The sequence below is a fragment of the Paenirhizobium cremeum genome, from assembly GCF_022884085.1.
GTDB classification, from domain to species: Bacteria; Pseudomonadota; Alphaproteobacteria; order Rhizobiales; family Rhizobiaceae; genus Allorhizobium; species Allorhizobium cremeum.
Genome location: NZ_JAGGCS010000001.1, coordinates 395,043 through 722,847, shown reverse-complemented (window position 1 = coordinate 722,847; position 327,805 = coordinate 395,043). Strand labels below are relative to the sequence as shown.

General features: G+C 62.0%; 309 protein-coding genes, 1 tRNA gene, 1 other RNA gene and 1 pseudogene (1 of these 312 running past the window's edge). 145 read left to right on the top strand and 167 right to left on the bottom strand.

Translation table 11 applies throughout. From position 1 onward, the window contains the following. Positions 1-45: 45 nt before the first annotated feature. The 3 genes from J5N58_RS03475 to J5N58_RS03465 form a co-directional block, all read right to left on the bottom strand. A complete protein-coding gene (locus J5N58_RS03475; protein ID WP_244709640.1) occupies positions 46-222 on the bottom strand; it encodes a hypothetical protein in 177 nt (58 codons plus the stop codon). A 1-nt stretch (position 223) separates the two neighbouring features. Then, positions 224-1,522 carry a hypothetical protein gene (locus J5N58_RS03470; protein WP_244709638.1) on the bottom strand — a complete coding sequence of 433 codons (1,299 nt, stop codon included), beginning with the start codon at positions 1,520-1,522 and terminating at the stop codon, positions 224-226. Positions 1,523-1,855: 333 nt separating this feature from the next. Beyond that, positions 1,856-1,932: transfer RNA gene (locus tag J5N58_RS03465), tRNA-Arg, on the bottom strand. Between the two features lie 394 nt (positions 1,933-2,326). On the opposite strand from J5N58_RS03465, the gene J5N58_RS03460 reads away from it, so the two are divergent. Beyond that, complete coding sequence (locus tag J5N58_RS03460) at positions 2,327-2,737, top strand: MarR family winged helix-turn-helix transcriptional regulator (protein ID WP_244709636.1); 411 nt, start codon at positions 2,327-2,329, stop codon at positions 2,735-2,737. A 238-nt stretch (positions 2,738-2,975) separates the two neighbouring features. Here the strand turns inward: J5N58_RS03460 and J5N58_RS03455 are convergent, their stop codons facing one another. From J5N58_RS03455 to J5N58_RS03435, 5 genes are all read right to left on the bottom strand, one after another. Continuing rightward, positions 2,976-3,446: a hypothetical protein gene (locus tag J5N58_RS03455; RefSeq protein WP_113457174.1), complete on the bottom strand. Its 471-nt coding sequence runs from the start codon at positions 3,444-3,446 to the stop codon at positions 2,976-2,978. Between the two features lie 100 nt (positions 3,447-3,546). Then, on the bottom strand, positions 3,547-4,371 hold the full coding sequence (locus J5N58_RS03450; RefSeq protein WP_113339267.1) for a transglutaminase family protein: 825 nt from the start codon (positions 4,369-4,371) through the stop codon (positions 3,547-3,549). A 19-nt stretch (positions 4,372-4,390) separates the two neighbouring features. Continuing rightward, on the bottom strand, positions 4,391-5,332 hold the full coding sequence (locus J5N58_RS03445) for an alpha-E domain-containing protein (RefSeq protein WP_112831139.1): 942 nt from the start codon (positions 5,330-5,332) through the stop codon (positions 4,391-4,393). Positions 5,333-5,335: 3 nt separating this feature from the next. Further along, entirely contained in the window at positions 5,336-6,745 is a 1,410-nt protein-coding gene (locus J5N58_RS03440; RefSeq protein WP_162708362.1) for a circularly permuted type 2 ATP-grasp protein, read from the bottom strand. 109 nt (positions 6,746-6,854) lie between these two features. Beyond that, entirely contained in the window at positions 6,855-7,028 is a 174-nt protein-coding gene (locus J5N58_RS03435; protein ID WP_244709633.1) for a hypothetical protein, read from the bottom strand. A 99-nt stretch (positions 7,029-7,127) separates the two neighbouring features. Between J5N58_RS03435 and J5N58_RS03430 the strand changes: the two genes are divergently transcribed. Then, positions 7,128-8,012: a DMT family transporter gene (locus J5N58_RS03430; protein WP_244709631.1), complete on the top strand. Its 885-nt coding sequence runs from the start codon at positions 7,128-7,130 to the stop codon at positions 8,010-8,012. A 12-nt stretch (positions 8,013-8,024) separates the two neighbouring features. Here J5N58_RS03430 and J5N58_RS03425 read toward each other — a convergent pair whose 3' ends face one another. The 5 genes and pseudogenes from J5N58_RS03425 to J5N58_RS03405 form a co-directional block, all read right to left on the bottom strand. Then, entirely contained in the window at positions 8,025-8,345 is a 321-nt protein-coding gene (locus tag J5N58_RS03425) for a hypothetical protein (protein WP_244709629.1), read from the bottom strand. A gap of 270 nt (positions 8,346-8,615) precedes the next feature. Next, positions 8,616-10,049: pseudogene (locus tag J5N58_RS03420) on the bottom strand (DEAD/DEAH box helicase); the annotation flags it as partial. Between the two features lie 249 nt (positions 10,050-10,298). Further along, positions 10,299-11,645 carry a sensor histidine kinase gene (locus J5N58_RS03415; RefSeq protein WP_112831134.1) on the bottom strand — a complete coding sequence of 449 codons (1,347 nt, stop codon included), beginning with the start codon at positions 11,643-11,645 and terminating at the stop codon, positions 10,299-10,301. Then, positions 11,642-12,307 (bottom strand): response regulator transcription factor, encoded by a 666-nt coding sequence (locus tag J5N58_RS03410; RefSeq protein WP_112831133.1) that lies wholly within the window; start codon positions 12,305-12,307, stop codon positions 11,642-11,644. Before J5N58_RS03410 ends, J5N58_RS03415 begins: the two co-directional genes overlap by 4 nt. Then, entirely contained in the window at positions 12,304-12,672 is a 369-nt protein-coding gene (locus tag J5N58_RS03405) for a PepSY domain-containing protein (protein ID WP_112831132.1), read from the bottom strand. Before J5N58_RS03405 ends, J5N58_RS03410 begins: the two co-directional genes overlap by 4 nt. 135 nt (positions 12,673-12,807) lie before the next feature. Between J5N58_RS03405 and J5N58_RS03400 the strand changes: the two genes are divergently transcribed. Both J5N58_RS03400 and J5N58_RS03395 read left to right on the top strand, forming a co-directional pair. Beyond that, the gene (locus tag J5N58_RS03400; RefSeq protein WP_112831131.1) at positions 12,808-13,083 is read left to right on the top strand and encodes a PepSY domain-containing protein; all 276 of its coding nucleotides are present in this window, start codon (positions 12,808-12,810) and stop codon (positions 13,081-13,083) included. Then, a complete protein-coding gene (locus J5N58_RS03395) occupies positions 13,083-13,655 on the top strand; it encodes a cytochrome b/b6 domain-containing protein (protein ID WP_244709625.1) in 573 nt (190 codons plus the stop codon). Before J5N58_RS03400 ends, J5N58_RS03395 begins: the two co-directional genes overlap by 1 nt. A gap of 94 nt (positions 13,656-13,749) precedes the next feature. Here J5N58_RS03395 and J5N58_RS03390 read toward each other — a convergent pair whose 3' ends face one another. Further along, positions 13,750-14,859, bottom strand: coding sequence for a DNA alkylation repair protein (locus J5N58_RS03390; protein ID WP_113442664.1), 1,110 nt, complete (start codon positions 14,857-14,859; stop codon positions 13,750-13,752). 5 nt (positions 14,860-14,864) lie between these two features. Next, entirely contained in the window at positions 14,865-15,164 is a 300-nt protein-coding gene (locus tag J5N58_RS03385) for a hypothetical protein (protein ID WP_112831129.1), read from the bottom strand. An 85-nt stretch (positions 15,165-15,249) separates the two neighbouring features. Here J5N58_RS03385 and J5N58_RS03380 point away from each other — a divergent pair, with 85 nt between their 5' ends. Continuing rightward, on the top strand, positions 15,250-15,933 hold the full coding sequence (locus J5N58_RS03380) for a helix-turn-helix transcriptional regulator (RefSeq protein WP_112831128.1): 684 nt from the start codon (positions 15,250-15,252) through the stop codon (positions 15,931-15,933). Here the strand turns inward: J5N58_RS03380 and J5N58_RS03375 are convergent, their stop codons facing one another. Beyond that, positions 15,934-17,520: a trimethylamine methyltransferase family protein gene (locus J5N58_RS03375; RefSeq protein WP_112831127.1), complete on the bottom strand. Its 1,587-nt coding sequence runs from the start codon at positions 17,518-17,520 to the stop codon at positions 15,934-15,936. A 216-nt stretch (positions 17,521-17,736) separates the two neighbouring features. Between J5N58_RS03375 and J5N58_RS03370 the strand changes: the two genes are divergently transcribed. After that, the gene (locus J5N58_RS03370; RefSeq protein ID WP_244709623.1) at positions 17,737-21,789 is read left to right on the top strand and encodes a PAS-domain containing protein; all 4,053 of its coding nucleotides are present in this window, start codon (positions 17,737-17,739) and stop codon (positions 21,787-21,789) included. On the opposite strand, the gene mnmC2 is transcribed toward J5N58_RS03370, so the two are convergent. Beyond that, positions 21,772-22,533 (bottom strand): tRNA (5-methylaminomethyl-2-thiouridine)(34)-methyltransferase MnmC2, encoded by a 762-nt coding sequence (gene mnmC2, locus J5N58_RS03365; protein ID WP_244709620.1) that lies wholly within the window; start codon positions 22,531-22,533, stop codon positions 21,772-21,774. The two genes, J5N58_RS03370 and mnmC2, sit on opposite strands and share 18 nt — an antisense overlap. Between mnmC2 and J5N58_RS03360 the strand changes: the two genes are divergently transcribed. The 5 genes from J5N58_RS03360 to alc all read left to right on the top strand — a co-directional run bounded on the left by J5N58_RS03360 (position 22,532) and on the right by alc (position 27,105). Beyond that, a complete protein-coding gene (locus J5N58_RS03360) occupies positions 22,532-23,716 on the top strand; it encodes an NAD(P)/FAD-dependent oxidoreductase (RefSeq protein WP_244709618.1) in 1,185 nt (394 codons plus the stop codon). The two genes, mnmC2 and J5N58_RS03360, sit on opposite strands and share 2 nt — an antisense overlap. Positions 23,717-23,823: 107 nt before the next feature. Next, entirely contained in the window at positions 23,824-24,531 is a 708-nt protein-coding gene (locus J5N58_RS03355) for a DUF1045 domain-containing protein (protein WP_112831124.1), read from the top strand. 124 nt (positions 24,532-24,655) lie between these two features. Continuing rightward, positions 24,656-25,576 carry an allantoinase PuuE gene (gene puuE, locus J5N58_RS03350; protein WP_112831123.1) on the top strand — a complete coding sequence of 307 codons (921 nt, stop codon included), beginning with the start codon at positions 24,656-24,658 and terminating at the stop codon, positions 25,574-25,576. A 4-nt stretch (positions 25,577-25,580) separates the two neighbouring features. Further along, positions 25,581-26,081, top strand: a complete 501-nt coding sequence (gene uraD, locus J5N58_RS03345) for a 2-oxo-4-hydroxy-4-carboxy-5-ureidoimidazoline decarboxylase (RefSeq protein WP_244709616.1) — start codon at positions 25,581-25,583, stop codon at positions 26,079-26,081. Between the two features lies 1 nt (position 26,082). Beyond that, on the top strand, positions 26,083-27,105 hold the full coding sequence (alc, locus tag J5N58_RS03340) for an allantoicase (protein WP_244709613.1): 1,023 nt from the start codon (positions 26,083-26,085) through the stop codon (positions 27,103-27,105). Between the two features lie 25 nt (positions 27,106-27,130). Here alc and J5N58_RS03335 read toward each other — a convergent pair whose 3' ends face one another. Then, positions 27,131-27,313 carry a DUF2735 domain-containing protein gene (locus tag J5N58_RS03335; RefSeq protein ID WP_112831120.1) on the bottom strand — a complete coding sequence of 61 codons (183 nt, stop codon included), beginning with the start codon at positions 27,311-27,313 and terminating at the stop codon, positions 27,131-27,133. A gap of 402 nt (positions 27,314-27,715) precedes the next feature. On the opposite strand from J5N58_RS03335, the gene J5N58_RS03330 reads away from it, so the two are divergent. The 9 genes from J5N58_RS03330 to J5N58_RS03290 all read left to right on the top strand — a co-directional run bounded on the left by J5N58_RS03330 (position 27,716) and on the right by J5N58_RS03290 (position 33,335). Beyond that, the gene (locus J5N58_RS03330) at positions 27,716-28,750 is read left to right on the top strand and encodes a glutamine synthetase beta-grasp domain-containing protein (protein ID WP_112831119.1); all 1,035 of its coding nucleotides are present in this window, start codon (positions 27,716-27,718) and stop codon (positions 28,748-28,750) included. A gap of 138 nt (positions 28,751-28,888) precedes the next feature. Further along, positions 28,889-29,182 (top strand): nucleotidyltransferase family protein, encoded by a 294-nt coding sequence (locus tag J5N58_RS03325; protein WP_112831118.1) that lies wholly within the window; start codon positions 28,889-28,891, stop codon positions 29,180-29,182. 32 nt (positions 29,183-29,214) lie between these two features. Beyond that, positions 29,215-29,541 carry a HepT-like ribonuclease domain-containing protein gene (locus tag J5N58_RS03320; RefSeq protein ID WP_244709611.1) on the top strand — a complete coding sequence of 109 codons (327 nt, stop codon included), beginning with the start codon at positions 29,215-29,217 and terminating at the stop codon, positions 29,539-29,541. A gap of 3 nt (positions 29,542-29,544) precedes the next feature. Further along, positions 29,545-30,045 (top strand): ureidoglycolate lyase, encoded by a 501-nt coding sequence (locus tag J5N58_RS03315; RefSeq protein ID WP_112831116.1) that lies wholly within the window; start codon positions 29,545-29,547, stop codon positions 30,043-30,045. Next, positions 30,042-30,398, top strand: coding sequence for a hydroxyisourate hydrolase (uraH, locus tag J5N58_RS03310; RefSeq protein ID WP_112831115.1), 357 nt, complete (start codon positions 30,042-30,044; stop codon positions 30,396-30,398). Before J5N58_RS03315 ends, uraH begins: the two co-directional genes overlap by 4 nt. 3 nt (positions 30,399-30,401) lie before the next feature. Further along, the gene (locus J5N58_RS03305) at positions 30,402-31,142 is read left to right on the top strand and encodes a metallophosphoesterase family protein (RefSeq protein WP_112831114.1); all 741 of its coding nucleotides are present in this window, start codon (positions 30,402-30,404) and stop codon (positions 31,140-31,142) included. Positions 31,143-31,317: 175 nt separating this feature from the next. Next, a complete protein-coding gene (locus tag J5N58_RS03300; RefSeq protein WP_112831113.1) occupies positions 31,318-31,878 on the top strand; it encodes a tetratricopeptide repeat protein in 561 nt (186 codons plus the stop codon). Between the two features lie 66 nt (positions 31,879-31,944). Next, positions 31,945-32,547: an RNA polymerase sigma factor gene (locus J5N58_RS03295; protein WP_112831112.1), complete on the top strand. Its 603-nt coding sequence runs from the start codon at positions 31,945-31,947 to the stop codon at positions 32,545-32,547. Further along, positions 32,544-33,335 (top strand): anti-sigma factor family protein, encoded by a 792-nt coding sequence (locus J5N58_RS03290; protein WP_112831111.1) that lies wholly within the window; start codon positions 32,544-32,546, stop codon positions 33,333-33,335. The genes J5N58_RS03295 and J5N58_RS03290 overlap by 4 nt, the downstream gene beginning before the upstream one ends. 102 nt (positions 33,336-33,437) lie before the next feature. Here J5N58_RS03290 and J5N58_RS03285 read toward each other — a convergent pair whose 3' ends face one another. From J5N58_RS03285 to puuD, 3 genes are read right to left on the bottom strand one after another with little or no spacing between them, the layout of a single operon-like run. Beyond that, the gene (locus J5N58_RS03285) at positions 33,438-33,878 is read right to left on the bottom strand and encodes a potassium channel family protein (RefSeq protein ID WP_244709609.1); all 441 of its coding nucleotides are present in this window, start codon (positions 33,876-33,878) and stop codon (positions 33,438-33,440) included. A gap of 27 nt (positions 33,879-33,905) precedes the next feature. Further along, the gene (gene guaD, locus J5N58_RS03280; RefSeq protein WP_112831110.1) at positions 33,906-35,216 is read right to left on the bottom strand and encodes a guanine deaminase; all 1,311 of its coding nucleotides are present in this window, start codon (positions 35,214-35,216) and stop codon (positions 33,906-33,908) included. Beyond that, positions 35,213-36,448: a urate hydroxylase PuuD gene (puuD, locus tag J5N58_RS03275; protein WP_112831109.1), complete on the bottom strand. Its 1,236-nt coding sequence runs from the start codon at positions 36,446-36,448 to the stop codon at positions 35,213-35,215. Before puuD ends, guaD begins: the two co-directional genes overlap by 4 nt. A gap of 230 nt (positions 36,449-36,678) precedes the next feature. On the opposite strand from puuD, the gene J5N58_RS03270 reads away from it, so the two are divergent. Then, on the top strand, positions 36,679-37,011 hold the full coding sequence (locus J5N58_RS03270) for a hypothetical protein (RefSeq protein ID WP_112831108.1): 333 nt from the start codon (positions 36,679-36,681) through the stop codon (positions 37,009-37,011). 19 nt (positions 37,012-37,030) lie between these two features. Here the strand turns inward: J5N58_RS03270 and J5N58_RS03265 are convergent, their stop codons facing one another. Further along, positions 37,031-37,930, bottom strand: a complete 900-nt coding sequence (locus J5N58_RS03265; protein ID WP_425314444.1) for a LysR substrate-binding domain-containing protein — start codon at positions 37,928-37,930, stop codon at positions 37,031-37,033. 116 nt (positions 37,931-38,046) lie between these two features. Between J5N58_RS03265 and J5N58_RS03260 the strand changes: the two genes are divergently transcribed. Next, positions 38,047-38,277 (top strand): hypothetical protein, encoded by a 231-nt coding sequence (locus J5N58_RS03260; RefSeq protein WP_162757356.1) that lies wholly within the window; start codon positions 38,047-38,049, stop codon positions 38,275-38,277. Here the strand turns inward: J5N58_RS03260 and J5N58_RS03255 are convergent. Continuing rightward, entirely contained in the window at positions 38,245-39,168 is a 924-nt protein-coding gene (locus J5N58_RS03255; protein WP_112831106.1) for a LysR substrate-binding domain-containing protein, read from the bottom strand. The two genes, J5N58_RS03260 and J5N58_RS03255, sit on opposite strands and share 33 nt — an antisense overlap. A gap of 37 nt (positions 39,169-39,205) precedes the next feature. On the opposite strand from J5N58_RS03255, the gene J5N58_RS03250 reads away from it, so the two are divergent. Further along, entirely contained in the window at positions 39,206-39,508 is a 303-nt protein-coding gene (locus J5N58_RS03250; RefSeq protein WP_162708358.1) for a hypothetical protein, read from the top strand. Here the strand turns inward: J5N58_RS03250 and xdhC are convergent. From xdhC to J5N58_RS03225, 5 genes are all read right to left on the bottom strand, one after another. Further along, positions 39,481-40,344 (bottom strand): xanthine dehydrogenase accessory protein XdhC, encoded by an 864-nt coding sequence (xdhC, locus tag J5N58_RS03245; protein WP_113442673.1) that lies wholly within the window; start codon positions 40,342-40,344, stop codon positions 39,481-39,483. The genes J5N58_RS03250 and xdhC overlap by 28 nt on opposite strands. A 207-nt stretch (positions 40,345-40,551) precedes the next feature. Beyond that, positions 40,552-40,923, bottom strand: a complete 372-nt coding sequence (locus J5N58_RS03240; RefSeq protein WP_112831103.1) for an endonuclease domain-containing protein — start codon at positions 40,921-40,923, stop codon at positions 40,552-40,554. Beyond that, positions 40,923-43,259: a xanthine dehydrogenase molybdopterin binding subunit gene (gene xdhB, locus J5N58_RS03235; protein WP_113437012.1), complete on the bottom strand. Its 2,337-nt coding sequence runs from the start codon at positions 43,257-43,259 to the stop codon at positions 40,923-40,925. The genes J5N58_RS03240 and xdhB overlap by 1 nt, the downstream gene beginning before the upstream one ends. Positions 43,260-43,294: 35 nt before the next feature. Then, entirely contained in the window at positions 43,295-44,764 is a 1,470-nt protein-coding gene (gene xdhA / locus J5N58_RS03230) for a xanthine dehydrogenase small subunit (RefSeq protein WP_112831101.1), read from the bottom strand. A 60-nt stretch (positions 44,765-44,824) separates the two neighbouring features. Further along, positions 44,825-45,598 (bottom strand): 3-hydroxybutyrate dehydrogenase, encoded by a 774-nt coding sequence (locus J5N58_RS03225; RefSeq protein WP_112831100.1) that lies wholly within the window; start codon positions 45,596-45,598, stop codon positions 44,825-44,827. A 243-nt stretch (positions 45,599-45,841) separates the two neighbouring features. On the opposite strand from J5N58_RS03225, the gene J5N58_RS03220 reads away from it, so the two are divergent. The 6 genes from J5N58_RS03220 (at position 45,842) to sbmA (ending at position 51,049) form a co-directional block, all read left to right on the top strand. Then, positions 45,842-46,888, top strand: a complete 1,047-nt coding sequence (locus J5N58_RS03220) for an LLM class flavin-dependent oxidoreductase (RefSeq protein WP_112831099.1) — start codon at positions 45,842-45,844, stop codon at positions 46,886-46,888. A gap of 54 nt (positions 46,889-46,942) precedes the next feature. Beyond that, complete coding sequence (map, locus tag J5N58_RS03215; RefSeq protein WP_112831098.1) at positions 46,943-47,692, top strand: type I methionyl aminopeptidase; 750 nt, start codon at positions 46,943-46,945, stop codon at positions 47,690-47,692. Positions 47,693-47,782: 90 nt separating this feature from the next. Next, the gene (locus J5N58_RS03210; RefSeq protein ID WP_112831097.1) at positions 47,783-48,046 is read left to right on the top strand and encodes a CopG family ribbon-helix-helix protein; all 264 of its coding nucleotides are present in this window, start codon (positions 47,783-47,785) and stop codon (positions 48,044-48,046) included. After that, positions 48,043-48,360, top strand: a complete 318-nt coding sequence (locus J5N58_RS03205; RefSeq protein ID WP_112831096.1) for a type II toxin-antitoxin system RelE/ParE family toxin — start codon at positions 48,043-48,045, stop codon at positions 48,358-48,360. The genes J5N58_RS03210 and J5N58_RS03205 overlap by 4 nt, the downstream gene beginning before the upstream one ends. 95 nt (positions 48,361-48,455) lie before the next feature. Then, entirely contained in the window at positions 48,456-49,637 is a 1,182-nt protein-coding gene (locus tag J5N58_RS03200; RefSeq protein ID WP_112831095.1) for a YbfB/YjiJ family MFS transporter, read from the top strand. A 134-nt stretch (positions 49,638-49,771) separates the two neighbouring features. Beyond that, a complete protein-coding gene (gene sbmA, locus J5N58_RS03195; RefSeq protein WP_112831094.1) occupies positions 49,772-51,049 on the top strand; it encodes a peptide antibiotic transporter SbmA in 1,278 nt (425 codons plus the stop codon). 372 nt (positions 51,050-51,421) lie between these two features. On the opposite strand, the gene J5N58_RS03190 is transcribed toward sbmA, so the two are convergent. Continuing rightward, positions 51,422-52,462 carry a polysaccharide deacetylase family protein gene (locus J5N58_RS03190; RefSeq protein WP_425314443.1) on the bottom strand — a complete coding sequence of 347 codons (1,041 nt, stop codon included), beginning with the start codon at positions 52,460-52,462 and terminating at the stop codon, positions 51,422-51,424. A gap of 127 nt (positions 52,463-52,589) precedes the next feature. On the opposite strand from J5N58_RS03190, the gene J5N58_RS03185 reads away from it, so the two are divergent. The 3 genes from J5N58_RS03185 to der all read left to right on the top strand — a co-directional run bounded on the left by J5N58_RS03185 (position 52,590) and on the right by der (position 55,437). Further along, entirely contained in the window at positions 52,590-53,168 is a 579-nt protein-coding gene (locus J5N58_RS03185) for an NnrU family protein (protein WP_112831092.1), read from the top strand. A 139-nt stretch (positions 53,169-53,307) separates the two neighbouring features. Further along, the gene (locus J5N58_RS03180; protein WP_112831091.1) at positions 53,308-53,979 is read left to right on the top strand and encodes a tetratricopeptide repeat protein; all 672 of its coding nucleotides are present in this window, start codon (positions 53,308-53,310) and stop codon (positions 53,977-53,979) included. 39 nt (positions 53,980-54,018) lie between these two features. Beyond that, the gene (der, locus tag J5N58_RS03175; RefSeq protein WP_112831090.1) at positions 54,019-55,437 is read left to right on the top strand and encodes a ribosome biogenesis GTPase Der; all 1,419 of its coding nucleotides are present in this window, start codon (positions 54,019-54,021) and stop codon (positions 55,435-55,437) included. Between the two features lie 9 nt (positions 55,438-55,446). Here der and J5N58_RS03170 read toward each other — a convergent pair whose 3' ends face one another. Continuing rightward, positions 55,447-56,514, bottom strand: coding sequence for a glycosyltransferase family 4 protein (locus tag J5N58_RS03170; protein WP_244709604.1), 1,068 nt, complete (start codon positions 56,512-56,514; stop codon positions 55,447-55,449). Positions 56,515-56,807: 293 nt separating this feature from the next. On the opposite strand from J5N58_RS03170, the gene bglA reads away from it, so the two are divergent. Continuing rightward, entirely contained in the window at positions 56,808-58,496 is a 1,689-nt protein-coding gene (gene bglA, locus J5N58_RS03165) for a beta-galactosidase BglA (protein WP_244709602.1), read from the top strand. 46 nt (positions 58,497-58,542) lie between these two features. Here bglA and J5N58_RS03160 read toward each other — a convergent pair whose 3' ends face one another. Beyond that, positions 58,543-59,445 carry an AraC family transcriptional regulator gene (locus J5N58_RS03160; protein WP_112831087.1) on the bottom strand — a complete coding sequence of 301 codons (903 nt, stop codon included), beginning with the start codon at positions 59,443-59,445 and terminating at the stop codon, positions 58,543-58,545. A gap of 337 nt (positions 59,446-59,782) precedes the next feature. Here J5N58_RS03160 and J5N58_RS03155 point away from each other — a divergent pair, with 337 nt between their 5' ends. Continuing rightward, the gene (locus J5N58_RS03155) at positions 59,783-60,154 is read left to right on the top strand and encodes an Atu4866 domain-containing protein (protein WP_244709600.1); all 372 of its coding nucleotides are present in this window, start codon (positions 59,783-59,785) and stop codon (positions 60,152-60,154) included. A gap of 60 nt (positions 60,155-60,214) precedes the next feature. On the opposite strand, the gene J5N58_RS03150 is transcribed toward J5N58_RS03155, so the two are convergent. From J5N58_RS03150 to J5N58_RS03135, 4 genes are all read right to left on the bottom strand, one after another. Further along, positions 60,215-60,466 (bottom strand): DUF2442 domain-containing protein, encoded by a 252-nt coding sequence (locus tag J5N58_RS03150; RefSeq protein WP_113339229.1) that lies wholly within the window; start codon positions 60,464-60,466, stop codon positions 60,215-60,217. Next, positions 60,435-60,692, bottom strand: coding sequence for a DUF4160 domain-containing protein (locus J5N58_RS03145; RefSeq protein ID WP_112831085.1), 258 nt, complete (start codon positions 60,690-60,692; stop codon positions 60,435-60,437). The genes J5N58_RS03150 and J5N58_RS03145 overlap by 32 nt, the downstream gene beginning before the upstream one ends. Positions 60,693-60,889: 197 nt before the next feature. After that, entirely contained in the window at positions 60,890-62,584 is a 1,695-nt protein-coding gene (gene ade / locus J5N58_RS03140; protein WP_244709598.1) for an adenine deaminase, read from the bottom strand. A gap of 141 nt (positions 62,585-62,725) precedes the next feature. Beyond that, entirely contained in the window at positions 62,726-63,169 is a 444-nt protein-coding gene (locus J5N58_RS03135; protein WP_113439120.1) for a MarR family winged helix-turn-helix transcriptional regulator, read from the bottom strand. Positions 63,170-63,458: 289 nt separating this feature from the next. Here J5N58_RS03135 and J5N58_RS03130 point away from each other — a divergent pair, with 289 nt between their 5' ends. Both J5N58_RS03130 and J5N58_RS03125 read left to right on the top strand, forming a co-directional pair. Continuing rightward, entirely contained in the window at positions 63,459-64,298 is an 840-nt protein-coding gene (locus J5N58_RS03130; RefSeq protein ID WP_244709683.1) for an alpha/beta fold hydrolase, read from the top strand. A gap of 185 nt (positions 64,299-64,483) precedes the next feature. Then, positions 64,484-65,650: a DUF3095 domain-containing protein gene (locus tag J5N58_RS03125; protein ID WP_244709596.1), complete on the top strand. Its 1,167-nt coding sequence runs from the start codon at positions 64,484-64,486 to the stop codon at positions 65,648-65,650. Positions 65,651-65,755: 105 nt separating this feature from the next. Here the strand turns inward: J5N58_RS03125 and J5N58_RS03120 are convergent, their stop codons facing one another. The 3 genes from J5N58_RS03120 to aptA form a co-directional block, all read right to left on the bottom strand. Continuing rightward, positions 65,756-66,862, bottom strand: coding sequence for a branched-chain amino acid ABC transporter substrate-binding protein (locus J5N58_RS03120; protein ID WP_112831080.1), 1,107 nt, complete (start codon positions 66,860-66,862; stop codon positions 65,756-65,758). A gap of 141 nt (positions 66,863-67,003) precedes the next feature. Next, complete coding sequence (locus tag J5N58_RS03115) at positions 67,004-67,513, bottom strand: ClbS/DfsB family four-helix bundle protein (RefSeq protein WP_244709594.1); 510 nt, start codon at positions 67,511-67,513, stop codon at positions 67,004-67,006. A 297-nt stretch (positions 67,514-67,810) separates the two neighbouring features. Beyond that, positions 67,811-69,139, bottom strand: a complete 1,329-nt coding sequence (gene aptA / locus J5N58_RS03110; RefSeq protein ID WP_113438628.1) for an omega-aminotransferase AptA — start codon at positions 69,137-69,139, stop codon at positions 67,811-67,813. A gap of 297 nt (positions 69,140-69,436) precedes the next feature. Between aptA and J5N58_RS03105 the strand changes: the two genes are divergently transcribed. Beyond that, positions 69,437-71,407, top strand: a complete 1,971-nt coding sequence (locus tag J5N58_RS03105) for a PhoX family protein (RefSeq protein WP_244709592.1) — start codon at positions 69,437-69,439, stop codon at positions 71,405-71,407. A 197-nt stretch (positions 71,408-71,604) separates the two neighbouring features. Here J5N58_RS03105 and J5N58_RS03100 read toward each other — a convergent pair whose 3' ends face one another. The 5 genes from J5N58_RS03100 to J5N58_RS03080 form a co-directional block, all read right to left on the bottom strand. Next, positions 71,605-71,922: an ArsR/SmtB family transcription factor gene (locus J5N58_RS03100; RefSeq protein WP_099058525.1), complete on the bottom strand. Its 318-nt coding sequence runs from the start codon at positions 71,920-71,922 to the stop codon at positions 71,605-71,607. A gap of 110 nt (positions 71,923-72,032) precedes the next feature. Next, positions 72,033-72,782, bottom strand: a complete 750-nt coding sequence (locus J5N58_RS03095; RefSeq protein ID WP_244709590.1) for a HugZ family pyridoxamine 5'-phosphate oxidase — start codon at positions 72,780-72,782, stop codon at positions 72,033-72,035. A gap of 44 nt (positions 72,783-72,826) precedes the next feature. Then, positions 72,827-73,876, bottom strand: a complete 1,050-nt coding sequence (gene choV / locus J5N58_RS03090) for a choline ABC transporter ATP-binding protein (protein WP_244709587.1) — start codon at positions 73,874-73,876, stop codon at positions 72,827-72,829. After that, positions 73,873-74,733 carry a choline ABC transporter permease subunit gene (choW, locus tag J5N58_RS03085; protein ID WP_112831157.1) on the bottom strand — a complete coding sequence of 287 codons (861 nt, stop codon included), beginning with the start codon at positions 74,731-74,733 and terminating at the stop codon, positions 73,873-73,875. Before choW ends, choV begins: the two co-directional genes overlap by 4 nt. Before the next feature lie 91 nt (positions 74,734-74,824). Next, positions 74,825-75,778: a choline ABC transporter substrate-binding protein gene (locus J5N58_RS03080; RefSeq protein WP_244709585.1), complete on the bottom strand. Its 954-nt coding sequence runs from the start codon at positions 75,776-75,778 to the stop codon at positions 74,825-74,827. Between the two features lie 211 nt (positions 75,779-75,989). Between J5N58_RS03080 and J5N58_RS03075 the strand changes: the two genes are divergently transcribed. The 9 genes from J5N58_RS03075 (at position 75,990) to J5N58_RS03035 (ending at position 85,324) form a co-directional block, all read left to right on the top strand. Continuing rightward, a complete protein-coding gene (locus J5N58_RS03075; protein ID WP_244709583.1) occupies positions 75,990-76,475 on the top strand; it encodes an HXXEE domain-containing protein in 486 nt (161 codons plus the stop codon). A 165-nt stretch (positions 76,476-76,640) separates the two neighbouring features. Next, the gene (locus J5N58_RS03070; protein ID WP_112831155.1) at positions 76,641-77,027 is read left to right on the top strand and encodes a c-type cytochrome; all 387 of its coding nucleotides are present in this window, start codon (positions 76,641-76,643) and stop codon (positions 77,025-77,027) included. 147 nt (positions 77,028-77,174) lie between these two features. Next, positions 77,175-77,627: a pseudoazurin gene (locus J5N58_RS03065; RefSeq protein WP_244709581.1), complete on the top strand. Its 453-nt coding sequence runs from the start codon at positions 77,175-77,177 to the stop codon at positions 77,625-77,627. 255 nt (positions 77,628-77,882) lie between these two features. Beyond that, on the top strand, positions 77,883-78,971 hold the full coding sequence (locus J5N58_RS03060; RefSeq protein ID WP_112831071.1) for a hypothetical protein: 1,089 nt from the start codon (positions 77,883-77,885) through the stop codon (positions 78,969-78,971). 108 nt (positions 78,972-79,079) lie between these two features. Next, complete coding sequence (locus J5N58_RS03055) at positions 79,080-80,228, top strand: hypothetical protein (protein WP_244709578.1); 1,149 nt, start codon at positions 79,080-79,082, stop codon at positions 80,226-80,228. A 4-nt stretch (positions 80,229-80,232) separates the two neighbouring features. Then, entirely contained in the window at positions 80,233-81,012 is a 780-nt protein-coding gene (locus J5N58_RS03050; RefSeq protein ID WP_244709576.1) for a hypothetical protein, read from the top strand. Position 81,013: 1 nt separating this feature from the next. Further along, the gene (locus J5N58_RS03045) at positions 81,014-82,927 is read left to right on the top strand and encodes an AAA family ATPase (protein WP_244709574.1); all 1,914 of its coding nucleotides are present in this window, start codon (positions 81,014-81,016) and stop codon (positions 82,925-82,927) included. Then, positions 82,924-84,222, top strand: coding sequence for a DUF6638 family protein (locus J5N58_RS03040; RefSeq protein ID WP_113438644.1), 1,299 nt, complete (start codon positions 82,924-82,926; stop codon positions 84,220-84,222). Before J5N58_RS03045 ends, J5N58_RS03040 begins: the two co-directional genes overlap by 4 nt. Next, positions 84,215-85,324: a DUF2333 family protein gene (locus J5N58_RS03035; RefSeq protein WP_113438632.1), complete on the top strand. Its 1,110-nt coding sequence runs from the start codon at positions 84,215-84,217 to the stop codon at positions 85,322-85,324. Before J5N58_RS03040 ends, J5N58_RS03035 begins: the two co-directional genes overlap by 8 nt. Positions 85,325-85,373: 49 nt before the next feature. Here J5N58_RS03035 and J5N58_RS03030 read toward each other — a convergent pair whose 3' ends face one another. From J5N58_RS03030 to J5N58_RS03020, 3 genes are all read right to left on the bottom strand, one after another. After that, positions 85,374-85,835 carry a PAS domain-containing protein gene (locus J5N58_RS03030; RefSeq protein ID WP_113339214.1) on the bottom strand — a complete coding sequence of 154 codons (462 nt, stop codon included), beginning with the start codon at positions 85,833-85,835 and terminating at the stop codon, positions 85,374-85,376. Positions 85,836-85,881: 46 nt separating this feature from the next. Further along, positions 85,882-86,604 carry a helix-turn-helix transcriptional regulator gene (locus tag J5N58_RS03025; RefSeq protein ID WP_113339213.1) on the bottom strand — a complete coding sequence of 241 codons (723 nt, stop codon included), beginning with the start codon at positions 86,602-86,604 and terminating at the stop codon, positions 85,882-85,884. 158 nt (positions 86,605-86,762) lie between these two features. Next, positions 86,763-87,224: an Lrp/AsnC ligand binding domain-containing protein gene (locus tag J5N58_RS03020; protein ID WP_112831065.1), complete on the bottom strand. Its 462-nt coding sequence runs from the start codon at positions 87,222-87,224 to the stop codon at positions 86,763-86,765. Between the two features lie 110 nt (positions 87,225-87,334). Here J5N58_RS03020 and putA point away from each other — a divergent pair, with 110 nt between their 5' ends. Both putA and J5N58_RS03010 read left to right on the top strand, forming a co-directional pair. Next, positions 87,335-90,454 (top strand): bifunctional proline dehydrogenase/L-glutamate gamma-semialdehyde dehydrogenase PutA, encoded by a 3,120-nt coding sequence (gene putA / locus J5N58_RS03015; protein ID WP_244709572.1) that lies wholly within the window; start codon positions 87,335-87,337, stop codon positions 90,452-90,454. A gap of 101 nt (positions 90,455-90,555) precedes the next feature. After that, positions 90,556-91,551 (top strand): COG3904 family protein, encoded by a 996-nt coding sequence (locus tag J5N58_RS03010; protein WP_112831063.1) that lies wholly within the window; start codon positions 90,556-90,558, stop codon positions 91,549-91,551. 26 nt (positions 91,552-91,577) lie between these two features. Here the strand turns inward: J5N58_RS03010 and J5N58_RS03005 are convergent, their stop codons facing one another. Further along, entirely contained in the window at positions 91,578-92,093 is a 516-nt protein-coding gene (locus tag J5N58_RS03005; protein ID WP_112831062.1) for a TIGR00645 family protein, read from the bottom strand. A 212-nt stretch (positions 92,094-92,305) separates the two neighbouring features. On the opposite strand from J5N58_RS03005, the gene J5N58_RS03000 reads away from it, so the two are divergent. Both J5N58_RS03000 and J5N58_RS02995 read left to right on the top strand, forming a co-directional pair. Continuing rightward, the gene (locus J5N58_RS03000; RefSeq protein ID WP_113425058.1) at positions 92,306-93,985 is read left to right on the top strand and encodes a formate--tetrahydrofolate ligase; all 1,680 of its coding nucleotides are present in this window, start codon (positions 92,306-92,308) and stop codon (positions 93,983-93,985) included. A gap of 277 nt (positions 93,986-94,262) precedes the next feature. Next, positions 94,263-96,446: a TonB-dependent hemoglobin/transferrin/lactoferrin family receptor gene (locus J5N58_RS02995; RefSeq protein ID WP_244709570.1), complete on the top strand. Its 2,184-nt coding sequence runs from the start codon at positions 94,263-94,265 to the stop codon at positions 96,444-96,446. A gap of 60 nt (positions 96,447-96,506) precedes the next feature. Here the strand turns inward: J5N58_RS02995 and J5N58_RS25905 are convergent, their stop codons facing one another. Continuing rightward, the gene (locus tag J5N58_RS25905; protein ID WP_342345977.1) at positions 96,507-97,079 is read right to left on the bottom strand and encodes an extensin-like domain-containing protein; all 573 of its coding nucleotides are present in this window, start codon (positions 97,077-97,079) and stop codon (positions 96,507-96,509) included. A gap of 612 nt (positions 97,080-97,691) precedes the next feature. Here J5N58_RS25905 and J5N58_RS02985 point away from each other — a divergent pair. Then, positions 97,692-99,881, top strand: coding sequence for an anthranilate synthase (locus tag J5N58_RS02985; protein ID WP_244709565.1), 2,190 nt, complete (start codon positions 97,692-97,694; stop codon positions 99,879-99,881). Positions 99,882-99,964: 83 nt separating this feature from the next. Here the strand turns inward: J5N58_RS02985 and J5N58_RS02980 are convergent, their stop codons facing one another. Beyond that, on the bottom strand, positions 99,965-100,531 hold the full coding sequence (locus J5N58_RS02980; RefSeq protein ID WP_244709563.1) for a dual specificity protein phosphatase family protein: 567 nt from the start codon (positions 100,529-100,531) through the stop codon (positions 99,965-99,967). Between the two features lie 274 nt (positions 100,532-100,805). Between J5N58_RS02980 and J5N58_RS02975 the strand changes: the two genes are divergently transcribed. Further along, a complete protein-coding gene (locus J5N58_RS02975) occupies positions 100,806-101,723 on the top strand; it encodes a cation diffusion facilitator family transporter (protein ID WP_113339206.1) in 918 nt (305 codons plus the stop codon). Then, positions 101,720-102,184 (top strand): preQ(1) synthase, encoded by a 465-nt coding sequence (queF, locus tag J5N58_RS02970; RefSeq protein WP_099058503.1) that lies wholly within the window; start codon positions 101,720-101,722, stop codon positions 102,182-102,184. The genes J5N58_RS02975 and queF overlap by 4 nt, the downstream gene beginning before the upstream one ends. Before the next feature lie 170 nt (positions 102,185-102,354). Here the strand turns inward: queF and J5N58_RS02965 are convergent, their stop codons facing one another. Beyond that, complete coding sequence (locus tag J5N58_RS02965) at positions 102,355-102,927, bottom strand: HupE/UreJ family protein (protein ID WP_112831055.1); 573 nt, start codon at positions 102,925-102,927, stop codon at positions 102,355-102,357. Between the two features lie 408 nt (positions 102,928-103,335). Next, positions 103,336-103,833 (bottom strand): hypothetical protein, encoded by a 498-nt coding sequence (locus tag J5N58_RS02960; RefSeq protein WP_112831054.1) that lies wholly within the window; start codon positions 103,831-103,833, stop codon positions 103,336-103,338. A 300-nt stretch (positions 103,834-104,133) separates the two neighbouring features. On the opposite strand from J5N58_RS02960, the gene J5N58_RS02955 reads away from it, so the two are divergent. The 3 genes from J5N58_RS02955 to J5N58_RS02945 all read left to right on the top strand — a co-directional run bounded on the left by J5N58_RS02955 (position 104,134) and on the right by J5N58_RS02945 (position 109,104). Continuing rightward, the gene (locus J5N58_RS02955; protein WP_244709561.1) at positions 104,134-105,597 is read left to right on the top strand and encodes a protein adenylyltransferase SelO; all 1,464 of its coding nucleotides are present in this window, start codon (positions 104,134-104,136) and stop codon (positions 105,595-105,597) included. 118 nt (positions 105,598-105,715) lie between these two features. Continuing rightward, the gene (locus tag J5N58_RS02950; RefSeq protein WP_112831052.1) at positions 105,716-106,192 is read left to right on the top strand and encodes an avidin/streptavidin family protein; all 477 of its coding nucleotides are present in this window, start codon (positions 105,716-105,718) and stop codon (positions 106,190-106,192) included. 344 nt (positions 106,193-106,536) lie between these two features. Further along, positions 106,537-109,104 (top strand): GcvT family protein, encoded by a 2,568-nt coding sequence (locus tag J5N58_RS02945; protein ID WP_113339201.1) that lies wholly within the window; start codon positions 106,537-106,539, stop codon positions 109,102-109,104. Positions 109,105-109,202: 98 nt separating this feature from the next. On the opposite strand, the gene J5N58_RS02940 is transcribed toward J5N58_RS02945, so the two are convergent. Continuing rightward, the gene (locus J5N58_RS02940; protein ID WP_113339200.1) at positions 109,203-109,895 is read right to left on the bottom strand and encodes a winged helix-turn-helix transcriptional regulator; all 693 of its coding nucleotides are present in this window, start codon (positions 109,893-109,895) and stop codon (positions 109,203-109,205) included. A gap of 233 nt (positions 109,896-110,128) precedes the next feature. Between J5N58_RS02940 and J5N58_RS02935 the strand changes: the two genes are divergently transcribed. Further along, positions 110,129-111,244 carry an acyl-CoA dehydrogenase family protein gene (locus J5N58_RS02935; protein ID WP_425314450.1) on the top strand — a complete coding sequence of 372 codons (1,116 nt, stop codon included), beginning with the start codon at positions 110,129-110,131 and terminating at the stop codon, positions 111,242-111,244. A gap of 150 nt (positions 111,245-111,394) precedes the next feature. Here the strand turns inward: J5N58_RS02935 and J5N58_RS02930 are convergent, their stop codons facing one another. Next, positions 111,395-112,498 (bottom strand): saccharopine dehydrogenase family protein, encoded by a 1,104-nt coding sequence (locus J5N58_RS02930; protein ID WP_113425054.1) that lies wholly within the window; start codon positions 112,496-112,498, stop codon positions 111,395-111,397. A 124-nt stretch (positions 112,499-112,622) separates the two neighbouring features. Here J5N58_RS02930 and J5N58_RS02925 point away from each other — a divergent pair, with 124 nt between their 5' ends. Both J5N58_RS02925 and J5N58_RS02920 read left to right on the top strand, forming a co-directional pair. Beyond that, on the top strand, positions 112,623-113,054 hold the full coding sequence (locus tag J5N58_RS02925; RefSeq protein ID WP_112831047.1) for an Lrp/AsnC family transcriptional regulator: 432 nt from the start codon (positions 112,623-112,625) through the stop codon (positions 113,052-113,054). Between the two features lie 171 nt (positions 113,055-113,225). Continuing rightward, the gene (locus J5N58_RS02920) at positions 113,226-113,810 is read left to right on the top strand and encodes an ATP-dependent Clp protease proteolytic subunit (protein ID WP_112831152.1); all 585 of its coding nucleotides are present in this window, start codon (positions 113,226-113,228) and stop codon (positions 113,808-113,810) included. A 72-nt stretch (positions 113,811-113,882) separates the two neighbouring features. Here the strand turns inward: J5N58_RS02920 and J5N58_RS02915 are convergent, their stop codons facing one another. After that, positions 113,883-114,200: a hypothetical protein gene (locus J5N58_RS02915; protein ID WP_112831046.1), complete on the bottom strand. Its 318-nt coding sequence runs from the start codon at positions 114,198-114,200 to the stop codon at positions 113,883-113,885. Between the two features lie 82 nt (positions 114,201-114,282). Continuing rightward, the gene (locus J5N58_RS02910) at positions 114,283-114,486 is read right to left on the bottom strand and encodes a hypothetical protein (protein ID WP_112831045.1); all 204 of its coding nucleotides are present in this window, start codon (positions 114,484-114,486) and stop codon (positions 114,283-114,285) included. Positions 114,487-114,621: 135 nt separating this feature from the next. Here J5N58_RS02910 and J5N58_RS02905 point away from each other — a divergent pair, with 135 nt between their 5' ends. From J5N58_RS02905 to J5N58_RS02895, 3 genes are read left to right on the top strand one after another with little or no spacing between them, the layout of a single operon-like run. Continuing rightward, positions 114,622-114,888 carry a type II toxin-antitoxin system Phd/YefM family antitoxin gene (locus tag J5N58_RS02905; protein ID WP_112831044.1) on the top strand — a complete coding sequence of 89 codons (267 nt, stop codon included), beginning with the start codon at positions 114,622-114,624 and terminating at the stop codon, positions 114,886-114,888. After that, on the top strand, positions 114,885-115,331 hold the full coding sequence (locus J5N58_RS02900; protein ID WP_112831043.1) for a type II toxin-antitoxin system VapC family toxin: 447 nt from the start codon (positions 114,885-114,887) through the stop codon (positions 115,329-115,331). Before J5N58_RS02905 ends, J5N58_RS02900 begins: the two co-directional genes overlap by 4 nt. Before the next feature lie 50 nt (positions 115,332-115,381). Then, complete coding sequence (locus tag J5N58_RS02895; protein WP_113339198.1) at positions 115,382-116,140, top strand: phospholipase D-like domain-containing protein; 759 nt, start codon at positions 115,382-115,384, stop codon at positions 116,138-116,140. A 270-nt stretch (positions 116,141-116,410) separates the two neighbouring features. On the opposite strand, the gene J5N58_RS02890 is transcribed toward J5N58_RS02895, so the two are convergent. Together J5N58_RS02890 and J5N58_RS02885 are read right to left on the bottom strand one after the other, a co-directional pair. Beyond that, positions 116,411-117,649, bottom strand: coding sequence for a saccharopine dehydrogenase family protein (locus J5N58_RS02890; RefSeq protein WP_112831041.1), 1,239 nt, complete (start codon positions 117,647-117,649; stop codon positions 116,411-116,413). 38 nt (positions 117,650-117,687) lie between these two features. Further along, positions 117,688-118,785 (bottom strand): carboxynorspermidine decarboxylase, encoded by a 1,098-nt coding sequence (locus J5N58_RS02885; RefSeq protein ID WP_112831040.1) that lies wholly within the window; start codon positions 118,783-118,785, stop codon positions 117,688-117,690. A gap of 323 nt (positions 118,786-119,108) precedes the next feature. Between J5N58_RS02885 and J5N58_RS02880 the strand changes: the two genes are divergently transcribed. The 5 genes from J5N58_RS02880 to J5N58_RS02860 all read left to right on the top strand — a co-directional run bounded on the left by J5N58_RS02880 (position 119,109) and on the right by J5N58_RS02860 (position 125,279). Beyond that, entirely contained in the window at positions 119,109-120,299 is a 1,191-nt protein-coding gene (locus J5N58_RS02880; protein WP_244709557.1) for a GGDEF domain-containing protein, read from the top strand. A 103-nt stretch (positions 120,300-120,402) separates the two neighbouring features. Beyond that, positions 120,403-121,587 carry a benzoate/H(+) symporter BenE family transporter gene (locus tag J5N58_RS02875; RefSeq protein WP_244709554.1) on the top strand — a complete coding sequence of 395 codons (1,185 nt, stop codon included), beginning with the start codon at positions 120,403-120,405 and terminating at the stop codon, positions 121,585-121,587. A gap of 363 nt (positions 121,588-121,950) precedes the next feature. Next, positions 121,951-123,663, top strand: coding sequence for a 2-isopropylmalate synthase (gene leuA / locus J5N58_RS02870; RefSeq protein WP_244709680.1), 1,713 nt, complete (start codon positions 121,951-121,953; stop codon positions 123,661-123,663). 3 nt (positions 123,664-123,666) lie between these two features. Further along, positions 123,667-124,449, top strand: coding sequence for an alpha/beta fold hydrolase (locus J5N58_RS02865; RefSeq protein WP_244709552.1), 783 nt, complete (start codon positions 123,667-123,669; stop codon positions 124,447-124,449). Positions 124,450-124,586: 137 nt separating this feature from the next. Next, positions 124,587-125,279, top strand: a complete 693-nt coding sequence (locus J5N58_RS02860; protein ID WP_244709550.1) for a CerR family C-terminal domain-containing protein — start codon at positions 124,587-124,589, stop codon at positions 125,277-125,279. On the opposite strand, the gene J5N58_RS02855 is transcribed toward J5N58_RS02860, so the two are convergent. Beyond that, positions 125,276-126,184, bottom strand: a complete 909-nt coding sequence (locus tag J5N58_RS02855) for a metallophosphoesterase family protein (protein ID WP_244709548.1) — start codon at positions 126,182-126,184, stop codon at positions 125,276-125,278. The two genes, J5N58_RS02860 and J5N58_RS02855, sit on opposite strands and share 4 nt — an antisense overlap. Positions 126,185-126,225: 41 nt before the next feature. Here J5N58_RS02855 and J5N58_RS02850 point away from each other — a divergent pair, with 41 nt between their 5' ends. Then, positions 126,226-126,717, top strand: coding sequence for an NUDIX domain-containing protein (locus tag J5N58_RS02850; protein ID WP_112831034.1), 492 nt, complete (start codon positions 126,226-126,228; stop codon positions 126,715-126,717). 9 nt (positions 126,718-126,726) lie between these two features. Here J5N58_RS02850 and J5N58_RS02845 read toward each other — a convergent pair whose 3' ends face one another. After that, on the bottom strand, positions 126,727-127,707 hold the full coding sequence (locus J5N58_RS02845) for a glutathione S-transferase family protein (RefSeq protein WP_244709546.1): 981 nt from the start codon (positions 127,705-127,707) through the stop codon (positions 126,727-126,729). Positions 127,708-127,966: 259 nt separating this feature from the next. Between J5N58_RS02845 and J5N58_RS02840 the strand changes: the two genes are divergently transcribed. After that, complete coding sequence (locus tag J5N58_RS02840) at positions 127,967-128,524, top strand: GNAT family N-acetyltransferase (RefSeq protein ID WP_113442771.1); 558 nt, start codon at positions 127,967-127,969, stop codon at positions 128,522-128,524. Here J5N58_RS02840 and J5N58_RS02835 read toward each other — a convergent pair. From J5N58_RS02835 to J5N58_RS02815, 5 genes are read right to left on the bottom strand one after another with little or no spacing between them, the layout of a single operon-like run. After that, positions 128,508-128,927: a GNAT family N-acetyltransferase gene (locus tag J5N58_RS02835; protein ID WP_112831031.1), complete on the bottom strand. Its 420-nt coding sequence runs from the start codon at positions 128,925-128,927 to the stop codon at positions 128,508-128,510. The genes J5N58_RS02840 and J5N58_RS02835 overlap by 17 nt on opposite strands. 2 nt (positions 128,928-128,929) lie before the next feature. After that, positions 128,930-131,002, bottom strand: a complete 2,073-nt coding sequence (locus tag J5N58_RS02830; protein WP_112831030.1) for a hypothetical protein — start codon at positions 131,000-131,002, stop codon at positions 128,930-128,932. 1 nt (position 131,003) lies between these two features. Further along, complete coding sequence (locus tag J5N58_RS02825) at positions 131,004-133,805, bottom strand: DUF4159 domain-containing protein (protein ID WP_244709544.1); 2,802 nt, start codon at positions 133,803-133,805, stop codon at positions 131,004-131,006. Continuing rightward, positions 133,802-134,722, bottom strand: a complete 921-nt coding sequence (locus J5N58_RS02820) for a DUF58 domain-containing protein (protein ID WP_113425106.1) — start codon at positions 134,720-134,722, stop codon at positions 133,802-133,804. The genes J5N58_RS02825 and J5N58_RS02820 overlap by 4 nt, the downstream gene beginning before the upstream one ends. A 16-nt stretch (positions 134,723-134,738) precedes the next feature. Beyond that, positions 134,739-135,752, bottom strand: coding sequence for an AAA family ATPase (locus J5N58_RS02815; RefSeq protein WP_112831028.1), 1,014 nt, complete (start codon positions 135,750-135,752; stop codon positions 134,739-134,741). 157 nt (positions 135,753-135,909) lie between these two features. Between J5N58_RS02815 and J5N58_RS02810 the strand changes: the two genes are divergently transcribed. From J5N58_RS02810 to J5N58_RS02800, 3 genes are read left to right on the top strand one after another with little or no spacing between them, the layout of a single operon-like run. Then, positions 135,910-136,533, top strand: coding sequence for a DUF1285 domain-containing protein (locus J5N58_RS02810; RefSeq protein WP_113442773.1), 624 nt, complete (start codon positions 135,910-135,912; stop codon positions 136,531-136,533). Beyond that, on the top strand, positions 136,530-137,180 hold the full coding sequence (locus J5N58_RS02805; protein WP_113442774.1) for a CoA pyrophosphatase: 651 nt from the start codon (positions 136,530-136,532) through the stop codon (positions 137,178-137,180). Before J5N58_RS02810 ends, J5N58_RS02805 begins: the two co-directional genes overlap by 4 nt. Further along, complete coding sequence (locus tag J5N58_RS02800) at positions 137,177-138,433, top strand: CCA tRNA nucleotidyltransferase (protein ID WP_244709542.1); 1,257 nt, start codon at positions 137,177-137,179, stop codon at positions 138,431-138,433. Before J5N58_RS02805 ends, J5N58_RS02800 begins: the two co-directional genes overlap by 4 nt. Before the next feature lie 108 nt (positions 138,434-138,541). Here the strand turns inward: J5N58_RS02800 and J5N58_RS02795 are convergent, their stop codons facing one another. The 3 genes from J5N58_RS02795 to hemF form a co-directional block, all read right to left on the bottom strand. After that, a complete protein-coding gene (locus J5N58_RS02795; RefSeq protein WP_112831024.1) occupies positions 138,542-138,727 on the bottom strand; it encodes a DUF1059 domain-containing protein in 186 nt (61 codons plus the stop codon). 139 nt (positions 138,728-138,866) lie between these two features. Then, a complete protein-coding gene (locus J5N58_RS02790; protein ID WP_112831023.1) occupies positions 138,867-139,139 on the bottom strand; it encodes a hypothetical protein in 273 nt (90 codons plus the stop codon). Between the two features lie 178 nt (positions 139,140-139,317). Continuing rightward, positions 139,318-140,232: an oxygen-dependent coproporphyrinogen oxidase gene (gene hemF / locus J5N58_RS02785; protein WP_112831148.1), complete on the bottom strand. Its 915-nt coding sequence runs from the start codon at positions 140,230-140,232 to the stop codon at positions 139,318-139,320. A gap of 164 nt (positions 140,233-140,396) precedes the next feature. Here hemF and J5N58_RS02780 point away from each other — a divergent pair, with 164 nt between their 5' ends. Further along, complete coding sequence (locus J5N58_RS02780; RefSeq protein WP_112831022.1) at positions 140,397-140,654, top strand: hypothetical protein; 258 nt, start codon at positions 140,397-140,399, stop codon at positions 140,652-140,654. Between the two features lie 181 nt (positions 140,655-140,835). On the opposite strand, the gene J5N58_RS02775 is transcribed toward J5N58_RS02780, so the two are convergent. Together J5N58_RS02775 and J5N58_RS02770 are read right to left on the bottom strand one after the other, a co-directional pair. Continuing rightward, on the bottom strand, positions 140,836-142,194 hold the full coding sequence (locus J5N58_RS02775; protein ID WP_244709540.1) for a cell envelope biogenesis protein OmpA: 1,359 nt from the start codon (positions 142,192-142,194) through the stop codon (positions 140,836-140,838). Between the two features lie 216 nt (positions 142,195-142,410). Then, on the bottom strand, positions 142,411-142,866 hold the full coding sequence (locus tag J5N58_RS02770; protein ID WP_113442776.1) for a tRNA (cytidine(34)-2'-O)-methyltransferase: 456 nt from the start codon (positions 142,864-142,866) through the stop codon (positions 142,411-142,413). A gap of 375 nt (positions 142,867-143,241) precedes the next feature. Here J5N58_RS02770 and J5N58_RS02765 point away from each other — a divergent pair, with 375 nt between their 5' ends. Next, positions 143,242-145,098: an ABC transporter ATP-binding protein gene (locus J5N58_RS02765; protein ID WP_113442777.1), complete on the top strand. Its 1,857-nt coding sequence runs from the start codon at positions 143,242-143,244 to the stop codon at positions 145,096-145,098. A gap of 186 nt (positions 145,099-145,284) precedes the next feature. On the opposite strand, the gene fucP is transcribed toward J5N58_RS02765, so the two are convergent. Continuing rightward, on the bottom strand, positions 145,285-146,556 hold the full coding sequence (fucP, locus tag J5N58_RS02760) for an L-fucose:H+ symporter permease (RefSeq protein ID WP_425314449.1): 1,272 nt from the start codon (positions 146,554-146,556) through the stop codon (positions 145,285-145,287). Between the two features lie 318 nt (positions 146,557-146,874). Here fucP and J5N58_RS02755 point away from each other — a divergent pair, with 318 nt between their 5' ends. Further along, on the top strand, positions 146,875-148,758 hold the full coding sequence (locus J5N58_RS02755; protein ID WP_162757626.1) for an ABC transporter ATP-binding protein: 1,884 nt from the start codon (positions 146,875-146,877) through the stop codon (positions 148,756-148,758). 230 nt (positions 148,759-148,988) lie between these two features. Here the strand turns inward: J5N58_RS02755 and J5N58_RS02750 are convergent, their stop codons facing one another. Beyond that, on the bottom strand, positions 148,989-149,936 hold the full coding sequence (locus J5N58_RS02750; protein WP_113442779.1) for an endonuclease/exonuclease/phosphatase family protein: 948 nt from the start codon (positions 149,934-149,936) through the stop codon (positions 148,989-148,991). Positions 149,937-150,228: 292 nt separating this feature from the next. Here J5N58_RS02750 and petA point away from each other — a divergent pair, with 292 nt between their 5' ends. From petA to J5N58_RS02730, 4 genes are all read left to right on the top strand, one after another. Beyond that, positions 150,229-150,807: a ubiquinol-cytochrome c reductase iron-sulfur subunit gene (petA, locus tag J5N58_RS02745; protein ID WP_112831016.1), complete on the top strand. Its 579-nt coding sequence runs from the start codon at positions 150,229-150,231 to the stop codon at positions 150,805-150,807. A 14-nt stretch (positions 150,808-150,821) separates the two neighbouring features. Next, positions 150,822-152,090, top strand: a complete 1,269-nt coding sequence (locus tag J5N58_RS02740; RefSeq protein WP_113438385.1) for a cytochrome b — start codon at positions 150,822-150,824, stop codon at positions 152,088-152,090. A 23-nt stretch (positions 152,091-152,113) separates the two neighbouring features. Next, positions 152,114-152,992, top strand: coding sequence for a cytochrome c1 (locus J5N58_RS02735; RefSeq protein ID WP_112831146.1), 879 nt, complete (start codon positions 152,114-152,116; stop codon positions 152,990-152,992). A 115-nt stretch (positions 152,993-153,107) separates the two neighbouring features. Further along, complete coding sequence (locus tag J5N58_RS02730; protein WP_112831014.1) at positions 153,108-153,650, top strand: adenine phosphoribosyltransferase; 543 nt, start codon at positions 153,108-153,110, stop codon at positions 153,648-153,650. Between the two features lie 27 nt (positions 153,651-153,677). Here the strand turns inward: J5N58_RS02730 and J5N58_RS02725 are convergent, their stop codons facing one another. From J5N58_RS02725 to J5N58_RS02705, 5 genes are read right to left on the bottom strand one after another with little or no spacing between them, the layout of a single operon-like run. Further along, a complete protein-coding gene (locus tag J5N58_RS02725; RefSeq protein WP_112831013.1) occupies positions 153,678-154,289 on the bottom strand; it encodes a LysE family translocator in 612 nt (203 codons plus the stop codon). Between the two features lie 58 nt (positions 154,290-154,347). Then, positions 154,348-155,184: a helix-turn-helix transcriptional regulator gene (locus J5N58_RS02720; RefSeq protein WP_244709536.1), complete on the bottom strand. Its 837-nt coding sequence runs from the start codon at positions 155,182-155,184 to the stop codon at positions 154,348-154,350. Continuing rightward, positions 155,184-155,669, bottom strand: coding sequence for a glutathione peroxidase (locus J5N58_RS02715; RefSeq protein WP_113442781.1), 486 nt, complete (start codon positions 155,667-155,669; stop codon positions 155,184-155,186). Before J5N58_RS02715 ends, J5N58_RS02720 begins: the two co-directional genes overlap by 1 nt. A gap of 9 nt (positions 155,670-155,678) precedes the next feature. After that, complete coding sequence (locus J5N58_RS02710) at positions 155,679-156,146, bottom strand: MaoC family dehydratase (protein ID WP_113442782.1); 468 nt, start codon at positions 156,144-156,146, stop codon at positions 155,679-155,681. Continuing rightward, entirely contained in the window at positions 156,143-156,613 is a 471-nt protein-coding gene (locus tag J5N58_RS02705) for a MaoC family dehydratase (RefSeq protein ID WP_113438388.1), read from the bottom strand. Before J5N58_RS02705 ends, J5N58_RS02710 begins: the two co-directional genes overlap by 4 nt. A 67-nt stretch (positions 156,614-156,680) precedes the next feature. Between J5N58_RS02705 and J5N58_RS02700 the strand changes: the two genes are divergently transcribed. The 3 genes from J5N58_RS02700 (at position 156,681) to J5N58_RS02690 (ending at position 158,643) form a co-directional block, all read left to right on the top strand. Then, positions 156,681-157,337 carry a Crp/Fnr family transcriptional regulator gene (locus J5N58_RS02700; RefSeq protein WP_113339292.1) on the top strand — a complete coding sequence of 219 codons (657 nt, stop codon included), beginning with the start codon at positions 156,681-156,683 and terminating at the stop codon, positions 157,335-157,337. A gap of 72 nt (positions 157,338-157,409) precedes the next feature. Then, positions 157,410-157,616: a YgaP family membrane protein gene (locus J5N58_RS02695; RefSeq protein ID WP_112831009.1), complete on the top strand. Its 207-nt coding sequence runs from the start codon at positions 157,410-157,412 to the stop codon at positions 157,614-157,616. 100 nt (positions 157,617-157,716) lie between these two features. Then, complete coding sequence (locus tag J5N58_RS02690) at positions 157,717-158,643, top strand: SLAC1 anion channel family protein (RefSeq protein WP_244709534.1); 927 nt, start codon at positions 157,717-157,719, stop codon at positions 158,641-158,643. Between the two features lie 95 nt (positions 158,644-158,738). On the opposite strand, the gene ychF is transcribed toward J5N58_RS02690, so the two are convergent. Further along, positions 158,739-159,842: a redox-regulated ATPase YchF gene (gene ychF / locus J5N58_RS02685; protein WP_112831007.1), complete on the bottom strand. Its 1,104-nt coding sequence runs from the start codon at positions 159,840-159,842 to the stop codon at positions 158,739-158,741. A 187-nt stretch (positions 159,843-160,029) separates the two neighbouring features. Between ychF and clpS the strand changes: the two genes are divergently transcribed. Together clpS and aqpZ are read left to right on the top strand one after the other, a co-directional pair. Then, positions 160,030-160,341, top strand: a complete 312-nt coding sequence (clpS, locus tag J5N58_RS02680) for an ATP-dependent Clp protease adapter ClpS (protein WP_112831006.1) — start codon at positions 160,030-160,032, stop codon at positions 160,339-160,341. 197 nt (positions 160,342-160,538) lie between these two features. Further along, entirely contained in the window at positions 160,539-161,225 is a 687-nt protein-coding gene (gene aqpZ, locus J5N58_RS02675) for an aquaporin Z (RefSeq protein WP_112831005.1), read from the top strand. 153 nt (positions 161,226-161,378) lie between these two features. Here the strand turns inward: aqpZ and pth are convergent, their stop codons facing one another. The 4 genes from pth to J5N58_RS02655 form a co-directional block, all read right to left on the bottom strand. Next, positions 161,379-162,107 (bottom strand): aminoacyl-tRNA hydrolase, encoded by a 729-nt coding sequence (pth, locus tag J5N58_RS02670; protein WP_244709531.1) that lies wholly within the window; start codon positions 162,105-162,107, stop codon positions 161,379-161,381. A 65-nt stretch (positions 162,108-162,172) separates the two neighbouring features. Further along, positions 162,173-162,916 carry a substrate-binding periplasmic protein gene (locus J5N58_RS02665; protein ID WP_244709529.1) on the bottom strand — a complete coding sequence of 248 codons (744 nt, stop codon included), beginning with the start codon at positions 162,914-162,916 and terminating at the stop codon, positions 162,173-162,175. Positions 162,917-162,946: 30 nt separating this feature from the next. Continuing rightward, positions 162,947-165,322: an EAL domain-containing protein gene (locus tag J5N58_RS02660; RefSeq protein ID WP_244709527.1), complete on the bottom strand. Its 2,376-nt coding sequence runs from the start codon at positions 165,320-165,322 to the stop codon at positions 162,947-162,949. A 222-nt stretch (positions 165,323-165,544) separates the two neighbouring features. Continuing rightward, positions 165,545-166,144, bottom strand: a complete 600-nt coding sequence (locus J5N58_RS02655; RefSeq protein ID WP_112831001.1) for a 50S ribosomal protein L25/general stress protein Ctc — start codon at positions 166,142-166,144, stop codon at positions 165,545-165,547. 446 nt (positions 166,145-166,590) lie between these two features. Here J5N58_RS02655 and J5N58_RS02650 point away from each other — a divergent pair, with 446 nt between their 5' ends. From J5N58_RS02650 to J5N58_RS02640, 3 genes are all read left to right on the top strand, one after another. After that, on the top strand, positions 166,591-167,550 hold the full coding sequence (locus J5N58_RS02650; protein ID WP_112831000.1) for a helix-turn-helix domain-containing protein: 960 nt from the start codon (positions 166,591-166,593) through the stop codon (positions 167,548-167,550). Between the two features lie 156 nt (positions 167,551-167,706). Then, on the top strand, positions 167,707-169,221 hold the full coding sequence (gene adh / locus J5N58_RS02645) for an aldehyde dehydrogenase (protein ID WP_112830999.1): 1,515 nt from the start codon (positions 167,707-167,709) through the stop codon (positions 169,219-169,221). A gap of 126 nt (positions 169,222-169,347) precedes the next feature. Further along, the gene (locus J5N58_RS02640; protein WP_244709525.1) at positions 169,348-169,734 is read left to right on the top strand and encodes a DUF779 domain-containing protein; all 387 of its coding nucleotides are present in this window, start codon (positions 169,348-169,350) and stop codon (positions 169,732-169,734) included. 84 nt (positions 169,735-169,818) lie between these two features. On the opposite strand, the gene J5N58_RS02635 is transcribed toward J5N58_RS02640, so the two are convergent. From J5N58_RS02635 to lgt, 6 genes are all read right to left on the bottom strand, one after another. Beyond that, on the bottom strand, positions 169,819-170,751 hold the full coding sequence (locus tag J5N58_RS02635; RefSeq protein ID WP_112830997.1) for a ribose-phosphate pyrophosphokinase: 933 nt from the start codon (positions 170,749-170,751) through the stop codon (positions 169,819-169,821). 117 nt (positions 170,752-170,868) lie between these two features. After that, positions 170,869-171,702: a hypothetical protein gene (locus J5N58_RS02630; RefSeq protein ID WP_113467384.1), complete on the bottom strand. Its 834-nt coding sequence runs from the start codon at positions 171,700-171,702 to the stop codon at positions 170,869-170,871. 109 nt (positions 171,703-171,811) lie between these two features. Further along, on the bottom strand, positions 171,812-172,963 hold the full coding sequence (locus J5N58_RS02625) for a M24 family metallopeptidase (RefSeq protein ID WP_113467383.1): 1,152 nt from the start codon (positions 172,961-172,963) through the stop codon (positions 171,812-171,814). 1 nt (position 172,964) lies between these two features. Beyond that, positions 172,965-173,753 (bottom strand): peptidoglycan editing factor PgeF, encoded by a 789-nt coding sequence (gene pgeF, locus J5N58_RS02620; protein WP_425314448.1) that lies wholly within the window; start codon positions 173,751-173,753, stop codon positions 172,965-172,967. 127 nt (positions 173,754-173,880) lie between these two features. Next, complete coding sequence (locus tag J5N58_RS02615) at positions 173,881-174,981, bottom strand: class I SAM-dependent methyltransferase (protein WP_244709521.1); 1,101 nt, start codon at positions 174,979-174,981, stop codon at positions 173,881-173,883. Positions 174,982-175,005: 24 nt separating this feature from the next. Beyond that, positions 175,006-175,839 (bottom strand): prolipoprotein diacylglyceryl transferase, encoded by an 834-nt coding sequence (lgt, locus tag J5N58_RS02610; RefSeq protein ID WP_113448359.1) that lies wholly within the window; start codon positions 175,837-175,839, stop codon positions 175,006-175,008. 196 nt (positions 175,840-176,035) lie between these two features. Here lgt and J5N58_RS02605 point away from each other — a divergent pair, with 196 nt between their 5' ends. The 4 genes from J5N58_RS02605 (at position 176,036) to J5N58_RS02590 (ending at position 178,473) form a co-directional block, all read left to right on the top strand. Continuing rightward, complete coding sequence (locus J5N58_RS02605) at positions 176,036-176,296, top strand: accessory factor UbiK family protein (protein WP_112830991.1); 261 nt, start codon at positions 176,036-176,038, stop codon at positions 176,294-176,296. A gap of 478 nt (positions 176,297-176,774) precedes the next feature. Next, on the top strand, positions 176,775-177,275 hold the full coding sequence (locus tag J5N58_RS02600) for a type III secretion system chaperone family protein (RefSeq protein WP_112830990.1): 501 nt from the start codon (positions 176,775-176,777) through the stop codon (positions 177,273-177,275). Positions 177,276-177,292: 17 nt separating this feature from the next. Next, complete coding sequence (gene proC / locus J5N58_RS02595; RefSeq protein WP_244709519.1) at positions 177,293-178,111, top strand: pyrroline-5-carboxylate reductase; 819 nt, start codon at positions 177,293-177,295, stop codon at positions 178,109-178,111. Next, on the top strand, positions 178,108-178,473 hold the full coding sequence (locus tag J5N58_RS02590; protein ID WP_112830988.1) for a tRNA-binding protein: 366 nt from the start codon (positions 178,108-178,110) through the stop codon (positions 178,471-178,473). Before proC ends, J5N58_RS02590 begins: the two co-directional genes overlap by 4 nt. Positions 178,474-178,484: 11 nt before the next feature. Here the strand turns inward: J5N58_RS02590 and J5N58_RS02585 are convergent, their stop codons facing one another. Genes J5N58_RS02585 through J5N58_RS02570 form a run of 4 tightly spaced genes read right to left on the bottom strand, consistent with a single transcriptional unit; the run spans position 178,485 to position 181,760 of the window. Beyond that, entirely contained in the window at positions 178,485-179,072 is a 588-nt protein-coding gene (locus J5N58_RS02585) for a DUF1349 domain-containing protein (RefSeq protein ID WP_113439106.1), read from the bottom strand. Between the two features lie 23 nt (positions 179,073-179,095). Further along, the gene (locus tag J5N58_RS02580) at positions 179,096-180,475 is read right to left on the bottom strand and encodes an ATP-binding protein (protein WP_113339161.1); all 1,380 of its coding nucleotides are present in this window, start codon (positions 180,473-180,475) and stop codon (positions 179,096-179,098) included. 48 nt (positions 180,476-180,523) lie between these two features. After that, a complete protein-coding gene (locus tag J5N58_RS02575) occupies positions 180,524-181,225 on the bottom strand; it encodes a response regulator (RefSeq protein WP_112830985.1) in 702 nt (233 codons plus the stop codon). A 1-nt stretch (position 181,226) separates the two neighbouring features. Beyond that, complete coding sequence (locus J5N58_RS02570) at positions 181,227-181,760, bottom strand: MarR family winged helix-turn-helix transcriptional regulator (RefSeq protein ID WP_162757244.1); 534 nt, start codon at positions 181,758-181,760, stop codon at positions 181,227-181,229. 249 nt (positions 181,761-182,009) lie between these two features. Between J5N58_RS02570 and J5N58_RS02565 the strand changes: the two genes are divergently transcribed. Next, positions 182,010-182,657 carry an MBL fold metallo-hydrolase gene (locus J5N58_RS02565; RefSeq protein WP_113442802.1) on the top strand — a complete coding sequence of 216 codons (648 nt, stop codon included), beginning with the start codon at positions 182,010-182,012 and terminating at the stop codon, positions 182,655-182,657. 116 nt (positions 182,658-182,773) lie between these two features. Here J5N58_RS02565 and J5N58_RS02560 read toward each other — a convergent pair whose 3' ends face one another. The 6 genes from J5N58_RS02560 to J5N58_RS02535 all read right to left on the bottom strand — a co-directional run bounded on the left by J5N58_RS02560 (position 182,774) and on the right by J5N58_RS02535 (position 189,720). Continuing rightward, positions 182,774-183,223: a BA14K family protein gene (locus J5N58_RS02560; protein ID WP_113339158.1), complete on the bottom strand. Its 450-nt coding sequence runs from the start codon at positions 183,221-183,223 to the stop codon at positions 182,774-182,776. A 151-nt stretch (positions 183,224-183,374) separates the two neighbouring features. Further along, positions 183,375-183,590 carry a cold-shock protein gene (locus J5N58_RS02555; RefSeq protein ID WP_003494703.1) on the bottom strand — a complete coding sequence of 72 codons (216 nt, stop codon included), beginning with the start codon at positions 183,588-183,590 and terminating at the stop codon, positions 183,375-183,377. 652 nt (positions 183,591-184,242) lie between these two features. Beyond that, positions 184,243-185,400 carry a PQQ-dependent sugar dehydrogenase gene (locus tag J5N58_RS02550; RefSeq protein ID WP_425314442.1) on the bottom strand — a complete coding sequence of 386 codons (1,158 nt, stop codon included), beginning with the start codon at positions 185,398-185,400 and terminating at the stop codon, positions 184,243-184,245. A gap of 202 nt (positions 185,401-185,602) precedes the next feature. After that, positions 185,603-186,250: a class GN sortase gene (locus tag J5N58_RS02545; protein ID WP_113467381.1), complete on the bottom strand. Its 648-nt coding sequence runs from the start codon at positions 186,248-186,250 to the stop codon at positions 185,603-185,605. Further along, on the bottom strand, positions 186,240-188,588 hold the full coding sequence (locus tag J5N58_RS02540; RefSeq protein WP_244709516.1) for a marine proteobacterial sortase target protein: 2,349 nt from the start codon (positions 188,586-188,588) through the stop codon (positions 186,240-186,242). The genes J5N58_RS02545 and J5N58_RS02540 overlap by 11 nt, the downstream gene beginning before the upstream one ends. A gap of 199 nt (positions 188,589-188,787) precedes the next feature. Beyond that, positions 188,788-189,720 carry an EAL domain-containing protein gene (locus J5N58_RS02535; protein ID WP_113339155.1) on the bottom strand — a complete coding sequence of 311 codons (933 nt, stop codon included), beginning with the start codon at positions 189,718-189,720 and terminating at the stop codon, positions 188,788-188,790. Positions 189,721-189,938: 218 nt separating this feature from the next. Between J5N58_RS02535 and J5N58_RS02530 the strand changes: the two genes are divergently transcribed. Beyond that, positions 189,939-191,141 carry a pyridoxal phosphate-dependent aminotransferase gene (locus J5N58_RS02530; protein ID WP_112831704.1) on the top strand — a complete coding sequence of 401 codons (1,203 nt, stop codon included), beginning with the start codon at positions 189,939-189,941 and terminating at the stop codon, positions 191,139-191,141. A gap of 91 nt (positions 191,142-191,232) precedes the next feature. Here the strand turns inward: J5N58_RS02530 and J5N58_RS02525 are convergent, their stop codons facing one another. Next, the gene (locus tag J5N58_RS02525; RefSeq protein ID WP_113339154.1) at positions 191,233-192,423 is read right to left on the bottom strand and encodes an OpgC family protein; all 1,191 of its coding nucleotides are present in this window, start codon (positions 192,421-192,423) and stop codon (positions 191,233-191,235) included. A gap of 270 nt (positions 192,424-192,693) precedes the next feature. Between J5N58_RS02525 and J5N58_RS02520 the strand changes: the two genes are divergently transcribed. Further along, positions 192,694-192,957 (top strand): DUF2188 domain-containing protein, encoded by a 264-nt coding sequence (locus J5N58_RS02520; protein ID WP_112831700.1) that lies wholly within the window; start codon positions 192,694-192,696, stop codon positions 192,955-192,957. Here J5N58_RS02520 and J5N58_RS02515 read toward each other — a convergent pair. Together J5N58_RS02515 and J5N58_RS02510 are read right to left on the bottom strand one after the other, a co-directional pair. Then, entirely contained in the window at positions 192,954-193,430 is a 477-nt protein-coding gene (locus J5N58_RS02515) for a bleomycin resistance protein (protein WP_113339153.1), read from the bottom strand. The two genes, J5N58_RS02520 and J5N58_RS02515, sit on opposite strands and share 4 nt — an antisense overlap. A gap of 10 nt (positions 193,431-193,440) precedes the next feature. Beyond that, positions 193,441-194,331, bottom strand: a complete 891-nt coding sequence (locus J5N58_RS02510; protein ID WP_244709514.1) for a LysR family transcriptional regulator — start codon at positions 194,329-194,331, stop codon at positions 193,441-193,443. A gap of 93 nt (positions 194,332-194,424) precedes the next feature. Between J5N58_RS02510 and J5N58_RS02505 the strand changes: the two genes are divergently transcribed. Both J5N58_RS02505 and J5N58_RS02500 read left to right on the top strand, forming a co-directional pair. Beyond that, complete coding sequence (locus J5N58_RS02505; RefSeq protein ID WP_244709512.1) at positions 194,425-195,474, top strand: NAD-dependent epimerase/dehydratase family protein; 1,050 nt, start codon at positions 194,425-194,427, stop codon at positions 195,472-195,474. Further along, on the top strand, positions 195,471-195,857 hold the full coding sequence (locus J5N58_RS02500; protein WP_244709509.1) for a DUF6220 domain-containing protein: 387 nt from the start codon (positions 195,471-195,473) through the stop codon (positions 195,855-195,857). The genes J5N58_RS02505 and J5N58_RS02500 overlap by 4 nt, the downstream gene beginning before the upstream one ends. A gap of 60 nt (positions 195,858-195,917) precedes the next feature. Here the strand turns inward: J5N58_RS02500 and J5N58_RS02495 are convergent, their stop codons facing one another. The 4 genes from J5N58_RS02495 to trxB all read right to left on the bottom strand — a co-directional run bounded on the left by J5N58_RS02495 (position 195,918) and on the right by trxB (position 199,658). Then, positions 195,918-197,027 carry an alkene reductase gene (locus tag J5N58_RS02495; RefSeq protein WP_113425013.1) on the bottom strand — a complete coding sequence of 370 codons (1,110 nt, stop codon included), beginning with the start codon at positions 197,025-197,027 and terminating at the stop codon, positions 195,918-195,920. A 73-nt stretch (positions 197,028-197,100) separates the two neighbouring features. Next, a complete protein-coding gene (locus J5N58_RS02490; RefSeq protein WP_244709507.1) occupies positions 197,101-197,394 on the bottom strand; it encodes an ArsR/SmtB family transcription factor in 294 nt (97 codons plus the stop codon). Positions 197,395-197,766: 372 nt separating this feature from the next. Next, a complete protein-coding gene (locus J5N58_RS02485) occupies positions 197,767-198,663 on the bottom strand; it encodes a LysR family transcriptional regulator VtlR (protein ID WP_112831686.1) in 897 nt (298 codons plus the stop codon). A 20-nt stretch (positions 198,664-198,683) separates the two neighbouring features. Beyond that, positions 198,684-199,658 (bottom strand): thioredoxin-disulfide reductase, encoded by a 975-nt coding sequence (gene trxB, locus J5N58_RS02480; protein WP_112831684.1) that lies wholly within the window; start codon positions 199,656-199,658, stop codon positions 198,684-198,686. Positions 199,659-199,885: 227 nt separating this feature from the next. Here trxB and J5N58_RS02475 point away from each other — a divergent pair, with 227 nt between their 5' ends. Beyond that, positions 199,886-200,353 (top strand): Lrp/AsnC family transcriptional regulator, encoded by a 468-nt coding sequence (locus J5N58_RS02475; RefSeq protein WP_112831682.1) that lies wholly within the window; start codon positions 199,886-199,888, stop codon positions 200,351-200,353. Here the strand turns inward: J5N58_RS02475 and J5N58_RS02470 are convergent. From J5N58_RS02470 to carB, 7 genes are all read right to left on the bottom strand, one after another. Beyond that, the gene (locus tag J5N58_RS02470) at positions 200,270-201,115 is read right to left on the bottom strand and encodes a hypothetical protein (RefSeq protein ID WP_244709505.1); all 846 of its coding nucleotides are present in this window, start codon (positions 201,113-201,115) and stop codon (positions 200,270-200,272) included. The genes J5N58_RS02475 and J5N58_RS02470 overlap by 84 nt on opposite strands. A 47-nt stretch (positions 201,116-201,162) precedes the next feature. Then, positions 201,163-202,395 carry a capsular polysaccharide export protein, LipB/KpsS family gene (locus J5N58_RS02465; protein WP_244709503.1) on the bottom strand — a complete coding sequence of 411 codons (1,233 nt, stop codon included), beginning with the start codon at positions 202,393-202,395 and terminating at the stop codon, positions 201,163-201,165. Continuing rightward, positions 202,392-203,456: a glycosyltransferase family 4 protein gene (locus J5N58_RS02460; protein WP_244709501.1), complete on the bottom strand. Its 1,065-nt coding sequence runs from the start codon at positions 203,454-203,456 to the stop codon at positions 202,392-202,394. Before J5N58_RS02460 ends, J5N58_RS02465 begins: the two co-directional genes overlap by 4 nt. A gap of 20 nt (positions 203,457-203,476) precedes the next feature. Then, positions 203,477-203,953 carry a transcription elongation factor GreA gene (greA, locus tag J5N58_RS02455; RefSeq protein WP_112831676.1) on the bottom strand — a complete coding sequence of 159 codons (477 nt, stop codon included), beginning with the start codon at positions 203,951-203,953 and terminating at the stop codon, positions 203,477-203,479. A gap of 203 nt (positions 203,954-204,156) precedes the next feature. Next, positions 204,157-205,398, bottom strand: coding sequence for a T6SS phospholipase effector Tle1-like catalytic domain-containing protein (locus J5N58_RS02450; RefSeq protein WP_244709499.1), 1,242 nt, complete (start codon positions 205,396-205,398; stop codon positions 204,157-204,159). Positions 205,399-205,478: 80 nt separating this feature from the next. Further along, positions 205,479-207,014, bottom strand: a complete 1,536-nt coding sequence (locus J5N58_RS02445) for an MFS transporter (RefSeq protein ID WP_112831674.1) — start codon at positions 207,012-207,014, stop codon at positions 205,479-205,481. A gap of 107 nt (positions 207,015-207,121) precedes the next feature. Next, positions 207,122-210,616: a carbamoyl-phosphate synthase large subunit gene (gene carB / locus J5N58_RS02440; RefSeq protein WP_113339143.1), complete on the bottom strand. Its 3,495-nt coding sequence runs from the start codon at positions 210,614-210,616 to the stop codon at positions 207,122-207,124. A 262-nt stretch (positions 210,617-210,878) separates the two neighbouring features. Here carB and J5N58_RS02435 point away from each other — a divergent pair, with 262 nt between their 5' ends. Together J5N58_RS02435 and ypfJ are read left to right on the top strand one after the other, a co-directional pair. Next, positions 210,879-211,613 carry a DUF1868 domain-containing protein gene (locus J5N58_RS02435; RefSeq protein WP_244709497.1) on the top strand — a complete coding sequence of 245 codons (735 nt, stop codon included), beginning with the start codon at positions 210,879-210,881 and terminating at the stop codon, positions 211,611-211,613. Positions 211,614-211,721: 108 nt separating this feature from the next. Then, complete coding sequence (gene ypfJ, locus J5N58_RS02430) at positions 211,722-212,651, top strand: KPN_02809 family neutral zinc metallopeptidase (protein WP_113425097.1); 930 nt, start codon at positions 211,722-211,724, stop codon at positions 212,649-212,651. A gap of 79 nt (positions 212,652-212,730) precedes the next feature. Here ypfJ and J5N58_RS02425 read toward each other — a convergent pair whose 3' ends face one another. Beyond that, positions 212,731-213,723, bottom strand: a complete 993-nt coding sequence (locus tag J5N58_RS02425) for an aldo/keto reductase (RefSeq protein ID WP_113443572.1) — start codon at positions 213,721-213,723, stop codon at positions 212,731-212,733. A gap of 114 nt (positions 213,724-213,837) precedes the next feature. Here J5N58_RS02425 and J5N58_RS02420 point away from each other — a divergent pair, with 114 nt between their 5' ends. Both J5N58_RS02420 and J5N58_RS02415 read left to right on the top strand, forming a co-directional pair. Then, positions 213,838-214,743: a LysR family transcriptional regulator gene (locus tag J5N58_RS02420; RefSeq protein ID WP_113443571.1), complete on the top strand. Its 906-nt coding sequence runs from the start codon at positions 213,838-213,840 to the stop codon at positions 214,741-214,743. Positions 214,744-214,900: 157 nt separating this feature from the next. Next, positions 214,901-216,301 carry an MATE family efflux transporter gene (locus J5N58_RS02415; protein WP_113339285.1) on the top strand — a complete coding sequence of 467 codons (1,401 nt, stop codon included), beginning with the start codon at positions 214,901-214,903 and terminating at the stop codon, positions 216,299-216,301. Between the two features lie 36 nt (positions 216,302-216,337). On the opposite strand, the gene carA is transcribed toward J5N58_RS02415, so the two are convergent. Next, entirely contained in the window at positions 216,338-217,543 is a 1,206-nt protein-coding gene (carA, locus tag J5N58_RS02410; RefSeq protein WP_112831710.1) for a glutamine-hydrolyzing carbamoyl-phosphate synthase small subunit, read from the bottom strand. A 315-nt stretch (positions 217,544-217,858) separates the two neighbouring features. On the opposite strand from carA, the gene J5N58_RS02405 reads away from it, so the two are divergent. From J5N58_RS02405 to J5N58_RS02390, 4 genes are all read left to right on the top strand, one after another. After that, on the top strand, positions 217,859-218,308 hold the full coding sequence (locus J5N58_RS02405) for a GatB/YqeY domain-containing protein (protein WP_244709676.1): 450 nt from the start codon (positions 217,859-217,861) through the stop codon (positions 218,306-218,308). Between the two features lie 162 nt (positions 218,309-218,470). Continuing rightward, entirely contained in the window at positions 218,471-220,471 is a 2,001-nt protein-coding gene (gene dnaG / locus J5N58_RS02400) for a DNA primase (RefSeq protein ID WP_244709674.1), read from the top strand. Between the two features lie 524 nt (positions 220,472-220,995). Further along, on the top strand, positions 220,996-223,062 hold the full coding sequence (rpoD, locus tag J5N58_RS02395) for an RNA polymerase sigma factor RpoD (protein ID WP_113339139.1): 2,067 nt from the start codon (positions 220,996-220,998) through the stop codon (positions 223,060-223,062). Between the two features lies 1 nt (position 223,063). Next, on the top strand, positions 223,064-223,297 hold the full coding sequence (locus J5N58_RS02390) for a methionyl-tRNA formyltransferase (protein WP_244709494.1): 234 nt from the start codon (positions 223,064-223,066) through the stop codon (positions 223,295-223,297). A 65-nt stretch (positions 223,298-223,362) separates the two neighbouring features. On the opposite strand, the gene J5N58_RS02385 is transcribed toward J5N58_RS02390, so the two are convergent. Then, positions 223,363-224,022: a peroxiredoxin gene (locus J5N58_RS02385; RefSeq protein ID WP_244709492.1), complete on the bottom strand. Its 660-nt coding sequence runs from the start codon at positions 224,020-224,022 to the stop codon at positions 223,363-223,365. A gap of 331 nt (positions 224,023-224,353) precedes the next feature. Here J5N58_RS02385 and J5N58_RS02380 point away from each other — a divergent pair, with 331 nt between their 5' ends. After that, complete coding sequence (locus J5N58_RS02380) at positions 224,354-225,343, top strand: DUF930 domain-containing protein (RefSeq protein ID WP_244709490.1); 990 nt, start codon at positions 224,354-224,356, stop codon at positions 225,341-225,343. Positions 225,344-225,382: 39 nt separating this feature from the next. On the opposite strand, the gene J5N58_RS02375 is transcribed toward J5N58_RS02380, so the two are convergent. Then, complete coding sequence (locus J5N58_RS02375; RefSeq protein ID WP_244709488.1) at positions 225,383-226,531, bottom strand: amidohydrolase; 1,149 nt, start codon at positions 226,529-226,531, stop codon at positions 225,383-225,385. 77 nt (positions 226,532-226,608) lie between these two features. Continuing rightward, on the bottom strand, positions 226,609-227,217 hold the full coding sequence (locus tag J5N58_RS02370) for a LysE/ArgO family amino acid transporter (protein WP_244709486.1): 609 nt from the start codon (positions 227,215-227,217) through the stop codon (positions 226,609-226,611). Positions 227,218-227,317: 100 nt separating this feature from the next. On the opposite strand from J5N58_RS02370, the gene J5N58_RS02365 reads away from it, so the two are divergent. Together J5N58_RS02365 and J5N58_RS02360 are read left to right on the top strand one after the other, a co-directional pair. Continuing rightward, positions 227,318-228,208 (top strand): LysR family transcriptional regulator ArgP, encoded by an 891-nt coding sequence (locus J5N58_RS02365; RefSeq protein WP_244709484.1) that lies wholly within the window; start codon positions 227,318-227,320, stop codon positions 228,206-228,208. A 67-nt stretch (positions 228,209-228,275) separates the two neighbouring features. Next, complete coding sequence (locus tag J5N58_RS02360; protein ID WP_244709482.1) at positions 228,276-228,623, top strand: nuclear transport factor 2 family protein; 348 nt, start codon at positions 228,276-228,278, stop codon at positions 228,621-228,623. Positions 228,624-228,636: 13 nt separating this feature from the next. On the opposite strand, the gene J5N58_RS02355 is transcribed toward J5N58_RS02360, so the two are convergent. Next, the gene (locus J5N58_RS02355) at positions 228,637-229,107 is read right to left on the bottom strand and encodes a heme-degrading domain-containing protein (protein WP_244709480.1); all 471 of its coding nucleotides are present in this window, start codon (positions 229,105-229,107) and stop codon (positions 228,637-228,639) included. Between J5N58_RS02355 and J5N58_RS25900 the strand changes: the two genes are divergently transcribed. From J5N58_RS25900 to J5N58_RS02345, 3 genes are all read left to right on the top strand, one after another. Next, a complete protein-coding gene (locus J5N58_RS25900; RefSeq protein WP_280521413.1) occupies positions 229,106-229,234 on the top strand; it encodes a hypothetical protein in 129 nt (42 codons plus the stop codon). The two genes, J5N58_RS02355 and J5N58_RS25900, sit on opposite strands and share 2 nt — an antisense overlap. Positions 229,235-229,366: 132 nt before the next feature. Continuing rightward, the gene (locus J5N58_RS02350; RefSeq protein ID WP_244709477.1) at positions 229,367-229,789 is read left to right on the top strand and encodes a secondary thiamine-phosphate synthase enzyme YjbQ; all 423 of its coding nucleotides are present in this window, start codon (positions 229,367-229,369) and stop codon (positions 229,787-229,789) included. A 252-nt stretch (positions 229,790-230,041) separates the two neighbouring features. Next, positions 230,042-230,386, top strand: coding sequence for a hypothetical protein (locus J5N58_RS02345; protein WP_112831647.1), 345 nt, complete (start codon positions 230,042-230,044; stop codon positions 230,384-230,386). A 277-nt stretch (positions 230,387-230,663) separates the two neighbouring features. On the opposite strand, the gene J5N58_RS02340 is transcribed toward J5N58_RS02345, so the two are convergent. From J5N58_RS02340 to J5N58_RS02310, 7 genes are all read right to left on the bottom strand, one after another. Further along, positions 230,664-231,404 (bottom strand): SIMPL domain-containing protein, encoded by a 741-nt coding sequence (locus tag J5N58_RS02340; protein WP_112831644.1) that lies wholly within the window; start codon positions 231,402-231,404, stop codon positions 230,664-230,666. A 531-nt stretch (positions 231,405-231,935) separates the two neighbouring features. Continuing rightward, positions 231,936-232,166, bottom strand: coding sequence for a type II toxin-antitoxin system Y4mF family antitoxin (locus tag J5N58_RS02335; RefSeq protein WP_244709475.1), 231 nt, complete (start codon positions 232,164-232,166; stop codon positions 231,936-231,938). 105 nt (positions 232,167-232,271) lie between these two features. Continuing rightward, a complete protein-coding gene (locus J5N58_RS02330) occupies positions 232,272-233,123 on the bottom strand; it encodes a trypsin-like peptidase domain-containing protein (RefSeq protein WP_244709473.1) in 852 nt (283 codons plus the stop codon). Positions 233,124-233,215: 92 nt separating this feature from the next. Further along, positions 233,216-235,069, bottom strand: a complete 1,854-nt coding sequence (locus J5N58_RS02325; RefSeq protein WP_244709471.1) for a type IV secretory system conjugative DNA transfer family protein — start codon at positions 235,067-235,069, stop codon at positions 233,216-233,218. A gap of 28 nt (positions 235,070-235,097) precedes the next feature. Further along, positions 235,098-236,723, bottom strand: coding sequence for a relaxase family protein (locus tag J5N58_RS02320; RefSeq protein WP_244709469.1), 1,626 nt, complete (start codon positions 236,721-236,723; stop codon positions 235,098-235,100). Further along, positions 236,717-237,199 carry a MobC family plasmid mobilization relaxosome protein gene (locus J5N58_RS02315; RefSeq protein WP_244709467.1) on the bottom strand — a complete coding sequence of 161 codons (483 nt, stop codon included), beginning with the start codon at positions 237,197-237,199 and terminating at the stop codon, positions 236,717-236,719. Before J5N58_RS02315 ends, J5N58_RS02320 begins: the two co-directional genes overlap by 7 nt. Further along, entirely contained in the window at positions 237,196-237,957 is a 762-nt protein-coding gene (locus J5N58_RS02310) for a helix-turn-helix domain-containing protein (RefSeq protein ID WP_244709465.1), read from the bottom strand. Before J5N58_RS02310 ends, J5N58_RS02315 begins: the two co-directional genes overlap by 4 nt. Positions 237,958-238,522: 565 nt before the next feature. Between J5N58_RS02310 and J5N58_RS02305 the strand changes: the two genes are divergently transcribed. Continuing rightward, positions 238,523-239,164, top strand: coding sequence for an NADAR family protein (locus J5N58_RS02305; RefSeq protein ID WP_244709463.1), 642 nt, complete (start codon positions 238,523-238,525; stop codon positions 239,162-239,164). On the opposite strand, the gene J5N58_RS02300 is transcribed toward J5N58_RS02305, so the two are convergent. Continuing rightward, complete coding sequence (locus J5N58_RS02300) at positions 239,149-240,180, bottom strand: DUF4238 domain-containing protein (protein WP_244709460.1); 1,032 nt, start codon at positions 240,178-240,180, stop codon at positions 239,149-239,151. The genes J5N58_RS02305 and J5N58_RS02300 overlap by 16 nt on opposite strands. A gap of 337 nt (positions 240,181-240,517) precedes the next feature. Here J5N58_RS02300 and J5N58_RS02295 point away from each other — a divergent pair, with 337 nt between their 5' ends. From J5N58_RS02295 to J5N58_RS02280, 4 genes are all read left to right on the top strand, one after another. Further along, on the top strand, positions 240,518-241,642 hold the full coding sequence (locus J5N58_RS02295) for a zinc-dependent alcohol dehydrogenase family protein (protein WP_244709458.1): 1,125 nt from the start codon (positions 240,518-240,520) through the stop codon (positions 241,640-241,642). Between the two features lie 99 nt (positions 241,643-241,741). Then, positions 241,742-242,449 carry an ABC transporter ATP-binding protein gene (locus tag J5N58_RS02290; protein ID WP_113443552.1) on the top strand — a complete coding sequence of 236 codons (708 nt, stop codon included), beginning with the start codon at positions 241,742-241,744 and terminating at the stop codon, positions 242,447-242,449. A 2-nt stretch (positions 242,450-242,451) separates the two neighbouring features. Further along, positions 242,452-244,815, top strand: a complete 2,364-nt coding sequence (locus tag J5N58_RS02285) for an ABC transporter permease (RefSeq protein WP_244709456.1) — start codon at positions 242,452-242,454, stop codon at positions 244,813-244,815. 6 nt (positions 244,816-244,821) lie between these two features. Continuing rightward, complete coding sequence (locus J5N58_RS02280) at positions 244,822-246,024, top strand: efflux RND transporter periplasmic adaptor subunit (RefSeq protein WP_112827951.1); 1,203 nt, start codon at positions 244,822-244,824, stop codon at positions 246,022-246,024. A gap of 8 nt (positions 246,025-246,032) precedes the next feature. Here the strand turns inward: J5N58_RS02280 and J5N58_RS02275 are convergent, their stop codons facing one another. Continuing rightward, entirely contained in the window at positions 246,033-247,289 is a 1,257-nt protein-coding gene (locus J5N58_RS02275; RefSeq protein WP_112827952.1) for an AGE family epimerase/isomerase, read from the bottom strand. Between the two features lie 192 nt (positions 247,290-247,481). On the opposite strand from J5N58_RS02275, the gene metH reads away from it, so the two are divergent. Then, entirely contained in the window at positions 247,482-251,237 is a 3,756-nt protein-coding gene (metH, locus tag J5N58_RS02270) for a methionine synthase (protein ID WP_244709454.1), read from the top strand. 265 nt (positions 251,238-251,502) lie between these two features. Here the strand turns inward: metH and J5N58_RS02265 are convergent, their stop codons facing one another. Beyond that, positions 251,503-252,372, bottom strand: coding sequence for a protein phosphatase 2C domain-containing protein (locus J5N58_RS02265; RefSeq protein ID WP_113466340.1), 870 nt, complete (start codon positions 252,370-252,372; stop codon positions 251,503-251,505). Positions 252,373-252,532: 160 nt separating this feature from the next. Between J5N58_RS02265 and J5N58_RS02260 the strand changes: the two genes are divergently transcribed. Next, a complete protein-coding gene (locus J5N58_RS02260; protein ID WP_244709672.1) occupies positions 252,533-253,432 on the top strand; it encodes an alpha/beta hydrolase in 900 nt (299 codons plus the stop codon). Between the two features lie 2 nt (positions 253,433-253,434). On the opposite strand, the gene J5N58_RS02255 is transcribed toward J5N58_RS02260, so the two are convergent. After that, on the bottom strand, positions 253,435-254,772 hold the full coding sequence (locus tag J5N58_RS02255) for an MFS transporter (RefSeq protein WP_244709452.1): 1,338 nt from the start codon (positions 254,770-254,772) through the stop codon (positions 253,435-253,437). Positions 254,773-254,899: 127 nt separating this feature from the next. Here J5N58_RS02255 and J5N58_RS02250 point away from each other — a divergent pair, with 127 nt between their 5' ends. Continuing rightward, on the top strand, positions 254,900-255,334 hold the full coding sequence (locus J5N58_RS02250; RefSeq protein ID WP_244709450.1) for an ACT domain-containing protein: 435 nt from the start codon (positions 254,900-254,902) through the stop codon (positions 255,332-255,334). Positions 255,335-255,393: 59 nt separating this feature from the next. Here J5N58_RS02250 and J5N58_RS02245 read toward each other — a convergent pair whose 3' ends face one another. From J5N58_RS02245 to J5N58_RS02235, 3 genes are read right to left on the bottom strand one after another with little or no spacing between them, the layout of a single operon-like run. Beyond that, the gene (locus tag J5N58_RS02245) at positions 255,394-256,437 is read right to left on the bottom strand and encodes a zinc-dependent alcohol dehydrogenase family protein (protein WP_113439097.1); all 1,044 of its coding nucleotides are present in this window, start codon (positions 256,435-256,437) and stop codon (positions 255,394-255,396) included. Positions 256,438-256,496: 59 nt separating this feature from the next. Then, on the bottom strand, positions 256,497-258,497 hold the full coding sequence (locus J5N58_RS02240) for a CocE/NonD family hydrolase (protein WP_244709448.1): 2,001 nt from the start codon (positions 258,495-258,497) through the stop codon (positions 256,497-256,499). A gap of 23 nt (positions 258,498-258,520) precedes the next feature. Then, a complete protein-coding gene (locus tag J5N58_RS02235; protein WP_112827958.1) occupies positions 258,521-260,110 on the bottom strand; it encodes an ABC transporter substrate-binding protein in 1,590 nt (529 codons plus the stop codon). A gap of 137 nt (positions 260,111-260,247) precedes the next feature. On the opposite strand from J5N58_RS02235, the gene J5N58_RS02230 reads away from it, so the two are divergent. Beyond that, the gene (locus J5N58_RS02230) at positions 260,248-261,036 is read left to right on the top strand and encodes a helix-turn-helix domain-containing protein (RefSeq protein ID WP_112828244.1); all 789 of its coding nucleotides are present in this window, start codon (positions 260,248-260,250) and stop codon (positions 261,034-261,036) included. 39 nt (positions 261,037-261,075) lie between these two features. On the opposite strand, the gene J5N58_RS02225 is transcribed toward J5N58_RS02230, so the two are convergent. The 10 genes from J5N58_RS02225 to bcoG form a co-directional block, all read right to left on the bottom strand. Continuing rightward, entirely contained in the window at positions 261,076-262,224 is a 1,149-nt protein-coding gene (locus J5N58_RS02225; RefSeq protein WP_244709446.1) for an acyltransferase family protein, read from the bottom strand. Positions 262,225-262,417: 193 nt separating this feature from the next. After that, positions 262,418-264,049, bottom strand: a complete 1,632-nt coding sequence (locus tag J5N58_RS02220) for an ABC transporter ATP-binding protein (protein ID WP_112827960.1) — start codon at positions 264,047-264,049, stop codon at positions 262,418-262,420. Next, positions 264,042-264,869: an ABC transporter permease gene (locus tag J5N58_RS02215; protein ID WP_112827961.1), complete on the bottom strand. Its 828-nt coding sequence runs from the start codon at positions 264,867-264,869 to the stop codon at positions 264,042-264,044. Before J5N58_RS02215 ends, J5N58_RS02220 begins: the two co-directional genes overlap by 8 nt. Beyond that, positions 264,866-265,870 carry an ABC transporter permease gene (locus tag J5N58_RS02210; RefSeq protein WP_113443544.1) on the bottom strand — a complete coding sequence of 335 codons (1,005 nt, stop codon included), beginning with the start codon at positions 265,868-265,870 and terminating at the stop codon, positions 264,866-264,868. Before J5N58_RS02210 ends, J5N58_RS02215 begins: the two co-directional genes overlap by 4 nt. 108 nt (positions 265,871-265,978) lie before the next feature. Continuing rightward, positions 265,979-267,568 carry an ABC transporter substrate-binding protein gene (locus J5N58_RS02205; protein ID WP_112827963.1) on the bottom strand — a complete coding sequence of 530 codons (1,590 nt, stop codon included), beginning with the start codon at positions 267,566-267,568 and terminating at the stop codon, positions 265,979-265,981. A 120-nt stretch (positions 267,569-267,688) separates the two neighbouring features. After that, on the bottom strand, positions 267,689-268,471 hold the full coding sequence (locus J5N58_RS02200; protein WP_113443543.1) for a carnitinyl-CoA dehydratase: 783 nt from the start codon (positions 268,469-268,471) through the stop codon (positions 267,689-267,691). 4 nt (positions 268,472-268,475) lie between these two features. Next, on the bottom strand, positions 268,476-270,530 hold the full coding sequence (locus tag J5N58_RS02195) for an acetate--CoA ligase family protein (RefSeq protein ID WP_113443542.1): 2,055 nt from the start codon (positions 270,528-270,530) through the stop codon (positions 268,476-268,478). 37 nt (positions 270,531-270,567) lie between these two features. Continuing rightward, complete coding sequence (locus tag J5N58_RS02190) at positions 270,568-271,728, bottom strand: acyl-CoA dehydrogenase family protein (protein ID WP_244709443.1); 1,161 nt, start codon at positions 271,726-271,728, stop codon at positions 270,568-270,570. An 87-nt stretch (positions 271,729-271,815) separates the two neighbouring features. Next, complete coding sequence (locus J5N58_RS02185) at positions 271,816-273,306, bottom strand: carnitine 3-dehydrogenase (protein ID WP_112827967.1); 1,491 nt, start codon at positions 273,304-273,306, stop codon at positions 271,816-271,818. Between the two features lie 38 nt (positions 273,307-273,344). Then, positions 273,345-274,259 carry a 3-dehydrocarnitine:acetyl-CoA trimethylamine transferase BcoG gene (bcoG, locus tag J5N58_RS02180; RefSeq protein WP_113339099.1) on the bottom strand — a complete coding sequence of 305 codons (915 nt, stop codon included), beginning with the start codon at positions 274,257-274,259 and terminating at the stop codon, positions 273,345-273,347. A gap of 123 nt (positions 274,260-274,382) precedes the next feature. Here bcoG and J5N58_RS02175 point away from each other — a divergent pair, with 123 nt between their 5' ends. Continuing rightward, positions 274,383-275,366 (top strand): GlxA family transcriptional regulator, encoded by a 984-nt coding sequence (locus tag J5N58_RS02175; RefSeq protein WP_113439092.1) that lies wholly within the window; start codon positions 274,383-274,385, stop codon positions 275,364-275,366. A 10-nt stretch (positions 275,367-275,376) separates the two neighbouring features. On the opposite strand, the gene J5N58_RS02170 is transcribed toward J5N58_RS02175, so the two are convergent. The 5 genes from J5N58_RS02170 to J5N58_RS02150 form a co-directional block, all read right to left on the bottom strand. Beyond that, entirely contained in the window at positions 275,377-276,138 is a 762-nt protein-coding gene (locus J5N58_RS02170) for an SDR family NAD(P)-dependent oxidoreductase (protein WP_244709441.1), read from the bottom strand. 5 nt (positions 276,139-276,143) lie between these two features. Then, positions 276,144-276,968: an ABC transporter permease gene (locus J5N58_RS02165; RefSeq protein ID WP_112827971.1), complete on the bottom strand. Its 825-nt coding sequence runs from the start codon at positions 276,966-276,968 to the stop codon at positions 276,144-276,146. After that, a complete protein-coding gene (locus J5N58_RS02160) occupies positions 276,968-277,831 on the bottom strand; it encodes an ABC transporter permease (RefSeq protein ID WP_112827972.1) in 864 nt (287 codons plus the stop codon). Before J5N58_RS02160 ends, J5N58_RS02165 begins: the two co-directional genes overlap by 1 nt. A gap of 108 nt (positions 277,832-277,939) precedes the next feature. After that, entirely contained in the window at positions 277,940-279,100 is a 1,161-nt protein-coding gene (locus J5N58_RS02155) for an ABC transporter substrate-binding protein (protein WP_244709438.1), read from the bottom strand. 46 nt (positions 279,101-279,146) lie between these two features. Further along, the gene (locus J5N58_RS02150; protein ID WP_113443535.1) at positions 279,147-280,241 is read right to left on the bottom strand and encodes an ABC transporter ATP-binding protein; all 1,095 of its coding nucleotides are present in this window, start codon (positions 280,239-280,241) and stop codon (positions 279,147-279,149) included. Between the two features lie 200 nt (positions 280,242-280,441). On the opposite strand from J5N58_RS02150, the gene J5N58_RS02145 reads away from it, so the two are divergent. Continuing rightward, positions 280,442-281,245, top strand: coding sequence for a helix-turn-helix transcriptional regulator (locus J5N58_RS02145; protein WP_113443534.1), 804 nt, complete (start codon positions 280,442-280,444; stop codon positions 281,243-281,245). A gap of 6 nt (positions 281,246-281,251) precedes the next feature. Here the strand turns inward: J5N58_RS02145 and J5N58_RS02140 are convergent, their stop codons facing one another. From J5N58_RS02140 to J5N58_RS02115, 6 genes are all read right to left on the bottom strand, one after another. Then, positions 281,252-281,881, bottom strand: a complete 630-nt coding sequence (locus tag J5N58_RS02140) for a DAK2 domain-containing protein (RefSeq protein ID WP_244709436.1) — start codon at positions 281,879-281,881, stop codon at positions 281,252-281,254. Between the two features lie 145 nt (positions 281,882-282,026). Next, positions 282,027-283,085, bottom strand: a complete 1,059-nt coding sequence (locus J5N58_RS02135; RefSeq protein WP_113339090.1) for an ABC transporter ATP-binding protein — start codon at positions 283,083-283,085, stop codon at positions 282,027-282,029. A 10-nt stretch (positions 283,086-283,095) separates the two neighbouring features. After that, positions 283,096-283,878, bottom strand: a complete 783-nt coding sequence (locus J5N58_RS02130) for an ABC transporter permease (protein WP_112827978.1) — start codon at positions 283,876-283,878, stop codon at positions 283,096-283,098. Further along, positions 283,875-284,765 (bottom strand): ABC transporter permease, encoded by an 891-nt coding sequence (locus tag J5N58_RS02125; RefSeq protein WP_113466331.1) that lies wholly within the window; start codon positions 284,763-284,765, stop codon positions 283,875-283,877. The genes J5N58_RS02130 and J5N58_RS02125 overlap by 4 nt, the downstream gene beginning before the upstream one ends. A gap of 117 nt (positions 284,766-284,882) precedes the next feature. Beyond that, positions 284,883-285,989, bottom strand: coding sequence for an ABC transporter substrate-binding protein (locus tag J5N58_RS02120; RefSeq protein ID WP_113339088.1), 1,107 nt, complete (start codon positions 285,987-285,989; stop codon positions 284,883-284,885). A gap of 146 nt (positions 285,990-286,135) precedes the next feature. Continuing rightward, positions 286,136-287,008, bottom strand: a complete 873-nt coding sequence (locus tag J5N58_RS02115; protein WP_113339087.1) for a MurR/RpiR family transcriptional regulator — start codon at positions 287,006-287,008, stop codon at positions 286,136-286,138. A 181-nt stretch (positions 287,009-287,189) separates the two neighbouring features. Here J5N58_RS02115 and J5N58_RS02110 point away from each other — a divergent pair, with 181 nt between their 5' ends. From J5N58_RS02110 to J5N58_RS02085, 6 genes are all read left to right on the top strand, one after another. Continuing rightward, positions 287,190-287,963: an N-formylglutamate amidohydrolase gene (locus J5N58_RS02110; RefSeq protein WP_244709434.1), complete on the top strand. Its 774-nt coding sequence runs from the start codon at positions 287,190-287,192 to the stop codon at positions 287,961-287,963. A gap of 111 nt (positions 287,964-288,074) precedes the next feature. Continuing rightward, positions 288,075-289,628 (top strand): amino acid permease, encoded by a 1,554-nt coding sequence (locus J5N58_RS02105; protein ID WP_112827983.1) that lies wholly within the window; start codon positions 288,075-288,077, stop codon positions 289,626-289,628. Positions 289,629-289,763: 135 nt separating this feature from the next. Continuing rightward, positions 289,764-291,128 carry a glutamine synthetase family protein gene (locus J5N58_RS02100; protein ID WP_112827984.1) on the top strand — a complete coding sequence of 455 codons (1,365 nt, stop codon included), beginning with the start codon at positions 289,764-289,766 and terminating at the stop codon, positions 291,126-291,128. 282 nt (positions 291,129-291,410) lie between these two features. Further along, positions 291,411-292,796 (top strand): aldehyde dehydrogenase family protein, encoded by a 1,386-nt coding sequence (locus J5N58_RS02095; protein WP_244709432.1) that lies wholly within the window; start codon positions 291,411-291,413, stop codon positions 292,794-292,796. Beyond that, positions 292,793-293,938, top strand: a complete 1,146-nt coding sequence (locus J5N58_RS02090; RefSeq protein WP_113339084.1) for an iron-containing alcohol dehydrogenase — start codon at positions 292,793-292,795, stop codon at positions 293,936-293,938. The genes J5N58_RS02095 and J5N58_RS02090 overlap by 4 nt, the downstream gene beginning before the upstream one ends. 370 nt (positions 293,939-294,308) lie before the next feature. Next, entirely contained in the window at positions 294,309-295,028 is a 720-nt protein-coding gene (locus J5N58_RS02085) for a ParA family protein (RefSeq protein WP_112827987.1), read from the top strand. A gap of 108 nt (positions 295,029-295,136) precedes the next feature. Here J5N58_RS02085 and J5N58_RS02080 read toward each other — a convergent pair whose 3' ends face one another. Continuing rightward, complete coding sequence (locus tag J5N58_RS02080; protein WP_162708182.1) at positions 295,137-296,471, bottom strand: L,D-transpeptidase family protein; 1,335 nt, start codon at positions 296,469-296,471, stop codon at positions 295,137-295,139. Positions 296,472-296,726: 255 nt separating this feature from the next. Between J5N58_RS02080 and J5N58_RS02075 the strand changes: the two genes are divergently transcribed. The 4 genes from J5N58_RS02075 (at position 296,727) to J5N58_RS02060 (ending at position 298,782) form a co-directional block, all read left to right on the top strand. Continuing rightward, complete coding sequence (locus J5N58_RS02075) at positions 296,727-297,131, top strand: MarR family winged helix-turn-helix transcriptional regulator (RefSeq protein WP_244709430.1); 405 nt, start codon at positions 296,727-296,729, stop codon at positions 297,129-297,131. Then, entirely contained in the window at positions 297,128-297,958 is an 831-nt protein-coding gene (locus J5N58_RS02070) for an aldose 1-epimerase family protein (protein WP_113443532.1), read from the top strand. Before J5N58_RS02075 ends, J5N58_RS02070 begins: the two co-directional genes overlap by 4 nt. Positions 297,959-298,041: 83 nt before the next feature. After that, positions 298,042-298,380 carry a protein tyrosine phosphatase family protein gene (locus J5N58_RS02065; protein ID WP_113437533.1) on the top strand — a complete coding sequence of 113 codons (339 nt, stop codon included), beginning with the start codon at positions 298,042-298,044 and terminating at the stop codon, positions 298,378-298,380. 60 nt (positions 298,381-298,440) lie between these two features. Beyond that, positions 298,441-298,782: a RidA family protein gene (locus tag J5N58_RS02060; protein ID WP_112827992.1), complete on the top strand. Its 342-nt coding sequence runs from the start codon at positions 298,441-298,443 to the stop codon at positions 298,780-298,782. A 67-nt stretch (positions 298,783-298,849) separates the two neighbouring features. Here the strand turns inward: J5N58_RS02060 and J5N58_RS02055 are convergent, their stop codons facing one another. Then, entirely contained in the window at positions 298,850-299,674 is an 825-nt protein-coding gene (locus J5N58_RS02055; protein WP_113443531.1) for an SDR family oxidoreductase, read from the bottom strand. Positions 299,675-299,777: 103 nt separating this feature from the next. On the opposite strand from J5N58_RS02055, the gene J5N58_RS02050 reads away from it, so the two are divergent. Next, a complete protein-coding gene (locus tag J5N58_RS02050; protein ID WP_244709428.1) occupies positions 299,778-300,677 on the top strand; it encodes a LysR family transcriptional regulator in 900 nt (299 codons plus the stop codon). Between the two features lie 3 nt (positions 300,678-300,680). Here the strand turns inward: J5N58_RS02050 and J5N58_RS02045 are convergent, their stop codons facing one another. The 4 genes from J5N58_RS02045 to J5N58_RS02030 form a co-directional block, all read right to left on the bottom strand. Continuing rightward, the gene (locus tag J5N58_RS02045; protein ID WP_244709426.1) at positions 300,681-302,333 is read right to left on the bottom strand and encodes a thiamine pyrophosphate-binding protein; all 1,653 of its coding nucleotides are present in this window, start codon (positions 302,331-302,333) and stop codon (positions 300,681-300,683) included. Next, positions 302,330-303,532, bottom strand: coding sequence for a succinate--glutarate CoA-transferase (gene caiB, locus J5N58_RS02040; RefSeq protein WP_244709408.1), 1,203 nt, complete (start codon positions 303,530-303,532; stop codon positions 302,330-302,332). Before caiB ends, J5N58_RS02045 begins: the two co-directional genes overlap by 4 nt. An 11-nt stretch (positions 303,533-303,543) precedes the next feature. After that, a complete protein-coding gene (locus tag J5N58_RS02035) occupies positions 303,544-304,500 on the bottom strand; it encodes a DMT family transporter (protein ID WP_112827996.1) in 957 nt (318 codons plus the stop codon). Positions 304,501-304,735: 235 nt separating this feature from the next. Beyond that, positions 304,736-305,692, bottom strand: a complete 957-nt coding sequence (locus tag J5N58_RS02030; protein ID WP_244709405.1) for an alpha/beta hydrolase — start codon at positions 305,690-305,692, stop codon at positions 304,736-304,738. A 125-nt stretch (positions 305,693-305,817) separates the two neighbouring features. On the opposite strand from J5N58_RS02030, the gene J5N58_RS02025 reads away from it, so the two are divergent. The 4 genes from J5N58_RS02025 (at position 305,818) to metF (ending at position 311,498) form a co-directional block, all read left to right on the top strand. After that, the gene (locus J5N58_RS02025) at positions 305,818-307,605 is read left to right on the top strand and encodes a hypothetical protein (RefSeq protein ID WP_244709403.1); all 1,788 of its coding nucleotides are present in this window, start codon (positions 305,818-305,820) and stop codon (positions 307,603-307,605) included. Between the two features lie 109 nt (positions 307,606-307,714). Beyond that, the gene (ettA, locus tag J5N58_RS02020; protein ID WP_112827999.1) at positions 307,715-309,364 is read left to right on the top strand and encodes an energy-dependent translational throttle protein EttA; all 1,650 of its coding nucleotides are present in this window, start codon (positions 307,715-307,717) and stop codon (positions 309,362-309,364) included. A gap of 217 nt (positions 309,365-309,581) precedes the next feature. After that, positions 309,582-310,589: an ArsR/SmtB family transcription factor gene (locus J5N58_RS02015; protein ID WP_113486922.1), complete on the top strand. Its 1,008-nt coding sequence runs from the start codon at positions 309,582-309,584 to the stop codon at positions 310,587-310,589. Continuing rightward, the gene (metF, locus tag J5N58_RS02010; protein WP_113424973.1) at positions 310,590-311,498 is read left to right on the top strand and encodes a methylenetetrahydrofolate reductase [NAD(P)H]; all 909 of its coding nucleotides are present in this window, start codon (positions 310,590-310,592) and stop codon (positions 311,496-311,498) included. Between the two features lie 450 nt (positions 311,499-311,948). Here the strand turns inward: metF and J5N58_RS02005 are convergent, their stop codons facing one another. From J5N58_RS02005 to J5N58_RS01985, 5 genes are all read right to left on the bottom strand, one after another. Beyond that, positions 311,949-312,878 (bottom strand): DMT family transporter, encoded by a 930-nt coding sequence (locus J5N58_RS02005; RefSeq protein WP_112828002.1) that lies wholly within the window; start codon positions 312,876-312,878, stop codon positions 311,949-311,951. A gap of 112 nt (positions 312,879-312,990) precedes the next feature. Then, positions 312,991-314,175, bottom strand: coding sequence for a lytic murein transglycosylase (locus J5N58_RS02000; RefSeq protein WP_244709401.1), 1,185 nt, complete (start codon positions 314,173-314,175; stop codon positions 312,991-312,993). Between the two features lie 142 nt (positions 314,176-314,317). Beyond that, on the bottom strand, positions 314,318-315,100 hold the full coding sequence (locus J5N58_RS01995; RefSeq protein WP_112828004.1) for a glycoside hydrolase family 25 protein: 783 nt from the start codon (positions 315,098-315,100) through the stop codon (positions 314,318-314,320). A gap of 135 nt (positions 315,101-315,235) precedes the next feature. Further along, positions 315,236-315,889, bottom strand: a complete 654-nt coding sequence (locus tag J5N58_RS01990; RefSeq protein ID WP_112828005.1) for a class I SAM-dependent methyltransferase — start codon at positions 315,887-315,889, stop codon at positions 315,236-315,238. Continuing rightward, on the bottom strand, positions 315,889-317,136 hold the full coding sequence (locus tag J5N58_RS01985; RefSeq protein WP_112828006.1) for a BtaA family protein: 1,248 nt from the start codon (positions 317,134-317,136) through the stop codon (positions 315,889-315,891). The genes J5N58_RS01990 and J5N58_RS01985 overlap by 1 nt, the downstream gene beginning before the upstream one ends. A 205-nt stretch (positions 317,137-317,341) precedes the next feature. Here J5N58_RS01985 and J5N58_RS01980 point away from each other — a divergent pair, with 205 nt between their 5' ends. Beyond that, positions 317,342-318,709, top strand: a complete 1,368-nt coding sequence (locus J5N58_RS01980; protein WP_244709399.1) for a serine hydrolase domain-containing protein — start codon at positions 317,342-317,344, stop codon at positions 318,707-318,709. Positions 318,710-318,740: 31 nt separating this feature from the next. On the opposite strand, the gene J5N58_RS01975 is transcribed toward J5N58_RS01980, so the two are convergent. From J5N58_RS01975 to J5N58_RS01965, 3 genes are all read right to left on the bottom strand, one after another. Continuing rightward, positions 318,741-319,697: a lytic transglycosylase domain-containing protein gene (locus J5N58_RS01975; RefSeq protein ID WP_112828007.1), complete on the bottom strand. Its 957-nt coding sequence runs from the start codon at positions 319,695-319,697 to the stop codon at positions 318,741-318,743. Positions 319,698-319,800: 103 nt separating this feature from the next. Then, the gene (locus tag J5N58_RS01970; RefSeq protein WP_112828008.1) at positions 319,801-320,436 is read right to left on the bottom strand and encodes a LysE family translocator; all 636 of its coding nucleotides are present in this window, start codon (positions 320,434-320,436) and stop codon (positions 319,801-319,803) included. Positions 320,437-320,483: 47 nt separating this feature from the next. Continuing rightward, positions 320,484-321,698 (bottom strand): pyrophosphate--fructose-6-phosphate 1-phosphotransferase, encoded by a 1,215-nt coding sequence (locus tag J5N58_RS01965; RefSeq protein ID WP_113339068.1) that lies wholly within the window; start codon positions 321,696-321,698, stop codon positions 320,484-320,486. Between the two features lie 361 nt (positions 321,699-322,059). On the opposite strand from J5N58_RS01965, the gene J5N58_RS01960 reads away from it, so the two are divergent. From J5N58_RS01960 to J5N58_RS01950, 3 genes are all read left to right on the top strand, one after another. Continuing rightward, positions 322,060-322,797, top strand: a complete 738-nt coding sequence (locus tag J5N58_RS01960; RefSeq protein ID WP_113443525.1) for a J domain-containing protein — start codon at positions 322,060-322,062, stop codon at positions 322,795-322,797. Beyond that, positions 322,794-323,555 (top strand): N-acetylmuramoyl-L-alanine amidase, encoded by a 762-nt coding sequence (locus J5N58_RS01955; RefSeq protein WP_244709397.1) that lies wholly within the window; start codon positions 322,794-322,796, stop codon positions 323,553-323,555. Before J5N58_RS01960 ends, J5N58_RS01955 begins: the two co-directional genes overlap by 4 nt. A 327-nt stretch (positions 323,556-323,882) precedes the next feature. Beyond that, on the top strand, positions 323,883-324,356 hold the full coding sequence (locus J5N58_RS01950) for a lytic transglycosylase domain-containing protein (RefSeq protein WP_425314447.1): 474 nt from the start codon (positions 323,883-323,885) through the stop codon (positions 324,354-324,356). A 137-nt stretch (positions 324,357-324,493) separates the two neighbouring features. Here the strand turns inward: J5N58_RS01950 and J5N58_RS01945 are convergent, their stop codons facing one another. Beyond that, positions 324,494-324,682 (bottom strand): hypothetical protein, encoded by a 189-nt coding sequence (locus J5N58_RS01945; RefSeq protein WP_162757427.1) that lies wholly within the window; start codon positions 324,680-324,682, stop codon positions 324,494-324,496. A gap of 164 nt (positions 324,683-324,846) precedes the next feature. Between J5N58_RS01945 and J5N58_RS01940 the strand changes: the two genes are divergently transcribed. The 4 genes from J5N58_RS01940 to rsmH all read left to right on the top strand — a co-directional run. Continuing rightward, the gene (locus tag J5N58_RS01940; protein ID WP_244709394.1) at positions 324,847-326,034 is read left to right on the top strand and encodes an NAD(P)/FAD-dependent oxidoreductase; all 1,188 of its coding nucleotides are present in this window, start codon (positions 324,847-324,849) and stop codon (positions 326,032-326,034) included. 82 nt (positions 326,035-326,116) lie between these two features. Next, positions 326,117-326,511, top strand: an RNA gene (rnpB, locus tag J5N58_RS01935) — RNase P RNA component class A. 408 nt (positions 326,512-326,919) lie between these two features. Next, the gene (mraZ, locus tag J5N58_RS01930; RefSeq protein ID WP_112828015.1) at positions 326,920-327,360 is read left to right on the top strand and encodes a division/cell wall cluster transcriptional repressor MraZ; all 441 of its coding nucleotides are present in this window, start codon (positions 326,920-326,922) and stop codon (positions 327,358-327,360) included. A gap of 14 nt (positions 327,361-327,374) precedes the next feature. Next, on the top strand, positions 327,375-327,805 hold the start of the coding sequence (gene rsmH, locus J5N58_RS01925; protein WP_112828016.1) for a 16S rRNA (cytosine(1402)-N(4))-methyltransferase RsmH. The gene runs 595 nt beyond the window's last position; 431 of the gene's 1,026 nt are visible here — the first part of the coding sequence; the start codon lies at positions 327,375-327,377; its stop codon lies beyond the right edge, outside the window.

Here is a 327,805-nt window from a genome sequence, read left to right as displayed (position 1 = left end):
CCGCAAAAATATGGCTGCCATACTTTGTCAACAGGACCTAGATTGTCATGGGCGCAGCGAAGCCTTTAGCTTCTCCGATAATGAAAATGCGTCGCGAATGCGTTTGCGGGTATCTTGAGCAGACTTTTGTGTTTGCTCACGAACCTTATCATCGCCCACGCGACGATTTGAAATTTCTTCATCTGCTGGCAGCAGATGCCTTAAATCACGGTTCTTGTCCATGTTACCCATCCTCATTTCGTGTAGCTTTCACCGAAATGCGCGAAACGTATCTTGGGTTCAAATCGGTAGAGAAATAATGCTTCCTCTTCACCCATATGAACCCCTCTGTACGAGAAATTACCGCAACGTCAATCGGGCCGCCAACCGTCTCCATCCCGCGGGAGACGCGTCTCTTAATGGACGTCAAGTTCACTAGCGCTTCTGCCATCCGCGCCAACTCTGGCTTTGGCATGAATTCAACCATACCTTCAATAGCTGTCCTGGACGAGGTACGAATTTCTTCGAAACGTTTGTTTTTAAGATCGTCAATGAAAGCATCTTCTGCATCCTGCGCTTCTTGCGTTAACGAATTCCTATCCTCAGGCGTCATGTCCAGGGAGTTTAGTATTTGATTCCGTATTTCTGGGACTGCCTCTTTGCACCAAATTGTAATCTGACGTTCGATCTCGGAGTCCAAGCCGTATAGAAAACGCTCGACCATCTCCTTTTGAGCGAAAGGAATCACCCGAGCCCTGTCACCGTTACGATCAATGTCAACGAAATTGGTCTCGGTAAACTTGAGCTTGTCGAAGACCACGCCATCAATTGTGAATGAAACGAGCGTAGGAAATTTTTCGATGTTACCAAAGCCGGCGATGACTATGCCGGTGTGTGCTGGCGAGCCTACGTCGAGCAAAAGCACCTTTGTTGCAATTGTCGTCAGACGGCCGATGAATTGGGAATCGTCGCTTGGCCAATTTTCGACTATGATGTTTTTAATCACCGCTGAGCGCTCGCCGGTGATTTCGGGCGCTTCACCGCCAACGAAGGAGCTCGGGTTTGCTCGTGCCAGAACCGTATCCACTACATCTAGAACATCTCCAGGAATTGATTCAAGCTTCTTCTGAAGATCTGTGTAATCCTCCGTTTCGAATAGTTCTCGGTGCTTCTTCTGAATGCGTGCTCGAATCTGTTCGAGTAGTGGAATGAGGATTGCTTCTAAAGCAGATCGGATCACGTAGGATGGGCTATGAGCGCCCCAATCATTGAGGTATTTAAGAAAGTCATCAGCAGCTTCGCGGACGGTATCGAACGAGCGACAGGTGTTGCGATACTCTGATATTAACGTCTGCAGCGGTGCTTGCATAAACTGCATGCCGTTATAGATCATGATCCCGATAGGATTCCGGAATGATAGGTCGAACAGCTTATCAGCGCTGTCGTAGATCTTTTGCTCTTCGTCACCTGCAGTTATCGTAACCGCACTGTCGGTCGCGAGAGCAACCGCCAGCTTGTTAAGTATGGCAATTTCTGCAGTCATACTTTCCCCCTTGTCGTTACCGCAGCATAGCTCTGATTCTACGAAGAGGGGAATATTGTTGGTCTTAATATAGCTTTTCGCCAAGCGTGGTGTTTCGTAGAACAATCTATCACAAGCGTGCTTTTTTGCCGTTTGAGATGAGGTGCAAGCCGTTCAGCGAGTGCCCAAAATGTCTTCGCACGAGGTTGTCACCATTAACGTACTGCTTTCCGGTCAACGCTTCGTTGTGCAAACAGCAGTTGATCGTCGGCGGAGCCCCACTCAGTCCGGCGGAAGTTTGGCGCTCCCATATAGTTTCTGAGTTGAGCAGGAAGGTGAGGTCAAAAAAAGTAGTGGCGCACCCGACAGGATTCGAACCTGTGACCTTTGGAATCGGAATCCAACACTCTATCCAGCTGAGCTACGGGTGCATCCGGGGCGAAGCAGGGTCCTCGCCGTCAGGCTGTTTGGCGGTCATACCCTAGACTTCGCTTCGCATCAATGTGGAAAATGCGGAATTCGGCGTCTCTCTACAGACCGGGCGGCGATGTGGAAAAAGCGCCTCGCCGGGGATTTTCCCGAATGCTTCTGCCGGATCGCCGTGTATGAGGGGCATGCCTCGTCCAAATCTGACAGTTTTCACCCGCGATCAGGCACTAACCCTTGTGCCATGAAGGCAATTCTATAAAATCATTGTCGTATCCACTACGTATCGCGTCGACGGTGCGGGTGGTTTTGTTGGGGGCAACAAACAAGAATGGCGTCTCAATGACGGAAAATAAGGCTGAGGAAACAGCTCAAGGGTCATCCAGAATAGATTTTTCGATGATGGAGGACGCCGTTGGCTATCGGCTGCGGCGGGCGCAGCTTGCTGTTTTCCAACATTTCAACGAGACCTTCGCCGCAAAGGGGTTGCGTCCGACGGATTTCGCCGTGCTCCTGCTTCTTACCCGCAATCAGGGCTCGAAGCAGAGCGAGGTGGCGGAGGCGCTTGGCATCCAGAGGGCCAATTTCGTCGCGATCGTCGACGGCCTCGAGCACAAGGGGTTCGTCGAGCGGCGCAAGTCCGATCTCGACCGGCGCGTCCAGTCGCTCTACATCACCGATGCCGGGCTTGCCTATCTCGAGGAGCTGATGCCGATCTGGCAGGAACATGAAGAGCGTCTTCTCTCGCAGCTCGGCGGCGTTGCCGCGCGCGACCAGCTCATCGGCCTGTTGAAGAAGCTCTACGACTGACCCTGAAGGATGTCGGGCAAAAGCGTATGGCGGTCTTGCGGCAGAGAGATGCCACAAGATTAAAGCGTGTCGCGATCTTTCAGATTCGCTCGGCACGCTTTAAGTATCTGTTTTATCACATGTCGTTACCGCAGAACCGCTGCGCACTTTTGCGCGACATGCTTTAGGACTTCAAGCGCGCGGAGCGAACCCGAAAGTGCGCGACGCGCCTCGAACGCCCGCGCGCCGGCCCGAAAGGCTATGGCAATCTCCGGATCGCCTCGTCGATCAGGAGGTTTGCGATCGTCATGCGCAGCGTCGCGCGGTCCCTGAATTCCGCGTCCATCCTGTCGGGATGGTTGAGCTTGGCGAAGCGCCGCCGCCGTTCGGCGAGCTTTTCCCGGTCGTCCGTCGCGGCGATGCCGAGGTCGTCCGCGATTTCTTCGATCGACAATCGTGCGAGGTGCGCGGGCATCACCGGCGCGGGGTCCTGGGGCGGGTCGGGCGCCGGGGGCGCTTCGTAAAACCCATCGTCCTCCATCAGGGAAAGATAGGCTTCCTGCAGGCGCGTCGCCTCCTGAAAGCCGGCGGTCAGGCTGTCCGCCAGATAGTTCCCGGGCATGCCGTGGATTCTGGGCGATGCGATTTCGGCTTCCTCATCCGCACAGCCGACGTCCTCGTCCGAAAGACGTTCCACGACCGACTGGAACAATGACTGGCGAAACAGCATGCGCGATTCTCCCTTGAGCCCTCAAGGAGAACATCCGGACTTGGCGCCGGGCTTGCGGAACCCATCGGGCGCGGGAAAGTGCAGGGGAAGGGCGCCTGCCTCAGCTCTGGCTCTGGCTTTGACTCTGGAGTTTCGGCTCCACCACCACCTTGACCGCAAGGTCTTCTCCGGCGCGGCCGATCCGCATTCCGGAGACGGGAGCGGCATCGGCATAGCAGAGGCCGGAGGCGATGCGGACATAGCGGGCATCGGGGCAATGATCGTTGGCCGCGTCGAAACCGACCCATCCGAGGCCGGGAAGAAACACCTCGGCCCAGGCATGGGTCGCCATCTGCTCGGCCACGCCGTCCATCATCAGATAGCCCGAGACATAGCGGGCGGGAATGTTCATCAGCCGGGTGGCGGCGATGAAGATATGCGCATGATCCTGGCAGACGCCGTGGCCGGCCTCGAGCGCCTGTTCCGCCGTCGTCTCCGTGCCGGTTTCGCCGGGGCGGTAGGCGACCGCCTTGTGGATCGTGCCCATCAGGTCATGCATGCGCTCAAGGTCGGTTGTGCCGGAAAGGCCCTTGGCAAGCTCCTTGGTCAGCTTGCCGGCCCTGGTGCGGGGCGTCTCGCGCAGGAAAAGCCACAGCGGGCAATAGCCGACATGGGGGCCGAAAACGCCGGCGCGGTCCTCGGTCTCGACTTCGCCGCTCGCGACGATATGGACCTTGGAGCTGTCGCCCTCGGTCGAGACGAGATGGACATGATTGCCGAACTGGTCGTGGAAACCGGCTTCGACGACGGCGCCGTCGACGGCGATGTGCCAGGACAGGACCTCCTGTCCGGGGCCTGCAACGGGCGACAGCCGCAGCCGCTGGAGCGAATAGGCTACCGGCTCGGCATACTGGTATTCGGTGGTATGGGTGATCTTGAGCCGCATGATGGTGTCCCGCCTGCCGTCAGCTGTAGAAGCGATAACCCTCGGTGATTTCATTGCCGAGCTGGTTGTTGCGGGCGATGAAATTGTCGAGGAATTCGTGCAGTCCCTGATCCATGATGGCGCTGATATTGCAGGAACTCAGCGTCGCGCGAACGGAATCGGCCGTGTCATGGGCCGGCAACCGCTGGCCGTATTCCCTGGCGAGATAGCCGAGATTGCTGACGATCTTCTCGTAGGAGTAAGCGAGCGAGCGCGGCATCTGGCCGTTGAGGATCAGGAAATCGGCGATGTTGGCCGCACGGTATTCGCCGTCATAAACCCAGCGGTAGGAGCGATGCGCCGAGACCGACCGGAGGATCGATTCCCACTGCATGTTGTCGAGCGAGGAGCCGACCTGGGTGACGGCCGGCAACAGCACGTAATATTTCACGTCGAGGATGCGGCTGGTGTTGTCGGCCCGTTCGATGAAGGTTCCGATCCGCGCGAAGTTATAGATCTCGTTGCGCAGCATCGAGCCGTGGAAGGCGCCGCGGATCAGGCCGGCGCGGCGTTTCACGGTGTCGATCACCTCGGGAAGGTCGGCCGATTTCAGCTTGCGGCCTAAAAGATGCTTGAGTTCGATCCAGCATTCATTGGTCGCTTCCCAGGTCTCGCGGGTTAGCGCCGTGCGCACCATGCGGGCATTGTTGCGGCCGGAATCGATGCATGACATCACGCTCGACGGGTTGGCGAGATCGCGCAGCAGATAGTCGATCGCGTCGGCGCTTGTCAGCTTCGGGTGGGCGGCGTCGTAACCCTCGCGTACGTCGGCGCTGAGAAGCACGGCCCCCCAGTCGTCGTCCGTGGCGCCGGTGCGGGTCAGCGACATCCTGAGGCCGGCGTCCACGAGGCGGGCGATGTTTTCGGCCCGCTCGATGTAGCGGAACATCCAGTATAGTCCGTTTGCGGTTCTGCCCAGCATGGTTCAGTCCTCCAGTACCCAGGTGTCCTTGGTGCCGCCTCCCTGGGAGGAGTTGACGACGAGCGAACCCTGTTTCAGGGCCACGCGGGTCAGGCCGCCGGGGATGATCTGCACCTTGTCGGAGACAAGGACATAGGGACGAAGATCGACGTGGCGCGGCGCGATCCCCTTGTTGACGAGGATCGGCACGGTCGACAAGGAAAGCGTCGGCTGGGCGATGTAGTTGTTCGGCCGGCTCTTCAGCTTCTCGGCGAAGACGGCCCGCTCCTTCTTCGAGGCGGTCGGGCCGACCAGCATGCCGTAGCCGCCGGAACCGTGGACTTCCTTGACGACCAGTTCCTCCAGATGCTCCAGCACGTATTTCAGGCTGTCGGCTTCCGAGCAGCGCCAGGTCGGCACGTTTTCCAGAAGCGCCTTGCGGCCGGTATAGAACTCGACGATCTCGGGCATGTAGGAATAGATCGCCTTGTCGTCGGAAATGCCGGTGCCCGGCGCATTGGCGATGGTGATGTTGCCGGCCCGGTAGACGTCCATGATGCCGGGCACGCCGAGCGCGGAATCGGGACGGAAGGTCAAGGGATCGAGGAAGTCGTCGTCGACGCGGCGGTAGAGCACGTCGATCGCCTCGTAGCCGCGGGTGGTGCGCATCTTCACCTTGCCGTCGATGACGCGGAGGTCCGAACCTTCGACCAGCTCCACGCCCATCATGTCGGCAAGGAAGGAGTGCTCGTAATAGGCGGAGTTGTAGATGCCGGGGGTGAGCACCGCGACGCGCGGCTTGCCCTTGCAGCCCGGAGGGGCGAGGGATGCCAGCGACTGGCGCAGCAGGTAGGGATAGTCCTCGACACGCTGCACCTTGTTGAGCTGGAAGAGTTCCGGAAACATCTGCATCATGGTTTCGCGGTTTTCCAGCATGTAGCTGACGCCCGACGGCGTGCGGGCATTGTCTTCCAGCACGTAGAACTGGTCTTCGCCGGTGCGCACGATGTCGGTGCCAACGATATGGGTGTAGACGCCGCCCGGCGGGCGGAAGCCGATCATTTCGGGCAGGAAAGCCTCGTTCTTCTCGATCAGTTCGCGGGGAATGCGGCCCGCCTTAATGATTTCCTGCTTGTGATAGATGTCGTCGAGAAAGGCGTTGAGCGCCAGAACGCGCTGTTCGATCCCCTGGGCGAGTCGCCGCCATTCGCTGCCGGAGATGATGCGGGGAATGATGTCGAAGGGTATGAGCTTTTCGGCTGAGTCTTCGTGTCCGTAGACTGCGAAGGTGATGCCTGTCTTGCGGAAGATGTTTTCGGCGTCTCGCGACTTGGCGATCAATCGCGCCGGGTCCTGATTCGAATACCACTCATGGTAGTTCCGGTAGGGCGTTCGCGGACTGCTGTCCGCATTCATCATTTCATCAAATGCCAACGGCGCCATCCCCATTTTTTTGCCATTTGAATACAACGTTTCGGGCAATGCAAGAAGCCTGCGGAGTGGGAGGCTAAGAATTTCCATGGATCGAAAAATCGGCAACAGCCTATATTTCCATCAGATTTTCGGCATTTTGATACTGCGTCAGGCCGTCTCGGCCATCTCCGTTGACCCAAAGTCGGAGGAGGATTGCCGCAACGGCGCCGATGTTGCCTAAAATATGAACATGCGGGGGCGCGAATTTTTTTTCGGCGCGGCATGCGTCAAGAAAATTCATCATTGGCCGCAAGGAAACTCTTTTGACGGGCTCCCTTGCTGCGGTTAGGAGCGCGTCCTGTGACCTTGTTTTCGGACAGGGCGATTGGTTAGGAAAACGCCTATGACGCTCAGCCGACTTGCGCCGGTCCTTTTCGTGCTTCTGTGGTCGACTGGCTGGGTCGCGGCCAAATATGCGACGCTCTTTGCGGACCCGTTGACCTTTCTTGCCCTGCGCTATGCCGTTGCGGCCGTTCTGTTTTACATTCTCTGTCGCGTCACGGGCGTCCGCTGGCCGCGCGGCTGTTCCGCCGTTTTCCATGCGATCGTTTCGGGCATGTTCCTGCACGGCCTTTATCTCGGCATGCTGTGGTGGGCGATCGGGCAGGGCGTGCCCGCGTCGCTGTCGGGCATCATCGCGGGCCTCCAGCCCTTGATGACCGGCGTCGCCGCGGCGGTGCTGATTAAGGAGAGGCTCGGCGTGAGCCAGCGTGTAGGATTGCTTCTCGGCTTTGCCGGGATTGCCGTCGCGGTGCTGCCGAACCTGCTTGCGGTCGATGCCGGGGCGATCCCGGTCTATGCCGTCGTCGTCAATGTGCTGGGCATGGCCTGCGTCACGGCCGGCACTCTCTATCAGAAGCGGTTCCTGAAGGATGGCGATCTCAGAGCGGTCGCGGCCCTGCAATATGTCGGCGCGCTGATCGTCACCGTGCCGGCGGCGCTCATTCTGGAAAACCTGCGGGTCGTCTGGGGCTTCGGCCTGTTCGCTACGCTCGCCTGGTCGGTCGTCGGCATTTCCATGGGCGCAATCGCGCTTCTGCTCTATCTCATCCGGCGCGGCGATGTTTCCAAGGCTGCATCGCTGATTTATCTCGTGCCGCCGCTTGCCGCTATCGAAGCGGCCATTGCTTTTGGCGAGCGGCTGTCGCTTCCCATGATCGTCGGTACTGTGATCGCCGTTCTCGGCGTCTATCTCACGAACCGGAAGGTGGACAGGACGCGGGGATGAAAGGGGCGAAGACTATTTGTCCTTCGTCGACGCAAACAGGTTCATGTCGGCCTGCACATCGAAGCGCCTGAGCGCTTCCTTGATTTGAGGGCTGTCGCAACCTTCCTTGGCGATAATTTCCGAAACCCCCTTATCGAATACAGCCTGCCGTTGCACCGCGCCCTTGGCGATCATCTCGTCGGTGGCCTTCGGGTACATTTCCTTCAGCCTCTGAGTTGCATAGAACCTCACAGTTTCCATGTTCAGAAAGAACTTCGCAATCTTTGTTTCATCGGGACGCGCGCATTTCGATGCGATCGCTTTGGAAATCATGAACTGGTCGAGGATGGTCAATATGTCGATTTTCGACTCTGCGCTTGCGGGCGCCACCAGGGAAAGGGTCGTCAGGACGGCGATAAGCAATCTCACCATGCAGTTCCTCGTCACGGGCCGGACGGAATCACCGCCCTCTCGCGGTGTGAAGATGTGGTTATCACAGCCTGATGGCCCAATCGAGCGGGGTGAGGGGTAGCCGGCGGATTAGAACGTCGCTCAAAAGAAAAAGGCGCGGTCTGAACCGCGCCTCCGGTCTTGTCGTCATCTCTCAGCGGAAAGATCCGCTTAAGCCTCGCGGCGACGATTGCGCTGCTGGTTTGCGGGGCGGGAGCCGCCCGGCTTGCCTTGACCGGCATTGGCGTGGCCGCCGGGGCGTCCGCCGCCATTGCCCTTGCGATGGCCCTGCTTCTGGGCGGGACGTCCGTCGCCATGGGCCGAACGTGCCTCGCCTTCATGCTTGCTGCGGCCCTGGCCCTGATGGTTGCGGTTGTTGCCGCCGCCACCGCCGCCGCCACGACGCTGCGGGCGGGCCGGACGGCTGAGGTTTGCCGGCGCTTCGCCGCTTGCGACCGGGATTTCGATGCCCATCAGGCGTTCGATGTCGCGCAGTAGGCGGCCTTCGTCCGGGCCGCAGAAGGCAATGGCGATGCCGTCGCGGCCGGCGCGCGCCGTGCGGCCGATGCGGTGCACGTAAGCGTCCGGAACTTCCGGCAGGTCGTAGTTGAAGACATGGCTGACGGCCGGAATGTCGATGCCGCGGGCGGCAACGTCCGTGGCGATCAGCGTCTTGAAGGCGCCGTCACGGAAGCCCTTGAGCGCGCGTTCGCGCTGGCCCTGGCTCTTGTTGCCGTGGATCGAGGCGACCGAGAAGCCGGTGATGTCCAGGTGCTTCATCAGCTTTTCCGCGCCGTGCTTGGTGCGCAGGAAGACAATCGAGCGGCCATCCGGATTGTCCGCCAGGATCTTCTTCAGCATTTCAGTCTTGTGGTTCTGGCCATTGACGAAATGCACGTACTGCTCGACCTTGTCGGCGGCCTTGCCGGGAGGTGCGACTTCCACCTTGACCGGGTCGGTCAGGAAGCTTGCGGCGAGGTCGGCGATGGTCTTCGGCATGGTGGCCGAGAAGAGCAGCGTCTGGCGGTCCTTCGGTACCATGCGGGCGATCTTGCGCAGGTCGTGGATGAAGCCGAGGTCAAGCATCTGGTCGGCCTCGTCGAGCACCAGATGGGTGATGTCGCGCAGCGTCACGGCCTGGCGCTCGATCAGGTCGAGCAGGCGGCCGGGGGTGGCGACGAGAATGTCGGCGCCGCGCTCGAGCTGGAACTGCTGCTTGTTGATCGAGGCGCCGCCGACGACCTGAATGATCTTGAGCGGGGTCTTGCGCACGAAGCTGCGCAGGTTGTCGCCGATCTGGTTCACCAGTTCGCGGGTGGGGGCGAGGATCAGCACGCGCGTCGAGCGCGGCTTCGGCCGGTCGCCGTTCGTCATCAGCATTTCGATGATCGGCAGGCCGAAGGCGGCCGTCTTGCCGGTGCCGGTCTGGGCGAGGCCGACGAGGTCGCGGCCCTGGAGCACCAGCGGGATGGCCTGCTCCTGAATCGGCGTTGCGGTTTCGAAACCAATGGTCGAGAGCGTCGAGACGATCTTGTGCGACAGGCCGAGGTCATGAAAAGTGGTCAAAGTCTGTACCTTTCGGGGGCGCCACGAGCCATCGGACTGCATCGCGTTCTGCGGTGCTGTCTGTTCGTGGCGTCAAGAACCCCGCGTGAAATGGGAACTTGTAAGTTGGAAAAAGCTTTCCAGCGCATGCACCGCTCGTGCGGCCGTTATCCATAACCTGCGCCTTGCCTTCTTCGCGTCTCAGTTGTCGCTGGGCACGCTCACGCGGCGGCCGGAAGGGGAAAGCTGTTCCTGCAAATGGCTCTTTTCCTTCTGAAAGTCAAGAAATGTTTTTGCAATGCAGCGAAGACGTCAGAAGCGGATGGTGACGCGAAAGCCGCCCGCCGCAACGTTTTCGGCCTCGATGTCGAGGCCGTAGACGTCCGCGATATCACGGACGATGGCAAGCCCGATGCCGGTGCCGGGCGTCTTCAGGTCGAGCCGCGTGCCCCGTTGCATGATGGTGCGGAGCCCGGCGGGATCGGCGCCGGGGCCGTCGTCCTCGATGGTGAGGACCGGTCGTCCGTCCCGACTGGCCGACATGACGCGAATGCGCGAGCGACCCCATTTGACGGCATTATCGAGGATGTTGCCCAGCATCTCCTGCAGGTCGAGGGGATCGACGCCGACCGCAATGCCGGGGGCGACCGCGATGTTCCAGTCCAGCGCCTCGCCGCGCGGGGTGCGCTTCAATGTTCGCACGATGACGCCGAGCGAGGCGGCGAGGTCGGCATCGGACTTGCGCAGTTCTGCGCTGGCCGCGATGCGGCTGCGGGTCAGTTCATGCTCCACATGCGCTTTCATCACGCCGGCGAGGTGGGAGAGTTCGTCGGCGATTTCCGTCTCACCGCGTTGCCGGAGCGTTTCGGCATCGTTCGACAGCACCGTGAGCGGGGTCTTCAGGCCATGGGCGAGATCGGCGGCGCGCGCCTTTGCCTTGTCGATCAGGCGTGACTGGGCGTCGAGCAACTGGTTGACGGCGGCGACGACGCCGCGCAACTCGCGCGGAAAGGCGCCGGTCAGCCTTTCCGCCTTGCGTTCGCGGATGCGGTCCAGGCCCTCGCTGACCGAGGAGATCGGCCTGAGGCCGTAGGTGAGCTGGGCCAGCGACGCCGCGATCAGGAAGACGGCGAGCGCCACCATGTAGGGAATGATGTCGAAGGCGAAGGCGCGGCGCGCATCGGCGACGACCGCGCCGTCGATGGCTGCGGCAACACGGATCGCGCGACGTCCGTCCGGGGCGGCGAAGATAATCTTGCGTTCCTGCACGATCAGGTCGGTGCCTTCCGGTCCCGGTAGCCGGTAGCGGTGGATATTGCCGGTCTCCTGTTCGTCGTCAGGCAGGGGAAGCGAATAATCCCAAAGGGATGCGGAGCGCAGCTCACCTTTTCTGGCATCGTCTTCCACCTGCCAGTAAAGACCGCCATAGGCTTCCTCGAAGCGGCGGTCCACCGGCCGTTCCGGAAGGAGCAGGGCGCCATCCGCGGCAAAGCGCAGTGCGCCGGCGATGTTGTCGATGTGGCCGGTCAGCTCGTGGTCGATGCGGGTTTCCAGGTTGCGGGTGAAGAGCGAGACCAGCACGACGCTCGCCATGGCCAGAGCCAGCACGACGCTGACCAGCGAGACCAGCAGGAAACGACCGCGGATCGACTGCATCATCCGTCGCTTCCGCCGATCCGGTAGCCATAGCCCCGCCGGGTGGTGATGACGTCCTTGCCGAGCTTGCGGCGCAGGCGTCCGACGAGCACTTCGACGGAATTGCTGTCGCGCTCGAAGTCCTGCGCATAGAGCTGTTCCGTCAGTTCCATCTGGGAAACGCTGCGCTCCTGGTTGTGGGCGAGGAAGGCGAGGCAGCGATATTCGAGCGGCGTCAGGTCGACAGGCATGCCGTCGAGCATCACCGCCTTCGTGCGGGTGTCGATGGACAGGCCGCCGATGGTGATGACCGGGTTGGCCTGGCCGGCGCTGCGGCGAATGATGGCACGCAGCCTCGCCAGAAGCTCGGCCATCTGAAAGGGCTTGGTCAGGTAGTCGTCTGCGCCGGCGTCGATGCCTTCCACGCGCTCCTGCCAGTTGCCGCGTGCCGTAAGAATCAGCACCGGCGTCGTGCGGCCCGAGCCGCGCCAGCGTTTCAGCACCGAAAGGCCGTCCATTCCCGGCAGGCCGAGATCGAGTACGATCGCGGCGAAATCCTCGCCGTCGCCGGTGAACCAGCCGGCTTCGCCGTCCTTTTCGTGCACGACCATGAAGCCCGCCCGCTCCAGATTGGCGATCACGTCGCGGGCGATCAGCATGTCGTCTTCGATCAGCAGGATTCTCATTCCTCGTTCTCGATCTCCCGTATCAGGCCGGAGGCTGCATCGATCTCGACCTCCACCAGCCGCCCGTCGGCGCTCAGGACGCGGAACTCGTAAATGAATGTCTTGCCCTTCCGGCCGATCTCCGTCGAGACGATCTTGCCGCTGACGCGGGACAGAACGATGCGGCGAAGCTCCGCCAGCGACTTGATCTCGCCCTTTTCCACGCTTTCGCGGATGCGGTCCCGGTCGTCGTCGGTATCGGCGTGAAAGCGATCCTCATCGGCGAGGGCCTCGGCGGGATGGCCGAGGACGAGACCCGGCAGCAGCAGGCATGCCGCCGCCATTCCGACCACCCATCCCGAACCTGCCCCGAACTTGCCCTTCATCCATCCTCAATATCATCCGGAAGCTGAAATTTCGCTGACATTCTTCGTCAGCTATCGCTCAGCGCCCTTCGACTAGCTTGCCGCCAACGGTTCGGAGCAATGGTGCCCGACCGGGTCAGTGAAGGATGTTATCCGATGAAGAAGATTCTTGTTACCACCCTGCTCGCAGCCGCTGTCTTCGGCGGTGTCGCCCACGCCGAAGAAGAGGGCAAGTGCGGTTCCGTTCCGCAGGACAAGTGGATGAGCACGGATGCGATGAAGGCCAAGGCGACCGAACTCGGCTACGATGTCCGCCAGGTCAAGGTCGAGGACGGATGCTATGAAGTCTACGGCATCAAGGACGGCAAGAAGGTCGAGGTGATCTTCAATCCGGAAACCGGCGTTCAGGTCGGCGCAGACGGAGACGACTGATGTCGGACGCTGCTGAGCAAATGCCCGGCGCCGTGACCGGCCGCGATATGCGGCCGGCGCGGGTCAAAGTCTGGGACCCTGTCGTGCGGCTGTTCCATTGGTCGCTGGTCGGTTTCTTCGCCTTTTCCTTTCTCACGGGCGACGAATGGAAGTCGGCGCACATCGTTTCCGGCTATATCATCGGCGGCCTTGTCGCCATCCGCGTCCTGTGGGGCCTTTTCGGTTCGGAACATGCCCGCTTCGTGAATTTCATCTACAACCCGTTCACCGTGTTGCGTTTTCTCGCGGAAACGGCCGGAATGCGGGCGAGGCGTTACATCGGCCATAATCCCGCCGGCGGCGCGATGGTGATTGCGCTGCTGCTCATGATCTCCGGCATCGTTGCCACCGGTTACATGCAGACCACCGATGCCTATTGGGGCGTCGAATGGGTCGAAGACGCCCACGAGACGCTGGTCTATGCGACGCTCGGACTGATCGCCCTGCATATCGTCGGCGTGGTGCTCGCCAGCATAGAGCATCGGGAAAACCTGGTGCGGGCCATGGTCACGGGCTGGAAGCGTCGCGACTGAGTTTTCAGGCCGGCAACGGTTCTGGCGTGAACACGGTCGGGAAGAAAATCCGGACGGCGGGAGCCGCCCGGATTTTCCGTTATGCGGGAGTCCGTTAGCGATCTTCCTTCATGTCGAGATGAAACTCGGCTGAAGCGAGCGGGGAGCCGTTCACCAGCAGCTCCAGCCGGTGAAGGCCGGGATAATAGACGCGCGTGGTGATCGGGCGGAAGGCATGACGCCGGTCGAGGTCTGCGGCTTCGTCCGGCCCTATCGTCAGGCTTGTGCCCTTGAACACTTTCGGTGAGAGCGAACCGTCCTTCTTGCGGTGATGGATCGCATAGTCGATCAGCAGGCGCTGGGCCTTGTCCGAGCCGTTCGAAAGCCGGACGGCGAATTCCAGCGTTCCTGGAAATGCGATCGTGGTTTGCTTCAGCGACAGGCCGGCTTTGATACCCTCGGCGGTCTCGAAGCCGAAGCTTGCAAGCACTCCGGCGTGCCCCTTCTTGACCAGCGTCCGCGACGCGTGTCTGAGCAGCCAAAGCCGTTCCGCCGAGGCATCCTGCCGGTGTCGGGCGACGAAATCGGCCACCAGATCGGGGTGGTCCTTGGCGATGTCGTTGAGGCTGTTTGCCACCGAGCGGCGGACGTAATCCTCCGGATCGTCGAGCAGCGGGATCAGGATCGGCATCAGGGGCGATGGATCGCGGATCAGTTCCGGCAAGCGCATGGCCCAGGGCAGGCGAGGGCGGGTGCCTTCGCTTGCGAGACGCCGCACGTGATGGTTCGGATCGGAGATCCAGCCGGTAATGATCGCGAGCGCCCGCTGACGCTCGGCGGCGATGAAGGGGCGGATGCCGAATTCCGCGGTGAAATGCGGCGTGATCGCCTTCAGGAGATCGAGCGAGGTTTCGAAATGCGCAAGGCCGTTCGCGCCGATATACTGGTTGAAAGCCAGCAAGGCCCAGCCGCTCAGGCCGGGGCGATTGTTATCTGGCAGGCAGTCCCTGAGGATGGAGGCGCTTCTCGCAAAGTCCTGCGGCAGCAGCCGGGTCATGGCGGCCGCGACCGACTGGCTGCGCTGCATCAGTTCGAGGTTGTCGAAATCCGGCAGGATTTCCGCAAGGAAGGCTTGGCGGTCGAATTCCGGCCAAGCCCGCGCCAGCGCCGCGGCGGTCTCGCGGACAACGGTCTCTCCGATCAGGTTTTTCAACGGTTCGGGCATGGCTCTCAGACGTCGTGGCGGGTGTGAAAATGCTGCATCAGGGAGACGGAGGCAATCGCCGCCATGTAAGGCGCGAAGGCCGGGTCGGTCCGCACTTTCTCCGCCGCGGCGTCGGCTGCTTCCCGGCTCGCCCATTCCACGATGTCGGCGATCTGATCCGGTCGGTCGCTGGCAGAAAGCGCCTGCCAACTCACGAAGCCAGGGTAGTGGCGGACGGCTTCCATCGCGGCTTTTCGTGCCCTTTCCGCCTGCTCTCCATCGGTGACGGTACAGATGGCGATTTCGAAGATGGTGGTCTTGCTCATGGAATGCTCCTCGCTTGTCGATACGCTTGACCTATCACACAGCTCCTGACAGCCTTATGGCCACTGCCATCATCGAGGCTCGATCATGCGTCCCGCCGACCGCCTGTTCCGGATCATTCAGCTGATGCGCTCCACGGGGCGCGCCATGACGGCGGACGAGATTGCCGCGAAGATGGAGGTGGCGCCGCGCACGATCTATCGCGACATGCAGCACCTGATGGCCTCGGGCGCACCAATCGAGGGGGAACGGGGGGTGGGGTACATGCTGCGGGAGGCCTTCGACGCGCCGCCGCTGACCTTCACCTTCGAACAGCTCGAGGCATTGGCCTTCGGCCTGCGGGCGGCGCAGATGCTCGGCGATCCGCGGCTCGGCCAAGCCGCGCGCGAGGCACGCGAAAAGATCCTCGGTCTCCTGCCGGCGGAGCATGCCGCGCGACTGGCGAGCGCCCAGATCCACGCCTTCCGTTCCGCGGCGCAGCCCGCGCCTCCGGCCTGCCTCGGAGATATCAGGGGCGCGCTTTCTGCGCGGCGCAAGGTATGGATGTCCTACCATGCTCTGACGGGAGAGCGCAGCGAGCGGACCGTCCGGCCGCTGGCGCTCAGCGCCTTCGGCGGGCTGTGGCTGATGACGGCATGGTGCGAGAAGCGTTGCGACTTCCGCGATTTCCGCCTTGACCGGGTTGAGGCGTGGAAGGTGCTGGCCGAGCGGTTCGAACTCGAACCGCACCAGACATACGACGTCTATCTGGAGCGCCTGCAGGCCGGCTGATCAGAAGTCGGTTGCCACGCCGCCTTCCGCCTTGCGCTTCGCCACGAAGGCGTCCAGCTCCTCCTCGATTGCCGGATCGAGCGGCGGACGCTCGTAGCGGGCGAGCGCTTCCTTGTAGATGCGGTTGGCGTGGTCGTAGGTGGTCGGCCGGCCGGCCTCCGTCCAGGTCTCGTAGTTGCGCCAGTCGGAAAGCAGCGGCGAATAGAAGGCGCTCTCGTAGCGGGCAAGCGTATGGGCCGTGCCGAAGAAGTGCCCGCCGGGGCCGACGTCGCGCACGGCGTCGAGCGCCAGCGCGTCGGGGCTGACATCGAGCGGCGTCAGAAATTCGGCGACCATCTGCAGCATGTCGACGTCGAGGATGAATTTTTCGAAGGAAGCGGTGAGGCCGCCCTCCGTCCAGCCGGCGGCATGCATGATGAAATTGCCGCCGCCCTGCGTCAGCGCCCAGAGCGACAATGCCGATTCGTAGGCCGCCTGCGCGTCGAGTGTGTTGGAGGCATTGGTGTTCGAGGTGCGGTAGGGAACGCCGTAGCGGCGGGCGAGCTGGCCACCGGCGATCACCGCTTTCATGTATTCCGGCGTGCCGAAGGCCGGTGCCCCGGTCTTCATGTCGACATTCGAAGTGAAGCCGCCATACATCACCGGCGCGCCCTTACGCACCATCTGGGTGAAGGCGATGCCGCACAGCGCTTCGGCGTTCTGCTGAACGAGCGCCCCGGCAATCGTCACCGGCGCCATGGCGCCGGCGAGCGTGAACGGTGTCATGACGACCACCTGGTTGCGCGACGACATCTCGATGATGCCCTGCAGCATGGGGCCGTCGAGTCTCAGCGGCGACGACGAATTGATGATGGTGAAGAGCGACGGTTCCCGCTCCATCTGTTCCGCTGTGATGCCACGGGCGATGCGGGCGATCTCCAGCCCGTCGAGATTGCGCTGGCGGCCGAGCGAATAGGCGTGAAACGGCTTGTCGGTGAGCTTTGCCAGATCCGACAGGCAGTCGAGGTGGCGGATCGAGGCGTGGATGTCGACCGGTTCGACCGGATAGCCGCCGGTGGTGTGGATGATGTCGTAATACTGCGCGAGCTTGACGAGCTTGCGGTAGTCTTCCTGGTTACCGGCGCGACGGCCGCCTTCGCGATCGGCGACGAAGGGGGCGGATGCGATCTGGGCGAAGACGAGATTGTTGCCGCCGATTGCGACATTGCGGGCGGGGTTGCGGGCATGAAGCGTGAATTGCGCCGGCGCCGATGCGATCATCTCCATGATGAGGCCGCGATCGAAGCGGACGCGCTCGGTTCCCTCGCTCACCGAGGCTCCGGCCCGGCGCATGATCTCGCGGGCCTCCGGCAGAATGATGTCCATGCCGATTTCCTCGAGAACGGTCAGCGAGGCCTCGTGGATATCGTCGAGCGTCTGGGGGGCGAGAAGCTCCGTCTTCGCAAGCCGGTTGACGAGATTGCGATATTTCGGCGCTGTCGCGGGCCGTTGACGTTCCGCGCCGCGCCCGCCGCTGCGACGGCGGCGTTCGCCCTGTCCGGAGAGGCTTTCAGTCTGGGGCAAGGCAGGCGGTGTAATGTCGCTCATGGTTCATCCACTTTGTCATCCTCGACATGGATACTATCCGGCTTCCTGCCGGAGATGACATAGCCAATTGCGACGAATGGCCGGCTTAACTGGAACAATGGCCATGTCGTATCGGGGCAGGAGGAACATGGACGGGCGATTGGGGTTTTGGTGGTCAGCGTCACGCAGGCTATGGCGCTTACCAAGCGTTTACCATTCGGGGGGCATGGTCATTTCGTGAGTGAATTCTTGAATACGGGTGGCGATTTGCTGAGACTAGCCTGCGAGAAGATCGCCGAGCTCGACGTGCCGGCCTTCGTCAAGGACAGCGAGTTGCGCTATGTCTCGGTCAACGAGGCCTATGCCCGGTTCATGCGCGTCAGCCCGCAGGCGATTGCCGGCAAGACCGACCAGGAAGCTTTCGGACGTTCCGAATATCTCGATAGAAACGACCGCGAGAGACGCGCCCTGGTCTTCGGCGAGGAAGAACGCGCGCTGGTTGACAGCCCCGGCGGTTCCGAGCGGGTCGCCTTGAAGGTCGAGCGATTTCTCGACGATGACGACAGCATCTTCCTGTTCGGCATGGCCGAGGAGCTGCCGAAACGGATCGTGCGCGAGCAGGGGCCGAAGGAGACGGTGCCGCCGACGACCGACAGGGCGGAGCTTTTCCGCATGGTTCTCGAGGATTTGCCGACGGCGACCTTCGTTCGCGACAGCGACCATCGCATGGTTTTCGCCAATGACGCCTATGCGGCGATCGTGAACATCGACCGGGCCGATCTCGTCGGCAAGGACGAATGGGAAACCTTCGGCAACAGGGGCGGCAGCTATCATACCGAAAACAGCGAGGTGCTGCAGGGCGGCAAGGTGCTGCAGACGGAGCAGGTTTTTCGCTTCGTCGACGGCTTCGAGCTGCCGGCGATCACCCGCAAGAACAGGATCACCGCCAGCAACGGCAAGCACTACCTCGTCGGCTCGATCACCGACACGACCGCGACGAAGCGGCGCGAGCGGGAACTCATCGAGGCGCGGGCCGAAGCCGAGGAACTCCACAGCCATCTCGAGAGCCTGCTGAAGTCGCTGCCCGTCGGGGTGATGATCCTCGACGATGCGCTCACGATCGAATACGTCAACGACGCTTTCTGCGACATGCTGGACGCCGAGGATGGCTATCAGCCGGTGGGGCATTCGTATCGGGCGTTTCTGGAGTATAATTTCAGCCGGGGACGGTATGGAGATACCGCGCTGGTGGATGTCGAGGCGATCTACCAGGCGCGGCTTTCCCAGTTCGGCGAGGATGGAAACAGCGTCGTCTCGCAGGCGGAAACCCCCAACGGACGCATCCTTGCGATCAGGAGCCGGCGGCTTGCCAACGGCAAGATCCTGGTGACCTATTCCGACGTCACGGAACTGCACCAGCGCGAACAGGAGAGTATTCTCTATCGCACGGCGATCGAGCACCTGCCCGTTCCCGTCTTCATCCGTGACAGCGACAGGCGGCTCATCTTCGCCAATGCCGCCTACGAGATGATGCAGGGCAGGCCGCGGGACGAATTCTACGGCATGCGCGAGGACGAGATGTTTCCGCATTCCGGAAAGCAGCTTCGTGCTGAAAACGAAGAGGTGCTTGCGACAGGCACGAGCTTCGAGCGACCGCAGGATATCATGTTGCCGGGAGAGCGGCCGGCATCGGTCATCACGCGGCTCAACCGCATCGTGACGCCCGACGATCATCGCTACCTCGTCGGCTCGATCACCGACGTCACCCTGCTCAAGGTCCGTGAGCGGGAACTCATCGAGGCCCAGCGACGCGCCGAAGAGCTTTACGACGACCTGCTCAGTGTCTTCCGCATCATGCCGGTCGGCGTCGCGATCCTCAATCGCGACATGATCGTCGAATTCGTCAATGAAAAATGCTCGACGATCTGGTGCTGGCCGAAGGACGTCCCGCTCGAGGGCATGTCCTTCCGGTATTATTGCGAGATCAACCGCGAGCGCGGCTGGAGCTGGCCGGACGTGGAGTTCGAGGAAGGCTACCGGCAGCGGGTCGAGCTGTTCCGCAACCTGCAGGGATCGGTGGTTCGCGACCTCGTCTACGACGACGGCAAATACGTGCTGAGCACGGTCACCCGGCTCAATGACGACCGGATACTGCTGACCTATTCCGACCTGACGGAGATACGCCAGCGCGAGCTCGAAATCGGCGAAGCGCGGGACCAGCTTGAACGGCTCGGCCAGTTCATGAAGGATGCCACCCGGGTGATGTCCCAGGGGCTCGTTGTCATCGAAGACGGGGTCATCATCGAGAGCAATGACGCGCTCGTCCGGATTCTGGGCGTGCCGCCTGTCTTCATCGAGAAGGGGCAGAGCTGGCACGCGTGTTTCGCCTATTGCGCCAAGCGCGGCGATTTCGGGCCGGACGCGATGTCGGTTCTCCGGGAATGGCAGGAGAAGGTGCGTTCTGCCAGCGGCTTTTCCACCACCTTCCTGGCCGACGGCAAGACCTGGGTGCAGATGGAAGCGACCGTCAGCGGCCACGGCCACTGGATGATCGTGCTGACGGATGTCACGGAAATCAAGAGGGGCGAGGAGGAACTGAAGGTTCTTCTGGCGCGCAGCGAGGCGGCCGACAAGGCGAAATCCGAATTCCTCGCCAATATGAGCCACGAAATCCGCACGCCGATGAACGGGGTTCTCGGCATGGCGGAACTTCTTGCCAAATCCGCGCTCGACACGCGACAGAAAACCTTCGTCGACATTATCGTCAAATCGGGCAATGCGCTTCTCACGATCATCAACGACATCCTCGATTTCTCGCGGATCGACGCCGGTCAGTTGCAGCTGCGCAAGACCTCCTTCGATCCCGTCGAGGCGATCGAGGATGTGGCGACGCTTCTGTCTGCTTCCGCTGCCGAAAAGGACATCGAGCTTATCGTGCGCGGCGATGCGACGGTCGGCCATCAGGTTATCGGCGATGCCGGCCGCTTCCGGCAGATCGTCACCAATCTTGTCGGCAATGCGATCAAGTTCACCGAAAAGGGGCATGTGCTGATCGCGCTCTCGAGTGAGCCTCTGGCCGAGGGGCGCACTTTGCTCTCGGTGCGGATCGAGGACACCGGCATCGGCATTCCCGCGGAAAAGCAGGCATCCATCTTCGAAAAATTCTCGCAGGTCGACACCTCGTCGACCCGCCGGCATGAGGGAACCGGTCTCGGACTTGCGATCACGGCCGGCCTCGTTGCGCTTTTCGGCGGGCATATCGAAGTGGAGAGCGAACTCGGCCACGGTTCGGCGTTCACCGTCAACCTGCCGCTTGCCGTTGCAAGCGAGCGCCGCAAGCATGCGGGCATGCCGGTCAACGTCAAGAACGCCCGCGTGCTCGTGATCGACGACAATGCGGTCAACCGGCAGATCCTGACCGAGCAGATGGCGATGTGGGGTTTCGACAGTCTTGCCGTCGAGAGCGGTTCGGCTGCGCTTGCGATCCTGGAGGAAGCGGCCCAGGTCGGCATCGTCATCGATGCTCTGGTCATCGACTATCAGATGCCGGTAATGAACGGGGTTGAGGTCGCCCGCCTCATCCGCGCCGACCGCCGTTTCGACGCCAGCGCGATCATCTTCCTGACTTCGATGGACATGATCGGCGACGAGCGCATCTTCCGTGAACTCAACGTTCAGGCGCATCTGATGAAGCCGGCGCGCGCCAATCTCCTGCGCAACGCGATCATCGACGTGGTTCGCGCCGCGCGGCTCAAAACTCATGCCGGACGCTTCATGGCGCCACCGCCTTCAACGGGTTCCCTGGCCTTGCAGGAACAGGGTTCCCCGCAAGCCCAGGTCTCTTCGCCGACGCGCAGCGCGGAACGGCCGGTTTCGGCGAGCGCCTGCGATGTGCTGATTGCGGAGGACAACGAGGTCAATCAGATTGTCTTCCGCCAGATCATGCAGACGACGGAGCTGTCCTATCGGATCGTCGATAATGGCCGGGACGCCATCGACGCATGGCGGAGCCTTTCTCCCCGCCTGATCCTCATGGATGTCTCCATGCCGGTCCTGAACGGCCATCAGGCGACGCGCGCCATCCGCGAGGAGGAGCGTGCGCTTGGCGACGGTCGCCATGTGACGATCATCGGGGTCACTGCCCATGCACTCGATCTCGATCAGGACCTCTGCCTTGCGGCGGGCATGGACGATTACCTGTCCAAGCCGATCAGCCCGGAGCAGATGCAGCAGAAGATCGGCCAGTGGCTGGGGTCACAGCCGCGCGGCGAGCTAGAGGCCGGGGAATGAGCCGGGCTGGTCGACCGGCCTGATACCGCAGAGCATTTCCCGCTTGCCGGCGAAGCCTTTCCTTCTTTCCACGGCGAAGCCGGCTCCTGCCAGATTGCGGCGGACGAAACCGGCTGCCGCATAGGTCGCGAAGCTGCCGCCAGGTGCGGTGTGATCGAAAACCGCCTGCATCAGTTCCGGGGACCACATGGCCGGATTGCGGGACGGCGCGAAGCCATCGAGGAACCAGGCGTCGAAGACGAGCGTGCTGTCCATGAGGCTGCGCAAAGCGTCGCCGCAGAAGACGGTCAGGCGGGTCTGTTCGTCCAGCGGAAGGTCCACCACGCCTTCGGGCGTCTGCGGCCAGAGGGACGCAAGTCTTTTGCGTTCCGCGTCGATTTCCGGCCAGCGGGAGAGCGCGCGGTCCAGTTCCTCGGCCTTCATCGGGTAGAGTTCGAAGGAGACGAAATGCAGGGCCGATTCGGCGGTCCGGGTCTCCTTCCATTGCCGCCATGTCTCGCAGGCGTTGAGGCCGGTGCCGAAGCCGAGTTCGCCGATGCGGAAGGTTCCGGGTCCAGCCCAGCGGGTGGGCAGGCCGTTGCCGCTCAGGAAGACGTGGCCGCATTCCAGCCGGCCGTCGGTCTGGCAATAAAAGTGATCGCCAAAGGCGGTCGAATAGGGCATATCGCCGTCGTTCCAGGTGAGGCTCTGCCCCTGGCCTGCGTCCGGCCCTTCGGTCGACGATATCGTGTGGGAAACTGTCATGACGAAAGCGGATAGCGCCGCGCGGCAATCAGGTCAATTATCCGCCGACCTGTTGATCGTGGGTGGCGGCATCATGGGGCTCTGGGCCGCGCTCCATGCGGAACGGCAGGGTATCGATACCATTCTCCTCGATGAGGGAGCGCTCGGTCGCGGTGCAAGCGGCGGGCTGCTGGGCGCGCTGATGCCCCACATGCCCGATCGCTGGTCGGAGAAGAAGCAGTTGCAGTTCGATGCGCTCCTTGGCCTGGAAGAGGAGGTGAGGCGTCTCGAGGCCGAAACCGGTCTGTCTGCCGGCTATCGCCGCAGCGGCCGGCTGATCCCGCTGCCGAAGCCGCATCTGAGGGTAATCGCCGAGCGCCACGGCCGGGATGCGGAGGCGCACTGGCGTGTCGGGGCCCGCTCCTTCTCCTGGTTGCCGCTCGATGCCTCGCCGGCCGGCAGCGACTGGCCGGCGGCGGAGTTCATGGCGGCGGGCATCGTTCACGACACCTTCGCCGCGCGGGTCTCCCCGCGTGGCATGACCGGGCTGCTCGCCTGCCGGCTGAAGACTGCGGCGAATGTTCGCATCGTCGAGAATTCCGGTGCCGCCCGGCTCGATGCGGGGAGCGGTTCGGCGCAACTTGCAGATGGCCAGACAGTCGCCTTCGGGCATTGCATCATCGCCGCCGGGTACAGGTCCTTCCCCATGCTGCAGGCGCTTGGAGCGCCGCTTGCGCAACCGCTCGGCCAGCCGGTCAAGGGACAGGCGGCCTTGCTCAAGGGGGATATCGATCCGACGCTGCCGCTGCTTTATCTCGACGGCCTCTACATCGTGCCGCATGAGGGCGGCCTTGCGGCGATCGGCAGCACCAGCGAGGACCGGTTCGACGATCCCGCCGCGACGGACGACCAGCTCGAAGGGCTGATCGGACGGGCGCGGGCGCTTGCACCTGCTCTTCGCGATGCCGAGGTGATCGAGCGGTGGGCCGGTCTGCGGCCCAAGGCGATCGATCGCGACCCGATGGTCGGCCCGCATCCCGATTGCCCGCGCATTCATGCGCTGACCGGCGGCTTCAAGGTCAGCTTCGGCCTTGCGCACCGGCTGGCGGAGGCGGCGGTCGCCGGCGTCGCGGGCGGGCCGGCGGGCTTGCCTCCGTCGTTTGCGCTTGCCCATCACATTGCCGTTGCTGCTCGCAATGCGTGAGCTTCTCCCCCGGCTCCCGTCGTGATCCTGTCATGCAAATCACCTACCTCCTTGCGTGTAACGTCAATTGCTAAAATTGGCACCAGGCAAGAGGGTGAGGTATTCGCATGCGCTATGCCATATATTTCACGCCCCCTTCGGGCGACCCGCTGACGCTTGCAGCCGCAGGCTGGCTCGGGCGCAATGTCTATTCGGGCGAGGCCGTCGAACACCCCGCCTTGCGTGGCCTCGGGATGCACGAGATCGCCTTTCATACGGCGCTGCCGCGGCGCTACGGCTTCCATGCCACGCTGAAGGCCCCTTTCCATCTGCATGGCGACTTCTCCGAGCCCGCCCTGCTGCGCGAACTGATGCGCTTTGCCGGCACTCTGGAACCCTTCGACATGCCTCGGTTTGAAATCGCCCGGCTCGGCGATTTCTTCGGGCTGGTGCTGGAGCGGCCATGCCCGGCGCTCGATTATCTGGCGGCCGCGGTTGTCCAGGAGCTCGACGTCTTCCGGGCGCCGCTTACCGAGGCGGAGATCGAGCGGCGCAATCCGGAAGCATTGTCCGCTCCCCAGTTCGCCAATCTCTATCGCTGGGGCCACCCCTACGTGATGGATGAATTCCGGTTCCACATGACGCTTACCGGGCCGCTTGCGCCCTATGAATTCGCGCGGGTCGAGGATGCGCTGCGCACGCATTTCGAGCCGGTTCTCGGCGAGCCGGTGGAGTTTTCCAATCTCGCCTTGTTCATCGAGAAGGAGCCGGGCGCGCCGTTCCAGGTCCACTCCCTGCACCCGATGGGACGCATCTCGGCCCGCAAGATCGCCTGACCCCTCTGGCTTCTCAGGCAGGGGCGAGTGTCGCCAAAAAGGCAACGCCCCGCTCTCGCGTTTCCATCTCGACATCCGAGGTGCGGCTGCTTACCGTTCGCTCACGAACAAGCAGGGTGATTTGATGCAGACTGATACCTATCCGCGCGACCTCGTCGGCTACGGCCGCAACGCTCCCGATCCCAAATGGCCTGACGATGCCCGTATCGCCGTGCAGTTCGTCGTCAATTACGAGGAGGGCGGCGAAAGCTGCATTCTCGACGGCGATCCGGCATCCGAATGCCTGCTCTCCGAGATCGTCGGGGCGCAGCCCTGGCCCGGCCAGCGCAATCTCAACATGGAATCGATCTACGAATACGGTTCGCGCGCCGGTTTCTGGCGGCTGTGGCGCATGTTCACCGAGCGCGACGTGCCGGTGACCGTCTACGGCGTGACGCTTGCCATGGCCCGCAATCCGGAAGCTGTCGCCGCGATGAAGGAAGCCGGCTGGGAGATCGCCAGCCATGGCTATCGCTGGCTGGAATACAAGGATTTTCCCGAGGAAGTGGAGCGCAAGCACATCCTCGAGGCGGTGCGGCTGCACAAGGAACTCACCGGCTCGCATCCGCTCGGCATGTATCAGGGCAAACCCTCCGGCAATACGCTCAGGCTCGTCATGGAGGAGGGCGGTTTCCTTTATTCGTCAGACTCCTATGCTGACGATCTGCCCTATTGGGTGAAGGGGATCGACGGCAAACCGTTCCTCATCATCCCCTATACGCTCGAAACCAACGACATGCGGTTTGCGACGCCGCAGGGCTTCAATTCGGGCGACCAGTTCTTCACTTACCTGAAAGACGCCTTCGACGTGCTCTACGAGGAAGGCAGGGCCGGCAGCGCCAAGATGATGTCCGTCGGTCTGCATTGCCGCCTCGTCGGGCGTCCGGGCCGCGCTGCGGCGCTCGCCCGCTTCATCGATTACGTCCGCTCGCATGAGAAGGTATGGATCCCGAAGCGCATCGAGATCGCCGAGCACTGGCACAAGCATCACAAGCCGGCGTGGTGAGAGCATGGTGACGCGAGAGGATTTCATTTCCCGCTTCGGCGGCGTGTTCGAGCATTCGCCGTTCATCGCCGAGCGTGCCTATGATGCGGGCGTGATCGGGGAGCCGCTGACGGCGGCCGGCGTGCATGCGACGCTCAGCGCGCAATTTCGCGCGGCCTCGCCGGAAGAGCGGCTCGGCGTGCTGCGGGCGCATCCGGATCTTGCCGGTCGGCTGGCGATTGCCGGTGAACTGACCGAGGACAGCCGGAAGGAACAGGCCGGCGCGGGCCTCGACCGGCTCTCGCCGCAGGAACATGCGCGCTTCACCGAACTCAATTCGGCCTATACCGCCAAATTCGGTTTTCCCTTCATTATCGCGGTGACGGGACTGACCAGGGACGATATCCTCGCGGCCTTCGAGACGCGCATCGACAACGATCGCGAAACGGAGTTCGCCACCGCCTGCGCCCAGGTGGAGAAGATCGCCCATATCCGCCTTGCACACCTCTTGCCGGAGAATATCTGAAATGCCCGAAATTTCTGTCGTCGCGCTGCCCGATTTCGCAGCCGGTGCCGTCAATCTCGCCTCGGCCCGTCTCGGCGCCAAGGGTCTTTATGCCACGGACGAGTTCTTCGCGCCGCTGGACCGCATGCTGAACGACGAACCCGCGTGGTTCGATCCCGATCTCTATGACGACAACGGCAAGTATATGGACGGCTGGGAAAGCCGCCGCAAGCGCGTGCCAGGTCATGACTGGTCGGTCATTCGTCTGGCCATGCCGGGCCGGATCTTCGGTTTCGACGTCGATACCCGTTATTTCACCGGCAACTATCCGCCCTTCTGCTCGATCGAGGCTGCTTTCGTCGAGAGCGGCGATCCGACCGAAGAGACCGTCTGGACGGAGCTTTTGGCGAAATCGGCCCTCGGTCCTTCGGCGCAGCACTTCTTCGAGAATTCCGACCGCGAGAAGGTGTGGACCCATCTCAGGCTGCATATCTATCCCGATGGCGGCATTGCGCGCCTGAGGGTCTACGGAGCCGCCTTCTTCGACTGGTCGAAGGTCGGGGCGAACGAGGAAATCGACCTTGCCTATATCTTCCATGGTGCGAAGGCGCTGGCCTGGTCGGACGCCCATTACGGCCATCCGGACAAGATCCTGTCGCCGGGGCGCGGGGTCAATATGGGAGACGGCTGGGAAACCAAGCGCCGGCGCGGACCGGGACACGACTGGGCGATCATCCGGCTCGGCCATGCGGGCGTGATTGATAGCGTGCTCATCGACACGCATTTCTTCAAGGGGAACTACCCGGATACCTGCGAACTGCTGGGGGCCTATCTGCCGGATGCCGGCGATACGTTCAGCCCGGAGGAAATCGCGGCTTCGGAAACCTGGAAGCCGATCCTGCCGCGCCAGAAGATGCAGATGGACGCGGAGCATCTGTTTGCCGGCGATGCCATCGCCGATATCGGTCCCGTAACCCATGTGCGCCTTGCCATGCATCCCGATGGCGGCGTCATGCGTCTACGCCTCAAGGGCCGCAAGGCCTGAGCGACAGGGCAACAGGGCGCGCATGCTACTGCTTGCGCGCCTCTTCCGCCTCGCGGATCGCTTCCTCGTGATACCAGCTGCCTGCGCCGCTTTCGTATATCACGGGGCGTGAGCGTTCTTCGCGCTCGCGCATTTCCATCCGCATCTGAATGTTTCTCACCGGGAACTGCAGGATCTTTGCCGATTCCCGAACCATGTTCGTCGTCATGCTGCTGCCTTTCGTTGTTCATCGGTTTTCGAGCCCGATGATCGTCCCTAACAGATTTTAAGATCGAATGCACACGAAAAGTGCAAAATGCATAAATTATAGGCATTTTTGGGCCAAAAACATGCGTGAATGCGAAATCATCACGTCCGGTCACGCGGCCCATGGCACAGGAAAACACGGTATGGCTGTGCCAGGTTCCCACACAATAAGCTGAAACTGTTAAGGATTCTCGCTGTTCGCCGCCTTCTTGCCCATGCTGCGGTGCGTCATTGTGTCGGCGGGATGACGGTTTTCGTCAGTTGGCACGCTTCCTGCTTCTATCTCCGGGACTCGCCGGACAACCGGAGAATCACCCCTCTGTTGCGCTCCGTGGGCGGGCGCTTGACTGAAGAGAGACCAAGAATGACCAAGTATAAGCTCGAGTATATCTGGCTCGATGGCTACAAGCCGGTGCCGAACCTGCGTGGCAAGACGCAGATCAAGGAATTCGACAACTTTCCTTCGCTGGAAGAGCTGCCGTATTGGGGCTTCGACGGTTCGTCGACCGAGCAGGCCGAAGGCCGCAGCTCCGACTGCGTTCTGAAGCCAGTCGCCGTCTATCCCGACCCGGCCCGCAAGAACGGCGCTCTCGTGATGTGCGAAGTCATGATGCCCGATGGCGTCACGCCCCATCCGTCGAACAGCCGCGCCACCATTCTCGACGACGAAGACGCATGGTTCGGCTTCGAGCAGGAATATTTCTTCTACAAGGACGGCCGTCCGCTCGGCTTCCCGGAACACGGCTACCCGGCTCCGCAGGGTCCGTACTACACCGGCGTCGGCTTCAAGAACGTCGGTTCGGTTGCCCGCCAGATCGTCGAAGAGCACCTCGACCAGTGCCTCGAAGCCGGCATCAACCATGAAGGCATCAACGCCGAAGTGGCCAAGGGCCAGTGGGAATTCCAGATTTTCGGCAAGGGCTCCAAGAAGGCCGCCGACCAGATCTGGATCGCTCGCTACCTGCTGCTGCGCATCTGCGAAAAGTACGGCATCGACATCGAATGGCATTGCAAGCCGCTCGGCGACACCGATTGGAACGGTTCGGGCATGCACTGCAACTTCTCGACCAAGTACATGCGCGAAGTGGGCGGCAAGGACTATTTCGAACGCCTGATGGCACAGTTCGAAAAGAACCTGATGGACCACATCAACGTTTATGGCCCGGACAACCACATGCGTCTGACCGGCAAGCACGAAACGGCACCGTGGAACAAGTTCTCCTACGGCGTTGCCGACCGCGGCGCCTCGATCCGCGTTCCGCACTCCTTCGTCAAGAACGACTACAAGGGCTATCTGGAAGATCGTCGTCCGAACTCCCAGGGCGACCCCTATGCGATCGCTTCGCAGGTTCTGAAGACGATCTCGGAAGTTCCGCTTGCTGCTTCCGCAGCAGCCTGATCTTCCACGATCGACTGGTCATTGAGGCAGCGCCGGTGAAAGCCGGCGCTGTTTTCGTTTGAGGAAGCATTACGTCGCTGCGACCGGCTTTCTCGGGGCGGGCGCTTCGCCTATATTGCCCCAAACGGAGGTTCGGCCATGCGGCCATCGGAAGTGCTGGAGAAGAACAGGCAGGCGATCCGCGAGGCGACGAGGCGCTTCAACGCGGCGAACCCGCGCGTCTTCGGTTCCGTGGCGCGCGGCGAGGATCGCCCGGACAGCGACATCGACATTCTGGTCGATCCGCTGCCGGGAACGACGCTCTTCGATCTCGGTGGGCTTTTGGAGGAACTGGAGCAGATGATGAAGCCGACGCCGATCCATCTGGTGTTGCCAGGCGATTTTCCGGAAGAGGTGCGCAAACGGGTGCTCTCCGAGGCCCGACCGGTATGAAGCAGGAACGTCTCATTGGAAATCTTCGAGAGATGGAACAGGTCGCCGTCGAGACCGCCGAGTTCATGTCGGGCCTGTCTCGCGAGGTCTTCATGAACAATGTGGTGCTGCAGCGGGCACTCGGAATGAACTTGCTGATGATCGGCGAGGTCGCGAACCGTCTTACCGAGGACCACGCGGATTTTGTCGCCGATCATCCAGAAATCCCCTGGACGAAAATACGTGGGATGCGAAATCGCATCGCTCATAATTACTTCCGCATCGATCTGGATACGGTTTGGAACACTTCTGCTCTCGCCATTCCAGAACTTCTGGCGCAACTTCGCGCGATACGCAGTACTCACCCGCAAGGGGAATAGATCTTGTCCGACCTGCTTTCCGTCCAGCCTCTCACCCCCGAGGCATTCGCTCCCTTCGGGGACGTGATTTCCGCCAAGCCCGAAACCATGCGCCTTATTAACGGCGGGACCACGGAGCGGTTTCATGCGCTGTTTTCGCCAGAGGTTTCGGGCGATGGCGCGCGGGTGATCGTCAACATCTTCCGCGGCCAGCCGCGCGCCTTTCCCTATGAAATCGGCATGATGGAGCGGCATCCGCTCGGCAGCCAGAGCTTTTCGCCGCTCTCCGGCCGGCCGTTTCTCGTGGCGGTTTCGCCGGACGATGGCGGCAGGCCCGGTCGCCCGCAGGTCTTTCTGGCGCAGCCGGATCAGGGGGTGAACTATCGCCGCAACGTATGGCACCACCCGTTGATGGCGATCGGGGAAATCTCGGATTTTCTGGTTGTCGATCGCGACGGGCCGGGCAACAATCTCGAAGAATTCTTCTTCGACATGCCCTTCCTGATTCTGGAGCCCCATCCATGACCGGCCTTACCACCCACGTCCTCGATACAGCGCTCGGCAAGCCCGCCGAAGGCTTGAAGATTCAGCTGATGCGGATGGCGGGCCAGGAGGCGGAGCTTGTCACCACCGTCGTTACCAATTCCGACGGCCGCGTGGATGGCGGGCCTATTCTTTCCGGCGAGAAGTTCCGGATCGGCCAGTACGAGCTCCTGTTTCATGCCGGCGATTACCTGAAGGCGCAGGGCGCCCCCCTCACCATGCCGCCTTTCCTCGACATCATTCCGATCCGCTTCGGGATCAGCGATACCGCGGCCCATTACCACGTGCCTTTGCTGCTCTCGCCCTACGGCTATTCGACATACCGGGGTAGCTGAACCATGATCTTTGCGGCGATTGCCGATATCCATGGCAATCATCTGGCGCTGGAGGCCGTGCTGGAGGATATCCGGCGGCAGGGCATCTCGGATATCGTCAATCTCGGCGACAGTTTTTCCGGGCCGCTGAAGGCGGGCGAGACGGCGGACCTGCTGTTGCCGCTTAATGCGCTGACCGTCCGCGGCAATCACGACCGGGCGCTGGTCGACCGGCCTTATGACGAGATGGGCGATTGGGAGCAGCCGGCCTTTCGGCAGCTCAGCGCCGCGCATTTAGACTGGATACGCTCGATGCCGTTCAGCGCCGTCTATCGCGAGGAAGCCTATCTTTGCCATGCGACGCCTCGGGACGACAACACCTACTGGATGGAGACGCTGTCGCCCGGCGGCATCTTCCATCTGAAGCCACTCGAGGAGATCGAGGCGCTGGCGAGCGGCATCGAGCAGCCGCTCATCCTTTGCGGCCATAGCCATATCGCCCGCGCGGTACAGCTTTCCGACGGCCGGCTGATCGTCAATCCGGGCAGCGTCGGCTGCCCCGGTTTCGACTACGACCAGCCCTTCTACCACAAGGCCCAGCAGGGCACGCCCTTCGCTGCCTATGCGGTTCTCGAAAAGACCGGCCGCGGCTGGCAGCCCGCCTTCCGGCAGGTGCGCTACGACAATGCCGCCGCTGCCGACCTCGCCGCCGCCCATGGCATGGCCGATTGGGTGAGCGCGCTTTCCGGCGGTTGGATCGCCTGAAGAAAATTTCATTTCCCGCCGAATAGAAGCGCGCTGCCGGGTGTTCTCCTCCTGCAAGCCCGCATGACCAGGCGAGCCGGAAGCGGTGGAGGCTGGGGCATGCGGAATGTCAAACGTCGCAGCGCTCCCGTGCGTCCCGGAGGACGCGCCGCTGTAAACCGCAGAGGAACACGCCATGACCCACATACCAAGGCTTCGTCTTGCCGCCTTTTCCGTCGCCTGCCTCGTTCCCTTCGCCTTTGCCACGGTTCCGGCGCTCGCCGCAGGCGCTTACGGCGGCGGCTCGGACACGGGCTCCGGCTCCACGCCCGTCTGCAAGAAGGGCAGCGTCTACGACCGGAAGACGCAGAAGTGCGTCAAGCAGAGCGGCGCCAATCTGAGCGACGACGATCTTGCCGATTATGCCTACGCGCTGGCCAAGGCCGAACGCTATCAGGAGGCGCTTGAGGTCCTGGACACGGTGAAGGATCAGAATTCGCCGGAAGTACTGAACTATCGCGGCTATGCGACCCGCAAGCTCGGACGTCTGGATGAGGGCATCGGCTACTACCTGAAGTCCGTCGCCGCCGACCCGCAATACACGCAGGTGCGTGAGTATCTCGGCGAGGCCTATGTCCTGAAGGGCGAGATCGGGCTGGCGAAGGCGCAGTTGCAGGCAATCGCCGGACTTTGCGGCACCTCCTGCGAGGAGTACCGGGATCTCGATTCGGCAATCAATGCCGCTCCGAAGATCTGAAGGCCGGGCAGGTGACGGCCGGACCTTTTCCATGGGGCACGGCTGTCGTCTGCGGGTATCTTGCCAATGTCCAGCCTATCCTGTGATTATCCGTTGAACAGCGTCGCCCGACCGTCACAACAGCAGCGGGGGCCGTTGCCCGCGTCATCGTCGGGAGGGGAGGCTGCCATCGCAAGCGAGGCGGATGTGCGAAACGGTCTGTCGGCCAATCTGAGCCGGTTGTGGCGATATGCCTTCGTGCTGTCGCGCCGGCGGGATATGGCCGACGATCTGGTGCAGCAGACCTGCGTTCGGGCGCTGGAGCGGGCGGTGCAGTTTTCCTCGGGCTCCCGGATCGACCAATGGCTGCTTTCCATCCTGCATTCCATCTGGCTGAACGAGGTCAGGGCACAGCGGGTGCGCGAGGGGGCCGGGCTTGCCGAGGCGGCCGATGTCCTCTCCTTCGACGGCCGGGCCGAGGCGGACCGCAAGGTGATGGCCAATCAGGTGATGCGGCTGGTCGATGCCCTGCCGGAGGCACAGCGCACGGCGGTGTTTCTTGCCTATGTGGAAGGACTTTCCTATCGCGAGGTCGCGGCGATCCTCGGCGTTCCCATCGGGACGATCATGAGCCGGCTTGCAGCCGCCCGGGCAAAGCTGGCGGAAGCCAGAGGGGAGGATGTGCGATGACGCAGGACGATACCATGCCCTCGGACGAGCTTCTGACGGCCTTCATCGACGGTGAACTGGACGGCGAGGAGCGCGACCGCATCGAAACCCTTCTGGAGCATGACGAGCGCGTGGCCGCGCGGCTGGAATTCCTGACACGCGCCAACTTCGATTATCGTCACGCCTTCGCCCCGCTGCTCGGCGAGGCGCCGGTCAGGCGATTGCAGGCGATGCTCGACGATGCCGCCGCGACGAAACCGTCTAAGGCTCCCAGCAGCGGCATCAGCCGTCGCGGCCTTTTCGGCGCCATGGCCGCATCGGTGGCAGCGGGCATTCTTGCCGGCAGGACCGGCCTCGACTGGTTCGGGACGGATGAGGAGGGCGGCGGCGAATGGCGGGGCCTGGTCGCGCAGTATATGTCGCTTTACGATGCGCAGACGCTTGCCGGTGTGCTGCCGACGCCGGCGGAACAGGCGGCGGAGCTTGCAGACGTCAACCGGCGTCTCGACATGCGGATGACGCCCGCCCAGCTCGATTTCGGCGATCTCGATTACAAGCGCGCCCAGGTGCTCGCCTATGAGGGCAGGCCGCTCGCCCAGATCCTCTATCTCGATCCGGAGAGCGGGCCGCTCGCCTTCTGCATCGTCCGTTCCGAAGGAAAGGCCGCGCCGGTGCGAACAGAGCAGCGCAACGGCATGACCGTCGTTCACTGGTCCGACGGAGGCCATGGCCTGATGCTGATCGGCCATGCACCGGAGACACGCATGCTGGATCTCGCCGATGCCCTGATCGACAAGATTTCGGCCTGAGCGATGCGGATCGACCGCTTACCGCGCATGCCGGTCAGAGCGGGTTTTCCGCGATGAGGCCGCGGTCGATCTCGCCGATCCGTCGTTAGCCGCATCGCGCCATCAGAAATGCTCTCCGGATCGGAAGGGGCCAACCCTGATGCCTGCCGCGACGAGATAGGCGGTCGACCAACCGATCAGCAGAAAACCATTCACGCCCTCCAGCCCTGCCAGCATGCGCCATTCGGGGTGGGGAATGACGTCGCCGTAGCCGATGGTCGAAAAGGTGACGGTCGAAAAGTAGAGCGCTGTCGGGAAATCGCCGAGAAAACCAATCAGCCGGTAGCATAGCGCCCAGAGCCAGACCTCGGCCGTCAGCACGCAGAAGACGCCGAGAACCACCGTGTTCATGGCCAGGATGCGGCTGCGATGGGCGTGCAGGCGGATATGGGCCGTCACCCAGCTCATGGCGTGGGTCACGGCTATCAAGCCGAAAGTGTGGATGACGACGGTCAATGAAATGACCACCGTTCCGATTGCCAGATTGAGCAGGAGTTGCAGCACGTTTCGACCTGTATTCAGGCGTGGCGGCTAGCTTGCGCCCTTTACGGCATGACCCGCCACGTAGGTTTCGACCACGGAGCGGTCGTCGCCCAATGTCTGCAGCAGAAAGAGTTCTTCCGCAAGGGTTTTCACGGTCTCCATGCGCAGCGCCATGGCCGGGGTCGCTGCGGAGTCGAGAACGACGAAATCGGCGTCCGTTCCGGCGTCCAGCGTGCCGATCCGGTCTGCAAGCGACAGTGCCTCGGCATTGCCCAGCGTCATCAGATAGAAGCTTTCCAGCGGATTGAGGCGCTCGCCCTGTAATTGCTGGATCTTGTAGGCCTCGTCCATGGTCTTCAGCATGGAGTAGCTGGAGCCGCCGCCGATGTCGGTCGCGACCGCAATCCGGACCGGTTTTTCGCGGCGCTGGTAGCGCTTCATCGGGAAGAGGCCGGAACCGAGAAAGAGGTTCGAGGTCGGGCAATGGACGGCAATCGAACCGGCGTCCGAGATCGCGTCGGCCTCGCGATCGGAGAGGTGGATGGCGTGGCCAAGCAGGGTCTTGCGTCCCAACAGGCCGTAGCGGGCGTAGATGTCCGTATAGTCGGCCGCCTCCGGATAGAGCGAGCAGGTGTAATCGATCTCGTCGCGGTTTTCCGAAAGATGCGTCTGGATGTGCAGGTCTGGAAACTCCGCGGCCAACGCCTGGGTGGCGGCCATCTGCTCCGGGGTGGAGGTGATGGCGAAGCGCGGGGTGATGGCGACGTGGTTGCGGCCCTTGCCGTGCCAGTCGGCGATCACCTGCCGCGTCTCGTCATAGGCCATCTCGGGCGTATCCAGCAGGCCCTGCGGCGCATTGCGGTCCATCATCACCTTGCCGGCGACCATCAGGCTGCCGCGGCGAAGGTTTTCGGCGAAGAAGGCATCGGCCGAGGCCTTGTGCACGGAGCAATAGGCAACCGCGGTCGTCGTGCCGTTGCGGAAGAACTCATCGAAGAAATGCCGGGCGATGCGCTCGGCATGGGCGGTTTCGACGAAGCGACATTCCTCTGGGAAGGTATAGGTGTTCAGCCATTCCAGCAGGTTGGCGGCATAGGAGCCGATCACCTGCATCTGCGGAAAATGCACATGGGTATCGATCAGGCCCGGCAGGATGAGGTGCGGCCGGTGGTCGATCTCGATGGTATCGGGTGCGGCCCCGGCCTTTACGGCGGTATAATCGCCCATGGCGGCGATCCGGCCGTTTTCGATAAGCAGCGCGCCGTCGCTTTCGTAGCGGTAGCTTCCCTCGTCGCCGACACTTTCGGGCGCGCGGCGGAAGGAGAGAAGGCGCCCGCGATAAAGGGTGGTGGCTGTCATTGGCTGCTGTTCCCGGAGACCGCGCTTTCATACCAGGCGACAAGAAGCGCGCGCTCTTCCGCACTGACCTCGGTGATGTTGCCGGGCGGCATGGCGTGGGCGCGGCCGGCCTGCAGGTAAATTTCCCGGGCGTGGGCGGCGATCTCCGCGTCGCTTTCGAGTTTCACGGATTTCGGTGCCCGCGCCACGCCGTCCCAGACGGGTTCTGCCGCATGGCACATGGAACAGCGGCTGGCGACGACGTCCTTCACCGCGGGGAAATGGGCGTTGGCGGCAAAGCGCTGGTAGACGGGAGCGACCGACACTTCACCTTCCAAAACGGGCTTCTGCACGGTCGAAAGCCACATGATGACGATGAACAGGACGGTGGTGACCATCCAGGTCCAGAGAGGGCGGCCCTTGCGGGCATGGGTGGTGTTGAACCAGTGGCGGATGGTGACGCCCATCAGGAAGACCAGAGCGGCGATGATCCAGTTATAGGCGGTGGCGAAGGCCAGGGGATAGTGGTTCGACAGCATGAAGAAGATGACGGGAAGCGTCAGGTAGTTGTTGTGCAGCGAGCGCTGCTTGGCCTGCGCCCCGAGCTTCGGGTCCGGCGTGCGGCCGGCGATGAGGTCGGCCACCACGATCTTCTGATTCGGGATGATGATGAAGAAGACGTTGGCCGACATGATCGTCGCCGTGAAGGCGCCGAGATGCAGGAAGGCGGCGCGGCCGGTGAATATCTGGGTGTAGCCCCAGGCCATGACGACCAGCACGACATAGAGAAAGGCCATCAGGCCCCAGGTATTCCTGCCGAGCGGCGATTTGCAGAGGAGATCGTAGAGCACCCAGCCGATGCCGAGGGAGGCGAGCGAAAGGCCGATCGCCTGCCACTGGTCGATGTCGAGCACATGGCGATCGATCAGGAAGAGATCGGCGCCCCCGTAATAGACCACGCAGAGCAGGGCAAAACCGGAGAGCCAGGTGGTATAGGCCTCCCATTTGAACCAGGTCAGGTGTTCGGGCATCGAGGCCGGGGCAACCAGATATTTCTGCACGTGGTAGAAACCGCCGCCATGGACCTGCCATTCCTCGCCATAGACGCCCGCCGGCAGGTGGTCGCGCTTCACGAGCCCGAGATCGAGTGCGATGAAATAGAAGGACGAGCCGATCCAGGCGACGGCGGTCACGACATGCAGCCAGCGAACGGCAAAGGCCAGCCATTCCCAGGCGATGGCAAATTCATACATCGGAAATCCCTTTCTTCCCCAACCGGATACCTTGTCGAAAAAGCCTTGGGAATGAAAGAGGGCGGGGGGTGAAATCGACGCTTTCCCCGGTGAATTGTGCACCGCAAAAATCCACCCCTTACATTATCTTCTTATTCTAATGTTCGTATGCTGTTACATTGGTGTCGCAATTCCGCCGGGGAGGTGGTGTGCGTACCGGCGGAGGCCTTCATTCCATGGAGAAGCCGCCCATGCGCATGGCATTGATAATCGCCAGCATCTTGTATGCCTCTACGGTCGAAGCTCACGATGCCCATTCCGGTTGGAGCTACGATCTCTATTGCTGCAACGGGGACGACCGTGGCGGCGACTGCCAGCAGATCCCCTCGTCGAGCGTCCGGATCGTGCCGGGCGGCTACCAGTTGACGCTTGCGCCGGGCGACCACCGGCTCGTCACCCGGCGTCACATTTTCAAGCTGCCGCAGAGCACCACGCGCCGCTCGCAGGACAGCGAATATCATCTCTGCCTCTTCCCGGACGAAAACACGCCGCGCTGTTTCTATGCGCCGGATATGTCGTTCTGACGGATGCTTCCCGCGGGCGTCAGCGCAGGTCGTCCGTCGCCAATGTCTCCACGATCCAGGCATGGAAGGCCTTGATCTTCGGCAGCTTGCGCTTGCCTTCGGGATAGACGAGCCAATAGCCGCGTCCGTCGCTACCGAGAATATCGAAGGGCTGGAATAGGAGGCCCATCGCCACTTCGTTGCGGTAGAATGTCGGCGTCAGGATGCCGACGCCCTGGCCGGCAATGGCGGCGTTCGCCTCGAAGGACTGGGCGCCAAGCCGGCTGCGCGGCCGGCTTTCGAGGTCGGGATCGTCAATGCCGGCGGCGCTGAACCAGATGCGCCACCACGGGTCGCCCGGATCGATGATGCGCAGCCGCAGCAGGTCTTCCGGACGGTGGATGCCGCCGACGCTCTGCGCAAGCGTAGGGCTGAGCATGGGAGTGAAGTCGCCGCGCATCAGGAACTGGCAATGGAGGCCGGGCCAGGTGCCGTTACCGGAACGGATGGCGATGTCCGCTTCCGTGCTGTTGAAGTCGATCACCGAGGACGAGGTTTCAAGGCGTACCGCAATGTTCGGATGCCTGATCTGGAAATCGCCAATCCGCCGCGCCAGCCATTGCTGGGCGAAGGTTGCCGTCGAGTGGATGGTGAGCGTGACCTGCGCCGTCTCGCGCAGATTGGCGACCGCCTCCTGCAAAAGGCCGAGGGCCTCCGAAACCCTGGGCGCAAGGCTCGCCCCGGCTTCCGTCAAGGTGACCTGCCGTGGACGGCGCAGGAAAAGCTGTTCGCCGAGGATCTCCTCCAGCAGCTTGATCTGGTAGCTGACGGCGGTCTGCGTCATCCCGAGTTCCTCGCCCGCCTTGGTAAAGCTGAGGTGGCGGGCTGCGGCTTCGAAAACCCGCATGCCGTTCAGCGGGAAGTTGCGGGACAGTTTCATGGATGAGTCCTCTTGATCCATGCAGACGAATCTTTCGTTGGAATACCGCGATAAACGCGCGCATTCTGTCTCTCATAGATCAACTGCAATTCTTCATTGTCAACGAGGGATCGGCCATGACGTATGTTATGCCGGATGGTTTCCTGCGCTTTTTTCGCCGGAGAAACAGGTTTTCCGCATGGCTGGCGAGAGGCCTTGCCCGCTCGTGGCGCAGGCGGGAGGCCTTGTCGCAACAAGAGATGCGCGACCTCGGTCTTCTGGACGGTCGGCGGACACCCGGCCCCGAACGCGGGGATCACCGCCGCGATGTCTGGTCACGCATCGGCTGGCCGCCGCGCTATCTCTGACGACACCGGCAATGCGGCCATGAGCCATGCCTGGAAGGCGCGGATCTTCGGCAGGTTGCGCCGGCCATGCGGATAGACGAGCCAGTAGGTGTTTTCGTCGGTCCAACTGAGGTCGAAGGGCTGTATCAGGCGGCCGGAAGCCAGTTCTTCCTGCACGTAGAAGGGACTCAGCATCGCCACGCCGTGGCCTGAAAGTGCTGCACCAGCCTCCAGGTCGAGCGCGCCGAAGGCGTTGAGGCGGCGGGTCTTGCCCTGCAGGGTATCGACGCCGGCCGTCGCGAACCATACCTTCCACCTGCCGTCGTCGTCGTCGGAGATCAGCGGCAGTTTCAGGAGGTCGGCCGGTTCGTTGACGCCGCCGATGCTTTCGGCGAGGCGCGGGCTGAGCATGGGGGTGTAGGAAAGCCGGATGAGCGGATGGCAAACCAGACCTTGCCAGGGACCGATGCCGATTCGGATCGCGACATCGGCCGACTCCCGGTTGAAGTTGGTCAGTTGCGTACCACGTTGCAGGCGAACGGCTATATGCGGATATTCGAGCTGGAAGTTGCCGAGATTTCGGGCCAGCCAGTGAGAGGCGAAGGTCGGCGTCGAGTGTATCTCCAGGATTTCGTCGCCGCTGCGCCGGGCCTGGCTGATTGCATCGGCGAGCAATGTGAAGCCTTCGCTGACCTTCGGGAGCATGCGGGCGCCGGTGTCCGTCAACACCACCTGCCTCGGCTGACGCACGAAGAGCGGTTCGCCGATGTTCTCTTCGAGAAGCTTGATCTGGTAGCTGACGGCGGTCTGGGTCATGCCCAGTTCCTCGCCGGCGCGGGTGAAGTTGCCGAGGCGCGCAACCGTCTCGAAAACTCTCAGCGCATTCAGCGGAAACTGGCGGGACAACTTCATCGATAAGTCCTCTTTATGGTGCTTCGCTGAAATTGAATTGGAATTTCCCGAAAATCAACGGCATTTATTACTTCATCCATCAAACGAAACAATTGCTGTGGAGGCGACCATGCTGTCCGCAATCCGACTCGCATTTTCGCCGGAAAGTCAGTTCCTTGCCGGCATCCAGCGGTTTCTCCGGCGTCTGATTGCCGGCGGACGCATGTCCATCGACGAATTGCCCGAAGATCTGTTGCACGATCTCGGGCTGGAGAGGGACAATCTAAAGACGGACCGCCGCGAGGCCGATCGGCTGCTTTCGAACGCGCACGCCTATCGGTCGACGAGGCGTTCATCCTGACGGGCGGAAAGCCCGGCGGACGGCCGGCGGCCGAGCAGCCGGGTAACAAGCTCGGCCGTGACCAGGGCGGCAATCACCGCCGGCCGCTTGTCCTTCACCGTGGCGCCGCCGATCGGCAGCGTCAGCCGCGAGAGCCATGCGGCTTCACCCCCCTCGCGCATCAGCCAGCGGGAGAAGGTGGCCCGCTTGGTCGCCGAGCCGATCATGCCGGTATAGGCGAGATCGTCGCGGGCGAGCGCTTGCCGGGCAATCAGGAAATCGAGTGCGTGGTCATGGGTGAGGATGACGGCTGCGCCGCCCGGGCGAATGGCCGCAACCTCGGTTTCCGGCATGGGTACGTGGCGAAAGGCGACAGCCTCGGGCAGGGCACCCGCCTCGATGCTGCGGGTTTCCACCACCGTGACGTTGAAGGGCAGCGGTGCAAGGGCTGCCGCCAGCGCAAGGCCGACATGGCCGGCGCCGAAGAGGACGATATCGGGAAAGGCCTGCTGTTCGCTCGATGCCTGTCGCAGGAGCCTCTCCCTGACGCTCTCGTCCACTTTGGTGAAACGCAGCAACGTGCGGCCGCCGCAGCATTGGCCGATTTCCGGTCCGAGCGGGATATCCAGCGTTTCGTCGGCTGCTTTGCCCGCGAGCAAGGCGCGGGCGTGGTCGATGGCAATGTATTCCAGATGACCGCCGCCGATGGTGCCGAACGACCTGCCATCGGCCACGACCATGAACGCGCCGGCTTCCCGCGGGGTCGAGCCCTTTGCTTCGGCGACTTCGACGAGGACGGCGTTCGGATGGGCGGCCAGGAAAACGGAGAGGGATGGTTTGCGGGTCACGGGCGTCATGCGTGGCCACCCCCCTCTGGCCTGCCGGCCATCTCCCCCTCAGGGGGGGAGATCGGATGGTGGCGACGCTCCTGCCAAGCATTTTCCGTCGAACTCGAAAGACCTATCCCTTGCGGCAATGGCGTTTCAATTCGGTGAGACTTCGGAAGTCTGGTCGATCTCCCCCCTTGAGGGGGAGATGCCCGACAGGGCAGAGGGGGGTACCGTTCAGCCACGGCGTTCAACTCCGGTGATCCTCAGGATGTGCATGCAAACGTCTTCGATACGGTTCAGGACGTCGTCATTCGAAAATCGGACCGTTTGCCATCCCAAGCCCTGCAGAATGTCGTTACGCTGCCTGTCCCGCTCAATGGTCTGATCGAAGGTATGACTTTCACCATCTATTTCCACGACGAGCCTATGTTCCGGGCAGGCGAAATCAACGATATAGCCTGCAATCGGCATCTGCCGCCTGAATGGCAATCCCATCAAGCGATGTGCCCGCACCGCGTTCCAGAACTTCAATTCGGAAGCGGTCATCACCCTGCGCATGCGCCGGGCATTTCCGCGATTGAGATCCGGAACGCGGTAGTGTGGCATCACATTCGCTTCAACCTCTCCACTGCCATCAACACCCGTTCCGGCGTTGCCGGGGCGTCCAGTCTGGGGCAGACCTTGTAGTCGGCGACGCTTGCGACTGCCATGGAGAGCGCTTCCAATACGGAGATCGCCAGCATGAAAGGCGGTTCGCCGACGGCCTTGGAGCGGCCGATGGTGGGTTCGGCATTTTCCGACCACTCGACAAGCCGGGTGTTGAAGATCTTCGGCCGGTCGGAGGCGAGCGGGATCTTGTAGGTGGAGGGCGCATGCGTCCGCAGCCGGCCCTTGCCGTCCCACCACAGTTCTTCCGTCGTCAGCCAGCCCATGCCCTGCACGAAACCGCCCTCGATCTGGCCGATGTCGATTGCCGGGTTTAGCGACTTGCCGACGTCGTGCAGGATATCGGTGCGGTCCATCAGGTATTCGCCGGTCAGGGTGTCGATGGAAACTTCCGAACAGGCCGCGCCATAGGCGAAGTAATAAAAGGGCGTGCCGCGGCCGGCGGCGCGGTCCCAGTGGATCTTCGGTGTCTTGTAGAAGCCCGCCGCCGAAAGCTGGACGCGGGCGAAATAGGCCTGTTTGACGAAATCGGGGAAGGGGATTTCCTTCGATCCGACGCGCACGCGGTTCGGCAGGAATTCCACCTCGTCCGGCGGTACCGCGAATTTTTCGACGGCAAAGGCGACGAGGCGTTCCTTGATCTGGCGGGCGGCGTCATAGGCGGCCATGCCGTTGAGGTCAGTGCCGGAGGAGGCGGCGGTCGCCGACGTGTTCGGCACCTTGCCGGTCGTCGTCGCGGTGATCTTCACCCGTTCGACATCCACCTGGAAGCAGTCGGCGATGACCTGTGCCACCTTGGTGTAGAGGCCCTGGCCCATCTCCGTGCCGCCATGGTTCAGGTGGATCGAGCCGTCCTGATAGACATGCACCAGCGCCCCGGCCTGGTTGAAGGCGGTCATGGTGAAGGAAATGCCGAACTTGACCGGGGTGAGCGCGATGCCCTTCCTGATGACGGGGCTCGTCCTGTTGAACTCGACGATTGCCTTGCGCCGAGCCTGATAGTCGCAGGATGTCTCGAGTTCCTCCACCACGCGGGCGATGATGTTGTCCTCGACCGTCTGATGATAGGGCGTCAGAACCCGCTCGGAACCGGGTTGCCCGTAGAAGTTCGCCTTGCGGATGTCGAGCGGGTCCTTGCCGAGCGCATAGGCGATTTCCTCGATGATGCGCTCGCCGCCCAGCATGCCCTGCGGACCGCCGAAGCCGCGATAGGCGGTGTTGGAAACCGTATGGGTTTTAAGCGGTTGGGAGGTGAGTTTCACATGCGGATAGAAATAGCTCGAATCCGCGTGAAAGAGCGCGCGGTCGGTGACGGGGCCTGAAAGATCGGCCGAATAGCCGCCGCGGGCGGCGAAGTTGGCCACCATGGCATGCAGCCGGCCCTCGTTGTCGAAGGCGACGTCGTAATCCATGCGGAAGTCGTGGCGCTTGCCGGTTACAGTCATGTCCTCGTCCCGGTCGGGACGGAACTTCACGGCGCGGTTGAGCTTCTTGGCGGCCAGCGCTGCAAGGGCCGCGAACTGGTTGCCCTGGGTCTCCTTGCCGCCGAAGCCGCCGCCCATGCGGCGCACGTTGACGGTGATCGCATGGGAGGGGATGTCGAGCACATGGCCGACGATATGCTGCACTTCCGAGGGGTGCTGGGTGGAGGACCAGACGGTCACGTCCTCGTCCTCGCCCGGAATGGCGAGCGCGATATGGCTTTCGAGATAGAAATGTTCCTGTCCGCCGATCCGCATCGTTCCCTGGATGCGGTGTTCCGCCCTGGCGAGTTCTTCTTCCGGTTCGCCGCGTTTCAGCGTCATGCCGGACGTGACGAGCGGCGCGCCGTTTTCAAGCGCACCGTCGACATCGGTCCAGAACGGCAGGTCGTTGTATTCGATTTTTGCGAGACGTGCGGCACGCCGGGCGGCATCGCGCGTTTCGGCGATGACTGCGAAGATCGGCTGGCCGTGGAATTCCACCTTCGTTTCGGCAAGCAGCGGCTCGTCGTGATGGCCGCCGGAAGACACGTCGTTGACGCCGGGCACATCCTTGCCGGTCAGGACGCAGACGACGCCCGGATAGGCCTTGACCGCTGAAAGATCCATCGAGACGATTTCCGCGTGCGCACGATCCGCCATACCGAGCGCACCGTGCAGAAGGCCGGCGGGTTCGGGAATATCGTCGATATATTCGGCACTTCCGCTGACATGCTTATGAGCTGAATCATGGCGCAGCGGCTGGTGCATCGGGCCGTTGATGTATTTGTAGAGTTCGTAGCTCGCCTTATCCATGGCTCAAATTCCTGCGTCCGCTTGCCTGCCCGTCATCACGCTTCCTCCCGCTCGAAACGCTGCAGTTCCTGGGGCGTTCCCGAGGTTTCGAGGAAGAAGCGGGTCAGGAGGTTCTTTGCCGTGAGCTGGCGATAGTCCGCCGTGGCGCGCCAGTCGGTAAGCGGCTTGTAGTCCTGGTCGAAGGCATTGCGGGCTTCGGTGACGGTCGCTTGCGTCCATGGCTTGCCATAGAGGGCCGCTTCCACGGCGCGGGCGCGCTTCGGCGTTCCAGCCATGCCGCCGAAGGCGATGCGGATGCCGGTCACGCTGCCATCGTCAGCGAGCGAGAGATGGAAAGCGCCGCAAAGCGCGGAAATATCCTCGTCGCGCCGCTTGGAGATCTTGTAGACCGCATAATGGGCGTCGGCTTCCGGCCGGGGCACGAAAATGCTCTCGACGAATTCGCCGGTGCGGCGGTCCTGCTTGCCGTAGTCGATGAAGAAATCCTCGAGCGGCAGTTCTCGGCTGCCGGCCGCGGAGCGAAGCCTGACCTTCGCACCCAGCGCGATCAGGGCGGGCGGCGTGTCGCCGATCGGCGAGCCGTTGGCGATATTGCCGCCGATGGTGCCCATGTTGCGCACCTGCTGGCCGCCGATGCGTTCGATCAGCCGGCCGAAGGCGGGGATTTCCTTGCGCAGCGTCTCGAAGCCCTGCGTGTAGCTGACGCCGGCGCCAAGCGTGATACCCTTGCCGTCGATGGAGACGGTCTGCAGGTCCGCGAGATGATTGATGAAGACCACGGGGTTGATCGACCGCATCTGCTTGGTCACCCAGAGGCCGACATCGGTCGCGCCGGCAACCACGGTCGCCTTGGGTTCCTCCGCAAGGATATTAGCGAGCGCTGCGACCGAACCCGGCACGATGAGGCGACGGTCGTCCCTGACGATGGTGATCGTCTCCGCAGTCTGCAGGTTCCACAGGCGCGCCATGATGCTGGCGCGGTCGCGCTCAAGCGGATCGAAGAGCGAGCTTGGCCGGGTGCGCGACACAAGTTCGGCCGCCTTGATGATCGGCTCGTAACCCGTGCAGCGACAGAGATTGCCCTGCAGCGCCCGTTCGATTTCGGCGCGGGACGGGTTGGAATTGGTCAGCCACAGACCGTAGAGCGACATGACGAAGCCCGGCGTGCAGAAGCCGCATTGCGAGCCGTGACAGTCAACCATGGCCTGCTGGACGGGGTGAAGCTGGCCGTCGGCTGCGGCCAGATGCTCGACGGTCACGACATGGGTGGCGTTGAGCGAGCCGAGGAAGCGAATGCAGGCATTCACAGTCTCATAAGTCAGCCTGCCATGGACGAGACGTCCGACGAGTACGGTGCAGGCGCCGCAATCGCCCTCGGCGCATCCTTCCTTCGTGCCGGTCAACCGACGCTTGAGGCGCAGGAAATCGAGAAGCGTCTCTGTCGGTTCGAAGCTCGAAAGGGCGATGTCCTCGCCGTTCAGGATGAAGCGGATGCTATCGGTCATTGAATGCCTTTTTCTTGCGGGGCATTCGCCCCGATCTTCCCTCAGGTATTGCGCGCCGTCTTACTGTGCCGTCCAGCCGCCATCGATCGAGATGTGCGTGCCGGTGATCTGCCTTGCCGCGTCGCTTGCCAGGAACAGCGCGACGGCCGCGACCTCCTCGACTGCGACGAATTCCTTGGTCGGCTGGAATTTCAGCATGACCTCGGATTTCACCTGTTCCTCCGTGATGCCGCGGGCTTTCGCCGTGTCGGGGATCTGCTTTTCCACCAGCGGCGTCAGCACGTAGCCCGGGCAGATGGCGTTCACGGTCACGCCGAATTCGGCAAGCTCCAGCGCCACGCTCTTCGTGAGGCCCATGATACCATGTTTTGCTGCCACATAGGCCGATTTGAAAGGCGAGGCGATCAGGCCGTGGGCAGACGCGACGTTGATGATGCGTCCATGACGCCTTTCCTTCATCGCCGGAACGGCGGCGCGAATGGTGTGGAAGGAGCTGTTGAGGTTGATCGCGATGATCCGGTCCCACTTTTCTTCCGGGAAATCCTCGACCGGCGAGACATGCTGGATGCCGGCATTGTTGACAAGCACGTCGACCATGCCGAATTCGCGGGCGGCGGTCGCCATCAGATCGCGGATCTCGGCGGGCTTCGTCATGTCGGCGCCGTGATAGATGGCGCGGCCGCCCATCGCTTCGAGACCCTGACGGATTTCCTCGATCTCGGCGGCGTTGCCGAAGCCGTTGATGACGACATTGTCGCCTGCCGCAGCAAAGCCCCTGGCGATTGCCAGGCCGATGCCGCTGGTCGAGCCTGTGACGACGACTGTTCTGCCCATTTCTACCTCTCCCACATGAAGCCGGCGTTCTGCTGCGCCGCAAAAGACGGTGAAAAGTTACGCGCAAACCGCGCATGCTGGCAATCGGATATTTGGCGGGTATCTGGAGGGGAGCCTGTTGCCTTTTTTGCAATGGGTGGGGACGTCCACCCGCCTGAGAGCGAACACTGTGTTGTCTTTCCGGTGATTTGCCCTTGTCGGTTCCGATCTCTATTTGTGTCGTGACTTCAACGGGAGATCGTCATGGAACTCGGACTTTATACCTTCGCGGACGTCGATCCGAACGCCGCCAACAAGGGCGCGGAAGCGAAGCGTCGCCTCGACGACCTGCTGGAGGAGATCCAGCTTGCCGACGAAGTCGGGCTCGATGTCTTCGGTCTCGGCGAACATCACCGTCCCGACTACATGGCGTCTTCGCCGTCCACCATTCTTGCCGCCGCTGCGGTCAAGACGAAGAACATCCGCCTGACGAGCGCGGTCACCGTGCTTTCCTCTGACGATCCGGTCCGCGTCTTCCAGCAGTTCGCTACCGTCGACCTGTTGTCGAACGGCCGTGCCGAGATCATGGCGGGACGAGGTTCCTTCATCGAGAGCTTTCCGCTGTTCGGCTACGACCTCGAGGATTACGACCTGCTGTTTGCCGAAAAGCTGCAACTGCTTGGAGAGATCCGCGAGAACGAGATGGTGACCTGGGAAGGCGAGACGCGCAAGCCGATTGCCGGGCGCGGCGTCTATCCCCGTCCGCTGCAGGACCCGCTGCCTTTGTGGATCGCCATTGGCGGCACGCCGCAATCGGCGGCGCGGGCCGGCTATCTCGGCCTGCCGCTGGCGCTTGCCATCATCGGCGGCGAACCCCGACGTTTCGCGCCGCTCTTCGATCTCTACCGCCAGAGCGCGGCGAAGGCGGGTCTCGACCCGAAGACGCTGAAGAGTTCGATCAACGTGCACGGTTTCGTTGCCGACACGACCGAGAAGGCGGCCGACACCTTCTACGAGCCGCAGGCGATTGTGATGAACCGAATCGGCCGCGAACGGGGCTGGGGACCGACCAGCCGCGCCCATTTCGACATGTCGCGCGGGCCGGAGGGCGCTCTCTTCGTCGGCGATCCCGAGACCGTCGCGGAAAAGATCGTCGCCAATCACAAGATCTTCGGCAATGACCGCTTCATGCTGCAGATGGCAATCGGTCCCATGCCGCACAGGGACATCATGCGGGGCATCGAGCTTTACGGCACAAAAGTCGCGCCTCTGGTGCGAAAGGCATTGACCCCGTCGGAAGCGGGGGCGTAAGCACCCCGCATCCCCTTTGCGACAAGACAGGGCCTTCGGCCCGAAAGACGAGCGATGATTGTATCCAGTGACGACGACCTGATCCGGCTCAAGGAGATCGGGCATATTTGTGCGGTGGCAGTAAAGACCATGGCAGCGGCGCTGGAGCCGGGGATCACCACGCGGGAACTCGACCAGATCGGCCGCAAGGTGCTGGAAGACGCCGGCGCACGGTCGGCGCCGGAACTCTGTTACCAGTTTCCGGGCGCCACCTGCATCAGCGTCAACGAGGAAGTCGCCCACGGTATTCCGGGGGATCGCAAGATCCTCGCCGGCGATCTCGTCAACATCGACGTTTCCGGCGAGAAGGGCGGCTTCTTCGGCGATACCGGATCGTCCTTCATCGTGCCGCCGGTGACGCCGAAGCTCGAGCGGCTGGTGCGCGACGGCAAGCGGGCTATGTGGGTCGGGCTCAATCAGGTGCGCACCGGCCAGCCCATGGCCAATATCGGCAATGCCATCGGCACATTCGCGAAGAAGAACCGCTACACGCTGATCCAGAACCTTGCGAGCCACGGCATCGGCCATTCGCTGCATGAGGAGCCGAAGGAATTGGCGACCTGGCCGGACCCGGACGAGACGCGCATCATGGAAGAGGGGCAGGTCTTCACCGTCGAGCCGTTCCTCTCCATCGGCGGCCTGTGGGCCGAGGACGGCGACGATCCCTGGACGCTCTACAGCGAACCCAAGGCCCCAACGGTGCAGTTCGAGCATACCGTCGTCGTCACCCGAAACGGCCCGATCATCCTGACGCTTGCGGAGTAGGGCGCATCCCTTCACCTCCGCTGCCAATCCTGCGGCGCGTTTGACCTCAGTGGTCGGACGCGCTATTTTGTATTACAAATGGAGGAAAAAATGCATAAAGGTGGCAATCTTTCCGATCCTCTCACCTTGCGTCTTCCCGTCGATGTGCTTGGGCAAGTCGAGGAAGTTGCGCGGATTTGCGAGCGTAGCCGGAGTTGGGTCATTGTCCGTGCCCTGAAATCCTATCTCGCAAACGAAGGACGAGAACTCATTGAGTTGGCCGAAGCCCGGGCCGAGGTCGATGGAGGCGCCGGGGTCGATTTAGACGATGTGATCCGGGACCTAGAAAACGCAGCCAAGGATGCCGCTGCTTGAAGGTCATTCTGTCGCCCGGAGCGCGTGATTATATCAAGTCCGAGGCAGACTATCTGCGAGCGCGCAACCCACAGGCAGCCCGCGATTTTGTCGAAAACCTGAGACGGTTGAAGGAGCATCTTTCGACTTTCCCCAAACTCGGCAGGGTTTCCGAAGAGCTTCCGATGCCGGGTGTCTTCCGGTTCGTACAGGGTTCTTATCTGATCGACTATGAAGTGCGCGCTGCCACCGTGGTCATTCTGTCCATCCGACACGGACATCAGCGACCGCTAACTGTGCTGCTCGATGATGACCTCGATCTGGAAGAGCCTTGAATTGGCTCTTTTACCTGCCTTCCATCAAGCTGCGTTGAGCGGGCGATCAGTATTTGTGGTTTGTCGAGCCCTTGGTGCGGTGCGATAAGCCGCGTATGACAAACGGCAATTTCCAAGGTTTCAATCTTTTCAAGACGGCTCTTTCCGGGGCGCTGGCGATGGCCGCCGCCATGGGCTTCGGGCGTTTTTCCTTCACGCCGATCCTGCCGGGCATGGTGACCGACCTCGGCCTCTCGAGCGGCGAGGCGGGGCTGATTGCGGCGGCGAATTTCGCCGGTTACCTCATCGGAGCGATCCTTGCCGGGCATGGCTGGGCGGCTGGGCGCGAACGGGGCGCGGGGCTTTTCGCGCTGACGGTCAGCACGCTGCTTCTGGCCGCCATGGCGGGCGTCGAAACGGTCTGGGCCTTCTGTCTCCTGCGCTTTCTCGCGGGACTTGCAAGCGCTTTTGCGATGATCTTCATAACCTCCGTTGTACTCGGTCACGCGGCACGGGCGGGCAGCGAGGCTGTTCAATCGGCGCACTTCGGCGGCGTGGGGCTCGGCATCGCGCTCTCGTCGCTGACGGTGGCGCTGGTCGCATTTTTCGGACCGTTCGGGATCGCTTCCTGGCGGGTGGACTGGCTGGCAGGTGCCGGCATCAGCTTCATCGCCCTCGTGATCGTCTTGGCGCTTCTGCCGCCGGCCCCCGAATTCGAGGTAAAGCCCAGTCCCGAACCGGCGCTTGTGTGGAAGCTTCCGCTGGTGCTGCTGACCGTTTCCTACGGGCTGTTCGGCTTCGGCTACGTGGTGACCGCCACCTTCGTCGTCACCATGGCGCGCATGAGCGACGCCGGGCCGATGGTCGAGTTCCTGACCTGGTTCCTGGCGGGCTGCACGGCGGTGGTTTCCCTGTTTGCCTGGCGACCGGTGATGATCCGCATCGGCCTGCGGGGCGTCTATGTCGTGAGCCTGCTGATCGAGGCTGCCGGCGTGCTGGGATCGGTGCTGCTGCCTTCGCCGCTTGCCCCCATCGTCGGCGGGCTGATGCTGGGCGCGACGTTCATGATTAACACAGCCTATGCGCTGCGGATCGGACGCCAGCTTGCGCCGGCAAGCCAGCGCCGGGCGCTCGCTTTCCTGACTGCCGCCTTCGGTGTCGGCCAGATCCTCGGGCCGCTGGTCGCCGGACAGCTTGCGGAATGGACGGGGAGCTTCAGTGCCGGGACGGTTGCCGCGGCCATCGCCCTTCTGGCGGCAGTGCTGTTCGTCCTGCCGGTCTACCGCCGGCTCGGCTAAGCTGTGAATTGGCTTCGACCGATCCGGTTACATTTTGGTAATGGCATTGCTGGGTTCTTGGTTCTGCCCTAATTTCGCGCGACAGACCGGGTTTCAAACGCCCTCCCGTTTCACGCCGAGAAAGCACCCGCCCCGTGTTTCAGTCCTTCTTTCCCAAGCCTAAACTGTTCTTCTCCTCCTTCGCCATCTGGACCCTGCTCGCGATCCTCGTCTGGTATCTGGCGGGCGCACAAATGGGTGCGGCACTCGGCTTCCAGCCGATGCCGGAAGATGCGGAGCCGATCATCAACCTGAGCTTCTTCGTCACGGCCGACTACCTGTGGTTCTACCTCTACGCGGCGGTGTGGGCGGCTGTCTTCGGCCTGTTCTGGGAATATTACGCCAAGGATCATCCGTGGCGGCACTGGGCGATCTGGGGTTCCTACTTCATCATCTTCACCACCTATTTCGACGTTCAGGTGTCGGTCCTGCTCAATAACTGGCGCCGGCCCTTCGGCGACCTCCTGCAGAACGCATTGACAGGCAAGCCCGGTATCACGGAGTGGGACTTCTACAGTCTGATGATTACGTTCTGGAGCATCGCCTTTCTGAACGTGGCCGTATTCGTCGTGGTGCGTTTCTTCGTCAGCCACTATGTATTCCGCTGGCGGACCGCGATGAACGACTACTATATGTCGAAGTGGCAGAAGGTTCGTCATATCGAAGGCGCGTCCCAGCGCGTGCAGGAAGACACCATGCGCTTCGCCACCACCTTCGAAGGGCTCGGCGTCAGCCTGATCGACGCGGTGATGAACCTCGTCGCCTTCCTGCCGATCCTGTTCGTGCTGTCGAAATACGTGACCGATCTGCCGATCATCGGCCAGATTCCCCACAGCCTGTTCTGGCTGGCGCTCGTCTGGTCCGTCTTCGGTACGGGGCTTTTGGCGGTTGTCGGCATCAGGCTTCCGGGTCTCGAATTCCGCAACCAGCGCGTCGAGGCCGCATACCGAAAGGAACTCGTCTATGGCGAGGACCATGCCGACCGGGCGCAGCCGCTGACAGTCGCCGAGCTTTTCACCAACGTGCGGCGGAACTATTTCCGGCTCTATTTCCACTACACCTATTTCAACCTCGCACGGTCGTTCTACAATCAGGCCGATGCGCTGTTCCTGATCTTCATGCTGGTGCCGACCATCGTCGCGGTGAAGATCACCTATGGTATCTACCAGCAGATCGCGACCGCCTTCGGTCAGGTGTCGAACTCGTTCCAGTATCTCGTCAACGTCTGGCCGACCATCGTCGAACTGCTTTCGATCTACAAACGTCTGCGCACGTTCGAAGCTGCGATCGACAACGAGGCGCTGCCGGAAATCGACCAGAAATATCTCGAGCGCGAACAGCAGTTCGGCGAGATCGAAGCGAACAAGCACTGACGATCCGCCTTGTAGAACCCGCACCTTCGGCCGCGCCGGATCGCTCCGGCGCGGTTTCTTTTCGGGAGGAGGGCAGGCGGGGTTGAACTCGGGGTATTGGCATCAGGCGTTCCGCCTGCCCGGCTGCGATCTTCGCCTCGGTCTTCGGGTTATCGTCGGAGGGGTTCCGAAGGACCGTAATCGCAACCGCCACCGGCAACCGGTTCATGATCCTTGGTGCGCCGGTTCGCGAAGCCGGTTTCCCATCCGATGGCCTCACAAGACTAGGCGATCACGGCCGAGCGGGGACGCCGGAGGGGCGGTGTCTCCGTCAAGCCATTGATGGTGCGCGTGAATTTTTCGGGAAGGGGCCGGAATTATCCCCGTCCTATATCAGGAACGGGGAGGCGGCTGCCGCTTTGCCAGGATATCCATCGCTTCCGAATAGCTGACGCAGGCGACGTCCGGTCGCTGGCAGACGTCGGTGACCAGCCGTTCCATGGCGCGCCAGTAGGCGCCGTCGTTCATTTCGACGAAATGGAAACCGAACTGAACGGGGATGCGCTCGCCATCATATTGGGCCTCGAAGGCGGCCTTGAAGGCTGAATAGGTGCGCTCCTCGAACTCCTGCGAGCGGGACGGGTTGTCGAGGCCCGCCGAATGGCGGACGAAGAGATTGTAATCCATGCCGATGATGCGGCGGCCCTGTGGCCCTTCGGGGATCAGCGGCAGGCCGAATCGGGTGATCGCGCCATCATGCTGCGGCAATGCCGGTCCCTTGGTCACGAGGCTTGCGTCGAAGGCGAAGCCATAGGTCTTTTCCGCCTCGACAAGGCTTTCGGGCGCCGAGAGATAGGGCGCGCGGAAGCCCCTGATCCCGTGATCGGCGAAGTTCTGCCAGCCTTCCGGTTCCTTGTCTGCAAGACCGTTCGCCTTCCAGGCATTGGTGAGCGTCGTACGGAAGGTCGCAAATTCCGCAAGCCAGTCGGCCTTCGACCAGTCCTTGCCATCGAAATGGCCGCAGGCATGGCTGGCGATCTCGTGGCCCTCGAGATGGGCGCTCCACAGATTGTCGAGCCGGGTCCTTACATCTTCCACGGTCGGCGCGAAACCGACATTGGAACGCCCGGCCTTCTGGCCCGGCGCCTGGTAGCCCTTGGAGGCGGAGCGCGGAATGAGCGTGGTGCAGGAGAGGAAATAGGTGAAGTGGGCGTTGGCGGCACGGCGCGCGATATCGCGGCTCTTCGTCCACAGCGCATTGTCATGCGCGCCGTCGAAGGAAATCAGCAACAGCTGTTTCGGCTTTTCCGGGGCAGGTTTCACCTGTTCTTCCGCCGGCGTCGGCGGTGTCTGGCCGGCCTCCCGCATCGGCTCCGCCATTGACGGCAGAGGCAGGAAAAGGGCGAAGGAAAGGATGGCGGCCGGACGAAACATGCGAGAACCCGTAGCAGAACGAAGCGGGCGTCCTGTCATTCAAATGCGGCGAAGCTTTGAACACACTGGAAATCGGTCCCCGAGATCACTATTCCATGATGAGCAAAATCAAGACGAGGTCTTACCAATGGCAATCCTGATTCTCGGGATCATCCTGTTTCTGGGCATGCATCTGATCCGGGTGGTCGCCCCGGATTTCAGATCGAGAATGGTCGACAAGTTCGGTGAAAACGGCTGGAAAGGCATTTATTCGCTGTTGAGCATCATCTCGCTCGTCGTGCTGATCTATGGCTGGGCGATCTCGCCCACGATCAACCTTTGGTTCCCGCCGACCGGCATGTCACATCTGACGGTGACGCTGATGCTGCTGTCGATGATCTGTCTGGCCGCGGCGGAACTGCCTGCCGGCCATATCGCCACGAAGACGAAGCATCCGATGATCCTCGGCGTGAAGATCTGGGCCTTCGGCCATCTGCTCGCCAATGGCGATCTCGCCTCGCTTTTGCTGTTCGGCTCCTTCCTCGCATGGGGCGTGATCCTGCGGATCGCGCTGAAGCGCCGCGAGCGGGCAGGTATCCTGACGCTGCGTCCGTTCGTCTCGGCGAAGTACGACCTGATCGCTATCGTCGTCGGAGCGGCGATCTGGGCGCTGTTCATCTGGAAACTGCACCTCTGGCTGATCGGGGTGGCGCCGATCCCGATGTAATCCGCCGCTCGGGGCGCCTTTCGCCGGCGGTGCCGCGCTTGTGACTGCAAAGGATGCTTCCATTTGGGCATCCTTTGCTCTAGGAAGGCCGCTTACACAGCAGAATGCACTTGAAAGGCCGGCCTTTCCGGAACGAGACATGGTGGACAACAACGACAGCTTCATTCGCGAAGTCAATGACGAGCTCCGTTCGGAGCAGGTCAAGATGGCCTGGCGGAAATTCGCGCCGGTTATCATCGGCGTCGCTCTCCTGATCGTTCTCGGCACTGCGGGCTATCGCGGGTATGAGTACTGGCATTCGCACCGTTCGTCCGGCGCGGGCGACCAGTTCCTCGCAGCGCTGACGCTTGCCAACGAGGGCAAGCGCGATGAGGCGACCGCCGCCCTCGCGGCCCTGGAAAAGGACGGCTACGGGGCCTATGCGGTTCTGGCGCGGATGCGCTCGGCGACCGTGCAGGCGGAGAAGGGCGATGCGGCGGCCGCAATCGCCGCCTTCTCCGATATCGGCAAGGATACTTCCGTTCCGCAGGTCATCCGCGACGTGGCGCGCATGCGCGCCGCCTGGCTGCTGATCGACGCCGGCACCTACGAGCAGGTGTCCGCCGAGGTCGAGGCCATGGCGACGCCGACGGATGCGATGCGCCATTCCGCCCGCGAGGCGCTCGGCCTTGCCGCATACAAGTCCGGCGACATGGCACGCGCCCGCGAGTGGTTCGAGCAGATCACCGAGGACCCCGAGGCTCCGCGCAACGTGCAGAACCGTGCCCGCATGCTGCTCGACATGATTACCGCGTCCGGCAAGGCATCGTAAGCCGGCTTGGGCGCTGGAGCCCGGAAGGATAAAAACCGCATGAGCTTCACCGTCGCCATCGTCGGCCGCCCGAATGTCGGCAAGTCCACGCTTTTCAACCGTCTGGTCGGAAAGAAGCTGGCGCTCGTCGACGATACGCCCGGCGTGACGCGGGACCGGCGGCCGGGCGATGCCAAGCTCGTCGACCTGCGCTTCACCATCATCGATACCGCCGGTCTCGAGGAGACCGGCCCTGACACGCTCGAAGGGCGGATGCGGGCGCAGACCGAGGCGGCCATCGACGAAGCCGACCTGACGCTGTTCGTGGTCGATGCCAAGTCGGGCCTGACGCCGCTCGACAAGACGTTCGGCGAACTCCTGCGCCGCAGCGGGAAGCCGGTCGTCCTGGTGGCCAACAAGTCGGAAGCCCGTGGCTCCGACGGCGGCTTCTACGACGCCTTCACGCTCGGTCTTGGCGAACCCGTGCCGATTTCGGCCGAACACGGCCAGGGCATGATCGACCTGCGCGACGCCATCGTCGCCGCAATCGGCGAAGAGCGGGCCTTCCCGGAACCGGAGGACGAGGCGGAGACCGATGTCGCCATACCCCGGACAGGCGAAGGCGAGGACGAGGAAGAGCCTGATTATGACGAGACCAAGCCGCTGCGGGTCGCGATCGTCGGCCGCCCGAATGCCGGAAAATCGACGCTCATCAACCGGTTCCTCGGCGAAGACCGGCTTTTGACCGGCCCCGAAGCCGGAATTACCCGCGACAGCATTTCCGTCGAATGGGACTGGCGCGGCCGCACCATCAAGATGTTCGACACGGCCGGCATGCGGCGCAAGGCGAAGGTGCAGGAGAAACTCGAAAAGCTCTCCGTTGCCGATGCGCTGCGCGCGATCCGTTTTGCCGAGACGGTGGTGATCGTCTTCGACGCCACCATTCCCTTCGAAAAGCAGGACCTGCAGATCGCCGATCTGGTGCTGCGCGAGGGCCGCGCCGCCGTGCTCGCCTTCAACAAGTGGGATCTGGTCGAAGACCCGCAGGCAGTGCTGGCCGACCTGCGCGAGAAGACCGAGCGCCTTTTGCCGCAGGCCCGCGGCATCCGCGCCGTGCCGATTTCCGGCCAGACCGGCTACGGCCTCGACAAGCTGATGCAGAACATCATCGACACCGACCGTGTGTGGAACCGTCGCATCTCGACCGCCAAGCTCAATCGCTGGCTGGAACATCAGCAGATCCAGCATCCGCCACCGGCGGTTTCCGGTCGGCGTATCAAGCTCAAGTACATGACGCAGGTGAAGGCGCGTCCGCCGGCCTTCATGATTTCCTGCACGCGCGCCGATGCGCTGCCGGAATCCTATGTGCGTTACCTGATGAACGGACTGCGCAACGATTTCCAGCTGCCGGGCGTGCCGATCCGCATTCACTTCAAGGCGTCGGACAACCCGTTCGAGAACCGCAAGAAGAAACGCTGATCTTCCGGCTCACGCGCCGATCTGGCGGCCGGACTGGCGCAACAGCAGGCGCTTGCGCCGTGCCTGCGTCTTGGCCTCGATGACGTTGTCGAGAAACTGCGTCGTCGCTGCCTGCCATGAAAAGGTTTCGGCGAGCGCACGCGCCTTCTCGCGCGAGCAGTGGAGCGCCTTCAGGCAGGCGGCTTTCAGGTCGTCGTCGAGCGCGCCGGCTCCGCTTTCGGCAGGAATTATATCGACGGGACCGGTGACCGGGAAGGCCGCGACTGGGACGCCTGACGCCATGGCTTCGAGGATGGTGTTGCCGAATGTGTCTGTCTTCGAGGGGAAGACGAAGACATCGGCCTGCGCATAGGTTTCGGCGAGATCCTCGCCGGTCTTGACCCCGGTGAAATGCACGCGCGGATAATGCGCTTCCAGTTCGGTGCGGGCAGGGCCGTCGCCAACCACGACCTTGGAGCCCGGCAGGTCGAGATCGAGAAAGGCCGGCAGGTTCTTTTCCACCGCCACGCGACCGACCGTCATGAAGATCGGGCGCGGCAGGTTCAGCGGGTTTTCCACATGCGGGCGCGGCCGGAACAGCGCGGTGTCGATGCCGCGGCTCCAGAGACAAAGGTTGTTCAGGCCCTTTTCCGCAAGTTCGCGGCGCAGGCTTTCCGTCGCCACCATGCAGGCGCCGCCGCGATTGTGGAACCAGCGGACATAGGCATAGAGCCAGGAAAGCGGGATCGGCGCGCGGGCTGCGACATATTCGGGAAAACGGGTGTGGTAGCTGGTCGAAAAGGGCATGCCATGCTTCAGACACCAGCGACGCGCCCAAAGGCCGAGCGGACCTTCGGTCGCGATATGCATGTAGTCCGGCCTGTTGTTTTCGATGGCGCGGGCGACCTGGGTGTAGCGGGCGAGGGACAGACGGATTTCCGGATAGGTCGGCATCGGAATGCTGGGGAAGGGCTGCGGCGTTATCATCGATACCTCGACGCCCATCGCCGCCAGCTCGCGGTTGGTGTTCTCGATGGAACGCACCACGCCGTTCACCTGCGGATGCCAGGCATCGGTCACGATGGTCAGTCTGGGCATAATCTCTCGCTGCCTCCGGGATCGGCCGCGTCCCGGCTTCCGCCGGATGATCGCTGCGCAGCAGCCCGCGTCTTGTGGGAGCCCACAAGGCGACTCCCGCCGTTTTCGTCTCCGGCTTTATGTGATGATAGTATTACAGGTTGATGTCAGCGGCGGCGGTCGGCGCGGCCATCCTCTGCACAGATGGCTTCGGAACAGAAATCCGCGGACGGGATTGGTATCCGGGGCCGCTTGGCCTTTCGCTGCGAGACGGTACTATTCAGATCACGATTCCCGCCATTCAGGATCTTTTCATGACGACAAGCCACAGCAAGGCCCACCGCAAGGCCGATGAGGGGGCCAGGCCTTCCACCGGCAGCGCAGACTGGTGGCGCGGAGCGGCGATCTATCAGGTCTATCCGCGCTCATTCCAAGATACCAACGGCGACGGTATCGGCGATCTCAAGGGGGTGACCCAGAAGCTCTCCTACATCGCCTCGCTCGGCGTCGATGCGATCTGGCTGTCGCCTTTCTTCACCTCGCCGATGGCGGACATGGGCTATGACGTCTCCGATTATTGCGATGTCGATCCGATGTTCGGCACGCTCGCCGATTTCGATGAGATGATGGCGGAGGCGCACCGTCTCGGCCTCAAGGTCATCATAGACCAGGTGTTGTCGCATACGTCCGACCAGCATCCCTGGTTCAAGGAGAGCCGGTCGAGCCGGACGAATCCCAAGGCGGACTGGTATGTCTGGGCGGATGCGAAGCCGGACGGGACGGCGCCGAACAACTGGCTGTCGGTGTTCGGCGGGCCTGCCTGGGAATGGGACGGGGTGCGCAAGCAATACTACATGCACAACTTCCTGGCGTCGCAGCCGGACCTCAATTTCCATAATCCCGACGTGCAAGACGCCCTTCTGGCCGCCGTCCGGTTCTGGCTCGACAGGGGGGTGGACGGTTTCCGCCTCGATACCGTGAACTATTATTTCCACGACAAGGCGCTGCGCGACAATCCTGCGCATGTGCCCGATAGCGAGGAAGCGGGCCTCGATGCGCCCGACGTCAATCCCTACGGCATGCAGAGCCATCTCTACGACAAGACCCGGCCGGAGAACATCGCTTTCCTGAAGCGGTTCCGGGCGCTGCTCGACGAATATCCCGACCGGACCAGCGTCGGCGAAGTGGGAGACGGAGCGCGTTCCCTGAAGACGGTCGCGGCCTATACGGCGGGCGGCGACAAGCTGCACATGTGCTATACCTTCGATCTTCTGGGGCCGGACTTTACCGCCGGCCATATCCGCAGCTGCGTCGAATCCTTTCGCAAGCTCGTGGCCGATGGATGGGTCTGCTGGGCCTTTTCGAACCACGACGTTACCCGACATGTCAGCCGATTCGCGACGACGCCGGAGGAGCGCGAAGCTGTGGCGAGGCTTGCAATCAGCGTGCTCTCCAGCCTTCGGGGTTCCATCTGCCTCTACCAGGGCGAGGAACTGGGGCTGCCGGAGGCCGAGCTTGCCTTCGAAGACTTGAGGGACCCGTATGGCATCCGTTTCTGGCCGGCCTTCAAGGGACGCGACGGATGCCGCACTCCTATGCCCTGGAACCGGGAGGTGGCGAATGCGGGGTTCACCACGGCATCGAAGCCCTGGCTGCCGGTGCCCAAGGACCATGCAGCACTTGCCGTCGACGGCCAGGAGGGGCAGGCGCGCACGGTACTGTCTCATTATCGGGACACGCTCGCTTTCCGCAGGGCGCATGCCTTGCTCTGCGACGGGGAGATGGAGTTCCTGAAGAGCGAGGAGGACGTGCTGGCCTTTACCCGCTCGAAGGGCGAGGAAAGGCTGCTCTTCGTGTTCAATATGGCAAGAGAGCCGAGGACAGTCACCCTGCCGGTCGGCGTCGTCGTGAGACAGGTTCTCGACATGCCGGGCCTTGGCGGGGCCATCGAGAAGAAAGGCCTTCATCTCGGCGCGCTGGACGGTTTCTGCGCGAGGGTGTGAGGAAGCCGGCGGTTTTCGCGGGCAGGGCCTCGGGGGCGACCCTGCCTCAGGCTTCCGCCAGTTCGCCCGGGCGTGTTCTCAGTCGCGTTACATCGGCAAGCGGCGGCGCGCCGAACTGCCGGCGATATTCGCGGCTGAACTGGGACGGGCTGTCATAGCCTACCCTGCGGCCTGCCGTCGCCGCATCGAGCGCCTCGGTCAGGATTAGCCTGCGCGCCTCCTGCAGCCGGAGCTGTTTCTGGTATTGCAGCGGGCTCATGCTGGTCATGGCGCGGAAATGTTCGTGGAGAGAGGAACTGCTCATGCGCGCCTCCGCCGCCAGAACCTCGATCGAGAAGGGGCGGTGGAAATTGCTTCTGATCCAGTTGATGGCGCGGTTGACGTTCTGGAGGCGGTGGTTTGGCGTCAGCATCTGGTGCAGCAGGCCGGCATGCTCGCCGCGCAGCAGGAGGTAAAGCAGTTCCCGCTCGACCAGCGGCGCCAGGAAGGGGATGTCGTGCGGCCGGTCCAGCAATCCGACGAGGCGGATCGCGGCATTGAGAAGGGCTTCCGGCGTTTCGGCGATGCCGAGCGCCTTGCACTGGGGGGCCGCCTGCAGGATCGGGGTGTTCATTTCGAGCACCAGCGCGCCGAGCAGGGCGAGATCCAGATCGAGCCGCAGGCAGAGATAGGGCTCCTCCGGCGTCGCATCGATGACATGGCCGAGCACGGGAAGATCGAGCGAGACGATCAGATGGTGTCCGGCACCGTATTCCAGCACCCGCTCGCAGGCCTGAACGCGCTTGCGGCCCTGGGCGATGATGCAGATCGACGGCTTGTGCACGCCGTGAATCGGATCGGTCGGCCGGCTCAAGCGGATCAGCGTCAGGCGCGGCACGGGCGTCGGCTGTAATCCCTCCTGCGTGGCGTGTCGTGCAATCAGTTCTTTCAATTCAATATGCGGTTTCATGGCGAGGCTGCTCCTGAGCCCTGACTGGCCTGGGTTTTCGGGACTTAACTAGGAAGCCCGTCCGGTAATCCCAAATGGAGGATCGTGCAATTCGGAGGATTGTGCAATCCTTGCGGCCATCTGTTCTACCGCTCCCGCGATCTCCGTCCCCATATTCCCGTCATTCGCCGATGGGCGGCGAGATGCAAAACGCAGGAGGACGGGAAGATGTCCGCACTTCAATATGTTCTTGAAAGCCCCTTGCGCTGGGCAGCTTCCGGCGCCCGGCAACTTCTCGCGACAATCGAACGGAACCGCGCGGAGCGGCGGGATCGTATCGAGCGGAGATATGGGCTGAATGGTTGAATTTTCACAGAATACGCCGGCGATGGTGGTGCTCGTCGCGGCCGTGGCATTCATCGCCCTTTTCGTGGTGGCGCCGCCAAGGATCAAGCAGGCCCAGGATGCGGCCACAGACGTTCAGGAGAGAGACATGAAGAACCATCCCTATGTAGGATTGTGGGTGACCGGTGACGGCTATATCCGGCACGAACTTCTGCCCAACGGGCGCTACGTGGAAGCGCGCGGAAACCGGGAACGCGCCTATGAGGGGCGCTACGAGGTGAACGGGAGCCATATCGAATACTGGGACGACACCGGCTTTACCGCCGATGGCGATTTCAGAAGCGATATCCTGCATCACGCCGGCATGGTGCTCTACCGGCATTGAGCCGCTCGGCCGCTGCCGGCAAGCCGTGCATAGTGAGTAGAGCGTCAGAATGCCAGGCTTTCATTCGGCAGCGAGGGGCAGATGCCGGCTCTGATCTCCGCGACCAGCCAGAAGACCGGCAACGGATACATCTTCGTCCAGATGATCCCAATGGATGCCTGCCGGACTGAGTTCGTAATTTTCAAGATCGGCCTTGCTTGCCGCCAAGAGGCGAGGGAACCAGGCGAGGGGCACCCCAAGGACACGCCCATCGCTTAACGAAACCCACATGGTGTCGTCATCATAGCGAACGCTCGTTGCCGAAATGGTCATGCCATGCCCTTTTAATCTTCGCCTCGCTCTCAAGCGCAAGCCTTATGATAACAGAGAGTTCCCGGCTGTTGAACCCGTTGCTCTCCGCAAGGGCGACGGACGGCTCCAGCCAGATCTTTGCTTCCGCTCCGCCTTTGCGCACATGGATATGGATCGGTTCGCGCGGATCGCCTTCGTTCGAGTAGAAAAAGAATATATAACCGTCGCTGCGAAGGACCACCGGCATCGAAAGCTCCTGTTTTCGGCGGCGTCGATTCTCTGCCGGTTTGGGAGGCGTTAAGTGAGATTTACAATAATAAAAATCCTGTTGCCTTCTCGACGCCTTTGATTGCCGTTCGAGGTTCTATCAAGTCTATTTTTGAGGCGAATATTACCCCAAGCCTCTTTCGCCGTGCCTGCACATTGAATTCCGGCACGTGCCATCTATCCAATAAGGCAGAACTGATCCACGTCGACCATGCCCTTGTCGGAAATCTTCAGGTGCGGAATGACCGGAAGCGGGAGGAAGGCGACCTGGAGGAAGGGCTCCTGCAGAGTCGTTCCAAGAGCATAGGCGGCTTTTCTCAAGTGATGCAGCGTGTCGCGAACGGCCTCGTAGGGTTCAAGGCTCATGAGGCCGGCGACGGGGAGCGGGATCTCTCCGGTGACCTTACCGTCCTCGACCACGACGAAGCCGCCCTTGATCTCGCCGAGGCGATTGGCGGCAAGCGCCATGTCATCCTCGGAGACGCCGACGACGCAGATATTGTGGCTGTCATGGCCGACGGTGGAGGCGATCGCGCCCTTCTTCAGGCCGAAACCCTGGACGAAGCCGTTGGCGTGGTTGCCGTTCTTGCCGTGGCGCTCGATCACGGCGACCTTGATGATATCGCGGTCGAGATCGACGCTGGTCTGGTTGCCGGCGGTGGGCAGGCGGTAGCGGCGGTGTTCGGTGATGATCTTGCCCGGAAGCACGCCCATGACAGGCGTTTCGCCCTCTGTGACCGGAACGCCGAAATCGGCGGCCTTGACGATCCGCGCCTTGACGCTGTCGAGGCCGACGGGCGCGACCGGCTTGCGGGTCGCGAAGAGTTCCGGTGTCACGCGGCGACCGGCGGCGAAAACGATATCGGCCTTGCAGTTTGCAAGGCTGTCGACGACGACGAGGTCCGCCCTCCAGCCGGGGGCGACAAGGCCGCGATCCCTGAGGCCGAAGGCGCGGGCCGCCGAGATGGAGGCGGCGCGGTAGACGGCGAGCGGTTCAACGCCATGAGCGATAGCCGTGCGGATCATGTAGTCGAGATGGCCTTCCTCGGCGATATCGAGCGGGTTGCGGTCGTCGGTGCAGAGCGCAAGGAAGGGCGAGAGGCGTTCGGTGATGATCGGCATCAGCGCGTGCAGGTCTTTCGACACGGAGCCCTCGCGCACGAGGATGTGCATGCCCTTGCGGATCTTCTCCATGGCCTCAGGCACGTTGGTGCATTCGTGGTCGGTACGGATGCCGGCCGAGAGATAGCCGTTCAGGTCGTTGCCGGAGAGGAGCGGCGAGTGGCCGTCGATATGTTCTCCCTGGAACGCCTCGAGCTTGGCCATGCAGACGGGGTCCTTGTGGATCACGCCGGGGAAGTTCATGAACTCGGCGAGGCCGATCACCTTGGGGTGGTTGCGGAAGGGCAGGAGCCGTTCGATCGGCAGGTCGGCGCCGGCCGTTTCCAGATGGGTGGCCGGCACGCAGGAGGAGAGCTGGACGCGGATGTCCATGATCGCCTGTTCGGAGGAATCGAGGAAATACTGGATGCCCTCGGTGCCCAGTACATTGGCGATCTCGTGCGGGTCGCAGATGACCGTGGTGACGCCGTAGGGAAGGACGCAGCGGTCAAACTCATGCGGCGTGACGAGAGAGCTTTCGATATGGAGGTGGGTGTCGATGAAGCCCGGCACCACGATCCTGCCGGTAATGTCGATTTCCTCGCGGCCGGAATAGCTGCCGCAGGTGCCGACGACCCTGTCTCCGCAGATGGCGATATCGGAGGCGACGAGATCGCCGGTGACGAGATCGAAGAAGCGGCCCCCCTTCAGCACGATATCGGCTGGCTCGCGGCCCACGCCCTGGTCGATGCGGCGTTCAAGTGCGGTCATGCGGGTTCCTTCCGATTGCCGTGAGGCCGGCCGGTCGCCGCCGGCGGGACTCTCTTAGCGACCAGTCTACCCAACTGATGGCCGAAAGGGAAAGCGCAAGGCGAGGCAATCCCGATCCTTCGGCAAATCTCCGGCCCTCGCTCAGTCCTTTGCCGTGAGCGCGCCGAGAAAGGTCAGGACCTGCCGGTTGAAGGCCTGAAGCTCCTCAGGCGTCATGCCGGAGCGCGCTGTCAGCGTTTCGCCGAGGCACCGGCTTTCGTCGACCAGCGCGCGGCCGGCTTCGGTGAGCCAGACGTGAACCTGCCGCTCGTCGGCGGTGCTGCGCCGGCGCTCGACCAGTCCTGCCTGTTCCATACGCTTGACGGGCGGCGTGACAGTGCTGGATTCGAGCGCCAGGCGGTCCGCGATCGCGCCGACCGTCAGGCCATCGTTTTCCGCAAGTGCGTTCAGCACGAGATATTGCGGGTAGGTGATGCCCATGGCGTCGAGCATCGGCTTGTAGGTGCGGTTGATGGCGATATTGGCCATGTAGAGCGAAAAGCAGAGCTGATTGTCCAACGGGACGGGCGATGTTTGGCTGGTCATGGGGAGCTCCAGAAATTGGCTGTTGCCTTCTTTTACCACGAAAAATGATATCGCGATAATTTTTTCTCTAGACAAGCATTTCAACTGTGTTTATGCATATTGTTATCGCGATAATAAATATCGCAAACTTAAAAGGAGCCGGCAGATGACAGACCAGATTAACAAAACGACACGCAGGCGTGTTCTGATCGCGGGGATGGGTCTTGCCGCCTCGACGGCGATCCCGCCTTTCCTCGACCTAACCAAGGCATCCGCAGCTACGCAAACCAACCAGAAGGAGACGAACATCATGAGCAGCAGCACCATCACCACCAAGGACGGCACGCAGATCTTCTACAAGGACTGGGGTTCCAAGGACGCGCAACCGGTCGTTTTCCATCACGGCTGGCCGCTTTCGTCCGACGACTGGGATGCCCAGATGCTGTTCTTCCTGCAGCAGGGCTACCGGGTCATCGCCCATGACCGCCGCGGCCATGGCCGCTCCAGCCAGACGGACACCGGCAATGAAATGGACACCTACGCCGCCGATGTCGCCGAGCTTGCTGCCCATCTCGACCTGAAGAACGCGATCCATGTCGGCCACTCGACCGGCGGCGGCGAAGTGACCCGCTATGTCGCCCGTCACGGCGGTAACGGCCGCGTCGCCAAGGCCGTCCTGATCGGCGCGGTTCCCCCCGTCATGGTCAAGTCGGACAAGAACCCGGGCGGCCTGCCGATCGAAGTCTTCGACGGCTTCCGCGCGGCGCTGGTCGCCAACCGGGCGCAGTTCTTCCGCGACATTCCGGAAGGTCCGTTCTACGGCTTCAACCGGCCGGGCGCGAAGGTTTCCCAGGGCTCCATCGACAACTGGTGGAGGCAGGGCATGATGGGCGGCGCAAAGGCCCATTACGATTGCATCAAGGCCTTCTCGGAAACGGACTTCACCGACGACCTGAAGGCGATCGAGGTTCCCGTGCTGGTCATGCATGGCGACGACGACCAGATCGTGCCGATTGCCGACTCTGCACTGCTTGCCGCCAAGCTTTTGAAGAATGGGACGCTGAAGGTCTATGAAGGCCTGCCGCATGGCATGGCGACGACCCATGCCGACATCATCAATGCGGATCTGCTGGCCTTCTTCAAGGCGTAAGGATGGGCGGCGGACAGTGATCCGTCGATATCGGGTGGCCTGGAGGCGAGGGGTAATCCCACCTTCGGGCCGTCCTTTTCGAAAGAAGCCGATGGCCGTTTCCCGGTGCGATGACGCTGCGGCGCGGGATATTTATGGGTGCGGCATGCACTGGATTTTTGCCGGGAGGAGACGATATTTATCCCATGGCCAACGCAGATGACGAATTCCTTCAACGCCTGCCGGTTCTGCATGATTTCGGGGATGTCGCGGACACCCTGAGATACGAACCTTTGCCGGATGGCTGGGTGCTGGCCGTGGCCGATGTCATCAATTCCACCGGCGCAATCGACGCAGGTCGCTACAAGGCGGTCAACATGGCCGGCGCCGGCGTGATTTCCGCCCTTCTCAACGCGCTTGAGAAGCACGACCTGCCCTTTGTCTTCGGTGGCGACGGCGCCGTCGTCGCGGTTCCGCCGTCTTCGGTCGAGGTCGCACGGGAGACGCTGGCCCGCGTATTGAGCTGGGTGCGGGACGACATGGATCTTGCCATGCGGGCCGCCATCGTGCCGGTCGAGGATATCAGGCGTCATGGTCTCGACGTGCGGGTGGCGCGGTTCAACGCCAGCCAGGACATTTCCTACGCCATGTTCTCCGGCGGCGGCAGCAGCTGGGCGGAGGCGCGGATGAAGGCCGGCGATTACGGCATCGCATCCGCGCCCGCCGGCTCACGGCCGGACCTCACGGGGCTCTCCTGTCGCTGGAACCCGATCGCCGCCACCCATGGGCGGATCGTCTCGATCATCGCCGTGCCCCGGCCGGCAGGCGACATGGAGGCGTTCGGGCGTCTGGTCCACACGCTCGCGGAGCTTTCCAATGCCGATGGACGCGGCGGCCATCCTGTGCCGGTTGCAGGCCCGGAGGTCAGGGTTTCGGACGAGGCGATCGTTCTCGAAAGCAAGGCGCTCTCGCCTTATGGCTTCGGCTGGGCCAGATTGAGGAACATGGCCGGGATCGTCGCCCAGATCATGCTGGTCAAGATCCTGTCGAAGCTCGACTGGTCGCTTGGACGCTTCAGCGCCAACGAGTATCGGCGGGGCGTTGCCCGCAACACCGATTTCCGCAAGTTCGAGGACGGACTGAAGATGACGGTCGATATTGCGCCCGGCAGGCTGGCTGAGATCCGCAAGAGGCTGGAGGAGGCGAGCGCCGCAGGCGTCTGTCATTTCGGCCTGCACGAACAGGATGCCGCTCTGATGACCTGCATCGTTCCCTCGGCTGTGCGGCGAAACCACATGCATTTCGTCGACGGCGCCATGGGTGGCTATGCGACCGCGGCAAGCTACCTCAAGGCGCAGATGGTCAAGGCCTGACCGGCGGTTCAAGCCGGCATTGGGGCATGGCGTGCCCGAGCCTTCCCCTTGAAAGAGAAACGGCCGCTGCCGGCCGTTTCCTTGTGCGGTTGGTGCGATCGCGGCCTATTCGGCGGCGACGATCTTGCCGGCATCCCACTTGAACAGCGAGAAGGCCTGCGAGGTGAGGTCGCCGGTTTCGCCGTAGGTGACCTTGCCGATGGCGGTCGGGATCGCCTCGCCGGATTTCAGGGCTTTGGTGACAGCTTCCGCATCCTCGGCGCTGCCGGCCTTTTCGATGCCGGCCTTCAGCACTTCGACTGCGGCATAGGCATTGAGCGTGAAGGCTTCAGCCGGGATGTTCTGCGCGGCGAGCGCGTCGGCAGCGGCCTTGGAATCCGGGTTCTTCAGCGCGTCGGAGGCGTTGGTGAAGACGGTGCCGTTGGCCGAATCGCCGCCGATGGAGGCATATTCGCTGTTCGACAGGCCATCGCCGCCGATAATCAGCGCCTTGACGCCGAGGTCGGCAAGCTGGCGGGCCAGGAGGCCGCCTTCCGGATGATAACCGCCGAAATAGACGACATCGACGTTTTCGGCCTTGAGGCGGGTGGTAAGCGCGCTGAAGTCCTTGTCGCCGGCTGTCAGCGCGTCGTTGAAGACTTCCGTCACGCCGCCGGCGTTCAGCGTCGCCTTGAAGGCGTCGGCGAGGCCTTTGCCGTACTGGCCCTTGTCGTTGATGATGGCGACCTTCTTGTCCTTGAGGTTGGCGAGAACGTATTTCGCCGCCACTTCGGCCTGCTGGTCGTCACGACCGCAGGTGCGCAGGACATTGGTCAGGCCGCGATTGGTCAGGTCCGGGGCGGTTGCGGTCGGGGTGACCATCAGCACGCCGTTTTCGGCCAGGACGTCGGAGGCAGGAATGGCGACGCCCGAGGTGACCGGACCGACGACGAAGCGCACGCCTTCACCGACGAGCTGGTTTGCGGCGGAAACGCCCTGCTTGGGCTCGCCGGCATCGTCGGCAAGCTTGAGAACGACCGTTTCGCCGAGAATGCCGCCCTTCTTGTTGATTTCGTCGACGGCCACCTGGGCGCCGTTCTTCACCTGCTCGCCATAGGCGGCGACCGGTCCGGTCAGCGGCGCGATCAGGCCGATGACGATTTCGGCGTGGGCAAGCGGCGCCACGGCGAGGAATGCGGAAATGGCGGTACCCGCCAGCAGACTGATTTTCATGTCGGTTCTCCTTGATTGTTACGAAGGGTGAACCCTTCGAGACTCCCCTGGGGCTTTTCTTGTTTTGTCCGAGCCTATCGGAAAGGCGACGATGGAAAAAGAGCAGGCTTGCTGTCGGCGGTACGCATTACGCCGCATCCGTCACGCGGGATTGTTCCTGCGCCATTTGCGCAGACGATCGCAGGCATTGGCATAGGGCGATGAGGTGTTGAACTGGATCATCCGCCCCTGCGTCCACTTTTCATACCAGGGCCTGCCGTAGAGTGCCGCGTCGTCGCTTTGTCCGATCATCTCGACGATACGCGACTTTGCCGCATCGAGCCTTTCGAGCAGTTCCCCGTCGTCAAGGCTTTCATAATCCCGGTAGAATTTCTGCGCGAGGCGGCCGAGTTCGTTCCATTTGTAGCCCGTTTCGGGGAAATCCACCGTTTCGCCGGCAGCCTTCAGCGCATGCCATTTGAGAACGAGTTCGTTCCAGCCGAGAAGATAGGCGACGAGATCGTGGACGCTCATCGACGTGCCCGCCGCATGGCCTTCCATCGTTCGCTCCCGCCAGCGGGCGAACGGTATCTGGCCGAGTTCGCGCCTGAGCTTGTCGTATTCCCGCTCGATTGCCTGAAGGAGGTCGTCTTTGCTGGCCGGGACCGCCATTTTCTTTCCTTCTTGTTCCGTGACCATCGGCCTCAGACTGCTGACAAACCCTTTCTGAGCTGATCTCGTGCTCTGATCTTGCTTCCTCCACTGCCGTCATTCCGGCCTTGAGCCGGAAACCAGCGCGATCAAGCTTTTGATCGCAAAAGAGTCTCTTGCGCGATGGACATCGCGCTGCTGGATGCCGGAACAGGTCCGGCATGACGGAGACGGGAGCGTCGGCGATCTGTACGAGACTTTGTCAGCAGTCTCAGGCGGCCCTGCGGGCCGCCTTTTCATATGACGGATCTGCGGGGATCAGATGTTGTTCATCAGTACCTTGCGGAGCTTGGCGAAGAGCTCGTCGATCTGGTCCCTGGTGATGATGAGCGGCGGCGAGAGTGCGATGATGTCGCCGGTGGTGCGGATCAGCAGGCCGTCGTTATAGGCCTGCAGGAATGCGTTGAAGGCGCGTTTGGTCGGTTCGCCGGCAATCGGCTGCAGCTCGATCGCGCCGATCAGGCCGATATTTCTGATATCGATGACATTCGGGCAGTCGCGCAGAGAATGGAGCTGCTCTTCCCAGTAGGGGGCAAGCTCGCTGGCGCGGGTGAGCAAGCCTTCCTCCTTGTAGGTGTCGAGCGTGCCGAGGCCGGCGGCGGAAGCGATCGGGTTGCCGGAATAGGTGTAGCCGTGGGCGAACTCGATCAGGTGTTCCGGACCCGTCATGAAGGCGTCGTGGATCTCGGAGGTGACGAAGACGGCGCCCATCGGGATGACGCCGTTGGTCAGGCCCTTGGCGGTGGTGATGATGTCCGGCTTCACGTCGAAATACTGGGCGGCGAAGGGCGCGCCGAGGCGGCCGAAACCGGTGATGACTTCGTCGAAGATCAAGAGGATGCCGTGTTTGGTGCAGATCTCGCGCAGGCGCTGGAGATAGCCCTTCGGCGGGATGAGCACGCCGGTCGAGCCTGCGACCGGCTCGACGATGACGGCGGCAATCGTCGAGGCGTCGTGCAGCGCGACGATGCGTTCGAGCTCGTCGGCGAGCTCCATGCCGTGTTCCGGCTGCCCCTTGGTGAAGGCGTTCTTCGCCGGCTGATGGGTGTGCGGCAGGTGGTCGACGCCGGTCAAAAGCGTGCCGAACATCTTGCGGTTGCCGACGATGCCGCCGACGGACATGCCGCCGAAGTTGATGCCGTGATAGCCGCGCTCGCGGCCGATCAGGCGGAAACGGGTGCCTTCGCCCTTCACGCGCTGGTAGGCGAGCGCGATCTTGAGGGCGGTATCGACCGATTCCGAGCCGGAGTTGGTGTAGAAGACATGGCTCATGCCGTCGGGCGCGATGTCGACCAGCCGGTTGGCCAGTTCGAAGGCCTTGGGATGGCCGAGCTGGAAGGCCGGCGCATAGTCGAGTTCGCCGGCCTGCTCGCGGATCGCCTCGGTGATCTTCGGACGGCAGTGACCGGCATTGACGCACCAGAGGCCGGCCGTGCCGTCGAGCACCTGGCGGCCGTCATGGGTGGTGTAATACATATCCTTGGCGCCGACGAAGAGGCGCGGCTCCTTCTTGAACTGGCGGTTTGCCGTGAACGGCATCCAGAAGGCGCGCAGATCGTTGGGCGTGGTATTCAAGCGGTTGGACATTCATCTTCTCCATGGCCATTGCGTTGCGGGTGGCCATTTCCCGCCCGGTCGTGACGATACCGGAAAACCGAAAGCCGGCGCAGGTTAGCAGGGCGTCGAAGGTCGTCAACCGTGATCGCCGGTTATCCCGGAGGATGCGGTTTCCGGCGGGCGGCGGGGCCGGTTTCCTGCCCCGTTTTTCCGTCATCAAGGCTTCTTGCGGCTTGCATAAGCTTGCGCGCGCAGGGCGCAGCCGGAGCAGCGTTCATTGCATCTCATTCATCCATCGATCCATCCAGTCCTACTTCGGGAGCAGACATGTCCGACCGCCAGAAAACCAGGGCGCGGCCCAATCCGCGCCGCGCATTTGCCCAAACCTATGGAGAGGTGCTGGCTGCCGGCATCGAGCGCCGCAGCGTCTTGAAGGGCTTGCTGGCGGTTGCCGGCAGTTCCGTCGCCATGCCGTTCATCGGCGGCAAAGCCGAGGCAACGGAGGTTTCCACGCTCAGGTTCAACGAACTCAAGCGCGTGCGCGACCGCGAGGATCACTGGCCGGAAGGCTATGGCCGCCAGATCCTGGCGCGCTGGGGCGATGCCCTGTTTGCCGACAGCCCGGCCTTCGACGTGGCCAAGCTCGACGGCAAGGCGGCCGAGCGCCAGTTCGGCTACAACAACGACTTCACCTATTACATGCCGCTGCCCTTCGGCTCGGACAGTTCCGATCACGGACTGATGATCGTCAGCCATGAATATGCCACGCCTTTCCTGATGTTCCCCGGCCTGACGGATGAGGACTATCGCGAGAAGCTGACGGATGACCAGATCCGCGCGATCATGGCGTCGGTCGGTCTTTCGATCTTCGAGGTGCGCAAGGCCGGCGACAGGTGGGAGGTGGTGCTGGACGGCAAGCTCAACCGTCGCATCCATATGGGCACGGAGATGGCGATCTCCGGTCCCGCCGCCGGCGACGAGCGTCTGAAGACCAAGGCCGATCCGGCCGGCAGGACGGTGTTCGGCACCATCTCGAACTGTAACGGCGGCATCACGCCCTGGGGCACCATGCTTTCCGGCGAGGAAGGCTCGATGGATGTGTTTGCCGGGGACTACACCACGCTTGCGAACCGGGAGCTGGTGGAGCGCCAGGGCTGGGACGAGGAAGACAACGATATCTACGGCGTCGGCCGGATCGAACCGCGCTTCAAGTTCGAGGAAGAGCCGAACGAATGGATGCGCTTCGACTGGGTGGTCGAGATCGATCCGCTCGATCCGACGGCAAAGCCGGTGAAGCGCACGGCGCTCGGGCGCTTCACCCATGAGGGCGCGCAGTGCACGGTGGCTCCCGATGGCCGCGTCGTGGTGTTCATGGGCGACGACGACGACTTCGAATATCTCTATCGCTTCGTCAGCCGCGATCCCTGGAACCCGAACGACCGCGCCGCCAATCGGGACCTGCTCGACAACGGCACGCTCTCTGTCGCCAAATTCTCGAGCGACGGCGCCATGCAGTGGCTGCCGCTCGTCGCCGGCGAGGGGCCGCTGACGGCCGAGGCCGGGTTCAGGAGCCAGGCCGACGTCGTGCTCAACACCCGAGGTGCCGCCGATCTCCTGGGTGCGACGCCGATGGACGCGCCGGAAGGTTTCGTCGTGCATCCGAAGACGGGCAAGCTCTACGTCGCCATGACGGAGAACGAGAACCGCCTTGCCGCCGGCGAGGGCGAGGAACGCGAGCAGGTCAACCCGGCCAACCCGCGCGGCCCGAATCCGCACGGTCATCTTCTGGAACTCGTGCCGCCCGGGGGAGCCGAGAAGCCGGACTTCGCCGCGGAAAGCTTCCGCTGGGATGTGTTCGTGCTTTGCGGCAATCCGGCCGTGGCCGAGGAGAGGGCTATGTTCCATCCGGCGACCTCCGAAAACGGCTGGTTCACCGATCCGGACAACCTGTCGGTCGATCCGGCAGGGCGTCTCTGGGTTGCCACCGACGGTCCGCCGCCGGCCGGCATTGCCGATGCACTTTTCGTGATGGACACCGAGGGCGAGGGCAGGGCGCTGCCGAAACTGTTCTACGTGGCCCCGGTCGGCTCCGAATGCTGTTCGCCGACGTTCACGCCGGATGGCAAGGCGGTGTTCGTTTCCATCCAGCATCCCGGCGAACTGCGCTTCGAGGATGACGAGGATGCAACCTCCATCGCCGATGCCGGCACCGGCTGGCCGGACTTCAAGGACGGCCTGCCGGCGCGCCCCGCCCTGATCGTGCTCAGCCGCGACGACCAGCAGGTGCTCGGCAGCTGACCTGCCGCGGCCCGAACCGGGCTCCCTAAATCCTGTGGCGGGGCCGGGACGGCGTGGCATCGAAAAACAAAACCGGCGGATTTCAGATCCGCCGGTCAAGAATGATCCGGTTTGGTGATGTCAATCGCCGCATGTTCCCGGCCGTGCGGTCATCGCATGGCCCACGGATTATCGCTGCCGGGATGGCAGCGCTGTCATTAGGCGGCAGTCTTGCTAGCGCTGGTCTGGCAATAAATGTCTTCCAGCGTTTCGAGGATCTTGATAACCGACTCGGAGGTGCTGGAATAATAAATCGTCTGCGCATCACGGCGCGTCTTCACGAGCTTCTGGGCACGAAGCTTGGAAAGATGCTGCGACAGGGCCGACTGGCTCAGGCCGACCTGAGTCGCGAGGACGCCGACCGGCACTTCTCCCTCGACGAGAGAGCAGAGGATCATCAGCCGCTTCGGGTTGGCCATCGCGGAAAGGAGACCGGCTGCGGCAATCGACTGTTCAGACAAAGCTTTTGTTTTCATGACTTCAACTTTCCTTTGTCGGAGCCCTGGGAGGGGGCGACCGTTTGCAATCCTTCAAATTAGCTATGGTCAAACTCTAACAACAAGCTGCTAATTGTATATGCCTAAATTTAAGGTATCGGGTTTGCTGTTTTAGATATAGCTGAATTCAAATCCGCTGGTGAAGCAAGCAGGTGCTCGAATTCATGTCTGGCCAGAAAATCGCCGCAAATAAGGTCGATTCCAGCCCTATCTATGCCGCAAAACAACCATTTTCCGGGCTTCTGCCCGCATCGCGTTGTGGCGATCCGAGCGGCGGCATCCGGAAACCTCACCATTAATTCTTGTAGTGTCCCGCTTTCGTTTTCCCACAATGCGCCATCGGGAAAGGAGGGAATCACGAAGTCCTCGGCGGACAGAACGTAGGCCTTTCCGAAGCCGCCGTTGAGACTTGCCGCCTGCGGCACGAGGCAGAAAAAGCGGAAATCGGGAAAGTCGATATAGAGCCTCGCCTTGGGATGGCGGGCGATGAAACGGGCGCGCAGCTTGAGATGTTCGGCGCTCTCCCGCTCGACCGTTTGGGCGAGGCATTGCACCGTTACGCGCGGATAGGCAAGCGGATCGCCCTTGCCCGGTTCGCCGGCGAGAAGCGAGACCCTGTCGTCGGCGAGCAGGGCCCTGGTATGGGCGGAAAGCCCGGACACAAGGATCACCGCGCTGCCATCGGTGTCCGTTCCGAGCAGGACCCGGCTGACGGAGGGAAATCCGCTTTCCGGATCGATCACGGAGAGTGCCGCATAGCGCGCCGACCGCAGGAGCCGGCGCGCGAGCCCTCGCGCTTCGTCATCCGTTTCGCGAATGACCGATGGTTTGTCCGACATGTACCTTCATTCCCGAAATGCGGGCGCATTTCATGGCCTTCCGGTCATGCCTTGCGGCGATGCCTCGTCAGGCCGTTGACGACATCCTGGGACGAGATGGTGCCGATGACGGCTCCGTTGTCAACAACGCCGATCGTCCCCAGGTGGCGGGAGAGCGCATCGAGGATCTCGACCAGCGGCGTTTCCGGCTTGGCTGTGCCGGCGACAGTGCCCTGACCCGAGGGAGCATCGAGGCCCGACGCCATGACATCGCGCGCGGTCAACATGTTGATCGGGTTCATGTTCTGCACGAAATCCGCAACATACTGATCGGCCGGATTCTGGACGATTTCCTGCGGCGTGCCGCATTGGATGATCCGTCCGCCTTCCATGATGGCGATGCGGTTTCCGATGCGGAAGGCCTCGTCCAGATCGTGGCTGACGAAGAGGATCGTCTTCTTGAGGCGGGACTGGAATTCCAGAAGCTCGTCCTGCAGGCGCGTGCGAATCAGCGGGTCGAGCGCCGAGAACGGTTCGTCCATCAAAAGGATGGGGGCGCCGGTGGCAAAGGCGCGGGCAAGGCCCACGCGCTGCTGCATGCCGCCCGAGAGCTCGTTGACCTTGCGGTTGGCCCATTTGGTGAGGTTGACGAGTTCGAGCTGCTCGGCGACCGTTCTGGCGCGTTCGGCGTCTGCAACGCCCGCAAGCTCGAGGCCGAAACCGACGTTTTCCGCAACCGTGCGCCAGGGCAGGAGCCCGAACTGCTGGAACACCATGGAAACCGTGTGCATGCGCAGGTCGCGCAGGGCCTTCGGGCTTGCCCGATAAGGATCGACATTGCCGTGGGGCGTCCTGACGCTGACATTGCCGCGCACGACCGGCGCAAGGCCGTTGACCGCGCGCAGGAGGGTCGACTTGCCGGAGCCGGACAGGCCCATCAGGACGAGGATTTCGCCTTCCTTGACCGCAAGCGAAGCACCGGCGACGCCGAGCACAAGGCCGGTCTCGACGCCGATCTCGTCACGGGTCTTGCCCTGGTCGACGAGGGCCAGCGCCTTTTCGGGGTTGTCGCCGAAGACGATATCGACATTTCCAAAAATGACGGCGTCGGTCATGCGTCGTCTCCCGTCTCGGAACTGCGGAACATGCGATCAAGGATGATCGCGAGGATGACGATACAGAGCCCGGCTTCGAAGCCCTTGGCGATGTTCACCGTGTTGAGGGCGCGAACCACCGGCACGCCGAGGCCGCTTGCCCCGACGAGGGCGGCGATCACCACCATGGACAGCGACAGCATGATGGTCTGGGTGAGGCCGGCCATGATCTGCGGCATGGCGAAGGGCAGTTCGACCTTGCGCAGCACCTGCGTCGGAGTGGCGCCAAAGGCGATCGCGGCTTCGACGAGCGCCGGCGGCGTCGAGATGATGCCAAGGCGCGTCAGCCGGATCGGAGCGGGAATGGCGAAGATGACGGTGGCGATCAGGCCCGGAACCATGCCGAGACCGAAGAGGATCAGCGCCGGGATCAGGTAAACGAAGGTCGGGATGGTCTGCATCAGGTCGAGCACCGGGCGCATGCCGGCATAGACCCATGCGCGGCGGGCGGCGGCGATGCCGAGCGGTATGCCAAGCAGCATGCTGACGGCTGTTGCGGCCAGAACCAGCGCCAGCGTCTCCATGGTTTCCTTGAAATAGCCCTGGTTCATGATGAGCAGCAGGCCGACGAAGGTAAAAAGGGCGATGGCGATCGACCGGCGCAGCCAGTAGGCGAGGGCGGCGATCGCAACGATCACGGCGATCGGCGGCGGGGCCTGTAGCACAAAGAGGAGGGCCTTGATGATCCGGTCGAGCGAATAGGAGAGCAGGTCGAAGAACCACTCGCCATTGTTCGTCAGCCAGTCCACGCCGGTCTTGGCCCAAGGGCCGATATTCAGTTTGCCGCTGGAATCCGCAAGCCAATCAGGTAACGAAATCACGTCGTTGCCATCCGTCTCAAGTTTCGGGAAAATCGACTGTCAAACGCACCGCGGCGATCATCATACGCCGTCGCGGTGCGTTCGGATATCAGAGGCCGAGGGCGCTCTTGACGGCTGCGGCAGCATCTCCGCCATCGAAGGTGGTGACGCCTGCAAGCCAGGGCTCGACGGCCGAGCCGTTGGCCTTCAGCCATTCGGTCGCAGCGACTTCCGGATCCTTGCCGTCGTTCAGGATCTTGCCCATGATCTCATTTTCCATGGGAAGCGAGAACTTCAGGTTGGTGATGAACTTGCCGACGTTCGGGCATTCCGTCGTGTAGTCGGCGCGAATGTTGGTGAAGACGTTGGCGCCGCCGAAGTTGGGCCCGAAGATGTCGTCGCCGCCGGTCAGGTAGCTCATCTTGTAGTTGGCGTTCATCGGGTGCGGTTCCCAGCCGAGGAAGATGACCGGGGTGCCGTCCTTCTCTGCGCGGGCGACCTGCGCCAGCATGCCCTGTTCGGAGGATTCGACGACCTCGAAGCCCTTGAGGCCGAAGGTGTCCTTCTCGATCATGTCGAGGATCAGGCGGTTGCCGTCATTGCCCGGCTCGATGCCGTAGATCTTGCCTTCCAGCTCGTCCTTGTGGGCGGCGATGTCCTTGAAGTCCTTGATGCCGAGTTCAGCGCCCTTGGCGTTGGTGGCAAGCGTGTACTTGGCGCCCTCGAGGTTCGGCCCGTATGATTCGACCGACTTGTCGTCGAGGAAGGGGCGAACGTCGTTTTCCTGGGTCGGCATCCAGTTGCCGAGGAAGACGTCGATGTCCTTGTTCTTCAGGGACTGGTAGGTGACCGGGACGGAAAGGACCGTGGTGGCGGGCTCATAGCCGAGCGCCTTCAGGACCACGGAGGCGGTGGCGGTGGTTGCCGTGATGTCGGTCCAGCCGACGTCGGAAAACCTTACGGCCTTACAGCTTTCGGCGTCCGCCGCAAAGGCTGCGGACGTAAGCGCAAAAAGCGATGCGGCGGAGGCGAGGGCGAGCCGCCGAAAGGACGAACTATACATTATGATGCTCCCTTTTTTTAATGTTCCCAAGTCAACATTCAATACCGCATAATTGCAAGCGTGATGGCGCGTTTGCGGCGGATCGTGGTCCCGATTTGCGACGTGGCAATTTTGGAAGCGATTTTTGCGCTGCGAAGCGGGGGCCATGGCCCCCGCAGCCGTCCCGCGCATCCGGCGGTCGCCTGACCTTTTTATTTGGGAGATTTCAATAATGCTTGCGATACTGGCCTGGCTGGCCATGGCCGCCTATGCGGCCCATGTCCTTGAGGAATACACGCTGGACTGGCGCAACTGGGCGCGGGCGGTGATCGGCCTGCCGGTGGAATGGAGCGACTTCTTCGTCACCAATTCCGTGGTGGTCGCGCTCGGCATCGCGGCTGCGATGCTGGCCGAGACATTCCCGTTTGCCGTACTCACCTATGCGGCCCTGATGCTCGTCAATGCCGTCTTCTTTCACATCCTGCCATTCCTCCGTACGGGAGGCCGCTTTTCGCCCGGTCTCTTCACCGCGGTGACCATGTTCCTGCCGCTCGGCCTTGCCGTGATGGTGGAAGCGATCCGGAGCGGCACGGCCGGACCGGCGACCATCGTTCTCGCTTTTGTCGGCGGCGGTCTGCTGATGGCCTATCCCGTGGTGCTGCTGAAGCTCAAGGACCTGCCTTATTTCCGGCAGTCAAGCGAGGAAGCAAGAGGCTGACTTCTCCTGGTTCTTTCTCCGTAGCAAAGAGAAAGGGAGGCCGATGCCGGTTGATCCGCGTCAAGTCGCCCTGTCGTCGTCCGCATTAAAGTTTTATAAGGTTCCTCGCCGAGGCGCCGGAGGATGTCGAGGGCGCCATCCCCTATGAACAACGAGGAAAACCCGATGAAGCTTCAATGTCTTGTTCTTGCCGCAGTCATGGCCATGCCGGCGGGCATCGCGTTTGCCGACGGCGATCCGGTCGCTGGCGCCAAGGTCTTCAAGCAATGCATGGCCTGCCACACGGCGACCGAGGCGAAGAACAAGGTCGGCCCGACGCTGATGGGTATCATCGGCCGTCCGGTGGCGAGCGTTGCCGACTATAAATATTCTCCGGCCATGACCACCTTCGGACAGGGCAAGGTGTGGAGCGAGGAAGAACTCGCCGCCTACCTGCCGAAGCCGAAGGATCTGGTGCCGGGCACGAAGATGGCCTTCGCCGGACTGAAGAAGCCGGAGGATATCGCCAACATCATCGCATATCTCAAGAACCCGGCCGCCGTCGGGAACTGAAATTGACAAAAGGCGCATCCGGTTTTTTCGCCGGGCCGGATGCGTCGGCTTGCCGCATTTGATTCCGGTCAAGGATGGCCATGTTCTGCTCGGGTAAGACCCAACCCGGATAATCCGCGAGGTGCGGTTTTCGCTCAGGAGTCATAAATGCAGAACAAGGTCATTCGTTTCGTCGGCGCCGCCGCTGTTGCCGGTTTCTTTGCCGTTCCGGCCTTTTGCGCCGACATTGAAGTGAAGATGCTGAACAAGGGCAGCAATGGCGAGGCCATGGTGTTCGAGCCGGCCACGGTGAAGGCTGCCGTCGGCGACACCATCACCTTCGTGCCCACCGACAAGGGACATGACGCGGCCTACATGAAGGACATGGTTCCGGAAGGCGTCGAACTGGCGAAGAGCAAGATGAACGAGGCTCTCAAGGTCACCGTCGACAAGGAAGGCGCTTACGTCGTGAAGTGCACGCCGCATGTCGGCATGGGCATGGTGGCGCTGGTCGTCGTTGGCGAGGGCGCTCCGGCCAATCTCGACGCCATCAAGGCCGGAAGGCTGCCGAAGAAGGCGCGCGAGCGGCTTGACGCCGAGATCGCAGCACTCGGCCTCTGATCGCTCGCCGTTGTTTTTACTGGGAAAGCCGGGCGGATGCTGCCCGGCTTTTGCTGTTACCGGGTTTTCAAACGGAAGAAATAAGATAAGTTCGTCAGATAGAGCGTTTCCGGCGAAAACGGAGTCGCCAGCGATGCTCTATATCTTTGTTTTTACGCAATTCCGGACGCAAAACCGGTTCCCACTTTTGCTGGAATTGCTCTAGAAAGCGGCGGTCTTTCCGCTCACAATACTTGTTTCGGGAGATGATCCAGCATGGCCTCGCTACAGTCCTTCGACAGTGAAATCGAGAAGACCCGCAGCATCGTCAACGAGATGAAAAGCAAGCTGGAGCAGTCGGGCGTTGTGCTCGACCAGTTCGCCAAGGCCGAGACGAAGCTCGGCGACGTCAATTTCGATATCGAGAACGCGCGTATCCAGGACGTCATCAACCAGCAGAAGGTGATGGAGGCCAACATTGCCGATCTGATTATCGGGCTGGAGGACGCAACCAATGTCTTCGGCTCGGAATTCGAGAGCATGAAGAGCTATACCGGCTATGAGAAGTTCATCGGCATCTTCTCCAAGCAGAGTGCGCAGCGCATGCGAACGGAGCGGGTGCGCAACATGTCTTTGGCCGGCAACCTGCAGGAGTTGCTCTCGAAGTCCGACAGCATCGTCGGCATCCTGAAGGACCAGCGCGGCGTACTCGATCAGCGTTACAAAAGCTCGGAAGCGAGCCTGATCCAGGTGATCGAGCGCCGCAAGGGCACGATCGCCAGCCTTGAAGCAACGCAGAAGCGCATCGAGGAACTGAACCCGATGCTGCTCGACATCGAGAACAAGATCGCTGCCTCGACGGACCAATCGGCCCGCACCGAGCTGGAAGGCGAGCGCTCCAGGCTTGCGACCGAATACAACCAGATGCAGGCCAAGGAGCAGGAACTGCTGGCGGAAAGCCAGACGCTCGAACGCTATACCTCGATGTTCCAAACCTTCGTCGATTCGCTCAACAACCAGATCGCCGCGCAGAACACGCTCATCAACAAGCTGACGATCGACACCGAACAGCGCATCGTGCTCTACAAGGCGCTCGAAGATTCGCTGAAGACTGCCGCCCAGCAGGACGTCGCCCACAAGATCAACACGCTCGGCAGCCAGGTCGACACCGCCGCGGAAGAGACCATGGCCGGCATCGGCTCCGCCGCCCAGCGCCATATCGGCGATCTTCTCGAACTGCACGAGAAGAACATGCTCTCCACCCAGGACATCCAGCGCCGCAAGAAACTCGCCGACGAGGCTTTCGCCCGCCGTTTCCAGGCGGTGCTCGAAAAACACAATGCGGCGAACTATGTGAAGTCCTGACCGGCCGGGCAGAACGCCGAGTTTGGATGTCTGGCGCATGGGAGACGCAAGCGTGTCGGAAATACCCCCCTTTGTCCTTGAATCGGAAAAAATGACAGGGCGGGTGCCATGCTGAACGCTCAGGACGGCCCTGTCGCCCAGTATTTCCAGTCGATCCGGGCCGCGCTCGGCGGGCTGGAGATCTACCTGCGCAATCCCGACATCGTGCTGCCGGGAAGCGGGGCGGCCGGGGCGCTGCTCCTGCCCTATGTCGAGCGGCTCAGGAATTCCTTCGCCTGCTGGGAGAACCGTATCGGCTTTACCGAGCAGTTCCGCATTTCGCGGGCAGAAAGCGGCTTTCCCGTTTTCCAGAATGTGCTCGAACTGGAAAACGACCGGACCAATGCCGAGAAGCGGCTTTCCGAAATCCCCGAGGCTGGGGCGCTCAGGGCGGAGATGGTCGATTTCATCCTGCGGCAGAAGGCCTTTCCCGAGGCGCTGCAATCGCGGATGGCGGAGCGGCTTTATCTGGAGCAGATCGGCCGGGGCGCGATCTTCTCGCCCTATGTCCTGCCGGAGACCGTGCGCGTAACAGTCAACGAAACCAGCCGGCGGCCCTATTATGTCGTGAGCTGGGCTGTGTTCGACGGCACGAACACGCTGCCGATGATCTATATCGCCGGCATAGAGGACAGTTCCGCCAATGTCGCGAAGCTCTTGGTGGGAGAGGACGGCAAGCTCAATCCCGATGTCGATATTCCGTTGCCGGTCGGCGGCCTGCTGAACCCGGAACTTGCCGCGCAGTTCGACGATTTCGCCGGCAAGAACGGCGCCTATTCGCTGACGCCGGCGACGATCGCCACAAACATGGACAAGGATTTCCCGACGCTGCATCCGAAGCTTCTTCGGCGCATCGTGCTCGGCCCCTTCTATTCGGCCGGGATCACGGAGAACAACGCCCGGATCAACGAGATCCTGTCACGGGTGCGCAAGCCGGAAAACGCCTGGCTTCTGACATGGACGATGCAGGAAATTTTCTCCAAGGCGGAGCGCCCGGCACAGCGCGGTTTCTTCTCCTCGACGCCGGCCACACAGGAATTCCATATCGAGACCGGCGATCTTGAGGCGGCGCGCATGGGCGTTTCGGCTTATGAAAAACATGCGCTGGTGCCGCATGACGCCTATCAGGCGCTCTATGCCTCCGGCGAGGCCAATGCCATCTTCGGCAACTACAAGGTCCATGTGATTTCCGGCAACAACGTGGTCAGCGAGGTGTGAGGTGATGAACATTGTCGGTGACCTTTCTCGCCAAGTGCGCTGGCTCCAGAAAGTGACTTTTGCTGTTGCCGGAGTTCAAGTTTTCTCAGTTTTTCCCGGCAGCGCGGGCGGAATTGTTTCTGATACGGTTAAAAGGCTTGTTGTGGGCTTTAAGTCAGTTACCGAGCATATTTGGCGAGTTATTGGTCAGTTTATTCAAATTGATTTCCGAGGTTACGAGGATGAGCTTACGTTTTCGATGTTGGTTCTTCTGCCATATGTGATGCATTTAAAGGGCGTGAAATTTGAATCTCCTGTTATGGATGAGAATAAAATTCTTTCAGTGTTAAATGTTTTATCTTTTTTATTTGTTAACTATGTTTTTTTTAATAGAGAATATGACTACAGTGACTTAATTTATCAGGTTAGACTTAGATCGTCGCTTGCTGCGGCTCCATTTTTATTTATATTTTCTATTGCTTTGTTTTTGTCATTAAAAAATGACATAGAGTATAGATTTTATATAAAATTTTCACTTATTTATGTTTTGTCAACTTTTTTCATGGTGTGTCTATTTTATATTATTCAGGATTTTGATTATTTTCTGGAATTTAGGTCGCCCGTAGTTTTTTTAGTTGCTTCATTTCTGTCAAATTTGGCTTATTTTTTCGCCGTTGCGTGTCGTGTTGATGGATATTATCCACTTCTTTTCTGTTGTGTCTGTTATTTATTTTATTTTTGTATGGATAAAATACTCCAATGGGCGCCAGCAATAGACCGTTGCCTATCCAGTCTGGGAGCCTGAAATGGAGATATCTCTAGCGACCATCCGCGAGGACGAGATCCGCAAGCATCTGGCGGTGGCGCAGGGGCTTGTGACCCGCGCCGTGTTGATCGATGCGGGAGAGGGGTCGGGCGGCACGCCGCTTGCCGGTACCGGCAGGCGCTTCGTGTCGACGGTTTCGACGGGATCGGTCCGCCGCACGCGGGAGGTCGAGCTGTCGAAAACCGTGCAGGCGGTCGGCGGTGGCGGCGATCCGCTGATGACACCGCAGCAGCATGCGGTGCTTTATCGCGTTCGCCGCGGCATTCAGGTGGCGTTGGCGATTGCCGATGTGTTTGCCCGCCAGACCGATCTCGAGCAATTGCAGGCACGCAATCTTTCCGCTCCCCTGCAGGGCGAGGATGCCGGCCGGTTCAAGGCGCTTCTTTCCGCATCCGCCTATGTCGCCGCGTTTTCGCTCGCTGCCTATCTTCTCTCGACGCTTCAGGGCGAGGGCGAGCCGGTCAACGATGCGCACGAACCGGATTTCCTGTTCGATACACCGCAGGACGCGCTGAAGAGCATGGTCACCGGGCTCGATGCCGCAATTACCGGGTCGGCGGATGAGGCGACACTCATCAGCCGTGCCAGAGGTTTTGCACGCGCGGCCATCGACGGGCTGATCGGGCGGAAGGCGCGGTTCACAGGCCTTTCGGTCTTCGAGAACACCCATATCCGGATCGATCAGGACGATTTCACGCTGGATGGCTTCGATGTCGCGCCCGGCGCCCGGCGCAAGCCGCTCTCCATGACCTTCAAGAAGCCGGAGGAAATCGTCGGCAATCACATCGCCAAGTTCCAGGCGATGAAGCTTGCCAAGATGATGATGGCCTACGACTTCGACCGGCAGATGAACCCGTTCGTCGAGCTTGGGGGCTTTCTCTTCACCTTTATCGGCGACGGCATGCCGGGCACCGGCAAGACCATCCTGATCCAGATGCTGGCGGGGCTTCTGAACGATTACTGCCAAGTGGCGGGCTATGCCTTCCATTACGAGAATTTCGGCGTCGACCAGATTTCCTCCTATCAGGGCAAGTCCGGCCAGAACTGCAAGGCTTTCATCGACAACGTCACCAATCCGCGCGTGATCGGCTTCGGCACCATCGACGACGTCGATCAGGTGGCGGCGAAGCGTTCCGACGACCGAGCGTCGGCCGGCCAGCATGAGGTGACGGCGGTGCTGATGGAGAGCTTTGCCGGTGCCTCGACCGTGGTGCGCGGCAATTGCTGCTTCGGCATGTTCTCCAACTATCCGGAGAATGTCGACGATGCGCTCCGCCAGCGGGCCGGCGCGCGCTGGCTGATCGACGGGCCGCAGAGCGAGGCCGATTATATCGACATCTTCGCGCTTTTGATCGGCAAGAACCATTCGATCCCGCTCGGCGAGCACCAGCTTTTCGCCAATCAAGAAATCAAGCGGGCGGTGTCGGTATCCTATGACAAGCACAACCGTCCGGAGGAGGACGGGCTGGTGGCGGTCTGGCAGCGGTTCGAAAAGAACCATGGCAGGATCGAGACGCTCGCCGACATCGGCGCCTACCTCCACGAGATCAAGCTTGCCGAACCGCGCTTCACCGGCCGTGCGATCAAGAACATCACGGACGCGATCAAGATGCGGGTGATGGATATCGAACTGCCGGACGAGTGGTTCTCCGCGCCGGAAGCCTTCATGCATCGCAGCTACGACGAGAAAAAGGCGATGATCGCCGAGCTTCGCGGCCCCGTGACGATGGAGATGATCTGCCAGGAGATCAACCGCTATGCCGACAGCGAATTCCGCTATGCCGACAAATCCGACGACGCGGCGGTCGCCGACATCATCAGGCGCGAACGCCTGCGCGAAAGGGCGGTCGGCGAGATCGAGACGATGAAGCGGGAAGGGAAGTGGCAGCCGTGAACCGTCTTCTCGAAGCCGAACTGATCTACGGCAGGTTGCTCACGATCCGGGAGCCGCATCTGATCGAGCGTTACAACAAGGCGCTTTCGGGCTTCGGACTTAAGCCCACGGCGCTTGCCGAATTCGATATCGACATGACCGGTTTTTCCCCGCAGATCGCGGCGGAGCTTGGAGACCGGGACTATCTCGATCCCAACAGGGTGAACCGGCGTTTCGTGGTGATGACGCCGGATCAGGAAAACCTGCCGGTCGTTCATACGAGTTTTTCCAATACCGCCGGCCTGATGCACGAATTCTATCGGGCGAACGCCAGGGCGATCAACGCGATCACCATCAAGGATGCGCTCTACGGCGAGATCGAGGATTCGGTTTCCTCGGTCGAGAGTCTCGAAGATCTTCTCTCTATCAACGAGGTGCAGTTCAAGGTGCTCTCCGCCGAGGACGTGCTCGGCAAGGCGGGGGAACTCAGGCAACTCGCCGACCGGCTGCAGAGCGATCCGGATGCCTGGCGCGATGACGCGATGCTGAACCGCATGGTGGAGCTGGCGAAGCTGACGGGGGATATCCGCCAGAACAGGCTGGTGCCGGATCAACTGGTCTTCCGGCATGACGCTTTCTGGGCCAATCATTTCGGCGGCGTCTACGTTTTCGTCGACGACAAGATCACCACCGTCATCTGCGATCCCGCCGCCCCCGGTTTTCGCCGCTCCCGGCCGTGGCAGGTGAGTTATATCTCGATCAGGGACCACGCGACGATCTTTGACTTTCTCGCGAAAACCGGCCGGATCGAACTGCCTCGGGCAAGCTGGGTGGAGGGGTCCGGACTGCTTGCCCAGCGCGCGGAGATGGCGGCACTTGCGCTTGCCTACCAGATCGATCCGGCGCTCGATTTTACCCGCATCGATGCGGTCTGGCTGCAGACCTTCCTGCACCGTAATGCGGAACTCGTCGCGCGCGACGGGGTCTATCCGTTCCTGCAGGAAATGCTGCGGCAGATCGCCGTGACCGGCAGCATCAAGATCGCCGACGTTGCGCCCGAGCGCCGCTTCCTGCTGATCCGCGCCCGGCCCGACCATGCCGATCAGTGGTTGACCAACCGGCTGATCTCGCAAATGGTGCCGTCGGACTTCGTGTCGCGTTTCATCTTCGACAAACAGGGCTTTTACGATGCCTATGAAGGATATAGCGACGGGTTTCGCGAATTCGTTGTATCGCGGCTGACGCAAACCTATCTGCAGGACAAAGCTTCCTTCCGCAAACGCCTCTACGGCATAGGAGACGACGACAATGCTTGATCCGGTCATCGCGTTTTTCCAGCGCGTCTTTGCCGCCATCGGCCGCGGCATAGGGCTCGCGGTCGCCTGGCTGCTGTGGCCCTTCATGGCTGCTCATGGCTGGTATCAACGCCGCAACTGGCTGATAAAGGGGCCGATCCTGCTGGCGATCGTTATCGCTATCGTCTTCTATGCGCAGTTCTTCTGGCGCACCCAGGTCTGGTACAATTTCAATCCGGACATGGTGAAGGCCTACGACTTCAACCAGCGAAGCGTGGCCGCCGGCCTTCAGGTGCCCGACAAGCCCAATGCCTGCCAGAACTCGGCGATCGTGACGATTGCCGCCGATCTCACGGACTTCAACGTCAACCAGAATATCTGGATCTCGTCGACGCTGCTCTACAAGCTCGGCCTGTTCGGCATGGACTGGGATCACACGCCCTTCTTCGACAACAAGGCCTCGTTCCAGCGCGGCGTCAACCAGGTCGTGCGCCGCGTGGCGATCGAGCTTGCCGACAATCTCGGCCGCGTGCGCGGCACCTCCGGCATCAACAACGACCTGCAGGATGCGCGCGGCAATATCCAGTTCGACGAGGGGACCTGGTATTTCGGCACCAATCCCTTCGGCTTCAAGACGCCCACGCCGGCCTATTATCGTTCGGCGGTCGAGAGCTGGCGCAAGTTCAATTCCGATCTGGAAACCTGCAAGGCCGTCTTCGATGCGCGTGCCGACAACCTGACCCAGGTGCTCGACCGGATGGCGAGCGATCTTGGCAATACCTCGGACATCCTGCGCCGCCGTTCGGAAGAGTATCATGCTGGCTGGTTCGACACGCGCGCCGACGACCGCTTCTGGTTCGCCTATGGCCAGCTCTATGCCCAGTATGCATTGCTGCAGGCGACACGGGCCGACTTCATGGGCGTGATCCGCGAACGGAACCTGACGGCCATCTGGACCGAGATGGAAAAGCAGCTCGAATCTGCGCTCAGAATCCAGCCCGCGATCATCTCGAACGGTGCCGAAGACGGCTGGATCATGCCCAACCATCTCTCGACGATGGGCTTCTATATCCTTCGCGTTCGCTCGAACATGGTGGAACTGCGCTCCGTTCTCGAGCGCTGAGTTTACGCGGGAAGGCCGGCCGGGCAGGAGGTCCGGCCGGCCTTCCCGTTCAGGGTTTCTCGTCGTCGGAAAAGGCGACGGTGCGCAGCCGTTCGAAGAACTCGTAGGTTATGCCGACGATCTCACCGGCCGTGCCCGGCTTTTCGCGAAACTTCCCGACCGTGCGCACGAACTTGTAGTTGCCCGTTTCGCCGAGTGCCCGGTAGATATTGTGATAGCTCTGTTTCTGCCGGCAGGTCCGCTCGAAGCTTTCCATCAGCATGGGCAGGTCGTCGGGATGGATGCGGGTGCGGAACTCAACCAGATTGATCTTGCCGTCATTGGCGGTCAGGCCGAATATCCGGAAGACATCGGGAGTGGCGTAGAACATGCCCGTGTCCAGGTCGATGCGCCAGAAGCCGTAAAGGCGGAACTCCTGGACGAGCTCCACGACTTCGTGTTCGGTCAGGCCGACGCTGGTACAGTCCTGATATTCTCTTTGCTGAAACTGGTCGAAACGCAGCGGATCCAAGAGGACGCCTCCAATCGCCGTCCGCGACTTTCCCGCGAATCAGCCGTTAGTTGATGAGCTTCAACCTGATGGCTTTTGCTACCAACTGGGTCCTGTTCACGCAATCCAGCTTTTTGATGGCATTCGTCATATAGGCATTCACGGTGTGGTCCGAAAGCGAAAGAATCTGGCCGATCTCGATGGAGGTCTTGCCCTGCGCCGTCCAGCGCAGCACTTCGAGTTCACGGGCCGAAAGTATGCCGGGACTGACCATTTCGGCCCTTCGCATGCGATCGAAGACATCGAAGGCATGCAGGCTTATCATGTTGAGTTCGTTCATCTCGACCTGGGAGAGGCGGGCGCGGTCGCCGTCATAGCGCAGGAAGAAGCGGTTGCCGTCGATCGATGTTACCGGAAACATCAGCCCGGTCATCAGGTCGTAGCGCGCCATCAACTCGCGCATGGCCGGTGGGAAATCGCGGCCGTTCGGGCACTCGCTGTCGCGCAGATACCATGTCTGGGGCAGGATCGACTTGTTGAGGCGCGGCAGGATCGGGCAGGCGCGGAGAAAGAAATTCCTGTCGAATTCGCGGGCAAACTGGGCAGGCAACGTGCTTTCGAGCACGAAAGGCGCCAGAACGACATCGTTCGGGCCGGGGGCCGCCATAACGGATATATGATCGAGACCGAACTCCCGTGCGACGCGCAGCATGCTACGCATGAAATCGGGACGTGTCCGGCTATTCGAAATTTCGTCGCTCAGAAGAGACTGACGTTCCGCGATCATCATAGGGACTATCGAAAGTTGAGAAAGGCAGCTATGTTAACGTTAACAAATATATCAGTTGCGGCGAAAAGCCAGCGTTTTTTCTCGCTCCGCCGTTCAATTTTCAAGCAGCCTTGGCGATCTGTTAATTTCTTGGGCAAAATCAGAGTGTTGCTGTAAACTTAAATTGGTAGGGACGAGCCCGATTTCACCTCTTCCATGACCGCATAAGTGTGAGTTTCCCGCACGCCTGGAAGTGGAAGGATAACCTCCGAGAGAAACTGACGGTAGGCCTCCATGCCGGCCACGCGCGCCTTGACCAGATAGTCGAAACCGCCTGCCACCATATGGCATTCCATGACGTCGTCGGAGCGTTTGACGGCGGCGGCGAAGGCGTCGAAGATGTCGGGCGTGGTGCGGTCCAGCTTGACTTCGATGAAGACGAGCAGGCCGCGCCCCAGCTTCTGCGGAGAGAGCACCGCCATGTAACCGGTGATGAAACCGTCGCGTGTCAGTCGCCGGACGCGCTCCGCCGTCGCCGTGGGGGAGAGGTGGACGCGCTCGGCGAGTTCGATGTTGGTCAGCCGGCCCTCTTTCTGAAGCGTGCGGAGGATCTTGCGGTCGAGACGGTCAAGTTCTTTCATCGATCTCTATCTTTTTCATCTTTCATGGTGATAGTCACGGACTTTATGCCAAAAATCAGCGAGCAAAGCTATTAATCTCTCTGTAGGTTGCCGATAACACGGAGGTGACGATGCTCAAGAATGCCACGCCAGATTTTCCCCAGTTCAACGCACCCTTTGCCGGCGACGACGACAGCCTCGTCAGGGCCTTTGCCGCACGGCTTTCGCTGTCGGACAGCCAGAACGCCTCGATCGATCGTCGCGCAACGCGCTTCATCGAAGCGATACGGGGGAACTCCGGTTCGATCGGCGGTGTCGAGGATTTCCTGCGGGAATACGGCCTTTCCACCCGTGAAGGCCTCGCCTTGATGGTGCTTGCCGAGGCGCTGCTACGCGTGCCCGATGCTCTGACGCAGGACAGGCTGATCGAGGACAAGCTGAAGGAGGGCGGCTGGAGCGAGCATGAGGCGCATGGCGACAGCTGGTTCGTCTCGGCTTCGGCCTGGGCGCTCGGCCTTTCCGCCCGCGTCATCCGTCCTGGCGAGACGCCCGAGGGCGTGGTGCGCGGTCTCGTCAAACGGCTCGGTCTGCCGACCGTCCGCAGCGCCACCAAGCAGGCGATGCGTTTCCTCGGCCATCATTTCGTTCTAGGCGAGACGATGAAGGACGCCTTGAGCCGCGCCGCCAAGAGCGAGGAGAAGGGCTATCGCCATTCCTTCGACATGCTGGGCGAGGGGGCCCGCACGGCAGAGGATGCCAGGCGCTATTTCAAGTCCTATGCGGCGTCGATCGAGTCGATCGGCGCCTTCATGGCCAAGCACGGCAAGAACAAGCAGTTGCCGGATCGCATGGGCATTTCGGTGAAGCTCTCCGCACTGCATCCGCGCTATCTCGCCACCCATCACGACCGGGTGATGCGCGAACTGGTGCCTGATCTCCTGAAGCTTGCTCAGATGGCCAAGGCCCATCAGCTTAATTTCACCGTCGATGCGGAAGAGGCCGACCGGCTGGAGCTTTCGCTCGATGTGATCGCCGCCGTCTTCTCCGATCCTTCGCTCGCCGGCTGGGACGGCTTCGGGCTTGCCATCCAGGCCTACCAGAAGCGCGCGCCGCAGGTGATCGACTATATCGACAACCTCTGCCAGACCTATAACCGGCGGATGATGGTGCGTCTCGTCAAGGGCGCCTACTGGGATACGGAAGTGAAGCGGACGCAGGAGCGCGGTCTTGACGACTACCCGGTCTGGACGCGCAAGCCGGCGACGGATCTCTCCTACCTCAATTGCGCATCCAAGCTGCTCGACAAGCGGGCGCGGATCTTCCCGCAGTTCGCCACCCACAATGCGCTGACGGTTTCCTCCATCCTCGAACTTGCGGGCGCCGACCGCAGCGGCTTCGAGTTCCAGCGCCTGCACGGCATGGGCGAGGCTCTCTACGACAGCCTCCTGTCCAGCAACGAACGCATCGCCTGCCGGATCTATGCGCCGGTCGGCGGTTACCGCGATCTTCTTGCCTATCTGGTTCGACGCCTGCTGGAGAACGGCGCCAACTCGTCCTTCGTGGCAGTTGCCGGCGACAAGAACGTGCCGATTGCCAAGCTGCTCGAACGGCCGGCGCAGCGGCTTGGGCTCGATCAGGGCATCAGCGCCCGCCACAGCCAGATTCCGCTGCCGAAAGAACTTTATGGCAAACGCCGCAACAGCGCCGGCTTCGAGTTCGGCCATCGCGAGAGCCTCGCCGGACTGTTGTCGCGGCTTGCCGGCGAGAATAAGTCCGTCGAAGCGGTTCCGCTCGTGCCGGGCGCCACCGGCCAGACCGAAGTCGTCAACATTCTTTCTCCATCGGATCGCAGCCGAAGGGTCGGTACCGTGCGCAACGCGGCCGTTGCCGATGTCGAACGCGCCTTTGTCGCGGGTCGCAAGGGTTTTGCGTCGTGGTCCAGGCAGCCGGTGGAAGCACGTGCCGCCTGCCTCGACAAGATGGGCGACCTTCTGGAGCAGAGCCGCGACCGCCTGCTGGCGCTTCTGGCCGCCGAGGCCGGCAAGACGCTGGATGACGGTATCGCCGAAATCCGCGAGGCGGTCGATTTCTGCCGCTATTATGCCGAGCAGGCACGCACGCTGTTTGTCGAGCCCGAGGTGATGCCGGGCCCGACGGGGGAGAGCAACCGGCTGCTCTGGCGCGGTCGCGGCGTCTTTGCCTGCATTTCTCCATGGAACTTCCCGCTGGCGATCTTCCTCGGCCAGATCTCGGCGGCACTTGTGGCCGGCAATGCGGTCGTCGCCAAGCCGGCGCCGCAGACCCCGCTCATTGCCTACGAGGCGGTGAAGCTCTTCCACAAGGCCGGCGTTCCGGCCGACGTGCTGATGTTCCTTCCAGGCGGTCCCGATATCGGTGCGGCCATTTCCGCCCATCCGTTGCTTGCCGGCCTGGCATTCACCGGTTCGACCGGAACGGCGCAGGCGATCAACCGGACGCTTGCCGCCAAGAACGGTCCGATCGTGCCGCTGATCGCCGAAACCGGCGGCATCAACGCGATGATCGTCGACGCCACGGCACTTGCCGAACAGGTGGCTGACGACGTCGTGATGTCGGCCTTCCGGTCCGCCGGCCAGCGCTGCTCGGCGCTGCGCATCCTCTATCTCCAGGAGGATATCGCCGAGGGCATGCTGGAGATGATCGAGGGCGCGGCGCGCGAACTCAATCTCGGCGATCCGGCGCTGACCACCACGGATGTCGGCCCGATCATCGATGAGAAGCAGACCGCGATGCTGAAGGGCCATGTCGAGGACATGCGCAAGACGCAGAAGGTCCGCTATTCCGGTCAGGTGCCGAATTCCGGCAACTTCTTTGCCCCGCACATCATCGAACTCGACAAGCCCGAGGCGCTGACCAGGGAAGTCTTCGGGCCCGTGCTGCATGTGGTGCGCTGGAAGGCGAAGGATCTGCCCAAGGTGATCGATGCGGTCGCCGCGACCGGCTATGGCCTGACGCTCGGTGTGCACAGCCGCATCGAGGCGACGATCCGCACCGTCACCGATGCGCTCGACACCGGCAATGTCTATATCAACCGCAACATGATCGGTGCGGTGGTGGGAACCCAGCCTTTCGGCGGTTCCGGCCTCTCCGGCACCGGTTTCAAGGCCGGCGGCCCCGCCTATCTGATGCGTTTTGCGCTGGAACAGGTGGTTTCCATCAACACCGCCGCCGCCGGCGGCAATGCCAGCCTGATCGCCATCGGCGAGGGCTGATCGGAAAGGCCGGAAAAACACGGCAAGAGGCTGGAGAATGCCTCTTGCCGTTTTCCAGACTCGATTGTTATCCTGCCCCGGATACAATCGGAACGTCTGTCGTGAGCTCTTGTTTTTCCGCTTTTTCCTTTCGCCTGCTGCTTTCTATTGTCATTTCCTTTTTGCTGTCGTTCTTGTTGGAGCCCGTGGCGGTCGGCCGTGCGAGCGCTGCCGAGCGCGTTCCGATGGATTTCATCGTCGTCATGCAGGCGGGGTGTTCGGAACGATGTCCCCGATGGATTTCCGCCGAGGGCGACATCGAGCCGGAGACGCCCGCGCGCCTGCGCAAGCTGCTGAAGTCGCTGGGAAAGCAGAAGCTTCCCATCGTACTTACCTCCAATGGGGGTGACCTGGAGGCTGCGTATGCACTGGGCCGCCTCATTCGCAAGAACAAACTGGATGTGGCCGTTGGCACGACCCGTTTGACGGGTTGCATCGAACCGTTGGTGCCGCGTTGCAAGACATCAAGGGTGGAGGACGGCGTCCCGGTTGGCAGGTCCTTTGTCGACGGTGGTTACTGCGCCTCGGCCTGTCCGATGATGCTTGCCGGTGGCGTACGGAAGTTTGCGCCTCTCTGGGACGCCCTCGGTGTGCATCAGGTAACAACGACCACCACGCAATACGAAGTTCAGTACGACATCCAATACAAGATGGTGAAGGGCAAGAAGAAGGTTATTTCGCGCAAGGAGGTCGGGCGGAAATATCTTGGGACGAAAACCTCCACCAAGCTGAGCAAGAGAAACACAGCAAACCTCGCAGCCTATCTCAAAGAGATGGGAGTGGACCGCAAACTGATCGATCTGGTGGAAAGCGCATCGCCTGATGACATATATTTGATCCATGCGGATGAAGCCATCCCGCTCGGACTTATCACGGCTGGTCTTGCCAAGAACGAAATGCCGATCGATGCGTTGTGCTCCGGTGATCTGTCGAAGTCGGGGCGCTGTGGGGTGACACCGGACGAACCATTGCCATTCGTGCCGCCGATCCCTGTCGCGAAACCGGTTCCAGCGGTCGGCAGCCCGGCGGAACTGACCGCCAAGCTGCAGGGTGGCTAACCGTCTGGAATCATCGAGGCCGGCGCTTACAAGCCCTTGTCTTCGTACTTGCCCTTGGACATCAGCTTTTCCAGGAAGCCGAGCATCACGGCGGAGACGACGAAGGTGAGGTGCATGAAGGTCAGCCACATGATCTTGCCGTCGGTATACTGATTGGCATTGAGGAAGACCTGCAGCAGGTGGATCGAGGAAATGGCGACGATAGAAGAGGCGACCTTGATCTTCAGGCTGCCGGCATCGAGCTTGCCGAGGAAGGATACTTCCGCGTCGGTCTCGTCGAAACGGCTGACGAAATTCTCGTAGCCGGAAATCATCACCATCACGATCAGGCTGGCGACCAGGGCGGCATCGATCAGGCCGAGCATGGCAAGGATCATCTCCGCATCGCCATAGTCGAAGACATTGCCCGCGACCTTGAGGAACTTGTAGCCGAAGGACACAGCATAGACGGCGAGGGCCGCGACGAGGCCGAGATAGAAGGCGACAAGAATCCAGCGGCTCGAGAGGATGATCTTTTCGACGAGCAGTTCCAGGGACTTCATCCTGCGGGTTCTCCATGGTCTTGGGGGACGGGCATGCGGCGAGAGATAAGGGGAGCCTTGCCGCATCGCAAGAGGACAATCGCCGCCGGGCTTAGCGGAGGTTCGCTTGCCGCTTCGTCCGGGGCGAATATTTCTTTTTCTTCCCTCCTCGTCTACGGACAATCTCCACGCTTTAATCGCTGCAAACAGGCCAAGGGGTATGGGAGCATTTTATGGGTGACGTCAGATCCGATATCGAAATCGCGCGCGCGGCACGGAAGCTGCCAATCCAGGCAATCGGCGAGAAGCTCGGCATACCCTCGGAGCAGATCATGCCCTATGGGCATGACAAGGCGAAGATTTCCGCCGAGTTCATCCGCTCGCTTTCCGCCCGGCCCGACGGCAAGCTCATCCTCGTCACCGCGATCAATCCGACGCCGGCCGGCGAGGGCAAGACGACGACGACAGTCGGTCTCGGCGACGGACTGAACCGGATCGGCCGAAAGGCGCTGATCTGCCTGCGCGAACCGTCGCTCGGCCCGTGTTTCGGCGTGAAGGGCGGGGCGGCCGGCGGCGGTTATGCGCAGGTGGTTCCGATGGAGGACATCAACCTGCATTTCACCGGCGATTTCCATGCCATCACCTCCGCCCACAATCTGCTCGCGGCACTGATCGACAACCATCTCTACTGGGGCAACGAACAGGGTATCGACAGCCGGCGGGTGAGCTGGCGGCGGGTGATGGACATGAACGATCGGGCGTTGCGCGAGGTCGTCTGTTCGCTCGGCGGCGCTGCGAACGGCTATCCGCGCGAGACCGGCTTCGACATCACCGTCGCCTCGGAAGTCATGGCGATCCTATGCCTTGCAGCCGATCTCGAAGACCTTGAACGCCGGCTCGGCGATATCATCATCGGCTACCGGCGCGACAGGAGCCCGGTGTTCGCGCGCGACATCAAGGCGGACGGCGCGATGGCGGTGCTGCTCAAGGACGCCATGCAGCCGAACCTCGTTCAAACGCTCGAAAACAATCCGGCCTTCGTGCATGGCGGGCCCTTTGCCAATATCGCCCATGGATGCAATTCGGTGATGGCCACGAAGACCGCGCTGAAGCTTGCCGACTATGTGGTGACCGAGGCGGGTTTCGGCGCCGATCTCGGAGCGGAGAAATTCTTCGACATCAAGTGCCGCAAGGCCGGCCTGAAACCTGCGGCGGCGGTCATCGTCGCAACCGTGCGTGCGCTCAAGATGAACGGCGGCGTGCGCAAGGAGGACCTCGGCGAAGAGAACGTCGAGGCGGTGACGCGCGGCTGCGCCAATCTCGGGCGTCACGTCGCCAATGTGCGGCGCTTCGGCGTGCCGGTGGTGGTCGCCATCAACCACTTCGTTTCCGATACGGAGGCCGAAATCGCAGCGGTCAGGGAATATGTATCCCGGCTCGGCGTCGACGCCATCGTCTGCCGTCACTGGGCGGACGGTTCGGCCGGTATCGAGGAACTGGCGCACAGGGTGGTTGAACTCGCTGATTCCGGCCAGGCGGCATTCAGGCCGCTTTATCCCGATGGCATGCCGCTGATGGAGAAGATCGAGACGGTGGCCTCGAAGATCTATCATGCTGCCGAGGTGACGGCGGACAAGGCGGTGCGCGACCAGCTCGCAACCTGGGAGGAGCAGGGTTACGGCAATCTGCCGGTCTGTATCGCCAAGACGCAATATTCTTTCTCGACGGACCCCAATCTGCGCGGCGCGCCCGAGGGACATGTGGTTCACGTGCGCGAAGTCCGGCTCTCCGCCGGCGCCGGCTTTATTGTCGTGATTACCGGGGAGATTATGACCATGCCGGGCCTGCCGAAATCGCCGTCTTCCGAACGGATCTATCTCAACGAGCAGGGCTACATCGAAGGCTTGTTCTGACGCCGCTTCTGCGCGGAAGACTTGCAAAGCCCCGGCAAGAAAGGGTTTTTCGCTGCGGAAGTGTTGCCGTTTTGCACGGCTTCGACCGCTCATGAAATCATGATTAAAATAATCATCTTTGTTTTGTTGACTCTAAACGTCATGTTTTATACGTGGCGATATTGAGGCGGGTAACCGCCGCTCGCCCGGATTTTGACATCAACTCGATCGGCTTGGCCCCGCACGCTCTGCGTTTCGGGGGATGGAAGGGCTTTGCCGATGAAAGGACGTATATTTCATGGTCTATCGGCATTTCAGACCGCTTCTTCTCGCCTGCTCGGCGCTCGTCGCCGTTTCTCCCGGATTTTCAGCCCATGCCCAGGATAGCAACACCGCGTCCACAGAGACGGGTGAAACCCAGCTTGAGACCATCCTCGTGAAGGGCAAGCGCGTCGCCAAGGGGTCCGTCGCCGACACGCCGCTTGCCACGCAGACGACCAAGGACGATATCGCCAAGAAGGAAATCGAGGATCTCGACGACCTCGGCAACACGACGGAGCCGGGTGTCACCTTTGTCGAGTCCACGAAGAGCGTCAATATTCGCGGCCTGGAAGACGACCGCGTGCTGACCACCATCGACGGCATTCCGATCCCCTATCTCTCGGATCTGGTGCGGGGTTCCTTCGGCGGCGCGAACAGCTACGATTTCTCGTCGCTTTCGAGCATCGACATCCTGCGGGGTGCGGATTCCAGCCGAGCCGGTTCGGGTGCGCTTGGCGGCGCCGTGCTGTTGCGCACGCTGGAGCCGGAAGACCTGATCGGCGAAGGCAAGGATTACGGCGGCATCGCCAAGACGACCTATGACAGCTCCGACCAGTCGTTCGGCGGATCGGTCGCGGTCACCAAGAAGATCGACGACACCTCCGTCCTGTTGCAGGGCAGCTACAAGAAGGGCCACGAGACGGATACCGGCGGCGATGTCGGCGGCTACGGTTCCACCCGCACCGAGGCGGACCCGGAGGATTACGACAAGAAGAACGTGCTCTTCAAGATCCGGCAGGATATCGAGGGCGGCCACCAGATCGGTATTACCGCGGAACACTACGAGTTCGATTCGACCACCAATCTGCGAAGCGAGCAGGGCAGCACCTATGCCCGCGACAATTACGATGAAATCTCCGACCTGACCCGCAATCGCGTCTCGCTCGACTATCGCTACGATGCCATTGCCGAGGACAGCCTGATCGATTCCGCCTTCGCCACGCTCTACTGGCAAAAGGCCGAGCGGGAGGAAGGAACCGACGGCTATCGCAACACTGCGCCGATCGGCGATTACAGCCGCATCAGCACCAATGAGGAAGAGGCCTTCGGCTTTGCGGGCTATGTCTACAGCGATTTCGCCACCGGCGCCTTGCAGCACAAGCTGACAGTCGGAACCGATCTGAACTTCGCGACGACCACGCAGTTCGCTGCCGGGGAGGATAGCTGCGACGTCACCTATGTCTCGAGCTGCGCCTTCTTCCACAACAATCAGGCCGATATGCCGGAAACGGACTCGAAGAAGATCGGCCTCTATGCCGAGGACCGGATCGAGATCGGCTCCAGCGGTTTCTCTCTGACGCCCGGCCTGCGCTTCGACTGGTACGACTACGACCCGCAGGAGACGCCCGGCTACGAGAACAACAGCGGCTATGCCGGCTTGCCGGACGGCCAGTCCGACTGGGCGCTTTCGCCGAAACTTCGAGCCGGCTGGCAAGTGCGTCCGGATGTCGAACTTTTCGCGCAGTTCGCCACCGGCTTCAAGGCGCCGAACGTGTCGCAACTCTATTCCAATTACGACAACGCGCCGCTCTATCGTCAGGTCGGTAATCCCGATCTCGAGGCTGAAAGCAGCTACGGCTTCGAAGTCGGCGCCAATCTCGGCGACGAGGATTTCGGCGGCCGCATCACGGCGTTTACCACCCGATACAAGGACTTCATCGACACCGAAACCGTGGCGCTTGCCGGCTACCGGCTCGGCAGCTTCGAATTCTTCAACCGCGCCAATGTCCGCATTTCAGGTGTCGAGGCACGTGGCCAGAAGAAGTTCGCCAACGGCTTCAGCGTGCATGGCTCGCTTGCCTATGCCTATGGCGAGGACCTCGATACCGACGAGATCCTGGGCTCGGTCGCGCCGCTCAAGGCGATCCTCGGCGTGGGTTATGAGACGGAAAGCTGGGGCGCGGATGCCACCCTCATCGCCTCGGCGGCGGTCAGGGACAGCTCTACCGCCAGCACCAAGCCGGCCGGATACGGCATCGTGAACCTCACGGGCTGGTGGGAACCGGAACAGGTGAAAGGCCTGCGCGTTCAGGCCGGCGTCTACAACGTCTTCGACAAGACGTATTTCGATGCGCTCGAGGTCAAGGACATCGCCAACGCTTCCGAACTCTATTCGGAGGCCGGCCGCTACTTCAAGCTTTCGCTCACTCAGAGGTTCTGAGCGGGAGCTGGAATACAAGTCCTCAGGACGGCGCCGCTTCGGCGCCGTCTTTCGTTTGCGCTAGCGGCAATAACGGAAGCCGCCGTTGCGTTCGAGAATGTCGAGATGCAGGTGGTCCTGGTGGGCGGCGTCGCTTCCCGGGGAAAGGACGGTCCGGAAATAGAGGCAGGCGAAAGCGTTCAGGCTGCGCTGGAAGGCGGCGGGCAGGTCGGATGCCTCCGGCCTGGCGATGCTCATCGGCACGATGCCCTTTTCGAACTCGAGCGACGACAGGTCGATGGCGTTGCCGCGGGCATGTTCGGAGATCTTGCCGTCGTCCGCGCCGTTTCGATTGCGGCAGGCATAGGCCGAGGCGTGATGCACAGCCGTGAGACGCCCCTTCTCCGGCATGGCAAGCCGGGCCGCCGGCTCCAGCATGTCGCGCGTCATGCGGGCGAGTTCAAGAGCGGTATCGCAGCGGAGCGTTGCTTCAGGTTCGAGCTTCACCGATCGTGAGAGGGCGGTCACAGCAATCGGCCGATCGATGCCGCATCCGTCGCCGCCGTCGATGCGGGGGAGGGGCCTGAACGCAACGCCAAGGGTCGACAATTCCTTCGTGCACGCCTCGAAGGCTGTGGGATCTTCCGCCTTCACGGGCGGTGGAGGCGTGGGTGCCGGAGCTGGAGCCGGCACCGGGGCGGGTGCCGGAGGCGATTGCGGTGGCGCGGACGGTGGCTCCGACGGCGTCGGGGATGCGGTTTCCGGTGGTGCTTCGGCGGGTTTTCCTGCCGGGTTCTTCTTCTTTTCTTCCGCTGGGGGGACCGCGGGTTTTTCCTCGGGAACAGGCGGCGTCGGGGTTGACCGTTCGGGACGCGGTTCCGGTATCGGCACGTTATCCGCAAGCGTTACGCCGGGTGCGGTTGATAGCAAGAGGCAGAGCAGCAGGGTCGTGTTTCGCAATAAGCCGTCTCCTGTGTTGCGGACAGGAGATAACGGCTAGGGAGGCGGGAAGTTTCCAGGCCTTGATTTTCTCCAACGTTCGCAGGGCTTTCGACGGGGGAGGCTCTTGCACTTGCCGCGGCATGACGGTATGAGTTTCGCCATGACGAAGCCTTTGAACATCGGTAACTGGTGGTGGGCACGCTAACGCGGCCTTGACCAGTCATGTCCAAAGACAAGTGACCCCAAAGCCGCCCGGAAAACCTGAGGCGGCTTTTTTGTATTCAGGCGCCTCGAACCGGGCCTTGAAAACGGAGAAGCAGAAGTATGGCGACGATCATTCGGGATGATGGCGGGGAAATCTACGATACCCGCGGGGGGATCCGGGTAGCCCGGCAGCGGCGGGCAACGCCTTATGCGGATGCCATCGGCAGCTATATAGATAGGCTCGACTCCCGCCGTGGGGCCGTGTTCTCGTCAAACTACGAATATCCCGGCCGCTACACCCGCTGGGACACCGCCATCGTCGATCCGCCGCTCGGCATTTCCTGCTTCGGCCGCAAGATGTGGATCGAGGCCTATAACGAGCGCGGCGAGGTTCTCCTGACCTTTATCGCCGACAAGCTGAAGACGGTGAAGGATTTGACGCTCGGCGAGCGCACCACCCGGCGGCTCGACCTCGCGGTCAACGAACCCGACCGCGTCTTCACCGAGGAGGAGCGTTCCAAGATCCCGACCGTGTTCACGGCGCTGCGTGCGGTCGTCGATCTCTTCTATTCGGATGCGGACTCTTCCATCGGCCTGTTCGGCGCCTTCGGCTACGATCTCGCCTTCCAGTTCGACGCGATCAAGCTTTCGCTGGAACGTCCGGAAGACCAGCGCGACATGGTGCTCTTCCTTCCCGACGAGATTCTCGTCGTCGACCACTATTCGGCCAAGGCCTGGATCGACCACTACGACTTCGAAAAGGGCGGTCTGACGACGGCCGGCAAGTCTGCGGAAATTCCGGCCGAGCCTTTCCAGCATACCGACACCATCCCGCCGCGCGGCGATCACCGGCCCGGCGAATATGCCGAACTCGTCGTCAAGGCCAAGGAGAGCTTCCGGCGCGGCGACCTGTTCGAAGTCGTGCCGGGGCAGAAATTCATGGAACGCTGCGACAGCAAGCCTTCCGAAATTTCCAAGCGGCTGAAGGAAATCAATCCGTCGCCCTATTCCTTCTTCATCAACCTCGGAAACCAGGAATATCTGGTCGGCGCTTCGCCGGAGATGTTCGTGCGCGTGTCCGGCCGGCGCATCGAGACCTGCCCGATTTCGGGCACCATCAAGCGCGGCGACGACCCGATCGCGGATTCCGAGCAGATCCTCAAGCTGCTGAACTCCAAGAAGGACGAGTCCGAACTCACCATGTGCTCGGACGTCGACCGCAACGACAAGAGCCGCGTCTGCGAGCCGGGTTCGGTCAAGGTCATCGGCCGCCGGCAGATCGAGATGTATTCGCGGCTGATCCACACGGTCGACCACATCGAGGGACGTCTGCGCGACGGCATGGATGCCTTCGACGGCTTCCTGTCGCATGCCTGGGCGGTGACAGTCACGGGGGCGCCGAAGCTCTGGGCGATGCGCTTCATCGAGGCCCATGAGAAGAGCCCGCGCGCCTGGTATGGCGGCGCGATCGGCATGGTCGGCTTCAATGGCGACATGAATACGGGCCTGACGTTGCGCACCGTGCGCATCAAGGACGGGATTGCCGAGGTGCGCGCCGGTGCCACGCTTCTGAACGACAGCGATCCGCATGAGGAAGAGGCCGAGACCGAACTCAAGGCATCCGCCATGATTGCGGCGATCCGCGACGCCAAGGCCGGTAACGACGCCAAGGCCAAGCGCGGCGTCGCCAAGGTCGGGCAGGACGTCAAGATCCTGCTCGTCGACCACGAAGACTCCTTCGTGCACACCCTCGCCAACTATTTCCGCCAGACGGGTGCGACCGTTTCCACGGTGCGCACGCCGGTGCCGGAAGAGGTGTTTGACCGGATGAACCCGGATCTCGTCGTGCTGTCGCCCGGACCGGGCAATCCGAAGGATTTCGACTGCAAGGCGACGATCAAGAAGGCGCGGGCTCGTAACCTGCCGATCTTCGGCGTCTGCCTTGGTCTGCAGGCGCTTGCGGAAGCCTATGGTGGAGAGCTTCGCCATCTCGCTGTACCGATGCACGGCAAGCCGTCGCGTATCCGGGTTCTGGAGCCGGGCATCGTCTTCTCCGGGCTAGCCAAGGAAGTGACCGTCGGTCGCTACCACTCGATCTTCGCCGATCCGGCGACGCTCAACCGCGACTTCATGATTACCGCCGAAAGCGAAGACGGCACGATCATGGGTATCGAACACACCAAGGAGCCGATCGCCGCCGTACAGTTCCACCCGGAATCGATCATGACGCTGGGCGGTGACGCCGGCATGAGGATGATCGAGAACGTGGTCGCGCATCTTGCCCGGCGGGCGAAGGAAAAGGCGGCCTGAGGCCGTTCATGCGTGGATTGCGGAGGCTGGGGTCCGGCCTCCGTCATGCGCCAGAGGCTTGCGGACATTTGCCTGCTGGCTTCTCAGCTATCGAGACCGATTGCCTTTTCGAAGGTCTCCCATGTGTCGTCCATGGCATAGACGGAGAGGAAGGGCAGGTTCAGATGGCCGTAGAGCGGCGAAAGCTGCCACTCCGCCGTTTCTTCATCGACGCCGGCAATCTGCTGCAGATACATGACCGAGGCGAGGCCGGTGCGGTCGGCGCCGGCGCTGCAATGGATGAGGATCGGGCCTTCCGCATTGCGCATCAGGGCTATCAACTCCCGGCTTTGCTCGACCGTCAGCATGCGTCTCGCCGACATGTGGAAATCGACGATCCCGGCATTGTGGGCATGGATGGTCTCCACTTCGCGGCGATACCATTCGCTCTGGGGGCTTTCGCCCCGCAGGTTGATGACCGTCTTGATGCCGTAACGGTCGATATAGGCGGCGAGCCTGTCCGGCGGCAGCTGGGCGGAGCGGTAGAGTTTGCCGGCGATGACCTCGTGGAAATTACCCGTGAGCTGCAGCGCTCCGAGATAGGCGCCAAGGCCAAGAGCGAGTGCACCGGCAGCAATGCCCAGCCGGCGGGCAAATTCAAAAAGCTTCATTCCGCCTTGTCCTGATCCGCGTTTCGAAACGATCTCATCGGTGGCCGGTAGCCATCCATCCCGGCGTTTCTGTGACCTGCGCCGGTCCCTGCCTTTAAAGCGGTATCGCAAGGCGTTTGAGGGCGCAATACGCGGTCGGGAAAGGCAATGGATTGACCCGGATGGGCTGATGTCCTAATGAGCACGTGCTGAACCGTCCGCGCTTGCCGCGGGCGGTTTCGTCGTTTTGGCGATGCCTTTGTGCTAATCGCTTGCAACTGCAAAGGAGAGATGGATGTCCGCCGAAAAGAATGGATTCGTCCAGCGGCTGGCCTTCTGGGGTATTCCGCTGTCGTTCGGCGTCATGGGGCTGAAACTGCTGGCCTGGTATGTGACCGGGTCCGTGGCGCTCCTTTCCGACGGGCTGGAATCCACCGTCAACGTAGTCGCGGCCTTCATCGCCTATTTCGTCATCCGCTATGCGCAGAAGCCGGCCGATGCCGATCATCCCTACGGGCATCACAAGGCGGAATACATTTCGGCGGTTCTGGAAGGCGTGCTGATCGTCGTGGCGGCGTTGCTGATCGTCAACGAAGCGGTCGGCCATCTGGCGGCCCCGGCCATGCCGGAAGCGCCGGTTCTCGGCCTTGCGATCAATGCGGGCGCCGGCCTAATCAACGGCATCTGGGCCATGACCCTCATCCGCATCGGGAAATCGCATCGCTCGCCGGCGCTTTCTGCCGATGGTCATCATATCCTTTCCGACGTCGTGACCTCTGTCGGCGTGCTCATCGGGCTGGTACTGGCGCTTCTCACCGGCTATGCGATCCTCGACCCGGCGCTTGCCATTCTGGTGGCGATCAACATCATCTTCCAGGGCTGGAAGGTGATTTCCCACTCGGTCGACGGCCTGATGGACAAGGCGGTGGAGCCAGCGGAGGAAGAGGCGATCAAGCAGGCGATCGCTGCAAACTCAGCAGGTTCCCTCGGCGCGCATTACCTGCGCACGCGCAGGGGCGGGGCCGTGACCTTCGTCGCCTTCGATCTGGTGGTGCCGGCCAAGATGACCGTTCGCGAAGCCCATGTGATCTGTGACCGGCTTGAAATGGCCATCCATAATGCGCTACCGGGCGCACGCGTCACCATTCACGTCGAACCCGAAAACGAAATGCCCCACGGGGTCGGCGTCAAAGTCCAGGAGCAAAACCCATGAGCAAGACCGATGTCAGCGGGCTGTCGCAGCTCGGAAGCAATGTCGAGGCGCCGACCAGCCCCGAGGCCGCTGTGCTGGAGCGGGTGCCGAACGGCAATGCCGGCACCGATTACGTCGTGCGTTTCACCGCGCCGGAATTCACCTCGCTTTGCCCGATGACCGGGCAGCCGGATTTCGCCCATATCGTGATCGACTACATTCCGGGCGACTGGCTGGTGGAATCCAAGTCGCTGAAGCTTTTCCTGTTCTCCTTCCGCAATCACGGGGCGTTCCACGAGGATTGCTCGATCTATATCGCCAAGCGCATCGTCGAACTGCTCGATCCCAAGTGGCTGAGGATCGGAGCCTACTGGTATCCGCGCGGCGGTATTCCGATCGACGTCTTCTGGCAGACGGGTGCCGCACCGGAAGGCGTGTGGCTGCCGGAGCAGGGTGTCGCGACCTATCGCGGACGCGGCTGAGGCTCAGCTATTGCTTGAAGGACGGCTTGTTGTGAAAGGCTAGTCGTTTCAGCAGTCTGGAGGCGGGAACGAAGACATTGATTCCGGGCCTCGCCCTGCTTGCCTGTCCCCAGGACAAACCAAAACGGCGGCTCGGGGAGCCGCCGTTTGCATGTCGGGATGAATTCGGATCAACCGAAGGCGATGGCCGCGCCGCCGAAGACGGTGGCAACGCCGAGAAGGCGGGTAACCAGCGGGCCGAGGCGCGAAAGCGCGATGCCGAGGCCGACGCCGGCTGCGTGCAGCAGGGCAGTCGAGATCACGAAGCCGAGGCCGAATTGCAGGGCGCCGGCCGAGCCGAGCTCGCCGCCATGGGCGTGGCCGTGGAACAGGGCGAAGAGGCCGACGATGGCGGCGCAGACAGCAACCGGCAGGCGGACGGCGGAAGCGACCAGCAGGCCAAGACCGATGACGGAAGCGAGGATTGCCGGCTCGACGAAGGGCAGGCCGATGCCGCCAACGGCAAGCGCGAAGCCGAGCGCCATGGTGCCGACGAAGGCTGCGGGAACGGCGATCAGCGCGCGGCCGCCGATCTGCGAGGCCCAGAGACCGACTGCGACCATGGCCAGGATATGATCGGCGCCGAACAGCGGATGGGAGACGCCGGCCATGAAGGAGCCGTGCTCTTCGGGATTGAGATGGGCGAAGGCCGGTGCAGCGGCAGCGGCAAAAATGGCAGCGGTCAGTGAAAGGCGTTTGAACATGGTTGTCCCTCTTTTTGGTCGACACGGCGCCCGGAAATCAGTCGCGCCGGCCTTCGTCTATATGTCATGCGGCAGACTAGCGTAAGGGTTTTGTGGCTGTCCATGACAAAAGACCTGCAGCGCACAATGCCGCGCGGCGCAGGCGGGTGCTGGCGGGATCGCGGCAGCGCGGGGTCGTGGCTGCGACATTCTCGGCGGCGGGATGAAAGTCGCGAACTACCAGGGATGGTGACGAGCGCTGCGCTTCCGTTGTCGTCATGCTCGGGCCTGTCCCGCTGCTGTCCACAGATTTGAACCGGACAGCAGTGGCACGAGGCCGAGTATGTGTGGATGCCTGAGATGCAGCCAGCCCGTATCGCTGCGCCATGCGAGGCTTTCTTTGGTTTGCCGACGGTGGCTCGCCCCGGTTCAGCGCTGCGGATGGGCGTTGAGCACCTCGGCGCAGCGGGAGAAGCTCAGGCCTTCGCCATCCGTGTCGTTCGAGGCGCGGATTGCAACGATATGCTGGGAGGGGTCGGCGGTGATCTGCAATTCGCAGAACAATTCTTCGTAACGCGGCGGTGCGATCATCTGCGGCTGCGGCTGATAGATGCCGGTGGTGGTCGTCTTGGTGACGGTGACGCCGGGTTTTGTTTCCCTGGTCTCGGTGCGGGTCGTCGTCTGGGCGGGCGTCGGGGTGGAATAGGTCGGTGGGATGTAGCGGGTCTTGTCGCCGCCGCGCCAGGTGTAGAGCACGTTGCCGCTTGCCATCGGAAACTCGGAGACCGGTGGACCGTACTGGGTGAAGAAGACCTCGACCGGCTGGCCGATCCAGCGGGACTGGATCACGGTGTTGGCCTCTTCCGTGGTGGTGCAGCCGGAAAGCATGACGGCGATGGCCGCAGCCGTGGCAAAGCGAAGTCTCATGTCTGATTACCCCTCTCAATCGGCAGTGTGTTGGCAGGTTCGCGATCCGGCGCGAACAGGACGATGCGTTCACCATCGCCATTGCGGGACGAGGGCGCGACGCCGAATGGGCGCCACGTTAAATATCCCGAAATCCGCGATACAATAGCTTCCCGCCTATGCACCCAGATTTGGCCGTGCATAGCGTCTTTTGGACGTTCGCGAGCGCGGCGGGTCGGTTTCTGCTTGCTCGTTGAAATACCCGCCCCATATTGGAGAAGTGGTGCAGATGTTCGGCCTGATGAACGGAGGAGATGGGACGTGTTCGCATTCGACAACAGCTACCAGCGGCTGCCGGAGCGTTTCTTTCGACCCGTCAGGCCCGCTACCGTCAGGGCGCCCCGCCTGATCCGCTTCAACGAGGCGCTTGCCGAAGAGCTCGGGCTCGATTTTTCCGGCGTCGACGATGCGCGGCTTGCCGAGGTTTTTTCCGGCAACGACCTGCCGGATGGTGCGGCGTCGCTCGCCATGGCCTATGCCGGCCATCAGTTCGGCAACTTCGTGCCGCAGCTCGGCGACGGGCGGGCGATCCTGATCGGCGAGGTGGTGGACCGCAACGGCATGCGCCGCGACGTCCAGCTCAAGGGAGCCGGCGCCACACCCTTTTCCCGCAATGGCGACGGGCGGGCGGCACTCGGCCCTGTGCTTAGGGAATACATCGTTTCCGAGGCCATGCATGCGCTCGGCATTCCGACCACACGGGCGCTTGCGGCGGTTCTGACCGGCGAGCCGGTGGTGCGCGAGACCTTGCTTCCCGGCGCCGTCCTGACACGGGTGGCGGCAAGCCATATCCGCATCGGCACCTTCCAGTTCTTCGCCGTCCGCGGCGATACGGACGGCCTTCGCGTGCTGGCCGACCATGTGATCGCCCGGCATTACCCGGAGATCGCGGAGGATGACGACAACCGCTATCTGGCGCTGCTGACGGCCGTCGCGGGGCGGCAGGCGGAACTCGTGGCGCGCTGGCTTTCCGTCGGCTTTATCCACGGGGTGATGAACACCGACAACATGGCCGTTTCCGGCGAGACGATCGATTTCGGCCCCTGCGCCTTTCTCGACGAATACGATCCGCGCAAGGTCTTCTCCTCCATCGACCAGCGCGGCCGCTATGCCTATGCCAACCAGCCCGGCATTGCGCAGTGGAACCTCGCGCGTTTCGCCGAGGCGCTGCTGCCGCTCTTTTCCGCGCGGGAGGAAGAGAGCATCGAGTCGGCGAACGCGGCGCTGGTCGAGTTCGGCCACATCTTCCAGGAGCACTGGATCGGTCTTTTCCGCCGGAAGATCGGCATTGCCGGCAACGTAGAGGGCGACGTCGAGCTGGTGAACGGTCTTCTCACCCTGATGCATGAAGGGGAGGCGGACTTCACGCTGACTTTCCGCGCTCTCGGCAAGGTCGCCGGCGGCGCGGACGACGAGGTGCTGTTCGCGCAGTTCAAGGAGCGCTGGGGTGTGGCGGACTGGCTCGAACGCTGGCGGAAACGCCATGGCGGGCGGCTGACGCCGGCGGAACGGCAGGCTTCGATGGACGCCGTCAATCCCGCCGTCATTCCGCGCAATCACCGCATCGAGGACGTAATCGCCGCAGGTCTTGCGGGCGATTTCGGGCCATTCGAACAGATGCTCGCGGCTCTGGAACGACCTTATACGGAGGACCCCGCCCATGCGGATTACGCCCTGCCGCCGATGCCCGCCGAGAAGGTGATGCGGACGTTCTGCGGAACCTGAAGATCGCCGTATTCAGGACTAAGGATTTCGACACCTGAAGCTGTGCCACCCCTGCAATTTAAAGGCGTATTAGTTCCGGGTACGTGCTAATGTGGTGATGCCAGAGGAGGGCATTGCCATGAAATCCATAGTCTTCGCCGCGGGGGTGATCCTGTCTCTATCGACAGCGGCTCTTGCCTTTTCAGAATTCGATGCGACGTCGTTCAAGGACTTTTCAAGCCTGGTTTCGACTTCGACGACATGGCAGAACCAGTCCGGTTCGACCATGACGATCACTGTAGACAGCAATGATCAGGTCAGCGGGCAATACATCAATCGTGCGTCCGGTACGGGATGCCAGAACTCGCCCTATCCGATTAGCGGTCGGGTGGACGGCAACTTCATTGCGTTTGCGGTGGCCTGGGACAACGGCACGGAGAACTGCAACTCGGTGACGGGCTGGGCCGGCTATGCGCAAGCCAGCGGTTCGACTATCGAGATCGTCACCCAATGGAATCTTGCCTACCAGGGAGGCGGCGGACCTGCGATCGAGCAGGGCAAGGATCTGTTCACATATGTGCCGGCAAAGAACACGGCATCATTTCTAATGAAATAATCCGCCGATCCGGCTGGCCGGTGAGATGCAGGACCGGAGCAGGGGATGCAATACCATCCTCCGCTCCGCATCCCGCTTCGGCAATTCCTTGATCCGCCGGTTTCAACTCCTGCGGATCATACGGCGAAAAAGACGCTAGGAGGCTCGCGGCAACAGGCGTTCGATACCCCTTCTTCCAGAGGTCCATCGATCTTCCGACAGCCGGGTGGGCTTCTCTGCCGCAGCTTGACCGATTGGGCGTCGGAAACTGGTCGTGCAGTATTTGTAGAATGTCGCATTAAGGACGCGATGACGCTTCCGGAAACCCTAAGATCGGCGCAAATCATCAATCAGGGTTTGTTCCTATGGCAGAGTTTCCGACAAAGGCTAAAGTCGTCATCATCGGGCTGGGCGGTATCGTGGGCGCCTCCGTCGCGCATCACCTTATCGAACGCGGCTGGGACGACATCGTCGGCATCGACAAGTCGGGCATTCCGACCGATATCGGTTCGACGGCGCATGCCTCCGACTTCTGTTTCATGACCAGCCATGACTTCCTGTCGGTCTGGACCTCGCTATACTCGCTCGAATTCTACGAGAAGATGGGTCACTACGCCCGCATCGGCGGCATCGAAGTCGTTCGTGCCGGCGACGACACATGGATGGAGGAAGTCAAGCGCAAGGTGACCTCCGGCAAGGCCTTCGGCACGCGCGCCAGCCTGATTAGCGCCAAGGAAGTCAAGGAGAAGTTCCCGCTCGTCGAAGAAGAGGTGGTCGCGGGCGGTCTCTGGGACCCGGACGCAGGCCTCGTCATTCCGCGTTCGCAGACGGTTGCCGGCAAGCTGGTCGACGCCGCCGAAAAATCCGGCAAGCTGCAGATGTTCGGCAATACGCCGGCAAAATCGCTGATCGTCGAGAACGGCCGCGTCAAGGGTGTCGTCACCCATCGCGGCACGATCATGGCGGATCACGTCATCGTCTGCGCCGGCCTGTGGGGCCGCCTGATCGCGGGCATGGTGGGCGAAGACCTGCCGGTCATGCCGGTCGACCACGCGCTCACCTTCTTCGGTCCCTTCAACGAGTTCGAGGGCACCGGCAAGGAGATCGGCTATCCGCTGCTGCGCGACCAGGGCAACTCCGCCTATATGCGCGACACCGGCGACCCGAAGACCACCGAGGGCGGCCAGCTCGAATGGGGCTACTACAACCCCGAAAACCCGCGCATGTGCCATCCGCGCGATTTGCTCGAAAAGGAGCAGGCGCGCCTGTCGCCCTCGCAGCGCGACCTCGATCTCGAGGCCGACGGCCTGATGGAAGGCCTGGAGCGGGCGATCGAGCTTACGCCGATCCTCGGCGAACTCGGCTACAACGAGAGCCACTCGTTCAACGGCCTGCTGCAGGTATCGGCCGCCGGCGGTGCATCCTGCGGCGAGAGCCAGAAGGTGCGCGGCCTCTGGTACTGCGTCGGCATCTGGGTCAAGGACGCTCCGGGCTACGGCAAGCTGCTGGCAGACTGGATCACCGATGGGCGCACCGAAGTCGACCATTCCTCGATCGATTTCGCCCGGTTCTATCCGCATCAGATGCAGGAAGACTTCATCCTCGGCCGTTGCTCCGAGGCTGCCTGCAAGATCTATTTCCCCGCCGTTCACCCGCGCGAACCCTATGCCACCGGCCGCAACATCAAACGCTCGCCCTTCTACGAGCGCGAAGTCGAGCTTGGCGGCTATTTCATGGAACTCGGCGGCTGGGAACGCGCCCATGGCTACAAGGCCAACGAGCATCTCCTGGAGAAGTACGGCGACAAGGTGCCGGTGCGCGAGGCGGAGTGGGACAACCGTCACTTCTGGCGCGTTTCGAACGCCGAACATCTCGCCATGAGCGAGGATGTCGGCATCATCAACCTCTCGCATTTCTACATGTTCGACGTCGAGGGACCGGATCATGTGGAACTGATGGAGTGGCTCTGCGCCGCGAAGATCGGCGGTGACGCCAATATCGGCAAGGGTATCTACACCCATTTCCTCGACGACGAGGGCAATGTCCGCGCCGACCTTACCGTCATCCGCATGGCCGATCGCTGCCGTGTCATCGACGGCGCCGACGCCGGCCCGCGCGATTTCCATTATGTAAAGCGCGTCGCCGAGGACAAGGGCTTCGACGTCACCGTTACCGATGTGTCGGAGAAATACACGACCATCGGCATCTGGGGTCCGAATGCGCGTGAAACGCTGAAGAAGGTGGTTGCCGATCCGGCTGGCCTCGATGTCGAGAATTTCGCATTCGCCGCGATCAAGCCGATCGAGATCGCCGGCAAGACGGTGACTGCCTTCCGCATTTCCTATGTCGGCGAGCAGGGCTGGGAACTGCACATGAAGTACGAGGACGGCCTTGCCGTCTGGGACGCTCTGCGCGCCACCGGCGCGATGGCTGTCGGCGTCGAGACCTATGCGAACTCCCGCCGCATGGAAAAGAGCCTGCGCTTGCAGAACGCGGACCTCACGACCCAGTACAACCTGATCGAAGCCGATCTCGCCCGTCCGAAGGTCAAGGAAGCCGATTTCCGCGGCAAGGCCAAGCATCTGGAGTACAAGGCCCGCGAACAGCAGCCGGCCATGCTCTGCACGCTGGTGATGACGGAAAACACCGATGCCAACGGCGTGAAGCGTTATCCGGTCGGCGCAATGCCGGTCATCGATCCGGCAACGGGCAAGACGCTGGTCGACAGCTTGGGCCGCATCTCCTACACGACCTCGGTCGCCTACGGCCCGACAATCGGCAAGAACATCGCGCTCGCCTACCTGCCGCAGGAATACTGCCAGGTCGGCCGCAAGCTGAATGTCGAATATTTCTGCGAGACCTACCCGGTCGAAGTCGTTGCCGTCGGCTACAAGCCGCTCTACGACCCCGAAAACCTCAAGCCGCGCAGCTAAGGCTCAAGGGTCGGATTGCAAAGGCGGAATGCATTTATGACCCGTCGGCTGAAAGGCCGGCGGGTTTTCTCTTCTTATGGGAAGCAAGTGGGGCGAACCTATTGTACCATCCGCGCAACCGGGGCGAATTTGCTGAGGCCGAGCCAGTCCTGCATGTTGCGGGCTAGGGAAGGGTCGCCCTCGATGCTGAGGTCGCCATTCTCTGTTTCCCGGCGAACGGTGGTCAGACCCATCCAGATGGCTGTCATGGAGCGAAGAGAGCTTTTCACGAGCAGGTCGAGTTCGTAGCCCGGGTCGAAGTTGCAGACGTCGGTCGTGCCGTTGTCGATCAGCAGCCACCAGCTTTTCTGGGTGGCTGAAAGTTCCGGGTACAGAAACTGTATCGTACAGCGCCGGCGGGGCAGGTGGCTGAGGTCCAGATTGCGGCGCATGTCCCACATCAAAAGCGAGGGGTCGAGGTTCTTCAGCGAGAGCCGGGATTCGATCCATCGCTGCGCCCATATGCCGAGCCCCATGATGAGGGGGCGCAGTTCCTCGCCCGATGCCGAGAGGCGGTATTCGGTGGTGCCGTTCTGCAGGCGGTCGATCACGATGACGCCGGCCTGTTCCAACTCCTTCAGGCGCTTGGAGAGCAGGGTCGGGGACATTTTCGGCACGCCCTTGCGCAGTTCGTTGAAGCGCGTTGAGCCGCACAGAAGCTCGCGGACGACAAGCGTTGTCCAGCGGGAGCAGAGAATTTCCGACGCCATCGACACCGGGCAGAACTGCCCATACCCACCATAGTCCTGCATGTGGGATCCTCCTGTGGCTGTGCCATCGGTCACAATAGTCAAAAACGGCGCGGCTGCCAATCATCCGCGCTTTCATGGGGCTTGGCCGGAAAATTGACGAGGTACATTTCCTGAACTGGATATAACCCGGCAAGGCGCGCAGACTCCTCATCGTTGCAAGTCAATAGGAGGAAAGAGACATGCACGGCATGGCTGAAACGGTGTCGGCGAGGGACGCCGGCACCGACACCGAAATGAGCATTACCGAGATCGCACGGCGCCTTGCGCCTGTTCTGGCGGAACGCGCGGCCTCACATGATGAAAACGACCGCTTCGTCAGCGAGAATTACGCTCTCCTCAAGGAGGCAGGGCTGGTCGAGGCCGGCGTGCCGGTCGAACTCGGCGGGCGTGGAGCCGAGGTCCGGGAACTTGCGGATATGCTGCGCATTCTTGCGCATGCCTGCGGTTCGACGGCGCTCGCCTTTTCCATGCATACCCATCAGGTGGCGATCCCGGCATGGCGCTGGCGTCATCAGAAGGTGTCCGTGGTCGAGCCGCTTCTGCGGCGGGTCGCGGCGGAACGCCTGATCCTTCTGTCCAGCGGCGGGTCCGACTGGATCGGCGGGTCCGGCCGGGCCGAACGGGTCGAGGGCGGATACCGTGTCACGGCGCGCAAGGTCTTCACATCCGGCGCCGAGGCGGGTGCGGTGCTGATGACCGGGGCGATCCACGAGGCGGAGGACGGGTCGCGGTCCGTCATCCATTTCGGCGCGCCGATGAAGGCGCCGGAAGTCCGGATCGACAACACATGGCGCAGCCTCGGCATGCGCGGCACGGGATCGAACGACGTCTCCATCGAGAACCTGTTCATTCCCGATGCCAATGTCGCGTTTTCCCGCAAGGCGGGCGAGTGGCATCCGGTCTTCCAGATCATCTCGACCATCGCCTTTCCGCTGATCTATGCCGTTTATCTCGGCGTGGCCGAAAGCGCGCGGGATATCGCGATGGACATGGCGCGGAAACGGCCGCCGAGCGATTGCGTGACCGAACTCGCCGGCCAGGTCGACACGGCGCTGCGGGCCGCGCAGATCGCACATCGTTTCATGCTGGATGTGGTGGAGCGAAACGCGCCGTCCGCCGATACGGTGAACGAGATCATGATCGGCCGCTCGCTGGTGGCGCAATACGCGATCAGGGCGACGGAGCTTGCGATGGAGCTTGCCGGCGGGGCATCCTTCTACAGGGCAAACGGGCTGGAGCGGCGTTTCCGCGATGTGCAGGGCGCGCGGTTCCATCCGTTGCAGTCCGGACCGCAGGCCCGCTATGCGGGTGCCATGGCGCTTGGCCAGCCGGTCGACCGGATCTTCTAGAGCATAGACAACAAAGGGGGGGCGGAGGCCGGTCTTCACGCCGGTTGCTCCGCCCCATCACGGGCTTCTCAGCCCGCCCTCTCCCCGCAGTCAAGGTGAGTGCGTTTGCAATCCCGGCGCCATGGGCGCGGGGATTGCAGGATGAGCCGATCAGCCGACCCGAGCGAGTTTCGTTGCTTCCGGGTCGTAGACGTGGCCGAAGCGGTTTGCGAGGAAATCGGAGAGGGCGATCTCTTCCTGGCGGACGAAGCCCTTGGCCGGCAGCTTGCCTTCGGCGAGCAGGTCGAGAACCGTGCAGATGCCGGCGGCGGTGGTGATCTGGATGGCGCTCATCCGGCGACCGCCGACAATGCCTGCATAGACCTTGTTGGCATAGGTTTCCTGCATGAACCGGCCGTCCTTCGTGCCGCAGACGGTGACGAAAATCACCACGACGTCCTGCATGGTGGCGGGAAGGGCGTTTTCGAACAGGTCCTTCAGGATGTCGCGGCGGTTCCGGAGGTTCAGGTCGTTCAGAAGCGCTTTGACGATGGCCTGGTGGCCCGGATAGCGGATGGTGCGGTAGTTCATCGTGCGCACCCGGCCTTCCAGCGTCTTGCAGAGCGTGCCGAGGCCGCCCGACGTGTTGAAGGCCTCGTAGGTCACGCCATCGAGGGAGAACTCCTCGCGTTCCTCCATGGCCGGAACGGTGACGAGGCGGCCCTCGACGATGGCTTCACAGGGCTCGATATACTCGTTGATGAGGCCGTCGGTGCTCCAGGTCAGATTGTAGTTGAGGGCGTTGGACGGGTATTGCGGCAGCGCGCCGACGCGCATGCGCACGCTGTCGAGGCTGTCGAAGTTCTTTGCCAGATCATGGGCGACGATGGAGATGAAGCCCGGAGCAAGCCCGCACTGGGGAATGAAGGCGCTTTCTGCGCCGGCCGACAGGGCTTCCACCTTGCGGGTCGTGGCGACGTCTTCGGTGAGGTCGAGATAATGCGTGCCGGTGCGGGCGGCGGCCTCGGCAATCGCACCCGTCAGGTGGAACGGGGCGGCCGAGAGAACGGCGAAACGGCCCTTGAGCAGCGCGTCGAGCGCGGCGGCGTCGGCAATGTCGACGACGGCGGTCGCGATCGCCGGATGGGCCTCGACGGCGGCCAGTTGCGCCTCGCTCCTGTCTGCCACGGTGACGCGGTAATCGCCGCTTTCCGCCAGCATCAGGGCGATCGCGCCACCGATCTTGCCCGCTCCCATGACCACGATGTCTTTCATTGCATGACCCCTCTTGAAATTCGTCAGATATGGACAGGATGCCGTGGTGTCTGGTCGATTCATAGTGGCGGAAAGCGCTATTCGTGGTATAAAATTGATCTAATTGCCGAATGGATTTGTCACAATGCAACTGACTGACAAGGACCGCGAACTGATCTCCCTGCTCGGCGAGAATGCCCGCATGCCCGTCGCCACCCTTGCCCGACGGCTTGGGCTTTCGCGCACCACGGTCCAGGCCCGGCTGGAGCGGCTGGAGGAAGGCCAGGTCATCACCGGTTATGGCGTCAGGCTGTCCGACAGCTATGTCAGGGACCTGATCCGGGCGCATGTGCTGATTACCATTGCGCCGAAGTCGCTTTCGGCCGTCACCAGCGAGCTTGCGGCGATCCGCGAGGTGACGGCGCTGCATTCGGTTAACGGTCCCTACGACCTGATCGCCATCATTGCGGCGCCTTCCATCGCCGAGCTCGACCGGCTGATCGACCGCATCGGCGAACTCGCGGGCGTGGAACGGACACTGTCCTCGATCATCCTGTCGACGCGGATTTCGCGCTAGGGCCAGACTGCGGCGGGGGCAGACGTTCTGAACGCGGTTTCCTGCGAAGCCTGTGGGATGCGCCGCTAACGGGCTGTTCACCGGTTCCGTGCCTTGTCTTTTTCCCGCATTGTTTTAGGACATGAGTCGCACTATGTGCGGGAGAACGAAGCCCAAGTGGAGATGATCCGGATGAACGAAGACGAAGACGACAAGAGCAAGGAACTGCCGCTCGGCAAGGAAACGGAAGCGAATCTTTTCAAGTCGCGTTCGATCTTCATCTATGGCGGGATCACCCAAGAACTGGCGCAGAAGGTCTGCACACAGCTCGTGGCGCTCGCGGCAGCCTCGGACGACGACATCCGTGTCTACGTCAATTCGCCGGGCGGCCACGTGGAGTCGGGCGATTCCATCCATGACATGATCAAGTTCATCAAGCCGAAGGTCTGGATCATCGGTACCGGTTGGGTCGCTTCCGCCGGCGCGCTGATCTATGTGGGCGTTCCGAAGGAGCGCCGCCTCTGCCTGCCGAACACCCGCTTCCTGCTGCATCAACCGTCAGGCGGTACCCGTGGCATGGCATCCGATATCGAGATCCAGGCCCGCGAGATCATCCGCATGAACGAGCGGTTGAACAAGATCTTCGCCAAGGCGACCGGCCAACCGGTCGAGAAGATCGCCAAGGATACCGACCGCGACTACTGGCTCTCCGCTGACGAAGCCAAGGACTACGGCTTGGTCGGCAAGATCATCGAGAGCCAGTCCGATATCGGCTGATCGGCTCTTCGCATCAAGACACAAAAAAGCCGCCGGTCTGTCCGGCGGCTTTTTGCATGCAGGCGATGCCGATCAGATGATCGGGCAGCCGCGGCGGTTGGCGAAGCGGATGAGTTCCGGACCGCGGCGGGTGTATCCCTCGACTGTCACCGAACGTTCGGTGACGCGCACCACCTGCGGGCGGCGCAGGCCTTCGTCGAGCGCGGCGGCGCGGGCTTCGCCCGGGCTGCAGCCGCGGTCACGGTCGCGGACGATCGGACGCACGCCATCCGGGCCGATGCGCAGCTCCAGATCCTGTGCGGAGGCAGGGGCTGCAAACGGGACTGCCAGCGGCAGCGTGGCGAGGGCGAGCGTGGAAACGAGCGCGGTGCGCAGGAATTTTGCGGACATGTTGGGTCCTCCTTCAATGTCGTGGCGGAAAAAGTCTGCCGCGGCACAAAAGTTCCCGCGCGTCAGACAGATATCGCAGGATTCAACGCCACTCGTGAAGCCGTTCGCCCATTTGGGGACGGTTCGTGACCAGCGGCAGGGCGCCTCCTGAACGCCCCGCATAAGCCAGCGCATCCGCTTCGTCGTTGAAGCCGATGAAGATCATCGACAGCGATTTCGCTTTCGGCGCGCCCTTCTTGCGATAGGCAAGCTTCACCGCGCTATGGGGAAAGGCCTGGTCCAGCACCGCACCCTCGGGCAGGGCATCGAGGTCTCGGATCTGGGTGGTAGGTGGCGGCCTCGTGGCATGGTGGGGGTGTTGTGGATCAGGGTGCGAAGACGTATATTGTGGTCTCTGGTGGTCACTCTGTGAGGTGTCGCGATGTCCAGTATCGGTGTGAAGGAAGCCAAGGCCGGATTGTCGGGGCTGGTCGATGACGCGGCCTCCGGCGAATTCGTCACCATCACCAAACATGGCAAGCCGGCGGCGGTGCTGGTCAGCGTCGAGGCGGCGGAGGCAGCCAAGCGGGCGCTCGCCAAGGACCGGCCCAGCCTTGTGGCGCATCTCAAACTGTTTCCCGCCGATGTGGATCTCGATGACGAGGTGTTTGCGCGGAACCGTCAGCCGTCACGCGAGATTGAGTTTTGAGCGGCTATCTGCTCGATACGGATGTGCTTTCGCTGCTGTCACCAGGGCGACCTGATGTGCCCGAGGGGTTTGAGGCCTGGGTGGAAGCGCAGGATCGGGCGGGGCAGATCTATCTGTCGGCAGTGTCGATCCACGAGATTGAAAAGGGTATCCGACGGCTGGAGGCGAAGGGCAACGTGCAGAGGGCGCGGGCGCTGGAGGCCTGGGTGCGGCCGCTGGTGACGCGGCTCGGGAATTTCATTCTGCCCGTGGATGCCGAGGTGGCGCGGGTATCGGGTGCGCTCGAAGCGAAGGCGATCGCGGAGGGTGCCAATCCGGGGGCGTCGGATGCGATGATTGCCGGCACTGCGGCGTTTCACGGGTTAACCGTGGTGACGCGGAATCTACGGCATTTTCGGGCATTTGGGATTGGGGTGATGGGGGTGGAGGAGATTGTTCGCTGATTGGCGACCTTCGCCTATACTGGTGTCGTTGGATCGGTGGGTGGAATCAGATGAACGAAGGTCTAAATCGACTTGAGAAGAGAATTTGGGGCGATGGTCCTGCCGAAAAGCAAGTCTTGCTACTGAAGCTATTGCACGAGTTTGAGAGTGCTCCAGCCTTTGGGACAAGTTACGTGGCAGACGCTGATTCCGAGCCTCAACGGTGGATAGCGCGTATCGGGGCCTTGCTTGCTCGCGCGAGCTTAGAACACAAGATTGCCTTCCAAAGCCAGAGGCGGACCATGATTCAATTCTGGTCTGTCGCCAGGGAGCCATTCCGCCAGCTTCTGTTGGCTGCAGCGGAAGAGATCAAGCTTGACCTGGAGCTAGACGGCCATGAGTACATTGGTCAAGTTTATGCAGGACAGCAGCAGTACAACTTTTTGAGAGACTTGAAAGAGATCATCCTAGGTGCGGAAAAAGAGGTTTTCGTTATCGATCCTTATTTTGATGGATTATCCTTTGAGACGTATCTTGGTCCTTTAGGTGCAAAATGCTCAATTAGGTTGCTGTGCGGGAAATATTCTGGCGAAGTCGCAGGGCATTTAGCAGCTTTCTCCGCGCAACATGGAGCGAAGCCTGAGCTGAGAAAGACCAAGAGCATCCATGATCGGCTAGTGGTGATCGACGGCTCTGATTGTTGGGTCGTGGGTGGTTCGATCAAAGACGCTGCAAGCAAACCGACTTACTTGGTGCCGCTTCAGCCAAACATCGCACCAGCGAAAATTGATATCTATGAAGACATCTGGCAGCAGGCGACCCCCGTTTAAGTATGCACAGTGTCTGCTACCGGATTCCGCTGCGATTTTGGGGCGGTCGATGCTCCCTGCAACATAGTGCAATCCGTCCTGTTACGCCTTCTGCCGGGATCTGCCGTGGCGTAACCACGCTCGACCTCAGCGCCTGCCGCCAACGCCAGCAGATCCTCGGGACTTCGCCCGAGGATGACGACCGTCGAGGCTTTTGGGCCAACGAATAACCCCGCCAGATCGCTCCGGCGGGGTCCACATTCCCTCAATCCTCAAGCGCTATCCGCGCTCTCAGAACTCCACGGCCCGATCGCCATCCTCGTCCTGGATACGCGTCGGCAAACCGATCTTGTTGAGCAGATTGATGAACGGCTTCGGCGGCAGTTCTTCGACGTTGGCCATCTTCTTCACGTCCCATTCGCCTGTCGCGACCAGCATGGCGGCGGCGACCGGGGGGACGCCGGCGGTGTAGGAGATGCCCTGGCTGCCCACTTCGTTATAGGCTTGCTTGTGATCGGCCACGTTGTAGAGGAAGACGGTCTTTTCCTCGCCGTCCTTGAAGCCCTTCACGTAGTCGCCGATGCAGGTCTTGCCTTCGTAGTTCGGGGCAAGCGAGGCCGGATCGGGCAGGCAGGCCTTGACGACCTTCAGCGGCACCACTTCGGAACCGTCGGCGAGCTTGACCGGCTGTTCGGAGAGGAGACCGATCGACTTAAGGACGGTGAAGACGTTGATGTAGTGATCGCCGAAGCCCATCCAGAAGCGCACGTCGGCGCCGTCCATGTTCTTGGCCAGCGAATGCACTTCGTCATGGCCGCAGAGATAGGCGCGGCGGGTGCCGACCACCGGCAGGTCGTAATCCTTGCCGATCTCGAACATCTTGTTGACCTTCCACTCGCCGCCCTGCCAGGAATAGACGACGCCGGTGAATTCGCGGAAGTTGATTTCCGGGTCGAAATTGGTGGCGAAGTATTTTCCGTGGCTGCCGGCATTGATGTCGACGATGTCGACGTCGGTCACCTTGTCGAGATATTCGTCCTTGGCGAGACGCGCATAGGCGTTCACGACGCCCGGATCGAAGCCGGCGCCGAGGATGGCGGTGATGCCCTTTTCAGCGCATTCTTCCGCACGCTTCCACTCGTAGTTTCCGTACCACGGCGGGGTCTCGCAGATCTTGTTCGGCTCTTCATGGATGGCGGTGTCGATATAGGCGACGCCAGTGTCCATGCAGGCGCGCAGCACCGACATGTTCAAGAAGGCGGTGCCGACATTGATGACGATTTCAGTGCCGAGCTTCTTGATGAGCGCCTTGGTGGCTTCGATGTCGAGGGCGTCGAGCGCGTGGCCTTCGAGCACGCCCGGCTGCTTCATGGCCTTCTTCTCATGGACCGACGCGATGATCTTGTCGCACTTGGCCTTGGTGCGCGAGGCGATGTGGATGTCGCCGAGCACATCGTTGTTCTGGGCGCATTTGTGCGCCACGACCTGGGCGACGCCGCCGGCGCCGATGATGAGCACGTTCTTCTTCATGATGGGGACCAACTCCTTATGTCCAATCGTCAGAAGCCTTACGAGAGGCTTTGTTCGTAGTCCGCGTAGGAAAATTCACGGACCGTTCTGATGCTGCCATCCAGTTCGCGGATGGCGATTGCCGGCATTTTCACGCCGTTAAACCAGTTTTTCTTGACCATCGTGTAGCCGGCGGTGTCCTGGATCGAGATGCGGTCTCCGACATTCAGTTCGTTTTCGAAATTGAACTCGCCGAAGATGTCGCCGGCCAGGCAGGACTTGCCGCAGACCATGTAACGATGCGGTCCCTGGTTGGGATGAACCTTCGCGCTTTCACGATAGATCAGCAGATCCAGCATGTGCGCTTCGATGGAACTGTCCACCACGACAAGGTCCTTGCCGTTGTAAAGCTTGTCGAGAACGGTCACTTCGAGCGTGGTCGACCTGGTGATCGAGGCCTCGCCGGGCTCCAGATAGACCTGAACGCCGAATTCGCCGGAGAAACGCTTGAGGCGTTCGGCGAATTTCGTGAGCGGATAGTTGTCGCCGGTGAAATGGATGCCGCCGCCGAGCGAAACCCAGTCGGCCTTTTTCAGGAGGGGTGAAAACTTTTCCTCGATCTGGCCGAGCATCTTGTCGAACAGGTCGAAATCGCCGTTCTCGCAGTTGTTGTGGATCATGAAGCCGGAGATCATGTCCATGACCGGCTCGACCTTGGCCACGTCCCATTCGCCGAGGCGGGAGAAGGGGCGCGCGGGGTCGGCGAGATCGAAGCTCGACGAGGAGACGCCGGGATTGAGGCGAAGCCCGCGGACAATGCCCGAGGACTGCTTCTCGAAGCGCTGCAACTGTCCGATGGTGTTGAAGATGATCTTGTCGGCGTGGGACACGACCGCGTCGATCTCGTAATCGGCATAGGCGACCGAATAGGCATGCGTTTCCTTGCCGAAGCGCTCGTGGCCGAGACGGACTTCGTTGAGCGAGGAGGAGGTCGTGCCGTCCATATAGTCGCGCATCAGGTCGAAGACCGACCAGGTGGCAAAGCATTTCAGCGCGAGCAGCGCCCTGGCGCCGGAGAGTTCGCGCAGTTTCGCGATCTTCTCCATGTTCTGCAGGAGCTTCGACTTGTCGATGAGGTAGTAGGGAGTCTGGATCAAGGCTCTATCCTTCGTGAACCCAGCCATATCAGGCGGAAGTGAACGGGACGCCCCGAATGCGTCGGAGGGGGGTCCATAGGCAAAAGGGGGCAAAAAGGCAAGCGGCCGGAGGGGGTTTCGAGCATTACAAAGGGGAATGCCCGATCATCGTGACGGCTGCGTGACGGATTATCGATGCCGCAGGGCAAATGGGAGCAGGGCGGCCGGGCGGCGTTGCGTTGCGCTGACGTGGAGACAGCCATGCGCCAAGCGGATGGCAATCTTTAGCAATCCGCAAGTTATCCGCCGCTAGCATGCGGAAAATTACCTAATCATGACTTGTGATGCATCTCGACCTTGCCACCATCCTGATCCTGCACCCGCTATCGCTGGTCGTTGGCGCCATCTGCTTCCTTTACCTGCGCTGGCACTCGAGGTGCAGCCATGGGCTCGGCACGATGGCTGTCGCCCTTCTGCTTCTGGCTGCCGGGTCGCTGCTGGCCGGTGCCGGCGCCAATGGGCAGGTCGACTATGCGATCTGGACTTTTGTCAGTTTCATTCTCGGTCCGGTGTCCTACGCCTTTTTCTGGATCGGACTGCTCAGTCTTGTGCATGAGCGAGGTGCGGGGCGGGGTTGGTGGGTCCTGGTGCTGCCGATCGTCCTGTCGGTCGCGGCTCTCGCCACGGGGTTCCATCTCGATAATCTCTCTCGCGCTACCGTTTTTCTATCGGTGATGGGTGGTTTTGCGCTGGCGAGCGCCTGGCTGGTTGCCAGCGATCCGAAGATCGAGGGATTGAAGAGCCGCTACGGGCTGGCCGGCGTACTGGTCTTCAAAGCCGTTATCGCCTTCGTTACGATTGCCAGCATCGCCTTGCCGCAGACGGTGGCGGTCACCCCGCCCGAGACGTTTCTCGTACTCATCCTCTGCCAATTCGCCATAGCGATGTTCGTCCTTATCCTGGTGCAGGAGCGATCGGAGAAGCGCTTGATCGCACTGACCGAAACCGACAGCCTGACGGGGATCCGCAACCGGCACTGGTTAATGGATCGGATGCCGCGGCAGGCGGGTATGGGAAGCGCCTTCGTCATTTTCGACATTGACCATTTCAAGCACGTCAACGACCGGTACGGACATCAGGCTGGGGACCAGGTGCTGACCGCGGTGGCGCAGAAGATGGCTCGGCTGCTCGGCGCGCAGGCGCTTCTTGCCCGCATGGGCGGCGAAGAATTCGGCCTGTTCCTGCCGCAGGCGACGGCCGAGACGGCGATGGCGAAGGCCGAATTGTTGCGTCAGGCAGTCGAGGCGCTGATCGTCGAGCATGACGGTGTGCGAATCCCGGTGACCCTGAGCGCCGGTGCAGCCGTCGCGCCAGCGGCCTTATCGATGACGCGCCTCGTCGCCTGCGCCGACGAGGCGCTCTATTGCGCCAAACGCGCCGGGCGCAACCGTGTGCGGCTGTTTGCCTTCGAATCTGCGACAGATGAGGCGACAGCGGCGAGCGATGAGGCCCACACCCAGGAAAAATACGCCTGACGGGTGGGGGTGCCGGCCGTTTTCGGGCCGTCGAGACCTTGCCAGCATCGTGCGAATTTGATTGGCCTTGGCGAATTTCAAAGCACATTCCTGGGATGCCGCCATGCTGAAAGACCTTTCCCCCCAGAGTTTTTTCATGGGTTGCCTGACTGCTTTCGTTGGCTTCGCCAGTTCCTTCGCCGTCGTGTTGCAGGGGTTGAAAGGGGTCGGGGCAACGGACTTCGAGGCAGCCTCGGGCCTGATGGCGCTTTCGGTTTCCATGGGCGTCTGCGCCATCGTGCTCAGCCTGTGGACGAAGCTTCCGGTCTCCATCGCGTGGTCGACGCCCGGCGCGGCGCTGCTTGCGACCGCCGGGGTGCCGGAAGGGGGATTTCCTGTTGCTATCGGCGCGTTTCTGGTCTGCGCCGTCCTGATTATCATCGCCGGCCTGTTCAAGCCGCTCGGCAAGGCCGTTGCCGCCATTCCGGCGCCGCTTGCCAATGCCATGCTGTCGGGCGTCATCCTCGGTCTCTGTTTCGCGCCCTTCAAGGCCATCGCCTTCGATCCGCTGTTCGGTCTGCCGATCTTTGCCGCCTGGGCGGTGGTTGCTGCCTTCAAGCGGCTCTATGCCGTTCCGGCCGCACTTCTCGCCTTTGTTCTGGTGATGGCGTTCGGGGTTGAATTGCCCGATGGGGCCATGGCGAACTGGGCAGCATCGCTTGCGCCGCCGATGGAACTGGTGACGCCAGCCTTCACCCTGCCGTCGCTGATCTCGATTTCGCTGCCGCTCTTCATCGTCACCATGGCCTCGCAGAATATTCCGGGGATCGCGGTGCTGAAGGTCAATCATTATGATCCCAATCCCGGCCCGCTGTTTGCGACGACGGGACTGTTTTCGCTGCTGTCGGCTCCCTTCGGCGGGCATGCCGTCAATCTGGCGGCGATTACGGCGGCCATGTGCTCCGGCGAGGACGCCCATCCCGATCCGAAGAGGCGCTACTGGGCGGCGATCATCGGCGGCGTCGGTTATGTGATTCTCGGCCTTCTGGCCGGTGCGGTTACGGCCTTCGTCTCGCTCGCGCCGCCCATTCTCATTCAGGCGGTTGCCGGGCTTGCGCTGATCGGGGCGTTTTACGGCTCTGCCCTTGCGGCTTTCAAGGACGCCGAAACGCGCGAGGCAGCAGCCGTCACCTTCCTGATTACCGCGTCCGGCGTGTCGTTCGGCGGCATTTCCGGCGCCTTCTGGGGGCTTGTCGCGGGCGGCCTCATGCTCGGCCTGCTGAATTTCGCCAAGGCATGGCGGGGGTGAGCGGAGGGTTGCCAGTGATGACGGGTGAGGCTGCGAACATGCAAATGACGTACTTGCCAAGCGCAACGAAGCGTGACTATAACGCTCGCATGAAGATCTCGGGCGAACACATCACCGCTTCATTCGACGCAGGCCGCATTCCGGCCGGCGCGTCGGTTCTCGCCCTAAACTCGCTTCTTCTTAGCCTTATCCGCGGTTGCCGGGTCCATTGAGGAGCGCCCGGCGGCCGGTTAGCCGCGTGGCACAGCTCCTCGGATAAAATCCCAGTTTTTGCAGCATGAAAGGCCTTCGATGGCCAGGCGTCTGTACCAGCCCCACAACAAAGACGGCGGGCAGATGCGGAAGAGGAAGACGATGAACGAGATGAGCGTGAATACAGCCGGTGTGAAGCACGGCATGCCCGAGGCGGCCAAGAAATACCGCCCCTATCCGCAGATTGACATCAAGGACCGCACCTGGCCGTCCAAGACGATCACCAAAGCGCCGATCTGGTGTTCGGTGGACCTGCGCGACGGCAACCAGTCGCTGGTCAATCCCATGGGGCACGACCGCAAGGCCCGCATGTTCCAGCTGTTGCTGGAGATGGGCTTCAAGGAAATCGAGATCGGCTTCCCTTCCGCCTCGCAAACCGACTTCGATTTCGCCCGCTGGTGCGTCGAGCAGGGCAACGTGCCCGACGACGTGTCGCTGCAGGTGCTGGTGCAGTGCCGGCCAGAACTGATTACCCGCACCTTCGAGGCGCTGAAGGGGGCTAGGCGCCCGATCATCCATTTCTACAATTCCACCAGCGAGTTGCAGCGTCGTGTTGTGTTCGGCAAGGATGTGGCCGGCATCAAGCAGATCGCCGTCGACGCCGCCAAGATGATTACCGACATGGCCGCCAAGGCCGGCGGCGGTTTTCGTTTCGAGTATTCGCCGGAGAGCTTCACCGGCACCGAACTGGACGTGGCGCTGGAAATCTCCAATGCCGTTATCGAGATCATCAAGCCGACGCCCGATAACAAGCTGATCCTGAACCTGCCCTCAACGGTCGAGATGTCGACGCCGAACATCTATGCCGACATGATCGAGTGGATGTGTCGCAACATCGACAACCGCGAGAACGTGCTGATTTCGCTGCATCCGCATAACGACCGCGGCACCGGCATCGCCGCGACCGAACTCGGCCTGATGGCCGGCGCTGACCGCGTGGAAGGCACACTGTTCGGCAATGGCGAGCGCACCGGCAATGTCGACGTCGTGACGCTGGCGCTCAACATGTACACCCAGGGCGTCGATCCCGAACTGGATTGCTCCGACATCGAGCGGATCAAGGCCGTCTACGAATATTCCAACGAGATGACCATTCCGGAGCGCCATCCTTACGTCGGTGAACTGGTCTACACCGCTTTCTCGGGTTCGCACCAGGATGCGATCAACAAGGGCATGAAGGCGATCAAGCAGTCGAATACCGGCCTCTGGGAGGTGCCTTACCTGCCGATCGACCCGCAGGACGTCGGGCGGACCTACGAGGCGATCATCCGCATCAACTCGCAGTCCGGCAAGGGCGGGATCGCCTACATCCTGCAGCAGGATTACGGTATCAACCTGCCGCGCAACCTGCAGGTGGAGTTCCGCGAGGACATCCAGCGGATCACCGACGAGGAAGGTGTGGAACTGCCGTCGAAGCGTATCCATGAGCGTTTCATCGAGCGTTATGTCGAGCAACCGGGCGCTCGCCTCAAATTCGTCGATCACCACACCTATCCCGATCCGGGCCAGAAGGGCCGCCGTATCATCGCCGCCGAAATCACCGACAATGGCGAGGTGAAACGGATCGAGGGACAGGGAACCGGTCCGATCGACGGCTTCATCAACGCTCTGTCGACCTATCTCGGGATCGACCTTTCGGTTGCCGACTATTCCGAGCATTCGCTGCAGCACGGCTCCAACGCTTCGGCCATAGCCTATGTCGAGATGGTCCATCCGGGCGGCAAGCTGTTCGGCGCCGGCATCAACACCAACATCGTGACGGCTTCGCTGGAAGCGATCGTTTCGGCGGCCAACCGCGTGCTCGAAGAGCGGGCGAAGGCCTGACGGGTGGCACTTCACGCCGTCATCGCCGGCGATCCTCATGCAGCAGCGCCGCTGGTGCTGCTGCATGGCTTCGGCGGTGGCGCCTTTGCCTGGCGGCGGGTCACGGCCCTGCTGCCGTCGAATCTGCCGGTGATTGCCTACGATCTTCCAGGGCATGGAGGTTCGCTGGGAGCGGATGGCCTCGGCGGAGCGGGGCGCATGGCGAAGGCTATCCTGTCCGATCTCGAGGGACGGGGCATTTCCGTCTTTCATCTTGCCGGCCATTCGCTCGGCGGGGCGACTGCCGCCCTGATCGCGCTTCGCCGGCCTGAAGCGGTGGCGAGCCTGACGCTCGTGGCGCCAGGCGGTTTCGGGCCGGAAATCAACCATCGGGCGCTTCGTCGCTACGGCCTTGCCGAAACGGCCGATGAACTGCGCGCGGCCATGGAAATCATGGTTGGCTATAATTTCGATATTCCCGAGGATATGGTCCGCGACACGCTGGAGGCGCGCCGCGCGGACGGCGCGCTCGGGGCCTTGCGAACCGTCTTCGAGGCAATCGTTTCCGCCATGTGCGAAACGGGGCCGGCGCAGGGACAATTGCCGCTTGACGATATCCTCTCCCTGCGGATGCCCCTGACATTGCTCTGGGGGCTTGAGGACTGCATCCTGCCGCCGCATCAGAGCGCTGTCAGCGGGGACGGTGTTGCAATCCGTCGCATCGCCGGGGCCGGTCACATGCTGATTGACGAATGCCCCGGGATCGTTGCCGAGGAGATTGGGCGGGCAGTCTCGGCCGCGGGCTGAATGCGTTTTGGCGGATTTTCGCGGACGGGCTGGCGCCTTGAGCGGCGGCTGGAAGTAACGTATTGATTTCATGCGTCATCCCGAGCCTGTACATGAACTGTCCGGGCAATGACTGGGCTGTATGGGACAGGACAAGAATGACAAGACAGGTTTCTGGCGCGGCCGCCACGCGCGAATCCCTGGTATCCGCTGCGCTCGAACTTTTCGGCGATTACGGCTATGACGCCGTGTCGACACGGCAGATTGCCGATCACGCGGCCGCGAATATCGGCAGTATTGCCTATCATTTCGGAGGCAAGCCGGGGCTCAGGATCGCCTGCATCGAATATGTGATTTCGGTGGTGCGGGAAATGCTCGGCGCATCGGTGTCGGAGCCGCTGCCGGAAACCCTCTCTCCCGACGAGGCGCTCGACATGCTGGACAGCATGTTCTCGATCCTGCTCCTGCTCGGTTCGACACGGCCGGACGCCGACCAGATTTCCAACTTCATGACGCGGGAACTGGTCGTTCCCGCCACCGTCGATGCGCTTCTCTACGAAAAGCTCACCGAACCGCTGCATGAACGGTTTTCGCAATTGTTCGCCATTGCCGTCGGAGGCGCCGTGCAAGGCAGTGAGCTTGCCCTGACGGTTTTTTCGCTGTTCGGGCAGATGGTTTTTTTCCGGCAGTGCAAGCCCGTCATCGTCAAGCATATGGGTTGGCCGGGATTCGGTCTGACGCAGGCGCAGGCTGCCGGCGCAATCGTCTCGCAGAACCTGAAGGCGATCGTGGCCTATCATCGTTCGCGAAACGGTTTCGTCGCCGGGGAGGCGCGCCCCGGAGGAGCCTAACCCATCAGCATCTGGCGGTGTTCGTGCCGCAGTTCCGTGCCGGTGTCGGCAAGGCCGTAGCGGTCCCATTGCAGACGCCAGTGGCCGGCTTCTCCGTCGATGGAGAAGAGATTATAGCCCGCTGCAGGCTTGGTCGCGCCGGGGCCCTGCGAGGCGGAGGCAATGCCGACCACAGGCACATGCTGATGACGATTGTTGAGCCAATAGAGCGTGTTGAGGTGGGTGTGACCGTGCAGCACCAGTTCCGCGCCGCCGGTGGAGATGGCGGCCGCAAAGCGCCGGATGCCGATCATGCGCTTGTGAGACGAGGTTGCGCCGCGGATGGGCGGATGGTGGATCATAACCACCCGGAAAAGGCCTTCCTCGCCGGCTGCCTTCAGCAGGTTGGAGGTCTCGCGCGCCTGTCTTGCGCTGAAGAAGCCGCTGGCGGAGAAAGGGGGCGTCGCGATGGAGGTGGAACAGCCGATCAGCGCCACCGGGCCGCGGCGGCGGATATAGGGAAAGAGCTTGTAGCCCTCGCGCCAGATCATCGGATCGTCGTCGCCGCGCATGTAGTCGTACCAGGCCTGCACGGCCTTGTCGTGCGCGCCGGGCACATAGGCGTCGTGATTGCCGGGAACCACGGAGGTATCGAGAGGAGCGCCGGTCTCGTGGAGCCATTCCGCGATGCGACGGATCTCGATGCCTGAGGCAAGATTGACAAGGTCGCCGGTGATGGCGAGATGGTCGGGCTCCTGCCGGCGCAGATCCCCGATCACAAGATCGAGCGCATTGGCGAAAAGGTGCTTGCGCCGGTTGCGGTGCCAGTTCACATATCCGGTAATGCGCTTGGAGGCGAGTTCACGGATCGTCAGGTTCGGCAAAGGCCCAAGGTGAACGTCGGATATATGCGCGAGCTTGAACATGGTGCCTCTCTTAAAGAGCGCATCCACAGCGGGCAAGGACAATGACGCAACAGCAAGGAAGAGAAGAAGTATCCGGACCAACTACCCGGTTCGTGTTGCGTATTCTGCACAGTTACTTCGCGATTTCGCGCGGCATGACACTTGGTGTCCGGGCGGCCTGTTTTGATGAAGAGGGGCGGATTTTCCTTGTTCGCCACTCCTATGTACCGGGCTGGTATATGCCCGGCGGCGGGGTGGAGCGCCGCGAGACCGTGATGCAGGCGCTCGAAAAGGAGTTGCGCGAAGAAGGCAATCTGGTGATGACCGAGCCGCCGCAGATCTTCCACGTTTATTACAACAGCACGGTCAGCAAACGGGATCACGTTCTGCTCTACCGCGCGAAGGTCATCCAGACCGCACCGCGTCCGGCCGACCGGGAGATCGTCGAATCCGGCTTCTTCGATCCGCGGGATCTGCCCCCCGACACCACCACCGCCACGCGCAGGAGACTTGCCGAACTGGGCGGCGAAGCAAGCCCTGCCGACATCTGGTGAGAGCCGAAATCAGGCGAGCCTTTCGCGGCCATGGGGCCGGTCGAAGTCGAGCGCCGGCCCGACCGGGACGACGCCCGTCGGGTTGATGGTCTTGTGACTGCGGTAGTAGTGGTCCTTGATGTGGCGCATGTTGACAGTCTCCGCCACGCCCGGCGTCTGGTAGAGATCGCGCAGATAGGCCGAGAGGTTGGGATAATCCTCGATCCTGCGGATATTGCACTTGAAATGGCCGACATAGACCGCGTCGAAGCGGACGAGGGTGGTGAACAGCCGCCAGTCGGCTTCCGTCTGCCGGTCGCCGAACAGGTAGCGCTGCCCGGAAAGCCGCTCCTCAAGCCAGTCAAGGGTTTCGAATAGCGGGTGGACGGCGCTCTCATAGGCGGCCTGCGTGGTGGCGAAGCCGGCCTTGTAGACGCCGTTGTTGACGGTGTCGTAGACCCGGCTGTTGAGTTCGTCGATCGCACCGTGAAGTTCCTGCGGGTAAAAATCCAGCGTGTTGCCGGTCAGTCCGTCAAAGGCGCTGTTGAACATGCGGATGATCTCGGAGGATTCGTTCGAGACAATCGTGCCTGTCTTCTTGTCCCAGAGGACAGGAACGGTCACGCGGCCGCTATAGGCACGCTCGGCTTTCACGTAAATCTCCCAGAGGGCGCGCGAGCCAAAGAGGTGGTCGACGGTTGCGCCGTCGCGATCGTGGAATTCCCAGCCGTTTTCCAGCATCAGCGGGTCCACCACCGATACGGAGATAAGATTGTCCAGTCCCTTGAGCTTGCGGAAGATCAGAGTGCGGTGCGCCCAGGGGCAGGCGTAGGACACATAGAGATGGTAGCGGCCGGCCTCTGCCTTGAAGCCTGCGCGTCCGGTCGGACCGGCGCTACCGTCCGCAGTGACCCAGTTGCGAAAGGTCGAATCGCCGCGACGGAAATGTCCCGCGGTTGCCTTGGTGTCGTACCAGACGTCGTGCCAAGTACCTTCGATCAGCATGCCCATCGGGCAACTCCTTCTTGTTTCTTCCCGTGTCGTTGGCTGAAAATACGGTTCGACAGAAGGATTGCGAGACGCGAAAGGATGAACGGTGTGTTTTTCCGTTGGACGGACACGAAAAATGCTGCTATCCGGATTTTCACCTGAAGGATTGAAGGCCCCATGACCGCACCACGGACCCTGCGACGACGCTGATGCTTCCCGAACGCCCCTGGCGTTAACGAGAACCCATATCTACGTCTGTTCTGCTGGTTTCGGGCATTTCATGAAAAATCACGACCTCGTCTACCTCACTGAGGATGCGTCGCACGACGCCGTTATCGAACTCATCAACGAAGAAGCCTTCGGTCCCGGCCGGTTCACGCGCGCTGCCGCCCGCATCCGGGAGCAGGGGCCGCACGACCGGTCGCTTTCCTTCATCTGCGCCGACGATGGCGAGACGATCGCGTCCGTACGGATGACGCCGGTCATCGCCGGCGGCGTTCATGGCCATCTGCTCGGTCCGCTTGCGGTCCGGCCCTCGCACAAGAACATGGGGATCGGCCGCGAGCTGGTGCGCATCGCCATCGAGGCGGCCCGGCGGAAGGGTTCGGAAGCTGTGATCCTCATCGGCGACCCGCCGTATTACATGCCGCTGGGTTTTGAGAAAGTCGCCTGGAAGGCGCTCGATTTTCCCGGTCCGGTCGACCCCGCGCGGGTGCTGGTGGTGCCGATTGCCGCCGATGTGCACGAGCGGCTTAAGGGCGTCATCGCCTGGCGGGAATGCCAGTGGAAAGAGACCGCGAGCGAAACCGAGGCGGAAGCGCTCAAAATCGCTTCGTGAGCCAGGTGATGGCGTAGTCTCCGGTGAAGTTCTCGATCTTTCCGCAGATTTCGTAGCCCTGCCGTTGATAGGCACGTCGGGCCTGCGGGTTGATGGTATCGATGTAGGCGCCGATGCAGCCGCGGTCCCGTGCCTCCTGCTCCGCCCGCTCCAGCAGCTTTCCGGCAAGACCTCGACCGCGCAGGTGCTCCGGCACGAACAGCAGTTCGGTATAGAGCCAGCCCCGGCCGGTATAGCCGACGAGGCCGCCCTCGATGCGCCCTTCGGCATCCCTCAGCGGAATGAAAATGCCCTTCCGGTCCGTCGGGCCGAGCATCCCGTCGTTGTAGTCGAGAATCCCCTTGCGAATGACGGCGCGATCCTCGTCGGGGGCGGTATCCAGGACTTCGAGTTCGAGATGCATGCCTATCGTCCCTCGCGCCACCACATGGCGGATATGGCGAAGAGCAGGACCGCAAGGCCGGCAAAGCCCGCAAACAGCGGCAGCGTGTTCACGCCTTTGAGGACGGTTTCGTCGGTCAGCCTGATGAGCATGCGCCGGTTGTCGGAAACCCGCACCTCGCTGCTGACGGGGACGATATCGGGCACGCGGATACCGCCATTGCCGTTGTCGAGGCGGGCCACCATTCCCCTGGTGCCCGCAGCGACGGGGGCAAGTGTCTCGGTCGTCGAAATCATCGCCTTGAATTCCGGCGAGTCTACCGCGCCGACATGCACCAGCGTCGAAAAATCGCCGTTGCTGACGGTGAAGAGGCCGATTTCATCCATCCGGCGTTCGCCACGATAGAGACCGGGGACGGTCTCCGTGAGGTCGAGCGTTTCGGTCTTGCCCGAGGGCGAACGGATGGTCGCGGGGCCCGGCTTGTCGCCAATGGTCTGCCGCGTCACTTCCAGCGTGCGGCCGATGGCGCGCGCCTTGAGCGATTCCTCCTCCAGTTCCGGTTCCTTCATCAGCCAGTGGGCGATGCGCCGGTAGAGGGAGACATGCGGGCCTCCGCCTTCGAAACCGCGCGCCCAGAGCCAGCCCTGGTCGGACAGCAGCATGGCGACGCGGCCTTCGCCGGAGCGGTTGAGCACCAGCAGCGGGCGACCGCCGTCGGCCGTCATGACGGTTTCCCCGTCGGGCCTTGCCACCTCGATGCTGCGGAACCAGCGCCCCCATGCCGGAGGCTCCGTCATGGAACCGTCGAGGCCGCGGGTCACCGGATGGCGCTCGCCCTTTTCGGAAAGGCGAGGATAGAAGGCGGCCTCGTGCATCTCGCCGGTAGGGACAGCGGGAATGACGGAGGAGAGCGGGGTCAGCGCGATCGAATCCACGCCTGCCAGTTCGGGTCCGGCCGCGATCAGCAGGGCGCCGCCGCGCTTCACGTATTCGGCGATATAGTCATAGTAGAGGATCGGCAGGACGTTTTTGCGATCCTGATAGCGGTCGAAAATGATGAGATCGAAATCGTTGATCTTCTCGACGAACAGTTCGCGGGTCGGGAAGGTAATCAGCGACAATTCGTTGATCGGGGTTCCGTCCTGTTTTTCCGGCGGACGCAAAATGGTGAAGTGCACCAGATCGACGGAGGCATCCGACTTCAGGAGATTTCGCCAGGCGCGCTCGCCGGCATGGGGCTCGCCGGATACGAGCAGCACCCTGAGGTTCTCGCGGATGCCCTCAATCAGATGGATGGCCTTGTTGTTGATGTCGGTGACTTCACCGGGCGCGCCGGCAACATCGAATTCGATCACGTTGGTGCCGCCGCGCGGCACCTTGAAGGCGAGCGGGGTGTCGACGCCGGGAATGACGTTGAGCCTTGCTATCTCCTCGCCGTTCATCAGAACGGTCACGTCCGCCGGCGCCTCAGTCTTGCGGCCTTCGTCGAAGACGCGGAAGGTCAACTCCTGCGGATCGCCGACGATGCCGAAGCGCGGGGCCTGGCGTACCTCGATACGGCGGTCGAACTCGTCGGCCCTGCCGGTAATCAGTGCGTGCAGGGGAGCGTTGAAGCCCAGCGACTGCCCCGGGCCCGGAATGTCGTGAACCTGCCCGTCTGTCAGCATGATCGCACCGCCGATGCGAGCCGGAGGAACGTCGGTGATCGACGATGCCAGCGCCTCGAAGAGCCGGGTCGAGGGAGAGTCATTCGTGGGTGGGTTCTTCACCTCGACGATGCGCGGTTCGATGCGGGCAAAACGCGAGAGGCGGTCGGTCAGGGCCTTCAGCGCGTCGTCGGTCATGGCCGTGCGGCCGGGAGCCTCCTGGCTCTGGCTGCGGTCGACGATAACGGGGACGATGGTGCTCAGCGGTTCGCGCTCTTCCTGCAGCAGCAACGGGTTGGCGAGGGCCGCCAGCACCGCTGCGGAAGCGACGAAGCGCAGCACCGTGCCGCGCACCCGTTTCATCAGGCCGGCTGTAAAAAGCAGCACGGCCAGCACCGCAAGGGCGAGGAGCGCGAGCCATGGGAGGAAAGGGGCAAACTGGATCGTCATGTCACTGGCCCAACCGTTCGAGGAGGTCGGGAATGTGTACCTGATCGGCCTTGTAGTTGCCGGTCAGCATGTACATCATGATGTTGACGCCGGCGCGGTAGGACATTTCCCGCTGCATCTCGTCCGGCGGGACCGTCGGCATCAGGGGAACGCCGTTGTCATCCATCGCCCAGGCCGCCAGCAGGTCGTTGCCGGTAATCAGGATCGGGGAGACGCCGTCGCCCAGGGAGGCAAGGCCGCTGCTGCTCGTCTTGGCTTCCTGTCTCGCCTCGACCCAGAGGGGGCTGCCGGTATAGCGGCCGGGAAAATTGCTCAACAGATAGAACGACCGCGCCAGGACGTGATCGGAGGGAACAGGCTCCAGCGGCGGGATGTCGATATTGGCAAGAATTGCCTGCAGCCGCTCGCCATTGGCGCTGGGGCCCGCATCGTTGCCGAGGGAGGAAATCTGATCGCGGGTATCGAAGAGCACGGTGCCGCCGGCGCGCATATAGGCGTCGATGCGACTGATCGCTGCGGCCGAGGGCATGGGGGCCGTGGCTGATACCGGCCAGAAGATGATCGGATAAAAGGACAACTCGTCCTTGGATATGTCGAGGCCAACGGGAGGCGCGGGTTCGAGTGTCGTCCGGTAGGTGAGGAAATCTGTGAGGCCGATCAGGCCCCGTTCCGAGATACGGTCGATTTCCGGCTCGCCCGTGATGACATAGGCGAGATGCGTGTTGTCGAGCCGCTCGAGGATCAGTTCGTCGCCCGGTTTCGCGTCGGCGGCGTGCAGGTCGTCAGGAAGCGCCAGCAGGGCGGCCAGCGCAATCATCGCGCCGGTTGCGGCGGTACGGCGGGGTAGGCGGGCGAAAACGCCATTCATGAAGAGTACGACGATGCTGTCCAGCACCAACAGGAGGAAGGCTATGGACAGAAGCGCCGGTTTCAGCGGTCTTGCGGCCGAGCCAGCAAGGGGTTCGCGCGTCACTGCCAAGCCGGCGTCCTGCGGAAGCGGGTCCAGTTCGCTGCCGGGCGGCAGAAGGTTCAGGGCGACGAAGCCGTCTTCGGTGCCGTAGAGCCCCGGCGGATTGTCGAAGGTCGCAGCCTGGGGCCGGTCATTGCCAAGGCTCAAGGGACGCGCGCTTGCGGCCTCGGTGGTCATGGCACCGGTCGCCGTGAGCAGCCGGTAAGGGGGCAATGCCGGGGCCGTTGCGTCGCTGCCCTCGGCGACGGTGCCGACGCGGGAGAGCTGAATGAGCCGCCGCAGCATTTCGACAAAATGGCCGGAGATGGGCAGGTCGGACCAGGTGGCTTCCGCGCTGATATGAAAGAGCACGATGCGGCCTGCGCCGTTTTCGCGGACGGTGACGAGTGGCGTTCCGTCGGCGAGGCTCGCCCAGGTGCGTTCCGCAAGATCGGGCGTGGGCTCGGCAAGCACCTGTCGCTTGACGAGGATATCCTGCGGCCGCGCCATGCCGGCGAACGGGCCGAAGCGGGGGAAATCCGCAAGCGGCTGCGGTTCCGCCCAGGACAGGGCGCCGCCGAGCGAACGCTCGCCCTGGCGCAGGATGACGGGAAGTAGGGGGTCGCCTGCAGGGGCTGCGGCGAGACGCGGTCCGGCAAAGCGGATCAGCGTACCGCCGCGCGAGATCCAGCGTTGCAGAGGATCGTAGACTTCGGCCGGTAGGCGTCCGACATCGGCAAGCACGATGACGGAAGGATTGCGCGAGAGGAATTCCGGGATCGAGACCGCGAGATCCGTGACGTCCGGCTTCATCAGATCGGCGTAGGGCGCGAGCGCCCGCTCGATGTAATAGAGCGGCGAGAGCAGCGGCTGGAATTCGTCGCCGGCCTCGCCTGAAATCAGTGCGACGCGGCGGCGTCGGAAGCCGTCGTCCAGCAGATGGGTCGCGCCGGCAGTACCTAGGCCGACAATCGAAAGCCGGGCAAAATCGTTGCGGAGTTCGAACGGCGCGTTCACCGCTGCCTTCGTCACGTTTTCTCCGCTGCGGAAGTTGGCCATGCCGGAGGCGATCACACGGCCTTGGCGGTCCTGAGCCTCGATGTTCACGCTGGCGGGACTGTTCGTGGCCAGTCTCGACAGGGTGACTTCCAGTGCGTTGGCGCCGTTTGTCGCATCGGTGATTGCAACGGCGGCTTTTCCGTCGCCCTCGGCCAGCCTGAACCGGTGGGGCGAAAGGGCGGCGAGGTCGGCCATGGTGGTTTCGTTTTCGCGAGAGGAGAGACCGTCCGAGAGAAAGACGAGCGTGCCGGGCCTCGTCGATTGAAGGGCTGCCCGGAGCGCGCCGATAGCGCGCTCGCGGTCGGGCCGCAAAGGCCTGGGCTCGGCGGCGCGCAGTCTTTCCAAAGCGGTGCTGGCGGCAACGGGTATGGCGTCGTGGCTTGGATCGGCGGTGAATACGAGGGAAATCGGCAGGCTGCTGTCGGAGGCATCTCCGATCAAGGCTTCGGCGGTCGCCATCCGGCGGTCCCAGTCCGTGGAGGTCGACCAGCCGTTGTCGATCACCAGAACAAGGGGACCATCGCCGGACAGGGAGGCGTTGCGCGGGTTCACCACCGGATCGGCAAGCGCGAGGATGGCAAGGGCGGCGATCGCCATGCGCAGCAGGGTGAGCCACCACGGGCTTTTGGACGGGGTTTCCTCGCGCTTCAGCACGCCGGCGAGAATCTTGAGCGGCGGGAAAACCTCGGCCTTCGGACGCGGCGGGGTGAGCTTGAGCAGCCACCAGATCAGCGGCAGCGCGGCAAGGGCAATCAGGACGGCGGGGGCGGCGAAAACGATCGGCAATGCGCTCATGAAGCATTGCTCCTGCTGACGCGCGGCGGGGTGCCCGAAAGATACATGTGCACGGCGATCAGCGCCTCCGACGCCAGCCGGTCGGTGCGGTGGGGCACGAAGCTCCATCCCATGCGGCGCAGCGCCTCGCCGAGATTGTCGCGACGGGCGAGATAGGCCCGGCGATAGTCCTCGCGCAGGCTTTCGGCGCGGCCGGACGTGAGTTTTTCGCCGGTTTCCGGGTCGGTGAATTCGGTGCGTCCGGTATAGGGGAAGCTTTCCTCGGCGGGGTCGGCGATCTCGACCACATGCCCGCGCAGGCCGCGGCGGGCGAGCGGAGCGATACGCTCCATGATGCGATCCGCATCGTCGAGAAAATCGCCGATCAGCACGATATCGCTCATGCCGCGGATCATGCCGGTATCCGGCAGGCCGCTGGTCGGCGGCGCATGCACAAGAGCCGTGGCGAGCCGCTCGGCGGCATTTCGGGCCGAAACCGGCTCCATCACACCGGGGCATCCGATGCGCTCGCCAGACCGGGCAAGGATTTCGGCAAGCGCCAGCATCAGCACCAGCGCCCGGCTTTCCTTGGAAACGGAAGCAAGCGTCGACTTGTACATCATCGAGGGCGACATGTCGGCCCACAGCCATATGGTATGGGCGGCCTGCCATTCATGATCGCGGATGTAGGTGTGGTCGTCCCGGGCCGAGCGCCGCCAGTCGATGCGCGCGAAGCTCTCGCCCTCGGAGTAAGGGCGGAACTGCCAGAAATTCTCGCCGATGCCGCGCTTTCGACGGCCGTGCCAGCCGGCGATCACGGTGTTGGCGATACGGCGGGCCTCGACCATGCAGTCGGGCACGAGGATGGCGCGCTGACGGGCGCGGCTCAGCGCTTCGCTGCTCGGGGTCTGATCGACGATCTGGCCAATGCTTGCCACGAGCACCTTGCCTTTCTCAGCCGTGCGCCCGGCTGACGAGACCGGCGATCACGTCGCGCACCGACATGCCTTCCGCGCGCGCCGCGAAAGTGAGCGCCATGCGATGTTCGAGCACCGGTTCGGCAAGCGCATGGATGTCATCGAGCGATGGCGCAAGACGGCCTTCGTAAAGCGCGCGGGCGCGGGCGCAGAGCATGAGTGCCTGGCCGGCGCGCGGGCCGGGACCCCAGGCAACGTTCTTGTCGGTTTCCGCATAGCCCTGGCCCGGACGGGCAGCGCGAACGAGCGAGAGGATCGCATCCACCACGCCTTCCGAAACCGGCATCTGGCGGATAAGCCTCTGGATCTCGATCAGCCGTTCGGCTGTTACGACGCTGGTTGCGCGCGCCTCGGAAAGGCCGGTGGTCTCGAGCAGGATCTGGCGTTCGGCGGCAAGCTCCGGATAGCCGACGTCGACCTGCAGCAGGAAGCGGTCGAGCTGGGCTTCGGGCAGCGGATAGGTGCCTTCCTGTTCCAGCGGGTTCTGGGTCGCGAGCACATGGAACGGCGAGGGAAGATCGTAGGCCTGACCGGCGATGGTGACATGGTATTCCTGCATCGACTGCAGCAGCGCCGACTGGGTGCGCGGGCTGGCGCGGTTGATTTCGTCGGCCATCAGGAGCTGGGCGAAGACCGGACCCTTGACGAAACGGAAGGAGCGGCGACCGTTTTCATCCTGATCCATCACTTCGGTGCCCAGAATGTCTGACGGCATCAGGTCGGGCGTGAACTGGATACGGTTGGCATCCAGCCCCAGGACGGTGCCGAGCGTGGTGACGAGCTTGGTCTTGGCGAGGCCCGGTACGCCGACAAGCAGCGCATGGCCGCCGGAAAGGATCGCCAGAAGCGTGTTTTCGACCACTTTTTCCTGGCCAAAGATCACCTTGGACACTTCGCCGCGAATGGCGGCAATATCGGCCAACGCCTTTTCGGCGGCTGCAATGATGGCCTTTTCGTCGAGGGGGGCATCCGGCACAGGCATCATTCCCATGGTCTTCTCCATCTCATGCGGCCACTCTGACGAATCGCGCCTCATACGCATCCGTCATTTTTAGAACTAACTTATTCCCGATCGGGCGGCTGACAAGCGCGTTTCAAATGACTATCTCGTGACTGCGAATGGATTAGAGACAAACCGGGACGCAAAGATGGCAGGCGACACGCTGAAAGCGACGACGGATGCGGCTGGACTAGCCGCGCTGATCGCCCGTGCCGGCGAGCAGACCGCCGGCGGAAAGGGCGGGCTTCCCCCCGTCGAACGTTGGGAACCGCCGTTTTGCGGCGATATCGACATGGAAATCCGGGCGGACGGCACATGGTTCTACATGGGAACGCCGATCGGCCGGGCGCCGCTGGTGCGGCTTTTTTCGACCGTCCTGCGCAAGGACGCGGATGGGAAAACCTATCTCGTCACGCCTGTGGAAAAGGTCGGCATCCGCGTCGAGGACGCACCCTTTGTCGCCGTTGAGATGAGCGTGGACGTCCGCGACGATCAGCCGGTGCTGGTTTTCCGCACCAATGTCGGCGACGTGGTGGAGGCCGGTGCGGCCCATCCGCTGCGGTTCGCGATCGCCGGCGAAAACCAGGAACTGAAGCCCTATCTGCATGTGCGGGGGCGGCTGGAGGCGCTGGTCTCGCGGGCCGTGATGTATGATCTCGTCGAGCTCGGCGAGATCCTGCTCGTAGACGACCGGGACATGTTCTGCCTTCGCTCCGGCGGTGCCGTCTTTCCGGTCATGCCGGCTGAAGAGCTGGATCGGTTGTCCCGATGATCGCCCGAACCTCCGTGACCCCTGGCCTTTTTTCCGCGCAAGATTTCAGGCTCCGGGCGCTGAACCAGATCGGCGCGCCGATCGAACATGCCTGGCGCGACCACGGCGACCACCTCCTCAATCCGCAGACGGTTCTCGAGAACGAGGGGTTGAAGCTCAAGGACGCGGCCGTGCTCGTGCCCGTGGTGGACGATGCGGATGGCGCCAAGGTGATCCTCACCCAGCGGACGACGAAACTGCGCAAGCATGCCGGACAAATCGCCTTTCCGGGTGGCGGCATTGACGAGGGCGACACGTCGCCCGAGATTGCCGCTCTTCGCGAGGCGGAGGAGGAGATCGGGCTTTCGCCCTCCTTTGTCGAGACGGTCGGGCGGCTGCCGCAATATCTCTCGGGGACCGGCTTCCGCATCATTCCGGTTCTTTCGGTGGTGCAGCGGGGCTTTACCATCAGCCCCAATCCGAACGAGGTGGAGGATGTGTTCGAAGTCCCGCTTTCCTTCCTGATGGACCCCGCCAACCACCGGCGCGACAGCAAGGCCTGGCAGGGGATCGTCAGACATTTCTATGTGATGCCCTATGGCGAGCGCTATATCTGGGGCATTACCGCCGGCATCATCCGGACGCTTTACGAAAGGCTTTATGCATGACCAATCTCTCGTCGGAAGCCTGGTTCCGCGATCCTGCGCTGACAAGGCTTTTCGCGCTGCTGAACGCCGACGGCGGAGAGGTCCGGGTGGTCGGCGGTGCGGTGCGCAACAGCCTGATGGGCCTGCCGGTCGGAGATATCGACCTTGCGACGACGCTGGTGCCCGAGGTCGTGGTCGAGCGCGCGAAGGCGGCCGGTATCAAGGCGGTGCCGACCGGTATCGAGCACGGCACGGTGACGCTGGTGATCGACGGCACCGGCTTCGAGGTGACGACGCTCCGGCGCGACGTCGAGACCGACGGGCGACGGGCGCAGGTCGCGTTCGGGACGGATTGGCAGGTGGATGCCGAACGCCGCGACCTGACGATCAACGCCCTTTATGTCGATGAACGCGGTGAGGTGATCGACCTTGTCGGCGGTCTTGCGGATATCGAGACGAAAACCGTGCGCTTCATCGGCGACGCGGACACCCGGATTGCCGAGGATTACCTGCGCGTTCTCAGGTTCTTTCGTTTCTTCGCCCATTACGGCGGGGGGCGACCGGATGCGGCGGGGCTGAAGGCCAGCGCGCGGGCGAAGGACCAGCTCAAGACCTTGTCCGCCGAGCGGGTATGGTCCGAGATGAAGAAGCTGCTGGTCGCAACCGATCCCGGCCGGGCGCTTCTCTGGATGCGTCAGTCGGGTGTGCTGACGGAAATCCTGCCGGAAACCGAGAAATGGGGGATCGATGCGATCCCGGGCCTGATTGCGGCGGAGCAGGCGCTCGGCTGGAAGCCGGAGCCGCTGCTGCGGCTTGCGGCAATCGTGCCGAAGGATGTCCAGCGGCTTGCGACGCTGTCCGAAAGGCTGCGTCTGTCGAAGGCCGAAGCAGCCTATCTCGAACGTTTCGCGCTTGCGCCGAAGCCCGGCGATGCCGTGACGGATGCTGTGTTCGACCGTGACCTCTATCGTTTCGGGACGGAAGGGATCATTGCCGTCGTCAAGCTGGAACTTGCCGCAGCCAGGAGCAATGTCGAGGGAAGTCCGAAGAGCATGGCGCGGGCCGGGCGGCTTTCCGTCCTGCTCGGCAGGGCGCAGAAATACGAGCGGCCGCGCTTTCCGCTGACCGGCGGCGATGTGATGGCCGCAGGCGCCGACGCCGGCCCGAAGGTCGGCGAGGTGCTGCGCAAGCTCGAGGACGAATGGATATCCTCCAGTTTCTCCATGGACCGGGAGAAGCTTCTCGCCCGGCTTCCGGAGATCCTCAAGTCCTGATTCAAGTCGCTGACAAACCGATTCAGGTTGCTCGTCACCTGATTCAGCTTTGGATGCCAAGCTTTTGAAAGGTCTGGTTTTTGTGGTTGGCGCCGACCGACGCCGCCATCAAGCCGCGTCGGCTTCGTCGGTAATGCGGGCCTTGATGTTGTCGACCATGTTTTCGCGGATGACGGTTTCTCCATGCGCGGTGCGCATGTGCTCAACGGCACGATGAACCACTTCCGCTTCCTCCTTGGCGCGGGTATGCCAGTTGCAACCCGGAACCAGTGAACCGCATTCAAAATGCTTCATAGCACAACTCCTCTTCGACTGGGTTCAACAGCGCAGAGTATATCACAATATTCGGAAACTCCCAATCCCGTGACCCGGCACCGCGGCTGCGGTGCCGGAAAAGGCCCGTTCATGACCGGTGTGCCGGCGAGCCGCAGCTTTATTCGGGCATGGCCCAGCAATTGAAAACGGAAGCCGCCACCCGTGTGTGAGGCGGGCGGGTATAACCCTCGACGTCGTTGGCCGCTTCGACATCAGTCAGTTCGCGGCCTGCCAGGCCGAGCTTGATCTGTTCAACGAAATAGGCGTGGGGAAGGTCGACGTCGCTTGAAGCGCGAAGTTCCTCGGCCAGGCGATCGATGAATTCCGGCGCTTCGAGCGCGCGGTCGGTTGCTGCATGCGGGGGGACTGAAACGCTGCTTTGGTCAGGCATAGCAATTCTCCTCCAAAAGAACCGGGGAGAACGATAACACGCGATGTTACTATTCCAAATCCAATTTGATGTCGCAGGTCACAATTCCGCGATCATCTTGATATTCGGCAAAGGCCGGCAGCGCCAGAGGCCCATTTCGGCACGCATTTGTGCAATTTTCAGGCACAAACCGCCGGTTTCAGGGCCACCGCACCACCGGCGGTAGGGAGGAGAGGATCGATTCGACGTTTCCGCCCGTCTTCAAGCCGAAGATGGTTCCACGATCGTAGAGAAGGTTGAATTCGACATAGCGCCCGCGCCGGACGAGCTGTTCGTCGCGTTCTTCCTCCGTCCAGGGCTGATTGAAATTGCCGCGCACGATCTTCGGGTAGACGAGGTTGAAGGCCCGGCCGACATCCTGCACGAAGGCGAAGTCCGCTGCCCAGCCGCCGCGCTCCTCGGGGGAATGCAGCCAGTCGAAGAAAATGCCGCCGATGCCGCGCGGTTCGTTGCGATGCTTGAGGAAGAAGTATTCGTCGCACCAGGCCTTGTAGGCCGCATAGTCGGCGACGGCGGAATGGCGGCCGCAGGTGATTTCCATCGCCCGGTGGAAGAGGCGGCTGTCGGGATCTTCCTGGGTGCGGCGGCGGTCGAGGACGGGCGTCAGGTCGGCCCCGCCGCCGAACCACTGGCTGGTGGTGACGACCATGCGGGTGTTCATGTGCACGGCCGGGACATTCGGATTGACGGGATGCGCGATGAGCGAAATGCCCGATGCCCAGAAGCGCGGGTCTTCCTCGGCGCCCGGCATGGTCTTGCGGAACTCGGGGGAAAATTCGCCATAGACGGTGGAGGTATGCACGCCGACCTTCTCGAAGACCCGGCCTTCCATCATCGACATGCGACCGCCGCCGCCGGCACCTCCGTCGCGAAGCCAGTCCTTGCCGGTGAAGCGGCCGGGCGGCTGGTCGGAGAGCGGGCCGGTCAGTTCCTGTTCCAGCAGTTCGAAGGAGGTGCAGATCGTATCGCGCAGGCTTTCGAACCAGGCGCGGGCGGTTTGCATCTTCTCGCCGATATCGTTCGGCAGGCCTCTCGGCAGATCGGGTCTTTCCATAAGTTCCCCCGTCGCGGCGTGCATTGGCGCGGCGACTCGTCACAACATCCGGTTTTCGCTTATCAGGTCAATTCCGGCGCGACCAGAAAGGCGCGCGATCCTCCCCCGAAAATCGACTCGCAAAAGCCCCGGCCGGCCATTATCTTCGTGGAAGCGAGGTTTTCATGACGAGAATACCCGGTCCTCCGCCGCTCGACGGCTTGAAGAAACGCATTGCCGAACACCGCAAGGCCAAGGCCCGGCGCGGCGCCGATTTTGTGCGCGAGACGTTCTGCCTGTCGCGGGAGGAAGCGCGGGCCAAGGCGCGCGAATGGTTCGACGCCTTTCCCAAGGCCGCGTACTGGACCGAGGTCGAAAGCTGGCGCCAGCTCGAGGGCGACCGCATCGAATTCACCATGCGGCGGCTTCCCTCCGCCGACTGAGCATCCTCCTTCGCCTCACGTCATTCCCGGCCGGGGGGCTTGCCGTAACCGGCCTCTGCAAAAGCTGGTTCCTCTCGTCGAAGGCATCTCGATACAACCGGTGGCTTGACAGGCCATGCTGCCCCCCAAGGCCGAGGAGAACGTCGCGCATGCCGGAAAGCCTGCCAGCGGTTAAGCTGCGCTACCTGCGGCCACCCTTCGGCCCGTTGCGCCGGCCCGCTGTCGGGCGCGAAGGTTTCGGCGTGGGGGCAGCCTTCGCCTTCGTCTCCGGTTCCACGACGACGGGTGCCCTCGCAAGTTCTTCAGCCGGAACGGGCTCGGTCGCCTCAAGCGTGTCCGGTGCCGTCTCGATGGCAATGGTTTCCGGTTGGCTGAGCGTGGCTTCCAAGACCGCCGGAGAGGGCTCTTGCACGGATGCCGCTTCCGCCGGCTCAGGGTCTGCGGGCATTGGCGCGGCCGGCTCGATCACCGGTTCCTCGCTGGCGACGGCGGTTGGCGGTGCCGGTTCTGCCGAGATGGCGGCAATCGCCGGCGCTGCTTCGGCGGGCAGTGCCTTCTCCTCCACGACCGGGCCTTTTTCCTCGATCACCACCGGCAGGCTGTGGGCGATGATCTCCTTCAGGATGTTCGTGACCGCAAGGGCGCCCGGAAAGCCTGTATTGGTCGAATGGCCGGCATAGGGGATACGGATATCCGTATCGATCAGCGGGCGGGAGTTGATCTCGCCGAACCAGTCAAGGTCGCCGATCACGTCGACGACATTGCGGCAATCCGGCGGCATGGTGATGCGGCTGCCGAAGGTGACGACGCGAAGACCGCCGGCCAATGCCTTGAGGCGCTTGGGGTTTTCGAGTTTCAGGGCGTATAGGGCTTCCGACAGCACACGGTTGCCGCGGGAGTGGCCTGCCAGCAGGTGGAAGGAAAGCTCGGGGTTCGCCAGCAGGCTCTTCACCGTATCGGCGTCGAGGCAGCTGCCATTGGGCTTGAGTTCCCGGACATGGCGGTCCTGATAGGCGCCGAGCTGCGGGCGACCGACGATGTCGTCGATCGCTTCGAGGTCGTTGCGCATATGGCCCAGCCATCCGAAGAAGAAGGCGCCACCCACCGCCTCGTTTATGATGTCGCCAAGGCCATAGCCGGAAACGACCGCCGCGACCGGCTCGCCGATCGCATCGGCGACATTGCGGGCGAAGGCGGCAGCACCGATGGCCGAACCGCCGACGCCGGCAACCGTCAGTGCATGCACATTTCTGCCGCCACGCACCAGATATTCTTCGACAGTGTCGCAGAGCGTCAGCATGCCGGCGCCCGTCGGCGGGACGATCATGATGAGGCCCTCGGCCGCGATCACATCGCTGATGTAGAAGGTTTCTTCGGCGGTCAGCGCCTTCACATCATAGAAGAATGCGTCGAGATTGGCGTTGCGCAGACGCCAGGGCTCAAGCGCCGCGTTGCGGCCGGGTCGGCGCTGCAGGCGTTCCGGAAAGCTCAGCGATCTCGCGAAGTGGGTCAAACTCAGGGCGAATGCGGTCTCGAACATCGATCATCTCCCGGTTTTTGCTGCGTCGCAACATATCGTCTTTCGGTAGAATTAGCAAATGCGCGAATACAGTTTGCGCCCCTGCAGGCCACGGATGCAACAGCAGCCGTTTCCGTATCTCCTTGCGAACATGCGGAGCCTAACGGATTTTGAAGACATGTCCTTGACGGATGTCGATTTGGCGCATTTTCGCGGTCGCGAAGGGGCCGCCGTCGCTCAGGAGGTTTGCCGCAGTGCCTCGCCGGTGACCATTGCAACCGACATTGCGAGGTTGATGGAGCGCTGTCCCGCGACCATCGGAATGACGATGCGGGCATCCGCCGCTTCGTGCACGCTATCCGGCACACCGGCGCTCTCCCGGCCAAAAAGCAGGATGTCGTCCGCGCGGTAGGTGAAATCGGTGTAGCGCTCGGCGGCTTTGGTGGAGGCAAGCACGAGGCGCCGGCCAGCCGATTGCCGCCAGGTCTCGAACCGGCTCCAGTTGATGTGACGGGTGAGCGCAACGCTTGCCAGATAGTCCATGCCGGCGCGTTTCAGGTTGCGGTCGGAGATGTCGAAACCCGCCGGCTCGATGATATCGACACCGAGGCCGAGGCAGGCGGCCAGCCTGAGGATCGTGCCGGTGTTGCCTGGAATGTCGGGTTGATAGAGGGCGATGCGGAGCGCTGTCATGGCTTCTCAATAGGCCAATGCCGGCCCCGGTCTCAAGTCCCCGGCATTGCCGGATCTTGTTGTCTTCGGGCAACATCCCGATGTCAAAACGCGCCATTGCGGCATAAGCCCCTTTTCAATCCACGCCATCGCCGCTAGAACATCGCTATCTTCGATACGCAACAGGGAGGCCTCGATGGTTGAATTTGACGCGATGCGCTTCCCGGTGCCGCATTATCTGCTGGCTGCGTGACGGCGACGCGCTCGCCCTTTCTCCACAAACTACCCATTTAAGTCATCGTGAGGCCGCATCGCGGCCTCTTTATCCCGATTTCCGCCCAGGCGCGATCGATTGCGATCGTCAGATGCCGGGCGCCAGATTGCCGGAGCATATTCATGTTTGCGTGGTTCGAAAGCCGCCTCAACCCCTATCCGTCGGACGCGCCCGCGCTGCCGCCCAAGGGACTTGTCGCTTTCTGTTGGTATTATACCAAACCGGCCGCCCCCTGGCTGCTGCTGCTCGGGCTGTGCTCGATGCTGATCGCTGTCGGGGAGGTGTTCCTCTACCAGTTTCTCGGCAATATCGTCGATTGGCTGACGGTCGCCGATCGCGCCACTTTCCTTGAAACGGAAAAGACCAGGCTGATCTGGATGGGCGCGCTGCTGCTCGTCGGCCTGCCGCTGGTCGGGGCCATCCACTCGCTGACCATGCACCAGGTGCTGGCCGGCAATTTCCCGATGATCGCCCGCTGGCAGATGCACCGCTTTCTGCTGCGCCATTCGATGACGTTCTTCGCCAACGAATTCGCCGGCCGCGTTTCGACGAAGGTGATGCAGACCTCACTGGCAATCCGCGAGTCGGTGATGAAGATCATCGATGTCTTCGTCTATGCGATCAGTTTCTTCGCCTCGATGCTGGCGCTGGTCTTTGCCGCCGACTGGCGGCTTGTTACGCCGCTGGTCGTCTGGATCGTGGTCTATTCCCTGATCCTTTCCTATTTCGTGCCGCGTCTGCGCAAGCTTTCCAGCGAACAGGCCGACGCGCGCTCGATGATGACGGGCCGTATCGTCGACAGCTACACCAACATCGCGACGGTAAAGCTGTTTTCGCATGCGGGCCGGGAAGAAGCCTATGCCAAGGACGGCATGGACGCCTTCCTCGACACGGTGCACCGGCAGATGCGGCAGATCACGCTGCTCAACATCCTCGTCGACATCAACAATGCCATCGTGCTGTTTTCCATTTCGGCGCTCAGCATCTGGTTCTGGCTCGGTGGCAGCGTTTCGATCGGCGCGATCGCGGTGGCCATTGGCCTTGCGATGCGCATCAACGGCATGTCGCAGTGGATCATGTGGGAGGTGTCGGCGCTCTTTGAAAACATCGGCACCGTCTATGACGGCATGGGTATGATGACCAAGCCGCACGATATCGTCGACATGCCGGCGGCAACGCCGCTCGCCGTGCCGAAGGGTGAGATCGTCTACGATCACGTCCGCTTCCACTACGGCAAGGACAAGGGTGTCATCAACGACTTCTCGCTCACCATCGAGGCGGGCGAAAAGGTCGGCCTCGTCGGTCGCTCCGGCGCCGGCAAAACGACGCTGATGAACCTTCTCCTCCGCTTCTACGATCTCGAGAAGGGACGGATCACCATTGACGGGCAGGATATATCCTCCGTGCCGCAGGAAAGCCTTCGTTCGCTGGTCGGCGTCGTCACGCAGGATACCTCGCTGCTGCATCGTTCGATCCGCGACAACATCGCCTACGGGCGTCCGCAGGCAACGGACGCGGAAGTGATCGAGGCGGCGAAGCGGGCGAATGCCTGGGACTTCATCGAGGGGCTCGTCGACATGCAGGGGCGCAAGGCGCTCGATGCCCAGGTCGGCGAGCGCGGGGTGAAGCTCTCCGGCGGCCAGCGGCAGCGCATCGCGATCGCCCGCGTCTTCCTGAAGAACGCGCCGATCCTCATCCTCGACGAGGCGACGTCGGCGCTCGATTCTGAGGTTGAGGCGGCAATCCAGGAAAGCCTGTTCTCGCTCATGGAAGGCAAGACGGTGATTGCGATTGCCCATCGGCTGTCGACGCTCACCCAGATGGACCGGCTGGTCGTGCTCGACAAGGGAGACATCGTCGAGACCGGCACCCACGGCGAACTCGTGGCACGCGGCGGCATCTATGCCGACCTCTGGAACCGCCAGTCGGGCGGCTTTCTGGTGGACGAATCCGAGGAAGAAAGCGAAGCGGCCGAATGATACAGAGCCCTCCCTGCGCCAAGGCGGGGAGGGCTTTTCCCTCTCCTGCGGTTTTCGTTTCTCATGGAAGGCGGCCAGCGGAAAATCGATTGTCGCGCGGGGTCGCTACCCGCCAGCCGGCCAAACGAAAAAAGGCGCGTATCCTCGGGGATACGCGCCTTTTTCATTATCCTGACGCTGCGCGGCTCAGCTCGCGCGGTGTCCTTTCAGGCCGTAATAGGCGATGAAGGCATAGCAGAGCACCGGCATGAGGAAGGCGTGCTGGATGCCGATGGTATCGGCAAGCGCGCCCTGCGCGACCGGGAGCAGTGCGCCGCCGACGATGGCGAGGCAGAGAATGCCGGAGCCCTGGCTCGTGTGTTTCCCCAGCCCGTAAAGGGCGAGCGAAAAGATGGTCGGGAACATGATCGAGTTGAAGAGACCGATGGCGAGCACCGCCCACATGGCGAGCGAACCGGACGTGAAGACTGTGATGAACAGAAGGATCGCTGCGGCCACCGCGTTGAACGCCAGCGCCTTGCCGCCTTCGATGCTGCGCATGGCGATGGAGCCGATGAAGCGGCCGATCATGGCGCCACCCCAGAAATAGGCGACGTAGTGGGCCGCTTCCGCTTCCGGCATGCCGGCGATGTGCGGTTGCCCGAGGAAGTTGACGAGGAAGCTGCCGATGCTCACTTCCGCTCCGACATAAACGAAGATGCCGACCGCGCCGAGGACGAGGTGACGGTAGCTCCACGCCGAGCGGCCCTCGGTGATCGGATCGAGGTCGTCGTCCGCCTCGACTGCCGGAAGCTTCAGCAAGGCGAAGAGGGCGGCGAGCAGGAGGAATGCCGCGGCAAGAGCCATATAGGGCATCTTGACGGCCGAGGCTTCGGCGATACGCAGCGCATCCGTCTGTTCGGGCGTCATGCCGGCGGTGGCGCCGGCTGCAGCCGAAAGGATCAGGAAGGCGCCGAACATCGGAGCAAGCGTCGTGCCGAGGGAGTTGAAGGCTTGCGTCATGGTCAGGCGGCTCGCCGCGGTATCGGGCGGACCGAGAACGGTGACGTAGGGATTGGCTGCGACCTGCAGCAGGGTGATGCCGCTTGCCAGAACGAAAAGTGCTGCGAGGAAAAGGGCGTAGACGCGATAGGACGCCGCCGGCACGAAGAGGGCGCAGCCGATGGCGGCGATCACCAGTCCGAGGACGATGCCGCCCTTGTAGCTGATGCGGCGGACGATCGCGCCCGCCGGCAGCGACACCAGGAAATAGGCGCCGAAGAAGCAGAACTGGATCAGCATCGACTGGGTATAGTTGAGCGAGAAGACATTCTTCAGATGAGGAACGAGGATGTCGTTCAGGCAGGTGATGAAGCCCCACATGAAGAAGAGCGAGGTGAGCGCCGTGAGCGCAAAGCGATAGCCGCTGCTCTGGTTTTCCGCGGATGCGGAGGCCACGGGCGTGGAGGATTGGGAAATGCCGGCCAAGTTGTTACCTTCGGGTCCTGATAGGCGGAAAGCGACGGCTGGAGCGGTCCTGCCGGGCCGCTCTCCGTCGGCTGCAGATGAAACGTCTTCGCGGAAACGGCCGCGGTTTCCGGGAGGAGGAAGCGACAGCCGTTCGCGACGAAATTTTGCTATGCAATATAATGACCTGTTTGTGCAAGCGCTTTGAATGATTTTGGCGGACTTCGCTAAGGCCGGTCGGGGCGTTCCTATGCAGCGGATGGGGTACTCACGGCCATTTGTGCTGGCCGCGCCTTTGCCGCGTCGCGGAAACCTCCTATATGGATCGCCATGATTATCCGCTCCATCACCCGCCTTTTCGAGAACTGGATCGATCCCTTCGGGCGGCGGGACGACCTGCGGCCGCCCGAGGGAACATGGGCCTTCGCCTGGTTCTATGTGTCGCAGGCGAAAGGGGCGTTCGCCATGATGGCGGCCTTCGGCGGTGCGGTGGCAATCCTGGAGGCCGGATTGTTCTGGTTTGTCGGGCGCCTCGTCGACCTGCTCGACACCGTGCCGCGCGAAGCGGGCTGGAGCGGTCTCATCGATGCGCACGGTCTGGAACTGCTCGGAATGGCGTTCGTCGTGCTTTTCGGCCGGTTCCTCGTCATTACCATCGGCGCGTTGGTGGAAGAACAGGCGATCGTTCTCAACTTCTTCAATCTCGTGCGCTGGCAGGCCTATGTGCATGTGGCGCGCCAGTCGCTTTCCTTCTTCCAGAACGATTTCTCCGGTCGCATCGTGACCAAGGTCTGGTCGGCGGGGCAGGCGACGGGCGATCTCCTGACCTCGCTGCTGCAGGTCGTCTGGTTCATGGTCATCTATACCGGTTCGACCATGGCCCTGGTCGGTCAGCTCGACTGGCGGCTTGCCGTCATCATCGGTGCCTGGGTGGTGATTTTCGGGCTGCTTGCGCGCTATTTCGTGCCGCGCATCCGCTATCATGCAAAGGAGTCCGCCGAGGCCGCCTCCATGGTCAGCGGCCGGCTGGTCGACAGTTTCAGCAATATCCAGACGCTGAAGCTGTTCGGCCGCGAGGATCAGAACGATCACTTCATCCGTGAGGGCTTCGACCGCTTCCAGGACACGCTGCGGCCGTTCGCCCGGCTGATTACCGGTGTGCGCGCTTCGCAGGCAATTCTTTCCGGCATCATGATTGCCATGGTCGCCGCGGTTTCCGTCGATCTCTGGTTCGCCGGGGCGATCACGGCCGGCGGTGTCGCCTTCACGCTCGGGCTGGTGCTGCGTCTCAACATGCTGCTCGGACGCATGATGACCCAGCTCAACAGCATCATGCGCAACATCGGCACGATCCAGAATTCAGCCGAGCTCGTTTCGAAGCCGATCGGCCTTGTCGACCGGCCAGACGCGACCGCGCTCAAGGTGACCGGCCCGGAGATCCGCTTCGAGGACGTCTCGTTCCACTACGGGCGGCAGAAGGGGGCAATCGACCACCTGACGCTGACCATTCGTCCGGGGGAAAAGGTCGGTATCGTCGGACGCTCGGGAGCGGGCAAGTCGACGCTCGTCAACCTGCTCCTGCGCTTCTACGACGTGGAAGGCGGCCGTATCCTGATCGACGGGCAGGACGTCCGGGCGGTGACGCAGGAGAGCCTGCGCAGCCATATCGGCATGGTAACCCAGGACACGGCGCTGCTGCATCGGTCGATCCGGGACAACATCCTGTTCGGCCGCGAGGACGCCAGCGAAGAGCAGTTGCTGCGCGCAGCCGAGCGGGCGGAAGCGCTGGATTTCATCGAAAGGCTGGAAGACCTGCGGGGCAGGCGGGGTTTCGACGCCCATGTCGGCGAGCGCGGCGTCAAGCTGTCAGGCGGCCAGCGCCAGCGTATCGCCATCGCCCGCGCCATGCTGAAGGACGCGCCGATCCTGGTTCTGGACGAGGCGACCTCGGCGCTCGACTCCGAGGTCGAAGCGGCGATCCAGTCCAATCTCGACCGCCTGATGCAGGGTAAGACCGTGCTGGCGATCGCCCATCGGCTCTCCACCATCGCCGCCCTCGACAGGCTCATCGTGCTCGACAAGGGGCGTGTGATCGAGGAGGGGACACATGCGGAACTGGTCGAGCGGGGCGGGCTCTATTCCGAGCTCTGGGCGCGCCAGTCGGGCGGCTTCCTTGCGGTCCACGAGCATGGAGAGGACAAGGCGGCGGAATAGGTCGGTTTCAGCCGGCCATTGAAGGCCATCCGCCTCCTGGTGGCGGGGAGCGGGCCGCGCCCGCCGCCATCGCGGCCTTGAATCGGGTTGCCGGTGTCCCGGGTTTCGTCGGATCACGAAATCCTTTCAAGTTCTGGGACCTGGGCTCACTGGATTGCTGTGACAGGCGCAGGAATGGCGGAGGGGAAACGTTACGCACCATTTCCAATGTCCGTTTTGACGCTGGCGCCTCAGTTTGCCGCGGGCTCGATGGCGAGGTCGGCGATCAGGCCGAAGTGATTCGATCCTTCGTTTTCGGGAAGCCGCTGCAGGCGAACCGCCTTGATCTCCCGGGACATGTATATGTGGTCGATCGGCACGCCGAAGATGCTCGCCTCGACGGGCCAGGTGGCGGGCTCGAAGCCCGCTGTGTGCATCCTGTAATTGCGCAGAAAGTCCTGCATATCAGGTGCGATGGTATCGGAATTGAAATCGCCGCCGAGGATCTTCGGACCGGGGCGCTGGCGCAGATAGGCCCCCGCCCAGATCAGTTCGAGCGTGTGGTAGTCATCGAAATAGGGCTTGGTCAGGTGAATGGCCGAGAACTGGATCAACTGCCCGCCGATCCGGATGCCTGCTATGGCGAACCGGTTGGCGCGCAACTCGCTCAGGCTGTAAAATTGCGGCGCTTCGATCGGATGTTTCGAGAGGATCAGCAGGTCGCAGAACTCGACCATGACGCCGCAGCCGATGTGATAGGGATAGACGTCCTGCAACCTGTCGAGCCGGTCGCCCAGCGGCCCGGCCTCCATCACATAGGCAACGTCCGCGCCCGACATCCTGATCGTTTCGGCGATGCGGTCGGCATTCACGTAGTTGTCGCCGAGCACGTTGAAGGAGAGAAGGCGGAAGTGCGTGGCGTTTTGCGAGACGGTCGTTCCGGCCGGAGGCAGGAACTCCAGCTTCATCCAGAAGGCGTGGCCGGTGATGAGCAGCGACCAGAAGAGCAGCCCATAGCCCACGGCGCTGCGCCGGATCGCAAGGCATAGGAGCGAGCCGATGACACAGGCCGCGCCGATATGCGGCTGAAGGCTGAAGAAGAAGGCCAGCAGCCAGAAATCCGTGACATAACGGAGACTGACGAGCAGCAGGGCGATGGCGAGAAGAACACACGCAACGCAGGAAAGTCTGTCTCGCATCAGGCCCTTGTTCCCATGGGTGGGCCCGCGGCCCATCGGCGCGGACCATGCCGTAATTCAAGGTGCATTGCAACATGAACGGGCGGGTTCGTTACATCCCGGAAACACGTGGCGATTTAATCCGCGACATTGTGCCCACCTCCCCCTGTGAAGTCTGGACATAATTCGCTATCAAGCTTAGAACGCGCCAAATTGGCGGGGAATCTGTGGCACAATCGTGTCAAGGACACAGAGTCTGCGCTGTGGGGGAAATGCGGTTTGTCGCAGAATTGTGCGAGAGGATGGTTTAACCGTGAGCGAAAACGAAGTGAATAGCGAGACCTTGGGCGAGCCCACTCGCCGCGACTTTCTTTACCTGACGACGGGCATGGCGGGCGCCGTGGGCGCAGTTGCCGTTGCGTGGCCGTTCATCGACCAGATGCGGCCGGACGCATCGACGCTTGCTCTCGCCTCGATCGAAGTCGATGTCTCGGCGCTTGAGCCGGGCATGTCGCTGACGGTCAAGTGGCGCGGCAAGCCGGTATTCATTCGCAACCGCACCGACAAGGAAGTCGAAGACGCCAAGGCCGTTCCGATCGCCGAGCTGAAGGACCCGGTGGCGCGCAACGCCAATGTCGACGCCGCCGAGCAGGCGACCGACCTTGCCCGTTCCGCCGGCGAGGGCAAGGAAAACTGGATCGTCATGATCGGCTCCTGCACCCATCTCGGCTGCGTACCGCTCGGCCAGGCCGGTGAATACAACGGTTGGTTCTGTCCCTGCCATGGTTCGGTCTACGATACGGCTGGCCGAATCCGCAAAGGTCCGGCGCCGGAAAACCTGCATATTCCGAATTTCGCATTCGTTTCCGATACTGTGATCAAGATCGGCTGAGGGGATACTGAAATATGAGTGGTCATTCTAGCTACCAGCCGGCTACCGGCCTTGAGAAGTGGATCGACGCGCGGTTGCCGCTGCCTCGCATGATCTATGACAGCTTCGTCGCCTATCCCGTTCCCCGCAACCTGAACTATGCCTACACCTTCGGCGCCATGCTGGCGGTCATGCTGGTCGTCCAGATCCTGAGCGGCGTCGTGCTTGCCATGCACTATGCCGCCGACACGACCGTCGCCTTCGTTTCCGTCGAAAAGATCATGCGCGACGTGAACCATGGCTGGCTGCTGCGTTACATGCATGCCAACGGCGCATCCTTCTTCTTCGTTGCCGTCTACCTGCATATCGCCCGCGGTCTCTATTACGGCTCCTACAAGGCGCCGCGCGAAATCCTCTGGATCCTTGGCGTGGTCATCTTCCTGCTGATGATGGCGACCGGCTTCATGGGCTATGTCCTGCCCTGGGGTCAGATGTCCTTCTGGGGCGCGACCGTCATCACCGGCTTCTTCACGGCCTTCCCGTGGGTCGGCGAATGGATCCAGCAGTTCCTGCTTGGCGGGTTCGCCGTCGACCAGCCCACGCTGAACCGCTTCTTCTCGCTGCACTACCTGCTGCCCTTCATGATCGCAGGCGTCGTCGTCCTGCACGTCTGGGCCCTGCATGTGACCGGCCAGACCAATCCGACCGGCGTCGAAGTCAAGTCGAAGACGGACACCGTTCCGTTCACGCCCTATGCGACGCTCAAGGATGCCTTCGGCGTGTCGATCTTCCTGATCGCCTATGCCTGGTTCATCTTCTACATGCCGAACTACCTGGGTCACCCGGACAACTACATCATGGGCAACCCGCTGAAGACCCCGGCCCACATCGTTCCGGAATGGTACTTCCTGCCGTTCTACGCCATGCTGCGCGCCATCACCTTCAACATCCTGTTCATCGACTCCAAGCTGGGTGGCGTTCTCGTCATGTTCGGCGCGATCATCGTGCTGTTCTTCCTGCCGTGGCTCGATACCTCGAAGGTCCGCTCGGCCGTCTACCGTCCGTGGTACAAGCTGTTCTTCTGGATCTTCGTCGCTGACTGCGTCATGCTCGGCTGGCTCGGCTCGCGCACGCCGACCGACCTCTACACCCTGATGGCCCAGTTCGGCACCCTCTACTACTTCGGCTTCTTCCTCGTGATCATGCCGTTGCTCGGCCTGTTCGAAACGCCGCGGCGTATTCCGAACTCGATTACCGAGGCGGTTCTCGAAAAGAGCGGCAAGTCTGCCGCAACCCAGGCCTGAGCGTGCGAGAGAGGATCATCAACATGAAGAAGCTTGTTACAAGCATCGCGCTGATCGCCGCTCTCGGCTTCAGCGCAGGTTCCGCGGCGGCGGCCGAAGAAGGCGGCCTCGCGGAGGCGGTGCACCATGCGGCCGAAGCCGGCCACTATCCGATCCTGAAGCCGAAGAACCAGTCCTGGTCCTTTGCCGGCCCGTTCGGCAAGTATGACAAGGGCCAGCTCCAGCGCGGCCTCAAGGTCTACAAGGAAGTCTGCTCGGCCTGTCACTCGATGAAGCTTGTGGCCTTCCGCACGCTGGAAGACCTCGGTTACTCGGAAGAGCAGGTCAAGGCCTTCGCCGCGGAATACGAAGTGCAGGACGGCCCGAATGCCGACGGGGAAATGTTCACCCGCAAGGCGGTTCCGTCCGACTACTTCCCGTCGCCGTTCCCGAACGACGAGGCCGCCGCTGCCGCCAACAACGGCGCGGCGCCGCCCGATATGTCGTTGCTCGCCAAGGCGCGCGGCGTCGAGCGCGGCTTCCCGAGGTTCATCTCCGATATCTTCACCCAGTATCAGGAAGGTGGTCCGGATTACATCTACTCCCTGCTGACGGGTTATCAGGAGCCGCCGGAAGGCGTGACGGTTGCCGAAGGCACTCACTTCAACCCGTACTTCGCCGGTGCCGCGGCGCTCGCCATGGCCCCGCCGATTTCCGACGGCCAGGTGACCTATGACGACGGTTCGCCGGAGACGCTCGACCAGTACGCCCATGACGTTTCCGCTTTCCTGATGTGGGCTGCCGAGCCGCATCTGGAAGAACGCAAGCGGACCGGTTTCATGGTCATGGTGTTCCTGGCTATCTTTGCGGCGCTGATCTATCTCACGAAGAAGTCGGTTTACGCCAACAAGGAAGCGCATTGAGCGTTCCTCAACGAATGACGGAAAAGGCGGCTCCGGCCGCCTTTTTTGTTGGTCAGCGCGGCCGGACTTGATAATCTCCGGCGTAATCTTCCCGAACCCTTCCAGAGACTGACTCATGAGCAATTTTGCGCTGGAGCTGGCGTCCTCGATCCGCTCCATTCCGGACTATCCGAAGCCCGGCATCATCTTTCGCGACATTACCACGCTTCTTGGCAATCCCCGCGCTTTCCGCCGTGCGGTCGATGAACTGGTGCAGCCCTATGCGGGGCTCAAGATCGACAAGATCGCTGGGATGGAAGCCCGAGGCTTCATCCTCGGCGGCGCCGTCGCACACCAGCTTTCGGCCGGTTTCGTGCCGATCCGGAAGAAAGGCAAGCTGCCGCACGAGACCGTCAGGGTCGCCTACAGCCTCGAATACGGCGTCGACGAAATGGAGATGCATGTCGATGCGGTCGAACCTGGTCAGAAGGTCATCCTGGTCGATGACCTGATCGCGACCGGCGGCACGGCCGTCGGCGCGGTGGAGCTTCTGCGCAAGATCGGCGCGGATGTCATTTCCGCCTGCTTCGTCATCGATCTGCCCGATCTCGGCGGCCGCAAGAAGCTCGAAGACCTCGGCGTCGAGGTCCGGACGCTGGTCGAATTCTCCGGCCACTGAGGTAGTGGAAGGGATGCGGAGCGCGTCTCAGCGCTCCGCAAGCGCCAATTTGACGCCCATGGCCAAGAAGGCGGCTGAAAAGCTCTTCCGGATCCATTGCATCAGCCGGGGCTGCGAGAGGACCCTGTCGCGGGCGGCGGCGGCAAACAGGCCGTAGAGCGCAAAGACGACGAACGTCATCACCATGAAGGCAAAGCTGTATTCGGTCATGCGCAGGACGGCGTGCCGGTCTGCGGCGCTGACGAATTGCGGCAGCAATGCCAGGAAGAAGATCGACAGTTTCGGATTGAAGAGATTAATCAGCACGGCGTGACGGATGATGCCGAACGCGGAGCGTTGCTGCCGGTCGCGTTCGGGCGAAAAGAGCGAGGCGTCGCGCCAGATGCTGATCGCCATGTAGAGCAGGTAGAGCGCGCCGGCGAGCTTGACGATCTGAAACGCCGCGTCGTTGGTGGCGAGAACGGCTGCAAGGCCGAGGATCGCGGCGACCATGTGGGGAACGATGCCGAGCGTGCAGCCGGCGGCCGCCACCAGGGATGTGGTCTTGCCGTGCGAGAGGCCCATGACGACGGTATAGAGCGCGCCGGTGCCGGGCGTTGCGATGACGATCAGCGATGTGAGGATGAATTCGAGATACATGCGAGGCCCGATCGGTAGAGAGGTGGGAATGCGGATCGGACGCTAGCTGTCTCCGCCCTCAGGCGTCTTGAATGGAATTGCAGGGTTTGACCGCCTGCCGGTAGGCGGCCGGCGTCAGGCCGTAGCGCCGCCTGAATTCTCGCGTCATGTGGCTCTGGTCGGCATAGCCCGCTTCCGCGGCGACGTCGGCAAGGCTCATCCCCTCGGAAATCCGGCGTCTTGCAAGGTTCATCCGCCGCTGCATGAGGTAGGCGTGCGGGGTGAGGCCGGTGAGAGCCTGGAACGCACGAAGCGTCTGAAAGCGGCTGAGGCCTGCTTCCGTCGCCAGATCCTGCAGGGAGAGATTGCGCGCGGGATCGTCGTCGATCATGGCCCTGGCCCGCAGCAGGCCGTCTCCTCCTGTAGCCTTTTCTTCCGGGCGGGTGAGCGGGGAAAGAGGGGCAAAGAGCGCGACAAGGGCCTGATCGAGCGCCAGACCCCGATTTTCCTTTTCCCCGGTCGCCGCGGCGAATGCCGACCTGAAGGCGAGGACCGTCCGCGGATCGCTGAATGCCGGCCGCTCAAACTCGAATTCGGGATTTTCAGCCCCCTCGTGGTCGGAGCGGATATCCGCCATCAGCGCCGGCGTCAGATAAAGCATCAGCCAGGACCGGCTCTCGCGGCGCATCGGGACACCGTCATGCACCTCGCCGGGATTGACGGTGATGATGTCGCCGGCGCCGGCGGTGATCTGTCCGCGGCCGGACGCGGACATCTGGCCGCCCGAAACGAAGAGCCCGATGCCATATTCGTCATGGGTATGGCGGGGAAAGACGTGATCGCTTGCGGCGGCCACGGCGATAAGACCCGGCCGGCCGGTGGGAAACATGCGAAAGCCGTCCGCCAAACCGCTCATCAGGCAGCAATCGCCTCACGGATGTCGCCTTCGATCTCTTCCGGTGTCGTCGTCGGCGCGTAGCGTTTCAGCGGATGGCCGTCGCGGCCGATCAGGAACTTGGTGAAGTTCCACTTGATCGGTTCCGAACCGAGAATGCCGGGCTCCGCCGTCTTCAGATACTTGAAGATCGGGTGAGCGTCGTCGCCGTTGACGTCGATCTTGGAGAACATCGGGAAGGTGACGCGGAAGTTGAGGTCGCAAAAGCTTGCGATCTCACTTTCGGTTCCGGGCTCCTGTGCGCCGAACTGGTTGCAGGGAAATCCGAGGACGACGAGATCGTCAGGAAAGGTTTCCTGCAGCTTCTGAAGGCCGGCATACTGGGGCGTGAGGCCACAGGCGCTTGCGGTGTTGACCACGAGAACCACCTTGCCGGTGAATTCGCCCATGAAGCGTTCCTTGCCTTTGATATCGACCGCATGGAAATCATGGAAGTTGGTGGGCATGGCTGCCTCCTATTCGAACTCGATGATCTTGGACCTGAAGCGTAGCACAGCTTCGCCATTCTGGTTGAAACCTTCGCCAAGCCCGATGTTGAGAATGAGGCCCGGGCGGGAAACGAGCGGGCGGCTCTCGGCACTCGTCATGCTATAGCTGATCGTGTCGCCGGCATAGACGGGTTTCAGCCATTGCAGGGCTTCGAAGCCGGGGGAGGGGCCGAGCTTAGGCGGTGTCTCGCCTGCGGCTTGCAACCGGGTGAATTCGTCCTTCCAGAAGTCGACGAAGCAGCGCATCCATTCCGCGCAGGTGTGCCAGCCGGAGGCGCAGAGCGCGCCGAAGACATAGTGTTTCGCGGCCTCCGCATCCGTGTGAAAGGGCTGCGGGTCGAATTTCTCGGCAAAGCGGATGATGGATGCGGCGGTAAAGGTCTTCGAGCCGGTCGCGATCCTTTCGCCCGGCGGATAAAGCTCTGTCATCTTCATGCGACGTCTTCCTTCACGGCGCGCAGCCGGAACATGATGGAATTGCGGGAGAGGAGGACCGTCTCTCCGCGCTGGTTCTGGAGTTCATGCCGGAAGGCGACGATGCCGATATGGGGCCGCGAGCGCATGGGACGGGCCGCCTCCACGGTCGAGCGGCCGCTCAGAGTATCGCCGGCGAGCACCGGCTTCTTCCATTCCATGGAATCGATGCCTGGCGCCCCCTCGGAGGCCGAGGCCAGCAGATAAGAATCGATCATCATGCGCATGAACATGCTGCTCGTGTGCCAGCCGGATGCCGACAGGCCGCCCAGTATGCTGGCCTTTCCGGCCTCCACCGAAAGATGCATCGGCTGTGGGTCAAATTCCCTCGCAAATTCAACGATTTCCTTTGCGTCGACGGTCTTCGGCCCAAGTTCGAAGACACGGCCGGGCTGGAAATCCTCGAAATAGAGTTGCGGTTTGTTCATGCAACGTTTCCTTATTGCGCAATCCGTGCAGAATGGCCGCCTCGACCGGCAAATTCAAGGAGTGCGCATGGCGGGCTGGATCGATCAGGTGCAATTCCTTTCGTCGCTCGATGGCGCTGCGCGCGAGATGCTGGACAGCCTGCGGCCACAGCATCTGCATGACCGCACGACGCTTTTTCGCCCGGGGGACAGGGCGCAGGCATTCGTGATCCTGCTGTCGGGCAGGATCGGGGTGTATCTCACCGGCCGTAACGGACGGGAACTTTTGCTTTATGCGGTCACGCCGGGAGAAACCTGCGTGCAGACCACCCTCGGGGTGCTCGGCGATGCATTCTATACCGGCGAGGCGATTGCCGAATCCGAACTCGTGGCCGTCATGGTGCCGCGGGCCATGTTCGAGACGCTGATGGCGCAATCATCCGCCTTTCGGGCATTCGTGTTCCGCGCCTTTGCCGCGCGCCTTGGGGACCTGATGTTCGTGCTGGAACAGGTTGCCTTCGTGAAGGTGGAGCAAAGGCTGGCGCATGCGCTGCTGGAAAGGGCGGGGCCGGATGGCGTGATCGTGACGACCCATCAGGAGCTTGCGGTTGTGATCGGTTCGGCGCGGGAGGTGGTATCCCGGCGGCTGGAAGCCTTCGCTTCGAAGGACCTGATCCGGAGCGAGCGCGGCCAGATCCGCCTCATTGACCGGCTGGGACTGCAGCGCCTGGCGGAATGTGACTAAGTCACTGACGAAGGTCGGTTTCCGGCTATGCTGCAGGTAAACGTTCAGTGCAACGAGCGAAAGGAACGCACCATGTTTGCCAAGAATGTCGGACCCGTAGACCGTATCCTGCGCATCGTCGCCGGCCTCGTCATCCTGTCGCTGTTCTTTATCTATCCGGGGGCCTGGTGGCGTTACTACACGCTGATCGGCGTCGTGCCGCTGCTGACCGGCCTGATGTCCACTTGCCCGCTCTATTCGATCCTCGGTATTTCCACCTGTCCGACGAAGCGGATCTGACGGTATCCGAAAGTAATCCAAGAGATTGGTTCTGACCATGGTTACACTTGACCATTCGGGTGCCCCCACGGAGGGGGCGCAGCAGGGGAGTTTGCGGCATTTGCCCCTGCCGCTGTTTGCCGTGCCGATGGGCCTTGGTGGTTTGGCCCTCGCCTGGCGCGAAGCCGGCAGCGTCATTCAGGCGCCTGCCATTGCTGGCGAGGTGCTTATGGCAACAGCTGCTGCTGCGTGGGTGGTCATCTTTCTGGCGCATGTTCTGCGGGCGTTTCGTCATCACGAAGCACTTGCTGCCGATCTCATGCATCCTATTCGCTCGGCCTTTGCCGGCGCGATCTCGATCGGCCTGATGATTATTGCCGGGGGCGCCATTCCGTATTCGGTGCCCATCGCTTCGGCACTGTGGCTGGCCGGCGTAGCCTTGCATCTGGTGATCGGTGTCTGGATAGTGCGCAGCCTTCTGCTCTCGCCACGCGACGCTGCCACGCTGACACCGCCGCTTCTTATCCCGCTCGTCGGCAATGTACTGGCACCGATCTTCGGGCCGAAGCTTGGCTTCCTCACGCTGTCCTGGATGCTGTTTGGTCTCGGAGCTTTGCTGTGGCTGATGGTGCAGCCGTTGATTTTGCAGAGGCTGGCGACTGGTCCGGCGCTGCCGGCCAAGATGAGACCAACACTCGCTATTCTGCTGGCACCGCCGTCAGTCGGCAGTATCGCGCTGATGGCACTGACCAATGGTGTCGGTCCGGGTCCGCTCGGCATCTATGCGCTGGCAGCACTTGTGGCTGCCGTTCTGGTGACGCTCTGGCCGGTATTTAGAAGTGCGCCCTTTGCCATGTCATGGTGGGGTTACACGTTTCCGGCGGCAGCCTTCTCCATCGCATCGCTGAAGGTGGCGGATCATCATCCGATGTCTTGGCACCTGCCTGCCCTGTGGCTGCTGCTGCTTGTCGTCTCGGCCATGATTCTCCTTGTCAGCCTCGCCACCTTGCGGGCGCTGTGGAGCGGTCACCTGCTACAACCGGAATAGGGTCGCTGGACTGTCTCTTCGAGCCGTGAAATGAAACTGCCGCCCCTCTTGCGAGGGACGGCAGTCGTGTATCATCCGATAATCGCGGGTCCGTATCAGGTGTTGAAGCGGAAGTGGATCACGTCGCCGTCATGGACGACGTATTCCTTGCCTTCGTCGCGGCCCTTGCCCGCTTCCTTGGCGCCGACTTCGCCCTTGTAGGCGATGTAGTCGTCATAGGAGATGGTGAAGGCGCGGATGAAGCCGCGTTCGAAATCCGTGTGGATGACGCCGGCTGCCTGGGGTGCCTTGGTGCCGCGGACGATGGTCCAGGCGCGGCATTCCTTCGGGCCGACGGTGAAGTAGGTGATGAGGTCCAGCAGGTGATAGCCGGCGCGGATCAGGCGATCGAGGCCAGCTTCCTCCAGACCGAGGGCGGACAGGAATTCCTTGGCTTCCTCCTCCGGCAGCTGGGCGACTTCCGCCTCGATGGCGGCGGAGATGACGACGCATTCCGCCCCCTGTGCGGCGGCCATCTTCGCGACGGCTTCAGTGTACTTGTTGCCGGTCGCGGCATCGCCTTCGGCCACGTTGCAGACGTAGAGCACGGGGTGGGACGTCAGCAGGTTCAGGCCCTTGAGGATGGCGATATCGTCGGGGGCGAGCGTTTTCAGCAGAAGTCGGGCCGGCTTGCCTTCATTCAGCAGCTTGATGACGGCTTCCATGACCGGAAGCTGGGCGACGGCGTCCTTGTCCTTGCCGGTGGCGCGCTTGCGGGTCTGCTCGACGCGGCGCTCCAGGCTTTCGAGGTCGGCCAGCATCAGCTCGGTCTCGATGGTGTCGGCGTCGCCGACCGGATCGATGCGGCCTTCGACGTGGGTGATGTCGGTGTCCTCGAAGCAGCGCAGCACATGGACGATGGCGTCGACTTCGCGGATATTGGCAAGGAACTTGTTGCCGAGGCCTTCGCCCTTGGAGGCGCCGCGCACGAGGCCGGCGATATCCACGAAGGAGATGCGCGTCGGAATGATTTCCTTCGAGCCGGCGACGGCGGCAAGCTTCTGCATGCGCGCATCCGGCACGGCGACCTCACCGGTGTTCGGCTCGATGGTGCAGAAGGGATAGTTGGCGGCCTGCGCGGCGGCCGTCTTAGTCAGCGCGTTGAAGAGGGTGGACTTGCCGACATTCGGCAGGCCGACGATACCGCATTTGAAGCCCATGGCCAGGATACCTGTTTCGCTTGGAATTTTCGTTGCCCACGCCTATGGGATAAAGGAGGAGAGCGGTCAAGTCTCGAGGCGGTCGCCGGACTTTCTGCGGGACGGAACCCATGCGTTTTGCCGCCGATCCATGCTATGGTTAGTGCGCTCATGCGCCCACGATGCCAGTCCGCGACAGGAGTATCCCATGCCGCAGAATGATACCGACCTGAAGCCGAAGACGGTGACGAAGCCGAAACTGGAGCGGCCACGGCTCTACAAGGTCATTCTCGTCAACGACGACTATACGCCGCGAGAATTCGTGACCATGGTGCTGAAGGCCGTCTTCCGGATGAGCGAGGAGACCGGATACCGGGTCATGATGACAGCGCACAAGATGGGGACGGCAGTGGTGGTCGTCTGCACGCGCGATATCGCGGAAACCAAGGCGAAGGAAGCGACCGACCTCGGCAAGGAAGCGGGCTTTCCGCTGATGTTCACCACGGAACCGGAAGAGTGAGCGCTGCCTGCCGCAATCATCGCCGTCCCCAATCACAGCTCAGGCGTGCATGCCTCGCATCTTGCCCTTGTCTTTTGTCATTTCGATAATCTAAGTTTTTCAGAAGGAAACATCGGTCCGCGAATCGAACGGTTCGCCGTGGTGGATTAGACGCTTTCCTGATCGACAGAAATGCCATGAGGCGAGGAGGGGCTATCATGAAGGCAAGACTTCTGGCGGAATTTCTCGGGACGTTCTGGTTGGTGTTTGGCGGCTGCGGCAGCGCAGTGCTCGCCGCAGCCTTTCCGGAGCTCGGCATCGGTTTTGTCGGGGTCGCCCTGGCCTTCGGTCTGACGGTTCTGACGATGGCTTATGCCGTCGGTGGAATTTCAGGAGGGCATTTCAATCCGGCCGTGTCGGTGGGACTGGCCGTCGCCGGCCGTTTCGAAGCCGGCAAGCTTCCTCATTACGTCGCAGCCCAGGTTCTTGGCGCCACTGCCGCGGCAGCGGTCCTTTACGTCGTCGCGACAGGCAAGGCCGGGGTCGATCTCGGCGGCTTCGCTTCCAACGGATACGGGGAGCACTCGCCGGGCGGTTATTCTCTGCTCTCGGCGTTGCTGATCGAAGTCGTTCTGACGGCGTTCTTCCTCCTCATCATACTGGGTTCCACCCACGGAAAAGCTCCGGTGGGCTTCGCGCCGATTGCCATCGGTCTTGCCCTGACCCTGATCCATCTGATTTCGATCCCCGTGACCAATACGTCGGTCAACCCGGCGCGGTCGACGGGGCAGGCGCTGTTTGCCGGCGGTTGGGCATTGCAGCAGCTATGGCTCTTCTGGGCGGCGCCTATCGTCGGCGCGATCATCGGAGCTCTGGTGTGGAGAGCCCTCGGCGAAGAGGACTGAAAGGTTTCTGCGGCGGACGGCGAGGTCTGCCTCCGTCGGCCGATTTGCGGGTTTCGCTCGGGTATCGCCGATAGAGCGAAACTCGCCCCCGAAGCTTTTCCGTTTTTGCTTCAAATACCAGGCGCGGAATAGCCTTGCCCTTCGGCCGGATTTTCACTCGCCCTTCTTGGCGAACATCCGCTTCAACATTTCCGCCATCGGGCCGGTCTCGGGGAGCTTCGGTTGCGCCGTGTTGCGGGCCTGATGGATATGCGACTTGCCGGCCGGCTTCGGGGCGGTCTTGGCCGTAGCTTTAGGCTCTTCCCCCTCGGCCTTGCCGCCCGTTGTAAGCGCCAGCTTGTTCAGCAGCTTGCCATCCTCGCCCTTGACCAGCAGATCGGCATTGTCTGCAATGGCGTCGAGAAGCGGATCTAGCCATGCGTGGTCGGCCTTGGCAAAGTCGCCGAGCACATGGCCGTGCACGCGGTCCTTGTCGCCGGGATGGCCGATGCCGAGGCGAAGGCGGCGGTATTCTCTGCCGCAATGGGCGTCGAGCGACTTGAGGCCGTTGTGGCCGCCATGGCCACCGCCGGCCTTGAGCCGCACCTTGCCTGGCGCAAGATCGAGTTCGTCGTGAATGGCAACGATATCGGCGGGGGTGAGCTTGTAGAAGCGCATGGCTTCGCCGACCGATTCACCCGAGAGGTTCATGAAGGTCTGCGGCTTCATCAGAAGCAATTTCTCGCCGGCAATCTCGCCTTCGGCGATCTCCGCCCTGAACTTCTTCGACCAAGGCGAAAAGCTGTAGCGGCGGTGCAGGGCATCGACGGCCATGAAACCGATATTGTGGCGGTTACCTTCGTATTTCGAGCCCGGATTGCCCAAGCCGGCGATAATCATCATAGGCGGCGGTTCCCTTTCAGTGTCAGGCTTTCACCATCGCCAAATGCGGGACTTGTCAACCCGAATTATTGCTCCGGAAACTCGTCGGTGGTCGCGCCGAGACCGCCGAGGCCTTCCTCCTCAAGTAGACGGGCCTGGGTTCCGTTGGCCATAAGGCCGGCCAATGCCTGCTGCATGCTCTGGCGGAGCGGTTCGGGGAAATTGATGTTGCATGCGATCGAGAAGGTCTGCTTGGAAAAGACATACTGCGCCTCGACCGGGTTACCTTCCTGCTTCAGTTTCATATAGAATTTCTCGGAGATCGGCATGAGGTCGATACGACCGGCGACCAGCTTTTTCAGGGTGAGATCGAGGTCGGTTGTAAGGTCGATCTTCGGAAACCCTTCCCGCTCCAGGAGGTTCTGGGTGTAATCGTTGCGCTGAGTGCCGACGATGTACTGCTTGGCTTCCTCGTTGTTCGTGACCTTCACGCCGGACCCCTTGCGCGCGATCATGAAGTTGCGGTCGATGGCCAGGGGTTCGACCCATTTGAAACGGTTGTGCCGCTCCGGAATATGAGCGGTGGTGAAGACACAGGTGCGTGTATCGGTCTCGGCAAGCGCAAGGGCGCGGGCCCATGGCATCAGTTCGACCGTATATTGGGCATCGACATGTTTCATCATCTCGATGACCTGCTTGTAGCCGGCACCGCCGTAGCCGTTACCCTGGCGGTAGTTATAGGGCGGGTAGTCTTCCGTGGTGAAGTGGATCGTCTCGGCGCTGGCCGCGCCCGCCAGACCCATCGAGAGGAAAAATGCCATCAGCCGCATGCGTGCATTTCCTTTCATGATTGTGGTGCTTCAGGCGACGGAACTCCGCGCCGTATCCATGTTGATTTCCAGATCGATCAGATGTTGGACCGGTTGCGGCCGGGCGAAGAGATAGCCCTGGCCAGCATCGACGCCGAACTGCTTCAGTGCGTCACGTTGCGTTTCGGTCTCGACGCCTTCCGCCACGACGCTGCATTCCATCTTGTGCGAGATCGCGGTGATCCCTTCGACGAGCATCCGGCTCTTGTGGCGCAGTTCCGGATTGTCCGCCGAGAGCGAATGGACGAAGGACTGGTCGATCTTCACGATGTCCACAGGGAAGCGGTTGAGATAGCTCAGCGAGGAATAACCGGTGCCGAAGTCGTCGAGCGCGATACGGCAGCCGAAACCGGCGAATTCATCGAGAATGGTCCGGATCTGCGGATTGTCGTGCAGCAGCGTGGCTTCGGTGATTTCGATGACGATGCGGTGTGGGGCAATGCCGTGGCGCGTGGTCAGCGACGCAAGCCGGATCGGCAGCGTCGGTTCGAACTGCAGGGGCGAGAAATTGATGGCGAGATAGGCCTGGTCGTTGCCGGTGGCTTCCGAGAGACGGACGAGGTTGGCGAGTGCCTTGTCGAGCATGCTGTTGCCGACACGGGTGATCGCTCCTGTCTCTTCGGCGACGCGGATGATTTCCGCCGGCGGCATGATGCCCTTTTCGGGGTGGTCGAGGCGAAGCAGCGCCTCGTAACCGATCACTGTGCCGGACGAAAGATCGATGATCGGCTGGAAGAAGGCGTCGAACCAGTCGTTTGCGAGACCGGCCTCGATATCGCGCTCGATCTCCGCGCGGTGACGCGTATTGTCCTGCATCAGGGGATCGTAGAGCAGGGCTCCGTTCTTGCCGTCGCGTTTTTTGCTGTACATGGCCATATCCGACTTCTGCAGAAGTTCGGCGGCGTTGTGCGCGTGGCGGGGATAGAGCGCGACGCCGACGCTGGCGCTCAGCCGAACCGTCGTGCTGTGTACGAGAAGCGGTTCGTCGAAAATCGCGCAGAGACGGTGGCTGATGTCCATGGCGTCCCGCTCGGCGGCATCTGAGCGGATAAGAATGGCGAATTCGTCGCCGCCGAGACGGGCGGCGATGGCGCCTGCCGGCAGCAGCGGCCGCATCAGATCGACCAGCTGGCGCAGCACACTATCGCCCGCGTGATGGCCGAGATTGTCGTTGATCCATTTGAAACGGTCGAGATCGACAAAGATGCAGGCCAGTTCTCCGCCCTCTTCATCGGTCTTGTCGATCTCCGTATCGAGCGCATTTTCGAAACCCTGGCGGTTCATCAGTCCGGTCAGATGGTCGGTGATGGCCTGGCGAAGGTTGCGCGCTTCGGACTGCTTGAGGGCCGTCACATCGGTCATGACGCTCAGGGAGAGCGCCAGCTCGTCAGCATGGGCTTCCTTGTTGGCTTCGGCGATCAGCACGTCCATTACATTGCCGTCGGCACGCATGAACTTGGTGGTGATTTCGACCACGCTATTGCTCTTGCCCCTGCACCTCTTGCGTTCGAGATAGGCATCGCGGACGTCTGCCGGCACGAAATCGGCGAAGCGGTGTCCAATGACCTCGGCGCGCCGGTAACCGGTCGCGAGCAGCCAGTAATCGCTGACGCCGGTAATGCGGTCGTCCTCGTCGAGCGACAGCAGCATGGCGGGTGTCAGGTTATAGATGTCGGTAATGCGGTGGTGCGCCAGCTTCAGTTCGCGCTCCTCCTGTTCAAGCTGGCTCTGCATCGCGTTGAAGCTTTTTGCCAGCCGGCCGATCTCGTCGTTCGACTGCCAGTCGACATGGTGCCGGGAGCCGAGCTGGCGGGTGGCCTCGATGGCGGCGGTCAGTTTCAGCAGCGGCCGGATAATCATCAGGCGGCTGCCGAGGATCGCTGCGCCGACAATGCCGACCACGGCGACCACAAAGATGCCGATCAGCAGGCCCTCCGCCCGGCGCAGGGAGGAAAGCGCTTCGAGCCTGTCGAAATAGATGGTGATCGTTCCGACCAGTTTCGCTCCGTCCACCGTCTGGTAGAAGATTTCGCGCGACATGGAACGGACGCCGTGCTTGGACCAGACCGGAAACGCCGGCATCGAAACGCTGATACCGCCGGAGACGTCGCGAACCTGAACCTTGGCGATGGAATTGGAAGAGACGATGCTCGCCGTGATCTGTTCGACGCTTTCCCGGTCGAAATCCCACATGGGTTTGGCCAGTGCCTGCGAATTGGCCGCAAGCAGCACCTCGACGTGATCCTTGAGTTCCTTGCCGGCCTGTTCGGAAGAGAGTGTGAGGAAGAGGGCGAAGAGCGGAACGATCAGGACGAAGACGGTGATTGCGACGATCGCAAGAAATCGGCTTTCGATGGAACGATTCATCGCGCACGATCCCTGTCTTTTAACGGACGACACGTTCCGATCGTCAAGTCATATGTCCCCAGCTCGTTCCCACACTCCCCAACGGTTTCACGAATCTGTTAAATTGCGTTAAAGCGAAATTCTCAAATCTACCAGCATTCGCGTTTGGGCGATCGCGGGCATAAAAAAATCCCGCCTCGATGAGGCGGGATCGTATTTACGCTTTGCCTTTGGCTGAAGAAATCAAGCTTCAGCAGCAGCGGCTTCGTCGACGCCACCGGCCGGGGCAACGATCGTCGCGATGGTGAAGTCGCGGTCGGTGATGACCGGGGTAACGCCGGCCGGCAGCTTCACGTGGGAAATGTGAAGGCTGTCGCCGATCTTGTGGCCAGCGAGGTCAACCGTGATGAATTCCGGGATGTTGTCGGCCGGGCACAGCAGTTCGACTTCGTGACGGACGATGTTCAGAACGCCGCCGATCTTGATGGCGGACTGCTCTTCGTTGACGAAGTGAACCGGGACTTGAACGCTGACGCGGCTGTTTGCCGAAACGCGCAGGAAGTCGACGTGCATGGTGAAGTCGCGAACCGGATCGAGCTGATAGTCCTTCGGCAGGACCTTGATCTTCTCGCCGTTGACTTCGATCACGGCAACGGTGGTCATGAAACCGCCGGCGTGGATGCGCTTCGTCACTTCGTTGGTGTTGAGCGCGATGGAGATGGGGGCCTGCTTGTCACCATAGATGACAGCGGGAATCAAACCGTTGCGGCGAAGTTCACGGGAGGACCCCTTACCAACCCGTTCGCGCGCCTCGGCCTTGAGCTCGTAAGTTGCGTGGCTCATGGCTATTCCTTTCGAGGTTATTTGGAGAGCTTCGCCACCCGCGGATCGTCGATCCGCTGGCAGGAAACCGGAGATGTCGATGAAGACGCCTCATCCGCGTTGCCTCCAAGGGTGTCTACGCGGACGGGGGCGCTATAATACAGACCGCCTGCAAAGGCAAGGCTTTCCGGGATTTTCCGCCGGACAGGAGATGAGATCGGGTGTAAGTTCGGAAAGACGTATCGCTTATTGCGGCAGAAAGGCGCTGCCGGTGATTGTGCCGCCGGGAGCGGATGGAAGGCGATCGTCTGGCCGTCTGATGACAGTTCGGGACGATCCGGGCGCAGAGTGGCGCAATATTGCGACACCTTCAATTGGGAAAGCTAGTCGCATCTTGTATCAGGACTCGCCGATTGAAAGATTCAAAGAGCGCGGGCACAATGAGTTCAAGCTTTGGGAGGAGCACCATGCGCCGAGAAACGAGTCATTCGGACTTGGTCTATGCGACCGCCTTGCAGAATTCGGCTGCGGCGAGTTCGCCGATTGCCGCTTCGTGGCGGCGCTGCCTGAACCTCTATCAATTGCAGCCGGAAGAGGGGCGCAAACCCGTCCAGGTCGATGACACCGTCTTTCGCGAGGCTCGCGAGAAGATGGAGCACCTCATTCACGTGTGCGCGGACGAGTTCGACCGTCTCTATCAGACCGTCGGTCGTTCGGGTTGCTGCCTCGTACTCTCTGACAAGAGCGGCGTGGTGCTCGACCGGCGCGGTGCGGCTGGCGACGATGCGGATTTCCACGGTCTCGGCCTTTGGCAGCAGAACGTCTGGAGCGAGGCGAGTGTCGGGACCAACGGTATCGGCACCGCCCTTGCCGACGAGCGGCCGGTGGTCATTCACGGCGACCAGCATTTCCTGAGCTCGAATATTACTTTGAGCTGCGCCACAGCGCCAATCCGCGACCATCTCGGTCGGGTAACGGCAGCGCTGGACATTTCGACATGCCGGCAGGATGTGACCGACATGACGCTGGCAATCCTCTCGCAAGCGGTCCGCGATGTCGCGACGCGTGTGGAGATGAGCCTTTTTCGCATGGCATTTCCCGCCGCTCGGATCGTCATGGTGCCGACCGCAGGCGCTTCCGTGTCGGCCTTGCTTGCCGTCGATCAGGACGACCTCATTCTGGGGGCCACAAAGGCGGCGCGCGTCGCGCTCAGGCTGGACGACCAGATGATCGCGCAGGGGATTCCCGCATCGGACGCCTTGCGCGAGGACAGGGGCGAAGCCTCTTCCGATCTCGACGATGCGGAAAGGGCGGCCCTCCGGCGGGCGCTTTCCCGGACAAACGGCAACGTGTCCCAGGCTGCTCAGGTTCTCGGTATCAGCCGCGCGACGCTGCACCGGAAGATGAAGCGTTTTTCCCTGCAGTGACCGGTCTGCCGGGGGAATGCGCATGTTAGCCATTGCTGTATCATAAGTGAAACAGTGTGCGCTGCGGTATGAGGCTGCACCACTTCCGGAAGCCAACTTTCATCGCGATCATCTTCCCATCGGTCCAGGAGGGACCTTTCACAGGGAGGATTACAGATGAATATCCAGGTTCAGACCATTGCCGGATCGCCGTTCAAGCTGCGCTATGGCAATTTCATCGGAGGCGAATGGCGTGAGCCGGTGAACGGCCGTTACTTCGACAACACGACGCCTGTCACCGGCGGCAAGCTCTGCGAAGTCGCCCGTTCCGACGAACACGACATCAATCTCGCGCTCGACGCCGCCCATGCCGCCAAGGACAAGTGGGGCCATACGTCGACGACCGAACGTTCCAACATCCTCAACAAGATCGCCGACCGCATGGAAGCCAATCTCGAGCTTCTGGCACGCGCCGAAACCTGGGACAACGGCAAGCCGCTTCGTGAAACCATGGCGGCCGACATTCCGCTCGCCATCGACCATTTTCGCTACTTCGCCGCATGCGTTCGCTCCCAGGAAGGTTCGATCGGCGAAATCGACCACGACACCGTCGCCTATCACTTCCATGAGCCGCTCGGGGTCGTCGGACAGATCATTCCGTGGAACTTCCCGATCCTGATGGCTGCCTGGAAGGTCGCGCCCGCGCTTGCCGCAGGCAATTGCGTCGTGCTGAAGCCCGCCGAACAGACCCCCGCATCGATCCTCGTTCTCGCCGAACTGATCGCCGACCTCTTGCCGCCGGGCGTTCTTAACATCGTCAACGGCTTCGGCCTCGAAGCCGGCAAGCCGCTTGCGACCAGCCCGCGCATCGCCAAGATCGCGTTTACCGGCGAAACCTCGACCGGCCGCCTTATCATGCAGTATGCCAGCCAGAACCTGATCCCGGTCACGCTGGAACTGGGCGGCAAGTCGCCGAACATCTTCTTCGCCGACGTGATGGCGGAAGACGACGACTTCCTCGACAAGGCGCTGGAAGGCTTCGCGATGTTTGCTCTCAACCAGGGCGAGGTGTGCACATGCCCGAGCCGTGCGCTGGTGCACGAGAAGATCTACGACCGCTTCATGGAAAAGGCCGTCAAGCGCGTCGAGGCCGTGCGTCAGGGCGACCCGCTCGACATGTCGACGATGATCGGCGCTCAGGCCTCCAGCGAACAATTGCAGAAGATCCTTTCCTATATCGACATCGGCAAGCAGGAGGGCGCAAAGGTCCTGACCGGCGGCTACCGCAATGAACTTTCGGGCGATCTGGCTGGCGGCTACTACGTCAAGCCGACGGTGTTCGAGGGTCACAACAAGATGCGGATCTTCCAGGAAGAGATCTTCGGGCCGGTTGTCTCCGTCACCACCTTCAAGGACGAGGCGGAAGCGCTGGAAATCGCCAACGACACGCTCTATGGCCTGGGTGCCGGGGTGTGGAGCCGCGATGCCAATACCTGCTACCGTTTCGGCCGCAACATCCAGGCCGGCCGCGTCTGGACCAATTGCTACCATGCCTATCCGGCCCATGCGGCCTTCGGCGGCTACAAGCAGTCCGGCATCGGCCGCGAGACCCACAAGATGATGCTCGAGCACTACCAGCAGACCAAGAACATGCTGGTCAGCTACAGCCCGAAGGCGCTCGGCTTCTTCTGAGCGTGTCTTCCTTCTCCCCGCTTGCGGGGAGAAGGTGCCATAGGGCGGATGTGGGGCCGCTCTGTCCTGCCCCTCATCGTGACCCTCTATCCCCGCGGGAGGAGAAGGGGCAAACCGGAGGGACCCATGACCGCGACCATCACTGCCGGCGAGCCCCGCGTCATCGCCACCGATGCCGCACTTGCGTTTCTTGCCGAAATCCGGAGGGACCATCCCGACATTCTTTTCCACCAGTCAGGAGGGTGTTGCGACGGTTCATCGCCGATGTGTTATCCGGCGAGCGAATACCGCGTCGGCGAAACCGACGTGAAGCTCGGCGAGATCGGCGGCGTGCCGTTCTATATCAGCGGCAGCCAGTTCGAGGCGTGGAAGCATACCCAGCTCATCATCGACGTGGTGGAAGGGCGAGGCGGCATGTTTTCGCTCGACAACGGCCGCGAGCGACGCTTCCTGACCCGTTCCCGGCTCTTTTCCGGCGGAGAGGCCTGCCCCGTGCCGATGGTGAGGAGCTAAAGCCCGTCTGCGGGTTCCAGAAGCACAAAGCCCGCGGCCCAAAAAGGGACGCGGGCTTTGTGCTGCATTCCGATATCGAAACGATCAGTCGAAAAGGCTCGAAACAGACTCTTCGGCGGCCGTGCGGTTGATCGCCTCGCCAAGCAGGTTGGCGGTGGTCAACACACGGATATTGTGGGCCGACTGGACGGCGGTGGTCGGCTGGATCGAGTCCGTGATCACGAGTTCGCGCAGCTTCGAGGATGCGACGCGCGTCACGGCGCCGCCGGACAGGACGCCGTGGGTGATATAGGCGGTGACGCTGGTCGCGCCATGCTTCAGCAAGGCCTCGGCGGCGTTGCAGAGCGTGCCCCCGGAATCGACGATGTCGTCGATCAGGATGCAGTCCTTGCCGGTCACGTCGCCGATGACGTTCATGACCTCGGACTCGCCGGGGCGGTCGCGGCGCTTGTCAACGATCGCCAGCAGACAGTCGAGGCGCTTTGCCAGCGAACGGGCGCGCACCACGCCGCCGACGTCGGGCGAGACGACCATGACGTTCTTCAGGTCGTAATGCTCCTTGACGTCACGGGCCAGGATCGGAACCGCGTAAAGATTGTCGGTCGGGATATCGAAGAAGCCCTGGATCTGGCCGGCATGCAGGTCGAGGGTCAGAACGCGGTCGGCGCCGGCTTCGGTAATCAGGTTGGCGACGAGCTTGGCGGAAATCGGAGTGCGGGGGCCGGGTTTGCGATCCTGGCGGGCATAGCCGAAATAGGGAAGGACCGCCGTGATGCGCCGCGCCGATGAACGCCGGAAGGCGTCGATCATAATCAGCAGTTCCATCAGGTGGTCATTGGCGGGGAAGGAGGTGGACTGAACGACGAAAACGTCCTCGCCGCGCACGTTTTCCTGGATTTCTACGAAGATTTCCTGGTCCGCAAAGCGTCTTACGCTGGCCTTTCCGAGTGGTACGTTCAGATAATTGCAGATTGCCTCGGCGAGTTGCCGGTTGGAGTTACCTGCGAATACCTTCATTTTGGCCCGCCTATTGCCCTGCTGAGAATGGGCGCTTTTTAGCGCCCTCAAGCCCGAATGCAAGAGCGAAGACGACAATGGCAACCTTTTTCGTGAAAACTATGTGACCTCGTTGCATCAACCGCGCTGGCTGTCGCGCCAGTTCACATATTCGGCGATGGTCCGGGTGGCGATCTGCTGCATCAGGGAGGCCGGAACCGCTGCCCAGGGATCCTGGGCGCCGGATTTCAGGGTTTCCTGCCCCTGAATGCGATGCAGTCGCCCGCCGCTCGCGTCGAGCACGTCCCAGACATAGACGATGGTGACGGTGCCGCCGTCGCCGAAGGCGGAGAAATACCCCTTCAGGATGTGTTGGCTGGCGGGATCGGAGGCCGGCTTGATGGTGAGCCCGCGGGCGCGGGCCTCCGCGCCGAGTTGGCGTGACAAGGGTGTGACAGCCTGCACGGGTGCGCCGATGATCGGCAGGAAGCGGATGGTGCCGACCGCAGCGGCAGGCGGAAGGGCCGCGACCTCAGCCGGGGCAGAAGGCTGAACCTGCTGTGCTGCGACTGGCTGCGGCTGCATCGGCTGCATAGGCTGTTGCGGCTCAACGGGTTGCTGCTGCCGATACGTGGCGGACGGCGCTTCGGGATAGGCGGCGGGATCGCCCGTCAGGGGCGCCGAAGCGACCGGGTTGTGGCCGGCTTGGAGTGCGGCTGCCTGTGCTTCCAGCGTGTTCTGCGGACCGGGCGTGTAGCCTTGTTCGGAAAGCGAGGCGCTTTCCACGGGATAGGAGGCGGTGGAGGAGTTGTAGGTGCCGCTCGACTGGCTTGCGAGAGAGAGATTGCCATCCGTTACCGGCTGGCCGCCGTCGCCCACCTCCATCGGCGGCGTCAGGGCGTCGGGCGTATTGCATGCCGTCAGCATGACCGTCACGATCAGACTCGTCATTGCCATGCGTGCAGGTTTCATACGCGCTACCGTCCTCGTGCCACCTCCGTGCCGATTGACGAGAATACGGCTAAAATCCTAGCAAATCCTTATGGCCGGCCTTGCGGGGGCGTTTCCGCGCAGGCTGCGCCTAGCGCACCAGCAGTTCCAGCCCGTGCCGTGAAAGCGGGCGCGGCGCGGCGGCTGTGGTAAGGTAGGTGTGGCCAAGCGTCATCGCCGTCTCGCGCTCGCTGTCCATGATAATCATGTGAACGAAGAGCGACATGTCGGGGCGGATTTCCTGGGTATTGCCGGTGTGGAACATCTGATGCTCCATCCATGAGGGCGAGAAGCGGGCGCCGAGGGAATAACCGCAGGCGTTCAACCGGTGACGGGCAAGACCGCGTTCGTCCATGATGCGCGCATGGGTGTCGAAGACGTCGCCGAAGGTGTAGCCCGGCCGCAGCACCTCTTCGACCGCTTTGATGGCCTGGTGGCAGGCGGAGTAAAGTTCGCGGTGACGCGGGCTCGGTTCGCCGATGACGATCGTCCGCATCATCGCCGCGTGATAATGCGCCGCCGCTCCCGCCCATTCGAGCGTCAGCTGGTCCTTGTCCGAGAGCCTCCGGCGCCCCGCCTTGTAACGGCAGAGCAGGGCATCCGCACCCGAACCGATGATAAATTCATTGGCCGGATAGTCGCCGCCGCTGGCAAGGATCGCTCCCTGCATGGCCGCAAGGATCGCTGCCTCGTCCCCGCCGGCCTTAATCAGCGGCAGGGCGGCGTCGAGGGCATCGTCGGCAAGCGTTGCCGCGCGCTCGACGCAAGCGATTTCGGCTGGGCTCTTCACGAGGCGGAGTTCGCTCACGAGATAGGAGGCGTCGACGATCTCGCAGAAGTTGGTCAGCTGGTTGTCGAGCAGCCGGGCGACGCGCCCGGTCATGCCGTGGGTGTCGTATTCGATGCCTATGCGGGCGCCCAGCAGGTCCATCTCGCTCAGGAGGTTGCGCAGGTCGACGCTCGGATCGGCGTTCACCCGGTCGACCCAGACGACGACGTTTTCGATCGTCGAGGTATGCTTGGCCTGCCGCAGATCGGCCGAGCGCGTCAGAAGCGTCATGGAGCCATCGGCCTTCACGACGAGCGTCTGGAAAAAGCAGTAGCCGAAGGTGTCGTAGCCGGTCAGCCAGTACATGCTTTCCTGGGCGAAGAGCAGCATCGCATCCAGCTTCTGTTCGGCCATGGCCGCCGTCAGGCGGGCGAGGCGATCCGCATATTCGCTCGGTTCGAACTGCAGGGCCATGTCATTTCTCCATGATGGCGATTGCAGAGATCTGTCGTCCGTAGTCCGGTTCGCCGGCGTGGGTGGTACGGCGATAGGAAAAGAAGGCCTGCGGATCGGCATAGGTGCAGAGATCGAGATTTTCCGCCCTTACGCCGCTGTCCGAAAGGCGGCGGACGGTCAGTCCGGGCAGGTCGAACATGGCATGGCCGGGACGTTCCGAGGGGCTGAAGAACACGTCGAATGAGGGGTCCTGGGCGAGGAAGCGCTCGACGAATTCGGGGCCGACCTCATAATTGCGGGCGCTGATCGAGGGGCCGAGGCAGGCCCGGATGGCCTCACGGCGGGCGCCGAGGCCGACCATCGCATCCACGGTATTTTCCAGAACGCCGCCGAGAGCGCCCTTCCAGCCGGCATGGGCAGCGCCGATCACGCCGTTTTCCGGGTCCATGAACAATACCGGACCACAATCGGCGGTCAGAACGCCGAGGACGAGGCCGGGCGTTGCCGTCACCAGGGCGTCCGCCTCGGGTCTTGCCCCGTCATAGGTTGCATCGACTACCATCACGTCAGGCGAATGCACCTGGTGAACCGTCGCCAGTTTTTCGATGGGCTGTGCGAACCATTGTGCCACCCGGCGGCGATTTTCGCGTACTCTCTCAGGATCGTCGCGGGAACCGAGCCCGACGTTGAGGCCGGCGTAGATGCCATCGGAAATACCGCCCCCGCGGGTGAAATAGCCATGCCGTATACCCGCGCCTGCGCCTGCGGCGAGTATGGGGCTTTCGATCGGCTGTGGCGCGTCGTTCATCGGCATGGTGGTCTCCGTCGCGGCGGTACAGTGCCCGGTCCGCCTGTTCCCGCATTGAAATAAAAGCGGAATTTATGTTCCTCCGGCGCGGCGATCGGCGTGATGTTGGCCATCGCCGCATGCGATGTCAATTGCCGGATTTGAAGGGTAGAACCGAAACGGCGGGGCTGGAGAGGGCGAGTACCTTGAAGAGTTCTCCCATCCTTCCTTCGCCGGACCCCGCCAGCCGCTGGACGGCTTCGACGATGTCGCGCTGCGTCCCGGCGTCCTTGTCGCGACCGAGGGACGAGGCGCGTTCCTCGATACCGAGCGCCACCAGGAAATCGCCCTGATGCAGGCAGCCGTTGACATGAACGCCGGCCGTAAGCGCGCTGCGGGCCAGGGTCTCGAAGTCGACATGGCTGGTCAGGTCGGCGAGGCCCGGATTGGCGAGCGGCGGATCGAACTTGTGGTCGCGAACCGCCTGAAGCGTGTCGCCGAAGCCGGTGACCATGTGACCGTAGTCGATGATGAGTGCGGTGCCGTGATTCTGTTTCAGGCGGTCGCATATGGCCGTCATAACAGCCTCACGGGCCGGGGATACCTCGAAGATCGTGCCATCGGGGGGAGGTGTTTCGCGCTGCGGCAGCATTTCGGGATCGAGAGTGGCGACGCCGAGCGTGAAGGAAAGCTCATTGTCGGCGTCGAGGCCAACCATGCGTTCCCGGAACCCGGTGGGCGTCTTGATGAACTGGCGGATCGGAATGGCGTCGAAGAGTTCGTTGGCGGCCAGCAGCGTGAAACCGGCGGGCAATTGGTCGAAGCTTTCGTGCCAGTGCACCTTCTGGCCGTGGTTCGCCAGTGTCTGGCGCTGCACGTCCTGCAGGCGGGGGCTGGTTTCGACGAGATGAACCGTCGACTGTTCGTAGAGACGCGGGGCGAGGCGTGCGATAACCCTGAGCATGTCGGACATCATCGTGCCGCGGCCGGGGCCGATCTCAATGAGGCGCACGTCGGCCGGTTCGCCGTGGTGCTGCCAGGCGAGCACCATGAAAACGCCGATCATTTCGCCGAAAAGCTGGCTGATTTCCGGGGCGGTGATGAAGTCGCCGGCGCGCCCGAAGGGATTGCGCGTGCGATAGTAGCCGTGTTCCGGATCGGCGAGGCAGAGGGCGAAATAATCCGTGACGCTGATCGGCCCGCCGGCAAGGATCAGCGACTTGATCTTGTCCGCAAGCGCGGTCGTCATTGGTCTTCCTCCTCCATTCCCGCTTCAGGACGCGGTGCGACGCGCGCGCCAGAGCGCCCAGAGGCCGACAGCAAGCATCGGCAGCGACAGAAGCATTCCCATGGTCAGCCAGCCGCCGGCAAGATAGCCGAGTTGCGGATCGGGTTCGCGGAAAAACTCGACGGCGATGCGGGCGACGGCGTAGAGGCTGACGAAACAGCCGGTGACCAGGCCGCGCATGCGGAAACCGCCGGCCCGGCCGATGATCTGCAGCAGCACGAACATCAACAGGCCTTCGAGCAGGGCTTCGTAAAGCTGGCTCGGATGACGGGGAAAGGGGCCGCCAGTCGGGAAGACCATGGCCCATGCCACGTCGGAAGGGCGCCCCCAGAGTTCGCCGTTCACGAAATTCGCAATACGGCCGAAGAAGATGCCGATCGGCGCGACGCTGGCGACGATGTCGAATAGGCTCCAGATCGGGATCGCGTGGCGGCGGGCAAAGAGGATCATCGCAATCGTCGCGCCGGCAAAGCCGCCGTGGAACGACATGCCGCCGTTCCAGACCTCGATCGCCCGCAGGGGGTCGGCGATGACGGAAGGCAGGTCGTAGAACAGGATATAACCGAGCCGGCCGCCAAGGACGATGCCGATCGCCACCCAGACAAGGAAATCGTCGAGATGCGCGGCGGTGCAGGGCGGCGTGCCGGCCGGCCAGAGTTTTTCGTTGCGCACCATGGCGCGCGCGACCACCCAGCCGAGCATGATGCCGCAGACATAGGCGAGACCGTACCAATGGATCGCCAGAGGACCGATGGAAAACGCCACCGGGTCAATGGCCGGGAAGGTCAGGATGGAAAGGAGTGCTGTGGCTGACGACAAGGTTGCCCCTTATGACGATGTCGGCGGAAAATGGCGTCCGATCATGGCATGGTCAAGATGGAATCTTGGCGCAGGCATGTCCGTTCCCCCTTGTTCACAAGCGAATTTCCTTGCAACCGAGGCGGCAAATGCCTACCTCACTTCAGGCCGGAGCACGTTGCCGGCCAGGGATCAGGTGCCAAGAGGAGCCAAAGCCATGTCGACCGGGCCTAACCGCATTATGGACGAATTCGCCAAGCTCATGACGGATGCCGCGGGTGCGGCGCAGGGCGTGCGCAAGGAAATGGAAACAGCCTTCCACGCCCAGGCTGAGCGCTGGCTGAACAGCATGGATCTCGTCAAGCGCGAGGAATTCGAGGTCGTCCGGGAAATGGCGATCAAGGCGCGCGACGAAAACGACGCCCTTTTGAAGCGGATCGAGGCGCTGGAAGGGCAGCTCGCCGAGAAGGCGAAGTAAGCGCCGGCGGCACTGCCCGCCTCTTTTCCGGTCCATGGGAACCGAAAAGGCGTTTGAGAGAATTTTATCGCCTGCCGCGAGAGATCGCGGTGGGCGGTTTTGTATGTGAGGCTTTGCTTTCATGCCTCGTCCGGAGCTATGCCGGATCGCGCCGTTAACAGTTTTTTATCCACATGCCGGCAGGCCGGAAAAAGCCAATCGCCAGAGTCGTTTATGGCGCCTTTCGCACTACCTGCCACAATCGCTTTCCACAGGCCCGGCGAGCAAATCGCATAACGGGGGCTGGTTCTTGCTCGGTGCCATTATACACTGATTTTAAATGATGATTCGAAGCGGACCTTCACAAGTTTCGGACAGGGTGAGTGCAGTATCCTGGGGTCCATAGGGAATCATTCCTAGTGTTGTTCCCGGTAAACTCGTGTGAGTCGTCGTTGCGTTTCGCTCGATATCCGCATTTGTCCCGGCAAGAAGGTGATGCATGAGCCTTATGGAAATGGAATTCGAACGCCAGTCCAACCCGGTCGACATGATCGAGTTCGTCGCTGCGACCAATGACTGGTCCTTCGAACGGTCCGGCGAGGACGAGATCGCCATGACCGTTCAGGGGCGCTGGGCCGATTACCACGTCTCTTTCTCCTGGATGGAGGAGTTCGAGGCGCTGCATGTCGCCTCGGCCTTCGACATCAAGATACCCGAAAACCGCGTCAACGAGGTGATCCGCCTGCTGTCGCACATCAACGGCCAGGTGCTGATGGGGCATTTCGACCTCTGGCGCCAGGAGGATGTGGTGATCTTCCGCCAGTCCCTGCTTCTGGCAGGTGGCGCCGAGGCGACCAACCGCCAGGTCGAGGTGCTGCTGTCCAGCGCGGTCGAGGCTTGCGAAGCCTATTTCCAAGCCTTCCAGTTTGTGGTCTGGTCCGGGGTCGATGCGAAGACGGCGATGGAAGCCGTGTTGTTCGAGACGGCCGGGGAAGCCTGAGCCGGGAAGGCTTGAGAATGAGTTATTCTGCAATGGGACAATTGGTACTCGTCGGGGCCGGCAATATGGGCGGCGCCATGTTGACGGGGTGGTTGAAGAGCGGCGTTCCGGGCTCCTCCGTCACCGTTGTCGATCCGGGTCCGTCGCAGACGATGCTGGCGCAGATTTCCGAGGCCGGCGCGCGCCACGTGAAGGAAGTTCCGGCCGGTCTTGCCGCCGATATTCTTTTCCTCGCGGTCAAGCCGCAGGTGATGGAGAAGGTCCTGCCGCCGCTGAAGGCACTGGTCGGTCCCTCTACCGTGGTGGTTTCCGTCGCCGCCGGCAAGACGCTCGCCTTCATGGAGAGCCATCTCGGCGCCGTGGCCATGGTTCGCGCCATGCCGAACACGCCGGCGATGATCGGCCGTGGCGTGACCGGCGCCTATGCCAATGCCGCTGTGACTGCGGAACAGCGCGAGACCGTCCATCGCCTGCTGAAGGTGTCGGGCCCGGTGGAGTGGCTGAACAGCGAAGACGCGATCAATGCTGTGACCGCCCTTTCGGGCAGTGGTCCGGCCTATGTGTTCTATCTCGTGGAGTGCATGGCCGAGGCGGGCCGCAAGGCCGGCCTGCAGGCGGACCTGGCCATGCGCCTCGCACGGGAAACTGTCGCGGGGGCTGGTGAACTGCTTCACCAGTCCCCCGACGGCGCTGCGAAGCTTCGACAGAATGTTACTTCACCCGGTGGTACAACGGCCGCCGCCCTTTCCGTTCTGATGGCGGAGGAGGGCATGCAGCCGCTGTTCGACAAGGCGATCGAGGCTGCGCGCCTTCGCGCCGAGGAACTGGCCGGATGAGCGCTGCCGTTTCCTCCCCTGCTTCTGCTGAAATCACCTATGCCGATTTCGAGAAGGTCGATATCCGCGTCGGCACGGTGATCGAGGCCGAGCCTTTTCCGGAAGCGCGCAAGCCGGCGATCAAGATGAAGATCGATTTCGGGCCGGAAATCGGTATCCGAAAATCATCGGCGCAGATTACCGTGCATTACACCCCGGAAAGCCTGGTCGGTCGGCAGGTGCTCGGCGTGGTCAATTTCCCGCCGCGCCAGATCGGGCCGTTTCGCTCTGAAGTCCTGACGCTGGGCTTTGCCGACAAGGATGGAGCCATCGTGCTGGCTTCGGTCGAGCAGGCGGTGCCGAACGGCATGAAGATGATGTGAGCCGCCGCGCCTCAGTGGATTTCGCGGCTCAGCGGGTCGGTGAGAGCGAAGCGGTGAAAGGTTACTTCGAAGCCGGCCCTTTGCGGTGAGCAGGCGGTTACGCCAACATCCAGCGAGGCGAGTTCCGGTGGAAAGTAACCGAGCCGAGCCATTTTCCAGTTATCCGGCTCCGAAAGCCGATATTGCACGAAAAGCGCATCGGCCAGCCGGGTCACTCGGGCTTCGACAGGGCCGTTTCCATCGGGCAAGGCAAAGGCCGACCAGTCCGAACGGCCGGCGACGGTCACCACCGTGCTGAAATGACGGCGGCCGTCGGTGAACTCGATCCCGCATTTCATCCAGTTTTCCCCGTCGTGGCGCAGCATCAGGCCAGCCTGATCGTAAAGAGCCTCGTAGCGGCCGGTGAAGGCGGTTTCAATGGTGAATTCGCCGTCGCGGCGGCAGTGCAGGAAGTGCCCGTTGTCGTGGCGGAAGCCGTAATAGGTCCGCTGCCAGAAATCGGTCCGGTCGCCCGTGGCAAGCCGCAGATCTCCGGCGGTGATCTCGAGCAGCGGCGGCGGATTGAGCCAGTTCATGCCGTCCCAGTTTCCTGTCGTCATGGCGTCTGTCCTTTGTCTCTCGATTATGCCGGAACGCGGATGGTGGCGCGCAGGCCGCCCAGGGGGCTGTCGCCGAGCGTGACGTTGCCGCCGTGGCTGCGCGCGATATCGCGGGCGATCGCCAGCCCGAGCCCCGTGCCCGACGCATCGAGATTACGGGCTTCGTCGAGCCGGAAGAACGGTTTGAACACCTCGTCGCGCATGTCGCGCGGAATGCCCGGACCGTCGTCGTCGAAGGTGATGGTCAACCATTTGGCGCTGTGCCTGGCCTCGATCTCCAGCCTGTTGGCGTAGCGCCGGCTGTTGGAGGCGAGATTGGTCACCAGCCGGGTAAAGGCCGCCGGGCGGACCGCGATCTCGTCCTCGCCCTCGATCCTGGAGGAAAACTGCTTGCCATGCAGGGCAAAGTCCCCCTCGATCTTCTCGAAGAGTTCGCTGAGTTTCAGCTTGCCGACATCCTCTTCCGCCTCGCCGCGCGCAAAGGCCATATAGCCTTCGAGCATGGTCTGCATGTCCTCCACATCCTGGTTGAGGCTGTCGAGTTCGGGATTGTCGCCGGCGAGCGCGAGTTGCAGCTTGAAGCGCGTCAGTATGGTGCGCAGGTCGTGGCTGACGCCGGTCAGCATGGCGGTGCGCTGCTCCATCTGCCGTTCGATACGTTCGCGCATCAGGATGAAGGCAAGCCCGGCGCGGCGCACTTCGTCGGCGCCGCGCGGGCTGAAGTCTTCAGGCGGCCTCTGGCCCTTGCCGAAGCTCTCTGCCGCCTTGGCGAGCGTCAGGATCGGGCGGATCTGGCCGCGCAGGAACAAGGTGGAGATGACGATCAGCACCAGCGAGGTGCCGACCATCCAGAGCAGGAAGATGTGCGTGTTCGAAGCGTAGGCCGAATTGCGCCGGGCGAAGATTCGCAGAATGCCCTGATCGAGGGCGATGCGGATCTCGACCAGCCGGGAATCGCCGATCGTGTCGATCCAGAAGGGGCGCTTGATCTGGTTTTCTATCTGGTCGCTGAGGGTCTGGTCGAGGATCGAGAAGAAGGGCTTCGGCCTTGGCGCCGGCAGTTCGCCACCTTCCTCCAGCGATATCGTCATGTCGAGATTGTCACGCGCGATCCGGACGACGTTCTGGAGGTTTTCAGGTCCGGGATAGGCGTCGATCAGCGAAATGATGGCGGCGATGTCGCGGGTTACGGCGCCGGAGAGGCGTTGCGTTACCATCTGCCAGTGACGCTCCATGAAGACGAAGGCGAGCACCGTCTGCAGGATCAGCATGGGCAGGATGATGATAAGCAATGCGCGGGCGTAAAGGCCGGTCGGGACCCGGCGCCGCAGCCACCGGACCAAGCCTCTCAAACCGCCGCCCGGGGCGCGATCTTCTCCGCGGATGCTGTCAAAGAGCGTCATTTGTCCTTCGCTTCCGTCGGTATCCGTCTTCGCCGCCTCTGCCGCCGGTCAGTCCATGCTGAGCCGGTAGCCGATGCCGCGCACGGTCTGCAGCCAGACCGGATTGGCCGGATCGTCCTCGATCTTGCGCCGCAGCCGGTTGATTTGCACGTCGATGGTGCGCTCGCCGACTTCGGTGTCGTTGCCGATCAGCTCGTGGCGGGGAATGGTTTCGCCGGCACGCATGGAAAACAGCAGCATGATTTCCTGTTCCCGATCGGTCAACCTTATGACCTCCGCCCCCTTCTTCAACTCCTTGCGAAGGATGGAAAAAGTGTAGGGACCGAACATCACCTGCTCGATCTTCGGCGTGTCCGCCGAAAGATTGCGTTTCAGGATATTGTTGATGCGCAGCACCAGTTCGCGCGGGTCGAAGGGTTTGGCGAGGTAGTCGTCCGCGCCGGCTTCGAGACCGGCGATCCGCGATTCCGCCTCCGATCGGGCCGTCAGCAGGATGACGGGCACATGTTTCTGTTCGGCAAGGCTGCGGGTGAGCGACAGGCCGGACTCGCCCGGCATCATGACGTCGAGCACGAGAAGATCGAAATGCAGACCTTCGAGCTTGCGACGCGCCTCGCCGGCATCGGCCGCGACGGTGACGCGGAAACCCTGTTCGGTCAGGTAGCGGTGGAGAAGGTCACGGATGCGGGTATCGTCGTCGACGACGAGAAGGTGGGGTGCGTCGTCGGGAATGAAGATCTTCCTGCCCATGTCATCCGTCTCCCTCGGTTGCCGCCTGATCGTCCTCGCCGGAGCGGCTCATGCCTTCGAGAAACTTGCGCACGCCCTCCCGCATTTCCGGGGTGAAGCCTTCGAGCGCGCGGGCGATGCGCTGGGATTGCGGCTCGGAGAGCGCAAGCGCCAGTTCACGCCCGGCCAGCGTCGGATAGAGCCGCCGCTGGCGGCGGTCGGCTGGGCCCGCCATCTGACGGATGTAGCCGGAATCGATCAATTCCTTCAGGACACGGGCGAGGCTCTGCTTGGTGATCTGCAATATGCCGAGAAGATCGGCGACCGTCATGCCCGGGCGGCGGCTCACGAAATAGACGACGCGGTGATGGGCGCGGCCATAGCCGATCTTGGCCAGGATCGCATCCGGATCGGACACGAAGTCGCGATAGGCGAAGAACAAAAGCTCGATGGTTTCGAAGTCGATCGTCTTGTCGTCGACGACCGGCATTTCGGGAATTTCCTTCCTGGCAGCCCTGCCCACAGACTGTCGTGCCACGCGTGCATTTCCTTTCATGCGGCCCGCGACCGGCAAGCCTCGGCTTCGGCATCGGGCGGATCATTTTTCTAGTTCGGCGGCGCCTGTTCGAGCCGGGCACCAGTTTTGCGGCAAAACTATGCGCAGACGGGGAAAAACTCCAACGAAATTACCGGGATCGCACAGTTTCCGCAGGCTTTGGACAATAACTCGCTCTTCCAGGTTTCCGTTTCGTCCGTGGTCGTGGTATTTCGCCGCCTGCGCGATACCGGACAGGGAGAAGACGCCATGGGACAGTTGCAGGCCGGTATCATTCCGGTGACGCCATTCCAGCAGAACTGTACGATTCTTTTCGATACGGACACCCATGAGGGTGTGATCGTCGATCCCGGCGGCGATGTCGATGTCATCCTGCAGACGCTTCGGGAAAACGGCATCACGCTCAAGGAGATCTGGTTGACCCATGGCCATATCGACCACGCCGGCGGCGCCGAGGAACTGAAGGAAGCGCTCGGGCTTGAGATCGTCGGGCCGCACAAGGACGATTTGCCGCTGCTTCAGAACATCGAGCAGCAGGCGAAAATGTTCAACGTGCCGATGACCGTTCGCAACGTCACGCCGGATCGCTGGCTGGAGGAGGGGGACCGCGTTTCCTTCGGCGAGCATGAATTCGAGGTCTTCCACTGCCCAGGCCATGCGCCGGGACATGTGGTCTATTTCAACCGGGCACAGAATTTCGCCCATGTCGGCGATGTGCTCTTCAACGGTTCCATCGGGCGCACCGATTTGCCCGGCGGAGACCACCAGACGCTGCTGAATTCGATCCGGGACAAGGTCCTACCGCTCGGAGACGATGTCGGTTTCATCTGCGGCCATGGACCGGGCGGTCGTATCGGCGACGAGCGCCGCGGCAATCCCTTCCTGCGCGGGATCTGAGGCTGCAACGAAAATGCGCCGACACGAGGCCGGCGCATCAGAGTATGACGACAATGGGTTACATTCGAAAACCGAAGCGCGCGAGCGAGCGCCCGAAGGCTTCGGCGTGTTCAGGTTCAGCCCGAAGTGCAGAAATGCGAGCGGCCGTCATAGCCGACATAAGTGCCGGTCCGGGCATTGAAGCTGCGATAGCGGGCGGAGCAGTAGTCGTACCATTCCGGGGTCCACGGTTCGACCCCTGCGTTGTAGACCCGCCGCGGTGCCGGCGGATAGTCTTCGACATAGGCGGGAGCAGGGCGGACATAAGCCGGAGCGGGACGGACATAGACCGGCTCAGGCTCGACATAGACCGGATCCGGTTCGACGTAGACGGTGCGCGGCTGGCTGGCGATTGCCGATCCGACGATGACGCCGGTGGCAAGCCCGAGGGCGCCAAGCGCGACGGCATCGCCGTTGTGATGATGACGGCGATAGTAATAATCGTCTGCCATGGCCGATGTCGAAGCAACAAAAGGTGCAACTGCAATCGCTGCCGAAAGCAGGGTATATTTAGCGAACTTCATCATGGCGTTGCCTTCCGTGGCCTGAATTCTCTCATCGCTCTTTGTTAACGAGCGATGAAGGCAGGATAGAGGCCGGTGGGTGAACCGAACCTGAACGAAAAAACCCGGCAATCATGCCGGGCCGCAACGCGAGTGCCAAAGCAATTCCGAAGCGTCAGCCTGCGATCTGCAGGTTCACTGCCTTCGGACCCTTGCCGCGGCGGTCCGGTTCCGTGTCGAAGCTTACCTTCTGGTTTTCGGAGAGACCCGAAAGTCCGGAAGCCTGAACAGCGGAAATATGTACGAAAATGTCAGCGCCGCCATTATCGGGCTTAATGAAACCGAAGCCCTTGTCGGTATTGAAGAATTTTACAGTGCCAGTCTCGGCCATGCGTCAGGTCCTTTTCTCTCTGCCCGGTGTCGGCAGGGCAGCATTACGATGTTACCCGTCAGGGTGTTGCGGCACTTCGTGAAATGGGGGGAAAGCGGCTTTGTCTTGCCGCAGCATCCGATCCAAAGGCTATTGTCCCTTCGCCTCCGGAGCACACTGCCGGGGATTTTTGCGTCCCCGCACGCATCTTATTATTTTCTGCTCTTCCCATGCTCGCCAAAATGCCCGAACGGGCGAAGAGTGCTTGGTTTATTAAGAATTGGCAAGCGAAAGTTTTCTAACCCTCTGCCCGCGATAAAGATTCTGTAAAGGCAATCTTTAGGCAGTCGCGGGCCTCCAGTGCGATTCGTGCCCAATACAGGTACAAATTGCATTGCAGGCGATGCATTTCGGCAAAAAAGCCTGTTCAAATTGCCCAAACTCGCGGCATGAACTTTTTTCACAATAAGGATGAAATCACGTCCCAACGGGGCTGAGGCGGGCCGGTTCCGGCAGCAATTCGACCATTGGTTTGACCGGAAATACCGGTGCACAACCCAGTTAAACCGCCGCCGGAGGCATCCTGGAGAGGAAAGGATGCAGCGGAGGGAAAGCGCGCCGAGGCGGGAACTGCGACCGCTGACGGTCGATGTTCCCGTTCGACAGAAAGGCGTCAGGGGGCTCGCGTGACGCGCAGGAGCTTTCCGTCTTCCTCGTCGGTGAGAAGAAGGATGGATCCGTCCGGCGCGACCTTCACGTCCCGAACGCGCCCGTATTCGCCCTGGAAGAGCCGCTCCTCGCCATCGACTGCGCCGCTGTCCTGCCGTTCGATCCGGGCGAGCAACTGGTATTTCAGCGCCGCCACCAGGAAATCGCCTTCCCATTCGGGAAACATCGCGCCGCGATAGATATCGATTGCGCCGGGGGCGATGGAAGGGTCCCAGTAATAGAGGGGCTGGTCATAGCCCTCGGCTGCCTGGCCTACCCCGATCTCCGCACCGGAATAGTGCTTGCCGAAGGATATGACGGGCCAGCCATAGTTGTGGCCGGCTTTCGGCGCATTGATCTCGTCGCCGCCCCGGGCGCCGTGCTCGACCGTATAGAGCGTGCCATCCGCCGGATCGATGACGATGCCCTGCGGGTTGCGATGGCCCTTCGACCATATCTCGGGAAGACCCTTGCCGTTGTCGGCAAACGGATTGCCGGGCGCCGGGCGCCCATCCGGGGTGATGTGAAGGATGGAGCCCGCATGATCGTTCGGGTCCTGCGCGCGGTCCATCTCGCCGCGCTCTCCAATGCCGAAGAAGAGGTTGCCGTCCTTTGCGATGGCGATGCGCGAACCGAAATGCTGACCCGTGCCGGTGAAGCGGTTCATGGCGAAGAGCTGTTTCAGGTTTTCGAGCCTGCGTTCGTCCTTGCCGAGGCTGGCGGAGAAGAGGGCGGTTCCCTGACCTCCCGGACCGGGGATGGAGGCGGTGAAATAGAGCTTGCGGCTTACGGCGAAATCCGGCGACAGCGCGATGTCGAGCAGGCCCCCCTGGCCGCCGACGAAGATCCTGGGCAGGCCCTCGACCGGCGGGCCTGTCCTGCCGTTCCTGACGATGCGCATTTTTCCGGGACGCTCCGTCACGATGTAGGCGCCATCCGGCAGGACCTCGACGGACCAGGGGTGTTCGAGGCCGGAGGCGATCTCCGACACCTCGACCTCAAAATTCCCGGCGGGATAGCGATCCGCCGCCGACACGAAGGACAATCCGGCCATAAGGAATGCTGTTACGACGGCTGCGCTGCCCGCCAGGGACGGCAGGCCGTGACGAATGGCGAAAGGCATGGCTCTCTCCCGTTGTCTCTCCCGGTTCGGGTTGGCCTGAGCCGGAATCCGGCTCGCCCATCCCTTTCAGACTATCTTGGGACGGGATGCCGCCGGAGCAACCCCGGCTACTCATTTTTCCATTCGTTTATCGGCGAGACGGGGGCATCTGGCGCAAATGTGAAGAGACGAGAGCAGGAGCGGGGGCGGACAGGATTTCTGCCTATTGGCCGATGCTCTCGGCATTGTCCTCCAGTCGTGCCTCCAGGATATAACGGAGCGGGCCGGGGCTGTTGGCGTCGAACGGCCAACAGGTGGAGAGGACGAGATTTCGCCCGAGCGCATGGGGATCGATACCGTTCTGATCCCAGCGGACAACGCGGGCGTCCCCGGCGATGAAGACCAGCCGCCTGCCGTCCCTGCGCACGACCTCGAGCCTGTCGCCGCGGCGGACGTCCTTCAGCCAGGAGAAGTGGGTGTCCCGGTGGGCGGCAATCACGGCGGTGCCTTCCTCGCCGGGCAGGGGCGTGCCGCTCAAAAGCGCGGGACCGAAGGCGAGGGCTTCGCCGCTGGCGCCTCGCAGCACGATGGCCGAACGGGCGATGCGCGGAGCCGTGATCCTCGCCTCGGTCTCGAAATCCGCCCAGGGCCACGGACGGGCCTCGGTCGCTCCTCTTGTGGCTGCGGCGAAACTGCGTTCCAGCAGGATCTGCGCCACCGAGGCCTTGGCCTTGATCCATGCGCCATCGGCGATGAGGGCAAGGCCGACCGTCGCGACGATGCCGATCGCGAGGAGCAGCGTTCTTTCGAAGGGGCCGAGTAGCCGCCAGAGCGACGGCCCGCCCCGTTTGCGCTCGGGTTCAGGTGTCATGGCGTCGCGCCATGCTCTGCATCAGGTCCCTGATGCCCCTGCGCCATAGTGCCAGCGTCGCGGTGGCCATGGCGGCAAAGAGAAGCATCAGCAATCCGATCAGAATGTGCCGGTCGGCGAGCGTGGCTGTCTGGGGCAGGGCGACCTGTGCCGCCGACTGCGCGACGAGCTTGGCGGCGGCCGGCGTCGGGGCTGCGAGCATTTCCATCTCCGCCGCCTCGGACTTTTCCCATATGGCGGGGTTCAGCGGACGGCCGTTGGCAGGGTCGCCGACGCGCTGGCGTTCGTCCTGCCCGAAGACCTTGTCGAAATCCCATCCGGCCGGCAGGTTCAGCGGCAGCTTGGCTTGTCCGAGATCCTCCCCGGCAGGCCGGGAGGGCGTGACATCGACAGCGACGAGGCTGGTCATGCGGGAGACGAGATGATGGGCAAGCGCGACCTCTTCGATCTCCTTGTCGACGGCCGCGGCGTCGCTGCGCTGGGAGGCGCCGGCCTCGATATCCTCGATCTTGCGCCGCGCCCAGAGCTTGGCGATGCCGTTTCCTTCGGCTGCACCGGCAATATCCATCTCGACGCGCCAGGGCTGGGCGCCGGTCTTGCCGACGATCTGCAGCTTGCCGGCCGGCGCGGCGCCCTTCAATTCGGCCGTCAGCACGACCGGTTCGCCGGCATAAAGGTCCGGCATCGGATCGGGGGTGATGTCCTCGGCTTCCGCGCCGTCAAACGTTGCGGCGATATCGGTCATGACGGGATTTTCAAGCTTGGAGAAAAGCTCGCCCATGCGTTCGGCCACCTGCTGTTCCGAGCCGATATGGGTGAAGGTGCCGCGGCCGATCTCCGCCGCACGGGTCATGAGATAGGAGTTCGGTGCCGAACCGATGCCGACGGTGAAGACGCGGGCATCGCCCCGACCGGCGGCGATTTCGTTGAAGAGCTGCTGCTCGTTGCCTATGGCGCCGTCGGTCAGGAAGACCACCTGCCGAAGGGCTCCGGACGAGCGCGGACCCTGATTGCGCAGGGCCCTCTGAAGGGCCGGCAGCATTTCCGTTCCGCCTTCGGCGTTCAGGCCGCGGACATAGGCAATGGCCTTCTCCCGATTGTCGGGGCTGGCGGGCACGAGGCCGCCGAAGAGATCCGTCATCGTGTCGTCGAAGCGGATGACGTTGAAGCGGTCGGCGGCCTTCAAGGTCGAGATCGCCAGCGCCAGGGCCTGCCGTGCCTGCTCGATCGAGGGGCCTGACATGGAGCCGGAATTGTCGATCACGAAAACGACTTCGCGATCCTGCTTCGATGTCCCGGGGTCAGGTGCAGCCGGCGGCGTGACGAAGGCAAGCAGGTAGGTCCTGCCGTCCACCACCTGACGGAAGAGACCGGCATTGGGCGTCTTGCCGGCTTCCGCTTTCCAGGTCAGCTCGAAATCACGGTCGGCCGGGACGGTTTCGGTTTTCAGCGCGATGCGGCGATGCTCCCTGCCGTCTTCCGTAACGTCGATCTGGTGGAACGGCGACCGTATCTCGCCGAGCGCGAAACCCGCCTTCAGGTCGACCGTTAGCGCGACGGGATTGATTTTGGCGTTCTCGCGCGGGTCGAGGACGGGCGCCTCGATCTTTTCACGGTTCTCGACCGGGTCCTGCGGCATGGCAAAGCCGACATTGCCGTTGAATTCGACGGTTTCGACGATCGGCTGCGGGTTGTAGCGCGGGGCGACGACCATGGGGAAACGCAGCGAGAATTCGCCGCCCGACTGGCGTATGCTCTGCTGATACTCGATCTGCACGACAATGGTTTCGCCGGGGCCAATATTGGCGACCTGATTGGTGAAGATGTTCGGGCGCTGCTGTTCGAGGAGAGCAGCCTTCTTGCCTTCCTCCTTCGCCTTTTCGTAGATCTCGCGTGCTTCCTCGCGCGGCTTGATCTGTCCTTCGATGAAGCGGGTGCCGATCTGCATGCGGAGCTCGTCCACGGCGGAATTTTCCGGCAGCGGGAAGACGTAGGTTCCCTCCACCCAGCCCTTGGACGGGTTCTCGAAGCGTTGCGTGACCTTGACGCGGGCGATCGGACCGGTGACGTCGATCGCCACATCGGTCTTCAGGCGCGGCGCCTCCACGAAAAATCCCGGTTCCCTGGCGGGAAAGAGCAGGCTGCCCATGTTCATGTCGTTCGGGCGAACCAGCGCGGGCGAACCGGTTTTTTGCGGCCCGGTCTCGGCATGCGCGGTGACGGCAAGGCCGATCAGCATGGCGATGCAGGCGAGGAGGCCGGCTGCCGCCACGAGCGTGCGATCGAGAATACGTTGCAGGAATGCGGGCGCGACGATCTTGTCCTCGTCCAGAAACATGATGATCCCCTTGAAACCGAATAATGCTCAATGGGGAGATGAAAGCCGGGGTTGTGGACTTCTCGGCGACCGAATTGCGGCTTGGTGCGGCATTTATCGTGGCGATATCGTGATTTTTCGGCTTTCGGCCGCATCGGTCGAAGGCGGCTCGGTCTGCGACGGGTCGGGCGGGATCGCTTTAGACCTTGCGCCGGCAGGCTCAGGAGGTGCTGCCCCGCTTTCCGAAGACGCGTCCGGGGCGGGTGGGATTGGGTTGGGCGGCGGCCGGTCGCGCGCCCGTGGCGCGCCATGGCTGTGTTCCACCGGCGGATGGCGCATCATCCGCAGTCGGGGAAAAGGATGCTTCGGGAAACATTTCGTTGAAATTGGTGGGCGCCAGTTCGGGACGGGCGAGGGCATAGCCTTGAAGAAGCGTAACGCCGAGATCGGAGCAGAGCTCGACCTGCCAACCTTCCTCCAGCCTCTCGAAGATGGGGTCGATGCCGTCGTCCCTCAATTGTCGGACAATGACCTTCAGAAGCGCGAAGCCGGCCGTATTGTGCATGTAGTCGCGCACCCAATCGCCATCGAAGCGCACGAAGTCGGGCTTGTGCCGGCGAACGACCTCTACGCTGGTTTCGCTCGCTTCGTAGTTGGAAATGGAGATGCGGAAGCCGGCCTGCCGCAACTGACGGATGGCGTTGGCGATCAGCCTGCTCTCGCCGGCGTTGGCGTTGATGTCGCAGACGATCCTGTCGGGTTGCAGCGCCACCTCGTGGCCGGCAAGGCGTATGCGGTCGAGTTCCAGGCGCATCGCCGCCGGCTCGATATAGAGTTGCGGCTGGAAGCTGACAAAAACACCGGAACGGGCGCGGTTGAGGCTTCCGACGTTGAGGATATGGATGCTTCTGAGCAGGCTGTCGACGGATGCCAGATCCTGTGGCTCGACGAGGGGAAAGAATTGCGACGGCGGATAGGGTTCCTCGTTGCGTTCGGCGCGCACGAGGCCCTGGAAGGCATAGACGTCGAGAACATCGTCGGAAATGCGCCGGAAAATCGGTTGCAGCGCCGAGCGCAGCACGAAGGGGCCGTAGGCGGTCGACCATGCGCCCGTCATATGCACGAGACGGCTGTAGATGCTGGTCTGGCCCATTCTTCCTTCCGCTCTCCTTCTCAACCCTCGGTGGGTGCGAATTCTACCCTGCAAGACTTACCTGAATATTAAGAAAATCTTAAAAAGCGAAAACGTCGCGGTTTGTGCCGTGCGGGCCGCTTTCCGCTTGAAACGCAGCGACTCTTTCGCCATAGAACTTGAACCTGGGGCCTTGGCCGATCGAGGTTCCTTCGTTCAACAGCTTCAGGACAATCACAATGGCATTTCTCGCCGACGCTCTTTCCCGTGTAAAGCCTTCCGCAACTATCGCAGTCTCGCAGAAAGCACGCGACCTGAAGGCAAAGGGACGTGACGTCATTGGCCTCGGTGCAGGTGAACCGGACTTCGATACCCCCGATAACGTCAAGAAGGCCGCTATCGACGCGATCAATCGCGGCGAAACGAAATACACGCCGGTTTCGGGCATTCCGGAACTGCGCAAGGCGATTGCGGCGAAGTTCAAGCGCGAGAACGGGCTTGACTACGACTGGCAGCAGACGATCGTCGGCACCGGCGGCAAGCAGATTCTTTTCAACGCCTTCATGGCAACGCTTAACCCGGGCGATGAAGTCGTCATTCCGGCGCCCTACTGGGTTTCCTACCCGGAGATGGTGGCGCTTTGCGGCGGTACCCCGGTCTTCGTTTCGACGAAGCAGGAAAACAACTTCAAGCTGACGGCTGAAGAACTCGAAAGCGTCATCACGCCGAAGACCAAGTGGTTCGTCTTCAACTCGCCGTCGAACCCGACCGGTGCCGCCTATAGCGCGGACGAACTGAAGGCACTGACCGACGTTCTGCTCAGGCATCCGCATGTCTGGATCCTGACCGACGACATGTATGAGCACCTGACCTTCGGCGATTTCAAGTTCGCGACCCCGGTTGAGGTCGAGCCGAAACTCTATGACCGCACGCTGACCATGAACGGCGTATCGAAGGCCTATGCGATGACCGGTTGGCGTATCGGTTATGCTGCCGGACCGCTCCAGCTCATCAAGGCGATGGACATGATCCAGGGCCAGCAGACCTCGGGTGCTTCCTCGATCGCCCAGTGGGCCGCCGTCGAAGCTCTCAACGGTCCGCAGGATTTCGTTGCGAAGAACAAGGCCATCTTCGAAGCCCGTCGCGACCTCGTCGTGTCGATGCTCAACCAGGCGACCGGCATCAAGTGCCCGAAGCCGGAAGGCGCCTTCTACGTCTACCCGTCCTGCGCCGGCCTGATCGGCAAGACAGCGCCGTCGGGCAAGGTGATCGAAACCGACGAGGACTTCGTGTCCGAACTGTTGGAGGCCGAGGGCGTTGCCGTCGTGCATGGCTCGGCTTTCGGTCTCGGCCCGAACTTCCGCATTTCCTACGCGACTTCGGAGGAACTGCTCGAGGAAGCCTGCAAGCGCATCCAGCGTTTCTGCGCGGCCTGCAAGTAAGCCTTCAATCGTCTTTCCTTGAAAAGAAAGGGCGGAACCTTCGGGTTCCGCCCTTTTGTTTCTGTGGTCAGCCTGACCGGCCGGCTGGCGATCACCTGGCCGGTTGGGTGGCCGGGACGCCGAACAGCTTTTCCCGTTCGCGATAGATGGCCGGGAGGCTCAGAAGAGCCAGCGATCCGATTGCAACGATCGTCTTGGTCAACTGCGAGAGTTCGCCCACGCGGCCGTCGACATAGAAGACGAGATAGGCGATCAGGACGTGCCAGACGTAGATCTGCAATGAATGACGGCCGAGGAGCTGCAGATAGCTCAGCGAGAACACGCCCGTCAGCACGGATGCGATCTTGCGAACGATGGGGTTGACGTGGCGAGGACCTGCGATCAGCAACCACGACAGCCCGTATGCTGCGGCGGCGAAGTTCACCAGGTAGACGAGGCCGAAATCGGCGCGCACCTCCATCATGCCGAATTTCTCCAGCACGACGCCGGGCATCAGTTCGTGAGCCGTGAGGATTCGCAGCGGCAGGAAAAACAGGCAAACCGCCAGCGCCATCTTCGCCAGGAAAGTGTCTTCGGGATTGAAGACCTGCTTCCAGTCGATGCGCTTCATCGAGGTGAGGCTGCCGGCGACCACACCTGCGAAAAAGACGATCTGCCAGCCGAGCAGATTGAAGCTTGCGCGCAGGCCCTCCTTGTCCGGTGCGCCGGCCAGCCATTCATTGAGCGGATAGGTCAGGGCCCTGTGCAGACCGAGCTGGCCGGCAAGCCAGATAAGCAGGGAGGCGATGGCAACCGCAGCCCAGCGTCCGTTTATGCAGAGCCAGATGACCATCGGGGAGAGGGCCAAATAGATGATGTATTGCGGCAGGATATCCATGAAGGTCGGCTGAAAGAGGAAGGCGCCGATCGCGGAGAGCCTTGCGACATTGTCGAGGTGGGTGCCGCCGAGCCAGTTCTGCCATATGCCGGCTGCGCCGGGCAGCACCAGTTGCAGGACGAGGATGGCAAGCACCACCCCCATGGCATAACGATAGAGTTCAAGCGCGCGGGACCAGACGCGGTCACGGCCGACGGCATAACCGTCCTTCATCATCTTTCGCGCATAGACCATGCCGGTCAGCAGACCGGACAGAAATACGAATCCCTGGGCATCCTCCACGAATGCGAGATTGCGATGGTTGATTTGAACGAGCCACAGCCCGCCCGTGAAGACCAGATGGTTGATTAGCATGAAGACAAGGAAATAACCCCGCATGCCATCGATGACGTCCAATCTCTTCAAGGTTTGGCTCCCGAGTTTGCCCCCCGGTGACCTGGGCGAGCGTTCTTGCCTTACATCTTGTTGACAATGGGGCGAGCCACTGAGCTTGGTGTGGACCGCCTGAGTGGGAACGGCGATGGCGGGCAAAGGTTCCGGCCTGGAAAGCCTGCGGGTACAGGTTTCCTTGCGCCTCTTTCGCTTACCTGCGGCACGGCGTCGCGCTTCGTGCGGCGGCGATTTGATGTTTCAGGCGCTTGGTGTGATAATGCAGCCGGTTGGAAGGAGGCTAGAATGGTCAAGATCGTATACGAGATCGTTCCCCATGACGGCGGCTGGGCCTATAAGCTCGGAGATGTCTATTCCGAGACCTTTGCCAGTCACGACGAAGCGCTGGAGGCGGCCCGTATCGTCATGCAGGAGCAGCAGGTCGGCGACGAACCCGTCGAGATCAGCTATCAGGATGAAAAGGGCAAATGGCGCGAGGAGTATTCCGACGGCGGCGATCGCCCTGAGGTCGAGATCGTCGATCCCCATCAGGCGAATTCTTCCATCTAGCCGACAGGGCGCGTGCCGATCGATTGGGAAAAGCGGATCAGATAGCCGTCGGGGTCCTGCACGAGGAATTCCCGCGAGCCGCTTTCGTGAGTCTCTCCAATTCGATACCAGCTTTCGCTCACATCTTCGAAGAGCGGCCAATCGTGTTTGCGCAAGGCTTCCAGTATCGGTTCGAGATCGTCCGTGGCGATCTGGAAGTTGATGCCTCGTCCGAAGGGTCTCTCCAGCGTTCCCGTCTTCCAGTTGCCGTTGATCTGGCAGAGCATGATCTGGGCGCCCTGACGTTCGAGGTAGGCAAACCTGGCGGCCGGGCGGTCATAGGCGATGCGAAAGCCGAGGCCATCGCACCAGAAGTTCAGGCTTGCCTCGATGCTCGTGACATCGAGTTCCGGGACGAGGGGCGCAAATCCCCCGGTCGGCCGACTGCCGGTTCCCGCAGATGCGTCCCGTTCGGCGCGTGTCAGTTCGGTCATTCCTGCATTCCTATCGATCGATATAGTCCAGCAAACCCCGGACCAGCGCATCGAAGGCGACGCGGCAGCGCGGAGCGGTCTTCAGGCTTTCGTGCATCACGACATATGTATCGAGTGACAGGCCCAAGGCACCGGGCAGGACCGGCACGAGATCCGAAAAACGTTTCGCAAGCCCGTCCTGACACATGCCGATGCCTGCACCGGCCCGGATGGCCGCGAATTGGGCAATGTTGCTATCGGTGCGGAAGGAGAAATGCGTGTCGGCCAGATCAGGCCGTTCGGCGAGAATCGCGCGGATATAGGCGAGCTTCCGGTCGAAACCGATCAGCCTGTGCTGCCTGAGTTCGGTGAGCGACTTTGGTACGCCATGCCGCTCGAGATAGCGGCGATGCGCGTAGAAACCGAGCGGAATGCGGCCTACTCGGCGGGAGAGCAGGGCATCCTGTTGGGGCTCGACCATGCGTATGGCAATGTCGGCGGCCTGATTGAGCAGATCCTCGACCTCGTCGGATGCTGACAGTTCTATGTCGAGACCGGGATGGGCCTCATGCAGGTCTGCCAGGATCGGCGGAAGCACCTCTATGCCGATCACTTCGCTGGCGCTGATACGCACGGTGCCCGTCACCGCATCGGATCGCCCGGAGGCGGCTCGCTCCAGCGCCGCCGCCGTCGCCGCCATGGCTTCGGCATGGGGACGCATCTGCCGGGCGGTTTCCGTCGGCAGCAGGCCTTTCGGTGTGCGCAGGAAGAGAGGGCCGCCCCCGGCCTGTTCCAGCGCGTCGATATGACGGCCGACCGTCGGCTGTGTCAGACCGAGTTCTCGTGCGGCGGCGGACAGCGATCCCTCGCGCAGAACCGCGAGGAAGGTCCGGTAATAATCCCAGGTCAATTCAGTGCTCATGCATTAATGTATAGCAATTAAAGAAATTCTGGCAATTTCGTATATCTCTGACGTGTCGGATACTCCTTGCATCGAAACGAAGGAGTTCAGGCCATGACAGAGACAGCAGTTATTCATCCTCCCGTCGTACTGGTTCTCGGCGTCACTGGTGGCGTCGGCGGTGCGGTCGCCGCAAAGCTCGTGGAGCGGGGCTATCGTGTTCGAGCCATGCATCGGCGCGCGGCCGAGATGCAGTCAAGGATGCCGCAATATGAGTGGGTAGAAGGAGATGCCATGAGCCCTCCCGACGTGATGGGGGCTGCCGAGGGCGCAGGCCTCATCGTCCATGGCGTCAACCCGCCCGGTTATCGCAACTGGGGCAAGCTTGTGCTGCCGATGATCGACAGCACGATTGCCGCCGCGAAACGCCACGGCGCCCGTATCCTGATGCCGGGGACGGTCTATAATTTCGGGCCGGACAGTTTTCCGCTGGTTCGCGAAGATAGTCCCCAGCATCCGGTGACCCGCAAGGGGCGGATCCGGGTCGAGCTCGAGCGCCGGCTGGAAGCTGCGGCCGCCGATGGCGTTCCGGTGCTGATCGTGCGGGCGGGTGATTTCTTCGGTCCCGGAGCCGGCAACAACTGGTTTGCGCAGGGTGTCATCAAACCGGGTGTGCCGGTTGCCTCGATCACCAATCCGTCATCCCCCGGCGTCGGGCACCAGTGGGCCTATCTTCCGGATGTCGCGGAGACCATGGTGCGGCTGCTGGAGCATGCCGACCGATTGCCGACCTTCGCACGCTTTCACATGGCGGGTTTCCTGGATCGCGACGGGACGGAGTTGGCGCAATCCATTCGCCGCGTCACGGGCCGGCCGGATCTCAAGGTGAAGCGTTTCCCCTGGTTCGCGGTTGCTCTTGCTTCCCCCTTCGCGCCGCTCTTTCGTGAGCTCCTGGAAATGCGCTATCTCTGGAGGCAGGAGGTGACGATGGACAATCGCCGTCTTGTCGAATTTCTCGGGGAAGAGCCGCAGACTCCCATCGACGAGGCCGTTGCCGCCACCCTTGCGAGCCTTGGCTGCCTTCCCGAGCGGACAGGCGGGGCATCCCGAACTGACGGGCCGACGGGCTCGATATCAATCTCCTCGGCAGGGAGGGCAGCATGAGTGTGGGGGTAGAGGTTAAGTCCGCTCCCGCGAGCCTCGTCTTCACCGGCATGGCGATCCTCACCAGTGCGGGTATCGGTAGCCAGTTCTACCTCGCAGGCATGGCGATCTTCGGTGGAGGGGTTAACTGGGATGTGCATCGCATCGTCGGCAGCGTCATCGTCCTGCCTATCCTTGCGATGCTGACGCAGGCATTCGTGTCTCCTCGACTGATTGCCGTTCGTGAGCTGACGGCATTGCTGGCGACGAGTTATCTCTTGCAGATCGCTGTGGTCGTGGTGGGGCAGGAAGTCGATATGCCACTGGTGGCGGCGCTGCACCCCGCGAATGGCGCGCTGATGTTCGGAATATCGGGGCGCCTGGCCTTTCGCAGCTTGAGATAGGCGGGCTTCACCAGAAGAAAATGCCCCGCGCAGGCGGGGCATTCATGTCTTGCGGAACGCTCAAGCGGAAAGTGCAAGCGTCGGATAGTTGGTATAGCCTTCCGCGCCGCCGCCATAGAAGGTGTTGCGGTCTGCTTCGTTGAGCGGTGCATTCTCCTTAAGCCGGCGAACGAGGTCCGGGTTGGAGATGAAGAGCTTGCCGAAGGCCACCATGTCGGCACGGCCGGATTCGACCGCCTCGATCGCCATGTCACGGTCATAGCCGTTGTTGACGATCCACACGGCCTTGCCGCCCTTGGCGCGGTAGGCGGCCTTCAACCCAGCCCAGTCGAAGGGCAGGTTGTCGCGCGGGCCGCCGGTCGCACCTTCGATCACATGGATGAAGGCAAGGTCATAGGCGGCGAGCTTTTCCACCAGATGGTTGAAGAGAGGCTGCGGATCCGGATCGGATGCATCGTTTGCCGGGGTGACCGGAGAAATGCGGATGCCTGTGCGCTCGGCGCCGATTTCGTCGACGATCGTCTTGACCACTTCGAGCGCGAAGCGCGTGCGGTTTTCAATCGAGCCGCCATAGCCGTCCGTGCGGTGGTTGGTGTCCGCGCGCAGGAACTGGTCGATCAGGTAGCCGTTCGCGGCATGAATCTCGACGGCGTCGAAGCCGGCCTCGACCGCCGCACGGGCCGCACGGCGATAATCCTCGAGAATGCCGGGGATTTCGGAAAGTTCGAGAGCGCGAGGCTCCGAGGTATCGACGAAAGCGCCGGTACCGTCATCGTTGATGATGTAGGTCTTCGATTTCGCACGGATGGCCGAAGGAGCGACGGGCGCCGCGCCGCCGGGCTGTAGCGTCGTGTGGGAGACACGACCGACATGCCAGAGCTGGACGGCGATCTTGCCGCCGGCGGAATGCACCGCGGCGGTCACGCGCTTCCAGCCTTCGACGGCTTCCGGGAGGTAGAGACCGGGCACCTGGGCATAGCCCTGGCCCTGCTGGGTGATCGGCGTGCCCTCGGTGATGATGAGACCCGCCGAAGCGCGCTGTTCGTAATAGGTGACGTTGAGATCGTTCGGAACGGCTCCCGGCGAGCGGTTGCGGGTCAGCGGTGCCATCGCGATGCGATTGGAAAGCGTGGTGCGGCCGAGTGTGACCGGATCAAAAAGGCTAGGCATGAAACCTCTCTAAATTTCCAGATTATCCAATGGCGGGTGGGAGGAGCAGCATTGGGATCTTAGATCTGGTGTCTCAGATCGTCGTGTTCAAGGTATCGAGGAGCTTGCCGATCGCCTCTTCGTTGCGGCGATAGAATACCCACTGGCCGATACGGGTGGAGATAACAAGGCCCGCTCTCTGCAGGGTCGCGAGGTGGGCGGAGACTGTCGATTGCGAGAGGCCGCAGCGTTCAAACTGTCCCGCGCTGACCCCCATATCAAAGGACTGAGACTGGTCGGGGAAATGGACTTCGGGTTGCTTCATCCACACCAGCATTTCGATCCTCGTCGGATGTGCAAGCGCTTTGAGGCCCTCGTGAAGATCCATATACCGTTGTTCCGATTCCGTTCGTGCGTTTCAAATAGGCCATGAAAACGGAGCGTCAATTCAAACGGATGTCAACTCGTTCCCGAAACCGACGCATTGAGGATACGGTTACCGATCCTTTCCGCGTTGCTTCTCCCTTGCGGTGCTCTCCGGACAAAAAAAGAGGGCCGCCGGATTGCTCCAGGGCCCTTTGAAGTGTGAAGGTCAAAAACCTCCAGAGGGGAACAGCTGCTGCGGTGGAACTGGGAGGAAAGCCACCATGTGCATCAGCTGTGTGCGATATGGTGGTTTTTTGTGCAGCGAACAATGCTTTTTTATGCATGTCAGGCATGCGCAATGTGCAGGCCTGCCCTTTCTACCCGTAAAAGCTGCTTAAAAGTTCCAATTTCTGGCCTTTGCGACAATGAAATCGCGGAAGGCCTTCAGCTTTGCGGCGTTCTTCATTTCGTCCGGATAGCAGAAATAGGTGTCGAAGGAGGGGACGTCGGCGTTGGTCACGAGCTGCAGGAGGCCCGGATCCCGTCCCACGATGTAGTCGGGCAGCATGGCTATGCCGATTCCCAGCAGGCAGGCGCGCTTGATCGAGGTCAGGCTGTTGATCTGAAGATGCGGGATTCGCGGATTGTCCGAGGTGCGGCCCGCCACCTCCAGCCAGTTCACATCCAGGAGATAACCAGGAGCCGGCTCGCCGAAGGTGATGATGCGGTGGTTGTCGAGATCCTCGATCGATTGCGGTTCGCCATAGCGGTTGATGTAGGATGGTGCCGCATAAACATGCATGTGCACCGTGAAGAGCTTGCGCTGGATGAGGTCCGATTGCTGCGGCTGGCGCAGGCGAATGGCGCAGTCGGCATGGCGCATGTTCACGTCCAGCTCCTCGTTGTCGAGGATAAGCTGGATCGACATGTCCGGGTAAAGCTGCAGGAATTCCTGGACCTTGTCCGTGAGCCAGCCCTGGCCAAGGCCAACGGTCGTCGTCACGCGGAGCTTGCCGCTTGGCTTTTCCGTCGTCTCGGTAAGCTGCATCTTGACCGTTTCGAGCTTCAGCAGCACGTCATGGGCGGTGCGATAGAGCAATTCGCCCTGCTCGGTGAGGATAAGGCCGCGCGCATGGCGATGGAACAGCTTGACGCCGATATCCTGTTCCAGCGCGCTGACCTGGCGGCTGATCGCCGACTGGGAAAGATGCAGTTTGTCGGCCGCATGGGTAAACGACCCAGCTTCTGCAGCCGCATGAAAAATGCGCAACTTGTCCCAGTCCAACGGCATGCTGCCCCCTCTCATGACCATCACTCCGCGGCTTCGGCCTGTACCGGCTGGGCGCCCAGGAAGCGCTCGGCCTCGAGCGCGGCCATGCAGCCCATGCCGGCTGCGGTGATTGCCTGCCTGTAGATGTCGTCAGTGACGTCGCCGGCGGCAAAGACACCCGGCACATCCGTGGCCGTGCTGTCGGGAGCCGTCCAGAGATAGCCGTTCGACTTGAGCTTCAGCTTGCCCTTGAACAGTTCGACGGCCGGTGCGTGACCGATCGCCACGAAGACGCCGTCGATCGGCAGTTCTGTGACCGCTCCCGTCAGCGTGTCGCGCAGCTTCACGCCGCTGACCGACGGTGGCATCGGGGGCTTTGCCGGCGCGCCGGTGATTTCGGCAACCTCGGTGTTCCAGAGAACGCGGATATTGTCCTTGGCGAATAGACGCTCCTGCAGGATCTTTTCCGAGCGGAAGCTGTCGCGGCGGTGCACGACGGTGACGGATTTCGCGATGTGGGAGAGATAGAGCGCCTCTTCCACGGCCGAGTTGCCGCCGCCGACAACGATGACATCCTTGTTGCGATAGAAGAAGCCGTCGCACGTGGCGCAGGCGGAGACGCCGAAGCCCTGGAAATGCTGCTCGCTCTCGATGCCGAGCCACTTGGCCTTGGCGCCGGTGGCGATGATGAGCGTGTCGGCGGTCCATACCGCGCCCGAATCGGTCCGGGCGGTGAAGGGACGGCGGGAGACGTCCACCTCGGTCACCAGGTCATTGACGATCTCGGCGCCGACATGGCTTGCCTGCTTCAGCATCTGCTCCATCAGCCAGGGGCCCTGGATCGGATCGGCGAAGCCGGGATAGTTTTCCACGTCGGTGGTAATCATCAACTGGCCGCCCTGTTCCATGCCGGCGATCAGCACCGGCTTCAGCATGGCACGGGCGGCGTAGATCGCAGCCGTGTATCCGGCCGGGCCTGAGCCGATGATCAACACCTTCGTATGGCGGGCAGTCATGGTAATTCCTTTCAAAGCGGCCAGAGGAGGGAGCGATATAAGCTCACGCGCCACTTCTTTGTAGGTTCATTTATGATTGATCCATGCATTTATTCAAGGTCAGCCTTGCAATACCAACAAGGCAATGCGTCGCACGGTAATTTTTGTGCTCACAGCAGCCAGATTCTTGCGTATTCCACGGGTTCGGCTAGAAAATGCCCATCTGCAAATCACGAAAGGCCATACCCGTGCTGAAAGCCGAGCTGGACGCAATCGATCTTCGAATCCTGCGCGAACTGCAACGGGATGGGAGGATGACCAATGTGGAGCTTTCCGAGCGGGTCGGGATTTCGGCGCCCCCCTGCCTGAGGCGTGTGCGCAAGCTCGAGGAAAGCGGCATCATCGAGGGCTATCACGCCATGCTGAACGCGCCGAAGCTCGGCTTCGACCTCGTGGCCTTCTGCATGATCGGTCTCAAGCACCAGTCGGAGGCCAATCTCAAGGCCTTCGCGGCGGCCACCGAGAGCTGGCCGATGGTGCGTCAGGCCTGGATGGTGAACGGCGACAGCGATTTTCTGCTGCACTGCGTGGCGGAGAATCTGAGCCGGTTTCAGGATTTCGTGATCGAGGTGCTAACCGCCAACGAGCACGTCCACACCGTGCGGACGATGCTGACGATCCGTCAGGTCAAGAAGGTTCCCCTTCTGGAAATCTGAAGCCGGCTGGCTGCTCCCATACCAGGCGTCGTGCAGCCAGTCGACCCTGCCGATCCTGCGGTACCATTTGTGGCCTCCGCCAGCGAGGACCTCACCCATTTTCGGCTGGCCTGCGAACACCACCATTTTCGCGCCTTCCGGCGGGAAGGGATCGCGGAAGTAGCTCGCCAGATTGCGTGGAACGCAGGCGTTCTTGAAGCTTACGCACCATTCCTTCGGCCAGTACTGCAGATGGCCGTGAGCGGCGAGCTGGGCGCTCTGGAACTGCTGGGAGATCTCGTAATGCGCCATGGCCTTGGCGGGGTCGGCCAGGTAGGCGTCGAGGACGTAGCTGTGGGCGCCGATCTCGTAGCGGAAGACGGAACTGTTGCCGACCGAATGCAGGAAGCGGTCGCGGGCCGGGTTGATGCGGCGGAGCGGCTTGGGGCGGAAAAGCTCGTCGTCGCGGATGATGAGGAATGTCCCGGGATGGGTGAAGAACGGCTCGAGGTCGGCCATGACGACCAGATCGAGATCGAGGAAGAGCGTGGTGCCCTTGAGGTCGGCGAGATCGCGGCGGAAGAGCGCAAGCTTGCGCCAGCGTCGGTCGCCATGACCGGCGGGAAGGTCCAGTTCCGGCAGAGGAAAGGTTTCGATGCCCGCCTCAAGGCCGGTCGTGTCGTCCGTGAAGCAGACGAAGCGGTGGGGGCGGCGGAGATGGCGGGCGACGCCGCGTTTCAGGTTGTTGACGTATTCGGGACCGTAGAGCGTTCCCCATTTCATGCAAACCACATTGACTGAAGGGGTGGGTGTGGTTTGCATGTTCATGGCTAATACGGGCCTTCCCTGACCGGTTTTCTCTCCGCCCGGTCCTCATGACCCGGACGTTCGGCGAATTCTCTCAGGAACAGGCTGTGCTGGTCGCTACCCTCCGCGCGTTGGCGAAGAGCCTCCATCATGGCCGCGTCCGCATTGTTGCGGTCGCCCCTGAGCAGGAAGACGTTGTAAATGTATCTTATGACGGTCGTACGAAGGTTCGCGTCGGGCTGCCAGTCCTTCAACCTTTCGAAGGCTGAAGCCAGTTCCCCGTCATCGCCGGCATGCAGCACGAGGCCGTCGACGTTGTAGGGCGCGTTGCCGATGGTGATGACCTTCTTGCCGAGGAACACGCTTTCGAGGCCGACCGTCGAATTCATCACGATCACCGCGTCGGCGCCTTCGATCAGGCCGCGCGTCTCGTTATGGTTGGCGAAATGAATGCGGGCGTGAGGCTTGACGTGGCCGCGGATCGACAGCGGAAAGCTCGGATGCTCCTTGATGACGAAGTGCACGTCCGGCTGGCGGTCGGCGAGGCGGGCGATCACCTCGTAGAAATGCACCATGTCCCTGATCCAGGGCGAATGGGCGAGCACCTGCATGTCGCTCGGCACCTGGAAGGGAACGAAGACATAGGACGGCGGCAGGGAAACCGTTTTCGATCCCTTCTGCTTGCTCTGTCGGCGCACCAGATCCGCGGGCATGTCCTTGCCGATGCGATCTTCCACCATGCGATAGAAGGCGGGATCGCGGGGGAGGGTGCTGTCGTAGTTGATGCCCTTGCGGTCATATTGCAGCATCTTCGGGAAGAAGCCGAGTTCCATGACCAGCCGTTCGCGCCCGAGCGCCTTGCTGACCTCCAGCGTCAGGGCATCCGGCATCAGGAAGCCGTTGAAGACCAGGGCCCGGGCTTCGGGATGTTCATCGAAACGGAGCTTGAGCAGTGCGGCGGGGATGCGTGCGCGGGGCAGGACCATCGCCCGGTAGATGGCGGCGACCAGAGGGTTGGAATAGAACCAGCCGAAACGGATGCGCCGACGGATCAGGTTGCGCTCGACGACAGGCCTGAGATCGACAACCTCGTCGCGGCCGGCAATGGTTGCCAGCAGGCCGCCGAACCCCTTGAGGCGCACGAGTTCGCGGATGGTGTCGACAAGCTTCAGCGGAACCAGTTCAAGTCTGCCGTCAGACGCCTTGCGGATACCGTTCAGATGCTTGCTGTGACCGATGAACTCCACCTTGGTCATGGTGTCGCCTTGTCGTGCCCGAGGAGGCGATCGTAAACCTTCTCCAGGCCACCCACCTCGTTCTCCAGGGCGAAATTGTCGAGTACGTGCTGGCGGCTGACACGGCCCGCCTCCTCGGCTGCGGCTGGCGAGGCGAGGTAGACACGGATGGCGTCGCGCAGCGCCTCGTAGTTTCCGGCGGGCACCACCTTGCCGGTGACGTCTTCGACGATCATTTCCGCATAGGCACCGGCGTCGCTGGTCACGGCCGCGGTGCCGGAGGCCATGGATTCGAGAGGCGTCAGGCCGAAGCCTTCGTTGCGGGAAGGGGCAACGTAGAGCGAGAGCCGGCGGTACCACGGCTTGATGTCGTCGACTTCACCGAGGAAGACGATGCGCGACGAAAGGCCGGCAGCAGCGATATCGGCCTTCAGCCTGTCGGCAAAGCCTTGATGCTCGGCGGTGACACGACCGCTGATGACCGCGGTCCAGTCGGGAAATTCCGGCAGGAGTTCGATCATCGCGCGGACGAAGAGATCCGTGCCCTTCTGATGGCGGACCCGGCCGAAGCAACCGACGAGATGGCGTCCGGGGAGGCCGGTTGCGGCGATGGTGTCCGATACATCCTCGCCCGGATGAAAGAGCTCGGTATCGACGCCATGGCGGATGACCGTATGCGGCACGAGGAGAAACGAGCCGGAGCGCGCGCTGGTTGCGACCACCGCATCCATCTTGGAGATCAGCCAGCGGGTATAGCCCGTGTGCCGGCGTTGCGCGGCGGAGGTGAAGAGCAGTTTCAGCGGCATGCGGAAAACGTCGCGCAGAACGATGCCGAACAGCATCTCGTTGTTGCGCCGGGCATGCCAGACGCGAACGGGCGCACCCTTCGGCGCGCGCCAGAGGGCGGGCAATTGCCGCCAGCGCATCTTCGGCAGATGATCGGGAAGGCCGGGGCCAAGCGTGGCGATGCCCCGCCCGTGACGGCTCTGGGCCGGCACGAGTTGGATCACCGTTGATGTCACGCCAGAGAGGCGCCGCTTGAAATGTGGCGCGATCACAGTGATATCGGCTGGAGAAAGCAAGGGAGGCCTTCCGGTTCGCGTCAGCCCCAGGCGACGGCGAGAATCTCGTAAGCCTTCGAGCCGCCGGGAGCGACGACTTCGATGTTGTCGCCGACTTCCTTGCCGATGAGGGCGCGTGCGATCGGCGAGGAGATCGAAATGCGACCAGCCTTCACATCGGCTTCCTGATCGCCGACGATCTGGTAGGTCTTTTCCTCTTCCGTGTCCTCGTCGACCAGCTTCACGGTCGCGCCGAACTTGATCTTGGAGCCGGACATCTTGGAGAGGTCGATGACCTCTGCGCGCGCAATCAGATCCTCGAGCTCGCCGATGCGGCCCTCGTTGTGGCTCTGCGCTTCCTTGGCAGCGTGATATTCGGCGTTTTCGGAAAGGTCGCCGTGGGCGCGCGCTTCCGCGATGGCGTCGATGATGCGCGGGCGTTCCTCCTGTTGACGCCAGCGCAGCTCCTCCTGAAGCTTGGCGTAACCGTTCTGCGTCATCGGAACCTTTTCAACCATTTCGTCTTCCTCTGCTTTTCATGTCCGCAAGGGGCGCACACAAAAGAAAAACAGGCTCCGAAGCGAAGCTACGGAACCATGTCTCAAATCAACGTTAAATTGGACTATAACAGATTGAAGACGGAAATTTCCAGAGGTTTGTGCGGCAGTGCAGGCTTTGCCGCTCTGCCCGGCCGTTTCGCGTAAGCTGCGGCGACCCGCTCTTACGGCTCTATGCGATAGTGGCCCGGCAGGTTCAAAGGCTTGTAGGGGGCGCCGGCCGGAGCGCCTTTCAGCCGGGCTTCCACCGATGCATGGATCAGTGCGTCTTCGGGAATGAAGCGTGGATCGGACAGCGGAAGATAGATGCCGCCGCCCTTGCCGCCGCGCCGCCAGGAGGAGGAGGGTACCCTGCGCGGGACGAGCTCGACGAGACGCCATGCCGGGTTCATCGAATCGTGCGGCTCCGTCATCGCGTCGGGTTCGACATAGTGCTTTTCGGGATTCTTGCCGAGCACCACTTCGTTCACCGTTCGGGTGGAGTAATCGAGGCCCATCGCCTTGGTCTCCCGGATCATCCAGGCAAGCGGCACCTTGATGAGCGCGCTCTGATCTTCCGGATAGCCGCCGCCGACGTCGCCGTGCACGCCGGCGAACCATACCTCCTTGACGTTCTGCGGCTCGACGGGCCGGTTTTCCGGCGGACGGAAGGGACTGCCCCAGAACGGCTGATCAGAAGGCCAGAGTTCCGGCCGGAACATCGTCCGCCGCTCGTCGATGGCGACGGCGTGGCGCACATGACGGACGCTCGGATTGCGGTTGGTGAAGGGATGCGTCTTGAACTGAAGGCCCACCTTGCCGGGTTCGATGACGGAGGCGACAGTATCGAAGAGCCCGAGCAGCTCGATTGTCGGCCGAATGCCTTTCAGCGTCCGTTCGTAAAGCCGCATGTCGGCGAAGGCGGATGGCGCGCCGCCGCCCTCCGGCGACGATGTCGCGGGCGAAGGAGCCTGATGGTCCGGAATGCCCTTGTAGGTCCGATAGGCGTAGTCGACCAGATTGAGATGTTCACGGCGTATTAGGCCGAGGCTGTGAATGAAGCCGGCCAGCACTCGCGCGGTGTAGGCGCCTCGGCTGAAGCCGAAGATGAAGATGCGGTCGTTCTCGCCAATCCTCTTGCCGTCCTTATCGCGAGGAGCGGCCTCGTAGTTCTCGACAATGAAGCGGTAGGCCTGCTTGACGTTGGAATCGATGCCCCAGCCGGTGGCCAGTCCCCAGACTTCCACGGTCTTGCGCCATGCACGCGACCAAGCGTCATCGGCGCCGAAGGTTCCCACGCCCGGATCGTAATAGACGAGTTGCCGCTCGGTTCGTCTCAGGGTGCCGAAGAGGCGCAGAATATTGGTGCGGTCCGCCGCTATTTCGTTCGATGTGCCGTCGAAGAGAAGAACGATGTTCTTGCCCATGCCGCGCATTCCCCACCGCTTTGCCGGACCATACCAGATTGACCGTCCCGGTTCAATTTGCGGTTGAGGTGTCGGGCGGTTCAGTGGGTCGAGGCGTTTTCCGGCACGGGATTGAGGTTGTAGACGCTGCGGGCGAGGACTGCGAGCAGCACCAGCGTCACTGCGGCGACCAGGCAGGATGCGGCGAAGCCGAGCGAAAAACTGCTGCGGGCAAGGTCGAGCCACGGCGCCGGGCCGTCGATGCCTCGGGCGGCGTCAACGGCTCCGGCGAGCGTCGTGCGGCCTGCCTCCGCCCTCTCGGCGGAGAGGCCGCCGAAATCCACGCCCGTCATCGCAAAGCGGTAGATGACGCTGCCGAGGCTGCCCAGCAGCGCGACGCCGAGCGCTCCGCCGAACTCGGCGCTGGTCTCCGAGATCGCCGATGCCGCGCCGGCGCGTTCCGGCGGGGCTGAGCCAACGATCAATCCCGTTGTGGTCAGTATGACCGGCACGAAGCCAAGGGCGATCAGGGCGCTGGAGCCCAGAACGCCGAACAGGCTCTCATGATAGGCGGCAATCGCCATGATCGCCGCGCCCACGGCATTGACCAGCAGGCCGAGCAGCACCGTCCTGACCGCGCCCAGCCGATTGGTGATGCGATAGGCCTGGAGCGACATGACGGTAAAGACGAGGCCGGGCAGACCGGACCAGAGGGCTGCCTGAAGCGGCGTGAGGCCGACGACAAGCTGCAGATACTGATTCTGGAACAGAAAAATGCCGAAGACGAAGAAAACGCCGGCCAGATTGACGAGCAGGGAGGCCAGAAACGCCGGTATCCGGAACAGCGAAAGATCGATCAGCGGATCGGGAAGGCGGCGTTGCCGCCGCACGAAAAGCGCGCCAAACGTAAGCCCTAAGGCGACAGGCACAAAATAGAAGGGGTCCATGCCGTCGGTAGCGATTTTCTTGAAGCCATAGATGATTGGCAGAACGGTTGCCAGCGAGAGGCCGACGCTCGGCAGGTCGATCCGACCCGCCTCCTCACCGCGATATTCGGGCAGCAGGAAGGGAGCGGCGATGATGAGCACCAGCATGACCGGAACATTGATCAGGAAGACCGATCCCCAGTGGAAGTATTGGAGCAGGACCCCGCCGATCAGCGGGCCGATCAGGCCGCCAAGGGAAAAGGCGGTTCCCCATATGCCGATCGCACGGTTGCGTTCGTTTTCGTTCGCAAACAGATTGACGACCAGCGAGAGGGTTGAAGGCGCGATGGTCGCTCCCGCGACGCCGAGACAGGCGCGGGCGAGAATGAGCATCTGGGCCGTCGTCGAAAATGCTGCAAAGACGGAGGCCGCACCGAAGGCGGCAGCGCCGATCAGCAGCACCTTGCGGCGGCCGATGCGGTCGCCGAGCGTGCCCATCGTCACGAGGAAGCCCGCCACCATGAAGCCGTAGATATCGTTGATCCAGAGAAGTTCGGCGGCCGAGGGATCGAGATCGGTGGTGATCGCGGGCATGGCCAGGAACAGCACGGACAGGTCCATGGAATAGATCAGACAGGCGATCGAAAGGATGCCAAGTCCGATCCATTCACGACGTCCAGCGGTTTCGGGGACGTTGCCGGTGTCATTCATGAGAAGTCCTCCGCGACTCGGGACGCAGATATTTGCCTTCTCCGGGTAAATAGACAAATGTCAAATTGTGATGGAACAGCCGGTCTTCCGGCTGTTCCATCGGCATTTCAGAAGTAGCTCTGCAGCGGACGAACTTCGAGTTGCCCCTTCTTCAGGGCCTCGATGGCCTGTGCGGCGGCGAGCGCGCCTGCCATCGTGGTGTAATAGGGCACCTTCTGCATCAGGGCGGCGCGGCGCAGCGACTTGGAGTCCGAAATCGCCTTGTTTCCGTCGGTCGTATTGAAGACGAGCTGGACCTGCCGGTTGCGGATGGCGTCCTCGATATGCGGACGGCCTTCCAGCACCTTGTTGATCTTGACCGCCTCGATGCCGTGCTCGGCGAGGAAACGCTGGGTGCCGCCGGTCGCCAGAACCTTGAAGCCGATTCCCGTCAGCAGGCGCACGGCCGGCAGGACGCGCTCCTTGTCTTCGTCGCGGACGGATACGAAGACCGTTCCCTCGCGCGGCAGCTCGACGCCGGCACCGAGCTGGCTCTTGGCAAAGGCGAGCGCGAAATCGGTATCGAGGCCGATCACTTCGCCGGTCGAACGCATTTCCGGACCGAGCAGTGTGTCGACGCCGGGGAAGCGGGCGAACGGGAAGACGGCTTCCTTGACGGCGATGTGCTTGAGGTTGCGCGGGTCCGGCTTCTTGCCATAGGCGGCAATCGCGGCGTCCAGCTTTTCGCCGGCCATGATGCGGGCGGCGATCTTGGCGATCGGCGCGCCGATGGTCTTGGCGACGAAAGGCACGGTGCGCGAGGCGCGCGGGTTGACTTCGAGCACGTAGATCGTGCCGTCCTTGATGGCGTACTGGACATTCATCAGGCCGCCGACGTTCAGCGCCTTCGCCATTGCCTTGGTCTGGCGTTCGAGTTCGTCGAGAAGCTCGGGGCTGAACGAACGCGAGGGCAGCGAGCAGGCCGAATCGCCCGAGTGAATGCCGGCCTCCTCGATATGCTCCATGATGCCGGAGACGAAGACGGTTTCGCCGTCGCTCAGCGCATCGACATCCACCTCGATGGCATTGGTCAGGTAGCTGTCAAACAGAAGCGGATTCTTGCCGAGCAGGGTGTTGATCTGTCCGGTCTTGTCGTTCGGATAGCGCTGCTTGATGTCTTCCGGAACGAGGCCCGGAACGGTGTCCAGCAGGTAGGTCTGCAGCATGCTCTCATTGTGGATGATCTGCATGGCGCGGCCGCCGAGAACATAGGACGGGCGCACGACCAGCGGGAAGCCGATCTCGGCGGCGACCAGGCGGGCCTGCTCGACCGAGTAGGCGATGCCGTTGTTGGGCTGCGTGAGATCGAGCTTCATCAGCAGCTTCTGGAAGCGGTCGCGGTCTTCGGCGAGGTCGATCGCATCCGGAGCGGTGCCGAGGATCGGTATGCCGTTCTTTTCCAGCGCTTCGGCGAGCTTCAGCGGGGTCTGGCCGCCGAACTGGACGATGACGCCGACGAGCGTGCCGTTTTCCTGCTCAGCGCGCATGATCTCGATCACGTCTTCGGCCGTCAGCGGCTCGAAGTAGAGGCGGTCGGAGGTGTCGTAGTCGGTCGAGACCGTTTCCGGGTTGCAGTTGACCATGATCGCTTCATAGCCGGCATCCTTCAGGGCGAAGGCGGCGTGGCAGCAGCAATAGTCGAACTCGATACCCTGGCCGATGCGGTTCGGGCCACCGCCGAGGATCACGACCTTCTTGCGGTCGGAAACCTGCGCTTCCGAGCGGGCAGCCCCGACGAAGGGCGTTTCATAGGTCGAATACATATAGGCGGTCGGCGAGGCAAACTCGGCAGCGCAGGTATCGATGCGCTTGTAGACCGGGCGTACGTTCAGTCTGTTGCGCAGTTCGGCGACTTCCTTCGGGCGCTTGCCGGTGAGGCTTGCGAGACGTGCGTCGGAGAAACCCATGGCCTTCAGCATGCGCAGGTTCTCGGCATCGTCGGGCAGGCCGTGTTCGCGGATGCGGGCTTCCATATCGACGATCGCCTTGAACTGGGCGATGAACCACGGATCGATCTTGCAGCCCTCGTGCACTTCCTCCGGCGACATGCCGAGGCGCAGCGCCTGGGCGACCATGCGAAGGCGGTCCGGCGTTGGTGTTCCGATTGCGGCGCGAATGGCGTTCTTGTCGTCTCCACTGTCGCCATTGGTGCCGAGGCCGGGGATCTCGATCTCATCGAGGCCGGTCAGGCCGGTCTCAAGGCCGCGAAGCGCCTTTTGAAGGGACTCTGCGAAAGTGCGACCGATCGCCATCACTTCGCCGACCGACTTCATGGCGGTGGTCAGCGTCGGCTCGGCGCCGGGGAATTTCTCGAAGGCAAAGCGCGGGATCTTGGTGACGACATAATCGATGGACGGTTCGAACGAAGCCGGGGTGGCGCCGCCGGTGATGTCGTTTTCCAACTCGTCCAGGGTGTAGCCGATGGCGAGCTTGGCTGCGATCTTGGCAATCGGGAAGCCGGTCGCCTTGGAGGCGAGCGCGGAGGAGCGCGAGACGCGCGGGTTCATTTCGATGACGACGAGGCGACCGTCCTTCGGGTTGACGGCGAACTGGACGTTCGAGCCGCCGGTCTCGACGCCGATCTCACGCAGCACCGCGATCGAGGCGTTGCGCATGATCTGGTATTCCTTGTCGGTCAGCGTCAGCGCCGGCGCGACGGTGATGCTATCGCCGGTGTGGACGCCCATCGGATCGATGTTCTCGATCGAGCAGATGATGATGCAGTTGTCCGCCTTGTCGCGAACGACTTCCATCTCATATTCCTTCCATCCGAGCACCGATTCTTCGATCAGCACTTCGGTGGTGGGCGACGCATCCAGACCGCCTGAGACGATGTCGAAGAATTCCGAACGGTTGTAGGCGATGCCGCCGCCGGTGCCGCCCAGCGTGAAGGAGGGACGGATGATGGCCGGCAGGCCGACATGGTCGAGCGCCTGAGCTGCAATTGCCATGGCGTGGGCCATATAGCGCTGCTTGCGGTCGCTTTCGCCGAGGTTCCACTGGTTCTCGAGATTGTCGAGCGCCTTGTCTAGTTCCGCGCCGGAGAGCTTTGCCTTCAACTCGGCGCGCGCCGCTTCGTGGGTCTTGCGGTCGGCATCCTTGATTTCCGTCGCATTCGCCAGCATCGACTTCGGCGTTTCGAGGCCGATCTTCGCCATGGCTTCGCGGAAGAGCGCACGGTCCTCGGCCTTGTCGATGGCGGCGGGCTTGGCGCCGATCATCTCGACGTTATAGCGATCGAGAACGCCCATGCGCTTCAGAGAAAGGGCGGTGTTCAGCGCCGTTTGGCCGCCCATGGTCGGCAGGAGCGCATCCGGGCGTTCCTTGGCAATGATCTTGGCGACGACTTCCGGTGTGATCGGTTCGACATAGGTCGCATCGGCAAGGCCCGGATCGGTCATGATGGTCGCGGGGTTGGAATTGACCAGGATGACCCGGTAGCCTTCCTCCTTCAGCGCCTTGCAGGCCTGTGTGCCGGAATAGTCGAATTCGCATGCCTGGCCGATGACGATCGGCCCTGCGCCGATGATGAGGATGGACTTGATATCTTGGCGCTTCGGCATGGGCTCATTTCCATTTTCAGGTTGCGCGAAAAACCGGCCAGGGTGATCTTTCACCGGCCGGGGCGCAAACGAGGGTCTTTTCAGGCTAGAAGGGGCTTATAGGGAAAACTCTCGCGCAAACCAACCCCTTAAATGACGAGAAAGGCATGAAAGTTGGGGAGGGCGGATCAGCCGCTTTTCGGGGAACGAATTCATCCGTTTGTCACATGGGTTTGTTGCTGCGCGGATAGTCCTTGTGCTTCCTCGTTGCCAGGGCTGTTTCATGACCGTGACATCAATGATCCTCGAAGCGCTTCCTCCGTATCTGCACCCCTTTTCCCGGACGCTGACGCCCGGACCTCTTCCGCACCTCGGCACACGATACAATCCGGCCGGCGTGTTCCTTCCGGAACCGGGCAATACCGTCGTCTGCCATCTGTTGCCGGGTTCCGAAGGTGAACGGGCCATCATCGATGCGCGGGCCCGCTATCTCGCGATGGCGGGTGCAGATCAGCTTGCCTTCACGCCGATCTCCAGCCTGCACATGACCCTGTTTCAGGGTGTCATCGAATATCGCCGCAGGCCGCCGTACTGGCCGGCCGATGTGCCGCTCGACACCCCGATCGATGACATGAGGGCAATTTTTCTGGATCGCCTGGCGGGTTTTGAGCCGGACTTGCCGTTCGAGATGGAAGTGACCGGGGCGACCCCGGCGGGATTGACGCTCGACGGTGTGACGGCGGCGGACCGGTCTCGGTTGAAATCCTGGCGAGACCGCTTCGCCGATCTGTTCGGCTATCGCCATCCGGACCACGACAGCTATGTCTTTCACATCAGTTTCGCTTATCCCAAGGAGCGGTTCGACGATTCGACAATCGTGGCCTGGGCCCCTTTCCTTCACTCGGTGGTGGACGAGATTCGCGCCCGTTCGCCGGTGATAGCACTCAGACCACCGGCCTTCTGCGCTTTCGAGGACATGAACCATTTCGAGGAACTGCTTGTCTTCGACCCTGCCTGAGAGGGTCGGTTTCAACTGCATTCTCTCAATTAGCGTGGCCGCAGGGAACGGTTTGCATTATAGACTGTTTCCAAGGGCGTGACTTGCCCGGTGGAGAGGATGAGCATCATGGAATGGAAGGGCCGACGTCAATCGGACAATGTTGAAGACCGGCGCGGTTCCTCGACCGGCCGTAGCGGCATGGGACGCGATCCGTTCGGGCGATCCGGTATCCAGATCCCTTCGGGCGGACGGCGCGGCGGCGGGATGAGCATCGGAACGATCGTCTTCCTGATCGTGATCTACTTCGTCCTGAAGATGATGGGCATCGACATGCTGCAGCTGCTGGGCGACGGCTCGATGCAGCAGCAGGGTTCGGGCTACGAGCAATCGGTCGGTGAGCGACCCTCGCAGCCGGCTAGCGACGAGATGACGGCTTTCGTTCGCACCGTCCTTGCCGAGACGGAAGATACCTGGAACGGTATCTTCAAGGCTGCAGGGGAAACCTACGAAGAACCGACGCTGGTCCTGTTTGCCGGCAGGACGGCTTCCGCCTGCGGAACCGCTTCTGCCGCCACCGGGCCGTTCTACTGCCCTGGCGATCGCAAGGTCTATCTCGACACGGATTTCTTCCGGGAACTCAGCAATCGATTCGGCGCCTCCGGTGACTTTGCCGAAGCCTATGTCGTCGCGCATGAGGTCGGCCATCACGTGCAGAACCTCACCGGCATCCTGCCGAAGTTCAACCAGATGCGGCAGTCGATGAGTGAGGTCGAGGCCAACCAGATGTCGGTGCGCGTCGAACTCCAGGCGGATTGTTTTGCCGGCATCTGGGGCAAGTATACGGAGCAGAAGGGATTGCTTGAATCGGGCGATCTCGAAGAAGCGCTCAACGCCGCCAGGCAGATCGGCGACGACACGCTGCAGAAGCGCAGCCAGGGCTATGTCGTTCCCGACAGCTTCAATCACGGTACCTCCGCCCAGCGGATGAAGTGGTTCAAGCGCGGTTTCGACAGCGGCAAGGTCGAGGCTTGCGACACTTTCTCCGGATCGATCTGATGCGGCTAAAGGTCTGCGTCGGGACGAAATGAAATCAGGAACGGCCCGGCTTCGACCGGGCCGCCTTCATGTCTGAAGGTCACTTCTCGCTGTCGAGATGCGCCATCTGTGCTTCCGCGTAGCGCGTGCCGGCGGCAGAGCCCTTCGGCACGGCGCGTTCGATCGCCGCCAGATCCTCCGGGGTCAGGGAGAAATCCGCTGCGCCGAGGGATTCCTTAAGGCGATCACGGCGGCGGGCTCCAATCAGCGGCACGATGTCGTCACCCTGGGCGGCAACCCAGGCGATTGCGGCCTGAGCGGTCGTCATGCCTTTCGAAGCGGCGACCTTGCCGAGCGCTTCCGCGAGCGCGAGATTGTGGGTTGCGTTCTCGCCCTGAAAGCGAGGTGAGTGGGCACGGAAGTCATTATTGCCTATTCCGGCAGGCTGCCAGTGGCCGCTGATGAGGCCGCGGGACAGCACGCCATAGGCCGTGATGCCGATGCCGAGTTCGCGGCAGGTGGGCAGTATCCTGTCCTCGATGCCGCGGGAGATGACCGAATATTCTATCTGCAGGTCGGCGATCGGATGGACGGCTGCGGCGCGGCGGATCGTGTCGGCGCCGACTTCGGAAAGGCCGATGTGGCGGACGAAGCCTGCCTTCACCATGTCGGCGATGGCGCCGATGGTATCTTCGATGGGCACCGCGGGATCGAGGCGTGCCGGGCGGTAGATGTCGATATGGTCGACGCCGAGCCTCTGGAGCGTATAGGCGAGTGCTGTCTTCACAGCCGCGGGACGGGCATCGAACCCGATCCAGCCGGCTGCCGGATCGCGCTGGGCTCCGAATTTGACGCTGAGCAGGACATTGTCGCGGGGGCGGCCCTTCAGGGCTTCGGCGATCAGCATCTCATTGTGACCCATGCCGTAGAAATCGCCGGTGTCGAGCAGGTTGATGCCGGCATCGAGGGCTGCGTGGATGGTGGCGATGCTCTCGTTCCGGTCGGCATCGCCATACATGCCGGACATTCCCATGCAGCCGAGGCCGAAGCGGGAGACGGAGGGGCCGGTCCGGCCGAGTTTTGCAATCTGCATTTTGGGCTCCTTTCGAAATTCCGTGGCGGGGATGTCGCCGCAGCTCTTTCTACCTCCTGACGCTTTGTGCGATAATCCGATGCAAACGAAACAGCCTGTTTGGATTTTTGTACAATGAGCAATCTACCGCTTGCGGAGCTCGACGCCTTCGCCACCATCGCGCGCCTTCGCAGCTTTCGGGCGGCGGGCAAGTTGCGCGGGGTTTCCGCGTCCTCTCTAAGCGAGGCGATGCGACGGCTGGAAGCGCAGCTCGGCGTGCGGCTTTTCAACCGGACGACCCGCAGCGTGACGCTGACCGACGCCGGAGAGCGGCTTCTGGAACGGCTGACACCCGGACTTGCCGAGATCGAGACGGCGCTCGATGCGATCAACAGCTTTCGCGACCGGCCGGCGGGTCGGCTGCGGCTCAATGTGCCGGGTATCGTCGCCCGCAACATCTTGCCGGATATTGCCAGCCGGTTCCTCGCCGCCTATCCGGAGATTATCCTGGAGGTTTCGGTCAACGATGCCTTTGTCGACGTGTTGGCGGAAGGATATGACGCCGGCGTGCGCTACGAGGAGGCGCTGCATCAGGACATGATCGCCATACCGCTCGGGCCGCGCCGCCAGAGCTATCTGGGCGCTGCCGCTCCCGCCTATATCGAGCGGCGCGGCGCGCCTTCCCATCCGCGCGAACTTGTCGGCCATGAGGCCGTCCTGCACCGTTTTGCAAGCGGGCGTACCGTCTCCTGGGCGTTCGAACGTGATGGCGAGACGATGACAGTTCATCCGCAGCCCCGCCTGATCGCCGAATCCATCGATCTGGAACTGGCCGCCGCGCGCGCCGGGCTCGGCATCATCTTCACTTTCGAGGAGTTCCTGCGCGATGACCTCGCTTCCGGCGCATTGCTGCCCGTGCTGCCAGGCTGGGAACAGTCTTTTTCAGGTCCGTTCCTTTATTATCCGAGCCGCCGTTACATGCCGGCTCCGCTGAAGGCGTTCGTGGATTTCGTGCGCCACGATCGGGCGGCGGAAAAATAGGCCTGCCCGCAACCTATCAGTTAATGTGAAGCGTCCACGATATTTATTTCTCGATGGAAAGCCCGCCTTGCTCCCCTCCGGCGTTTCCCTTATGCAAAGGTCGCGCGCCGCTCGCCAGTCATCTCTGGAAGCGGCTTTTTTCGTCTTGGGTGCCATCATGAATACGCAAGCCTCAATTTCGGTCGCAAGGCCCGGTGCAGCAAGCTGGCGGTCGCACATTCTCGCGACGCTGAAGCTCGGCATCCCGCTGATCGGCGCCCAGCTTGCGCAGCTCGGTATCCACACGACGGACGTGGTGATTGTCGGCCAGCTCGGTGCGCAGTCGCTCGCCGCTATGGTCCTTGCCGGACAGTTCTTTTTCACCATCTTCATCTTCGGGTCCGGCTTTTCCATTGCCGTCGTTCCGATGGTCGCGCAGGCCTATGGACGCGGGGACGCCGTGTCCGTCCGCCGTTCCATCCGCATGGGCATGTGGGTGTCGATCGCCTACACGCTGATGACGGCGCCGTTGTTCTTCCATGCCGAGACGATCCTGCTGGCACTCGGGCAGAAGCCGGAAGTCGCCTCACTCGCTGCCCATTATGTGATGATCGTTCAGTTCGGCCTGCTGCCGGCATTGCTTTTCGCCGTGCTGCGCTCGCTCGTCAGCGCGACCGGCAGGGCAGGTATCATCCTTTATGTGACGCTGGCCGTGCTGGTGATGAATGCGGTGCTGGCCTATGCGCTGGTGCTTGGTCATTTCGGTCTGCCGGCGCTCGGCATGACAGGCGCTGCCATCGTCGCCGTCACGGTACAGTGGGCAAGTTTCCTGTTCATGGTCGCCTATATCGAGACACGCGAGGAGACGCGCCGCTACGAGCTTTTCGTCCGGTTTTGGCGGCCGGACTGGCATGCGCTTTGGGAAGTCGTGCATCTCGGCCTGCCGATCAGTGTGACCGTTCTGGCCGAGGTCAGTCTGTTTGCCGCCGCCTCATTGCTGATGGGCAAGATCGGTACGATCGAGCTTGCCGCGCATGGTATCGCGCTTCAGCTCGCTTCCATCGCCTTCATGTTCCCGCTCGGACTGTCGCAGGCGGCTACGGTCCGCATCGGTCTCGCGCATGGGCGGGGCGATTATCCCGATCTCATACGGGCGGCGATCGCCGTGCTCGGGATCGCCAGCCTGATGTCGCTTTCGGGCGGCATTCTGTTCTATTCCATGCCGCGGGTGCTGAGCAGCGCCTTCATCAACGCCCATACCCCGGACGCCGCAGCCGTGCTCGACTTCGCCGGCCCGCTGGTGGTGATCGCCGGTATCTTCCAGCTGGTCGACGGCTTGCAGGCGATCGCCTCCGGCTTGTTGCGCGGTCTCAAGGACGCGAGGGTTCCAATGCTGCTGGCGCTGATCGCCTACTGGCCGGTCGGCTTTTTCCTGGCCTGGCTCATCGCTTTTCCTCTGGGTTATGGCGGCGTCGGCATCTGGATGGGGTTCCTGATCGGTCTCCTGACCGCCTCCGTCATGCTGTGCCTGCGCTTCTTCCACCGGGTGCGTTTCGAAATGAAAACGGCCCGGATCTGACCGGGCCGTTCTGCTGTCTCCAATGAGCGAGTCCGATCAACGCTCTGCCAGCGCCGGCTCACCCTTTTTCTCGCGCACCATGTTGATGAAGCGGCGGAAGAGATAGTGGCTGTCCTGCGGGCCGGGGGAGGCCTCGGGGTGATGCTGGACCGAGAAGACGGGCTTGCCGACGAGGCGCAGGCCGCAGTTGGAACCGTCGAACAGGGAAACGTGAGTCTCCTCAACGCTTTCCGGCAGGCTGTTCTTGTCGACTGCGAAGCCGTGGTTCATCGAGACGATCTCGACCTTGTCGGTGGTGTAGTCCTTGACCGGATGGTTGGCACCGTGATGGCCCTGATGCATCTTGACGGTGGTGCCGCCGAGCGCCAGCGCCAGCATCTGGTGACCGAGGCAGATGCCGAAGACCGGAAGGCCGCTTTCGACGAGCTTGCGGATGACCGGCACGGCATATTCGCCGGTGGCGGCCGGGTCGCCCGGGCCGTTCGACAGGAAGATGCCATCGGGATTGAGCGCCAGGATGTCTTCGGCCGAGGTCTTGGCGGGAACCACCGTCACACGGCAATCGAGGCCGGTGAAGAGGCGCAGGATGTTGCGCTTCACGCCGTAGTCGACGCAGACGACGTGATACTTCGCGCCGGCCGGATCGAGTTCGCTATAGCCTTCGTTCCAGACCCAGGGCTTTTCCTTCCATTCGGAGGACTGGCCGGAGGTCGCCTCGATGGCGAGGTCGAGGCCAACGAGGCCGCTCCAGGCCTTGGCCTCGGCTTTCAGCGTGTCGACGTCGAAGACGCCGTTCGGATCGTGGGCGATGACGGCATTCGGCGCGCCGTGCTCGCGGATCCAGGCGGTCAATGCCCGGGTATCGATGCCACTCAGGCCGATGATGCCGCGGGCCTTCAGCCAGGCGTCGAGATGCTTGGCGGCGCGGTAGTTGGAGGGATCGGTGATGTCGGCCTTGAAGATGACGCCGACAGCGCCGCGCCGGGCGGCGGGCGTCAGGTCCTCGATGTCTTCCTCGTTGGTGCCGACATTGCCGATATGCGGGAAGGTGAAGGTGACGATCTGGCCGAGATAGGAGGGGTCGGTGAGGATTTCCTCATATCCGGTGAGCGCCGTGTTGAAGCAGACTTCTGCCTGGACCTTGCCTGTTGCGCCTATGCCCTGTCCTTCGATGACGGTGCCGTCGGCGAGAACCAGAAGGGCGGTCGGCTTGCGGGTGGTCCATGGGGCTGTCGAGGTCATGTTCGTTCCTTGTCCGGCCGCAAACCGCCGGTCCTTGAAGGAACGGGGCCTGAGGGCCATTTATGTCGCAGATCGAGGGCGCGCGACAATGCGCGCTTTCCGCCCTGATGACAATTTTCGTGCAGGTGCCGGAAAATAGACGGATCGATCCCTGCGGTCAATTGTCTTCGTTGGATTAACTCCCATGTATTTCAATGGGTTGTGTAATTGATTTGCGCGGGCGTGTCGGACTGGCTATTGCTTCGGCGGAAATGACAAGGAAAAGCCACAATCGGTGAAGCCTGCAAGCCGGCTTTTCCATGGAGAAGGAATATGATGCGCGACAGACTCGCCGATTCCCTGAAGGAATCTTTGAAGGCCAAGGATACCCGCCGTACGTCCACAGTGCGGCTGATCCAGACCGCGATCAAGGATCGCGACATTGCCAATCGCGGCGCGGGCAAGGACCCGGTCAGCGACGACGAGATCATGCAGATCCTGACCAAGATGATTAAGCAGCGTGAGGAGTCGGCCAAAATCTATGCCGACAATGCGCGGCCGGAACTCGCCCAGCAGGAACGCGAGGAAATCGAGATCATCAAGACGTTCATGCCGGAGCAGCTCTCCGACGCGAAGGTGAGCGAACTCGCAGCCGCCGCCATTCAGGAGGTCGGCGCCCAGGGGCTCCGGGACATGGGCAAGTGCATCGCGCTGCTCAAGGAGCGTTATCCCGGCCAGATGGATTTCGCCAAGGCATCCGGCGTGGTGAAGGATCTCTTGAAGTAAGCGGTTCGGATCGCCAATGGAAACAGGAGCTCCGTCTTCGGGCGGAGTTTTTGTTTTCAGCTTTCCAATTTCCGTGGCCTGTGAATAGCGGGCATGGTGATAGAGGGCGGTAGCGTTTGATAAAATGCCAGCCTATATGAAAATGGCTAGCCCGAGGACATGATGCGCTTTTCCAACGAGTTTCTTGACGAGATCCGTGACCGCGTGCCGATTTCGGCCGTGATCGGCCGTCGCGTCTCGTGGGACAGGAAGAAGACCAACGTCTCGCGTGGCGATTATTGGGCCTGTTGCCCGTTTCATGGCGAGAAAAGTCCGAGCTTTCATTGTGAGGACCGCAAGGGACGCTATCACTGCTTCGGTTGCGGGGTGACCGGCGACCACTTCCGCTTTCTCACCGATCTCGAGGGGGTGAGCTTTCCGGAGGCCGTGGAGCAGGTGGCTGAGATGGCGGGCGTGCCCATGCCCAAGCCCGACCTGCAGGCGCAGCAGCGGGAGCGCGAGCGTACGACGCTGCTGGACGTCATGGAACTGGCGACGCAGTTCTTTCAGGATCAGCTCCAGACGGCGAACGGTGCACGGGCGCGCGCCTATCTGCGTGAGCGCGGATTATCCGGCCGCACGATTGAGACCTTCCGGTTGGGGTATGCGCCGGAGAGCCGCAACGCGCTCAAGGAACATCTCGCGTCAAAGGGCGTGCCCAAGGAACAGATAGAGGCCTGCGGGTTGGTGCGCCACGGACCGGATATCCCGGTTTCCTACGATTATTTTCGCGACCGCATCATGTTTCCCATCCTGTCTTCGCGCGACAAGGTGATTGCCTTCGGCGGGCGGGCGATGGCGCAGGACGCCATGGCGAAATACATGAACTCGCCGGAGACAGAGCTCTTCCACAAGGGCAATGTGCTCTTCAATTTTTCCCGCGCGCGCCGTTCCCTTCAGGGCGCCGGCGGAGCCGATACGATCATCGCGGTCGAAGGCTATATGGACGTGATCGCGCTGCATCAGGCGGGGGTCGAAAACGCCGTTGCTCCTCTTGGTACGGCGCTTACCGAAAACCAGCTCGACCTCATGTGGAAACTGACACCGGTGCCGGTGCTCTGCTTCGATGGCGACGGGGCCGGCCAGCGGGCGGCCTTCAGGGCGGTGGATCTGGCGCTTCCGCATCTGAAACCCGGAAAATCGGTGCGTTTCGCCATGCTGCCCGACGGCAAGGACCCCGATGACCTTGTCAAGCACGACGGTCGCACGCCCTTCGACAAGGTGCTTTCGGAAGCGCGGCCGCTTGCCGAAATGGTCTGGCTGCGCGAGGCAGGCGCCGGGCAGTACGACACGCCGGAAAAACGCGCCGAACTCGAGGCGCGGATGAAGCAGGTGATTTCGGTGATTGCCGACGAAAACGTCCGGCGGCACTATCAGCAGGATGTCCGCGACCGGCTGAACGCCTTCTTTCAGGGGGCTTCGAATAATCGCGGCGAAAGGCGAGGCGGGTTCGACGCTAACCGCGGCGGGCGTGGGCGCGACAATGGCCGGACCGGCCGGCCTCCGGGCGGCTATTCTGCCATCGGAGGCGGGATTTCGGACCGTCTGGCACGTTCCGGTCTCGTGAAGGGACATCAGGACCAGCCAGCACTTCGCGAGAGCGTGTTGGCGCTCACCATCGTCAATCATCCCCAGCTTCTGCAGGACGAGTACGACGAGATCGCCTCGATCGATTACGAGAACCGCGAGCTGCAGAAGCTCTGGTCCTCCCTGTTGACGGCTGCGGCCGGCGCCGGGGCCGAGCTGACGCGGGAAAGGCTGATCGCGCGTCTGGAGGAACAGGGACACGGAGCGCTGATCAAAAGCCTCGATCAGCAGATCCGCAATGCGCGGCTCTGGGTCGCGACCGAGATCGCGGCTCCGGAGGATGCACGGGAAGCCTATGGGCAGGCGCATTCGCTGCACAAACGCGCCAAGGCGCTGCGGCGTCAGCGGATGGAGCTGGAGCGCGAAGTGGCCGAGGCGACAGAGGCCGAGGACGCCGACCGTATCGGCCAGCTCATCGGCGCGCTGCATCAGGTGCAGCTTGAGGTCACGCGCATGGAAAACCAGGAGGCGATCATCGATGGCTTCGGCGTCATGTCGGGACGGGTGAAGGGCGCCGCCACCGGTCACGGCGTGTAAGTAAGCCGCCGTTCTCGAACGGAGTGGAGAGGGCGATTCGCAGCCGGATGGCGGGTTGTGGCGAAGGTGGTGGCAATGTCCAGCGATGCGATCATTTACGGTTTCGGTGGAAGTGTCGAACAGTGTTCGTGTCCGGGGCTTTGGCAAATGGCGCTTGCCCCTTGTTTCCTGCGGCAACCGTCCTACATCTGCCCCAAGCGGTCACTATTGTGCGGAGCGGCCGGATTTCCCCGCTTTTCTTTTGGTTTTGATGTCGGAAGAGCTTGACGCCAGAGAAAATTGTGGGAATCACCATTTCAGGCATACAAGGGTGAAGTGGGTTCAGGCGGATCTCTCGTACCATGACCGGTCATGCAGAAACAACGGGGCTCGGCGCAATGGTCTCGACGCCCATAGTTAATCGGGAATTAAGCAACATTCCGTTAGGTCATTGACTGTATTCGCAGCGGGCAGGGGCCGCGGGGGCAGCCTATCCGCCTTGCAGCGTGCGGCAAGATCAGACGTCAGGGAAAGCGACGAATTAGATGGCATCCAAAGTCAAAGAAAACGAAGAAGCAGACAACGAACGCGATGGCGCAACGGATGGTCCGCTTCTCGACCTTTCGGATGACGCGGTCAAAAAGATGATCAAGGCCGCCAAGAAGCGCGGCTACGTCACCATGGACGAGCTGAATTCGGTTTTGCCGTCGGAGGAAGTCACCTCCGAACAGATCGAAGACACCATGGCGATGCTGTCGGACATGGGCATCAACGTCATCGAGGACGAAGAAGCCGAGGAGGCTGCGGCTTCCGAGGACAGCGACGACAGCGATGACGGTGACAGCGAGGGCGGCGAACTCGCCCCGACCTCCGGCACGGCGCTTGCGACCGCGAAGAAGAAGGAACCGACCGACCGTACCGACGACCCGGTGCGCATGTATCTGCGCGAGATGGGCTCGGTCGAGCTTCTGTCGCGCGAGGGCGAAATCGCCATTGCAAAGCGCATCGAGGCCGGCCGCGAGACGATGATCTCCGGTCTCTGCGAGAGCCCGCTGACCTTCCAGGCACTGATTATCTGGCGAGACGAGCTCAACGAAGGCACCACGCTTCTGCGTGAAATCATCGACCTCGAAACGACCTATTCCGGTCCCGAGGCGAAGGCTGCTCCGCAGTTCCAGAGCCCGGAAAAGATCGAGGCCGACCGCAAGGCCGCGGAAGAGAAGGAAAAGGAACGCGCCAAGCGCCGTCCGCAGTCTGCCGCTTCCGACGACGATGACATCACGGCCATCGGCGGCGAGGGCCTGCCGCCGGAAGAAGAGGAAGAGGACGAGGACGAATCCAACCTGTCGCTCGCCGCCATGGAAGCGGAACTGCGTCCGCAGGTCATGGAAACGCTCGACCTCATCGCCGACACCTACAAGAAGCTGCGCAAGCTGCAGGACCAGCAGGTGGAGGCGCGTCTCGCCTGTACCGGCACGCTTTCGTCCGGCCAGGAGCGACGCTACAAGGAACTGAAGGACCAGCTCATCACGGCGGTGAAGTCCCTGTCGCTTAACCAGAACCGCATCGATTCTCTGGTCGAGCAGCTTTACGACATCAACAAGCGTCTCGTTCAGAACGAAGGCCGCCTGCTGCGCCTTGCCGAATCCTACGGCGTCAAGCGCGAGGCCTTCCTCGAGCAGTATCAGGGTGCCGAACTCGATCCGAACTGGATGAAGTCGATCGGCAATCTGGCTGCCCGTGGCTGGAAGGAATTCGCCAGGGAAGAAAACCAGACGATCCGCGACATCCGTGCGGAGATCCAGAATCTGGCGACCGAAACCGGTATTTCGATCTCGGAATTCCGCCGTATCGTGCATATGGTTCAGAAGGGCGAACGCGAAGCCCGCATCGCCAAGAAGGAGATGGTGGAAGCCAACCTCCGTCTGGTTATCTCGATCGCCAAGAAGTACACGAACCGCGGCCTGCAGTTCCTCGATCTCATCCAGGAAGGCAATATCGGCCTGATGAAGGCGGTCGACAAGTTCGAATACCGCCGCGGTTACAAGTTCTCGACCTATGCGACATGGTGGATCAGGCAGGCGATCACCCGTTCGATCGCCGACCAGGCGCGTACGATCCGTATTCCGGTGCACATGATCGAGACGATCAACAAGATCGTCCGTACCTCGCGCCAGATGCTGCACGAGATCGGCCGCGAGCCGACGCCGGAAGAACTGGCAGAAAAGCTCGCCATGCCGCTCGAAAAGGTCCGCAAGGTGCTGAAGATCGCCAAGGAGCCGATTTCTCTCGAAACCCCGGTGGGCGACGAAGAGGATTCGCATCTCGGCGATTTCATCGAGGACAAGAATGCGCTTCTGCCGATCGATGCCGCCATCCAGGCGAACCTGCGTGAGACCACGACCCGTGTTCTCGCCTCGCTGACGCCGCGCGAGGAACGTGTGCTCCGCATGCGCTTCGGTATCGGCATGAACACGGACCATACGCTCGAAGAAGTCGGCCAGCAGTTCTCGGTGACCCGCGAACGTATCCGTCAGATCGAGGCCAAGGCCCTGCGCAAGCTGAAGCATCCGAGCCGCTCGCGCAAGCTGCGTTCGTTCCTGGACAGCTGATATGGCCTTGGTTCGTCGCTTCGAACGCAAGCATATGGAACGTAACTCGCTCCACAAGGAGATAGGGGCGAGCTATTCCGTGTTCGGAGTCGACGATAAGAGGGTGCTTCAGATCGATACGTATGGCACTTTGGAACGGCAAATTCCTGGAAAAAAGAGCCAGACGCTTCAGTTGGATTATGAAGGCGCGGAGCAACTCTTAAATATCTTGAAGCGAGAGTTTGGCTTTAAGTAAGTGCCGGACGTAATCTTTTAGGTTAGAAATCCCTCCGCCGATGCGGAGGGATTTTTTATTTTGACTCAGACCGTCGGCTGCCTGGTCTTGCGCAGGTAGGGCAGTACCGTCTCGAAGGAGCCGAAGCGGGTGATGGCGTCCTCGTTGGAGACGGCGGCGGTGATGATGACGTCGTCGCCCTGTTTCCAGTTGGCGGGCGTTGCGACCTGGTGCGTGGCGGTGAGCTGGATCGAGTCGATGGCGCGTAGGATCTCGTCGAAGTTGCGGCCGGTGGTCATCGGATAGGTGAGGATCAGCTTGATCTTCTTGTCGGGGCCGATGACGTAGACCGAGCGAACGGTGGCGTTGTCGGCGGGCGTGCGGCCTTCCGAGCTTTCGCCGGCATCCTCCGGCAGCATGTCATAGAGCTTGGCGACTTTGAGGTCGTGGTCACCGATCAGCGGATATTCGACGTCGAAGCCGGTTGCGACCCGGATGTCCTGTTTCCACTTGCTGTGGCTTTCGACCGGATCGACGGAGATGCCGACGATTTTGACGCCGCGCTTGCGGAATTCGCCTTCGAGGCCGGCCATGGTGCCGAGTTCGGTGGTGCAGACCGGCGTGAAGTTCTTCGGATGGGAGAAGAGGACTGCCCAGTTGTCACCGATCCAATCGTGGAAATGAATGGTGCCCTGCGTCGTTTCGGCGGTGAAGTCCGGCGCGGTCTGGTTGATGCGCAAGCTCATGGTCTTTCTCCTCTCGAATTTGATAATGGATCGGATCATTACAGGTTTTCCGTGCCACGTCGGCAAAAGCCATGCTCATCGCGGCGCATTTCAGGGTGGGAAATTCTTACTTTCAATTCCGAGCGGCAAATCAAATCCGCTCCGGTGGGGTATTTCGCCCGCCAGCTTTTCGCACTTGCAGAGCGTGCGGAAAACGAAGTTGACGGGTTTCAAAATGCCGGCCCGTTCCTCAATACGGTCGTATTTCACGGGGGCTTTCGAATTTGTCACTTGATGACGCTTCCGTTTGGGACCACATCTCCCGTAACGTGACAGGACTTCCTTCGTTCTCATGCAAAACAAACCGGCAAAATTCCTGGACAGATGGGGCAGGGGGCTCGTGCTTTCCGTTGCCCTGCATCTTATTGTCCTTGCCGTGTTCCTGACGAAGCTCCCGGCTCTGCCGGAATTGCCGCAAGAGGAAGAGAGCGTTGCGGTGGAACTGGTTCCGCCGCCGGAGGAAAAGCCGAAGCCTGAGGAGCCGAAAAAGGAAGAGGAAAAGAAGGCGGAGCCCCCCCCACCGCCTCCTCCGCTGCCAGTCGAAGAGAAAAAGGCCGAGGAGCCTCCGCCGCCTGTGCCCGTCCTGAAACCCGCGACCTTGTTTGGCGAGAAGGATAGCGGCACACATGGAGATCTTCGCGGCGATGCTGAGGGGAAAGAAGCCGATAAGTCGGTGGAAACCCCGCCAATAGAGGAAAAGCAGGAGCCTGAGGCGGCGAAGGCCGGCGAGTTACCGGCCGAGGCGGAGCCTGAAAATACAACGGAAAGCGTCGACCAACCCGTTGATGGGGCCGCGGTCGAGGAAGGCGAGACGGAGTTCCCGACCGATCAGGCGCTAGCGCTTGCCGCGCCGCCGCCGCCGAAACCGGCCAAGCCGGCAGAAACAAGGGATGCGAACGAGTCCGATGCCCCACTGGTTCCCAAGCCGGTAAAGCAGCTTTACACTGCCTCTTCGGCCGATGATGCTATTTCCATGTCGAGCATGACCGGCGAAAGCCGTGGCGAGCGGATCAGCAGGCTTTGCGGAACGGAGTTGCAAGCCCAGCTTTTCCGTAGTTCGCCGCCTTACGTGCCATATGCCTTGCCCGTGTTTACACTTAGATCCGGCAACGTCGTTGATGCCCCTCGCGCGGCCTTCGGCGACGTCAAAGGCGTCTGGTATGATCTTGCCTTGCGCTGCACGGTCGATGAGGACGCGACGCGGGTCGTCGATTTCAGCTTTACGGTCGGTGCACCTGTGCCGCGTAGCGAGTGGAAGAAGCGCAGATTTCCCGCCTACTGAGGCTTCATGCGTCCAATCGGGTCGCCAACCGAATTTCCGCTAATCCAATATGTCCCGCACGACCCGCATGAAAATCCTTGCGCCGATGGCGATCAGGTCCTCGGGGAAGTCGTAATCGGGATTGTGAAGGGCGGGGTGGGTTTCGCCGGAGCCGAGGAAGAACATGGCGGAAGGGGCGATGGCGCGGAAGCGGCCGAAATCTTCCGAGCCCCGCATCGGCAGATTGCGTTCGTCATGGGAGACGCCTTCGGCATCGAGCGCGCGAACGAGATGATTGACGGCTTCGGGTGCATTTTCGCAATGCAGGAATATGTCGTCATAGGAAATGTCGAGGCCGAGGCTGCCGCTTTCGGCGGCGGAACGGGCGAGCGCTTCCGCTTCACTGCAAAGATCGGCCATGCCGTCGTCGGTCAGGGTGCGAAGCGTCACCCAGATCTCGCCATCGCCGGGCGCAATGCCGAAGGCCTTTTCGCCAAGCGAGGCATGGGTGACGGTCGCCAGCCGGAAATCCGGGGCGGGTGGAGCGCTTCGCGAAAGACCTGTTAGCGCCGGCATCAGGGTTGCGATGGCGGACATGGGGGAAATGCCGGTCTCCGGCTGCGAGGCATGGGCCGTCTTACCGGAAAGGGCGATGCGCATGCCGCGCGAGGCGCAGTTTACCGGTCCGGATTTGATCGCCACATGCCCGAGCGGAAGGCCCGGCAGATTGTGCAGGGAAAAGGCGAAGTCCGGCGTGATCTCCCGGAACCCGGGGTCGGCGATGACAGCCGCAGCACCCGCTCCGGTTTCCTCCGCCGGCTGGAACAGCAGCACGACGCGGCCGCGTTTCGGCAGTTGGCGTGAAAGGCCGAGGGCGAGCGCCGTCATGATGGTCGAATGACCGTCATGGCCGCAGAGATGGCCCTTGCCCGGAATGGTCGAGCGGTAGGGCGCCATGGATTTCTCCTCGATCGGGAGGGCATCCAGCTCGCAGCGGAAAAGAAGCGTCGGACCGGGCGCCGCTCCCTCGAAGACCGCGGCAACGCCGTGGCCACCGAGACCCCTGAGGATTCTCGCGGGTTTGAGCGGTGCAAGGAAGGAAACGATGCGGGCGGCCGTCCATTGCTCCTCGCCGGAGATTTCGGGATGACGATGAAGGTCGCGGCGAAGGTGGATGAGATCGACCAGATCGTGATTGGTAAGGAACATGGCTCGCCCTGGCAGAATATGTTGGCGACAGCTCTACACCGCTTTGCCGCGGGTGCCTATCGCGGATGCTCCGGAGATCAGCCGCTCGACACGAGATTGAAGGCGATGGTCCCCATCACCAGCGCGATCAGGCCATCGAGGAGACGCCAGGCGGCGGGGCGCGCGAAGAGCGGGCGAAGCAGGCGCGCGCCATAACCGAGCGAGAAGAAGAAAAGGAAGGAGGCGCTGGTCGCGCCGGCTGCGAAGGCGAACTCCTTTCCGGGATAGCGGGTGGAGATCGAGCCGAGCAGGACCACGGTGTCGAGATAGACATGCGGGTTCAGCCATGTCAGCGCCAGACAGGTGAGAAGGGCCGCCGCAAGGCTCTGTTCGGCATCGCCCCTTACCGTCAGCGCGCTATTGCCGCTGGCGGCCGAACGCAGGCTGCGCAGGCCGTAGAAGGCCAGAAAGGCGGCGCCGCCGTAACGCAGCAAGGGATCGAGCCAGCCGATGCTGGAAATCATGGTTGCGAAGCCCCCGATACCCGCGGCGATCAGCAGTGCGTCGGAAGCGGCGCAGGTGAGGCAGATGGCAAGCACGTGGCGGCCCTGCAATCCCTGACGCAGAACGAAGGCGTTTTGCGCGCCGATGGCGACGATCAGACTGAGGCCAAGGAAAAAGCCCGCAAGGGCGGCGGAGGCTGGCATGGCGATGGAAATCCCGTTCTGTTTTACAGGGATTGACTAAGCTTGATGGCGAAATTAGAAAAATTAAATATTCTTTCGTATCATTAGGAGTGCTAATCTAGTGCTGGATTATGACCAGCTTTCGGCGCTCGCTGCTATTCTTCGCACCGGTTCCTTCGAAAAGGCGGCGCGGCAACTGGGCTTGACGTCTTCGGCGATCTCGCAGCGGATCAAGGCGCTGGAGGAGCGGGTGGGGGCGGTTCTGGTGGTGCGCGGCCAGCCATGCCAGCCGACGCCGGCCGGCCAGAGACTTTTCCGCCACGCGGAGGAGGTTGCGTTGCTCGAAGCCGGGCTTGGACGCGATCTCGGCGCATTTGCGGACATGGCGAGAACTCCGAGCCTGCGGCTCGCCGTCAATGCTGACAGTCTCGCGACATGGTTCGTACCGGCGATGGCGGCGGTCGACGCCTTCCTTTACGATCTGGTGCTGGATGACCAGGATCATAGCGCGGACTGGCTTCGGTGCGGCGAGGTCCGGGCCGCTGTCAGCAGTTCGTCCCAGCCCGTGCAGGGCTGCGATTGCCGTTATCTCGGTCGCCTGCGCTATTTCGCGACTGCGAGCCCGGCTTTCATGGAGCGCTGGTTTCCCGATGGCGTCACGCCCGAGCGGCTGGCAATCGCACCGACGCTGACCTTCAATACCAAGGATATGCTGCAATCCCGCTGGCTGGCGCTTGCCGCCGGGGCGGATCTCTCGCCACCCACCCATTGGCTGCCGTCGTCGCACGGTTTCGTCGATGGGACGCTCGCCGGACTGGGATGGGGAATGAACCCGGCAATCCTCGTGGGAGACGCCGTCGCCGACGGAAGGCTTGTCGTGCTGCTGTCCGATTATCCGCTCGACGTGCCGCTCTACTGGCACTGGAGCCGGTCGGCGGGGCCGGCTCTCAAGTCGCTGACCGAGGCGGTGCTGGCGGCCGCCCGGCAAGTGCTGGTGCAGGATTTGCCGTGACATGCTCCCTTGCCGGCGGCGCGCGGGGCGCTAATTGCCTTGTTGGTGGAACAAGGAAGGATGGACGATGACCCTCAAGCGGGAAATATCGGAGGCGCTGAACGCTCTCAACCAACGCGACTTTTCCGTTTTCGTCGGGCTGTTCGATGCCGATGCGGCCCTGGACATGCCGGATGGCATGCGGGTGATCGGCCTCGAATCCCTGCGGGATACGCTTGCGGCCTATCTGCTGCGCCACGATGCCCGCTTTGCCAACAGCGTGGTGATGATGGACGAGGGCGGCCTGCGGGGAGCGGTCGACGGCACGATGGATATCGCCGCCGGCGAGGCTGCCTCGCTTCCCTGCGTCATGGTGTTCGAAAAGGAAGGCGAGCGTTTTTCCCGCCTCAGCCTCTATCTTTCGAGCGCGCCGTAACTGCCGGCGCCGGTCACTTCAGGTAGTCTTCCAAAACCTCGACGATCATTGCGTGGTCTTCCTCGGAGGCCAGGCCGGAGACCGTGATGGCGGCGATGACGCCGGTGCCGGCCACGCGCACGGGGAAACTTCCACCATGGGCCGCATAGTCCAGCGGATCCAGCCCGTAATCGGGGCCGATCGTTCGTGCCTTCTGGCGGTAGCTTTCGCCGATCCTGAGCGAGGCTTTGTGGAAACGCAGCGTGACATTGCTCTTGCGTCGCGCCCAATGGTCGTTATCCGGCGAGGAGCCGGGCAGGGCGGCATGAAACAGAACGCGATCGGGGGTGCGGATGTCGATGACAACAGGCGCCTTGTCGCGCCGCGCCTGCTTCAGCAGACGTTTCCCGATCTCGATCGCCGTGTCCTCGTCGAAGGACGGGAAGACCAGCTTCGCTTCCTGGGCGTCGATCATGGCGAGAAGGTCGGTCTTGTCGGCAGTCATGTCGTTTTCCTCTTTTTCCGTGCGGCGGGAGACTATAGCGGGCGATGTCGTCTGGCTAGAGCGTCAGGCCGATCCCGGCGACGCATGGATCGACCTGACACCCGGCATCCACCGGTCTTCGGCATGAGAGGCCTTCGGCTTTTGCCTGCCACCGCGCATGGCCGGGACAATGATCGTTTTGGAAAGTCGTTTATCATGGCGGGGAAACGCGCCCCGATATATTGCGCCGTGGAGAGGCGGCAGAAAAAGGAAAGCGGCAATGACGTTGCGATCACTCAGCATTTCAACCAGCGGGCAGGGCCTTTACGAATTCACCGGCGAGGCTGCATCCTTTCTCGCCGATACGGATGCGCAGGAGGGGCTTCTGACCGTGTTCGTCCGGCACACGTCCTGTTCCCTCATCGTTCAGGAAAACGCCGATCCTTCCGTTCAGCGCGACCTCAAGGCTTTCTTCGCACGGCTGGTGCCGCCTTCCGACGATCCGGCGATGCGATGGATCATTCATCGGGACGAGGGGCCGGACGATATGCCGGCGCACATCAAGGCGGCGCTGACACAGGTCTCGATCGGCATTCCCTTTAGCCGCAGGCGCCTGCTTCTCGGCACATGGCAGGGCTTCTACCTCTTCGAGCATCGTGACCGCCCGCATCGTCGCGAGGTCGTCCTGCATTGCTCGTCCTGAGACTTATCGCCCGGAGGGGCAGGCGGCGGTCTTGCCGCCAAGCGGCAGAACGGGGACCGGGACGATCTGAAGCAAGACCGCGGGCATCACGAAGGGGTTTCGGTTTCGAGCCGGCTTCTTTCGGCATTCGCCCATGTGAACCCTGGCTGAATGACCGGTTCGGACCGCATTCAGGCGCTGGCCGATAGTCTCTTCTCAATCGCTGAGGCAAGCGGGAATGACAATCGAAGTTCCCAGATGAGGAGAGAGACAATGAAAAGTGTTTTCGCAAAGACCGGCCTTGCCGCGCTGATCGCCCTTGGTGCAACCTTCGTCACCGTTTCGACGGCGGCGGCCGACGGCTGGCGCTTCGGCCACGACCGTCCCGGCTACGGCATGGAGATGGATTACGGCCGCGGTGGCTATGAGCGTCGCCATCACCGCCCGCGCGGCTGCTTCCCCGGCGAAGCCGTCGAAAAGGCACGCTGGAGCGGACTGCACCGCGCCCGCATCCACGATGTCACACCGCGCCGCGTGGTGGTTGCCGGCGTTCGCCACGGCGATTTCGACCGGATGGTTTTCGCCAATGTGAGCGGCTGCCCCATCATCCGCTACTGAGCATGATGAACATCGCCGGCGGGTCGGCGCGGAAATTCAGCCGCCTCGCCCGCCGGCCTGACCATTCTTCCGGCCCTCCTGATTGGCCCGGTTCGACCTGCTCGCAAGCGTGTTTCCCGCAGAAGCGAGATTGGGACGAATATGGAAAGCTGGCGTTTGCCCGGGCTCCTGCACAAACAGTGGGTCGATCATCGATCACGGGGCCAAGAACGAGAAGGAAGGCAGGATGCGACATCCTGCCTTCCTGTTTTGCGTGAGATCCCGGTGAACCGGGTGCTTATTGCTCGATCGCGTAGGTAATGTTGACGGTGACGGTGTAGCGGTTCTCGCCGCTGGCCACCGGTACCGCATCGGCCGCCATCTCCTTGGCCATGGCCATGCGATACATCGGTTGCGGCACCGGCCTCGCGAAGTTTTCGCTGATATCGACCACGCGGCCGAGGCGAACGCCTGCGGCTTCCGTCAGCGTTTTCGCCTTTTCGATGGCTTCCGCCACCGCCTGCTTGCGCGCTTCGGTCACGGCTTCCTTCGGGTCGTCGTTGCCGAAGGTGATGTTGCCGCCCTGGTTCACTCCGAGCTTGACGCTCGCATCGATCAGGCCGCCCAGTTGCGACAGGTCGCGCACCTTAACCGTCAGGGTATTGGTGACGAGATAGCTGTCGATTTCGGGTGCCTCGTAGTTGCCATCGGCGGGCTTTTCCTGGCGATATTGGGGCTGGACCGAGAAGTCCGACGTCTGCAGGTCGCGCTCGGCGACGCCTTTTTCCTTCAGATCGGCGAGGACCTTGGCCATCGCCTCGTTGTTGGCCTTCATCGCCTCCTCGGCCGTCTTGGCCTGGCGCACGACGCTCAGCGTCAGCATGGCCATGTCGGGGGCAAGGGCGGCCTCGCCCTCGCCGGAGACCATGATCGTGGCTTCGCGCCTTTCCGCCTCGGCGCTCAATGCCGGCAGGGGCGCTATCAGTGCGGTGGCGATCAATGCGGCGAGGGCGAGGCCCCCGGTCTTGCGGCTGGTCATCGTGATTCCTTTTTCCTGAAGCGTCCCTGTCCCTTGCCTTGTTGACCGGAGATTGTGAAGCTATTGCGGCAAAGGCTTGTCGCCTCCGGCGAATTGGGTTAGAGCGGTCCAACCGTCGCGGGTGCCATTGTCCGCGCGGCCGCCCGTCGCACGGGCCGGGCCTGTAGCTCAATGGTTAGAGCCGGCGGCTCANACGGTCTCCGGCCAAGCCGGGGCGGTTCATTAACGAGCCCATGGGGGCACTACCGACCATTACATTAGCAATCATATCAATCGCTCTTAAACTTCGTATGTTTTCAGCGCTTACCGATGGATTGAGATCGGCTTTCGGTCAAGCGCAGTGTTCTGCTTTAAGTTGAGGCGGTTTGGATAATTCTTGTCACTTTTTTCTATTGCTCGCCGCCGATATGTTGTGCAGGGCATTTGCCGCATCGGTATCCGCCCAAAAGGGCCGCACCTGTTGCCGCGCCCACAATGTTGGAATTCCCCCGATAACTCTTTTGTCTCACGAGACAACGGGAACCCTTACCGTCATTTTCGACGCGCGCCAGGAGCCAAAATATCGATCGAACAGCCGAGCGTTTGTAGAACCTGCAAGACTTTTCCGATCTGTGCTGTCGGCTTGCCTGCTTCGAGATCGACAATAAACCGGAGGCCGACGCCCGAAACGCCGGCAAGCTCATCCTGGCGCAAGTTTTGATCCTTGCGCGTGCTGCGAACCAAGGCGCCGATGTCGGCTGGATTTTTGACTTGCTTCGCCATATTTGTTCCCGATCGGGAAAAAAACGCCATATCAGCTATCTTTTCGAGAGAAATTTCCCGAACGGGAACATCGACTTGAGCTTTCAGCCTAGTGATACGCGCAGGCTACGCCTGATCCGCTCCATTTTGCGCCGCTCTCACACGTCTTCTTTCATCATCCTCAGCAGCAGCAATCACAAGCTCCTCGACAGCTGACACATGCCAAACCTTCCCCAAATCCGATTCCGGATTTAGCCGCCCAGAATATATGCCAAGAAACTCCCAAACCGGGTGTGGAGAAAGAACCGATGCAATTCGTCCATCTGCCCCAAGGATACGATGGTTACCTACTCGGTAGGCAATGACGGCTGAACCGGATTGCCCTTGCCTTGTTCGGCAATCGATCAAAAAGGTTGGGTCGTCTGGCGAAATCAATTCCAGTTCTTGAGCAAGGAAACCAGTTGCCCAAATCGGAAATCGTTGTATCGACGACAGGCCAAAGGGAAACCCTATTACACTGACGGCTTCTGCGGGGCCGACTTGAATCGATTTTCTATCGAGAGCCGTATTTAGGTAGTAAGGGTACTTTAGGACATCACCGCCCCAGCTCAAATTGAGTGCAACAATATCAGCAACCGCGCCTAACCGCGGGTGCTCGATCCAGTAGGGTGTTCCATCTTGACGATACAGGGGAAGTCGAATTGGTAGCCACTCGCCAGCGCGTTCTCCTGATCCGTGAAAATGGATAACTACGCTGTCGGGAATCGCGGCGTTCTTGCTAAGACATTTTCCGGTCACTTGATCACGACCGGTGACGTTGTGGCGGTTGGTAACGAGAGCGCAGTGACTTTCGCGATCAAAAGCGACCAGAGTTCCCGTGCCGCTCGCTAACCGCAGGTCTTGAAAGTACATTTCGATGAACAGAGATTTCACCGTCGGTACCGAAACCTCGTATTTGCCAACGGAGATTGTAGACATTCACGCTCCCATATCCTGTGTAAAACTGGATACCCGCCAACGTCATTCCGGGCAAGGCTTGAAGAGACAACAACTAAATGGCGAGCGCAAACCTACGGTACCATCGGATTCCGGTCCAGCTTCCCTCGATATGCCGAATGCCGGTGCGATACGATCGCGTCAACCAGCGCTGGCGGTTTCGATCCTGCGAGCAGCAGCATCTTACCGGTCTTCATTTCCAGGATCTGATCGGCGGTCATGAGCTTCTGCCGTTGCTCGACAGTTGAGGTCTTGCGGCTCTCCCCGAACTTCGCAGACGATTGCTTCGTGCGGGTAAGCACCGTCTGATCGCCAAGGGCATTCGCGGCCCAATTGGCGGTTTCGAACTCGGCGCGGCCGAGACCGAAAATGCGGGTGGTGACGCAGGAGCCGAGAATGCTGGCGGTGTCGCCCTTGCCATAGACGCTTTCGATTTGCCCCTTGTCCTGGGTGATGAACAGCGCCTCGATGCCGCAGCCGGCGGCAACGTTGGCGATGTTGATCAGCTTTTCCATCCGGCCGAGGCGGACAAACTCGTCCAGCACCAGCAGCACATTCTTTTTCGGCCTCCTGGCCCCCTCCAGTCGGACAGCCATTCCAAGAATGATGTTTGTCAGCAGCCGGAGAAAGACGGCCTGAGCGTCCACCTGGTCGAGCGGCACGACCATGAAGAGGTCGGCTCGTCCCTCAAACAGGTTTTCGAGCGAGCATGTGGAGGCGCTGAGGAAACTGCGCAGTTCGTCGGAACGCGCCCAATCGAAGGCCTTCTTGATTGTCGTTTTGATCGCACCGCGCTCGTTCTCGCCGGCTGCGAGGAAGGTGGCGGCGGCTGCGGCCGGACGAGTGCCGAAGGTCTCCGGCGCTCCGGCCCATTCCGTCAGCGTCTTTTCAAAGCCGGCCGAAAACAGCAGGTCCATGACGGTGATCAGGTTGCGATCGGCTTCCAAGCGCTTGGTCATGACGACCTCGATCACGGCGGCAATCATGGATTTCGCCATTTCGGCAAAGTGCGAGCCGTTTCCGCCTTCCGGTCGAACAAGTCCCTCGGCAATGACTTCGATGTCACGGACCAGATGCGCTTGCCGGATATAGTCGAGTGGGTTGAAACGATCCTTCGACGGCTCGATGACGCCGAAGGGATTGAGAACCACGACCTGGCGCCCGAGCGATCGGCGATAGCGGCGGGTGACGGCGAAGTTTTCCCCCTTGATGTCGAGGACGGCGACCGGTCCGTCATGGTCGATGATTGAGGGAATGACGACGGACACGCCTTTCCCGGCGCGCGTGCCGGCGATGGCGACATGGTGGCCGGCACGCCATCCGGTCTTCGCGTTGGGGCGATAGCGCAGCATCGCGCCGCCGGAGAGACCGAGCGGCAAGCCCGTGTCGTTGTGCCGGAGCTGGCGCAACTCGTTCCGGTTCATCCACCGGGCGCGCCATGGGCCTTGTTTTGAAACCCGGCTAGACGAAGCGGGGGCGGCAATCGAAATCGCTCGCAGAATGAGGAACAGCGGCACAGGCAGGCCGATGGCGAGGCTGGTTTGCACACCAAGCTTTTGCACCTCTGTGAAGCGGTTCCATGTCGAAACCATGCCTCGGATGCTCTCGATTCCGGAATACCCGGCATTGCGCCAAGCCTTGAAGCTGTCGAGCAGGACGGCTGCCGCAATGGTGGGGTCGGTAAGGGCGAGAGCAGACGCGGCAAGGAGGGCAGCCCCCACAGCTAAGCCCGACGCGCTGCGGATGCGGCCCTGGGTGTCTCCCACCAAGGTCAGCAGCGCAAACCCGCAAAACATGACCAGGATCGCGGCGCGCGCGTTTTGGTAGATGGGTGGCCAGAACAACGGCGCTGTCTCCATCAGCAGGAAACCGGCCGCCACGACGGCAATGGAAAGGGCATAGCGATAGGGCTGAATAATCAAATTCATGGCTCGAAACTCCGGACGGAAATGAGGATCAGTTACGGCCGCGACTTGGCGCAGGCGGTCGGGCTGTCACGTCGGCGGCGCGACCGCCTCCAGCATCGCTTCGGCTTGCTCCAGCAGGGCGAACGCTTCCGTCAGCTCGGTCGAGGCCGTGTCGCTGGAAGGATTGCCGGAGGCGAGCCAGGCGTTCATGAACGTAGCCTGTGACGCGATGAGCGATTTCAGCGATCCTTCCAAAGCCGCTTGCCGGTTTTCGATTATGTCGGTCGAGCGTTTCTCCAGCGCCTCGAACTGCGCGGTCCCGCTGCTCAATGCGTTCATCAACGTCTCGACGTAACCCAGCAATTCGCGCTCCAGCGGCGACAGGCTCTCGGGCATCGGTGGTCTGGTAGGTGTGGTCATCGGTCAATCTCCCTGGACGATCTTCAGGCATGGTGTTTTGGCGGGCCCGGCCTGGCAGGTGGTCAGCTGAAGGCGGTTGACGTCCCAGGTCAGGACTTTGCCGTTGCTGGTCTGGTTGATCTGCAAGCCCATTTGCCAAAGGCTGGCGTTCTGGGCGCGGTCGATCATCAGCCCCGCCCAAAACCAGCTCGCGGTGAAGCTCAACAGGACGATCAGCAACGTCACCGCGCCCATGGTCAGGAAGAACGGCTGCACCATCGACCGGAGCCGGTTCACGTCCGCCTCGGTCGTCGCCAGTGCCTCGCTCAAGTGCTGGCGGTTCGCGTCCGTGAAGCTGCGGATATCGGTCTCGATTGTAGCTTGCGCGCGCTTCAAGGCTTCGCTCCAATCGGTCTCGAAGCTCGTCGGGAGCGATGGCGTCGAGTCGGCTTCCGGAACGGCTGGGCTCGCCAGCCGCTCTTTCAAGCGCTCGCTCAAGGGTATTCTCTCGGGTCCAGTTTTCACGGAACAGGTCTCCTTTCAGACGCCAGCGCTCGTCCGTCTCCGGATCGCGCACGGTGATGTAGTTTTTGCCGGCGCGCGGCAGGTCAAAACCCGCCGCCGTCAGGGCCTCGGTCATGCTCGGGCGGTCATGGATTTGGCCGGTCTCGATGCGCTGAACGATCCAGTCATGGATCAGCTCGCGGGTATCGCCGCGCCTGACGCTTTCGATGAGACTGACTGTCTCGCGGGCGCGCTCCGGCGCCATTGGGTCATTCCAGCCGTGTTCCTTGTTCAGAACATCGCGCAAGGCGTCGTAATGCTTCTGGTAGCCAGGCGGCGCGATGTTGAGGCTGCGACCGCTCACAAGCTCCATGCGCGGCGTCACGAAATGCAGTTCGACGCGGCCCTCATGGGTATGGCGGACCCAAAGCATATCGTGCTGGTCGGGTTCGAGGCCGGCAAAGGCAAGGCTCTCGAAGGCGTCCATGACCTGCCGTTGCTGGACAGGGTCCGGCGCGTCTTCCGCCGTGAAGGCGATGACGCCGGCACGATAGGTCCGCTGGTGCGGGCATGCGTCGATCAGCGCGCGCATGCGGTCGGCATCGCCACGCAGCACTTCCGGCAGCGGCTCGCGGGCAAACAGCATGATCTCACCGTGCTCGTCGCGGATCGCGTTGCGGTTCTGGTCGTAAGCGACGACGTCGCGCTCGACCAGATAGTCAACCGGTCCCGATCCGCCGCCCTGGCCGTTTCGGAAGAACTTGATCAGCACGGCGCGCCATCCTTGGCCGTGAACTGCTCAAGCGTTTCCGATAGCGCCCGCTCGATGGCGACCAGGCGGGCGGCAACCGTGATTGCGTCGATGGCGGACAACTGGCCCTGCGCCTGGGCCGTGTTCAGCCATCGCGCGATCTGGTTGAGGTTGCCGCCGATCCGGGCGACGGCGCGCACCAGCTCCGGGTCCACCTTGGGAACCGGACGGCGGCGGCGCGCCTCGGTGAGGCCGAGCGCTTCCCGCATCAGCGTGGCGAAGGGCAGACCGGCCCGCGCCGCGCGTGTGGTCAGCGCCTGCTTTTCCGATGCCGTGCAACGGAAAACCACGACGGCATTGAGGTCGCCTTTGGGCGATCGCCGGGCGTTCTTGGTGGGGTTTGAAGGGGAGGCCTGCCTCCCCTCACAAGGCTCCCTGTCAGAAGGCTCGCCGTATGACAGGGGTCGCCTTGCTCCCTTCAAATCGCCAGCCGTCATGAAACCCTCCGGACTGTCGTCTGCCGGGCGGTTTCGTCGGCGATGTGGTCACGGCGACGGCTGAAGAAAGCGATCCAATCCAGCGCACTCGGGCTCGCATCGTCCGGTGGCCAATAGCTGGGCAAGGCATAGCCCGGTTTTCCGGTTTTCACCGTCCGCATGCCCAAGGTGTCGATCGAGGGAAAGCCGTGACGTCGTAACCAGGTGCGCCATTGCTCGACCTGATCCGCCTTGGTCTCGGCCACGAAAACGAGCGGGACGGCTCGCCGCGTCTCGACGCGCGGCGGGGCGTCCTCGCGCGGGTTAGGTTTATATATTTTTTCTTTCTCTGGGTTTGGTGGACATATTTGTCCCCCTTCGCTGGACACATCTGACCGCCTTTCCGGACGATTTTGACCGCCTTTGTCAGGGTAAAGGGTGACAACTTTGTCCGTCTTTTCGCGGGCGTCCGATGCGCGTAAAATCGACGCCGCTGAGGGACGATATTCTGTGTTGTGCCCGACGCCATTTCCGCGCTGGACCTCGAACCATCCTTTGACTTCAAGTTCACGGACGGCGCGCTGAATGGTCTTGACGCTCTTGCCGGTCGCGTCGGCAATCGTTTGATAGGACGGCCACGCCTTCTCGGTGTGGCCGTTCAAATGCGTGGTGATGATGTAGAGCGCCACGGATCGCGCGCTGTCGCTCAAATCCTTGTCGCAGCTCAACTGCTGAAGCCATTGCAGCTTCACGTCCCGAAACGGCCGCGCCCCGCTCATGCACGCCTCCCTGGTCGCCACGCGACCGGGAAAGAAGGGGCGGAAACGGCCGGAAAAAGTGGGACGGCGGCTTTACTAAGCCATTGATTTTTATAAAATGGGGTCTTCGTCCCACACGGGGTTAAGCTGCTGAATTTCTTGGAATTCGGCAGGCCCTCCGGGCCCACCAATTCGTCCATACACGTCCAATACCGTCCACAGGCGTCTCCCAAGCCCTAGCGTTTCCGGGCTTTCTGGATTACCTGGGACGCCTCTGGACACCCCAGCGATCCAATTTGTTGGCACGGTTGTTGGCATCAGATTTCGCCGTTTACCGAGATGCCAACAAACTCTCGATTCCTTCCATTGAATCAAGTGCTTGAACTGATTCGCTTTTTCTCACTTCGTTCGAGTCCGACCCGTTGCGGGTTCGAGTCCCATGACCGGAACCACATCGGCTGACAGCCCTACAATCCAACCATCAGTTGGATGAACGATATTCCACGAATAGTTGAATATACTTCCAGCAGTGCGCTAGAATCAGGCACACCCACAGACGCGGGCAGTGCCCGCCAAGGAAAGGAAAGTGCTGGCTGCGATTGACGAGTTCAGAGGGGACTATCGATTTCTCTCCAACTTTTACCTGAGCCCTTTCCCGTGGGAAGGATTCACCGTCGCGAGCGTCGAACATGCTTATCAAGCAGCTAAGGCTGAGGATCTGGCGGAAAGAAAGAAAATCGTCTTTGCCAAATCTCCCGGTCTTGCCAAAAAGTTGGGTAACCGCGTGATGCTGCGAGCGGACTGGGATGAGGTAAAGATCGGGGTGACGCGCGAACTACTGGCCTTGAAGTTCGCCCCCCGGTCGTCGCTCGCCAAAAGGCTGCTGGCTACAGGGAACGCCCATCTGGTTGAGGGCAATCACTGGGGCGATCAGTTCTGGGGCGTGTGCGATGGCGTGGGAGAAAATCATCTCGGTCGCCTCCTTGTTGAGCGGCGTGACCATTTGCTACACCCGGCTAGTTCGGCCACCGGATGGTGTCTGCTCTGGCACCCAGAATCCTCGTGCTATTGGTGGGAGCGCAACCCCGGACCCGGTACATTTTCAGATGGACTTGCCATGGACGTGACTGGTGAGCCTCAGCATGAGTTAACCGCTCGCCGCTGGGGCGTCCTCTCTCCAGACGAATGCGTCGAATGGGAGACGTGGCGCGCTTACGTGCTGAGCTGATGGCGCGGCAGGTAGGCGTCGATGAAGTCGCGCTCCGCATTTCCGTAAACGAACTTCTTCGCGTTGATGAGGGATGATTGGTTGTTCGCCTTGACCACATCGCGAGCAGGCATCCTGGCAAAGTGGTCGAGAATGTCCGGCGCATCACTGGCGATGAAAAGGTGCGTCGGAGACAACGGTATCGAGATGGCGGTGCGTGACTTGTACAGGTCGCCGACCCGTTCAAAAGGGTTGTCCCCAAGGAGTAGCCGCCTCGGTCCTGTTGAGACGTCTTTGACGAGCCATCGAAGGTGTATAATGCGGTCGATAGCCTTCTCGCTTTGGATAAGGTCCACCAGGACCTTCAGTCCCGAGTTAGCGACACGGGCTGGAGCGTGCTTCGAAGCCCACTCGTACAGCGTGCTTTCTGGTCTATCACCTTTCGCGGCGTCAAACTCAGGGATCGGTTGGGAAAGGTCCTGAGATATCCGCTCCTGCACGCTCGACGTGACCATCTCCACGATGTGCGGGACGCGCAGCAGTGAGGCGTTAAGGTAGATGGTCCACCAGTATCGCTCTTCAACCGAGAGCTTGGCGGGTCCGTGGCGGATCAGCTTGTCAAGGACCGGCTTCGCTGCGGTCTCGATTTTTCCGAATAGCTTGATTTCAATTTGCTGTGCCTCTTCATCGTTGACGTGGGCCAACGAGTAGAGGCCGGGGACGTATGCCGTGGCAGCGGTGGTGACCGGTGTGCAGACGAGCTTGTTGTTAAACGGGATTCGCCCCCACCGGCTGATCTTGCCTTGCTGATCGCTCCACTTACCCAAGTGGAACTGGGGAACGTAGTGATGATCGCCCGCTTTGCTCAATCGCCGCCCTCGCTCAGTTGCCGTCAAAATATTCATGCGGCCATGGGAAATGTCCACAGTAGTCCCAGAAAATCCCACAAATGTGTTGGCATCACGACGCAAGAGACCGGAATACAGAAGCGATTGCAATAGCTTACGCGGCTCGACAGGTTCCTCCGGGCCCACCATTTCCTCATTTAAAACAGGTGTCTTCCGCAATGCGGGAATGAAGCGCGTTCTGCCTTGGTGGCGAACTTTCCGAAGGTGTGTTGCCCGCGCATGCGGGAAGAAACGGATGCAGAATTGAGGACTGTGCCGGCAGGCGCGCTAGGACAGACACCGCCCCTGTAAAACTTTCGGATGGCAAACTAGCCGAAAGACCGGCAGCGCCCAGAATAGCGGCTTCAGGGAGCGAGGTTGAGGCCTGTTCCCTTGAATCCGGACATGAAGTCCTCTCGTCGGCTAGACGCAAGGCCGGTATTTCCTGTTATGTCTTGCGACGGGAGATCGCAGGAGGAGCGTATTCATGAAGGTCAGGGCCGCCATTTTGAGGCAATCGCCGGTCAAGCCGCCGTTTTCGGTGACGCGACCGCTTTCCATCGAGATGGTGGAGCTGGCGGGGCCGGGGCCGGAGGAACTGCTGGTGCGGATCGGGGCGGCGGGGCTCTGCCATTCCGATCTTTCGGTCATCAACGGCGACCGGCCGCGGCCGATGCCGATGGTGCTCGGACATGAGGCGGCGGGAACGGTGGAGGCGGTTGGAAGCGGGGTGCACGACATCCGGCCCGGCGACCGGGTGGTGACGACCTTCCTGCCCTCCTGCGGGCATTGCCTGCCTTGTGCGGAAGGGCGTTCGGCGCTCTGCATTCCCGGCGCCGAGGCAAACGGCCGGGGGGAGTTGCTCGGCGGCGGCTCGCGGCTTTCCTGCGAGGAAGTGCCGCTTCACCACCATCTCGGGGTTTCCGGCTTTGCGGAATATGCGGTTGTTTCCCGTTATTCGGCGGTCAAGGTCGAGGCAGAGCTACTGATGGCGGAAATGGCGCTGTTCGGCTGCGCGGTGCTCACCGGGGTCGGGGCGATCGTCAATACATGCAGGGTTCAGCCGGGCCAGAGCGTGGCCGTCGTCGGTCTGGGTGGCGTCGGGCTTGCCGCTGTTCTCGGGGCGGTGGCCTCGGGCGCGACACGCGTCGTCGCCATCGATCTGGCGCAGGAAAAGCTCGACAAGGCGCGCGAACTCGGGGCGACCGATACCTTCCTTGGGGGTGATCCCGACATTGCGGAGCGGGTGCGCGAGGCGACCCGCGGCGGCGTCGATCACGCGGTGGAAATGGCCGGGTCGGCGCGGGCATTCGAAACGGCCTACAAGATCACGCGGCGGGGAGGGACGACGGCCAGCGCGGGGCTTGCGCCGCCTTCCGCCCAGTTTTCCATTCCCGCAGTCGGGCTGGTGGCGGATGAGCGGGTGGTGCGCGGCAGTTACATGGGAAGCTGCGTGCCCGTGCGGGATATTCCGCGTTTCATCGCGCTTTATCAGGCCGGGAAACTGCCGGTGAACCGGCTCCTGTCATCGACCGGTCCGCTTGAGGGCATCAACGAGGCCTTCGACCTGCTGCACGAGGCCAAGGTGATCCGGCACGTCATCACCTTCTAAGCGGAAGCGTCCGAGTTGGAGCTTTCGTAGGCTTTGACAATGGTCAAAGCCTGTGCCCTCCTGTTCGGGTAGCCTTTCCCCGTTCAATCATGGTGGGAAATGAGCGAAGCGCTTTTCGAGGTCAGGGACGTCACCAAGTCATACCGCACCGGCGATGTCGAGGTGCAGGCGCTTCGCTGCGTCGACCTGACGCTGGAGCGTGGTGAGATGGCGGTTCTGCTCGGGCCGTCGGGCAGCGGCAAGTCGACGCTGCTCAACATCATGGGCGGACTCGACCGGGCGACCTCCGGTCGGGTGCGCTTCGCCGACCACGAACTCACCGAGCACACGGAGAGGCAACTGACGCGATACCGGCGCGATCATGTCGGTTTCGTCTTCCAGTTCTACAATCTCATTCCCAGTCTCACGGCCTACGAAAACGTTGCGCTGGTGACGGAGATCGCCCGCAATCCCATGGATGCGGGAGAGGCCCTTGCGATGGTCGGTCTCAAGGAGCGCATGGATCATTTTCCGGCGCAGCTTTCGGGCGGCGAGCAGCAGCGCGTGGCGATCGCCCGCGCCATCGTCAAGCGGCCGGAAGTGTTGTTCTGCGACGAGCCGACGGGCGCACTCGATTCGAAGACCGGCATTCTGGTGTTGGAGGTTCTCTGCCGCGTGAATGCCGAATTCAATACGACGATGGCGATCATCACCCACAATGCCGCCATCCGCCAGATCGCGCACCGCGTCTTCTCCTTCCGCGACGGGCGGATCGAGGAGTCCGTCACCAATCCGGTCCGGCTCCAGCCTTCGGATGTGAGCTGGTAGCCATGTCGATGCTTAACCGGAAGCTCTATCGCGACGTGATCCGGCTGTGGGCGCAGGTGATGGCGGTCGCGCTGGTCATGGCCTGCGGGGTGATGACCATCATCATCGCCATCGGCTCCTATCGCTCGCTGGAAGAGACGCGGCGCGTTTTCTACGATCGCTATCGCTTCGCCAACCTGTTCGTGGAGGCGAACCGCGCGCCCTTGCACCTGCGGGACCGGATGCTTGCGATCGACGGTATCGGCAGCGTCGAACTCCGGATCGTCGAATACGTGCTGCTCGACATGGAGGGCATGGTGGAACCGGCGACCGGGGTCGCGGTGTCGCTGCCCGACCATGGTCAACCCGCGGTCAACTGGCTCTATATCCGCAGCGGCCGGTTGCCGGAACCCGGACGGCCGCAGGAGGTGGCTGTGCTGGAAAGCTTCGCCAGCGCGCATCGCCTTACTGAAGGCAGCCGCTTTTCCGCGATCATGGACGGCCGCAAGCAGGAACTGACAGTGACGGGCATCGTGTTGTCGCCAGAATACATCTATACGATCGGGCCGGGCGACATGGTGCCCGATCCACGCCGCTTCGGCGTGTTCTACATGTCGCGCGATGCGCTCGAGGGCATTTTCGACATGGGCGAGGCCTTCAACAACGCGGCGCTGACGACGCTGCGGGGCGTCGATACCGAGGAGGTGCGGGAGAAGCTCGACGACCTGCTCGACCGGTATGGCGGGCGCGGCGCCTTTCCGCGCAAGGACCAGATCTCCCACACCTTCATCGAAAACGAACTCGACCAACTGCGGGCGATGGCGGCGATCATCCCGCCGATCTTCCTGTTCGTCTCGGCCTTCCTCGTCAACATGATCTTGACGCGGCTGATCGCGCTGGAGCGGGAGCAGATCGGGCTCTTGAAGGCGCTCGGCTACCGCGAGACCGAGGTCGCCTGGCACTATCTGAAACTCACCATAGTGATCGCACTGATCGGCGTGACGATCGGTTTTGCCGCCGGCAACTGGACAGGGCGCGGCTTGACCCAGCTCTATGCCCGCTTCTTCTCTTTTCCGTTCCTGATCTTCCGGGAGAGCTTCGACCTTTATCTCATCTCGGGCGGCATCTGTGTCGCGGCGGCCTTTGCCGGCGCCATTCGGGCGATCTGGTCGGTCATCGTGCTGCCGGCCGCCGTCGCCATGCAGCCGCCGGCACCGCTCCGCTTCCGTTCGCTGTTTTCCAGGCGGCCGCGGGGCGTGCCGCTCGTCTCGCAGCTGACGATCATGGCTTTCCGTCAGATTGTCCGCACGCCGCTCAGGGCGTTTCTCACCTCGCTTGGCAGCGCCTTTTCCGTGGCCCTGCTGGTGGTCTCGATGTTTTCCTCCGATTCCGTCGGGTATATGGTCAACGAAATCTTCTTCCGCATGGAGCGGCAGGACGCCAGCCTGTTCTTCGATCAGGACCGGTCCGTGGCGGCGCTTGACGCGGTGCGGCACTTGCCGGGGGTGACGCGGGCCGAACCGTTCCGGGCGCTCGCGGTCAAAGTGCGCAAAGGCTCGCGGGAGAAGGACCTGACGGTCTTCGGCATCGGCGGGAATGCCGATCTCGGGCGGATCATGGATGGGGATATGCGGCCGATCCCGCCCCCGGGCCACGGCATTCTTCTTATCGGCCGGGTCGCGGACTTGCTCGGCGCGCGGGTCGGCGATCTGGTGGAAGTGGAGTTGGTCGAGAAGGACCATCGGAGCATCCTGGTTCCTGTGACCGGCATCGCGCAGAGCCTTGTCGGCACGGACGCCTATATGCGCATCGACGCGCTCGACCGGCTGATCGGCGACGGGCGGCGGATTACCGGTGTGCGGGTATCGCTCGACATGGCGCAGAAGGAGGCGCTCTACGCGGAACTCAAGCAGACGCCGGCCATTGCCTTTGCGATGCTGATCGGGCTGTCGCGCGACCGCTTCCGGGCGACGGTCGAGCAGAACATATCGACGATGCAGGTGGTCTATACGACGCTCGCGGTCATCGTCGCCTTCGGGCTCGTCTATAATTCGGCGCGGATACAGCTTTCCGAGAGAGCACGCGAGCTTGCGAGCCTGCGGGTGCTCGGCTTTACGCCGGCGGAAGTATCCGGCGTGCTTCTGACCGAGCTTGCGGTGGTCGTCCTTGCCGCCCAGCCGCTCGGCTGGTTGCTCGGTTATCTCTTTTCGAAACTGGTGGTGGAGGGGGTCTCCAGCGATCTCTTCCGCATTCCCTTCGTCATCAATTCATCGACATTTGCAATCGCGAGCCTCGTGGTGCTCGGCGCATCGCTGTTGTCGGCGCTGATCGTGCGCCGGCGCATCGATGCGCTGGATCTCGTGGGCGTACTGAAAGCCAGGGAGTAAGGCTCCATGCGGGAAAAATGGATCAAGCGGTTCGTCTGGACGCTGGTGGTTGCTGCGATTATCGCCGGTTTCGCCTATGCCTTGCGGGAAAAACCGCAGGCCGTCGATGCGGGCGCGGTTACGCGCGGCGCGATGAAGGTCAGCGTCTCGCAGGAAGGCGTCACGCGGGTCCGTGACGTTTATACCGTTTCGGCGCCGATCGCCGGGCATCTGGCGCGCACGGTGCTGGAGGAGGGCGACAAGGTGACCGCTGATGTCACGGTGGTGGCGGCCATCCACCCGCTCGATCCCCCGCTGATCGATCTCCGCAGCCAGGCCGAGCTTCTGGCCGCGCGGGAAGCCGCCCGCGCTGCCGTCTCCATGGCGGAGATTGAATACAAGCGGTTCCAGTCCGATCTGCAATTCGCGCGTGACAATCTCGCCCGGGCGCTTCGGCTCGCCAAGACCGAATTCCTCGCGGAAAGCGCATTGCAGAAAGCGACGACCGAGGTTGAGGTGCTGGAGGCGCAGCTTGGCTCGGCCAAGGCGGCGATTGAGCTGCGCAAGGCGGAGCTTGCCAGCGCCGAGGCCCGCCTCATCCAGCCGCAGTCGTCCGATGCGTCGCGCGAGCGCAATTGCTGCGTCTACGTCACGGCGCCGGTCAACGGGGTGGTCCTGGGCGTCATGGCCAAGAGCGAGCAGCCGGTTGCGGCAGGCACGAAGATCGCCGAGATCGGCGATCCCGGCAATCTGGAAATCGTCGTCGACCTCCTGTCATCGGATGCGGTGCGGGTCGTTCCCGGCGCTCAGGCCGAGATCATCGACTGGGGCGGCGAGCACGCGCTTGCCGCGAGGGTGCGACGCATCGAGCCGGCGGGCTTCACCAAGGTTTCCGCGCTTGGCATCGAGGAACAGCGGGTCAATTTGATCCTCGACCTGGAGGACAAGGACCCGCGCCTGGGGCATGGATTTCGCATCTACGCCCGCCTGACGCTCTGGCAGGGCGACAATGTGCTGCAGGTGCCGATCAGCGCCCTGTTCCGTAACGGGCGGGAGTGGGCGGTCTTTGCCATCCGCGACGGTCGCGCGCGCCAGATCAAGGTCGAGATCGGCCACATGAACGATGAGACCGCCGAACTCGCCGCGGGTCTGGAGCAAGGCGACACCGTCATCCTGCATCCCAGCGATACGATCAGCGAGGGATCGCTCGTTGAAACGCGCGCGGAGTAAGGGCGGCGTCAGATCGCGCCGCCGGTTTCCCGGATGACCCTGGTCAGGCTGCCCGTCGCCGGGAAGAGGGGAATGAGGCAGGCCTGCAGGGCGTGGTAGATGTCGCCCTTGCCGGGGAAAAGGGTGTTGGCCGGGCGGAGGTCTTCCGTCAGTTCCTCGTGCCAGCCGCCGAAGGCGGGGTCGAGGTTGTTGCTGGCGATGAAACTCCAGATCTTGCGATAGCTTTCCTCGTGGAAGTCGCTCGGGCTCAACTGGTTGAGGAAATGGGCAGCGCCCGCACCCTCGCACAGCGGCCACCACAGCTTGAAGCGCTTGTCGGGCACGTTTTCCCAGTCGAGCGTGTAGAAGAAGCCGCCTTTCTCCTTGTCCCAGCCGAGTGACATGGACTGGAAGAACAGGCCTCGGGCGGCTTCCGGCATCCAGTCGTGACGCTTGCCGCCGAGCACCCAGAGCTGAAGGATCAGGCGGGCCCATTCCAGCCAATGCCCCGGCGTGGTGCCGGAGGGGCGGAACATCTCGTTCTCATGGTAATAGATCCGGTCGAGCGTCCAGACCTCGTCGAAATGTTCCGGAACGCGATAACCCTGTTCGGCGGCGCGGCGGCGGATCAGCAGATCCGCGATGCTCTCGGCCTTGGCGAGATAGCCGTTGTCACCGGTTGCCTCGAAAGCTGCCATCAGGGCTTCCGTGAGGTGCATGTTGGAGTTCTGGCCGCGATAGCCGGGAACAGGCTGCCAGTCGCGGGAAAACTCCTCGGCGATGGCGCCGAAGCGTTCCTCCCAGAAACGGGTTTCGAGAACTTCGGTGATATCGGTCAGCATGGCGTCGGCCAGCGGATGGCCCACGACCTTGGCGGAGGAGGCAGCCAGAAGCACGAAGGCGTGGCCATAGCCCTGCTTGCCGGCATCGGCCGCGCCATTGTCGTCCACCTGCCAGAAATAACCGCCGTGCTCGGTGTCGCGATGGCGCTCCCAGAGGAATTTCATGCCGTGGTCGACCACGTCAGCGGCGCCCGGCCGACCGAGCAGGTCGCCGATTGCATAACAATGGACCATGCGCGCGGCCATGTGGATGCTGCGGACGGGATTGTCGGTGTTGAGCGGCTTGCCGTCACGCGTGAGGTCGAAGAAGCCGCCCTTCGGGTTGATGGCTTGCCGCTGAAAGAAGGAAAAGAGGCCGTCAGCCAGATCGAGCAGCCATTTGCGATGATAGGGGCGGTCGCTCCAGTTCGCGGCAATGGCTGTGTGGGCGGTTGTTTCCAGCATGCGATCCTCCCGAATTCTAATCGTTTGAAACCTCTTATAGCGAAACCGGTGGATTGTCACCGCGCAACCGGGGTCGCGGTTGCGGCATTCTCCTGTTTTGCATGTCGCAATTGAAATGGATAAACGCATGTTGACATAAAGATGTCTTTATGTGATTTCGATTCATTGTCATTTGCAAGGAAGGCTGGCCAGATGTTCGACAAGCTGTTTGACGGGGATGCTCGGGAACGGAACGGCACGGAGATCATGCAGGCGCTGGCTGCTGCCGCGCGCGAGCGGATACTTGTCCTCGACGGCGCCATGGGCACGCAGATCCAGGGGCTGGGCTTTGACGAGGACGCCTTCCGCGGTTCGCGTTTCATCGGCTGCGCTTGTCACCAGCAGGGCAATAACGACCTTCTGACTCTCAGCCAGCCGGACGCGATCGAGGAAATCCACTTCCGCTATGCGATGGCGGGTGCGGACATTCTCGAGACCAATACGTTTTCCTCGACCCGCATCGCGCAGGCCGACTACCAGATGGAGCAGGCGGTCTACGACCTGAACCGCGAAGGGGCGCTGGTTGCTCGCCGGGCTGCAAGCCGCGCCGAGCGCGAGGATGGACGTCGCCGCTTTGTGGCCGGCGCCATCGGCCCCACCAACCGCACGGCCTCCATTTCGCCCGATGTCAACAATCCCGGTTATCGCGCTGTTTCCTTCGACGACCTGCGCCTCGCCTATGGAGAGCAGATCGACGGTCTGATCGACGGCAATGCCGATGTCATCCTGATCGAGACGATCTTCGATACGCTGAACGCTAAGGCCGCGATCTTCGCCTGCGAGGAGCGTTTCGCTGCCAAGGGCATCCGCCTGCCGGTGATGATCTCCGGCACGATCACCGACCTTTCCGGTCGCACCCTTTCGGGCCAGACGCCGTCGGCCTTCTGGTATTCGGTACGCCACGCCAATCCTTTCACCATCGGTCTCAACTGTGCGCTGGGTGCTGACGCCATGCGTCCGCATCTGCAAGAACTTTCGGGCATCGCCGACACCTTCATCTGCGCCTATCCGAATGCCGGCCTGCCAAACGAGTTTGGCCGTTATGACGAAACGCCTTACGATATGGCGCGGCAGATTACCGGCTTTGCGGAAGAAGGCCTTGTCAATGTCGTGGGCGGCTGCTGCGGCTCGACGCCTGAGCATATCCGCGCGATCGCCGAGTCCGTTGCCGGCAAGGCGCCGCGCAAGCCGGCCGAGCACAGGCCGTTCATGTCGCTTTCCGGCCTCGAACCCTTCGTGCTGACCAAGGAGATTCCCTTCGTCAACGTCGGCGAACGCACCAACGTCACCGGCTCGGCCAAGTTCCGCAAACTGATTACGGCTGGCGATTACACGTCTGCGCTGGTCGTCGCTCGCGATCAGGTGGAGAATGGCGCCCAGATCATCGACATCAATATGGACGAGGGCCTGATCGATTCCGAGAAGGCGATGGTCGAGTTCCTGAACCTGATCGCCGCTGAACCCGACATCGCGCGCGTGCCGGTGATGATCGACTCGTCGAAGTTCCCGATCATCGAGGCCGGCCTCAAATGCGTGCAGGGCAAGGCGGTGGTGAATTCCATCTCCCTCAAGGAGGGCGAACAGTCCTTCGTCGAGCATGCCCGGCTGATCCGCAATTATGGCGCAGCCGTCGTCGTCATGGCCTTCGACGAGCAGGGGCAGGCCGACACCTATGCCCGTAAGGTGGAGATTTGCCAGCGGGCCTACCGTATCCTGACCGAAGAGGTCGGTTTCGCACCGGAAGACATCATCTTCGACCCGAACATCTTTGCTGTTGCGACCGGCATCGAGGAGCACAACAATTACGGCGTCGACTTCATCGAGGCGACGCGGACGATCCGCGAAAAGATGCCGCTGGTGCATATTTCCGGCGGTGTCTCGAACCTTTCCTTCTCGTTCCGCGGCAATGAACCGGTGCGCGAGGCGATGCACGCCGTGTTCCTCTACCATGCGATCCAGGCCGGCATGGACATGGGCATCGTCAATGCCGGCCAGCTTGCCGTCTACGAGAGCATCGATCCCGAATTGCGCGAGGCCTGCGAGGACGTGGTGCTGAACCGCCGCGCCGATGCCACCGAGCGCCTGCTGGAAATCGCGGACCGTTACCGTGGCACCGGCGAGAAGCAGGCAAGGGGACAGGATCTCGCCTGGCGCGAATGGCCGGTTGAAAAGCGTCTGGAGCATGCGCTGGTCAACGGCATCACCGAATTCATCGACGCCGACACGGAAGAAGCGCGCAGACAAGCCGAACGACCGCTGCATGTCATCGAAGGGCCGCTGATGGCCGGCATGAACGTGGTTGGCGATCTCTTCGGCGCCGGCAAAATGTTCCTGCCGCAGGTGGTCAAATCCGCCCGTGTGATGAAGCAGGCGGTCGCCGTGCTGCTCCCCTATATGGAGGCGGAGAAGGCGGCCAATGGCGGCGGCAGCGAGAGGCAGTCGGCTGGCAAGGTACTGATGGCGACGGTAAAGGGCGATGTGCACGACATCGGCAAGAACATCGTCGGCGTCGTTCTCGCCTGCAATAATTACGACATCATCGACCTCGGCGTCATGGTGCCCGCGACGAAGATCCTGGAGACGGCGGTCAAGGAAAAGGTCGATATCATCGGGCTTTCTGGTCTCATCACGCCGTCGCTCGACGAGATGGTGCATGTCGCCGGCGAGATGCAGCGGCAGGGATTCGACATTCCGCTTCTCATCGGCGGCGCGACCACCAGCCGTGTCCATACCGCGGTGAAGATCCATCCGCAGTATCAGGCAGGGCAGGCGGTCTATGTGACGGATGCCAGCCGTGCGGTCGGTGTGGTCTCGTCGCTTTTGTCGCCGGACAGCCGTTCGTCCACCATCGATGGGCTGCGCGCTGAATATGCCAGGGTCGCCGACGCCCATGCGCGGGCAGAAGCCGAAAAGCAGCGCCTGCCGCTTGTCCGCGCCCGGGAAAATGCGGTGAAGCTCGACTGGTCCGCCTACAAGCCGAAGAAGCCGTCCTTTCTCGGAACGAAGGTTTTCGAGGATTACGACCTTACGGAACTCGCGCGCTACATCGACTGGACACCCTTCTTCCAGACTTGGGAGTTGAAGGGTCGCTATCCGGCCATTCTCGAAGACGAGAAGCAGGGCGAGGCCGCGCGCCAGCTCTTCTCCGACGCCCAGTCGATGCTCACGAAGATCATTGACGAGAAGTGGTTCCGGCCGCGAGCCGTCATCGGTTTCTGGCCGGCGAATGGGGTGGGAGACGATATCCGCCTGTTCAATGACGAGGCGAGGTCTGAGGAGCTTGCGACCTTCTTCACGCTGCGCCAGCAATTGTCGAAGCGCGACGGGCGGCCGAACGTGGCGCTTTCGGATTTCGTCGCGCCTGAGGATAGCGGCGTTGCCGACTATGTCGGCGGCTTCGTGGTAACGGCCGGTTTCGAGGAAATCGCCATTGCCGAGCGGTTTGAGCGGGCGAACGACGACTACTCGTCCATTCTGGTCAAGGCACTGGCCGACCGGTTCGCTGAGGCCTTTGCGGAGCGGATGCACGAGCGGGTTCGCCGCGAGTTCTGGGGCTATGCGCCGGACGAGAATTTCACCAATGACGAACTCGTTGGCGAGGCCTATGGCGGCATCCGCCCCGCGCCGGGCTATCCGGCCCAGCCCGATCACACCGAGAAGACGACGCTGTTCCGGCTTCTGGATGCGGAAAAGGCAACCGGCGTGCAGCTTACCGAGAGCTATGCCATGTGGCCCGGCTCGTCCGTATCCGGCCTCTATATCGGCCATCCCGAGAGCTACTATTTCGGTGTCGCCAAGGTCGAGCGCGATCAGGTCGAGGACTATGCGGCGCGCAAGGGCATGGAGATCAGGGAGGTCGAGCGCTGGCTCGGACCGGTCCTGAACTATGTGCCGAAGGCGGCGGAATAGGTCGGCTACACGTGGTCGCTTTGCTCCTCACCCGCCCTCTTCCCGCAAGCGGGGCGAGGGAGAAGAAACGGCGCGGCAAGTTCCTTCGACCGTAAGCGGGGAGGGAATGGAGACGCTGCGACGTGCTTTTTCTCCCCGTTGACGGGGAGAAAGCGCCGGCAGGCGGATGAGGGGCAGCTATTTCTGTATCGCTTGAATGCCTTGCGAAAACGATTCCGCTTTTTGCGCTATCGCCTTGGGTGTGAATCATTTTTCGGGTTGGCCGTCAGGCCTTCAGCCGCAGCAAGATAGCCGTGGTGTCATCACTTTGCTTGAAGCGTGGAAACCGCAGGCCATCAGGGTCGATCTCTCGTTCGAAGCGGCGGAGTTCCTCGACCAGAGGCAATAACCCCTCGGTTTCGGCGCGCCGCACCAGTCCCGCGGGATCGTAGACCTTGTAAAGGGCGACGAGGTCGGCCAGACCATCCGAGCAGAGGATTGCAGTTGCCCCTCCGGTGATCTCCACCGGTTGCCGGTAAAGACGGTCGGCTGCTTCCGGCACCATGCCGAAGGTCCAGACATTGCTTTCCGTGGTGTTGTGCCGCGAGCGACCCTTGCGCAGATCCTCCAGTGTGTCGGGGTCGCCGACGGCGCTGCCGGATGAGCCGATGCCACCAGCCCGCTCGATATGCTTCTGCGCGGCAAGCTGCTCCCATTCATAGGCGCCGGGAATGGGGATCACGAAGTCGCCGCGGCCGTTGTCGTCAAGCAGATAGAGGCAACTGTCTCCGAGGCCGAAATACTCGAAACCCGTCGGTGTGCGGCGCAGTCCCGTCAGGCTGCAACTCGGCCAGGCGTAGCGTGGCTGCTCACCGGCGACGGCATGAAAGGCATCGCGCGCTTCTGAAGAAATCCCACGGATCGCTTCTGCCACGTCGACCACGCCATCGAGCCTTTCGCCGAGCCGGGTTGCGGCGAATTCCGCCATCCATGCCGCATCGCTGCCATGGCCTTCCATGAACTGCCGGTCTCCGAGCCCGGTCGCGCCATCCAGAACGAAGGCGGCATCGGGGTTGAAGCCGAACCTGTCCTCGTTGGGGCGGTCCGCCTTGCCGGGATCGGAGATGGTGTCGAGGATATCGATGGAAAAAGCCATGTCTGGAACTCTCAAGGGCGCAAATGGAAGAGCATTTCTGCAGGATCGGAGTCACAACGACTCGTATGGTGCGGATGATGATCCGGTGGGGTGGGCATGACCATGAAAAATGTCATGCGATCCACCGTATCGTGCCAAGGGAGACAGAGCGATGAAACCCATGCCGACGGAACCGGGCATTCTCGCCTTTCTCGAAAGGTGCGACAACTTCTATCCGCCTGACGCTGTCGACGCCCCGATCGGACAGCAACGCCTCTGGTACAACGCTTTGTGCGCCGAATTCTCCCCCGCGCCGCCGGAGGGGCTTGTGAAGCTGGACGGAGAGGTGGCCGGCGTGCCGGTGCGTCTCTATCGGCCGGCGCAGCTGAAGACTGCCGTGAGGCTGGTTTATATCCATGGCGGCGGTTTCGTGGTCGGCTCGCTCGAAAGCCATGATGCCATCTGCGCCGAAATTGCGGATCGCGTCGGGGCAGAACTCACCGCGATCGACTATCGGCTGGCGCCGGAGCATGTCTGGCCGGCGCAGCATGAGGATTGTCAGGCTGTGCTCGATGCGCTGATCGCCGACGGAGACCGGTTGGTGCTGATCGGCGACAGCGCCGGCGGCAATCTTGTCGCCGGCCTTGCTCTCCGGGCGCGGGACGAGGGCAGGACGGCGCAGATCCTCGGGCAGGCGCTGGTCTATCCGGGGCTCGGCGGTGACCTCATTACCGGCTCCTATGCCGAAATGAGCGACGCCCCCGGCCTTTCGACCGCCGATGTCCGATATTATCGGGAGGTGCTGCAGGCGCCCGAGGACGATGCGGTCGCTTTTCCGTTGCGGGCGAAGAGCTTTGCCGGTCTGCCGCCGACCTACGTGACAGCAGCACATTTCGACCCGCTCCGGGATGACGGCCGGCTTTATGCGATGCGGCTTGCCGAAGCCGGGGTTGAAGTGTGGTTTCGCGAGGAGCCGCAGATGGTGCATGCCTGGCTGCGCGCCCGCCATATGAGCAAGGGCGCCGAAGATGGCTTCGGTGCCCTTTGTTTCGCCGTATCCCGGCTGGCGGAAACGATCTGATATCAGGCCGCGACGAGGAGAGGCTTTTCCTGTTCTGCGCCGTGCGCCTCGACCTTGTCACCGTGGATGAGCAGATAGATGCCTATGGCGAAGGCAAGAGCCGCCACGAACAGCAGATACCATGCATGGGCCATGGGGTTGACGGCGAGCATGGTGGTGACCGCGATCGGCGTCAGTCCGCCGAAGACGGCATAGGAAATGTTGTAGGAAAACGACAGGCCGGAGAAACGGACCGGAGCCGGGAAGGCGCGCACCATGACGTAGGGCACCGCGCCGACCATGCCGACCGCAAGACCCATCACGGCATAGAGCGCGAAGAGAACTTCGAGCGAGGTTGCGGCGTAGGTGTAGAAGGCGAAGGTTGCGGCAGCAAAGAAGATGCTGCCGAAGGTGAAGAAAAGTCCGCTGCCGATACGGTCGATGATGGCTCCAGCGGCGACCACGCCGATCATCAGGAAGAGCGTTCCGAAAGAGGTCGCAGCCAGGGCCTCGCGGGCGGTGTAGCCGTAGAGCTTCTGCAGGAAGGTCGCCGTCATTAGCGTGGTGACGACGATTGCGGCGGACAGAACCCAGGTCAGCAGAGCCGAGATGATGACCGCGCGCGGATGATCGCGCAGCACGGCCTTGAGCGGCAGGCCGGCCGAGAGCGCGTTGCTGCGCTTCATTTCGGCGAAGACGGGCGTCTCCTCGAGCCAGCGGCGAAGATAGACCGCGATCAGGCCGAAGATGCCGCCAAGCAGGAAGGGGATGCGCCAGGCATAGGACGCCACTTCATCGGGGAGGAAGACGGTGTTTATCAGCGTGGCGATCATCGATCCCAGAAGGATGCCGAGCGACAGACCTGATGTCAGGATGCCGCAGGCCAGACCGGTGCGGCGGGCGGGTACATGCTCGGCCACGAAGGTCCAGGCTCCGGGAACCTCGCCGCCGATTGCCGCGCCCTGCAGCATGCGCAGGACGATGAGCAGAACGGGTGCGGCCACGCCTATGCTCTCATAGGTCGGCATGAGCGCCATGCCGAGCGTCGAGAGCGCCATCAGCAGGATGGAGAAGGCGAAAACGCGCTTGCGGCCGAAACGGTCCCCGAAATGAGCGAGAACGATGCCTCCGAGCGGGCGAACCAGATAACCGGCGGCGAAGATGCCGAAGGTCTGGATCAGAACCAGCCAGTCCGGCATGCCCTCGGGAAAGAACAGCTTGCCGATCACCGTTGCAAAGAAGACGAAGATGATGAAATCATAAAATTCGAGAGCGCCACCGAGTGCGGAGAGGCCAAGCGTCTTGTAGTCGCGGTCGTCGAGGGGGCGGGAAGCGGTATGCGTCAAGGGGAGGGAGGTCATATGGGAGGCGTCCTGAAATACGGCGCGTCCGGTGCGCCGGGCCGGGAATGCGGCAAAGCGGATGGCATTGCAAGTCATTTCATCGGCGAATCGGGTCTGAATGCCTTGAGAATACGGGGAAGCGCAGATGAGTAGCGGCATCGTCGATCCGGCACGACTGCTGGCGGAGATGGAGCCGCGGCTTGCGCCCGGCCTCTTCGTCTTCATTCATCTGGCGCCGGGGCATGGCCTGGACCTTGGCTTGCTCGATCCGCTCGGAACCTTCCGGGAGAAAGAGGGGCTGACGCTGATCCTCTCCGACGACAAGGCCAGGGCTCACGGACTGATCGAGGCAATGCCGATGCGACAGATCACGCTCGACGTGCATTCATCTCTGGAAGCCGTCGGCCTGACTGCCGCAGTCTCCGGCGAACTGGCGCGCAACGGTATTGCCGCGAATGTGGTCGCGGCCTTTCATCACGACCACATCTTCGTGCCGGCTGCCGATGCCGAGAAGGCATTGCGCCTGCTGCAGGAACTCAGTGCCGGAAGCAGGCAGAACGAGACGCGGATGTTTTCGTAAGGCGGCTTTTCCCGACATGTTTGCGAGCCCGCGCCGGCGGCGCGCTGCGGACGGCGTTTCTACTCGAAACGGTCGATGATGGTGATGCCGCTTTCGGCGAAACGGTCCATCGCCATGAGGGCCGGAACGGCCTCCGTCAGGGATATGTGGCGCCCGATAAGCTGCTGGGGCTTCAGCGTGCCGGCTCCGATCATCGCGAGCATGGCGTCATAGCGCCAGGATTGCATGCCGTGACTACCGTAGATTTCCAGTTCATGGGCGATGACCCGGTCCATCGGCAGTTGCGGTGTGGCGTGGTCGGCGAGCATCAGTCCGACCTGTACGTGGCGGCCGCGCCGGCGCAGGTTGACGATCGAGTTGCAGCATGTCGAAGGGTGGCCCAGCGCATCGATGGAAACGTGAACGCCGCCGCCGGTTGCGTCGCGCACGGCAACGGCGACGTCCGTCTCGCGCGTTGAATTGATCGCGACGGATGCGCCAAGCGAGCGGGCGAGCGCCAGCTTTTCTTCGGAGATGTCGACGGCAACGACGTTGGCGCCGAGCGCCTTGCCGATCATGATGGCGGAAAGGCCGACGCCGCCGCAGCCGTGCACGGCCAGCCACTCGCCGCCCTTGAGGCGTCCCTGATCGACGACCGCACGGAACGAGGTTGCGAAGCGGCAGCCGAGGCTTGCCGCCGTCGCATCGTCGATCGCGTCGGGAAGCTTCACGAGATTGTGGTCTGCGTAGTCGAGCGCCATGAATTCGGCATAGCTGCCCCAATGGGTGAAGCCGGGCTGGAACTGTTCCTCGCAGACCTGGCTGTTGCCCGATTTGCATTCGAAGCAATGGCCACAGCCGGAGACAAACGGAACGGTCACGCGGTCGCCGACCTTGAAGCGTTTCACCTCCGGGCCAACGGCCTCGACCACACCGGCAAATTCATGGCCGGGAACATGCGGCAGTCCGATATCCGGATCGTGTCCCATCCAGCCGTGCCAGTCGCTGCGGCAAAGGCCCGTCGCCGTGATCCGGAGGACGACCCCCGCAGGCGGCGGTGAAGGGTCCGGAACCTCGATCACTTCCGGGGCTTCGCCAAAACGCTCGTAGAACATCGCCTTCATGACACTCTCCTTCAGACTCGCCGCCGACATTTCGGCGGCGGGCTATCAAAGCACGCCGATCACATGAAATCACGTGCGATACGGCGCTCGAAGTGTCGCTCGAAGGCAAGGGTCTCGCCTTCGTGGGCCGTGACGTGCGCCCCGATCACCCATTCGGTCTCGGTGCAGGTCATGGTCGTGGTCGCGACCGAGCGAACCGTCCAGCCGGGACGGACCATATCGCAGGTCCAGGTCGAGGTTCCCGCCATGGACAGCGGATCGCCTGGGGTGATCGACCAGGCTTCCTCGCGGATCTGGCGGGTGGAAAGGCCGGTGTCGGGATGTTCTGAAAGTCCTGTATCCTCCAGAATGTAGTAGGTCGTGCTGTTGCCGGAGAGATCGCGCAGTACCTGCCGCTGGGTCTCACCCGGTTCATGGGTGATGTAAGTCGGCAGAGGGTCCGGATTGTCCGGCTCCTTCACCGCGATTTCGTCATGCGCACCAAGGAGGGGAAGGGCGAGCGACAGGCTTGCCGCATCGATGGTGAGGCCGGGATCGAAGGGCGCCGGCAGAACCATCGGCCAGTAGGCGGTCGAAAGCGCAAGGCGGATTCTGTGACCCGTCCGGAAACGGTAACCGCAGGCGTCGAGCGTGACGGTTACCTTGACCTTCTTGCCATGCGGCATGGCCTTCGGTTCGGCATTGCTCTCACGATGCGCCAGATTGAGGACGCCGAAGGAGACGCGATAGGCGGTGCCGTCGGGATGGACATCGACGACGCGGGCAATCAGGTTCGCCCAGTCCGCATCGCAGGCCACTTCCAGCGTGACGACGGGGCGGCCGAGATAATCGACATCCTGCGTGAGCGGTGCGGTCTCGAAGCAGAGGGAGCCGGCGTCATCGCCGCGCTGGTCGAGCGCCAGTTCGGCATCCGGCTTCAGGGTGAACCACTCGCCCGAGGCTGTGCCGGTATCGAGCGGCGATTTCAGGAAGACGTCGGTTGCAGCCGTGCCTGCCGGCTTGCCGGTGACGAGCGCTCCGTGGGTATCGACCGCGAAGGACTGGTATTCCGGCTCGCTCCATGCAGCCTTGGCAATCCAGCGGCCGGGGTCGACGTCGCGGCGCGGAGCGGGGCGGATGCCGTCCATGATGTAGGCTCGCACCTGCGGCGTATCCTCGATACCGTTCGCTTCGTCACGCAGCCAGCGGTTCCACCAGCGGATTGCCTCGCCGAGAAAATCGGCGCGCGGCTTCGGCCAGGCGAAATGCGGATATTTGTGGACCCAGGGGCCGATCAACGCCTTGGCCTTGCCGCCCAAGCCTTCCGCGGCCTTGAGCGGCGTGTTGCGATAGCCGTCGGCCCAGCCGGCAATCACCAGCGCGGGCACCTGGAAAGCGGAAAAGTCTTCACAGATCGAGCCGTGTTTCCAGAAGTCGTCACGGCGCTGGTGCGAGAGCCATTCCTCCATGAAGAAGGGTTCGTTTTCCAGCCGTTCGAGCCACATTTCCTTCCAGCGGTCGCCAACGAGCGCCGGGTCCGGGGAGCGGGACTGGTAGCCCTGCATGGTTGCTGCCCAGGAAAGCTGGGCCGAGAGATGGCAACCGTCCTTGTAGTGGATATCGTCGTTGTAGCGATCGGTGGTGGATGCGATCGAAATGACCGCCTTCAGGGCAGGCGGCCGCATCGCCGCCACCTGCAGGCAGTTGAAGCCGCCCCAGGAGATGCCCATCATGCCGACCGAGCCGTTCGACCACGGCTGTTCGGCGATCCAGGCGATGAGTTCGCAGGCGTTGGCGAGCTCGAGCGGAGTGTATTCGCCGTCGATGACGCCATCCGATTCACCGGAGCCGCGGATGTCGACGCGGACGCCGGCAATGCCGGCCTCCGCGAAGGACGGATAGGTCGACTCGTCGCGCAGGCAGGTTCCGTCGCGCTTGCGGTAGGGCAGGAACTCGAAAACCGCCGGCACGGGATCGGCTTCCGCCCCGTCCGGCATCCAGATGCGGGCGGCAAGACGTGTGCCGTCCTTCAGGACGATCCACTGGTTCTCGATGACTTGGAAGGGGCGTGTGCCTGGCATGATGGGCTTCCTATCCTGCGTTTTCAGGCGTCGAACCAGACGCGGCTACCGATATAGCCGTTCGACATGTCATTGCCGATATCATCGACGAAGCCCTTGAGCGTGTTCGAAGACGCCATGATGTAGTCGTTGAACACCGGCAGGATGAGGCCGCCTTCGTCGCGAACCATCAGCGCCATGCTGTGGTAGAGTGCCTTGCGCTTGGTGTCGTCGAGCTCGGAGCGAGCCTCGAGCAGCATCTTGTCGAAATCCTCGCGCTTGAAACGGGTGTCATTCCATTCCGCCGTCGAGAGATAGGAGGTGGAGTAGCGGGAATCCTGCGTCGGACGGCCGCCCCAGTAGGATGCGCAGAAGGGCTGCGCGTTCCAGACATTCGTCCAGTAGCCGTCTTCCGGCTCACGCTTTACCTCGATCTCGATGCCCGCCTTCTTGGCGCTTTCCTGGAAGAGGATTGCCGCATCCACGGCACCGGGGAAGGCCGCATCGGACGTGCGCAGCAGGACCGGGCGGTCGAGGCCGGACTTCTTGAAGTGGAAGGCTGCCTTGTCCGGGTCGTACATGCGCTGCTCGATGTTTTCCGGGGCCAGAGCGTAGTTGCCGTTCACTGGATAATCGTTGCCGAGCGTGCCGAAGCCGCCGAGAACCTGATCGAGGATCGCCTGACGGTCGACGGCGTATTTCAGGGCGAGACGCAGGTCGTTATTGTCGAAAGGTGCCGTGTCGCAATGCATCAGGAAGCTGTAGAAGCCCTTGCCCGAGCTGCGCACGATCTCGACCTTCGGCGCACGCTTCAGGAGCGGCACGGTCTTCGGATCGACGGTATTGATGAAATGGACCTGACCCGAGGACAGAGCGGCGATACGGGCGGTTGCATCGTTCATGACGATGATTTCGACGCTCTCGACATAACCGCGGTCGGAGCGCCAGTCGCTTGCGTTCTTCTCGAAGGTTGCGCGGACGCCTGGCTCGAAACTCCTCAGCACATAGGGACCGGTGCCGATGGCGGCGGCCGGGTTTTCTACGCCACCCTTGGGCTGGATAATCAGATGGTAGTCCGTCAGCATCAGCGGCAGGTCGGCATTGCCTTCCTTGAGCGTCAGGACGAGATCGCCGGCTTTTTCCTCGATCGCGGTGATGGAGGAGAGCAGGCCGAGTGCGCCGGACTTGGAATTTGCGTCGGAATGGCGCTTCAGTGTGGCGACGATGTCGGAGACAGTCATCTTGCTGCCGTCATGGAAAGCAACGTCGCTGCGGATCTTGAAGGTCCAGACGGAGGCGTCGGCGGAAGGCTCCCAGGAGGTGGCAAGCGCGGGCAGCGGCGCGCCGGTCTTCGGATCCGACTCGACGAGGGTATCGCCCCAGAGACGGCCGATCACAAAGAGCACCGAGGCGCTGTAGCTGGCGGGATCGAGAACGTCGCTGGTCGCGCCGCCCTTGAGGCCGAGCTTGAGATGGCCGCCGCGTTTGGCTTCCTGTGCCCGCGCGGATTGGGGAAGAAGGCCGCCGCCGAGGGCTGCAAGGCCGCCAAGGGCTGCCGTGCCGCCGAGGAAAGCGCGGCGGTTGACGCTCATCGGCAGGATAAGGCCGTTGGTGTTTCTGGTGAATTCGGACATGGTCGGTTCCCCTATTTGTTTCAAAATCCGGGGCTGACCGTATCGCGGCAAATGCGGCGCGCAATTTCGCTATCTGACGCTCTTTTATGCTGGTTTACGCTATCTATTCCGTGCTGAAATAGCGCATGGAATCGAAAATGGATGCCTTTGTCGAAAACCTCAGGACGGCCTGCGCAACGCGGCACTCGATCTCGCAGGTCTGCCGGGAGATCGGGATCAACCGTCAGCAATTCAATCGCTACATCAATGGCGAGGCGAAGCCGTCTGCCCATAATCTGGCGCGGATCGCCACGTTCTTCGGCCTGACGCCGGCCGATTTTCAGCTCCCGGAGCACTCCTTCGGGCAGAAGCTTCATAGGCCTTCACTCGGGGGAGCGGAGGGCGTCGCCGATGTTTTCCAGGGGTTCCCGGGCGATATCGCAGCGCTAAGACGGCATGTTGGATATTATCAGACGTATCACCTGTCGCTCTCTTGGCCGGGGCTGGTGGTCTGCTCCTACAGCAGGCTTTACGAGGAGGACGGGTTGATCCGCGTTCGCTCGGTGGAGCGCATACGCGATGCCGAGCGGGAGATCCTGCAATTTTCGAAATATGTCGGGCTGGCGGCCTTCTGGCGGAACCGCATCTTCATTACCGAGCGCAATATCGGCCGTAACACAATGCTTTCGCAAACGATCCTGATGCCGTTCGAAGCGCATCAGCGGGTCTACCTGCGCGGCACGACGATGGGAGTGTCCTGGCGAAAGGAAAACCTGCCTTATGCGTCGCGGATGATCTGGCGCTATATCGGACGGGAGCCGGACATTCGTCAGGTGCTGTCGCGCTGCGGTGTTCTGCCGCTTGCGTCGCGGCATTTGCCGCCGACGGTTCGAGCGTTTCTCGAAGATCCGTCGGCGGAGATCCTGACCGTGCCGACGGAATATTGAGACGGATGGTACCGATGCCGAAGGTTTCGGCGCCCGGTTTCAGGAAACCCCGCTCGATTGCCTGACCTTGCCGGTTTCTGGAGCCAAAGCGGCGCCGAGGCGACGACCAAGCGCCATGGAGGGGACCTCCACGCTTTTGTAGGCCAATGCAGCGACCGGCACGATTATCGCAATCGCTGCCGCGATAATCAGCGCGGGATGAATTTCGCCGTAGAACCAGCGGAACAGGAACAGCAGGATGGGAAGATGGAACAGGTAGAGGCTGTAGGAAATCCGGCCAAGCCACTGGCATCCGTCATGTTCCAGCGCTGTGCGAAAACCGTTGTTTTCAAGGGCTGCGGCGATGACCATGACGGAGGCCAGTCCGTATAGAAGCTCCGCTCCCGGCAGGCCGGGCGGCACTGCGAAAAGGGTGAACGCAAGCGCCAGGCCACTCCACAATGCGGGACGGCTAAGGGTCGACACGATGTCCGTAATTCGTGTGCGGTCGATCGCCATCTGCGCGCCGAGGGCGAAGAACAGCGTATAGATGGCCGTATCGAGCAGCGACCGTGTCAGCGGGTCCGGCTTGAACAGCATGATGATCGCGCTGGCGAGAAGCCAGACAATGAAAAAGACCGGCAATGCGATCCGCCGGGCGCGGAGGAGGAAAAGTGCGATCAGGGGAAAGAACAGCGAAATCCGCATTTCGTGCACCAGGCTCCACATGACGTTGTTGAGGTCCATGGTGGATTGCGTGCCGAGCATCAGAAGGTGGCTGAGGATGAGCCTGATGGTGACCGGTTCTGTCCAGGATTTCATGTTGAACCAGTCGCTGAGGCCCTGGATCGGCCCTGCCGGCGACAGCGATGCGAGCACAGCGGCAAAGGCGATGGAGGCGGCGAAGGGGATATAAATCCGGCAGAAGCGCTTCACCAGATAGCTCGGATAGGGCGTGCTTCGACCGACCGCAAAGGGCAGGGCCAGCACGAAGCCGCTCAAGGCGAAGAAAAGAATAACGGCGGGCCTTCCGCCGACGATGGTGCGCAGCGGCGAATATCGCAGATACGTGACCGGGTCCAGCCAGACCGACAGGCTGGAAAGATCGATCGGTACGATCGCCTGCGGAAAAGTGAGGAAGATATGGTGAAGAACGACCGTCAGAGCCGCAATTCCCCGAAGGGAGTCGAGTGAGGTAAACCGCATCATTTCGATCGATGCTCCGGGAAAATGAACGCGCTGCTGCGCAAATAAATAGATAAGAGTGTCTGCAATTATTACTTTTGATTGTATAGTATTCCAAAGCGTTGCCGCATTGCAACAAGTATGTGCTGCAACACCTAAGTGAAATCGGTCGGGCGTTCTTCTCTCCCGGCCGGATGGAGGCCGGGCGGCAAACGCTTCAATTTCCGGCGCTTGCCATCTTCCGGGTCGCCAAGGCCTTTTCCAGCCAGCCGATTTCCATTTCGGGGACGGATTTCAGCAGCAGGTCCGTATAATCGTCGAAAGGAGGCTCCAGCACCTTCGATTTGGGGCCGAAGCGCACCAGCCGGCCTCGATGCATCACGGCGACGCTGTCGGCGATGGCGCGGACGATGGCGATGTCATGGGTGATGAACACGTAGGAAAGCTTGGTTTCCTCTTGCAGGCGCATGAGGAGCTTCAGGATGCCTTCCGCGACCAGCGGATCAAGCGCCGAGGTTGGCTCGTCGCAGAGCAGCAGTTCGGGCTTTGCCGCAAGCGCCCGGGCAATCGCCACGCGCTGCTTCTGGCCGCCTGAAAGCTCTGCGGGGAAGCGATCGACGAAGCCGGAACCCATTTCGATCTGTTCCAGCAGTTCCTTGACCCGGGCCGTCTTCGCCGCTCCATGGAGGCCATAGTAGAAAGTCAGCGGACGGCCGATGATGTCGCGAACGGTCTGGCGCGGGTTCATCGCCGTGTCGGCCATCTGATAGATAAGCTGGATGCGGCGCAGGTCGTCGCGTGCGCGGCCGGAGAGCGCCGGCGGCAGTTGGCGTCCGTCGAAGTTGATACTGCCCTGAAGCGGGGGAAGGAGGCCGGTGATGACGCGGGCGAGCGTCGACTTGCCCGATCCGCTCTCGCCGACGACCGCCAGTGTCTGGCCCTTCGGCAGGTGCAGTGAAACGTCGTGCAGGACCCTGAAGCCATTCGGATAGCCTGCCGTAACGTTCTCGACCTTCAGCAGCGCGCTCGACTGATCGGCGGCCTCGTCCTTCCTTGCCTGTCGGACATTGACCAGGGCGCGAGTATAGTCCTGCCGGGGCTCCTCAATGATCTGCTGCGTCGAACCGTATTCGACAGTCTTTCCGTGGCGCAGGACCATGATATCGTCGGAGATCTGGGCGACCACCGCGAGATCGTGGGTGATATAGAGCGCTGCGGTGTGGGTTTCCTCGATAGCGTGCTTGATCGCGGCAAGGACATCGATCTGGGTGGTGACATCAAGGGCCGTGGTCGGCTCGTCGAAGACGATCAGTTCGGGGTTCGGGCAGAGCGCCATGGCCGTCATGGCGCGCTGCAACTGGCCGCCGGATACCTGATGCGGATAGCGGTCGCCGAAGTGTTTCGGGTCCGGTAGGCCGAGCACCCCGAAGAGGTAGACGGCGCGGGCGCGGGCTTCCTCGACGGTCATCAGCCCGTGGGTGAGCGTTGCCTCGATCACCTGGTCGCCGAGCTTGTGGGCCGGGTTGAAGGCGGCGGCGGCGGACTGCGCCACATAACAGACGCGCGCGCCGCGCACCTTGCGGATGCCGCCCTTGTCGAGCGCCAGGATGTTTTCGCCGTCCAGCAGCACTTCGCCGCCGGTGATGCGCACGCCGCCGCGGCCATAGGCGAGTGCCGACAGGCCGATGGTGGACTTGCCGGCGCCGGACTCGCCGATCAGGCCGAGAACCTTGCCCTTTTGCAGGTCGAAGGAGACGCCTTCGACGATGGTGACGTTCTTCGGCGGCTCGCCCGGCGGATAGCTGGTGGCTTCGATCTTGAGATTGCGGACGGAAAGAAGTTCAGGCATCGCCGCGGCCTCCCTTCAGGCTGGAGGTTCGTTTCAGCAGCCAGTCGACCACCAGGTTGACGCAGACGGCAAGGGCGGCAATGGCCGAGCCCGGCACGAGGGCTGCGGAAATGCCGAAAATGATGCCGTCCTTGTTGTCCTTCACCATGCCGCCCCAGTCGGCGGCCGGCGGCTGGATGCCAAGGCCGAGGAAGGAGAGGGTGGAGAGGAACAGGATGGAGAAGGCGAAGCGCAGGCCGAATTCGGCCAGAAGCGGCGAAAGCGTGTTGGGCAGGATTTCCCGGAAGATGATCCATAGCGTGCCTTCGCCGCGAAGTCTTGCCGCTTCCACGAATTCCATCACCGCGACATCGAGCGCCACGGCGCGGCCGAGGCGGTAGACGCGGGTCGAGTCGAGGACCGCCATGACGAGGATCAGGACAAAAAGGTTCTGCGGCAGGACGGCCAGAACGACCAGTGCGAAGATCAGCGTCGGGATCGACATCATCAGGTCGTTGAAGCGCGATAGCGTCTGATCGATCAGGCCGCGCGAGACCGCCGCCGTAAAGCTCAGGAAGATACCGAGCGAGAAGGACAGGACGGTTGCGGCAAGCGCCACGAAAAGTGTCGTGCGGGCGCCATAGATCATGCGGGACAGGAGGTCGCGGCCGAGATTGTCGGTGCCGAGCAGATAGGAGCCGCCTATCGGTTCCCATACGCCGCCGACGATGTCGCGTTCGCCGAACGGGGCGATATAGGGCGCGAAGATGGCACAGACGAAAGCCGTGAGGATGCCGAGAATGCCGACCCAGGCGCTAACAGGGATATCTCTCAGCCTCATCGGGGATGCCTCAGTCTCGGATTGGCGATGATCGCGATGATATCGGCCAGCATGTTCAGGAAGATGTAGACGGCGGCGAAGATCAGGCCGCAGGCCTGCACGACGGGCATGTCGCGGACGGTCACGGCGTCAACCATGTACTGGCCCATGCCGGGATAGACGAAGACCACCTCGACCACGACCACGCCGACCACGAGATAGGCAAGGTTGAGCGCCACGACGTTGACGATCGGGGCGAGCGCGTTGGGCGCTGCATGCCTTACGATGGCGCGGAAGGCGGAAAGGCCCTTGAGTTCCGCGGTTTCCATATAGGCCGAAGACATGACCGACAGGATAGCGGCGCGGGTCATGCGCATCATATGGGCGAGAACGACGAGAACGAGTGTTGCCGTCGGCAGCGCCATGGCCTGCAGCCGTTCGGATATGGTCATGCCGTCATGCACGGTCGCGGGGAAGGTGGCGATGCCGAAGTTGATGGCGAAGAACAGGATCAGCAGGTAGCCGATGAAGAATTCGGGAAGCGAGATCGCAGCCAGGGACACGATGTTGATGATGCGGTCCGGCATCCGGTTGCGGAAATGCACAGCCAGCATGCCGAGACCTACGGCCAGCGGCACGGATATCGCCGCCGCCAGTCCCGCAAGCGCCAGCGAATTGCCCAAGCGCTTGCCGATCTGCTCCGTCACGGAATTGCGGCTTGCCCAAGAGGTACCGAAATCGCCATGCAGCGCGTTGCCGAGCCATTCGAAATATCGGGCGACGATGGGACGGTCGAGGCCGAGTTCCGAACGGATGTTGGCAACGGCCTGCGGCGTGGCCGACTGGCCGAGATAGGTCGTCGCGAAATCGCCCGGCAGCGCTTCGACACCGCCATAGATCAACATGGATACGGCGATCAGCAGGCCGAGACTGAGGAGGAGGCGCTGAAGGATCAGCGCAACCAGCGGATATCGTTCGCGAAATCTGAGTGACGGCGAACCGGCGTCAGGCAAATGGGTCATGGGCTCCGGTATGGCTTTATGAAAAATCGAGCGGGACCCGCAGTCCTGTCGGCGTGCGGATCCCCGTGAAATGTCAGGGGCGCATCATGCGGCCCTGCCTCATTTTCGTCAACTTTCGAGCCAGACGCGGGTGGCGACGTAGCCGTTCGACATGTCGTTGCCGATATCGTGAACGTAGCCCTTCACCTTAGTGCTTGCCGCGTTCACGAAGTCGTTGAACATCGGCAGGATCAGGCCGCCTTCGTCGCGGACCATCATCGCCATCTCGCGATACATTTCCTTGCGCTTGGTCTCGTCGAGTTCCGAGCGGGCCTGCAGCAGGAGTTTGTCGAAGTCCGGACGCAGGAAGCGGGTGTCGTTCCAGTCCGCCGTCGAAAGATAGGCGGTGGAATACATCTGGTCCTGGGTCGGGCGACCGCCCCAGTAGGAGGTGGAGAAGGGCTGGACGTTCCAGACGTTCGACCAGTATCCGTCACCCGGCTCGCGCTTCACTTCGATGTCGATGCCGGCCTTCTTGGCGCTCTGCTGGTAGAGGACCGCCGCATCGACGGCGCCGGGGAACGCGACTTCCGAGGTGCGCAACAGCACCGAGCCGGAATGACCCGACTTCTTGAAGTGGAAAGCCGCCTTGTCGGGATCGTAGGCGCGCTGCTCGATGCCTTCGGGGAAGAGGGCGTAGGTGTTGTTGATCGGGAAGTCGTTGCCGACCTTGCCGTAGCCGCCGAGGATCTTTTCCACCATTGTCTCGCGGTCCATGGCGTATTTCAGCGCAAGCCGCAGATCGTTATTGTCGAACGGCGCGGTGTTGCAGTGCATGATGAAGACGTAGTGGCCGCGGCCGGAGGTGTTGAGGATCTCGACATTCGGGGCGCGCTTCAGGAGCGCCACCGTCTTCGGATCGACGCGGTTGATGTAGTGAACCTGACCTGACGACAGCGCCGCGATGCGGGCGGTGGCATCGTTCATGCCGATGATCTCGATCGAGTCGACATAGCCGCGGTCGGAACGCCAGTCGTTCGGGTTCTTTTCGAAGGTCGCGCGAACGCCGGCCTCGAAGCTCGTCAGCTTGTAGGGGCCGGTGCCGATCGAGGCCAGCGGATCGTCATTGCCGCCATTCGGCTGGATGACGAGGTGGTAGTCGGTGAGGAGCAGCGGCATGTCCGCATTGCCCTCGGTGAGCACGAGAACGAGATTGTCGCCGTCCTTCTTGATTTCCTTGATCGACTTCATCACGCCGAGTGCGCCCGATTCCGACTTTTCGTCGGTGTGGCGCTTGAGCGTGGCGACAACATCGTCGACCGTCAGTTCCTTGCCGTCGTGGAACTGCACGCCCTTGCGGATCTTGAAGGTCCAGGTGGCGGCGTCCGCGGAGGGCTCCCAGCTCTCGGCAAGAGCAGGAACGGCAGCGCCGGTCAGCGGGTCGCTTTCGACCAGCATGTCGCCCCAGCAACGGCCGACGCAGAACATGAACTGGGACAGGAATTTTGCGGGGTCCTTGCTGTCGGTGGCGGAGCCGCCTTCAAGGCCGAGCTTCAGGTGACCGCCCTTCTTGGGTTCCTGGGCTTCGGCGCTGGCGGCGAAAAGGCTGCTTGCGGCCGTAAGCGTCAAGCCTGCGGCCATGGCCCGCCCCATGAATTCACGACGGTTCATGCCGGCGGATGTGACACGACCTGCGAGGTATTTCGTATAATCGTTCATTAGCCTGTTCCTTCTCTGGTTGGTTGGGCGCATCCGGCATGTTGTTTTTGTTCCGTGATGCGGGGACCGTTTCGATGCCGTGGCATCAGGCCGGGTCTCCGAAGGCCTCCCTCGATCTTTCTATCGTCCTTTCCACAGGGGATCGCGCTTTTCCGCGAAGGCGCGGGCGCCTTCGAGCTGATCCTTGCTCGAATAGAGAATATCGACCGTGCGATATTGCCGCTTGGTGATCTTGTTCATCGCGGTCGGAAAGTCCTTGCCCTCGGCATCGCGGACGATTTCCTTGATCGCCGCATAGACCAGCGGCGGGCCGCTTTCGAGCAGACGGGCGAGTTCCCAGGCTCGCTCCATCAGCTTGTCGGCGGGAAGGATTTCGTTGACGAAGCCCCAGCGATGGCCTTCCTGCGCATCGAGCCAGCGGCCCGTCAGCAGCATGTCCATGGCGATGTGATAAGGGATGCGCTTCGGCAGCTTGATCGAGGCGGCGTCCGCCACGGTGCCCGAGCGGATTTCGGGAAGCGCGAAGGTCGCGTGTTCCGCCGCGAGGATAAGATCGGTCGACAAGGCGATCTCGAAACCGCCGCCGCAGCATATGCCGTTGATCGCGGCGATGATCGGCTTGTTGAGGTCGCGCAGTTCCTGCATGCCGCCGAAACCGCCGATGCCATAGTCTCCGTCGACAGCATCGCCGGCGGCGGCGGCTTTGAGATCCCAGCCAGCACAGAAGAATTTCTCACCGGCGGCGGTCACGATGGCGACGCGCAGCTCCGGATCGTCGCGAAAATCGCGGAAAACCTCGCCCATGATGCGGCTGGTCTTCAGGTCGATGGCATTGGCCTTAGGGCGGTCGATGGTGACTTCGAGGATGCCGCCTTCGCGTCTGGTGCGGATGGGGTCGGTCATGCAGTCAATTCCTCTTCCGGATCAGGGCGTCGACGGCGACGACGCCCATGCCATGCGGCAGCACCATCACGGGATTAACGTCGACTTCTTCGACTTTCGTCGCATTGGTTGCGACATAATGTGCCACGGCTGCGACGGTTTGTATCAATGCATTCTTGTCGCCGGCCCGTCCACCGCGGTAGCCGTCCAGCAATTTCGAAACCTTAAGGCGTCCGATCGTTTCACTGATGGCATCCGACGTCGTCGGCAGTGTCAGGATGGCGCTATCCTCGAGCAGTTCAACGAGAATTCCGCCCGCGCCAATCGTCAGCACCGGGCCGGCGACGGGATCGTGCATCGCGCCGATAATGATTTCGGCAACCGGCTTTGGCGCCATTTCCTCGACAAGAAAACCGTTTGCGACGGAGACCATTAGCGCCGCGGCTTCACGCACAGCAACAGCATCGCGCAGGTCGAGACGAACCGCGCCGGATTCGGTCTTGTGAGCAACGCCGAGACCCTTGAGCACGACCGGGAAGCCGATCTCGCCGGCTGCCTTTGCTGCCTCGTCCGGTGTCCGAACGACCTGACCTTTCGGGATGGGGACGCCAAAAGCTGCAAGCTCTGCCTTGGCCTGGTCCTCGAAGAGCATTACGGCTTCGCCGTCAACGATGGCAGCATCTATCAGAGGGGCGGGCGTCGGCTTTGTCCAGGCGGAACCGATTGCTGCTGCCGTTTCTACTGCGGTCAGCGCCTCGTCGATACCAGAGAAGGGCACCACCTTTTCTTCCATCAGGCCGAGCGCGATATCTTCCGGCATATTCTCGCCAAGGCTTGCGACGACACCTGCGCGCGCGCCTGTCGCGCGGGCGGCGGCCACGACGGCATCGACCGTCGTCATCCAGTCGCTGGAATCGCAACGGTCGCCGCGTGGGAAATCGAGTACGACAAGGTTCATCGTGTAGCCACCGGACATCATTGCGGTGAAGGCCGTGGTCTGGCGTTCCAGATTGCCCCAGACGAAGGTGTGATAATCGAGCGGATTGGCGAGCGTCACCATTTCGCCCAGGCTTTCACGCAGGGGACCCAGTTGCTCGGGCTTCAGGTCACGATAGTGGATGTTCCGGCCGACCGCGGCATCCGACATCAGCGAGGCCTCGCCACCGGAGCAGCTCATGGAGGAGATATCGCTATTTTCGAGCGGTCCGTAGAGATGCAGCAGCTTCAGCGTTTCCAGCATGGCCGGCAGGCTGTGGACCCGGCCGATGCCGAGACGCTCCAGAATCGCGCCCGAGACGGCGTCGTTGCCGGCGAGGGACGCCGTGTGCGAGACGGTCGCCTTCCGCGCCGCTTCGGACTTGCCGACCTTCAGCGCAATGACGGGTTTCTTCAGCTCGCGGGCCCGCAGCGCCAGCCGCTCAAGGGTGCGGATGTCGTCGAAGCCTTCGATATGGAGTCCGACAGCGGTAACGCGTGGGTCTTCAAGCACGGCGCAGGCGAGGCCGGAAAGGCCTGTCTGGGCCTGGTTTCCGGCCGTCATCAGATAGGCGAGCGGCAGTCCGCGGGTCTGCATGGAGATGTTGCAGGCTATGTTGGACGACTGCGTGAGGATGGCGACGCCTTTCGTCGCGCGGACCATGCCGTGCTGGTCCGGCCAGAGAAGGGCGCCGTCCAGCATGTTGATGAGGCCATAGCAGTTGGGACCGATGATCGGCATGTCGCCGGCGGCGGCCACGAGCGCTTCCTGCAGGTCGCCGCCATCAGACAATTCGCTCATTGCCTCACGAAAACCGGAGGCGTAACAGACAGCGCCGCCCGCGCCGATGGCGGACAGGTCGCGGATGATGTCGATGGTCAGTTCCCGGTTGACGCCGACAAAGGATGCGTCGGGCGGTGCGGGGAGGTCGGCCGTGCTGCGATAGCATTTGCGGCCGAAGATCTCGTCCAGCTTCGGATGAACCGGCCAGATCTCGCCGGCGAACCCCATCTTGTCGCATTGCTCGATGACCCGGCGCGCCTCCTTGCCGCCATAGACGGCGATCGATTTCGGACGGATCAGGCGGTCGAGGGGACGGATCATGGGCTAACGTTCTCCACGGGAGCGATCGGTTTCATCCTCACGCTCCCAACGGTCTAAGCAGTTCGCGGCTGATGATGTGCCGCTGTATTTCCGAGGTGCCGTCCCATATGCGTTCGACGCGGGCATCGCGCCAGAAGCGGGCAAGCGGCAGGTCGTCCATCAGGCCCATGCCGCCATAGATCTGGATTGCCTCATCGGTGACGCGGGCGAGCATCTCCGTGGCGAAGACCTTGGCTGAGGCGATTTCGCGGTTGGAGGGCAGTCCCTGATCGAGCCGCCATGCCGCCGAGAGCGTCAGGAGGTCGGCGGCGTCGATCTCGGTAATCATGTCGGCGAGCTTGAACGACACGCCCTGATTGGTGCCAATCGGCTTGCCGAACTGCTTGCGTTCGGCGGCGTAGGAAAGCGCATAGTCGAAGGCGCGCCGCGCCCGGCCGACCGAGGTTGCCGCAACCGTCAGGCGGGTCGCATAGAGCCAGTCGTTGGCGATGTCGAAGCCCTTGTGCAGCTCTCCCAGGATCTGGCTCTTCGGCAGGCGGCATTCGTCAAAGGTGAGGATGCAGTTCTTGTAGCCGCGATGGGAGACTGAGGAGTATCCGTCGCGGATCTCGAAGCCGGGTGTTCCCCGGTCGACGAGGAAGCAGGTGATGAGCTTCTTCGGGCCGCGTGGGGTTTGTTCCTCGCCGGTGGCGATGAAGACGATGACGAAGTCGGCGATGTTGGCATGGCTGATGAAATGCTTGGTGCCGTTGACGATCCAGTCGTTGCCGTCAGGTCGCGCGAAACACTTCATGCCCCGGACGTCGGAGCCGGCATCCGGCTCGGTCATGGCGAGGGCGTCGAACTTGTCGCCGCGCACGGCCGGAAGCAGATATCTTTCCTTCTGCTCGTCGTTGCAGGCCATGAGGATGCCGGAGGGCCGTCCGAAAAATACCGTCAGCGCCATCGATCCGCGGCCGAGTTCGCGTTCGACCAGGGTGAAGGTCGTGTGATCGAGGCCGGCGCCGCCGACCTCTTCCGGGAAATTGCAGCCGAAGAAGCCGATTTCCTTGCATTTGCGAGCAATGTCCTGCCCGAGTTCCGGCGGCACAATGCCGGTTCGCTCAACTTCGTCCTCATGCGGGTAGATTTCCGTCTCGACGAAATCCCGCACCGTCCTGACGATCATTTCCTGTTCTTCGGTCAGCCCGAAATTCATGCACTTCCCCCCAATTCTCCATTAGTGACGTGCCGTTTTGCCACTCCCGCCGGCCTGCAGGACCGGCGGGAGTGGCAAGGTCTGACTTCATTTCTTCTGTCCCACATGCCGTCCCGCCGCTTCAGGCTTCGGCAGGCTCGCATGGGCTTCGGCGATTGCCTTCACCTTCGAAAGCACGCTTTCCGGAGCAGGTGCCGCCTTGCCGGCCTTGGCATCGACATGCAGCAGCATCTGCTCGGCGGTGGCGATTGTCTCGTCGTCCGCAGCGCGGTGGATCGTGTGGAAGACGTGGATGCGTTTTTCATCCACGGAAAGAACCTGGCAGGTGGAGTAGAGCGCTTCGTTGACCTTGGCTTCGCCGAGATGGCGAATGTGTGTCTCCACCGTGTAGTAGCTGTGGCCGTCCTTCACGTAAGCGTCATCCACGCCGATCAACCTGAGCAGTGCGTCCGAGGTGTCGCCGAAGACCTGAAGGTAGCGGAATTCGGTCATGTGGCCGTTATAGTCGGCCCAGGACGGGTTGACCTTGACGTCGAGAAGGCGGAGCGGCTTTGCGGCGTCGGTATCGACCGAGAGCTTGCCGGCATTGGCCCAGAGGCGGGATTCGAAATCGGCCAGCAGCTTGCCTGCGCCCCAGCCCTTGCCGCCGTTTCCGCCCTTCAGCGCCTGCATGATGCCGACGAGGTTTTCGTCGCGGATGCGTTCGAGTTCGCGGATGCCATAGGCGCCGGATTGCGCGTCCGACTGGCTGCCGATCTTGTCGACCAGCGCGTCGTCGAGATCGACGACATCGGTGAACTTGGTCCAGGGCCACTGGAGGCAGGGGCCGAACTGGGCGAGGAAGTGGCGCATGCCAGCCTCGCCGCCGGCGATACGATAGGTTTCGAACAGACCCATCTGCGCCCAGCGCATGCCGAACGAATAGCGGATCACGTTGTCGAGGGTTTCGGTATCGCAGATGTCGTCCTGAATCAGCCAGAGCGCTTCGCGCCACAGGGCTTCGAGCAGGCGGTCGCCGACGAAGGCCTCTATCTCCTTGGCAATGACCACGCCTTCCATGCCGATGGTGGCGGCAAGTTCCTTGGCTTTCGCGATGGTTTCCTTCGAGGTCTTCTGGCCGCCGACGAGTTCGACCAGTGGCAGAAGGTAAACGGGATTGTAGGGATGGGCGACGAAGAAGCGTTCGGGATGCTTCATGTCGCGCTGGAGGTCGGTCGGCATCAGGCCGGAAGTGGAGGAGCCGATCAGGGCGGACGGGCTTGCGGCCGCGTCGATCTGGGTCAGGACGCCGCGCTTCAGCTCCAGCCGTTCCGGTACGCTTTCCTGAATCCAGTCAGCATCTTGCACGGCTTCCTCAATGCTTTTGGCGAAGGAAAGCGTGCCGCGCGGCGGCAGCGGCGCCATGGTCAGCATGCCATAGGCGCGCTCGGCATTGGCCAGCACTTCGCCGACGATACGGGTCGCCTCCGGATGCGGGTCGTACATCGAGACGTCTATGCCGGCGAGCAGGAAGCGGGCGGCCCAGGCCCCGCCGATGACGCCGCCGCCGACACAGGCGGCCTTGTTGATCTTGGTCATGCAGAAATTCCCTGTATCTCTCGGTTGCCTGTTCCGGATCAGCTGCGCGGCGCGCGCTTCACCAGCTTCAGCTTTTCGCGCACTTCGGCCGGGCCGATGACGCGGGCGCCCATGCCTTCGATGACCTGCACGGCCTTTTCGACGAGCTGGGCGTTGGTGGCGAGCTGGCCCTTGCCGACATAGAGGTTGTCCTCGAGGCCGACGCGAACATTGCCGCCGGCGAGTACGGCGGCTGCCGGATAGGCCATGGCGTTGCGGCCGATGGAGAAGGCCGAGAAGGTCCAGTGCGAGGGCACGTTGTTGACCATCGCCATGAAGGTGTTGAGGTCATCGGGCGCGCCCCAGGGAATACCCATGCAGAGCTGGATCAGGACCGGGTCCTCGATCAGGCCTTCTTCGGCGAGCTGCTTGGCGAACCAGAGGTGGCCGGTGTCGAAGGCCTCAATCTCGGGGCGAACGCCGAGGTCCGTCATCAGCTTCGCCATGGCGCGCAGCATCGACGGCGTGTTGGTCATCACGTAGTCGCCGAGGTTGAAGTTCATCGTGCCGCAGTCGAGCGTGCAGATTTCCGGCAGGCATTCGGCGACATGGGAGACGCGCTCGCTGGCGCCGGCCATGTCGGTGCCCTTGGGGTTCAAGGGAAGGGGGCTTTCGACATCGCCGAAAATCAGATCGCCGCCCATGCCGGCGGTGAGGTTGAGGACCACGTCGACATCGGCTGCGCGAATGCGGTCGGTGACTTCCCTGTAGAGTTCGTTGCGGCGGCTTGCTGCACCGGTTTCCGGCTCGCGGACGTGGCAGTGAACGACGGCGGCGCCTGCCTTTGCTGCATCGATGGCGCTTTCGGCGATCTGCTGGGGGGTAATCGGTACGTGCTTCGACCTGGAAGTGGTGTCGCCGGCGCCGGTAACGGCGCAGGTGATGAAGACGTCGCGATTCATGGCTAGTGGCACGGTCAGGTTCTCCCTCTTTTGTTAGAGCTATTACGGGCCAGTTTTGAGGAACGTGCTTTGCGTGAACGGATCAATTCTATACAGTATCGGAACTGATCCGATGCTCTTTCAAAAGACCCTTGCATGGCGGAAGACCCGATCCAGACGACGGAGCTCGACATTCTTGTCGTTCCGGAAACCAATCTCATCCTAGTGGCCTCGGTGATCGAGCCGTTGCGCGTCGCCAACCGGGTCAGCGGTCTTGACCTTTACCGCTGGCGCATCATGAGCCCGGACGGGCTGGCGATCGAGACGAAGAGCCGCATTCCCGTACCGGTCGACGCGGTCTTCCGGCCGGAGAACGAAACAACCCCGCTGTTCGTGCTGTCGAGCCACAACTGGCGGCGTTATGCGACCTCCGCGCTGAAAACCCTGCTGGCAAAGTCCGCCCGCCATCGGAGCGTCGTCGCCGGGATCGAATCCGGTACATGGCTGCTGGCCGAAACGGCGTTGCTCGACGGTTTCTCGGCAACCTCGCACTGGGAGGACTACGAGGAGTTTTCCTCCTCCTATCCGCAGGTGCGCACCGTTCGGGAGCGCTATGTGATCGATGGAAAACGTATCACCACCGGCGGTTCTCTGCCGACGCTCGACCTGATGCTGGAGCTGATCCGTCGCCGTCACGGCTATTCCATGGCGTTGGAGGTGTCGCGGCAGTTCATCTACGAGCAGGGCGGGACGCCGGGCGATGCGGCGGCGATGCCGTCGACCGGCAGCGTGCGGCTGGCCGATCCGAGGGTCAGCCATGCCATGCGGTTGATGGAGGAGCATATCGAGCAGCCGCTGACGCTGGCGCGGCTCGCGCGGCGCGTCGGGGTCAGCGACCGTTACCTGCAATCCCTGTTCCGAGAGACAATCGGCGCGCCGCCGCATGTGCATTATCTGGCTCTCAGGCTCAATGCGGCGCGGCGCAAGGTGATCGAGACGCGGCTTGCCTTTGCCGATATCGCGGCGCTGACCGGTTTCAATTCGGCTTCGGCCTTTGCCCGCAGCTACCGGGCGCATTTTAGGGAAAGCGCTTCCGACACCCGCCGGCGGTTGCGGCCGGGCAGCGGGTTGGCCGCGTAGTCTTGGCCGCTCAGGATACGGTTTCGCCGCCGTCGATCACGAGGACCTGGCCGGTCATATAGGACGAGCGGTCGGAGACGAGGAAGAGGACGGCTTCGGCGATCTCCTCGGTGCTGCCGAAGCGGCCGAGCGGCACCTTTCGCCGGATATAGGTTTCAAGCTCCTGTCGTCCGCCCATCTGGCGGATGAAGGGATCGTTGAACGGGGTGTCGACCCAGCCGGGGCAAAGGGCGTTTACCCGGATGCCGAACTTCGCATAGTCACCGGCCATCTGTTTCGTCATGGCGATAACCGCATGTTTCGACGTCGTGTAGGCGATCATCTCGCGGTCGTAGAGGATGCCCGAGGATGACGAGGTGTTGACGATGGCTCCACGACCGGCGGCCTTCATCGCCGGCATAACGAGGCGGGCCGCCATGAAATGGGCGCGCACGTTCAGGTCCCAAGAACGATCGAAGCCTTCGACGGTGACGGTTTCCAGATCGCCTTCGACCTGGGCTCCTGCATGGTTGTGCAGGATGTCGATCCTGCCATGACGGGCGAGCACGCTGGCAAAACCATCGCTGAGGGCGGCATCGTCGGTGACGTCGAGAACGAGCGCCTCAGCCGAACCACCTGCTGCCTCGATGTCCGCGACGGCGGATTGCGCGGCGTCGGCGTTCCGGTCGGCGACGACGACATGGGCGCCCTCGCGGGCGATGATCGCGGCCGAAGCGCGGCCGATGCCCGAGCCGGCGCCGGTGACGATGGCGACGCGGTCCTTGAGGATCATGGGATTTACTCCGTTTCCGAAGAGGCCGGCTTGCGCTCGCGCATCAGGCTGCGTGCGCCGACGATCATCAGCAGTGAGGCGGCGAGCACCATGGATGCAACGGCGTTGATCTCCGGCGTGATGCCGCGGCGGATCGAGGCGAAGACATACATTGGCAGCGTGGTCTTCGAGCCCGCGACGAAGAACGCGATGATGAAATCGTCGAAGGAGAAGGTGAAGGCAAGCAGGAAGCCGGCCACGATGGATGGCAGGATCTGCGGCAGGACAATGGAGCGGAAGGTGGTGAACGGCGTGGCGTAGAGGTCGCTCGAGGCTTCCACGATATCCCGGCCGAGGCTGGCGATACGCGCTTTGACGATCATGGTCACAAGCGCCATGCTGAACAGGCCGTGGGCGGCGATCACGGAGCCATAGCCGAGCCCGAGTTTCGGCGCGGCTTCTCCCGGCCAGATCGCCGTCAGCACCGGATTGACGAAATTGAAGACCTCGACCAGCGCGACGAGCGTCGCGATGCCGATGACGACACCCGGAACGACGATTGCCGCGGAAAACAAGCCATCGAAGATCGCCCGCATGCGCGGAGACATGCGTTCCATCGCAAGCGCCGCCATGGTGCCGAAGAGAGCAGCGAGGAGGGCGCTGGTCAGGCCGATGACAAGGCTGTTCCACAGGGCGTTCATCAGGAAGGTATTGCCGAGCGCCTTGCCATACCACTGGGTCGAGAAGCCGATGAATTCGGATGCGTTGCGGCCGGCATTGAACGAGAACAGGACGACGAGCGCGATCGGCGCATAAAGGAACAGGTAGACGCTGGTGATGAAGGCGCGCATCAGACGAGATCCACTTGCCTTGTACCCGAGACACGCCAGGCAATCCGCATGGCGATCATTAGGACGATGACGACGATGAGCACGAGGGTGACGGCAATCGCAGAGCCAAAGGGCCAGTTGCGCGATTGCAGAAAGAGGTCGACCAGCGCATTGCCGAGGAAGAAGACCTTGCCGCCGCCGAGAAGCTGCGGGATCAGGTATTCGCCGAGCAGCAGGATGGTGACGAGCGCCACGCCTGTCATGACGCCGGGCAGGGAGAGCGGCAGGGTGACGCTGAAAAAGGTCGAGATCGGCTTGGCGCCAAGATCCGCTGAGGCCTCCAGCAGGCGCCTGTCGAGTTTTTCGAGGCTGACATAGATCGGCATAATCATCAGCGGCAGATAGCCGTAGACGATGCCGAGCAGGACTGCGCCGGGCGTGTTGAGCATGCGGACGTTATCGATGCCGATCATATCAAGCAGGTTCGGAATGCCGCGGGAGCCCAAAATGTACATCCAGGCATAGGTGCGCACGAGCAGGCTCGTCCAGAAGGGGATGATGACGAGCGAGACGAGGAGAAGCCGGTGGCTTGGGCTCGCCTTGACCGCGAGGTAATAGGCCGCCGGATAGGCGATTAGCAGACAGAGCAGAGAGCCGATCGGCGCTAGCGTCAGCGTGTTGACATAGGCCATCGAGCGGGCGCCGAGATTGGCGTAATGCTCCAGCGTGAAGCCTGGCTGGTAGCCGCCGGCCGCGCCGCGTTCGCCGAACGAGAAGACCATCATGGCGATGAAGGGCAGCACCAGGAAGAAGAACAGCCACAGGGCCGCCGGCGCGATCAGCGCCGCGGTCACAAGCCGTTTCCTTGTGTCGAGACTGGCCATGGGTCGAAATCGATCCTGAAGGAGTTTGAACGGAAGACCCCCGCCGTGGTCCGCCTTGTATCGGCGGGGGATGGGAAGCGGGCGGCGATGAATCGCCCGGCTTCATATTCAGGCCGATTTGAACCGCGCCATCAGTTCGGCGCGGCCGGGATCGGTCAGCGTCACGGCGGCGCCGAATTCGAGCGGCGTCAGCGCTGCTTCGTCCGGATAGACGATCTTGTTCGAGGTGACTTCCTTCGGCAGCAGGTCGATGACGCGGCTGTCGGTCGCCGGAGCGCCGTTGGCGACGTGTTCCTTCACCGCGACGGCCGGGTCCATCAGGAAGTTCAGGAGCGCATAGCCGGCCGCCTTGTTCGGGGCGTCCTTCGGGATCGCGTAATAGTCGGTCCAGATCTCGCCGCCGTCCTTGCCGAGGATATAGGCGATATCGGGAATGTCGCGATTGAGCTGGGCGCCGTCATTGGTCCAGCACATGGTCAGCCAGGCATCGCCGGCGCGCATGGCGGGCTGGTAATCGCTGTTGATCGCGAAGAGATGCGGCTTCACCTTGAGCAGCAGTTCCTCGGCCTTGGCGAGCTCCTCCGGCTTGATCGAGTTGAAGGAGTAGCCAAGCGAGACCAGGGCGCTGCCGATGGTGGTGAGCTGGTAGTCATGTACCATGGCGCGGCCGTCCGCCTCGGTCATGGCGATCTCGAAGAAGTCCTTCCAGCTTGTCATGGGCTTCTTGATCTTGTCGGTGCTTACCGCAAAACCGGTGGTGCCCCAGTTCTTTGGCAGTGCAAAGGTCTTGCCGTCGATCTTGCCTTCCGATGTGAAGCGCAGGCTCTCGGTGGACGCCGAGAAATTCGGTATCTTCGACAGATCCAGTTCGTCGATCAGGCCGAGCTGGACATAAGTGGAGATCGTGTAGTTGGTCGGTACGAACAGATCCCAGCCGGAGGCGCCCGCCTGGAGCTTGGCCAGCATCTCCTCGTTGGAGCCGAAGACGTTGACCTCGACGGCGACGCCGGTCGCTGCGGTGAAGGACTCGAAGGTTGCAGGGTCATGATAGTTTGGCCATGTGGCGATCGACATCTGTTTGCCGAGATCCTCGGCCATCGCCATTGACCCGAACGGCCGCATCGCGCCGCCCATGACCGTGGCGGCAAGGCCGAGACCGGTTACGCCGAGGAAGTGGCGGCGGGTTACGGAACCACACTTCAGACGCATGAACTCATCCATGAAGCGTTCGGGCGTGATTAGCGAATTATCCTTTTCTTTCCTGCTCATGTTGCTGTTCCCTTTGTTCTTGCGTGATGTTTTCTTGTAATGCGCGTCATGCTGAAAAAATGTGAACGGTCTGCGGGTCGAAGCCGAGCGCGACCTCCGTGCCCGGATCGTGCAGGCCGGTTTCGGCCGGCTGGCGTTCCGTGGTGACGAGCACATCGCCGATGCCGGGCACAGCCACGCAATATTCGACGCTCGACCCGAGGAAGATCCGGTTGGTCACACGACCTTTCAGGACGTTGGCTGCCGCGTCCGTGGCGGTCGAAAGCGCGATTGCCTCGGGGCGCACGGACAGGATCGCCTTGCCGGTCGAAAGCTCCCGTTTCACCGGTGCGGTGATCGTCAGGCCGTTGCCGAGGCGGACCATGCAGCGATCGGTGCCGCGCGCCTCGATTTCGCCTTCCAGGCGGTTGGTCTTGCCGACGAATCCGGCGACGAAGAGGTCTGCGGGGTTGTCGTAGACTTCCTGCGGCGGAGCGAGCTGGACGATCCGGCCGGCATTCATGACGCAGACGAGATCGCTCATCGACAGCGCCTCTTCCTGGTCATGGGTGACGAGCACGAAGGTGATGCCGAGTTCCCGCTGGATCGTCTGCAGTTCTATCTGCATGGCAGTGCGCAGGTTCTTGTCGAGTGCTGCCAAAGGTTCGTCGAGCAGGAGGACCGAGGGACGGTTCACCAGCGCCCGGGCAAGCGCCACGCGCTGTTGCTGACCGCCGGAGAGTTCATGGATCCGTCGTTTGGCAAAGCCGCCGAGCCGGACCATTTCGAGCGCGGAGGCAACCCTTTTCGTGATTTCTGCGCCGGGCAGGCGAGGGCGGAGCTGTCTCAGGCCATAGGCGACGTTGTTCTCAACGTCGAAATGCGGAAAGAGCGCATAGTGCTGGAACACCATGTTCACCGGGCGGCGATAGGCCGGCACGCCACGCATCGGAGTGCCGGCGATCATCACCTCGCCTTCGCTCGGCTGCTCGAAGCCGCCGATCATCCTGAGGCAAGTGGTCTTGCCGCAGCCGGATGGCCCGAGGAGCGCCAGAAACGCACCTTTCGGAACTGCGAGTTCAATGTTCTTCACTGCGGTCACGGCACCATAATTCTTGGTGACGGACCGGAATTCGATGTCGTTGACTGACGTTTGCGTCACGTCTGTTCCCCGCGGCTAGAGGTTTTTTATATTGGCACTCTTCGTTGCCTTGCCACCGTCGCTAGGCAGAAGAGTAGTCCTGCCTTCATTTCGCGGTATATACCCCGAGAGAGGTATTTTGCTGCAAATTGTGTCATGGAAGATATACTTCTGCCGCGCTCCGGAGGAGAGACCGCGGACATGCAAAGGATCTAGAGGCAATGCCGATCGACCATGGAAACCTGTTTCAGGCCGCGGCCTCGCTGGTCGGTGTGGAGGCGCTTGCCGATGCCGATGTGGGGGAACGCTTCCGCCGGCTGATGGCAAGCCTCACGCGTTTCGATCATGTCGTGGTCTTCGCCTACCGGGGGGAGCAACGGCCGATCGATCTCTATGCCACCTTCAACGAGAAGGAGCACGAGCTCTTCGTCAGCCTCTATCAGGACGGAGCCTATCTGCTCGATCCGTTCTACTGGAATGCGACCGCGGCCGGCGCCGGCGTTTTCCGCATGCGGGAGCTGGCGCCCGACCGGTTCTTTTCCAGCGAATATTACCGGACCTATTACGGGCAGACCGGCCTTGCCGAAGAGGTGGGCTTCTTCGTCACGCTTCCGGGCGATGTGACAATCGTGCTCTCCCTGATGCGCAAGGAGGTATCCGGGGTCTTCTCGGCAAGCGAGTTCGCGCTTCTCAAGCAGGCCGAACCCCTGGTCGCCGCGATCGTGCGGCATTTCTGGGCGGATACCGGCAAGCGTTTCGATGCGGCGCGGGCCAGCCGCAAACGCGGCCATGGGGACGGTCCCGGTCCGCAGCGCATCTGGCGGGATCTCAACCTGACGGCCCGGGAGGCCGCAATCATCGAACTCGTCCTGCAGGGGCATTCGTCCGAGTCCATCGGACTGAGGCTCAACATCGCGACCGGCACGGTGAAGGTGCACCGCCGCAATGTCTATCGAAAGCTCGGCATATCCTCTCAGATCCAGCTTCTGTCGCTTTACCTCGAGACGCTGCCGACGACGGCCTGAGCGGGATCAGCGGAAGCTGTCGCGCAATGCCCGGATCATCAGCAGGGCGGAGAGCGCCCCGGCATCGGGCGGACGCCGGCCGTTGACGAAGTTGGCATCGGCGCCATGGATCATCGCACCCGTCTCAACGCCGTCTTCGGCAGCCACGAGCGCTGCGGCCAGACAGGCGGCGGGATCGTCGTTGTTCGCGGCGGCCTCCGCATAGGCGGCGGCCGCAACCTGCCAGATGTCGGCGATGTTTCTGGTTTCGCTTCCGGCCTTGCCGTGGGCCGCAATGCCGGCCGCCATTTCCTTGAACGCCTTGGCGAAGTCAGCGGCCGTCAGCGCTTTCTTGTGCATCGTGGCGGTTCCGGCGCGGCGAAACGCACTGGCGTAGAGCCGGGCCGACGCGGCGTCGAAGGTCATCAGGCTTTCGGCAACGATATCGAAGAGTTCGGCCGGTGTTGCCTCATCCGGTTCCAGCGTCGCAAGGTGGGTTTCGACACCGCAGAAGACGCGGGCCATGGTCTCGCCATGGTCACCGTCGCCATCGATGCGGTCGACGCGGGAAAGCATGCTACGGTTTTCCGTCATCGCCGCCGCGATCTCGGAAAAGGCCTCCAGCAGGGAGACGGTGGTGATTGCGGGAGCCGTCATGCCAACGCCTCCCTGATATTGGTCAGCTGTCGTTCGCACCCGCTTCTCATCCTGGCCCTTTCCGTACCCCTTTGACGGTCAAGACAAGTAGACGGAATTTTCAGGTCCGGTTCAAGCCGTTATTGCAGTGCAGCAGCTACAGCCTTCAGTCCTGCAGGACCAGCAGGTCGCCGGAATCGATCCTCAGCGCCACCGTATCGCCGACAACCGGCGGGCTGACGCCCGGATCGTTGAACATGTCGAAGGAGATGGTGTTGCCGCCGACGTTCAGGCGGGTGCGGATGACCGAGCCGAGGAAGTGGCTCGACACGACCTGTCCGTGGAGGGTGGTATCGCTTTTGCGGCTGTCCGCCAGCGATCCGGCTTCCGGACGCATGGCGAGTTGCACCTTGCCGCCGGCGGCCGCCGAAACGGTGTCCCTGAGCTTCACTTCGGTGTCGCCGATGCGAACGCTGCCGGCCGCGGGATCGAGCACCGTCGCCTCGATGAGGTTGAGCGTGCCGACGAAGGAGGCGACGAAACGGGTAGCAGGCTTGTTGTAGATCTCGAAGGGCGTGCCGATCTGGTCGGCCCGCCCGGCATTCATGACCACCACGCGGTCAGAGATAGAGAGAGCCTCTTCCTGGTCGTGGGTGACGAAGATGGTGGTGATGCCGAGCTTCTGCTGGATCTGGCGGATTTCCTCGCGCAGCGAAACGCGGATCTTGGCATCGAGCGCCGACAGCGGCTCGTCCAGCAACAGGACCTGCGGCTTCGGCGCCAGCGCGCGGGCAAGCGCCACGCGCTGCTGCTGGCCACCGGACATCTGGTAGGGATAGCGGTCTCCGAGATGGCCGAGATGGATGAGATCGAGCATCTCCTTCACTCGCTTTTCGATTTCCGCCTTCGGAATACCGGCGATCTTCAGGCCGAAGGCGACGTTCTCGAATACGTTCATGTTGGGAAAAAGCGCATAGGCCTGGAACACCATGCCGATATTGCGCTGGTTGGGTTTCAGGCTCGACTGATCGCGGCCGTTGATGACGATCGTGCCGCCGGTCGGCGTTTCGAAGCCCGCGACCATGCGCAGGATTGTCGTCTTGCCGCAGCCCGATGGGCCGAGGAAGGAGATGAATTCGCCCTTCTCGATCGCCATGTTGAAGTCGTGAACGACTTGCACCGGCCCGAAGGATTTCTGGATATTGGTCAGGGTCAGAAACGACATGGCGGTGTTCTCAGGCTGGACGTTGCGTTGTTTTCTGGAAACGGGAGACGAGCTGGATCAGGCCGAGGCATCCCCAGGTGATGCCGAAGGCGATCACGGCAAGCGCCGCCGGCTCGTAGGCGCGGTTTGCGCCGAGCAGCTGCATATAGGGGCCGAAGGCCGGACGGTTGAGCAGGGCGGCCATGGTGAATTCGCCGATGACGATTGCGAATGTGAGGAAAGCGCCCGACAGAACCGAAATCAGCACGTTCGGCAAAATGATGCGGAACAGGATGCGCGCCCAGCTCGCGCCGAGGCTCTGGGCAGCTTCCGTCAGCGTGCGAACGTCGATGGACTGCAGACCTGTATCGACGGCACGGTACATGTAGGGCAGCGACAGGGTCGCGTAGCCGAACATCAGAAGAATATTCGTTCCCATGAGCGAGCCGGTCAGCGGCAGCCAGCTCGACGTATTGTAGAGCCGGATATAGCCGAAGACGATGACGATGGCCGGAATCACCAGCGGCAATAGCGTGATGAACTCGATGAAGGGGCGCATGCCCGGCATGCGCAGGCGCACCCAATAGGCCGTCGGCACGACAAGCAGGACGCCGAAGACAATAGTGACCAGCGCCATCGTCACAGAATAGGTGAAGGTTTCCTGGAAGCGCGGATCGCCCAAAACCTTGGCGTAGGCGTCGAACGAATATTCGCCGCGGCGCATCTTCAGCGAAAAATTCGTCATGCCGATCAGCGGCAGGGCGAAGTAGAGGAGGCCGAACAGCAAGGCCCCCCAGGCCCAGATCTTCTTCATTTCAGCCACCTTTCGCTGCGGGCGCGCAGCCAGATGTAGAGGGCGTTGGCGATGCCGGTGACAAAGATCATGCCGAAAGCGAGAGCATAGCCCAGATTGGGGTTGCCGAGAACGTCGCCGCGGATCTGGGCGAAGAGCAGGATTGGCACGATGTTGAGGGACGATCCCGTCAGCGCGATTGCGGTTGCCACGGCGCCGAAGGCGTTGGCGAAGAGCAGCGCCATGGTGCCGAGCAGCGAGGGCAGCAGGATCGGGAAGGCGACCATGAGCCAGTATTGCCCGTTCGTTGCGCCGAGGATCGAGGCCGCCTCCTTCCATTCCCGCTTCAATCCGTCGATCGCGGGCGTGATGATGAGGATCATCAGCGGGATCTGGAAGAACAGGTAGGTGATGGTCAGACCCCAGAAGGACAGAATGTTGAAGCCGAGCGAGCGCAGGTCAATACCGATCTGCGTGCGCAGGAAGACGGTGACGATGCCGACCGGGCCGAGCGTCGCCAGGAAGGCGAAGGCAAGCGGAACGCCGGCGAAGTTCGAGGCCACGCCGGAGAAGGTGAGGAGCGGTGCGCGGATGCCGGACGGCAGGCCGCCGAGGACGACGGCCGTGGCCATTGCAAAGCCGATCAGGCAACCGAGGAAAGCCGAGGCAAAGCTTATCTTGATGGAAATCCAGTAGGCCGACAAAATCGACGGCGTAAAAAGGTCTGCGACGTTCTGAAGGGTGAAGCTGCCGTCCGGTGTCTGGAAGGCGCCGATGACGATCTTCATCGTCGGCAGGAGCAGGAACAGCGTCGCGAATATCAGAAAAGGTGCAACGCCCAGCCATTGTAGCGGGAGCCGATCGGCGATGCCGGCTTGCTTGCCGACGACCGGACTTTCGTTTGCCATCGATTTGTCCCCTGCCGCCCGTCATGCGCGGCTTTAGTTTTAATGCTTTCAAGTCGTTTCATAAAAGGCAAAATCCGCCCCGGCCTCAAGACCGGGGCGGGTATTTCAATGGCAAAATTACTGCACGTTGGCGCCGACGACGCTGTCCCAGCCAGCGGTGACGGCAGCCTTGTTGGCATCGACTTCCTCAAGCGTCGGGAAGTAGGCCTTTTCATAGGATGCAGCCGGCGGCAGCTTGTCGAGCAGAGCCTGCGGGATCTTGCCAGCCTTCGACATGGCGTTGAAGCGGGCCGGGTGGCAGTAGCCGGCGAGCCATGCGGTCTGGCCTTCGTCGGAGTACAGGTATTCCATCCAGAGCTTGGCGGCGTTCGGATGCGGAGCGTAGGCCGAGATGCCCTGAACGTAGACGCCGGCGAGAACGCCGCTTTCCGGGACGACGACGTCGACCGGCGGGTTGCCGGCGAGCGTGTCCTTCCAGGACAGGGCGTTGTAGTCCCAGGCGACGACGATCGGGGTCGAACCCTGGGCGAGCGTGCCAGACTTGCCGATGACGGGCACGAAGTTGCCGGCCTTGTTCAGTTCGGCGAAGTACTTCAGACCGGCTTCGCCAGCTTCCTTGCCGGCCTTTGCTCCGGAAGCGAGACCAGCGGCGAGAACGCCGAGAATGGCCTGGTTGGAGGCGCGCGGGTCACCGGCGAGGGCGAACTGGCCGGCATAGTCGGCCTTCAGCAGGTCAGCCCAGTCCTTCGGGGTTTCCTTGACGATGTCCTTGTTCACGATGAAGGACATGACGCCATAGTAGTCGCCGTACCAGTAGCCTTCGGCGTCCTTGATGTTGTCCGGGATTTCGTCCCAGGTGGAGACCTTGTAAGGCTGCAGCAGGCCTTCGGCCTTTGCCTGCGGACCGAAGGCGAGACCGACGTCGATGACGTCAGGAGCCTGCGGACCCTTATTGTCCTTGTTGGCCTTGATGGCTTCAAGTTCGTCAGCGGAGCCGGCATCCGGGTTCAGTTCATTGACCGAGATTTCCGGATACTTCTTCTTGAAACCCTCGATCACGGAGCCATAGCCGCACCAGTCGTGGGGCAGGGCGATCGTGGTGAGCATGCCTTCCTTCTTGGCAGCCTCGATCAGCTCGGCGCTCGGTTCGGCGTAAGCGACGGCGGAGGACGCGACGACAATGGCGGTCGTCAGCGACAGCATGCGGCGGAAATTCGTAATCACTGAAGTTCTCCTTGGTTGGTTATACAGCGATGCGGGACAGATATTCGGCTTGCATGATAAGAATGTGACATTTTCGGTGGAGCCGTTAGCCGGCTCCCGGCTTTCTCGTTCCGTTTGGTCTCCTCCCTTGCATTTTAGGTGTCGTACTAGCGGGGTTTGCGGAACAGGCGGGCCTGTTCGAACAGTCCTTCCAGCGTATTGATGCGCTCACGGGTTTCCGCCCATGACGAACTCTGCACAGCCTCGATCAGGGCTTCCACGACAAACAATGTGACAACGGACGAATCCCAGGCGGAGGGCGCTTCCACCGCCACCTTGAAACAGTGTCGGGCGTATTTGGAGACCGGTGAACTCCAGACATCGGTGAACAGGATGATCTCGACGCCGCTCGTTTTGGCGACCTGCGCCAGCGTCGCCATGTCTGCCTCGTAGCGGCGGATATCGAAGATCACCAGCACGTCGCCGGGATTCATGTTGAGCACGTGCTGCGGCCAGGCGCTGGTGTTCGACGACATCAGCGTTGTCTTCGGCCGGATGACCTGCATATGGGTGAAGAAGTACTCGGCAAGCGCACCGGTGATGCGTCCTCCGACGAAATAAAGGCTTCGGCGCTGGTCGGAGAGGAGGCGGGCAGCTTCATCGAAGGACGCCGTGTCCAGTTCGCCGAGGCTTTGGCGCATGTTGTTCATCACCGCTTCCGCAAAGCGGTTGAGGATATGGGTTCCCGGTGCGTTGGAGGCCCAGCGGTCGTGTTTTGCGATCGGGTTCGATAGTGTGGCTTCGAGTTCCTGATGCAGGTGGGACTGGAATTCGGCATAACCCCTGTAGCCCAGCTTCTGCACCATGCGGGCGACGGTGGGCGTCGAAACGCCGGCATTGTCGGCGACTGTGGTGATGCTGCCGAGGCCGGAGACGGGATAATTGTCCAGCAGGCTTTCGGCCAATTGCCGTTCTGCGCGCGTCAGATCCTCGAAACGCGCCTGTATGACGTCCGCAACTCTCTTCGAAGCGTTCGGCAATGATCGTCCTTTTCCCCTCGGGCCGATCTTCTGCCGGCCTCGCCCAAAATTTATCCCCTGCACGACCCCGCGTGTCAATGCAGGGGATGAAGAGAAATTTTCAGAGGCGGATTGACAGTCTCGCAATCGTGAAGAATTCTCTTCTCAACGATGAGGACCATGAAGGTCCGGGGGAACTCGCATGCTCTTGAGGTCGGATATCCTTACGGCAGCAGAAGGCGAAGCCGTCGGCGTCGACAATCCGCAAGGAGCGGGGGTCGCACTTCTCGTCTGCGAGCATGCTTCGCAAAGGCTGCCGGCGAGCGTCGGCGATCTCGGACTGGATGAGCAGGCGCTTTCCAGCCACATTGCGTGGGACCCCGGCGCTTTGGCGGTGGCGCGAGCCCTTTCCGCACATCTCGATGCAACGCTCGTCCACCAACGCTTCTCCCGGCTCGTTTACGATTGCAATCGTCCTCCGGAAGCTCCGGCCGCCATGCCGGAGGTGAGCGAGATCTACGAAATTCCCGGCAACCGGGATCTGTCTCCGGCGGAGCGTTACGCCCGCACAGCCGCTCTCTACGTGCCGTTTCACGACCGGATCGCGGCGATCATTGCCGACCGGACGGCAGGGGGGCGGCAGACGGTTCTGGTGACGGTGCACAGTTTCACGCCGGTCTATCTCGGCAAGCCGCGCGCGGTCGAGATCGGCATTCTCCACGATACGGACCGCCGGCTGGCCGATGCCATGCTGGCGGCGGCGGAAGGCGGTCCCTTCCGCGTCGAAAGGAACTCGCCGTACGGTCCCGAGGACGGCGTTACCCATACTCTGAGGCTGCACGGGCTTCCGCACGGGCACCTCAACGTGATGATCGAGGTTCGAAACGACCTGATCGCAGATACAGTCGGCCAAGGGGTTATGGCCGACTATCTGGCTGGACTGATCCGCGCGGCGATCAGCACATGCCAGCAATAAGAAATGACCCCGGGGAGCAGGTGATCTGCAAACCAGCCATCGAAACGGTCGATGGCGAGACCAACGGAATTGTCCGCAATCCCGCGGATGATCGGTTAATTGGGGGACGTCATGTCTGATTATACCGAGCAGGATAAAAAACACGACATACACATATTGCACTCCATGGGCTACGCCCAGGAACTCGAGCGTCGCATGAGTTCGTTCTCGAACTTTGCGATCTCCTTTTCGATCATCTGCATCCTGTCGGGCGGCATCAACTCGCTCGGACAGGCGACCTCGGGAGCGGGCGGGGCCGCCATCGGCCTCGGCTGGCCGCTGGGGTGCCTGATTTCGGGTCTGTTCGCCCTGGGGCTTGCCCAGATCGGCTCGGCCTATCCCACGGCGGGAGGGCTCTATCACTGGGGCTCGATCCTCGGTAACCGGTTCACCGGCTGGCTGGCTGCCTGGCTCAACCTGCTCGGCCTCGTCACGGTTCTCGGCGCCATCAATGTCGGCACCTTCTACTTCTTCTTCGGCGCTTTCGGCTCCTATATCGGCCTGGAGGACACGCTGACGCACCGCGTCGTCTTCGTGGCGCTGATTACCGGCCTGCAGGCGCTCATCAACCATTTCGGCATCGGTCTGACCGCGAAGCTCACCGACTTTTCGGGCTATCTGATCTTCGCCACCGCGATCCTCCTGACGGTCGTGTGCCTGATTTCCGCGCCGAGCTATGAAATCGGCCGGCTCTTCACCTTCTCCAACTACACCGGAACGGAAGGCGCCTCGCTGGTCTGGCCGACCGCGGTTTCCGGCACCATGGCGTTCCTGCTCGGGCTGCTGCTGCCGATCTACACCATCACCGGCTATGACGCCTCGGCCCATACGTCCGAGGAGACTGTCAAGGCCGCTCATTCCGTGCCCAAGGGCATGGTCAGCTCGGTCATCTGGTCGGCCTTGTTCGGCTATATCATGCTGTGCTCGTTCGTTCTGATGATCCCGAACATGGACGATGCCGCCAAGCAGGGCTGGAACGTGTTCTTCTGGGCAATGGATGCGCAGGTCAATCCGACGATGAAGGAGATACTGTACTTCCTCATCTTCGTGTCACAGTTCCTGTGCGGCCTCGCGACGGTGACCTCGCTGTCCCGCATGATCTTCGCGTTTTCGCGTGACAAGGGTCTGCCCGGTTCCGCGGCGCTTTCGAAGGTGAGCCCGAAATACCGCACACCGGTTGCCGCCATCTGGACCGGCTCAATTCTCGCGGTGCTGTTCGTCTGGTTCACCTCGGCGATCACCATTGCCGGAACGCCGGCCTATTCGATCGTGGTGTCGTGCACGGTCATCTTCCTCTTCCTTTCCTTCGCTTTGCCGATCGCGCTCGGTTTCGTGGCAATCGGCACGCCGAAGTGGTCGAAGATGGGGCCGTGGAGCATGGGTATCGGCGGCTACCGACTGGTCTCCGTGCTTGTCATCGTATCGATGGCGGTGATCTTCTACATCGGCATCCAGCCGCCGAACGACTGGGCGTTGCCGATCACCGTGGGCTTCCTCGTGCTGACGGCGATCGTGTGGCTGGCTTTCGAAAACAAGCGTTTCAAGGGCCCGCCGATCGGCGAGGAAGTCGCTCGCCGGCAGGCACAGATTGCCGCTGCGGAAAAGGCCGTCGGCGAAGTTGCCTGAGCCAACGTGCCGCAGTTGAGATACGGCCCGGAGCAGTCAATCTGTTCCGGGCCGCAGAATGAGACCAGAATCGGATTCGGCGTAGAGATCGCCGATGTGAGACGTATCTTCACCTTGTAGGCGGTCAACATGAGCATGAATTATACATTCGACGATTTGAAAAAAGATGTCGCCGACGGTCGCATCGACACGGTGCTGGCGTGCCAGGTCGACATGCAGGGCCGCCTGATGGGCAAGCGCTTCCAGGCGGAGTATTTCATCGAGAGCGCCTATAAGGAAACCCACAGCTGCAACTATCTGCTTGCGACCGACATGGAGATGGAGACCGTCCCCGGCTACAAATCCACGAGTTGGGAAAAGGGCTATGGCGACTACACCATGAAGCCCGATCTCTCGACGCTCCGGCGCGTTCCGTGGCTCGAAGGTACGGCGCTCGTGCTGTGCGACGTGCTTGACCATCACACCCATGACGAAGTGCCCCATTCTCCCCGCGCCATCCTGAAGAAGCAGGTCGCCCGCCTGGAGGCCATGGGCATGAAGGCCTATATGGCGAGCGAACTCGAATTCTTCCTGTTCGACCAGACCTATGACGATGCGCGGATGTCCGGTTATCGCGACCTGCAGCTCGCCTCGGGTTACAACGAGGATTACCATATCTTCCAGACGACCAAGGAAGAAGACGTGATGCGGGCGATCCGCAAGGGCCTGCAGGGCGCGGGCATTCCCGTCGAGAATTCCAAGGGCGAGGCATCTGCCGGGCAGGAGGAGATCAACGTCCGCTACGCCGACGCGCTGACCATGGCCGACCGTCATGCGATCATCAAGAATGCCTGCAAGGAAATCGCCTGGTCGCGCGGCAAGGCGATCACCTTCCTCGCCAAGTGGCATTACAATGCCGCGGGCTCCTCATCCCACATCCATCAATCGCTGTGGACGTCCGACGGCAAGACCCCGCTGTTCTTCGACGAAAACGGCGAACACGGCATGTCGTCCACAATGAAGCACTACATGGCCGGTCTTCTCGCCCATGCGAGCGAGATCACCTATTTCCTCGCGCCCTACATCAATTCCTACAAACGCTTCATGGCCGGCACTTTCGCGCCGACCAAGGCGATCTGGTCCAAGGACAACCGCACGGCCGGCTACCGGCTCTGCGGCGAGGACACCAAGGCGATCCGCGTCGAATGCCGCGTCGGCGGCTCGGATCTCAATCCCTATCTCGCCATGGCAGCCCTGCTTGCGGCTGGCATCGACGGGATCGAAAAGAGGATGGAATTGGAGCCGGCCTTCACCGGCGATGCCTACGGCGCGCAGGGCGTTCGCGAGATCCCGCGGACGCTGAGGGCCGCGACCGCAGCGCTTTCCGGCTCGGCTATGCTGCGGGCCGCCTTTGGTGACGCCGTGGTCGATCACTATGTCCGCGCTGCTGAATGGGAACAGGAAGAATACGACCGCAAGGTAACCGACTGGGAGGTGGCCAGAGGGTTCGAGAGGGCCTGACGTTCGTTTTTCCTCCGGCGGAGCGTCTTTGTCGGATGTCTTCGACAGGTAGCAGGCATATTCCTTTCGGAAGATTTCTGTGCCGGCCAAACCGCAATAGAATACGAACATGTCCCTGTGGAATCGATGAGGAACAGGGGGCAGGGCAGTCCCGGGCACTCGATCCCGTACCGCGGTCCGGCGGTCGGGATCGATCAGCGTTGAGCGGCTGCGCCATCTTGGCCAATGGCGCGGCGGGCAAGGTCGGGCTACTGGCCTCAAGGGCTTTCAAGGAGCAATGGAATGACAATGATTCAATGCATTTCGCCGGTCGATTGCTCGGTGTTCGCCGAGCGCGAGGCCATGTCGCTGGAGGCGGCAAAGGCTGCCGTGGAACGGGCGCGCAAGGCCCAGAAGGCCTGGGCGCGCCGCCCGCTGGAAGAGCGGGTGCAACTCGTCCTCAAGGGCGTTGCCCGGCTGAACGAGATGTCGGACGAAGTCGTGCCGGAACTGGCCTGGATGATGGGGCGTCCGGTGCGTTACGGCGGCGAATACAAGGGGTTCAACGAACGATCGAACTATGTCGCCTCCATTGCGGCCGATGCGCTTGCTCCGCTCGTGATCGAGGAAAGCAGCACCTTCGAGCGTCGCATCGAGCGCGAACCGCACGGCGTGGTTTTCGTGATCGCGCCGTGGAACTATCCGTACATGACGGCGATCAACACCGTCGCCCCGGCGCTGATGGCCGGCAACACTGTCGTCATCAAGCACGCCACGCAGACGCTCCTCGTCGGCGAACGACTGGTCAGGGCTTTCGTCGAGGCCGGCGTTCCGGATGACGTCTTCGTCAACCTGTTCCTCGACCATGCGACGACTTCGGCGCTGATCGCGACCGGCAGCTTCAACTTCATCAACTTCACCGGTTCCGTCGAAGGCGGACGCTCCATCGAGCGCGCTGCTGCCTCCACCTTCGCGGGCCTCGGCCTCGAGCTCGGAGGCAAGGATCCGGGCTATGTGATGGAGGACGCCGACCTTGACGCCGCTGTCGACACGCTGATGGACGGCGCGACCTACAATTCCGGTCAGTGCTGCTGCGGCATCGAGCGCATCTACGTGCACGAGAGCCTGTACGACGCATTCGTCGAAAAGTCGGTCGCCTGGGTGTCGAACTACAAGCTCGGTAACCCGCTCGATCCGGAAACGACGCTCGGCCCGATGGCGCATCGCCGGTTTGCCGCCCATGTGCGTGAACAGATCGCCGAGGCTGTCGCCAAGGGCGCCAAGGCGCTCGTCGATCCGAAGCTCTTTCCGCAGGACGATGGCCACGCCTACCTGATGCCGCAGGTTCTGGTCGATGTGGACCATTCCATGTCGTTCATGCGGGAGGAAACCTTCGGCCCGGCTGTCGGCATCATGAAGGTCAGGAACGACGAGGAAGCGCTATCGCTGATGAACGACAGCAAGTACGGCCTCACCGCCTCGCTGTGGACGCAGGACCCCGAACGGGCGGGGTGTCTCGGGCGCGAAATCGAAACCGGCACCGTCTTCATGAACCGCGCCGATTATCTCGATCCGGCCCTGTGCTGGACGGGCGTCAAGGAAACCGGCCGCGGCGGCTCGCTCTCTGTGCTCGGCTTCCACAATCTTACCCGTCCGAAATCCTACCACCTCAAGAAAGTCACGAAATGAACATCGTCGCAAACTGGAGCTATCCCACCGCCATCAAGATGGGCCGCGGCCGGATCAAGGAACTGGCCGACGCCTGCAAGTCGCTCGGCATGAAGAAGCCGCTCCTGATTACCGACCGGGGGCTGGCCTCGATGCAGATCACGCAGGCCGCACTCGACGTGATGGCCGAGGGCGGTCTTGGCCGGGCGATCTTCGCAGACGTCGACCCGAACCCGAACGAGATTAACCTGGAGGCCGGCATCAAGGCCTTCAAGGACGGCGGCCATGACGGCGTCGTCGCCTTCGGCGGCGGTTCCGGCCTCGACCTCGCCAAGTGCGTCGCCTTCATGGTCGGCCAGACGCGGCCGGTCTGGGATTTCGAGGATATCGGCGACTGGTGGACCCGCGCCAATGTCGAGGGCATCGCGCCGATCGTCGCCGTGCCGACGACCGCCGGCACCGGGTCGGAAGTCGGCCGCGCATCGGTCATCACCAATTCGAAGACCCATGTAAAGAAGATCATCTTCCATCCGAAGTTCCTGCCGGGCGTCGTTATCTGCGACCCGGAACTGACCGTCGGCATGCCGAAGGCGATTACGGCCGGCACCGGCATGGATGCGCTCGCCCATTGCCTGGAAGCCTATTCCTCGCCCTTCTACCATCCGATGAGCCAGGGCATCGCGCTGGAGGGCATGCGTCTCGTGAAGGAATTCCTGCCGCGCGCCTTCCATGACGGTACGGATATCGAGGCACGCACCAACATGATGTCGGCGGCAGCGATGGGCGCCGTCTCGTTCCAGAAGGGTCTCGGCGCGATCCATGCAATCTCGCATCCGATCGGCGCCATCTACAACACCCATCACGGCATGACCAACGCCGTGGTCATGCCGGCCGTGCTGCGCTTCAACCGCTCCGCCATCGAAGGCAAGATCGCTGCGGCCGCCGCCTATCTCGGCATCGAAGGCGGTTTCGACGGCTTCTACAACTGGGTGCTCAAGCTGCGCGCCGAACTTGGCGTTCCGGAAACCCTTGGCGCCCTCGGCCTCGACAAGAGCCGGATCGACGAGATGTCGGCCATGGCGATCGAGGATCCGAGCGCCGGCGGCAATCCGGTCAAGATGACGCTGGAAAACACCAAGGCGCTGTACGAAGACTGCTTCTGATCGAAACGACGCGAAACCTGAACGATGGCCCGGCTTTGACCAAGCCGGGCCATCGTCGTTCGGGCCAGCGGGGAGGGAGATGCCGGCGGACCGGACGGGAACATGGCCAAGCCCGCCGATCTGAAAGCCGCTCGCGTTTGGCGGAAAAATATCGGGGCATGCCTGCCATTGCGCGGCTAAGCGCGGCTTCGGAATACCCGTTGTTTTTCATCGTGTTTTGCGCGCGTCCTCCCATTTTTGGGGAGGGTGCATGCGGGTTTATTTGCTCTTTCTTAACCATGATGGCGAATAATTTGCGGACCGCCTCGATGAACAGGAGGCGACCGCAGGAGCTGATGATTGGCTCGGTTCACAGCTTCAGGGATCAAGCATGCCAGTCATCTCGTTTGCCAATGCCAAAGGCGGTGCCGGCAAGACCACCGCAGCCCTTCTTCTCGCAACCGAGCTTGCCCACCAGGGTTATCGCGTCGCGATCCTCGATGCGGACCCGCAGCGCTGGATTACCCAGTGGCATGAGCTTTCCGGCCCCCAGCACAATATCGAGGTCATCTCGGAGGTCTCAGTCGCCTCCATTCAGGGGCATATTCGCGAACTGGCTCGCACGGCCGATTACACGATCATCGACCTTGCCGGTGCCCGGGACGCCATCGTCACGACCGCGATCGGGCTTTCCGATCACGTGATGATCCCCGTACAGGGCTGTGCTATGGATGCGCGCGGCGGAGCGCAGATCCTCGACCTCATCAAGCTGATGGAGGAGACCGGCCGGCTGAAGATTGCCCATTCCGTCGTCCTGACCCGCGTGACCTCTATGGTGACCACGCGGGCCCTGCTCACCATCAAGGGCCTGCTGGCCGCGCGGGGCGTCAATGTCATCAATACGCCGATTGCCGAGCGTAGCGCTTACCGGGAAATCTTCGACTGTGGCGGCACGCTGTATTCGATGGATGCAGCGAAGATCAGCAATCTCGACCGTGCTCGCGAAAATGCCCGCGCATTTGCCGGTGAAGTCATGCAATTGCTCCCGGTCCGCATCGTGCGCACCCAGCAGTCGCGCCGCCTGTTCAAGGTCGTTCGCAGCGCGGCCTGAAATACTTGCTCCTCCCAAGCAGCGATAACGAAAAGAGCCGCCGGATGGATGTCCCGCGGCTCTTTTTGCATGTCGATTTCTGTATTTCAGCGGACGGCTTCGCTTGGCTCAGTCGATGAACTCGACCGTCACCCCCGGCTTGGTCATCTTGGCGAGTTCCGTCGCATCCCAGTTCGAAAGGCGAATGCAGCCATGGCTCTGGGTGCGGCCGATCTTCGACGGTTCCGGCGTGCCGTGAATGCCGTAAGTGGGGCGGGAGAGCGCCATCCAGACCGTGCCGACAGGACCGTTCGGGCCGGGCGGGATCGAGAGAATCTTGTCGTTCGCTCCCTGCTGGAAATTGATCTTCGGATTGTAGGTATAGCCGGGGTCGAAGGCGATACGCTCCACCGTTACCGTGCCGGAGGGCGACGGTGTATCGGCCGAACCGATGCTGGCCGGATAGGCGGCGATCAGCGAGCCGTCGGCGGCATAGGCGAAGACCTGCTTCAGCCCCTTGTCGGCGACGATCCTTGCCACCTGACCCTGCTTCGGCTTGCCGGGGTCGACGACCTTGATGATCGTGCCCGGAATGGTGAAGTCGACACCCGGATTGAGCGCCTTCAGATAGGCCTCGTCCATGTGGAACTTCTCCGCCAGCATTTCGGTGGTGGAGGTGAAGGAGAGGGCCGGCAACTGGGCCTTCTGGCTATAATCTTCCGGGATCGAAGCGACATAAGGGCCGGCGGCATCGCCGGGCGTGATCGTATAGGAGATGATCGCCAGGCCGCCTGAAAGCCGCAGGCGCTCGAGGATGTCTTCGGCATTGTTCGGGTCGAGCGTCTCGCCGGTCATCTGCTGATAGGCCACCAGCGCCTTGTTGACGTTCTGGCCCATCTTGCCGTCGATGACGCCGGGGGAAATCCCCTCTCGGTCGAGGAAGGTCTGAAGTGCAGTGATTTCAAGCTGCGAGAGATTGCTTTTCACCGGGATATCCGGGGTCACGGTGCGCGGTGCGGCCTGCTCGGCGGGCGGCGCCATGTCGGGGCCGCCATAGGGCATGTCCTCTGCCGGCTCGTCGAGCGGCTGGCGATCGATGGTTTCAGGGCCGGGGATGGCACCCGTGACGACCTGGTCGTCGTTCCATCCGCGCGGCTGCGGCGGATAGTTTTCGTAGACGGTTTCGGGATAGCCGCGCGGAGCATTGCGCGGGAAATAGCTTTCGGCCGGAACTTCCGTGGCGATCAGGTTGCCATAGTGGTCGAACAGGACGCGGCGGCCCATGCGGTCGCGGCTGATGACGACTTCATTCTGTTCGGGCGTGTAGCCGAGGATATCGCCTTCCGGCGTGACGAGGATGGTCGAACTCGGGCGATAACCATAGGGATCGCGCGCGAAGGCGGGCGCGGTCAGGAAGGCCGGGATCATTGCCACGGACGCAAGTAACAGGCCGGCTTTCTTCATCTCGCTCACGATTCGAATTCCTTGTTTCCAACGGGAAGAACGCGACAAATTTGACACTAATGTGGAAAAGGTGAATTCATGGTGAAGAATGGCTTAAAATCCATTTTCGAGGAGAGTCGGTTTGTCGGGAGAGAGGATCGGACGACCGGCTAGTTTTTATCTCGTCGTGGGGGGACGATGCGAAATCATTTCGGTATCGAGAGTTTTTTGCCGTATCGGCTGAATCGTGCCGCCGAGCGGCTCAGCAGCCATTTCATGCGCCAATGTCATGTCGGCGGCGAGATTTCCTGGACGGAGTGGCAGGTGCTCTGGTCGCTTGGCGAAGGGCTGCACGAAACGGCAAAGGCGATTTCCGGATATGCCGGCCTGACGAAGACCAAGGTCAGCCGGGCGGTGAAGGCGCTGGAGGATCGCAAATGGCTCGGGCGCCAGCGCGATTCGGTCGACCGGCGTTTCGAGATCCTGTCGCTCACCGAGAACGGCCATGCCGCTTACCTGGAACTGAAGCGCTGCGCCGCAGACTACCAGCACTGGCTTGAAGGGGCGGTGGATTTGCCGTACCTCAGGGCGCTCGATGACGGACTGTCCGGCATCGAGGATGCAATGGCGACGGGACATCTGCGCATGCCGTCGCCGGCCGACGAGGATGACGGGCATTGATGGAATTCAGCAGCGGCAAGGGGCCGAAGCTTTCACTTGACGAGGGATCGGTGTTCGATATCGGCTCCTGCGTGGTCGACGGGGTCGATCTTGCGCCCGGCCGGGCCATTCCCGACGATGGTGATCCGCGCATCGACCATTCGCTCGAAGGGTTTCTTTTCACCTGCGGTCCGGACCATATCCGCCATCCGGAACCGGTGCCCGGTCTGGCTGGCGCCCGATTTCCCCTGCATGGCTCGTTCTCGTCGCATCCTGCTGAGATCGTTTCGTTCTCTTCTGACGGGGAGAATGCCGAGGCCCGCGCGATTGTCGATGCAAGGCTGGCCGATGGCGGCAGCGCCCGGCTCGAACGCCATTGGCGAATCGATGGGGTAACCGGCGAGGTCAGGCTTTCCGACCGTGTCACCAATACCGGCCCCAGCCCGTTTCCGGCCATGCTGATGTACCACATGAATATCGGCGCCCGGCTGTTCGACGATGGCGTCAGGCTGGAAGGGGCCATGCTGGAAAAAGGCGGCTTCCCCTGGGCATTCGGCGAGGGGGATGGTGGAGTCTTCTGCGTTCCCGCCGGCAAAGAGGATTGGGCGGAAGTCCGGCTCGGACCCATCGCGGCCATCGGCGGCAAGACGCTTCGGGTCCGCTTCCTGACCGATAGCCTGCCCTTCCTGCAGATCTGGCGCAATCAGGCCGCTCCCGCCCATGTGCTGGGGATCGAGCCGGTTTCCCACCGCTGGGAGCCGCGCGCGGAACTCGCGAAGCGTGGCGAACTCGTTGCGCTTTCCCCCGGCGACAGCCGCGAATACCTCCTGACTTTCTCCTTCGTTTGAGCCGGCTTCGGCACAACTTCGATTGACGCCTCCGGCATGGCACCTTAAGTGTTTGCCACGTTCATTCGAGGAGCAAGAAGACGATGGATATCAGGCAGATCAACGAAGAGTATTCCGTCTCCGGCCAGATCACGGTTGCCGATCTCGATCAGATCAAGGCGCTGGGTTTCAAGTCCATCGTCTGCCACCGTCCGGATGGCGAGGAGCCCGGCCAGCCGACCTTCGGCGAGATTGCCGCCCGCGCCAAGGAACTCGGCATCGAGATCAAGCATGTGCCCGTCGGCCCCATGGGCGTGACCGAGGATACCGTTCGCGGCATGATGGATGCCCTCGACGATTTCGATCGTCCGATGCTCGGCTATTGCCGTTCCGGCGCGCGTTCCACCAATGCCTATCAGAAGACGCTGCCGCTGCGCGGCTGACCTGAGGCACCGGCCCTTCCGGCCTGCCGATTTCCGTTTAAAGCAACAGGAGTATTTCCCATGACCATCAAGCGTATCGAGCCGGGCGCCCGCATGAGCGGCGCAGTCGTTCACGGCAACACTGTCTATCTCGCCGGTCAGGTGGGCGACGGCGTATCCGTGACCGAACAGTCCAAGTCGGCTCTCGCTGAAGTCGATCGTCTGCTTGCCGCCGCCGGCTCGGACAAGTCGAAGATCCTGCAGACGATCATCTACCTTTCGGACATGTCGACCTTCGGCGAAATGAACGCCGTCTGGGAAGCCTGGATCGATCCGAAGAACCCGCCGGCCCGCGCCACCAGCCAGGCCGCGCTCGCAACCCCGGACTACAAGGTCGAGTTCGTCGTCACCGCTGCTCTCTGATCCTTGAGAACTTGATTCGAAAGACCGGCGCATCCTGCTGATGCGCCGGTCTTTTTCGTTCTGCCTGTCAGGCGAATTTTTGGCGCATGAAGGCGATGTAGTCGTTCTCTTCGAGTTCCTTGCGGGCTTTCAGCCAACCGCTTTGAGCATCGCCGACGAAGTAGCGCAGCTGCGGTTTTCCATCGGTCGCCGCCTCGAATACGACCTTTGCGACGTCGGAGGAGGTCATGGTCACCGCCCCGCCGAGACGTGCGAAAGTGGCGATACTCCTTTCGAGAAAGGCGTCGTATTCGGCCGGCGTGCCGTCCCGAGCGAAGTCGGCGGCCGATCTTTGCTGGAACGAGGTTTCCGCCACTCCGCCATGGGGAATGACCAGCTTGACGCCGATGCCGAGCGCCAGCATTTCATAGGACAATGCCTCAGTGAACCCTTCGAGCGCGAACTTGCTTGCGCAGTAGGCCGAGATCATCGGCAGGGTGAAGTGTCCCGCACCGGAACTGAGATTGACGATGGTGCCGCCACGGTTTTCACGAAAATGGGGAAGGATGGCGCGGATCGTGTCCATCACGCCGAAGACATTCACGTTGAACTGCTGCTGCAGTTTTTCCCGCGGAATAGCTTCGAAGACACCGTAGAGGCCATAGCCGGCATTGTTTACGAGAATGTCGATCTTGCCGAAGCGTTCGATCCCTTCCGCAATCGCCGTCTCTATGCTGGCCCGCTCTTCAAGGTCGAGGCGCGTCACCAGCACATTTGAAAGCTCCTTGAATTCCTCGCCGGCGGATATGTCCCGCATCGTGGCGACGACGTTGAAGCCCTGAGAACTGAAGTGCTTCACGCTCGCCTTGCCGATGCCGGACGACGCTCCGGTGATGAGGACGGTCTTTGCCATGTTTCCAACTCCTTTGGCGTTTGGGGATGCACAGGAGATAGATTTCCGGATATGCTTCGATAAGCGCGACAATCATGGACAGCATGATGAGTATATTCGAACAATGAAGAGAGCAGGGCTGATCGAACTGAATGCTGTGACCATCGTCGCCGAGACCCGCAATTTCCGGGCAGCGGCCCGCGAGCTTGGCATGTCCGCCTCTGCCGTCAGTCACGCCATTTCGGCACTCGAAAATCGTCTCGGGGTAAGGTTGTTCAACCGCACGACACGCAGCGTTTCGTTGACCGAGGCAGGCGAGCGTTTTCTGGAAAAGGTTTCTCCGGCGCTGAAGGATATCGCCGGCGCGATGGAGGGAGCGACCGCGGCGGGGGGCAGTCCGCGCGGAAGGTTGAGGATCAATACGTCACCCGGCGGGATGCAGGGGCTGTTGATGCCCATTCTTGTCGAATTCCAGCGTCGTTATCCCGAAGTTCATGTCGACGTTGCGAGCGAGGGCCGTCTTGTGGATATCGTCGAGGAAGGCTTCGATATCGGTGTGCGCCTGCTTGAAAGCGTACCGCAAGACATGATCGCCATTCCACTAACGGAGCAGGAGCGTTTTTTCGTTCTCGGCGCGCCGCGCTATTTCGAGCGTTATGGAAAGCCTTCCGTGCCGAACGATCTTTCGCGATATCCCTGCCTGCGCTTGCGTTTGCCAAGCGGTGCGATCTATCGCTGGGAGTTCGAGCGTCATGGGCAGGAGATCAGGGTCGAGGTGGATGGGCCGATGACCCTGCAGGACATGGATCTCATGCTAGAGGCCGCCGTCGCCGGCGTGGGGCTGGCCTACATGACCGAGCGACAGGCCGCCGGCCCCTTGTCGGCGGGATTGCTGACAGCGGTTCTGGAAGACTGGACGTCGCCATTTCCGGGACTCTGCCTTTATTTTTCCGGGCGCAGGCATCTGCCTCCGCCCGTGCGCGCTTTTATCGACGTTGCCCGGGAAATGACACGGAAGACCTGAATATCAGGTCTTTTCGCGGATCTGGGTCAGGGTTCTCGTCGGGGTGATCGCTTCCGGATCGAGCTTGATGTCGAGGATCGCAGGCTTGCCGGAGGCGCGGGCGCGTTCGAAGGCGGCGGCGAATTGTTCGGTGTCCTCGACCGTCTCGCCATAGCCGCCATAGGCGCGGGCAAGGGCTGCGAAGTCCGGATTGGTGAGATCCGTGGCGCTGACGCGGCCGGGATATTCCCGTTCCTGATGCATGCGGATGGTGCCGTAGATGCCGTTGTTCACCAGAAGCACGATGATCGGCAGGTTGTAGCGGATGGCGGTCGCAAATTCCTGTCCGTGCATCATGAAGCAGCCGTCACCGGCAAAGCAGATGACCTCGCGCCTTGGAAAGAGCTGCTTGGCGGCAACGGCGGCGGGCAGGCCGTAACCCATCGATCCCGAGGCGGGTGCTGCCTGCGTGTTGAATGCCTGGAACCGGTGGAAACGATGCAGCCATGTGGCGTAGTTGCCGGCGCCGTTGGTGAAGATCGCGTCCTTCGGCGTGTTGGCCTCGATCCACTCCATGATCGGCCCCATGTGCAGCTTGCCCGGACCCGTCTTCGGCGGGGTGGACCATGCGATGTATCCCGCATGCATGGCGGCCGTGCGGGTTGCCCATTCCGGTTTCACTGCGGGGGAGAGCTTGCCCAGTGCCGCGACGAAGTCCTTTGGCGTTGCGCAGATCGCAAGATCGGCGCGGTAGACGCGGCCGAGTTCGGACGGATCGGGATGGACATGCACCAGCGTCTGGGACGGGTAGGGGATGCCGATGAGGGTGTAGCTCGAAGACGGCATTTCCGAGAAGCGGCCGCCGAGCAGGACGACGAGGTCGCTTTCCTTGACTTCCTTCGCAAGCGCCGGGTTGATGCCAATGCCGACATCGCCGGCATAGTTTTCATGCAGATGATCGAACAGCATCTGGCGACGGAAGGAGCATCCGACCGGCAGGGCAAAGCGTTCGGCGAAGGCGCGGATGCCGGCAACGGATTCGTCGTCCCAGCGGGTGCCGCCAAGGATCAGCATCGGGCGTTTCGCCTTCGCCAGCAGCGCGCCGAAAGCCTCGATCTGTGCCGGGCCGGGATGGGCTTCGACCGGCATGTAGGGCTTGGCTTCGGGCGCATCGACTTCGTCGACCAGCATGTCCTCCGGCAGCGTCAGCACGACCGGGCCGGGGCGGCCGGAGGTGGCGATGGCAAAGGCGCGGGTGACGAATTCCGGAATGCGGCGGGCATCGTCGATCTCGCCGACCCATTTGGCGAATTCGGTGAAGGCGCGGCGGTATTCAACCTCCTGGAAGGCCTCGCGTTCGCGGGCGTCGCGCTGGACCTGACCGATGAAGAGGATCATCGGGATCGAGTCCTGCTTCGCGACATGCAGGCCAGCGGAGGCGTTGGTCGCGCCCGGTCCGCGCGTCACCATGCAGATGCCCGGCTCGCCGGTCAGCCGGCCCCAGGTGTCGGCCATCATCGCGGCGCCGCCTTCCTGCCGGCAGACGATGGTGTCGATGCCGCTGTCATAGAGCGCGTCGAGCACCGCGAGATAGCTTTCGCCCGGCACGCAGGAAACGCGCTTCACGCCGTTCGCCTTGAGTGCATCGACGATCAGTTGGCCACCTGTCTTCTTCATTGGGCTGCCTTTCTCTCGATCTCTTCCAGTTCAGCAAGGATTTCATCCCTGTGCTCGCCAACCCTCGGGCTTGGTCGCTCGTAACGCAGCGGCGTTTCGGAAAGCACGATCGGGGTTCTGACACCCGGAATGGTGTTGCCGTCGGCATCGCTGAGGTCGATCTTCAGGCCGCGCGCCTTGACCTGCGGGTCGTCGAACATTTCGGCAATGGAGTTGATCGGACCGGCCGGCACGGCATTGCTTTCACAGGCTGTGAGCAGGTCGCGCTTTGTCCATTTCGCCGTTTCGGTCGAAACGATGCGCCGCACTTCTGCCTTGTGGGCGACGCGCGCCTTGTTGGTGGCGAAGCGCTCGTCTTCGGCGACCTGCTCGATGCCGAGGATGGCGCAGAGGCGCTTGAACTGGCCGTCATTGCCGACCGCGAGGATCAGGTGACCATCCGCTGTCGGAACGACCTCGTAAGGGCTGATGTTCGGGTGGGCGTTGCCGAGGCGCACCGGAGACTTTCCGGAGATCAGATAGTTCATGTTCTGGTTGGCGAGCACCGCAGACATGACGTCGAGCAGCGCCATGTCGACCAACTGGCCTTCGCCGGTTTTCATGGCGTGGATCAGCGCCGCCTGGATCGCGGTGACGGCATAGATGCCGGTGAATATATCGGCGATGGCGACACCGGCCTTCATCGGCTGGCCGTCCGGTTCGCCGGTGATCGACATGAAGCCGGACATGCCCTGTACGATATAATCGTAGCCGGCGAATTCGGCATAGGGGCCGTTCTGGCCGAAGCCGGTGATCGAGCAATAGACGAGTTTCGGATTGATCGCCTTGAGGCTCTCATAGTCGAGGCCGTATTTCTTCAGGCCGCCGACCTTGAAGTTCTCGATCACCACATCGGCCGTGGCGACCAGCCGCCGGACGATTTCCTGGCCCTCGGGCGAGCGGAAATCAACGCCGATCGAGCGCTTGTTGCGATTGGTCGAATGATAGTAGGCGGCTGACAGGTCTTCGCCGTTGCCGCCCTCGACAAAAGGCGGTCCCCAGGCGCGGGTGTCGTCGCCGCCTTCGGGGTTCTCGACCTTGATGACGTCCGCGCCCATGTCCGCCAGCATCTGGCCGGCCCAGGGACCGGCGAGCACACGCGCGAGCTCGATCACCCGGATGCCGGCAAGCGGCGGTTTCCTCGAAGGCGCGTCAGTCATGGTCGATCCTGTCATGGGGCAACGGGTTTGCTGTCTGATACCGGCCTGGAGGAGAAACGGCGCTCCCGCCAGACGATAAAGAGGCCGGATCCGATGATGATGGATATGCCGAGCCATTTCACTGCATCGGGGAAGTCGCCGAACACCAGCCAGCCGAGCAGGGTGGCGGAGACGATTTCCAGATACTGCATCGGAGCGAGAACCGAGGCGGGAGCGACACGGTAGGCATAGACGGCGAGGATGCCCGAAAGGGCCGCTGCGAAGCCGACTGCGGCCAGCCACGTGAAGGTCAGTCCATCGGGCACGGAAGGGGCCAGGAAATCGATATCGTTCAGCGCGCCCAAGGCGAGCAGCGCGCCACAGATCGGCAAGCCCCATACCGACATCTGGAACTGCATTGACCAGGGATCTTCGCGCTGGGAAAGGGCGCGGGTCATCAGCGCGAAAATGGCGACGCAGAAGGCGGTTACGATCGGCAGCAGGGCTATGAAACCGACCTCCTCGAAACTCGGGCGGATGACGATTATCGCCCCCAGAAAGCCGATGGCACAGGCGGTATAGCGCCGCCAGCCGACGGCTTCCTTCAGAAATATGCTGGCCAGCACCGTGAGGATGATCGGCTCGACGAAGAAGATGGCGACGGCATCGGCCACCTGCATGACAGCAAGCGTCGCGACGAAGCAGATCATCGACACGGTGATGATGGCAGCGCGAATGGCATGGTAGCCGCTCAGCCGCCATGAAAAGTCGCGCCAGAGGCCCTTGCTGATGACGATGGGAAGCATGAACACCCCCTGAAACAGGAAGCGGCCGGCTGTAATCATCGTCGGCGAGGCATCGGCGGTTGCAAGCTTGGAAAAAATGTCGATGCAGGGGGCTACCAGCATGGCGAGGATCATCAGCCCGAGGCCCTGCATGATCCTGTTTTGGGGAGCGGTATCTGCCAATGTAGCGGACGACGACATCATGGTCTTTCTATAGCCGGGAGTGTTCCGGCAAACACTTGAATTTCTCTCATGGGGTTATTCCCTTTCGACATCGCCGGGCGTCGGTTTGCCGCAGGATTGGTGTGAAGGCGCCTTTTCTGTGACGCTGTCGGGAAGGGATGATCGTCTCGAAACAGCTTTATGACGACCATCGAAGGACGGGCCGGAACGAAGTGGATGATACCGGATCGGGAGCGATCGCGGGTGGCTGCCCAAGCTAGGAAAGGGTTTCGAGCGGGCGGGCTACGTTGCCGATTACCTGGTCGCACCAGCTCTTGAAATCGGTAATCGCCCGTTCCCTGCCGATTTCGTTCAGCGTCTCGTGCCGCATATCCTCGTATATCCGGGTGCTGACGTCGGTGAAACCGCTCTCCCGCAGGTGTTCCTCCAGCCAGAGAATGTCCCGGCCTCCGCGGGTGGCCGGGTCCTCGCTGCCGCCGACGAGATGGAAAGGCAGGTCTCGGGGGAGGCGGCTCAGCATCGCGGCGGAGCGGCCGCGGAAGGTCAGGGCGAGCACGTCGCTCCACATCGAGATGCTGGCGTCAAACCGGCAGAGCGGGTCGTCGGCATATTTGTCGACCTCGGCGGCATCGCGCGACAGCCAGTCGAACGGGGTCCGGCGGCCTCGGATGGCGCGAGCCCAGGCATCGAAGGTCGCTCTCGGCAGGATGGCGCTCGGAACGTCGGAGCCCTTCAGCATGCGTTCGACGGCGAGAACGCCCTGCGCGAGCCGGCCGGCAAGACCGGGATTGAAATTGGAGTTCCAGATCGCCACGGCCTTGAAGGCGTCAGGGTGCATGGTCGCGGCATTCAGCGCGATCAGCCCGCCCATGGAATGACCGAAAAGCACGACCGGAAGGCGGGGATGCTCGGCGATCGCCATGTCGCGCATGGCGCGGACATCGGCGACCACCTTGTGGACGCCGCCGTGTCCGGCGAAACGTCCAAGCGGGGTGTCGACAGAGGTCGTCTCGCCATGACCGCGATGGTCGTGGGCATAGACATGAAAACCGGCATCGGCCATGGAACGGGCAAAGCCCTGGTAGCGTCGGGAGTGCTCGATCAGCCCATGGCAGATCAGCAGGATGCCGCGCGGCACGCCCAGGGCAGCCTCATAACGGTAGGCGATCAATGCGCCTGTCGGGCTGGAAAGACGTCTCGCTTCTGTGAACATGCTTCTCCCCCTGTTCTTGCCGGAACGGGCCGGCCGGCGGCATTCGCCGCGATTTATCCGGTGTTAAAGCCTGCGAGGCTAGTTTCCGGCAGTCCTCCCCGGAGGACCATTGAACGGGGGCTTTGATGGTTTTGCAAGTCGGCGATGGCGACCGCGAGGGGCTATCTCGTGTTTTGTTCTTTCTTTGCCTGATATTCATCGGCTTTCTTCTGATGTTTCTCGACGGGCTGGATGGCCGGTTCAGGAGAATCGATATCGACGATGCCTTGCGACGCATCGAGGTCATCCAGTTGCTGGCAGACGGCCGCTGGTTCGACCGCACACTGGATGCGATCCGGATGCCCGAGCCCTACGTTTCGCCGTGGTCGCGCCTGGTCGATCTGCCCTACGTTCTGCTGACCTGGATGATCGAGCCGTTTGTCGAGAGACAAGGGGCCGTCAATCTCGCCTTCCTGATCTGGCCGCCTGTGCTCTTCGTGGTTTTCAGCCTGCTGGCGACCGCAATTCTGTTTCGGGTCAAACGCGACGGGCCCGGCGGGGTGCCGTTCTGGCAGCTTATTGCGATTGTGATCCTTGCGGCTCCGGCGATTTTGGAGTTCGAGCCCGGTCGCATCGATCATCACAATGTCCAGATCCTCCTGCTTCTGTTTTTCGTCTATGGCGTCTTGAGGGATGATGTTGCGGGCGGCTTTCTCGCCGGCGTGGCGGTCGCCGCGTCGCCGATGGTCGGCCTCGAATGCCTGCCGCTCATGGCCGTCGGCGCTGGCGCCATCGTGCTGGCATGGTGTATCGCGGGGCTCCCAAGGCGCGGCTTCACCCTCGTTTTCCTTCTGGCCTGTGCCTCGGCCACGCTCTTTCTGGGAGGCCTTCTGGTCGGAGCGCGCGGTCTTTTCGAGACGCAATGCGACAGTTTTTCCGCACCGTTTGCCTTCGCCCTTTCCGCCCTGCCGCTCGTCACCGGCCTGGTGATCCTCATCCTGCCTTCCGGGTTAGAGCCGAGGATGCGGATTCTCGCCGTTGGCGGGGCGACGTTGCCGGTTCTTCTTTGCGGTGCATTCCTGTTCAGCGAGTGTCTGGCGGGCCCTTACGGGATCATCGATCCTGTTTCGCATCGCTATTGGTTTTCCCGGGTGCGGCAGGAAGGGAATATCGGCGCGGTCTTCGAAGCCGGTTATGCGGTGGAGGTGGTGCGGCTTGCACTGCTTGCAGCCGTCATCGTCGCCGCCGGTATAAAGCTCGCGCGGGAAAATCGGCCGGATCTTGCGGAAACGGCGATTGCCTGGGCAATCGCCTTTGCGGCGCTCCTTCTTGCATTGGCAATGTTCCGCTATACGCCGATTGCGACCTCTGTCGGTCCGATCTTTCTGCCTCTGGCCGCAAGCGAGGTTCTTCGTCTTTGGAGTGGGCGGGGCAAAGGACGCCTCGCGCTCTGGATGGCGGGCGCAGCAATGCTTGGCCTTGCGCTCGGCAGCGCGGCCAAGGCGGCTTCCGCAACGGCCACCGGGCCCGATGCTGTAGACTATATGAACGAAGACGGATGCGAAGGGGCGGATTTTGCGGACCTTTCCCGGCTCACGACCGGGCGTATTCTGGCACCGCCGGGACTGGCCTTGGCGATCGCCGGACGAATGCAGCCGGGTGTCTCCGTTGCAGGTATCCTTTTCCACCGTGCGTCGCCCGGTTTGCGGCGGACCTACGAAACCCTGCTCAGCGAGGATAGCGAGGTACGGCGCGAGGCGCTTGCTCCTTTCGACTACGTGGCTGTCTGCCGGCGCGTCCTGCCTGCCGGTGGAGAGCCCGCGCCCCTCTTCCGGGCGCTTGCGGGGGGCGACGACTGGCCGGGCTTGAGTGTTGTCGGGGAGGGGAAGTCCGCGTTCCGCTTGCTGCGCGTCGACCACGAGGCCTTTCGATAGGCACCCCGGCACTGGCAATTCACAAAAACCGGGCATGCCGCATTGCCCCCTTAGCCGCTTTCGCCTACATAGCGGCAACTTCCCATTCGACGCGCGGAGCAACAGGACGATGGCACGTCAGTTCATCTATCACATGGCCGGCCTCAACAAGGCCTATGGCAACAAGAAGATCCTCGAGAACATCCACCTGTCGTTCTACCCGGACGCCAAGATCGGTATTCTCGGCCCGAACGGCGCCGGTAAATCGACCGTTCTGAAGATCATGGCCGGCCTCGACAGCGAGTATACCGGCGAGGCCTGGCTGGCGGAGGGGGCTACCCTCGGCTATCTGCCGCAGGAGCCGCAGCTCGACGAGAGCCTCAACGTGCTCGGCAACGTCATGGAAGGGGTGGCCGACAAGAAGGCGATCCTCGACCGTTACAACGAACTGATGATGAACTATTCCGACGAGACCGCGGAGGAGGGCGCCAAGCTCCAGGACATCATCGACAGCCAGAATCTCTGGGACCTCGAAAGCCAGGTGGAGATGGCGATGGAAGCGCTGCGCTGCCCGCCCGGCGACGCAACGATCGACAATCTCTCCGGTGGTGAGAAGCGTCGTGTCGCGCTCTGCCAGCTGCTGCTGCGCCAGCCCGACCTTCTGCTGCTCGACGAGCCGACCAACCACCTCGACGCCGAGACGATCGCCTGGCTCGAAAAGCATCTGCGCGAGTATCCGGGCGCCATCCTGATGGTCACCCACGACCGTTACTTCCTCGACAACGTCACCGGTTGGATCCTCGAACTCGACCGCGGCCGCGGCATTCCCTACGAAGGCAATTATTCCGCCTACCTCAATGCCAAGGCCAAGCGCATGGCACAGGAAGAGCGCGAAGAGGGCGCCCGCCAGAAGGCGCTCGCCCGCGAACAGGAATGGATCGCATCCAGCCCGAAGGCCCGCCAGGCCAAGTCGAAGGCCCGTATTCGCGCCTATGACGAACTGGTCAAGGCGGCGGAAGACCGTCGTCCCGGCGAGGCACAGATCATTATCCCGGTCGGCGAACGTCTCGGCAACGTGGTGATCGAGGCGGACAACATCTCCAAGACCTACGGCGATCGCGTCCTGTTCGAAAACCTCTCCTTCAAGCTTCCGCCCGGTGGCATCGTCGGCGTCATCGGCCCCAACGGCGCCGGGAAGACCACGCTCTTCCGGATGATTACCGGCCAGGAGAAGCCCGACACCGGCGACATCACCATCGGTGAGACCGTTCATCTCGGCTATGTCGACCAGAGCCGCGACTCGCTGGACGGCAACAAGACCGTCTGGGAGGAAATCTCCGGAGGCAACGACGTCATCAAGCTCGGCAAGCACGAGATGAACTCCCGCGCCTATTGCGGCGCCTTCAACTTCAAGGGCGGCGACCAACAGCAGAAGGTCGGCACGCTTTCCGGTGGTCAGCGCAACCGCGTGCATCTGGCGAAGATGCTGAAGTCGGGCGGCAACGTCATCCTTCTCGACGAACCGACCAACGACCTCGATACGGAGACGCTGGGAGCGCTCGAAGACGCGCTGGAAAACTTTGCGGGCTGCGCGGTCATCATCAGCCACGATCGCATGTTCCTCGACCGACTCGCCACCCACATCCTCGCCTTCGAAGGCGACAGCCATGTCGAATGGTTCGAAGGCAACTTCGAGGACTACGAACAGGACAAGATCCGTCGTCTCGGCGCGGATTCGGTCAATCCGAAGCGGGTGACCTACAAGCGTCTGACGCGCTGACGATCCCGGCTGTCCGAAAAGTCTGCCCGACCCCGCGTACCGCTCTGGTCCGCGGGGTTTTTCTTTGGCTTCTGCCTGGGCCGTCGCGGGCCGGGGCGGCATCTGCCGTAATATTCCCTCCGATATTTGCCTTGTATACGACCGATTTGCGCTTGCGCAGGTAAGGTGAATGACATAAAGATATGTTTATGTCTTGATTGGATGTGGGCGAGGGTGCATGAAATTCGGTGTGGACGTTCTGGTCGAGCTGCTGAAGGCCGCCGGGGAGCCGACGCGGCTGCGGCTGCTCGCGCTGCTGGCCGCCGGCGACCTGACCGTCACCGATCTTACCGACATTCTCGGCCAGTCGCAGCCGCGAATTTCCCGTCACTTGAAGTTGCTGACGGAAGCCGGCCTTGTTGACCGCTATCAGGAGGGCGCCTGGGCCTATTTCCGCCTAAAGCAGGAGGGCGAGGCTGCTTCCCTTGCCCGGTTGCTGATTGACGCCACGCTCGAGACCGACCCGGTGCTGCTGCGTGACGGGGAGCGCCTTGCCGCCGTGAAGCGGACGCGGGCCGAGCGTGCCCAGGCCTATTTCAGCCGCAACGCCTCCGGATGGGACGAACTGCGCCGGCTTCATGTCAATGACGACGCCGTCGAGGCGGCCTTGTTGCGGCTGATCGGCCGGGAACCCGTCGATTCGCTGCTGGACCTCGGCACGGGCACGGGCCGTATTCTCCAGCTCCTCTCGAATATCTATCGCCGGGCCGTCGGCATCGATGCCAGCCGGGACATGCTGGCCGTGGCGCGCGCCAATCTCGACAAGGCCGGCATATTGAAGGCCGCCGTTCGCCATGGCGACATCCTGAACCTGCCGCTCGACGGCAACGAATACGATCTGGTGACGATCCATCAGGTCCTGCACTTCCTGCCCCAACCGGAGCTGGCGCTTGCCGAGGCAAGCCGCATGCTGAAGCCCGGCGGGCGGCTCGCGATCGTCGATCTGGCGCCGCACGACCACGAATATCTGCGGGACGAGCATGCCCATGTGCGGCTCGGTTTCTCGCATCAGACAATGGCCGAATGGCTGGCGAAATACGATCTCGAAGTGGAACAGGCGGTCGATCTCACGCCGGAAAAGCCGAAGGGCGGAGGGCTGACGGTGACCCTCTGGCTGGCTCGCCAGAATGTGCCAGCCGACCGCGATATTTCCATCGTATCCACCCTTCAGACCGGGAGCAGATGAATGGCGAGAGACGACCACGCCGAAAAGGCCGGAGCGCCGCTTCGCATTTCTTTTGAATTCTTTCCGCCGAAATCGGAGGAGATGGAAGGCCAGCTTTGGGCCACGGTCGATGAACTGTCCCGCTGGAACCCCGATTTCGTGTCGGTCACCTACGGCGCCGGCGGCACGACGCGCGCGCCGACCCTATCGACGGTGAAGCGCTTGATTGCCGAGACGACGCTGCCCACGGCCTCGCATCTTACCTGCGTCGGTGCGACGAAGGATGAAGTGCGGCATGTGGTGGAAGAATTCCGCGCCGTTGGCGTGCGCCATTTCGTGGCCCTGCGTGGCGATCCCCAGGGCGGAATCGGAACGGCCTACCAGCCTCATCCCGGCGGTTTTGCCAATGCGTCGGAGCTGGTAGCCGGGCTGAGGGAGATGGGCGATTTCGAGATTTCCGTGTCGGCCTATCCGGAGAAGCATCCGGAAAGTCGGGACGCGGCCGCAGACATCGACATGCTCAAACGCAAGGTGGATGCCGGGGCGCATCGCGCGCTCACCCAGTTCTTCTTCGATAACGATATATTCGAGCGTTATCTGGAGCGGGTGCGTGCCGCCGGCATTACCATCCCGATCGTCCCGGGCATCATGCCGATCCAGAATCTCACGCAGCTGAAACGCTTTGCCTCGATGTGCGGCGCCAGCGTTCCGGCCTGGCTGGACGACCGCTTTGCCGGTCTCGACGACCAGCCGCAGGCGAGGGCGGAGGTGGCCGCAACGGTCGCCGCCGAGCAGATCGAAGATCTCGTCCGCCGCGGGATTGCCGACTTCCATCTCTATACGATGAACCGCGCACCGCTGGTGAATGCCACGCTCGCAAACATCGGCCTGAGGCCGTCGGATCAGGCTGCGGCCGGCGCCGCCGCCTGATTGCGCCGAAAGGCAGGCGGTTTCGGGATAGCCATTAAAAAAGGCGCATGCCGCTTGCGGTTCATGCGCCTTTTTTATCGAATTCGGAAAGCATCACTGGCTTGGCCGGACCTCTCGGGCCTCTTTATGACGGCCTTTGGTTCATCCTGGAAAACTCAGATGAACAGCATCGTCGCTATGAACACAAACGCCGCACCGACGATCAGGACATTGAGAGAATTGGTCAGTCCCATGTCTGCCTCCTTGTGTTGACCGTTAGATAATATGTCCGTTTTGTGTCGATTGAAAAGCGATTTGTATGCTGCAGTGCAGTTCATGCCCGTGGATAAGTTGTCGCATGGATGGCAAAAATCAATAAAATCAAAAGCATAAAAATGTGAGCGTCTGTTAATGTTGATTAACAAACGTGATTTGCAAAAATGAGACCGTTTTGATGCGTGACAGCCGGCATCACTTAGCTGAGGCGCCGATGGCAGAGCGACGGGCGAATAGCCGGCCATCCAGAATAATCAATCCGAGGCCGATCAGCGTCATGCCTGCAATATCAGTGAGATGCAGGCGCTCATCAAGGAAAAGCGCTCCGAGGAGGATGGCGCTCGGCGGGACGAGCAGGGTGACGAGGGAGGTGTTCGTAGCGCCGGCCCGCGCCATGATACGGAAAAACAGGATGTATCCGAAGGCCGTCGAGATGAGTGCGAGCGCAATGATTGCGGCCACGGCGCCGACGGGCGGCATGGAGAGCGTCCAGGGGTGGTCGATAAGGAGCGAGGCGGGCAGCATGATGACCGATGAGGCGGTCAGCTGGCCGGTTGCCGTCACAGGGGCCGGGACGCCCCTGAAACGCTTACCGTAGATGCTGGCAAAACCATAGGAAACGGCGGCCAGTATGGGCAGGCACACGGCCCATAGAGGAATGGAACTCGTGGAAAGCGCGCTCGGGCCGATCAGGATGACGGTGCCGAGAAGGCCGGTCAGGCAGCCGGCGAGCTTGGCGCCCGTCAGTTTTTCGTCCTCCGTCAGGCGATTGGCGATGATGACGGTCCAGACCGGCGTGGTGGCGTTGAGGATAGAGGCGAGGCCGGCGCCGATATGGGTCTGGCCGAGAAAGATCAGGGTGTGGGGGAGGGCGTTGTTCATCAGCCCGAGGAGAAGAAAGGAACGCCAGTTGGCAGCGAGGATGCGATAGATATCCAGGCTGCCCCGCAGGTAGATATGCAGCGCCAGCGCGGCGATCGAAAGCCTGAGGAATACCAGTGTGAACGGCGGCACATAAGGGATTGCGACGCGGGCGAAGAAGAAGGATCCGCCCCAGATCAACCCGAGCAACAACAGCATCAACCAGGTGGCGGTCGTCATTTTCTGCTGGGCGATGGCATTCATGGGATCACTCCGGTGTGTGTTGGAGTGTCATAGCTACGAATGGCGCGTTCGTCACGCCACCCGTTTTTTGCGATCCGGTTTTTTATGTTGCGAAATCGTCGTGGCGGCTCGATCAGAAGGCTGCGAGGAAGGCCGGGGTCGGCCAACCGTCGGCCGGCAGGCCGAGACGGAGCTGTTCCTTCTGGATGGCCATGCGGGTGCCGCCGCCGAGAATGCCGTCGATCTTGCCGACGTCATAGCCCTTCTGCTGCAGCCTGGTCTGAAGCGCCTTCATTTCCACGTCGCCGATGCCGGGTTCCGGGTTGCCCTTCAGGTAGGGTTCGGCGCCCATCAGCCGCGTGGCGAAATAGGCGGCCGAGGTCGTATAAATGAAGGACTGGTTCCATTCGAGATAGATGTTGAAGTTCGGATAGGCCATGAAGGCCGGGCCCTTGCGGCCCTGCGGCAACAGCAGTTCCCCTTCAAGGCCGGCATTGCTCGTGTCGCCGTTGCGGGGCTTGACGCCGAGCGCGAACCAGTCGCCCGCCTTCATGCCGCTGTCGAAGCCGGTCTTTTCCCACGGCAGGTTTTCCGGAACGGTGACCTCCTGCAGCCAGGGTTCGCCGCGGCGGAACCCGAGGCTCTGAATGAACTTCGCAGCGGTCAGGATGGCGTCCGGCGAGCTCTTCTTGACGTTGACATGGCCATCCCCGTCGCCATCGACGCCAAAGGCGACGATGTCTTCCGGCAGCATCTGCACCTGGCCGATTTCACCGGCCCAGGCGCCGGTATTCGTTGCAGGATCGAGGTCGCCGTGCTCGACCATCTTGATGAGCGCCAGCAATTGCGGACGGAAGAGTTCCGGGCGGCGGCAGTCATGCGAGAGCGTGACCAGCGCGTTGCGGGTGTTGAAATCTCCCTGCACGGCGCCGAAGTCGGTTTCCATAGCCCAGAAGGCCGTGATGACTCCGGCGGGAATGCCGAATTCCTGCTCGGCGCGGGCAAAGACGTCGGCATACTGCTTCATCTTCTGCCGGCCGATATCGAGGCGCGCCTGGCTGACGGTGCGCTGCGAGAACTCCAGGAATGTCTGCTTGAACACGCCCTGGGCGCGGTCGCGGGAGAGCACCTTCTGATCGATCTGGGCACCGGCCAGCGCCTGGGCGGCGGCATCCGCCGTGCTTCCTGCCGCGATCGCTTCGGCTTTTACACCGTCGAGAAAGGCCTGCAGGTCGCCGCCGCATTCCGCGGCAAGCGAGGAAGCGGTGGTGGCGAGAAGACCTGCGAGTGCAAGGGCGAGGCGTGGTGCGGCTTTCATATCCATATCCTTGAATTTTTCGGGTCGGCTGCGATCATGCCCGTCATTTTGACGAAAACGAGATGGTCAGCCGAGAAATCACAGCATTGCAGAGGATTAGCTGAGTTTGTTGGGGCAACGATGAAAATGGTCTGCCGCATTCCTACCTGGACGCGGCGGCGACCCATTTTCTCCAGTTTTTCTCGGTGCCGGCAAAGACGTTGATATCCGTCTCCCCCTTGATGCCGGGAATGACGCCGGTCGAGGTGTATTGCCAGAACGCCCAGCGGCGCTCCGGATAGATTTCCTCGGGGTGTTGGGCAACCGCGCGAACCCAGAAATGGTAATCCTGGAAAGCGCCCTCGAGATTGTCGCGATGGAAATCGACGGAGGTATAGATGATCGGGCGTTTGCCGTAATAGGCCTCGATGCGATCCATGAAGCGCTTCATTTCGCTACGGACCGTCTCCGCATTCGGGCGATACTGACAGGTCTTCGAGGCGTGATTCCATTCCACGTCGAGAACGGGCGGAAGGTGCATCGATTCCTTCGGCACGTTGCGGATGAACCAGTCGGCCTGCTCGTCGGCGGTGGAGCAGAAATAATAGAAATGATAGGGCGCATGCGGCAGGCCGGCGGCGCGGGCCTTGCGCCAGTATTCGTCGAAGCGCGGGTCGATCATGTCCTTGCCTTCGGTCGCCTTGATGAAGACGAAGGAGACACCGGACTGGCGGACCTTAGCCCAATCCACATCGCCATTCCATTTCGACACGTCGATGCCATGCACCTTGTGCCGATGGGGATTGTTGGCACCGAAGTCCTGCGGGTCCTTGTCCTCGAATCGCGGCTGCTTGATGGAGGCCGTCTCCATGAGGTCGTAGCTGGCCGAGGTGCAGCCGCTAAGGGCAAGGGCGACCGGCAAAAGAGCGTTAAGAAGCCACCGCATGGTTATTCCGTCAGATAGAATTCGAGGTCATGCCCCTGATGCGGCGCGCGCACACGCAAATACAAAAGAGGCGCAAACCTCCTTTTGCCTCCATCATCCTTAAATATGCGTTATTTTCAACTGTCTGACGGCATCTCAGATGCGAATAACCGCATGCCAGGCATAGCCGCGTCCGACGGTCTCGAATTCCAGCCGCCCACCGATGCCTTCGAGCCGTGCTTCCAGGGCCTTGCGCAGGTCAGCCCTGGGCGTGACGTGGAAGCGTGCGAGCCATGACTGCAGGAGCCGTCTGAACCAGCCCGGAAGGCCCTCCTGTTGGCCGAAATCGACCACATGCAGGGAGCCGCCTGGCTTCAGCGCCGCGAGGCTGGCATCGATCGCCTTCTCCCAATCCGGGATCATCGACAGGGCGTAGGAAATCATGACCCGATCGAAGCCGAAGACGCCGAATTCGCCGGCCGTGAAGGTCGTTGCATCGGCGACCGCAAGGACCGGTTCTGTGGGTTTGCCACGGAAATTGGCGCGGGCGGAGACGAGCATTTCCGCCGAAATATCGAGGCCATAGAGCCGCGCGGTCGGATAGAGACGATGGGCGAGCAGCAGGTTGCGGCCGGTGCCACAACCGACCTCGAGAAGGCTTCCGTCGCGCGGGACATCCAGCCGGGCGATCATCCGGTCCCGGCCGAACAGGTAATATTTGCGCGTGAGATCGTAGATATGCCGCTGGTAGCGGTACATCCTGTCCATGCGTTCAGCGTGTTCGGCGTCGAGCCCGGCTTCTGCCACCATCAGGCTTTTCTCTCGTAGATGTGGAAACCACCGTAAATCGCCGAGCGGTCCTGCTTGTTGAGCTCCGCCGACCGTTCGGCGTGGTAGGTCCATCGGTCGAGAAGGGTATCGGAGAGCCGGCCGTCAAGCACGCTTTTTTCCGCGGCAGTGCGGAAGATCACGCGGGCGCCGGGTGCGGCGGTGCGGGTGATTTCACCCCAGAGATCATTGAGCTGGCGATCGTTCATCCAGTCCTGCGCGTCGAGCAGGACATAGCGGTCGACGCTTGCCGCCGGCTTCTGCGACAGAAGCTCCGTGAAGCTCGCATGATGAACGGTGACGCGGTTCGCATTGGCCCGGATCGCCGGATAGAGCTCGGGTTTCAGATAGGTCGGGAGCGTGCCTTCATGCGGCTGCGGATAGCGGCGGGCAAAGGCCTGCCAGGCGAAATAATTGTCCTTCATCGGGAAGTGACAGGCGAGCTTTTCGAGGCGGTGGCGCAGCACCGGCGCGATGGTGCCTCCCTCGGACATGCTGGCGAGTTCGTCATACTGCTGCGGCGGGATACCGAGGCCGAAGAGAGAACTCTTGCGGGCGGTGATCCAGCGGATCAGCGGCTTTTCGAACAGCGGCGCAATACGGTTGTCGAAGAACTGGCGCTGCTCCCGGAGCGAACGGGTTTCGGTAATCTCCTTCAGCTTGACGCCGTGCAGCCTTGCAACGACATGGCCTGCGCTGATGAAGCGGCCAAGAAGGCCGGTGCGGTAGAAATTGCGGTTGAAGGCGGCGATGCGCCGGCGGCCGGTAACCCCGCGCTTGTTCCAGTAGTCCCTCGTCTGTTCGTCGAGGTTCGGTGCGATGAAGCGGTCATAGCTGCGGGAATTGGAGCGAATGTTTTCTGCAGCGAAGTGGCGGACCACGGCGGCATGATCGGGCAAATGCTGGAAAGCGGCGAGCTTCAGCCGGTTCAGGGCCACGTGGTTGGGGTTGAGATCGACCACGTCGATGCGGGAGGGGCTGCGCGAAAGGTAGGCCAGCATGTTGCAGCCGCCGGAGCCGATGGTGACGATGGAGTGGCCTTCGGCGAGCTGCATCGCTTCCATGTCGACATCCGGGTCCTCCCAGATCTGCGGATAGACAAGGCCGGAGAAGAGCATGCCGAACAGTCGTTCGGACAGGCCGTCCTTCGTCAGGGCCTTGTGCTGCAGGAGAGCGTCCTTGAGTTTCCGGTTCTTGCGAAAGCCGGCATCCGGTGCAACGTCGGTCATGTCTATTCGCCATCCATTGAACGTTGAGGGCGTGTAGACCCGTCATGCAACAGTATGATGACGCAGGCTGTGGGTGCGCCGGAAGATCGACGGAGCCGGTCAAAGTCTCTCGGAAATCCGTGTATTGGCGGTCGGACCAGATGTTTTGGGGGTTTCGTCACCGGAGGAATCCTGATTGCATGACGGCGGCAATCGGGAGGCACGCATGCGATTGTTTGGCAGGATCATCCGGGGGCTCGTACTTGCCGTCGTCATGCTGGTCACGGCGCTTGTCTTCTGGCTGTCTTTCTCGCCCCCGGCCTTGCTGAGGGTCGGCCCCGGCTATGCGGCGAAGATCGTCTGCTCGAACGTTTTCCTGGCCGGACGCGACCCCGAGAATGTGCTGGCGGCAGACGTGCAGGCGCCGGGCCATCCCCTGCTCAGGCTGGTCAGTGTCGATGTGGATCGCGAAGCGCGATCCGTGACGGCTCAGCTTCCCGGCGCAATCGCAGCCAGCACCGCGATCTACCGGGAAGGGCTGGGCTGCTCCAACGTGCCGGATGGCGGCGCCGTGGCGGATACCGTGCAGCCACCGCCGCTCGAGCCGCAGCGGATAGCGGCAGATGCCCCGTGGCCTGCGGGTGACCGAGTGGAGGCCGCCGAACCCGCGATTGCCGGGCTGCTTGCCGATCCGGCGCTTGCCGGACCGGGAATGCGCGCCATCGTCGTGGTGAAGGACGGTCGTATCGTTGCCGAGACCTACGGTGGCGGATTTTCCCACGCAACGCCGCTCCTCGGCTGGTCGATGGCAAAGACGGTCAATGCCGCCGTTATCGGCCGGCTGGTCGCGGAGGGCAGGCTCGGTCTCGACGACAGCGGCCTGTTTTCCGGGTGGAAGGACGACCAGCGCGGCACGATCCGTGTCCGTGACCTGATGGCGATGGAGAGCGGGCTGGAATTCAACGAGGATTATGGCGATGTGACGGATGTGACGCGAATGCTCTATCTGGAGCGCGACATGGCCGCCTACGCTGCTGACAAGCCCGAAATCGCCGGGCCGGGGGAGGTCTTCAACTATTCCTCCGGCACAAGCGTTCTTCTGGCGCGGGTGTGGATGGACCGTTTCCGGGACCAGTCGCGGGCTTTGGCCTACCCTGGAACGGCGCTGTTTGCGCCGCTCGGCATGACGAGTGCGCTGATGGAGGCCGACGCCGCCGGCACTTTTGTGGGAAGCTCCTATGTCTATGCGACGGCCCGTGACTGGGCGCGCTTCGGGCTGTTCCTGCTGCAGGACGGTGTGTGGAACGGCAACCGGCTTCTGCCGGAGGGTTACGTCGCCATGATGCAGCAGCCGACGGTCGCTTCCAATAACCGCTTTACGAGGGGGCAGGCCTGGCAGGAAGGTCCGGGAGGGGTTATGGACCAGACGTTCGGCCTGCCGGCGGATGCCTATTGGATGCTCGGCCATGACGGGCAATCCGTCACCATCGTTCCTTCCGAACGCCTCGTTGTCGTCCGACTTGGGCTTACGCCTTCAAAGCTCGGCTACCGGCCGCAGAAACTGGTGAAGGCCGTCATGGACGGCCTTCGGTAAACTTTGCAGGCGCCGGGAAAGTCAAAAGCACTTATGGATCGAGGACGTCGAGCATGCCCTTGCGCTTGGCGTCATAATAATAGCCGCGGGAATAGAGCCGCACCGCGCCGTCATGGCTGTTGTCTGCCACGAGCCAGGCACCCTTCAGATATTTGATCGCATATTTGAGATTGGTTTCCGCGTCGAACAGGCCGGAGGCGGGGCCATCATAACCCATCGACTTGGCGGTCGAATACTTGATCTGCATCAGACCGTAATGACCGTTATTATAGGCGGCGGGATTGTAGGTGCTTTCGCGATTGACGACCCGGTGGATCAGCGCTTCCGGCATCTCGTAGATCTTGGAGTATTTCTTAATCAGCGCGTTGATGACGGTCGGTCCGCTGGTGGCCGGTTTCGGCTGTTCCTCGATGACGGGCGGCGGGCCGGGCGGCGAAACGTCAAACTGCCTGTCGAGCGCTGCAAGGGACAGATTGCCGGATGGTGCGGCATAGGCGAGCGCGGTGGTCGGCTTCTGCGCCGGCACGATGGTCTGGGCGGCCGTGACCTCGGGCGGAAGGATCGTCGGAACCGTGGGAGGCGCCGAATCCGGCAGGCTCGTCACCATGTTCGGCGATTCCGGCATGGACGCCGTCTGGATCGTGCCGCGTTGCTGGTTCGCCACCAGTTCGATTGCCTGGGCGGCGGGCATGGTTGCCGCGGCAGTGGCCAGCGCGTTGGCCTTGAGGACCGGGATCGGGGCTGGGGTCTGGGTACCGGGAATGATCGGAGCCGGCTCGTTCGAGGCGTTGGGATCGGCCGGAGCTGCCGGGTCGGTTGTCGTGCCGGCAGCTGCCGTCTGGGTGCCCGGGGCGGGTGTTCCGGCAACCGGATTGGCCTTGAGCTCCTGCTTGGCCGCGTCTTCCATGCTGCTGGTACAGCCCGCGAGACCGACAAGCAGAATGGAGGCGAAACCCAGGTTCGCTCTCAGGTCTCTTTTTGCGATCATCCCGACATCCCAAGTAAAACTTAACACCGGTTAACGCGCATGCGCGCCCGTTAACGTTCTGGTGTCATAATGCATGGGCGGAATTGCGGCAAGCTTGCCACGTTCAGGCGGCGATCTTGCGATAGCCCGCCGTCACCGCTCCGGCTGCGATGAGCAGCGTGCCACCCGTGCGATTGACGGCTTTCCTTACGGAATGCTTGCGAATGAAGCGCCGCGCCCGCTCGGCGAGCGCGACATAGACCAGACAGTTGGCGATCGACAGGGCGAGGAAGGTTGCTTCGAAGATCGCCACCTGCTCGATGAACGGTACTGCCGGGGTCATGAATTGCGGCAGAAATGCGACGAAGAAGACGATGCTTTTCGGATTGAGCGCAGTCACCGCGAAGGCGTGCGCCATGATTCGAAGCGGCTTTTCCTCCGGGAGATTGTCGTTGTCGGCCATAGGGCCATCCCCGACGGGCGCCCTCCAGAGCCGGATGCCGAGATAGACGAGGTAGGCGCCACCGATCCATCGGAGGATCATGAAGGCCGTGGCCGAACTTGCAAGCAGAGCGCCGAGCCCCAGAAGCGAACCCGTCATCGCTACGAGATCGCCGACAGCCACGCCTGTTACCGTCGCAAGCGCCGTCTTCTTGCCGTGCCCCAATGCGTAGGACACGACGAGCAGGGTGGTCGGCCCCGGAATTGCCAAGAGAAAGGCCGAGGCGGCGGCGAAAGCGAGCCAATGTTCGAACGACATGAGTCTTTCCTCCTCAGGAAAGAGCAAGCCAGCTTTCGCCGGCTCCGTCAATGCGCCGGACGGTATTTCTGCCCCATGTAATCCATCACCTCCTTGAACCAGGGGGTCGACAGGTCGAAGGCCTTGCCACCCTTGATGCGCGGGAACTCGATGGTGCGGAGCTTGCCGCCCTGGTCCTCGTCATGGCCGGTCACGCCGGAGACCTTGTTCAGGCCGCTTTCGACGGCAAGGTCGACCATGCTCTGGATGAGGCGCAGGTCCTCGTAGTTCGCCGGGGCGGAGCGGGCGTAATAACCCGATTTCTGCACCATGGAACGTTCGGCGTCGAGCAGCTTGGCGAAGTGCTTCTGGAACCAGGAGCCGACATTGATCGTATCGATCTTCACATGGCCGAAGGCGTCGCGCTTGATTTCCTCGCCGGCGGCCTCGCGGTCGGCGACGATCTCTTCCAGGCAGGCGCCTTCCGAGACGAACAGAGTGACGAAACCGGAGCGGTCCATGATTTGCTTGAGGCGAGCGGCTTCGGCCTCAAGATCGAAATGGGTTTCCGGCAGGTAGATGCCGTCGATGTTCTTGAGCTCCTGATTCATCATGAAGCCCTCGATGTACTCGTTGCCCTTGGTGCGCTGGATGTAGGCGCGGGCCGTCGCGGCGGTCAGCCAGCCGCAGTGGCGGCCCATCACTTCATGGATGACGAGCGTGCGCGGTGCGGCGCTCTGCTCGTTGGACACGTGGTCGAAAAAGCGGGCGCCGACGTCCGCTGCCGTCCAGGCGCCGAGCGACTGCTTGATCGGCACGACGTCGTTGTCCACGGTTTTGGGCAGTCCGACCACGGTCAGGTTGTAGCCGTTGGCGCCGAGATAGGCGGCGAGATCGGCCGCCGTGGTGTTGGTGTCGTCACCGCCGATGGTGTGAAGGATGGTGACGCCGTCGGCTGCAAGGCGCTCGGCGGCAATGCGCAGCGGGTTTTCACCCTCCTTGACGAGACCGCGCTTCACGCAATCGGCCGCATTGGTCAGCTTGACGCGGCTGTTGCCGATCGGCGAGCCGCCGTAGCGATGAAGGACGTGGGCCTTCTCGCGCATCTCGCGGGTAATCTCGATCTTGTAGTCCATCAGCAGGCCGCGGAAGCCCGACTTGTAGGCGATGAGCTCGACGTCCGGGGCGATGTCGGTGTAGCGCTCGATCAGACCGCCCACCGCGGACGAGAGGCAGGGTGCCAAGCCGCCAGCGGTCAGCATTGCAACTTTCTGTTTGGCCATCAGTCCTCCTTCGGCATTCCTTGGCGCCGTCAATACAAGGTTTTCCGGGCGAATGGATGCGATAGTCGGAACAAGCTGTAAAGCGAAAAATTCAAGAAATCCGGGCATTTCGCAGCGATAAGCGGGGAATGCTACCGCAGGTGCGAATATAATCGTTTCAATCGGGACCTGCGCGTTCGGCGTGTTGTGGAAAAGGAGAAGACGCGGCGTTGGCCGGTGTCTGAAAGGTGCTTTTGGCGCGATACGCGGGTGCGGGATGAGGCCTTGCTTCAGTTATTCCGAACGGAACGTGAATAAAGTTTAATGCGCGCGAAGGGGTGGCCGTCTTGCTTTTTCCCGCGGGATTTGGTCATGCTGCAGCATGTTATTCGATTTCGCCTGCGAACAGATAGCTTCGTTATGGGATCGTTTGCTGGGCGCTATCGGCGACGCGGCGGGCAGTGTGCTGTCCGGGGTGATCGAGGCGGTTCGAACCGCCTTCGAAGGCGATCCGGAAACGCGACGCAAGGTTTCCTTCTCCGTGGCGATCATCGCGCTTTCGGCCAAGATGGCCAAGGCCGACGGTATCGTGTCCGAGGCCGAGGTTGCCGCGTTCCGCAAGATCTTCGATTTTCCGCCGGAAGAGGCGCGCAACGTCGCGCGGCTCTATAACCTCGCGCGCCAGGACGTGGCCGGCTACGAGGCCTATGCGCAGAAGCTGGCGAACCTTTGCCGGACCTGCGACCAGCAATGCCCGGTTCTAGAAGATATCGTTGACGCGCTTTTCCACATCGCCAAGGCCGATGGCATGTTGCACGAGAAGGAACTTGCCTTCCTGTCGCGCATCGCCGAGATCTTCGGCGTGTCGGAAGAGCGCTTCGCGACGATTACCGAGCGTCACGTGCATCTCGACGGCGATCCCTATGGCGTTCTCGGCGTCCATCCGTCCGACGACTTCGCGACCATCCGCAAGCGCTACCGGGCGCTCGCAGCCGAGCATCATCCGGATCGCCTCTACGCGCGGGGTGTTCCGGCCGAGTTTCACGCAGTCGCCCATCACCGCATGGCGAAGCTCAATGCCGCCTATTCCGCGATCGAGAAGGCACGTCGCGCCGCATGAGCCTTTTCACCGCCGATTATCGGGCCGCCTGCGTGCTGCCGTCGCCCAATCATGGCGAGCGTGTCGACGGTGTTCGCCCCGATATGATTATCCTGCATTATACCGGCATGCCTTCCGAGGAGGGGGCGCTTGCATGGCTTTGCAGTCCGGAAAGCCAGGTGTCGTCCCATTATTTCGTGCATGAGGACGGGCGCGTGGTGCAACTCGTGCCGGAGCAGCGCCGTGCGTGGCATGCGGGCAAGAGCTTCTGGGCCGGTGAGACGGACATCAATTCGCGCTCGATCGGCATCGAGATCGCCAATGCAGGCCATCCCGAGGGTCTTCCGCCGTTTCCGGACAAGCAGATCGAAGCGGTCATCGAATTGTGTCGCGATTGCGGCCGGAGGCTCGATATCCGGCCGGAACGGGTGCTCGGACACTCCGATGTCGCTCCGGTTCGCAAGGTCGATCCGGGCGAGAATTTTCCCTGGGGGAGGCTGCATGCGGCCGGTGTCGGGCATTTTGTCGAACCGGTGCCGATCTCGGGTGGCCGTTTCTTTCAGAAGGGCGATAGCGGCCAGCCGATAGAAGCCTTGCAGTCGATGCTGTCCCTTTACGGTTATGATGTTGATATTACTGGAGAATATTCGGACAAGACCGAAGGCGTGATCGCCGCTTTCCAGCGGCATTTCCGGCCAGCTCTGGTGGACGGCGTGGCCGACATGTCGACCATTGAGACGCTGCACAGGCTGCTTTCCACGCTGCCGCGTTACACCTGAATCCGGCCCGGCGCGAACGCCCTTTTGAGGGCGACTTCGAGCGCGGGAAACGCCAATTTGTTGCGTCGCCACATGAATTCCCAATTTCCCCGTTCTAAAGAGCGGGCTGAACGGCGACGCTGAGTACCGCATCCGCGGATCGCGATCGCAAATATCAACGATGAGGGCAAGTGCGGCGCCTGATCCGGCAGGACAGGCGGACAGGGTCGATTTGCGTCCAGGGAAAGGACGATCCGCCTTGCTACTCTGGTTCGGAGACTGACCTTCCACATGATGAGACGTGTTGTTGCTGCTGCGGCATGCCTGGCTATTCTTTTGTCCTCCTCCATGTCGGCATCCGCCCGTGACAAGGAACAACAGGAAAAGACATTCAAACTTCCCTTCAAAACGGCAACGCGCGATGCGGGATATCCAGCGCCGTCCTTTTCCAACAGCCCCTACACCAGCCTGATTTCCAAATATGCAAAAACCTACGGCGTACCGGTCGCGCTCGCCCATGCCGTGGTACGCATCGAGAGCAACTTCAATCCAAAGGCGCGTGGCGGCGCAGGCGAGATCGGCCTCATGCAGATCAAGCCGGCGACGGCCCGTATGATGGGCTATTCCGGTTCGAGCAAGGGTCTTTATGACCCCGAGACCAACATTCGCTATGGCATGAAGTATCTTTCCATGGCCCATGAATTGGGTGACGGCCGGACCTGCTCGACGATCCTCAAATACAATGCAGGTCATGGCGCGAAGCGCATGAACCCGGTTTCCAAGCGCTATTGCGGCAAGGTTCAGGCGCTGATCGGCTCCTGATCGCCGCACGCCACAACGGCGTGCAAGCGAAAGGTTGCCATGCCATCGATAACCCCGGAACCGGGGACAAGTGCATGGCAACGGATTTCGAGTTTGTCGCGATCGGACGAGGCATGATGGGGCGGCAGCTCGCCGCCTCACGCTGAAGGGCAGGGTGGGTTGCGCTGATCGACAAAGAAGAGCCCGCCGACCGGCCGGCCCATCAGGTTGATTTCGCCAGCCAGCACGGTGCGGCCCGCAAGCTCGAACGCATCGCCGTGCGGCGGATGCCGGGACGTGACGTTTTCCCGGCAACAAGCGGGGGCCGCGTTGTCTCTCTCGCGCACGTCACCTATCCCTATGTCGAATTTACCTCCGCTCCTGGAGGCGCCTTGCGCCAAAGCGATTTCGCCGAAGAGCTTCGGCCTGTATTGTTGTGAAAATGATTCCGCCTGTACCGGCAGGATTTTGAAAACGATCGATAATTAGGTAATTTCAGGACGAGGCGCGCATGGCTGAAATCTACAGGCACATCATTATCGGCCGCGGCATGATGGGTGCTGCCGCCGCCCGGCATCTCGCCTCGCAGACGGACGGTGTCCTCCTGATCGGTCCGGATGAACCGGCCGATGCTGCAAGCCACGACGGCGTGTTCGCCAGCCATTATGACGAGGCGCGCATCACCCGCACCATCGATCCCGATCCGGTCTGGGCGAGGCTCGCAAACCGTTCCATTGCCCGTTACGGCGAGATCGCCCGGGAAAGCGGTGTCGAATTCTATCACGAGACGGGCTGCCTGATCGTCGGGCCGAAGCGTGGGGGAGCCGATCCCTATGTCGGCAATATCTGTGCGGCGGCTGAGAAACTCGCCGTTCCCACAGAAATCCTGAGCGATCGGGCGCTCGCCGAACACTTCGGTTATTTCCGTTTCGGTATGGGCTGCGAGGGCGTTTACGAGGCGCGGAACGCCGGTTATGTCAATCCTCGCCGGCTGGTCGAGGCGCAATCGAAGCTTGCCCGGAAGGCCGGGGCCGAGCTGATCGCGGATGTGGCTGTCGCCGTGCGTGAAGAGGATGGCGGGGTCGTGGTCACGACTGCCGGGGGGCGCGAGGTCAAGGGTGAAAAGGCGCTGGTGGCCGCCGGAGGATTTTCCATTGCGAAGAATCTCTTGCCGCGTCCGCTTGATCTGAAGGTTTATGGGCGGACCGTCGCTTTCTTCGAGATCGCGGATGCCGATCTCGATGCCTATGCGGGCATGCCCTCGCTGATCCATCAGCCCGAGGAACCGGTGGATCATATCTATCTGCTGCCGCCGGTTCGCTATCCCGACGGCAGGACCTATTTGAAGATCGGCGGCGATCCCGACGATCTGCGTCTCGCGACCGAACCCGATATCCGCGCCTGGTTCCGTGGCGGCGGCCGGGAAAGCACGCGCCGGCATCTCAAACGTATTCTCGACGGTCTCGTGCCTGGACTTGTCAAAGCGCCGGTGACGATGGGCGCCTGCGTCACCTCCTTCACGCCCGGCAACTACCCGGCGATCGGTTTCGCCAGCGACAGGATCGCAGTTCTCACGGGCGGCTGTGGCGCCGCTGCCAAGAGTTCCGACGAGATCGGGCGGCTGGGGGCGGAATTGATGCTTCACGGGCGGATCGTGGATGAGGCCTATGATCCGGTTTTCGCGCCGGTTTTTCTCTGACTGTTCATCATCCGGCTCTTTCTGTTGATTGTTCCTGCATTTTTGGTGGCGTTCGCGGGCTCGCTCGTCTAAGGACGCGGTGCCAGTTGGCCGGGCAGCCGCGCTTTACCAATGCCGAAAGGCGGTAGGGTGAGGAAAGTCCGGGCTCCACGGAGACACGGTGCCGGATAACGTCCGGCGGGGGCGACCTCAGGGAAAGTGCCACAGAAAGCAAACCGCCCTGCATGCAGGGTAAGGGTGAAAGGGTGGGGTAAGAGCCCACCGCGTCGCTGGCAACAGGGACGGCACGGTAAACCCCACCGGGAGCAAGACCGAATAGGGATGACGCGGGGCGCGCAAGCGCCTACAGCCTGTTTCCGGGCCAGTCATCCGGGTGGGTTGCGCGAGGCAGCGTGCAAACGCTGTCCCAGATGAATGGCTGCCACGTTCCGGGCAACCGGAGCCATACAGAACCCGGCTTACAGGCCAACTGGCAATTTTCCCGCCGTCGCGACCCGCCTTTATTGGCGGGGAATCTAACCTCCTGAAAAAATGTCGTATTTTCGGCGCTTCCGCCTCAAGCCTCGGTCAAGCTTGAGCATCAAAAAGCGCCATGTCGGCGGCTTTTCCTAACTCTTCGTTAAGCTTAACCGCTTATCAATATTTGAATCCCTGAAGGGTTTGGAAATGCCTCGTCCCATTGACGCCCATGTAGTCCCATGATATCCCATTCACATACCGGTGAAGGATCGATGAAGGTCCGGATTTTCAAGGTTGAAGGCGAACTGGCCGCGAAAGCGGAGAGGTTTTCGGCTCGTGGCTTTGAAGTGTCTGCGGTGATCGGGTTTTCGAGTTCTGGAGGGTCGTCTGTCGGTCCTCGTTTCAGGGGAGCAGCGGTCTGTCGTCATGAGCCGCTTCCTGTCCAATGCGACAAACAGGATCGATGCGAAGGGGCGGGTTTCCGTTCCGGCGGTGTTTCGTTCCGTGCTTGCGCAGCGCGATATCCAGGAGCTCTATTGCTTCCAGGATTTTGTGTTTCCGGCGATCAGCGTCGGCGGGGCGGATGTCCTGGAGCGGTACGAGCGGCAGATCTCGAACGAAGATCCGTTTTCCCGGGACGGGAACGAGATGTCGTTGCTGGTTCATGGCGGCGGCGTCTTCATGAAGCTCGATGCCGAAGGGCGTCTGATGGTCACGGATTTCATCCGGGACTTTACGGGCATCACGACGGAAGTCTGTTTCGTCGGGCGCTCGGATCACTTTCAGCTTTGGCAGCCGCAGGCGTTCCACGAGGCGCAGGCGGCGGCAAGAGAGGAGCGCAGACTGCGAGGGCTGCGGGCTCCATAGAACGGGGAAACGGAATGGTGGCGAATTCAGGCGGAGGTTCAACTGATGCCGAAGGCGGACCGGTTCGCCACATTCCGGTTCTTCTCCGTGAAGTGCTTGAGGCGTTGGAGCCTTGCTCCGGCAAGGTCATTCTCGACGGTACCTTCGGTGCCGGCGGCTATACCTCGGCGATCCTCGGTGCCGGCGCCGACGTGATCGCGCTCGATCGCGACCCCACGGCGATTGCCGGCGGTCAGGCGCTTGTCGATGCGCATGCCGGCCATCTCGTGCTGCATCATACGCCGTTTTCCCGGCTGGCCGATTTTGCGCCGGCGCGCGGGCTCGACGGTGTCGTTCTGGACATCGGTGTCTCCTCCATGCAGATCGATGAGGCCGATCGCGGCTTTTCCTTCCAGAAGAATGGGCCGCTCGACATGCGCATGTCGGGTGCGGGTGTGTCTGCCGC

Coding starts and splice junctions, on each gene's coding strand:
- J5N58_RS03475 (WP_244709640.1), bottom strand. CDS start 222: ATGGACAAGAACCGTGATTTAAGGCATCTGCTGCCAGCAGATGAAGAA.
- J5N58_RS03470 (WP_244709638.1), bottom strand. CDS start 1,522: ATGACTGCAGAAATTGCCATACTTAACAAGCTGGCGGTTGCTCTCGCG.
- J5N58_RS03460 (WP_244709636.1), top strand. CDS start 2,327: ATGATGGAGGACGCCGTTGGCTATCGGCTGCGGCGGGCGCAGCTTGCT.
- J5N58_RS03455 (WP_113457174.1), bottom strand. CDS start 3,446: ATGCTGTTTCGCCAGTCATTGTTCCAGTCGGTCGTGGAACGTCTTTCG.
- J5N58_RS03450 (WP_113339267.1), bottom strand. CDS start 4,371: ATGCGGCTCAAGATCACCCATACCACCGAATACCAGTATGCCGAGCCG.
- J5N58_RS03445 (WP_112831139.1), bottom strand. CDS start 5,332: ATGCTGGGCAGAACCGCAAACGGACTATACTGGATGTTCCGCTACATC.
- J5N58_RS03435 (WP_244709633.1), bottom strand. CDS start 7,028: ATGATGAATTTTCTTGACGCATGCCGCGCCGAAAAAAAATTCGCGCCC.
- J5N58_RS03430 (WP_244709631.1), top strand. CDS start 7,128: ATGACGCTCAGCCGACTTGCGCCGGTCCTTTTCGTGCTTCTGTGGTCG.
- J5N58_RS03415 (WP_112831134.1), bottom strand. CDS start 11,645: ATGATGCAGTCGATCCGCGGTCGTTTCCTGCTGGTCTCGCTGGTCAGC.
- J5N58_RS03410 (WP_112831133.1), bottom strand. CDS start 12,307: ATGAGAATCCTGCTGATCGAAGACGACATGCTGATCGCCCGCGACGTG.
- J5N58_RS03405 (WP_112831132.1), bottom strand. CDS start 12,672: ATGAAGGGCAAGTTCGGGGCAGGTTCGGGATGGGTGGTCGGAATGGCG.
- J5N58_RS03400 (WP_112831131.1), top strand. CDS start 12,808: ATGAAGAAGATTCTTGTTACCACCCTGCTCGCAGCCGCTGTCTTCGGC.
- J5N58_RS03395 (WP_244709625.1), top strand. CDS start 13,083: ATGTCGGACGCTGCTGAGCAAATGCCCGGCGCCGTGACCGGCCGCGAT.
- J5N58_RS03390 (WP_113442664.1), bottom strand. CDS start 14,859: ATGCCCGAACCGTTGAAAAACCTGATCGGAGAGACCGTTGTCCGCGAG.
- J5N58_RS03385 (WP_112831129.1), bottom strand. CDS start 15,164: ATGAGCAAGACCACCATCTTCGAAATCGCCATCTGTACCGTCACCGAT.
- J5N58_RS03380 (WP_112831128.1), top strand. CDS start 15,250: ATGCGTCCCGCCGACCGCCTGTTCCGGATCATTCAGCTGATGCGCTCC.
- J5N58_RS03375 (WP_112831127.1), bottom strand. CDS start 17,520: ATGAGCGACATTACACCGCCTGCCTTGCCCCAGACTGAAAGCCTCTCC.
- J5N58_RS03360 (WP_244709618.1), top strand. CDS start 22,532: ATGACGAAAGCGGATAGCGCCGCGCGGCAATCAGGTCAATTATCCGCC.
- mnmC2 (WP_244709620.1), bottom strand. CDS start 22,533: ATGACAGTTTCCCACACGATATCGTCGACCGAAGGGCCGGACGCAGGC.
- J5N58_RS03355 (WP_112831124.1), top strand. CDS start 23,824: ATGCGCTATGCCATATATTTCACGCCCCCTTCGGGCGACCCGCTGACG.
- puuE (WP_112831123.1), top strand. CDS start 24,656: ATGCAGACTGATACCTATCCGCGCGACCTCGTCGGCTACGGCCGCAAC.
- uraD (WP_244709616.1), top strand. CDS start 25,581: ATGGTGACGCGAGAGGATTTCATTTCCCGCTTCGGCGGCGTGTTCGAG.
- alc (WP_244709613.1), top strand. CDS start 26,083: ATGCCCGAAATTTCTGTCGTCGCGCTGCCCGATTTCGCAGCCGGTGCC.
- J5N58_RS03335 (WP_112831120.1), bottom strand. CDS start 27,313: ATGACGACGAACATGGTTCGGGAATCGGCAAAGATCCTGCAGTTCCCG.
- J5N58_RS03330 (WP_112831119.1), top strand. CDS start 27,716: ATGACCAAGTATAAGCTCGAGTATATCTGGCTCGATGGCTACAAGCCG.
- J5N58_RS03325 (WP_112831118.1), top strand. CDS start 28,889: ATGCGGCCATCGGAAGTGCTGGAGAAGAACAGGCAGGCGATCCGCGAG.
- J5N58_RS03320 (WP_244709611.1), top strand. CDS start 29,215: ATGGAACAGGTCGCCGTCGAGACCGCCGAGTTCATGTCGGGCCTGTCT.
- uraH (WP_112831115.1), top strand. CDS start 30,042: ATGACCGGCCTTACCACCCACGTCCTCGATACAGCGCTCGGCAAGCCC.
- J5N58_RS03305 (WP_112831114.1), top strand. CDS start 30,402: ATGATCTTTGCGGCGATTGCCGATATCCATGGCAATCATCTGGCGCTG.
- J5N58_RS03300 (WP_112831113.1), top strand. CDS start 31,318: ATGACCCACATACCAAGGCTTCGTCTTGCCGCCTTTTCCGTCGCCTGC.
- J5N58_RS03295 (WP_112831112.1), top strand. CDS start 31,945: ATGTCCAGCCTATCCTGTGATTATCCGTTGAACAGCGTCGCCCGACCG.
- J5N58_RS03290 (WP_112831111.1), top strand. CDS start 32,544: ATGACGCAGGACGATACCATGCCCTCGGACGAGCTTCTGACGGCCTTC.
- guaD (WP_112831110.1), bottom strand. CDS start 35,216: ATGACAGCCACCACCCTTTATCGCGGGCGCCTTCTCTCCTTCCGCCGC.
- puuD (WP_112831109.1), bottom strand. CDS start 36,448: ATGTATGAATTTGCCATCGCCTGGGAATGGCTGGCCTTTGCCGTTCGC.
- J5N58_RS03270 (WP_112831108.1), top strand. CDS start 36,679: ATGCGCATGGCATTGATAATCGCCAGCATCTTGTATGCCTCTACGGTC.
- J5N58_RS03265 (WP_425314444.1), bottom strand. CDS start 37,930: ATGAAACTGTCCCGCAACTTCCCGCTGAACGGCATGCGGGTTTTCGAA.
- J5N58_RS03260 (WP_162757356.1), top strand. CDS start 38,047: ATGACGTATGTTATGCCGGATGGTTTCCTGCGCTTTTTTCGCCGGAGA.
- J5N58_RS03255 (WP_112831106.1), bottom strand. CDS start 39,168: ATGAAGTTGTCCCGCCAGTTTCCGCTGAATGCGCTGAGAGTTTTCGAG.
- xdhC (WP_113442673.1), bottom strand. CDS start 40,344: ATGACGCCCGTGACCCGCAAACCATCCCTCTCCGTTTTCCTGGCCGCC.
- J5N58_RS03240 (WP_112831103.1), bottom strand. CDS start 40,923: ATGCCACACTACCGCGTTCCGGATCTCAATCGCGGAAATGCCCGGCGC.
- xdhB (WP_113437012.1), bottom strand. CDS start 43,259: ATGGATAAGGCGAGCTACGAACTCTACAAATACATCAACGGCCCGATG.
- xdhA (WP_112831101.1), bottom strand. CDS start 44,764: ATGACCGATAGCATCCGCTTCATCCTGAACGGCGAGGACATCGCCCTT.
- J5N58_RS03225 (WP_112831100.1), bottom strand. CDS start 45,598: ATGGGCAGAACAGTCGTCGTCACAGGCTCGACCAGCGGCATCGGCCTG.
- J5N58_RS03220 (WP_112831099.1), top strand. CDS start 45,842: ATGGAACTCGGACTTTATACCTTCGCGGACGTCGATCCGAACGCCGCC.
- map (WP_112831098.1), top strand. CDS start 46,943: ATGATTGTATCCAGTGACGACGACCTGATCCGGCTCAAGGAGATCGGG.
- J5N58_RS03210 (WP_112831097.1), top strand. CDS start 47,783: ATGCATAAAGGTGGCAATCTTTCCGATCCTCTCACCTTGCGTCTTCCC.
- J5N58_RS03200 (WP_112831095.1), top strand. CDS start 48,456: ATGACAAACGGCAATTTCCAAGGTTTCAATCTTTTCAAGACGGCTCTT.
- J5N58_RS03190 (WP_425314443.1), bottom strand. CDS start 52,462: ATGTTTCGTCCGGCCGCCATCCTTTCCTTCGCCCTTTTCCTGCCTCTG.
- J5N58_RS03185 (WP_112831092.1), top strand. CDS start 52,590: ATGGCAATCCTGATTCTCGGGATCATCCTGTTTCTGGGCATGCATCTG.
- J5N58_RS03180 (WP_112831091.1), top strand. CDS start 53,308: ATGGTGGACAACAACGACAGCTTCATTCGCGAAGTCAATGACGAGCTC.
- der (WP_112831090.1), top strand. CDS start 54,019: ATGAGCTTCACCGTCGCCATCGTCGGCCGCCCGAATGTCGGCAAGTCC.
- J5N58_RS03170 (WP_244709604.1), bottom strand. CDS start 56,514: ATGCCCAGACTGACCATCGTGACCGATGCCTGGCATCCGCAGGTGAAC.
- bglA (WP_244709602.1), top strand. CDS start 56,808: ATGACGACAAGCCACAGCAAGGCCCACCGCAAGGCCGATGAGGGGGCC.
- J5N58_RS03160 (WP_112831087.1), bottom strand. CDS start 59,445: ATGAAACCGCATATTGAATTGAAAGAACTGATTGCACGACACGCCACG.
- J5N58_RS03155 (WP_244709600.1), top strand. CDS start 59,783: ATGGTTGAATTTTCACAGAATACGCCGGCGATGGTGGTGCTCGTCGCG.
- J5N58_RS03150 (WP_113339229.1), bottom strand. CDS start 60,466: ATGACCATTTCGGCAACGAGCGTTCGCTATGATGACGACACCATGTGG.
- J5N58_RS03145 (WP_112831085.1), bottom strand. CDS start 60,692: ATGCCGGTGGTCCTTCGCAGCGACGGTTATATATTCTTTTTCTACTCG.
- ade (WP_244709598.1), bottom strand. CDS start 62,584: ATGACCGCACTTGAACGCCGCATCGACCAGGGCGTGGGCCGCGAGCCA.
- J5N58_RS03135 (WP_113439120.1), bottom strand. CDS start 63,169: ATGACCAGCCAAACATCGCCCGTCCCGTTGGACAATCAGCTCTGCTTT.
- J5N58_RS03130 (WP_244709683.1), top strand. CDS start 63,459: ATGAGCAGCAGCACCATCACCACCAAGGACGGCACGCAGATCTTCTAC.
- J5N58_RS03125 (WP_244709596.1), top strand. CDS start 64,484: ATGGCCAACGCAGATGACGAATTCCTTCAACGCCTGCCGGTTCTGCAT.
- J5N58_RS03120 (WP_112831080.1), bottom strand. CDS start 66,862: ATGAAAATCAGTCTGCTGGCGGGTACCGCCATTTCCGCATTCCTCGCC.
- J5N58_RS03115 (WP_244709594.1), bottom strand. CDS start 67,513: ATGGCGGTCCCGGCCAGCAAAGACGACCTCCTTCAGGCAATCGAGCGG.
- aptA (WP_113438628.1), bottom strand. CDS start 69,139: ATGTCCAACCGCTTGAATACCACGCCCAACGATCTGCGCGCCTTCTGG.
- J5N58_RS03105 (WP_244709592.1), top strand. CDS start 69,437: ATGTCCGACCGCCAGAAAACCAGGGCGCGGCCCAATCCGCGCCGCGCA.
- J5N58_RS03100 (WP_099058525.1), bottom strand. CDS start 71,922: ATGAAAACAAAAGCTTTGTCTGAACAGTCGATTGCCGCAGCCGGTCTC.
- J5N58_RS03095 (WP_244709590.1), bottom strand. CDS start 72,782: ATGTCGGACAAACCATCGGTCATTCGCGAAACGGATGACGAAGCGCGA.
- choV (WP_244709587.1), bottom strand. CDS start 73,876: ATGACCGACGCCGTCATTTTTGGAAATGTCGATATCGTCTTCGGCGAC.
- J5N58_RS03080 (WP_244709585.1), bottom strand. CDS start 75,778: ATGTATAGTTCGTCCTTTCGGCGGCTCGCCCTCGCCTCCGCCGCATCG.
- J5N58_RS03075 (WP_244709583.1), top strand. CDS start 75,990: ATGCTTGCGATACTGGCCTGGCTGGCCATGGCCGCCTATGCGGCCCAT.
- J5N58_RS03070 (WP_112831155.1), top strand. CDS start 76,641: ATGAAGCTTCAATGTCTTGTTCTTGCCGCAGTCATGGCCATGCCGGCG.
- J5N58_RS03065 (WP_244709581.1), top strand. CDS start 77,175: ATGCAGAACAAGGTCATTCGTTTCGTCGGCGCCGCCGCTGTTGCCGGT.
- J5N58_RS03060 (WP_112831071.1), top strand. CDS start 77,883: ATGGCCTCGCTACAGTCCTTCGACAGTGAAATCGAGAAGACCCGCAGC.
- J5N58_RS03055 (WP_244709578.1), top strand. CDS start 79,080: ATGCTGAACGCTCAGGACGGCCCTGTCGCCCAGTATTTCCAGTCGATC.
- J5N58_RS03050 (WP_244709576.1), top strand. CDS start 80,233: ATGAACATTGTCGGTGACCTTTCTCGCCAAGTGCGCTGGCTCCAGAAA.
- J5N58_RS03045 (WP_244709574.1), top strand. CDS start 81,014: ATGGAGATATCTCTAGCGACCATCCGCGAGGACGAGATCCGCAAGCAT.
- J5N58_RS03035 (WP_113438632.1), top strand. CDS start 84,215: ATGCTTGATCCGGTCATCGCGTTTTTCCAGCGCGTCTTTGCCGCCATC.
- J5N58_RS03025 (WP_113339213.1), bottom strand. CDS start 86,604: ATGATGATCGCGGAACGTCAGTCTCTTCTGAGCGACGAAATTTCGAAT.
- J5N58_RS03020 (WP_112831065.1), bottom strand. CDS start 87,224: ATGAAAGAACTTGACCGTCTCGACCGCAAGATCCTCCGCACGCTTCAG.
- putA (WP_244709572.1), top strand. CDS start 87,335: ATGCTCAAGAATGCCACGCCAGATTTTCCCCAGTTCAACGCACCCTTT.
- J5N58_RS03005 (WP_112831062.1), bottom strand. CDS start 92,093: ATGAAGTCCCTGGAACTGCTCGTCGAAAAGATCATCCTCTCGAGCCGC.
- J5N58_RS03000 (WP_113425058.1), top strand. CDS start 92,306: ATGGGTGACGTCAGATCCGATATCGAAATCGCGCGCGCGGCACGGAAG.
- J5N58_RS02995 (WP_244709570.1), top strand. CDS start 94,263: ATGGTCTATCGGCATTTCAGACCGCTTCTTCTCGCCTGCTCGGCGCTC.
- J5N58_RS02985 (WP_244709565.1), top strand. CDS start 97,692: ATGGCGACGATCATTCGGGATGATGGCGGGGAAATCTACGATACCCGC.
- J5N58_RS02980 (WP_244709563.1), bottom strand. CDS start 100,531: ATGAAGCTTTTTGAATTTGCCCGCCGGCTGGGCATTGCTGCCGGTGCA.
- J5N58_RS02975 (WP_113339206.1), top strand. CDS start 100,806: ATGTCCGCCGAAAAGAATGGATTCGTCCAGCGGCTGGCCTTCTGGGGT.
- queF (WP_099058503.1), top strand. CDS start 101,720: ATGAGCAAGACCGATGTCAGCGGGCTGTCGCAGCTCGGAAGCAATGTC.
- J5N58_RS02965 (WP_112831055.1), bottom strand. CDS start 102,927: ATGTTCAAACGCCTTTCACTGACCGCTGCCATTTTTGCCGCTGCCGCT.
- J5N58_RS02960 (WP_112831054.1), bottom strand. CDS start 103,833: ATGAGACTTCGCTTTGCCACGGCTGCGGCCATCGCCGTCATGCTTTCC.
- J5N58_RS02950 (WP_112831052.1), top strand. CDS start 105,716: ATGAAATCCATAGTCTTCGCCGCGGGGGTGATCCTGTCTCTATCGACA.
- J5N58_RS02945 (WP_113339201.1), top strand. CDS start 106,537: ATGGCAGAGTTTCCGACAAAGGCTAAAGTCGTCATCATCGGGCTGGGC.
- J5N58_RS02940 (WP_113339200.1), bottom strand. CDS start 109,895: ATGCAGGACTATGGTGGGTATGGGCAGTTCTGCCCGGTGTCGATGGCG.
- J5N58_RS02935 (WP_425314450.1), top strand. CDS start 110,129: ATGAGCATTACCGAGATCGCACGGCGCCTTGCGCCTGTTCTGGCGGAA.
- J5N58_RS02930 (WP_113425054.1), bottom strand. CDS start 112,498: ATGAAAGACATCGTGGTCATGGGAGCGGGCAAGATCGGTGGCGCGATC.
- J5N58_RS02925 (WP_112831047.1), top strand. CDS start 112,623: ATGCAACTGACTGACAAGGACCGCGAACTGATCTCCCTGCTCGGCGAG.
- J5N58_RS02920 (WP_112831152.1), top strand. CDS start 113,226: ATGAACGAAGACGAAGACGACAAGAGCAAGGAACTGCCGCTCGGCAAG.
- J5N58_RS02915 (WP_112831046.1), bottom strand. CDS start 114,200: ATGTCCGCAAAATTCCTGCGCACCGCGCTCGTTTCCACGCTCGCCCTC.
- J5N58_RS02905 (WP_112831044.1), top strand. CDS start 114,622: ATGTCCAGTATCGGTGTGAAGGAAGCCAAGGCCGGATTGTCGGGGCTG.
- J5N58_RS02895 (WP_113339198.1), top strand. CDS start 115,382: ATGAACGAAGGTCTAAATCGACTTGAGAAGAGAATTTGGGGCGATGGT.
- J5N58_RS02890 (WP_112831041.1), bottom strand. CDS start 117,649: ATGAAGAAGAACGTGCTCATCATCGGCGCCGGCGGCGTCGCCCAGGTC.
- J5N58_RS02880 (WP_244709557.1), top strand. CDS start 119,109: ATGCATCTCGACCTTGCCACCATCCTGATCCTGCACCCGCTATCGCTG.
- J5N58_RS02875 (WP_244709554.1), top strand. CDS start 120,403: ATGCTGAAAGACCTTTCCCCCCAGAGTTTTTTCATGGGTTGCCTGACT.
- leuA (WP_244709680.1), top strand. CDS start 121,951: ATGAGCGTGAATACAGCCGGTGTGAAGCACGGCATGCCCGAGGCGGCC.
- J5N58_RS02860 (WP_244709550.1), top strand. CDS start 124,587: ATGACAAGACAGGTTTCTGGCGCGGCCGCCACGCGCGAATCCCTGGTA.
- J5N58_RS02855 (WP_244709548.1), bottom strand. CDS start 126,184: ATGTTCAAGCTCGCGCATATATCCGACGTTCACCTTGGGCCTTTGCCG.
- J5N58_RS02850 (WP_112831034.1), top strand. CDS start 126,226: ATGACGCAACAGCAAGGAAGAGAAGAAGTATCCGGACCAACTACCCGG.
- J5N58_RS02845 (WP_244709546.1), bottom strand. CDS start 127,707: ATGGGCATGCTGATCGAAGGTACTTGGCACGACGTCTGGTACGACACC.
- J5N58_RS02840 (WP_113442771.1), top strand. CDS start 127,967: ATGAAAAATCACGACCTCGTCTACCTCACTGAGGATGCGTCGCACGAC.
- J5N58_RS02835 (WP_112831031.1), bottom strand. CDS start 128,927: ATGCATCTCGAACTCGAAGTCCTGGATACCGCCCCCGACGAGGATCGC.
- J5N58_RS02830 (WP_112831030.1), bottom strand. CDS start 131,002: ATGACGATCCAGTTTGCCCCTTTCCTCCCATGGCTCGCGCTCCTCGCC.
- J5N58_RS02825 (WP_244709544.1), bottom strand. CDS start 133,805: ATGAGCGCATTGCCGATCGTTTTCGCCGCCCCCGCCGTCCTGATTGCC.
- J5N58_RS02815 (WP_112831028.1), bottom strand. CDS start 135,752: ATGGGAATGATGCCTGTGCCGGATGCCCCCCTCGACGAAAAGGCCATC.
- J5N58_RS02810 (WP_113442773.1), top strand. CDS start 135,910: ATGGCAGGCGACACGCTGAAAGCGACGACGGATGCGGCTGGACTAGCC.
- J5N58_RS02805 (WP_113442774.1), top strand. CDS start 136,530: ATGATCGCCCGAACCTCCGTGACCCCTGGCCTTTTTTCCGCGCAAGAT.
- J5N58_RS02800 (WP_244709542.1), top strand. CDS start 137,177: ATGACCAATCTCTCGTCGGAAGCCTGGTTCCGCGATCCTGCGCTGACA.
- J5N58_RS02795 (WP_112831024.1), bottom strand. CDS start 138,727: ATGAAGCATTTTGAATGCGGTTCACTGGTTCCGGGTTGCAACTGGCAT.
- J5N58_RS02790 (WP_112831023.1), bottom strand. CDS start 139,139: ATGCCTGACCAAAGCAGCGTTTCAGTCCCCCCGCATGCAGCAACCGAC.
- hemF (WP_112831148.1), bottom strand. CDS start 140,232: ATGGAAAGACCCGATCTGCCGAGAGGCCTGCCGAACGATATCGGCGAG.
- J5N58_RS02780 (WP_112831022.1), top strand. CDS start 140,397: ATGACGAGAATACCCGGTCCTCCGCCGCTCGACGGCTTGAAGAAACGC.
- J5N58_RS02775 (WP_244709540.1), bottom strand. CDS start 142,194: ATGTTCGAGACCGCATTCGCCCTGAGTTTGACCCACTTCGCGAGATCG.
- J5N58_RS02770 (WP_113442776.1), bottom strand. CDS start 142,866: ATGACAGCGCTCCGCATCGCCCTCTATCAACCCGACATTCCAGGCAAC.
- J5N58_RS02765 (WP_113442777.1), top strand. CDS start 143,242: ATGTTTGCGTGGTTCGAAAGCCGCCTCAACCCCTATCCGTCGGACGCG.
- J5N58_RS02755 (WP_162757626.1), top strand. CDS start 146,875: ATGATTATCCGCTCCATCACCCGCCTTTTCGAGAACTGGATCGATCCC.
- J5N58_RS02750 (WP_113442779.1), bottom strand. CDS start 149,936: ATGCGAGACAGACTTTCCTGCGTTGCGTGTGTTCTTCTCGCCATCGCC.
- J5N58_RS02740 (WP_113438385.1), top strand. CDS start 150,822: ATGAGTGGTCATTCTAGCTACCAGCCGGCTACCGGCCTTGAGAAGTGG.
- J5N58_RS02735 (WP_112831146.1), top strand. CDS start 152,114: ATGAAGAAGCTTGTTACAAGCATCGCGCTGATCGCCGCTCTCGGCTTC.
- J5N58_RS02730 (WP_112831014.1), top strand. CDS start 153,108: ATGAGCAATTTTGCGCTGGAGCTGGCGTCCTCGATCCGCTCCATTCCG.
- J5N58_RS02725 (WP_112831013.1), bottom strand. CDS start 154,289: ATGTATCTCGAATTCATCCTCACATCGCTGATCGTCATCGCAACGCCC.
- J5N58_RS02720 (WP_244709536.1), bottom strand. CDS start 155,184: ATGAGCGGTTTGGCGGACGGCTTTCGCATGTTTCCCACCGGCCGGCCG.
- J5N58_RS02715 (WP_113442781.1), bottom strand. CDS start 155,669: ATGCCCACCAACTTCCATGATTTCCATGCGGTCGATATCAAAGGCAAG.
- J5N58_RS02710 (WP_113442782.1), bottom strand. CDS start 156,146: ATGAAGATGACAGAGCTTTATCCGCCGGGCGAAAGGATCGCGACCGGC.
- J5N58_RS02705 (WP_113438388.1), bottom strand. CDS start 156,613: ATGAACAAACCGCAACTCTATTTCGAGGATTTCCAGCCCGGCCGTGTC.
- J5N58_RS02700 (WP_113339292.1), top strand. CDS start 156,681: ATGGCGGGCTGGATCGATCAGGTGCAATTCCTTTCGTCGCTCGATGGC.
- J5N58_RS02695 (WP_112831009.1), top strand. CDS start 157,410: ATGTTTGCCAAGAATGTCGGACCCGTAGACCGTATCCTGCGCATCGTC.
- ychF (WP_112831007.1), bottom strand. CDS start 159,842: ATGGGCTTCAAATGCGGTATCGTCGGCCTGCCGAATGTCGGCAAGTCC.
- clpS (WP_112831006.1), top strand. CDS start 160,030: ATGCCGCAGAATGATACCGACCTGAAGCCGAAGACGGTGACGAAGCCG.
- aqpZ (WP_112831005.1), top strand. CDS start 160,539: ATGAAGGCAAGACTTCTGGCGGAATTTCTCGGGACGTTCTGGTTGGTG.
- pth (WP_244709531.1), bottom strand. CDS start 162,107: ATGATGATTATCGCCGGCTTGGGCAATCCGGGCTCGAAATACGAAGGT.
- J5N58_RS02665 (WP_244709529.1), bottom strand. CDS start 162,916: ATGCGGCTGATGGCATTTTTCCTCTCGATGGGTCTGGCGGGCGCGGCC.
- J5N58_RS02660 (WP_244709527.1), bottom strand. CDS start 165,322: ATGAATCGTTCCATCGAAAGCCGATTTCTTGCGATCGTCGCAATCACC.
- J5N58_RS02655 (WP_112831001.1), bottom strand. CDS start 166,144: ATGAGCCACGCAACTTACGAGCTCAAGGCCGAGGCGCGCGAACGGGTT.
- J5N58_RS02650 (WP_112831000.1), top strand. CDS start 166,591: ATGCGCCGAGAAACGAGTCATTCGGACTTGGTCTATGCGACCGCCTTG.
- adh (WP_112830999.1), top strand. CDS start 167,707: ATGAATATCCAGGTTCAGACCATTGCCGGATCGCCGTTCAAGCTGCGC.
- J5N58_RS02640 (WP_244709525.1), top strand. CDS start 169,348: ATGACCGCGACCATCACTGCCGGCGAGCCCCGCGTCATCGCCACCGAT.
- J5N58_RS02635 (WP_112830997.1), bottom strand. CDS start 170,751: ATGAAGGTATTCGCAGGTAACTCCAACCGGCAACTCGCCGAGGCAATC.
- J5N58_RS02630 (WP_113467384.1), bottom strand. CDS start 171,702: ATGAAACCTGCACGCATGGCAATGACGAGTCTGATCGTGACGGTCATG.
- J5N58_RS02625 (WP_113467383.1), bottom strand. CDS start 172,963: ATGGCCCTGCAGTTCGAACCGAGCGAATATGCGGATCGCCTCGCCCGC.
- pgeF (WP_425314448.1), bottom strand. CDS start 173,753: ATGAACGACGCGCCACAGCCGATCGAAAGCCCCATACTCGCCGCAGGC.
- J5N58_RS02615 (WP_244709521.1), bottom strand. CDS start 174,981: ATGACGACCGCGCTTGCGGACAAGATCAAGTCGCTGATCCTTGCCGGC.
- J5N58_RS02605 (WP_112830991.1), top strand. CDS start 176,036: ATGTCGACCGGGCCTAACCGCATTATGGACGAATTCGCCAAGCTCATG.
- J5N58_RS02600 (WP_112830990.1), top strand. CDS start 176,775: ATGAGCCTTATGGAAATGGAATTCGAACGCCAGTCCAACCCGGTCGAC.
- proC (WP_244709519.1), top strand. CDS start 177,293: ATGAGTTATTCTGCAATGGGACAATTGGTACTCGTCGGGGCCGGCAAT.
- J5N58_RS02590 (WP_112830988.1), top strand. CDS start 178,108: ATGAGCGCTGCCGTTTCCTCCCCTGCTTCTGCTGAAATCACCTATGCC.
- J5N58_RS02585 (WP_113439106.1), bottom strand. CDS start 179,072: ATGACGACAGGAAACTGGGACGGCATGAACTGGCTCAATCCGCCGCCG.
- J5N58_RS02580 (WP_113339161.1), bottom strand. CDS start 180,475: ATGACGCTCTTTGACAGCATCCGCGGAGAAGATCGCGCCCCGGGCGGC.
- J5N58_RS02575 (WP_112830985.1), bottom strand. CDS start 181,225: ATGGGCAGGAAGATCTTCATTCCCGACGACGCACCCCACCTTCTCGTC.
- J5N58_RS02570 (WP_162757244.1), bottom strand. CDS start 181,760: ATGAAAGGAAATGCACGCGTGGCACGACAGTCTGTGGGCAGGGCTGCC.
- J5N58_RS02565 (WP_113442802.1), top strand. CDS start 182,010: ATGGGACAGTTGCAGGCCGGTATCATTCCGGTGACGCCATTCCAGCAG.
- J5N58_RS02560 (WP_113339158.1), bottom strand. CDS start 183,223: ATGATGAAGTTCGCTAAATATACCCTGCTTTCGGCAGCGATTGCAGTT.
- J5N58_RS02555 (WP_003494703.1), bottom strand. CDS start 183,590: ATGGCCGAGACTGGCACTGTAAAATTCTTCAATACCGACAAGGGCTTC.
- J5N58_RS02550 (WP_425314442.1), bottom strand. CDS start 185,400: ATGCCTTTCGCCATTCGTCACGGCCTGCCGTCCCTGGCGGGCAGCGCA.
- J5N58_RS02545 (WP_113467381.1), bottom strand. CDS start 186,250: ATGACACCTGAACCCGAGCGCAAACGGGGCGGGCCGTCGCTCTGGCGG.
- J5N58_RS02540 (WP_244709516.1), bottom strand. CDS start 188,588: ATGTTTCTGGACGAGGACAAGATCGTCGCGCCCGCATTCCTGCAACGT.
- J5N58_RS02535 (WP_113339155.1), bottom strand. CDS start 189,720: ATGGGCCAGACCAGCATCTACAGCCGTCTCGTGCATATGACGGGCGCA.
- J5N58_RS02530 (WP_112831704.1), top strand. CDS start 189,939: ATGGCATTTCTCGCCGACGCTCTTTCCCGTGTAAAGCCTTCCGCAACT.
- J5N58_RS02520 (WP_112831700.1), top strand. CDS start 192,694: ATGGTCAAGATCGTATACGAGATCGTTCCCCATGACGGCGGCTGGGCC.
- J5N58_RS02515 (WP_113339153.1), bottom strand. CDS start 193,430: ATGACCGAACTGACACGCGCCGAACGGGACGCATCTGCGGGAACCGGC.
- J5N58_RS02510 (WP_244709514.1), bottom strand. CDS start 194,331: ATGAGCACTGAATTGACCTGGGATTATTACCGGACCTTCCTCGCGGTT.
- J5N58_RS02505 (WP_244709512.1), top strand. CDS start 194,425: ATGACAGAGACAGCAGTTATTCATCCTCCCGTCGTACTGGTTCTCGGC.
- J5N58_RS02500 (WP_244709509.1), top strand. CDS start 195,471: ATGAGTGTGGGGGTAGAGGTTAAGTCCGCTCCCGCGAGCCTCGTCTTC.
- J5N58_RS02495 (WP_113425013.1), bottom strand. CDS start 197,027: ATGCCTAGCCTTTTTGATCCGGTCACACTCGGCCGCACCACGCTTTCC.
- J5N58_RS02490 (WP_244709507.1), bottom strand. CDS start 197,394: ATGGATCTTCACGAGGGCCTCAAAGCGCTTGCACATCCGACGAGGATC.
- J5N58_RS02485 (WP_112831686.1), bottom strand. CDS start 198,663: ATGCCGTTGGACTGGGACAAGTTGCGCATTTTTCATGCGGCTGCAGAA.
- trxB (WP_112831684.1), bottom strand. CDS start 199,658: ATGACTGCCCGCCATACGAAGGTGTTGATCATCGGCTCAGGCCCGGCC.
- J5N58_RS02470 (WP_244709505.1), bottom strand. CDS start 201,115: ATGAAATGGGGAACGCTCTACGGTCCCGAATACGTCAACAACCTGAAA.
- J5N58_RS02465 (WP_244709503.1), bottom strand. CDS start 202,395: ATGACCAAGGTGGAGTTCATCGGTCACAGCAAGCATCTGAACGGTATC.
- greA (WP_112831676.1), bottom strand. CDS start 203,953: ATGGTTGAAAAGGTTCCGATGACGCAGAACGGTTACGCCAAGCTTCAG.
- J5N58_RS02450 (WP_244709499.1), bottom strand. CDS start 205,398: ATGGGCAAGAACATCGTTCTTCTCTTCGACGGCACATCGAACGAAATA.
- J5N58_RS02445 (WP_112831674.1), bottom strand. CDS start 207,014: ATGAATGACACCGGCAACGTCCCCGAAACCGCTGGACGTCGTGAATGG.
- carB (WP_113339143.1), bottom strand. CDS start 210,616: ATGCCGAAGCGCCAAGATATCAAGTCCATCCTCATCATCGGCGCAGGG.
- J5N58_RS02435 (WP_244709497.1), top strand. CDS start 210,879: ATGACCGTGACATCAATGATCCTCGAAGCGCTTCCTCCGTATCTGCAC.
- ypfJ (WP_113425097.1), top strand. CDS start 211,722: ATGGAATGGAAGGGCCGACGTCAATCGGACAATGTTGAAGACCGGCGC.
- J5N58_RS02425 (WP_113443572.1), bottom strand. CDS start 213,723: ATGCAGATTGCAAAACTCGGCCGGACCGGCCCCTCCGTCTCCCGCTTC.
- J5N58_RS02420 (WP_113443571.1), top strand. CDS start 213,838: ATGAGCAATCTACCGCTTGCGGAGCTCGACGCCTTCGCCACCATCGCG.
- J5N58_RS02415 (WP_113339285.1), top strand. CDS start 214,901: ATGAATACGCAAGCCTCAATTTCGGTCGCAAGGCCCGGTGCAGCAAGC.
- carA (WP_112831710.1), bottom strand. CDS start 217,543: ATGACCTCGACAGCCCCATGGACCACCCGCAAGCCGACCGCCCTTCTG.
- J5N58_RS02405 (WP_244709676.1), top strand. CDS start 217,859: ATGCGCGACAGACTCGCCGATTCCCTGAAGGAATCTTTGAAGGCCAAG.
- dnaG (WP_244709674.1), top strand. CDS start 218,471: ATGCGCTTTTCCAACGAGTTTCTTGACGAGATCCGTGACCGCGTGCCG.
- rpoD (WP_113339139.1), top strand. CDS start 220,996: ATGGCATCCAAAGTCAAAGAAAACGAAGAAGCAGACAACGAACGCGAT.
- J5N58_RS02390 (WP_244709494.1), top strand. CDS start 223,064: ATGGCCTTGGTTCGTCGCTTCGAACGCAAGCATATGGAACGTAACTCG.
- J5N58_RS02385 (WP_244709492.1), bottom strand. CDS start 224,022: ATGAGCTTGCGCATCAACCAGACCGCGCCGGACTTCACCGCCGAAACG.
- J5N58_RS02380 (WP_244709490.1), top strand. CDS start 224,354: ATGCAAAACAAACCGGCAAAATTCCTGGACAGATGGGGCAGGGGGCTC.
- J5N58_RS02375 (WP_244709488.1), bottom strand. CDS start 226,531: ATGTTCCTTACCAATCACGATCTGGTCGATCTCATCCACCTTCGCCGC.
- J5N58_RS02370 (WP_244709486.1), bottom strand. CDS start 227,217: ATGCCAGCCTCCGCCGCCCTTGCGGGCTTTTTCCTTGGCCTCAGTCTG.
- J5N58_RS02360 (WP_244709482.1), top strand. CDS start 228,276: ATGACCCTCAAGCGGGAAATATCGGAGGCGCTGAACGCTCTCAACCAA.
- J5N58_RS25900 (WP_280521413.1), top strand. CDS start 229,106: ATGTCGTTTTCCTCTTTTTCCGTGCGGCGGGAGACTATAGCGGGCGAT.
- J5N58_RS02355 (WP_244709480.1), bottom strand. CDS start 229,107: ATGACTGCCGACAAGACCGACCTTCTCGCCATGATCGACGCCCAGGAA.
- J5N58_RS02350 (WP_244709477.1), top strand. CDS start 229,367: ATGACGTTGCGATCACTCAGCATTTCAACCAGCGGGCAGGGCCTTTAC.
- J5N58_RS02345 (WP_112831647.1), top strand. CDS start 230,042: ATGAAAAGTGTTTTCGCAAAGACCGGCCTTGCCGCGCTGATCGCCCTT.
- J5N58_RS02340 (WP_112831644.1), bottom strand. CDS start 231,404: ATGACCAGCCGCAAGACCGGGGGCCTCGCCCTCGCCGCATTGATCGCC.
- J5N58_RS02335 (WP_244709475.1), bottom strand. CDS start 232,166: ATGGCGAAGCAAGTCAAAAATCCAGCCGACATCGGCGCCTTGGTTCGC.
- J5N58_RS02330 (WP_244709473.1), bottom strand. CDS start 233,123: ATGTCTACAATCTCCGTTGGCAAATACGAGGTTTCGGTACCGACGGTG.
- J5N58_RS02325 (WP_244709471.1), bottom strand. CDS start 235,069: ATGAATTTGATTATTCAGCCCTATCGCTATGCCCTTTCCATTGCCGTC.
- J5N58_RS02315 (WP_244709467.1), bottom strand. CDS start 237,199: ATGACGGCTGGCGATTTGAAGGGAGCAAGGCGACCCCTGTCATACGGC.
- J5N58_RS02310 (WP_244709465.1), bottom strand. CDS start 237,957: ATGAGCGGGGCGCGGCCGTTTCGGGACGTGAAGCTGCAATGGCTTCAG.
- J5N58_RS02300 (WP_244709460.1), bottom strand. CDS start 240,180: ATGGTGGGCCCGGAGGAACCTGTCGAGCCGCGTAAGCTATTGCAATCG.
- J5N58_RS02295 (WP_244709458.1), top strand. CDS start 240,518: ATGAAGGTCAGGGCCGCCATTTTGAGGCAATCGCCGGTCAAGCCGCCG.
- J5N58_RS02290 (WP_113443552.1), top strand. CDS start 241,742: ATGAGCGAAGCGCTTTTCGAGGTCAGGGACGTCACCAAGTCATACCGC.
- J5N58_RS02285 (WP_244709456.1), top strand. CDS start 242,452: ATGTCGATGCTTAACCGGAAGCTCTATCGCGACGTGATCCGGCTGTGG.
- J5N58_RS02280 (WP_112827951.1), top strand. CDS start 244,822: ATGCGGGAAAAATGGATCAAGCGGTTCGTCTGGACGCTGGTGGTTGCT.
- J5N58_RS02275 (WP_112827952.1), bottom strand. CDS start 247,289: ATGCTGGAAACAACCGCCCACACAGCCATTGCCGCGAACTGGAGCGAC.
- metH (WP_244709454.1), top strand. CDS start 247,482: ATGTTCGACAAGCTGTTTGACGGGGATGCTCGGGAACGGAACGGCACG.
- J5N58_RS02265 (WP_113466340.1), bottom strand. CDS start 252,372: ATGGCTTTTTCCATCGATATCCTCGACACCATCTCCGATCCCGGCAAG.
- J5N58_RS02260 (WP_244709672.1), top strand. CDS start 252,533: ATGCCGACGGAACCGGGCATTCTCGCCTTTCTCGAAAGGTGCGACAAC.
- J5N58_RS02255 (WP_244709452.1), bottom strand. CDS start 254,772: ATGACCTCCCTCCCCTTGACGCATACCGCTTCCCGCCCCCTCGACGAC.
- J5N58_RS02250 (WP_244709450.1), top strand. CDS start 254,900: ATGAGTAGCGGCATCGTCGATCCGGCACGACTGCTGGCGGAGATGGAG.
- J5N58_RS02245 (WP_113439097.1), bottom strand. CDS start 256,437: ATGAAGGCGATGTTCTACGAGCGTTTTGGCGAAGCCCCGGAAGTGATC.
- J5N58_RS02240 (WP_244709448.1), bottom strand. CDS start 258,497: ATGCCAGGCACACGCCCCTTCCAAGTCATCGAGAACCAGTGGATCGTC.
- J5N58_RS02235 (WP_112827958.1), bottom strand. CDS start 260,110: ATGTCCGAATTCACCAGAAACACCAACGGCCTTATCCTGCCGATGAGC.
- J5N58_RS02230 (WP_112828244.1), top strand. CDS start 260,248: ATGGATGCCTTTGTCGAAAACCTCAGGACGGCCTGCGCAACGCGGCAC.
- J5N58_RS02225 (WP_244709446.1), bottom strand. CDS start 262,224: ATGATGCGGTTTACCTCACTCGACTCCCTTCGGGGAATTGCGGCTCTG.
- J5N58_RS02220 (WP_112827960.1), bottom strand. CDS start 264,049: ATGCCTGAACTTCTTTCCGTCCGCAATCTCAAGATCGAAGCCACCAGC.
- J5N58_RS02215 (WP_112827961.1), bottom strand. CDS start 264,869: ATGAGGCTGAGAGATATCCCTGTTAGCGCCTGGGTCGGCATTCTCGGC.
- J5N58_RS02210 (WP_113443544.1), bottom strand. CDS start 265,870: ATGACCCATTTGCCTGACGCCGGTTCGCCGTCACTCAGATTTCGCGAA.
- J5N58_RS02205 (WP_112827963.1), bottom strand. CDS start 267,568: ATGAACGATTATACGAAATACCTCGCAGGTCGTGTCACATCCGCCGGC.
- J5N58_RS02200 (WP_113443543.1), bottom strand. CDS start 268,471: ATGACCGACCCCATCCGCACCAGACGCGAAGGCGGCATCCTCGAAGTC.
- J5N58_RS02195 (WP_113443542.1), bottom strand. CDS start 270,530: ATGATCCGTCCCCTCGACCGCCTGATCCGTCCGAAATCGATCGCCGTC.
- J5N58_RS02190 (WP_244709443.1), bottom strand. CDS start 271,728: ATGAATTTCGGGCTGACCGAAGAACAGGAAATGATCGTCAGGACGGTG.
- J5N58_RS02185 (WP_112827967.1), bottom strand. CDS start 273,306: ATGACCAAGATCAACAAGGCCGCCTGTGTCGGCGGCGGCGTCATCGGC.
- J5N58_RS02175 (WP_113439092.1), top strand. CDS start 274,383: ATGGCGGAAGACCCGATCCAGACGACGGAGCTCGACATTCTTGTCGTT.
- J5N58_RS02170 (WP_244709441.1), bottom strand. CDS start 276,138: ATGATCCTCAAGGACCGCGTCGCCATCGTCACCGGCGCCGGCTCGGGC.
- J5N58_RS02165 (WP_112827971.1), bottom strand. CDS start 276,968: ATGCGCGCCTTCATCACCAGCGTCTACCTGTTCCTTTATGCGCCGATC.
- J5N58_RS02160 (WP_112827972.1), bottom strand. CDS start 277,831: ATGGCCAGTCTCGACACAAGGAAACGGCTTGTGACCGCGGCGCTGATC.
- J5N58_RS02155 (WP_244709438.1), bottom strand. CDS start 279,100: ATGAGCAGGAAAGAAAAGGATAATTCGCTAATCACGCCCGAACGCTTC.
- J5N58_RS02145 (WP_113443534.1), top strand. CDS start 280,442: ATGCCGATCGACCATGGAAACCTGTTTCAGGCCGCGGCCTCGCTGGTC.
- J5N58_RS02140 (WP_244709436.1), bottom strand. CDS start 281,881: ATGACGGCTCCCGCAATCACCACCGTCTCCCTGCTGGAGGCCTTTTCC.
- J5N58_RS02135 (WP_113339090.1), bottom strand. CDS start 283,085: ATGTCGTTTCTGACCCTGACCAATATCCAGAAATCCTTCGGGCCGGTG.
- J5N58_RS02130 (WP_112827978.1), bottom strand. CDS start 283,878: ATGAAGAAGATCTGGGCCTGGGGGGCCTTGCTGTTCGGCCTCCTCTAC.
- J5N58_RS02125 (WP_113466331.1), bottom strand. CDS start 284,765: ATGGCAAACGAAAGTCCGGTCGTCGGCAAGCAAGCCGGCATCGCCGAT.
- J5N58_RS02110 (WP_244709434.1), top strand. CDS start 287,190: ATGCTCTTGAGGTCGGATATCCTTACGGCAGCAGAAGGCGAAGCCGTC.
- J5N58_RS02105 (WP_112827983.1), top strand. CDS start 288,075: ATGTCTGATTATACCGAGCAGGATAAAAAACACGACATACACATATTG.
- J5N58_RS02100 (WP_112827984.1), top strand. CDS start 289,764: ATGAATTATACATTCGACGATTTGAAAAAAGATGTCGCCGACGGTCGC.
- J5N58_RS02095 (WP_244709432.1), top strand. CDS start 291,411: ATGACAATGATTCAATGCATTTCGCCGGTCGATTGCTCGGTGTTCGCC.
- J5N58_RS02090 (WP_113339084.1), top strand. CDS start 292,793: ATGAACATCGTCGCAAACTGGAGCTATCCCACCGCCATCAAGATGGGC.
- J5N58_RS02085 (WP_112827987.1), top strand. CDS start 294,309: ATGCCAGTCATCTCGTTTGCCAATGCCAAAGGCGGTGCCGGCAAGACC.
- J5N58_RS02080 (WP_162708182.1), bottom strand. CDS start 296,471: ATGAAGAAAGCCGGCCTGTTACTTGCGTCCGTGGCAATGATCCCGGCC.
- J5N58_RS02075 (WP_244709430.1), top strand. CDS start 296,727: ATGCGCCAATGTCATGTCGGCGGCGAGATTTCCTGGACGGAGTGGCAG.
- J5N58_RS02065 (WP_113437533.1), top strand. CDS start 298,042: ATGGATATCAGGCAGATCAACGAAGAGTATTCCGTCTCCGGCCAGATC.
- J5N58_RS02060 (WP_112827992.1), top strand. CDS start 298,441: ATGACCATCAAGCGTATCGAGCCGGGCGCCCGCATGAGCGGCGCAGTC.
- J5N58_RS02055 (WP_113443531.1), bottom strand. CDS start 299,674: ATGGCAAAGACCGTCCTCATCACCGGAGCGTCGTCCGGCATCGGCAAG.
- J5N58_RS02050 (WP_244709428.1), top strand. CDS start 299,778: ATGAAGAGAGCAGGGCTGATCGAACTGAATGCTGTGACCATCGTCGCC.
- J5N58_RS02045 (WP_244709426.1), bottom strand. CDS start 302,333: ATGAAGAAGACAGGTGGCCAACTGATCGTCGATGCACTCAAGGCGAAC.
- caiB (WP_244709408.1), bottom strand. CDS start 303,532: ATGACTGACGCGCCTTCGAGGAAACCGCCGCTTGCCGGCATCCGGGTG.
- J5N58_RS02035 (WP_112827996.1), bottom strand. CDS start 304,500: ATGATGTCGTCGTCCGCTACATTGGCAGATACCGCTCCCCAAAACAGG.
- J5N58_RS02030 (WP_244709405.1), bottom strand. CDS start 305,692: ATGTTCACAGAAGCGAGACGTCTTTCCAGCCCGACAGGCGCATTGATC.
- J5N58_RS02025 (WP_244709403.1), top strand. CDS start 305,818: ATGGTTTTGCAAGTCGGCGATGGCGACCGCGAGGGGCTATCTCGTGTT.
- ettA (WP_112827999.1), top strand. CDS start 307,715: ATGGCACGTCAGTTCATCTATCACATGGCCGGCCTCAACAAGGCCTAT.
- J5N58_RS02015 (WP_113486922.1), top strand. CDS start 309,582: ATGAAATTCGGTGTGGACGTTCTGGTCGAGCTGCTGAAGGCCGCCGGG.
- metF (WP_113424973.1), top strand. CDS start 310,590: ATGGCGAGAGACGACCACGCCGAAAAGGCCGGAGCGCCGCTTCGCATT.
- J5N58_RS02005 (WP_112828002.1), bottom strand. CDS start 312,878: ATGAATGCCATCGCCCAGCAGAAAATGACGACCGCCACCTGGTTGATG.
- J5N58_RS02000 (WP_244709401.1), bottom strand. CDS start 314,175: ATGAAAGCCGCACCACGCCTCGCCCTTGCACTCGCAGGTCTTCTCGCC.
- J5N58_RS01995 (WP_112828004.1), bottom strand. CDS start 315,100: ATGCGGTGGCTTCTTAACGCTCTTTTGCCGGTCGCCCTTGCCCTTAGC.
- J5N58_RS01990 (WP_112828005.1), bottom strand. CDS start 315,889: ATGGTGGCAGAAGCCGGGCTCGACGCCGAACACGCTGAACGCATGGAC.
- J5N58_RS01985 (WP_112828006.1), bottom strand. CDS start 317,136: ATGACCGACGTTGCACCGGATGCCGGCTTTCGCAAGAACCGGAAACTC.
- J5N58_RS01980 (WP_244709399.1), top strand. CDS start 317,342: ATGCGATTGTTTGGCAGGATCATCCGGGGGCTCGTACTTGCCGTCGTC.
- J5N58_RS01975 (WP_112828007.1), bottom strand. CDS start 319,697: ATGATCGCAAAAAGAGACCTGAGAGCGAACCTGGGTTTCGCCTCCATT.
- J5N58_RS01970 (WP_112828008.1), bottom strand. CDS start 320,436: ATGTCGTTCGAACATTGGCTCGCTTTCGCCGCCGCCTCGGCCTTTCTC.
- J5N58_RS01965 (WP_113339068.1), bottom strand. CDS start 321,698: ATGGCCAAACAGAAAGTTGCAATGCTGACCGCTGGCGGCTTGGCACCC.
- J5N58_RS01960 (WP_113443525.1), top strand. CDS start 322,060: ATGTTATTCGATTTCGCCTGCGAACAGATAGCTTCGTTATGGGATCGT.
- J5N58_RS01955 (WP_244709397.1), top strand. CDS start 322,794: ATGAGCCTTTTCACCGCCGATTATCGGGCCGCCTGCGTGCTGCCGTCG.
- J5N58_RS01950 (WP_425314447.1), top strand. CDS start 323,883: ATGTCGGCATCCGCCCGTGACAAGGAACAACAGGAAAAGACATTCAAA.
- J5N58_RS01940 (WP_244709394.1), top strand. CDS start 324,847: ATGGCTGAAATCTACAGGCACATCATTATCGGCCGCGGCATGATGGGT.
- mraZ (WP_112828015.1), top strand. CDS start 326,920: ATGAGCCGCTTCCTGTCCAATGCGACAAACAGGATCGATGCGAAGGGG.